The sequence below is a fragment of the Streptomyces sp. NPDC049915 genome (genome assembly GCF_040656475.1).
In the GTDB taxonomy this organism is placed as follows: domain Bacteria; phylum Actinomycetota; class Actinomycetes; order Streptomycetales; family Streptomycetaceae; genus Streptomyces.
In genome coordinates, this window is the sequence record NZ_JBFAMH010000004.1 from 113,981 (window position 1) to 507,384 (window position 393,404).

Sequence of the window (393,404 nt, forward strand, 5' to 3'; positions counted from 1 at the left end):
CGACGGAACCGACGGCGCACCCGCACCGGCACCGGCATGCGGCGGCGTGGCGGGCCCACCCGGACCGGCCGGAGCCCCGGGCCCCGACGGATAGCCGTACGACGGGGCGCCCGGCGGCGGAGGCGGCGTACCGCCCCCCTGCGGGTAGCCGTACGACGGAGCGGCACCCGGCGGGGGCGGAGGCGTGGCCGGTCCGCCCGGGCCCTGCGGGTAGCCGTACGACGACGCACCCGGCGACGGAGGCGGCGTACTGCCGGGCGGCGGCGTACTGCCCGGCGACGAGGCGCCCGGCTCCGTGACCGCCGGGGCCACCCTCGTGCGCGGGAGCCCGCTACCCCTGGACATCAGCGCGGTCTTGGCCTCCGGCAGGGTCACCGGCGGCCGGTCCTCCCCCGCGTCGCTCAGCGGCGGCGCGAACACCGTCTCCGGCAGCGGCACCGAACGATCCTCACCGGCGTCCGCGTTGGTGTCCGTACCGGCCCACGGCGTGGCCCCCGCCGGCACACCCGGCGTCTCGGCCGCACCCGGCGCGTCCGGCGCCCCGGCCTGCGTCTCCGCCAACGCGCCCGCACCACCGGGCGTATCGGACATCTGGGGCACAGCGGACACGCCGGCCCCCTCGGACGGCCTCGAGCCGTCCGAGCCGCCCGCCGCGCCCGAGCCCTCCCTGCGGTGATCCGGAATACCCAGCTTGTCCGCCGCCTCCTGCAACCACTCCGGCGGCGTCAGCAGGAACGACGTCTGGTTCAGGTCCACCCGGGCCGCCGGCGCCGGCGCCGGTTCGGCCGCCGTCCCCGCGCGCCCGTACTCCTCCTCATAACGGCGGATCACCTCGCCCACCGGCAGCGCCGGCCACAGCGTGGCCTCCCCGCTGTCCCGGGCGATCACCAGCCGCTGCCCGCCGCCGTCCGACCGCGGACCGTCCGCCCGGTCCTCACCCCACACCACGAACCCGAGCTCGAACTCCCGCACCCGCACCTCACGATGCTGGTACGCGGGCACCTCCCCGTTGAGCCACTCCTCCGCGCGCTCCTGCGCCTGCGCGAACGTCACCATCGCGAACTCACTCTCCCGCGGAAGAAACCGGAACGGCACGCGCGAACCCGCCGTCCACCATCAGATTCGCCACGGTCTCCAACTCCGGCGGAGACCCCGCGAGTCGCGACAGAAAGGCGTCGAAGTCGTCCCCGCACGGCATCAGCAACCGCTCCACCCGCTCCGCCGGCGGCCACGAAGGATCCACGTCCCGCGCGTCGTCGAACGCACAGAACCACACCGAACCGATCCGCTCGCCCTTCACCTTCACGGCCAGCAGACCGCCCTGGACGAAACCGACGCCCAGATAGTCCTTCGTCAGGTGGTCTCGCAGACACTTGTTCACGTACACCAGGTCGTTGACCGCCGCCTCGTCCCGCACCGTGAAGAACGGCTGGTCCACCAGCAGCCCCAACTCCGCGTCCAGCGCCGTCCCCACCGGCGCGCACCCGCCCGCCGCCTTCAAGAACGAGCGATACGCACCCGGCAGCCGGTACCCCAGGTCCTCCTCGACCCCCTGCACCTGCTGCTCCGTCACCGCCACACCCGACTTCGGCAGCCCGAAGTGCGCCGGCCGGGTCTCCTGCAACGGCCGCGTACCGCGCTTGTCCTGGTCCACCAGCGACGTCGCGATCCCCCCGTGGTGCCGCAGCAGCGCCTTCACCTCGACCGGGATCAGCTCAAGGCGGCGCGAGCCCACCACGTGATGCCACGTCCACCCGTGCGGCGTCGCCACACTCGGCACCGTGTCCCACAGCTCATGCCCGCTCGCCGCCAGCGCCGCGTTCGCCGACACATAGTCCGTCAGCCGCAACTCGTCGACACCGAAACCCTCCGGCGGCTCCGCGATCTCCGCGGCCGCACGGGCGTAAGGCGAAAAGTCGGGATAACCCCGCTCGTCCACCCGCACCCCTCCGGGATGACGAGCGGCCCGAACCGGATCCGGGAAGTGCACGACCTGCCCGGCGTATGCCGCGTTCGGCGGCGCGGCTTGTTGCCCGAGCCGACCTGTCGTCATGGCGGTTGCCCCCTGCGGCACTCTGTACGACCCGTATGGCCACCCTTGGTCCACTACGGCCCGTATCCGACTGTCTCAACGGTCCTGGGCACGCTGACCGCGCCCATCGCGGTGCCGACAGCCTATGCGGTACGACGACCCCGGTCACCGGCACCGACCCCGCACCGGCAGCGCCCCCTCCGCTTCCCGTGACCAGCCGTCACGGCCCTGTCACCGCACCGTCACAGCCACCCCGGCCCTGGCGTGTCATCCCGCCCCAGCTTCCGCACCCACCACACCATTTGGCACTCTGAGTCCTTCGGGGGATGCACGGGAGGCTAAGACGATCATGAATGCCACGCAGACGGGACCGCACACCGGCACCGCCCCCACGGGCGACCCCCGCATCGGCTGGAGCAGCACCGACACCGGCCTGCCGCCCGCCCTCCGCCACCGCCGCGACGGCATACTCCCCACCGTCGCCGCCGCCCTCTCCGTACGCGGCGCCACCCTCACCGGCACCGCCGCCCGCGGCGACCAGCCCCCCGCCCTGCACCCCCTCGTCCAGGACTTCCTCGACGCCCTCACCAGCACGCAACGCGACCGCTTCACCGGACGCTGCGCCGAGACCATCCTCATCTCCCGGCACCTCACCACCGCCGACGCCGCCCGCAGCAAACGCGCCGCCCGCAAACCCATGACCAACGGCGAAGCCCGCAAAGCCCTCAAAAACGCCAAACTCACCGCCCGGCGCATCCGCGAGGACGGCGACCCCCTCCACGGCACCTTCGCCCCGCCCTGCCGCGCGTGCACCGCCCTCAGCGCCCACTTCGGCGTCCGCATCGTCGACCCCACCGCCGACGACTGACCACGCCAGCACACCACCCCACCGACGAACCAGGGCAGATGCACACCGACCGCACCTCGACCACCCGTTTCCCCGTCCCCGTCGACGCCGCCCTGCGCGCCGCAGGCTGGCAACCCGGACGCTGGGACATCAAACAAGCCGAGATCTGGGCCGACACCCTGCGCGAACACACCTCACCCGCCGGCCACCGCCACACCGTCTTCCCCGCGGCCGTCGAAGCCTGGGCGGAATTCGGCGGCCTCACCGTCACCCCCGGCGGCCCCGGCCGCCAGATCACCCCCGCCACCCTCCACCTCGACCCCCTCCACGGCCTCCACCTGGCCCGCACCCTCGGCGACCTCGGCCGCGCCCTCGGCACCGACGTCACCCCCCTCGGCACCGAAACCGACACCCAGGCCCTCATCGCCATCGACACCTCGGGCCGCGTCTACGCCCTCGACCACACCGGCGACTGGTACCTCGGCCCGGACATCGACCACGCCCTCACCGCCCTCGTCACCGGCGCCCAGCCCGTCCGCCTCACCACCGGCTGACCCCTGCCGGCGCTACGGCGCCGGAAGCACCGCCGACACCCGGAAACCCCCCGCGTCCGTCGGCCCCGACACGAACACCCCGCCGAGCGCCACCACCCGCTCCTTCATCCCGACCAGGCCATTGCCTCCCGACGGCAACCGCGCCGACGACGCCGACCCCGCCTCCGGTGGCGGCTCGTTCTCCACCTGCATCGCGATCTCCGCCCCCCGGTACGCCAGCCGTACGTACGTCTTCGCACCCGCCGCATGCTTGTGGACGTTCGTCAGCGCCTCCTGCACCACCCGGTACGCCGTCGCCTCCACCTCCGAGGCACACGAGCGCGCCTCCCCCTCGACCGACAGATCGACCACCATCCCGGCAGCCGCCGACTGCCCGACCAGCTCCTCGATCTCCGCCAGGCACGGCCCGTCGGCCACCACATCGTTGTCAGCGGCCCGGGAGGCCACCGCGGCAGCGGCCACCCCCACAGCCGCGAGCGGCACCGGCACCCGCCTGCTGTCCGCACCGCCGTCCGAACTGCGCAGCACCCCGAGCATCTCCCGCAACTCGGTCAGCGCCTGCCGCCCCATGTCCCCCACCAGCGCGGCGTTCTTCACGGCCTTCTCGGGATCCTTGCGCGCCACGGCCTGCAGGGCAGCCGCGTGCACCACCATCAGACTCACCCGATGCGCGACGACGTCATGCATCTCCCGCGCGATCCGCGTCCGCTCCTCGCCCCGCGCCCACTCCGCGCGCTCCTCCGCACGCTCCGCGAGCAACTGCAGCTCACGCTCCAGGGAATCCGCCCGCTCCCGCAGACTCTCCATCAGCCTGCGCCGCGCCCCCACGTACAGCCCCAGCAGCACCGGCGGAGCCGTCATCCCGAGCGCCATGCAGATGGACGCGAACGGCACGAACCAGGCCCCCACGTCACCGCTGTCCGCGGCCTGCCGCAACCGCACGAACGTCACGATCAGCATCGCCACCAGGGACATCCCGGCCAGCGAGGCGATGATCCGCCGCGGCAGCTCGGAGGCGGCGAGGGTGTAGAGCCCGACCACGCCCATGAGGAAACCCATCTGCGCGGGCGTGACCGCGATGGACACCAGCACGACGGCGATCGGCCAGCGCCGGCGCACGAGCAGCACGGCCCCGGCGAGAAACCCGAACACGACCCCCACGGACACCGGAACCCCGGCGTCCCGCGCGAACGGAATCCCCTCCACCGCACACTCGACGGCGGACACCGCCGCGAGCCCCCAGTCCAGCGCGGCGGAGCGCCACCGCACCCACCACCACGGCCCGGCCCCGGCCGCCGCGTGCTCTTCCCCCGACGTGGTCATGCCTCCAGCCTACGGGCGCCCCCCGGGGCTTTTCCGGCGAGTTTCGACCCCCGACGGAGATCCCTCGAACAGGCGAAGCCGACAGCCCGGAAGCATCGGGCGCATGAACTCGCGATCCGCTCACCGTCCGGCAGAGCGCCGACTTGTACCGTCGCATCGAAGGCGCGTGGTGCGGCATAGTAGGTGCCGCGACCTCAGCGGACTAGCGAAATGTCCGTTTAGCGCCCTATACCCTCCCCTGTGGTGTAATTGGCAACACGGGTCACTTTGGATGATTTGTTCCAGGTTCGAGTCCTGGCAGGGGAGCTGGAGTCACGCGGGTCCTGACAGCACCGTCAGGACCCGCACTCATTTCTCCCGCCAAACGCCCCGGTATCCTGCGGATGTCCACCCCCACCCCACCACCAGCCGAAGGGCACCCCCGTGAGCGTCATCCGCCCGGCCGCCGTCGTCGTACTCGCAGCGGGTGAGGGCACCCGTATGAAGTCGGCCACACCGAAGGTGCTGCACGAGATCTGCGGGCGCAGCCTCGTCGGCCATGTGCTGGCCTCCGCCCGTCAGTTGGACCCCGAGAACCTGGTCGTCGTCGTCGGGCACGCGCGCGAGAAGGTCGCCGCGCACCTCGCCGAGACCGCCCCCGGCGTCCGCACCGCCGTGCAGGAGCAGCAGAACGGCACCGGGCACGCCGTACGGATGGCGTTGCAGGAGCTGGGCGGGGGTGTCGAGGGGACCGTGGTCGTGGTGTGCGGGGACACGCCCCTGCTGACCGGTGACACGCTCGGCCGGCTCGCCGCGACGCATGCCGCCGACGGCAACGCCGTGACCGTGCTGACCGCCGAGATGCCGGACGCGACGGGGTACGGGCGGATCGTGCGGGACGACTCCGGTGCCGTGACGGCGATCGTGGAGCACAAGGACGCCACCGAGACGCAGCGGGAGATCCGGGAGATCAACTCCGGGGTGTTCGCGTTCGACGGGGCGCTGCTCGCGGACGCGCTGAAGCAGGTGCGGACGGACAACAGTCAGGGTGAGGAGTACCTGACCGATGTGCTGGGCATCCTGCGCGAGGCCGGGCATCGGGTCGGCGCCTCTGTCGCCGGGGATCACCGGGAGATCGCCGGGATCAACAACCGGGTGCAGTTGTCGCAGGCCCGCCGGATTCTCAACGAGCGGCTGCTGACCGCCGCCATGCTCGGTGGGGTCACCGTGATCGACCCGGCGAGCACCTGGGTCGACGTGACGGTCACCTTCGAGCAGGACGTCGTCGTGCATCCGGGGACGCAGCTGACCGGTGTCACCCACCTGGCGGAGGGTGCGGAGGTCGGTCCGAACTCCCGGCTGCACGACACGCGGGTCGGCGCGGGGGCGCGGGTGGACAACACCGTGTCGGACGGGGCGGAGGTCGGGCCGGAGGCGTCCGTGGGTCCGTTCGCGTATCTGCGGCCCGGTACGCGTCTGGGCCGCAAGGGCAAGATCGGTACGTACGTGGAGACGAAGAACGCCGAGATCGGTGAGGGGACGAAGGTCCCGCACCTGAGTTACGTCGGTGACGCGACGATCGGTGAGTACACGAACATCGGTGCCGCGAGCGTGTTCGTGAACTACGACGGCGAGAAGAAGCACCACACGACGGTCGGGTCGCACTGCCGTACCGGCTCGGACAACATGTTTGTGGCGCCTGTCACGGTCGGGGACGGTGCCTATACGGCGGCCGGCTCCGTGATCACCAAGGATGTGCCGCCCGGTTCGCTGGCCGTGGCCCGTGGCCAGCAGCGGAATATCGAGGGTTGGGTGGCGCGTAAGCGTCCTGGGAGCGCGGCGGCGAAGGCGGCCGAGGCGGCGTCCCGGGAGCCGGGCAGCGAGGGCTGACCGGGAACAGGTGCGTCGAAGACGGCGTACCGTGATAAGTGCACACACCCGCACCCCCACCAGCTGAGACGGCCTGCCGCCGCGCCCCAGCGGCGAGGTCTCTCTACTTCCAGCTGAGAACACCTCTGAGGAGACAGTGCTGTGACCGGGATCAAGACGACCGGCGAGAAGAAGATGATGTTCTTCTCCGGCCGCGCCCACCCCGAGCTTGCCGAGGAGGTCGCCCAGCAGCTGGGTGTCGGGGTCGTCCCGACGAAGGCCTTCGACTTCGCGAACGGCGAGATCTATGTCCGTTATCAGGAGTCTGCTCGTGGTGCGGACTGCTTCCTGATCCAGAGCCACACGGCTCCGATCAACAAGTGGATCATGGAGCAGCTGATCATGATCGACGCGCTGAAGCGCGCGTCGGCCCGCTCCATCACCGTCATCGTGCCGTTCTACGGTTACGCGCGGCAGGACAAGAAGCACCGCGGTCGTGAACCGATTTCGGCGCGTCTGATCGCGGACCTGATGAAGACGGCGGGTGCGGACCGCCTCCTGACGGTGGATCTGCACACGGACCAGATCCAGGGCTTCTTCGACGGTCCTGTCGACCACCTGTTCGCGCTGCCGCTGCTGGCGGACTACGTGGGCCGCAAGGTGGACCGGGCGAAGCTGACGGTGGTCTCGCCGGACGCGGGCCGGGTGCGGGTGGCGGACCGCTGGTGCGACCGTCTGGGTGCGCCGCTGGCGATCGTGCACAAGCGGCGTGACAAGGACGTGGCGAACCAGGTGACCGTCCACGAGGTCGTGGGTGAGGTCAAGGGCCGCGTCTGTGTGCTGGTGGACGACATGATCGACACCGGTGGCACGATCTGTGCGGCTGCGGACGCGCTGTTCGCGCACGGTGCGGAGGACGTCATCGTGACGGCGACGCACGGTGTGCTGTCGGGTCCGGCGGCGGACCGGCTGAAGAACTCGCGGGTGAGTGAGTTCGTGTTCACGAACACGCTGCCGACGCCGGGTGAGCTGAACCGCGACCTGGACAAGATCACGGTGCTGTCGATCGCGCCGACGATCGCGTCGGCGGTGCGTGAGGTGTTCGAGGACGGTTCGGTGACGAGCCTGTTCGACGAGCAGTAGGCGTGCTCGGGGGCGTCCGGCGGGCGGTGTGCAGGAAGGGTTCTGCACAGGTCGGCCGGGCCCCGATGTGATCCTTTTGGTGGGGCCTCCCGGTCCGAGTAGACTGCTGCAGTTGCTCGGCGAGGGAGGCCGTACTCATTTCCTGTGGGTGCGGCGGTCCGTAATCGACGCGCTCTTCGTAGCAGGCCGTTCGTTGGCCGGGTGACCGCCCCCAAGCTCCAAGGAGCAGGGGGTACCCCCAGTCCGGTTTTCCAGCTTCCTACGAGGAGTGATCAGTATGTCCGAGGTCAAGATCGCCGCCGAGTCGCGCACCGAGTTCGGCAAGGGTGCCGCGCGTCGCATCCGCCGCGACAGCAAGGTTCCCGGTGTTCTGTACGGGCACGGCTCCGACCCGCTGCACCTGACGCTGCCGGGCCACGAGCTGCTGCTGGCGCTGCGTACGCCGAACGTCCTGATCGCGCTGGACATCGACGGTCAGCGCACCGAGCTCGCGATCCCGAAGTCCGTGCAGCGTGACCCGCTGAAGGGCTTCCTGGAGCACGTGGACCTGCAGCTGGTCCAGCGTGGCGAGACGGTCACGGTCGAGATCCCGGTGCAGACCGAGGGCGAGCTGGCCCCCGGCGGCAACCTGCTCGAGCACGTGCTGAACGCCCTGCCGGTCGAGGCCGAGGCCACGCACATCCCCGAGGCCGTGACGGTGTCCGTGGAGGGCCTGGCGGCCGGCGCTTCCATCCTCGCCAAGGACATCACCCTGCCCAAGGGCTCCAAGCTGGCCGTCGAGGACGACACGGTCGTCATCCAGGTCCTGGCCGCCCAGGCCGAGGAGGCCACCGAGGGTGCCGAGGGCGAAGAGGCCGCCGAGGCCTGACCGGCGGTTCAGCCGTAGCGTCCGTGCCGCTGGTTCCCACGCACTCGGCGCTTCGGGCTGTGCCCATCCTCCCCGCTCTCGGCTCCGCTCGAGGGGGGAGGGGCCCCATCGCCCTGCAGAACCACTGCCCACAGCGGTAGCTGTTCCAGCCGCTGCTTCCCTGGCCGGGAAGCAGCGGCTGTCGCACGTGAGGAGACACGGACGTGACCACATCCGCCGACGCCCCCTGGCTGATCGTGGGGCTGGGCAATCCCGGTCCGGAGTATGCGATGAACCGGCACAACGTGGGGTTCATGGTGGCGGATCTGCTGGCCGAGCGGATCGGCGGCCGGTTCAAGCGGGCCGGCAAGGCGCAGGCGCAGGTCGTCGAGGGGCGGATCGGTCCGCCCGGGCCGGCCGGCCGGCGGGTGGTGCTGGCGAAGCCGATGTCGTACATGAACCTGTCGGGCGGTCCGGTGAACGCGCTGCGGGAGTTCTACAAGGTGCCGTTGGCGAACGTGGTCGCGGTGCACGACGAGCTGGACATCGACTACGGGACGCTGCGGGTGAAGCTGGGTGGCGGGGACAACGGCCACAACGGGCTGAAGTCGATCACCAAGGCGATGGGGCGGGAGTACCACCGGGTGCGGTTCGGGATCGGGCGGCCGCCGGGGCGTATGCAGGTGGCGGACTTCGTGCTGAAGGACTTCGCGTCGGCGGAGCGCAAGGAGCTGGACTACTTGGTGGACCGGGCGGCGGACGCGGTCGAGTGTCTGGTGACGGAGGGTCTGGAGCGGGCGCAGAGCGCGTACAACTCCTGACTTGTCCCTTACGTGAGTTGACCGGGTGCACGGGTATGGCCAATGATCCCGGCCATGCCTGCCACCGCCGTCCGCTCCCGCCAGGTCTCGCTCGCCGCGCTGCGGCTCGGGCGGCTCGCCGCGATGAGCACGGTGGCGGCGCTGATCGTGGTCGCGGGGGTGTGGGCGTCCTGGGGGTCGGCGCAGCACGTGATGCTGACCAAGGGGCGTGAGCACGGGACGGTCGTGGTGACGCGGTGCGGTGAGGACACCTGCAGCGGGCCGTACACGCCGGCATCGGCGGGGTCGTCGGCGCGGCGCACCGTGGTGATCGGCGACCCGGTGGCGGTGCGGGAGGGCAGCACCTACACGGTGGTGGTGAAGCCGGGCAGTGACGAGGCCGTGCGCTCGGGGCCGGCCGGGATCCTGTACGCGTGGGTGCCGCTGGGCGGTGCGTTGCTGCTGGCGTCGGTGGTCGTGGCGGGCGGGCTGCGGTGGATGCGGACGGCGTGGGTGCTGGCGGGGTCCGGGATCGCGTTGCTGACGGCGGCGTTCTTGGCCGTATGAGGGCGTCTCCGTGTTCTGGCGGTGGCGTTCGTGGCCGTATGAGCCCTTTTGCCCTTCTCCCTGTCTGTGGAGACCTTGAGTGTTCTCGGTTCGTGATTGACCTGGGATTCCGTCCGCTGGATGCTGAGCCGCGCCACCTCCCACCTTCCCCATCAGCATCATGAAGAGTGGACTCCCCCATGCGTACCCCCACCCGCGTCGGCGCCGTGTGCGCCGTCGCCGCGGCTGCCGTGTTCACGGCGCCGTCCGCGCACGCCGCGTCCGGCGACAACGGCACCGTCAAGATCCACGATGCCTCGACCGGCGAGGAGCTGCGCCGCAACGAGCCGCACGTGTGCACGTTCTACCTGGACGCCTTCGGTTTTGACGGCGGTCAGCAGGTGTCCTGGCACATCGAGTCCTGGGCGCCGACGGCCGGCGTGAAGGGCGAGTCGGTGAAGTCCGGTGCGATCGTCCTGGACGGCGCGGGTCATGGCCGTACGGAGGACCTGTCGCTGCCGGACGGGCACTACAAGCTGTTCTGGAACTTCGCCGGTGAGAAGAGCAAGGCGGCGAAGCACAAGGTGTTCTGGACGGACTGCGAGAAGTCCGAGGGCGGCGCGGCGCCGTCGGCGTCCGCCTCGGCATCGGCGTCGGCCGGGGCGTCCGCGTCGGCCGCTCCGTCGGCTGCCGCGTCGGCGTCGGCCTCCGACTCCGCCGGTGGCGCTGCCCCGTCGGCGTCCTCGTCGCCGTCGGCGCAGGGCGGTGCGGCCGGGGGTGACCTGGCGGAGACCGGGAACAGCGCGCCGGTGGGCGTGCTGTCGGGTGCCGCGGCGGCGCTGGTCGCGGGCGGCGGTTTCCTCGTCCTGCGGCGCCGGAAGGCGGCCCGGGGCTGACCTTGCCGGGGTGAACGGGCGGTGCCCCCGGGCCGGGTGGCTCGGGGGCACCGTCGTCTGCGCGAAGAGGCGGGTCAGCCGGTGTTGCGCAGGCCGGCCGCGACACCGTTGACGGTGAGCAGCAGGGCGCGGGCGAGCAGCGGATCGGGCTGTTCACCGGCCGCGGCGGTGTCGCGCTGCCGCTTGAGCAGGGCGACCTGGAGGTAGCTGATCGGGTCGAGGTAGGCGTCGCGGATGGTGAAGGTCTGCTTCAGGACGGGCTGGGCGTCGAGGAGTTCGCGCTCGCCGGTGACGCGCAGCACCTCCGCCACGGTCAGCTCGTGTTCGGCCTTGATGGTGTCGAAGACGTGCTTGAGCTGGTCGGGGACGAGGGTGTCGACGTAGTGCTGGGCGATGCGCAGGTCGGTCTTGGCGAGGGTCATCTCGACGTTGGAGATGAAGTTGCGGAAGAAGTGCCACTGCTGGTGCATCTCGTCGAGCACGCTGTCGAGCCCTGCCTCGCGCAGTGCCTTGAGACCGGAGCCGACGCCGAACCAGCCGGGGACGATCTGCCGGGACTGGGTCCAGCCGAACACCCACGGGATGGCCCGCAGGCCGTCGAGCGAAACGCCGGAGCCGGGGCGGCGGGAGGGCCGGGAGCCCAGGTGCAGGTCGGCGAGCTGGTCCACCGGCGTCGACGCAAGGAAGTACGTCGGCAGGTCAGGGTCCTCGACGAGGCGCCGGTAGGCGCCGTGGGCGGCGTCGGAGACGACGTCCATGGCGGCGTCCCAGCGGGCGAGGGCCTCGTCGGACTGGCGGGGCGCGGTGTGCAGGGCGGAGGCCTGCAGGGTGGCCGCGACCGTCAGCTCCAGGTTCTCCCGGGCGAGGGAGGGGATGAGGTACTTGTCGGAGATGACCTCGCCCTGCTCGGTGACCTTGATCTCGCCTTCCAGGGTGCCCCAGGGCTGAGCGAGGATCGCGTCGTGGGAGGGGCCGCCGCCGCGGCCGACGGTGCCGCCGCGGCCGTGGAAGAGGCGCAGCCGCACCCCGTAGCGGTGGGCGACGTCGCGCAGGCGGCGCTGGGCGCGGTGGATCTCCCACTGGGAGGTGGTGATGCCGCCGAACTTGGAGGAGTCGGAGTAGCCGAGCATGACTTCCTGCACGTCGCCGCGCAGGGAGACCAGACGCCGGTAGGAGGGGTCGGAGAGCATCTCCTCCAGGATGGTGTCGGCGGCCTTCAGCTCGTCGGTGGTCTCCAGCAGCGGCACGATGCCGATCTTGGCCCAGCCGGCGTGCAGGTCGATCAGTCCGGCTTCGCGGGCGAGGACGGCGGCGGCGAAGACGTCGTCGGCGCCCTGGCACATGGAGATGATGTAGGACTCGATGACCTCGGGTCCGAAGACCTCCAGGGCCTTCTTCACGGTCTGGAAGACGCCGAGGGTCTTCTCGCCGGCCGCGTCGACGGGCGCCGGGCTCGGGGCGAGGGGCCTGCGCGAGCGCAGCTCCTTGGCGAGGAGCCGGGTGCGGTAGTCGCGCGGCATGTCGGCGTAGCGCCAGGACTCCTCGCCGAGGCGGTCGAAGAGCTGGCCGAGGGCGTGGTGGTGGGCGTCGGCGTGTTCGCGGACGTCCATGGTCGCGAGCTGGAGACCGAAGGCCGACAGGGTGCGGATGGTGCGGGCGAGGCGGCCGTCGGCGAACAGGCCGCCGCGGTGGGCGCGCAGGGAGTTCTGGATGATGCGCAGGTCGGCGAGGAGTTCGCTGGTGCCGAGGTAGTCGCGGCCGCTCTCGTGGGGGGTGCCGCCGGCCAGGCGCTGCTTGGTGTTCTCCAGCTTCTGCCGGATGCAGGTGGCCTTGAGCCGGTAGGGCTCCTCGGCGTTGAGGCGCTTGTAGCGCGGGCTGATCTCGGGGAGGTGGTCGAGGTCGGCCTTGAGGGAGTCGAGCAGCTCGTCGGTGGCGCCGGTGTAGCGGATGGAGTTGGACAGCAGGCCGCGCAGCTCGTCGATCGTGTCGAGGGCGTCGTTGATGCCGTGCTCGTGCTGGAGGATGAGCACGTCCCAGGTGACCTGGGGGGTCACGTTGGGGTTGCCGTCGCGGTCGCCGCCGATCCAGGTGCCGAAGGTGACGGGGCGGGTGTCGTCGGGGAGCTTGACGCCGACGCGTTCGAGTTCGGCGGTGAGGTCCTCGAGGACGTCGCCGACGGCGCCGGCGTGCAGTTCGTCGAGGTAGTAGATGGCGTTGCGGGCCTCGTCGGCGGGTTCGGGACGTACGACGCGCAGTTCGTCGGTCTGCCAGACGAGGTCGATGTTCTCGGCCAGGCGTGTGTCGTGGCGGCGCCGGTCGGAGTCGAGGACGGGCTCTTCGAGGAGTGCGGCGATGCGCCGGAGCTTGTTGAGCACGGACCGGCGCGCGGCCTCGGTGGGGTGCGCGGTGAACACGGGGCGGACGTTCAGATGCTGGACGGTCTCGCGCAGGTGCTCGGGGTCGGCGTCCTTGAGCCGGTCGGCCGTGCGGGAGAGCAGGCCGCCCTCGGCGGCGCGCCTGGCGCGCAGTTCTCGGCCGCGGTGGACCTGTTCGGTGACGTTGGCGAGGTGGAAGTAGGTGGAGAAGGCGCGGACCAGCTTGGCCGCGGTCTCCAGTTCGGTGCCACGCAGCAGTTCGGCGGCGGCGTCGCCGTCCTCGCGGGTGAGGCGGCGGACCTTCTCCACCAGGTTCAGGAGCTCGGGGCCTTCCTGGCGGACGAGGGTCTCGCCGAGGAGGTCGCCCAGCCGGCGGATGTCGGCGCGCAGCTCGCTGCTCGTGGTCGTGGTCTGGTCGTCGGCACTGCTCACAGGTGCGGCTCCTTGCAGTGTTGAAGCTCGTCTGGGAGGGGAACCCGGACGAGCGTCTCGAGCGACGGGCACCGATTGCGTGCCGGACGTCCGGGAAAAACTTCAGAGCGGACCGCGCTGTCCGACCGACTCCAGGATAGGTGGCGGTCGGAACGCGCAGGCCCGTGGGCTCTTGCCGCCGGGCAACACGCTGCCATACTTACGATGCCGTAGGTTACGGAACCGTAGGAAAGAGGACGGTTCCCGCAGCTCGGCATCGCCCAGACCCTCGACCCCACAGGGGACGCGTATGACCACTAGCTCCTCCGATGTGATCGCAGACGCTCGTAAGGCGCCGGACGACACGCCCGTACCGCCCGCCACACTCGGCGGCGAGCAGAAGCGTTCGATCGAGCAGATCGCGCTGCTGCTGTTCATCACTGTTCCGTTCCTCGCGCTGGTGGCAGCGGTGCCGCTGGCCTGGGGATGGGGCGTGAGCTGGCTGGATCTCGGCCTGCTGGTCTTCTTCTACTACCTCGGCTGCCACGGCATCACGATCGGCTTCCACCGGCACTTCACGCACGGTTCCTTCAAGGCGAAGCGCCCGCTGAAGATCGCGCTGGCGATCGCCGGGTCGATGGCCGTGGAGGGGCCGCTGGTGCGCTGGGTGGCGGACCACCGCAGGCACCACAAGTTCTCCGACGCCGAGGGTGACCCGCACTCGCCCTGGCGGTACGGCGAGACCGTGCCGGCGCTGATGAAGGGCCTGTGGTGGGCGCACATCGCCTGGATGTTCGACGAGGAGCAGACCCCGCAGGAGAAGTACGCCCCGGACCTGGTCAAGGACCCGACGCTGCGCGCGATCTCCCGGCAGTTCGTGCTGTGGACGGCCCTGTCGCTGGCGCTGCCGGCGGTGATCGGCGGGCTCGTGACGATGTCCTGGTGGGGCGCGTTCACCGCGTTCTTCTGGGGGTCACTCGTCCGGGTGGCGCTACTGCACCACGTCACCTGGTCGATCAACTCGATCTGCCACGCGGTGGGCAAGCGGCCGTTCAAGTCGCGGGACCGTTCGGGCAACGTGTGGTGGCTGGCGATCCTGTCGTGCGGTGAGTCCTGGCACAACCTGCACCACGCCGACCCGACGTCCGCGCGGCACGGTGTGATGCGCGGCCAGATCGACTCCTCGGCGCGGATCATCCGGTGGTTCGAGATGCTGGGCTGGGCGTACGACGTGCGCTGGCCGTCACGCTCGCGTATCGATTCGCGTCGCATCAGCGACGATGACCGCTCCCGGCGGCGGAAGACGAGCGCCGAAGCGGCATGATGGACGCCGTGGCGACCGACTCCAGCACCTCCAGCAATGACAAGCCGCGGCGTGTGCGTCGCACCCGGATGACCGGTGCCGAGCGCCGCCAGCAGCTGCTGGAGATCGGTCGGACCCTGTTTGCCGCAAAGGGCTTCGAGGGCACGTCGGTGGAGGAGATCGCGGCGAAGGCCGGGGTGTCCAAGCCGGTGGTGTACGAGCATTTCGGCGGCAAGGAGGGCTTGTACGCGGTCGTCGTGGACCGTGAGATGCGGCGGCTGCTGGACATGGTGACCAGCTCGCTGACGGCCGGCCATCCGCGTGAGCTGTGCGAGCAGGCGGCGTTCGCGCTGCTGGACTACATCGAGGAGTACACGGACGGGTTCCGCATCCTGGTCCGTGACTCGCCCATCCCCCAGTCGACGGGCTCCTTCGCCTCGCTGATCTCGGACATCGCCACCCAGGTGGAGGACATCCTGGGCCGCGAGTTCAAGTCGCGCGGCTTCGACGCGAAGCTGGCGCCGCTGTACGCGCAGGCGCTGGTCGGCATGGTGGCCCTGACCGGCCAGTGGTGGCTGGACGTGCGCCGCCCGAAGAAGGCGGAGGTCGCCGCGCACCTGGTGAACCTCGCCTGGCACGGGCTGGACGGTCTGGAGCCGAAGCCGCGGCTGATAGGTCACCGCAAGAGCTGAACGACACGCGAGGGCCCCCGGCGGATTCCGCCGGGGGCCCTCCACTCATGTGGGCTGCCTGAAGATGTGGGCTCAGTGCTTGAAGACGTCCTTCGTCTTCTCCTTGGCCTGGCGGGCGTCGCCCTTCATCTGGTCGGCCTCGCCCTCCGCGGTCATGCGCTCGTTGCCGACGGTGCGGCCGACCGCTTCCTTGGCCTTGCCCTTCAGCTGCTCCTTCTTGCCCTTGGCCTTCTGCTCGCCTGCCACGGCTGATCACTCCCAGTCAAGTCTGAGGGGCGTTTCATCGCTACGGGTGACCAGACGGGCGCGGCTCAAACGCGGGGCTCGAGGAACTCCAGTCGGTTGCCGACGGGGTCCTCGGCGTAGAACCGGAGATGACCTGGCAGGTTGCCGTCCCAGGTGACCTCGGTGCCGCACGCGGTGAGGTGGGCGGCGTAGGCCTCGATGCCGGTGACGCGCAGCCCGGGGTGGGCCTTGCGGGCCGGGCGGAAGTCTTCCTCGACGCCCATGTGGAGCTGGACCGCGCCCGCCTGGAACCAGCAGCCGCCGCGGGCCGCGAGCACCGGCGGCTTGGGGATCTCGGTCATGCCGAGGGCGCCGGTGTAGTAGGCGCGCAGGGCGTCCTCGCTGCCGGGCGGGGCGGCGAGCTGGACGTGGTCGATCGCGGTGATCATCCTCAGGTCCCCTTGACGGCCACGGCGAACAGGCGGCGGAAGGGCAGCACGGTGCCGTAGGGCGCGCTCGGGTAGGCCTGGCGCAGCAGGTCGCGGTACTCGGTGAGGAAGGCGTCGCGGGCCTCGGCGTCGTCGGCGAGGGCGGTGAGCGCGGGGCGCAGGCCGGTGCCCTTGACCCAGTCCAGTACCGGGTCGTCGCCCGGCAGGACGTGCAGATACGTCGTCTGCCACACGTCCGTGGCACAGCCGAGGCGGGCGAGGTGGTCGAGGTAGGCGCCGGGGGTGTGGACCGAGTCGGTGCGGCGCAGGACGCCGGCGAGTCGGGAGCGCCAGCGGGGGGTGTCGGCGAGGTCGCGCATCAGGGCGTGCAGCGGGGCGTCGATGTTGTCGGGGACCTGGAAGGCGAAGGTGCCGCCGGGGCGCAGTGCGGCGATCCAGTCGGGGAAGCGGTCGGCATGGTCCGGCACCCACTGGAGGGTGGCGTTGGAGACGATCACGTCGTACGGCTCCGCGGGCATCCAGTGGCGCACGTCGGCGTGGGCGAAGTCGAGGTGGCCTCCGCCGGAGGTCGGGCCCTCGTGGCCGGTGTGGGCGGCGTCCAGCATCTCGGGGGCGTTGTCGTAGCCGGTGATATGGGCGGTGGGCCAGCGCTCGGCGAGCAGGGCGGTGACGTTGCCGGGGCCGCAGCCGAGGTCGGCGATGCGGGGGCGGTCGCCGGGCGGGCCGGGGATGCGGGCCAGCAGGTCGGTGAAGGGGCGGGCGCGGTGCCCGGCGTGGCGCAGGTACTGGGCCGGGTCCCAGGTCGGCTTGGTCATGGACTCACTGTCCCCGGGGATTTATCTTGATGTCAAGAGACACGACATCAAGAGACTTAATGTCGACACAACCACTACACTGATCACCATGGAGGACGAGGTCGATCGGCTGGTCGCAGCGTGGCGCCGGGAGCGTCCGGACCTCGACGTGGAACCGCTCGAGGTGCTCAGCCGGGTGAGCAGGCTGGCCCGGCACCTGGACCGGGCGCGCCGTCTTGCCTTCGCCGAGCACAGCCTGGAGCCGTGGGAGTTCGACGTGCTGACGGCCCTGCGCCGCGCGGGCGCCCCGTATCAGCTCTCCCCCGGGCAGCTGCTGACCCAGACGCTGGTGACATCGGGGACGATGACCAACCGGATCGACCGTCTGGCCAAGAAGGGCCTGGTCGAGCGATTGCCCGACCCGAGCGACCGCCGCGGGGTGCTGGTGCGCCTGACCGACGAGGGCCGCGACCGCGCCGACCAGGCACTGGCCGGGCTGCTGGACCAGGAGCGGGCGATCCTCGCCGAGCTCTCCCGCGCCCAGCGCGGCGAACTGGCCGGGCTGCTACGCCAGTTGACCGCCCCGTTCGACAACATCCCGGGCTGAGGGCCCCACCAGGTCCGCCGGTCCCACGCCGGCCCGCCGGGCCAGCGCCACGGCCGCGAGGGTGGAGTGCACACCGAGCTTGCCCAGCACGTTCTGCATATGGGTGCGCACGGTGTGCGGGGAGAGGAACAGCCGCTCGGCGACCGCCTTGCGGCCGAGCCCGGCGACCATGCAGCGCAGCACCTCCCGCTCACGCGGGGTGAGGGACTCCACCAGCCGCTCGCTCTCGGTGCGGTGCTTGCGCGCGGCCGTCAACTCGCGCAGGACGCCGGTCAGCAGGGCGGGCGGCAGATGCGTCTCGTCGCGCAGCACTCCGCGGATCACGCTCAGCAGCCGGGACAGCGAGCAGTCCTTGGCGACCCAGCCGCAGGCCCCGGCCTGCAGGGCGAGCGCCGCGCGCCGCGGGTCGTCCTTCTCCGCGAGCACCACGATCCGCACCTGCGGCTGCGCCGTGCGCACCCCCACGACCAGGGAGATCCCGTCGACGATGCCCTCGTCACCGCCCTCCGGCAGGTGCGGCGCGGGCCGCACTCCGGGCGGCAGGGCGCCAAGGTCGGCGTCGACGAGAGCCACGTCGAAGCGGCGGCCCTCGGCGGCCGCCCGCTCCAGCGAGCGCAGCGCGGCCGGTCCGCTGCCGGCCGCGGCGACCTCGACGTCCGGCTCGGCGGCCAGCGCCGCGGCGAGCGACTCGGCGAAGATGCGGTGGTCGTCGACGACCAGGACTCGGATGCGCACCACGGATGACCCCCACTGGCCTCGCCACGACGACCGGCACGGATACGGCGCCCGAGGGGCCGGGCGAACCGTACGGCCGCCGCCGCACCGGACCGCTTCCCCCCGCGGAGCGCCGTATCCGACGTCACTCGCCCCCTGAACGGCACCGGCCCCCACCGGTGCTGTTCACAGGGTAGGGCCGCAGCCGGGCAGGGCAAGGAGAATTGCAGAACTGGCGGATCCCGGCGTTTAGGGTGAGCCGCATGTTCCGTATTGAGGCACGAGTGGACAAAGAGCGACGTCATCTGCTGCGCTCGCGCCTCCGTGAGGCGAACACGGCGGCCTCCCCCGTGCTGCGCGCCCTGCGCGGCACCCCCGACGAGCGGGACGCCCCCCTGCATCTGTGGGCACTGGACGGCGCCGGTGATCTCGCGGGCGGCCTGGTCGGGCGCACCTGGGCCGGCTGGCTGCACGTCGACCATCTGTGGGTGGCCGAGCGGCACCGCGGCGCCGGCCTCGGCTCCCGCCTGCTCGCCCGGGCCGAGCGCCTCGCCCGCACCGACCGTGCCTGCACCGCCGTACGCCTGGAGACCTGGGACTTCCAGGCGCCCGGTTTCTACGCCAAGCAGGGTTACGAGGTGGTGTGCGAGATCCCCGACTATCCGCCGGGGATCACGGAGTACACGCTGGTGAAACGGCTCAGGTGAGCCGGCGCGCGCCCGCGGAGGGCACCGCCTCGAACACGCGCGGGGCGGTCAGGCCCGCCGTGGCGAAGGCTTCCTCGACCGCCTTGGTGATCGTCTCCACGGCGGAGATCTCGGCCAGGACGATCGCCGAGCCGCCGAAGCCGCCGCCGGTCATGCGGGCGCCGAGGGCGCCGGAGGCCAGCGCCGTGTCGACGACCAGGTCCAGCTCGCGGCAGGAGATGCGGAAGTCGTCGCGCAGGGAGGCGTGGCCCTCGACGAGGACCGGGCCGATGGCGCGGGTGTCGCCGGACTCCAGCAGCGACACCACCCGCTGAACCCGGTGGTTCTCCGTGACGATGTGCCGGACCAGGCGGCGGACCTCCTCCTCGTCGCCCAGCCGGGCCAGCGCCTCGTCCAGGCCGTCGAACGGCACGTCGCGCAGGGCGTCGACACCGAGCAGCGCGGCGCCCTTCTCGCAGCCGGCGCGGCGCTTGCCGTACTCGCCCTCGCTGTGCGCGTGCTTGACCTGCGTGTCGACGACCAGCAGGCGCATGCCCTCGGCCGCGAGATCGAAGGGGATCTGCCGCTGGGACAGGTCGCGGGTGTCGAGGAACAGGGCGTGGCCGGCCTCGCAGCAGGCCGACGCCGTCTGGTCCATGATGCCGACCGGGGCGCCGACGTAGACGTTCTCGGCGCGCCGGCACAGCCGGGCCAGCTGCCAGCCGCGCAGGCCGAGGCCGAACAGGTCGTTCAGGGCCAGGGCGACGACGACCTCCAGGGCCGCCGAGGAGGACAGGCCCGCGCCCGCCGGGACGGTGGAGGCGAGGTGGATGTCCGCGCCGGTCACCGGGTGCCCGGCCTCGCGCAGCGCCCACACCACGCCCGCCGGGTAGGCCGTCCAGCCCTTGTCCGTTTCGGGGGCGAGGCCGTCGACGCGCAGGTCGGCGACGCCGCCCTCGATGTCCGCCGAGTGCAGCCGCAGCCGGCCGTCCTCGCGCCGGCTCACCGCGGCGACGGCGGTGTGCGGCAGCGCGAACGGCATGACGAAGCCGTCGTTGTAGTCGGTGTGCTCGCCGATGAGGTTGACGCGGCCCGGCGCCGCCCACACCCCTTCGGGCTCGGCTCCGTACAGCTCTTCGAACCGCTCGGCTACAGCGCCGGCGACGGCCTCGCTCATCCCTGACCCTGACCTTTCGTACCTTCTGCTCGAAAGTGCGTTACTTTGCGCGGTTCTGCGCGAACTCCCACGCGTCGGCGACGATGCCGGCGAGGTCCGCGCGGCGGGGCTGCCAGCCCAGGCGCTCGCGGGCGGTGTCCGCGGAGGCGACCAGGACCGCCGGGTCGCCGCCCCGGCGCGGGGCGACCATCTCGGGGATCGGGTGGCCGGTCACCTTGCGGACGGTCTCGATCACCTCGCGGACGGAGAAGCCGTTGCCGTTGCCGAGGTTGCAGATCAGGTGCTCGCCCGGCCGGGCGGCCTTCAGGGCCAGCAGATGGGCGTCGGCCAGGTCCGCGACGTGGATGTAGTCGCGCACACAGGTGCCGTCCGGCGTCGGGTAGTCCTCGCCGTAGACCGAGATCGCGTCGCGGCGGCCCTGGGCGACCTGGAGCACCAGCGGGATGAGGTGCGACTCGGGGTCGTGGCGCTCGCCGTAGGCGCCGTAGGCGCCGGCGACGTTGAAGTAGCGCAGGGAGACCGCGCCCAGGCCGTGCGCGGTCGCCTCGCTGGAGATCATGAAGTCGACGGCCAGCTTGGAGGCGCCGTAGGGGTTGGTGGGCTTCGTCGGGGCGGTCTCGACGATCGGGACCTGCTCCGGCTCGCCGTAGGTGGCGGCCGTGGAGGAGAAGACCAGCTTCTTCACGCCCGCCTCGCGCATGGCGCCGAGCAGGGCCATGGTGCCGCCGACGTTGTTGTCCCAGTACTTCTCCGGCTTCACCACCGACTCGCCGACCTGCGAGAACGCGGCGAAGTGCAGCACGCCGTCGAAGGAGGAGTCCAGCCACTTGGCGGCGTCGCGGATGTCGCCCTCGACGAAGGCGGCGCCCGCCGGGACGCCCTCCCGGAATCCCGTGGAGAGGTTGTCGAGGACGACGACCTCGTGGCCGGCCTCCAGCAGATGCTGGGCCACCACGCTGCCGACGTACCCCGCACCGCCCGTCACCAGGTACTTACCGCTCATGAAATCGCTACCTCTCGCAGTCGCTCGGCCGCGCGCTCCGGAGGCACGTCGTTGATGAACACGCTCATGCCGGATTCGGAGCCCGCGAGGTACTTCAGCTTGCCGGACGTACGGCGAATGGTGAAAAGCTCCAGGTGGAGCGCGTAGTCGTCACGGGTGACGCCGTCGTGCTCCGCCAGCGGGCCGAACGGCGCCTGGTGCCAGGCGGCGATGTACGGCGTGGGCGGTTCACCACTTCCGAAGATCCGGTCGAAGCGCCTCAAGAGTTCCAGATAGAGCTGGGGGAACTCTGTGCGGGCCCCCTCCTCCAGCGCCAGCAGGTCGGGCACCCGCCGCTTCGGATACAGGTGCACCTCGTACGGCCAGTGCGCCGCGTACGGCACGAACGCCACCCAGTGCTCCCCCTCCAGCACGACCCGCTCGCCGGCCAGCTCCCGCTCCACGACCGCGTCGAAGAGGTTCTCGCCACCACTCGCCTCCTTGTACGCCGCCACCTGGCGCAGCATCAGCGCGGTGCGCGGAGTGGTGAACGGGTAGGCGTAGATCTGCCCGTGGGGGTGGCCCAGGGTGACGCCGATCTCGGCACCGCGGTTCTCGAAGCAGAACACCTGCTCGACGGAAGGCAGATGCGACAGCTCCGACGTGCGGTCGGTCCAGGCGTCCAGGACCAGCCGCACCTGTTCCTCGGTCAGATCGGCGAAGGAGGAGTGGTGGTCGGAGGTGAAGCAGACCACCTCGCAGCGACCGGAGTCGCCGGCCAGGGAGGGGAAGCGGTTCTCGAAGACGACAACGTCGTAGGAGGAGTCGGGGATCTCGCTGAGCCGCTCGCCCTCCGACGGGCACAGCGGGCACTCGTCGGCCGGGGGGTGGTAGATGCGGCCCTGGCGGTGCGAGGCGATCGCCACGGCGTCGCCGAGCAGCGCGTCGTGGCGGATCTCGGAGGTCGTCACGGTCCGCTCCAGCGGGCGCCGGTCGACCGCGCCCCGCACCATGTCGTCGCGCAGGTCGTAGTAGATCAGCTCACGACCGTCGGCCAGCCGGGTCGAGGTCTTCTTCACGCCGGACTCCCTCTGTCCGCACCCAAGCGCCTGCTGGGGGACCGAAGCACTGCTCTGACTCAACACAATCAAACATAACACGTCACAACCCACCAGGCCTCTGCACATCACAATCCAACAAAGACCATCACCAGAAGTGTTCATTTTCTAAACGCGGACGCGTAGGTTCCGCTGAGGATCAGTTCGCGCAACGAAGCGAGTGCTTAATGCAGACCCCCACAACCGCCACATACCTGGCCGCCGAGCTACGGCTCCCCACGAACTGGCTCGACTACACGATCCTCGCGATCTACTTCCTGGTCGTGCTGGGCATCGGCTTCGCCGCCCGCCGGTCGGTGAAGACGAGCCTCGACTTCTTCCTGTCCGGGCGCTCACTGCCCGCGTGGGTGACGGGACTGGCGTTCATCGCGGCCAACCTCGGCGCCACCGAGATCCTCGGCATGGCGGCCAACAGCGCGCAGTACGGCGTGTACACCACCCACTGGTACTGGATCGGCGCCATCCCGGCCATGGTCTTCCTCGGCCTGGTGATGATGCCCTTCTACTACGGCAGCAAGGTCCGCTCGGTCCCCGAGTTCCTGCTGCTGCGGTTCGACAAGTGGGCCCATCTGCTGAGTTCGATCCTGTTCGCCCTCGCGGCCATCCTGATCGCCGGCGTCAACCTGTACGCCCTCGCGATCGTCGTCGAGGCCCTGCTCGGCTGGCCGCAGTGGGTGGCGATCGTCGTCGCCGGCTTCTTCGTGCTCGCCTACATCACCCTCGGCGGCCTGTCCTCGGCGATCTACAACGAGGTGCTGCAGTTCTTCGTGATCCTCGCGGCCCTCATCCCGATCACCGTGCTCAGCCTGCGGAAGGTCGGCGGCTGGGACGGCCTGTCCGACTCCCTGACCAAGAGCCACGGCGGTGACTTCCTCACCTCCTGGGGCGGCACCGGCATCGGCCACGCCAACCCGCTGGGCGCCAACTGGCTGACGATCGTGCTCGGCCTCGGCTTCGTGCTCTCCTTCGGCTACTGGACGACGAACTTCGCCGAGGTGCAGCGCGCCCTGTCCGCGAAGAACCTCTCGGCGGCCCAGCGCACGCCGCTGATCGCCGCGTTCCCGAAGATCTTCATCGTCTTCCTGGTGATGATCCCGGGCCTGGTCGCCGCCGTCCTCGTGCCGAAGATCGGCACGTCCGGCTCGGACCTGCAGTACAACGACGCCATCCCGTACCTGATGGAGCAGTTGCTGCCCAACGGTGTCCTCGGCATCGCGGTCACCGGTCTGCTGGCCGCGTTCATGGCCGGCATGGCGGCCAACGTGTCGTCCTTCAACACGGTGTTCACCACCGACATCTGGGCCAAGTACGTGGTGACGGACCGCGAGGACTCCTACTACGTGCGCTTCGGCCGGCTCATCACCGCGATCGGCGTGTTCGCCTCGATCGGTACGGCGTTCCTCGCCTCGTCGTTCTCGAACATCATGGCCTACCTGCAGACGCTGTTCTCCTTCTTCAACGTGCCCATGTTCGTCGTCTTCATCATCGGCATGTTCTGGAAGCGGGCGTCGGTCAAGTCCGGCTTCTGGGGCCTGATCGCGGGCACGACGGTCGCGATGCTGAACTACTTCTGGATCTACAAGCAGGGCGTCATCGACATCCCCTCCGACCAGGGCGCCAACTTCGTCTCCGCGATCGCGGGCTTCGTGGCGGGCGGGGTGGTGATGGTGGCGGTGACCCTGTTCACCAAGCCGAAGCCGGCCGAGGAACTCCAGGGTCTGGTCTACGGCACCCGGTCCCCGGGGATGGCCGAGCCGCCCGCCGCCGGGGACGACGCCTGGTACCGCCGGCCTGCGCTGCTGGGCTGGGGCGCCATCGTACTGGCCGCCGTCTGCTACATCCCGTTCTCGTTCTGAGGGCCTGCTCGTAAGGAGTGTGAGAGACCATGACTGAGAATTCCGGCCACCGCGAGCACCGTGAGTACTCCGAGCGGGACGTCCAGCGTGAAGTCACCGAACTGGAGGGGCAGTCGGCCACGGCGGCACGGCTGTTCGACATCCGGCGGATCATCGGCGGGCTGTTCGTGCTGTACGGCGTCATCGTCACGATCACGGGGCTGACGGACTCCGACGCGGCGATCGACAAGGCGCAGGGGGTGAACATCAACCTCTGGACCGGGCTGGGGATGCTGGTCCTGGGGGTGTTCTTCCTGGTCTGGCTGAAGCTGAGGCCTGTGGCGCCGGTTCCTCCGGAGGAGCGTGCGGAGTAACTCCGTGGGGGCGTGGGTGTGTTGCCGGGTGCCGGTTCGTCGTGGCCGGTCGCGGCCACGCGGCGGAGCCGCATATCAGGCAGAGCCCCGCGCCCCTCGGTGGGCTGCCGTGCCGTCGGCTGTCAGCCCCCGGTCTCGACGGGTGCCGCACGCTCCAGCAGCCCCGTCCGCGCCGCCAGGGCCGCCGCCTCGAGGCGTGAGCCCACCCCCAGCTTCATCAGGACCCGTTGCACATGCGTCCGGGCCGTGGAGGGGGCGATGCCCATGCCCGCCGCGATCACCCTCGTGTCCTCGCCGTCCGCGACCCGGACCAGGACCTCCACCTCGCGCGGCGTGAGGATCGACAGCAGGCGTTGGCCCTCGTCGTCCGGCTGGGCCGCGGGGTTGAGCAGTTCGGCGAACGCCTGCTGCAGCAGGGCCGGTGCCACCGCCGCCTCCCCCGTCCGCGCCTTCGTGATGGCCCGCTCGACGCCCTCGATCCGCTCGTCGTGCCGTACATAGCCGCACGCCCCCGCCGCGAACGCGGCCGCGATGCCGCGCGGGCTCGGCACCGGGCCCAGTACCAGCACGGCCACCTGCGGCCGCTCCCGCCGGATGCGCGCCACGGGGTCGAACACCCCCGGTTGCGCCGGCGCCGCCGTTCCCAGCAGGCACACCTCCGGCGCCCGCGAGATCACCAGTTCCGCCGCTCCCGCGACGGGCGCCGTCGCGGCGAGCACCCGGTGCCCCCGCAGCTTCAGCGCCGAGGCCAGTGCCTCGGCGTGCAGTCGGTGATCGTCGACCACCATCAGCCGCACTGCCAAGAGAACCCCCCAGTCCCCCGGATCCATTGCTCCCGGAAGCTACACGCTTGTACGACGTCGCGCGCCCCCTACGCGACGAAAAGTGGCCCCGCCCCCTGAACAGGGGCGGGGCCACACCGCGCGGATCAGGCGGACGTCACCGCGTGCCGAACCCGATCGCCAGGTACTCCCGCTCACCCGCCATCGGCTTGCGGGCGAAGGTGTCCGCCATGTACAGCCGGCCACCGGCGAAGATGATCTCCGCGTGGTCCGGGAGCATGCTGGTCTCCACGTCCCGCACCGACCGCGTCGCCGGGTTCTCCAGCAGCGTCGTCGCCTTGAAGCTGCCGCCTTCGATGCTGACGATCTGCCCGCCCTTGTCGTACGGCGGCCGCTTGTACGCGATGAGGTTGGAGCCGTCCATGCGCAGCGGGGTGTAGGTGTAGCCGTCGCCGGCGTCGGCGCGCTGGCCGGTCTGCTTGCCGGTGGCCAGGTCGAAGGCGACGATCTCGTTGGTCCGGCCGTGGTCGCCGGTGCCGTCGTGCTCCGCGGTGGAGACGTACAGCTTGCCGTTGCCGGCCACCAGGCCGTGGCAGTTCTCCACCTCGTCGAGGGTGTCGCAGGTCTCCGTGTATCCGTCGCCGGACAGGGAGATGTGCGCCTTCAGCTGCCCGGTGGCGTTGTCGATGGAGAAGATGTCGGACACCCCGCTGCCGTTGCCGGTGTCACCGACGTCGGCGCCGACGACGAGCGGGTTGCTGGAGACGATGGCCGCGTCGTCGATGCCCGTGGACATCTTGTAGTCGGAGAACACCTTCCCGGACTTCGGGTCGATGGTCTGGATGTGCACCACCGGGTTGTCGTACGACCCGCACTTGCGCACCGCGACGAGCTTCTCCCCGCCGCCGTACCCGGCGTCCTCGCAGGTGTCGGCCGCCTTCGGGGCCCACAGGGACTTGCCGGAGGTGGCGTCCCAGGCGGCGCCGCCGTCCAGGCCGCCCGCGGCGACGGTGCCGCCGCTGAGGGTGACGTTGTCGAACGTGGCCAGGTCGTCGCCGTTCTTGGCGGTCTGCGTCCACAGCTTCTTGCCGGTCGTCAGGTCGATCCCGGCGACCTGGCTGCAGCCGTGGGACGGCTTGTCCTTGGTCGGCATCGCGGGCTCGAACACGACGGCCGCCTTGCCGTCGGCGGAGGCGTACTTGCTGGCCGTGCACACCGGGCCGGGCAGCGGGATCGACCACTGCTTGGTGCCCTTGGCCGGGTCGTAGCCGACGATCTCGGCGACGCCGGTCTTGGCGTACACCTTGTCGGTGAGCCAGGAGCCGTTGACGCTGACGCTGCTGTCGTCGGTGACCGGCGGCATGGGCACCTGGAACAGCACCTGGGAGGCGGGGTTGTCCGGCACCTTCTCGCTGCCGCCACCGCCGGCGGGCGAATCGCCGCCCTTGCCGCCGCCGGTGGGACCGGCGGAGCTGGCGGTCTCGTCCTTGCCGCCCTTGGAGTGGGAGTACCAGACACCGCTGCCGATGATCAGCGCGCACGCGACGACGGCGGCGACGATGATCGCCACCTGCGGGTTGACCTTGCGCCCGCCGCCGGACGACGGCGCTGTCTGCGGCTGGGGCGCCGTCTGCGGCGGGTAGGCGTACCCGGGCTGCTGCCCGTACGGCGCCTGCGGCCCGCCCGGGTAGCCGTAGCCGGGCTGCGGCTGGGGCGGCGTCGGGGGCCGGCCGGGCTGCGGGTAGCCGTAACCGGGCGCGGGCTGCTGTCCCGGCATCGGCGGCGGGGGCGTCTGCGGGGCCGGGGGTGTGGGCGCGGCGGCCTGCGGCTGCTGCGGGTAGCCGTAACCGGGGGCCGACTGCGAGGGCTTGTTCAGGCTCGGCGGCGCGGCCGGACCCGGCGGGGTCTGCGGCGCGGCGGGCGGAGTCTGCGGCGGGGTCGGTGGGGCGGCCGGCGGCTGGGCGGGCTGCGGCGTGCCGTAGCCGCCCTGCTGCTGCGGGGGCTGCGCGGGCTGCTGGTCCTGCGGCGGGCCGAAGCCACCCCCCTGCTGCGGGGGCTGGTTCGGGGGCGGGGGCGGCTGGGTCATGACGTGGGTACCTCGGGTCGGACGACCTGGTCGTCGGCTGGGCGGACTGGGAGAGAAGCGCACACGAGAGCGGGGCCCGGCGACGGGCCCCGCTGCGGGCTCACTTGCCGAAGGCGAGCATCAGCTTCTCCTTCGCCTCATCGCCGCCGCCCAGCCGGGTGGTCGCGATGTAGAAGCGTCCGTCGACCCAGTCGTAGGTCTTGGAGAAGAAGCCGTTCTCGATCTCCGCGGTGGACGCGGGCATCTGCAGCAGTTTGGCCGGCTGGTGCGCGGTGCCCGCCGTCGGCACGGACACCACCTGGCCGCCCGCGTCGTACGACGGCTGGACGTAGGCGACGAGCTGGTTGCCGTCGACGCGCATCGGCAGCATCGACTCGTCGGCCGGGGACTTCACGCGCCACTTCTCCTTGCCGTTGGCGAGGCTGATGGCGACGACCTCGTTGGCGCCGGTGGTGGCGTCGGTGGGCAGGTACAGCGTGTCGCCGCCGGCGGCGGTGCCGAGGCAGCCCTGCAGGTTGCGCTGGAAGATGCTCCAGCCGCACTGGAAGTCGAACTTCTCGTTGACGTTGACATGGGTGCGCAGCTTGCCGTCGGCCTGCAGGACCACCATGTCCCAGACCTTCTTGTCCTCATTGGTGAGGTAGACGACCAGCGGGTCCATCGAGAAGACCTTCTTGACCTCCCAGCCCTTCTCCAGCGGCTGGGTCCACAGCACCGCCCCCGTCTTGGGGTTGAGGCCCTGGAGCTCCTCGTGCTCGTTGGACGTCATGGCGCCGCAGCTGGCGACCTGGACCAGCTTGGCCGTGCTGCCGGCGAAGGCGGAGGGGAAGCAGGCGGAGCCGTAGCGCTTCTTGTCGTACAGCTTGTGGCCGCTGTGCACGTCGAGGGCCACGCCGGACTGGGAGCGGCCGATCATCAGCGTGTCACCGGCGATCGTCAGCTCGACGTTGAGGGCGCTGTCGAACAGGGCGCCGTCGTCGACCGAGCCGGTCCAGCCCTTCTGGCCGGTGGCGAGGTCGATCTCCTGGAGCTGGTTGCACTTGGCGCGCTCGCTGGTGCCGTCCATGTACGCGACGACGATCTTGTTGTCGGCCGTCTTCTCACGGGTGGCCGCGCAGATCTTCGACGCGAAGGTGATGGGGGTCCAGGCGGGCTTGCCGTCGCTGATGTTGTAGCCGAAGACCTGCTTGTAGGCGGCCTTGACAGTGACCTTGTCGGTGATCCACAGGCCGGGGGCCTCCGCGCCGCCCTTCGGCGCGTCGGGTGCCGTCTGGTACCACAGCACCTTCGCCTCGCCGGGCTGGCGGCCGGCGTTGAGGTCCTCGGGGTCGTCGCCGCCGCGGTCGCCCGTGGGGCTCTCGGATCCGGTCGGCTTGGGGTCGTCGCTCTGCTGGGCGACCGGCTTCTTCTTCGGCTCGTCGTCGCCGCCGCTGACCGCCCACACCGTGCCGCCGATGACGAGCAGCGCGGCGACGGCGGCGCCGACGACGGCGAGCGGCCTGCCCTTGAACGGGTTCCGGCCACCGGGGGATCCGGGCGGCGGCGGAGTGCCGGGCGCACCGGGGAACTGCGGCTGCTGCGGGTAGCCGTAGCCGGGCTGCGGCTGGCCGTAGGGGCCGGGCTGCTGCGGCGGGCCGTACGGTCCCGGCTGCTGGCCGTAAGGACCGGGCGCCGGCGGCGTGTTGGGAGCCGCGTACGGGCCGCTCGGCTGGCCGTAGGGCCCGGGCTGCTGCGGGTAGCCGTACCCCGGCTGCGGGGCGCCGGCCGGCGGGGTCTGCGGAGGCGGCGGCGTCTGCGGTGCGCCGGGCGGCGGGCCCTGCGGTGGCGGCGGGCTCTGCGGAGCGCCGAACCCGCCACCGGGCTGCGGCGGCTGGTCCTGCGGCGGTCCGAACCCGCCCGGCGGCGGCTGATTGGGCGGCTGAGTCATCAGCGTCTCCCCCTACCTCACTGATTTTCACCCACGCCCTGAGGTACGCGATGGACCCAGAGTCGTTCGACAGACAGTTCTCAGACGGCCCTTTCTATCACCCGCCGCCGACAGTCCACCGGTGTGCGCCCGAGCCTGTACCCAACGGAGGACCGGCCCGTGATGCCCTCGTTACGCGCCTTCACGCCCCCTTCACGTGACGTGCGCGCGGGGCGCATGCGCCCGAACGGTCAGGCGTCCTCGGCCAGTTCCAGCCAGCGCAGCTCCAGCTCCTCGCGCTGGCCGGCCAGCTCCCGCAGTTCGGCGTCGAGTTCCGCCACCTTCGCGAAGTCCGTGGCGTTCTCGGCGATCTTGGCGTGCAGCTTGGTCTCCCGCTCGGAGACCTTGTCCAACTGCCGCTCGATCTTCTGCAGTTCCTTCTTCGCGACGCGCTGGTCGGCGGCGCTCTTCTCCGTCCCCGCCGGCTTGGGCGCCGCCGCGGTGACCTGCGCGGCGACCGCCTCCTCCATACCCCGGCGCCGCTCCAGGTACTCGTCGATGCCGCGCGGCAGCATCCTGAGGGCGCCGTCGCCGAGCAGGGCGAAGACGCGGTCGGTGGTGCGCTCGACGAAGAACCGGTCGTGGGAGATGACGATCATCGAGCCGGGCCAGCCGTCGAGGAGGTCCTCGAGCTGCGTGAGGGTCTCGATGTCGAGGTCGTTGGTGGGCTCGTCGAGGAAGAGGACGTTGGGCTCGTCCATCAGCAGCCGCAGCAGCTGCAGCCGGCGCCGCTCACCACCGGAGAGGTCACCGACGGGCGTCCACTGCTTCTCCTTGCCGAAGCCGAACGTCTCGCACAGCTGACCGGCGGTCATCTCGCGGCCCTTGCCGAGGTCCACGCGCTCGCGGATCTCCTGGACGGCTTCCAGGACCCGCGTGTTCGGGTTCAGCTCGGCGACCTCCTGGGACAGGTAGGCGAGCTTGACGGTCCGGCCGACGGCGACCCGGCCACCGGCCGGCTGCGCCTCGCCGCCGGTGCGGGCGGCGTCGGCCATCGCGCGCAGCAGCGAGGTCTTCCCGGCGCCGTTGACGCCGACCAGGCCGATGCGGTCGCCGGGGCCGAGCTGCCAGGTGACGTGCTTGAGCAGCACCTTGGGACCGGCCTGGACGGTCACGTCCTCCAGGTCGAAGACGGTCTTGCCGAGCCGGGAGGAGGCGAACTTCATCAGTTCGCTGCTGTCGCGGGGCGGCGGCACGTCCTGGATCAGCTCGTTGGCGGCCTCGACGCGGAAGCGCGGCTTGGACGTGCGCGCGGGCGCGCCGCGCCGCAGCCAGGCCAGCTCCTTGCGGACCAGGTTCTGCCGCTTGACCTCCTCGGTCGCGGCGATGCGCTCACGCTCGGCCCGCGCGAAGACGTAGTCGGAGTAGCCGCCCTCGTACTCGTGGACGGCGCCGCGCTGCACGTCCCACATCCGGGTGCAGACCTGGTCCAGGAACCAGCGGTCGTGGGTGACGCACACCAGCGCCGAGCGCCGGTTCTGCAGATGCCGGGCCAGCCAGGCGATGCCCTCGACGTCGAGGTGGTTGGTGGGCTCGTCCAGGACGAGCAGGTCCTGCTCCTCGATGAGCAGCTTGGCCAGCGCGATACGGCGCCGCTCGCCACCGGAGAGCGGTCCGATGACGGTGTCGAGGCCCTTGGGGAAGCCGGGCAGGTCCAGCCCGCCGAACAGTCCGGTCAGCACGTCCCTGACCTTGGCGTTGCCGGCCCACTCGTGGTCGGCCATGTCGCCGATGACCTCGTGCCGGACGGTCGCCTCCGGGTCGAGGGAGTCGTGCTGCGTGAGCACGCCGATGCGCAGGCCGCCGGAGTGGGTGACGCGGCCGGTGTCGGCCTCCTCCAGCCTGGCGAGCATCCGGATCAGGGTGGTCTTCCCGTCGCCGTTGCGGCCGACAACTCCGATCCGGTCCCCCTCGGACACGCCGAGCGACACACCGTCCAGCAGGGCACGGGTGCCGTACACCTTTGTGACGTTCTCGACATTGACCAGGTTGACGGCCATTTCACTCCTGCCCGGGGGATGGATCAGCCTCCCAGCGTAATGCGCGCGGGTCGGTGACCGGAGCGTCGCAGGTCAGGGCCTTGCCGGAGCGCCGGTGGCGATCACTTCCGCTCGTACGCGGCGATGGCCTGGCGGAAGGCGCCGAGAGCGGGCTTCGCGCTGCCGTCGGCCCGGCGCAGTCCGAAGAAGTTCTCCGTCGAGGACGGGTCGGTGCCGAGGTCGCGGTCGGAGTACCAGAACAGTGCCTGCACGCGCGGGGTGGCGGCAGCGGTGCGCACCGCGTCCGCCGCGATCGCGGCCTGCCGCTGCTCGGTCACGTGCGTCGTCGTCGCGTCGATCGTCGCCGCCCGCCCGTCCGACGCGGGGCCGGGACCGTCGGTGGGCGCTCCGTACTCGGTGATCCACACGGGCATGCCGGGCGTTCCGTGCGCGGACAGCACGCTCTCCAGGCCGGAGATGTCCTCCCATGGGGTTCCCCACGGCGGCCTGTCGCTCGCGAGGTAGGGGTAGGTGTACGGGTGGTAGCCGACGGCGTCGACGAGCCGGTTGCCGCCGCGGGCCGACACGGCCGCGAGGAAGTCGGCCGGTGAGAGGCTCCCGCCCTGCGAATGCGCCGCGGCGAGCCCGCCGAGGATCACCTGCGCCGAGGGGTCCTCGTGCCGCAGCGCCCGGCTCGTCGCCCGCAGCAGCATGGTGTAGGCGGCCGGGGCGGGCCGGGGCTTCCAGAAGTCGCCTGTGTTCGGCTCGTTCCAGATCTCCCAGGTGTGGATGCCGGACGGTGCGTAGCGTGCCGCGGCCGCCGCGGCGAAGGCCGCGAACACCGCGGGGTCGGCAGGCCGGCATTTGTCGCTGGTGCACCCCGGCTGCCGTGCCCAGGGCGGTGTGTAGGCGAGGATGGGCAGCAGGGTGAGGTGGCGTTTGCCGGCCGCGGCGACGACACGGTCGAACCGGCTCCATCGGTACTGATCCGGTGAGCTGGGCTGTACGTCCCCCCAGGGCAGGTCGGCCCGGACCCACCGTGCTCCCACGTCGACGGCCTCGTCGAGGGCGGCGCCCAGGTCTTTGTCGGACAGCCCGATGAGGCGGTGACCGTACGCGATGCCGAGCCGCAGGGGCCTCGGGTCGTCTCTTGTACAGGCCGTGGGCAGCAGAGCCGTGACCGCACAGATGATCAGCGCCGTCACGAAGGCCACGAGGCCATGCCGGCAAGCCCGGGCCGTCGGCATTACGGTGCTTTTCCCGGCCCGCGGGGCATGCCCACGCTCCTCAGCAGCCGGTTGGCCCGCCCGAGCACTTCCGCGTGCGAGAAGACGACGTCCGCCAGCGCCCGCACCGGGGCATGGCTCTTCCCGAGGACGAGGGCGACGGGGTGGCGGCGGCTCACCAGTCCTTCCGAAACGCTCAGTTCATCCGTTTTGAAGGAGTCCTTGTACCGGCTGTCGCCCCGTCCCAGATCCAGGTACGCGATTCCGTCCCGCGCCGCGGCCTGCACCATGTGCATGATGTGGATCAGGCCCGGGGAGTACTTCGCGAACGCCGGGTCGTACGCGGGGAACCACACGGCCAGTACCCTTTCGGTGCGCAGCCCGAAGTGCGCGGCGATCGGCCTTCCGTCGGCGTAGAGCACGGACAGGATGCCCGCGAACGGCTCGGAGCGGGTCTGGAACAACTGCTGCACGAGCTGGGTGATCCAGGGACGCGCGAAGCGGTCGGCGAGACCCGTGCGGTGGTACTGCGCCGACTTCCACTCCATCAGCGTACGCAGGACGGCCGGGTCGCGCTCGTCGTGGACATAGCGCACGTCGGTGTGGTGCCGCCCGAGCTTGCGCTCCTTGGCCAGAGTGGTCCCGGTGAACGTCGGTGACTTCGCGCGCAACCGGGCCAGGTAGGCGTCCCAGCCCTCCGCCACGTCGATCACGGGCGAGGCGAAGCTTCCCGTGGCCGACTGCTCGAACGGATGCTGCCCGGCCGTGAGATGGTCGAATTCCCACAGGGTGAGGCCGCAGGCCGCCAGCAGTTCGTCCGCGTCCCACTCGAAACCGGGCCGGTGGACGAGCCCCTGGCAGTCGGACATGCCGAAGGCGACCGCGCGGCCCACCCCGGCGGGATAGCGCTGGTACGGGAAGAACGCCACCGGCTCACCGGACGGGCCCTTCTCCCGGACCACGGCGACACGCACCCCGCGCTTGCAGCGGCCGACCGCCAGGGTGAACTCGGGCGAGAGGAAGGGGTTGGCCATCTGGGGCCGGCCGCCGGGCTGCGCCGCCGACTGCAGCGCCGTCCAGGCCGCGCGGTCCGCGGCGGTCAGTTCGTCGGGGTGGTACACGCTGACGTCCATGACGCACGTCCTTCTCCGTGTCGTTCTCCCTGGCCGGGCGGCCGGCGCTCGGGCCGGTGCCCGCCGGGGCGGCGCTAGTGGTGGGCGGCGAGGGCGTCCTCGGGCAGGTCTGCGAGGGCGTCCTCCGGCAGGACCGGCATCCGCAGAACGCGCCGGTACAGCCGGTCGGTGCGAATGCCGAGGGTGTCCGGCCGTGCCGAGGCGACCCGCGCGCCGCGACCGGTCATCCAGGCGCTCACCTCCTCGACGGTGGTCGAGGCGAGCAGCGGCAGCCGGGCGAAGGCGTAGACGTCGTCCCCGACCCGGCTCAGCCGGCCGCGCACCGCGCAGGCCGAGTCGTATCCGCACGCGGCGACCTCCCGGCGAAGACGCGGGGTGAAGTGACCGTACGGGTAGGCGAAGGAGCGGATCTCATGTCCGAGGGCGTCCTCGAGGAGTTCCTTGCTGTGCACCACCTCGTCCGCCGCGACCCGGGGGTCGGCCAGATCGAGGTCCCGGTGGGTGTGGGAGTGCGACCCGATCTCCACCCCCTGTTCCTCCAGCTCGGGCAGCCTGCTCCAGCTGACCATCGGATGCGGCGGGAAGACGGTCTCGCGTCGGCGCCGGCCCTCCAGGGAGCCGGTGGCCGCGAAGAACGTGCACGGCAGGCCACGCGCGGCCAGGGCGGGGACGGCGACGTCCGCGAAGTCGGCGAAGCCGTCGTCGAAGGTGATGACGACGGGGTTGCGGGGCAGGGCACGGCGGCCGCGGGAGGCGTCGGCGAGGCGTGCGACCGGCACCACGGTCCGGCCGCCGTCGGCGATCGCGTCGAGATGCCTCTCGAAGTCGCCGGGAGTCACCGTGTACTCGGCGATCCAGGGCGCGGGGTAGTCCGCGACGCAGTGGTAGTTGAGGATGGGAATGCGGATCATGGCGGTGCTCCTTCCGGACCTGGCTTCTCGTCAGGTCCTCACCCGGCGAGGGGGCGGCGGCCGCAGCGATCCGCCGGCGGGACGGTGTGCGGGGCCGGCTGCGGCGCCCTCGGCCCGGTGGCGTGCCACGACCTCGTGCAGAACGGCCACTTCCTCGGCCGCCTCCCGGCGGGCGTCGAACTCCTTCAGCAGACGGGCCCGGCCGGCCGCTCCCATGCTCGCGCGCCGGGCCGGGGCATCGAGCAGTGCGCTGAGGGCGCCGAGCAGGCCGCCGTCGTCACCGGGTGCGACCAGCAGGCCGGTCTGGCCGTCCGCCACCAGTTCCGGGACCCCGTTCACCGCGCAGGCGACGACGGGCAGTCCGGCCTCCATGGCCTCCAGGACGGCGATGGAGAACGCGTCGATGCGGCTCGGGAAGGCGAACAGCGCGGACGAGCGCAGGATCCGCCAGAGCCGGGGGTCGCCGGGACGGATGTCGTTGACGACCGTGAGATTGCGGCCTCGCGGAACGTGTTCCCTGGTGATCACGACCAGTTCGCAGCGGTCGGCGAGATGGCGCTGGTGCAGTGCGACGAGTTGGCTGCCGCCCTTGCGTTCCATCTGGGCCCCGACGAAGACGATCCGCGGGAGGTCTCGGCGCAGTGTCCCCGGAGCGGCGGGCGGGTCGGCCGCGTGCGGGATGATGCCGGGCCTGACGACCTGCAGGCGGCTGTCCCTGACGCCGTACTGGTCGCGGACCGACGCCGCGGCCGAGTCGGTCTTCGCGACGATCGCGCCCGCCGACCGGAAGACCGCCGTCTCGAGGTGCAGGGTGGGGCGCAGCATGGGCTCGGTCCACCGGGTGGGCTCCCGGTAGGGCAGCATGTACGCGTTGCGGGCGTTGGTCGTGTCCAGCCCCACCACCGACGGCTTGCGGCGCAGTGTCCCGGTGCTGAGCAGCATGGTGTTCTGCGTGTAGGCGTGGATCACGTCGAACCGCTCCTCCAGCCCCCGCAGTCGGCTGCGGACCCAGGCGCTCGTGGCGAGCTGCAGCCGCAGCGGCTGCAGGTCCAGGTCCCAGCGGCCCAGGAACGGCAGTCGGGAGCCCACCGCCAGCCGGAGCAGTGAGGGCGGCGGCACATCGAGGAACTGCGCCTCGATCTCCGGATGCTCCTCGCGGAGCACCTGCCGCAGATGCAGGTGCATCGTCGCGTGTCCGCCGAGATTCTCGTTGATGAAGAGAACTCTCATCACTTGTCCTCCGTTCCTGATGGGTACGCGGGTGTGCCGCCGGCTTCGCCGGGATCACCGTCCCTGGGCCACAGCGCCCGCAGCGCCCGCAGGACCGCCACGTAGACGACGGCGGTCACGATCGCCGCCAGGGGCCAGAACGTGAAGCGGGCGAGGGCCCAGCCGACGACCGCCCCGCACACGGCGGCGCACAGCACGCGCAGCCACGGCGGCGTCGGCAGCGGACGCATCCCCGGGATCCGGCGCAGCAGCAGCGTCATCAGGACGCAGACCAGGACGTCGGTCACCAGCGTGCTGACCGCCGCACCGAGATACGACCACCGGGGTATGGCCACGAGGTTGAGCGCGACGTTGACGAGCAGACCGAGCAGGGTGACGAGGGGGTAGCGGCGGTTACGTCCGGCCGCCACCAGGCAGTTGAACGCCAGGAAGGTGAAGAAGGCGACGCACTCGGACGCCACGACGAGGCGGGCGGCATCGGCCGCCGGAGCGTACCGGGCGCCGTACAGCGTGCGGATCACCGATTCCGCGAAGACCGTGAACTCGCACACCAGCAGGCCGCCCAGTACCGACAGCAGGAACGCGGCACGCCCGGTGGCCGCCCGGAACGCCGCGGGCTGGTGCGGCCAGGTCCGCGCCAGCAGCGGCAGGACGGCCATGCCGACGTACAGGGACGCGGAATGCGCCAGGTCGACGAACTTGTACGCGACTCCGTAGGCGCCCGCGGCCGTGAAGGAGTCCAGCTTCGTCAGCATCACGGCGTCGATGCGGTAGTAGACCAGCATCAGGCCGGCTCCGACCGACAGCGGCACGGCCTCCCGGATCAGCGACCACCACTCGGGCAGGTCGATCCGGTACCGCAGTGGCATGACGCGGTGTGCGGCGGCCGCCTTCGAGGTGATCTCCAGCAGCTCGCACAGGACGACGGGAATCGCGAAGAGCAGGAAGGTCCCGCCGGCCGCCGCGATCGCCGCGGTCAGCGCGAGCTGGCCGATCGCTCCGAGCGCGGTGGCGAAGGCGATGGGGCGCAGCCGCATCCTGGCCTCGAACACCGCGTTGTAGGCGTTCGCGGGTGTCGCCACCACCACGACGACTCCGGCGACGGCGGTCGCACGGACGACGTCCGCCGGGTATCCGGCGGCGGCGACGAAGCCCACGGCCAGCGCGTAGCCGACGACACCGAGGGCCAGCCGCAGCAGGACGTAGTTGCCGCCGAATCTGCCGGGGTCGTTCAGTCCGCTGGACAGGCGGACCACTGCTATCCGCCCGATCTGCAGGTCCGTGATGATGCTCAGCATCCCCAGGATGCTGAAGATGAAGGTGAATTTGCCGAAGTCGACGGGCGACAGGGAACGGACGATGATCAGTGACGCGATCCAGATGAGCGACGACGCCACCACCCTGCCCGTGGCCATGGTCCCCACGTTGGCGAACATGCCCGACGGCCTCCCCGACGTGCGCGCCGCCGTCCTGCCGCCGGACAGGGCCCGCGTGGTGGGGACCTTGTGGAGCATCGTCGTTACGCCGTTCCGCACAGCGGGAAACGGCTTCTGGTGTGCCATCCTCGTGCGCTCTCCGTCATCAGGGTCACTTCCCTGGCCTGACAGGCGATGGGCAGGAGCGGCCGGAGCCGCTCGGTGTCCTCGTGGACGCTGTCGTCCTCGGCCATCGTCACGTGCGGGACGAACTCGGCGAACCGGCCCTCGTACGGCTCGTAGCCGGGCCACTGCCGCATCACGAGGTCGACGAGGTCCGCGAACGGCTCCCCGGGCACCGGCCGCAGGTACAGCACGCCCGGGAACCGCCCCACCTCGGTGAGCCGGAAATCGAACGGCGGGACCGAGGCGGCGATCCGGGCCAGTTGCGCCTCCGCCCGGTCGTCGATGGCGCGCGCGGGCAGGAAGGGGTACATCACCGTGACGTGGGCCGGTACTCCGCCGGGGAGCATCTTCTCGCCCCGCCACGTGCGCAGCGCGGTCTCCGCCTCGGGGACGGGGACCAGCAGGAGGCTCGAGGGCCGGACGACGCGTATCGCGGCACCCGTCAGGTTCCGGGTCAGTGTGCGGACACCGCGGTTCATCGCGCTTCCCTTCGCTTCATGAGGAGTTCTTCGAGCAGGGCGACGTCGTGCCGGTCCGACGGGCGCACCGGATAGCCCTGGTGGATCGCCAGCTGGAGGCGGAGGGGCAGACACGGCACCGGTTGTCCGGCGATCGTGCCGCGGTCCTCGGACGCGGGATCGGGCGGGGCGGCGGCCGTCGCGGTGGCGGGCCGGCCGTTCACGCGCCCGCGGGGCAGTTCACGGAACGGCCAGCGGGTGATGTCGACCGGCAGCAGGTCGACGACGACCAGCCCGTCGTCCATCACCCAGCGCACCGGCATCGGACGGCCGTCGGGGTGGACCTCGTCGCTCAGCGGCCGGAAACCGATGCCGGCCATGGCGCGCTTGGCCCTCTCCTCGAGGCCGTCGTCCCAGGCGAGCACGACGTCGATGTCGAGGTGGCGCCGGGTCTGCAGGCCCAGCAGGGCGTCCACGCCCCAGCCGCCCGCCAGCCACCCCCGCACGTCGGCTCGGTGCAGCGCGTCGAGCACGGCGAGGACGTCCACCGCCGGTGCCGCGCGCATCACTTCCCGCTGGAGCATCGGGAACGCCACCAGGAACCCGAACCGGGACCGGTCGACGGCCCGCCCGACGGAGCGGGCCGCGCGCAGGGCCCGACGCGTCATGTGGGTCGCTCGGACGGGTTGCGGCGCGGCCGGTCCGGCACTGCGTGACGGTGGCGGGGCCGGGGTGGTGGATTCACCGGGAGTGTCCGGTCGCGGGCCGGGACGTATGCGCATGCTGGGCCCCCAGACCTGGCGAAGAGCGCTGACTATGTATGCTTACACCGTATATGTCCATCTTGGTGATGTTTTGCCGGATGGTCAAGGAGTTGCCTCCGGCTTCGAGCGGCCGATACCCGGCGTCCGCGCCGCGGTGCGTGGGGCCTCAGAGCGACCGGAAGAGTGCGAGATAGCGGTCGGTCAGGGGCGGCCAGGCATAGCGTTCGACGGCGCGCCGCCGGCCCGCCGCGCCCATACGGTCCGCGAGAGCGCCGTCCCGCAGCAGCCGCCTGCAGGCCGCGGCCAACGCCTGCGCGTCCCCCGGCGGAAACAGCAGCCCGGTGACATCCGGGGTGAGGACGTGGGGGATGCCCCCCACGTCGGAGCCGACCACGGGCGTGCCGCACGCCATCGCCTCGATCAGCACCATCGGATGGCACTCCGCCTCCGTCAGCGACGGCAGGACGAGCACGGCAGCGCGCTGCACCGCCGCGACCAGCGCATCCCCGGTGAGCGCGCCGGTGAACTCCACCCGGTCGGCGATGCCGAGCCGCTCGGCCAGCGCCACGTGATCGGACAGGGCGTCCCCGTCGCCGACGAGCCTGAGCCGTACGCCGGGCAGATCGGCCAGCTCCGCGAAACCCCGGAGCAGGACGTCGACGCCCTTCCACGACGACGCGCGGTCCATCCGGCCGACATAGACGAGCGTGCGGGGCCGCGCCGATGCCGGCGGACCCGGCGTGAACCGGTCCACATCGACACCCGGCGTGATCTCGACGGCACCCGCACGGCCGGCGGCCAGCGAGGTGGGCGAGACGGCGACGAGCGCACGGGCCCGCGCGAACACGCGCGGCAGCACCCGCCTCTCGTACAGGCCGAGAAGACGGTCGCGGAACCGGTGCCCCTTGATCATCGATCCGGCGTGGTAGGTCAGGACGGCCGGCCGGCCGGACCACAGGACCGCCAGATCCCCCAGACCGGGCACCGGGGCGTGCGCGTTGACGACGTCGACGCCGAGCCGGCGCAGCCAGCGGCGCAACTGCAGCGGCCACAGCGGACTCACCGGCGCGTTCACCAACCGGCGCGACCACGTCCCCAGCCGGATGACCGGTACGCCGCCGTCGTGTCCGACCGAGGTACGCCACCCGGCCGGGCTCGCGGTGATGACCACGGCTCGCATGCCGGGGTCGGCGGCGACCGCGTGGGCGACGCGACGCGCATAGTTCTCCGCGCCACCGATCTTCGGCCAGTAGTTGGGCGCGACGACGGCGACCGTCCGCACCGCCTCGCGGCGGCCGCCCGGTGCGGCACCGGCCACCCGGGGTGCGCGGTCGGCCTCGGTCTCCCGGGCGGTGCTCATGCTTCGCCGGCCTTTCCGCCACAGGCGGGTGCCTCGGCCAGCAGCGACCGGAAGAGCTGGAGGTAGCGGTCGGTCAGTTTCGCCCAGGCGAAGTGTTCCACCACGCGCCGGCGCCCGGCCGCGCCCATCCGGTCGGCGAGGTCACCGTCCCGCAGCAGCCGCCGGCAGGCCGCGGCCAGCGCCTCGGTGTCCCCCGGCGGAACGAGCAGCCCGGTGACATCCGGATCGATGACATGGGGGATGCCGCCCACGTCGGAGCCCACCACGGGCGTGCCGCAGGCCATCGCCTCGGCCAGCACCATGCCGAAGCCCTCCACCTCCGACCGTGAGGGCAGGACGAGCACGGCAGCGCTCTGCAGCGCCGCGACGAGATCGCCGTCCGGGATCTCGCCGGTGAACTCGACCCGGTCGGCGATGCCGAGCCGCTCGGCCAGGGCGATGTGATCGGGCAGGGCGTTCCCGCCGCCCACCAGCTTGAGCCGGGCGTCGGGCAGGTCGGCCAGGGACACGAACGCCCGGAGCAGGACGTCGATCCCCTTCTCCGAGGAGGCGCGCAGCATCCTGCCCACGTAGACGACGGTGCGCGGCCGCGTCGACGCCGGCGGCCCGGGCGTGAACCGGTCCACATCGACACCCGGCGTGATCTCGACGGCGCCCGGACGGCCGAAGGCCAGCGAGACCGGTGACACGGCGACGAGCGCACGGGCGCGCGCGAACACCCGGGGCAGGATGTGCCGTTCGTACCAGCGGATCACCACGTCGACGTTCTTGCGGCCCTTGCTCATCGATCCGGCGTGGTACGTCAGCACGGACGGGCGTCGCCCGGACACGGCGACCGCCAGATCCGCCAGGCCCGGCACCGGCGCGTGCGCGTGGACGAGGTCGACCTTGAGCAGGCGCAGCCAGTGGCGCAGTTGCAGGGGCCACAGCGGATTCACCGGTGTGTTGGACAGGCGTGCCCACGTTCCCAGCCGGATGACCGGCACCTCACGCTCGTCGACGCCGTATGTCGTGCGCCACCCGGTCGTGTTGGAGGTGATCACGATGGCCCGCATCGACGGGTCGTCGGCGACCGCGCGGGCGACGCGTGCGGCGTAGTTCTCGCAGCCACCGATGTGCGGCGGGTAGTACGGGGCGACGACCGCGACCGTGTGCAGCGGGCCGCGCTTGCCGCCGCGGGTACGGTCGGGCGCCTCGGCAGCCCGATCGGACCGATGCTCCCGGGTGTCGTTCATCGCTGCATCGCCTTTCCCGTCGGGGCCGGTGTCGAGGAGCTCCTCGGTACGACTCCCCGCGCCGGTGCCGGTGCCGTGGGGAGCAGTGATCGAAAGAGCCGGAGGTAGCGTTCGGTGAGCGTGGGCCAGGCATAGCGTTCGACCACGCAGCTGCGGCCGGCGGCGCCCATGCGGTCGGCGAGCCGCCCGTCCCGCAGCAGCCGTCGGCAGGCCGCGGCCAGCGCGTCCGCGTCGGCGTGCGGGAACAGCAGCCCGGTCACGCCCGGCACGATCACATGCCGTGGGCCGCCGGTGTCGGACCCCACGACGGGCGTGCCGCAGGCCATCGCCTCGACCAGCACCATGCCGAAGGACTCGTGCTCGGTCTGCGAGGGCAGCACGAGCACCGCCGCGCTCTGCATCGCGGCGACGAGGGCGTCCGCGACGAGTCCGCCGGTGAACTCGACACGGTCGGCGATCCCGAGCCGCTGCGCGTGCGCGAGGTGGTCGGGGACGGCGTCCCCGCCGCCCACCAGGCGCAGCCGGACGTCGGGCAGATCGGCGAGGGCCGCGAACGCCCGCAGCAGGACATCGACCCCCTTCCACGGCGACGCGCGGTCCAGCCGCCCGACATAGATGACGGTGCGGGGCCGCGTGGAGGCCGGCGGACCCGGCGTGAACCGGTCCACATCGACACCCGGCGTGATCTCGACGGCCCCCGGACGGCCGGCGGCCAGCGAGACGGGTGAACTGGCGACGAGCACGCGGGCCCACGAGAACACCCGGGGCAGCACATGCCGTTCGTAGGCGTTGACCAGCAGATCGACGTCCTTGTGCCCCTGGACCATCGTGCCGGCGTGGTACGTCAGCACGGACGGGCGTCGCCCGGACACGGCGACCGCCAGATCCCCCAGACCGGGGACGGGGGCGTGGGCGTTGACGAGGTCCACGTCGAGACGGCGCAGCCAGCGCGGCACCTGCCACAACCACAGCGGACTGACCGGGGTGTTGAGGTGGCGCGCCCACGTCCCGAGGCGGACGACCGGCACGTCGCGGTCGGCCCCGACCGACGTACGCCACCGGGTCGGGCTCGCGGTGATGACGACGGCCCGCATCGCGGGGTCGTCGGCGACCGCGTGGGCGACGCGCCTGGCGTAGTTCTCGACGCCGCCGATCTTCGGGAGGTAGTTGGGCGCCACGACGGCGACCGTGTGGATCGCGCGGCCGCCGTCCGCGGCTCGGTCGAACACCTCGACGGTGCGGTCCGACTGACACTCCCAGGACGGCTCCGGGACCGCCCGCGGTGACACGGTGCCGCCGAGCGAGGCGGTGACGTCCTGGGGCACGGGCGGCGCGTCCGGCACCGGGCTCGTGGGGAGCCACTCCGGATCGGCGCCGGGGCAGATCGTGGTCGAGCGGCCCAGGAAGAGGTCGGGCAGGTCCAGCGCGGTGAAGGCCGACGAGCACACCACCTCCCGCGCCCGGCGTGCGGTCCGGGCCAGCACGGTGCGTGCGCGCCTCGCGCGCCACCGGCCGGACGGCGCCTGCCCCTCGCGCGTGGTCGCCGGGTGGCACGTCAGCACGAACGGCAGGTCACCCGAGGCGCGCGCGGCGGCGTCGGCGAGGAGGGGGGCCGACGCGTACGTGTGCGCGTTGACCAGATCGACCGCCTCGGCCTCGATGACACGGCGCACACCGCGCCGCCAGAGGTACCCCGGCGACACCGTCCCGGTGGCCGGGAGGCGGTACACCGGGACACCGTCCGGGCCGTCGTACCGCCCGGCCGCGCACCCTTCGGGCGCGGTCGTGGCGATCACCACCCGGCAGCCGTGCCGCGTCCGCAGCAAGCGCGCGAGCTGCCCCACATAGCGCGCCGCGTCGGCGGAGTCCGGCCCGGTGTGCGGCGCCGCGAGCAGGACGGTGCGCGCTGTCATGGGGACCTCCTGGGGTGGCGTGCGCCGGGACTCGCGACGGGTCGCGGGTCAGCGGAAGATGTCCGCCCCGTTGCTGCTGTAGACCCTGTTCTTGGTGGCGTCCAGGAAGCCGATCGGATAGCGGTAGGTGATCGTGTCGCCGCGGTAGAAGAGGGATTCCTCGCCGTTGCGGACCGTCGTGTAGCCGAGGAAGACATAGGCGTCCTTCTGGACGAGTGCCGGGTAGATGCTGTCCCCCGCGTGCTTGCGCAGCCGCAGTTGCAGCTGGGTGTAGGGAGCGTGGTCCGCCTGGATCTTCGACTGGATGTCCACGGGCTGTCCCTGGGCGCGGGGCAGCAGCCATTGGAGCGCGGTGCGCTCTTCGGGATGGGGGTAGTAGCTGTCGTAGTACTGGCCGGCGTTGTCGAGGTTCAGCACCGGCGGATAGCCGCCGACGAGCTTCGGCAGGGCACCGGCGAGGTCGAGGAAGAGCACCAGCGCCACCGCGCACGCCAGCGGCGCGGCCCGCCGCCGCCCGGCCCACCGGCAGATCCACACCAGCCCGGCCGCGAGGAACGGGGCGAAGATGACAAGACCCTGCTGGAAGGCGCGCAGCACGCCGTAGTCGACGGAGACCTGGGGCAGAACGGTGAGCAGGGCGATCACGGCGCCCGCTCCGACGGTCAGGGTGACCTGGTCGCGTGTCGGGCGGAACGCCTTGCGCCGCCCCCACACCGTCGTCACGAACCCGAGGAGCAGCAGCAGTTGCAGAAGCCCCGCGATGAACGCGCGGAAGCCGCTGTTGGCCGCCGCCACGTCGACACCGGTGTCCTTGAGGGCGTGGCCGGCCGGTGTGAGCGGCTGGAGGTGCTGGGGGACGACCGTCACGGGGTAGCTGTCGACCACGCTCAACGGCACCAAGGCACCGCCCCGCCCGGCCTGTTGCCTCAGCTCCATGGCGTAGGTGCGGTACTCGTTCAGTCGCTGGGTGGGACTCACCCGTGCCCCGCCGATCAGGCTGTACGACACGTCCGAGGACCGGTTCCCCAGCTGCCCGCTCTGGAGATCGTGCACGGTCGTGCTGACCGTCGTCTCCAGTTGCCCGCCCGTGTGCGAGACGGGGCCGGCCCAGATGGCCGCGGCGGCCGCTGTCGCGACGACGATCCACCAGGTGACGAAGGCTCGCCGGGCGTCCCGCGGTGTTCGCCTCCGCAGCCGCGAGCCCAGCCGCCACAGCAGGTCGGTGACGAGCGCGATCACCAAGGTCACCACGATGATGTAGGTGGTGGAGTAGTGGGAGAGGACGATGCCGAGGGCCAGCACCGTGAACGCGATCCGCCGGGCGGCCAGCGGGCGGCCGGTGTCGGTCAGCACCACCATGGCGCACCCGAGCAGCAGGAAGGCGATCTCCTGGCGGCCCAGGAACACCATGTCCGTGAAGAACGTCGGGAACATGATGAAGAAGACCGCCGACAGCAGCGCGACGATCTGCGGCGCGACGTTGCGCACCGAACGGTAGACCAGCGCCGGGGTGAAGGCGAACAGCAGGGGCAGTAGGACCTTGAAGACGTAGATGCCGGAGATCCCCGTCAGCCGTGCCAGCGACGTCGGCAGCAGGGTGATGCTCATGCAGGCGTTGTACGGGTCACGGTAGTCGGCGATGTTCCAGTGGTTGCCGGCGGCCGTCAGTTGGAAGATCTCGAACTCGTGCCGGATGTCGTGGCCGGTGATGTACCAGCCGCGCAGCGAGGTGAGGAGGAGGAGTCCCGCCGCCGCGCAGAACAGGCCCAGGACGATGACAGAGGACGAGTAGCGGCGGCGCCGCCACATCAGGAGGGCGAGCAGCAGCGCGACGGCGATCATCGCGGTGAAGCTGACGGCCGAACCCGCCTGGTTGTTCAGCCGGATCGGGCCCGCGACGGACAGGAGGAGGATGACGGCGCCGAGCGCCGACACCGGGAGGAGACCCGGCGGCAGGTTCCGGGTATGCCCCTCGCGCCACCGGGCGAGGCCGTCGGTCAGGCGTTCGGCGGGAGGATCCGCGGCCAGAGCGAGGACGGCGACGGCCAGCATGGAGGCGATCGCGAGGGGAACGCGGGCGAGCGGCTGTCCGATGCCGACGGCCGGCAGGGCGGTGTTCACCAGCAGGGCGACGACCATGGCGGTGAGGACGCTGAGGCCGACGGCGAGGAGCACCCGGCCGTCCCTGGTCGACACGAACCGGGAGGCGATGGCGTACCACAGCACGGTCGGTGCGCCGAGGAGGAGCCAGAGGCCGGCGAACGCCAGCAGCCCGGTGGGAGCCCCGGGCAGCAGCTCGATGAGAGTGGCGAGCGCGGTGGAGCCGAGGAGCGCGCGGCGGGCTGCCACGCGTCCTGCCAAGATGCTGACGGCGGTCATGGTGAGCCCTTGGTGGTCTCGGAGTTGCCGGCTCCCAGGCGGAAGTGCAGCGACTCGGGGTGGCCGAGCAGAGTGACATGGACGACCTGGCCGCCCTGCCGCAGCGGAAGCCGCGTGACGGTCGACATGCGGCCGCCCGGCCGCTCGGTGAGCGTGGCCGTGGCCGACGCCGTCGTACGGCCGGTGGACGACTCCAGCCACACGCGGAGCCGGTCGGTCCCCTTGCTGTCACCGTGGCGGACGACCGAGACGGGGACGACGACCTGGGCGTGGGAGACGGCCGGCGCCGTGGTGAAGTACAGCTCGGTGTAGGAGCTCGGCAGCCGTGTGAACGATTCGCGCAGCTCACGGCGTGCGGCTGGAGTCACCAGGACGCCCACCACCGCGACGATCAGGACGAGCAGCGTCACGAGAGCGAGGCGACGGCGACGCCGGCGTTCCGGGCGCACCTGGCCCGCAGGCGCCGCTTCCTGCTGCGGCGGCTTCTTGAGGCTGTCGAGGAAGCTCATGTCGCTTTCTCCTTCTGAACTCAGCCGGCCGTCGCACCCCGGCGATCAGCGCGGGGACGGTCCACTGACGTCATGCCGGCCGACGGCCCGCCGGCCGTTGAGGTCCTGCTCGGCCTGGAAGTCGGGGAGGCAGGGCGGCAGGGCCCGCGGGCTGCTGGGCCCGACACGCTCCCTGCGCATGCAGCGGACCTTGCCCATGATGCGGAAGCAGTCGACGGCGTCGTGCCAGCTGATCTTCTTGCCCTCGGCGTGCGACCGGCTGTAGTAGCTCACCGGGACCTCGAAGGGGCGGACGCCCATGCGGAGCAGACACGCGGTGATCTCGGTGTCCAGTCCGAAGCCGCGCGCATGCAGGTGCAGCGAGCGGAAGAGCGACAGCGGAATCAGCTTCAGGCAGGTGTGCAGATCGGCCAGGTGCGCGTCGAAGAGGACGTTCGCCGCGAGCGTCATCAGCTCGTTTCCCAGGGCGTAGCGGTAGGACTGGTAGACCGTGTTCTGCCCGAACAGCCGCGCCCCGTAGACGACGTCGCAGCGCCCCTGGATGACGGGTTCCACGAGCCGTGGGATGTCGTCCGGCGAGTACTCCAGGTCGGCGTCGAAGGGAAGGATGTGCGTTCCTGTGGCCAGCTTCCCGGCCGTGAGCAGGGCGGCGCCCTTGCCGAGGTTGCGCGGGTGCCGGTGGGTGATCACCAGGGGATGCGCGTGCTGGGCCAGCAGGAGCGGAGTGCGGTCGCTGCTGCCGTCGTCGACGACGATCAGTTCCATCTCGCACGGATACTCGCGCGAGAGGACCGAATCGACCGCTGCGGCGATCGTTCTTTCCTCGTTGTACGCCGCCATCAGCACGGAGAGCTTCACCGGGCCGTCGCCGGACCACTTCCGGCCGCCGACGAACGGGGGAACAGGGATGTCTGGTGCGCTCATCGCGAGGCCCTCCTCGGTTGAGCTCTCGACGACGCAAGCACGCTGCCCAGCTATGTACGCTTACGTCGTATACGTCCCCACTGTGCCCACCACATCTCTCGACGTCAAGAGCAAAAAATAGCGAAATCAGGCTAAATCGGGACAGGAGGGGCAGCGCCTAGTCGATGACCGTCGCCCCGGCCACCGGCCCCGACGCCATGCGCACGCTCCGGCACGTGCCCGACGCGCGCAGGGCCTCCGCGACCTTCTCGGCAGCCGCACCGTCCCGGACGAGGAACGCCGTCGTCGGGCCGGACCCCGACACCAGCGCCGTCAGCGCGCCCGCCGACCGGCCCGCCTTCAGGGTCTCCACCAGTTCGGGGTAGAGGGACAGCGCGGCCGGCTGGAGGTCGTTGGTGACGGCAGCGGCCAGCGCGTCCGCGTCGCCCTTCGCCAAGGCGTCCAGGACCTGTTGCGAGGCCACCGGCTCGGGAATGTCCCGGCCCTGCGCCAGCCGGTCGAACTCGCGGAAGACCGCCGGTGTGGACAGCCCGCGCCCGGCCATCGCGAACACCCAGTGGAAGGTGCCGCCGACCTCCAGCGGCGCCAGCTTCTCGCCCCGCCCGGTGCCCAGCGCCGCACCGCCGGTCAGGCTGAACGGCACGTCGCTGCCCAGCTCGGCGCAGATGCCCAGCAGCTCCTCACGGGTGGCACCCGTGTTCCACAGCGCCTCACAGGCCAGCAGCGCGCCCGCGCCGTCCGCGCTGCCGCCCGCCATGCCGCCGGCGACGGGGATGTCCTTGGCGATGTGCAGATGGACGGCCGGCTCGATGCCGTACCGCGCCGCGAGCACCTCGGCCGCCCGGGCCGCGAGGTTCGTGCGGTCCAGCGGGACCTGCCCGGCGTCCGGGCCCGCGCAGGTCACCCGCAGCTCGTCGGCCTCGGTGACGGTGACCTCGTCGTACAGGCCGACGGCGAGGAAGACGTTGGCCAGGTCGTGGAAGCCGTCGGGGCGGGCGGCGCCGACGGCGAGCTGGACGTTGACCTTGGCGGGGACGCGGACGGTGACGCTCACTGCTGCACGGACTCCTCGTTCGGGGGCGCGGGGGCCGTTCCCCGCGATGACCCGGCCTCGGCGATGCGCGCGAACTCCTCCACGGTCAGCGCCTCCCCGCGCGCCTGCGGAGAGACGCCCGCGGCCACCAGGGCCGCCTCGGCGGCCGCCGCGGACCCGGCCCAGCCGGCGAGCGCCGCGCGCAGCGTCTTGCGGCGCTGGGCGAAGGCCGCGTCGACCACCGCGAAGACCTCCTGCCGGGAGGCCGTCGTCCTGATCGGCTCGGCGCGCCGGACCAGCGAGACCAGCCCGCTGTCGACGTTCGGCGCGGGCCAGAAGACGTTGCGGCCGATGGCGCCGGCCCGCTTGACCTCGGCGTACCAGTTGGCCTTCACGGACGGCACGCCGTACACCTTGGAGCCGGGGCCCGCGGCGAGCCGGTCGGCGACCTCCGCCTGCACCATGACGAGGGTGCGCTCGATGCCCGGGAAGGTGTCGAGCATGTGCAGCAGGACCGGCACGGCCACGTTGTACGGCAGGTTCGCGACCAGCGCGGTGGGCGGCGGGCCCGGCAGCTCGGTGACGTGCATGGCGTCGGAGTGCACCAGCGCGAACCGCTCGGCGCGCTCCGGCATCCGGGCGGCGATCGTCGCGGGCAGCGCGGCCGCGAGCACGTCGTCGATCTCGACGGCCGTGACCCGGTCGGCGGCCTCCAGCAGCGCCAGGGTGAGGGAGCCGAGCCCCGGGCCGACCTCGACGACCACGTCGTCGGGCCGGACGCCGGCGGTGCGGACGATCCGGCGGACCGTGTTGGCGTCGATGACGAAGTTCTGTCCCCGCTGCTTGGTGGGACGGACGCCGAGGGCGCCCGCGAGTTCACGGATGTCGGCGGGGCCCAGCAGGGCGTCCGGGGTGGGGCTGCTCACGTGACAAGGGTACGGGGGCGCGCGGGGCGCGACGGCCCGGGCCGCTCAGCCGTGCAGCCGCGCCCCGCAGTGCGGCCAGGAGCTCGCCCCGCTGCGGGTGTACAGCTTCTTCGCCCGGTACGTCTGTTCGGCCGCGGGCGCGTCCTGCGGGCGGCCGGTGCCGCCGAGGGCGTGCCAGGTGTGGGTGTCGAACTGGTAGAGCCCGCCGTACGTCCCCGAAGGGTCCACGGCGTCGGGCCGGCCGCCGGACTCGCAGACCGCCAGGGACTGCCAGTTCAGGTGGTCGGCGCCATGGACGGAGGCCGGCAGCGCCCTGGTGCCCACCCGCACGATCTGGGTGCGCGGCCGGCGCACCAGCTCGGTCTGCTCGCGCCGCGGCTTGAGCCGTACGCCGTTGACGGTCCGCACGGTGTACGTCACCCGGCGCAGGCCGGGGTGCCCCTGCTGCTCGACGACCTCCGTCCCCCGGAAGAGGGACGGGTCGTCGGTGCGCCGCTCCCGGAACGGGATCAGTTCCTCCCGCACCTCCTTGCTGCCCCTGATCCGCAGCACGGTGACGGTCTGCCCGTCGCGCGGGAAGCTGCCCGGCGCGACGGAGGTGGTGTCCTGGCCGCGCAGGGTGAAGCCGGCCTGCTCGACGGCCTCGCGCACGGTCGCCGCGTTGGTGCGGATGGTGCGGGTCTGCCCGTCCGCCATGACGGTCACGGCGCGTTCGGTGCGCACGTCGAGGGCGAGCCCGGCGCGTCCGATGCGCTGGGAGCGCGCGATGGACAGGTAGGCGCCCTGCGCGCGCACGCCGAGCTGCTCCAGCGCCTCCTGGACGGTGTGCGCGGTCGTCCACACCTCGCGTGGCTGCCCGTCGATCGTGAGCCGCACGGGGCGGGCGTAGCGGACGGCGATCTCGTCGCCGTTCTCCAGGTGCGCGCCGCGTCCGGGCGCGACCACGTCGTGCGCCCCGACCTCGACGCCCTCCTGGGCCAGCAGGTCGGTCACGTCGTCGGCGAAGGTGTGCAGGGTGCGCGGCCGGCCGCCGTCGACGCTCAGCTCGACGGCCTTGTCCTGGGCGACGAAGGCGGTGGTGCCGCCGGCGAGGAAGGCGACGACGAGGGCCTGCGGCAGCAGCCGGCGCACGGAGCCGTCCGCCCGCTCGGCGTACCGCGTTCCGCGCCGGCGAGCGGCCCGGCGGTGCGCCACCGTTCGGGGGGCGGGGACGGGCTGTGGCGCCGCCGGCGGCTCGTACACCTCGCCGTATCCCAGGGTCTCGGCCGTGTAGGGGTCCTGCGGCGGGTACGGCGGCTGCGGCCCGGCGTAGCGCCACTGCGGCTGTCCCCCGGCGTCCTGCCGGGGCGGCTGGGGGTCCGTGTCCTCCCACCGCGGCTGCGGCTGATACGGCGAGTACTGCGGGTACGCGTACGGGGAGTTGTTCACGCCGCCACTCCTGGGTCCGAAGGGGTCCCGGTCGGGCCCAGAACCTAGCGGAGCCGCGCTCACTCTCCAAAGCGGCACGGCTACGGAGGGTGGCGAACAGATGGTCAGTAACCGAAGGCCCTGGCGGTGTTCGCGCCGAGGGCGCCCGCCAGCTCGTCCTCCGAGATACCGCGTACGGCGGCCATCGCGCGCACGGTGACCGGCACGAGGTAGGGCGCGTTGGGCCGGCCGCGGTAGGGCACCGGCGTCAGGAAGGGCGCGTCGGTCTCCACGAGGACCAGCTCCAGCGGGGCCACGGCGAGGGCGTCGCGCAGGTTCTGGGCGTTCTTGAAGGTCACGTTGCCGGCGAACGACATGAAGTAGCCGGCGCTCGCGCAGACCCGCGCCATCTCGGCGTCGCCGGAGTAACAGTGGAAGACGGTCCGCTCGGGGGCGCCCTCCTCCTTCAGCACGCGCAGCACGTCCGCGTGGGCATCGCGGTCGTGGATGACGAGGGTCTTGCCGTGCCGCTTGGCGATCTCGATGTGGGCGCGGAAGGACCGCTCCTGCGCCGCCTTGCCCTCCGGCCCGGTGCGGAAGTAGTCGAGGCCGGTCTCGCCGACCCCCTTGACCTGCGGCAGTGCGGCCAGCCGGTCAATCTCGGCGAGCGCCTCGTCGAGCGCCGCGTCACCGCCGGCCGCGCGGGCGCCCTGCCTCGACCAGCCGTCGGGGTCGCCGTGGACGATGCGCGGGGCCTCGTTCGGGTGCAGGGCGACGGTGGCGTGGACGGCGTCGTACCGCGCCGCCGTTTCGGCCGCCCAGCGGGAGCCGGCCAGGTCGCAGCCGACCTGGACGACGGTGGTCACGCCCACACGGGCGGCCTTCGCGAGCGCCTCGGCCACGGTGCCGGACTGCATGTCGAGGTGGGTGTGGGAGTCGGCGACGGGGATCCGCAGGGGCTCCGGAAGGGGCGGCGCGGCGTTCTTGTCGCGCGGGTCGGCCGGGTCGGGGGCGTTCGCAGGCATGCCCCGATCCTACGAAAGGGGCATGCCGTCCGGTCCGGCCGCGGCGTCGCGTGCGCTCGGCTCGCCTCGCGGTGGAGGGTGTCGCGTGCGCTCAGCTCGCCTTGCGGTGGAGGTGGAGGGCGTGCAGGAGGTCGGACAGGTGCCAGTGCCGTCGCTCGGCGGTGAGGTCCGGCGCGGCCGGTCCGCGTGCCGCGGGCACCTGCGGGACCTCCACGGGGCCGGCCGGCGGCACCCGGTGCATGTCGTGCGCGCCGCGGACGGAGGCCACGCGTCCGGGCCGCATGATGCGGATCACATGGCTCTCGCAGTTCTGGCACCGGGGCCGCTGCAGCGGCGAGGGCACGACGCGTCCGCCGGTGACGTACAGCACGAACTGGTGGCCGTCCGCGTCGGTGTGGTGCTCTATCTCGTACGCCTGCTCCCAGCCGGTGCCGCAGCGCATGCAGGCGAAGGAGTACGACTCGTGGACGACGGCCGTCGCGCCGTTGCGCAGGCCGGGCTGCCCGGTGATCTCACTCATGCCGGCTCCTGTTGTCGCTGAACAGGGACGGGTGCGTCCCTTCATCCAGTGGACGCTTCCGCGACCGCGAACGCACGGGTGCTGTCGAGTGTTGGACCCGATTTGGAGCTTCCTTGCCGAAAGTGACCCGTTCGGTCCGTTTCGGCTTTGCCATCAGTGACGGCCGTTTACCCGGCCATGGGGCGCACGCTCAGCCGAGATGCGCCCTGCTCAGAGGGGGTATACGCCCCTCGCCACGGGTTCACGCCCCGGCGCCGGCGGCCCCCGCGTTCTTCGCCGCCACCACCGCGTCGAACACCTGCCGCTTGGGCAGCCCGGCCTCGGCCGCGACCGCCGCGATCGCCTCCTTACGGCGCTCCCCGGCCTCCTCGCGCGCGCGCACCCGGCGCACCAGCTCCTCGGCGCTCACCTCCTGCGCGCCCCGCTCGGGCGCCCCCTCCACGACCACGGTGATCTCCCCGCGCACCCCCTCGGCCGCCCACGCCGCCAGTTCGCCGAGCGGGCCACGCTTGACCTCCTCGTAGGTCTTGGTCAGCTCCCGGCACACGGCCGCGCGCCGCTCGGCACCGAACACCTCGGCCATGGCGGCGAGGGTGTCGTCGAGCCGGTGGGGGGCCTCGAAGTACACCAGCGTGCGCCTCTCCTCGGCGACCTCCCGCAACCGGGACAGCCGCTCCCCCGCCTTGCGCGGCAGGAACCCCTCGAAGCAGAACCGGTCCACCGGCAGCCCCGAGAGCGCCAGCGCGGTCAGCACGGCGGACGGCCCGGGCACGGCGGTGACCTTGATGTCCTTCTCGACGGCCGCGGCGACCAGCCGGTAGCCCGGGTCGGACACGGACGGCATGCCCGCGTCGGTGACCAGCAGCACCCGTGCGCCGCCCACCAGTTCCTCGACCAGCTCCGGCGTGCGGGCGGACTCGTTGCCCTCGAAGTACGACACCACGCGCCCCTTGGGCGTCACACCGAGCGCCTGGGTCAGGCGCCTGAGCCGCCGGGTGTCCTCGGCGGCGACGACGTCCGCCCCGGACAGTTCCTCCGCGAGCCGGGGAGGGGCGTCCGCGACGTCGCCGATGGGGGTGCCCGCCAAAACAAGGGTTCCAGTCACGCCCCCATCCTCCCAGGACGCGCCGCGAGGGACCGCATCCCGGCCATGCACGGGACTCACACAGCGCGGTTCCCTACGATGGCGCGGTGACCAGTACCGCGTCCTCCACGGACACCCGGCAGGACCGGGCACCGCACGACCAGCGGCCGTCGTGGCAGCAGCGGCTGCGCCGTTTCGGCCACGCGGAACGGCCCGCCGCCGACGTACCCGACCGGCTGGTGCCGCCTTATGCCGCGCCGAGCCCGCGGCTGTGGCAGGTGCTGGGCGTGCCGCCGGTGATGGCCGACCGGATCCGCCGGTGGTCCGGCTGGGGCGGTCCGCTGCTGGTGACGCTGATGGCGGGCGTGATGCGGTTCTGGAACCTGGGCAGCCCGAAGGCGGTGATATTCGACGAGACGTACTACGCCAAGGACGCCTGGGCGCTCGTCCACCGCGGTTTCGAGGTCAATTGGGACAAGAACGCCAACGACCTGATCCTGTCGGCGAACGGCCACGTCCCGATCCCGACGGACCCCGCCTACGTCGTGCATCCGCCGGTCGGCAAGTACGTCATCGGGCTCGGCGAGCTGATCTTCGGCTTCGACCCGTTCGGCTGGCGGTTCATGACGGCGCTGCTCGGCACGCTCAGCGTGCTGATGCTGTGCCGGATCGGCCGCCGGCTGTTCCGCTCCACGTTCCTCGGCTGCCTGGCGGGCGCGCTGATGGCGGTGGACGGGCTGCACTTCGTGATGAGCCGCACCTCGCTGCTGGACGGGGTGCTGATGTTCTTCGTGCTGGCGGCGTTCGGCTGCCTGGTGGTCGACCGGGACAAGGCGCGGGAGCGGCTGGCCGCGGCGCTGCCCGTGGACGCCGACGGCCGGGTGCGCCCGCACGCGCACACCGCCGACACGACGGGCCTCGGCCTGCGCCCCTGGCGCTGGCTGGCCGGCCTGATGCTGGGTCTGGCGATCGGCACCAAGTGGAACGGCCTGTATGTCCTGGTGGCGTTCTGCGTGCTGACGGTGCTGTGGGACGTCGGCTCCCGCAAGGTGGCGGGCGCCCGCCACCCGTACGCGGCCGTGTTCAAGCACGATCTGGGGCCGGCGTTCGTGGCGACGGTGCCGGTGGCGGTCGTCACCTACCTCGCCTCCTGGCTCGGCTGGATCCTCTCCCCCACCGACGGCACGGGCGGCTACTACCGCAACTGGGCGGCCACCGACGGCAAGCACAGCAGCTGGTCGTGGCTGTTCCCGGACTGGTGGCGCAGCCTGTGGCACTACGAGCACGAGGTGTACGAGTTCCACCTCAACCTGCACTCGCCGCACACGTACCAGTCCAATCCCTGGAGCTGGATCGTCCTGGGCCGCCCGGTGTCGTACTTCTACGAGTCCCCGGCGCCCGGCAAGGACGGCTGCCCGGCGGACGCGGGCGAGAAGTGCGCGCGGGAGGTGTTGGCGATCGGCACGCCGCTGCTGTGGTGGGTGGCCTGCTTCGCGCTCCTGTACGTGCTGTGGCGCTGGTTCTTCCGCCGCGACTGGCGGGCGGGCGCGATCGCCTGCGGCATCGCGGCCGGCTACCTGCCGTGGTTCCTGTACCAGGAGCGCACGATCTTCCTCTTCTACGCCGTCGTCTTCGTGCCGTTCCTGTGCCTGGCGGTGGCGATGCTGCTCGGCGCGATCGTCGGCTCGCCCGGCGCGAGCGACACCCGCCGCGTCGCGGGCGCGACGAGCGCGGGCGTCCTGGTCCTCCTGATCGCGTGGAACTTCATCTATTTCTGGCCCTTGTTCACGGGCACGGCGATCCCCATCGACCAGTGGCGGTCGCGGATGTGGCTGGATACGTGGGTATGACACGGATTGACTGAGCGCTTCCCGTCTCTCTTCGGACAACTTCCGGGAACAGACGCCCCACCGGGCCCGCCCTCCGCATACAGTGCGGGACGACACGGTCTTTGAACACGTTCAATTACGCGTGGGCGAGGGCTCCAAGGGGAGACACGGGGAGGGACGCGGGATGCGTTCGGGGGTGAAGGCCGGCATCGTGACCGCGGTGCTGGTCACCATGGTGGGCGGAGCGGGGTACGGGGCCTACAACGTCGTCTCGGCGCTCAGCGACACCGGCGGGAGCGGGGCGAGCGGCCCGGCGCCGGTGAAGAGCGGGCCGCCGAGCAGCGACGAGGTGCGCGAGACCGCGCGGAACTTCTTCGCGGCCTGGGAGAAGGGGCAGGCGGCCGAGGCGGCGTCGTACACGAACAACACGGGGAAGGCGGAGCCGCTGCTGACCTCCTACGGCGAGGCGGCCCACATCACCGGGGTGCGGATTACGCCGGGTGCGGCGAGCGGCGCGACCGTGCCGTTCACGGTGAAGGCAACGGTGTCGTTCGGCGGCAGGAGCAAGCCGCTGGACTACAGCAGCCGGCTCACCGTCGTGCGCGGGCTGACCACCGGGCGGGCGCTGGTGGACTGGCAGCCGTCCGTGGTGCATCCGCAGCTCACCGGCATGGACGACCTCCTGGTCACCGGCGAGGCGGCCGCACCGCCGGTCGAGGCGGTGGACCGCGACGGCGCTGTCCTGACCAAGGAGAAGTACCCCTCGCTCGGCCCGATCCTGGACGAACTGCGCGCCAAGTACGGCGACAGGACGGGCGGCACCCCCGGCGTCGAGCTCAGCATCCACCACGCCGACGCCGGCACCGCCGACACCACCCTCCTCACGCTGGCCGAGGGCAGGGCGGGCAAGCTGACGACCACGCTGAGCGCCCGTGCGCAGGCCGCCGCCGAGACGGCGGTGCGCAACTACGCCGAGTCCTCGGTGGTCGCGGTCAAGGCGAGCACCGGCGAGGTGCTGGCCGTCGCCAATCACCGCGGCGACGGCTTCAACGCCGCCTTCCTCGGCAAGCTGGCGCCCGGCTCCACGATGAAGATCGTCACGGCGGCCACCCTCATCGACAACGGTCTGACCACCGCGAACGGACCGGCACCCTGCCCGGACGACGTCCTGTGGGAGGGCCAGACCTTCCACAACCTCAAGGGCATGAAGGCGCAGACCGACGCCACGCTCGCGGACAGCTTCGCCCGCTCCTGCAACACCGCCTTCATCAAGTACGTGAAGCAGCTGAAGAACGAGTCGCTGAACCAGGAGGCCACCGAGCGCTTCGGCCTCGGTCGGGACGACTGGCAGACCGGCATCCCCTCCTTCGACGGCTCCGTCCCGGCCGTGGAGGGCCCCGACAAGGCGGCCGGCCTCATCGGCCAGGGCCAGGTGCAGATGAGCCCGCTGAACATGGCCTCCGTCACGGCGACCGCGATGACGGGCTCCTTCCACCAGCCGGTGCTCGTGCCGCAGAGCCTGGACGACCGTGAACTGGCCCACGCCCGTGGCCTGTCGCCGGACACCGTCCGCCAGCTGCGCGCCATGATGAACCGCACCGCGACCAGCGGCACCGCCGCCCGCGCGATGGCCGGGCTGAGCGGCCGGATCGGCGCCAAGACCGGCTCGGCGGAGGTCGACGGGCAGGCGAGGTCCAACAGCTGGTTCACCGGCTACCGGGGCGATGTCGCGGCGGCGGCGATGACCCAGGAGGGCGGACACGGCGGCGACGCGGCCGGGCCGATTGTCGCAAGCGTGCTACGGGTGGGCGGCTGACGTCAGCCGCGCAGGACGGGACTCTAGGCTGGTCGCCGTCGTTGGGATGGGTGAGGGCGACGAGGGCAGGGGGACCAGGGGCCTGGAGGCGTCCTGGGGAACGCGCGGAGGAACAGGGAGCAGTGGGCAAGAGACGACGCGTCGCCGAGCGACGCAGGACCGGGCCCGCCGTGGTCGGCGGGATGATCGCCGTGGTCGTCGGCGGCGCCGGGATCGGCGCGTACGCGCTGTACGGGGGCGGCGCGGCGGCGGAGGACAACACGGCGGCGCAGGCGGCGGCCCACAAGAAGGCCGTGAAGACCGGCCCGCTGTCCGCGGCCGAGGTCACCACCACCGCCCGGACCTTCCTGACGTCCTGGCAGCAGGGCCGTCTGCCCCAGGCGGCGGCCGCCACCTCCGACGCCGCGGCCGCGACCGCCCTGCTGACCGGCTACACCAAGGACGCCCACGTCCAGGGCGTCACCCTGACCGCGGGCGCGCCGCAGGGCGCCAAGGTGCCGTTCACCGTCCAGGGCACGGTGTCCTACCAGGGCGTCAGCAAGCCGCTCGCCTACAGCAGCGCGCTCACCGTGGTGCGCCGCGCCGAGGACGGCAAGCCCTACGTCGACTGGCACGCCTCCGTCGTCCATCCCGGCCTGTCGGACGGCGACACCCTGGTCACCGGCGAGTCGGGCACGCCGCCGGTGAAGGCGCTGGACCGCGCGGGCGGCGAGATCACCGCGGCGAAGTACCCGTCGCTGGGCTCGGTGCTGGACGGGCTGCGCGAGAAGTACGGCAAGAAGGCCGGCGGCAAGGCCGGCATCGAGCTGCGGGTCGTGCGGGGCAAGGCATCGAAGGCGAAGAAGCTCTCCGACAAGACGCTGCTGGAGCTGCGCAAGGGCACGCCCGGCACGGTGAAGACGACACTCAGCCCGCGGCTGCAGGCGGCGGCCGAGCAGCAGGTGGCCAAGCGGGCGCAGGCCTCGGTGGTCGTGCTGCGCCCCTCGACCGGTGAGATCCTCGCCGTCGCGAACAACGGCCACGGCTTCGACACCGCGCTGCAGGGTTCGCTCGCGCCCGGCTCCACGATGAAGATCATCACCTCGTCGCTGCTGCTCGACAAGGGCCTGGCCGCCGTGGACAAGCAGCACCCGTGTCCGAAGTACTTCTCCTACGGCGGCTGGAAGTTCCAGAACGACGACGAGTTCGAGATCAAGAACGGCTCGTTCAAGGCGAGCTTCGCCCGCTCCTGCAACACCGCCTTCATCAGCCAGGCGCCCAAGCTGAGCAACGACGACCTGACGAAGCAGGCGCAGCAGGTGTTCGGTCTGTCGATGAACAACTGGTCGCTCGGTGTGCCGTCCTTCGACGGTGCGGTGCCGGTGCAGTCGGCGGCGCAGAAGGCGGCCTCGCTGATCGGCCAGGGCGGGGTGCGGATGAACCCGCTGAACATGGCCTCGGTCGCGGCGACCGTGCGGTCCGGCTCCTTCCACCAGCCCTATCTGGTCTCCCCGGACGTGGACGGCCGCAGCCTCGCCCACGCCTCGCGCACCCTGTCGCCGTCGACGCTGGCGCAGCTGCGGGAGCTGATGCGGTACACGGCGGCGGCCGGTACGGCGGCCGAGGCGATGTCCGGGCTCGGCCCGGACTACGGCGCCAAGACGGGCTCGGCGGAGGTCGACGGCCAGGACAAGCCGAACGGCTGGTTCACGGCGTACAAGGGCGATCTGGCGGCGGCCGGTGTGGTGCAGGCGGGCGGTCACGGCGGTGACACGGCCGGGCCGATCGTGGCGGCGCTGCTGAAGATGGGCTGAGCGCCCACCGCAGAGCGCCCACCGCACGGGAAGCGGCCCCGAGGGGAATCAGACGGTGGCCAGATAGGTGCGCCGCAGGAAGCGGAGCAGCGTCTTCGTCTCGAACTGGACGACGGAGACGCCCCGCGCGGAGTGGAACTCCACGACGGCTCCGACCCGCCCGCACGGCCACACCCGGACCTCGCCGGTGCCGGCCGGGGCGCGCAGTCCCTGTTCGAGCAGGGTGCGGGAGAAGGTCCATTCGTCGGTGCCGGGCAGGCCGACGCGCACCGAGCGCGGGTCGGTCTCGGGGTCGTAGCGCAGGACCACCGGTATCGCCGTGTCCTCTTCGGCGTCCGTGTCCGTGACGATGTGGGCTCGTGCGTACTGCTCGACTACGGACATCGGACGGCCCCTTACAGTCAGTGACCTATATGAAAGCTGTACATCCGCTTCCCATACCAATGTCCCACATGAGGCGGCTCACGCCCTGTTGAGCGCCATCTCACATCTGACGTAGCCGTTCCGAGATGACCAGTGACTCGCTCTTGCAAGTCGTTCGCATTAAGCCACTATCATCGAACGGTGCACGTACCTGACGGATTCATCAACGCCCCGGTCTCCGCCGCGACCGGCGTCGTCGCCGCCGGCGCGATAGCCGTGAGCCTGCGCGGCGCCCGCCGTGAACTGGACGAACGCACCGCGCCGCTGGCCGGCCTGGTCGCCGCGTTCATCTTCGCGGTGCAGATGCTGAACTTCCCCGTGGCGGCCGGCACCAGCGGCCATCTGCTGGGCGGAGGACTCGCCGCGATCCTCGTCGGCCCCTACACCGGCGTGCTGTGCGTGTCGGTCGTCCTGCTCATGCAGGGCATCCTGTTCGCCGACGGAGGCCTGACCGCGCTCGGCGTGAACATCACCGACATGGCGATCGTCACGACCGTCGTCGCCTACGCCGTCTTCCGCGGCCTGGTGAAGGTACTGCCCCGCAGGCGCCGCTCGGTCACCGTCGCCTCCTTCGTCGCCGCGCTGCTGTCGGTGCCGGCCGCCGCGGTCGCCTTCACCGCGATCTACGCCCTCGGCGGCACGACCGACGTGTCCCTGTCCAAGGTCGCCACCGCGATGATCGGCGTGCACGTCCTCATCGGCATCGGCGAGGCCGCGATCACCGCGCTGACCGTCTCCGCCGTCATCGCCGTACGCCCGGACCTCGTGTACGGGGCGCGTGGGCTCCGGCAGCGGCTGAAGCTCAAGGTGAACGGGGAGCTGGTGGACGCCCCGACGCCGGTCACGGTGCCGGCCGCGGCGCGCACCTCGCGGCGCAAGGTGTGGATCACCGGGCTGGTCACCTCCCTCGTCCTCGCCGGTTTCGTGAGCTTCTACGCCTCCGCCAGCCCCGACGGGCTGGAGAAGGTCGCGCGCGACCAGGGCATCGACCACAAGGCCAAGCCGCACGCCTCCGACGACTCGCCGCTCGCCGGCTACGGCGTGAAGGACATCAGCGACGCCCGGCTGTCCGGCGGTCTCGCCGGCGTGATCGGCGTCGGTGTGACGGTCGTCGCGGGCAGCGCGGTGTTCTGGGCCGTGCGCCGGCGCCGCAGCGACGACGTGTCGCCGGCGTCGACGACCGTGGAGAACGTCTGAGATGGGCGCCGGGCACGCACACCGGCTCTACCGGCACGGGCACACGCCGGTGCACGCGCTGCCGCCGCACACCAAGCTGGCCGCCGCGTTCGCCTTCGTGGTCGTCGTCGTCTCGACACCGCGCGAGGCGATGTGGGCGTTCGCCCTGTACGCCGTCCTGCTCGGCGTGGTCGCGTACCAGGCGCGCGTGGGCGCGGGATTCCTGTTGAAACGGCTGCTGATCGAGGTGCCGTTCGTCGCGTTCGCGGTGCTCATGCCGTTCGTCGCGGAGGGCGAGCGGGTCGACGTCATCGGTCTGTCGCTGAGCGTCAACGGCCTGTGGGGGGCGTGGAACGTGCTCGCCAAGGGCACGCTCGGCGTCGCCGCGTCCGTCCTGCTCGCCGCCACGACCGAGCTGCGCGAGCTGCTGCTCGGCCTGCAGCGCCTGAAGCTGCCGCCGCTGCTGGTGCAGATCGCGTCCTTCATGATCCGCTACGGCGATGTCATCACCGACGAGATGCGGCGCATGCGCATCGCCCGCGAGTCCCGCGGCTTCGAGGCCAGCGGCGTGCGGCACTGGGGGGTGCTGGCGAAGTCGGCGGGCGCGCTGTTCATCCGCTCCTACGAGCGCGGCGAGCGCGTCCACCTGGCGATGGTCAGCCGCGGATACGCCGGTTCCATGCCGGTGATCGACGAGGTGACCGCCTCGCGGGCGCAGTGGCGGCACGCCCTCGCCCTCCCCTGTTCGGCCCTGGTCGTCTGTCTGCTGGGATGGTTCCTGTGACACCTTCACTGGACGTGGCCGGTCTGGCCTTCGCGTACCCCGACGGGCACCAGGCCCTGTTCGGCGTGGACTTCACCCTCGCGCGCGGCGAGCGGGTCGCGCTGCTCGGGCCGAACGGCGCCGGCAAGACGACCCTCGTGCTGCACCTCAACGGCATCCTGTCCGGCGGGGCGGGCACCGTGAAGGTCGCCGGGCTGCCCGTCGGCAAGCGGAACATGGCTCAGATCCGCCGCAAGGTCGGCATCGTCTTCCAGGACCCCGACGACCAGCTGTTCATGCCGACGGTCCGCGAGGACGTCGCCTTCGGGCCGGCCGCCGCCGGGCTGAAGGGCGCCGAGCTGGAGGAGCGGGTGGACCGGGCGCTGGAGCGGGTCGGCATGCTCGCCTTCAAGGACCGCCCGCCGCATCATCTGTCCTTCGGTCAGCGCCGCCGGGTCGCGGTGGCGACCGTGCTCGCCATGGAGCCGGAGATCCTCGTCCTGGACGAGCCGTCCTCCAACCTGGACCCCGCCTCCCGCCGGGAGCTGGCCGACATCCTGCGCTCCCTGGACGTGACGGTGCTGATGGTCACCCACGACCTCCCTTACGCCCTGGAGCTGTGCCCGCGCTCGATGATCCTCAGCGACGGCGTGATCGCGGCGGACGGCAGGACGGCCGAGCTGCTCGCCGACGAGGAGCTGATGCGCGCCCACCGCCTGGAGCTGCCCTTCGGCTTCGACCCGCGCTCGGTGACGACGGGCGCGTGACGCACCACACCGGGGACGTCTGCACGAGGAGGGGCGATGACCGGTCAGGCGGCGCCGCACGCCGGGTGCCTGGCGTGCGACCTGATGACCGGCAGGGCCCACCTGCCGGGCGGCACGCTGCTGCGCAGCGGGTGCTGGGTGGTCGAGCACTGCGTCGGCCCGCTCGGCCTGGGGACCGTCGTGGTCAAACCGGCCCGGCACGTGACCCATGTCGCCGAGCTGACCGCCCGGGAGTCCGGCGAGCTGGGGCCCCTGCTGCAGCGGGTGAGCGCCGCGGTCACCGAGATCGTCGCCCCGGAACAGGTCTATGTGTGCCTCTGGTCGCACGCCGGCGGCGTCCCCGGCCATCTGCACTTCGTCGTGCAGCCCGTGCGCGGGGAGGACGTGAGCCGGTACGACGCCTTCGGGCCGGCGCTGCAGGTGGCCATGGGGCGAGCCGGGCACGTGCCAGGGGCGGCGGAAGTGGAGCGGGTCTGCGAGGAGCTGAGGGCGGCTCTCGGCTGACGCCCCGGCGGGCCGTCACCCGCGCACGCCCTCCCGGCAACATCGGTATAACGATCCTCACCGGGGCGCTGAGCAAAGGAATCGCAGGCGGTCCGCCGGCGTTACCCGCTGCGTCGCAGGCAAGTCGGAGGGAAGTGCGGACGTGGACGTGCACGGAGCGGTGGCCGAGGGCTTCGAGCCGGTCAGGGAGGCGTTCGCCCGTAACTTCACGGCGCTCGGGGAGAAGGGCGCCGCGGTGACCGTCTACCGGGACGGGCACAAGGTCGTCGACCTGTGGGGCGGCACCCGCGACGTCGACGGCTCAGAGCCCTGGGAGCAGGGCACCGCGCAGATCGTGCGCTCGGCCACCAAGGGCGTCGCCGCGGCCGTCCTCCTGCTGCTGCACCAGCGCGGCGAGCTGGACCTGGACGCGCCGGTCGGCGCCCACTGGCCCGAGTACAAGGCGGCCGGCAAGGAGCGCACCCTGGTGCGGCACCTGCTCGCCCACCGGGCCGGCGTCCCCGTGCTGGTCCGGCCGCTGACCCTCGCCGAGGCCGCCGACCCGGACCGCGCCGCGGCGGCGGTCGCGGCACAGGCGCCGGTGTGGGAGCCGGGCACCGAGCACGGCTACCACGCGCACACCTACAGCTGGCTCACGGGCGAAGTGGTGCGGCGTGTCACCGGGCGGCCGATCGGCAAGTGGATCGCCGACGAGATGGCGGCCCCGGTGGGCGCTGACTTCTGGCTCGGGCTGCCGGAGAACGTCCGCCCGCGCCTGGGCCGTGTCGGGCCCGTCACAGCACCCGAGGCGGGCGGGCTGAAGACCCGGCCCAAGCGCGCGGTCGCCGACGCGTATGCGGACCCCGCGTCGTTGACCTTGCGTGCCTTCGGGGCGATCGCCCCCTCTCCCGACGAGAACGACCCCGCCTACCACGCGGCCGCCCTGCCGGGCTCCACCGGCATCGCCACCGCCGACGGACTGGCCCGTATCTACGCCGCACTGATCGGCGAGGTCGACGGCGGAACGCGGCTGTTCACCCCGCAGACCATGGAACTCGCGCGCGGCGAGCAGTCGGCCGGCCCGGACCGGGTGCTGGTCGTGAACACCCGTTTCGGGCTCGGCTACATGCTGCACGGCAGCGCCTCGCCGCTGCTCGCCGACGGCTCCTTCGGCCACCCCGGCCGCGGGGGCGCCCTCGGCTTCGCCGACCCGGCCTCCGGCATCGCCTTCGGCTACGTCACCAACGGGTTCCGGCAGAGCGTGACGGCGGACCCGAGGGCGCAGGCGCTGGTGCGGGCGGTGCGCGGCGCGCTCGCCTGACCGGCCGTTCCCCGGCGCGGGGACTCACACGTGGATCGGATGTGACGTGCGGCCGGACGCGTCGTCGATCTCGTCGTGCGCCTTCGTCAGGAGCCGCATGGCCAACTCGTTCAGCGCCCGCGCACCGGCGATCTCCTCCCCGACGCGCGGCTGATGGGAGTCCGTGCGGTGGCGGGTGGCGCTGCCGTGGGCCCGCACTTCCGAGCCGTCGGGCAGCCGCACCAGCGCCACCGCGCGCGTGTGCTGGTCGTCCTCGAGGAACTCCAGCTCCACGTGCCATCCCACAGTGGTGTGCATGGTCATGGTGATCACCTCCGGGACATCTGCTTCCAGGGTCCTCCTCACGACGCCCGGACGCATCCAGCCGGGCGCGGCCCTACCCGGCGTGCAGCATCAGCCCGATCCCGACCACCAGCAGACCCGCCGCGGCGATCCTGGGCGCACCGAAGCGCTCCTTGAAGAACAGCGCGCCGATCGCCGCGCCCACGATGATCGACGACTCGCGCAAGGCCGCGACCGGCGCGAGATCCGCCTTGGTCTGCGCCCACAGCACCAGGCCGTAGGCGAAGACGGACAGCGCGGCACCGAGCAGGCCGAGCACGGCGTACGGCCGCAGCACGGCCGCCGTCCGCCCGCGCCAGCGCAGCACGGCATACGCCGGGATCACCACGCCCTGGACGGCCATCAGCCAGGCGATGTACCCGAGGGAGGATCCGGAGGCCCGCACCCCGAGCCCGTCGACGACCGTGTATCCGGCGATGGTGAGCCCGGTGGCGAGCGCCGCGCCGATCGCCGCCCAGTTCGGCCGGCGCCCGCGCATCCCCCACAGGGCGACCCCGGACAGTCCCGCGCAGGACACGGCGACCCCGGCGGCGGCCCAGCCGTCCGGCACCTCGTGCGCGAAGACGGCGGCGAGCACGGTCACCACCAGCGGCGCCGACCCGCGGGCGATCGGGTAGGCCAGCCCGAAGTCCCCGAGCCGGAAAGAGCGCATCAGCAGCGCGTAGTACGCGATGTGGATGACCGCGGAGCCCAGCAGACACGGCCAGGCGGCGGCCGCCGGGAACGCCGTGAACGGCATCAGCGCCAGCCCGATCAGCATTCCGCCACCCGCGATGAGCGTGAACCCGACCAGCTTGTCGGTGATCCGGTGCGCGATGGCGTTCCACCCGGCGTGCGTGACGGCGGCGAGCAGCACGGCCGCGGTGACGACCGGGGTCACGGGGTGCGCAGCGCGCGGTCGGTGAGGCCGCGAGTACGGTGCAGGGCCCCTACGCTCCCTTCAACGCGCCCAGGAAGGCAGCCCAGGTGCGGGGAGCGACGGACACCCGCGCCGTTTCCGGCGTCTTGGAGTCGCGGACGTGGACCGAGACGGGCGTACCGGCGACCTCGACGCAGTCGCCGGGTTCGCTGCTGTCGCTATAGCTGCTTTTGAACCATTGGAGCTCAGCAGTGCTCATAGTCTCCCCAGCGCTCGCTCGATGAAGATCTGCGACTCCCTCGGCGTGAGAGCCTGCGCCCGGATCATGCCATAGCGCAGTTCAAGGATTCGGAGATCCCTGGGGCTCGAGACCGGACGGCCGTTGAACGCACCTACGCACCGTCCGATCGACGTGCCGTCAGCGAACTTCAGTACCTGGATCCGACCCGAGGACCCGGCATGCTCTTCTACGTCGGTCGGCATGACCTGAAGCGTGACGTTCCGCAACTGCGCCAATTCCAGCAAGTGTTCAAGCTGCCGACGCAGCACTGCCCGACCGCCGTAGGGCCGTTCGAGCGTCACCTGCTCTTGGACAAAGCTGAGCGTTGGGGCGGGTTCCCGCTCGAAGACCGCCTTTCGAGCCACGCGTGCGGCGGTTTCACGCTCGATGACGTCTTCGCCGAGCACAGGCTGCCTCATCTCGAACAGCGCTCGCGTGTACTCCGGCGTCTGGAGCAGGCCATGAATGTTGTGGCTGCTGTACAGCAGCATCTCCACCGCCCGCGCCTCCATGTCGGCGAGCTCCCGCACCTTCTTCGGATACCGCGCCTTCCTCATGTCCTCCATGAACGCCCGTAGATGCCCCTGCGCCTTCAAGAGCGTGTCCGCACGGTCCAGGAACTCCGGCCGGGGAATCCGCGTCCCCCGTTCGATCTTGCGGATCATGTCCTCGCCGTAGCCCATGGTCTCGGCCAGTTCCGCCGCGCTCATCCCCGCCGATTCCCGGCAGACCTTGAGCAGCCGGCCCACCGCCTGGACGACGGGCTCGATGTCGTCCCCCGGCTCGACGTCCCAACTCGCTTCGTCCTTGCCCTCGTTCATCGCACACCTCCGTCACGCAGCCGTACCCGTACAACGACCGGGACAGCCGGGACAGTGCGGGACAGAACGAAGACAAGCCGGTGAGGGCGCCCCGTCCCCACGGAACCCTCACCGGCGGCTCTGATCAGGCGCGGCGCGTCAGGCGCGCACCAGCTCCTTGTCCCCGTGCCCGGCGTCGCCCGCCGTGCGCAGGCCCTCGCCCTCGACGTCGACGTTGGGCAGGGCGCGGTCCAGCCACTTCGGCAGCCACCAGGCACGCTTGCCCAGCAGCGCCAGGACGGCCGGGACGAGCGCCATGCGGACGATGAAGGCGTCGAAGAAGACGGCGATGGCCAGGCCGAAGCCGATCATCTTGACCATCGCCTCGCTGGAGCCGATGAACCCGGAGAACACGGCGATCATGATGACGGCGGCCGCGGTGACGACCCGCGCGCCGTACTTGAAGCCGGTCACGACGGCCTGGCTCGGCTTCTCCCCGTGGACGTACGCCTCACGCATCCGGGTCACGAGGAACACCTCGTAGTCCATCGCCAGGCCGAAGACCACGCCGACCATGAAGATCGGCATCATCGACATGACCGGGCCGGTCTGCTCGACGCCCATCAGGCCGGACAGCCAGCCCCACTGGAAGACCGCGACGACGGCGCCGAGGGCCGCGAGCACGCTCAGCAGGAAGCCGAGGGCCGCCTTCAGCGGGACCAGGATCGAGCGGAACACCACGATCAGCAGCAGGAACGCCAGGCCCACGACCAGTACGAGATACGGCACGAGGGCGTCGTTCAGCTTCTGCGAGACGTCGATGTTCATGGCCGTGGAGCCGGTGACGAGCACCTTGGCACCGGTGTCGGACGTGATGTCCGCGCCCTTGTCGCGAATGGCGTGGACCAGGTCCTCGGTCTGCGTGGACGAGGGCTTGGACGCCGGGATCACCGTGATCGTGGCCGTGTCGCCGGCCTTGTTCGGCTTGCTCTGGACGACCGCCGCGACGTCCTTCATGCCCTTGATCTCGGCGGCGACCTTGTCGAAGGCCGTGCCCGGCACGCCCGCGTCCTTGCCGTCGACGACGGCCGTCAGCGGCCCGTTGAAGCCGGGGCCGAACCCTTCGGACAGCAGGTCGTACGCCCGCCGCTGGGTCGTGGAGACCGGCTGGGAGCCGTCGTCGGGCAGGCCCAGTTCCAGGGAGGCCGCCGGGACGGCCGCCGCGCCGAGGCCGACGACGCCGAGGAGCAGGACGGCGACCGGGCGGCGTACGACGAAGCTCGCCCAGCGGGTGCCCATGTTCGGCTTGCCGGAGGCGGCCTTGGCGGCGGCCTTGGCGCGGCCCCCGCCGAGCAGCTTGCTCTTCCGACCGGCCGGCTTGATCCTGCGGCCGGCGTAGCCGAGCAGCGCCGGGATCATCGTCAGGGCGATGAGGACGGCGATGGCGACCGTGCCCGCGGCGGCGATGCCCATCTTGGTCAGCATCGGGATGTTGACGACCGACAGGCCGACCAGGGCGATGACGACGGTGAGGCCGGCGAAGACGACCGCGGAGCCCGCGGTGCCGACGGCCCGGCCGGCGGCGTCCTCGCGGGTGCGGCCCTCGGCGAGTTCCGCGCGGTAGCGGGAGACGATGAACAGGGCGTAGTCGATGCCGACCGCGAGGCCGATCATCGACGCGAGCGTGGAGGTGGTGGAGCCGAAGTCGAGGGTACTGGCCAGCGCGCTGATCGAGGAGACGCCGATGCCGACGCCGATCAGCGCGGTGAGCAGCGGCAGCCCGGCCGCGAGCAGCGAGCCGAAGGTGATGACGAGGACGACGGCGGCGATGCCGATGCCGATGACCTCGGTGGCCCCGGTCTCCGGCGCCGCGGACAGCGCGTCACCGCCGATCTCCACGGTCAGCCCGGCGTCCCGCGCGTGCTGCGCGGCGCTCTTCAGGGCGTCCCTGGAGGAGTCCTGGAGCTCCATGCCGGAGACCTTGTACTTCACCGAGGCGTACGCGATCGTGCCGTCCTTGCTGACGGCGTGTCCCTGGTACGGGTCGGCGACGGAGGCGACCTCGGAGCCGGTGGACAGCTCCTGCACGGTCTTCTCGACAGTCGCCTTGGTGGCGGCGTCGGTCATCTTGTGCCCGGCGGGCGCCTTGAAGACGACCCGGGCGGTGGCGCCGTCGGCGCTCATCCCGGGGAAGCGCTGTTCCAGCAGGTCGAAGGCCTTCTGGGCCTCCGTGCCGGGTATCGAGAAGGACGTGCTGCCGGCCGCGGGCGCGGAGGCGGCGCCGACGCCGGCGAGCGTCAGCAGCGCCACCCAGATCAGGGCGACGAAGTGCCGTCGCCTGAAGGCGAGGCGGCCCAGTTTGTAGAGGAACGTGGCCACGAGGGCGTACTCCCGGTCAAGTCGTGGTTTCAGGGCAGGGATGATCAGCCCGACGACGTGAGCGGAGGCGTCAGGAATGGGCTTGCTGGGAGGGGACTGTCAGGGGATGGGGACGCCGAGGGCGGGGAGGACCACGGCGTCGATGTACGAGGTGAGGAAGGCCTGCGTGGGCGGCTGGTCGTCGAGCAGCGCCCGGGTGGCGAAGCCACCGACCATCATGTGCAGCAGGAAGTCGAGCGCGGGACAGTCCGCACGGACCTCGCCGCGGTCGATCGCCCGCTGGATCACCTGGTGGAAGCCGGACATCTCGGGTTCGACGAGCTGGGCCCGGAACGCCTTCCGCAGGTCCGCGTTGTGGTGCATCGCCATGGCGACGCCCCGCATGAGCGCGGAGTTCTGCTGGATGGTGCAGTCGTCCTCGAGCCGCACCAGGGCGTGCAGGTCGCCCCGGAGCGAGCCGGTGTCGATCTCGTCGATCCGGCCGTGCTTGGTGTGCCGGATGGCCTTCACGACCAGTTCGGCCTTCCCGCCCCACTGGCGGTAGAGCGTGGCCTTGCTGGAGCGGGTGCGGGCGGCGACGGCGTCCATGGTGAGGGCGTCGTAGCCGACCTCGCGGAGCAGGTCGAGCACGGCCTCGTACAACTCGGCCTCGCGCTCGGGGGTGATACGGCTGCGACGTGCCGTCGTGGCCTCGGTCATCCCGGTCACCACCCTTCTGCTCCTGCTTGAACGACACGGTTTCGTACACGTCCAACGTACTGCACCGTGCAAGCGAAACGAAACGGTTTCGTTCGTGTTGTGGGTCACGATCGTGAGGACCGAATAAAGGTCCCGAAGAGGGCGGCGTCACAAGTTGCCCGGGCCCCTCCTGCGGAAAAGCATGGGGAGGTGAGCTATCTGCGCATGCCCCACCTCCATGGCGAACTGCTGTGCTTCGTGGCCGAGGACGACCTGTGGCTGGCCCCGCTCGACGGACGGGAGCGCGCCTGGCGGCTGACCGCCGACCGCACCAAGGCCGCCCACCCCCGCTTCTCGCCCGACGGCCGCCTCGTCGCCTACACCAGCTGGCGCACCCTCGACCCGGAGATCCACCTGGAGCCGGTGGACGGCGGCACCAGCCGCCAGCTCACCTACTGGGGCAGCTCCGACACCCGGGTGACCGGCTGGACCCCCGACGGCGACATCCTCGCGGTCGCCTCGCACGGCGAGCCGTTCTCCTACTTCACCTGGGCCTACAAGGTGACGACCGAGGGCGACCCGGGCCGCAAACTGCCCTGGGGCCCGGTCACCGACGTCCAGGTCGCCGACCTGGCCGGGGAGCGCAAGTCGCTGCTGCTGACCGGCACCCCGCCGCACGAACCGGCGTCCTGGAAGCGGTACCGGGGCGGCGCGATGGGCCGGCTGTGGCTGCACGGGCGCCGGCTGCTCGCCGACATCGGCGGCCACCTGGCCTCGCCGATGTTCGTCGGCGACCGGATCGCCTTCCTCTCCGACCACGAAGGCGTCGGCAACCTCTACTCCTGCGCCCAGAACGGCTCCGACCTGCGCCGCCACACCGACCACGACGCCTTCTACGCCCGCCACGCCGCGAGCGACGGCAGCCGGGTCGTCTACCAGTGCGCGGGCGAACTGTGGATCGTCGACGACCTCTCGGCCGACTCCGAGCCGCGCCGCCTCAACGTCCGCCTCGGCGGCCCGCGCACCGGGCGGCGGCCCTACCAGGTGCCGGCCGCACAGCACGTGGACGGGCTGAGCGTGGACGAGACGGGCCGCGCGAGCGCCGTCGTGGTGCGCGGCAGCCTGTACTGGCTCACCCACCGCGACGGCCCCGCCCGCACCATCGCCGACACCCCCGGCGAGCGCATCCGGCTGCCGGAGATGCTCGGCTCCGGCGGACAGGTCGCCTACGTCACCGACGCCGAGGGCGAGGACGCGATCGAGATCGCCTACCTGCCGCGCACGACCGGCGAGCGCGCCCCGCGCCGGCTGGCCTCGGGCGCGCTGGGCCGGGTGCTGGAGATGGTCGCCGACCCCGACGGCGAGCGGCTCGCGATCGCCTCGCACGACGGACGGCTGCTGCTCCTGGACGCGGGCGACGAGGCCGACGGCGAGGTCACCGAGCTGATCCGGTCCGTCAACGGGCCCGTGCGGGACCTGGCGTTCTCCCCGGACGGGGCGTGGCTGACGTGGTCCCATCCGGGAATCGGCCGGTCCTTGCGGCAGATCAAACTCGCCCGCATCAAGGACACCTACATCGTCGACGTCACCAACGGCCGCTTCGAGGACGAGAACCCGGTCTTCACCCGCGACGGCCGCTACCTCGCCTTCCTGTCCTGGCGCGGCTTCGACCCGGTCTACGACGTGCACACCGGCGACCTGTCCTTCCCGCTCGGCTGCCGCCCCTACCTGGTGCCGCTGTCGTCGGCCACCCCCTCCCCCTTCGCGCTGAGCCCCGAGGGCCGGCCGGCCGCCGGGGGCCTGGACCCGGTGGACGACGAGGGCGACGGGCAGGTGACCGTCGAGGTGGAGGGGCTGGCGAACCGGGTCGTGCCCTTCCCGGTGATCGCCTCCAAGTACTCGGCGCTGTACCCGGTCGCCGGCGGCGGTCTGGTGTGGCTGCGCTGGCCGATCTCCGGCGCGCTGGGCGAGACCTTCGTCAACCCCGACGACACCACCGGCCGCCCCACCCTGGAGTACTTCAACCTCGCCAAGGCGAAGAAGACCGAACTCGTCGGCCACCTGGACCACTTCGCGGTCAGCGGTGACGGCACCCGGCTCGTCGTCGTCGACGAGGGCGAGCTGCGCGCGGTGCCCTCCACCGAGCCCGGCGACAGCGATTCGACGGTGTGGATCGACCTGCGGCGCATCCTGCACGAGGTCGACCCGCCCGCCGAGTGGCGCCAGTCCTTCGAGGAGGCCGGCCGGCTCATCCGCGCCTACTTCTGGGACCCCGGAATGAGCGGCATCGACTGGGACGCGGTGCTCGCGCAGTACCGCCCGCTGGTCGAACGGGTCGCCTCCCCCGACGAGTTCGCCGACCTGCTGCGCGAGGTGCTCGGCGAACTCGGCACCTCGCACGCCTACGTCACCGCCGCCCGCCGCAACGAGGGCCCGCCGCACTACCAGCGCTGGCAGGGCCTGCTCGGCGCCAACATCGTGTGCCGCGACGGGACCTGGCGGATCAAGCGCATCCTGCCCGGCGACTCCTCCGACTCCAAGGCCCGCTCCCCGCTCGCCGGCACCGGCATCCGCGAAGGCGCCGCCCTCACCCACGTCGACGGCCGCCCGGTGGACCCGGTGGCGGGGCCGTATCCGCTGCTCGCGGGGGCGGGCGGGACGACCGTGGAGCTGACGTTCAGCGTCGCCGAGGGCGAAGAGGGCGCGGAGGCGCACTCCCGGCGGGTGGCCGTCGTCCCGCTGATCGACGAACGGCCCCTGCGCTACCAGGACTGGGTGGCCAAGCGCCGCGAGGTCGTGCGCGAGCTGAGCGGCGGCCAGTGCGGCTATCTGCACATCCCCGACATGGGCGGCTCCGGCTGGGCCCAGTTCAACCGCGACCTGCGCATGGAGATGTCCCGGCCGGCGCTCATCGTCGACGTGCGCGGCAACGCCGGCGGCCACATCAGCGAACTGGTCGTGGAGAAGCTGACCCGCACGATCCTCGGCTGGGACCTCACCCGCAACGCCCAGCCCGTGTCGTACGCCTCCAACGCCCCGCGCGGGCCCATCGTCGCGCTCGCCGACGAGGCGACCTCCTCGGACGGCGACATGATCACGGCCGCGTTCAAGCTGCTGAAGCTGGGGCCGGTGGTCGGCCAGCGCACCTGGGGCGGCGTGGTCGGCATGACCGGCCGGCACCGCCTGGGCGACGGCTCGGTGATCACCGTACCGATGAACGCGGCCTGGTTCGACGCGTACGGCTGGTCCATCGAGAACCACGGGGTCATCCCCGACGTCGAGGCCCTGCGCACCCCGCTGGACTGGGCCGAGGGCCGCTACGCCCAGCTCGACGACGCCGTCCGGCTGGCGCTCGACCTGCTGCGCACGCACCCGCCGGCGTCCCCGCCGGACTACCGCAACGTCCCCGACCGGTCCCGGCCCAAGCTGCCGCCGCGGCAGTGACCACCGAGCGGGCGGACACGAACGTGGGGTGCCCGAGGAATCCCGGGCACCCCACGCCGTACCGGTCAGGCCGAGGTCAGATCATGTCCTCGTCGCGGTCGAAGCGCTCGTCCAGCTCCTGCTCCGCGTCCTCCATGCCCTGGCGGCCGCGCTCACGCTGCGGCTTGCCGGGCTGCTGCTGCGAACCGCGGTCGCCCATCTTCTCGCGAGCCTGCTCGCCCCGCTGGCGGGCCTGCTCCTGCAGCTTGTCGGCCTGGTCCTGGAACTTGTCCTTCATGCCCATGTGGGTTCACTCCTGTGGTGGGTGATTCAGTCGCCCCCGGAGGGGCCTCGACCAGATTCACACGGGCGGTGACCCTGCGCATGTCGATCAGTCACGGAGCGTGGCGCGCTCCTGTTCATCGGCCGCCCCACCTGCGCCGACGAGGCCGGAACGCATGCCCTGGAGCCGGTCCCCGAAGCGCCGCATCTCCCGCTGCCCCACCGTGCCGATGACAGCCGGCAGATACCCGCGCACGCCCTGCATGCCGCGCAGCCACCACTGCCCGTACACATGGCTCGAGCGGCGCTCGATCCCGGCGACGATCCGGTCCACGGCCGGGCCCAGCGGGTAGGTCTTGTTGGACGGCCACGGCAGCCGTTGCCGCAGCTCGCGCATCACCTCGTCGCTGTCGGCGCCGCGCACCATGTCGGTGTCGGTCCACGACAGGTAGGCCACGCCCACCCGCACACCCCGGTAGCCGACTTCGGCGCGCAGGCTGTGCGCGTACGCCTCCACACCCGACTTGGACGCGCAGTACGCCGTCATCATCGGCGCGGGCGTGATGGCGGCGAGCGAGGCGACCTGGAGCAGATAGCCGCGGCTCTCCATCAGCACCGGCAGGAAGGCGCGGGCGGTGACCGCCGAGCCGATCAGGTTGACCTCGATCACCCGCCGCCAGGCGTCCGGGTCGGAGTCGACGAACGGACCGCCCGTCGCCACACCGGCGTTGGCGACCACGATGTCGACCTTGCCGAACCGCTCCTTGACCTCCTGCGCGACCCGCGCCATCGCCTCGTGGTCGGTGACGTCGGCGTGCCAGTAGGCGCTCTCGCTGTGCAGCCGCTCGGAGACCTCCTTCAGGGCCTGCGGCTCCAGACCGACCAGGGCGACCTTCGCGCCGCGCACGGACAGCTTGCGGGCGAGCAGCTCCCCGACCCCGCGCGCGGCGCCGGTGACGACCGCGACCTGCCCCTCCAGGCTCACCTTGCTCATGCGCTCTCCTCCAGCTTCGCGGGTGCGGTGACGTGGGCGGCGGCCAGTTCCCGGATCCTGGTGGTGACCAGTTCGGGCGCCTCGATCGGGGTCATGTGGCCGATGCCGGGCAGTTCGGTGAGCCCGGCGCAGTCGGGCAGGGCGGCGGCCAGGGCCCGGGCGTGCACCGGCGGGGTGAGCCGGTCGGCGGTGCCCACGACGACCTCGGTGGGCACCGTCAACTCCCCGACGCCGTGGTCGAGGTCGAGCAGGTCCAGCACCCGCGACCAGGCGTGGCGGGCCTTGCGCGGGCAGCCGTGCACGATGTGCGCGCACGCCCGCACCATGTGCGGGGCCGAACCGGGGCCCATCGTCCCGTACTTGAGGATCCGCAGCGCGAGCGGCGTGACCGGGCCGAGCGGGGCCCGGGAGCCGAGGATGTGCCCGGTCAGCCAGGTCCGCAGGCGCCCGGCCCGGATCGGTACGACGGTGGACCGGGCGACCAGCCGGGAGCTGCCGGTGCTGCACAACAGAACGGCCGCCGTGTGCTCACGGAACGTCTTGCGGCCGGCCGCCGCCATCACCGTCATGCCACCCATCGAGTGCCCGGCGATCACCGCCCGTTCGCCGGGCGCGAGGGCCGCTTCGAGTACGGCTTCGAGGTCGTCGGCGAGGGCGTCGGTGCTGCACGCCTCGCTCGCGGGGCTGCGGCCGTGGCCGCGCTGGTCGTAGGCGATGACGCGGTGGTCGGCGGACAGCGCCCGGATCTGCGCCGCCCAGAACGCCGTCGAGCAGGTCCAGCCGTGGGCGAGGACGACGGCGGGGGGACCGTCGGGTCCGTGCACCTCGACGTGGAGGCGGGCGCCGTCGGCGGAGGTGACGGTGAGGGTGCGGGCGGGGTCCGGCGGGGCGTACGGGCCGGAGGTGACGTGGGCGGGGCGGCTCACGCGGTCACCTCCGCGGTGTCGGTCGTCTCAGTGGCCTCGGGGGCCCCGGTCTGCGGGGAAGCCTCGGCGCTCTCGTCCTGCGCGGCCGTTGCCGCCGGTGGCCGCAGGACGGCGTACTCGGCGAGGTCCACCCGTCGCGTCGCCCGCCGGAACTCGCTGGTCGTACCCGGCCAGATGGTCGTGTTGCGGCCGCTCGCGTCCAGGTACCAGCTGGTGCAGCCGCCCGTGTTCCACACCGTGCGCTTCATCCGCTCCTGCACCCGCCGGTTCCAGGTGTGCACGGCGCTCGGGCGGGCGTCGAGGGCGGCGCGGCCCCCGAGGACGGTCAACTGGCGCAGATAGTCCGCCAGGTAGTTCAGCTGGGACTCGATCATGAGGATCATCGAGGAGTTCCCGAGGCCGGTGTTGGGCCCGATGATCGTCATCCAGTTCGGGAACCCGGCGGCCGCGGCGCCGCGCAGGGCCTCCATGCCGCCGCTCCAGTGCTCGGCGAGGGTGCGCCCGTCGGCGCCGACCACCCGCTCGGCGATCGGCATGTCCGTGACGTGGAAGCCGGTGCCGAAGATGATCGCGTCGACCTCGGTCCCGGTGCCGTCCGCGGCGACGACGGTGGACCCGCGGACCTCACTGAGCCCGCTGGCGACGACGTCGACGTTGGGCTGCGCGAGCGCCGGATAGTAGGTGCTGGAGAGCAGGATCCGCTTGCAGCCGATGCGGTAGTCCGGGGTGAGCTTGGCGCGCAGGGCCGGGTCCTTGATGGCGCGGGCCATGTTGCGCTTGGCGAGCTGCTCGACGAAGCCGAGCTCGTCCGGGTGCTTGGTGAACGCCTGCACCTGCAGCTCCCGGATGCCCCACAGCAGCCCGCGGCGGGCCCTGGTGGTGAACGGCAGCTGCTGGTGCAGCCACCGCTCGGCGCCGGTGATGGCCCGGTCGACGCGGGGCATCACCCAGGCCGGGGTGCGCTGGAAGAGGGTGAGCCGGCCGACCTTCGGCTGGATGGACGGCACGATCTGGATGGCGGAGGCGCCGGTGCCGATCATCGCGACGCGCTTGCCGGTGAGGTCGTAGTCGTGGTCCCAGCGGGCGGAGTGGAAGACCTTGCCGGGGAAGGTGTCCAGACCCGGGATGTCCGGGATCTTCGGGTCGGACAGCGGTCCGGTGGCGGAGACGACGACGTCGGCGGTGAGATCCCCGGAGGCGGTCTCGATGTGCCACCGCAACTGCTCGCCGTCCCAGGTCATCCGCTTCACCTCGGAGTCGAAGCGGAGGTGCGGGCGCAGCCGGAAGGTGTCCGTCACGTGCTCCAGGTAGGCGCGGATGTGCTCCTGCCCGGAGAAGGTGCGCGGCCAGTCGGGGTTGGGGGCGAAGGAGAAGGAGTACAGGTGGGAGGGGACGTCGCAGGCGCACCCCGGGTAGCTGTTGTCGCGCCAGGTGCCGCCGACGCTGCTCGCCCGCTCCAGGACGACGAAGTCCGTGATCCCCTCGCGGCGCAGCCGCACGGCCGCGCCGAGCCCGCCGAATCCGGACCCGATCACCGCCACCCGTACATGCTCGTGTTCGTGGGCCATCCCGAAGCCTCCGCGCATCGCTGTTGGACCCTGCCGGTCCCTGCCAGACTCTGCCAGTGAACACTGGCGCAATGGGGAGAGTAGAGGAGCCGCGTACTGATGGGTAGGGGGTGGGCGAGGAAAGTTACCGGCGGTAGACCATAGGCTCCTCCCGTGGCAGAGAAGCGTGAATACCGCATGGAGGAGCTGGCACGGCTGGCCGGCATCACGGTGCGCACCCTGCGCTTCTACCGCGAGCGCAAGCTGCTCCCGCCGCCCCGCCGCGAGGGCCGTATCGCCTGGTACGACGAGCATCACCTGGCCCGCCTGCGCACCATCGCCGCCCTGCTGGAACGCGGCCACACCCTGAACGGCATCGCGGAACTCGCCGAGGCCCTCGACCAGGGCCGCAACGTCGCCGACCTGATCGGCGTCGGCACCCCCACCGAGGAGGAACCGGTCCGCCTCACCCCCGAGGAGCTCGCCGCCCGCTTCGAGGGCGAGGTCACCCCCGAGAACCTGGCCGCCGCCATGGACCTCGGCTACCTCGGCACCGACGGCGACGAGATCGTCCACATCAGCCGGCGCCTGCTGGACGTCTCCTCCGCCCTGGTCCGTGAGGGCATCCCGCTCGCCGAGGTCCTGGCGGCCGGCGCCCGCGTCCGCGACCACGCCGACGCCCTCGCCGAACTCTTCACCGACCTGATCCAGCGCCACACCGGCGAGGCCGGCCTGCACCGCCTGCGCCCCCTGGCCCGCAGCGTGGTGGAGGCGGAACTGTCGTTGGCACTGGACCGGCGGATCAGCAAGCGGGATTAGCCACGGCTCAGCGGTCGTACACGACCGTCACCGGCGCGTGGTCCGACCAGCGCTCGACGTGCGTGGCGGCGCGCTCGACGAACCCCTTGACCGCCCGCTCCGAAAGCCCCGGCGTCGCGACGTGGTAGTCGATGCGCCAGCCGCTGTCGTTGTCGAAGGCCCGCCCCCGGTACGACCACCAGCTGTAAGGGCCCTCCACGTCCGGGTGCAGGGCGCGAACCACGTCCACATAGCCGCCCTCGGCCGGGGTGAGGACGCGACTCAGCCACTCGCGTTCCTCCGGCAGGAAGCCGGAGTTCTTCTGGTTGGCGCGCCAGTTCTTCAGGTCGGCCTGCTGGTGGGCGATGTTCCAGTCGCCGCAGACCAGCACCTCACGGCCGTCGGCGGCGGCCCGCTCGCGCAGCTCCTTGAGATACGCCAGGAACTCGCCCATGAAGCGGGTCTTCTCGTCCTGCCGCTCGGTGCCGACCTCGCCGGAGGGCAGATAGAGAGAGGCGACCGTGACCCCGGGCAGATCGGCCTCGAGGTACCGGCCGCTGCCGTCGAACTCCGACGACCCGAACCCGACGCGGACCCGGTCGGGCTCCCGGCGGGTGTACAGGGAGACGCCGGCCCGGCCCTTGGCGGCGGCCGGCGCGTGCACGACGTGCCAGCCCTCGGGCTCGCGGACCTCCTCGGGCAGCTGATGCGGCTCGGCGCGCACCTCCTGGAGGCACACGACGTCCGCCTCCGTCCGGGCCAGCCACTCGACGAAGCCCTTCTTGGCGGCGGCCCGCAGCCCATTCACGTTCACGGTGGTCACTGTCAGCACCCCGGCACGATACCGGCACACTGGTCGAGGTCCGCAAAACCCGAGGCCCCCCCGACTGCATAGAAGTACGATGACTGGCATGTTTATCCGTAGCGTCCCCTTCGACCACCCCGACGCCGTCAAGCTCAACGACGAGGTCCAGGCCGAGTACCACGAGCGCTACGGCGACGGCGGCGACGCCACCCTGCTGGACCCGGCCGACTTCGAGCCGCCGAACGGCGTGTACTTCATCGTGTACGACGCCGACGAGCGGCCCGTCGCCACCGGCGGCTGGCGTCGGCAGGACGCCAACCACGAGGGCAACCGGGACGGCGACGCGGAGCTGAAGCGGATGTACGTGGTCGCCGACATGCGCGGTCGCGGGCTGGCCCGGCGGATGCTGGCCGCCCTTGAGGAGGACGCCCGGGCGGCGGGCCGCTCCCGCATGGTCCTGGAGACCGGCACCAAGCAGCCCGAGGCCATCGCCCTGTACACCTCCTGCGGCTACGAGCCCTGCGAGAAGTTCGGCTACTACCGCTTCCACGAGGAGAGCCGCTGCTTCGCGAAGGCGCTGTAGCGGCCGGCCGGCCGCGCCGGGGCCCTGTGTTCTCGCTCACTCCCGCAGGAACGCCAACACCGCCAGCACCCGGCGGTGCACGTCCTCGGCGGGCGGCAGGTCCAGCTTGGTGAGGATGGAGCCGATGTGCTTGCCGACCGCCGCCTCGGACACCACCAGCTGCCGGGCTGTCGCGCCGTTGGACCTGCCCTCCGCGACCAGCTCCAGCACCTCCCGCTCGCGCGGGGTGAGCCGCGCGAGGGGATCCCGGTGACGGCGCAGCAGTTGCCGTACGACCTCCGGATCGACCACCGTGCCGCCGGCGGCGACCTCGGCGAGGGCGTTCACGAACTGCTCGACCTGACCCACCCGGTCCTTGAGCAGATAGCCGACCCCGGTGCCGTCGCCCGAGTCGACTCGGCTACGGCACACGCAGGACGCTGCGGATCGCGGCCGTCCTGGCCACCGGCACCGGCACCGGCGACAACGGCGCGTGGCTCACGCCGGCCAACGCCCCCGGCGCGCCGGTGGAACGACTCGACGTGCGCGTGCGCGCAGGCGCCGATGCGGCCGCGGTCGCGACGGCCCTGCGCAGACGGTCCGCCCCGGGAACGGCGTACGGGTCCTCACGCGCGCGCAGTGGCTGCGCGCGTCCCGGCCGGTGGCGACGGGGACGACCCGGCTCGGTCTCTTCCTGGTCCTCGGCATCGCCCTGCTCTACACGGGCCTCTCGCTCGCCAACACCCTGACCATGTCGACGTCCGGCCGGGCCGCTGAGTTCACGGCGCTGCGGCTGGCGGGCGCCATGCGCGGGCAGATACTGCGGCTGACGGCTCTGGAGTCGCTGACGGTGGTGGCGGCGGGCGCCCTGCTCGGGCTGCTGGTGACCTTCGTCACCTGGGCCGGGACGGGTGCCGCCCTGGGGCTGTTGTCGGCGCCGGCGCCGCTCGTGCTGCCCTGGCCGGCCCTGGGCGCGGCGACGGCCGGGTGCGCACTGCTGGCGGTGGTGTCGTCGAGGTCACGACGGCAGCGGCACTGCGCCGCTGAGAACGAGAGCGGGGACCACCGGGCCGGGAGAATGATCGAGGGCCCCGACGATCCGAAGATCATCGGGGCCCTCATTGCGTGGACCTGAGGGGATTTGAACCCCTGGCCCCCTCGATGCGAACGAGGTGCGCTACCGGACTGCGCCACAGGCCCTTGCAACGAGTGAAACTTTAGCATCCCCCGCGGCGTGCTCGGAAATCCGCTCCCTGGCCGGCGGGCGTCGTGGTCACTCGTTGGCCGCGCGCGGCCGCTCCCCGTCCTCGTACTGGTCGAAGAGGGGCGTGCGCCCGCGCTCGCGGGCCCGGCGTGCGGAGGCCGCACGGCGCGCGTCGCTGCGGCCGTCGTCTCCGGGCCGGTCCTCCGCGCCGGTGGGAGCGTCCTGCGCGGCCGGTTGCTCGTCCCGCAGTTCCGGAGCGACCGCGCTGGAGCGGGCCGAGCTCCACGCGTCCGGGGCGCCGAGGTCGACGTCGGCCGTGGCGCGGGGGGCGACCGGCGCGGTGACGTACGTCGGCAGGGGCACCGGCACCGGGTCCCAGCTGTCGCCGTGGCCGGGCCGCCGCTGCCGCTCGCGCTGCTGGTCGACCCACTCGGCATGGTCGGTCTGCTCCACCAGCGCGCGCCGGTCCGCGGCGAGCGCCGACAGTCCGGGGTCGGTGGCGGTGCCGTGGCCTTCGGCGGGCTCCTCGGCGTCGGCGGGCGCGCCGGTGCCGACGTGCGTACGCCGGCGCGGCTGGCGTTCGCGCAGTCGCTGCGCTGCGACCTCGGCCCGGCGGCGGTCCATCTGGTAGGCGAAGCGGCGGCGCTCCTGCCGGCGCAGATAGACGATGTACGCGCTGAGCAGCAGGGCGGGCACGCCGGGCGCCCACAGGAACGCGAGCCCGCCGACCGCGGCGACGATCGCGCCGAGGGTGAAGGCGAGGAAGAGCATCACCGTGGTGCGCCGGCGACGGGCGAGGACCTTCGTGCGCTGGGCGCGTGCGGCGGCCGCCTGAGCGGAGAGCTCGCGCCGGGCTTCCGGCACCCGGCCGTGCGCCGGTGCGAGCGCGGGCTCGTGCGCCGGGTCACTCTCCGACTCGTACTCCGGCTCGTACTCCGGTTCGTCGTACTCGTACGCCTGCGCCTCGTCCGCCGCCCGGCTGTGCCGGCGGGTCGGAGGCACGGCGAAGGCCCGGACGTCCACCGTGTCGGTGACGGCGTCCGGGGCGGCGAGGTCGGGCTCCTCCTCGTCGGCGGAGCGCGCCCGCAGGTCCTTGGCGTATCGGCGCTCCATGCCCGCCCGTCCGGACAGCAACCGGATGGCGGTGCTGAAGCGTTCCGTCGGACGGGCTTCGTTCAGCTCGTCCTGCCTACGGAGCCACATCGGCACCAAGTAGGCGGCCCAGGCCCCGACGATGACTGCGTAGATGAGGCCGCTGCTGCTCACGTCTCACACGGTAGAGGGGTTTGCCTGAGGCCATCCGCCAATTGAGCCGGTGTGTCGCACGATCTGGCTGATATTTCGAACTTTTTTTGTGACCGATGCGATCAGCGGGCCACTTCGACCCGGAATTCCCCGCCCTGAGACGGTCACAGGCCGATCAATTTCGAACACATATTCAATTTCCCAGGTCGCGCGTCGACCGGCCGGGATTTCCCCGGCCCAGCCGTGATTTCGCGGGATGTTCTACGGGCGGTGCGACGAGCCGTTCTGCGTCCGGCTGCGCCGCCAGCGGGCGAGCAGGCCCTCCGGCACTTCCTCGGCCGTCAGCGCGAAGACGAGATGGTCGCGCCAGGCTCCGTCGATGTGCAGATAGCGGGGCCGCAGCCCCTCCTCGCGGAATCCGAGTTTCTCCACCACCCGGCGGCTGGGCACGTTCTCGGGGCGAATGCACACCTCGATGCGGTGCAGGCCCACGTTCCGGAAACAGTGGTCGACCGCGAGCGCCACGGCCGTCGGCATCACGCCACGGCCGGCCACCGCCTCGTCCACCCAGTAGCCGACGTGACCCGAGCACATCGAGCCCCAGGTGATCCCGGCGACCGTCAACTGCCCGACCAGCCTGCCCTGGTACTCGAGGACGAACGGCAGCATCCGGCCGGCGCGTGCCTCGCGGCGCAGGTGCCGCACCATCTGGCGGTAGGTCGGCCGGTGCGCGATCGGCCCGGTCGGCGTGGGCGGCGGGATGGTCGCCTCCCACGGCCGCAGCCAGTCCCGGTTGCGCCGGTTGACCTCGCGCCAGGCGCTCTGATCGCGCATTCTGATGGGCCGCAGGACGACATCGCCCTCGGCCAGCACCACGGGCCAGGATGAGCCGTTCAGCTCGCACCCCCGCTTCCGGCGTCGGGTCTGGGGTGGTCGCCGCCGCGGACCTGGTCGACGGCGTGCACCAGCAGCGGCTGCAGAACGGCGAGACCGTCCCTCACCCCGCCCGTCGACCCCGGCAGGTTGACGATCAGGGTCCGCCCGGCCACGCCGGCCAGTCCGCGCGACAGCGCCGCGGTCGGCACCTTGTCCCGGCCGAACGCGCGGATCGCCTCCGCGATGCCCGGCACCTCGTGGTCGATCACCGCGCGCGTGGCCTCCGGCGTGCGGTCGGTGGGCGAGAGCCCGGTGCCGCCGGTGGTCACGACGACGTCGTAACCGTCCTCGACGGCCGCCCGCAGCGCGTCGCGCACCGGGTCGCCGTCGGGCACCACGCGCGGGCCGTCGACGTCGAAGCCGAAGCGCTTCAGGCCGTCCGCGATCAGCGGCCCGCCCCGGTCCTCGTAGACACCCGCGGCGGCCCGGTTGGAGGCCGTGACGACCAGCGCCCGATAGCTCATGCCCGGCTCCAGTCGCCCGACTTGCCGCCCGTCTTCTGCTCCACCCGCACGTCCGTGATGACCGCTCCCTTGTCGACCGCCTTGACCATGTCGATCACGGTGAGCGCGGCGACGGAGACCGCGGTGAGGGCCTCCATCTCGACGCCCGTACGATCCGTCGTCTTCACCGTGGCCCAGATCTCCACGGCGTCGTCCGCGATCGACAGGTCCAGTTTCACACCGGACACCGCGAGCGGGTGGCACAGCGGGATCAGATCGGGGGTCCGCTTGGCTCCCATGATCCCGGCGATCCGCGCGGTGGCCAGGGCGTCGCCCTTGGGGACGCCCTCGCCGCGCAGCAGCTCGACCACGCGGGGCGAGACGAGGACGCGGCCGCTGGCGCGGGCGGTGCGCGCGGTGACGTCCTTGCCGGACACGTCGACCATGCGGGCGGCACCCGCGTCGTCGATGTGCGTCAGGCGGTCCTGCACGGGCTGTCCGGGGGTCTCCCCCCGGTTGGGCACAGTCATGGTGGTGGCGCTCCCGGTCCGGGCCCGGCGCGGTGCGGCGCGCGGGCCTGTGTTGTGCGCGACACGGTACCTCGGGCCGGGAGCACTCAGCCGAGCAGGACGACCTCGACCTCGCTGCCGGGCGCGACGGACTCCACGTCCTCGGGCACCACGATCAGGGCGTTGGCGTGCGCGAGGGCCGCGATCAGGTGCGAGCCGGCACCGCCCACCGGGGTGACCGTGCCGTCGGTGTGGACGCCCCGCAGGAACTGCCTGCGGCCCTTCGGGGACGTCAGCGGCTTCTGCGCGGACAACGTCGCCGTGGCCTTCGGCCGGTGCACGTCCTGAAGCCCCATCAGGGTGCGGATGGCGGGCCGCACGAACAGCTCGAAGGAGACGTACGACGACACGGGGTTGCCCGGCAGCGCGAGCAGCGGCGTGTGGTCGGGGCCGATGGAGCCGAAGCCCTGCGGCTTGCCGGGCTGCATGGCGAGCGTGCGGAACTCCACGCCGCCGCCCGCCTCGTCCTCGTCCGCGACGTGCGACAGCGCCTCCTTGACGACGTCGTACGCCCCGACGCTCACCCCGCCGGTGGTCACCATGAGGTCGGCGCGCACCAGCTGGTCCTCGATGGTGGAGCGCAGTGTCTCGGCGTCGTCGGCGACGGCGCCCACCCGGTAGGCGATGGCGCCGGCCTCGCGGGCGGCGGCGGTGAGGGCGAAGCTGTTGGAGTCGTAGATCTGACCGGGCGCCAGCTGCTCGCCGGGCTGGATCAGTTCGCTGCCGGTGGACATCACGACCACGCGCGGGCGCGGGCGCACGCGAACCGTGCCGCGGCCGATCGCGGCGAGCAGGGCGATCTGCGGCGGGCCGAGCACAGTGCCCGCCTCGAGGGCCCGGTCGCCGGCCCGGACGTCGCTGCCGGCCGAGCGCACGTGCGCGCGTGCCTCGGCGGGCCGGTACACGCGTACGTGCCCCTCGGCGCCCTCCGGGGCGAGCGCGCGGGCGCGCATGCCGGTCACGGGGCCCTCACCGAGCCCGCCGTCGGTCCACTCCACGGGTACGACGGCCTCGGCGCCGGGCGGCAGCGGGGCACCGGTCATGATGCGGGCGGCCTGGCCCGGACCCACGTGGAGCAGGTCGGCCTGGCCCGCGGCGACGTCCCCGACGACGTCCAGGACCGCCGGGAACTCCTCGTTCGCGCCGGCCACGTCCGCGACCCGCACCGCGTAGCCGTCCATCGAGCTGTTGTCGAACGGCGGCAGGGACACAGGCACCGGGACGTCCTCGACCAGGACGCAGCCCAGGGCGTCGAGCAGCTGCAGCTCGATCGGCTCCAGGGGGCGCACGGTGGTGAGGACGTCCTCCAGGTGCTCGTCCACCGACCACAGGTGGTCGGGGCCCGGGGTGCGGGAGGCGGCGCTGCTCAAGGTGGCTACATCTCCTCAGTGACGTAACGGCGGAGCCAGGCCCTGAAGTCCGGGCCCAGGTCCTCACGTTCGCACGCGAGTCTGACAATGGCCCGCAGGAAGTCGCCGCGGTCGCCGGTGTCGTAGCGACGGCCCTTGAAAACGACGCCGTGCACGGGGCCGGCGGCCTTCTCGTCCTCGGCGAGCTGCTGCAGGGCGTCGGTGAGCTGGATCTCGCCGCCGCGGCCCGGCTCGGTCTTGCGGAGTATGTCGAAGATGCCCGGGTCGAGCACGTAACGGCCGATGATCGCGTAGTTCGACGGGGCGTCGGCCGGGTCGGGCTTCTCGACCAGGCCGGTCACCTTGACGACGTCGCCGTCCTCGGTGGCCTCGACGGCGGCACAGCCGTAGAGGTGGACCTGCTCGGGCTCGACCTCCATGAGGGCGATCACACTGCCGCCGCGCTGCTCCTGGACGTCGATCATCCGCTGCAGCAGCGGGTCGCGCGGGTCGATCAGGTCGTCGCCGAGGAGCACCGCGAACGGCTCCTGGCCGACGTGCGGGGCCGCGCACAGCACGGCGTGACCGAGGCCCTTGGGGTCGCCCTGACGCACGTAGTGCATCGTCGCGAGGTCCTGGGACTCCTGCACCCTCCCGAGCCGCTCCGTGTCGCCCTTCGCCGCGAGGGCGGACTCGAGCTCGTAGTTGCGGTCGAAGTGGTCCTCGAGCGGGCGCTTGTTACGGCCCGTGATCATCAGGACGTCATCGAGGCCCGCGGTGACGGCCTCCTCGACCACATACTGGATCGCCGGCTTGTCGACCACCGGCAGCATCTCCTTGGGCGTGGCCTTGGTGGCCGGCAGAAACCGGGTGCCGAGGCCTGCCGCCGGGATGACAGCCTTGTTGATCCTGGGGTGCGACTGGGTCATGCCCGCCACCTTAACCGGTGTGCGGGGCGCGGCCCGCGACTCCCGGACATGAGCGCTCATATGAGCATAAGAGAACGGTACGGGAGCGACAAGTGGGCGAAAACGGACCGGTCATGGAGCCGGACAAGCGGGTCGTTCGACGGCGTTTCCTGGCGGCACGGAACGCCCTGACCCCGGCCGATGTGACGAATGCCGCGTCCGCCCTGGCCGAACGCGCCCTGCGCCTGCCGGAGCTGGCGCACGCGCGCACGGTCGCGGCGTACGTCTCCGTGGGCACCGAACCCGGCACGCTCGCACTGCTCGACGCGCTGCACGCGCGGGGCGTGCGCGTCCTGCTGCCCGCCCTGCTAGACGACAACGACCTGGACTGGGGCGAGTACACCGGCGAGGACTCCCTCACGCGCGTGCAACACGGCGGAAAGATGACGCTGTTGGAACCCGCCGGCGAGCGGCTCGGCCCGCAGGCCGTGACCGGCGCCGACGTCGTGCTGCTGCCGGGGCTCGCGGTCGACGCGCGCGGGATGCGCCTGGGACGCGGCGGCGGATCCTACGACCGCGTGCTCGCACGCCTGGAGCGCGCGGGCGCGCGGCCGGCGCTGGTGGTGCTGCTGTACGACACGGAGGTCGTCACGCGCGTGCCCGAGGAGCCGCACGACCGGCCGGTGCACGCGGTGGTGACCCCGTCCGGGGTGCGCCGCTTTTCCGCGCCCTGATCCCCGCGGCACGCCGAAGGGCCCTCCACGCGCGCGTGGAGGGCCCTTCGGAGCTGCTCACACCGTCACGGCCGCAGGACGAGCGTGTCGCTGGTGCTCTTGCCGACCGCGTCCGACGAGAACGACCACGGCAGCAGTTCACCCTTGGCCCACTTGTCCGTCTGGTCGGTGTAGTGGGCGCTGTAGGCGTGACCGGAGGCGCCGGAGAGGTTGATCCACTTCGACTTGTCGAGGTTGTCGAGGTTGACCACCATCCGCATCGACGGCACCCAGACGACGCCGTAGCCGCCGGCGGCGTTCCAGCCGGTGGCGTTGACCGCCGCCTCGCCGCCGCTGAGCTTGTACGGGCCGCGGTTGAGGACGTACTTGAGGATGCCGGGGCCCTCGGTGCCGAGCGTCTGGTTCTTCAGGAACAGGCGGTGCAGCCGGCCCCAGCTCCAGGTGTCGATGTCCTTGCCGAGCTTGGCGGTCAGCTCCCAGCGGGCGTCGATCATGGCCCGCTTGAACAGCTCGTCGCGGTTGTGCGCCGCGGGGCGCGTGCCCGACCTCGGCGCCTTCCACCAGTCGCTGTCCGGCTTGTCCATCAGGGTGCGCACGACCTCGAACCAGCGGTCACCGCCGTCGGGCTGCGCCTGGTCGGCGTCGCGCTGACCGCACTCGCGCACCTTGTCGGTCTCGTCGACGGGGCCGGTGGTGCTGACCGGGTCGACCCACAGGCACTGGCCCTCGACCCGCAGCTCCTTGGGCAGCTTGTTGCCGAAGGCCAGCTTCAGGACGTTGCGCCACACGGAGTTGAAGTACGCGGCGGCCGCCGAGTCGGCGTCCTGGGTGTAGTCCCAGCCCTCCAGCAGCTCCTGCGCCTGGCGGACGTCCTTGTCGCCGACGTCGATCTTCAGCAGCGTCGGCACGAGCAGCTTGGCGACCTCGCTGCTGTTGTCCAGCTGCATCTGGCGCATGTCGTCGGTGGAGATCTTGCCGTCGCCCTTGATCTTGGACTCGATCAGATCGGCGATGCGCTGGCTGCGGGTGCCGTAGCCCCAGTCGGTGGTCAGCGTGTAGGGGTACTTGTCCGCGTCGACCACGGCCTGGTTGGCGGTGACGACGTAGCCGCGCTCCGGGTTGTACTCGTAGGGCAGCTTGTCGAAGTCGATGTACCCGGTCCAGCGGTACTTCGGGTCCCAGCCCGGCGCCGGGAGCGAGCCGTCGCCCTTGCCGCGCGTGGGGATCTTGCCCGGGAGCTGGTAGCCGATGTCGCCCTTGGCACCCTTGCTGTCGGCGTAGATCAGGTTCTGCGACGGCACGTCGAACAGCTTCGCCGCGGCGCGGAACTCCTTCCAGCCCGTCGCCCTGTCCATCGCGAACACGGCGTCCATGGAGGTGCCGGGCTGCAGGGCGGTCCAGTTCAGCGCCATGGCGTAACCGTCGCCGCGGTCGGGCGCCGCGGTGTCGACGGTGGCCTTCTTGCCGACCTTGACCAGTTCGGCGTCGCGGTCGGACAGCAGGGGCATGCCGTCCTGCGTCTGCCGCACGACGATCTTCTTGGTCTCGCCGCCGGCGACCTTGATGGTCTCCTCGCGCGTGACGAACGGCCTGACCTTGCCGCCGTACAGGTAGCCGTCGCCGGTGACCTTCTCCAGGTACAGGTCGGTGACGTCGACGCCGGAGTTGGTCATGCCCCAGGCGATGTCCTTGTTGTGGCCGATGACCACGCCCGGCATGCCCGCGAAGGTGTAGCCGGTGACGTCGTACTGGCAGGCGCTGGAGACGCTGCGGCAGTGCAGGCCCATCTGGTACCAGACGGACGGCAGCGAGGCCGACAGGTGCGGGTCGTTGGCGAGCAGCGGCTTGCCGGTGATGGTGTGGTCGCCGCCCACGACCCAGGAGTTGGAGCCGATGCCGTTGCCGTTGACGCCGACGGCCGTGGGGACGTCGTCCAGGACCTTGTACAGACCCGCGAGCTGGCTCTGCAGGCCGGCGCCGGACGAGGTGCCGGTTCCCGTGCCCGTGCCGGTGCCGGTGCCCGTGCCCGTGCCGTTCAGCGAGGTACCGGAGCCGCTCGTGCCGCTGCCGGAGCCGCTGGAGCCGGAGCCGCTCGTGCCGCTGCCGCTGCCCTGCTCGAAGGAGTGGGTCAGCTCGTCGTACCCGCCCTCCTGCACGATCGCCTTGTTGCGGTCGTAGGGGTACTGCGGGTAAAGGTCGGCGATCTGCTGGGGGCCCAGGCGGCTGGTCATCAGGGCGCGGTCGATCTCGTCCTGCATGTTGCCGCGCAGGTCCCAGGCCATCGCCTTCAGCCAGGCGACGGAGTCGACCGGCGTCCACTGCGCGGGCTTGTAGTCGTTGCTGAAGCCCAGCGCCGCGTACTCCAGGGAGATGTCCTCGCCGTCCTTGCCCGCCAGGTAGGCGTTGACGCCCTTGGCGTACGCCTGGAGGTACTTCTTCGTCGAGGCGGACAGCTTGGTGTCGTACTCCTGCTGGGCGACGCGGTCCCAGCCCAGGGTGCGCAGGAACGCGTCGTTGTCGACCTGGGTCTTGCCGAACATCTCCGACAGGCGGCCGGAGGTCATGTGCCGGCGCACGTCCATCTCGTAGAAGCGGTCCTGCGCCTGGACGAAGCCCTGCGCCATGAACAGGTCCGCGTCGGAGGAGGCGTAGATCTGCGGGATGCCGTAGCCGTCGCGCTTGACGTCGACGGGGCCCGACAGGCCCTGCAGGGTGATCGATCCCTTGGTCTGCGGGAACGACGCCCGGACGGTGCTGACGGACCAGTAACCGCCCCAGCCGATGCCGCCGATGACCGCCAGCACCAGAAGGAGGACGATAAGACGGGCTTTGCGCCCCTTCTTCCTGCCGGACTTGCCGGGCTTGTGACCCGTTGTGGCGGTGGTGTTGGGGGGCATCGCTGTCCTTGCTGTCCTAACGCGAGCGGCAGGTTCGGCTGTGCTTTTAACTGAGCGCTGGAGCAACCATAGGCGCAGGGCCCGGTGGCACTTGACGCGGAGCCCGCAACCAGCCGGGGCAGGCGATCGATCTTGCCTCGCCGAGCGTCAAGAAATCGTCAAGAGTTAGGTAAGGTAACGAAGTAATCGGAAGATCGCAGGAAGGAACGGCCACTGACTGTTCACCACCTCAACCAGCTCCTGCTCATCTGCTCGCTCGTCCTGCTCGTCGCCGTGGCAGCAGTCCGGATCTCCTCGCGCAGCGGACTGCCCAGCCTGCTCGTCTACCTGGGCATCGGCATCCTCATGGGCCAGGACGGCGTCGGGCACATCCACTTCAACAGCGCCGCGATGACCCAGGTCATCGGGTACGCCGCCCTGGTCGTGATCCTCGCCGAGGGCGGACTCGGCACGAAGTGGAAGGAGATCAAACCGGTCCTGCCGGCCGCCTCGGTGCTGGCGCTGGCCGGGGTCGCGGTGAGCGTGGGTGTGACGGCCGCGGGCGCGCACTACCTCGTCGGCCTGCAGTGGCGGCAGGCGCTGATCATCGGTGCGGTGGTGTCCTCGACGGACGCGGCGGCGGTCTTCTCCGTGCTGCGCAGGATCCCGCTGCCCGCGCGCGTGGCGGGCATGCTGGAGGCGGAGTCCGGATTCAACGACGCCCCCGTCGTCATCCTGGTCGTCGCCTTCTCCACGGCCGGTCCGGTCGAGCACTGGTACGTCCTGCTGGGCGAGATAGCCCTTGAACTGGCCATCGGCGCGGCCGTCGGGCTGGCGGTCGGCTGGTTCGGCTCCTGGGGCCTGAGGCACGTCGCCCTGCCCGCCTCCGGCCTGTACCCGATCGCCGTGATGGCCATCGCGGTCGCCGCCTACGCGGCCGGCGCCCTGGCCCACGGCAGCGGCTTCCTCGCCGTCTACCTCGCCTCGATGCTGCTGGGCAACGCCAAGCTGCCGCACTGGCCCGCCACCCGCGGCTTCGCCGAAGGGCTCGGCTGGATCGCGCAGATCGGCATGTTCGTCCTGCTCGGCCTGCTGGTCACACCGCACGAGCTGGGCGACGACGTGTGGCCCGCACTCGTCATCGGGCTGGTGCTGACCATGCTGGCGCGCCCCCTGAGCATCGTGCTGTGCCTCACACCCTTCCGGGTGCCCTGGCGGGAGCAGACGCTGATGTCGTGGGCCGGGCTGCGCGGCGCCGTGCCCATCATCCTGGCGACCATCCCGATGGTGAACGGCGTCGTGGGCAGCCGCCGGGTCTTCAACATCGTCTTCGTCCTGGTCGTCGTCTACACCCTCATCCAGGGCCCGACCCTGCCCTGGCTGGCCCGTCTGCTGCGGCTGGGCGACGACACCGAGGCCGCCGACCTCGGCATCGAGTCCGCGCCCCTGGAGCGGCTGCGCGGCCACCTGCTGTCCGTGGACATCCCCGACGGCTCCAGGATGCACGGCGTCGAGGTCAACGAGCTGCGCCTGCCGCCGGGCGCGGCGGTCACCCTGGTGGTGCGCGAGGGCACCTCCTTCGTGCCGCTGCCCACGACCGTGCTGCGGCGCGGCGACGAACTGCTCGTCGTCACCACCGACCCGGTACGCGACGCGGCCGAGCGCCGGCTGCGCGCGGTGGCCCAGGGCGGCAAGCTGGCCGACTGGCTGGGCTCCGGCGGTGAGGAGCGGTGACGGTGACGCGGGCGGTTTCCGCCGCCCCGGCCAAACACAGGTGAACCAGCTGATGGTGCTCGTTTTCACAGGGCCGTCGTGCGGAAGCCCTGTACGATAAAGGCGCACCCCTGATCGAACCAACTCTGCCTGACGCAGAGCTGGCGCGACCGTATGGCGGCCGAGCAGCCCCCCACCGTGGGCCCCGGCATCTACCGCAGTCCGCGCAAGAGGACAGCTCTCGGCGCACGGTGCCCTTACAAGGGCGCCGCGCTACCAGGCGGCAGAAAGGCACGGGCCGTGGCGTCCACGGTCACCTCGGAGAAGAAGAAGGCGGCTACTGCCGCCCGCCCGGGCTACGGGCAGCTGCTGCGCACCCGCGGCGCCTGGACCTTCCTGCTCCCCGGCTTCGCGGCGCGCCAGCCGTTCGCGATGCTGACCCTCTCCATCGTGCTGCTCGTGCAGCACACCACCGGCTCCTACGGTGCGGCCGGCGCCGCGGCGGCCGTCACCGGCGTGTCGATGGCCCTGTTCGCGCCCTACAGCGGCCGCCTCGCCGACCGCCACGGCCAGCGTGCCGTCCTGCTGCCCGGCGTGATCGTGCACACCCTGTCCGGTCTCACCTTCACCGCGCTCGCCCTCGCGCACGCCCCCCTGTGGGCGCTGTTCGTGGCGGCCGTGCCGACCGGTGCCTCGGTGCCGCAGGTCGGGCCCATGGTGCGGGCCCGCTGGGGCGTGAAGCTCAAGGGCTCCCCCCTGATGAGCACCGCCGCCGCCTTCGAGTCCGTCACCGACGAGCTGACCTTCGTGGTCGGCCCGCTGCTGGCGACCGCCCTGTGTACCGCGGTGGCCCCCGCCGCCGGTCTGATGACCGAGGCAGCGCTGACCCTGGTCGGCGGTCTGCTGTTCGCCGCGCAGAAGAGCACCCAGCCCCAGGTCCACACCGGCGGCGAGCACACGCGCGTGCGGCACGCCTCCGCCCTGCGCGTGCCCGGCGTGCGCGTGCTGATCGTGACGTTCCTGGGCATCGGCTCCGTCTTCGGCGGCATGCAGGTGTCGCTGGCCGCGTTCACCGAGTCGATCGGCGAGCCCGGTCTGAACGGCGTGCTCTACGGCGTCTTCGCCGCCGGAAACATGATCTCCGGCGTCGTCTGCGGCGCCATCGCCTGGAAGGTCGCCCCGCATCGGCGCCTGGTCGTCGGCTACGCCGCCCTCGCGCTGACCGCGTCCGCGCTGTGGACCGCCCACTCGGTGCTCCTGCTCGCCGGGCTCGGTCTGCTGGTCGGCATGTGCATCGCGCCCGCCCTGATCACCGGCTACACCCTCGTCGAGGGGCTCGCCCCGGCCGGGGCGCGCACCGAGGCGTTCACCTGGCTGACCGGCGCGGTCGCCCTCGGCCAGGCCGCGGCCGTCACGGTCGCCGGGCAGCTGGAGGACCGCTTCTGGGGCGGCGCCGGGTTCCTGGTACCGATGGGCGGCACGGTGCTGGCCCTGGTGACCCTGCTGGCGCTGCGCTCCCGGCTGGTGGCACACCCCCGGGGCCGTACCGTCGCGCGTGGCGTGGGTCACCGCGTGCCGGTGACAGTGGACTGACGCCAGGGAATACGTCACTATGGTTCGTCGTTAGCACTCATCGAGTGAGAGTGCCAGGAGGAAGACAGTGCCCACCTACCAGTACCAGTGCACCGAGTGCGGCGAGGGCCTCGAGGCGGTGCAGAAGTTCACCGACGACGCCCTGACCGAGTGCCCCAACTGCCAGGGCCGCCTCAAGAAGGTGTTCTCGGCGGTCGGCATCGTCTTCAAGGGCTCCGGCTTCTACCGCAACGACAGCCGCGGCTCCTCGTCGAGCAGCTCGCCGGCGTCGTCGAAGTCGTCGTCCTCGTCTTCCACGACGTCCTCCTCGTCGTCCTCTTCGGACGCGGGTTCCTCGTCGGGCTCCAGCGGCTCTTCGAGCAGCAGCACCACCGCCGCCTGAGGCCCACTTCTCCACGGACTCCTCGCAGGACCCTGCCATCGCCCGACGGCAGGGTCCTCGGCATATGCGCCGCCGGTTAGGGTGCGGGCATGGCGAACAAGGCGAACGCAGAGATCGGCGTGATCGGCGGCTCCGGTTTCTACTCGTTCCTGGACGACGTGACAGAGGTCCAGGTCGACACCCCCTACGGTCCGCCCAGCGACTCCCTCTTCCTCGGTGAGATCGCCGGCCGCCGGGTCGCGTTCCTGCCCCGGCACGGGCGCGGCCACCACCTGCCGCCGCATCGCATCAACTACCGCGCCAACCTGTGGGCGCTGCGCTCGGCCGGTGTGCGCCAGGTCCTCGCACCGTGCGCGGTGGGCGGCCTGCGTCCCGAGTACGGGCCGGGCACGCTGCTGGTGCCGGACCAGCTCGTGGACCGTACGAAGTCCCGGGCGAGCTCCTACTTCGACGGGCTGCCGCTGCCCGACGGCACCGTCCCGAACGTCGTGCACGTGTCCCTGGCCGATCCGTACTGCCCCGTCGGGCGCGCGGTCGCGCTGAAGGCGGCACGGGGGCGCGACTGGGAGCCGGTGGACGGCGGAACGCTCGTCGTCATCGAGGGGCCGCGCTTTTCGACGCGTGCCGAATCGTTGTGGCACCAGGCGCAGGGCTGGTCGGTGGTCGGCATGACCGGTCATCCGGAGGCGGCGCTCGCCCGTGAGCTGGAGCTCTGCTACGCCTCCCTCACCCTGGTCACCGACCTGGACGCCGGCGCCGAGACCGGCGAGGGCGTCTCCCACGACGAGGTGCTGCGGGTGTTCGCGGCGAACGTGGACCGGATGCGGGGAGTGCTCTTCGACGCGGTGGCGGCGCTGCCCGCGAACGAGGAGCGGGACTGCCTGTGCACGTCGGCGCTCGGGGGGATGGATCCGGGGTTCACGCTGCCGTGACGGGGGTTGGCGGGTGCCCGGGGGCGCGCTGCCGTGGCGGGGATTCGCTAACGCCGGGTTCGCGCTGCCGAGGCGAGGGTCGCGGACGCCTGGCTCGTGCTGCCGAGGCGGGGGTCGCGGACGCCGAGTTCGCGCTGCCGTGGCGGGGGTCGCTAAGGCCGGAACGTCCCGTACGGGTGACGGGGTTTTCCACAACGCGTGGGTGGTCCACGGGCGTCTGCGGGCTACGGCGCGAGGGCTCATCGTGGGTGTGCAAGCCGTAGCCCTCGCCGCAGGTGGTGGTCCTGTGTCCATGTCCCTCTCCGTCCCGGTGTCCTTCCCCGCCCCCGTCGCCTCTGCTCCCTCGCCGTCCGGTCCGCGTCCGCCCGGCGACGACGTGCCGCCGACGTGCGAGGTGCCGCACTTCGCACCGGTGCGGGTACGCGGGGTGCGCCACCTGGCGCACCGGCTCGCCCGGCACCGCCGGCGGGCCGTCGCCGCCGGCCTGGCCGTCACCGCGGCCGCGCTGATGGCGGCGGGGCCACGGCAGACCGCCGGGCCCGACCGGGTCCGCGGGCATCCGCCGCATCGCGGGGGCGGGGAGACGGTGGCGGCGCCGGTGCGGATCGCCGACGCCGGCACGGTGCGCCTGCTGCGGCCGGGCGACCGGGTGGACGTCATCGCCGCCGAGGACGGCACGGGCGGCGGGGATGCGCGGGTCGTGGCCCGCGGTGCCCGCGTGGCCCGGCTGCCCGAGGTCACGGACGACGTCACGGGCGGCGGCACCCTCGTCGTGCTGTCGGTGCCGCGGGCCACGGCGGCGCGGCTCGTCGGGGCGAGCGCGACGGCACGGCTCGCGGTGACGGTGGGGTGAGCCGGGTGATGCGGCGGCTGTGCGAACGTTTGTCGAATAGCACGATCGTGTTACCGGATTGGACATGCCTCCCGGGGCCTGCCGTAGGTTGCGGAGCGATTTACTCCACATGCCGTACGGACGAGGAAAGGCCTCGAGGTGAGCGAGAAGAAGGCGCCGAGTGTCTGGGAGGGCTTCAAGGCCTTCCTGATGCGGGGGAATGTCGTCGATCTGGCAGTAGCGGTGGTCATCGGCGCCGCCTTCACCAACATCGTGAACTCGGTGGTGAAGGGCGTGATCAACCCGGTGGTCGGGGCGATCGGCACGCAGAGCCTGGACAACTACAGCTCCTGCCTGACGGCGAGCTGCACGAAGGACGAGGGCATCCGCATCATGTGGGGCTCGGTCCTCGGCGCGACGCTGAACTTCGTGATCACCGCCGGGGTGGTCTACTTCCTGATGGTCCTGCCGATGTCGAAGTACCTGGCCCGCCAGGCGGACCGCAAGGCGGCCCGCGAGGGCACGAAGGAGATCGTCGAGGTCAGCGAGCTGGAGGTGCTGAAGGAGATCCGCGACACGCTGGTCGCCCAGCGGACCGCCGGCCGCGGCGAGTAGGAGCGGCGGGGGCGGCGAGCAGGACCGGCCGAGCCGGTCGCCGGGTCGGCCTTCTGGAGGGCGGGGCTCTCCTGCCGGGCGGGCGCGGACGGCCGGGGCCGCCCGCGCTGCCCCGGGCGTCAGATGTGGTGGGGCGGCTTTTCGTCCAGGAAGCGCTTGAGGTCGGCCGCGCTGTCACCGGTCGTCGCCGGACGCTCGCCCCACCCCCTGTCGGTGTCGTCCGAGGACTGCAGTTCGAGCGGGTCGTCGAAGACCAGCGCGACCTTCGGGTCGCGCGGCTCGGGGGCGGAAGCAGTGCTCATACCTCCAGGTTACGCCGCGGCATCGGCCCGAAGTTTTTCGGCGGGTTATCTGCTGTGCTGGGACACATGACGCCGAGTTCCAGCCAGTCCCCCGCGCCCTCCGACGCGCCCACCCGACACCGGCCCCTGCGCAGGCTCACCGCCCGCGGCCGCGACGAGGCCCATCGCGTCGCCTCGCCGCTGGAGCTGCTCTTCGACCTGTGCTTCGTCGTGGCGATCGCCCAGGCCGGCGTCCAGTTGGTGCACTTCCTCGTCGAGGGACACGCGGGCCAGGGCATCCTCAACTACGCGATGGTCTTCTTCGCCATCTGGTGGGCGTGGATGAACTTCTCCTGGTTCGCCTCCGCCTACGACAACGACGACGTGCTGTACCGGGTCGTCACCCTCGTACAGATCGCCGGTGTCCTGGTGCTCGCGGCGGGGGTGTCGCGGGCCTTCGACGACCACGACTTCGTCGTCGTCTGGCTCGGCTACGTGATCATGCGGCTGGCCCTGGTCGCGCAGTGGCTGCGCGCCGCGAGATCGGCCGAGGGCGAGGAGCGGACCGCGGCGGTGCGGTACGCCTGCGGGGTGCTGCTCTGCCAGGTCGGATGGGTGGGGCTGATCGTGCTGCCGGAGCCCGCGCGGCCCTGGCTGTTCCTGGTGATGGTGCTCGCCGAGCTGTCGGTGCCGTTGATCGCGGAGAGGTCCTTCACCACGGCCTGGCATCCGCACCACATCGCCGAGCGCTACGGCCTGTTCACGATCATCGTGCTCGGCGAGACGATCGCCGCGGCCACGGTCGCGGTCAAGTCAGCCGTGGACGAGCACGACGCCCTCGGCGAGCTGCTGCCGATCGCGGCCGGCGGGCTGCTGATCGTGTTCGCCGCCTGGTGGATCTACTTCGTGGTGCCGATCCACGGACATCTGCGCTCCAGCCGTCAGGCGTTCGTGTGGGGCTACGGGCACTATCTGATCTTCGCCTCCGCGGCGGCGATCGGCGCGGGGCTGGAGGTGGCCGTGGAGCAGGCGGTCGGTTCCGCGCACATCTCCGCGACGGCCGCCTCGGCGGCGGTGACCCTGCCGACGGCGCTGTATCTGCTCACCGTGTGGGCGCTGCACGCCCGCCACTTCAAGGTGGGCATCGCGCAGCAGCTGGTCCTGCCGGTCACCGCGTTGCTCGTGATCAGCTGCACGTTTCTGGGCGAGTGGGCGGTGCTCGTGGCGGGCCTCGTCTTGGGGCTGGCGGTGGCGGTGGGGGTGACGCTGACGGCACGGGCGCGCTCCGCGCACGGGGCCGGGTGACACGGGGCCCGCACACGGGGCCGGCACACGGGGCCGGGTCTCGGGGCCGGGTCACACTGGGGCGTATGACAGTTGACGCTCTGACGGATGTCAGCGGGGTGCGGGTCGGGCACGCCACGCGCCGTGGTGACGGGTGGCTGACCGGGACGACCGTCGTGCTCGCTCCCGAGGGAGGTGCCGTGGCCGCGGTGGACGTGCGCGGCGGCGGGCCGGGGACGAAGGAGACCGACGCGCTCGATCCGCGCAACCTCGTGCAGAAGGTCGAGGCCGTGGTGCTCACCGGGGGCAGCGCGTACGGGCTCGACGCGGCGTCCGGGGTGATGGCGTGGCTGGAGGAGCGGGGCCGGGGGGTTCGGGTGGGGCCGGATCCGACGCATGTCGTGCCCGTGGTGCCGGCGGCGTGCGTCTTCGACCTCGGACGCGGTGGTGACTTCCGGGCACGGCCGGACGCGGCGATGGGCCGGGCCGCGGTCGAGGCCGCGGCAGGCAGTGCGGTCGGGGCGGCTGTCGAGGAAGGGTGCGTGGGGGCCGGGACGGGGGCGGCCGTGGGGTTGCTGAAGGGCGGGGTCGGCACGGCGAGCGTGGTGCTCGACTCCGGGGTGACGGTGGGAGCGTTGGTCGTGGCGAACGCGGCGGGGGCGGTGGTGGATCCGGGGACGGGGGTGCTGTACGGGGAGATGTACGCGGAGTTGTTCGGGGGGCGGCGGGTGGCGTATCCGCCGGCGGGGGTGGTCGAGGCGGCGCGGGCGCGGCTGGGGCAGCTGGCGGCAGCGCGGGTGGCTCCGCCGATGAACACGACGTTGGCCGTGGTCGCCACGGATGCGGAGCTGTCGAAGCCGCAGGCGCAGAAGTTGGCGGGGACGGCGCATGACGGGATCGCGCGGGCTGTGCGGCCGGTGCATCTGCTGAACGACGGGGACAGTGTGTTTGCGTTGGCCACGGGGGTGCGGGAGTTGTCTTCGGGGGGTGGGGATCCGCTCGCGCTGAACGCGCTGCTCGCGGCCGGGGCGGATGTGGTGACGCGGGCGATTGTGCGGGCGGTGCGGGCGGCTGAGTCGGTGGGTGGGTGGCCGTCGTACGGGGAGCTGTTTGGAGAGGCTTGAGTGCCGTCTGCGGGTTGCGTTGTGGCTGGTCGCGCAGTTCCCCGCGCCCCTTATATGCCTGCGGCGGCCCGTTCCCGTCCGGTGGCCGGTTGCGGTAGCGCCTTCGGTTCGTTGTGAGTCGGGGCCGGGGCGGGGGGTGTCCGTCCTCGGTCCGGCCGCCCGTTTCCGACGACGGCGCCCTTGCCCGGTGCCGGCCGCTGCGGGCGGACACCCCCCACCCCGTCCCCTCCCCGCCGTCGGCGACTGCGGCAACGCCGTGGCGCGCGCGGCCACGGGCCGCCGTCCGGCGTAGCTGCGGTCAGCCGCGACGCCGGGCCCTCAGCCCACCCCCGCTCAGCCGCAGCCACGTTCGCCGGAAGCCGCCGGGTGCGGAGCCCAACCCCCCAGCCGCCGGCAGGGAATTGCCGCAGTTCTGTCACGTGGGAACCGGAGCAGTCGTTTGATCGCTCTTTCTTCACGCCTTGGAGTGATCGATGAAAACTGGGAGCAGCCTGTGACAACGCCGGACACAGCAGCGCGGCGCGTACTGGGGGCCTGTGCCGCCCTGATGGTCGGCGCCCTGACCCTCACGGCGTGCGGCGGGAACGCCAGCGCCACCAACGACGACAAGAACGGCGGGGGCGGCGACACCAAGACCTCCGTCGCGAAGATCGCCATCTCGGCCAAGGACGGCTCGACCGGCGCCTCGATCAACAGCACCGGAGTGAAGGTCAGCGACGGCAAGCTGACGGAAGTGAAGATGACGGTGGCCGGCACCGGGCAGGCCGTGGCCGGTGAGATATCCGCCGACGGCAGCACCTGGAAGCCCAAGGAGCAGCTGGAGCGCGGCACGAAGTACCAGATCTCCGCGACGGCGAAGGACTCCGGCGGCCGTACGGCGGCCGCGAACGCCATCTTCACCACCGTCTCGTCGTCGAACAGCTTCATCGGGACGTACACGCCCGACAACGGCACCACCGTCGGTGTCGGGATGCCCGTGTCGTTCACCTTCGACAAGGCGATCAGCGACAAGAAGGCCGTGCAGTCGCACATCACGGTCACGTCCAGCAGCGGCCAGCAGGTGGTCGGGCACTGGTTCGGCGCGCAGCGGCTCGACTTCCGGCCCCAGGACTACTGGAAGGCCGGGTCCAAGGTCACGATGAAGATCGACCTGGACGGCGTGAAGGGCGCCAACGGTGTCTTCGGGGTGCAGAAGAAGGTCGTCACGTTCACCGTGGGGCGGTCGCAGGTCTCCACCGTGGATGTGAACACGCAGACCATGACCGTGGTGCGGGACGGGCAGACCGTGAAGACGATCCCGATCTCGTCGGGCAGCCCCGAGCACACCACGTACAACGGCGCGATGGTGATCTCGGAGAAGTTCACGCAGACCCGTATGAACAGCCAGACGGTCGGGCTGGGCGGCGAGTACGACATCCCGGACGTGCCGCACGCGATGCGGCTGACCCAGTCGGGGACGTTCATCCACGGCAACTACTGGTACAACAAGGGCAATCCGCCCTTCGGCAGCCAGGGAACCAGCCATGGCTGCGTCGGGCTGGCCGATGAGCGGGGCGCGCAGGGGGACACTCCGGCGAAGTGGTTCTACGACAACTCGCTGACCGGTGACGTGGTGGTCGTCAAGAACTCGCCGGACAAGACCGTCTCCCCCGACAACGGGCTCAACGGCTGGAACATGGGCTGGAGCGAGTGGGTCGCCGGGAGTGCCGTCTGACGCGGCAATAGCCCCGTGATGGACGGGCGTTGGCTTCTCGTCGGGCCGTGTGGGAACTCCCCGCACGGCCCGCGCGTTTTCCGGGCATACGTTTTCTCGGTTCCCGGACACGATGTCCGACCGAGGGGCTACGGTATGCACCCACTGGGTGACATGCAGCAAGCGCCGGGAGAAACCTTGAGCGTTCCGTACGAGACCGCAGCGTACGAACCACCCGCGTCGCCGGATGAGCATCTGGCGCGGATTCTCGGCCGCGCCCTGAACTCCTTCGAGCTGCCCGACGACGTGATAGGGCGGCTGGACTGCGCGCTGGCCTACGACGGCTCGCTGCACTCCGCGCACCACAGCGCGGGGCTGCACCGGGAGACGTACCGGCACACCTGGCTCCTCGCGGACGGCCAGGCGCTCACCCTGTGGGAGCTGGTGCACAACACCGCCCCGGGCAGCGACCCGCAGCACGAGGTGTACGTCGACGAGGAGGAACTGCGCGCGGCCACGGCGCTGCTGCCGCTGCCGCCGGAGGGGACGGAGTTCGAGCTGCCCCTGCCGGCTCACCCGGCCCCCGTGCCCCGGCCGCGGCAGGTGTACATCACCGACGACTCGGCCGACCACGCGCGCCGGCTGCTGCGCCGCGCGGAGAACGCCGACCGCCCGGGCGGGGAGACCGCGGCCCTGCTGGCCACGGCGCAGGGGCACCGGATCACGCAGGCGTTCGGCCGTCCGTGCCGGGCGGGCCGTATCGGACTGTCCTTCTCGCTCTACGAGCACGCCTTCCTGCTGCGCGACGGCCGGGAGGTGGCCCTGTGGGAGGTGGAGCACACGGCGACCCCGGACGGGCAGCACATGTGCGAGGTGTACGCGAGCGAGGAGGCGGCCCGGGAGGCGATGGAGCGGCGCGCCGAGCGGGTCTCCCGGTAGGGGGCGCCAGAGCGGCTTCCGGGGCGCTTCGGCGGCTACCGCGGGGATGCCGTCAGTGGCCGTCGCCGAGGCGGCGTACCAGGCTGGCGAAGGCGTCCCGTTCCGCCGGGGTCAGTTCGACGGCCTCCAGGCGGGGGCCCGTCTCGCGCGGGCCCGGGAGGGCGGACAGGGCGGCGTCCGGGCCGAACTGCCGGACGATCGCCTCGTTGCGGAAGCGGCGCAGCATGCGGGTGATGCCGATCAGCCAGGCGATGCCGGCCAGGGCGAGGACGGCCATCCCTGCCGCCTGGAGGATCGAGGAAGGCTCGGGCATGCGTTCCAGTAGACACCACGGTCCGGGACTTTGGCCCCGGACCGTGACGAATCTCGCATGGTACGTCCTATCCTGACAGGCGCCGTGAACAAGTCACAGCGCCTGAAAGGGACATGCGGGCGTTCTGTTCCCTTACGCCGCCACCGGCTGCTTGGCGCCCGGGGCCGCCGTGCTCCCGCTCGTTCCCGGCTCCGAGGTGCCGGGGGCCGCCTTGCGCAGGCCCTTGAGGACGATGACCAGGGCGGTGCTGACGCAGACGCCCGCGCCGATGGCAACCAGGTACAGCAGCGGGTTGCCGATCAGCGGGACGACGAAGATGCCGCCGTGCGGGGCGCGCAGGGTCGCGTCGAACGCCATCGACAGGGAGCCGGTGATCGCGCCGCCGACCATCGCGGAGGGGATGACCCGCAGCGGGTCGGCCGCCGCGAACGGGATGGCGCCCTCGGAGATGAAGGAGATGCCGAGGACCCAGGCGGCCTTGCCGTTCTCCCGCTCGGTGTGCGTGAAGAGCTTGCCGCGCACGGTCGTGGCCAGGGCCATCGCCAGCGGCGGGACCATACCGGCGGCCATCACCGCTGCCATGATCTTCATCGCGGAGTCGCTGGGGCTCGCGACGGCGATACCGGCGGTGGCGAAGGTGTAGGCGACCTTGTTGACCGGACCGCCGAGGTCGAAGCACATCATCAGGCCGAGCAGCGCGCCCAGGAGGACGGCGTTGGTGCCGGTGAGGCCGTTCAGCCAGTCCGTCAGGCCCTTCTGCGCCGAGGCGATGGGTTTGCCGATCACCACGAACATCAGGAACCCGACGATCGCCGAGGAGATCAGCGGGATCACCACCACCGGCATGACGCCGCGCAGGGCCGCCGGGATCTTCACCTTCTGGATGGCTATCACCACGCCACCGGCGATCAGACCAGCGGCCAGACCGCCGAGGAAGCCCGCGTTGATGGTGAGGGAGATCGAGCCGCCGACGAAGCCGGGCACCAGGCCGGGCCGGTCGGCCATGCCGTAGGCGATGTAGCCGGCGAGGACCGGGACGAGGAAGGCGAAGGCCACGCCGCCGATCTGGAACAGCAGGGCGCCCCAGCTGTCGGCCTGGGTCCAGATGAAGTGATCCATCACCGACGGCGCCTTGTTGATCTTGTAGCCGCCGATCGCGAAGCCGAGCGCGATGAGCAGACCGCCCGCGGCGACGAACGGGACCATGTAGCTGACGCCGGACATCAGCCACTTGCGGAGCTTGGTGCCGTAGCCCTCCGTCGAGTCGCCGGTGCGCTCGACCGGAGTGCCGCCGGCCGCGGGGGCGCCGGCGCTCACCTCGCCGCGGGCCGCTTTCTCGCGGACCTCGGTGATCAGTTCGGCCGGGCGGTTGATACCGGCCTTCACGCCGACGTCGACGGTGGGCTTGCCCGCGAAGCGGTCCTTGTCGCGCACCGGCACGTCGTGGGCGAAGATCACACCGTCCGCGTCCGCGATCACCGCCGGGTCGAGCCGGGTGAAGCCGGCCGAGCCCTGGGTCTCGACGGTGAGTTCGACACCTGCCTCCCGGCCCGCGTTCTCCAGCGACTCGGCGGCCATGTAGGTGTGAGCGATACCGGTCGGGCAGGAGGTCACGGCGACGATCCTGAACGGGCGCTCGCCGGCGTCCTGGGCGCTGGTGTCCGTGGCGGCGCCGGCGGAGGCCGCCACCGGCGCCGCCACGGAGTCCTGGGAGGCGTGTTCGGCCTCGACGTCCGCCGGGGTGAGGTCCCCGCGGATCAGCGCCGCCGCCGTGCCCGCACCGCTCACGGAGCGCAGCGCGCCCGTGAACTCGGCGTTCATCAGCTGCCGGGCCAGCGACGACAGGATCGTGAGATGGGCGTCGTCGGCACCGGCCGGCGCGGCGATCAGGAAGATCAGGTCGGCGGGGCCGTCCGCGGCACCGAAGTCGATTCCGGCGGCGCTGCGCCCGAAGGCCAGCGTCGGCTCGGTGACATGGGCGCTGCGGCAGTGCGGGATGCCGATGCCGCCGTCGAGGCCGGTCGGCATCTGCGCCTCGCGCGCGGCCACGTCGGCGAGGAAGCCGTCCAGGTCGGTCACCCGGCCCAGCGCCACCATGCGCTCGGCGAGGGCGCGGGCCGCCGCTTCCTTGGTCGTGACGGACAGGTCGAGGTCGACCAGTTCCGCGGTGATCATGTCGCTCATCGCGGGCTCCTTAGCTCGCGTATCGCCCGGTCGGTGGAGTGGGCGGGAGGGGGACGGGGGTGGGGAGGGAGGAGACGGGGGCGGGGGCGGCCGGTGGCACGGGCAGTAAGCGGGAGCCGCGCCGCGCGGGAGCGGTCACGTGGCGGGTCATGGCACCGGCTCCTTCAGCGGACGGTCCACCGGCACCCGGTCCGTGACCGTCACGGCCGCGGGGTCGAGGTCGGCCGGGGTCGGCATGACACTGCCGGGCAGAGTTACGGCGGCGGCGCCGTGGGCGACGGCGGAGGCGAGGGCGCCGGGGCCGTCGCCGCCGGCGATGAGGAAGCCGGCCAGGGAGGAGTCACCGGCGCCCACATTGCTGCGTACGGCGTCCACGCGGGCGCTGCCGAACCAGGCGCCCGAGCCGTCCACCAGCAGCTGGCCGTCGGCGCCCAGGCTCGCGAGCACCGCGCCCGCGCCCATCTCGCGCAATTCCTCGGCCGCCTTGAGCGCGTCGCCCACCGTGGCGAGGGGGCGTCCGACGGCCTCCGCGAGCTCCTCGGCGTTGGGCTTCACCACGTCGGGCCGGGCCCGCAGCGCCTCCAGCAGGGCGCGCCCCGAGGTGTCCAGCGCGATCCGCGCGCCCCCGGCGTGCGCCCGGGCGACGACATCGGCGTACCAGGAGGGGGCGAGTCCCCGGGGCAGGCTGCCGCAGCAGGCGATCCAGTCGGCGCCGCGGGAGGCCTCGCGCACCGTCTCCAGCAGCAGTTCCTGCTCGGCGGCCGTCAGGTTCGGGCCGGGCGCGTTGATCTTCGTCAGGACGCCGTCCGCCTCGGCGAGCGCGATGTTGGAGCGGGTGGCCCCGGCGACCGGGACCGGCGCGACCTCGATGCCCTGAGCGTCGAGCAGCTCGGCGACGACCGCGCCCGGCGCACCGCCCAGGGGCAGGACGGCGACCGTGCGCTGCCCGGCGGCCGCGATGGCGCGGGAGACGTTCACGCCCTTGCCGCCGGGGTCCGTGCGCTCGGTCTCGGCGCGGATGACATCGCCGCGCCGGAGCGCCTGGACCTCGTAGGTGCGGTCGAGGGACGGGTTGGGGGTGACGGTGAGGATCATGCGCGTACTACTTCCGTGCCGCCGCGCTCGATGCCGGCGGCGTCTTCGGGGCTCAGCCCGCTGTCGGTGATCAGCAGGTCCGCGTCGCTCAGGTCGCCGAAGCGGGCGAAGTGCTCCTGGCCGTGCTTGGAGGAGTCGGCGAGCAGGACCACCCGGCGGGCGGCGGCGACGGCCGCGCGCTTGACGGCCGCCTCGGCGAGGTCCGGGGTGGTCAGGCCGTGCTCGGCGGAGAAGCCGTTGGCGGCCACGAACAGCACGTCCGCGCGGATCTCGCCGTACGCCCGCAGCGCCCAGGCGTCCACGGCGGCACGCGTACGGTGCCGTACCCGCCCTCCGACGAGATGGAGCTGGATGCCCGGGTGGTCGGCGAGGCGGGCCGCGATGGGCAGCGAGTGCGTGACGACGGTGAGCGAGGACTCCAGCGGCAGCGCGGCGGCCAGGCGGGCGACCGTGGTGCCGGCGTCGAGGATCACCGTGCCCTCGGTGGGCAGTTCGGCGAGGGCGGCCTTGGCGACGCGGTCCTTCTCGTCGGCGGCGGTGGTCTCGCGCTCGGTGAGGTCGGGCTCGAAGTCGAGGCGCCCGACGGGGATGGCCCCGCCGTGCACACGGCGCACCAGCCCGGCCCGGTCCAGGGCCTTCAGGTCACGGCGGATGGTCTCCGCCGTCACCTGGAACTCCTCGGCGAGCGACACCACGTCCACCCGGCCGCCGTCCCGGGCGAGCCGGAGGATCTCCTGCTGTCGCTCCGGTGCGTACATGTCCGTTCGCCTCCGCCTCATACCCGAACGTGTGGTTTCACTGGGAGACTACGCCCGGATTTCTGGAAAGTAAACAGGTTCGGGCACAACCAGAAGTAAACGGGCATGACCAGGCATGAGAGAAGGGACCCGGCGCGTCATCAGCGCCGAGCCCCTCGCCCACGACCGGCAGGTGAGCGTCAGGACACCAGCTCCCGCTCCTCCTCCGGCGTCTTGAGCTCCTCCGCCGGAGCGCCCTCCACGTGCTGCGCCGGACGCTTCGGCAGCGCGGACATCAGCAGGAAGATCACGGCCATCACCGCGGCCACCCAGCCCAGCGCGTGCTGGAAGGCGTGCACGAAGGCCGGGCCGGCCTCGGCCGGGGTGAGCCGGTCGCCGATCTCGCCGAAGAAGACCACCGAGACCAGGCCGAGGCCCAGCGCGTTGCCCATCTGCTGCACGGTGTTGATCAGCCCCGACGCCGAACCGGCGTGCTCGCGCGGCACCTCGGACAGCACCGCGTCGGTCAGCGGCGCGACGATCAGGCCCATGCCGAGGCCCATCACCACCAGCGGCAGCGCCATCTGCCAGGGCGCGATGGACAGGCCGTAGTGCCCGGCCTCCGCGAGGTACAGCAGCACGCCCAGGGCCATCACCAGCGCGCCCGCCTGGAGCACCCGGCGCCCGAACCGCGGAACCAGCTTCTGCACGCTCATTCCCGCCGCCAGGGACACGGCGATCGAGAACGGCACACCGGTCAGGCCGGCCTTGAGCGGGCTCCAGCCCAGCCCCATCTGCATGTACAGCGTCCACACCAGGAAGAAGACGCCGAGCGCGATCCCGAACACCGTCTGCACGGCGATGCCGGACGCGAAGCTCTTCACCCGGAACAGCGACAGCTCCACCAGCGGCGAGCCGTCCCGCGCCGCCTTGCGCCGCTCGTAGGCGACCAGCACCCCGAAGACGACGAGCGCGCCGGCCATCGAGCCGTACCCCCACAGCGGCCAGCCCAGCTCACGGCCGCGGGTGAGCGGGTAGAGCAGCATCAGCAGCCCCAGCGTGACCAGGGTGACGCCGACCAGGTCGAGCTTGAGGGCGCGCGGGGCGCGCGACTCGGTGATGAAACGGCGGCCGAGGAACCAGGCGGCGACGCCGACCGGCAGGTTGATCAGGAAGATGGGCCGCCACTCGAGGCCGAAGAGGTTCCACTCCGTCAGCAGCGCGCCCAGCAGCGGGCCGGACACGGCGCCGAGGCCGATGATCGCGCCGAACAGGCCGAAGACCTTGCCGCGTTCGTGCGCCGGGAACGTGGCGTGCACGATCGACAGCACCTGCGGCACCATCAGCGCCGCCATGCCGCCCTGGAGCACACGGGAGGCGACGAGCATCTCCGGGTTCACGGCGAAACCGCACAGGGCGGAGGCCAGCGTGAAGCCGCCGATGCCGATGAGGAAGACCCGCTTGCGGCCGTGGATGTCACCGAGCCGGCCGCCGGTGATCAGCCCGGCGGCGAAGGCGAGCGCGTAGCCGGCGGTGATCCACTGGATCTGGCTGAACGAGGCGCCGGCGTCCCGCTGGATGGACGGGATCGCGATGTTCACGATCGTCACGTCGACGAGGTCCATGAAGGCCGCCGTCATCACGATCGCCAGGGCGAACCAGCGGCGGCGGTCCCCGGCGGCGGGGGGTGCGCTGCGGTGCGTTTCGGTCTCGGTGGAGGTCATGCACCGAAGGTAGGACGGCAGTAGGTCAGATCGTGTCCTACTTCTGCGGCATTCTCGACTGCATGACGACCGATACTCCGGCCCGGCTCCTGCAGCTCCTCTCCCTCCTCCAGACGCCCCGCGAATGGCCCGGCGGGGAGCTCGCCGAGCGGCTCGGCGTCTCCCGCCGCACGGTCCGCCGGGACGTCGACCGGCTGCGCGAACTCGGCTATCCGGTGCAGGCGAGCATGGGCGCCGACGGCGGCTACCGGCTCGTCGCGGGCAAGGCCCTGCCCCCGCTCGTCCTCGACGACGAGGAGGCGGTGGCCATCGCGGTGGGGCTGCGGGCCGGTGCCGGGCACGCGGTCGAGGGTCTGGAGGAGGCGTCCGTGCGGGCGCTGGCCAAGTTGGAGCAGGTGCTGCCGTCGCGGCTGCGCCACCGGGTGACCACACTGCAGGCCGCGACCACACCGCTGACCAGCGGAGACGGGCCGAGCATCGCGCCGGAGACGCTGACTGTGATGGCGTCCACGGTGGCCGGGCGGGAGCGGCTGCGGTTCGCCTACCGGGCCGCCGACGGCACCCGGTCACGGCGCCTGACCGAGCCGTACCGGCTGGTGTCGACGGGACGGCGGTGGTACCTCGTCGCCTACGACCTCGAGCGTGAGGACTGGCGGACCTTCCGCGTGGACCGGGTGAGCGAGCCGTTCGCGACGGGCGCGCGGTTCGTGCCGCGGGAACTGCCGGAGGGCAGTGCGGCGGAGTACCTGCGGCGCTCGATGCAGCGCGGGCAGGAGTCCTACGACTATGTCGTCGCGTTCGCCGAGCCGGTGGACGCGGTCGCGGCGCGGGTGCCGGGGTGGCTCGGGGCGCCGGAACCGGACGAGGGCGGCGGATGCGTGCTGCGCGGGCGGGGCAGCGGCCCGGTGGAGTGGCTGGCGGCCCGCCTGGCGACGCTGGGCTTCGACTTCACGGTGCGGGAGCCGGCGGAACTGGTGGAAGGCGTACGGGAGATGGGCGAACGGCTGAGCCGGGCGGCTCGGGCGCGGTGACTCCCGGGAGGACGTGACGGCCGTGATGACGTGACGGCCGCGAGGACCTGACGAGGGTGAAGATGTGACGGCCCGTGGTCGGACGGTGATCGACCGTATGACAGAATCTCCCGTCCGGGCGGGTCACCCCGTGGTTCAGGTACGGGGTGGCCCGTTCTTTCACGGCTCTCGTCGCGCACCGCGCGGCTGTCCCGGAGCGCAAAAGGAGCCGGACTCCGGCACCCGGGGGGGGGGGAGGGCGCCGAAGCCCGGCTCGGGGGACGTCCCGGCGCCGGGGGGGGGGATTGCGCCGGGACGTGGTTCGGTTGGCTCGTGGCTCGGTTGGCTGGTGGGCCGGCCGCTGAAACGGTTCTCCGGGGCGGGAGTTCCGGGCTCCGCATGCGGACACCTGCGTCCGCTGGATCCGAACTCCCTTGCCCTGAGGGGTTGTTCCCCCGGCCCCGTGGGTTGAAGCGGCGGAACAGCGCCATGTTTGCGCGGTGTTTCGCCACCCGGCGCACGCGCCCGCGCACACCGGCCGACGGAATCACGCCCACGCGGGCACGCCGCATCAGGCCGCCGTGCCGGACGCCGGACGCCTGGACGCCCGCGTCAGGCCGCCGCGTCGAAGCCCGTGTCGCGGGCGAGCTTCTTCAGCTCCAGCAGGGCGTGCTTCTCGATCTGGCGGATGCGCTCGCGCGTCAGGCCGTGCTCCTTGCCGACCTCCGTCAGCGTGCGCTCGCGGCCGTCCTCGATGCCGTACCGCATCTTGATGATGGACGCCGTGCGCTGGTCGAGACGGCCGATCAGGTCGTCCAGCTCCTCGCTGCGCAGCAGCGTCAGCACCGACTGCTCGGGGCTCACCGCGGAGGTGTCCTCCAGCAGGTCGCCGAACTGGGTCTCGCCCTCGTCGTCCACCGCCATGTTCAGCGAGACGGGGTCGCGGGCCCAGTCCAGTACGTCGATGACGCGCTCCGGCGTGGTGGCGAGCTCGGCGGCGATCTCCGTGGGCTCCGGGTCGCGCCCGTGCTCACGGTTGAATTCGCGCTGCACGCGGCGGATGCGGCCCAGCTCCTCCACGAGGTGGACGGGCAGCCGGATCGTGCGCGACTGGTCCGCTATCGAGCGGGTGATCGCCTGGCGGATCCACCACGTGGCGTACGTCGAGAACTTGAAGCCCTTGCGGTAGTCGAACTTCTCGACCGCGCGGACCAGGCCGGCGTTGCCCTCCTGGACCAGGTCAAGCAGGGGCAGACCACTGCGGGGGTAGCGACGGGCCACGGCGACGACCAGCCGGAGGTTGGAGCGGATGAAGACGTCCTTGGCCCGCTCTCCCTGGGCGACCAGGGCCTCCAGTTCCTCACGGCTCGCGTCCAGCGGCGACTCCTCGTACCCGTCGAGGATCTGCCGCGCGAAGACACCCGCCTCGATCTGCTGGGACAGCTCGACCTCCTTGGCGGCGTCGAGCAGCGGTGTCCGCGCGATCTCGTCGAGGTACATGCCGACCAGATCGCGGTCGGCGATGTCGCCGGTGGCGCGAACACTGCTTGCCGCGTCGGCCGTCTCGCCGGTGGCGGACTTACGACGGGCGACGGCACGGGTTGCCATGCGTGCTCCCTTGCGATGGTGGGTCAGCGGGTGGTCCGTCGGACACTCGGCACGGCGGGAGGCGCCGCCGAGGTCTTCCGGACCCTCCTCCGGACTCCTCGGACTCTCCTCGGGTGCCCTGCATCCGATGGAAACAACGACTGGAATCCGGACAGAATTCCCAACCCGACCCCCGATTTTTCTGATCATGCAGTACCCTGTCGGACCGCACGCCGCTGTGCGGTCCGACCGGCGGCGAAGGACGCAGGTCAGCGCGGGCTTGAAGGCCGTCCCGGCGCTCCTCCCCGGCCGCTCCGCTCCCGGCGCGGGTGAGACGCCCATCACACGCGGAGCGATCACCCTCACCTCCCTCGGGGAGCGTCCGCCTCGACCGCTCCCCCACCCCGGAAGACGACCGACACCCGCCGAAGGTTGCCAGGGGCGCTGACTCACAGGGTTTTCAGCGGCGGGCCATATCCGGCCTTTATGTCGGGTCCGAGCCGGCGCGAGCCGGTCAGCGCCGGGTCCAGCCGGGACCGAGCCGGTGCGAGCCGGTCAGCCGAACTGGACCGAGCGCTTGGCCAGGCCGAGCCAGAAGCCGTCGATCACCGACTTCTGGCTGCCGAGTTCACCGGCGGCGTCGGCCGCGCCCATGGTCACGAACAGCGGGGCGAAGTGCTCCGTGCGCGGATGGGCCAGGTGGCCGGCCGGGGAGCGGTGCAGGAAGTCCAGCAGGGCGTCGACGTCGCCGCCCTCCAGGGCCCGCCGTCCCCAGTCGTCGAACTCCGCCGACCAGGCCGGAGTGGAGCCGGCGTGCCGCAGCGCGGCCAGGTTGTGGGTGAAGAACCCGGAGCCGACGATCAGCACGCCCTCGTCGCGCAGCGGCGCGAGCCGGCGGCCGATCTCCATCAGGCGCACCGGGTCCAGGGTCGGCATGGAGACCTGCAGGACGGGGATGTCGGCGCCGGGGTACATCTCGACGAGCGGCACGTACGCGCCGTGGTCCAGACCTCGGTCGGGGATGTCCTGCACCGGCATGCCGGGGGCGCGCAGCAGCTTGCGCACGCTCTCGGCCAGCTCCGGGGCGCCCGGCGCGTCGTAGCGGACGCGGTAGTAGTGCTCGGGGAAGCCCCAGAAGTCGTAGACGAGCGGCACGGTCGTGGTGGCGCCGAGGGCGAGCGGGGCCTCCTCCCAGTGCGCGGAGACCATCAGGATCGCCTTCGGCCGCGGCAGCCCGGCGGACCAGGCGGCCAGTTCGCCGGGCCAGACGGGGTCGTCCGCGAGCGGCGGGGCGCCGTGGCTGAGGTACAGGGCGGGCATGCGCTCCTGGGTGGCGGCGGACATCGGCGGCACTTCCCCTCACTTACGGGATCATTCGCTTTAACTCTCAAGCTTTCCTTTTTCCGAGGGTACGCCCGACTTGTTTAAGATTCAAGAACAAGCGCCGTACAGTGGAGGCATGACCACGGCACCCGCATCCTCCGCCTCCTCCCCCGCCGCGGAACCGCCCCGCTGGCTCACCACGGAGGAACAGCGCGTCTGGCGCGCCTACCTGCACGCCACCACCCTGCTCGAGGACCACCTCGACCGGCAGTTGCAGCGCGACGCGGGCATGCCGCACATCTATTACGGCCTGCTCGTGGGCCTGGCCGAGGCCCCGCGCCGCCGGCTGCGGATGACCGAGCTGGCGATGCAGGCGAAGATCACCCGCTCCCGGCTCTCGCACGCCATCGCACGGCTGGAGAAGAACGGCTGGGTACGCCGCGAGGAGTGCCCCTCCGACAAGCGCGGCCAGTTCGCCGTCCTCACGGACGACGGCCTGAAGGTGCTCGAGCGCACCGCGCCCGGCCATGTCGCCGCCGTACGCCAGGCGCTGTTCGAGCGGCTCAGCCCGGCACAGCAGAGGGCCCTCGGCGAGATCATGGAGATCGTCGCCGAGGGCCTCCAGCCCAACGAAGCGGGTGCGGACCTGCCCTGGCTCCGCTAATACACCGTGCGGCCGGTCAGTGGGCCACCACCGGCACCGGCACCTCGTCCTCGATGCCCGCGCCGTCCCCGGAGGCCACCGTGGTGGAGCCCGGACGGCCGGCGTTGACGAAGGTGAAGGCGATCAGCGCGGCGGCGGCGAGGATGCCGACGGCGCACCAGATCGCGGTGCTGTAGCCGTGCACCATGCCCTGCAGCGCGACCAGCTGCTGCTGCGGCTTGCCGGCGGCGGAGGCGATGTGGTCCTTGACGTAGGACGTGGTCGCGGACGCGGCGATGGTGTTCAGCAGGGCGGTGCCGATCGCGCCGCCCACCTGCTGCGAGGTGTTGACCATCGCGGAGGCGACACCGGCGTCCCGGGGCTGGACACCCTGGGTGGCCAGGGACATCGCCGGCATGAACGCCGTACCCATGCCGAGGCCGAGCAGCACCATCGCGGGCAGCAGCTGCGTGGGGTACGAGGAGTCGATCTTCAGCTGGGTGAGCACCAGCATGCCGAGCGCGGCGACCAGGAACCCGGGGCCCATCAGGAAGCGGGCCGGGATGCGGGTCATCAGCCGGGTGCCGATCTGGGTGGAGCCGGTGATCATGCCGGCCACCATCGGCAGGAACGCGAAGCCGGTCTTGACCGGCGAGTAGCCCTTCACGACCTGGAGGTAGTAGGTCAGGAAGAGGAACAGGCCGAACATGCCGATGATCGCGAGACCGAGGGAGAGGTAGATACCGCCCCGGTTGCGGTCGGTCACCACGCGCAGCGGCAGCAGCGGGGCCTTCACCTTGGACTCGACGAGCACGAAGGCGATCAGCGAGACGGCGGAGATGACGAACATCGCCACGGTCACCGTGTCACTCCAGCCGTCGGACTCGGCGCGGGTGAAGCCGTAGACCAGCGCGACCAGGCCGAGGGTGGACAGCACCACGCCGGGGATGTCGAGCGGAGAGCGGTTGCGGCCGCCCTCCGGCTCACGGATGACGAAGTAGGCGCCGAGCGCGGCGACGATGGCGAAGGGGATGTTCACGAAGAACGTCCAGCGCCAGTCCAGGTACTCGGTGAGGAAGCCGCCGAGGATCAGGCCGACCGCGCCGCCACCGCCGGCGATGGCGCCGTAGATGCCGAACGCCTTGGCGCGCTCCTTGGCGTCGGTGAACATCACCGCGAGCAGGGACAGGGCGGCGGGCGCGAGCAGCGCGCCGAAGGCACCCTGCAGCGCGCGGGCGCCGAACATCATCGCGCCGCTGGTCGCGGCGCCGCCGAGCGCGGACGCCGCGGCGAACCCGCCGAGGCCCAGGACGAAGGCGCGCTTGCGGCCCCACAGGTCGGCTATGCGGCCGCCGAAGAGCAGCAGTCCGCCGAAGGCGAGGGCGTAGGCCGTGACGACCCACTGCCGGTTGCCGTCGGAGATGCCGAGGTCGGTCTGGGCGGAGGGAAGCGCGATGTTCACGATGGTGGCGTCGAGGACGACCATCAGCTGGGCCAGCGCGATGAAGACGAGCGCCTTCCAGCGGTTGGCGTCGCCGCCGCTGCGGACGGTGCCGGGAGCCTTGAGGGCTGTTTCGGACATGGAGGTACCCACTTCGGGACTTCGTGACGGAAAAAGCGTGTGGTGAACGGAAAAATCGGTAAGTGACGGAACGGCTCGCCCTGGGTGGGGGCCGGTGAGACCACCGTCCGTTGTGCAGACGGACGGCGTGTGCGGAACTAATCGCTCAGGCGTTGCGCTCGGGCGTCGGGCTCAGGCGTTGCGCTCGGGCGTCGGGCTCAGGCGTTGCGGAGGTCCTCCACGGTGGCCGCCGTACCGGGCAGGGCGGAGCGGGCCGGGGCCCGCAACCCGTCCAGGAACAGCTGCAGATGGCGGTGGACGAAGCGGTCGAGGCTGCCGCAGCCGGTGCCGGCCGGGGGCCGGCTGAGCTGCGCGACGGCGATCACCAGATCACCGACCTCGACGTCGGTACGGAGCTGACCGGCCGCCTTGGCGCGGTCCATGATCTCCGCGATGAGGTCCTCGGCCCCCTGCCGCGCCGCCTCCAGGTCGGGGTGGTTCTTGTCGAAGGTGGTGGAGACCATCGGGCACAGCGCGCTGATCCGCTCGTCGGCGGCCGTGTGCGCGAAGCGCTCCAACGCCTCGAAGGCGTCCCCGGTCTCGGCCAGCGCCTCCTCGGCCGCCCGCGCCGTACGGTCCATGACGGAGCAGACGACCTCGCGGACGAGGGCGTCCCGGTCGGGGAAGTTGCGGTACACCGTGGCGTTGCCGACGCCGGCCCGGCGGGCGATCTCGTCGAGCGGCACGTCGGGGCCGTGCTCGACGAACATCTCCCGCGCGGCGGTGACGATGCGCTCGCGGTTGCGCAGGGCGTCGGCGCGGGGCCGGGGCACCTTGCGCGGCGCGGTTGCGGTGATCGTCACGGTGTACTCCTCGGGCTGTCTGTCTGGGTGACTCACGATCCGGGGACACGGTCCCCGTTTCGCGCGAACACCTGACTAAACGGGGAGACGGTCCCCGGTTATTTCCCGGCGCCGGGGGGATTTTCCGTGACCTGGGTCACAGGTTGGGTTGGGGGCGCGGGCTGGGGCGCGGCGGGCCTGGGTGGGGACGCCGGCCTCCCTGGATGCACCCGAGGCCGCGGCGGCCGCCCTCCAGGGCGGCGAGGTTCTCCTCACCCACCCCGCGAGGGGTCCCACGGGACCCCCGTCCGCCGCTGCCCACTCGAGCGGGCCGGACCCGCCCAACTCCCCACCACCCCAACCACCTCACCACCCACCACCCCCCGATCGGCCCGCTCCAGCGCGCGAGCGCACCCGGTGCAACGGAGGGTGATCGCATGGGTGCAGCCGGGAGTCGGCGGCTGCCTGGAGCGAAGGGCCCTGCATGCAGCCGCAGCGACCCCGGAGGGGAACGCACCGCCGCCGCCGGATACGCCCGCGCCGCACGGCCGCCCTCGCCTCCGTCGCGCTGCTGACCCTCGCCGTCAGTACCACGGCCGGCACCGGGCACCTGACGCCGGGCGCCTCCCCGGCCGGGGCGGGCCCCGTCGCGGCGCTGTCCCGTTCCACCACGCTGGGCCCCTGCATGATCACCGGTGGCCCGTCCGTCCAGATGTCCGAGGGCGTGCCCACCGCCGGCGGCTACGCGCACTCCACGGGGACCGTGCGCGCGCTGACCCTGATGATCGATTTCCCGGACGCGCGGGGACAGGGCAAGGCGATGGACCGCTTCCACGAGTTCTTCCCGCAGACCCAGCGGTGGTTCCGCACCGGCTCCTACGGCCGCCTGGACTACCGCCCGCTCACCCCGATCCCCCACTGGCTGCACCTGCCGAAGCCGTTCAAGGCGTACGGCATAGAGCGCGGCGCCCCCTTCGACCCGGGCTACCGCGCGCTGGTCCAGGACATCGTGGCCGCCGCGGACGACCAGGTGGACTTCAGCGCCTACGACCTGCTCAACGTGCTGGTCACCCCGAACGCGGGCCCCTCCGCCCTGGACACCGTGCTGTCGGTGACCTTCGCGGGCAACGCGGACGCCCCCGTCGCGGACGGAGTCCCGGTCGCCAACGCCTCGTTCGTCTACTCCCGCCAGGACGACGGCTCCGGCTCCTACACCCGCACCGGTTACCGGGTCCTCCCGCACGAGAACGGCCATGTCTTCGGGCTGCCCGACCTGTACACCGCGGACGGCGGGGGCACGGTCGGGCACTGGGACATCATGAGCGAGGACTGGGGCGCCGACAACGACCTGCTCGGCTGGCACAAGTGGAAGCTGGGCTGGCTCGACGCCAACCAGGTCCGCTGCGCCGCCTCCCCCGGCACGGCCGAGTTCCCGCTCACCCCGCTCGCCCGGTCCGGCGGCCCCAAGCTGGTCTTCGTCCCGCTCGACGCCCGTACCGGATACGCGCTGGAACTGCGCACCCGGGAGGGCAACGACGAGGCGGTGTGCCGGCCGGGCGTCCTGATCTACCGCGTGAGCGCCGACGTCGACACGGGCATGGGCCCGGTGCAGGTGTACGACTCGCGGCGCGACAGCGGCGGTTGCACGCGCAGCCCGAACGTCCACGCCGAGCTCTCCGACGCCACCTTCGTCCCGGGCCAGACCTTCGAGGACCCCCACCACGGCATCCGCATCAAGGTGACGGAACCGGACGGCGAGGCCGAAGAGGAAGGCGAGGTGGTGGTCAGGGTGACGCGGAAGTAGGACACCGGGGCGTGGGCCGACCGGAGCGCGGCCATGGTGGCCGAGCGGACGCGGAGAAGCAGGACGCCAGGGCGTGAGCCGGCCGGAGCGCGGCCGGGGCATCGGGGAACGATCGCTCGGCACCCAGGCACCGCACCCCGCCGACACGGTGTCCGCAAGGCACCTACCCCGCCGGATACGGTGTCCGCACGTCCCCTCCCGCCAGCCCGGAGACCGCACGGCACATGCACCCGCCGCCCGACACCGCCCACCCCACCTCCGGAGCCACCGCGCCCCCGGAGGAGGCCGTCACCCCGCTGATCCGCGGTGTCGCCGTACTGCACCGGCTGACGGAGGCGGGCGGCACCCTCAGCCTGAGCGCGCTGGAGCGGACCACGGATCTGGCCCGCTCCACGGTGGACCGCATCACCTCGACCCTGGCCCGCATGGGATACGTCCGCCTGGACGGCCGCGACGCGATCCTGACCCCCCGCGTAATGGAACTGGGCAACGCCTACCTGGCGGCCCTGCGCCTGCCGACGCTGCTGTCGGCACGGGCGAACGCCCTGGCGGACGAACTGGACGAGTCCGTGTCGCTGGCGGTCGCCGACCGCGACGGCATCCGCTTCATCCACCAGGCGACCCGCCGCCGCGCGATGTCGCTGAGCTTCCGCATCGGCGACCTGCTCCCGGCCGAGCGCACGGCCCCCGGCCCGCTCTTCGCCACCGAGTGGACGGACACCGACTGGCGCCGCTGGCACACCCGCCGGGCAGCGGACCCGCACGACGCCGCCTTCACGGCCGTACCGCCGCGCGAACGCCCGGCCCCCGACGAGGAGTTCGTCCACCGCACCCGGCAGGCGGCGAGGGACGGCTGGTCCCTGGACGACCAGCTGATCGAACCGGGCCTGGTGGCGATCTCGGCGCCGGTGCGGGACCCGGGCAGCGGCAGCATCGCCTGTGTGGCCAGCGTGGTGAGCCACACGAGCCGCCACACGGCGGACGACCTGGCGGCAACGCTGCTCCCGCGCCTGCGGGAGGCGGTGCGGACGATGCGGAAGGACCTGTCCGCGCGGTCCGCCGGGAAACCCGCGCCGCCCCCCGCCGGCCTGGCGACCTGGACGACGGCATCGAAGAACGAACTGGGCCGCACCTTCGTCGAATCCCTGGCCCGCGGCCTCACGGTCCTGACGGCATTCGACGAGGGCAGGGGGGCCCTGTCGCTGACGGAGGTGGCAAAGGCGACGGGCCTGGCGAGAGCGACGGCCCGCAGAGCACTGATCACCTACGAGCACCTGGGCCTGGTGGAGGCGGCGGAGGACCGCACGTTCTCCCTGACTCCCGGGGTGCTGTCGCTGGGCTTCCCGCCCCTCTCCCGCACCACGCTGCCGGACATCGCGGAGCCCCACCTGCGCGACCTGACGACCCGCATCCAGGAATCGACGGCCCTGGCGATCCGCACCCCGTCCCCGGACCAGATCCAGTACGTGGCCCGCGTGACGCACCACAGGGTGATGAGCGCGAACATCCCCCTGAGAACCGGCCTCCCCGCATCCCAGACCTCGGCGGGCCGCATCCTGCACCCGCCCGGGAAGGCCGCCACCCCCTACGTCCTCCTGAACGCGGAACTGGAAGCGGGCCTGCGCACGTTGGCGGTCCCGATCCACGACGCCAGAGGCAAGGTGGTCGCGTCCCTGACGACGGCAACGCACGCGGCCCGCCGCACGCGGGAAGACTGCGTGGAGACCCTCCTCCCCGAACTCCTGACGACGGCATCCCAAATCGAGGAGGACCTCCACACGGCGTCCCGCTTCACGCAAGTCCCGCTTGCGTGAGGGTGGTTCGATCAGGTCACCTCTCCCCGTCCTCCCGCCCGGCGATGATGCCGACGCACTCTTCGAGGGCGGCATACAAGGGGCTCACGAAGGCGGCGAGCTCGGCGTCGCCTGCCGCGCCTTCTTCCAACACCGCCCCGACGACGGCGACGAGCACGGCAGCGGCTTCCAGAGCCTGCCGATCGGCCATGGCCTCGAGAAACCCACCGGGCTCGGCGACGACGAAGCCCTCTTTCCCGGTGAGGGGATCGACGCCGATGCTGCGAGGACGCCACACATTCATACGGCGACCTCCTGGGGAACGTAGTCCTGCCCGAGCGTCGCAAGCACGGCAGCCCGCCGCCGCTCCCGCCGAACCCACCACAGCTCACGCTCTTCCCACTCACGCTCGGCGAGAACGACGTAAGGCCGAACAAGGGGAAGCCCGTCGACGAGGACAACCTCGGCGGGCGGCCGCCCGGGGACCGGAGGTACGGGACGCGGCGACGCTGCGGCACAGGCGCGATGAAGCCCGCAAGCAGGCAGCAATAACTGCAGAACGACGGCCAGTAGGCTGCGCATAGGTCGACTCCTAGTCAGTCGGCTCAGGCCCCGGCATGGAAGCTCTCACCTTCCGGCCGGGGCACTTCTGTGCGGGCATGGTATCGCCTTGTATCGCTACGTAGCGATACGTATCCCAAAGAGCGCGTATCAGTGTGCTTGCCTAGCGTCGACTGCATGAACGCTGACGCTGAGATCGACCACGGCGCACCCCTCACGCCGTACCGGCAACTGGCGGAGATCCTGCGTGCGCAGATCCGGCGCGGCGACTGGCAGCCAGGGCGGATGCTGCCGAGCGAAGCACAGCTGGTGCAGCGGTACGGGATCGCCCGCACGACGGTACGCCGGGGCCTCGGCCTGCTCGCCGACGAAGGCTGGGTGTACGCCGTACCCCAGCGAGGCTGGTTCGTCTCCGACCCACTGCCGGCGGACTGAGGACCGGCCCGTGCGACGGGGCAGGGGGGAGAGCACCGCTCTCCTGCAACCGGGCGCGCACGCGGTACACCCAGGAGCGTGCCTGATCGCGGATAACCAGGTACACACCGCGCTCTGGTCCCCCACGCTGACGTCATGGAACTGGACAGCACCCGCCCCCTCTGGCGCCAGATCGCGACGGAGATCATCCGGCGCATCAAGGACGGCACGTACCCTCCGGGCAGCCGGGTGCCTTCCACGCTGGAGACCGCCCAGGAGTTCGGCGTCGTGAACGCCACGGCGGCGACGGCCATGCGACACGTACGGGAAGCGGGCTGGACGCGCGGCGAGGTCGGCCTCGGCACGTTCGTCTCCGACCCCCTGCCTCCGGAGCCGTCCGCCTAGACGCTCGTGGACCTCGCTCCCTCCCCCCAGCAGAGGCATCCGCTACCCTGTCATCAGCCAGCCGGGCTTCCGGCGGCGCCGCCTTCGTAGCTCAGGGGATAGAGCACCGCTCTCCTAAAGCGGGTGTCGCAGGTTCGAATCCTGCCGGGGGCACCAGCGCAAAGGCCCCGGACCGATCATGGTCCGGGGCCTTTGACATCCAGCTTTGACATCAACGGGGGCGGTCACTGACGACCGGAGCGCCTCCGCGACAGGCCGTCCGTGTGGCTCATGTCCTCGGCTGGGTGCACCGCACGACCAGAGCACGGGGACCGGGACGGAACGGCGGCGACGGCCCTTGGAGTCGTGGACGCAGAGGACTCCGCGGCGACGCTGCTCTGCTGGCGGACGTGCGGAGCGCGGGTGGCCGAGGTGGTGGTCCGTGAAGACGGCTGACGCCTGGCAATCACCGTCAGGAGGGTGGTAGCGGGCTGCTGAGCCGACTCGCCGGACGCCACCGCCCGCACTACGTGGTGATCGTCAACCAGCCGCCTTGGCGATGATGCGTTCCATCTCCTCTCGACCGAAGGCCCGCAGCGTCGTCGAACGGGCGTTGCCCACACCACCGAGCTGCAGCAGTGCTGCGGTGACAGTTTCGTCGTCAGGCGCCTCGACGATGGCCACGAGGTCGTACGGACCGACGGTCCAGTAGATACTCAGGAGCTTCGCCCCGAGCTTCTGTACCGCTGAAGCGAAGCTCTCGGCGCGCTTCGCGGTGTCCTTGTAGTTTCGGATCCCTTGATCGGTCCAGCTCAGCAAGGTGACGTACGTCGGCATGTTCTTTCACCTTCACGAGAAGACTCATCCTGAGGTCAAGCTTGGACACCTGGGCTGGAACGTGCACAAGGTACGCACCCGAACGAGCAATACGAGCAACCGCAGGCATCGAGCGGCAGGCTGACATCCACGTCCGACATCAACGACAGCGGACACCAGCGGATCGCCGCGGTTCTCGGCGGAGTAGGTGCAGTCATACATCCGTAGCGATCCGGAGCCGCTGCTGTCGCGGATCGAACTCCTAAAGCGGTGGTCAGCCCTTGTTCCAGCCGTTGACGGTTGATGTTGCGGCCGGTTGGCCGAGCGTAGGCTGGAATCATGGCCACAGCGGCAGGCGAGTACACGATTGGCAAGCAGGTCGGTCGGTTGCTGGTGCGCACCGCTCGCCAGGGCGTGGCCGCAAGGGTTGGACATGACCTGCTCATCGAGGCCACCGAGTGGGAAGGTCACGTCACGATACCGGCGGACCCCGCAACCCAGCCGACGGCGGTGTCGGTACGCGTGGACCTGGGCGCGCTGAAGGTTCTGGAAGGCACCGGCGGGGTCAAGCAGCTCAGCGACGGCGACAGGCAACAGATCCAGCAGACGATGCACAAGCTGCTGCGTGTCGATCGGCATCGATATGCGACCTTCACTTCCACAGGCGTGGAGATCCACGACGACAGCGCAACCGTGGAGGGAGATCTGACTCTGGTTGGGCAGACCCGTCCGCTCCGCTTGGAGGTGCGACAGCGAGACGACGGCAGCGTCAAGGGTGCCGGTAGCGTGGTGCAGTCCCAATGGGGCATCAAGCCATACTCGGGCTTCTTCGGCGCCCTCAAACTTCGCGACGCCGTCGACATCGAGATCACCACCGGTCTTCAGGGGATCGATGCACCAGGCTGACGGCAACGACGGCGAACCCGTGCGATCGCCAGCGGAGCAGGTCAAGCTGCCCGAGCCCAGTCCGAGGAGTGTGCCCGCATCCTCTGGGATCTCATGTTCGGGCCCGGCCCGCAGCGTAGGCCCGGTGCGATGTCTGGGCCGTCTCTGGGCCGTACGAGGTCACCCGGCGCCGACCGACAACGACACAAGCCCACGGCATCTGACTGGTCAGAGCCGTGGGATTCGTCAGTCCCGCTGGTCAGCGATACCGATGATCAGTAGACCGGCTACTGATCACAGTGGCCCGGCACTTGCCACGCCCGTTGAGAGTCCACCGGTCTTCGGGGCTGTCCCCGCCGACGGTCTGGGGACGGCACGGGCCATCCTTCAGTCGTCGCCGATCTGCGCGGACAGCCTCGTGGGTCATGGCCTTCGTCGAAGATGGGACAGACCAGCATGGGCCCGGTCCGTGGTGGCCGGGCCGAGTTCATCAATGCTGGCGCGCACAAAGGATGGACGGCCACCCGGCTGGTCGCAGGTGCTGCAACGCTGGGGGCGTCGGCCGCGGTGACGGGCCGGAAGAACAAGGGCGCCGCAATGATCAATGTGGTGTTCGGAAACGGCGCCGCGCAGACGTACAAGGTGACGCCCGAGGCGGCGACGCTGCGAGCTGCCAACCAGTACGTGACAGCCTTCAACGCTCTCGCCGAGCAGCTCGACGCGGAGTAGCGCAGACGCGCGCGGCCTCGTTCGGGTGTCCGGGCGGGGCCGTCGTCATGTGGTGGGGCAACACTCCGTGCAGGCCGTCTGCCGCACGCGCTGCGCCTCATCGGCCGTGAGACGCACGATCGGGCACGATTCGATGCCTTGCGGAGCGTTGCCTGCGCGGCCGGCCTGGGCCTGAGGCCGCCTCAGGCCCACGGTCACCCGTAGAGGCAGCACCTACGTCCGTCTGGACAGTCTGTCAGCGTCAATCAGTACCCTGCGACGATCAGCAGTGGCACTTCTGGAGGCCTCGTGGAAGTTACCGCTCTCGCCAGTCCCGATCGGTTGTGGTCGGCGCATGAGGTCTTGGCCCGTCCAAGTCCTGTCCCGGCAGCGGCAGGGGTCTACGGGTGGCACTTCGAGCAGTCGCCTCACCCGGACCTAGACGCCGGGCGCCTGCTCTACGTCGGCATAGCCCCGCGGTACATGGCGAGCCGGCCCAGCACACAGAACCTGCGCAAACGGGTGCGCAACCACTACCGGGGTAACGCGGCGGGCTCGACGCTGCGTTTCACCCTCGGTTGCCTGCTCGGACTTGAGCTGCTTCGCGTGGGCAGCGGCAAGAAGATGAACTTCGGCAAGGCCGGCGAAGCCGCGCTGAGTCAGTGGATGGCGGACAACGCGAGGGTGTGCTGGATCGAGCAGGACGAACCGTGGGTCCTGGAGTCACAGCTCATCTCCCAACTCGACCTCCCGCTGAACCTCGACCAGAACCGACACAACGCGTTCCACAGTCGCCTGAAGGAGCTACGGGCCCAAGCTCGTCAGCGAGCACGGGATTTGCCCATCAGTTCGTAGACCGCCGAACGGGCCGCGGCCTGTGTCTGGGCCGTCTCTGGGCCGTCCGAGGCCGCTCGATGGTGGTAAATGACAACCACTTGGCCGCTCACCAACTGCCCTGATCAGCAAAAACCCAGCTCGCCAAGATCTGCGACCCGGACACTGCGCAGGACGCCAGCGAGCTGCATACCCGGCCCTTGGGCTGCAGGAAGGAACCCCTGCAGCGGGTGTCGCAGGTCCAATCCTGCCGGGGGGACCAGCTCAAAGGCCCCGGACCGATCACGGTCCGGAGCCCTGGACATCCACTCCGACGTCAACGCGGCGCGTCAGCTATCCGGGCCGGGCTGATGGCCTCGCCCGGTCGGCCGGGATCACCGCCGTCCCTCCCGCCTCCCCGGCGCGGCCCGCCCCCCCCCCGTCTCCGCCCCCGTCGGCGCCGCACGTCAGCCCGCCGGGTCCAAGAGGATCTTGCGGACGCCGTCGGCGCGGCCGGCGAACAGGTCGTATGCCTTCGGGCCCTCGGAGAGGGCGAAGCGGTGGGAGACCACGGCTTCCGGCTTGATGCGGCCGGCCTGGGCGAGGGCGATCAGGGGAGGGAGTTCGTAGTGGACCGAGCAGAGGCCGATGGCGAACTCCAGTTCCTTGACCTGGGCCAGTCCCATGTGGAAGGGGAACGCCTTGTTCTGGCTGACCCCGATGACGCTGACCCGGCCGGCCTGGCGGACGGCCTTGAGGGCGAGTTCGATCGTCGCGTCCGAACCCACGGCCTCGACCACGGCGTCCGGTCCGCGGCCGTCCGTCATCTCGCGTACGGCCGTGCGCGCGTCCTCGCCCTCGACCGGCTCGACACCGAAGGTGGCCGCGAAGGCACGGCGTTCCGCGACCAGGTCCGCGCCGAGGACGCGGGCGGCGCCCATGGCGAAGGCGGACTGGGCGGCCATGAGGCCGACCGGGCCGAGGCCCACGACCAGAACGGTCTCGCCGGGCTGGATGCGGGCGCGGCGGCAGCCGTACCAGGCCGTGGGGGCGTTGTCCGTGAGGACGACGGCGGCCTCGTCGGAGATGCCCTCGGGCAGGTGCACCAGGTTGACGTCGGCGTGGGGTACGGCCAGCGCTTCGGCCTGGCTGCCCGGCAGTTGGGGGCTCACCCCGTAGCAGAGTTCGATGCTGGACTTGGCGCGCTCGCAGCGGGCGGTGAACCCGGCCGCGCAGGAGCGGCACTGGGCGCAGCCGACCGAGGCGGGCACCAGGACCCGGTCGCCGGGCTTGAACCGGGTGACCTGGCCGCCGGTCTCGACGACCACACCGACGCATTCGTGCCCGGGTGTGTAGCCCGTTTCCGGGCTGAACGGGTTGCCGTGGTAGATGTGCAGGTCGCTGCCGCAGATACCGGCGGTGGTGACCTTGACGACCGCGTCGGTGGGGCTGGTCACGGCCGGGTCGGGGACATCCTCGTAGCGGATGTCGTGGCGGCCGTGGTAGGTCAGTGCCTTCACTGGTCTTCTCTTCCCCTCTGTCCTACGCGTCCGCGTCCGCGACCTGGAGCACGAGCTTGCCGTTGTTCTCACCGCGGAACAGCCGCATCAGGGTCTCGGGGAACGCCGCCACTCCGCCGGGCACCACGTCCTCCAGCGACTTCAGCCGGCCCTGCGAGCGCCACGCGGCCAGTTGCTCGACCCCCTCGGCGTACCGGTCGGCGTAGTCGAACACCACCATGCCCGTCATGGTGGCGCGGTTGACCAGCAGCGACATGTAGTTGGCGGGGCCTTGTGGCGTGGTGTTGTTGTACTGGGAGACGGCCCCGCAGATGACGACGCGGGCACCGCGCGCCAGGCGCAGCAGCACGGCGTCCAGGACGTCGCCGCCGACGTTGTCGAAGTACACGTCGACGCCGTTCGGGGCGTGCTCGCGCAGCGCCTTGCGGATGTCGTCGGTGCGGTAGTCGATCGCGGCGTCGAATCCGAACTCGTCGACCACGAGCCGGCACTTGCGCTCGCCTCCGGCGATGCCTATGACCCGGCAGCCGAGGATCTTGGCGATCTGGCCGACGACGCTGCCGACGGCCCCCGCCGCTCCGGAGACCACGACGGTCTGGCCGGGCTCGGGGCGCCCGATGTCGATGAGGCCGAAGTAGGCCGTCAGCCCCGACATGCCGAGGGTGCCGAGGTAGGTCGGCAGGGGGGCCGCCGCCGGGTCGACCTTGGTGACGCCGAGGCCGTCCGACAGGCAGTACTCCTGCACGCCGAAGGTGCCCGACACATGGTCTCCGACCGCGAAGCCGGTGTGCCGGGAGGCGATCACCTGGCCGATCGCACCGGCGCGCATCACTTCGCCGATCTCCACCGGGCGGATGTAGGACCTGCCCGCGTTCATCCAGCCGCGCATCGCCGGGTCGATCGACAGATAGAGCACCCGTACCAGGAACTCCCCGTCGCCCGGCTCATCGATCGCCTCGTCGGTGTGCGCCCAGTCGGTGGGCTGCGGCTCCCCCACGGGGCGTGCGGCCAGGCGCACCTGGTGGTTGGCTCTGGGCATCTCGGGCTGCTCCTTCGGTGGATCGGGCCGGCGGCCACGCCGCCCTGGTCGTCGTGGGGCACCCGCGCCCCCACGGGCATACCATCCAGTCGGTACGTCCGTGAGGGTAGGGTGCCGTTCCTCCCAGGGCAAGCAGATCACCGCAAGGGAGGTGAAACGGGCAGGTCAGCCCACCAGCTCCGCGCTGCCGGCCGGCTCGCGCCGGTCCTGTCCGTTGGCGCGGTGCCGTTCGATGGACGAGCGCCGGTACACCTCCTGCCGCACCCGCTGGATCTCACCGAGGGGCCGGTGCTCCTCGCGCGATCGCCAGGGCGTGATCGACGTGGTGTCGGCGGCGGCCAGGTTGTCGTCCCCGCCGATGTCCTGGCGCGGGAGATCCACCCGGGCGACCGTCACCCAGGGAGACAGGTCTTCGGGCCACTTCACGGAGGTGTTGTCCACCGGCATCCGGGCCAGATCGGTGTTGAGCTGCACCTGGAGTTCGAAGGAGTGGTCGCGCTCCGCGGCCTCGGCCACCAGGGTGTGGCGGAACGCCTCGTTGTCCGCGCGCACGTCCACGATCTGGTGGGTGAGGGCGGACAGGGACGCGGCCGTCGGCACCGTACGGATCTTGGCGATGTGGTCGCCGTACCGGAAGGCGCCCATGCTGTTGTAGGTGTACGACAGCAGGTTCCTGCGCGGGACCGTGGTGAACGACAGCATGGCGAGCAGTTCGTCCCACAGCCAGCTGCCGGGATCGGTGAGCGTCCCCCGGCGGGTCAGGAACTCCGCCATCCAGGTCTTGCGGCGGGCGGGGTTCACCAGCGCCTCGGGCAGTTCGGCGAACAGGTCCTCGATGACCATGTAGTCGTAGGCGGTGTTCGCGAAGAAGACCTCGTTGTTGATGAGGTTGAGGTCGAAGGTGCCGCTGTCGCGTTCGTCGTCCAGCAGCGAGGGGCCGGGAACGCCGAACAGCTTGACGCCCATGCCGCACGCCGCGCCCAGTTGGTGGTCGGGGCGGTGATGACCCAGGCCGTTGGAGTAGCGGACGACGGCGTCGTACACGGCCGGGCGGGCGAAGATGCCCTGGCGGTAGAAGCCGGTGTTGTCACCGACGGTGACCGTGGCCTTGAGGAGGCCGTAGGTCTTCCCGTGGGCCGTGCGGACGGCGCGGCCGACGCCCTGGCGCTCCACGGAGGCGTGGGTGCGACGCGCCACCTGCTGCACGACCTCGTCCAACTCCTGCTGATAGGTGGGGCGTTCGATGGGGTGGTAATCCTCGTGGCGTATGGGGTTCACGGTGCCGCCTTCCTGTGTCGTGGCGTCCTGCTCCAGACGTTAGTCAGCAATTTAGTTGCGCACAATCTAACTTGCTGTGATGCGCCACACGTCGGCGGGCAGACCGCGGAACGTCACGGCACTCCCCCGGGGCCATGGCGAACGCTCCTGGCCGTTGGGTCCCGGGCGGGGTGGGTCTATCGTCGGAATCATGGGGGCAGGACGAGGAGGGCGGCCGGTGATGCCACAGGACGAGGCCGTGGTCGGCCGCACAGGGACGGTACTCATCGGAACGCGCGGATCCGCGGGTCCCGGTGAGATCCTGGTGCGGGTCAGAGGCGGCTCCGAGACCTTCCTCGCCTGGTCGGAGAACCCCCTGTCCGCGGGCGCGACGGTGCTCGTGATCGAATCGCGGGGATGCCGTGAGGTCGGCGTCATCGAGTGGGTGGATCCATTGGACGCGCTCGGCGACAACGCCGCCGACGCCGACTGAGGAGTACAGGCATGTTCGGATACCGCGTCCCCGCCCCCGACGAGGCGATGTTGATCTCGGGAGGCAGGCGGGGCCTGGGGGGCGCGCCGTTTCGCGTGGTGACGGGACACGGCAAGTTCGTGCTCCCGGTCTTCCGCAAGGTCCGCTTCCTCACCCTGTCCATGTGCGAGTCCGAGGTCACCGAGACCTGTGTGACCAGGCAGGGCATCGCGTTGCACGTCCGCGCGGTCATCGCCTTCAAGGTCGGCAACGATCACGAGAGCATCATCAACGCGGGTCAGCGGTTTCTCTCCGACCAGGAGCAGATGTCGGTGCTCACCGGGCGGATCTTCGCAGGCCATCTGCGGGCCATCATCGGCTCGATGACGGTCGAGGAGATCGTCACCGAGCGGCAGAAGCTCGCCGCGGAGGTCCTGGACACCTCCAAGACCGAGATGGCGAAGATCGGTCTGACCGTCGACTCCCTTCAGATCCAGTCGATCGACGACGGTGACACCGGCTACATCGACGCGATGTCCGCGCCGCACAAGGCGGCCATCCAGCGGCAGGCCCAGATCGCCCAGGCGCAGGCCACCCAGGCCGCGGCCGAGGCGGAGCAGGCGGCGGCCCGCGCGCAGGCCGAGTACGCCAGGCAGACCGCCATCGTCAAGGCCGAGTACTCGGCGGAGGTGGACCGCGCCCAGGCGAAGGCCGCGCAGGCCGGACCGCTGGCGCAGGCGGACGCCCAGCAGGAGGTGCTCGCCGCGCAGACGGAACTGGCCCAGCGGCAGGCCCAGTTGCGCCAGCAGCAGTTGGTGGCCGAGATCGTGAAGCCCGCCGAGGCCGAGGCCGAGCGGGTCAGGATCCTCGCGGCCGCCGAGGCGCAGCGGATGAAGGTTCAGGCGGAGGCGGCGGCCTCGTACGACCGGGTCGCGCTCGACCGGATGCTGATCGACCAGCTCCCGCAGATCGTCAAGGAGGCGGCGGGCGGCCTCGCGGGCGCCAACGTCAACGTCCTCAACGGGGCGGACGGCCTCGGCGAGATCGCCGCCGGTCTGGTGTCCCAGGGTCTGACGATCCTCGACTCGGTCCGGCAGAACCTGAACGGCCAGGACTCCGACGGCCACCGCCCCGACGGCCGCCGCCCGGAGGAGAGCGAGGACAGCGGCCTGCTGCGACTGGCCGCCGGCAAGGAGCAGAAGCCGAAGGACGGCCGGGTGGACGTCGACTGAGCGCGGCAGCGGGCTTGTTCACCCGCGCGAGGCGTCCGATCGGCAACCGCCGGCCCGGTCACCCCTCACGTTCGGTCAGCAGCCGTGGCCCGGCCAGTGCGGGTCCGTCCAGCGGGCCTCGCCGGTGAGTCCGAGCAGACGTATCCGGTGCCGCAGATCCGCCGGTGCGCCCGACTCGCGCAGCCGCGCCGCGGCGTGGCCGAGGAGCCAGGCGACCAGTTCGGCGCGCGTCTCCTCCTCGTCGTGCTCGTACCAGTGGACGCTCCACGGCAGGCTGTCTCGCAGCAGCTCGGACTCCCACTCCGCGGCCGCCTCGGCGAGACGTCGGTCGCTGAGGTGTCCGGTGTGCTTCTCCCAGTCGGCGAGCCAGGGGGCGAGCGTTCCGGACGCCTCGGCGCACATCGCGAAGACCTGGTGCGCCGGAACTGCGGCGTCCGGATCGGTGAGGCTCTGCGCGCACCAGGCGTGCAGGAACTCCCGTACCGGCCCGGCGTGCTCGCCGGGCCACTGCTGCCAGCGGCCGCGGGCGAAGGAGTAGCCGGCCTCTTCCAGCCCGAACAGGGGCTCCACGCGACCGGCGACCAGGGCCCGGGCGAACTGCGGCAGGATGCGGCGCAGCACGGCCGCGTGATCCATCCAGTCGATGGCCTGCCAGGTCCGGCGCAGGAGGTCCGGCTCCAGTTCCACGTCCGGCGTCTTCAGAAGGGCGAGCTCCTCCGCGCTGCCCCAGTGGCATGTGCAGTTGCGCTCGTCCGGATGCGCGCTCATGCCGCGAAAGGTGACGGAGAGGTTGTCCAGGGCGGCGCTGAGGCGGCGGCGTGCGGGATGGTCGGCGAGCTGCATGATGTTCCCGGCCTTCGAGGACTCCGTACGGCTTCCGCCGGCCGAAGATCGGTACCTTACCCGTGGCGTGGGGTCTTGTACCGGCCGCCCGCTTCAGAGGTGCTGGTCGATCCTCTTCTCCTGCTTCAGCTTCTCCAACTCCGCGTCGGAGAGCGGGTGCAGGGTGTCCAGGAGTCGCCGGAGCCCGGGCTCGGCGACCGTCTGGCTGGTGACCTCGAACTCCGCTCTGCCCTGGCGGCGGGTGAGGCTGATCTCGTGGGTTCCGCCGGCGAAGTCGCGGATCCTGACCATCTCGCCGTGCGCGTCCACCGTGCAGGTCACGTTCTTCTCGGCGGGCTCGGGGCATCGGGGGGCCGCGGTGCCGGTGGGCGTACGACGAGCCCGACGTAGCCCGTCTCGTAGCCCTCACGGATCGGGCGGTAGTCGACGATGAACGTGGCAGGGCCGACCTCGGCGTGGGAGACCTGCAGGCCCGGCGGTGCGTCGCCCAGGAACAGGAGCTCCGGATGCTCCCGGTACCGCGCGGCTTGCGTCTCCTCCTCGCCCTGCCGCGCCAGCGCCGGGCCGACGAAGCACCCGTAGGCCACCGCGCCCGCCAGCGCGGCCAGCGCCCCGAGCCGCACCCACCTGCTCGGCACGAAGAACGCCGCCGCGACGGCGTAGGGCACCCCGGTCAGTGCGATCCGGGTGCCGGCGCTGCCGAGGTCGACGTCCCGGCCGTAGGCGACCAGGCCCGCCACGATGCCCAGCGTGCCGAGGACGAAGACCAGTACGGCCCAGCCCAGCCGCCGCCGCAAGGAGCCGTACAGCGGCAGCACGGTCCTCATCGGCAGGGCCGAGATGGTCAGCAGGCCCACGACCAGCGGCACACCGAGGACGAGGCACAGGACCGCCGCTCCGATGCCGTCGGCCCAGCCCGCCACCAGCAGCCCCACACCGAACACCGGCACCGCGGCCGCCGTCATCGCCCAGACCAGGAAGAGATGCAGCGCCGTCAGCGTCCCTCTGCCGCCCTGCATGTCACGGAGCCTGTCGTTCATGTCACGGAGCCTGTCAGGCGCCGCCGCGGCACCACATGAGTACGTGTACTCAGCTGACCACCTCGCCGCGCACGCTGATCATTTCGCCGCAACGGAACGCAGCCAGTCGGCGAGTGCGGCGAAGTCGGGGTCCTGGAGCCCTCTGCCGGGATCAACGCGATGAAGCAGCCACGGGCCGGGGTGTTGGCCCGCGACCCACAGGCGGTCCACGTCGCTGATCTCGTCGTCGACCCAGATGAACGGCCGCCCGTCGGCCCGGTCGACGAGGTGGCGGGTCTTCCAGTGCAGGCCGCGTGGGCTCGTGTCGGCGCCGGCCTCCGGCCACTGCATCACGGGATCACGGGCAACTTCGGCAGACCGATGCGCGGGGCGACAGCCTCGTTCGCTTCTTCCCCCCAGGTGGAGGCCCACACGAGGTCACACCCCAAGGCGAGGAGGCGCGGCCCGGTCCCGGGGACGAGGCGCGCCAGGAGTGGGTTCCCCTGGTCGGTGGATGCCGCGGCAGGTAGGGGGCCGGCCGACGAGCCGAAGGGGATGAGTGGCCCGTCGATGTCGAGGAAGAGGAGAGGGCGCTCCACTGCGCAGGTCACACGCGCACGATAGTCCCGGCCTCCCGCTCCGGCCGCCCCGTCCGCTCTCCCCCGCGTCGCCGCCCTAGGCTGCTGCTCATGATCCACGATCTGCAGCAAGCCACCGAAGAGGACATGGAGTTGGTCGAGTTCGCTCGGCGCATTGTGGAGGACAACGGGGACGGGGAGGTGCACACCGTCGGTGCCGCCGTGCGGGACGTGAGCGGGCGGGTGTTCGGGGGCATCAACCTCTACCACTTCACCGGTGGGCCCTGCGCGGAGCTCGTCGCCCTGGGGCATGCCCGTGCCGCGGGGGCGCGTGAGCTGGCGGCCATCGTCGCCGTCGGAGACAACGGGCGCGGGGTGCTCGCGCCGTGCGGGCGTGATCGGCAGGTTCTTCTCGACTATCACCCGGGCATCCGCGTCCTCGTGCCCACGGACGAGGGGGTCCGCAGCATCTCCGTCGCCGGTCTGCTGCCGCACAGCTATGTGTGGGCCGATCAGGAGGTCTCCGGCGCGGGGCGCGCCGGGACGGTGACGCAGTCACTGGCCTTCCACCGGGACTATCTCGACGCCGTCCGCGCGGGGCGCAAGACGACCACGGTGCGGCGAAGGACTCCGGTCGCCACGGGGCCGGTCGACCTCGTCTTCGAGCTGGAGGAGGACCTGGTGCTCCCGGGCGTCGTGACGGCGATCCGTCACAAGACGGTCGGTGAGCTGACCGAGCAGGATGCCGTCGCCGACGGGTTCCGCGATCTCGCGACGCTGCACGACCGGCTGCGCTACCACTACCCCGACATCGTTCCCGGTGATGACATCGCCATCGTCCACTTCCGCCTGGCCGACGCCTGAACCCCGCGCGAACGTGCTCCCTCACCCACTTGGCGACCCCCGGGTGCCGCCCGGTGCCGCTCCCGCAAGCATGGGAGCGGCGTCGGGCGCCCGGACGTACGTCCCCCGGCACGGCATCCACAGTCCGGCGACCACACCGAGGATGCCGGCCTCGCGGCGGACGTCCTCGATCGCCTCGTCCAGGCGGGTGGTCACTCGCGGCCGAAGCCGTGCGGTCGGACCTGGTCGTGGTTCTGGTCCTGGTCGTGGGCGGCGCCGCACCCGGTATGGGCGGCCGCGGGAGTCACCGCCGTCGGGGCCAGTGCCGACGCCACGAGCGCGGTGGTGAACAGGCGGCGGGAGGGGATACGTCGCATGTCGGGGCGCCCTGTCGGGGAGGGGGCTGAGAAGGCAACGGCACCATCCGGGAACCGGAAGCAGCGCGTCCTGGTGTGCGCCGTCCTCCCGAGTCCACTCGTTCGGTCCCCCGGGTGTTCCGCGACGGGGTATCGGCGTCACCCTCGATCGCTACGATGCGCGCCGGGGCCGCGCCAGGGGGGCGCGGAAACGTTTCCGGAGGGGGATTTCCTGTGTTTGTGCTGTTCATCCTGCTGCTCATAGGCGCCGTCGTGCTGTTTCTCGTCGGGCGCAGACGTGACGAGACGGGCTGGAGGATCGGGGCCGCGCTCAGTGCCGTGGCCGGACTGCTGGCCGGAGCGTTCGCGTGTGTCCACGTCGTGAGCGCCTACGAGGTCGGCGTCCCGGTGGCCTTCGGGAAGATCGGCGCGCCGCTGACGTCCGGCGTCCACTTCAAGTCGCCGTTCACCGACGTCACGTCCTTCTCCACCCGCCCGGTCGACCTCGACCTCAACGGCAAGGACGTCGTCGAGGTCCGTTCCTCCCAGGGCGGTGTGCTGTACGCCGACGTCACCATCAAGTGGGCCGTGGTGCCGGCGAAGGCGGTCGAGCTGTACCGGCTGGCGGGCAGCGAGGACGCCGTCGAGCAGCGGCTGGTGCTGCCCGACAGCCGCGAGATCATCCGCAACGTCTTCGCGAAGCACACCAGCGAGGAGGGCTACGCCTCCGCCCGCGAGCAGATCGGCGCCGAGATCGCCGACCTCGTCAAGCAGCGGCTGGCACCGCGCGGGATCGACGTCACCACCGTCAACCTGCGCAATGTGCGGCCGTCGGACAAGCTGCAGGACCAGATCGACAAGAAGATCCAGCAGGAGCAGGCCACCGAGCGGGCCACCGAGGCGGCCCGTACGGCGAAGGCGGAGGCGGAGCGCAAGCGGATCGAGGCGGAGGGCATCGCCGCCGCCAACAAGATCATCGAGCGGTCGCTGAGCGACAAGGTGCTGTACAACCAGTGCCTGGAGGCCTACAAGGAAGCCGCGAAGGCCAACCCGGTGTACGCCGTCCCGTGCGGCACCGACGCGAACGGCACGCCGGTCATCGTGGACGGCAGCAAGAAGTGACGCCACGAGTCGTCATGGCGCCTCCGCGCGCTCCTCGTCGAGCAGCACTCCGCCCGGTGCGCCCGCCGTCCCGGCCCGCGCCAGCCACGCCGTCACCGTCAGGGAGGTCAGGGACAGCAGGGCCATCGCCGTTGCCGGGGACGTCAGTTGGGCCAGCGTGCCCGCGAGTGTGGCGCTCGCTCCCTGGAGGGTGAGCATGCCCGCCGAGTGCAGTCCGAGTGCGTGGCCGCTCAGGTCGTCGGGGGTGAGCCGCATGAGGCGTTCCTGCTGCAGCAGGCTCGCGCTGAAGCCTGCCGACGCCGTCGTGACCAGCACGGCCGCAAGCCACAGCGGGGGGTACAGGGCGAACGCGGCGTAGGGGGCCGCCAGCAGGACCAGCAGGGGGGTGATCAGGCGGGGGCGGAGCGTTGGCGGCACGAAACGGCCCGCCGCCAGGTCACCCAGCAGCATTCCCAGCGCCGCGCACGCGAACAGCGTGCCCGCCGACGCGGGGGTGTACGGGACGTACAGGGACTCGCAGCCGACGATCAGGCCGTTCGGGATCCACAGGCCCAGATACGTCAGGCGGCGGGGGCGGGATCGCCACAGCGTGCCGTTCGTCCGCCAGGTGGTGCGGACCGACGGGCGGCCCGTCGCCCGCGGGGGCCGTGCGGTCAGCCCCCAGCGGGTCGCCGCCGCCGACACGACGTACAGCGCCGCCGAGAGCAGCAGGGTCGTGTGCGGGCTCAGGTAGGCCAGCAGGGCCCCGCCCAGGCCGTAGCCCGTGATCTGCATCAGGCCGCTCAGCATGGTGAACACCGAGCGGCCCAGCAGATAGCCGTCCTTGGTGAGGATCTGGTTCAGCAGGCCCCAGCGCACTCCGCCGCCGAGCGACGCCACCAGGCCCTGCGTGAGGATCACCAGGAACACCGACCAGATCGGCAGGGCGGGGATCGCGAGGAGGGCGGTGCCCGCCGCGAACGTCAGGGAGATCGCCGTCAGGGCCCGCCGAGGGGGCAGGCGGTCCGCGCCCGACAGAAGCAGGGTCGCGCCCAGGACCTGGGCGAGGGACGGGCCGAACATGCTCACCGCCGCCAGCAGCGGTGAGCCCGTCGCCCGGTACACCAGCGTCGCCAGTGCCAGGGCGCCGGTCGTCTGGGCCGCGGTCAGGGCCGCGCTGGACAGGAAGAGCGGGGTGAACTCGGGGGTGCGGAACAGGTCGCGGTAGCTGCGCATGCCCCACAGGGTCGAAGCTGCCGGGGGTGCGGCCGTACTCTTTCGCCCACACGCGAAAGGTCGAGTCACACGCGAGAGGCCGGTGGGGCATGGGCTGGTGGCAGGTCAACGCGGACACACTGGCCGGCAGCCGGTTCGTGATCTCGCCGCTCGCGGAGGTCTTCGCCTCCCTGAAGCTGCTGCACTCGGCGAGCGGGTCCCACCCCGGGGAGCAGGAGTGGCTCCGCACCCACCTGCCCGCCTACCGCGCCCTGCTGGCCCGCGACAGCGTGACCGCGTCGCTGGTGCGGGCCGGGCTCGGCCGGGAGTGGATCGCCGACTTCCTCACCCCGACGCCGTACGACGGGGAGGACTTCGGTGACGCCGTCGCGCGGGTACGGCAGGTCGGGGGCGCGCGGGCGCGGGCGCATCTGCGCATGTCCCTCGCCGGGGCGCTGCCCGCCGGGCTGGAGCGTGACGATCTGCCCGAGCGGGCGGCGGCGCTGCTGGAGTGGGTGTGGGAGGAGACCGTCCTGCCGTTCTGGGAGCGGCGCCGACGGGTGCTGGAGGCCGATGTGGTCGCACGGACGGCGCAGGTCAGCCGGGGTGGCTGGGCGGCGGTACTGGACTCGCTCCGGCCGGGGACACGATGGCTGGGCGAGAACCGGTTCCAGGTCAATCCGCACGAGTACCCGCCGCGCGAGATCGCCGGCGCGGAGCTGGTGTTCGTGCCGGTCACCCCGCGCACCGGGTGGGTGAGCTGGGAGGACGGCCGGCGGTACGCGGTGGTCTATCCGTGCGTGGGCGCGCTGGCCGGGGACGGCGGGCCCCGGGTGCCGGCGAGTCTGGGCGGGCTGCTGGGGCCGGGGCGGGCCGCGGTGCTCGTGCTGCTCGCCTCGCCGATGAGCACGACCCAGCTGGTCGCCGTCACCGGGCAGGGGCTCGGGTCGGTCGGGCGGCATCTGCGGGTGCTGCGGGACGCCGGTCTGGTGCTGCGGCGTCGGGCGGGGCGGTCGGTGCTGTACACGCGGACGGTGGCGGGGGACGTGCTCGTCGAGGCGGCGGGCGCCCGCCCCGAGGCCCCCACCGGCAACCTCCCCGAGGGCGCCGCCGTCATGTAACCCCACCCCGCTAGGCTCCGCTCATGACTACTGACGCCTCCTCCCCCCTCGACGTCGAGATCGGCGCCCTCACCGGCGGGCCCGCCGACCTGAAGAGTTACACCGGGCAGGTCGTGCTCGTCGTGAACGTGGCCTCCAAGTGCGGGCTGACCCCGCAGTACAACGGCCTGGAGAAGCTGCACGAGCGGTACGCCGAGCGCGGCTTCACGGTGCTCGGCGTGCCGTGCAACCAGTTCCTCGGGCAGGAGCCGGGCAGCGCCGAGGAGATCGCCGAGTTCTGCTCGGCGACGTACGGCGTGACCTTCCCGATGACCGAGAAGGTCGACGTCAACGGCGAGCACCGGCACCCGCTGTACCAGCGCCTCGTCGGGGCCGCGGACGCCGAGGGGCACAGCGGGGACATCCGCTGGAACTTCGAGAAGTTCCTGATCGGGCGGGACGGCCAGGTCGTCGCCCGCTTCTCGCCGCAGACCGAGCCGGAGGCGGCGGCACTCGTCGCGGCCGTCGAGAAGGCGCTCGGCTAGCCGGACCGGGTTGACCTTGCCCCTGGGGCAAGGACCAGCGTTCCCGTCACCGGGCCAGGTGGGCCCGGTGACGGAGGATGGCGTCGTGGACGACGACCTGCTGACGATCGGCGCGTTCGCCGCGCGGGCCCGGCTCTCGCCGAAGGCCCTGCGGCTGTACGACCGCCTCGGCCTGCTGCGCCCGGCACACGTCGACGGGGTCAGTGGCTACCGCTACTACCGCGCCGGCCAGATCGACCGCGCCCGGACGGTCGCGCTGCTGCGGCAGCTGGACATGCCGCTCACCGTGATCGCCGAGGTGGTCGAGGCCGCCGAGCGGGACGGGAGCGCGGCGGCCGACCGGCTCGGCGCGTACTGGGCCGGCGTCGAGGAGCGGATCGCGCGGCAGCGCACACTCGCCGGGTTCCTCCGTGGACGACTGTCCGGAAGGGGATTCGAGATGTACGACGCGTTCGAGGTGGAGACGGTCGAGGTGCCCGCGCAGGTGGTGCTCGCCGAGAAGCGGCACACGCTGGCGGACGAGCTGCCCGCGTGGATCGGGGCGTCCATGGGGCGGCTGGAGGCAGCGGCCCGGGAGTGCGGTGGGGTCGTGGCGTCGCCGTTCGTCGTCTACCACGCCGAGGTGTCCATGGAGAGCGACGGTCCGGCCGAGTCCTGTGTGCCCGTCGCCGACGAGGAGGCGGCCCGGGCGTGGGCGGCCGCCCGCGGGCGGGCCTGGGAGACGGTGGTACGGGTGGAGCCGGCACGCCGGCTGGCGTACACGCGGATCACGAAGGCGCAGGTCGCGCACCCGCAGATCCTCGCCGCCTTCGAAGCGGTGGAGGCGTGGATGAAGGAGCGGGGGCTGGAGTACGACGGCCCGTGCCGGGAGATCTACTTCGCCGACTGGGACGCTGCCGGCCCCGAGGACCCGGTGTGCGATGTGGCCTTCCCCGTGCGGTGACCGACGGGTGTCACGGCTGAACCGGCTTTCCCCGGACGGACTTCAGGGTCCGGCGGGGAAAGCCGAGCCCTCTCGGCAAGGACGGCGAGCTCGTCGAGAGGGCCCTCTTCGTGGCGCTGTGTCGTGGGGGGTACGCGGGTCTCAGGAAGACCCTCCCCTCAGGACTTGACCGCGGTGACGAAGGCGCTCCACGCCTCGGCCGGGAAGGACAGGATGGGCCCCTCGGGGACCTTGGAGTCCCGTACGGCCATGGCGGCCACGACCGGCGACTTGATCTCGACACACGCGCCATTGCCCGTGGAGTAGGAGGACTTGGTCCACGAGTCCGTGGCGCCCTGACGAATTGCCATGTCTGCTCCGTATTGCCTGAGGAGGGTTGTTCGATTCACGCCAACCTTGTTGCCTGATTGGCGTGATCGACGCTACTCGCCCCCCTGGGGTCACGAAGCGACTATTCACTCGTTGGATGGCATATTCCAGAGGAGACTTCCATCCCGGCCGTTGACTGGTGTACCGTGCGGCACTTTCAACGGCCGGGCCCGCACAAGGCGGTCGTCAGCGGGCGTACTCCTTGGCGATCCGCGAGATGTACTGCAGCGACTGGTCCACGTTCAGCGCCTGCGCCCGCAAGTGCTCGTACATCATGGCGTACTTGTGCACGTCGTTCGGCTTCTCCAGGTAGAGGTCGCTGGTGACGCCCTCGATGTAGACGACGCTGGAGTCCGCGGCGTCCGGGAACTCCAGGATCGCGTACTGGCCGTTGAGGCCGGGATGGGCGCCCATCTCGAACGGGATGACCTGCACGGTGACGTGCGGCAGCTGCGACTGCTCGACCAGGTACTCCAGTTGGTCGCGCATCACGGACTCGTTGCCGACCACTCTGCGCAGCGCCGCCTCGTCCAGCACCGCCCACAGCCGCAGCGGGTTCTCCGGCGCGGTGATGCGTTCCTGCCGGCGCATGCGCACCTGCACACGCTTGTCGATGTCGGCCTGCGCGGTCTCCGGCAGCGCGCCCGCGATGAGCGCCTCCGCGTACTGCCGGGTCTGCAGCAGACCGGGCACCACCTGCGGGTCGTACACCCTCAGGCTCGCCGCGTCCGTCTCCAGTCCGATGTAGACGCTGTAGGGGATGTCGCCGAAGGTGTGCCACCAGCCCTGCTGGCGGGAGTCCTTGGCCATCTGCATCAACGAGTCGACGACCCGCTGGTCCTCGACCTCGTAGACGCTGCACAGGTCGCGGACGTCGCGCTGGCTGATGCTGCGGCGGCCGTTCTCCAGCCGGCTGATCTTCGACTGGGACACGAGGAGCCGCTCGGCGACCTCCTCGGCCGTCATGCCCTTGAGCTCACGGAGCCTGCGCAGCTCCTGGCCCAGCCGGCGCCGCCTGACAGTGGGATTGACATTGGACGCCACGGGACGTGCACCTCCGGCTGCGTGCCTGTTGCTAGCAACTTTGCGTATCTGCTGTTGAGCAGACTGCCACCAAGCGGGTTCCTACCGCTGCCGAACGGTGGATATGCGGCGAAGACGCGTACGGCCCCTCGCACGTGGGTACGGGCCGGCCTCAGCGGTGTGCGTGCGGGCATGCGTTCGCGCGGGGCGGCGCGGCCGGGCCCTTCGAGGGCGTACGGCCGGGCCGCCCCGCGCGGACGCGCGGCTCCCGAACGGGTCCTGGTGGTGGCGCCGGAGGGCGCCGGTGGTGCGGTGCGGTGCCGTGACCGCGGCTCAGTGGGCCACGACGCGCGCCATGCCGGCCCGGTGCGGCTGCACCGGAACCCCGCGAGCGGGTTCCGTCGCCGACCGGGCTCCGCCGGCCTGCCGGCCGGGGGGCGCTCCGCGGCGTGGCTGTGCCGCCGCGCCGTTCTGCACGTCCATGACGGCGTGCGCGACCAGCCCGCCCATGGGGTCGTGCCGGATCAGGTCCCGCAACCGGGAACGGGACGAACGGCCCTCGTTGCCCGGGTACAGGTGCTTGCCGAGACCGACCGCGTGGGCCAGGGCGGCGAGCGCCGCGGTCCGCGGGTCCGGCGGTACGCCGGTGCGGATCGCCGAATCCAGCCGGGCCCTGATCTCCCGGCTGATCTCGTTGTCCGTCGCCTGGTAGCGCGTCGTCGGCAGCACTCCGCACATCTGGCCCTCGACGGCATGCACCATGCCGCACCGCTCCAGATGCGAGAGGTAGGTCTGGCGGAGCCCGAGACGCGGCCCGCCGATCCAGTGGACGGCCCGTACCGGAGCGCCGCGCCTTCGCAGCAACTCCAACGCGCAATCCAGAGTTGGATCTCCTGTCGGCCGTGGTACCACCACGGCGATACGATCCCCGTCTGGGGCTATCCGTCCGGCCAGCGCCAGCTCCACTAGCTGTGCTCCGGCCAGACCCAGGTCGAGCGACTGCGGCTGTGCAGTGGTACCCGTGGTCGGGTCCAGTGCCAGCAGCAGAAGCTCCTCCGGAAGTGTTCTGCGGCTCCTGCCCATCCATGCCTCCCCGCGTGGATGAATGACAGGGTGACCCCTCTCACATTGGTCTGTCGAGGGTGCGTGACCTGTTTGTAAGGGAACCGGCAGGTATGTCGTTCTCGTCCTACGCAGAAGTCGGGGCCGCAGACAGGACACTGGTACATGGTTCGGACAGTGCCGTGGGGCGGTGTTCCGGGCGGCGGTTCACGGTTTCGGCAGACGCACGGAGGGCGTGCGGCGGCGTATGGAGGAGGCATCGGTGGCGGGCGAGTCCCCCGACAGGTCGAAGCAGCGCGAGTCGTCGGCGGAACCGACGCCGGGGAGCGCGACGTCGGTTCCCGAGGCCCGGAACGAACGTTCGGGCGACTCCGCCGCGGGGGGCCCTGACCCTCGGCTGGCGGTGGCCCGCGAGGCCGACCCGCCCCGCGGGGGTGTGGACACGGCCACCCGGGTGCTGTCGGTGCGCGACCTGGCGGAGGACGCCGGGGAGAGCGAGGCCGACGGCGGTTCCGAGGCTGGTTCCGAGGGCGCCTCCGCGGGTGATTCCGAGGGCACCTCCGAGGGTGATTCCGAGGGCACCTCCGAGGGCGGGGCGGACGGCGAGGAGACGGCGGCGGCCCCGGAAGACGACGCCTCCGACGACGCGCCGCGGGGCGAAGCGTCCGAGCGCGAGGCGTCCGACGACGACGCGCCGGAGGACGAAGTTCCGGAAGACAACGCGCCGGAGGACGAGACCCCGGCCGATGACGCGCCGAAGGACGCGGCTCCGAAGGTCGAGGCCCCGGACGGCGACGCCTCCGGTACGGACGGCGACGCGCCGGGTACCGAAGGTGACGCGCGGCTGCGTGAGGCCGTGGCGGCCTGGGTGAGGTCGGCGGACTCCGACGGTGGTCCGGCGCAGGCGAAGGGCTCCGAGGGGCCGGAGAAGGCCGCGAAGGCCCCTGCGGAGGGCGCGGAGGGCGCCTCCGCGGACGCCGGGGCTCCGGAGAAGGACGCCGAGGGCGAGAAGGCCGACTCGCGTACGGCGGACGAGGCCGACGCCTCTGCGGACGCCGAGGACGCCGAGGACGCCCCCGAGGACACTCCCGTCGGCAAGGGCGGCGATCAGCCCACCACCATGCTCAAGATCGGCGACGCCCCCAAGGCGCGCGTCGGCAAGGGCAACATCGACCAGCCGACCACCATGCTGAAGCTCGGCGACGTCAAGCCGAAGCCCGCCGGGCAGCCCAAGGACGCCGAGGACAGCACGTCCGGCAAGGACGCCCAGGCCGGCACGTCCGCCAAGGACGGCAAGTCCAAGGACACTCCGTCCGACAAGGCCCCTGAGGACGCGAAGCCCGCCGAGTCCGAGGCCGAGCGGACCAGCAAGTTCGTCGCGCTCAAGCCCCTCGACGACCCCTCGACCCGTAAGCCCCCGCGCCCCGCGCAGCCGCCCGTGAGCGAGGCCACGACCGCTCTGCGCCGGGTCACCCCGGACGCCAAGCCCGCCGGCGCCAAGCCCACGCCCGCTCCCGCTCCCGCTCCCGCGGAGCCGAAGGCGGCCGCCCCCAAGGCTGCCCCCGCCGAGGCCACCGCGGCCATCCCCCAGGCCGGCCCCGAGCGCACCACGCAGCAGCCGCTGCCGCCGAAGCCGCCGCTGGATCTGCTGGCCGAGCTGACGAACACCCCGCCGCCGCCGCAGACGCCGCTGCGGAGGGTGGTGCGGCGGGTCAAGATCTGGACGCCGCTGGTCCTCCTGCTGGTGATCGTCTTTGCGATCGCGCAGGCCGTGCGCCCGCTGCCGACGCCGGCGCTCGACCTGACCGCCCAGGACAGCTACACCTTCGACGGCGGCAAGGCCACCATCCCGTGGCCGGCCTCCGGGCAGGCCGCCCTCGATGTGCAGGGCATCGGCACGTTCGGCTCGTCGGGCGACCAGAAGCCCGTGCCGATCGCCAGTGTCGCCAAGGTGATGACGGCGTACATCGTCCTGCGCGACCACCCGCTCGAGAGCGGGGCCGACGGGCCGAAGATCGGCATCGACAAGACCGCCGAGGCCCAGTCCGACGCCGGTCAGGAGTCGACCGTGCATGTGACCGCCGGTGACTCGATCACCGAGCGGGAGGCGCTGGAGAGCATCCTCATCGCGTCCGCCAACAACGTGGCCCGTCTGCTGGCCCGCTGGGACTCCGGCTCGGAGCAGGCGTTCGTGGCGAAGATGAACGCCACCGCCAAGAGCCTCGGCATGGCCGACACGACGTACACCGACCCCTCGGGTCTGAACAACACGACGGTCAGCACGGCCGTGGACCAGGTGAAGCTGGCCAAGCAGGCGATGGAGCAGCCCGCGTTCCGCGAGGTCGCGGCGATGATGGAGTACGTCGACTACAAGGGCGTCAAGCACCCCAACTGGAACGGCCTGGTCGGTCACAACCACGTCGTCGGCATCAAGACCGGCACCACCACGTCGGCGCTCGGCAACCTGGTCTTCGCGGCCAAGAAGGACGTGAACGGTGTGTCCCGCCGGATCGTCGGTGCGGTGGTGCGCCAGCCCGCCGGCGGCCCGGAGAACACCATCCTCAGCGCCGCCCTGGACGGCGGTGACAAGCTGATCCGTGGCGCACAGGCGGCGCTGCAGTCGAGGACGATCCTGAAGAAGGGCGACGTCGTCGGCTACGTGGACGACGGTGTGGGCGGCCGTACGCCGGTCGTCGTCACGCAGAACGTCACGGCGGTCGGCTGGGCCGGGCTGAAGGTGAAGCTGTCGTTCGCGGCGGACGCCCTGCCGCACACGGCGAAGGCCGGTACGAAGGTCGGCACGCTCACCGTCGGTGACGGTTCGAGCGAGGCGGTGAAGGTCCCGGTCGCCCTGCAGAAGGACCTGACCGAGCCGGGCTTCGCGGCCAAGCTGACCCGCCTGGGCTGACGCCCCGGCCCGCGCGGGCCCGCTCACCCCGGGCCCGCGCACGCCGTCGGCGGAGCAGCACGGCAGAGCCCCCCGGCCGGGTGCGTGCTAGCGTCCCGAGACGGGACGGGTCGCGGTTGCGGCCGAGAACAGAAGACGGGAACTGGGAGTGCCTTCAGGTGGCCACAGCGGAGCCGACACGCGCCGACGACGCCGGTACGGGATCGAGTACCGGCCCTCGAATAGCGCTGCCTGAAACCGGCCCGTCCGGCGGCGGCGACGACCGCCGCGACCGTTTCCGGTCCGCCTTCCTCGCACTGCGGGAGCGGATGCTGCGCCACCCGGTGCTGTGGGTCACCGCCCTCGCGGGCGTCCTGCACATCGTCTGGTTCTTCACCTTCGCCAACAGCGGCGGCGATCTCGCTGCGCAGGACGCGTGGGCGGAGTTCGTCGGCCGGCACCCGGACTCGGCCTACAACCTGGCCTGGTACGGCGGTATGCACCCGGTGTCGTACAGCGTGGTGTCGCCGTATCTGATGTCGGTGCTCGGCGTCCGTACGACCATGATGATCGCCGGTACGGTCTCGGCGGGGCTGCTGACGCTGATCCTGATCCGCAGCCGCGCGGTGCGCAATCCGCTGTGGGCGACGATGGCCGGGGTGTTCGCCCTGATCTGCAACGCCATCTCGGGGCGGGTCACCTTCGGTCTGGGCATGATGTTCGCGCTCGGCGCGGTCGCGGCGGTCTTCTGCTGGCCGTACCGCTGGCGCCACAAACGCTGGGCGAAGGCGCTGTGCGCGGCGCCGCTCGCCGCGCTCGCGACGATGGCCTCGCCGGTGGCGGGGCTGTTCGTGGGTCTGGTGGCGGTCGCGCTGTTCCTGCAGAAGCGGCGGCCGGGCGCGTGGGCGCTGGGGATCGCGCCGTCGGCGGTGGTGGCGGTCTCGGCGTGGCTGTTCCCGTTCTCCGGTACGCAGCCGATGTCGTTCGGGTCGGCGTCCCTGCCGCTGCTGTTCTCGGCGATCGTCCACTTCGCCGTCCCGCGTACGTGGCGGACGGTCCGGTTCACGGCGGCCGTGTACGGGCTCGCGGTGCTGCTGGTGTGGCTGATCAGCTCGCAGATCGGCTCGAACATCACCCGGCTGGCGATGCTGTTCGCGGGGGTCGCACTGGTGGCGGCGCTGCCGTTCACCGTGCCGAAGTCCCGCAAGTGGTACGCGGTGGTGGTGGCCTTCGTCGGTTTCGTCGGCTGGATCGGCTACAAGACGGTCGACGACATCATCCACACCGCTCCGGCCGCCAACTGGTCGCGTGAGCTGGCCCCGCTGGTGAACCAGCTCCAGCAGGTGGGCGCGGAGAAGGGCCGGGTGGAGGTCGTCCCGGCGCGTTCGCACCGCGAGGCGTCCGCGCTCGCGCCGTACGTGAACCTGGCCCGCGGCTGGAACCGCCAGGCCGACATGGAGCGCAACCCGCTCTTCTACGACGACACCCTCAACTCGGCGAACTACCACGAGTGGCTCCAGCGCTGGGCCGTGCACTACGTGGTCGTGCCGAAGGACGAGCCGGACGGCGACGGCGGGCAGCGCGAGCGGGCGCTGGTGCAGCGCGGGCTGCCGTATCTGCAGCAGATCTGGGGCGACGACCAGTGGCAGCTGTTCCGGGTCACCGACCCGGCGCCGCTGGCCGAGCCGGACGCGGTCGTGGTGCGCGCCGAGCAGGGCGAGATGACGATCCAGGTGAGCAGGCCGGGCCGGATCCTGGTGCGCATCCCGTACTCGCCGTGGCTGAGCATCGTGGACGCCGAGGGCAAGAGCCTGAAGGCGCCGCAGGAGACGGACGCCTCCAGGCACCGCGCCGAGGGCACGCCGAAGTCGTACGACAACGTCAACGGCTGCCTGATGCAGACGGACGAGGACGCCGACGGCGACAGGTGGACCGTGCTGCTGGCGCCGAAGGCGGGCACGTACCGGCTGGCGGCGCCCTACCAGCTGCCGCGCGGCACGCCCTGCCCCGACGAGCTGAAGCAGACCGTGCGGACGCCGTAGGAATCGGGCGGGGATCAGCCGGGAACCAGCGTGGACGGACCCGGGAGCCGGGTATCGGCTCCCGGGTCCGCCCGCTTCCTGGCTGTTCATGTGAGTGAACGACAGACATCAAGTCGAACGTTTTTACCGTGACTTGACCTTACGCTCGCTTGTCGTGTTCATGGGACTGACCCCACGATCGGCCGCATGAACAGTCTCGACTGGGCCGTACTCATCGGCTACTTCGGTGTGATGGTGGCGATCGGCGTCTGGTCGCACAAGCGGGTGGACGACGTCAGCGACTTCTTCACCGCCGGCGGGAAGATGCCCTGGTGGCTGTCCGGCATCTCGCACCACATGTCGGGCTACAGCGCGGTGATGTTCACCGGGTACGCGGGCATCGCCTACACCTACGGCGTCACCTCCTTCATCACCTGGTCCTTCCCGATCGCCCTCGGTATCGCCATAGGCTCGAAGCTGTTCGCGCCGCGCATCAACCGGCTGCGCTCGCGGCTCCACGTGGCCTCCCCGCTGGAGTATCTGAAGAACCGGTACAACCTGCCCACCCAGCAGGCGCTGGCCTGGTCCGGGATGCTGCTGAAGATCGTCGACGTGGGCGCGAAGTGGGCGGCCATCTCGACCCTGCTGTCGGTGTTCACCGGGATCTCGCTCAACCAGGGCATCCTCATCACCGGCGCCATCACGGCCGTGTACTGCACGATCGGCGGGCTGTGGGCGGACGCGCTGACCGAACTCGGGCAGTTCGTCATCCAGTTGCTGGCCGGGGTCGCCATGTTCGTGGCGGTGGTGCTGAAGCTGAACGACAAGGGCATCGGTTTCCTCGGCGCCTGGGACGAACCGGCCCTGCACGGACACGGCAAGCCGCTCGTCGGCCCCTACGGCACGGTGTTCCTGCTCGCGTTCTTGTTCATCAAGCTCTTCGAGTACAACGGCGGCATGCTCAACCAGGCCCAGCGCTACATGGCCACGGGCAGTGCGCACGAGGCCGAGCGCTCGGCGCGGCTGTCCGCGGTGCTGTGGCTCGTCTGGCCGGTGGTCCTGTTCTTCCCGATGTGGATGGCCCCGCTCCTGGTCCACGCGCAGAAGCCGGACGGCTCCGACTCCTACGCCCTGATGACCGAACAGCTCCTGCCGCACGGTGTGCTGGGCCTGGTGATCGTCGGGTTCTTCTCGCACACCATGGCCATGTGCTCCTCCGACGCGAACGCCATCGCCGCGGTGTTCACCCGGGACGTGGCGCCGGTGCTGTCGCGGCGGGCGCGGGAGTGGGGGCAGCGCTCGGGCCTGGTCGCCGCGCGGGTGACGACCGTGGTCTTCCTGGGGCTGTCCATGGCGGTGGCGACGCAGGTCAACTCCCCCGCGTTCAAGGACATCATCACCGTCGTCATCAAGTGGGTGGCGGGTCTGATGGGCCCGATCGCCATCCCGATGATGCTGGGCCTGCTGCGCCCCTTCCGCCGCTCCGGCCCGACGGCGGCCCTGACCAGCTGGGGGCTGGGCCTGCTGGCCTTCTGGCTGGTCAACTACCCGATCAGCTGGCAGATCGAGGGCGGAGTGCCGCTGCAGTACCAGGTGTCGATCCCGCTGGCGGTGTCCCTGGTGCTGTACATCGGGATCGGCTGGGTGAAGCCGGAGGACACCCCGGAACGGCTGGCGATCATCGCACGGGTCAACGGCGACGACGACGCGGCGGCAGCGGTTCGGTCTCCGGCGCAGGGAGTGGTGGGAGCGCCGTAGGGGCACCTCGCCGTCGGCCGGTGCGGGGGCGTCGTGGCTGGTCGCGCAGTTCCCCGCGCCCCCGGGGGAGGTGCAGCCGACGCCGGCTTGAAGCCGCCGCGCCGGCCCACCCGCCCCTTCAGGCGCGCGGATACCTGGCCAGCCAGCCCGGTGACGCTCCCATCGGCCCGTGCAGCGCCGGACCCTGGGTCATTTCCATGGCGAAGTCGTCGGCGAGTTCCAGGAGTGTGGGGCGGCCCTCCAGTTCCGCCAGCCAGGCCGGAGGGAGGGCCGTCTCCCCGTGCAGGGCGCCGAGGAGGCCGCCGGTGAGGGCGCCCGCCGGGCCGGAGGGGCCGTCGTGGTTCACGGCGAGGCGCAGACCGTGGCGGACGTCCTCGCCGACCAGGGCGCAGTAGACGGCGGCGCCGAGCACACCGGCCGCGGTGCCGTCCCCGAGGAGTTCGGTGACGCGGGCCGGGGTGGGCAGGCCCTGCCGCACCGCGCCCAGGGCGTGCTGGAGGGCGTCGGAGACCGGCCGGTGGCCGGGGCGGGCGGCGAGCAGCGCGAGCGCCTGCTGGACCGCGCCGTCCAGACTCTGACTGCGGGCGAGACCGTGCACGATGGCCGCGTACGCCCCCGCCGCGAGGCCGGCGACCGGATGCCCGTGGGTGTGCGCGGCGCACTCCACGGCCAGCTGGACGACCAGCTGCGGCTCCCAGCCGACGAGCAGCCCGAAGGGGGCGGAGCGGGCGGCGGCCTCGGGACCGTCCTCGGCGGGGTTCCTGGGCGCCTGAAGGGTGCCCATCGTCTCGTCGCCGAGCCCGAGCAGCAGTGCGCGGGGCGGCTCGCGGCGGGCGTACAGCCACTCCTCGCGGGCGAGCCAGCCGTCGTCCTTGCGGCGCTCGTCGGGCCCCCAGTCCCGCTGGGTCGCCAGCCAGCGCCGGTACGCCCGGTGCAGATCGGTCGGCGGATGCCAGGCGCCGGTGTCGCGGCGCACCTGGGCGCGGATCAGCCCGTCCACGGTGAACAGGGTGAGCTGCGTGCGATGGCTGACGGCGCCGCGCCGGCCGTGCGCCGGCACCAGGTCGGCGACGCCCTCGGGGCCGTACGCCTCCCGGATCGCGGCCAGGCCCAGCCCGTCCACGGGCGAGCCGAGCGCGTCCCCGACGGCCGCCCCGAGGAGCGTGCCGCGCACCCGGCTGCGGAAGTCCTGCTGCTCGGCTCGTCCCCAGACGGCACCGGACGTCGCGCCCACCCAGACCTCCCGGGACCGTCCATACGTACGACGCGCAGCACTGTAATCGAACGGAGGTGAGGGGTTCAGGGGCGGAAAGGGCGGAAAATGTGCGCGGCGGCGGGCCGGGGCCGGTCAGGGCTCCCGGTCCGCCCCGGCCCCGTGCCGCGCGTGCTGTCGCTGCCCGGCCGTCCCCGGCAGCCAAGGGCGATACCGCGCGGGGAAGTTGAGTACTGCACGGACGGTGTCGGCGGTTGGGCACAATGATCGGCATGACCACCCCCACCTCACGCGCGCTTCCGCTCGCCGCCGGGCTTCTCACCGGTGTGCTCGCGCTCTACATCACACTCGTCGCCTTCGGGAACATCACCGATTTCGGGACGAATCAGGCGTTCGTCCAGCACGTCCTGGCCATGGACACCACGTTCAAGGACGACGACCTGATGTGGCGGGCCATCACCGGCAAGGGCCTGCAGAACGCCGCCTACGTCGCGATCATCGCGTGGGAGACCCTCGCCGCGCTCGTGCTGATAGCCGGGACCGTCTGCTGGGCGCGCCGGGACCACGCCCGCGCCCGGCGGCTGTCCACCTACGGCCTGCTGATGCTGATGCTGCTGTTCGGCGCCGGGTTCATCGCGATCGGCGGCGAGTGGTTCGCCATGTGGCAGTCGAAGAACTGGAACGGTCTCGACGCCGCGACCCGCATCTTCCTGATCAGCGGCGTCGTGCTCATCGTCAACCACCTGGCCGGCCAGGACCCCGTCACCGCCGGGCACCGGGCGCCCGCCGAGGAGCAGCCCGCTAGCTGACGACCGCGACCGTCGTCCCCGGCGTCGCGAACGTCCACAGCGCCGCCCCGTCGGCCGCCCGCATCCGGATGCCGCCCGTGCGGCTCCCCGCGGCGGGCGGCGGCGGGGAGGAGCCGTCGACCGCGTTGGAGAACGCGATCGACACCCCCGATTTCGCCGTGAAGTACACGATGTGCTCGATCCGCACGCCGTCGGAGCCGGTCGTGGTCTCGCGCCGCGTCGACACCTTGTACGTCCCCGGGTCGGGGCTGACCGTGCCCGCCCACACCGCGAACGTGCGGCGCGGGGCGTCGCTCGCGTCCACCAGCCACAGCCGGTGCCGACCGAGCGAGTACACGACCCGCCGCCCGGTGCCCGAGCCGTCCGGGACCGCGGGCGGCACCGCGGGCGCCGGGTGCGGGCGCGCCGACGCGCCCGGCCGGGCCGCCGACGCCGTGGGCTTCGCCCCCTGGTCGGCCTGTACCGTCAGCGCCGCGACCGCGGCGACCGCGCCCACGGTCAGCGCGGTGGTCCAGGCCCACGAGGGCAGCCGTCGGGCAGGCACCGCTACGCATCTCCTCAGTCTCCGGCCCCCGGCATGTCGGGGGCCGGATCATCGTACTGCCCTGGCGTGGGCGCCCCGCCGGTCAGTCCAGCACCGGCAGCAGTTCCGGCAGGTGGCCGTCCGAGGCCTCGGCCGCGCGCCGCCGTTCCTCCGGGACCTCGCCGTACAGCGTCGTGCGGGGCCTGGCCGGGCGGCCCGCCGCCTCAGCCACCGCGATCAGGTCCTTGACCGACTTGTAGGAGCCGTAGGAGGAGCCCGCCATGCGGGAGATCGTCTCCTCCATCAGGGTGCCGCCCAGGTCGTTGGCGCCGGAGCGCAGCATCTCGGCGGCACCCTCCGTGCCGAGCTTGACCCAGCTGGTCTGGATGTTCGGGATGTACGGGTGCAGCAGCAGCCGGGCCATCGCGGTGACCGCGCGGTTGTCCCGCATCGTGGGGCCCGGGCGGGCGATGCCCGCGAGGTAGACGGGCGCGTTGGTGTGCACGAAGGGCAGGGTCACGAACTCCGTGAAGCCGCCTGTGCGCTGCTGGATCCGGGCGAGCGTGCGCAGGTGGCCCAGCCAGTGGCGGGGCTGGTCGACATGGCCGTACATCATCGTCGAGGAGGAGCGGATGCCCAGCTCGTGGGCCGTCTCGATCACCTCGATCCAGGTGGCCGCGGGCAGCTTGCCCTTGGTCAGCACCCAGCGGACCTCGTCGTCCAGGATCTCGGCGGCCGTGCCGGGGATCGTGTCCAGGCCGGCCTCCTTGGCCGCCGTCAGCCACTCGCGGATCGACATGCCGGTGCGGGTCGCGCCGTTGACCACCTCCATCGGCGAGAACGCGTGCACGTGCATGCCGGGGACGCGCGCCTTCACGGCCTTCGCGATGTCGAAGTACGCCGTGCCGGGCAGGTCCGGGTGGATGCCGCCCTGCATGCACACCTCCACCGCGCCGACCTCCCACGCCTGCTGGGCGCGGTCGGCGACCTGGTCGAGGGAGAGCGTGTAGGCGTCGGCGTCCGTGCGGCGCTGGGCGAAGGCGCAGAAGCGGCAGCCGGTGTAGCAGACGTTGGTGAAGTTGATGTTCCGGGTGACGATGTACGTCACGTCGTCACCGACCGCCGACCTGCGCACGTCGTCGGCCACCTGGCACAGGGCGTCCAGCGCCGCCCCGTCCGCGTGCAGCAGCGCCAGCGCCTCGGCGTCCGTGAGCTTGGCCGGATCGTCGGCGGCCGTGCGCAGCGCCTGGCGGACGTCGGTGTCGATGCGCTGCGGCGCCATGCCGGGGGCGGCCGCCTCGCGCAGGGCGGCCCAGTCGCCGTACACCTCGTCGAAGTCGTCGCGGCGGTCGGACGTGCGCCCCTCGGTGTCGATCGAGGTGTGCAGGTCGGTGCGGCCGGTGGCGGTGAAGACCTCCTCCGGTTCCTGCCACGGGTGGCCCTCGACGACGGCGTCCTCGCGGGCCAGGCCGGTGTCCGGGTCGGCCAGGGCGCGCACGTGCGGCAGCAGCCGCGGGTCCAGCCAGGGCTCGCCGCGCCGCACGAACTCCGGGTAGACGCAGAGCCGTTCGCGCAGCTCGAAGCCCGCCGCGCGGGACTTCCCGGCCAGCTCCTCGATCTGCGGCCAGGGGCGTTCGGGGTTGACGTGGTCGATGGTCAGGGGCGACACCCCGCCCCAGTCGTCGATGCCGGCGCCGATGAGCCGCTCGTACTCGGCGTCGACGAGGTTCGGCGGGGCCTGGAGGCAGGCGCTCGGGCCCATGATGAGCCGGGCCACGGCCACCGTGGCGAGAAGGTCGTCCAGTTCGGCGTCCGGCATGCCGCGCATCGCGGTGTCGGGCTTGGCGCGGAAGTTCTGGATGATCAGTTCCTGGATGCCGTGGTAGGCCCTCGACACCTTCCGCAGCGCGAACAGGGACTCCGCGCGCTCCTCGTACGTCTCGCCGATGCCGATCAGCAGGCCGGAGGTGAAGGGGACGGAGGAGCGGCCGGCGTCCTCCAGGACGCGCAGGCGTACGGCCGGTTCCTTGTCCGGGGAGCCGTGGTGCGGGCCGCCCGGCTCCGACCACAGCCGGGTCGCGGTCGTCTCCAGCATCATGCCCATCGACGGGGCGACCGGCTTCAGGCGCTGGAAGTCCGTCCACGTCAGCACACCCGGGTTGAGGTGCGGGAGCAGGCCCGTCTCCTCCAGGATGCGGATGGAGACGGCGCGGACGTAGGCGATGGTGTCGTCGTAGCCGTGCGCGTCGAGCCACTCGCGCGCCTCGGGCCAGCGGTCCTCCGGCTTGTCGCCGAGCGTGATGAGGGCTTCCTTGCAGCCGAGGGCCGCGCCCTTGCGGGCGATGTCGAGGACCTCGTCGGGCGACATGAACATCCCGTGCCCGGCGCGCCGCAGCTTGCCGGGCACGGTGACGAAGGTGCAGTAGTGGCACTTGTCCCGGCACAGCCGGGTGAGCGGGATGAAGACGCTCTTGGAGTACGTGATGACGCCGGGGCGGCCCGCCTGTTCCAGGCCCGCGTCGCGGACCCGGGCGGCACAGGCGGCGAGGCCGGTCAGGTCCTCGCCGCGGGCCTGGAGCAGCACCGCCGCCTCGGCGACGTCGAGGGCGACGCCGTCCCGGGCGCGTTTGAGCGCGCGACGCATGGAGTTCTCGGTGGGGCCGGATCCGGGGGTCGCGGAGGTCGTCATCCTTCGAGGATACGAGCGTGATCGGGAAAGCTTCCGAGGACAGGAGCGCGATCAGGAGAGGTGGGGGGCGTACTCGTCCAGCGTCCGCAGCACTTCCCTCTCCCCGGCCGGGGGCAGTTGCAGCACCACCTCCTCGATGCCGAGGCCGGCGTAGTGGGCGAGCTTGCCCGGGGTCGGGTGGACCGCGTAGGGGACGACCTGGAGGGCGGAGGGGTCCCGGCCCGCGTCGGTCCAGGCCGCGCGCAGCAGGGGCACGGACTCCGTCAGGCCGCGGCCGCCGATCGGGAGCCAGCCGTCGGCGTACGCGCAGATGTCCGCGAACAGCTTGGGGCCGGCCGCCCCGCCGAGGAGGGTGCGCGGGCCGAGGACCGGGCCGCGCGGCGTCCGTACGGGCTTGGGGTGGGCGAGGCTCGGGCGCACGCTGCCGAACTCGCCCTCGTGGCCGGTCGGTTCCGGGGCCCACAGGGCCCGCATCAGCGCCATCCGGTCCCGGACGAGGGCCCGCCGGGTCCGCCACGGCACCCCGTGGTCGTCGGCCTCCTCGACGTTCCAGCCCAGGCCGACGCCCAGCGTGACGCGGCCGCCCGAGAGGTGGTCGAGGGTCGCGATCTGCTTGGCCAGGTCGATCGGGTCGTGCTGGGCGACGAGCGTGATGCCGGTGCCCAGGCCCAGCCGTTCGGTGACGGCGGCGGCCTGCCCGAGGGCCACGAACGGGTCGAGGGTACGGCCGTACTCGCGCGGCAGGTCGCCGCCGGCCGGGTAGGGGGTGGTGCGTTCGACGGGGATGTGGGTGTGCTCGGGCAGGTAGAGCCCGGCGAAGCCGCGCTGCTCCAGCTCGCGGGCGAGGCGGACGGGCGTGATGGTCTCGTCGGTGAGGAAGACCGTGACGGAGATACGCATGGGGGGATCTGTACCGCGCGGGACGGCGGTAGTCGATACCGTCCGGTCGGTCCAGATCCGTACGGCGGACACGCGCCGGGCACGCCGCTCCCCGATTCCCTTGCGGTCTACCGGAGTTCACGCCCGCCCGGCACAGTGGCGGCCATGTGTGACGACAGAGCAGACGGAAACGCCATCGGCAGACGCGCCCTGTTCGTGACGGGAGCCGCCGCCGCGCTTACGTTGGGGAGCGTGACCTTCGCTGCAGCGGCTGACGGGGGCCGGGGCGGCCAGGAGACGCAGACCGTGCGCGGCACGCTGCCCCCCGGCGCCCCCGACTTCGTGTACGTCCCGGTCGAAGTACCGACCGGCGTACGGGAGATCAAGGTCTCCTACACCTACGACAAGCCCTCCGTGCCGGCCGGCACCCCGGGCAACGCGCTCGACATCGGCCTCTTCGACGAGCGCGGCACCGACCTCGGCGGCAAGGGCTTCCGCGGCTGGTCGGGCGGCGCCCGCACGGAGTTCTTCGTACGCGCCGACGACGCCACCCCCGGCTATCTGCCGGGCCCGGTGCGCGCGGGCACCTGGCACGTCGCGCTGGGCCCGTACACCGTGGCCCCGCAGGGTCTGACGTACGAGCTGACCATCACGCTCACCTACGGGGAGCCCGGCGAGACGCCGAGGCCCGCGTACCCCCCGGAGCGCGCCAAGGGGCGGGGCCGGGCCTGGTACCGGGGCGACTGCCACCTGCACTCCTGGCACTCCGACGGCCGCCGCACCCCCGCCGAGATCGCCGCCCTCGCCCGGGCCGCGGGCCTGGACTTCATCAACACCTCCGACCACAACACCAACTCCTCCCACCCGCACTGGGCGGCCGTGGCCGGCGACGACCTGCTGGTGATGCTCGGCGAGGAGGTCACCACCCGCAACGGCCACGTCGTGGCCCTCGGCACCGACCCGGGCACCTTCGTCGACTGGCGCTACCGGGCCCGCGACAACCGGTTCGGGAAGTTCGCCCGCCGCGTCCGCCAGGCCGGCGGTCTGGTCGTGCCCGCGCATCCCCACGCCACCTGCGTCGGCTGCAACTGGAAGTTCGGCTTCGGCGACGCCGACGCGATCGAGGTGTGGAACGGGCCGTACACCCCCGACGACGAGGTGGCGCTCGCCGACTGGGACAGCATGCTGGTCGCCTCCGTGCGCGAGGGACGCGACTGGATCCCGGCGATGGGCAACAGCGACGCCCACCGCGACCCGGACCCCGTGGGCATGCCGCAGACCGTCGTCCTCGCCGACGACCTGACCCGCGAGGCGATCCAGGCGGGCATCCGCGCCGGCCGCTCCTATGTCGCCGAGTCCGCCGAGGTCACGCTGTCCTTCGGGGCGAGCGGCGGGCGGGGCCGGCACGCCGGGATCGGTGAGCGGCTGGAGGTGGACCGGGACACCCCGGTGACCGTGCGCCTGGAGGTCTCGGGCGCCCCGCGCTGCACCGTGCGGTTCGTCACCGACCAGGGCGTGCTGTTCACCGGCGCCCCGCTGCCGGTGTCGGGCGCGGGAACCGTGGAGTGGCGCACCACCGCGTCGTACGCTGCCTACGTCCGCGCCGAGCTGCGGCACGAGGCGGCGGCGGGTCCGCTGCCGGGCGCCCTCGCGGCGTTCACCAACCCGGTCTTCCTCGGCCACCGCTGACCTTCGACTGGAGCGTTCGTGTCCCGCCTCGCCGATCTCCGCCACCGGTACACCACCGCGTTCCAGCGCCGCCTCAACCCGGTGCTGCGCCGGCTGCCCACGCAGACGGTGCTGGAGACGACGGGGCGGGTCTCCGGGCTGCCCCGGCAGACCCCGGTGGGCGGGCGGCGGGTCGGCGGCTCCTTCTGGCTGGTGTCGGAGTTCGGGCTGCGCTCGCAGTACGTGCGCAACATCCAGGCGGATCCGCGGGTGCGGGTGCGCGTGCGTGGCCGCTGGTACACCGGCACCGCCCGCCTCCTGCCCGACGACGACCCGGTCGCCCGGCTGCGCCGCCTGCCGCGCGTCAACAGCGTCGGGGTGCGGGTCCTCGGCACCGATCTGCTCACGGTCCGGGTCGACCTGGACTGACCGCCCGGCCCGGCGGGGGCCGCTTCTCCGGGGGGACCGTTTGTGTGGGTCCTGTGACCGCCCGCCCGGCGCCCTGTGATCGGTGTCGCCCACGGCTGACGCATCCGCCACGAACAAGGCAAACTGACGGGGTTGCTCGGGATCTCCAGGGGGGACGGCGATGGACGGTGTTCCGCGGGTGCCGGAGCAGAGGCGCCCTGACTCCGCGGCGGAGTCGGCGGCCTTGCGCTTCGGTGTGCTCGGCCCGGTGCGGGCCTGGCGCGGCGAGGACCCGCTGGCGACCGGTTCCCCCCAGCAGCGGGCCCTGCTCGCCGCGCTGTTGCTGCGCGAGGGCCGCACGGCCACGGCCGCCGAACTGATCGACGCCCTGTGGGGCGAGGAGCCGCCGTCGCAGGCGCTGGCGGCGCTGCGCACCTACGCCTCCCGGCTGCGCAAGGTGCTGGACGCGGGCGTGCTGGTCAGCGAGTCCGGCGGCTACGCGATCCGCGGCCCGCGCACGCTCGACCTGGCCCTCGCGCAGGACCTGACGGCCGAGGCGGACAAGGCCCGGGCGGCCGGGGACCTGTGCCGGGCCCGCGAGGCACTGCGCCGGGCGCTCGCCCTGTGGGACGGGGAGGCGCTGGCGGGCGTACCGGGCCCGTACGCGGAGGCGCAGCGGGTCCGTCTGGAGGAGTGGCGGCTGCAACTGCTGGAGTCCTGCCTGGACATGGACCTGGAGCAGGGTTGCCACGCCGAGGCGGTCTCCGAACTCACCGCGCTGACCGCCGCCCACCCCCTGCGCGAGCGGCTGCGCGAACTGCTGATGCTGGCCCTGTACCGCAGCGGCCGCCAGGCGGAGGCCCTCGCGGTGTACGCCGACACCCGCCGCCTGCTCGCCGAGGAACTCGGCGTGGATCCGCGCCCGGACCTGCGGGAACTGCAGCAGCGGATCCTGCGCGCCGACCCGGCGCTGGCTCAGCCCTCCTCGGCGCCCACCGAGCCGGTGACGCCGCGGCCGCGCCCCGCGCAACTGCCCGCCACTGTCCCGGACTTCACGGGCCGGTCGGCCTTCGTCCGCGAGCTCGGCGAGATCCTCGCCTCCGCCGAGGGCCGGGTGATGGCCGTGTCGGCGCTGGCCGGCATCGGCGGCGTCGGCAAGACGACGCTGGCGGTGCACGTCGCCCACCAGGCCCGCGCGGCCTTCCCCGACGGGCAGCTCTACGTCGATCTGCAGGGCGCGGGAGCGCGGGCCGCCGAACCCGAGACGGTCCTCGGCTCCTTCCTGCGCGCCCTCGGCACGGCGGACTCCGCGATCCCGGACTCCCTGGAGGAACGGGCGGCGCTGTACCGCTCGGTGCTCGACGGCCGCCGTGTCCTGGTCCTGCTGGACAACGCCCGCGACGCGGCCCAGGTACGGCCTCTGCTGCCGGGCACGGCGGGGTGCGCGGCGCTGGTGACCTCCCGGGTGCGCATGCTGGACCTGGCCGGGGCGCACCTGGTCGACCTGGACGTGATGGCGCCGGACGAGGCGCTGGCCCTGTTCACGAAGATCGTGGGCGAGGAGCGGGTGGGCTCGGAGCGCGAGGCGGCGCTGGACGTGGTCGCGGCGTGCGGCTTCCTCCCGCTGGCGATCCGCATCGCGGCGTCCCGTCTGGCGGCCCGGCGCACGTGGACGGTGTCGGTGCTGGCGGACAAGCTCGCCGACGAACGCCGGCGCCTGGACGAACTCCAGGCCGGGGACCTGGCGGTGAAGGCGACGTTCGAACTGGGCTACGGCCAGCTGGAACCGGCCCAGGCCCGCGCCTTCCGTCTGCTGGGCCTGGCCGACGGCCCGGACATCTCCCTCGCGGCGGCCGCGGCGGTCCTCGATCTGCCGGCCGAGGACACGGAAGACCTCCTGGAGTCCCTGGTCGACACGTCCCTGCTGGAATCGGCGGCGCCCGGCCGCTACCGCTTCCACGACCTGGTGCGCCTCTACGCCCGCGCCTGCGCGGAGCGCGACGAATGGCCGCCGCGGGAACGGGATGCGGCCGTGTCCCGCCTCCTGGACTTCTATCTGTCCACGGCAGCGGGCGTGTACGCGGTCGAACGGCCGGGGGACCGGCTGGTGGACCACCTGGCGGGCACCGAGTATCCGGGGCTGGTCTTCGCGGACCGCCACGCGGCCCAGGACTGGCTGTACGCGGAGGCACACACCGTTCTGGCGCTGGTGCAGCAGTGCGCCCGCAGGCCGATGCTGCGGCGCGCGGTGGATCTGCTGTGGGCGGTGAAGGACCTGGCGGAATCGGGGGCCAACTCCAAGCAGTACGAGGTCGCCGCGCACGCCCTCAGGGAAGCGGCCGACCTCGCGGACGACCCGCGGTCCCAGAGCCGCGCCCTCGTCACCCTCACCAACGTCCACCTCGTGGCCGGCCGCTTCCAGCAAGCGGATGACGCCGCGCACCTGGCGATGGAACTGGCCCACTCCGCGGACGACCGGGCACCCGTCTGCTGGGCCGCCAACGACCGCGGCATCATCGCGCTCTACCAGAACCGTCACGCCGACGGCGAGGCGTATCTGCGGCAGGCCATCGAGAGCTTCCGCCAGGACCGGAACCTCGCCGGCGAGGCCAGCGCCCTGTGCAACCTCTCACGCATCCACCTGGCGATGGGCGAGGTCACCAGCGCGGTGGACCTCGCGCAGCGGGGCATCGTCATCTACGACCGGCTGGGCCACACCCTGCGCGGAGCCAACGGCCGCTACGCACTCGGTCTGGCACTGACCGGACAGGGCGACCTGGACGCTGCCGTGGACCGCCTGACCGAGGCGCTCGAGGTGTTCCGGGACAGCAGGCAGCGCCTGTGGGAGGGAATGACCCTGTTCCGGCTCGCGGAGGCCCGTCTCGCCGGCCGGCAACCGGCCGGCGCGGCCGCCCTCGTCGAGCAGGCGCTCGCCCTGCTGCGCGGCATCGGAGGCGAATGGCGGCGCGGCAACGTCCTGACCGTTCTCGGCCGTGCGCTGCAGGCTCTCGGGCAGAGCGGCCGGGCGCACGCCTGCTGGCAGGAAGCCCTCGGCATCTTCGAACAGCTGGGTTCGCCCGAGGCCGCGGACGTCCGTCTCCTGCTGGCTCCCTCGGCCGTCGCGTAGCGCACGGCGGCACGTTCATCGTTCGTTTATCGCGGGCAGGCAGTCTCGTCCTGTCGATCCGTCGCGTCGGGGGGCAGACGGGTCAGCGGTGATCACCACCGCTAGGGTGAACGACCCTGATATGCCCGCCCGGCGGCCATCGGGGGAGCTGCCGGGCGGGCTTCGCCACCATTCAAGGGAGTTGCAGATCGATGAGCGATGCCAAGAAGGACTCCACGGTCAAGCCGCTCGACAACCACGCCACGGACGTCGACACCGTCACCACGCTCGACAACCACGCGACCGACGAGCAGATCACCACGCTGGACAACCACGCCACCGGCATCCCGATGAAGCCGCTCGACAACCACGCCACGGACGAGACCGCGTGATCTGACCACCTCCGCAGGGGGATCCGGCCGCGGCGGCACGGAGGGGGAGTCGCCGCGGCCGTGGCTTTTCCGCTCGGGGTTCAGGGGGTCGACGTCACCGGGTCCGCCAGTTCGCCGACCTTGCAGCGGCGGACCGTGGCCGCGTTGCCGACGACGTACTCCTTCGTGGCGGTCGTTCCGCCTGCGGGGACCTCGACGTGGTCCACTTCGGAGTCGACCAGCTTGCCCTTGGCGTCCAGGAAGCTGATCCGCACCTCGAAGGTGCCGTCCTGGGCGTTGGGGTTGCGCAACTCCACTGTGGCGTACGGCTGTTTCCTCGTCGCGCAGCTCACCAGCTTGACGATCGCGCCCTGCTGGGGCGTCGCGGTCGCGGCGGCGGCGCTGTCGTCGGCGTAGCTGTCGTCGCCGGCGTAGGTGTCGTCGTCATCGTCGTCGTAGGCGTCGTGGTCCTGATGCGAACTGCTGCAGCCGCCCCCGCTCGAACTGTGCCGGCTGCTGCTCTTGCCGCTCCTGGAGGAGCCGGACTTGGACTTGCTGACCTTGCTGCCGCCGCTGCTGCCGCCACTGCTGCTGTGGCTGCCCGTGGAGAACCCCGTCAGCGACAGGACCACCAGCGCCGACACGGTCAGGAACCTGAACTCGCGACCCCATCTGCTCATGGGGTCACCCTAGGGGCGGCTGGTCACGGACATGTCACCGCGCGGCGACCGTCCCGTACCCCGCGCGGTGTCGGCCGTGGCAGCGGCGCGGCGGCCGCTCCAGGCACCCCGCACATCCGCGTCCGGGGGCCGCCGTCACGCCGTCCGCGCCGTCCCCGTCCCCTTCTCCGCGTCCAGCGCGTACACGCAGCGGTCCTTGCTGCACGCGTACACGACCCCGTCGCGCACCAGGGGCGAGCCGGTGATCTCACCGCCCGTGGCGAGCTTCCAGCGCAGCCGGCCGTCGTCGGCCTTGAGCGTGTAGAGGAGGTGGTCGGTGGAGCCGAAGTGGATGCGGCCCTCGGCCACCGCGGGCGCGCCCACGATGTCGCCGCCCGCCTGGAAGCGCCACTTGGGCGTGCCGGTCACCGCGTCCAGGGTGTACAGGCCCTTGCCGCTGCCGACGTGGACGTGACCGGCGACGACCAGGACCGGTTCGACGGAGGCGCGGGACTCGGTGGCGATGCGCCAGCGGTCGCGGCCGTCGGTGGCGTCGAGGGCGTAGACCGTGCCGAGGTAGTCCGCCAGGTACACCCCGCCGCCGGTCACCGCCGGGCCCGGCACGAAGGCCGGCGGGCAGAGGAACACCGCGGGCGCCTCGAAGTGCCAGCGCACCATGCCGCTCGCCACGTCGAGGGCGAGCACGCGGGTGCCGGCGCTGACGTAGACGTAGCCGTCGGGGGCCTGGGTCAGGCGCAGCGGGACGCCGCCGCAGGAGGCCGCGTCACCGATGGGGTACGACCAGCGCTCGTCGCCGGTGCGGGCGTCGAGGGCGCGCAGCCGGGCCTCCTGCCAGACGTAGACGGTGCCCTCGTGCAGGGCGGGCCCGGCCTCGGGGGACTCGAAGTCGGTCTGGACGCCGGTGATCTCCCACAGCTTCTGCCCGTTCGACGCCTCCCATGCCTGGACGCCGCCGCCTCGGGTGCCGGTGACGACCGTGCCGCGCTCGGCCTTGAGGGAGTACACCCACGCGTCGGTCTGCAGCCGCCACAGGTCGCTGCCCGTGCGGGCGTCGAGGGCGAAGAGGGTGGGGCCGTCGGAGGCGTGGACCCGGCCGTCGGTGACCGCCATCGACCAGGCCACGTCCCGGGTCTTGAAGCGGCGCCGGCCGGTGGCCACGTCGAGCGCGTGCACCTCGAAGGAGGTGACGTAGACCAGGTCGCCGCCGACGGCCGGGGTGCCCCAGACGTCGTTCGACATGCGGAAACGCCACGGCCGCCAGCCGCTCTGCTGCTGCTCGGGCGGCGCCGGCGGCGGATGGGGTACGGCCGGGTCGGCGCCGCCCACGCCGGGGCGCGGCTTGGACCAGGAGGCGGCGAGTGCGGCCTCGGGCGCCGGTGCCTTGACGGCGGCGGCGCGGAGGTCGGCGACACGGGGGCCGGGGCCGATCGGCACGGCGGCGCCGGCCAGGTGGACCGGGCCCGTGCCGGGTGCTCCCGCGGAGACCGGCGCAGCGGGGACGGCGGGGGCGTGCGGGGGCGGCGGCGGGATGGCGGGTCCGGCTCCGCCGCCGGATCCGCCGCGGCCGCCGCTGCGCGGGCCCGCCGGGGCCGACTTGGCGGCGGGGCGGCCGCCGCGGCGGGTCTCGATCATGGCGACGGCCTTCTCCGGCAGCCATGCCGAGGCCGTACCGCTGTCGTCGGAGCCGGAGCCGAACAGGTGCGGGGCGAGCTGGGCCTGGAGGTCGGCCGGGCTGGGGCGGGCGGCGGCCTCCATCTGCATGCAGGACTCGATCAGCGGGCGCAGCTCGTCGGGCAGGCCCTCCAGGTCGGGGCCCTCGCGCAGCAGCATGAACACGGTCTCGACCGGGTTGGCGCCGTGGAAGGGCGGGTGGCCGGTGGCCGCGAAGACCAGGGTGGAGCCGAGGGAGAACACATCGCTGGCGCCGGTGACGCTGCGGGAGTCCTTGGCCTGCTCGGGGGACATGTAGGCGGGGGTGCCGACGGCGACGTTCGTCATCGTCAAACGGGTGTTCGATACGCCGGAGGCGATACCGAAGTCGATCACCCGGGGGCCGTCCTCGACGACGAGGACGTTGGAGGGCTTCAGGTCGCGGTGGACGAGCCCGGCGCCGTGGATGGACTGCAGCGCCTCGGCGACGCCGGCCGCCAGCCAGCGCACCGCCTGGGCCGGCAGCGGCCCGCACTCGTTCACTATCTCCTCGAGGGAGGGCGCGGGCACGTACGCGGTGGCCAGCCACGGGACGGCGGCGCGCGGGTCGGCGTCGACGACGGCCGCCGTGTAGAAGCCGGAGACCGCGCGGGCCGCCTCCACCTCGCGGGTGAAACGGACCCGGAACAGCTGGTCCTCGGCCAGCTCGGTACGCACCGTCTTGATCGCCACGCGCCGGCCGGACGCCGAGCGTGCCAGATAGACCAGCCCCATGCCGCCGGCCCCCAGCCGCCCCAGCACCTCGAACGGCCCGATCCGCCGCGGATCGTGCTGCGTCAGCTGATCCACCACTTGCCTGCCACCTCCCCGTACGAGCCGCGTATCACCTGCTTGTGGACACGGCCGAAGTGCAGCGTCTCACCACCGCACCGCCGTGGCGGCACGCACCCTGATTCTTCCTGTCCCGGGCAGCGGTTGCGAACCCGGTGACGAGAGGGGTGTCTCGCACTATTTCAGGATGAAAGTGACAGTTCAGACGCGGTTACGGCCGCTCCAGCACCGCGAACGACGCCCCCTGGTCGTCCGTGACCACCGCCACCGTGCCGTAGGACGTCGTGAACGGGTCCGCCTGCACCCGCCCGCCGAGCCGCTGCACCCGGCCGAGGGCCTCCGCGCAGTCCCCCACCCGGAAGTGGACCAGGAAGTGCGGTGGCATCTCGGCGGGGAAGACATCGATGACCGGGGCGCGGCCGAAGCGGGGCTCGGCGCCGGACCCGAACAGCGCGTCGTGGAAGAGATCGCCGTAGAAGGTGTTGGCGGCGGCGGTGTCGCGTGCGTACAGCTCCACCCAGGCGAAAGTGCCCTCGTCCCGGCTGCGGCCGAAGCCGGGGTGGCTGCCCGGCTGCCACAGGCCGAAGACGGCACCCTCGGGGTCGGTGGCCAGGGCGGCGACGCCCAGCTCGCCGATCTGCAGCGGGGCGGTGACCACCTGTCCGCCTGCCGCCCGGATACGGCGGGAGAGCGCCTCGGCGTCGGGGGTGGCGAAATGGACGGTCCAGACGGTGGGCAGCCGCCCGTCGGTCTTGCGGGCGAGCGCGGCGACCGGTTCCCCGTCCAGGCGGGCCCACACGGAGTCGCCGTGGGCGGCCTCGAAGGTCCACCCGAAAAGCTCACCGTAGAACCGCTTGCCCGCCTCCACGTCCGGCAGCTGGGCGTCCACCCAGCAGGGGGCGCCCTCGGGGTACGTGGATGAGCTGTTTTCGGCCATGCCGCCAAAGTAACGGGACCGCGCGCACCGCGCAGACCAGGCACACCAGCCTCCGCACCCCCGTGCACCCCATTTGCAGTCGGCCAAATCGCGCTCCGACACCCCCTCGGTAAGCTGACGGCATGACAGGACAAGTGCGTACCGTCGACGGCCGCGTGGCCGGCCGGCGAGGGCAGGCGACCCGCCAGAAGCTGCTCGACTGCCTCAGCGAGATGCTCAGCTCCTCTCCGTACCGGGATGTCAAGGTCATCGACGTGGCCCGGAAGGCGGGCACTTCGCCCGCGACCTTCTACCAGTACTTCCCGGACGTCGAAGGCGCCGTCCTGGAGATCGCCGACCAAATGACCGCCGAGGGCGCCGTCTTGGCCGAGCTGGTGAAGGGCCGGTCGTGGGCCGGCAAGGCCGGCTGGCAGAGCGCGCAGGAACTCGTCGACGGCTTCCTCGAGTTCTGGCGCCAGAACGACGCGATCCTGCGCGTGATCGATCTCGGCGCCGCAGAGGGCGACAAGCGGTTCAACAAGATCCGCATGAAGATCCTCAACGCGGTGAACGGCTCCCTCGCGGAGTCGATCTCCGAGCTGCAGGCCAAGGGCAGGATCGACAAGGACGTGAACCCCGCGGCGATCGCCGGTGCGCTCGTCGCGATGCTCGCGGCGGTCGCCTCCCACCAGAAGGGTTTCACGGCGTGGGGTGTGAAGCAGGCCGAACTGAAGCCGAACCTCGCGCTGTTGGTGCATCTGGGCGTCACCGGCAAGAAGCCGACGCGGTAGGCGCCGGCACTCCGCCCGGCCTGTTGCACCGAGCCCCAAGTCCTGTCTGGCAGGCGGTGGTCCACCCAGGTGGACCACCGCCTGCTGCGTATCCGGCTCCGCCGTGTTACGGAGTACGGCCCCGCAGTTTCCGCCCCGGAGGCCCATCCCGGTACGGACAGCGGAGCGTCACGCCGGCAGCGGGCGGTCCTTGACCACGTGCTTCATCACCAGCGTGGACGTCAGGCGCTGGACGCCCGGCAGGGTGGCCAGGCGGTCGTCGTAGAGGCGCTGGTAGGCGGCGAGGTCCGCGGCGACCACGCGGAGCAGGTAGTCCGGTTCGCCGAACAGCCGCTGCGCCTCCACCACCTCCGGCACCTCCCCGAGGGCCCGCTCGAAGCCGGCGACCGTCTCCCGGTCCTCCTGCCGCATCGAGACGAAGACCAGCGCCTCGAAGGTCAGCCCCACCGCCGCCGGGTCCACCATCGCCCGGTATCCGCTGATCGCGCCCGACCGCTCCAGCTCACGCAGCCTGCGATGGCACGGCGAGACACTCAGGCGCACCCGCGCGGCCAGCTCCGTCACGGTCAGCCGCCCGTCCTGCTGAAGCTCGGCAAGGATTTTCCGGTCCACGTCGTCCATGGGGCAAATCTTCCCCCGACGTGCGAGAGCGAGGGCAAATTTCGGGAACACTTTCGGGCGGATCGCGCCTAATGTCCCCGGTATGGACTCCGCGACCCTCCTCTCCTTCCTCGCCCTGGACTTTCTGCTGGTCTGCGTGCCGGGCGCCGACTGGGCGTACGCGATCGCCGCGGGCCTCGGCGGCCGCAGGGTGACCCTGGCCGTCGCCGGTCTGGTCGCCGGGTACGCGGTGCACACGGCGCTGGCGGCGGCGGGGCTCGCGGTGCTCGTCGCGGGCTCTGCGGCGCTGCTGACCGCGCTGACCGTGGTGGGCGCCGGGTACCTGGTGTGGCTGGGCTGGAACGTGCTGCGTCGGCCCGTGACGCCGGACGCCGGGGAGTCGATGGACGCGCGGGGCGGCCTGCGGGTCTTCGGGCGCGGGGCCGCGATCAGCGGTCTGAACCCCAAGGGGCTGCTGCTCTACCTCTCCGTCCTGCCCCAGTTCCTCACCGTGCGCGGCGACCGTCTGCCGGTGCCGGCGCAGACCGCCGTACTGGGCGTGCTGCACATGGCGTGCTGCGCCGCCGTCTACCTGGCGGTCGGCCTGCTGGCCCGCGCGGTGCTGGGCGCCCGGCCCGCCGCCGCCCGCGCGGTCACCCGGACGTCGGGTGCGGCCATGCTCGGCATCGGCGCGTTCTTGCTGGCGGAGCGCCTGGCCACGCTGTGAGGACGGCCGTGCCGGGGTCAGGGCCGTCCTGGCACCGTCAGCAGCCGCCCCTCCACCGTGCCGATCACCACCCGGCCGTCCTCGGCGGCGGTCAGGCAGGTCGGGGTGTAGGTGTGCCCGCCGAGGGTGAGGGGCGTACGGCGTACGACCGTGCCGTCCGTGGCGTGCAGGGTGAGCAGCTCGCGCCCGCCCGTCACCGCGTGGAGGTGGCCGTCGTGGACGTCGACGTCGGTCACCCGGGAGTCGAAGCGGTGCGCCCAGAGCGGATCGCCGCCCGGGAAGGCGCGGCGCACCAGGTGGTCGTTCCGGCGGACCGTGCAGGCGTGCACGAGTCCCGGGCCGGCCGCGTCGTCGACGTACACGGCGGGCCCCGCGTGCGGGGACGCGCCGGGCGTGCCGTCCCAGGACAGCGGGAAGAGCCGCTCGACACCGGCCGGGGAGAGCCGGACGACCCACTTGTCCAGGTGTTCCGTGCGGGTGCCCTCCTCGCCGTAGCCGCGCAGAACCAGCAGATGCGGCGAGCGGCGCACCCGCAGCCCGAACGAACGGTCGCTCTCCCCCAGCGGCACTTGAGCCAGGCGCCGCCCGCTCGGGGTGTACACGACGCTGTCGTACGGGGGCCGGCACGGGCCGGGGAAGATGTCGCGGGAGTCTCGGGCGACCCAGGCGCCGTCGGCGCGCCAGGCGAGGGCGACGGGGAAGTCGAGCTTGTGCTCGGCCAGTTGGCTGCCGTCGGCGAGCGAGAGGCGGCGCAGGAAGGTCGTCGGGTTGCCGCTGTCGCCGTAGCGGACGGTCACCCAGGCGCTCTCCTCGTCCGGTGAGACGTACAGATGACCGCCGTTGCGGTGGAAGGACTCCTCCGGCTCCGGCACCGACCACAGCAGGGTGCCCTCCGGCGACCAGCACTCCAGCAGGGTCCCGGTCTGCAGGGCGGCGAGCACCCGGCCGTCGCGCAGCGACTCCACGAGGGCCACCCCGGAGCGGCGGTTCCAGGCCCGGCCGTGGTCGGCGGCGAGAGCGGCGAGGTACTGCTGCGGATGCCTGATCTCCGGTCCCTCCGTCCGGCTCCAGTCGACCGCGATCTCCGCGCGCGGCCAGCCGAGCGGCGCCGCGAGGTCCTCGGCACGCACACCGGACCAGTCGTCGCGCACGACGGTGGCGCGGGTGTGGGTGTTGCGGCCCGGGTCCGCGAAGTCGACGACGGGTTCGGCGAAGAGCACCTCCAGCCGCCGGGCGTCCCGCCAGCGCAGATGGACGACCCCGGCACCGGCGACAGTCATGCCGGTCCGGCGGCGCGTCCCGGGCTCGTACAGGTACAGCCCGCCCCGGCGCTCGAACTCGTCCCCGGCCTCGGTGCCGACGGCGAGGACGGGCAGCCGCGGATGGAAGGCCAGCAGCTCGACGCCCTCCTGAAGCCGGAGCTGGTCCCACAGGGCCAGATCGGCCGTCCGGTACACGACGACACGGCCGTGATCGGCGCCGTCGGTCGCGTGGCAGCTGACGGCGAGCCAGCGGCCGTCGGCGCTGACGGCGGTGACGTACGGGTGACCGATCTCGGGGAACGGGTCGTCGGGTATCAGACGCATCCGGCCGAGGCTACCGCCCGGTGATCTTCGCGCCCCGGCCATACTTCCGCTCATGGCAACCCACCTGCACGAGCTGCTGAGGTCACTTCGGGTGTGGGACCCGGAGGTGACCCGGCTGCCGTCCCTCGACCCGGACGCCGCGCCCGCCGATCCGCTCGCCCTCTTCGAGGAGTGGTTCGCGGACGCGGTGGCGGCCGGGCAGCCGGAACCGCACACCATGTCGCTGGCCACCGCGGACGCGGAGGGCCGCCCGGACGTGCGGATCGTCATGCTGCACGGCGCCGACGCCGACGGCTGGGCCTTCGCCTCGCACGCCGTCAGCCACAAGGGCCGCCAGCTCGCCGCACGCCCGTATGCCGCCCTCTGCTTCTACTGGCCGGTGCTGGGACGGCAGGTGAGGGTGCGCGGGCCGGTCACCGTGGCACCGCCCGCCCAGGCCCAGGCGGACCTGCACGCCCGCTCCACGGGAGCGCTGGCGGCCGCGCTCACCGGGCGGCAGAGCGAGCCGCTGGAGTCCGTCGAGGAATTGCGGCGCGCCTCGCAGGCCGCGTGGGACCGGGCTCGGCGGGAGCCGGACGCCCAGGCACCGACATGGACGCTGTACCGGCTGCGGCCCGAGGAGGTGGAGTTCTTCCAGGGGGACGAGGCGCGGCGGCATGTGCGGGTGGTGTACCGGCGGCAGGACGGTGGTGAGTGGGTCAGGGGGTTGCTGTGGCCGTGACTTCGGCGGTCGAGGCGTCTGCGGGCGCGAACTCCCATACCGTGAAGTCGGCCACCGGACGGTAGCCGATCCGCTGGTACAGGGCGTTGCTGGTGGGGTTGGCCAGGTCGGTGAAGAGGAGGACCTCGTCGGCGCCGGTGGCGAGCGCGGCGCGGCTGACCTCGACGGTGGCGGCGCCCGCGTAGCCGCGGCCACGCAGGTCGGCCGGGGTGTAGACGGGGGCCACCCGGACCTGCCCGGCGACCAGACGGGTCACGCCGGCCATGGCGACCGGGATGCCGTCCGGCCTCTCCCAGAGGGTGACGCCGCCGTAGGCGATCCGCGCGTCGGCCCAGGCCCCGGCGTCGGTCGGCGCGGATTCGCCGACCGCCTCCGCGAACTCGGCGAACCAGCGGGCGAGCAGGGCGCGGTCACCGGCGGTGGCGACGCGGGGGCGTCCGGGCGGGGACGGCTGGGGTGCCGTCAATTCGCCGAGGTGGTACAGGCGTTGCCGCTTGTCGGCCTGGCCCGTGGCGCCGGTGCGGCGCTGCCAGGCAGCCGCGAAGGCCGCCGCCGTGTCCTGGTCGGCGGTGACGCCGGACGGGTCGTGGCCCTCGGCGGCCAGATGCGCGGCGAGTGCGTCGGCGTCGGACTGGGACAGGGCGGTGACGTTGAGGGGCCACGGGGGCGTGCGGACGAAGACGGCCTCGACGGTGCCGGCGCGTTCCAGGACGCCGAAGACGGGGTCGCCGTCGCCGAACGCGTGCAGGCCGCGGTGGCGCAGCGCGTCGGTCACGGAGAGGGGGAGGGTGTGGGCGGCCGGACGGGAGTGCAGGAAGGTGCCGGCGCGGGCGAGGAAGGCGTCGAGGTCCGGGGTGCTCCACCAGTCGCTCATGCGGGTGCCTCCTGGGAATCGGGGCCAGCCTTGGCGTTGTCGTGCGGCTCGGGGTCGGTCGCGAGGCGGGCGTGCAGGTGGCAGTCGCGGAAGGCGTCACGGCGGCCCGCCTCCCACATCGCACCGCGCAGGGTGCCCTCGTAACGGAAACCGCAGCGTTCGGCGACCTTGCAGGAGACGTCGTGGCCCACGGCGTGGTCGAGTTCGAGGCGGTGCAGGGCGAGGTCGGTGAACGCCCAGCGGGTGGCGACGGACAGGGCGCGGGTGGCGATGCCCTGGCCGCGGGCCTCGGGGAGGATCCAGTAGCCGACGGTGGCGGAGCGCATGGCGCGGTCGATCCGGCTGACCCCGATGTGGCCGAGCGGGGTGCCACTCTCCACGTCCTCCACGCAGAACGCCACGCCGGTGCCGGCGTCGGCCGCGTCGGCCTTGGCACGGAGGGTGGCGCGGGCGTCGGCGAGGGTGGCGATGGGGCGCAGCGGGGTGTTCCAGCGCTGGAACTCCGGGTCGGAGCAGCCACGGAGGAACGTCTCGGCGTCGGCGTCCGAAGCGGGGTCCCAGCGGCGGAGGCGGAGGTCGTGGGTGCGGAGGGCCGGGGCGGGGGTCATCCGGTCATTGAACATGAGGGGGTGAGGTGGGGGGCGGGGATTTTTCCCTGCGGGTGCCTGCCGGCGGCTTGGGTGGGGTGAGGTTGTCGTTCGAGTGCAGGGTTCATTGTGGCTGGTCGCCGTTGCCTGCGGCGGCCTGTGCGGGTTTCGTTGTGGCTGGTCGCCTTTGCCTGCGGCGGCCTGTGCGGGTTTCGTTGTGGCTGGTCGCCGTTGCCTGCGGCGGCCTGTGCGGGTTTCGTTGTGGCTGGTCGCCGTTGCCTGCGGCGGCCTGTGCGGGTTTCGTTGTGGCTGGTCGCGCAGTTCCCCGCGCCCCTTGTATGCCTGCGGCGGCCCGTTGCTGTCCGGTGGCCGGTTGCGGTAGCGCCTTGCGTTGTCTGTGAGTCGGGGCCGGGGTGGGGGGTGTCCGTCCTCGGTCCGGCCGCCCGCGTCTCAGAAGGGCACCGTTGCCCGGTGCCGGCCGCTGCGGGCGGACACCCCCCACCCCGTCCCCTTCCCGCCGTCGGCGGGTGCGGCCCGTCGTCGGTGCCTGCTCAGTTGGGGGCGGGCAGTCCACTGAGCCCGGCGACTTTCTCGCCCGGATCACCCGTACCACCGGCGGATCTTCACAGCCGTGATCAATCCGCAACCAATTCCCCTCTTGACCGAGACCCATCAAACGCGGGCGTGATTACGCTCGCGCTCATGGTCGACTCCCCCACGTCCCCACGCCCCGCGACCCCGGCGGACCGCCCCGTGTACGTCGTCGGCGGCGGTCCCGGTGGTCTGTCCGTGGCGTACGCGTTGCGGGCCCGGGGTGTGCGGGCCGTCGTACTGGAGAGGGCGGACCGGGTCGGCGCGTCCTGGCGCGGTCACTACGACCGGCTGCACCTGCACACCACCCGCCGTCTGTCCGGCCTGCCGGGGCTGCCGATGCCCCGCCGGTTCGGGCGCTGGGTGGCCCGGGACGACGTGGTGCGGTACCTGGAGAGGTACGCCGAGCACCACGAACTGGAGATCGTCACCGGCGTCGAGGTGACGCGCATCGACCGCACGCCCGACGGCTGGCTGCTGCACGCCACCGGCGGCCGGCAGCTGACCGGCGCCGCGGTGGTCGTCGCCACAGGCTTCAACCACACGCCGTACGTCCCCGACTGGCCCGGACGGGACACCTACACCGGCGAGTTCCTGCACGCCGGCCACTACCGCAACGCCGAACCGTACGCCGGCCGCGACGTCCTGGTCGTCGGCGTCGGCAACACCGGTGCGGAGATCGCCGTCGACCTGGTGGAGGGCGGCGCCGCACGGGTACGGCTCGCGGTGCGCACCGCCCCGCACATCGTGCGCCGCTCGACCGCGGGCTGGGCCGCCCAGTACACCGGTGTCCTGGTACGCCGCCTGCCGGTACCCCTGGTGGACGCGCTCGCCCGGCCCCTGGCCCGGATCAGCGTGCCCGACCTGTCCGCACACGGCCTGCCCCGCCCCGGCACCGGCCTGTACAGCAGGGTCACCGAGGGCGCCATCCCGGTACAGGACGTCGGCCTCATCGACGCCGTACGCACCGAGCGGGTGGAGATCGTCGCGGCCGTGGAGGGCTTCGAGAGCGGCAAGGTGCTGCTCGCCGACGGCACCCGGATCGAGCCGGACACGGTAATCGCCGCCACCGGCTACACCCGCGGACTGGAAAGCCTCGTCGGCCACTTGGCCGTACTGAACGAAGACGGCCGCCCCACAACCCACGGGGCCCGCACCCCCCACAACGCGCCGGGCCTGTACTTCACGGGCTACACCAATCCCATCAGCGGCATGCTCCGCGAACTGGCCCTGGACGCGGAGAAGATAGCCAAGGCTGTCATCCGAGCCCACGGCACCCATATCTCCCGACTGCCCGCCCACAGCTAGACAGGCACCGACGACGGGCCGCAGCCGCCGACGGCGGGAAGGGGACGGGGTGGGGGGTGTCCGCCCGCAGCGGCCGGCACCGGGCAAGGGCGCCGTCGTCGGAAACGGGCGGCCGGACCGAGGACGGACACCCCCCGCCCCGGCCCCGACTCACAACGAACCGAAGGCGCTACCGCAACCGGCCACCGGACAGCAACGGGCCGCCGCAGGCATATAAGGGGCGCGGGGAACTGCGCGACCAGCCCCCACCCAGCCGCAGACGAACGACAACCTCACCCGCCCAAGCTGCCGGCAGGCACCCGCCCTCCACCCCGAATGACCAACGCCATCAACGCGGCCACCGCACACAACGCCCCCGACGCGTACCACACCACGTCATAGCTCCCGAAGACATCCCGAGCCACTCCCCCCAGCCCGGCCACCACCGCCGCCCCCACCTGATGAGAGGCAAGCACCCACCCGAAGACGATCGCGCTGTCCTCCCCGTACCGCTCCCGGCACAGGGCCAGCGTCGGCGGAACGGTGGCCACCCAGTCCAGCCCGTAGAAGACGATGAAGAACAGCATCGGCGGATGCACACTCGGCGCCAGCAGCATCGGCAGAAACAGCAGCGACACCCCCCGCAGCGCGTAGTACACCGCCAGCAGCCGCCGCGGCGAGAACCGATCGGTGAACCAGCCGGAGGCAATCGTGCCGACGACGTCGAACACCCCGATCACCGCCAGCAGCGAAGCCGCAGCCGTCACCGGCATCCCGTGGTCATGCGCCGCAGGCACGAAGTGGGTCTGCACCAGCCCGTTCGTGGAGGCGCCGCAGATCGCGAACGTCCCGGCCAGCAGCCAGAATTGCCCCGTCCGCACCGCGGAGAACAGCACGGTCAGCGCACGCCGCGCCGCACCCGTCACGGGCGCGGGCTTCGGCACGAACGCGGACGCGCCGTACGGCTTGGCGCCCACGTCGGCCGGGTGGTCGCGCAGCAGCAGCCAGACGAACGGCACTACGGCGAGCGCGGCGAGGGAGACCGTGACGGCGGCCGGCCGCCAGTTGTGGTTGCGCTCCAGCATCCAGGACAGCAGCGGCAGGAAGATCAGCTGCCCGGACGCCGAGCCGGCTGTGAGGATGCCGCTGACCAGACCGCGCCGCTCGGTGAACCAGCGGTTGGTGACGGTCGCCGCGAACGCCAGCGCCATCGAGCCGGAGCCGAGCCCGACCAGCAGGCCCCAGCACAGCCACAGTTGCCAGGCCGCCGTCATCCACACGGTCAGGCCGGAGCCGATCGCGATCACAGTCAGCGCGGCGGCGACCACCCGGCGGATGCCGAAACGGTCCATCAGCGCGGCGGCGAAGGGCGCGGTGAGGCCGTACAGGGCGAGGTTGAGGGAGACGGCGGCGCCGATCGTGCCCCGCGACCAGCCGAACTCCGCGTGCAGGGGGTCGATCAGCAGTCCGGGCAGGGAGCGGAACGCGGCCGCTCCGACGATCGTCACGAAGGTGACCGCGGCGACGAACCACGCGCGGTGGATGCGTGGCCGCCGTACGGGCTCCTGCCGGGCGGTGAGTGCTTCGGTCGTCTGCGTCACGTCCTAGAGCTTCCTGGGTGGGCCACCCTCGAACGAGTGGCCCGAAGGACAGCGTTCGCTAGGATCGGGCCATGGATTCAGCCGACCCCGCCGACTCCGCGGACGGCTTCCGTCCGCACCGCATCGTCGTCCTCGCCCTCGATGGGCTGCTCCCCTTCGAACTCGGCATCCCGCACCGCATCTTCGGCCGCCCCAAGGACGCGCTGGGACGGCCCCTGTACGAGGTGGTGACGTGCTCGGTGCGCCCGCCGGGCCCGGTGCAGACGGACGCCGACTTCAGCGTGTACGTCCCCCACGGCCCCGAGGCGCTGGCCCAGGCCGACACGGTGATCGTCCCGGCGTCGTACGAACTGGGCCCGCTGTACGACGAGGGCGTGCTCACCGGCGAGCTGGCCGCCGCGCTCGCGCTGATCCGCCCCGGCACCCGGCTCGCCTCCATCTGCACCGGCGTGTACGTCCTGGCCGCCGCCGGCTATCTGGACGGCCGCCCGGCGACCACGCACTGGGCCGACGCCGAGCGCTTCCAGCGGCTGTTCCCGAAGATCGCGGTCGACGCGGACGTTTTGTTCATCGACGACGGTGACGTGCTCACCTCGGCCGGGGTGGCCGCCGGGATCGATCTGTGCCTGCACATGGTGCGCCGCGACCACGGCACGGCCGTCGCGAACGACGTGGCCCGCCGCACGGTCGTTCCGCCGCACCGCGACGGCGGGCAGGCGCAGTACATCGACCGGCCGGTGCCCGATCCGCAGCAGGCGACCACGACCGCGGCGCGGGCCTGGGCGCTGGGGCGGCTGCACGAGCCGATCCAGCTGCGGGACATGGCCGCGCAGGAGTCGATGTCGGTGCGCACCTTCACCCGCCGCTTCCGCGAGGAGACCGGCGTCAGCCCTGGCCAGTGGCTCACCCAGCAGCGCGTGGAGCGGGTCCGGCACCTGCTGGAGTCCACCGGTCTGTCCGTCGACCAGGTCGCCCGGGACGCCGGCTTCGGCACGGCCCAGTCGATGCGGCAGCACCTACAGGCGGCGCTCGGCGTCACCCCCACCGCTTATCGCCGCACTTTCCGCACCACGGCCGGCCGCGTCGACGGTGGCGAGGTCGGCGCCCTGGGCTGACCGCGCCGCGCAGCGCTCGCCCCACCAGCCGACGGCCGTCAGCAGCAGGGTCAGACCGACCCCGGCGAGGACGGCAGTGGACGGCGTCGTCACCTTCAGCAGGGCCCCGGCCAGGGAGCCGGTCGCCGCGTATCCGGCGCCGGCGGCCGCGTACATCACGGAGTAGCCGGCGGCCAGGGCGCTCGCGGGCAGCGCCTCGCGCAGGGCGAGGTTGCGGGTGAGCATGGCGCAGGACTGCAGCAGGCCGGCCGCGGTGAGCGTCACCGCGATCGCTGCGGTGTGCGGTATCAGCGCGGCCAGGGTCACGCACAGGGCCGTGCCGGTCATCAGCACCAGGCTGCGCGTGGGCAGCCGCCAGGGCCAGTTGCGCAGCCCGTACAGGAAGGCGCCGACTCCCGCGGCCACCGCCATCAAGGTGAGCAGCGGGCCGGACCAGCCGACGCCGACGCCGCGCTGCTCGAGCAGGGCGGGCAGCATGATCTCGGCGAGGCCGAGCGTGGTGAGGCTGGCCGCGCCGGTCACGTAGACGGGCCAGGCCCCGGCGAGGACCCGCGCCCCTGCTCTGCCGCCGCTTGTGCCGTCCCCCGCGCCCGTGGTCCAGCCGGCCGGCAGCAGCCACAGGCCCGCGACGGACGTCGCCATCAGCGCGGCCGCCAGCAGCAGCGGCACCCGTGGGGCGGCGCCGAGGGCGAGACCGGCGACGAGGGCCGGGGAGATCGCCCACACGCCCGACATCAGGATCGACTCGGTGGACATCGCCTGCGGCACGGCCCGTTCGGGAACGAGCGCGGTGAGCAGGCTGCGCAGGCCGCCGGCGGCCCCGGCGGGCGCCGCCCCGGCGAGGAGGGCGAAGGCGGCGAGGACCGTCGCGGGCGCACCCGGCCAGGCGCCGAGCCCGGCGAAACCGGCGGCTCCGGCCAGCAGTCCCGCCGCCAGGTGCGGGCGGGCCCGGTCGGGACGCAGCCGTGTGCCGAGCAGGGGGGCGCCGACGATCTCGCCGATGACGTAGGCCGTGGCGAGGGCCGCGCCCAGGGAGTAGCCGCCGGGCCGCTCGCGGACCAGGAACACCACGGCCAGCGGGGCCATGGCGACCGGCATCCGGGCACCGAGGGCCGTGGCGGCCCAGGCCAGCACCTGTTTCGAGGCAACGTCGCGGTAGGTCATGTCATGACGGTAAGGGGCGGCGCCGACAGCCCGCTCCGCCTGTGGAAAACCTGGTCCGGATCAGCCGCATACCCGTTCAGCCAACGGTGGTTGACGGTGCGTCATGCGCTGGGGAGTGCCACGCGGCCCGGCGCGATGACGGCACGCGTCGCCGCCGCGGGTCGGAGCAGGAAGGGGGGTCCGGGAAAAGGAACGGGAATCCGGAAAAGTTGTCCACAGCCTGTGGACAGAGATCGGCGCTTCCAACGGCCGACGGCGCGCGGCTGCCCGCCCCGAGCACGGCACCGCGCACCGTCGGCCGGCTCCGGCGCACCAGCCCCGGCCCCCTCACCCCTGAGCCCTCGGACAACCGCCGCCGAACCGGACGACCCGCACTCGCCGAGGACGCCCGTCACCGGCACCCTCGCCGTCCCCTCACGGCGGATCGCTGACCACAAGCGTGATCAAACGGACACTCGTCGTCAACACGGCGAAGGAGAAATGTTACTTACACCCCGTTTGTCACGGGCGCGCACGGAAGCACACCCCGGGCGCACGGCAACTCCCCGGGGATCGCACAGCAGGACAGGGCACAGCAGGGTCGCGTCGCGGCGCGCGGCTCACGACACCCGGGCCCGCCGGTCACACCGCCTCGAACGCCAGCCCCTCGTACGGCGCCACCAGGCCTCCGCAGACGCTCGCGGAGTCCCGCGCCGCGCTGCACCGGTCCAGTTCGCACCAGATGCGCTTGCCCGCGCCCTCGCGACTCCAGCCCCACCGGTCGGCGAGTCCGTCGACGAGGGCGAGGCCCCGGCCGCCGGTGGCGTCGCCGTCCACGCAGCGCGGCACGGGCGCGCACTCACTGGAGTCGGCCACCTCCAGCCGCACCGTCGCCGATTCGGCCGCGACGCCCGGCAGGGACAACCGCAGCACGGCCGGATGGCCGGTGTGCACCACGGCGTTGGTGACGAGCTCCGACACGAGCAGGATCAGCGTCTCGGCGAGGGGTTCGTCGGCCGCTATCCCCGAACCGGCGAGCCTCGAGCGGGCCCACCGCCTGGCCCGTCCGACCTCCGCGGGGTCGGGCCGGATCTCCAGCTGCACTTGAAGCACCTGCACCGCTCACACCATCCGAACCGGCGGACACATGGCCGCGCGCCACGCGAGCACCACGACGACGAGAGCCACGATCGTAGCCATTTTCTGCATGGCCAGGACAATGGCCGGAGCCTGGATCACGGAACGTGAAACCCTTGTACGCCAGCTTGGTTGACGTACCGTCACCCCAACAAGCGCTTCGGGCATATTCCAGCGCGAAGGAGTACCCGTGCGGCATACTGTGCGACGCTCGTCAGGGGGAGTCGAACAGCCACCACCGGCATGGCTCGTACCGGGAACCACTCGCATCTCACACAAGGTACCGGAGCCACCCCTCGACTCCGGGCCGTGACGACCCCCTCCGAGGACACAACCCGGTATCGACGCTCCGTGACACCGGATTGCCACGATCCGCGACATCTTTGGCCATGACTCAGCTCCCTCGCCGGTCGCACAACTCCCGCGCTCTGGACGGCCGGTGCTACTGCGGCACCGTGAACCAGCGGGCGAAGGCGGGCACGCTCTCCGCCTCGCCGACCTTGCCGTCGCCGTCCGCGTCCAGCGTGGCGGCCGCAACCTCGGCCCGCTCCCGCGCGACACCCAGGGCGCGCAGCACGCGCGCGGTGTCGGCGACGGTGGCGAAGCCGTCGCCGTCGGTGTCGGCCACCGCGAGGGCCGCGTGCAGGAAGGGGCGGGCGATCTCGGCGAACCGCTCCGGGTTGTCGCGCAGCCGCTTGACCGCGCAGGTGACGAACTCCTCGCGGGTGATGCGCTGATCGCCGTCCCGGTCGGCCATCCCGGCCATGCCCTGCCAGAACGCCTCGGCGCCGGCGTACAGCGTCTGCCCCTTGTCGGAGCGGGCCGCGACGCCGAACTCCGCGAGCAGCGCCTTCGCGGCGACACTGAAGTCCGCGCGGTCGATCCAGCCGTTGCCGTCCTGGTCGAAAGTGGCGAACCGGGCGGCGATCTCACGCTCGTATTCGCTGCTGACCATCTCTTCTTCGGCCGCCTTATGTCGGGGTGGGTGGTGCATCCGGCATGCGAGCGTACGACGCACGAACGGGCGCGGCGGGGAGGCGACGGCGGCTGTACCGAGACCGGCGGAAAACCGGGACAACACTGTGGCAATCGGTGTGAAACGACTCACACCTCAGGCCGACAGCGGCTCCTCACCGACGGCGCCCTCGAGGTCGGCGTGCACATCGAACAGACGGCGCACGCCGAGGGCTCCGAGGACCCGGTTGACGTGAGAACCGTCCACAGCCCCCTGCGCGGGCAGCACCAGGCGCAGCCGACCCCGGCACGAGCGCAGCAGGCGGCGGGCGGCGATGAGGACGCCGACCCCGCTGGAGTCGCAGAACTGCACCTGGGACAGGTCGAGGACGAGGCTGTGCCGGCCTTCGGCGATCACGTCGTGCACCCGTTGCCGCAGCACCGGCGACGTGACCAGGTCCAGCTCGCCCGACACCTGGAGCACGGCCCACGCCCCTTGCTCCGAGTCGGTCACTTTGAACGTCACCACCACGCCCCTTGCTCGCCAAACGGAAGGAATTCTTACGCTTCCTTGCAGCGCGGCTGCCCAGCGGCGTTTCCCTGAAACGCCCCGTCGAAAACGGGTCCCGATCAAAATCGGCTTGTTTCAGTCGGATTCAATCTCATTTCGATACTGTTCGATCGGACGCTGCGGTGTTCCGGGGGCGGCTCCTCCGGGTAAGCGCCCTAGCACGCACGGCCCCGAAGGGGGCGCACATTGGCACAAAGGGGCGTGCGTTGTCAGACGTGCCGACTACATTCGAGGTGTCGATGGGCGCACGCTGAAGACGGGCACGGGCTGGGTGAGGGGGCCGTATGGCGAAGAAGGACGCACCGCCCCGCTGGGACCGCAAGATGCAGCAGCGGCTGGCACGCGGGGAGGCGGCAGCCCTCGGCGAGCTCTACGACCGTTTCGCCTCCCTCGTCCACGGGCTCGCGCACCGCGTGCTCGGCGACGAGAGGGCCGCCGACAGCGTGACCCGCGAGGTCTTCGCCCATGTCTGGGAGCACCCGGACAGCTACGACCCGAAGCGGGGTCCGCTGCGCACCTGGGTGGCCGACCTCACCCGCCGGATGGCCGTGCAGCGGCTGCGGGCCACCGAGACCGCGGCGCTCGCCCAAGGGGCGCCCGGCTCCCCCGACGAGCTGGAGCGCAAGGTGCGGCACGCCTCGGTGGCGGCCCGCGCCGACTACATCGTGCAGGCCATGCCGGCCCCGCTGCGCGCCGCCCTGGAACTGGCCTACTTCCAGCGCCGCGACTACCGCCAGACCGCGGCCGACCTCGGCGTCACCGAGGACGAGGCCCGCCGCCGGCTCCGCCTCGGCCTGCAACTGCTGTCCACGGCCCACGACGCCGGCACGCCCGGCGCACCACCGGAGTACGGGGGTGCCGCGTGAACGACGCGGAGGGCTTCGCGTCCCACGGCGACGACCGGGACCTGCCGGCGGCCGCCGGCGAGAAGGAGGGCCGGGAGACGGCACACGGCACGGGCGCGACGACCGGCGGCCGGGTCGGACCGGAAGTGCGTGGCACGGACGCCTGGGGGGACATTCCGGTGCAGGGGGTGAGCGGTGGGGAATTCATGGAGCCCGGGGCTTCCACACAGCCCGGCGAGTCCGGGGAGCCCAGGGGTCCCGGGGAGCCTCGGCAGGGGGCTTCCGGGGAGGCGTACGAGTCCGGTGACGGTGGTGGCGGCGGTGCCGCCGGAGGCCCCGGCGGCACCGGTGGGCCCGGTCGCCCCGGAGACAGAAACGGGGACGGGGACGGGTCCGGCGGTTCCGGGGTGCCCGATCCCGGCCGGCCGCCGCGGATACCCCTGCCCCGGGCGGCCGTCGAGGACAGCGGACAGCCGCTGCCCGACCCACCACCGGCACCTCAGCCGCCCGCCCTGCCGCACCCGGTGCTGAAGTCGCTGCTCGGGGCGTGGGCGCTGGCCGCCTGCTCCGCGGAGGAGACCGCGGCCGTGGAGGAGCACCTGGGCGGCTGCGGCACCTGCGCCGTCGAGGCGCGGCGGCTGCGCGAGGCCGTCGGCCTGCTCCAGCGTCCCGAGAGCCTCGACCTCGACCCCGGCCTGCGCACCCGGGTGCTCCAGGGCTGCCTCGACCGGCGCCCGCCGCGCATCCCGGTGCCGGAGTGGGCGAGGGCGTACGACGCCGAGACGGCGCGGCTGGACGCGTTGCTGCAGGACTTCGGGGACGCCGAGTGGCACGCGCCCGTGCGGCTGCGCTGGTTCGAGGCCGACGTGACCACCACCCGCCGTACCACCGTCGCCGGGGTGATCGCGCATCTGCTGGCCGTCGACGGACTGGTCGCGGTGGCGCTCGGCCTCGACGACCCGCTCGCGGACGTGTCCCCGCAGGCTCCGACGCCCGCGGGGCGCACGGAGGCGTACTGGCGCGCCTCGCGCTTCCCGCCCACCCACTCGGTGCGCGGGCCCTGGCGGGAGCAGAGCCATGAGCTGGTGCGCACCGTGTCGTTCACCGGCAGCACCGCAGGCCTGCTCCAGGTGCCGTACGGGGAGGGCGAACTGCCGCTGCGGGACGCGATGCTGGACCGCGCCTTCGAGTGCTGGGTGCACGCCGGTGACATCGCCGAAGCGGTGGACTACCCCTACGCCCCGCCCGCGCCGCGGCACTTGAACGGCATGATCGACCTGGCGGCGCGGATGCTGCCGCAGGCGCTGGCGGCGCGCCGGCAGGCCGGGCTGACCGCGCCCGGCGCGACACGCCACCTCGTGCCCGCCGGGCGGCCGGGGCGGAGCCTGCGGCTGGAGATCGAGGGCTCGGGCGGGGGCGAGTGGCTGATCCCGCTGGACTCACCGGCGGCGGTGGCCTCCGCGGAGCACGAGGTGGCCCATGTCGCCCTGGACGACGTGGAGTTCTGCCAGGTGGCGGCCGGCCATGTGTCTCCGGCGGAGGCCGCGGCGGGGCAGGTCGGTGACAAGGAGGCGATCAGGGATGTGCTGTTCGCCGTGGCGGGGTTGAGCAGGATGTAGGGGGCAGCGTGCGGCGGGGGTGACTGCACCCACCCAAGGGGCGCGGGGAACCGCGCGACCAGCCCCGTACGACCCGCAGCCGCGCGACCGCCGAAACCGCCCCGCCCCTCAGGCGAAGACGACCGTCCGGCGGCCGTTCCGCAGAATCCGGCGCTCGGCGTGCCACTTCACGGCCCGCGCCAGCGCCTGGCACTCCACGTCACGGCCGATCGCCACCAGCTGGTCCGGCGTGACGTCGTGGCCGACGCGTTCGACTTCCTGCTCGATGATCGGGCCCTCGTCGAGGTCCGCCGTGACGTAGTGCGCGGTCGCGCCGATGAGCTTCACACCGCGGGCGTGCGCCTGGTGGTACGGCTTGGCGCCCTTGAAGCTCGGCAGGAAGGAGTGGTGGATGTTGATGATCTGCCCGGAGAGCTGCTTGCACAGGTCGTCGGAGAGCACCTGCATGTAGCGGGCGAGGACGACCAGCTCCACCTTCTGCTCGCGGACGAGCTCCAGCAGGCGGGCCTCGGCCTCTGCCTTGGTGTCCTTCGTCACAGGGATGTGGTGGAAGGGAATGTTGTAGGAGCCCACCAGCTCGGCGAACTCGGTGTGGTTGGAGACCACCGCCGCGATCTCCACCGGCAGCGCCCCGATCCGGGCGCGGAAGAGCAGGTCGTTCAGGCAGTGCCCGAACTTGCTGACCATGAGGACGATGCGCATCTTCTCGTCGGCCCGGTTGATCTGCCAGTCCATGTGGAAGGAGTCACCGATCGCCGCGAAGCTGGCGCGCAGCTTGTCCACGGTCACCGGCGCATCCGCCGAGAAGTGGACCCGCATGAAGAACAGACCCGTGTCGTGGTCGCCGAACTGCTGGCTGTCCTCGATGTTGCACCCGGTCATGAACAGGTAGCTGGACACCGCGTGCACGATGCCCTTCTTGTCCGGGCAGGAGAGGGTGAGGACATACTGGTCGGCCGGGGCGGCGGCGGGCACGGGCTGCTCAGTCATGCGTCACAGGATCTCATGCCCCGCCCCGCGCGTGGTGCGGTCGTCCGCTACGCGGACCGCGTCAGGAGGTGCAGCACCTCCAGGGTGCGCGGCGGCGCGTCGGGGTCGTCGCCGTCGCTCGTCGCCATCCGCACATGCGCGTCCCGTGCCGCGCGCACCGCCTCGGGCCACTCCGGGTGCTCCATGTACGTGGCGACCGGGGCGTCCGGTCCGACCTGGTGCATGATCCGCAGCACGCGCAGCACCGCGGTGTCGACGAGCGCCGCCTCCTGCGAGTCGCGGAAGATCGTCCCGACGTACTTCTCGGCGGACCAGTGGTCCAGCCAGGTGTCCTCGACCAGGCGGTACACGGCGTCCGTGACGTCGCCGTAGCCCTCCTCTCCGGCCAGCCAGACGTCGCGCTGGAATCCCGGGTCGGAGAGCATGTGCAGCGCGGAGCGCACGTTGCTGCGCCAGCGCCACCACGGCATGTCGTTGTGTGGCATGCCGCCCATGGTGCTGGAGCGACGGCCGCGACGGGAAGACTTCTCCGAACCTTGCACGGTCATCGATCGTACGTTCCCTTTTCGGGCCGCCCTTCCGGCCCCCCGTAATTCACCTTCACGTCACCGTCCGTTGACCATGGGTCACTCCCCGGTTGGTGATGTGGGGGAATCGTGCGTGTGCATGACCGGCAGGCGACGCACGCGCAGCACCGTCCCCCCCTTCACCACCCGGCCTCTGACCAGAGCCGCCACAGCGGCGGCGGCCACGGTGGCGTGCGTGTCGCTGGCCGCCGGTTGCGGGATCATCCCCGGTGCCACGGGGGGCTCCGGGGACGATCCCGTCACCGTCATGACCTGGGCACCGATGGAGACCACGGCGACCAACAAGCCCGGTATGCCCGCCTTCGCCGAGGCCTACGCCCGGTGGGTCAACGCCCACGGCGGCATCAACGGCCGCACGCTGAAGGTGCTGACCTGCAACGAGCACAACGACACCGTGGCCGCCGCCAAGTGCGCCCGGCGCGCGGTCAACGAGCACGCCGTCGCGGTCGTCGGCTCCTACAGCCAGTACTCCGACTCCTACTTCCCGCCGCTGGAGAGCGCCGGCATCCCCTACATCGGCGGCTACGGCGTCACCACCGCCGAGTTCACCAGCCCCCTGTCGTACCCGGTCAACGGGGGCCAGCCGGTGCTGCTCGCCGGTCTCGGCCGGGAACTCGCCGCCCGCTGCGGCCACGTGGCGCTGGTGCGCCCCGACACCATCGCGGGTGACGAACTGCCCTCGCTGCTCGGCGCCGGGCTGAAGGCGGGCGGCCACGCGGACGCCGGGGACCTGGTGGCCGACGAGGACGCCACCGAGTACGAGGCGCAGTCCGAGCAGGCGCTGAAGCAGGCCGCCCGGGGCTCCGGGAAGAACGGGTGCGTGGTGCCCGCGCTCGGTGAGCGCACCGGCACCTTCATGGACTCCTTCCGCCGGACCCGGGCGCAGTACCCCGGGGTGGGGGCGGCCACGGTGATGGGCAGCGTCGACCAGACCGCCGTCGACGCCTCGGGCGGGAGCGCGGGGCCGTACGAGGGGTCGTACATCACCGGCTGGTACCCGGTGTCGACCGATCCCCGCTGGGACGGGATGAAGCAGGTGATCAGCGAGCAGGCGTTCACCGACAACCGCATCGATCCGGCCGACGCCGGGGTGCAGACGACCTACATCGCCTACACCGCGTTCCGCAAGGTCGTGGAGTCCCTGCGCGGCGGCGAGGTGACCGCCGACACCGTCCGGCACGCCCTGGACGACGGCGTGCCGGTCACCACGGGCGGGCTGACGCCGACGCTGAGCTGGCCCTTCGCGGGCAAGCTCGCCCCCATCGGCTTCCCGCGCCTGGTCAACACCGACGTCACCCTGCAGGTCGTCCGGGACGGCCGGCTGGTCGCGGCCCGCAAGGGCTTCGTCGACGTGACGGACACTCTGAAGAACGCGCACCTGAACTGAGAGCGCCCCGGGGCGGCACGGCCCCGGGGCGGTTCACCACCGGCGGCTCACAGCTGGCCGGCCTGCCGCTGGGTCAGCCCGTACTGCTGCGCGATCGCGTTCCACATCTGGGCGGCCTTCTGCTTCTGCACGCTGGCGGTGCCGCTCGCCCGGTTGCCGGCCTGCGTCTGCGGGGTGCCGGCGGCCTTGCCCTTGCGGCACAGCTTCTTGTTGCCGGCGACCTGGTCGGCCCACGCCGCGTAGTGGGTGTCGGCCGACGCCGAGGCCTGCCAGGCGCTCTTGAGGGCGCCGGTCAGCGCGGCATTGTTCGGCAGCTTGTCCACCGGCACCGACGCCAGCCGGGTCACCAGACCGGTGCGCTGCTGGGCGGCGTCGCGCAGGTTCTTCGCGGCCGGGCCCAGGTTGCGGCAGCTCTTGACGTCGGCGACCGCCGCGATCACCGCGGCGCGGCTGCTGCCGCTGTCGGCGAGCAGCTTGTCCAGGGCCACCGCCTGCTCCTTCGCCGGGTCGGCGGCCGGGGCGGCAGAGGAGGCGGTGGTGCTGGGGGCCGTCGCGGAGACGTTCGCCGGGGCGTCGTCCTTGGCGTCGTCGGAGCCACCGCCGGCGCCGAGCAGCGCGCCCGCGCCGATACCGACGACCGCGATGCCGACGCCGATCGCGGCGAACAGCGGCACCCGCGAGCCGGTACGGCCCCCGCCGCTCCGGCCCGATCCGCCGTCGTCGTCCCGCGCGCCGCGCCGGCCGCGGGCCGGTGGCACGTACCCGGGCCGGGGCGCGCCGGGCCGGCCGTTGCCGATCTGGGGCAGCTGCTGGGTGGCCGCCGCGGGGGCGCCGGCCGGCTCGTCGCGGAACAGCCCCGCGAACTCGGCCGGCGGCTGCCGCTCGCCGTATCCCGGCTGCGCGCCGGGCTGTGCCGCGACCGGCGGGATGTACTGGGTGGCCTGCGCGTCGGGGTCGGCGGCCGGCGGCAGCGGACCGGAGCCGGGCTGCGTGCCCGGGTGCTGCGGGGCACGGCCGAGGAACTGGGTGGCCTCCGCCGGCGCCTCGGGCGGCAGCGCGCCGGGGCCGACAGGGGGTATGTAGCGGGTCGCCGCGTCGTCACCGGGCTGGGCGGGGACGGGCGGGATGTACTGCGTCGCCGCGTCGCCGCCACCCGCGGCCACCGGCGGCAGGTACTGGGTCGCGCTGTCGTCGGCGGGCGGGAGGGGGCCGCCGTAGCCCGGAGCGGGAGCCCCGGCGGGAGGCAGCGGTGCGCCCTGACCGGAAGCGGAGACCGCCCCGCCGGCCGAGGGCGGCTGCCCGGGGGCCGTCTGCTGCCCGGCGGGCATCACGGCGCCGTAGCCGCCGGAGTGCGGCTGCGGGGTGCCGTAGGCGTCGTGCGCGGCGGTTGCCGGGGTGTACGGCGGTGGGGTGCCCTCGGCGGGCAGCGGGCCCGCGCCGCTCTGGCCGGCCGGGGGCCACTGCTGAGCGCCGGACCACCCCTGGTCCGGCGCCGGGGCGGGACCGGACTGCTGCTCGGGACCCCACGGGCCGCCCCAGGCCTGCCCGCCCGCCGGCGCCGCTCCCTGGCCGCCGTACTGCGCGCCGGGGGCGGCACCGGGCTGCGGGGCACCCTGATACGGCCCCGGCTGCTGACCCGCGCCCTGCGGCCCACCGGCGTACGGACCGCCGCCGTAAGGGTTTCCGGCGTGCGGTCCCCCGGCGGGATTCCCGGCGTAAGGGCCCTGTGCGGAGCCGCTCATGCCCGGCAGCACGGGCTCGCCGCCGTCCGAGGGCAGCACGATGCCTTCGCGCGCGGGCTGCGCCGAGGGCTCCTCGCCCTGTCCACTCTGCGTCACCGGGACTCCTACGAATGGGGGACCTTGGTCAATCGTCGGCTCACGCTACCGGGTCCCCGGATGCCCATGCCACGCAGCTGAGGGAGGCACCTCCTTCCCTGTGATTCCTGTAACAAACCCGCGCTCCCGCACGCTGTACAAGGTCCCCACGCGCGTGCGCGCCCCGTTCACGCCGCCGTCTGCAGCTCCAGCCGGGCGCCGAACTCCCGCACCACCGACTCCTCCCGGTACGGCTCCAGCCGTTGCTGGAAGTCCTCCAGATACTCCGCGCCCCGGTTGGACCGCAGCGACTCCAGCAGCTCGACGGCCTTCAGCCCGGTCGCACAGGCCTGTTCGATCTCCCGCTGCTGCACCTGTGCCGTGGCCAGCAGGACGTATCCGATGGCCCTGCGCCGCGCTCTGCCGGCGGGGTGCCCGGCCAGCGACTGCTCCGCGTAGCGCGCGGCCGCCTCCGGCTGGCCCAGATCGCGGTGGCAGTGCGCCAACTCGTCGGCGAGATAGGCCTCGTCGAAGTGCGCGATCCACGCGGGATCGTCGCCGGAGGCCGGGTCGGCGGACTCCATGGCGCTCACCGCGCGACCGCTCGCCGCGTGCGCGGCGCGCACATCGCCCAGCAGGGCGTGCCCGCGCGCCTCCGCCGCGAAGAACATCGCCTCCGCGCGCGGGGTGACGCGACCGCGCGCCCCCTCCTGCGCCGCCCGCGCCAACTGCGCGATCTCCCGCGGGTTTCCGAGCTGCGCGGCGAGGTGACTCATGGACGCGGCCAGCACGTATCCGCCGTACCCGCGATCGCCCGCCGCCTGCGTGAGGCGCAGCGCCTGGATGTAGTACCGCTGAGCGAGCCCGGGCTGGCCGGTGTCGACGGCCATGTACCCGGCGAGTTCCGTCAAGCGGGCCACGGCCGCGAAGAGTTCACGGCCGACCGCCTCCCGGTACGACCCCGCCAGCAGCCCGGAGACGACGCTGTTGAGGTAGTGCACGACCACCGGCCGCACATGCCCGCTGCCGTACTGGTGGTCCAGCTCCACCAGCGCCTGCGTCATCGCGCGCACCGCGTCCACGTCGGACAGGCCCACGCGCGGGCCCGCCTGCCGTGCCACCTGTGCGTCGGGCGCCGAGATCAGCCAGTCGCGGCTCGGCTCGACCAGCGCCGAAGCGGCGACGGACGATCCCGACAGGAAGTCGCGCCGCCCCACGTCGCTGCGCCACAGCTCACAGACCTGCTCGATGGCTCCCAGTACCGTCGGCGAGAACTGGAGGCCGACCCCCGACGCGAGGTTCTTGCCGTTGGCCATGCCGATCTCGTCGATCGTGACCGTACGGCCCAGTTTGCGGCCCAGCGCCTCCGCGATGATCGCCGGCGCCCGTCCCCGCGGCTGCTGCCCGCGCAGCCAGCGCGCCACCGACGTCTTGTCGTACCGCAGATCGAGTCCGTGCTCGGCGCCGCACATGTTGACCCGGCGGGCGAGCCCGGCGTTCGAGCAACCCGCTTCCTGGATGAGCGCCTGCAGCCGTTCGTTCGGCTGCCGCGCGACGAGAGGCCTTGCGGCCATTGGCACTACCCCCTGTGGCTGCGGTGCCTGCCCGTGCACCGAGTTGTCGTGTCTTCCAAGGCCTTCTCCACTCGTCGAGCGAGCCGCCGGGCGGCGTGAAGATCGGGCCGTGAAGATCAATGCCCAGCGGACATACCGAAAATGCGAGGCATGGGCGGATTGCCGGGGTAACGGCGGATGCCGCCCCCCACGTGGTTACCCGCTCACCACCTCGAACCTTCCGCGCGCCCCCGCCTGTGCATCCGTGCGCCCCGGACGCCGAATCGATGCTCCTCCCCCGCGCGCGACGCATCCCGTAACCGGAGGTGGGTGCGGGAGTTGAGTTCCACGTGGAAGAGACGATCCTGGGCACCGAAACCGCGCAGATCCCGAAGCAGCGCGGGGAATCCCTGCTGGAAGCCGCAGTTCGCTATGCCGAGGAGCGCCACTGGGACGTGTTCCCCGGCACCTGGCTGGAGGCCGCCGACGGGGTACAGGTCTGCTCCTGCGGCGACCCGGCGTGCACCGTACCCGGCGCGCACCCGGCGCGCGAGGACTGGCCGACGCAGGCGACGGGCAGCGCGACCGTCGCGCGCCGGATGTGGCAGAAGCAGCCGACGGCGTCCATTCTGCTGCCGACGGGACGGACGTTCGACGCGCTGTCCGTGCCGGAGACAGCCGGGTTCCTGGCGCTGGCCCGGATGGAGCGGATGGAGCTGACGCTCGGGCCGGTGACGCTGGCCCCGGACCGGCGGATGCACTTCTTCGTGCTGCCGGGCGCGGTGGCGAAGCTGCCGGAGCTGGTGCGCAAGCTGGGCTGGTCGGTGTCTTCGCTGGACCTGGTCGCGCTCGGCGAGGGGACGTATGTGGCCGCGCCCCCGACCCGGTTCGGGTCGCGGGGGGCCGTGCAGTGGGCTCGCCGCCCGACTCCGGCGAATCGGTGGTTGCCGGATGTGGAGGAGCTGGTGTCGCCGCTGGCGTACGCCTGCGGGCGGGATCGGTAGGTGTGCGCCCACTGAGCTGCCGGGTCCCGCTGTCTGGCGGGTGCGGGTTCGTGGAGGCCTGTCGCGCGCACGCGGCGTAGCCGTATATCAGGCACAGTCCCGCACCGCTTGTCGGCGTTCCTCCGCCGTAGGCTTCCCTGCGACGGAGGGAGACGCGGTGGGTGCTAGTGCCGTACGGGTGCATGGGCTGTGGAAACGGTTCGGTCAGCAGATCGCTGTGAGTGGGATCGATCTGGAGCTGCCCGCGGGGCGGTTCATCGGGCTCGTCGGGCCGAACGGGGCGGGGAAGACCACCACGCTGTCCATGGTCACCGGGCTGCTGCGGCCGGACCAGGGCACCGTCGAGGTCGTCGGGCACGACGTGTGGCGCGACCCCGTGCAGGTGAAGGCGCGGATCGGGGTGCTGCCGGAGGGGCTCAGGCTCTTCGAGCGCCTGTCGGGGCAGGAGTTGCTGGCGTACACGGGCAGGCTGCGCGGGCTGCCCGGCGCCGAGGTCGACAAGCGGGCCGGTCAGCTGCTCGACGTACTGGACCTGGCGGGCAGCCGGCACAAACTGGTCGTCGACTACTCGACCGGCATGCGCAAGAAGATCGGGCTCGCCGCGGCGCTGCTGCACAACCCCGAAGTGCTGTTCCTGGACGAGCCGTTCGAGGGTGTCGACCCGGTGTCCGCGCAGACCATCCGGGGCGTCCTGGAGCGCTACACCGCCTCCGGTGCGACCGTCGTCTTCTCCTCCCACGTCATGGAACTGGTGGAGTCGCTGTGCGACTGGGTGGCCGTGATGGCGGCCGGCCGGATCCGGGCGCAGGGCCCGCTCGCCGAGGTGCGCGGCGCGGCGCCCACCCTGCAGAAGGCGTTCCTCGAGCTGGTCGGCGCGAGCGGCCGGCACACCGGGATGGACCTCGACTGGCTGGGCGGCGGCGGACGATGACGAACGTGACCGCCACCGTCGTACGGCTGAAGCTGTCGCTGCTGCGCAACGGGCTGCGCCAGTCCGGGGGGCGGCGGGCCGCGTACATCGCCTCCGCCGTCGTCACCCTGCTGTTCGCCGCGCTGCAACTGCTCGGGCTGATCATGTTGCGCGGGCACGCGCACGCCGTCTCCCTGGTGGTGCTGCTGGTCGCGGTGCTGGCGCTGGGCTGGGCGGTGATGCCGCTGTTCTTTCCCAGCGGGGACGAGACGCTGGACCCGACCCGGCTGGTGATGCTGCCACTGCGGCCGCAGCCGCTGGTGCGGGCGCTGCTCGCGGCCTCGCTGGTGGGCATCGGGCCGCTGTTCACGTTGCTGCTGCTCGTCGGGTCGGTGATCGCGGTGGCGCACGGGGCTGCCGCGTACGCCGTCGCCGTCGCCGTCGTCGCCGTACCGCTCGCGCTGCTGGTGTGCGTGGCGCTGGCGCGGGCGGTCGCGGCCGCCAATGTCCGGTTGCTGAGCAGCCGCAAGGGCCGCGATCTGGCGGTGCTGAGCGGTCTGGTGATCGCCGTCGGCGCGCAGGTGGTCAACTTCGGCGCGCAGCGGCTGGGCGCGGCCGGGCTGGGGCAGCTGGACCCGGTGGCGGCCGTGGTGCGCTGGCTGCCGGGGGCGTCGGCGCTCGGCGCGGTGGACTCCGTCAGCAGGGGCGCGTACGGCGTCGCGGCCGGGCAGCTGCTGGTGAGCCTGGGTGCGCTGGCGGGGCTGATCGCCGTCTGGGCGCGCACCCTGACCAAGGTGATGACCGCGCCCGACGCGTCCACCCTGCAGGCCGCCGAGCCCGCCGGGCGGGAGCGGGGCGCGTCGCGCGGGCTTGCGCGGCTGCTGCCCGCCGGGCGCACCGGGACGGTCATGGAGCGCAGCCTGCGCTACATCTGGCGCGACCCCAAGACCAAGGCGGCCTGGGTGACCTCGCTGGCGATCGGGCTGATCGTGCCGGTGTTCAACGCGCTGCAGGGCACCGGCTCGATCTACTTCGCGTGTTTCGCGGCGGGCATGCTCGGCATCCAGATGTACAACCAGTTCGGGCAGGACACCTCCGCCTTCTGGATGGTCGCCATGGCCATCTCCTCCCCGCGCGACGCCTACGTCGAGCTGCGCGGGCGGGCCCTGGGGCTGCTGGTGGTGACCCTGCCGTACGCGACGCTGGTGACCGTCGTGACGACGGCGCTGCTCGGCGACTGGGGCCGGCTGCCCGAGGTGCTGGGTCTGTCGCTGGCGCTGCTCGGCGCGATGCTGGCCACGGGCGCGTGGACGTCGGCCCGTTTCCCCTACTCCATCCCGCAGGAGGGCCACAAGAACGTGGTCGCGGGGCAGGCCGGCCTGGCCTGGATCGCGATCTTCGGCGGCATGGTCGCGGCGGCCCTGCTGTGCGCGCCCGTCATCGCGGTGACGATCTGGCTGAACGTCACCGGTGAGACCGGCGACCACGGCTGGCTGCTGCTGCCGGTCGGCGCGGTGTACGGCACGCTCATCACCTGGCTGGGACTGCGGCTGGCGGCCCCGCGGACGGCGGCGCGACTGCCGGAGATCCTGTGGGCGGTGAGCAAGGGGTGAGTCAGGGGCCGGGGTGAAGTGCTGCGAACCGAAGGGTGCTTCGCGATCGCCGGCCGTGCGCCTGGCCTTTCCCGGCAGGCGCTGACGGGCGCATACCGACACGCGCCGAGGTGAGGTCAGGCGGGCTGTGGGGCGGGCGCTGCCGAAGCGGCCGCGGCCTTGCGGGTCTCGCGCATCATCAGCAGGCCGTTGACCACCATCAGTGTCGCGGTCAGGGCGTGGACGCCGAGCGCGGTGGCCACGGAGCCGTGGTGGGCCAGCACGTTGGTCATGTCGCCGTACGCGGCGAGGGCCTCCACCAGCAGCACCCAGCCCAGCGCCCGGCGGTGTCCCGTCACCAGCAGGATGCCCAGGACCAGGGCCAGGACGACATCGCGGATTCCCTTGATGATCAGGAAACCGTCGCCGTCGCCGGACGGCCGGCTCGGCAGGCCGTAGCCCGGCGCCGTCGTCTCCGGGCTCAGGATGTACTCCGTCCCGAACCAGAGGATGAAGAGGACGAAGGCAGCGGCCAGGACGGTGTTGATCTTCTTCAGCGCCATTGTTCTTCTCCTTGCGAGTCTTCGCCGGCTGGGTGAGCTTCGTGGAGTCTCTGCGTGCGGGCTCAGACGAGGGCGGCGACGAGCAGGGTGAAGGCGGCGATGATGACGGCGACGCGGACGTAGTGGTAGCGGACCCAGCGGTTCACCTGCTCTTTCCAGTCGGCGGGCCGGTTGTGGGGGGTCCACGTCTTGTTCCGGTTGTTGATCGGGACGAGCAGCAGGAGCGACATGATCACGCTGAGGATCAGCAGCGCGCCGGCGGTGACGACGAGGCCGGTGCCGTGATGGTGCCGTCCCGCGACGGCCCAGACCGCGACGAGGACGAGCGAGCCGATGTACCAGAACGGCATCACGGCGCCGAGCATCCGGCCCCCGTGGGCGTGGCCGAGTTGGCCACTGTCCTCGGGGAGTGCGTTGAGGATCGGGTTCATGACGAAGGCGACGGAGAACTCCACCCCCACCATCACGCCGACGACCACGGTGGTGATGACTTCGAGTGCGCTGAGCATGGTGCCCCTCCCGGAATCTAGCGTTGCTAGCTGATGTGAGCAACGCTAGTACTGCTGCCGCTTGATTGTCTAGCGATGCTAGGATTCGAGTCATGTCGGTACAGGAACGCAAGCAGCGCGAACGGGCGGAGCGCGAGCGCCTCATCGTGGCGACAGCCCGCGAACTCGCCGAGCAGCAGGGCTGGGACGCGGTCACCACCCGCCAGCTCGCCGAGCGCATCGAGTACAGCCAGCCCGTCCTCTACAGCCACTTCCGCGGCAAGCGGGAGATCATCGGCGCCGTCGCCCTGGAGGGCGCTGCCGAGCTGGCCGCGGCGGTGCGTGCCGCGACCGCCGCCGCGGACGGCCCGCGCGCACGGGTCACCGCGCTCGCCCGCGCCTACCTCGACTTCGCCGCGCACAACCCGGCGGTCTACGACGCCCTGTTCCAGCTCGACGGCGGCCTGGCGTACGCGCAGGAGGACACCCCGGAGCCGCTGAAGGACGCCTTCGCCGCGCTGCTGGAGAGCCTGGACGAGGTCGCCGGGGACGGCGTCCACCCGGGGCTGTTCACCGAGGTGTTCTGGGCGGCCCTGCACGGCCTTGCGACCCTGACCCGGGCGAGACGGCTGCTACCGGAGGACGCCGCGCAGAGGGTGGAGCTGCTGGTGGACCGGCTCGCCGTGATCTGACACACCGTCCCGGCGGCACGCGGCCGGGGTCCCTCGCCGGGACGGCCGAGCCGTTCCACAACGCGGTCGCCCCTGCGATGTCCCGCAGGGCTGACGTTCACCCGGTCAGGACGGCGTCGAGGAACGGCTCGATGGCCGACCGCCAGGCCTCCGGCTGGTCGTAATGGACGAGGTGGCCGGCGTCGGCCACCTCGGCGTACTCGCCGCGCGGCAGGACCCGCACCATCTCCTGCGCCTCGGCCCGCCCCAGCTCGCCGTCCAGCCCCCGTACGACGAGCGTGGGGCAGCGCACCTGCGTGAGCTCCTCCCAGTGCGCGTCGTACACCCAGGTCTCGCGGGACTTGAGCATCTGCTCCGGATCGAAGACGGGACGCCAGCCGTCGGGGGTCTCCTGCATGACCTCGGCGTAGAAGGCGCCGCGCGCCGGATTGGGGCGCTCGACCCAGGGGTCGTCCTCGCCGAACCACTTGCGGACGTCGGCGAGCGTGGCGAAGGGGAGCGGCCAGGCGCGGAACCAGTCGGCCCACTCGCGCTGCGAGGCCGCACCCAGCGCGGAGGCCCGCATGTCGCAGATGACGAGGCCGCTCACCAGGTCGGGGCGCTTGGCGGCGAGCTGCCAGCCGGTCAGCGCGCCCATGGCGTGGCCGATGACGACGGCGGGACCGAGGCCCAGCTGCTCCAGGGCCGCCTCGGCGTCCTCGACGTAGGCCTCGCGGGTGAAGGCGGCCCGCGGCGGCTTCTCGCTCCGGCCGTGGCCGCGCTGGTCGAGGGCGACGGCGCGGTGCCGGCCGGAGAGCCAGCGGGCGGTGGACGCCCAGTGCGCCGCGCGGCCCATCAGGCCGTGCAGTAACAGCACGCCGGGTCCGGCCTCCGGCCCGCTCGGCTCCTCCCTGGGCGGGTCGCCCTTGGGAGGATCGCCGAACTCCCAGGCCGCGAGGCGTACGCCGCCCGCGCCGGTCACGTCGATACGCCGCACCATTGGATCTGGCACCCCCCACGCTCCGCGCTGTCGCTGCCACTGTCGCCGTGCCGTGTCGCTGAGCCCCCGTCAGCCCCGGCCGGCCCCCTTCATCCGCAGACTATCGAATGGGTATTCGAAAATAGCCTTCTCCGCGGGCAACACCCCTCCTTCGAGTGACCCCCCTCAAGGAATGATCGGCGCCGCCGAGGGGAGATCTTCAACGGGAGGCGGACCGCTCGGGGAAAACGGTCCGAGGGGAATGACCCTGGGAGCTCGGGGCTCCGGGTCGGAACAGGGGAGGACAGGCCCCGGCGCCTTAGGGCGCCGGGGCCCTCCACATGTCTGCGGCGCATCTTCCCGCCCCCTCGGCTGCGGACCTCCCCGCGACAGCCTCGCACGCGACGGCGGCGCCGCGCTGCGATTGGCGAATCTCAGCACAGCGCTCCGCGTTCGGTGCGCTGCACTCGGTGCTCGCTGCCCGGTGCTCGACGCCCGGCACTCGTGCTCAGCGCCGGCACCCGTGCTCAGCCGCCCGGCGCTCCGCACTCGTGCTCAGCGACGCGGGGAGCCGTGAAACTCAGCGCTTGGCGACGAAGACGTGCGAGGCCACGTCGGCAGCCAGCTCGGCCGCCTCGCCGCCGCTGCCCACCAGCACCCCGCCCGCCGACTCCGTCACGCTCACCACCGAACCGGGCTGCACACCCGCCCGGCGCAGGGTGTACATCAGCTGCGCGTCCGTCTGGATCGGCTCGCCGATACGGCGCACGACGACCGTCTTGCCCTCCGTCCCCGGATCCAGGTCGGCCAGCGACACCATGCCCTCGTCCAGGAACGGGAGGGCGCCGTCCTTCTCGCCCAGCTCCTCGAGGCCCGGGATCGGGTTGCCGTACGGCGACTCGGTCGGGTGCCGCAGCAGCTCCAGCACCCGGCGCTCCACGGCCTCGCTCATCACGTGTTCCCAGCGGCACGCCTCGGCGTGGACCTGCTCCCACTCCAGGCCGATCACGTCGACGAGCAGACACTCGGCGAGGCGGTGCTTGCGCATCACGCGCGTGGCCAGCCGGCGGCCCTCGTCGGTGAGCTCAAGATGCCGGTCACTGGCCACGGACACCAGGCCGTCCCGCTCCATCCGGGCCACCGTCTGGCTGACCGTCGGCCCGCTCTGGTCGAGCCGCTCGGCGATCCGGGCGCGCATGGGGACCACACCTTCCTCCTCCAGCTCGAGGATGGTGCGGAGATACATCTCCGTGGTGTCGATCAGTCCGGACATACGTGCCCCTCGATGAGATCTGCCGAAGGCTCGACGGCACTTTCGGCGCGTGCGCTGGCCCTGGTGTCAATTCTGCCGGATCCCACTGACAACCGTGCCGCGCCGCATGGAGAGCCGGTATCCGATGGACGTGTCCATGCCCGTCCTCTAGCGTGCCGCCATGACCAGCGGCACAGGGCGCACAGCACCGGGGATCGAATCGGCACCGCGGATCGAGCCGGTGACCGGTGAGGACATGCTGGCGGAGTGGCGCCACGTGCACAACGTGATCGTGCCGCCCGCCGCCATGACCCCCGACGAGGCCCGCGACCGGCTGGAACGCTACCGCCTCATGAACGCCTACCTCGGCGACGTGCTCGTCGGCTGCTCGACCGTACGGCCGCCGCGGGACGGCGTGGCGACCGTCATCGCGCGCGTCCTGCCCCCCTACCGCGGGCAGGGCATCGGCAGCGCACTGTACGAGGACGGGCTCACCCACGCGCGCGTACACGGCGCCCGGATCGTGGAGACGTGCGTGCTCGCCGCCAACGCCGAAGGCCTGCGGTTCGCCGAGGCCCGTGGCTTCGTCGAGACCGACCGTTACGTCCTCGACGGCGAGAGCGACCAGTGGATCGACCTGCGGCTCACCACGCGCGCGTAGGCTCCGGCCGACGGCCGCGGGGCCCCGCTCCACAGCCGTTCGCCATCGGTTTTCCGCCGTACAACGATTCCTTCAATCTTGTGGGAACCCGGTGTGTGCTGCGTCACGTTCAAGTTGAATGATTGCACGTGAGCGAACCGTCGCTCAGTACGTGCGGACGCAGCCTGCAGCAGGGGGTCCAGGTGAGTGCTTCCCGGCGTAGTGGGGCCACCGACGAGCTGGGGCCCGACGAGCCCGAGCCGCCCGAGCGTGACGGCGCGGATCTGCTCGCCGCGCTGCTCGACGGCATGGACGCCGCCCTGTGCGCCTTCGACGCGCACGGCGTCGTCACACACTGGAACCGCGAGGCCGAGCGCATCCTCGGCTGGAGCGCGGCCGAGGCCGTCGGCCGGCAGGGATTCGCCGGCTGGGCGGTGCGCAGCGCCGACGCGGAAGAGGTCGAGACGCGCCTGCTGTCGGCGATGCACGCGCCGGGACGGCAGGTGCACGAGTTCGCCCTGCTCACCAAGGACGGCGGGCGCGTCCTCGTCCGCACCCAGTCCGCGGCCGTACGCGGCCCCGACGGCAAACCCGCCGGCGTGTACTGCGCCTTCAGCGAGGTGCACGCGCAGATCGACCTGGAGCGGTCCATCGCCCTCAGCGAGGCCCTCTTCGAGGACGCCTCCTGGGGCGTCGTCCTCGTCGACGCCGATCTACGGCCCGCCGTCGTCAACGCGCACGCCGCGCGGGCCCTCGGCACCGGCCGCACCTCCGTGCTCGGCCGGCCCCTCGGCGACCTGCTCTCCCAGGGCGTGGAAGAACTGGAGAGCGCGCTGACACACGTCCTGGCCGAGGGCGCCCCACCCGCCCCCGCCGAGATCTGGGTCAGCGTGCGCACCCCCGACGGCGCCCGGCGGCGCTGCTGGCGCAGCGGCTTCGTCCGGCTCGCCAGCCCACTGGCGGAAGAACCGGTACCGCTCGGCGTCGGCTGGCTCTTCCAGGACGTCACCGAGGCCAAACAGACCGAACAGGAGGCGTCACTGCTGCGCTTCCGCACCAACCAGCTGCACCGCGCCGCCCGCGCCGCCGCCGAGTGCGAGGACCCCGCCGAGGCCGCCACCGTCCACCTCGACTTCGCCCTCGCCGGGTTCGCCGACCACGCCCTCATCGACCGCCTCGCCCCCGGCACCGTCGCCGACGCCGTCGCCGAGGCCGCACCGGTCCGGCTCATCCGCTTCGCCGCCACCCCCTCCGGCGCGCCCGGTCCCAGCCGGCTCGACACACCGGCCGGCCTGCCCGTGCGCTACGGCGAGGGCCACCCGGCCCTGCAGAGCGTGGAGCGCGCCGGCTCCGTCCGGGTCGCCGCCGGGGCCGCGGCAGCCGAGAAGGCGGCCGCATGGGCGCAGGAACGGCAGTGGCCGGCGGACACCGTGCACGCCCTGTGCACGGTCCTGCGCAGCCGGAGCCGCACGCTCGGTGTGGTGACCTTCCTGCGCGGCGGCGGCCGCAGCGCCTTCGAACGCTTCGACATCGCCTACGCCGAAGACGTGGCCGCGCACATCGCGATGGCCCTGGACCTCGCGGAGGTCACGAAGGAGAGCTGAGGGCAGGGGTCAGTGCCGGTAGAAAATACGGTCCCGGTACTCGGTCAGGATCCGCCCGTTCCACTCGTGCCCACCGTCGACGTTGCCCGAGCGCAGCAGCGGCGGCTCGATACCGCGGTCGGCGAGCGCACCGGCCGCCGTCGCCATCACGGCCTGCAGCAGCGCCGACGTCACGACCGTTGAGGCCGGCGCGAACGGCGCCGGGATCGTCTCCACGGACAACTCCGCGTCCCCGACCGCGATCTTCGAATCCAGCACGATGTCGCAGTGGTCCTTCAGATACGTCCCCGACACGTGCCGCGACCTGGTCTGCGTCGCATACGCCACCGACGTGACGCCGATGACCTTCACGCCGAGCGCGCGGGCGTTCATCGCCATCTCCACGGGCAGCGCGTTGCGCCCGGACAGCGAGATGATCACCAGCGCGTCGCCCGCCCGGACCGGCGAGCTGTCCAGCACCGCGCTCGCCAGACCGTCCACCCGCTCCAGCGCCGACCCCAGCGTCGCCGGCATCACGTCGACACCGACCACCCCGGGCACCGCCAGCAGATTCATCAGCGCCAGCCCACCGGCCCGGTAGACGACGTCCTGCGCGGCCAGCGAGGAGTGCCCCGCACCGAACGCGAAGAGATTCCCCCCGGCGGCCACCGTGTCCGCCAGCAGCCCGCCGGCCGCCCGGATCCCCTCCGCCTCCTCGTCACGGACGCGCTGCAACAGCCCGATCGCGGCATCGAAGAACTGACCGGCCAGTTTGTCGCTCATCCGCGGGGCCCCTTCGCAGTCGCGGTCCGTATCGCGGATCACGGTGCGGTCTGGACCAGTGCGGTGTCAATACGGCAACCGTGGCGCGCTGCCTGAGGAAGGCAGGCCGGAAAGAGCACTCGAAAAAAGCGGTTGATCCGGGCGGAGACGGTTCTTAGGGTGGCGGATACACGAGAAGGGAGGTGGTTCGGCAGATGTATGAGAACCGGACGCGTGAGGTGGCTGCGGGCTAGCGGCCCGTCACCACATCCAGTGCGGTGCCGGACCAGTGCGTGAGTGATGCGTGCAGCCGGCCCAATCCCGAGCAGTCACCCGACCCGCGAGTCGCCGGTACGTCCGGCCGGCTCCTCCTTCGGAGGAACCAGACTCGCGGGTCGTCTGCGTTTTGCGGCCGCTTTGCCGTGGGTTTTTTCGTGGCGCAGTAGTCTGGGCGCATGCTTTCGCTCGTCCGGCGCCGCCACGTGGACTATGTCCGCGTCACGAGCATGGGCTGTCGACGCTCCGTCTGAGTCGTCCAGCCGCGCTTCTCTCGCTTTCTGAGTCTTCCTCTTCGCCCAGGCACCCGTGCGTCTTCGCCCACCCTCAGCGGTCGCGCGGGCTCCGTACACCCACGGACGTGTCCCATGACGTATCAGCAACTGCCGATCATCGATCTCTCCGCCGCCGATCGCGGGCCCCAGGCGCGGGCGCTGCTGCACGCGCAGCTGCACAGTGCCGCCCATGATGTGGGGTTCTTCCAGCTGGTGGGGCACGAGGTGACGGAGGCGGAGACTGATCGGCTGGTCGGTGCCATGCGGCGGTTCTTCGCGCTGCCGAAGGCCGAGCGGCTGGCGCTCGACAACGTCGACTCGCCGCACTTCCGCGGCTATACGCGCACCGGTGACGAGCTGACCGGTGGGCGGCAGGACTGGCGGGATCAGCTGGACATCGGGGCGGAGCGGCCGGCGCGGGTGCCGGGGCCGGGCGAGCCGCCGTACTGGTGGCTGCAGGGGCCCAATCAGTGGCCGGCGGGGCTGCCGGAGCTGCGCGAGGCGGCGCTGGCCTGGATCGAGCGGCTGAGTGGGGTGGCGGAGCGGCTGTTGCGTGAGCTGCTCCTGGCGATCGGGGCTCCGGGCGGGTTCTACGACCCGATCTTCGGGGAGAGCGCGCATCCGCATCTGAAGCTGGTGCGGTATCCGGGCAGTGCCGGGGACGGCGCCGGTCAGGGGGTGGGCGCGCACAAGGACTACGGCTTTTTGACGCTGTTGCTGCAGGACCAGGTGGGCGGGTTGCAGGTGCAGCGGGAGGACGGGTTCTTCCATGACGTGCCGCCGGTCGAGGGGGCGTTCGTGGTGAACCTGGGTGAGCTGCTGGAGGTGGCGACGAACGGGTATCTGCTCGCCACCCGTCACCGGGTGGTGTCCCCGCCGGGGGCGACCGAGCGGTTCTCGGTGCCGTTCTTCTACAACCCGCGGCTGGACGCGCGGGTGGAGCCGCTGCCGTTCCCGCATGCCGCTGTGGCGCCGGGGGTGTCGGACGATCCGGGCAATCCGCTGTTCGCGGAGTACGGCTTCAACGAGCTGAAGGGCAAGCTGCGGGCGCATCCGCTGGTGGCCGAGCGGCATCACGCGGGGTTGCTGAGCCCCGCGTGATGCCGGCCGGCCCCGTGGAACGGGTCAGTGCGTGACGCCGGCGATGTCCTCGTAGCCCTCGATCTGCTGGGGGCCGCGCGGGCCGGGGCCGACGTAGCGGGCGGAGGGGCGCACCAGGCGGCCGGTGCGCTTCTGTTCGAGGATGTGCGCGGACCAGCCGGCGGTGCGGGCGCAGGTGAACATGGAGGTGAACATGTGCGCCGGGACTTCGGCGAAGTCCAGCATGATGGCGGCCCAGAACTCGACGTTGGTCGCCAGGACGCGGTCCGGGCGGCGGTTGTGGAGCTCTTCCAGGGCGGCCTTCTCCAGCGCTTCGGCGATCTCGAAGCGGGGTGCGCCCAGTTCGCGGGCGGTGCGGCGCAGGACGCGGGCGCGGGGGTCCTCGGCGCGGTAGACGCGGTGGCCGAAGCCCATGAGGCGTTCGCCGCGGTCGAGGGCGCGCTTGACGTAGCCGACGGCGTCGCCGGTGCGTTCGATCTCCTCGATCATGCCGAGCACGCGGGAGGGGGCGCCGCCGTGCAGGGGGCCGGACATGGCTCCGACGGCTCCGGAGAGGGCGGCGGCCACGTCGGCGCCGGTGGAGGCGATGACGCGGGCGGTGAAGGTGGAGGCGTTCATGCCGTGCTCGGCGGCGGAGGTCCAGTAGGCGTCGACGGCCTTGACGTGCTTGGGGTCGGGCTCGCCGCGCCAGCGGATCATGAAGCGTTCGACGACGGACTGGGCCTTGTCGATCTCGCGCTGGGGGACCATGGGCAGGCCCTGGCCGCGGGCGGACTGGGCGACGTAGGACAGGGCCATGACGGCGGCGCGGGCGAGGTCGTCGCGGGCCTGGCCGGCGTCGATGTCGAGGAGGGGTTTGAGGCCCCAGACGGGGGCGAGCATGGCGAGGGCGGACTGGACGTCCACGCGGATGTCGCCGGAGTGGACGGGGATGGGGAACGGTTCGGCGGGCGGCAGGCCGGGGTTGAAGGCGCCGTCGACCAGCAGTCCCCAGACGTTGCCGAAGGAGACGTGGCCGACGAGTTCCTCGATGTCGACGCCGCGGTAGCGGAGTGCGCCGCCTTCCTTGTCCGGTTCGGCGATCTCCGTCTCGAATGCGACGACTCCTTCGAGACCGGGTACGAAGTCGGACATCAGGCGGCTCCTCGTGGTGGTGTTCGATGGTCACCCTGGTGATGCCCCGTGGGGTCGACGGTCACCCAACCGGGTTGCCGCCACCATATCTCCGAGTGCCACCTTTGGGGAGGTCTCGCGGCACTGAGTGCCATCGGCTGGTTTTTTCGCCGCACGGCCGGGCGGTCGATACGGCAAGATGCTCGCGTGAACGACCACGACGCCGCCTTCCTCGGTCCCTCCCCCGATCCCTCCGCCATGCGCAAGCAGTACCGCGCGGAGGGCCTGGCCGAGTGCGATCTGGCCGCCACGCCGGTGGAGCAGTTCGCGCGCTGGTTCCGGCAGGCCGCGGAGGTGGCGCACCTCTTCGAGCCGAACGCGATGGTCGTGTCCACGGCGGACGCCGAGGGGCGGCCCAGCTCCCGCACGGTGCTGCTGAAGGGGTTCGACGAGGAGGGGTTCGTCTTCTACACGAACTACGACTCGCGCAAGGCCCGTGAGCTGGCCGAGAACCCGTACGTCTCGTTGCTCTTCCCGTGGCATCCGATGGCCCGGCAGGTGATCGTGCAGGGTGTGGCGCGGCGCACCGGGCGGGAGGAGACGGCCGCGTACTTCCGCAGCCGGCCGCACGGCTCGCAGCTCGGGGCGTGGGCGAGTGCGCAGTCCACGGTGATCGTCTCGCGGGCGGAGCTGGACGCGTCGTACGCGGAGCTTCAGGCACGCTATCCGGAGGGCGAGCAGGTGCCGGTGCCGCCGCACTGGGGTGGTTTCCGGGTGGCGCCGCAGAGCGTGGAGTTCTGGCAGGGGCGGGAGAACCGCCTGCACGACCGCCTGCGGTACGTCGCGGAGGCGGACGGGAGCTGGCGGGTGGAGCGGCTCAGTCCGTGACCTCAGCTCCCCAGCGCCGCGTCCAGCAGGGCCGCCCATTGGCCGACCACGCGTTCCCGGCGGGGTGTGTCGTCGGTGAGGAGGTTGGCGAGGCCGAGGCCGCGGGCCATGTCGAGGAGGCCCTGGACGGTTTCTCGGACGCCGGGGCGGGATTCGTCGGCGCCGAGCAGTTCCACCGCTATGCGGTGGGTCTCGCGGCCGACGCGGGCCTCGAGTTCGGTGACGCGGGCGCGCAGCTGGTCCTCGTTGGAGGCGGCCACCCACAGCTGGAGGGCGGCGCGGAAGAGGGGGCCGGTGTAGAGGTCGACGAGGGCTTGGACCACGGCCCGGCGGTCGTCCGCCGCGGCGCCCTGCGGGAACAGGGCGCGCAGCGCGAGGGAGCGTTCCTCGGCGACATATTCGACGGCGGCGGTGAACAGGTCCTCGCGGGTGGGGAAGTGGTGCTGGGCGGCGCCGCGGGAGACTCCGGCGCGTTCGGCGACGACGGAGACCGTGGAGCCCGCCCAGCCGTGTGCGGCGAGGCAGGCCACGGCGGCTTCGAGGAGACGCTGCCGGGTGGCCCGGCTGCGGTCCTGTTTGGGCGCGCGGTCGCGGTCCTTGGGCACACGGTCGTTCTCCGCCGTCGTGCTCATGTGGTCACACCACCCATGCTGCGTCCCGTCTCTGGAGGAAGGCTGTCATCCCCTCCTGGGCCTGGGCGGAGGAGAACAGCCGGGCCGAGAGTGCGGTCAGGTCGGCCGCGTCCCGGTCGAATGTTTCCAGCACCCTAGTGGTGAGCAGCTGTTTCGTCTCGGCCAGGCCCTGGGGTGAGGAGCGGCGCAGGCCGTCGAGGATGGGGGCGAGGGCGTCGTCGACGTCGTCGGCGGCGGTGGTGAGCAGGCCGACGCGTACGGCTTCGGGGGCGTCGAAGCGTTCGCCGGTGAGGTAGTAGCGGGCGAGGGTGCGCGGGTCGGTGCGGGGGATCACGCACAGGGAGATCACCGCGGGGGCGACGCCGATGCGGACCTCGGTGAAGGCGAACGTGGCGGTGGTGGTGGCAGCGGCGATGTCGCAGGCGGCGAGGAGTCCGAGACCGCCGGCGCGGACGTGGCCGGTGACGCGGGCGATGACGGGTTTGCGTAGTTCGAGGATCTGCCGCAGCAGACCGACGAGGGCGTCGGGGTGGGGCGGGTCGCGCAGGTCGGCGCCGGCGCAGAAGGTGGTGCCGGTGTGGGTGAGGACGACCGCGCGGACGTCGGGGTCCTTGGCGCAGTCGGTGAGGGCGCCGACGAGGGCGGAGACGAGGGTCGCGGACAGGGCGTTGCGGGTGTCCGGGGAGTCGAGGCTGAGGATCTCGACGCCCCGGGTTCGGGTGCGGCCTACGGTGGCGGTCATGGGCGCTCCCTGAGCCGGCGCCGCAGGATCTTGCCGGAGGCGGCGCGGGGCACGGTGTCGATGAAGGTGACCTTGCGGATGCGTTTGTAGGGGGCGACGCGTTCGGCGACGTACATCATGATGTCGCCGTCGGTCAGGTCCGGCGCGGTGGGCCGGCGGACCACGTGCGCGTGCGGGATCTCGTTGCCGTCGGCGTCGTGGTCGCCGGTGACGGCGGCGTCGGCGATGCCGGGGTGGGTGAGCAGCAGTGCTTCGAGTTCGGCGGGGGCGACCTGGAAGCCTTTGTACTTGATGAGTTCCTTGACCCGGTCGACGACGAACAGCCAGCCGTCCTCGTCGACGTGGCCGACGTCGCCGGTGTGCAGCCAGCCGTCGGTGTCGATCATGGCGGCTGTGGCGTCGGGGCGGCCGAGGTAGCCCTTCATGACCTGGGGGCCGCGGATGAGGATCTCACCGGACTGGCCGGTGGAGAGGTCCTTGCCGGGGTCGTCGAGGGAGACGATCCGCATTTCGGTGCCGGCGATGAGCTTGCCGACGGTGCCGGCGGGGGCGTCGCCCATGGCGTCGAGGGGGACGACGTGGGTGCCGGGGGACAGTTCGGTCATGCCGTAGGCCTGGCCGACGGGTGGCAGTCCGAGGCGCTGGGAGCAGGCGGCGGCGAGGGCCGCGTCGAGGGGGGCTGCGGCGCTGACGAGGTACTTCAGCGACGACAGGTCGTAGTGGGCGACCAGGGGGTGCTTGGCGAGGGCGAGCACGATCGGCGGGGCCACGTACAGGCCGGTGATGCGGTGGTTCTGGAGGGCGGCGAGGAACGTCTCCAGTTCGAAGCGGGGCAGGACGACGACGGTGGCGCCCTTGCGCAGGGGCGCGTTCATCAGCGCGGTGAGCCCGTAGATGTGGAAGAACGGCAATACCGCGAGGATGCGTTCGCCGGGGCCCGTGGTGATCGCGGGCTCCAGCTGGGCGAGGTTGGTGGCGATCTGCCGGTGGGTGAGCATCACGCCCTTGGGGATGCCCGTGGTGCCCGAGGAGTACGGCAGCGCGGCCACGTCCGCCGCCGGGTCGATCGCGACGGACGGCTCGGGTGCGGCACAGGCCAGCATGTCGATCAGGGAGCGGTGGCCGGACACCTGGTCGCACACGAAGATCTCCGCGATTCCGCCGGCGAGTTCGGCGGCCCGTTGGGCGATGCCGAGCAGGGGGGAGACGGTGATGATCCAGCGGGCGGCGCAGTCGGCGAGCTGTTTGGCGAACTCCTCCGCCGTGGCGAGCGGGTGCGCCGTGGTGACGGAGGCACCGGCGCGGGTGGCGGCGTAGAAGGCGATGGGGAAGAACACCGTGTTGGGGCTGTGCAGGGCGAGTACGTCGCCCTTGCGCACCCCGGCCTCGGCGAGCGCGGCGGCGATGCGCCGGTGGAAGCGGTCCACCTGCTCGTAGGTGAGGGTGGTGCCGTCGGTGCCGTCGACGAGTGCGGGGGTGTCCGCGAACTCGGCGGCCCGGCCGAGCACGGCCTCGTGGATGGGAAGGTCTACGGGCTGGACGTCTGCGTACTCGCTGCGGAACACGGTTCCTCCAGTGCGGTCGCCTAGTACGACTTGGGCAGGCCCAGGGTCTGGTGGGAGACGTAGTTCAGAATCATCTCCCGGCTCACCGGGGCAATACGAGCCACTCGCGCCGCCGTTATCAACCTCGCGAGGCCGAACTCCCGGGTGAGGCCGTTGCCGCCGAGGGTGTGCACGGCCTGGTCGACGGCCTTCACGCAGGCCTCCCCGGCCGCGTACTTCGCCATGTTGGCGGCCTCACCGGCCCCGACGTCGTCCCCCGCGTCGTACAGATGGGCGGCCTTCTGCATCATCAGCCGGGCCAGTTCGAGGTCGATGTGGGCCTGGGCCAGGGGGTGGGCGATGGCCTGGTGGGCGCCGATGGGGGTGTTCCACACCGTGCGCTCGCGGGCGTACTCGATCGCCTTGGTGAGCGCGTGGCGGCCCATGCCGATCGCGAACGCGGCCGTCATGATCCGCTCCGGGTTCAGTCCGGCGAACAGGTGCAGCAGTCCGGCGTCCTCGTCGCCGACGAGCGCGTCGGCGGGCAGCCGCACGTCGTCCAGGATCAGCTCGAACTGCTTCTCCGCGGCGTTCAGTTCCATGTCGATCTGACGTCGGGTGAAGCCGGGGGTGTCGCGCGGGACGATGAACAGGCAGGGCTTGAGGCGTCCGGTGCGGGCGTCCTCGGTGCGGCCGACGATGAGGGTCGCGTCCGCTATGTCCACGCCGGAGACGAACACCTTGCGGCCGGTGAGCAGCCAGTCCCCGCTGTCGCCGTCGCGGCGGGCGGTGGTGGTGATGCGGTGGCTGTTGGAGCCGGCGTCGGGCTCGGTGATGCCGAAGGCCATGAGGCGGGTGCCGTCGGCGAGGGCGGGCAGCCACTCCTGCTTTTGGGCGTCGGTGCCGAAGCGGGCGATCACGGTGCCGCAGATCGCCGGGGAGACGATCATCATCAGCAGGGGGTTGCCGGCGGCGCCGAGCTCTTCCAGGACGAGGGAGAGTTCGGTGATGCCGCCGCCGCCTCCTCCGTAGGTCTCGGGGAGGTTGACGCCGATGTAGCCGAGTTTGGCCGCGTCTTGCCATACCGTCGCGGCGTCTCGGTGCGATGCGGCGAAGGCTGCGACTGCCTCGCGGAGGGCCGTGTGCTCCGCCGGTTCGATGAGGGTGGTCATTGTCGTCCTCCGGGTGCGGGTGGTGGGTGGTCGCTCGCGCAGTTCCGCGCGCCCCTTACGGGGCGCTTCCCTCGACGACGGCCAGGAGCGTGCCGACCTCCACTTGCTGTCCCTCGGTCACCGGGAGGGCCGTCAGGACTCCCGGGACCGGTGCGGAAATGCGGTGTTGCATCTTCATCGCTTCGAGCCAGACGATCGGTTCGCCCGCCTGGACACTCGATCCGGTGACGAGACCGTCGGCGATCTTGACGACCGTGCCCGGCATCGGTGCGAGCAGGGAGCCGGGGGCGTGCTGGGCGGCCGGGTCGGGGAAGCGGGGCAGGGCGCTGAGGGCGGTGCCGTTCACCCACACCCGGTCGCCGTGGCGGGCGATGTCGAATCCGCGCCGCACACCGTCCTTCTCGAGCACGACCCGGTTCGGCTGCGCACGCACCACCCGCACCCCGTCCGCCTCGGCGGCCAGCCCGTCGCGGGTGTGCCGGTAGCGGACCTCGTGCTCCTCCCCCGCCACGGCGTACCGCTTGACCTGCGGCTGGGAGGGCACGTTGCGCCAGCCGCCGAAGCGGGAGCGGCCGCAGGCGTCGGCGAGAGCGGCGGCCAGCGGGGCGAGCGGGTCGTGGGCCGGTGCGGTGAGCGCGGGGAGGTGGCGGTCGTAGAAGCCGGTGTCCATGCGGGCGGAAGTGAACTCCTCGTGGCGCAGGGAGCGTACGAGCAGGTCGCGGTTGGTGACCGGGCCGTGCAGCACCGTCCGTTCCAGGGCGCCGGCCAGGGCGCGGACCGCCTCCGCGCGCGTGGGGGCGTGCGCGACGACCTTGGCGATCATCGGGTCGTAGTGGACGCCGATGTCGTCGCCGCCGGTGAAGCCGGTGTCCAGGCGGACGCCGTCCGGGACGGCGAGGCGGTGCAGGGTGCCGGTCTGCGGGGCCCAGTCGCGCGCGGGGTCCTCGGCGTAGAGGCGGGCCTCGATCGCGTGGCCACGCGCGCGTGGCGGCTCCACGGCGAGGGCGTGACCCTCCGCCACGCGGATCTGCTCGGCGACCAGATCGAGTCCGAAGACCTCCTCGGTGACGGGGTGTTCGACCTGGAGGCGGGTGTTCATCTCCAGAAAGTGCGCTCGCCCGTCGGCGACCAGGAACTCGACGGTGCCGGCGCCGACGTAGGAGACGGCGCGCGCGGCGCGTACGGCCAGCGCGTGCAGTTCCTCGGTGAGCGCGGCCGGGAGCCCCGGCGCGGGCGCCTCCTCGATCACCTTCTGGTGGCGGCGCTGGAGGGAGCAGTCGCGGGTCCCGAGCGGCCACACCGTGCCGTGGGTGTCGGCGAGGATCTGCACCTCGACGTGGCGGCCGTTCTCCAGGTAGAGCTCGACGAAGACCTCGCCGTCCCCGAACGCGCTCGCCGCCTCGGCGCGCGCCCCCTCGAGCGCGCCCTGGAGCTCCTCCAGGCGGCGCACGATCCGCATCCCGCGCCCGCCGCCGCCCGCGGCGGCCTTCACCAGCACCGGCAGGTCGCTCTCGGTGACCTCCCGCAGCGGCTCGAGCCCCATCAGCTGCTTGGCGCGCGTCTTGGACGCCATCGCCTCGATCGCCTCGGGCGGCGGCCCGATCCAGGTCAGGCCGGCGTCGAGGACGGCACGCGCGAAGTCGGCGTTCTCCGACAGGAAGCCGTAGCCGGGGTGCACGGCGTCCGCGCCGGCCGCGAGCGCGGCCTTCACGATCAGGTCGCCGCGCAGATACGTCTCGGCGGGCGCCGCTCCCGGCAGCCGTACCGTCGAGTCCGCCACGCGCGCGTGGAGGGCGTTCTCGTCGGCGTCGGAGTGGACGGCGACGGTCCGGATGCCGAGCCCGCGGCAGGTGCGGACGATCCGGCAGGCGATCTCGCCCCGGTTGGCGACGAGCAGGGTCTGGATCATGTTCCTCACATCCGGAAGACGCCGAAGCCGCCGCGCGCGCCCTCGAAGGGCGCGGTGTGCAGGGCGGACAGGCACAGGCCGAGGACGGTGCGGGTGTCGCGCGGGTCGATGACGCCGTCGTCGTAGAGCCGCCCGGACAGGAACATCGGCAGCGACTCGGACTCGATCTGCTGTTCCACCAGCGCGCGCAGGCCCGCGTCCGCCTCCTCGTCGTACGGCTGTCCCTTGGCGGCCGCGGACTGGCGGGCGACGATCGACAGCACGCCCGCGAGCTGCTGCGGGCCCATGACGGCGGACTTGGCGCTGGGCCAGGCGAACAGGAAGCGCGGGTCGTAGGCTCGCCCGCACATGCCGTAGTGCCCGGCGCCGTAGGAGGCGCCCATCAGGACCGACAGGTGCGGCACCTTGGAGTTGGACACCGCGTTGATCATCATCGCGCCGTGTTTGATGATCCCGCCCTGCTCGTACTCCTTGCCGACCATGTAGCCGGTGGTGTTGTGCAGGAACAGCAGCGGGATGTCGCGCTGGTTGGCGAGCTGGATGAACTGGGCGGCCTTCTGCGACTCGGCGCTGAACAGCACGCCTTGGGCGTTGGCCAGGATGCCGACGGGATAGCCGTGCAGGGCCGCCCAGCCGGTGACCAGGCTGGTGCCGTACAGCGGCTTGAACTCGTCGAAGTCGGAGCCGTCCACGATCCGGGCGATGACCTCGCGCGGGTCGAACGGGGTCTTCAGGTCGCCGGGGACGATGCCGAGCAGCTCCTCGGCGTCGTACTTGGGCGGCTCGGCCGGGCCCGGGTCCGGGTACGCCTTGCGGTGGTTGAGGCGGGCGACCACGCGCCGGGCCTGCCGCAGGGCGTCGGGTTCGTCGACGGCGAAGTAGTCGGCGAGGCCCGACACGCGCGCGTGCATCTCCGCGCCGCCGAGCGACTCGTCGTCGCTCTCCTCGCCGGTCGCCATCTTCACCAGCGGCGGCCCGCCGAGGAACACCTTCGCCCGCTCCTTGACCATGATCACGTGGTCGGACATGCCGGGGATGTAGGCGCCTCCGGCCGTGGAGTTGCCGAAGACGACGGCGATCGTCGGGATGCCGGCCGCCGACAGCCGGGTCAGGTCGCGGAAGATCGCGCCGCCCGGGATGAAGATCTCCTTCTGCGAGGGCAGATCGGCGCCGCCGGACTCCACCAGGCTGATGCAGGGCAGCCGGTTGGCGAGGGCGACGTCGTTGGCGCGCAGGGCCTTCTTCAGCGACCAGGGGTTGGAGGCGCCACCGCGCACGGTCGGGTCGTTTGCGGTGATCAGGCACTCCACACCCTCGACCACGCCGATCCCGGTGACCAGGGACGCGCCGACGGTGTAGTCGCTGCCCCAGGCTGCCAGCGGGGACAGCTCCAGGAAGGGTGTGTCGGGGTCGAGCAGCAGCTCGATGCGCTCTCGGGCGAGCAGCTTGCCGCGCCCGCGGTGCCGTGCGACGTACTTCTCGCCGCCGCCCGCGAGCGCCTTGGCGTGCTCGGCGTCGAGTGCGGCGAGCTTGGCGAGCATGGCCTCGCGGTTGGCCCGGTGGTCGGGGCTCTTCACGTCCAGCGCGGAGGGCAGAACCGTCACAGCGCAGCCTCCGGGAGGTCGGCGGACAGGGCGGAAACGGGGAGGGCGGAAACGGGCGGGGCGGATACGGGCAGCGGGGATACAGACGGGCCGGCGAGCAGACCGGCGGACAGACCGGCGGACAGGTCGGTGGGAAAGTCGCTGGCCAGACCGGCGGACAGATCGGCGGTCACAGCAGGGCCTCCGGGATGTCGAGGTGGCGGGAGCGCAGCCATTCGCCGAGGGCCTTGGCCTGCGGGTCGAAGCGGTGCTGGGCGGCGACGCCGGCGCCGAGGAGACCCTCGACGACGAAGTTCAGGGCCCGCAGGTTCGGCAGCACGTGCCGGGTGACGGGCAGGTCCGCGCTCTCGGGGATCAGCTGCCGGAACCGTTCGGCCGTCAGCTCGTGCACCAGCCACCGCCAGGCCTCCTCCGACCGCGCCCACACCCCCACGTTCGCGTCCCCGCCCTTGTCCCCGCTGCGCGCCCCGGCGACCAGTCCCAGCGGGGCCCGCCGCACCGGTCCCGAGGGCAGCGGATCAGGAAGGTCCGGTTCCGCGACCGGCGACAACGCGGCCGTCTCCCCCGGCACCGGCACGGGCACGCGCCGCCCGTCGTGCAGCACCGCCTCGTGCTCGACGGCCTCCTGCGGGACGTACGCGGCCTCGAAGACCCCATAGGGAGAGCCCTTTCCCGGTGGCGCGAGCACATGGAAGCCGGGGTAACTGGCCAGCGCCAGCTCCACCGCCGCCCCGCTCAGCGCCCGTCCCACGACCCGCTGATCCGCATCCCGCACCACGAGCCGCAGCAGGGCGCTGGCCGTCTCCTCGGTGTCCGCGTCGGCCCGGTCGGTGCGGACCAGGTCCCAACGGTGGTCGCGCGGTGGCGACTTGGCCAGCACCTCGGAGAGCTGTTCGCGCACGAGTGCCGCCTTCGCCTCGATGTCCAGACCGGTCAGCACGAAGACGACCTCGTTGCGGAAGCCGCCGAGCCGGTTGACGCCGACCTTGAGCGTGGGCGGCGGCGCCTCACCGCTGACCCCCTCGATCCGCACCCGGTCGGGTCCGTCCTGGCTCAGTCGTACGGTGTCCAGCCGGGCGGTGACGTCGGGTCCCGCGTACCGGGCGCCCGCCGTCTCGTACAGCAGTTGCGCGGTGACCGTGCCCACGTCGACGAAGCCACCGGTGCCGGGGTGCTTGGTGATCACGCTGCTGCCGTCGGCGTGGATCTCGGCCAGCGGGAAGCCGGGGCGGCGCAGGTCCCGGCCGCCGTCGCGGAAGAAGGCGTAGTTGCCGCCGGTGGCCTGCGCCCCGCACTCGAGGACGTGTCCGGCGACGACCGCGCCCGCGAGGCGGTCGTAGTCCCGCGGCTGCCATCCGAAGTGGGCCGCGGCCGGACCGGTGACCAGTGCCGCGTCCGTCACCCGCCCGGTGACCACGATGTCGGCGCCCGCGCGCAGGCAGGCGGCGATGCCGTGGCCGCCGAGGTAGGCGTGCGCGGCGAGGCTGCCGGGGTGGTGCGCGGTGCGGTCGTCGCCCTCGACGTGCGCCACGCGCACCGGGACTCCGAGCCGGCCGGCGAGCGCGCGGACGGCGTCGGCGAGTCCGGCCGGGTTCAGGCCGCCGGCGTTGGCCACCAGGCGGACGCCGCGTTCGTGGGCGAGGCGCAGGCACTCCTCCAGCTGGCGCAGGAAGGTGCGGGCGTATCCGGCGGCGGGGTCCTTCAGCCGGTCGCGGCCGAGGATCAGCATGGTCAGTTCGGCGAGGTAGTCGCCGGTGAGGACGTCGAGGTCGCCGCCGGTGAGCATCTCGCGCATCGCGTCGAAGCGGTCGCCGTAGAAGCCGGAGGCGTTGCCGATGCGCAGCACGCTCATCGGGGTCCTTCCCGCGGCGGGCGGCCGGGGCCGGGCGGTCCGGCGAAGGCCTGGGCGATGCCGAGCCAGGCGTCGGCGTCGGGGCCTTCGGCGCGCAGGGCGAGGTCGGCGCGGTGGGCGCGCTGGGTGACCAGCAGGCAGAAGTCGAGGGCGGGGCCGGTGACGCGCTGCTGCGCGTCCTCGGGGCCGTAGGTCCACAGGTCGCCGGAGGGGGCACGCAGTTCGACGCGGAACTCTTCGGCGGGTACGGGCAGCCCGCGCACGCCGAAGGCGAAGTCCCGGGTGCGCACGCCGAGCCGGACCACATGCCGGAGCCGGTCGGTGGGCTGCCGCCGCACTCCGAGCGCGTCAGCCACGTCCTGTCCGTGCGCCCAGGTCTCCATCAGGCGCGCGGAGGCCATCGAGGCGCCGGCCATGGGCGGGCCGTACCAGGGGAACCGTGCGCCGGGCGGGGCCGCGCGCAGCGCCTTGTCGAGCGCGGTACGGCCTTCCCGCCAGCGCTGCAGGAGAGTGGCCGGTGGGAGGGCGGCGCCCTCGGCGGCACCCTCGTCGACGAAGGTGTCCGGCGCGGCCAGGGCCTGCTCGACCAGGGCGCGGAAGCCGTCCTCGTCGGTGACGGCGCACAGGGCCGAGCGGTCGGTCCAGGCGAGGTGGGCGATCTGGTGGGCGACGGTCCAGCCGGGCGCCGGGGTGCGGAGGGCCCACTGCCCGGTGCTCAACTGCGCCACCAGGCGGTCGAGTTCGTCGCTCTCGTCGCGCAGGTCGTCGATCACGGGCGTCGGATCTGACATGGGGGGAGCATGGCAGCGGGCATGGAAACAATCAAGCATGCTTGCATGATTTTTTCCTCCATGGCCTCACCTCGATGCTGGGAAAGGTTTCCCCTGAGAGCCGTACGTGCGGCCCGCGGAACTGGACCTGCCGGCCCGGCTCGCGGGGCTGCGGCTGCGCGCCCGCTGGGACGGCTGGGACCCCTTCATCGGCGAGAGCCGGCAGCACGTGTCGGTGCGGGAAAAGCAGGCCGACCGACCGGCCCCCACGGACGGCGCCTACGCGTGTCTACGCGTTGTGCGCGGCCTTCCCCCGCCCCACCTGAGTCCGCACCGCCCCCATGCTCGCCGCGATGACGAGGGCGATGGCGACCGCCTCGATCGGGGAGAGGGCCTGGCCGAGGATCAGGAAGCCCGCTGTGGCGGCTATGGCGGGCTCCAGGCTCATCATGATGGCGAAGGTGGGGGCGGGCAGGCGGCGCAGCGCGAGCAGTTCGAGGGTGTAGGGCAGGACGGAGGACAGCAGCGCGACCGCCGCGCCGAGCCCGAGGGTCACCGGGTCGAGGAGTCGCGTGCCGGCCTCGGCGATGCCCAGCGGCAGGAACAGCACCGCGCCGACGGCCATCGCCAGCGCCAGCCCGTCGGCCTGCGGGAAGCGGCGCCCGGTGCGCGCGCTGAAGGTGATGTAGGTCGCCCACATCGCGCCGGCCCCGAGCGCGAACGCGACGCCCACCGGGTCGAGGTCACCGAACCCGCCGCCGCTGAGCAGGAAGACGCCGCCGAGCGCCAGCCCGGCCCAGACGAGGTTGAGGGCGCGCCGGGAGGTCAGCACCGACAGGGCGAGCGGGCCGAGCACCTCCAAGGTGACCGCGGGGCCCAGCGGGATGCGGGCGACGGCCTCGTAGAACAGGCCGTTCATGCCGGCCATCGCGATCCCGAAGGCGACCACCGTGACCCAGTCGGCGCGGGAGTGGCCGCGCAGCCGGGGCCGGCAGACCAGCAGCAGCACCACGGCCGCGACCAGCAGCCGCAGCGACACCACGCCGAGGGCGCCCGCCCGCGGCATCAGCGTCACCGCGAGGGCGCCGCCGAACTGCACCGAGATGCCGCCGGCCAGCACCAGAGCAACGGGGCCGAGCGAGTCGATACGGCGGGGTTGCGGGGCGGCTGCCGCCGTCGCGAGGGCGGCTTCGGGGGTCGTCGCGGTGGCGGCGGACGTCACCGACGCGGAGGGTGCGGTGTCGGGGCGGGTCACGGGCGGTCCAGGTGCTTGTGCGGCGGGAGGGCTCGATCAATGTTCACTGTGATGGACTATCGAGTCCAGTCTAATAGACTCCGTCAGGGGCGTGAAGCCCTCTTGCCACTGTCCCGGAGGGAAGGATTCCTGTCCAGCGCTGCCGCCAGCACCTCCGCCAGGTGTCGTCCCCGCACCCCGCCGAGCTGCTCCAGCTGCGTCCGGCAGGAGAACCCGTCGGCCAGGACCACCGCGTCCTGCGGCGCCTGCCGTACCGACGGCAGCAGCTGTTCCTCCGCGCACGCCGCCGACACCTCGTAGTGGCCGCGCTCGAATCCGAAGTTCCCGGCGAGCCCGCAGCAGCCGCCGCTCAGCTCCCCAGTGAGCCCGGCCGCCTCGCGCAGCCGGCGGTCCGCCGTGTCGCCCAGTACCGCGTGCTGGTGGCAGTGGGTCTGGCCGGTCACCGGGCGGTCCAGGACCGGCGGTGTCCAGTCGGGGGCGTACCGCTCCAGGGCCTCCGCGAAGGTCACCACCCGCTTCGCCAGCCGGGCGGCCCGCGGATCGTCGTGCAGCAGCTCGGGCAGGTCGCCGCGCAGGGCGGCGGCGCAGCTCGGCTCCAGCACCACGACCGGCGCGTCCGTCTCCAGCACCGGCGCCATCAGCTCCAGCGTGCGCCGCAGCACCGCGCGCGCCTCGTCCAGCTGGCCGGTGGAGACATAGGTCAGCCCGCAGCACACCCGGCCCCGGCGGGCCGTCAGCAGCGCTGCCGCCGAGCGCGACCGCCCGTCCCCCACGGGCCGCCCGCGCATCCGCAGGGTCGGCGGCAGCACCACCCGCAGCCCGGCCGCCTCGAGCACCCGCACCGCCGCCCGGCCGACGGAGGGCGCCAGATGCTCGGTGAAGGTGTCCGGCCACAGCACGACGAGGTCGCCGTCCCCGGTGGTGCGCTGCGGCCGCCCCCGCCACCACCGGCTGAACGTCTGCCGGGCCACCCGCGGTATCTCCCGCTCGTCCGCGATGCCGCCCAGCCGTTTGCCGAACCGGGCCAGCGGCCGCACCGACGCCAGCGCGTTCACCGCACCCGCCGCGCGCAGTGACGCCACCCAGCTCAGCCACCGAGGCAGCCGCCCCATCGCGTAGTGCGCCGCCGGCCGGCGCCGGCCGGCGTAGTGGTGGTGCAGGAACTCCGCCTTGTACGTGGCCATGTCGACGCCCACCGGGCAGTCGGAGCGGCAGCCCTTGCAGGACAGGCACAGGTCGAGCGCCTCGCGCACCTCCGTCGACCGCCAGCCGTCGGTGACCACCTCCCCGGCGAGCATCTCGTGCAGCAGCCGGGCCCGTCCGCGCGTGGAGTGCTCCTCCTCCCCCGTCGCCCGGAACGACGGGCACATCACGGCCGGCCCGGCGACCGTCGTCGTACGGCATTTGGCGACCCCGACGCAGCGGCGGATCGCCGCGGAGAAGTCGCCGCCGTCGGCCGGGTAGCCGAAGGCGACGTCCACGGGCTTGCGGGGGAGGACCGAGAAACGCAGGTTGGTGTCCAGGGGGGCGGGGCGGACCAGCATGCCGGGGTTGAGCAGGTCGTCGGGGTCCCACACCGCCTTCGCCCGCTCGAACACCGACACCATCTCCGCGCCGTACATCACCGGCAGCAGCTCCGCGCGGGCCTGCCCGTCGCCGTGCTCCCCGGACAGCGAGCCGCCGTGCGCGACCACCAGGTGGGCCAGTTCCTCGGAGAAGCGGCGGAAGCGGCCGATGCCCGCCTCGGTGAGCAGGTCGAAGTCGATGCGGACATGGATGCAGCCGTCCCCGAAGTGCCCGTACGGCGTGCCGCGCAATCCGTGGGCGGTCAGCAGCGCGCGGAAGTCCCGCAGGTAGGGGCCCAGCCGGGCCGGCGGGACCGCGCAGTCCTCCCAGCCGGGCCACGCCTCCGAGCCGTCCGGCATCCTCGTCGCCGTACCGCTCGCGTCCTCCCGGATGCGCCACAGCGCCCGCTGCCCGGCCGGTTCGGTCACCACCAGGGAGTCGAGCACGTCCGCCGCGCGCAGAATCGCCTCCGCACGCGCGCGTGCCTCGTCCGGCGACCCGCCGCCCGTCTCCACGAACAGCCACGCCCCGCCCCGCGGCAGCCCCGCCGCCGTGGGCACCAGGTCGGCGGCCATGCCCTCCACAGTCAGCGGCCCGTACGGGAGCAGCCCGGCGGCGGCCTCGGCGGCGGCGCCCTCGTCGGCGTACCCCAGCACGGCCAGCGCGCGGGCGGGCGGCGCCTGGACCAGCCGTACGACCGCCTCGGTGAGCACGCCCCAGGTGCCCTCGCTGCCGCAGAAGGCGCGTGCCACGTCCGCGCCCTTCTCCGGCAGCAGCGCGTCCAGCGCGTACCCGGAGATACGCCGGGGGAGCTCCGGGAAGCCGGTCCGCAGCCGCGCCAGCTCCCCGTCCACCAGCTCCCGCAGGCCCTCGGGGGCGCCCGCCCAGCCCTGCCCGAGCCGCAGCCGCTGCCCACGCGCCGTGATCACGTCCAGTTCGCGCACGCTGTCCGCGGTGGTGCCCCAGGCCACCGAGTGGGAGCCGCAGGAGTTGTTGCCGATCATCCCGCCGAGCGTGCAGCGGCTGTGGGTGGAGGGGTCAGGGCCGAAGCGCAGTCCGTGCGGCGCGGCGGCCTCCTGGAGCCGGTCCAGCACGAGCCCCGGCTGCACCACCGCCGTCCCCGTGCCCGCGTCGAGGTCGAGCAGCCGGTTCATGTGGCGCGTGAAGTCCAGGACCACGCCCGTGCCCGTCGCCTGCCCCGCGATCGACGTGCCCCCGCCTCTGGCGACGACCGGCACGCCGCGCCGCCGGCAGATCTCCAGCGCGGCGGCCACGTCGTCGGCGTCCCGGGGCGCGACCACGCCGAGCGGGACGCGCCGGTAGTTGGACGCGTCCATGGTCACGAGCGCCCGGGCGGTCGTATCGAAACCGACCTCGCCCCGGACGGCCCGTCGCAGCTCGGCCCGCAGCATCTGAAGCCCTGCCAGATCCGTCATGCGTCCAGGATGCATCCGATCACCGACAGTCACCGAAAGGTGTCCACAGCGGCACCCCTTCAGTCGTACAACCCCACAAGTCCACCGCTTGGCGATCTCGTCTCATCGGACGGACACGTTTCCGTCCGGTTTCGCCCACCCGATACCCTCCGACTCGTGGCCGACATCCAGATTCCCGCTGACATCAAGCCCGCCGACGGACGTTTCGGCGCGGGTCCCTCCAAGGTGCGGACCGAGGCGCTGGACGCCCTCGCCGCCACCGGTGCTTCCCTCCTGGGCACCTCCCACCGCCAGGCGCCCGTGAAGAACCTGGTCGGCAAGGTGCGCGAGGGCATCTCCGAGCTGTTCCAGCTGCCCGACGGCTATGAGGTCATCCTGGGCAACGGCGGCTCCACCGCGTTCTGGGACATCGCGACCCACGGTCTGATCGAGAACAAGTCGCAGCACCTCAGCTTCGGCGAGTTCAGCTCCAAGTTCGCCAAGGCGGCCAAGCTGGCCCCGTGGCTGGAGGAGCCGACCGTCATCTCCGCCGACCCGGGCACCCACCCGCAGGCGCGGGCCGAGGCGGGCGTGGACGTGTACGCGTTCACCCACAACGAGACCTCGACCGGTGTCGCCATGCCGATCCAGCGCGTCGCCGGCGCCGACGAGGGCTCCCTCGTCCTGGTCGACGCCACCTCCGGCGCGGGCGGCCTGCCCGTCGACATCGCCGAGACCGACGTCTACTACTTCGCCCCGCAGAAGTCCTTCGCCTCCGACGGCGGCCTGTGGATCGGCGTCTTCTCCCCCGCCGCGATCGAGCGCGCCGAGCGCGTCCACGCCTCCGGCCGCCACGTCCCGGAGTTCTTCTCCCTGCCGACGGCGATCGACAACTCCCGCAAGAACCAGACGTACAACACCCCGGCCCTCGCCACGCTCTTCCTGCTGAACCAGCAGCTGGAGTGGTTCAACGGCCAGGGCGGCCTGGACTGGGCGGTGCGCCGCACGGCCACCTCCGCGCGCACCCTGTACGGCTGGGCCGAGGACGTGAAGTTCGCGACCCCGTTCGTCACCGACCCGGCCAAGCGCTCGCAGGTCATCGGCACGATCGACTTCACCGACGAGGTCGACGCTGCGGCCGTCGCCAAGGTGCTGCGCGCCAACGGCATCGTCGACACCGAGCCCTACCGCAAGCTGGGCCGCAACCAGCTGCGCGTCGCGATGTTCCCGGCGATCGACCCCGCGGACGTCGAGGCGCTGACGAAGTGCATCGACTACGTGATCGAGAAGCTCTGATCACTCCCGTACGACGGTGAGGGGCGCCCGGCACCGGCCGGGCGCCCCTCGCGCGTCTCACGCCGCCGTGCAGCTCACGCTGGGCACGCCGGCGCCCCCGGGTGCGCCGCCGAAGCCGAAGCCGGCCGAACCGCCCGCCGGTACCGATCCGTCGTGAGCGGCGTCGACGGCGGTCACGCTCTGTCCGCTCTGGGCGGCGGTGGCGTTCCAGATGTTCGTGATCTTCTGGGACCCGGAGAAGGTCCACGTCACCTTCCAGGAGGACAGCGCGGTGGTTCCCGTGTTGCTGACCTTCACCTCGGCGTTGAAGCCGCTGCCCCAGTCGTCGGTGACGGTGTAGGTGGCACTGCACGCGCGCGTGCCGCCGCCTCCGTCACCGCCCCCGCCGCCCCCACCGCCGCCGCCCGTGCCCGTGCCCGTGCCCGGGAAGAGCGGCGCCTTGATGCCCGCGAGGTAGCCGTCCTTGACGGTGTCGACGGTGGTCCAGTCGCTGTTGAGGATGCCGCCGGTGTCACCGGAGTTGGGGTTCAGGGACCAGAAGGTCCAGTGGAAGGAGTCGCCGCCGTACGTCGACGTGGGCCTCAGGTAGTCGGCGAGGGCGGCCAGCCACTTCTGGTCGACCGGCGACTGGAGGGTGGTGCCGAACTCCCCGACCCACACGGGAGCGATGTTCTGCTTGAAGACGTAACCCCAGTACTTGTCCCAGACACCGGGCATGTTGGCGGGGAACGAAGCCTCCTGGTCAGCCGCGCCGGAACAGCCGTCGCACCCCGAACAGGGCGAGGCAGGCGGCGCCCACGGCCAGGGCACCGGTCGACAGACTGATGCCCGGTCCGTCCCCACCGCCCTTGCCCGCAGCCGACGCCCCGTCCCCCGCACCGGAGTCGGCGGAACCGCCGGGCGCGTCCTGGGCGACGACCTCGCTCCCGGCGCCCTCACTGCTGAAGAGCAGCTTCTTGGCGTCGGCGGAGTAGGTGACGCCCTCGCCCTGCCGTTGCAGGGGCACGTCCAGCCGGCCGGTCTTCTTGATCTTCCCGCCGTCGAAGTCGTAGGCGATGCCGCCGAAGTAGCCGCGTACGACGAGGTGTTCGCCGTCCGGGGAGAAGGCGGCGTCGGTCGCCCACAGGTCGACGGGGGCGACGGGCCGGAAGAGATTGCTCCCGGAGGTGGACAGCTTGGCCGGGCCCTCGAAGAGATGGCCGCCGTCCTCGTGCTTGTCGATGATGTAGACGCGCCCGGTCCTGGGGTGGACGACCAGCGACTCGGCGTCGCGCGGCCCGCCCTCGTACTTCACCACGTACTGCGTCGCCTTGACGGTCTGGTCCTTCAACTCCTTCGGCTCGGGCAGCCGGTAGATCCACACGTACGGCCACCGGCCGCCGAAGTTGTCGCCGATGTCGCCGACGTAGATCTCGTTGCCGGGCCCGATGGAAATGGCCTCGACATCCCGGGGCGAGCCGATGCCCTTGAGGGTGAGCCGGGCGACGGTACGGCCCGTGGAGCCGTCCACCGCGTACAGGTACGGCCCGTCGTCGCTGTCGTTGTGCGTCCAGTAGATCCCGGGGTGCAGCCGGGAGGCGGCGAGGCCGCTGGACTCCGTGATGCGCGGGTCCTGAAGGGTGAACCCCTGGTCGCCGTCGGCGGCGGAGGCGGGCACGGCGAGCGCACCCACGAGCAGGAACCCGGCGAGCAGGGCGAACGGTCGGCGCATGCCCTCCAGCCTGCCATCCCGCTGCGCGGAGCGTGATCCGTGGCCGGTCCGGGGCTGGTCCGTGGCCGGTTTCACACCGCACCCCGGGGGTCGGCCGGGTGCGGATCGTCCATGATGAGCGGATGCTCAGGTTCATGCCCGTCGGTGACTCCCAGACGATCGGCAGCGCCGGTGAACACACCTGGCGTTACCGCATGTGGCAGCACCTGTGCACCACATACGGCGGCCCCTTCGAGATCGTCGGCCCGCGCGAGACGCTGTACGACCAGCACGCCGGCGCGCCCGCCTCCTACGCCTACGCCGACCCGGAGTTCCCCCGCGCCCACCTGGCCGGCTGGGGCGAGGGCTGGCTGCACATGGCGCCGCTGATCGAGGACGCGGTACGCGAGCACCGGGCCGACGTCCTGCTGATCTCCCTGGGCCTGATCGACCTCGGCTTCTACACCAACGCCGAGCAGACGGCCGACAACGTGCGGGCGTTCGTCGAGGGGGCGCGGGCCGCCAACCGGCAGGTGCGGATGGTGGTGCTGCCGGTGATCCCCAATGTGCGGGCCACGGCGGACGAGCCCTTCGCGGCGGAGGTCGCCCGCTTCAACGAGCTGCTGGGCAAGGCCATCGCCGACCTGGACACCCCCGGCTCGCCCCTCCTGCTCGCCTCACCCCCGGCGGACTACGACCTCCACACCGACACCTACGACGGGACGCACCCGAGCGCGAGCGGGGAACGGAAGATCGCCGGCGCGTTCGCGGAGGCCCTGTGGCAGGCGTGGGGGGTCGGCGGGCCGTACTGCCCGTGACACGGTCACCGTGCGTATCGTTGTTATGCGCGGCTGTGTCCGTTCGTGGGGCAGCCGGGGAGGAGCGCCACGATGACCGTCGTCGAAGACAGGATCGAGATGGCCAATAGCGGCAGCGCGTTCACGCTCGACGAGTTGTTTGACCGGCTCGAGAACATGCCCGTCCCCGAGGGATACAAGGTCGAAATCGTCGAGGGGACCATCTCCATGGTGCCGCGGCGGGACGTGCACTGGCAGACCATCCGCCGGATCGTCCGGGCTCTTGAGGACACCTTCGGGATGGACGTGAACGTCCTGTCGGACGTCCGCATCGATTTCCCGGGCCTTCTGAACGGCTACGCCCCGGACGTGGCAAAGATGCGCGAGGGCGCCGAGAAGAGCGCCAAGGGCGCGTGGCGTCATCAGGACGTCGAGTTCGTCGCCGAAGTCATCTCCCAAGGCACCGCGGCCAATGACTACGGACCCAAGAAGGCTGCCTACGCCAAGGCTCACGTCCCCGTCTATTTGGTCGCCGACCCCTACCAGCGGCGCTGCCACGTCTACACGAAGCCGGACGGCGACGACTACGCGATGGAGACGACGGTCGATTTCGGGTACGACGTCGATCTCGTCGACTTCACTCTGAGCACCGCCGACTTCCCCCACGACTGACGACACCCTCCACCACCTCCCGCAGCAGCTCCCCCGCCACGAACGGCGCCTTCTGCGAGGGTGCCGAGCGCCATGACAACGGCCACGTCATGCCGGTCAGCGCCGGTACACCCACGTAGGCCAGCGTTCCGTGACGGCGGGTCAACGCCCTTACGCCGGGCGGCCAGCGGAACTCCGACGCGGTGTGCGGGGGCAACAGGAAGTACAGGTTCCGGTCGCCGGAGACCTCGCGGATGACCGGGCCCGCGTCGAACTCCGCGCACACCATCAACTCCGTTGCGACACGCTCGCCCTGGTCACCTCGGATCCGTACGGCGTCGAAGTGCACGCCCGCGTGGCGGAGGGCGTGACCGGAGGCGGGGATCCAGGCCGGGATCCAGGGGGCGTCGATTCTCTCGTTCATGCAGCACAGGGTTGCGGGTCGTCACATACTGTGACCAGAGGTTCGTAACGCCCGTGCGGGGCTGTGTACTTGGGGAGGCGGTTGTGTACCCCGGTGAACGGGGGTCGGCTACGTTCGGCGCGCTGCTGCGGTTCTATCGAGAGCGGGCCGGGCTGACGCAGGAGGGCCTGGGCAAGCACGTCGGCTATTCCAAGTCCCAGGTGGCCATGGTGGAGCGGGGCGAGCGCTACCCGAGGGGCAGCTTCGTCGAGATCGCGGACGGGGTGGTGGGTGCACAGGGTGCACTGCTGGTCCTGGCCGAGAAGGAGTTCAGCAGGCTGCCTCCTTGGACCGAGGACTACCTCGCGGAGGAGAGGAAGGCCGCCGCGCTGCACGTGTACCAGACCCATCTGGTGCCGGGCTCACTCCAGACCGAGGCCTACTCGCGGGCGGTCTTCCGCGCCAATCGGTGTCCCATCCTGGACGACGAGGAGATCGAGAAGCGCGTCACGTCCCGACAGGAACGCCGGCAGCTCTTCACACGGAAGCCCGCGCCGCAGATCAGCTACATCGTCGAAGAGAGCGTTCTGACGCGCCCGTTGGGCGGCGCGAAGACGCTCAAGGAGCAGTTGCACCACATCCTCGAGATCGGCGGGCTTCGGCACGTCGAGATCCAGGTGATGCCGCACGACCGGGAAGATCACGCGGGGCTCGCCGGACGCATGAGCCTGCTGGAGACCGCCGACCGGCACCGGCTCGCCTACGTCGAAGGCCATCGCGGCGGCTACTTCGTACGCGAACAGCCCGACGTCGCTGACCTGTTCGGCAAATATGGCATTCTGCGAGCGCAGGCTCTCACCCCCGAGGAGTCCGCGAAGCTGATCGAAGAGGTGGCACGGGAGCTATGAGCACGGACCTCCACTGGCGCAAGAGCAGCTACAGCGACGGCGAGGGAGAGTGCGTAGAGGTCGCCATCGCCCCCACCACCATCCACCTCCGCGACTCCAAGACCCCCGCCACCCCCCACCTCGCCCTCTCCCCCGCCACCTGGACGACCTTCCTCGGCAGCCCCTTGCTTCGAGCGCACTTCAAGCCGTTGGCTGAGTAGTCATGAAGTACACGCAGCTCGGACGCACCGGACTCAAGGTCAGCCGACTCGTTCTCGGCACGATGAACTTCGGCCCCCAGACCGACGAACCCGACAGCCACGCCATCATGGACGCGGCGCTCGACGCGGGGATCAACTTCTTCGACACCGCCAACGTCTACGGCTGGGGCGAGAACAAGGGCCGGACCGAAAGCATCATCGGCAACTGGTTCGCCAAGGGTGAGGGGCGGCGCGACAAGGTCGTCCTCGCCACCAAGGTGTACGGCAACATGGCCGCCGACGGCGCCGCGCCCTGGCCGAACCACGACAAGCTCTCCGCGGTGAACATCCGGCGGGCCGTCGACGCGAGCCTGAAGCGGCTGCAGACGGACCACATCGACGTCTACCAGTTCCACCACATCGACCGGGCCACCCCGTTCGAGGAGGTCTGGCAGGCGATCGACGTCCTGATCCAGCAGGGCAAGATCCTCTACGTCGGCTCCTCCAACTTCCCCGGGTACAAGATCGCCCAGGCCAACGAGATCGCCGCCCGGCGTGGCGGGACGATCGGCCTGGTCAGCGAGCAGTGCCTGTACAACCTCGCCGAGCGCCGCGCCGAGATGGAGGTCATCCCGGCCGCGCAGGACTACGGTCTCGGCGTCATCCCGTGGTCGCCGCTGCACGGCGGGCTGCTGGGCGGTGTGATCAAGAAGGAGGTCGAGGGCGGACGCCGGGCCTCCGGGCGCGCGGCGGACACCCTCAAGGACCCGTCCTCCCGGGCGCAGATCCAGGCGTACGAGGACCTGGTCGACAAGCACGGCCTGGAGCCGGGCGAGGTCGCGCTGGCCTGGCTGCTGACCCGGCCGGGCGTCACCGGCCCGATCGTCGGTCCGCGCACCGCGCAGCAGCTCGAGTCGGCGATCAGGGCGACCGGGCTGGAGCCGAGCGAGGAGCTGCTGACCGGGCTGGACGAGATCTTCCCGGGTCCGGGTCCGTCGCCGGAGGCGTTCGCCTGGTAGCAGGCCCGAGCGGACCTACGGCAGGCGTGCGGGGCGGTGGTCGGCTACTTCCCGGCCACCGCCGCCACGATCACCACCACGAACATCAGCACGAGCACACCGGCCATGATCCGGTTTCGGGTCTTCGGGTCCACGGCGTCGAGCCTAGCCGGACACGCCGAGTGACCATCGTTCGACCGCCTCGTAGCGGGGCTGCTCGCCCGGGACGCCCGAGCGCGGCAGGTTGCTCCGCATGAGCACCAGCTCGCCGACCGTCCAGCGCGGGGAGGCGAAGGAGTCCAGGGCCGCCAGACACGGCCGTACGTCCGCGCCCGCCCTGCTCCTGGCCACGGTCAGGTGCGCTTTGTACCGACGGTGCTCGCCCATCGCCACGCCCGCCTTGCGGCCGGCCGCCTCGGCGCGCTCGGCCAGCAGCCGCAGGGTGTCCACGTCGCCGTCCGCGCCGGTCCACAGGGCGCGGCCGTGCCCGAACTGCCCGCCGCCGCGCAGGGCGATCTCGAAGGGGGCGGTGCGGTGGGCCGCGCGCGCCAGCCGCTCCGACAGCTCCGGTACGACGTCGTCGCCGACCTCGCCGTAGAAGGCGAGCGTGAAGTGCCAGCCGGGGCGGCCGGTCCAGCGCAGCCCGTCCGCGCCGGGCAGCCGCTTCAACGCGTCGACTTCGGCGGCGAGTTCGCGGGTGACGTCGTCGGGCGGCAGGACGGCGGCGAAGAGTCTCATGGCACCGATTTTCCCGGCGGCGGGCGTCCCTCGCCCGGCATCATGGCCGGATGGAGATCACCGTCCGAGAAGGCACCCCCCGCGACCTGCCCGTGATACTCGGCATGCTCGACAGCAGTGTGGAGTGGCTGGCCTCCCAGGGACGCACCGGCCAGTGGGGGACCAAGCCCCTTTCGCAGAATCCCGGGACGGTGGAGTCGGTCGCCCGGTACATGGCCGGGGGCAGCACCTTCATCGCCGAGGCCGACGGTGTGCCGGCCGCCACCCTCATCCTCACCGACGCGCCCGGCGCGTACCTGTCCCACCTGCCGCCGCCCGGTGAGCCGGAGCGGTACATCCACTGGCTCGCCTCCGACCGCCGCTTCAAGGGGCACGGCGTGGGCAGCGTCCTGCTCGCGCACGCCGCCGAGGTGACCCGGCAGGCGGGCGTCGGGCTGCTCCGGGTGGACTGCTACGCGGGCGGCGACCGCAGGCTCGTGGCCTACTACGAGGCCAACGGATTCACCCCGGCCGAGGCGTACACCGTGGGCGAGAACGACTGGCCGGGGCTGGTGCTGGCCCGCCGGGTCTAGGCCCGGTCACCGGCGTCGGCCGCTCCCGGCCCGGGCCCGTGGCATCACGGGCCGGGGCGGCGTGGCATCACGCTGCCGGCGCCAGGTCCTCCCTGCGCTCGCGCGGCACGAAGCGGACCTCGGGGTGGCCGCTCTTCCAGCCGACCGACAGGCGCAGCCCGCCCGCCCGGGCCAGGGCGAGGGCGATGCCGGCGGCCGCGACCGCGGAGATCGCGCCGCCGGCCGCGAGGCCGGCCCGGACGCCGTAGGTGTCGGTGATCCAGCCGGCGATGGGCGCGCCGATGGGCGTGCCGCCCATGAACACCATCATGTACAGGGCCATGACGCGGCCTCGCATGGCCGGGTCGGTGGTCATCTGGACGCTGGTGTTGGCGGTGACGTTGACCGTCATGCCGAACATGCCGATGGGGGCCATCAGCAGCGCGAACAGCCACAGCGACGGCGCCGCCGCGGCCACCATCTCCAGCACGCCGAACATCAGCGCCGCCCCGATGAGCACCCGCATCCGGGACGTGCCGCGGCGGGCCGCGAGCAGGGCGCCGGCGAGGGAGCCGACCGCCATGACGGTGTTGAACAGGCTGTAGGAGCCGGCACCGGCATGGAAGACGTCGTCGGCGAAGGCCGACAGGTACACCGGGAAGTTGAAGCCGAAGGTGCCGATGAAGCCGACCAGCGCGATCGTCCAGATCAGCTCGGGTCGCCCGGCCACATAGCGCAGGCCCTCCCGCAGCTGGCCCTTGCCGCGCGGCGCGCGCTCGACGACGTGCAGTTCACGGGCGCGCATCAGCAGCAGTGAGCCGATGGTGAAGGCGAAGGACAGGCCGTTGAAGAGGAAGGCGTAGCCGGTGCCCACGCCGGTGATCATCAGGCCGGCGACGGCGGGGCCGACCAGACGGGCGGACTGGAAGTTCGCCGAGTTCAGGCTGACCGCGTTCTGCAGCTGGGCGGGGCCGACCATCTCGGAGACGAAGGACTGGCGGGCCGGGTTGTCGACGACCGTGGCGAGGCCGACCAGGAACGCGGCGACGTAGACGTGCCAGACCTGGACCTGCCCGGTGAGTGTGAGGGCGGCCAGCACGAGGCCGGTGACGCCCATCGCGGCCTGCGTGAACAGCAGCGTGCGGCGCTTGGGCAGCCGGTCGACGAGGACACCGCCGTAGAGGCCGAAGAGCAGCATCGGCAGGAACTGCAGCGCGGTGGTCACGCCGACGGCGGTGGCGGAGCCGGTGAGGCTGAGCACCAGCCAGTCCTGCGCGATGCGCTGCATCCAGGTGCCGGTGTTGGAGACGACCTGGCCCAGGAAGAAGAGGCGGTAGTTCCTGATCTTCAGCGAACTGAACATCGAGGAGGAGCGGCGGGGGTTGTGGGTGGTCTTTGGTCCGGGGGCGGAAGGTGTTCCGGGTCCCGTACTCAAAAGCGTTCGCCTCCTTGTTCCGACTGCTTACAGATGCGCGAGCTTCTCCAGCACGGGGGCGGCCGCGCGCAGCGTGGCCCACTCGTCCTCGTCGAGGTTGTCGACCAGGGCGGCCAGGAAGGCGTTGCGCTTGGCGCGGCTCTCGGCGAGCATCACCTCGGCCTGCTCGGTCTTGGTGACGACCTTCTGGCGCCGGTCCTCGGGGTGCGGCTCCAGCCGGACCAGGCCCTTGGCCTCCAGCAGCGCGACGATGCGGGTCATCGACGGCGGCTGGACGTGCTCCTTGCGGGCCAGCTCGCCGGGTGTGGCGCTCCCGCACAGGGAGAGGGTGCCCAGCACCGACATCTCGGTGGGGCTCAGTGACTCGTCGACCCGCTGGTGCTTGAGGCGACGGGACAACCGCATCACGGCGGAACGGAGGGAGTTCACGGCGGCCGCGTTGTCGCCATGGGTGAGGTCCGGCATGTCCTTAGCGTAACTCATTACTCTGGCTAACAACTGCCGGACGCGCCGAGGTATGCCCGTGACTCCGGTCACTGATGCGCGGGGATCACTCATATGGGTGATCCGGGAGCGGAACGAGACGCACCGGCCGGAATGCTGAGGCAACCCTCGTGTGCATGGGGACCAGCGTGCTCAGCCTGCGGATAGACGGGGAGCTGCTCGAAAGGCTCCGGCACCATGCGGCGAAAAGAGGAATGAGCGTCCAGGACTATGTCGTCCGGACGCTCATTCGCGATGACTTCGACGAGCGGTTCCAGGCCGCCGTCGAGGAGACGGAGAAGTTCTACGGGCTCACGTGAGGGCCATCGAGACGGCTCACGTCAGACCCAGGGCCGGCATCAGGTAGTAGAAGGCGAAGACCGCCGAGACGACGTACATCGCCACCGGCACATCCTTGGCGCGGCCGGCCGCCAGCCGCAGGGCCGTGAAGGTGATGAAGCCCATGCCGATGCCGTTGGTGATCGAGTACGTGAACGGCATGATCAGCATCGTCACGAAGGCCGGGATCGCGATCGTGTAGTCGGCCCAGTCGATCTCCTTGATCGAGCCGGCCAGGATCAGGAAGCCGACGGCGACCAGCGCCGGGGTGGCCGCCTGGGACGGCACCATCGTGGCGATCGGCGTCAGGAACAGGGCGATGGCGAACAGACCGCCGGTGACGACGTTCGCGAGGCCGGTGCGCGCGCCCTCGCCGACACCGGCCGTGGACTCCACGAAGCAGGTGGTGGCCGACGACGAGCTGGCGCCGCCCGCGGCGACGGCGATGCCGTCGACGAAGAGGACCTTGTTGATGCCGGGCATCTGGCCCTTGGCGTCGGTCAGCTTGGCCTCGTCGGAGACGCCCATGATCGTGCCCATCGCGTCGAAGAAGCACGACAGCAGGACCGTGAAGACGAACAGCACGCCGGTCAGCACGCCGACCTTGTCGAACCCGCCGAACAGGCTGACCTTGCCGACCAGCCCGAAGTCGGGCATCTCGACCGGATTGCCGGGCCACTTCGGGGTGGTCAGACCCCAGCTCGGCACCTTGGCGACGGCCTCGATGATCATCGCGATGATCGTCATGACGACGATCGAGACCAGGATCGCGCCGGGCGTCTTGCGCACGATCAGCGCCAGCGTGAGCAGCACGCCGAGGATGAAGACGAGGACCGGCCAGCCGTTGAGGTGACCGGTGGCGCCCAGCTGGAGCGGGACGGTGGTGTGGGCGACGTCCGGGATGCGGGAGACGAAACCGGAGTCGACCAGGCCGATCAGCATGATGAACAGGCCGATACCGATCGAGATCGCCTTGCGCAGGCCGTACGGGACGGCCGTCATCACGCGTTCGCGCAGCCCGGTGGCGACCAGCAGCATCACCACGAAGCCGGCGAGGACGACCATGCCCATCGCGTCCGGCCAGGACATGCGCGGGGCGAGCTGGAGGGCGACGACGGAGTTCACCCCGAGACCGGCGGCGAGCGCGATCGGCACGTTGCCGATGACACCCATCAGCAGCGTGGTGAAGGCGGCGGTGAGCGCGGTGGCGGTGACCAGCTGGCCGTTGTCCAGCTGGTGGCCGTACATGTCCTTCGCGCTGCCCAGAATGATGGGGTTCAGCACGATGATGTAGGCCATCGCGAAGAAGGTGGCCAGACCACCACGGACCTCGCGCGCCAGGGTGCTGCCACGCTCCGAGATCTTGAAGTAGCGGTCGAGGGCGCCGTAGGCGGGCGCCTTGCCCGGCTGCTCGGGCGCGGGGACCTTGGCAGGTGCCGAGGTGGACATTTGTGGGTTCCTACGACTAGAAAGGGACACAGACAAACGGTTTCAGTATGAACATATGAGTTCCATGATTGCCATCTCCGCGCGTAGAACGGTGGAACTCGTAAGCTGTGCGTCATGGCGAAGTGGACCCCGCAGCACGAGGCGCCGGAACCCCTCGAGGGCCCGGTCGTGGCAACCATCACCGGCGGCACGATCCTGTGGTTCGTCCTCTTCCTGGCCCAGCTGCCCTTCTACGGCTGGTTCGACGACCACGGGCACACGTGGTGGGTGTGGACCTGCCTGGCCGGCGGCGGCCTCGGCCTGATCGGCATCTGGTACGTCCGCAAGCGCGACGCGGCGCTCAAGCGGGCGGCCGCAGCGGCCGAGGAGGGCACGCTCCAGGAGTGAGCTCGCCGGGGGCACCCGAGGGGTGAACGCCCGCGTCCCCACGTACCGTCGAATGCATGACGCACATCGACGCGGGCGCCGGACTCGACCCTGCGCACCCCGTGCCGGTGCCGTCCGTCCCGCCGACCGGGCTGACCGGCGCCCAGGTCGCCGAGCGGACGGCGCGCGGTCAGGTCAACGACGTGCCGGTGCGCTCCAGCCGCTCGCTCGCCGAGATCGTCCGCGCGAACGTCTTCACCCGGTTCAACGCGATCATCGGCGTGCTGTGGCTGATCATGCTGGCCGTCGCGCCCATCCAGGACAGCCTGTTCGGCTTCGTGATCCTCGCCAACACCGGCATCGGCATCGTCCAGGAGTGGCGGGCGAAGAAGACCCTCGACTCGCTCGCCGTGATCGGCGAGGTGAGGCCCACCGTGCGGCGCGACGGCACGGCCGTCGCGATCAGCACCTCCGAGATCGTGCTCGACGACCTGCTGGAGATCGGCCCCGGCGACAAGGTCGTGGTCGACGGGGTGTGCGTGGAGGCCGACGGCCTGGAGATCGACGAGTCCCTGCTCACCGGCGAGGCCGACCCGGTGGTCAAACACCCCGGCGACGCGGTGATGTCCGGCAGCTTCGTCGTCGCGGGCGGCGGCGCCTTCCAGGCCGCCCGCGTCGGCCGTGAGGCCTACGCCGCGCAGCTCGCCGAGGAGGCGTCCCGGTTCACGCTCGTCCACTCCGAGCTGCGCACCGGCATCTCCACGATCCTCAAGTACGTCACCTGGATGATGGTGCCGACCGCGATCGGCCTGGTGATCAGCCAGCTCGTGGTCAAACAGCACGGCATCAAGGACTCCGTCGCGCGCACGGTCGGCGGGATCATCCCCATGGTCCCCGAGGGCCTAGTGCTGCTGACCTCCGTCGCCTTCGCGATCGGGGTGATCCGGCTCGGCCGCAAGCAGTGCCTGGTGCAGGAGCTGCCCGCGATCGAGGGCCTCGCCCGCGTCGACACCGTCTGCCTGGACAAGACCGGCACCCTCACCGAGGGCGGCATGGACGTCACCGGCCTGCGCCTGCTGAACGGCTACGACGAGGCCTACGTCCGCCAGGTGCTCGGCGCGCTCGGCGAGTCCGACCCGCGGCCCAACGACAGCCTGAAGGCGATCATCGACGCCTACCCGGACACCGAGGAGTGGCGCTGCACCGAGTCGCTGCCCTTCTCCTCCGCCCGCAAGTACAGCGGCGCCACCTTCAGCGAGGACGGCGGCGAGACCAGCACCTGGCTGCTGGGCGCGCCGGACGTACTGCTCGCCGACGACGACCCGGCGCTCGCCGAGACCGGGCGGCTCAACGAGGACGGGCTGCGCGTGCTGCTGCTCGCCCGCGCCGCGCGCGACCTCGACGACGCCCGCGTGGGGCGGGGCGCCCACCCCGCCGCGCTGGTCGTCCTGGAACAGCGGCTGCGGCCCGATGCCGCCGACACCCTGCACTACTTCACCGAGCAGGACGTGCGCGCCAAGGTGATCTCCGGCGACAACGCGGTCTCCGTCGGCGCCGTCGCCGCCAAGCTGGGGCTGAAGGGCAGCGCGGTGGACGCGCGGCGGCTGCCCGCCGGGCGGGAGGAGATGGCCAGGGAGCTGGACGAGGGCACGGTGTTCGGCCGGGTCACCCCGCAGCAGAAGCGGGACATGGTCGGGGCCCTGCAGTCCCGCGGGCACACCGTCGCGATGACCGGCGACGGCGTGAACGACGTCCTCGCGCTCAAGGACGCCGACATCGGGGTCTCCATGGGTTCCGGCTCGGAGGCCACCCGCGCGGTCGCGCAGATCGTGCTGCTGAACAACAGCTTCGCCACGCTGCCGTCGGTGGTCGCGGAGGGCCGGCGGGTCATCGGCAACATCACCCGGGTGGCGACGCTGTTCCTGGTGAAGACGGTGTACTCGGTGCTGCTGGCGGTCCTCGTGGTGTGCTGGCAGGTGGAGTACCCGTTCCTGCCGCGCCACCTGACCCTGCTGTCCACGCTCACCATCGGCGTGCCCGCCTTCTTCCTCGCGCTCGCGCCCAACAAGGAGCGGGCCCGCCCGCACTTCGTGCGCCGCGTGATGCGGTACGCGGTCCCCGGCGGGGTGGTGGCGGGGGCGGCGACCTTCGTGACGTATCTGCTGGCCCGGCACCACTACACGGGCCCCGGCTCACTGAACGCCGAGACCAGCGCGGCGACGCTGACGCTGTTCCTGATCTCGATGTGGGTGCTCGCGATCATCGCCCGCCCGTACACCTGGTGGCGGGTGGCGCTGGTCGCCGCGATGGGCGCGGCGTTCATGGTGGTGCTCGTCGTGCCGTCGCTCCAGCGCTTCTTCGCGCTGAAGCTGGTGGGCATGCAGATGCCGTGGACGGCGGTCGGCATCGCGGTGGTGGGGTCGGCGGTGCTGGAACTGGCCTGGCGGTGGGTGGGACGGCGCTTCCCCACCTAGGGAGCCGTCCCGTCCCCCGCGTCAGTCGAACCAGCGGTCCCTTGCCAGTTCCGCCGTCCTGGACGGGTCCTCCAGCAGGGCCGCCACCTCGAAGCGGCGGGGCCACTGGCCCGCGGCCCAGGCCAGGCCCGCGGCCACGCCCTCCAGGGTGGCCGCGTGCAGGACGCGGTCGTCGGTCAGACGCCAGTCGATCTCCACCCCGTCGACGACGAGTTCGTCGTGCTCGACGTACGCCTCGGGGGTGCGCGGACCGAGCAGCACCCGCACGGGCTCCGGTACGTCGTGCTCGGTGCCCTCGGACGTGACCTCGCCGGTGACGGACTCGCTCAGCCGCCGCACCTGGAACAGCTCCGCCAGATCCGCCGCCCGGGTGGGCCGCACCGGCAGCAGCGGCACACCCTCGGTGAACGGCAGCAGGTCGGGCGAGTCGACGACCACCGCGTCGGCGGCGTCCACGACCCGCACCTCGCCGTCGACCACCGCGCGCAGCTCGTCCGGCAGCGTGACCCGGTCGGGGTCCAGCTCGGCCAACGCCCCGTACAGGCCGTGCAGTTGGGCCGCGGTGACCTGGCGGTCGGGGTCGGCGAGGCGGTCGAGGAGTTCCGCGGCGCCGCCCGGCTCGTCCAGCAGGGCCGCCACCGAGGTGCGCACGCCCAGCGCGCGCAGCACCTGCTCGTCGTCGAAGCCGGTCGCGTCGGCCTCGTCGTACAGGCCGCGCAGCAGCGGGTCGCCGCCCGCAGCGAGCAGACCGGCGGGGCGGCGGCCGTCGAGCACGGGGTGCCCGCGCAGCCACCACGCGGTGTACGGCCGTACGACCTCGTGGGTGCCGTCGGGCAGCAGGATCCGCACCGGCTGCACGAGGGCGTCCCGCAGCGGCGGCCGGGCCAGCATCGCGAGCGCCTGCGGCCAGGCGTCGTCGTCGACCAGGTCCAGGTCGCGCACGGCGACGATCTCGGTGGCGACCGGCGGGACGGGCGTGTCGGGGAAGCGGTCGAGGGCGTCCTCGCACCACACGTCGACGGCGTCCAGCAGGCCCGGGTCGTCGGGTTCGGCGTACTCGCCCTCGCGGGGCTCGAGTTCGTCGGGGTCGAGGACCACGTCGGTGGCGCGGACCAGGGCGAACGCGGCCAGCACCCCGCAGGCGGCGAGGGGCTGCTCGCCCCACCTGGCGGCCAGGTCGGCGTCCACGGTCGCCAGTTCACCCTCCCGCATGACCTGGTGGAAGGCGCTGCCGGGGAAGACCAGTTCACCGGCGGGGGCGAGTTCGCCGTCCTCGTCGGGCAGGGCGAGCGCACCCAGCCACGGCTCCTCACCGGGCTCCAGACCGGCGTCCCGCACCAGGGCGAGGACGGTGTCGGCCAGCTCCTCGGCGTCCAGGCCGTCCTCGTCCCAGGACCCGCCGTCGTCGTCGAGGGAGGCGGCGACCGCGGCCCGCACCTGCGGGGTCCTCAGCACGGCCCGCGGGCCGGCGGGCAGCGCGCCGAGCTTCTCCAGCAGCGGGTGCGCGGCGTCCTCGTGGGCGACCTTCAGCCCGAGCCGGGCCAGGACCTCCGGGTCGATGCGGGGGGCGTCGGGGGTGGGCAGCAGCACCTGCCGGGGGCCGATCGTGGTACGGCCTTCGGCAAGCGGCACCGGCAGGCCGGTGAGCCGGTCGGGGTCCACGCCCGCCAGCGACTCGTACAGCTCGTGCCACCAGCCGGGGTCCTTCTCCAGCCCGGCCAGCCGGTCGATCGCGTCGGTCAGCGGCAGCCGCGCGACTCCCAGGGTGCGCAGCTCGACGCGGCGCTCCAGGCCGGCGGGCAGCAGGGTCGGCAGCACCTCGGCGAGCACACGGACGGTGTCGGCGCCCGCGCCCTCGACCACCTCGGCGTCACGCGGGCGCAGCGCCTCGGGCAGGTCGTCGCCGTCCTCCTCGCCCCTCGGACGGGCGGCGGGCGGCAGGAACGCGGTGCGCGGCAGCCGGTCCAGGATCGCCTGGCGCAGCGCGCCGTCCAGCTCGCCCTTGCCGAGCGGCCCGGGCACGAGGTCGATGATCCCGTCCGTCACCGGCCGCCAGTCGGCGAGCAGTGCGGCGTAGGCGTCGGCGGCCTGCTGGATCAGGAAGTCGGTGAGCGCGCCGGGCGCGGCATGCCGGCGGGTGGTGTCCAGCGGGAAGGACGCGATGAGCAGCGCGGGCACGCCGAGCGCCTCGTCGCTGGGGGTGGGCGCGTGCACGACGGGGCTGGTGCGGGGGCGCACGGGTCGCCCGTCGCCGTCCACGGGTACGGCCCAGGTGAGCGACCAGTGCGGCCGCAGCCGTTCCTCCACGGGCCGGTCGCCGAGCAGTTCCGGCGCGGTCGCCCCGTGCGCGGAGGCGGTGCGCCAGCGGGTGGTGCCCTCGCGCGAGTCGTCGACGACGGTGAGGGCGCCCTCGGTGCTGCGGCGCAGGGTGCGGGTGGTGTCGCCGGTCTCGACGACGACCTCCTCCAGGCCGGGCAGGGCGAGCAGCAGGGCGTCGTCGACGGCGTTCAGGAGCCGTTCGGCGAGGTCGGCGGCGGCCGTGTCGCGCAGCGGGAGGATGACGACCGTGTCGTAGCCGCCCGGGGCGGTGCCCTCTGCGGCGAACGGCAGGCGCAGCAGCGGCACGTGGCCGTCGCGGCGGCGGATCTCGTCGCCCAGGCCGGGGCTGTGCCGGGCGGTCTCCTCGGCGAGGTGCCGGGCCTCGGCGAGGGACCAGCGCACACCGCCGTGCCGGCCGACGACAGCGGGCTCGTCGGTGACAGACAGGACGGAGGCGAACCCGACACCGAAGCGGCCGACGGACGGCGTGTCGCGTTTGGCGGAGGCGCGCAGGGTGGCCAGCGACTCCACGCCCGCGGCGTCCAGCGGGGCGCCGGTGTTGGCGGCGGCGAGGACGCCGTCGCGCAGCGTGAGCCGCAGCCGGCCGGGCACGCCGGCGCGGGCCGCGGCGTCGGCGGCGTTCTGGGCGAGCTCGACGACGAGCCGGTCCCGGTAGCCGCCGAGAACCAGGTCCTCCTCGGCGTTGGCGTCCTCCCGGAACCGGGCGGGGCTGGTGACCCAGGCGTCGAGCACGCCCCGCCGGAGCCTCGCCGTACCGAAGGGGTCAGCGCCTTCGGCAGCCGGCCGCACGAACTTGCTCACGTTCACTCTCCTCATCGGCGACGACTGAAAGTACCGCGAGTTGCCTGCGGCGGCTTGTGGTTCTTGTGCGGGTGCCTGCGGCGCCTGTGCGGGTTTCGTTGTGGCTGGTCGCGCAGTTCCCCGCGCCCCTTTTTGTGCCTGCGGCGGCCCGTTGCTGTCCGGTGGTCGGTTGCTGTCGCGCCTGCGGTGCGTTGTGGGTCGGGGCCGGGGTGGGGGGTGTCCGTCCTCGGTCCGGCCAGCCGTTTCCGACGCCGGTGCCGTGTCTCGGTGCCGGCCGCTGCGGGCGGGCACCCCCCACCCCGTCCCCTTCCCGCCGTACGCGGGTGCCAGCCGTCGTCGGTGAGGCGTTCAGGGGCGGGGCTAGGAGTGGCCCAGTTCCGCCGCTTCCTCGTCCGTCACCGGGGGCACCGAGCCCGAGTCGGGGGCGGGGCGCAGGGGGAACGGGTCGACCCGCGTCTCGTCGATCACCGGCGGAGCCGGGCGTGGGGTCTTCGGCATGACCGCGGCCTCGGAGTGGCCGCCGCAGCCGTACGCCAGGGAGACCACGCGGCCGTCGGCCGGGGCGAACTCGTTGGCGCACACGCCGAACGCCTGGCCCAGCGAGCCGCCGAGCGGCATCAGGAAACCGCAGCTCACGCAGGCGGCGGGGGCGGCCTGCGCCATCGGGGTCTTCGCGCCGTACGCCTCCTCCCAGCGGTCGGCGGCGGTGTGCAGGCCGTACCGGGACAGCACCCGGGCGCGGCGCATGCCCAGTTCCTCGGCGACCGCGGCGACCGAACCGCGCGAGGGCGCGGCGGGCAGGTTGCGCGACGGTCCCTCGGTGACCTCGGCGTCCTCGGCCTCGACCAGGTCGGCCATCTCCTCGGAGACGGCGGAGTTCGGCGGCGGCGTGTCCTCGCCGGAGTAGCCGGGCTCCAGGCGCAGATCCTCGGCGTCCGTGGGCAGCAGGTCGCCCGGGCCCATGTCCCCCGGGCGCAGCCGCTCGCTCCACGGCACCCACTCCGGGGCCAGCACGGCGTCCGGGCCGGGCAGCAGCACGACCTCGTCGAGCGTGACGATCTTGGCGCGCGAGGCGCGGGCCACCGTCACGGCCCACCGCCAGCCGCGGTAGCCCAGCTCCCGGCATTCGAAGAAGTGCGTGACAACGCGGTCGCCCTCGGAGACGACCCCCGCGTGTTCCCCGACGACGCCGGGTGCGGCGGCCTCCTCGGCGGCACCACGGGCGAGGTCGACGGCCTCGGCGCACAGGCGGTCAGGGGTGCGGCTTCGCGTTGTCGCTGCGCTCACAGGTATCGCTTCTCTCCAGTACGCCGTGTCCGGGTGCGGGCGCCTTGAGGCGACGGCGCGGACGGAGCGGACAACCGGACCGCTTCGACGTCTGCGCGCGCTCACGCTCGGGCGCACCTCCTCCGGACCATTCTGCCTGTTCGTCGGCGCTCGGCCTACACCGGTCGTTTTCTTTCCCCGCTTCGCGGCGATTTGTTTCCGCGCGGCCCGCCCCGCTGCCCGGCCGGAAACTTAAGGCCCATACGTGCGGTAACGGCACTATCCACCCCGTACTCGGGGCACTATGACGACGTGGCAGCCGCGAGGACGTCCCAAGTGAGCGGTTCGGGCCGGTTCGGAGGGTCCGTCCGCGCGGTCGGGCGTGCCCTGCACTTCCCGGTGACCGGAGCCGCCCGCGGCATCCGCAAGGCCACACACGCGCAGGGCGCCGGCGAGTCGGGCCTCGGCAAACTGATCGAGCTGCACGCCGTGAACGGCGCCGGGGACGTGATGATCACCGTGGCGCTGGCCTCCACGGTGTTCTTCTCGGTGCCGACCGACGAGGCGCGCGGCCGGGTCGCGCTGTACCTGGCGATCACCATGGCGCCGTTCACGGTGCTGGCCCCCGTGATCGGCCCGCTGCTGGACAAGCTGCCGCACGGCCGGCGGGCCGCGATGGCGGGGGCGATGCTGGCGCGGGCGATGCTGGCGCTGGTGCTGAGCGGGGCGGTGGTCACCGGGAGCCTGGAGCTGTATCCGGCGGCGCTCGGCGTGCTGGTCGCGTCGAAGGCGTACGGCGTGGTCAGAAGCGCGGTGGTGCCACGGCTGCTGCCGCCGAAGCTGTCGCTGGTCAAGGCGAACTCACGGGTCACGCTCGGCGGTCTGCTCGCCACGGGCGTCGCCGCGCCCATCGGGGGTGCGCTGCACGCCCTCGGTGCCCGCTGGCCGCTGTTCGGCGCGTTCGTGATCTTCATCGCGGGGACGTTCCTGTCGTTCTCCCTGCCGCCGAAAGTGGACTCCGCCAAGGGCGAGGACACGGCGCTGCTGGCGGCGGACGAACAGCATCTGCACGGCCCGCACCGCAAGGCCGCGAAACGCCCGGGGCTGCGCACCGTGGGCCCGGCCGTCACCCACGCGCTCGGCGCGAACGCCGCCGTGCGCTGCCTGACCGGCTTCCTGATCTTCTTCCTGGCGTTTCTGCTGCGCGAGCACCCGATGACCGGGCAGAGCGCGGCGGCCTCACTGGGCCTGGTGGCCGTCGCGGCGGGCGTCGGCAACGCGCTCGGGACGGCCGTGGGCGCCTGGCTCAGGGCCAAGCCGCCGGAGATCATCATCGTCAGCGTGCTGGCGGTGGTGCTCGCCGCGGCGGTCACGGCGGCGATCTTCTTCGGCGCGGTCCTCGTGGCGTGCCTGGCCGCCGTCGCCGGGTTCGCGCAGGCGCTGGCGAAACTGGCGCTGGACGCGCTGATCCAGCGGGACGTGCCGGAACTGGTCCGCACCTCGGCCTTCGCCCGCTCCGAGACACTGCTGCAGATGGCGTGGGTCTTCGGTGGCGCGATCGGCATCGTGATGCCGCTGAACGGCACGGCGGGCCTGTGCGTGGCCGCGGCGATCGTGGCGGCGGGCTGGCTGGCCACGCTGCGCGGGCTGCTGCGGTCGGCACGCCAAGGGAGCGCGACACGGACGCGGGTGGCGTGAGCCGACGTGAGTGGCCTGAGCCGACGCGGGCGATGTGACGCGGACGCGGACATACCGCCCGGCGCACCCGCCCCGGACAGCCTGCTTCAGGCACCGCCTGGCGTAACGAAGCGGCCACGCCGCCCCCCGCATGGTCGGGGCACCCCACCCTCCGGATAGCCTTCGGCCATGACCATCCTGCAATCCGTCGTGCGACGCCGCCGCGCCGTCGCCGCCGCCGGCGCCGTTTCCGCCGGACTGCTCGTCCTGTCGGCCTGCGACAAGCCGACGCCGATGTCGACGATCACCGTCGGCAGCAGCTCGGTCAACTCCGAGGCGACCTGCTACAACGACGGCGAGGCGATCAAGACCTCCGAGCTCGCCAAGTGCCTGAAGGCGGACAAGTCGATCACCGTCGACCCGGACGAGACCGTGCGCTTCGGCGTCGATCCGGAGATCGCGGACAAGAGCTGGACGATCCTCCTGAACGGTCAGCCGCTGACCGACGCCAGCAAGAAGACCTACCGCACCATCCCGGGCAGCGTCTTCTTCAACGCCCAGTACGGCGCCAGCGGCGACACCACGTTCGTCTCCATCAAGGCGGGCGAGAAGGACGTCGAGGGCATCTGGTCCTTCAAGCTCAAGAAGGGCGCCTGATCACGTCCTCGCCCACCCCGGCACGACTGCTCGTGGCCACCGCCGTCCCCGTGGAGCGGGACGCGGTGGCACGGGCGTTTCCCGGCCCCAGCGAGGAGCTGCGCCTGCCCGGCGTGACGCTGCACCGGGCCGTCTCCCCCGAGCTGGAACTCGACCTCGTCGCCGCCGGCGTCGGCCCCGCGCTCGCCGCCGCGTCCACGGCCGCCGCGCTGACCGCCGCCGCCCTCGCGGGCACCCCGTACGACCTGGTCGTCTCCGCCGGCATCGGCGGCGGTTTCCCGCCGCTCGCCCCCGTCGGCTCCCTCGTCGTCGCCGACGAGATCACCGCCGCCGACCTGGGCGCCGACACGCCCGACGGCTTCCTGGCCGTCACCGACCTCGGCTTCGGCACCGTCACCCACCGCCCGCCCGCCGGACTGGTCCGGCAGGCCGCGGACGCCCTCGGCGCCGCCGCGGGGCCCGTGCTGACCGTGTCCACGGTCACCGGCACCGCCGCCCGCGCCGCCGCGCTGCGCGAGCGGCACCCCCGCGCCCTGGCCGAGGCGATGGAGGGCTTCGGCGTCGCCGAGGCCGCCGCCGCGCACGGCGTGCCCGTCCTGGAGATCCGCGCCGTCTCCAACCCCGTCGGCCCGCGCGACCGCGCCGCGTGGCGCATCGGCGACGCGCTCACCGCGCTGACCGAGGGGTTCGGGAAGCTGGCGCCCGTCCTGGAGAGTTGGAACCCACATGACCGGTGAGCCCCTGCCCACGGCTTGGCAGATCGCCTACTCGCCCTGCCCGAACGACACCTTCGTCTTCGACGCCCTCGCCCACGGCCGCGTCCCCGGCGCCCCCGCCCCGGACGTGACCTTCGCGGACATCGACGTCACCAACGGCATGGCCGAGCGCGGTGAACTGGACGTACTGAAGGTGTCGTACGCCGTCCTGCCGTATGTGCTCGGCGACTACGCGCTGCTGCCGTGCGGGGGTGCGCTGGGCCGGGGCTGCGGACCGCTGGTGCTCAGCCGGGAGGCCGGCCTGGACCTCGCCGGCCGTACCGTCGCCGTGCCCAGCGAGAAGTCGACGGCGTATCTGCTGTTCCGGCTGTGGGCCGCGGATGTGGTGCCGGGCGGGGTGGGCGAGATCGTCGTCATGCCGTTCCACGAGATCATGCCGGCCGTGCGGGACGGCAAGGTGGACGCGGGGCTCGTCATCCACGAGGCGCGGTTCACGTACCAGACCTACGGGCTGCACAAGCTCGCCGACATGGGCGAGCACTGGGAGAACACCACGGGGCTGCCCATCCCGCTGGGCGCGATCATCGCCAAACGCTCGCTCGGCGCGGACGCGCTGAAGCTGATCGCCGAGTCGATTCGCACATCCGTCCACATGGCGTGGGACGACCCGAAGGCGTCGCGGCCCTACGTCATGGAGCACGCCCAGGAGATGGACCCGGCCGTCGCCGACCAGCACATCGGGCTGTACGTCAACGAGTTCACCGCCGACCTCGGCGAGGACGGCTACGCGGCCGTGCGCGGGCTGCTCACACGTGCGGCGGCCGAGGGGCTGGTGCCGCCCCTCGGCCCGGATGCGCTGGCTTTTCCCTGACCGCTGCCAGGGGTTCAGACGTCGAGCTGGTCGGCCACGGCGCGCAGCAGACCGGCGACCTTCTTTCCGGCGGTCTTCTCGGGGTAGCGGCCGCGCTCCAGGGTCTGGGTGACGTTCTCCAGCAGGGTCGTCAGGTCCTGGACGATGGAGGCCAGTTCGTCCGGCTTCTTGCGGGTCGCGGCCGCGACCGAGGGGGTCGGGTCCAGCACGGTCAGGGAGAGCGCCTGGTCGCCGCGCTGCCCGGCGACCACGCCGAACTCCACGCGCTGGCCGGGCTTGAGGGTCTCGACTCCGGCGGGGAGGACCGAGGAATGAACGAAGACGTCACCGCCGTCGTCGCGGGAGAGAAAGCCGAAGCCCTTCTCGCTGTTGAACCACTTGACCTTGCCGGTAGGCACGTCTGTCCTCGTCCTCGTACTCGTCGGAAAGCTGCTCAATAACAACCCAGGCGGGTCGACCTTGACCCGCCGGTTCCAAGGCTAATGGTCTTCAGGCGGGTGACAAGACGTCGCCCGGCTGTTCCTTCGCGCTGGGAACTACCCTGGTCCGGTGCGTGACAAAACCCAACCGAATTCCGCCGCGCCGGGTGATCGGCTGATCCGTGCCGGTGCGATCGTCTTCTTCATCGGCGCTGTGGCCACACTGGTCACGGTCGCCCCGTTGTTCTTCGGAACGTCGCCTTTTCCGACGTACATGTTCGGATTGAGCATGCTCATGGCCGTCGGGTTCCTTCTCGCGGGGGCCGGCGTGCTGCGCTCGGTCGCGGCGGGACGGCGTCAGGCGCGGGCCGCCTCCGGCGCGTCGTCGAGGTAGGCCGAAAGCCACCGCGGGAATTCCGTGAGATCGGCGAGGACCACGTCCGCGCCGGCCGCGCGGAGTTCCTCCGGGGCGCACGGGCCCGTCGCCACCGCCACCGACAGCGCCCCGGCCGTGCGGGCACCGCGCACGTCGCCGAGGTGGTCGCCGACGTACACGCTCGCGCCGTGCGCGCGCAGCGCCTCGGCCTTGCGCTCCGCCCACAGGTCGCCGATCACCGCGTCGGGGTCCAGGCCGAGATGACCGACGTGCAGTTTCGCGTTCGCCTCGTACTTCGCCGTGACGACGATCGCGCGTCCGCCGGCCTCCCGCACCGCGGCTATCGCCTCGCGGGCGCCGGGCAGGGCGGTGGTGGCGGCCACGGCGTACGTCGGATACATCGCGCGGTACAGGTCGGCGACCTCGGCCACCTCGTCCGCCGGGAACCAGTTCGCCAGTTCCTCCACGAGCGGCGGGCCCAGGCGGGTCACCGCGAGATCGGCGTCCACATAGGTGCCGGTCCGCTCCGACAGCGCCTGATAGCAGGCGCGGATGCCGGGACGTGAGTCGATCAGCGTCATGTCGAGATCGAAACCGACGGTGGGCGCGGCGGGAGCCTGGGCAGTCATGGGCGACATTGTGCCGGGTGGGTGCCGCGGCCCCGGATCACCGTTCTTTCTGTGAGCGCCACAGCAGGAACAGGGCCGACGCCACCGCCGCGCCGCGGACGACCCACGGCCAGGTCCCGGCGATCGCCTCGCTCATGTGGCCGTCGGCGACGGGGGTGCCCCAGCGGCCCTCGGTGCGGCCCCACAGCCACACCAGGCCCGCGGCCACGGCCGCGCCGGGCAGGCCCATCACCGCCCACTTCGCCTCCGCCCGGGTCAGACGGCGGGAGGCGTAGGCGATCAGCCAGCCGAGCAGCAGCGCGAACCAGTTGCCGAGCACGGCGCCGGTGAGCAGGCCGGCCGCGGCGAGGAGAAGCAGGGGGTTCCTCCACCGGCGGGAGGGCAGCGCGAGGAGGCGGCGGCGCGGGGGCGCGTCCGGATCGTCCTCCGCTTCCGTCTCCGGCGCCGGCACGGCCGGCTCCTGCTGGGCGTCCTTCTTCTCCTGCTTCGGCCGTGGGGGCGGCTTGAGCAGGTCGGGGATCTCCACACCGCCGGTGAAGCCGGGGACTTCGTCGCGGAAATCCGTGCGCCACCAGTCCAGGGGCACGGCCGGACCGCCCAGCTCGGCGGCGCTCGCCAGGTGGGGCGGGGAGGCGGCGGAGGCGGAGGCCGCCGGCGGGGTGACGGGGCGCGGGCGGGGGACGAGACGGCTGCGGAGCGTGGACGGCTTGGCCTCGGCGGCGCCCAGGTCGCCTTCGCGCTGCTCCGGTACGGCCGTGGGTGGCGGGGTGGGGCCGGCGGTGCCGCCGGCGGCCGTGACGATCTCGTCCGGGTCCCCGAGGCGCTCGATGATGCGGCGTACGGCGGCCGGGCTGTCGACCACGGCCTTGGCGCGGCGCTTGTCGATCTCGTCGCGCAGGGTGGCGACGAGGCGCATGCGGGTGGTGGACGGCAGCTGACGCTGCTGCGCCACGTCGCCGACGCGGCTCAAGTACTCGTAGACGACCTTGTCGCTCTCGATCCCCACGAAGCCCCTCCGGGGGGTGCGCGTGATTCTGATACCCCGTTGGATGACGGTATCGCGTCCCGCGGGGGTGGTCGTTCGTCCGCGGGTGGTGGGTGGTTGCTCGCGCAGTTCCCCGCGCCCCTATGGGTGGGTGCCCGCACCCGGGGTCTCAAGTTGCCGACTGCCCGTGCGGTAGCAACAGGGGAAGCGCTGGGGGGACCCGCTAACGTGGTTCGGATGAGCATCGAGGACACTCCGGCCCCCCGCTCCCTCGCGGAAGCGCTCCGTGGGCGTGAGGACGCCTCCCTGGCCGCCCTCCTGCGCAGCCGTCCCGATCTGATCACCCCCGTCCCGACGGACCTCACGCAGCTCGCGGCCCGCGCCGGTACGCGGGCGAGCGTGGTGCGGGCGCTGGAGCGGCTGGACCGGTTCGCGCTGCAGAGCACGCAGGCGCTGGCCGTCGCGGGTGACCCGGCGACGTACGAGGAGCTGCTGGGGCTGATGGCCGGTGACGCGCGGGACGCGGCCGTCGTCGCCGCGCTGCCGCACGCCCTCGGTGTGCTGCGCGAGCAGGCGCTGGTGTGGGGCGGTGACGACCGGCTGCGGCTGGTGCGCACCGCCCGTGAGCTGCTCTCCCCCTCGCCGCAGCATCCGTCCCCGACCGGTCTGGGGCCGACCGTGCAGGAGGCGACGGCCGGGATGTCGCCCGGGCGGATCCAGGAGATCGTCGCCACCGCCGGGTTGCCGTCCACGCACGATTCGGTGTCCGCCGTGGCCGCGCTGACCGGATTGTTCACGGACCGCAAGCGGATGACCCGCCTGCTGTCGCAGGCCCCCGTTCAGGCGCGCGAGGTGCTGGAGCGGCTGGTGTGGGGGCCGCCGTACGGGCAGGTCACGGCCGAGCCCGCGGCGCATCTGCGATGGCTGCTGGACCGGGGACTGCTGCTGCCGACGGCGCCGGGGACCGTCGTGCTGCCCCGGGAAGTGGCGCTGCACCTGCGCGGCGGGCGGGCGCACCGGGAGCCGGAGCCGGTGCCGCCGGTGGTGGCCGCCGACGCGGTCCACCGTCCACAGGTTGTGGACAGTACGGCCGCGGGGCAGGCGCTGAGCGCCCTGGCGACCGTCGAGGAGCTGCTGAAGGAGTGGGACGAGGGCGGCCCCGCCGTACTGCGGGCCGGTGGGCTCAGTGTGCGCGATCTCAAGCGGACCGCCGTGGCCCTGGACGTCGCGGAGCCCGTGGCCGCGTTCTGGGTGGAGCTGGCGTACGCCGCCGGCCTGATCGCCTCCGACGGGGAGGCCGACGAGCGGTACGCGGTCACACCGGCGTACGACGAGTGGCGGGAGCTGCCGCCCGCCGAGCGGTGGGGGCGGCTCGCCGAGGCGTGGCTGGCGGCCACACGGACGGCTGGGCTGGTCGGCGGCCGTGATGCCAAGGAACGGACCCTCGCCGCGCTCGGGCCGGGGCTCGACCGGTCCGCGGCCCCCGAGGTACGGCACCGGGTGCTGACGCTGCTCGCCGCCCTGCCGGAGGGCGCGGCTCCGGTCGCCGGGTCGGTGCTGGAGCGGCTGCGCTGGGAGCGCCCGCAGCGGCGGGAGGAGGATCTGCGGGCACGGCTCGCCCAGTGGACGCTGAACGAGGCCGAGCTGATCGGAGTGACCGGGCGCGGGGCGCTGTCGGCTCACGGGCGGGCCTTGCTGGGGATGCCCGCGGCGGAGGGGGCACGGGAGGAGCCCGAGGGGCCGGGGGACAAGCTGCCCGTCCACCATCACCGTCCGCGGTTCGTCGCTCCCCTCACGCCGGGTGAGCAGGCCGCCGCCACCGCCGCGGCCGCGCGCGTCCTCGCGCCGCTGCTGCCCGAGCCGCTGGATCACGTGCTGCTGCAGGCCGATCTGACGGCCGTGGCGCCCGGGCCGTTGCAGCGGCCGCTCGCGGACATGCTGGGTGTGCTCGCGGACGTGGAATCGAAGGGTGGTGCGACCGTGTACCGGTTCACGCCCGCCTCCGTGCGGCGGGCGCTGGACGCCGGGCAGACCGCGGCCGACCTGCACGCCTTCCTCACCGCGCACTCGCGTACGCCGGTGCCGCAGCCGCTGGCGTATCTGATCGACGACGTGGCCCGCAAGCACGGGCATCTGCGGGTGGGAGCCGCCTCGGCGTATGTGCGCTGCGACGACGACGCGCTGCTGAACGAGATCCTCGCCGACCGGCGGGCCGCCGCGCTGCGGCTGCGCCGCCTCGCGCCGACCGTGCTGGCCACGCAGGCCGATCCCGCGGCGCTGCTGGAGGGGCTGCGCGCGATGGGGTTCGCGCCGGCCGCCGAGTCCGCGGAGGGGGATGTGCTGATCGCGCGGGCCGACGTCCACCGCACCCCGCCGCGCACCGCTCCGGAGCCGGTGCCGGACGGGCCACCCGTGCCGGACGCCACGCTGCTGGCGGCGGCGATCCGCGCCATCCGGGCCGGTGACCTCGCCTCCACGGCACCCCGCAAGCCGAGCGAGGGCACGGTGGCGCCGGGTGAGCTGCCGCGCACCTCTTCCGCCGAGACCCTCGCCACCATGCAGGCCGCGTGCCTGACCGGCGAGTCCGTGTGGATCGGCTTCGTCAACGCCGAGGGCGCCGCCAGCCAGCGGGTCATCGCCCCGGTCAGGGTCGAGGGCGGCTTCGTGACGGCGTACGACCACACCGCGGACGAAGTACGCACGTTCCCGCTGCACCGGATCACGGGCGTGGCGGAGCTCGCGGACGACTGACACGCCGGTGGGGCACACTGGACGTTTGGGCCGTTGCTTTCGGCCGTTGTGGAAAGGGTGTGTGCCGCGCGTGAACGGACCGCTGATCGTCCAGTCCGACAAGACGCTGCTCCTGGAGGTCGACCATGAGCAGGCCGACGCGTGCCGTCGGGCCATCGCGCCGTTCGCCGAGCTGGAGCGGGCGCCGGAGCACATCCACACCTACCGGCTGACGCCGCTGGGCCTGTGGAACGCGCGCGCCGCCGGGCACGACGCCGAGCAGGTCGTGGACGCGCTCGTGCAGTACAGCCGGTATCCGGTGCCGCACGCGCTGCTCGTCGACATCGCCGAGACCATGGACCGCTACGGGCGGCTGACCCTGCACAAGCACCCGGCGCACGGCCTGGTGCTCACCAGCACCGACCGGCCGGTGCTGGAGGAGGTGCTGCGCTCCAAGCGGATCGCTCCGCTGGTGGGGGACCGGATCGATCCGGACACCGTCATCGTGCATCCCTCCGAGCGCGGGCAGATCAAGCAGACGCTGCTGAAACTGGGCTGGCCGGCCGAGGACCTCGCCGGGTACGTCGACGGTGAGGCGCACCCGATCGAGCTGCACGAGGACGGGTGGGCGCTGCGGCCCTACCAGAAGCAGGCCGTGGAGAACTTCTGGCACGGCGGCAGCGGGGTCGTGGTGCTGCCGTGCGGCGCCGGGAAGACGCTGGTGGGGGCCGGGGCGATGTCCCAGGCCAAGTCGACGACGCTGATCCTGGTGACCAACACCGTCTCGGCCCGGCAGTGGAAGCACGAGCTGGTGAAGCGCACCTCGCTGACCGAGGACGAGGTCGGCGAGTACAGCGGGACGAGGAAGGAGATCCGGCCCGTCACCATCGCCACCTACCAGGTGCTGACGACCAAGCGGAAGGGCGTCTACCCGCATCTGGAGCTGTTCGACTCCCGGGACTGGGGTCTGATCGTCTACGACGAGGTGCACCTGCTGCCCGCGCCGGTGTTCAAGTTCACCGCCGATCTGCAGGCGCGGCGCCGGCTCGGGCTGACGGCGACGCTGGTCCGCGAGGACGGCCGGGAGTCGGACGTGTTCTCCCTCATCGGGCCCAAGCGGTTCGACGCGCCGTGGAAGGAGATCGAGGCGCAGGGCTACATCGCGCCCGCCGACTGCGTCGAGGTCCGGGTGAACCTGACCGACTCCGAGCGCCTGGCGTACGCGACCGCGGAGGCGGAGGAGAAGTACCGGTTCTGCGCGACGACGGACACCAAGCGGAAGGTGACCGAGGCGATCGTGCGGCGCTTCGCCGGGCAGCAGATCCTCGTCATCGGGCAGTACATCGACCAGCTGGACGAGCTGGGCGAGCACCTGGATGCGCCGGTCATCAAGGGTGAGACGTCCAACGCGCAGCGCGAGAAGCTCTTCGACGCCTTCCGGGCCGGGGAGATCAACGTGCTGGTGGTCTCCAAGGTCGCGAACTTCTCCATCGACCTGCCGGAGGCGACGGTCGCCGTCCAGGTGTCCGGCACGTTCGGGTCGCGGCAGGAGGAGGCACAGCGGCTGGGACGCGTACTGCGGCCGAAGGCGGACGGCCACCAGGCCCACTTCTACTCGGTCGTCGCCCGCGACACCCTCGACCAGGACTTCGCCGCCCACCGCCAGCGCTTCCTGGCGGAACAGGGCTACGCGTACCGGATCATGGACGCGGACGAACTGCTGGCGGAGGACTGAGCGGACGGCTGGTCAGCCGCGCAGCGGACACCGGCCCGGGTACTCAGCCCGGCGGCGGTGTCCGCACACTCACTCGTGGCCCGTACCGGCGGCGTACGCCCGCCTCCTCTCCGTACTCGCCGAGGATGACTACGTCGAAGGCGGCGCGGGCGTAGACCCGTACCGCGCGCAGGGCGTCGCCGAGAGGGTGGCGGTGGCCGGTGGCTATCGGGGTGGCGCCCGGGGGGCGTCCGGGGGCTGGGCGGAACGTCGCAGTGGTCATGTCTCCATGGTGCGATTACGGACATAAAGGTGTCATCGGTCTCCGGGCTGCCGTTTCCCCTAGGCCGGGCGGGTCGCGGCCCCTAGGGGATCGGGCGCAGCGGAAATCCGTTGGCCCGGCCCACGCCCCGTCGCCTAGAATCTCCGCTCTTGCCCGCCTCCCCTCATCCGGGAGTGCCGCCGGCCGGTCGGCAACCGGCCGGAGAAGTCCAGGAGTCACCCCCGCGCAGGTCCTTCCGGAGGCACCCCCTTGTCCACGCCCGTGTCCCTGCCCGCCGACGACGACCCCCTGGCCCGGGAGCGTGCCCATCTCGCCTCCTCCCGTGCCGCGCTGCGCGCGATGCGTGAGGACGTCGAGGCCCTCGACATCACCGACGTCGCCGCGAACTGGGTCAACGCCCAGGTCCTCGCCCGCCAGATCGACGACCGCGTCAAGGCGCTCGCCGACCTCAGCGACACCCCGCTGTTCTTCGGCCGCCTCGACTACCAGCACGCGCCGGGCGCCGAGCGGGCCGAAGGAGCCGGCGGGGAACGCTTCTACATCGGGCGGCGGCATGTGCACGACGCGGCCGGCGACCCCATGGTCATCGACTGGCGCGCACCCGTCTCGCAGCCGTTCTACCGGGCCTCCAAGAAGGACCCGATGGACATCGCGCTGCGCCGCCGCTTCGGCTACACCGGCGGCGAGCTGACCGCGTACGAGGACGAGCACCTGTCGGACCCGGCGGAGGCGGCGCAGACCAGCCGGCTGCTCCAGCAGGAGATCGAGCGGCCGCGTGTCGGCCCGATGCGGGACATCGTCGCCACCATCCAGCCCGAACAGGACGAGATCGTCCGCAGCGGGCTGAGCGGCACGGTGTGCGTGCAGGGCGGCCCCGGCACCGGGAAGACCGCCGTCGGCCTGCACCGCGTCGCCTATCTGCTGTACGCCCACCGGGAACGCCTCGCCCGCACCGGCACCCTCGTCATCGGGCCGAACAAGAGCTTCCTGCACTACATCGAGCAGGTGCTGCCCGCGCTGGGCGAGCTGACCGTGCAGCAGGCCACGGTCGACGACCTGGTCGCCGTCGTGGACGTCCGGGGTGTGGACGACGCGGACGCCGCGGTGGTCAAGGGCGACGCCCTGATGGCCGAGGTGCTGCGGCGCGCCCTGTACTCCCACGTCACCATGCCCACCGAACCGGTCGTCGTGGTGCGCGGATCGCGCCGCTGGCGCGTGGCGGCGTACGAGATCGAGGAACTGGTACGGCAGTTGCTGGAGCGCGGCATCCGTTACGGCGCCGCCCGCGAGGCGCTGCCGCAGCGGATCGCGCACGCGGTGCTGGTGCAGATGGAACGCGCCGGGGAGGCCCCCGACGACCGGGTGCAGGACGCCGTGGCCCGCAACACGGCGGTGAAGGCGGCCGTGAAGGCGATCTGGCCTGCCGTCGACCCGGCGAAGCTGGTGCTGCGGCTGCTGTCCGACGCGGAGTTCCTCGCCGAGCACGCGGCCGGCGTCCTCTCCGACGAGGAGCAGAAGACGATCCTGTGGGCGAAGCCGGCCCGCGGCGTGAAGTCGGCCAAGTGGTCGGCCGCCGACGCCGTACTGATCGACGAGGCGTCCGATCTGATCCTGCGCACGCACTCCCTCGGGCACGTGGTCCTGGACGAGGCGCAGGATCTGTCCCCCATGCAGTACCGGGCGGTGGGCCGGCGCTGCACCACCGGCTCGGCGACCGTCCTCGGCGACCTGGCCCAGGGCACCACGCCGTGGGCGACCCGGAGTTGGGCCGAGGCCCTGGCGCACCTGGGCAAGTCCGACGCCGTCGTGGAGGAGCTGACCGCCGGTTTCCGCGTGCCGACTGACGTCATCGCCTACGCCTCCCGGCTGCTGCCGCACATCGCGCCGGGCCTGACCCCGGTGGCGTCGGTCCGCGAGAACCCGGGCTTCTTCGAGGTCCGGGGGATCGACGGTGCCGACGGGGACACCGGCGTCGTCGCCGCCTGCGGGGAGCTGCTGCGCCACGAGGGCTCCATCGGCCTCATCGCCGCCGACGCGCGCGTCCCCGCGCTGGCCGAGGCACTGACGGCGGCGGGCCTGACGTATCTCGCCCCGGGCGAGGAGACCACCTCCGACACCCGCCTGACCCTGGTCCCGGCCTCCCTGGCCAAGGGCCTCGAATACGACTACGTGGTCCTGGACGAGCCCCAGGCGGTGGTCGACGGCGAACCGGACGAACGCACGGGCCTGCGCCGCCTGTACGTGGCCCTGACGAGGGCGGTCTCAGGCCTGATCGTCACGCACGCGGCACCGCTGCCCGATCAGTTGGGGTGAGTGCGGCCGGCCTCCAGAGACACAGGGCCGGCGCCAGGCCAACGGCTGTGCAGCCAACCCGGGGACGCGGGGCCGGCGCCGAGGCCAACGGCTCTGCAGCCGACCCAGGGGCGCGGGGCCCGCGTCGCGGCCAACGGCTCTGCAGCCAACCCAGGGGCGCGGGGCCCGCGTCGCAGCCAACGGCTCTGCAGCCGACCCAGGGGCGCGGGGAACTGCGCGACCGGCCACGACGGGCCCGCACCCGGCGATGAGCCAGGACCCCCGCGGCGCTACCCCGCGTCCAGCACCCTTCGCCACTCACGAACGGCCCCCTCGGACACCGGCCCCGCCCACCCCGCGGAGCGAGCCGCGCCGCCGATGTGAAACGCGTCGATCCCCGCGGCGCGCAACGCCGGGACGTGGTCGAGCCGCAGCCCCCCGCCCACCAGGATCTGCTGCTCGTACCGCCCCGCCTCCGCGAGCAGCGTCGGCAGACCCGCGTCGACGCCGGAGGCGGACCCGGCCGTGAGAAACGCGTCCAGCCCCGGCAACCCGTCGAGCGCCTTGCGCAGAGCGTCCCGGTCGGCGCAGTGATCAATGGCCCGGTGGAAGGTCCAGGGACAGCCGTCGAGCACGGCAACCACCCGCTCGACGGCCGCCAGGTCCACCCCGCCGTGCGCGTCGAGGAACCCGAGCACGAACTGGTCGGCGCCGGCCGCGCGCAGCTCCCCCGCCGTGTCCACCAGCCGCCGCAGGTCCCCCGCCGCGAAGCCGTCCGCGAGCCGCAGCATGACCCGCAGGTCGATGTCGACGGCGGCGCGGATCGCGGTGAAGGTGTCCACGGGCGGGGTGAGCCCGTCGGCGGCCATGTCGGTGACCAGCTCGAGGCGGTCCGCGCCTCCGGCCTGGGCGGCGACGGCGTCCGCGGTGTCGAGGGCGATCACCTCCAGGACTGCGCGCTTGCTCATGGGACCCCATTCGTCGGCTCGGACGGGCTGCTACAGGTCTAGTCCAATTTTAGGATACGCCCCGCAGCTCCCGCGCAGCCCGTCGCACCCGCCGCCCGCCCGGCCGAACAATTTCGCCGGGCGGCGCGTCAGCCGAAGACGTTCAGCTCCTCCTCGCGCGCCCCCGCCAGCTCGTATCCGCCCGCCTTCACCGGCCGGCCCGCGTACAGCCGGACCAGGGTCGCGGAGTCACCGATGTAGCGGGCCGGCGGCCGCTGCGGCACGATCGCGCCCAGCCGCAGCGGCTCGTCGACGTCGTCCAGGTCCGCGTGCAGCGGCAGATGCTCCCGCTCCTGCGTCCGCCGCACCAGCAGCGCGAGGGCGTACGGCAGCCCGGGCCCGCCGTACGCGCCGGGCTCCCCGAAGGCGTCCCGCACGTCGCCGGCGTGCACCCACTCCCCCAGCGCGAGCGCGTCCAGCTTCCCGCCGGCCTCGGCGATCAGCGGCCCCGCCTCGGTCATGCCGCGCTCCAGCTCGTCCACCACCTGGGCGTTCGTCCACTCGGCCCGCTCGGCGATGTCGCGGTCGTTGGACTCCGGCGAGAACACGCCCTCTTCCAAGCGGCCCTCCACCACCCGCGTCAGGGCGGCCGAACAGTGCGCCAGCACATCCCGCACCGACCAGCCGGGACAGGCCGCCGCCGGCAGCGCGAAGTCGGCGTCGGGGCGGGAACGCAGCAGGGGGATCAGCACATCGCGCTCGGCGGTCAGCAGCCGTCCGGGCAGTTCCGGGTCATGTACGTCAGTCGTCATGTCGTCCACGCTAGGGGGCGGGCGGCGCGTGGCGGGAGAATGAACGCATGGCCGATCTCGATGATCTGCGTTCCCGCTGGTTGCGCGCCTTCCTCGCGGCACGCGACGACGACTCCTGCGTCATCGCTCCGTACCGTTACGCCGACGCCCTGCTGAGCTGCTGGCAGGAGCCCCAGCGGCGCTACCACACGCTCACCCACCTCACCGCGGTCCTCGACCACGTCGACGTGCTGGAGAAGTACGCCGACGACCCCGACCTGGTCCGCCTCGCCGCCTGGTTCCACGACGCCGTCTATCTGCCCGAGCGGTCGACGAACGAGGAACGCTCCGCCCGGCTCGCCGAGCGCGCGCTGTCCGAGGCCGGTCTCACCGCGGAGAAGACCGCCGAGGTGGCCCGGCTGGTGCGGCTCACCGCCGGGCACGACCCGGCCGACGGCGACCGCAACGGGCAGGTGCTGTGCGACGCCGACCTGGCGATCCTGGCCGCGCCGCCGTCGGCGTACGCCGCCTACACCGCGGCCGTCCGCGAGGAGTACCACTTCGTGCCGAACGACGCCTTCCGCGCCGGGCGTTCGGACGTCCTGCGGCACCTTCTGGCGCTGCCGCGGCTCTTCAGCACGCCGTACGGCCGGGAGCACTGGGAGGCGACCGCCCGGTACAACCTCCGCTCCGAGCTGGAAATGCTGTCGCCCTCCACGCGGCCGGATGCCTAGGGTGCCGTTCATGGAGACATGGGGCGGGGATCAGGTGGACGCGGCCGTGGCGAGCTGTCTCGCGGCGCTGCGGCCGGTGGCGGACCAGGACTGGGCGGCGGTGAAGGCGGGCCGGCTGGAGTGGAGCTGTCACACCACGGCGTTCCACATCGCCGAGGATCTCTTCTCCTACGCCGGGCAGTTGGCGGGCCGCGCCCAGGAGGACTACGTACCCGTCGAGCTGGTCCTCGAGGGCGACCCGGGCAGCTTCGGGCTGCTCCAGGTCATCGAGACGATGGGCGTGCTGCTGGCCACCACCGTGCGCGCGACGCCGCCCGGGGTGCGCGCCTTCCACCCGTACCCGTTCCGCAGCGCCGACCGGGAGGGGTTCGCCGCGATGGGCGTGGCCGAGGTGCTGCTGCACACCCATGACATCGCCGAGGGCCTGGGTTTCGCCTACGAGCCGCCCGCCGAGCTGTGCGAGGACCTGCTCACACGCCTGTTCCCGCACGTCAAGCCGGGCCCGGCACCCTGGCCGACCCTGCTGTGGGCCACCGGCCGCGGTGAGCTGCCGGACCGCGCGCCGGTCACCGAGTGGCGCTGGCGCAACAACCTGGTCATCGAGACCGAGCGCCTGACGCTGACCGGCGTCCGCCCCGCCGCCGCGCGGGATCTGAACCTCGGCGGCGACGGCGGCTTCACCTGGAGCGAGGACGGGCCGTACGAGGGCACCCGCCGGGCGGCCGGGATGCTGACGCAGGCGTACGAGGCGGGTGTGCACCGGCCGGAGTTCGGGATGTTCGCCCTCGTACGGCGTCAGGACGGCCGGGCGATCGGCGGCATGGGTTTCCACGGCGCGCCGGACGAGGAGGGCCGGGTGGAGGTCGGTTACGACCTCGTCCCCTCCGCCCGCGGCCAGGGCTATGCCACGGAGGCGCTGCGGACGCTGGCCCACTGGGCGCTGGAACGGGACGACGTACGGGTGGTCTTCGCCACCGTCGACCGGGGCAACGAGCCGTCCCGTGCTGTGGTCACCCGGGCCGGCTTCACCCAGGTCGGCGACGACGGCACGCACGTCGCCTACGTGCTGCGCCGCTAGGCCGCCCCACCGCTATGCCCGCGCCCGCCCCTTGCGCCGGCGCAGGCCGGAGGCGATCAGCAGCCGTACCACCTCGCGGCTGCCGACCTCGACCGCCCCCGCGGCGACCGCGTCCGCATACCGGTGGGCCGGGACGTCGTAGTGGTCGCGTTCGAACGCCCGCCGCGGTACACCCAACGCGTAGGCGAACGCGTGCAGTTCGTCGTACGACACATCGCTCACGAGGTGCGACCACAGGCGCCCGTGGCCGGGCCAGGTCGGCGGGTCGATGTACACGGTCACGAGGAGTGCGCTCCGCCCATGGCCCCGAGGCGGCCCACCGCGGCGACCTTCACGCCCGCCTTGTGGCACACCCAGTGCGGATCGGGCCCCAGTTCGGGCTCGACGTCCAGGGCGTGCGGGTCACCTGAGCCGCACACCGGGCACAGCGGCCACCGGCCGTACCGCTCCAGCAGCGCGTCCTGCACGTCCTGCGCGACCAGCCCGGCGATGTAGGCCACTCCGTCCGGCCACTGCTCCACCCACCAGCGCCGCTGGGCGATCGAGTCCTCGACCAGCGACACCACGTCCGCTTCGGCGACCTCACGCGCGATGAGGTCGGCCATCACACGCGCACGGGCCGCGTGCAGGGCCTGCTCCAGGGGGCTGACGGGATTCATGTCCCCATTGTGCGCACTCTTGCCCCGAGCACCGAGCCGGAAATATCTTTCAGGGGTGAGCCAGGATGTGAAGGAAATTTTCGGTGGCGCGCTGGCCGCCAAGGTGCGCACGCTCGCCCCGTCGATGACCCGTTCCATGCAGCGCGTCGCCGAGGCCGTCGCGAGCGACCCGGCCGGCTGCGCCGCCCTGACGGTCACCGGCCTCGCCGAGCGCACCGGCACCAGCGAGGCCACGGTCGTGCGCACCGCCCGCCTGCTCGGCTACCCCGGCTACCGCGACCTGCGCCTGGCCCTCGCCGGCCTCGCCGCACACCAGCAGTCCGGCCGCGCACCCGCCATCACCACCGACATCGCGGTCGACGACCCGATCGCCGACGTCGTGACGAAACTGGCCTACGACGAGCAGCAGACCCTCGCCGACACCGCCGCCGGCCTCGACACCGGGCAGCTCGGCGCGGCGGTCACCGCACTCGCCGCCGCCCGCCGCACGGACGTGTACGGCATCGGCGCCTCCGGCCTGGTCGCCCAGGACCTCACCCAGAAACTCCTGCGGATAGGCCTGATCGCGCACGCCCACAGCGACCCGCACCTCGCCGTCACCAACGCGGTGCAGCTGCGCGCCGGGGACGTGGCGATCGCCATCACCCACTCCGGTTCCACCGGCGACGTCATAGAACCGCTGCGCGTCGCCTTCGAGCACGGCGCCACCACCGTGGCGATCACCGGGCGCCCGGACAGCGCGGTCACGCAGTACGCCGACCATGTGCTGACCACCTCCACCTCCCGGGAGAGCGAGCTGCGGCCGGCGGCGATGTCGTCCCGGACCAGTCAACTGCTGGTGGTGGACTGCCTGTTCGTGGGTGTGGCGCAGCGGACGTACGACACGGCGGGGCCGGCCCTGGCGGCGTCTTACGAGGCGCTGGCGCACCGGCACCGGCGGTAGCTCGGCCGCTCGAGACCGTAGGACTGATCGTCCTGAGTGACTGCGGGTCCGTTGTGGCCGATGGCGCCCACGCGGCGGAGCCGCATATCGACAACGCCCCGCGCCCCTTTGGGTCAGACATCCGCACCCCGATCGGAAAGAGCCGTTTCGCCATGGCCTCCAACCCCCACGCCCCCGACCTGCGCGCCGAACTCGATTCCCTGACCACCGAGGCGTTCCGGCCCGAGCTTGCCGGGATCGATCAGTTGGCCACCCTGGAGATCGCCCGGCTGATGAACGACGAGGACGCCCGGGTACCCGGTGCGGTCGCCGAGCGTCTGCCGCAGATCGCCGCCGCCATCGACGCCGTCGCCGAGCGGATGTCCCGCGGCGGCCGCCTCGTCTACGCCGGGGCCGGCACCGCCGGACGGCTCGGTGTGCTCGACGCCTCCGAGTGCCCGCCCACCTTCAACACCGAGCCCGGCCAGGTCGTCGGCCTCATCGCCGGTGGCGCCGAGGCCATGGTCACCTCCGTCGAGGGGGCCGAGGACTCCAAGGAGCTGGCCCGGGACGACCTGGACGCGCTGGCGCTGACGCCGGACGACAGCGTGGTCGGCGTCTCCGCCTCCGGCCGTACCCCGTACGCGGTCGGCGCGGTCGAGTACGCCCGCTCGCTGGGGGCGCTGACCATCGGGCTGGCCTGCAACGCGGGCAGCGCGCTCGCGGCGGCGGCCGACCACGGGATCGAGATCGTCGCGGGTCCGGAACTGATCACCGGCTCGACCCGGCTGAAGGCCGGCACGGCCCAGAAGCTCGTGCTGAACATGCTCTCGACGATCACGATGATCCGTCTCGGCAAGACCTACGGGAATCTGATGGTCGACGTGCGCGCCTCCAACGCGAAGCTGCGCGCCCGCTCCCGCCGGATCGTCGCGCTCGCCACCGGGGCGGGCGAGGAGGAGATCGAGGCGGCGCTCACGGCCACCGACGGCGAGGTGAAGAACGCGATCCTGGCCCTGCTCACCGGGGTGGACGGCCCGACGGCGGCCCGCCTGCTGACCGAGTCCGGCGGCCATCTGCGCGCGGCCCTGGCGGCGGCCCACGCGTCATGAACGGGGGGCGGACTCCGACGGCTCCCCGCCGTGCATCCCGGGGTGCTCGGCATACGTCCGCTCCCCGTGCGCCCGCTGCCAGGCGCCCCTCTCGCGCACGCGAAGCGGCTGTCGCGGCCTACCCTCGAGTACATGAACCACGCGCAGCTCACCGCCCTCGGGCGCGCCCTCCGGCTCCTCGGCGAGCACGGTGAGGCGCTCACCGCCGACTCCCCGGACACCAAGCTGCACGAGGTGAAGACGGATCTGCGGCGGGCGCTGGACCTGCTGGAGGAGAGCGTGTCCTCGGCGCCGCCGACGACGCGCTGCGCCGAGCACCCGCAGGGCCCCGTGGACGAGAGCGCGCCGGACCTGTGCCTGCTGTGCGAGACGCGGCGGCGGGCGGCCCGGCGGGCCGAGGTCGGCGGCGGGTACGGCCGGCCGCGACCCCAGGACACCGCGGAGCGGATGCCGTCCCGCTACGGCGTGCGCGAGGACCGGCCGCAGCCGCAGCAGCGGTGGCTGCCGGAGGCGTGGAACGGGCGGGAGTGGCAGCTGTGCGGCACGCCGCGCCACGACCGCCGGGAGGCCGAGCTGTATCTGGCCGCCCAGCGGCGCGGGCCCCGGCCGGCGATGGCGTACCGGCTGGTGCACGAGTTCACCGACTACGAGGTGCTGCGGGTGTGGGGCACGCCGGTGAAGGTGGACATCGAGCCCATGGGCAACCTGTAGCCGCGTCCCGAGGCGAGGGCAGCGTCGCGGTGCCCGGGGTGGTGGTCATCTGTGCGCGGCGGCCGTCTCGGACGGCTCGACCGCGCCCCTTGCTCAAGAAAGTCCCTGGAGCGGTCCTGAGCGGCCCCCAGACACACGTCGGCCGGGGTGCCGCCGGATACCCGGGCACCCCGGCCGTCGCTCGGCGCGCGTCTCTCGCTCAGCCGGCGCGAGCGCGTCGCCGGGTCAGCTCAGCGTCTTCAGGGCCGCCGCGTCGTACGGCTTCAGCTCGTCGAAGCGGCCGGCCAGGACCTTCGCCGCCCACTCGGGGTCCTGGAGCAGGGCACGGCCGATGGCGACCAGGTCGAACTCGTCGGCCTCCAGGCGGTCCAGCAGGTTGTCGATGTTCTTGACCGGCGAGCCCTCGCCCTGGAAGGCGTGGATGAAGTCGCCGTCGAGGCCCACCGAGCCGACGGTGATGACGCTCTTGCCGGTCAGCTTCTTGGTCCAGCCGGCCAGGTTGAGGTCGGAGCCGTCGAACTCCGGCAGCCAGTAGCGGCGGGTGGACGCGTGGAAGGCGTCGACACCGGCGGCCGCCAGCGGGGTGAGGATGGCCTCCAGCTCCTCGGGGGTCTCGGCGAGGCGCGCGGCGTAGTCCTGCTGCTTCCACTGCGAGTAGCGGAAGATCACCGGGAACTCGGGCGACACCTTCTCGCGGACGGCCGCGACGATCTCCGCCGCGAACTTCGCCCGGGCCACCGGGTCACCGCCGTAGGCGTCGGTACGGCGGTTGGTGCCCTCCCACAGGAACTGGTCGACGAGGTAGCCGTGGGCGCCGTGGATCTCGACGCCGTCGAAGCCGATGCGCTCGGCGTCGGCGGCGGCCTGGGCGAACGCGGCGACCACGTCGTCGAGGTCCTGCTGCGTCATGGCCTTGCCGGTGGGCTCGGCGCCGGCCGTGACGAGGCCGGAGGGGCCCATGGCCGGGGCGTCCGGGAAGGGCGGCTCGCCCTGCTTGCGGACCATGCCGATGTGCCACAGCTGCGGCACGATCGTGCCACCGCCCGCGTGCACGGCCTCGGCGACCTTCGCCCAGCCGGCCAGCTGCTCCTCGCCGTGGAACCGCGGCACCCGGTCGCTCTGCCCCGCCGACTCGTGCCCGACGTAGGTGCCCTCGGTGACGATCAGGCCGACCCCGGCGGCGGCACGGCGGGCGTAGTACGACACCACGTCCTCGCCGGGGACGCCGCCCGGCGAGAACATCCGGGTCATCGGCGCCATCGCGATGCGGTTCGGGACGGTCAGACCGTTGATCGTCGTCGGGCGGGACAGCAGGGCGGCCGCGCGGGCGGCGGCGGGCTCGGCGAGGGTCATGCGAGGCTCCTCAGGTGACCGGTGGGTATGTGCGCGCGCATTGTTGCACTCACTGAAGCAACCGATCACGCCCCGCCCCTCATTCCGGCCACGGGGCCCGGCGGATGTGACCCCGGACACGCCCGAGGGCGGCACCTCCAGCCGGAAGCTGGACGTACCGCCCTCGGAAAGGCCTTCGCGAAGACCTGTGAAGGACAGGTGATCCCGGAAGGATCAGAAGTCCATGTCACCGCCCGGCATGCCGCCGCCGGCCGGGGCCGCCGCCTTCTCCGGCTTGTCGGCGATGACGGCCTCGGTGGTGAGGAACAGCGCGGCGATCGACGCGGCGTTCTGCAGCGCGGAGCGCGTCACCTTGGCCGGGTCGATGATGCCCTCGGCGACCAGGTCGACGTACTCGCCGGTCGCGGCGTTCAGGCCGTGGCCCGGGGTCAGGTTGCGCACCTTCTCCACCACGACGCCGCCCTCGAGGCCGGCGTTGACCGCGATCTGCTTCAGCGGGGCCTCGAGCGCGAGCTTCACGGCCTGGGCGCCGGTCGCCTCGTCACCCTCGAGCTCCAGCTTGTCGAAGACGTGGGTGGTCTGCAGCAGGGCCACGCCACCACCGGCGACGATGCCCTCCTCGACGGCCGCCTTGGCGTTGCGGACGGCGTCCTCGATGCGGTGCTTGCGCTCCTTGAGCTCCACCTCGGTGGCGGCACCGGCCTTGATGACCGCGACACCGCCGGCGAGCTTCGCCAGGCGCTCCTGCAGCTTCTCGCGGTCGTAGTCGGAGTCGCTGTTCTCGATCTCGGCGCGGATCTGGTTCACGCGGCCCGCGACCTGGTCCGAGGAGCCGGCACCGTCGACGATGGTGGTCTCGTCCTTGGTGATGACGACCTTGCGGGCGCGGCCCAGGAGGTCCAGGGTCGCGTTCTCCAGCTTGAGGCCGACCTCCTCGGAGATGACCTCGCCGCCCGTGAGGATGGCGATGTCGCCGAGCATGGCCTTGCGGCGGTCGCCGAAGCCCGGGGCCTTGACGGCGACGGACTTGAAGGTGCCGCGGATCTTGTTGACGACCAGGGTCGACAGGGCCTCGCCCTCGACGTCCTCGGCGATGATCAGCAGCGGCTTGCCCGACTGCATGACCTTCTCCAGCAGCGGGAGCAGGTCCTTGACCGAGGAGATCTTGGAGTTGGCGATGAGGATGTACGGGTCCTCGAGCACCGCCTCCATGCGCTCCATGTCGGTGGCGAAGTAGGCGGAGATGTAGCCCTTGTCGAAGCGCATGCCCTCGGTGAGCTCGAGCTCGAGGCCGAAGGTGTTGCTCTCCTCGACGGTGATGACGCCTTCCTTGCCGACCTTGTCCATGGCCTCGGCGATGAGCTCGCCGATCTGGGTGTCGGCGGCGGAGATGGAGGCCGTGGAGGCGATCTGCTCCTTGGTCTCGACGTCCTTCGCCTGCTCCAGCAGGGCGGCGGAGACGGCCTCGACGGCCTTCTCGATACCGCGCTTCAGAGCCATCGGGTTGGCACCGGCGGCGACGTTGCGCAGGCCTTCCTTGACCAGGGCCTGGGCGAGCACGGTCGCGGTGGTCGTACCGTCACCGGCGACGTCGTCCGTCTTCTTGGCGACTTCCTTGACCAGCTCGGCGCCGATCTTCTCGTACGGGTCCTCGAGCTCGATCTCCTTGGCGATGGACACGCCATCGTTGGTGATCGTGGGCGCGCCCCACTTCTTCTCGAGGACGACGTTGCGGCCCTTGGGGCCGAGCGTCACCTTCACGGCGTCCGCGAGCTGGTTCATGCCGCGCTCGAGGCCGCGCCGCGCCTCCTCGTCGAACGCGATGATCTTGGCCATGTGAAGTGGTCCCTCCAGGACTGGGGGTGATTACTTCGGACCGCGCCCGCGCCCGCGACGGACGGCCCCGACCGGAGGAAGCTCCTTGCCCCGCCCGGCCCTGGCCTCACCGACCCGGTCCTTACGTTGTCACTCTCACCTTCAGAGTGCTAACGCAATGATTAGCACTCGGGCATGGCGAGTGCAAGCGCCTCCCCCGCATCGGGCCCCTTCGTCAGCCGCCCGCGAACACCGCCGCACGGCGCCCTGGACACGCCGAAGGGCCCGCACCCTGTGCGAGGTGCGGGCCCTTCGTGCGTGAAAGAACGTTCAGGCGGTGACGCGAACCATGTCGGCCTGCGGACCCTTCTGGCCCTGCGAGATCTCGAACTCGACCCGCTGGCCCTCCTCCAGGGTGCGGTAGCCGTCCATCTGGATGGCGCTGTAGTGGACGAAGACGTCCGCACCACCGTCGACCGCGATGAAGCCGTAGCCCTTCTCCGCGTTGAACCACTTGACGGTGCCCTGAGCCATGCCTAACTCCCCTATTACTGGCCCTTGCACAGACCCGCACTTCGCGGATCCGGGTCAGACCTCACCCCCCGATGGGTGGGGGCGTGCGCCGGAACGCGTCGACCGCGGCTGAATGTATCTGTCCAACTGCCGTCTGCAACAGGTCAATCGGACGAGAAATCTGGACGACCCGGGCCCGAAATCTCGCGAGAATTCACCTGAATTCCGAGTAAGTCGGGCCATTCAAAGGGGGCAAAAAAGACAAAAGACCCGCATACTTTGGCTACTTCTTGTCGCCCGTGCAGCAGGTTCCAGAGATCACGCCTCGTCGATTCCGGGGCGCGTTCCCCAACTCTACCGCGTCTAATCACATGGAATTGCCCCCTCCGTTTCTCTCACGGAAGGGGCAGCCCGAGGAACTCTGTGTGTCAGCAGCCGCCGGCGACCGCCGGAATGATCGACACACCCGCGCCGTCCGGGGTGGCCGTCTCCAGACCCTGCTCGAAGCGCACGTCGTCGTCATTGACGTACACGTTGACGAACCGGCGCAGCTTGCCCTGGTCGTCCAGCACCCGCGCGGCGATGCCGGTGTGGTTCTTCTCCAGGTCCGCGATGACCTCGGCGAGGGTCGCCCCGTCGGCGGGAACCTCGGCCTGGCCACCGGTGTAGGTGCGCAGGATGGTGGGGATGCGGACAGTGACGCTCACGTGGAAACCTCCGGTGGGATCGGCGCCCTGAAGGGGCGCGGGGAACTGCGCGACCAGCCCCCCGCGGTCCGCAGACAGACGATGGTCTCTTAGACGAGACCCGCGTCGCGGAACGAGTCGAGGGTGGGTCGGATCGTCGCGGTCAGTCCCGTACCGGCGACCGCGTCGAGGGTCTTCAGCCCATCACCCGTGTTCAGCACCACCGTGGTCTTCGCCGGGTCCAGCAAACCGTTCTCGATCAGCTTGCGGGTCACACCCACCGTCACCCCACCGGCGGTCTCCGCGAAGATCCCCTCCGTGCGGGCCAGCAGCTTGATCGCGTCGACGACCTGCTCGTCGGTGACGTCCTCCACCGCGCCGCCCGTGCGGCGCGCGATGTCCAGGACGTACGGCCCGTCGGCCGGGTTGCCGATCGCCAGCGACTTGGCGATGGTGTTCGGCTTCTGGGGGCGCACCACGTCGTGCCCGGCCTTGAAGGCCGTGGACACCGGCGAGCAGCCCTCGGCCTGCGCACCGAAGATCTTGTACGGCTTGTCCTCGACCAGGCCCAGCTTGATCAGCTCCTGCAGGCCCTTGTCGACCTTGGTGAGCTGCGAGCCGGAGGCGATCGGGACGACGAGCTGGTCGGGCAGCTGCCAGCCGAGCTGCTCGCAGATCTCGTACGCCAGCGTCTTGGAGCCCTCGGCGTAGTACGGACGCAGGTTGACGTTGACGAAGCCCCAGCCCTCGCCGGCCGGGTCGCCGATCAGCTCGGAGCAGAAGCGGTTCACGTCGTCGTAGTTGCCCTCGATGCCGACGAGCTCGCCGCCGTAGATCGCGGCCATGACGACCTTGCCCTGCTCCAGGTCGTGCGGGATGAACACGCAGGAGCGCAGGCCGGCCCGCGCGGCGGCGGCCCCGACGGCGCCGGCCAGGTTGCCGGTGGAGGAGCAGGACAGGGTGGTGAAGCCGAAGGCGCGCGCCGCCTCCAGGGCCTGCGCGACCACGCGGTCCTTGAAGGAGTGGGTCGGGTTGCCCGAGTCGTCCTTGACGTACAGGCCACCGGTCACGCCGAGCTCGGCGGCGAGGTGGTCGGCCTTGACGAGCTTGGTCCAGCCCGGGTTGATGTTCGGCTTGTCGGCCACGTCCGCGGGGACGGGCAGCAGCGGGGCGTAACGCCAGATGTTCGCCGGACCCGCCTCGATACGCTTGCGGAGTTCCTCGGTGTCGTAGGCCGAGAAGTCATAGGCGATCTCGAGCGGGCCGAAACACTCCTCGCACGCGAAAACCGGGCCCAGCGGGACCCGGTGACCGCACTCGCGGCAGCTCAGGGCCGCGGCGGGACCGAGGTCGACGGTGGAGGTGCTGGTAACTGTCTGCGCAGCCATGTGAGGCGAGGCCCTTTCTCCTCATCTTCCTCACGACGCATCTCGCCGTGAGACGGAATTGGCACCTTCCCCGGCCGGGAGCCTCGCGTGAACGAGTCCGGAATCAGGGTGGTTGCCGGGGCTTCACCGGGCCGTGTCCCTCTGCCCCTCTGGATGAGCGGTATTCGGTTGTGAACGCGGGCGACCCCCGACATGCGATGGTCATCAGCGTTGTCCAAGACTGTAACCGAAGGCCAGGACAGTTGAGATAGTCGTCCGAACCGCGAGATGGATCACACGATCACCCGGTGTGATCACGACAGTGAGGAGCCGCAGACCGTGCTTGAAGAAGTTGAGCGCTGGCTGAGCAGTCGCTCCTGGTCGGTGACCGATCGACCCCTGCACCAGATCCTGGCCGCCAAGCGCGCCACGGGGCAGACGGTCTCCGTCGTGCTGCCGGCGCTGAACGAGGAGGAGACGGTCGGCGACATCGTCGCGATCGTCCGGCACGACCTCATGCAGCAGGTTCCGCTGGTCGACGAGGTGGTCGTGGTCGACTCGGGCTCCACCGACCGTACCGCCGAGGTGGCCGCCGCCGCGGGCGCCCGGGTCGTCCACCGCGACGAGATACTGCCGCGCGTCCCCGCCGTCCCCGGCAAGGGCGAGGTGCTGTGGCGCTCCCTGCTGGTCACCGACGGCGACATCGTCTGTTTCGTCGACGCGGACCTGAAGGAGTTCTCCTCCGACTTCGTGACGGGCATCGTCGGCCCGCTCCTCACCGACCCCGAGGTCCAGCTGGTCAAGGCGATGTACGACCGCCCGCTGGCCGGCGCGGCGGGCCAGGGCGGCCGGGTCACCGAGCTGATGGCCCGCCCGCTGCTGAACATGCACTGGCCGCAGCTGGCGGGCTTCGTGCAGCCGCTCGGCGGCGAGTACGCGGCCCGCCGCAGCCTGCTGGAACAGCTGCCCTTCCCCGTCGGCTACGGCGTGGAGCTGGGCATGCTGGTCGACGCCCTGCACCTGGTCGGCCTCGACGGCCTCGCCCAGGTCGATGTCGGCGTGCGCATCCACCGCCACCAGGACGGTCAAGCCCTTGGCCGGATGGCCGCGGCGATCTACCGCACCGCCCAGCTCCGGCTGGCCCGCGGCCATCTGATCCGGCCGTCGCTGACCCAGTTCGAGCGGAGCGAGGACGGCTTCGAGCCGCGCACGTACTCCGTGGACACGGAGGAGCGCCCCCCGATGACGGAGATCGCGGAGTACGCGGCGCGGAAGGTGGCGTGACGCGGGTCGCCCCCGGAAGGCGGCGTGCGATGGATGTCCGTCAGCCGGCGTGACCGTCGGACCAGCGCCAGCGGCCCGCCGAGTCCTGCTCACAGGTCAGGTACTCGCCGCCCTTGCCGTAGGTGCTCAGACCGTGGTGGCGGTTGGCGCAGAACTGGCCGTCGGCGTAGCAGTTGCCCGCGGGGCTGGTGATCGCACAGGCCTTGCTGCCGCCACTGGTCCCGCCGCCGGTCCCGCCGCTCGATCCCCCGCTCGTCCCGCCACCCGCGGCGGTCCTCGTCGGCTCCGGGGTGTGCAGCAGACCCCCGTCGCAGTCCCGCCCGTCCCGGGCGATGACGAAGGCGACGTCGAAGGAGGGGGTGCGGTCGGCGGGGTCGTCGATCTGCTCGCAGACCTTCTCGCCCGCGCCCCAGGAGGAGGCCGTCCGGCCGCCGCCGTCGAGGGAGGCCCCGGTGCCCTGGAGGTAGACGGCGTAGCGCAGGCCGCTCGCGCGGGCGGCGGCGACGGCCCGGCCGACAGCCGTTCCGGTGTGGTCGCTGATCGTGACGACGGTGGGCTCGGCCACCGGGCTCGGGCTGCTGCTCGTCGGGGACGGCTCCGGCTGAGGAGCCGACGTGCTCGGTGCGGCTTTGGTCACCGGTGCGGTCTGCTGGACGGCCTTGCCGTCGCCGCCGCCGTCGCCCTGGCAGCCGGCGAGGGCCAGCGCGGCTGCCGCCACCAGCGCCGCGAGACCGGATACTCCACGGCCCCCCACCCCACGTCTGCGGCCACGTATCCCCATCATGATCAACCCGCCCCCCTGGCGTACCGGTCGTTCCGTGTAGAGCGCATCTTGTCCTGTTCACGGGATCTCCACAAGCGGTCGGCCGCATACGACCGGACACCGAATCCGGCCATACGTTTGAGTTTTTCCGGTGCGGGCTAGGTTGAGGCGTATGGCTTCCACGCACGCTGCTGATCAGAGGGCTCGGGTGCTGGTCGCGTCCAACCGCGGCCCGGTGTCGTACTCGGTGGGCGACGACGGCTCACTCACCGCCAAACGCGGCGGCGGCGGACTGGTGTCCGGACTGTCGGCCATCGGACCGGAGGCAGGGGCGCTGTGGGTGTGCTCCGCGCTGTCCGACGGCGACCGCGAGGCGGTGCGGCGCGGGGTCGGCGAGCAGGGCGTGCGGATGCTGGACGTCCCGGCCGACGTACATGCCGACGCCTACAACGGCATCGCCAACTCCGTGCTCTGGTTCGTGCACCACATGCTGTACCAGACGCCGCTGGAGCCGGTCTTCGACGCCGAGTTCCGCAGGCAGTGGGCGTCGTACGAGACGTACAATCGGGCGTTCGCCGAGGCGCTGGCCGAGGAGGCCGCCGACGGCGCGGTGGTGATCGTGCAGGACTATCACCTGACGCTGGTGCCGGGGATGCTCCGCGAGCTGCGGCCCGATCTGCGCATCGGGCACTTCTCGCACACGCCGTGGGCGCCGCCGGAGTACTTCCGGATGCTGCCGGACGACATCGCGCGGCAGGTCCTCGACGGGATGCTGGGCGCGGACCGGCTCGGCTTCCTCACCCGGCGCTGGGCGGACGCCTTCACGGCCTGCTGCGAGCAGTTCGCGGACGGGCTCGGCCGCACCCGCATCGGGGTGCACGGACTCGGCGCGGACGCCGACTTCCTGCGCGAGCGGGCCCACCGGGCCGACGTCGGTGAGCGGATGGCGGCGCTGCGGGAGCAGATCGGTGCGGGCCGCAGGACGATCGTGCGGGTGGACCGCACCGAGCTGTCCAAGAACATCGTGCGCGGGATGCTGGCGTACCGGCAGCTGCTCGAGGACCACCCCGAGTGGCGCGAGCGGGTCGTGCACGTGGCGTTCGCCTACCCGTCCCGGCAGGACCTCGCCGTCTACCGGGACTACACGGCCGAGGTGCAGCGGGTCGCGCAGGAGATCAACGCCGACTACGGCACGGACGGCTGGACGCCGGTCGTGCTGCACGTCGAGGACGACTTCGCGCGCTCGCTGGCGGCGTACCGGCTCGCGGACGTGGCGCTGGTCAACCCGATCCGGGACGGGATGAACCTGGTCGCCAAGGAGGTGCCGCTCGTCTCCGACGAGGGCTGCGCGCTGGTGCTGTCGCGGGAGGCCGGGGCGTTCGAGGAGCTGGGCGAGGACGCGATCGCGGTCAACCCCTACGACGTGACCGGTACGGCGGCCGCACTGCACGAAGCGTTGAGCATGCCGGTGAGCGAGCGCAACGACCGCGCCAAGCGGCTGGCGGCAGCGGCGACCGCGCTGCCGCCCGCGAAGTGGTTCCTGGAACAGCTTCAGGCGTTGCAGGGATGACCCGCGCGGCTAGGCCCTGTCGTTTGGATCACCCCGGCGTCGCGGGGCCTGGCACGCCCATCTGCGGCGTTGTCGTCGGTCCCCGACGCTCCGCGTCGACTCCCTCCTCCGCCTTGCAGCCGCACGCACCAGGCCCCGCTCGGGTCGATCCAGAGGTACCGCACCTCATAGCCGGCCTGATCCGAACGACAGGGCCTAGGCGGACCGGGCCACCCGGTCCGCCAGTGCCGCCAGCAGTCGTACGACTCCCTCCGGGCCGTCGACCACCACGTCCGCCCGCTTCGACAGCTCGGTGACCTCCGAGCTGCCGCTGCACACCAGCAGACCCGGGACGCCCTCGGAGCGCAGTGCCTCGACGGCGGCGAAGGCGGGCAGGTCGCCCAGGTCGTCGCCGGCGTAGACGACGGACTCGGCGCCCACCGCGCGGACGTACTCCGTCAGCGCCACCCCCTTGTCGACGCCGGGCGGGCGCAGCTCCAGGACCAGGCGTCCGGGCTCGACGATCAGCCCGTGCCGCGCCGCCAGGTCCGCCAGCGGCTCGCGCAGCGCCTCGAACGCGGCCTGCGGATCCTCGGCGCGGCGGGTGTGCACGGCGACCGCGCGGCCCTTCTCCTCGATCCATGTGCCGCGCCATGCGCCGACCGAGTCCAACAGCCCGGGCAGCTCGGCGCGCACCCCCGCCACGCCGGGGTGGGGCGGCGGGGCGGTCAGCTCACCGGTGGCGGCCTCCCAGCGTTCGGCGCCGTAGTGGCCGAGGACGACGAGGCGCTCCAGACCGGGCACGCCCGCGAAGCCGCCGTTGCGCACGGCGACCCCCGCGGGGCGGCCGGTGACCACCGCGATCGAGGCGACCTCGGGGGCGAGGCGGGCGAGGGCCGGTACCGCGTCCGGGTGGGCGCGGGCCTGATCGGGGTCGGCGACGATGGGGGCGAGCGTGCCGTCGAAGTCGAGGCCGATCACCGCCTTGCCGGGGCGGGCGAGGACGGCGTCGAGGCCCTCGCGGCCCTGCGCGGTCACCGGTTCGGGAAGGTCCGTGGCGTATGTGTCATGGCTGCCCATACCGCGAACCTATCCCCGGACGAGCCCCGCCGAACCTGGGGAGACGGTGTCGTCACCGCTCGGCGCGGCGGGCTTCGCGTATCCGTCTGAGCCTGTTCACCGTCACCGGGTCGTGGGCGAGGGCGCGGGTGTCGTCCAGCAGGGCGTTGAGCAGCTGGTAGTAGCGGACCGGGGCGAGGCCCAGCTCCTCGCGGATGGCGCGCTCCTTCGCGCCGGGGCCGGAAAAGCCGCGGCGCTCCAGCGCGAGGACGGCCCGCTCACGCTCGCCCAGCGGCGGCCGGCCCCCATCGGATGCGTCCATGCCCGAAACCGTACCGCCGCCCACTGACAGTCCCGCTAGGGCTGCGCGCTGTCCGCCGCGACCGCCGCCGACTGGATCTGCCCGAGGACGGACACGGCGCTGCCCGTGGGATCGACGGCCTGCCCGATCTGCTTCTTGATGTCGGCGCTGACCGACGCCCAGGACGTCTTGCCGACCGGGTACAGCTCGCTGAGCGGCAGCTGCTGCAGGAACGGGCGGATGTCCTTGTCCTGGCCGGAGCCGCTCATCGCCGCGGAGGCCGTGGTGGTGACCGGTAGCAGGTCGTAGGTGCGGGAGAAGTCGAGGACGTTCTTCTCGCTGTAGACGAAGTCCAGGAAGTCGCGGATCTGCTCGCGGTGGCCGTTCTTCTTGAAGGCCATCATCCAGTCGGCCACGCCCATCACGGACCGGCTGGGCCCGGTCACGCCCGGCATGGTGACCATGCCGAACTTCACGCCCTTCCTGGCGGCCATCTGCATCAGCGACGGATGTCCGTTGAGCATGCCGACCTCGCCGTCGGCGAAGGCGGTGAAGGCGTCGGCACGGTTCAGCTTGCCCGGCGCGACGGGACCGGTGAGACCCTTGCCGACCAGCTTGTTCTTCAGCCAGGTGAACGTCTGGACGTTCTGCGAGGCGTCGATGCCGTAGGTGCCGACGGTGTCGACGTAGCCGCCCCCGCCGCTGAGCAGCCACTGCATCGTCTCCGCCTGCGCCTCCTCCGGCCCGAGGGGCAGCGCGTAGGGGTACTTCACGCCCTTGTCCTTGAGCGCCCGGGCGTCGGCGGCCAGCTCGTCCCAGGTCTTGGGCGGGTCGATGTGCGCCTGGTCGAACAGGGTCTTGTTGTAAAAGAGCAGCCGGGTGGAGGCCGCGAACGGCATGCCGTACTGCACCCCGTGCACCTGCCCGGCCGACACCAGCTGGGAGACGAAGTCGGCCTGGGTGGAGATGGAGAGCACGTCGTCGGCCCGGTACAGCTCGTCCTTGGCGGCGTAGTCGGCGTAGGCGCCGATCTGGGCCATGTCGGGCGCCTGGCCGGCGTCGGTCATCTCCTTGACCTTGCGGTCGACGTCGGTCCACGAGTAGACGCTGACGTCGACCTTCACGCCGGGGTGCTGGGCCTCGTAGTCCTTGACGAGGTCGTCCCAGTAGTGCCGGGAGCTGTTTGCGTCGTTGTCGCCGTAGTCGGCGGCGACCAGCTTGAGGGTCACGTCACCGGAGCCTCCGGTGACGCCGCAGCCGGTGAGTACCGCCGTCAGGCCCAGCGCGGAGATCACCGCGATCGTCGTCGTCCTTAGCCGCTGCACCGCTCCGGCTCCCCACCCTCGTAGACGTCCGCCGACCTCTGGCACGTCGGACACGTCTGAACCAACTTTCCGATTAACGGATTAAGGTCTACACCATGCAAGTGGACTAGACCTCTCATGGGTGGTGGGGCCACACTGTTCCCCGTGAGACATGTCATCGCCCTCGACGTGGGCGGCACCGCGATGAAGGCCGCCCTGGTCGGGGCGGACGGCGCACTGCTCCACCAGGCACGCCGGCCCACCGGCCGCGAGCGCGGGCCGGACGCGGTCGTCGAGCACATCCTCGGCTTCGCCGCGGACCTGCGCGCCCACGGTGAGGCGCACCTCGGCGAGCCCGCCGCCGCGGCCGGCGTCGTCGTCCCCGGCATCGTCGACGAACAACGCGGCCTCGCCGCCTACGCCGCCAACCTCGGCTGGCGCGACCTCCCCCTGCGCGACCTGCTCGCCAAGCGGCTCGGCGCACCCGTCGCCCTGGGCCACGACGTGCGGGCCGGCGGGCTCGCCGAGGGCCGCCTGGGCGCGGGCCGGGGCGCCGACCGCTATCTGTTCGTGCCGCTGGGCACCGGGATCGCCGGCGCCATCGGCATCGGCGGCCGGGTCGAGGCGGGCGCGCACGGCTTCGCGGGCGAGATCGGCCACATCGTCGTACGGCCCGGGGGTACCCCCTGTCCGTGCGGGCAGCGCGGCTGCCTGGAACGGTTCGCGTCCGCGTCGGCCGTCAGCCAGGCGTGGGCCGAGGCCTGCGGCGACCCGGACGCCGACGCCGCGGACTGCGCCAAGGCCGTCGCGTCCGGCGACCCGAACGCCGTCCGCGTCTGGCAGGAGGCGGTGGACGCCCTCGCCGACGGCCTGGTCACCGCGCTCACCCTGCTGGACCCGCGCACCCTGATCATCGGTGGCGGCCTGGCCGAGGCGGGGGAAACCTTGTTCACACCGCTGCGCGACGCGGTCGCGCAACGGGTCACCTTCCAGAAACTGCCGGAGATCGTCCCGGCTGCCCTGGGCGACACGGCGGGATGCCTGGGCGCAGGCCTCCTGGCCTGGGATCTCCTGGACACCACGACCGGCAAGGAGGAAACGCCCTGATGGCAACCCCCTCAGGGGCGCGGGACAGCGCCCATATGCGGCTCCGCCACGGGGCGCGACCCGCCACGACGAACCCGCACCCCGCGCCGGACCGAACCCCCCTGGTGCTGTCCGGCGCAACGGTCGTCCTCCCCACGGGAGCCGTCCCGGACGGCCGAGTGGTGGTCGACGGCACCCGCATCGCCGGTACGGCACCGGCGAACGCCCAGGTCATCGACGTACGGAACCACTGGCTGATCCCCGGCTTCGTCGACCTGCACAACCACGGCGGCGGCGGAGCCTCCTTCACCTCCGGCACCGTCGAGGACGTCCTCACGGGCATCCACACCCACCGCCTGCACGGCACCACCACCCTCGTCGCCTCCACCGTCACCGACGACATGGACTCCCTGACGCAGCGCGCCGGGCTGCTGAGCGAGCTGGCCGAACAGGGCGACATCGCCGGGATCCACTTCGAGGGGCCGTTCATCTCGCCGTGCCGCAAGGGCGCGCACTCCGAGGAACTGCTGCGCGACCCCGAGCCGGCCGAGGTGCGCAAGCTGATCGACGCGGCGCGCGGCCACGCGAAGATGGTCACGCTCGCCACCGAGCTGCCGGGCGGCATCGACTCCGTACGGCTGCTCGCCGAGCACGGCGTGATCGCGGCGATCGGGCACACGGACGCCACGTACGAGCAGACCCTGGAGGCGATCGACGCGGGGGCGACGGTCGCCACGCACTTGTTCAACGCGATGCCGCCGATCGGTCACCGCGCGCCGGGGCCGATCACGGCACTGCTGGAGGACGAGCGGATCACGGTCGAGCTGATCGACGACGGGGTCCATCTGCACCCGGCGGCCCTGCAGCTGGCGTTCCATCACGCGGGTGCGGAGCGGGTCGCGTTCATCACGGACGCGATGGACGCGGCCGGCTTCGGCGACGGCCGCTACATGCTCGGCCCGCTGGAGGTGGAGGTCGCGGACGGGGTGGCACGGCTGGTGGAGGGCGGTTCGATCGCGGGCTCCACGCTCACCCTGGACCGGGCGTTCAAGCGGGCGGTGACGGTGGACCGGCTGCCGGTGGAGGACGCGGTGCGGGCGCTGTCGGCCAACCCGGCGCGGCTGCTCGGGCTGGACGACCGCGTCGGCTCGCTGGAGCCGGGCAAGGACGCCGACCTGGTCCTGCTGGACGAGCACTTCGACCTGAAGGGCGTCATGCGCCGCGGCGCCTGGGTGGTTGGCCCCCAACTGGCCTGATCCGTCCGCTCGTACGGAGGCGGTGGCCGGTCCCGGGGCTGGGCCGACCGCCGTCTCTTTGGCATGATCGACCCTCCGGAAGTCCACGTCAGCACACGTATGCGGGGGGAGGTCGGCCCAGGTGATCCTCACGGTCACGCTGAACACCGCTCTCGACATCACCTACCGCGTCCGCTCCCTGCGGCCGCACACCTCCCACCGCGTCACGGACGTCATCGAACGGCCGGGCGGCAAGGGGGTCAACGTGGCGCGGGTCCTCGCCGCCCTCGGTCACGAGGTGACGGTCACCGGTTTCGCGGGCGGGGCCACCGGGCGCGTCGTCCGTGACCTGCTGACGGACACGTCCGGGGTCCGCGACGCGCTGGTGCCCGTCGCGGGCGCGACGCGCCGCACGATCGCCGTGGTGGACGGGCACAGCGGCGACACCACCCAGCTGAACGAGCCGGGCCCCCTCGTCGCGCCCACCGAGTGGGGCGCCTTGCAGGACCGGTACGAGGAGCTGATCGCCGGTGCGTCCGCGGTGGCCCTGTGCGGCAGCCTGCCGCCCGGCGTGCCGGTGGGCGCGTACGCGGGCCTGATCCGTACGGCGCGTGCGGCGGGCGTTCCCGTCCTGCTGGACACCAGCGGCGAGCCGCTGCGCCGCGGGGTCGCGGCCCGGCCGGACATCGTCAAACCCAACGCCGACGAGCTGGCGGAACTGACGGGCTCCCACGAGCCGGTGCGCGCGACGCAGGACACCCGCCGGCGCGGGGCGCGCGCGGTGGTGGCCTCCCTGGGCCCCGACGGCCTCCTGGCCGCCACCCCGGAGGGCCGCTGGCGCGCCGCCCCACCGGCCCACGTCCACGGCAACCCGACGGGCGCCGGCGACTCGGCGGTCGCGGGCCTGCTCTCGGCCCTGGTGGAAAACCTCCCCTGGCCGGACCGCCTCACCCGAGCGGTAGCCCTCTCCACCGCCACGGTCCTGTCCCCGGCGGCGGGCGAATACGACGCGCGTGCTTATGAGGAGCTGCTGGGGAAGGTGGCGGTGACGGCGGAGGTCAGCGCGGCCTGACTCGGGGTCGACCTCGGTACGACCTCCTCGGCCTCGGCCGATGTCCGCCGACGTCCACGCCCTCACCGACCCGAAGGTCCACGTTCCGTGCAACACGACTCCGTGCACACGCAACAACAGCGGCGGGCCCTACAGGTGCTGGTCCGGCGGCCCTGCCGACAATGACTGGCTCAAAGTCATGCGGGCGACAACACAGGCTGGATAGCCGCCGCATGCGTCGAAGTGGGACTTCTCTGTGCACCTGGCCCATCACAGGGCCTTCCGGCCCGACCGTGGCTGTCCGAGGAGGCAGTGCCTCGGCAGCCACGGAACGTCAGGCGGGTCAGTTCTGGACCTGACCCTTCTTCAGCCAGAACTGGTCCAGGAGGACGTTGCACTTGTCGCCGGCCTCGCAGGACAGGGTGATGGTGTTGGTGCCCTTGGTCAGGGTCGGCCAGGCGAAAGTCTTCGTCCAGCCCTTGGCGAAGTCACCGTCGGCGGCGTGGGCGAAGTTGTCCATGTTCAGCTTGTTGCCGAACGGCTTGCCGTTGACCGTCAGGGTCATCGACTGGGCCTCACCGGCCGTGCTGTACCGGGCGAACAGCGTGTACGCCCCGTCCTCCGGAATGCCGTTGACCGTCCAGGTCACCGCGGAGCCCGGCTGGTTCAGGTTGGCGACGTAGATGCCGCCGTCGGACTGGGCGCCCTGCACGTCCGAGGCGAGGGTCGCAGTGCCGCCCAAGCGGAGCGCCTTCGCGTCGATCGTGGGCAGTTTCACCTCCGCGTCGCCGCTCGCGTTCGACGACGGGCTCGGCGTGGTGTTCTGCTGGGACTGGGTGGGGGTGGTGCCGGCCTGGTCGTTCTTCTTCTCGTCCGAGTCGCCGTTCATCATCACCACGCCGATGCCGACCACCACCGCCGCGACCACGGCGATCGCGCCGATCAGCAGGCCCTTGGTGTTGGGGCCCCGGCCCCGCCCGCCGGAACCGGACCCGCCGGCCTGGTGCTGCGGGGCGGTGGGCGCGCCGCCGGGGAACGTCTCGGGGGCCGCGTAGTGCGCGTTGGTCCTGCCGTAGGCACCCTGGGCACTCTGCTGCTGCGGGACCTGGCCGTACGGCGCGGCGGCCGGCGCCTGCTGCCCGTACTGCCGTTCCCCGACGGTGCGCACCCGGCTGACGGAGTTCGGGTAGCCGTAGCCTCCCGAGGGCGGCTGCGCACCCCGGGCCTGTCCGTCGGCGTAGAGGTAGCCGAACGGGTCGTCGTCCTCGGGGGTGCTCGGGCCGTTGTTGCCGGGCGTCATCCCTTCGTTCTCCTCAACAGGTGGGGGGCGGATGGGGTCCTTGGTGTGGGGTGTGGCAGAGGGCGAGCCTACCCGCTCTGCAAGACCCAAACAGGTGATGCGAACCGCACCGTTTCCCCCGCGACCGGGCTGACCTGCGGATTACCCGGCGCGCCTGTGCTGTTTGGGACGAGATCGTTTCTCGACGTACATCCGTTCGTCCGCCGACTTGAGGACCTCGTCGGCCGTCATGCCGCAGTGCGCCCACCCGATGCCGAAGCTGGCGCCCACCCGCACGGCCCGGCCCTCGGCCCGGATCGGCTGGATGATCTCGTTGCGCAGGCGTACGGCGAGGTCCTGCGCGTCGGCGCGGCCGAGGCCGTCGGCGAGGATCACGAACTCGTCGCCGCCGAGCCGGGCGACGGTGTCGCCGTCGCGCACACCGTTGCTGAGCCGTCGGGCCACCTCGATGAGGACCGCGTCGCCCGCGTTGTGCCCGAACCGGTCGTTGATCGACTTGAAGCCGTCGAGGTCGCAGAAGAGCACCGCGAGCCCCTTGGCGCCGTCGTCCCGCTCCTCCTCGGGGGCGACGGTGTGCACATGGTGGTCGTAGGCGTCGTAGCCGTCGGGGGCGGGCCGGAAGTCGAAGCCGTGGCCGTTCGCGTCGAAGGCGGCGGGGTGACCGTGGGCGGCCTCGGCGGTGTCGTGGGAGTCGTACGCGTCGAGCGCGGGGTGGGCGGTCTGCGGCCGCCGGCAGAGGCGGGAGGCGAGACGGGAGCGCAGCTCGGCGGAGTTGGGCAGTCCGGTGAGGGAGTCGTGGGAGGCGCGGTGGGCGAGCTGGAGCTCGCGGCGCTTGCGCTCCTCTATGTCCTCGACGTGGGTGAGCAGGAAACGGGGGCCGTCGGCGGTGTCCGCGACGACGGAGTTGCGCAGGGACACCCAGACGTAGGTACCGTCACGGCGGCCCAGGCGCAGCTCGGCGCGGCCGCCCTCGGCGGAGGTGCGCAGCAGTGTGCCGATGTCCTCGGGGTGGACCAGGTCGGAGAAGGAGTAGCGGCGCATCGCGGAGGCGGGCCGGCCGAGCAGCCGGCACAGGGCGTCGTTGGTCCGCAGGATGCGGCCGTGCTGGTCGCCGCCCATCTCCGCGATGGCCATGCCGGAGGGGGCGTACTCGAAGGCCTGGCGGAAGGATTCCTCGCTGGCGCGCAGGGCCTGCTGCTCGCGCTCCAGGCGGACCAGGGCGCGCTGCATGTTGGCGCGCAGCCGGGCGTTGGATATCGCGATCGCGGCCTGGAAGGCGTACATCTGCAGCGCCTCGCGGCCCCAGGCGCCGGGCCGACGGCCGTTGCGCGGCCGGTCCACGGACAGCACGCCGAGCAGCTCGCCGCGCGGGCCGCCCTGCGCGCCGGGCGCGTACATGGGGGCGAAGAGCCGGTCGGAGGGGTGCCACTCGTCCTCGAAGCGCGGCGCGGGCCCGTCGGTGTACCACTGCGGGACGTCGTCGTCGTCGAGGACCCAGCCCTCGGTGTGCGGGATGAAGACCAGGTCGCCCCACTGCTCGCCCATGGACAGGCGACGGTCCCAGGACGGGCGGGAGCCGACGCGGCCGGTGATCAGGGCCTCGGCGGCGGGGTTGCCGGCGAAGGCGGCGACGACGAGATCGCCGTCGGCGCGGACGAGGTTGACGCAGGCCAGCTCGTAGCCGAGGGCGGTGACCACGCCGTCGGCGACGGTCTGCAGGGTGTCCGCCAGGCTGCGGGCGGTGTTCATGTCCGCCATGACCTGGTGCAACTGCCGCAGGGACGCAAGACGGACATAGGGTTCCGACTCGGTCTCCATGCTCGCCCTCCCCCCGAGACTTCGCAGCGAATCAAGGGTTGTCGTCGGCGTATCGTCGTCTGAGCCTGGTGGCGTGTCTTTCTGCGTCTTTCGCCACTGAATCACAGCGCGCTGCTCACTCGGTACACAGGGTCAACATTTCCTTGCCCTTGTGACTCAAGTCACAGCAAAACGTGAACAATAAAGTGGAGTTTCTGCATTTTTCCTGTGCGTTAACCGAATGGACATTTTGCGAGTATGCGGCATCGGAGGCCGTTCGGGGCCGGAAGTCAGGCGGAAGACCTAGGTCCGCACCCGGTCCGAGGTCCGATGCGCGGTCTTGCGAGCGGAGACTAGCGTTTCCGGCGTGCTGAAGACTTCCCCTGCCGTGCCCTCACCCTTCACACCCGCCCCAGCCGGGCATGCTGAGGGGGTGACCCACGACGAGTTCCGCGCCGCCATGTCCCGGCTCGCCGCGGGCGTGGTCCTGGTGACCGCGCTGGAGCCGCCGCTCGACCCGGACGACCCGGACGCGCCCACCGGCGAGGACGTCGGCATGACCGCCACCGCGTTCATGTCGGTCTCCCTGGACCCGCCGCTGGTCCTCGTCAGTCTGCGGGAGGGCTCGCGGATGGACGACCTGCTGGCCGAGCAGCCGCTGTGGGCCGTCTCGGTCCTCGCCGAGAGCCAGCGCCACATCGCCGGCCGCTTCGCGATGAAGGGCCGCATCAGCGACCGCCTGCTCTTCGAGGACATCCCCTACGTCCGCGGCGAGGTCACCGACGCGCCCCTGGTGGGCGGCGCGCTGGCCACCCTGGAGTGCCGCACCGAGCAGCGGGTGAGCGCCGGCGACCACACGCTGGTGATCGGCCGCGTCCTGACGGCCCGCGTCCCGAGCGCGGAAGGCGGCCCGCTGACGTACTTCAAGGGGCGGTACCGGCAGCTGGGGTGACGCCCGAAAACCCCTCGCCGGGGGCCGTGCGGCGTCCTTGGGGTGCAGCGATGACCCACCTCGAAGAGATCACGCCGCACACCTTCGACGCCGCCGTGGGCATCCGGGTCCGCCCCGACCAGGAGCACGCGGTCTCGCCGGTGATGCAGTCCCTCGCCGAGGCCTACGTCCACCCCGAAGGCGTGGCGTGGCCCCGCCTGATCGTCGACGGCCAGCGGCCGGTCGGCTTCCTGATGGCCTTCCTCGGCATCGACTGGCACGGCGACGGCACCGTGCACCGCTCGGGCCTGTGGCGCCTCAACATCGCGGCCGACGCCCAGGGCCGCGGCTACGGCCGCTTCGCGGTCCGGGCGGTGGCGGAGGAACTGCGCCGGCGGGGCACCAAGGAGATGTACGTCAGCTGGCACCCCGGCCCCGACGGCCCGGAGGCCTTCTACCTGGGCCTGGGCTTCCGAGAGAAAGGCGAGGTGAGCGGGGGTCAGACGGTGGGGGTACTGGAGCTCGGCTGACGCGGTGGCGTCCCGACGTCCCGGATCAGGGGAGGCCCGGGGAGACCCGGGCGCCTGGGACGGGGAGGCCTCTACCGAGTCCAGTCCCGCCCGGTACGGCCCCGCTTGGTCTCCGCGCGCTGTTTCTTCTCGCGGAGCCGGCGTTCGTTGATGCCCCGCGGCACGCGCGTGGGCTTGCGCGGCTTCGGCGGCGGAGCCGTCGCCTGAGCGAGCAGCGCCGCCAGGCGCACCGCGGCGGCCTCCCGGTTGCGCCACTGCGAGCGGTGCTCGGTGGCGCGCACGCTGAGCACCCCGTCCACCAGCCGTGGACCGAGCCGCTCCAGCGCACGCCGCTTCCACACCTCGGGCAGCGCCTCGGTGCCGGCGAGGTCGAAGCGGACCTCGGCTGCGGAGTCGGACGTGTTGACGTGCTGTCCGCCGGGCCCCGACGACCGCGAGAAGCGCCACATCAGCTCGGCCTCGGGGAGCGCGACGGAACCGCGGATGAGATGGGGACCGGACATGCCGTCCATGTTCCCGTCCCGGCCCGGTCCACGTCATCCCATTTCCCGCGGGACGACTGCCGAGGCCCGGGTGCAAGGCGCCCTCGCGGCCCGGTCGGAAGGTGCGGGTAAAAAAGGTAAAGCGAGCTGGAACCATCCGCCGGGCCGCGACGTTCGTAGGGATGACGGTAGCTTCGTCCCCAGTGCGAAGCCTCGTACACACAGCGCATCGAGGAAGGACTCCCGACCATGGCAGTAAGCCTGTCCAAGGGTGGCAACGTCTCGCTCACCAAGGAGGCTCCGGGCCTGACCGCCGTCACCGTGGGCCTGGGCTGGGACGTCCGCACCACCACCGGCACGGACTTCGACCTCGACGCGTCCGCGATCGCGGTCAACGGCCAGGGCAAGGTCTACTCCGACGCCCACTTCGTCTTCTTCAACAACAAGCAGACGCCGGACAACTCCATCGTCCACACCGGTGACAACCGCACCGGCGAGGGCGCCGGCGACGACGAGGCCATCAACGTCAACCTCGCCGCCCTCCCGGCGGACATCGACAAGATCGTCTTCCCGGTCTCCATCTACGACGCCGAGAACCGCGGCCAGAACTTCGGCCAGGTCCGCAACGCGTACATCCGCATCGTCAACCAGGCCGGTGGCGCCGAGATCGCGCGCTACGACCTGTCGGAGGACGCGGCCACCGAGACGGCCATGGTCTTCGGCGAGCTGTACCGCAACGGCGCGGAGTGGAAGTTCCGTGCCGTCGGCCAGGGCTACGCCTCGGGCCTGGTCGGCATCGCCCAGGACTTCGGCGTCAACGTCTGATCCGACGCCCCGCGTGCAGGAGCCCCCGGCCGAGCGCCGGGGGCTTTCGCCGCACTACGGTCCCGCCATGATCCTCGACCCGCTCCCCCGCACCCCCGACCACGACATCCCCGCCCCGCTGCTCACCGAACTCACCGCCCTGTACGCCTCCAACCGCGAGTTCCAGGCCCTCAGCGGTGACTTCCCGGACCCGGACGACATCCGGCCGGAGCAGGTGGCGGCCGCGCTGGCCGACGAGTTGGCGCATCCGGACACGGAGGTGCTGATGGCCCGCGACCAGGGGCGGCTCGTCGGCGTGGCCATCACGCTCGCACACCACCCCGACCCGGCCGACCCCGACCCGTGGATCGGGCTGCTGATGGTCGACGCGGGCGTGCACCGGCAGGGCCACGGCCGCCGGATCGCCGCGGCCGTGGAGGCCCGTTTCCGCGAGGCCGGCCGCATCGCCGTCCGGCTGGCCGTCCTCGCCGACAACCCCAGGGCGCTGGCCTTCTGGACCTCCCTCGGCTACCAGGTGATCGACCACCGCCCCGACCGCCGGCAGGGCCGCGCCTGCGCGGTGCTGCGCAAGCACCTGGCGGTGTGACACCCCCGGCGGCAATTCCGCTGTATCAACGAGACCCTGACTGCACCTCAGCTGTCCGCATAACGGATACGGGACAACGGAATTCGGATACGAACACGTAAAGTCCTGACGGACCTCTGTCAAACAGCAGGTTCTCGATGTCACTCTCTCCTCGCCGCCGCAACCTGTGTCCCACCTGTGCCTCAACCCCACGAGGCCAGCGACGAAGGAGACCGAGTGAGACACCCCGACCGTCCCACCTCTCGCTCCACCCGGCTGCGCGCCGCCGCCCTGATCGGCTCGGCGGCGATGGTCGTCCTCGCCGTACAGAACGGCGCCGCCACCGCGGCCCCCGCGCACACCGACGGCGCCACCGCACTCCCCCTCACTGCCGCCGCCCGCGCCCAGGCGATCAGGTCGGCGCAGGACGCCGCCCCCGCCACCGCCCGTGAACTCGGGCTCGGCGCCCAGGAGAAGCTCGTCGTCCGCGACGTGATCAAGGACGCCGACGGCACCGTCCACACCCGCTACGAGCGCACCTACGCCGGACTGCCCGTCCTCGGCGGCGACCTGGTCACCCATGTGGCCAAGTCCGGCGCGCTCAAGGGAGTCACCAAGGCGGCGAAGGCCCGCATAGCCGTGGCCTCCACCGACCCGGCCGTCTCCGCGACCACCGCCAAGGCGAACGCGCTGAAGGCCGCCGCCTCCGCGAAGACCACCGCGACCAGTGCCCGCAAGGTGATCTGGGCGGCCGGCTCCAAGCCCGTCCTCGCCTACGAGTCCGTCGTCACGGGCCTGCAGCACGACGGCACCCCGAGCGAGCTGCACGTCATCACCGACGCCACCACCGGCAAGGAGATCTACTCCTACCAGGCGATCGACACCGGCACGGGCACCAGCCAGTACAGCGGCACCGTCCCGGTCAACTCCACGGCCTCCGCCTCAGGGGGCTACGACCTGATCGACGGCGCCCGCGGCGGCCACAAGACGTACGACCTGAACGGCGGTACGTCCGGCACCGGCGCCCTCTTCCACGACGCCGACGACACCTGGGGCGACGGGACGGTGGCCAACCGGCAGACCGCCGCCGTGGACGCCGCCTACGGCGCCGCCGTCACCTGGGACTTCTACAAGTCCGCGTTCAACCGCAACGGCATCGCCGGTGACGGCAAGGCCGCCTACTCCCGGGTCCACTACGGCAACGCCTACGTCAACGCGTTCTGGTCCGACAGCTGCTTCTGCATGACGTACGGCGACGGCCAGGGCAACGTGAGGCCGCTGACCTCGCTCGACGTCGCCGGCCACGAGATGAGCCACGGTCTGACCGCGGCCACCGCCGGCCTCAACTACCGCCGTGAGTCGGGCGGTCTGAACGAGGCCACGTCCGACATCCTCGGCACGTCGGTGGAATTCTTCGCGAACAACAGCGCCGACCCCGGTGACTACCTCATCGGCGAGAAGATCGACATCAACGGCAACGGCACCCCGCTGCGCTACATGGACAAGCCCAGCAAGGACGGCAGCTCCGCCGACTACTGGTCCTCGGGCGTCGGCCGCCTCGACGTGCACAACTCCTCCGGCGTGGCGAACCACTTCTTCTACCTGCTGAGCGAGGGCAGCGGCGCCAAGACCGTCAACGGCGTCTCCTACAACTCGCCCACGTACAACGGCTCCGCGGTCACCGGCATCGGCCGGGACAAGGCCGTCCAGATCTGGTACAGGGCCCTGACCACGTACTTCACCTCCTCCACCGACTACGCGGCCGCCCGCACCGGCACCCTGCAGGCGGCGGCCGACCTCTACGGCTCCGGCAGCGCCGAGTACAACGCGGTGGCGGCCGCCTGGAAGGCGGTGAACGTCAACTAGCCACAGGGCGGGGCGCGGTCGGGCTCGTCAGCGTCGACCAGCCGCACGTGGCGGGGCGGCCGGGCTCGTGAGGAGCGTCTCTCACGGGTGGTCCGGCCGCCCCTCGCCGTACAGCCAGTCCCGCCAGATGCCGGAGAAGTCCTCGTCCGGCGCCTGCTGCTCCACGTACGCGGTGAAGTCGGCGGTGGAGGCGTTGCCGTGGCGGTGGGCCGCCGCCCAGCCCTGCACGAGGTCGTAGAAGGCTTCGTCACCGACGGTCTGGCGGATCTTGTGCAGGACCATCGCCCCGCGCTGGTAGACCGGGTTCGCCGAGATCACCGCCGCGCTGCCGGGCCTGCCCGGCGGGAAGTCCCACAGGTCCTCGAACTCCTCCTCCTCGCCGTGCTCGTACACCTCCTGGAACCGCTGCTGGGCGCTCGGGCCGCCGTGGTCCTCCGCGTACAGCCACTCCGCGTACGTCGCGAAGCCCTCGTTCAGCCACATGTCCCGCCAGGTCTTCGGCGTGACCGAGTCGCCGTACCACTGGTGGGCCAGCTCGTGCACGAAGGTCGTGGTGTCCGGGGCGCCGGGGAAGACGGGGCGGTTCTGGGTCTCCAGGGCGTACGTCGCGTCCCGCTTCTGTTCGACGATCACGCCGGTGGAGGAGAACGGGTACGGGCCGAAGTTGAGCTCCAGCCAGTCCATCACCTCCGGCAGCTTCGACAGCACGGCGCCGCTGTCCTCGGCGCTCACCGGGTCGACGGCGGTGTAGAACGGCAACCGGTGCTTGCCGACGTGGCCTCGGTGGACCTCGTACCGGCCGATGCCGAGGGTGGCGAGGTAGCTCGCCATGGGTTCGGCGGTCCGCCAGTGGAAGGCGGTACGGCCTTGCCGGGTGCTCTCTGCCACCAACTCCCCGTTGGACACGGCCGTCAGGCCCTGCGGCACGGTGACGGTGATGTCGTAGGTCGCCTTGTCGGAGGGGTGGTGGTTGCCGGGGAACCAGGCCATCGAGCCGACCGGCTCGCCCAGGGCCAGCGCGCCGTCCTTCGTGTACAGCCAGCCTTCCTTCGACCCGTCCGCGTCGGTGATCGTCTCGGGGGTGCCGGAGTAGCGGACCCGGATGTGGAAGGTCTTGCCCTGCTGGATCTCGTCGTGCGGGCGGACGGTCAGCTCCTGGCCGGCCCGGCCGAAGCGGGCGCCGGCGCCCTGGACGGTGACACCCTGGACGCCGAGGCCCTTGAGGTCCAGGTCGAAGGCGGACAGGTCCTGGGCGGCCCGGGCGGTGATGTCCGCGGTGCCGGTGAGCGTGCGCACGGCGGGGTCGTAGGCGAGGGTCAGGGCGTAGTGGGTGACGTCGTAGCCGCCGTTGCCGGCCTTAGGGAAGTACGGGTCGCGCAGGCCGGCGCCGCCCGGGGTGCCGTCGACGCCGCCACCGCCCGTGCAGGCGGACAGGGCGAGCGTCAGCAGGAGCGCGGGGACGGCGGGCGCTTTTCGGGACACGTCGGGAATCCTATGGTCGTCGGGGTGTCTCCCTGACAGACCGATGCGGCGGCAGGCGGGTTCGGATCGGGCGCGGTCGGATGGGGCGCGGTCGAAATCGGGCGGCGTCGGACGGGGCGGGGTCGGGTCGGGCGGGGGGTCCGGTTTCCGTGGGCGGGCGTGACACCATCGCCTAGTGCTCGACATCGGCTACGCCCTCTCCACCCGTTTCCCGGACCCGCCGCAGACGGACTACCGGCGCGCGGACGTCCGCGCCCTGCGCCACGACCTGTTCTGCGGGGATGTGTACCTCGCCGACACCAAGTCCGACCGGGAGTTGTCCACAGCCTGGGGATGGGTGCCGGTGCTGGACTTCGCGTGGGCGCTGTGCGACATCGTCGAGCGCATCGACCGCGACCCGGCCGGCTCCCGCGCCGCCCGGCCGCAGCGCGCGGAACTGGACTTCACCGAGTCCACCGACCGGATGCTCTTCGAGCGCCGCTTCGGCTGGGTGGACATCACCGCGGACTGGGTGCCGGCCGAGGAGGCTCCGCTGTCCTTCTCGCACACCGAACTGCGCCGGGAAGCACGGGACTTCCTGCACGACCTGGTCGCCGATCTGTGCGATCTGCACGACGACCTCGCGGACAACCCGGCGATCTGGACCCTCCAGGCGCGGTTTCCCCGGGTGTCATGAACCGCCCTTGACCTTTCGCGGAGGGCCGCCCGGCGTTCCTCCTTTATGGTCATGCTCATGTCCTTCCACGAACGCTCCGCACTCACCGGGCTGGCTCCCGGCGAGCGACTTCTGGCTCATCACGTCGTCGTGCCGGTGAAGAGCGCCAAGGGCGTCAAGCTGAACGTCCATGGCCACGGCAGGCTGGGCGGACAGCTCGGCGACCATCTGATGCAGAACATCGGCGCAGCGAGCGGCGGCGCCGGCAGTGTCGCCGGCCAGCTGCCGCCGACGTCCGGTGCACTGCTGATGCGGGTCACGGATCAGCGGGTCGGGCTGGTCCGCACCACCGACGGCGCGCCGGTGTGGGAGGTGCCGCGGGCGTGGGTGGTCCGTGTCGAGCGACGGCCCCGGCTGCAGCTGATGGCTCGGTTTCGGGTGCACTACAGCGATGGGTCCTGGCTGGCGTTCCTGACGATGCGGCGACGGTGGATCGAGTCGCTGCGGGGCGTACTGGGCGGGTGACCGTGCCTGCCGGCGGCTCGGGCGGGGTTGTCGTTCGGGTGCGGGGTGCGTTGTGGCTGGTCGCGTTCGCCCGCGGCGGCCTGTGCGGCATTCGTTGTGGCTGGTCGCGCAGCTCCCCGCGCCCCTTTGTGCCTGCGGCGACCCGCTGCGGTGCGTCGTGGCGTGCCTGGCGCCTGCGGTTCGTCGTGCTCAGCCCTCCACTCTGAGGCCCAGGCCTGCTGCCAGGAGGGGGGCCAGGTCCAGGAGTTGGGCCGTGCTGATCACCGCGCCTGCCATGCCCTCCAGGCCGTGGGTGATGTCCAGGGGGGTCGCGCCGCGCAGGTCCACGTCCGTCAGGGTGGCGCCGGTGAAGTCCGCGCCCTTGACCGCGCAGTCGGTGAACTCCACTCGCTCGAGCCGGGCGCCCGCGAAGTCCGGTTCCACCAGTACGCAGCCGGTGAAGACGACGTCCCGCAGGCGGGCGCCGCGCAGGTTCAGGTAGTCGATCTTGCCGCCGCGGATCAGGACCCGCTCCAGCACCGCACCGTGCAGCTGTACGCCGCCGAGGCGCGGGTCGGTCAGTTCGACGTCCCGGAGCGTCGACTCCGCCAGGTCCGTGCCCACGCCCCGCACGTCCGACAGCACCGAGTCCAGTAGGCGCGCGTGGTGCAGCCGCGTCCCGTCCAGGGCGCAGCCTCTCAGGGCGCAGTCCATGAAGCGGCCGCCCGCGCCGTCCTGACCGCTCAGGTCGGCGGCATCGAACTCCAGGCCGTCGTAGTCCCCGTCGGGCTCCAGCCCCTCTTCGTCGTACCGCTCCAGGTGCGGCAGGCGCACCTCCGGCCGCCGTGCAGCCTTCACACCCGTTCCCCTTGCCATGCCCCCATGCTGCACCCCGCCACTGACAATCGCTCTGACCTGCGCGAACGCGGGTGATGTCACAATCGGGCGTCTTCGGCGGTCATAGAGGTGCAAGCGGCGACCCGAGCAGAGGGAGAGACCCGACATGCACCGCATCACCGTCGTCGGCGGCGGATTCGCCGGCCTGACCGCCGCCATCACCGCCGCCGAGGCCGGTACCAAGGTCACCGTGTACGAGGCGCACCACACCCTCGGCGGCCGGGCGCGCACGGCCGAGGGGCCGTACCGGACCAACGAGGGACCGCACGCCCTCTACAACGGCGGCCCCCACTGGACCTGGCTGAAGCAGCGCGACCTGATCGGACCGCTGGCCCCGTTGCCGGCTCTGGAGGCGGCCCGGCTGCGGCTGCGCCACCAGGGCGTTGTGCGTCGCACCCCGCCGTTCGCGATGCTCAACCTGCTGCGCCGCCGGCTGCCGCAGGCGCCCGTCGACACCGACTTCCTCAGCTGGGCGACCGGCATCGCCGGCGAGGAGGGCGCCCGGGCCGCCGCGAACTATGCCGCCGTCGCCCTCTTCCACCACGACCCGGGCTCGCTGTCCGCCGCCTTCGTGCAGGAGCGGCTGCGCCGGGCCACCAAGCTGCCGCCGGAGGCCCACTACCCGCGCGGCGGCTTTGCGAGCGTGATCGACCGGATGGCCGGCCGCGCCTGGAACCTGGGGGTGCGGATCGAGACGCTCTCCCGTGTCGACACGCTGCCCACCGACACTCCGGTCATCGTCGCCACCTCCCTGGCCGCCGCCCGCCGGCTGCTGGGCGACGACTCCCTGACCTGGCCCAGCGGCCGCACCGCGCTGATCGACCTGGCGGTGCGCACCCGGCGCGGCGACGCGTTCGCCGTGTCCGACCTGGACGCGCCCGGGTGGATCGAGCGGTTCACCGCCCAGGACCGCACCCTCGCCCCGGCCGGCGAGCAGCTGATCCAGGGGCAGATTCCGCTCGCCCCGCACGAGACCCGCGCCGACGGCGTCGCCCGCGCCGAGGAACTGCTCGACCTGGGCTTCCCCGGCTGGCGCGACCGGGTCACCTGGCGCGGCGAAGCCACCGCCGACGGCCGGACCGGAGCCGTGGACCTGCCCGGCACCAGCTGGCGGGACCGCCCGGCCATCGACCGCGGCGACGGCGTCTGTCTCGCCGGTGACCAGGTCGCCGCGCCCGGCGTGCTGTCGGAGGTCTCCTTCACCAGCGCGCTGACGGCCGTATCGCTGGCGCTGGGACATCAGCGCTCGCTTGACCTCAAGCGCGCTTGAGGTTCAAGAGTGGGCCTCGCACGGACACGTCGTCGAACGGGGAGCCCCATGCACGCGATCCGCCTCCACGCCTTCGGACCCGCCGAGAACCTGACCCACGAGGAGGTCGAGGACCCGGTCCCCGCCCCCGGCCAGGTCCGTATCACCGTGGCCGCCGCGGGGGTGCACCTCCTCGACACGGCTCTGCGCGAGGGCGTGCGCGGCCCCCTGCCCGAGCTGCCCGCCCTGCCGACCGTCCCCGGCCGCGAGGTCGCCGGCACCGTCGACGCCCTCGGCGACGGCGTGGACCCGTCCTGGCTGGGCAAGCGCGTGGTCGCCCACCTCGGCTTCGCGCCCGGCGGCTATGCGGAGCTGGCCGTCACCGACGCGGCCCGGCTGCACGAGATCCCGGAGAACCTGGACCCGGCGCAGGCGGTCGCCATGATCGGCACGGGCCGTACGGCGATGGGGATCGTGCAGTTCGCGGACGACCTGGGCCCCGGCTCCGTGGCCGTGGTCCTGGCGGCCGCCGGCGGCATCGGCACCCTCCTGGTGCAGTACGCCAGGAACGCCGGCGCCGGCGTCGTGGGGCTCGCGGGCGGCCCGCGCAAGACCGCCCGGGTCCAGGCGAACGGCGTCGACCTCGCCGTCGACTACACCGAGCCCGGCTGGCCTGACAAGGTCCGCGCCTTCCTCGGCGGCCGGCCCGCCACCCTCGTCTTCGACGGCGTCGGCGGTGACACTGCCCGCGAGGCGGTCGCCCTGCTCGGCCCGGGCGGCCGGCACCTGGTCTTCGGCTGGTCCGCCGAGGGCATCCGCGACGGCGGGCCGTACCTCGTCGACGGCGTCTCCGAGCAGGTGCTCGGCCCGGCGATGTTCGCCAGGGCGGGCGGTCCCGACCCCTTGCGCACCCTCGAACTGCGCGCGCTCACCGAGGCCGCCGCAGGCCGGCTCGTCCCGGCCGTCGAACGCTTCCCGCTCGCCGAGGCGGCCGCCGCGCACCGCGCCCTCGAGAGCCGACGCACGACCGGAAAGGTGGTCCTGGAGCCATGAAAAGGCACCACACAGCCCGGGATGCAATACGTCCTGATTCGTGGTCTTCTGACCGAGTGACTGTCACCCGAACAGACCAACCCGCGCCGGGAGCGGACCGGCACCGCTGGTGGGGTCTGGTGATCATCGCGCTCGCCCAGCTGATGGTGGTCCTGGACGCCACCATCGTGAACATCGCGCTGCCCTCCGCCCAGCGCGACCTGGGCATGTCCGACGCCAACCGGCAGTGGGTGATCACCGCCTACACCCTCGCCTTCGGCGGGCTGCTCCTGCTCGGCGGCCGGATCGCCGACCTCGTCGGCCGCAAACGGACCTTCGTCTTCGGTCTGGTCGGCTTCGCCGCAGCCTCCGCGCTCGGCGGCGCCGCCACCGGCGCCGGCATGCTCTTCGGGGCCCGCGCCCTGCAGGGCGCCTTCGCGGCCGTCCTCGCCCCGTCCGCGCTCTCCCTGCTGACCACGACGTTCACCGATCCCAAGGAGCGCGGCAAGGCGTTCGGCATCTACGGCGCCCTCGCCGGCAGTGGCTCGGCGATCGGCTTCATCGTCGGCGGACTGCTCACCGAGTACCTGAACTGGCGCTGGTGCCTGTACGTCAACGTGCCCATCGCCGTCGTCGCCGTCGTCGGCGCGCTCACCCTGCTGCACGACCGCCCCGGCCACGCGGGCGTCCGGCTCGACGTGCCCGGCGTCGTCCTCGGCTGCGGCGGCCTGGTCGCGATCGTCTACGGCTTCAGCGAGGCCCAGCCGCGCGGCTGGACCGACCCGCTGGTCCTCGCCCTCTTCGCGGCCGGTGTCGTCCTGCTCGCCACCTTCGTCTGGTGGCAGACACGGGCGCCGAGCCCGCTGCTCCCGCTGCACATCATCAAGGAACGCAACCGCGCGGGCTGCTTCCTGACCATGATGCTCGCGGTGATCGGCATGTTCGGGCTGTTCCTGTTCATGACCTACTACCTGCAGGTCATCCTCGGCTACTCGCCCGTCCGCACGGGCCTGGCCTTCCTCCCGCTGACCGCGGCCATCATCGTCGGCTCCACCCAGATCTCCGCCCGCCTGCTGCCCCACGTGGCACCGCGCACGCTGATGGTCCCCGGCATGGTGCTCGCCGCCGGCGGCATGGTGATCCTCACGCAGATGACGGTGGACTCCTCCTACACCACGGAGATCCTCCCCGCGCTGCTGCTGATGGGCCTCGGCATGGGCCTGACCTTCATGCCGGTGTTCTCCACGGCCACCGCGGGCGTCGCGCCGCAGGACGCCGGCGTCACCTCGGCGACCGTCAACACCTCCCAGCAGGTCGGCGGCTCCATCGGCACGGCGCTGCTGAACACCATCGCCACCACCACGAGCGCCACGTACATCACCGCCCACCTGGCGAACCCCGGCGGGCGGGCGCAGATCGTCCGCGCGGGCGTGGTGCACGGCTACACAGTCGCCATCTGGTGGGCGGCCGCGGTCATGCTGCTGGCCGGCCTGGTGGCGGGCCTGATGGTCACGGTCCGTCCGCCGTCGCACGGAGCACCCGCGCAGGAACCGGTACCGGAGTCGGTGGCCTGACCGCACCGGTACCGCCGCGCCTGCGCGCCCGCACACGGCCGACGACCCGAGCCGCCGTAGACGTCAGCTGCGCCCCGCCACCCGGTCCGCCAGCCGTGCCAGACGGGAGGACTCGGCGCTGTGCGTCGTCCGCTCCCGCCGGTCGGCCGCCCGGTACACGGCGTACATCCCCTGCACGCCCACCCACCGCAGCGGCTCCGGCTCCCACTTCCGCACCCGGTGCCCCACCCACGGCAGCTCGGTCAGCTCGGTGCGCCCGGACTGCCCGGAGTCCAGCTGCACCAGATCCCGCAACGTCCGCGCGGCCAGATTCGTGGTGGCGACGCCCGAGCCGACGTAACCCCCCGCCCAGCCCAGCCCCGTCGACCGGTCCAGCGTCACCGTCGCGCACCAGTCCCGCGGCACGCCCAGCACACCCGACCAGGCGTGCGCGATGCCGACCCCCGCCAGCGACGGGAAGAACCGCACCAGGATCTCCCGCAGCGCCGAGATCGTCGCGTCCTGGGTGCGCCCGTCGTTGTCGGTCTGCGAGCCGAAGCGGTACGGCGCCCCGCGCCCGCCCAGCGCGATCCGCCCGTCGGCGGTCCGCTGGGCGTACATGTAGGCGTGCGCCATGTCCCCCAGCGTCTCCCGGCCCTCCCACCCGATCTCCGCCCAGCTCTCCTCGCTCAGCGGCTCGGTGGCGATCATCGAGGAGTTCATGGGCAGCCAGGTACGCCGCTGCCCCTTCAACGAGGCCGTGAACCCCTCCGTGCAGCGCAGCACATAGGGCGCCCGCACGGTCCCGTACGGCGTCACCGCGTGCTGGGGCCGGATCTCGGTCACCGGCGTCGACTCGTGAAGGGTCACCCCGAGCTCCTCGACGGCCGCCGCGAGCCCCTTCAGCAGCTTCACCGGGTGCAGCCGGGCCCCGTGCGGTGTCCACGTCGAGCCCACCGCGTCCGCCACGCGGATCCGCTCGGCGGTCTCCTGCGCGCCGTACAGCTCACGGTCCTTCTCCCCGAAGGCCACCTCGGCGGCGTGGAAGGACTTCAGCCGGGCCAGCTGAGCCGGGGTGGTGGCCACCTCCAGCACACCGCCCTTGTGCAGGTCGGCGTCGATGCCCTCCGCCTCGGCGACCGCGATCACCTCGTCGACGGTGTCGTTCATCGCCTGCTGCAACCGCACCGCCGCTTCCCGGCCGTGCAGCTTCGCGTACCGGTCCCGGCCGGCGATGCCGTTGTACAGCCAGCCCCCGTTGCGCCCGGAGGCGCCGTATCCGCAGAACTTCTGCTCGAGGACGACGACCCGCAGAAAAGGAGCGGCCTTCTTCAGGTAGTACGCCGTCCACAGACCCGTGTATCCGCCGCCGACGATCACCACGTCGGCGGACGTGTCACCGGGCAGCGGCTCCCGCACCGGGGGAAGACCGTCGTCCGCGTACCAGAAGGAGATGCCGCCGTTCACGACACTGCTGCTCATGAGAGCGGACGTTAACCCGTCGGCGTGACGCCTGTCTCCTTCGGATTCCGTGGAATTTCCCGCCCCCGCACCAGCGGATGACACGCCAGCCCGATCAGCACGGACGCGAAGTGCCCGAGGTCGGTGAAGGTCGGCCCGGCCGCCAGTGGAAGGCCGTAGAAGACCAGCACCACGAACAGGTACACGTACCGCCACGGCCCCGGGATCCGGTACGTCAGCACCCCCACCACGCCCGCCAGCGCGTAACTCACCCCGATGTCCAGCGCGTCGGCCTCCGAGTGCGGTGCGAGCCCGCGCCGGATCGCCACGAGCAGCACCCCCTGGCTGAGGAGCGTGGCCAGCACATGCGCCGCCACGCACACCACCAGCCACCGCACCGTCCCCAGCCACCGCTCGGCCGGGGCGTGGAAGACGCTGTACAGCACGGCGTACGGCAGCCAGTGGCCGCCGTCGATCCACATCGCGCTGGCGATGAGCACACGCACCGGGTTCTGCGACAGCTCCTCCAGATTCGTCGAGCGCTGGCGCAGGAACTCGCGCTCGAAGTCCGGCGACATGTGGTGCAGGGCGACCGTCGTGACGAACAGAATCCCCAGCCAGACGTACGTCCCCGGGGCGCTGCGCACGTAGGCCCCGACCCGGCGCAGACCCCGCGTAATTCGCATGAGCCGATTCACGCACAGCAGTATCGTCCGATCGGTGATCGACATTCCGGACGAGCTGGCGGCGTCACAGGCGGAGTACAACGGCGAGGCGGGCCGTGCCTTCATCGCGGCCCTGCCGGACCTCGCGGCGGACTTCCTGCACCGCTGGCGGCTGCGGCTGGACGGCCCGTCGATGTACGGCGTGTGCGCGCTGGTCCTGCCCGTCGTCCGCGCCGACGGGCTGCGTGCCGTCCTCAAGCTCCAGCTCCTGGACGAGGAGAGCGCGGGCGAAGCGGTCGCCCTGCGCCTGTGGGACGGCGACGGCGCGGTGCGCCTGATCGACCACGACGAGCCCACCGGCACGGTGCTGCTGGAACGCCTCGACCCCTCGCGCATGCTGGCCCACCACCCGGACGTCCACGAGGCGGTCGAGGTGATCGCCTCCCTGCTGGCCCACCTCAACGCCACCCCCGCCCCACCCGGCCTGCGCCGCCTCGGCGACATCGCCTGGAACATGCTCGGCCGCACCCCCCGTGCGCTGCCCCGCATTCCCGACCCCGAGGCCCGCCGGATCATCGCCGACTGCGCCGCGGCCGTACGCGAGGTCGTCGCCGAACCCGGCGACCGTCTGCTGCACTGGGACCTGCATGACGAGAACGTCCTGGCCGCCGATCGCGCCGACTGGCTCGCCATCGATCCCAAACCCCTCGCCGGCGACCCCGGCTTCGAACTCTGGCCGGCCCTCGCCAACCGCTACGACCCCGACGACATCCGATGGCGCTTCGACGCGATGACCGCCGTCATGGACCTGGACCGGGGCCGCGCCCGCGCCTGGACCCTGGGCCGTCTCCTCCAGAACGCCCTGTGGGACATCGAGGACGGCCGCCCCCTGGACCCGGATCAGCTCGAGATGGTCCACCGCCTGCGCCCACCCGCCCACCCCTGACGAGAAGAGCCCCGATGATCCGCCCCGCCACACCCGCCGACGTCCCTGTCATCCACACCCTGATCCAGGAACTCGCGACCTACGAGAAAGCACCACAGGAAGCGAAGGCGACCCCCGCCCAGCTCCACGACGCGCTCTTCTCCGACCACCCGGCCGCCTTCGCGCACATCGCCGAGGACGACGACACCGGAGAGCCGGTCGGCTTCGCGCTGTGGTTCCTGTCCTTCTCCACCTGGCGCGGAACGCACGGCATCTACCTGGAGGACCTCTTCGTCCGCCCACAGGCCCGCGGCGCCGGCCACGGCAAGGCCCTGCTCACCGAACTCGCCCGCATCTGCACCCGCCGCGGCTACCAGCGCCTGGAGTGGTCGGTCCTCAACTGGAACGAACCCGCAATCGGTTTCTACGACGCCCTCGGCGCCCGCCCACAGAACGGGTGGACGGTCTACCGCCTGACGGACGAGGCCCTGACCAAGCTGGGCACGGAATGATGAAATCCCAGGTCACAGCACCTGACCTGGGCTTCCCGGGAACCCCCGTCGGATCCGGACCGACGCGTGACGCGGCGATCAAGTAGCCGGCTCCCGGCCAGGATCACTCGGGTCGGTCTTCCTCCGGCGGAATTCGTCCGTGCACCCCCCGGAAGTCACGTCCCGAGTGAAGCAGGCGACGAAGGAGCTCGGGGAGCCGTAGAAGGCGAATTTCATGCCCTCGCAGTCCACTCCGTCGAAGGTGACCTCGCCATAGGTTCCGAAGAGGGACAAGGTTCCATGTTGCCGGTCGGCGATCCCGGAGCACTCGGCGCCGACGTACGCCTTGTCCAAGCCCTTGGCCGTGAACGTGCCGTCGTCCGTGAACTCGACCGTCCTGCCGGCGAAGTCCGACCACACACCCGCCAGCTGATCAGCGCTGTCGATCTCGACCGGGTAGACGGAGCAGGAGGCCGACAGGAATGTCACCGCACATCCCACCGCAGCGCCCCTGCATGCACGTCGTATCCGCTGATGCCGGTCGGCAGCCATCCGCCCCTGCCTCTCCTGGGTGCCGTGCACGGCACCGGCACACAGCGGGAAGGCCATCAGCCCGTGGATGTCGAACGCCCCGCACCGATCACCGGCCGGGGCGTTCGCGCTGTTCAGCGAAAGAGCCCCCTGTCGGATTCGAACCGACGACCTTCGCTTTACAAGAGCGGCGCTCTAACCAGCTGAGCTAAGGAGGCCCGGGTCCGCGCTGGACGGACACGCCCGTGCAGTGTACCTACCTCCCGCGGCGGCCCGATCGAAAATTTCCGCGAAGTTCACAGGGGCTCGCCTACTGACAGACCAGGTGAACGCCAGGTACCGTCCTGTGCCAGTTCACCTGCGTGGACTACACCAACCACCTTCCTACAACGGATCGTCCGGCACGTTCCTGCCGGTAGAAGGGGGCCCATTCACCATGGCCACTGTCACGTTCGACAAGGCGACCCGGATCTACCCGGGTTCCACCAAGCCCGCCGTCGACGCCCTGGACATCGAGATCGCCGACGGGGAGTTCCTCGTCCTGGTCGGTCCGTCCGGCTGCGGCAAGTCCACCTCCCTGCGGATGCTCGCGGGCCTGGAGGACGTCAACGGCGGCGCGATCCGCATCGGCGACCGCGACGTCACGCACCTGCCGCCGAAGGACCGGGACATCGCCATGGTGTTCCAGAACTACGCGCTCTACCCGCACATGACGGTCGCCGACAACATGGGCTTCGCGCTCAAGATCGCCGGCGTCAACAAGGCGGAGATCCGGCAGAAGGTCGAAGAGGCCGCGAAGATCCTCGACCTCAGCGAGTACCTGGACCGCAAGCCGAAGGCGCTCTCCGGCGGTCAGCGCCAGCGTGTGGCGATGGGCCGCGCGATCGTCCGTGAGCCGCAGGTCTTCCTCATGGACGAGCCGCTGTCCAACCTGGACGCCAAGCTCCGCGTCTCCACCCGCACCCAGATCGCCTCCCTCCAGCGCCGCCTGGGCATCACCACGGTCTACGTCACCCACGACCAGGTCGAGGCCCTCACCATGGGCGACCGCGTCGCGGTCCTCAAGGACGGTCTGCTCCAGCAGGTCGACACCCCGCGCAACATGTACGACAGGCCCGCCAACCTCTTCGTGGCCGGCTTCATCGGCTCCCCGGCGATGAACCTCGTCGAGGTACCGATCACCGACGGCGGCGTGAAGTTCGGCAACAGCGTCGTTCCGGTCGACCGGGAGGCGCTGGCCGCCGCCACCGACAAGACGGTCACCGTCGGCGTCCGCCCCGAGCACTTCGACGTGGCCGGCCCCGACTCCGACCTCGGTGTCCCGGTCACCGTCAACGTCGTCGAGGAGCTGGGCTCCGACGCGTTCGTCTACGGCACCGCCAAGATCGGCGCCGAGACCAAGGACCTCGTGGTCCGCGTGGGCGGCCGCGAGGTGCCGGAGAAGGGCAGCACGCTGCACGTCGTGCCGCGCTCGGGCGAGACCCACGTGTTCTCCACCTCGACGGGCGCGCGCCTGTCGGACTGACCTCCCGGCGCATGATTCACCCAGGTTGACGAAGAGGGGCCCCGCGAACTGCCGCGGGGCCCCTCTCGTTGTCGACAAATACCCCGGCAAACCCCCCGTTTCGACCAGCGTGCGTCAACCCACTACCCAGAAGTCCCCCCTCCCCCATCCCCCGAACAGGTGACTAAATGTCGCCAAATCATTACCGGGCGCTACCCTCACACGCGTGAAGCACTCCACCACCCAACAGACGCCACGCGGTCACCGGGGCCCCGCCCGCCGCATCGGCCGCTCCCTCGCCCTCGTCCTGCCCGTCGTCCTGGTGCTCTCCGGGACCCTCGCCGTCACCCGGGTCAACTGGTCCGGGAACCGCTCGGACTCGGTGCTCGCCGCCACCGACGTGACGAGTGCGACGGACGCCAAGAACACCGCCCGCCGCGCCCCCCAGGACGTCCTGCGCGACCAGCTCCTCACCGAGCTCCAGCAGAAGGACCCCGGCGTCGCCCTCACCCACCTCCAGCAGGTCGTCAACGACAAGCCGTCGCTGGCCGAGCACTGCACCTCCATCGCCCGGGCCCTGGGCCGCGCGGCGGTCCGCATCTACGGCCCCTCCCGCGCCCAGTCCTTCGCCCGCCCGGTCTGCGACACGTCGTACGCCTCAGGCATCCTGGCGGCCCACAGCTGACGCCCGCCGAGGGACCCATGCCACGGCGTCGCCGCACCCGCGCACGGCGGGAAGGGGACGTGGTGGGGGGTGTCCGCCCGCAGCGGCCGGCACCGAGACCCGGCAGGTCCGTCGGAAACGGCCGGCCGGACCGAGGACGGACACCCCCCACCGCGGCCCCGACCCACGGACAACCGCAGGCGCGACACCAAGCCACCCACCGGAGGGCAACGGGCCGCCGCAGGCACACAAGGGGCGCGGGGAACGGCGCGAGCAACCACGACGCAACCCGCACCCGAACCACCACCGAAAGCACCGCAGGCACCCGCACAAGCCCCCGCAGGCACTCCGCAGCCACCCCGCCGTAGTCTTCCGGCATGACCCATCCGCACGCCCTGACCCGCCCCACCCAAGCCGTCATCCTGGCCGGCGGCCAAGGTTCCCGGCTGCGCCCCTACACCGACGACCGGCCCAAGCCGATGGTCGAGATCCCCGGGACGGGCACGCCCATCATCGGCCACCAGCTCACCTGGCTCGCCGAAGAGGGCGTCACCGACGTGGTCGTCTCCTGCGGCCACCTCGCCGACGTGCTCGAGCAGTGGCTCCGGTCGGCCGACCTCCCCGTGCGCGTGACCACCGTCGTCGAGGCGGAGCCCCTCGGCCGCGGTGGCGGCCTGAAGTTCGCCGCCGCGCACCTGCCGCACCCGGACCGGCCCTGGTACGCCACCAACGGCGACATCTGGACCCGCTTCTCGCTGCGCGACATGGCCGACTTCCACACCGAGCGCGACGCCATAGCGACGCTCGCCCTCGCCCGCCCCCGCATCCCCTGGGGCGCCGTGCAGACCGACGGGTTCGGCCACATCACCGACTTCATCGAGGCCCCGCCGTCCACCTTCGAGATCAACGCGGGCGTCTACGTCTTCTCCCCGGCCTTCGCGGGCCTCCTCCCCGAGCGCGGCGACCACGAGCGCACCACGTTCCCGCGCCTGGCCCGGGAACACCGCCTGGCCGGCTTCCCGCTCCCCCAGGGCGCCTACTGGCGGGCGATCGACACGGCGAAGGACCTGACCGAGGCGGCCAAGGAGCTGGCGGCCCTGAGCCGCTGACGCCACGGCAGCACAGCACACGCACCGCCCAGCACACCGCAGCGGCACCAGAACACCGCACCACACACCGATGGGGCCCCGCGCACCACACGCGGAGCCCCATCGCCGTACCGGCCGCCGGGTCGGCCAAGGGATCGTCGGAGGATTCGGCCGGTGGGCTACCCGAGCACGCCGCCCACCGGCCGCGTTACCCCAACAGGCCGCCCACGAGGCCGGACTGGCCGGAGGAGGAGCCGGAGCCACCGGAAGAGGACGATCCGGAGCCGCCGCTGCTGCCGCCCGACGACCCGGAGCCGCCCGACGTGCCGCCCCCGGAGGTCGGCCCGGAGCTGGTGCTCGGCCCCTGACCGGTCGGCGACGAGTGCCGCGACGGCGCCTGTCCACCGGTGCCCTGCGTCTGGCTGGGCGCCCCGGTGGTCGCCGTATCCGAGGAACGCGTCGCCCCCGGCGTGTGCGCCCCGTGCGCGGGACCGGAGGTGGCCCCGCCCCGCGTCGGCGTTGCGGACGCGGACGGCGTGTGCCGCCAGGTGTGCTCGCCGGACCGCTGCGGCAGCGGCGAGCCGGGCAGCTCGTTGCGCGGGGCCTCGCCGGGCCCGGGCGCGACGACCCGGTCGGCGTCGCGCACCGCGCCGCCGAGCAGCGACCCGACGAGCAGGGTCAGCCCGGTGGCGACGGCGGTGATCAGCGCGCCGCGGCGCAGCACGTAGCTGCGCAGCTCCCAGATGTCGGAGCGCGGTCCGAGCCGCCGCCAGGCGCCGGCGGCGAGGCGGCCGTCGACGGAGTAGACGGGGGCGCCGGCGATGATCAGCGGCGACCAGGCGGCGAGGTAGATGATGTCGGGGGCGTCGTAGACGGGAACCGTCTTCCAGCTGACGGTGACGATGAGCGCGGCCGACAGCAGCGCTCCGACCACGGCCGCGACCCGCTGCCAGCAGCCCAGGACGGTCAGCACGCCGACCACCACCTGGAGGAAGGCGATGACCAGGCCGGAGCCGACGGGGTGATGGAGGGCGAACTGGCGCAGCGGCTCGGCGACCTCCCAGGGGTGCAGGGTGTTGAGCCACTTGACCATGGAGCCGCGCTTGCCGCCGTCGAAGTAGACGGGGTCGCACAGCTTGCCCATGCCGGCGTAGATGGAGATGAAGCCGAGGAAGATGCGCAGCGGGAGCAGGACGACGCCGAGGTTCATCCGGCGGTGCGGGTAGTACGCGTGCCGCGCGGGATCGTCGCCGTGGCGCCGGCCGGGGGCGTCCGCCTCGCCGCTGTCCTCGCCGGTCTCGTCCACGTCGCCGAAGCCGTCGTATCCGGACCGGTCGTATGCGGGCCCGCCGTACCCGGACCCGTCGTATCCGGACCCGTATCCGGGGTCGCCGGGCTCGTCGTAGACGCTGCCGACGCTGCGCATCGCGGGCAGCAGACGGGTGCCCGCGCCGTCCTCGGAGGTGCGCTGAGCGCCGACGACGGGCGGCTCGACGGTCTGCTCCAGGTCGTCGTGATCGACGTAGCCCTCGTGGGCCGGCGCGACGCGTGGCAGCACCTGAGTGGCTCCGGCGTCGGCTGCGGAGGGCTCGGCGTGACCGACGCTGCCGGCCCGCACGGCCTGGAGCAGGCGGTGGGCGCCGGTGTCGTCGGGGTCGGATCTGCCGCTCCAGACGACGGGCCGGCGCCGGGCCGCCGCGGCCGCGGCGGCGGCGCCTGCGGCAGGCACGCGGGCGGTGTCCGGGGTGGCGCTCAAGTGCCGCGCGATCCGCGGAGACCGGGTGCGCACGGACGACGCACCCAACTGCACGCGGAAGCTCGCGTGGCTCACGATGATCTGCGCCGGATCGCTCGGCACCTTCACCATGCTCAGCGCGGGAGCGTCGTCGAAACCCGACGAGCGGTCCCCCGTGGGTGTGCGGGGTGTTCTGGTGTCCACACTCATCTAACCGAGTGATGTGTGCTTAGGACACTGCCTTGCCCGCGCGGATCTGTCCGGACCCCGTCAAGCTTGTCCGGACAGCCCGCAATCCCCCCGTGTGGGCGATATCAGCGAACAGACATTCAGCCCCGGCGGCGGGACGCGGCCTCGTAGAGCACGATGCCCGCGGCGACACCGGCGTTGAGCGACTCGGCCCCACCCGGCATCGGGATGCGCACCCGGTAGTCACAGGTCTCGCCGACCAGCCGGGACAGCCCCTTGCCCTCGCTGCCCACGACGATGCACACCGGCCCCGAGAGGGCCTCCAGCTCACCGAGCTCGACCTCCCCGTCCGCGGCCAGGCCGACGACGACGATGCCGGCCTTCTGGTACGCCTCCAGCGCCCGCGTCAGGTTCGTCGCACGGGCGACCGGCGTACGGGCGGCCGTACCGGCGGACGTCTTCCAGGCACCGGCGGTCATGCCGGCCGCACGCCGCTCGGGTACGACGACGCCGTGCCCGCCGAAGGCGGAGACGGACCGCACGACGGCACCGAGGTTGCGCGGGTCGGTCACCCCGTCGAGGGCGACGATCAGCGGGTCCGCGCCCTCGTCGGCGGCGGCGTCGGCGAGGTCCTCGGGGTGGGCGTACTCGTACGGCGGGATCTGCAGGACGAGGCCCTGGTGGTTGAGCCCGTTGGTCATCCGGTCCAGCTCGGGACGCGGGGCCTCCATGAGGTTGATGCCGCCGCGCTCGGCGGCGAGCTGCAGCGCCTCGCGCACGCGCTCGTCGTTGTCGATGAACTGCTGCACGTACAGCGTGGTGGCGGGCACCCCCTCACGCAGCGCCTCGTAGACCGGGTTACGGCCGACGACCAGCTCGGAGGCGGACTTGCCGCCGCCCCGGCGCTGCGGAGCGCGTCCCTGCGCGCGCCGGGACTTCGCCTGCGCCGCACGCTGTTTGGCGTGCCCCTTGCGCATCTCGGCGGGCGGAGTCGGGCCCTTGCCCTCCAGGCCCCGGCGTCGCTTGCCGCCACTGCCGACCTGCGCGCCCTTCTTGCCGGACATGCGACGGTTGTTCGCGGCCATGACCTACCTGTCTCCGTGATGCGTTGGGTGTACGTACGTCAGTGCAAGTGTGCCGCCCGTAGCCCCGGGCGGCACATTCGCGGTGTTCTAACGGGCCCCGAGGCTCCATCGCGGCCCCTGCGGGCTGTCCTCGATGACCAGCCCGGACTGGCCGAGCTGGTCGCGGATGGCGTCCGCGGTGGCCCAGTCCTTGCGCGCCCGAGCGGACTCGCGCTGCTCCAGGACCAGGCGTACGAGGCTGTCGACGACCCCGTGGAGATCGTCACCCCGGTCGTTCTCGCCGGCCCACTGTTCGTCGAGCGGGTCGAGCCCGAGGACGCCCAGCATGGCCCGCACCTCGGCGAGCCGTGCGACGGCGGCGTCCTTGTCGTCGGCGGCCAGAGCACTGTTGCCCTGGCGCACCGTCGTATGAATCACCGCCAGGGCCTGCGGCACGCCGAGGTCATCGTCCATGGCCTCGGCGAAGGCGGGCGGCACCTCGGCGGCGGGCTCGACGTCGCCGGCCTTCTCCACCACCCGCTGCACGAAGCCCTCGATCCGGGCGAACGCGGACTCGGCCTCGCGCAGCGACTCCTCGCTGTACTCGATGGTCGAGCGGTAGTGCGGGGTCCCCAGGTAGTACCGCAGGACGATGGGCCGCCACTGCTTGACCATCTCGGAGACCAGGACGCTGTTGCCCAGCGACTTGGACATCTTCTCGCCGCTCATGGTGACCCAGGCGTTGTGCAGCCAGTACTGGGCGAAGTCGTCGCCGAACGCCTTGGCCTGGGCGATCTCGTTCTCGTGGTGCGGGAAGATCAGGTCCAGGCCGCCGCCGTGGATGTCGAAGGCGGATCCCAGGTACTTGTGCGCCATGGCGGAGCACTCCAGGTGCCACCCGGGACGGCCCCGCCCCCACGGCGTCTCCCAGCTCGGCTCGCCCGGCTTGGCGGCCTTCCACATGGCGAAGTCACGCGGGTCCCGCTTGCCGGTGATGCCCTCCTCGGAGGGCTGGCGCATCTCGTCCAGATCCTGCCGGGACAGCTCCAGGTACGAGGGCCACGACCTGACGTCGAAGTAGACGCTGCCGTCGGCCTCGTAGGCGTGCCCGCGCTCGATGAGCGTGCGCATCATCTCGACCATCTCGGTGACATGGCCGGTGGCACGCGGCTCGTACGTCGGCGGAAGGCAGCCGAGGGCGGTGTAGCCGTCGTTGAAGGCGCGCTCGTTCTCGTAGCCGATGGACCACCAGGGGCGGTTCTGCTGGTCCGCCTTCCCGATGATCTTGTCGTCGATGTCCGTGACGTTGCGGATGAAGGTGACGTCGTAGCCGCGGTAGGTGAACCAGCGGCGCAGGATGTCGAAGTTCAGCCCGGAACGGATGTGCCCGATGTGCGGGGCCGCCTGCACGGTGGCGCCACACAGGTAGATCGAGACGCAACCCGGCGTGAGCGGGATGAAGTCACGGATCTGCCGGGCGCTGGTGTCGTACAGGCGAATAGTCACGCATCCAGGGTAGTGGCCCCACACCAGTGCCAGGCGCCGCCGCGGGCTTACGGGGACGGTTTCGTGACCTCGGCGTCCGGCACGACGGGGTCCCTCCCCCAAGCCCTGCCGGATGCCGACCGGCACCCGCCCACCCCGGCCCCGACCCACGACGAACCGCAGGCGCTGGGCACGCCACGACGCACCGCACGGGCCGCCGCAGGCCCACAAGAGGCGCGGGGAACTGCGCGACCAGCCACAACGCACCCGCAGACGCCCCGCTCCCGCCGGACGGCAACCTCACCCAGCCCGAACCACCAACGCCGTGGCCACAGCCATCAGCCCTTCCCCCCGCCCCGGAAACCCGAGCCCGTCCGTCGTCGCGCCGGAAACCGACACCGCCGCCCCCACCACCGACGACAGCAACTCCTCCGCCTCACCCCGGCGCTTACCGATCTTCGGCCGCGCCCCGATCACCTGCACCGCGACGTTCCCGATGACGAACCCCGCCTCGCGCACGATCCGCGCGGCCTCCGCCAGCAGCGTCACGCCCGACGCCCCCGCCCACTCGGGCCGCCCGGTCCCGAAGTGCTGACCGAGGTCCCCCAGCCCCGCCGCGGAGAACAACGCGTTGCACGCCGCATGCGCGACGACGTCCGCGTCGGAGTGCCCGGCCAGCCCGGGCCCCTCCCCTTCCCACTTGAGCCCCGCGCACCACAACTCACGCCCTTCCTCGAAGGCGTGGATGTCGGTACCGATCCCGACCCGAGGCAGCGGGGGCACGGTCTCAGAACCCATCGTTCAGCCTCCGCCGCGCGAGAACCGCCTCCGCCAGCACCAGATCCAGCGGCCGCGTCACCTTGAACGCCTCCTCGTGCCCCGGCACGACCACCACCCGCTCCCCGAGCTGCTCGACCATGCTCGCGTCGTCGGTCACCTCTCCGGTCACGCTCTCGTGCGCCCGCACCAGCGTCCGCCGGTCGAATCCCTGCGGCGTCTGCACGGCCCGCAGCCGCGCCCGCGACGGCGTGGCCAGAACCGGCTCGGGCTCCCCCTCCACCGCCGCCGGCTCCACCTCCTTCACGGTGTCCGCGAGCGGCACCGCCGGAACCACGGCCACCGCACCCGCGCGCACCGCCTCGACCACCGCGTCCACCGTGTCGACGGGCACCAGCGGCCGCGCGGCGTCGTGCACCAGCACGATGTCGTAGTCGCCCGGCAGCGCGTCCAGCCCGAGCTTCACGGACTCCTGCCGCGACTGGCCGCCCGGCACCACCAGGAAGTCCGTCCGCTCGGGCAGCGCGTGCGCGTCGAGCAGGCTCCTGACCTCCCCGGCACCGTCCGGCGGAGCCACGACGACGACGAGGGAGACGAACCGCGACGCGGCCATGGCGCGCACCGCGTGCACCAGCATCGGCGTGCCGCTCAGCGCGCGGAGCGCTTTGGGGGCGCCCGGCCCCAGGCGTACGCCGCGGCCGGCGGCCGGAATCACCACGGCCGTACGCGGCTCGGTGGCTGAAGGACGCGTAACGTCAGACATCGGTTCCTGTCAGGTTTGTGTGCTCGGCCCCGGTGGGTATGGCCTCACCGTGCCGGGCGCGCGACGCTCTGACCGGACCCTTCCGTGACCCTGGTCGAGCCGGCGGCCCGACCCCGGCGCATCGGTGTCGGGGGCTTGCCCCCGACAGGACGACAGTTCGACAGGACGACAGCAGGACCGCAGCGACGTCACGTGCGCGGATAGGGAAACGTACGAGACGTAGCGTACGCACGACACGCACGGCAGCCGTACGCGGCGACGGAAACGGACATGCCGCAGCGCCCGGCGACACAGTCAGGTCATCGGGCACCGCGGCATTTCACACCGTGCTGAACTGAGGCGGACGGGGCCGCGTCAGGACGCGAGAACCTCGTCGAGGAGGGCCTCGGCCTTGTCCTCGTTCGTGTTCTCCGCGAGGGCGAGCTCGCTCACCAGGATCTGCCGCGCCTTGGCGAGCATGCGCTTCTCACCTGCGGAGAGTCCACGCTCGCGCTCACGACGCCACAGGTCACGCACGACTTCCGCGACCTTGATGACATCGCCGGAGGCGAGCTTCTCCAGATTTGCCTTGTAACGACGGGACCAGTTCGTGGGCTCCTCGGCGTACGGAGCGCGCAGCACCTCGAAGACTCGGTCCAGCCCGTCCTGACCGACCACATCACGCACGCCGACGAACTCCGCATTGTCCGCTGGCACACGTACCGTCAGGTCACCCTGGGCGACCTTCAGCACCAAGTAGGTCTTGTCCACGCCTTTGATCTGGCGAGTTTCGATAGCCTCGATCAGCGCGGCCCCGTGATGGGGATAGACCACGGTGTCGCCAACCTTGAACGTCATGTGACAGGTACCCCTTCCGTGGCTATCCAGAGTAACACGGATACGGCGTCTTCTGAATGGCGTTTTCGCAGGTCAGGGCATATCTCGGGGCTTGACAACAGCGATGCGAACGTGCTGCGGCGGGCGGGCGGAGGCAGGTATTCGCAGGTCGGAGCCGCTTCCCGAGGCCCATGAAACGCGCCCGTCACAACCTCCGGGAGCCCTCCTGAGCGGGTTTAACATCCCCAAATGTCCGGTTCCATGCGTGCGACTTACGCTACTCCGTTCGGCCCACCGGAGGCGCTTACGCATCGAATCAGGAATTGATCACGGCCCGCACGGAAGGCTCCCGGAAGCGATCCGGAAGGAAGCGGGAAGGGGGCAGGAAGGAAGCAGGAAGGGGGGCCGCCTCATCCGGCGTGATCAATTTCTGCGGGCGCCGTGCATTCTTCACGGAATATTCGCCTACCGCACCGCGGAGACCTGCGGCGACTTATGTGAATGGCGTACGAAGGCAGTGGTCAAAGTGACTGGTGAGTCAGTTGTGACTCCAGAACCCTTCTGATGCCACCGTGACTCCTACTCGGAGCTCCGACGTGACCCAGCGTGATGCCCCACGCCATGCGCCTGCCCTTGCCCCACTACTTGCCCCTCCCCATGCCCTCCCCGGTACCGCCTGCCGAGCGATCCGGGAGCTCCGGGGAGGGTCGGGTGCGGCGGCGCGGGAACGGCTCGATAACCTAAGCCCGCTGACTGACCCTTAGGGCGGCTTTACAAGGAAAGCTGCCCCTGCGTTCAAGGAGTTGCCGCCGCCGTGAGCAGCAGCCTTCGACGCGGCGCCCTCGCCGCCTCCGTCACCGCCCTCTCGATCGCCTCGCTGGCCGCCTGCGGCTCCGGGAACAACGCCCAGACTCTGCAGGTCAAGCCGGACAACGCCGCCACCAGCGTCGGGGACATCAAGGTCCAGAACGCGCTCGTCATCACCCAGCCCGACCGCGAGTCCACCGGCCCGGCCGCGATCTCCGCCACCCTGTTCAACACCGGCGGCACCGCCCAGACGCTGGACGCCGTCAAGGTGGAGGGCAGCGGCAAGACCGCCGAGATCAAGCCCGCGAACGGCAAGGGCAAGCTGACCATCCCGGCCCACAGCTCCGTCGTCCTCGGCGGCAAGGGCAACGCCACGGCCATGCTGACCTCGGGCCGGGAGGCCGTCCAGGACGGCAACGCCCAGAAGGTCGTCTTCACCTTCAGTCAGACCGGCGACGTGACGCTCACCGCGTTCGTCGTCCCGGCCACCAGCTACTTCAGCAACTGGGGCCCGGCCGGCATCCCGAGCGCTCCGGCGCAGAGCCCGTCCCAGAAGCCGTCCGGCTCCCCGTCGGGCTCCGCCTCGCCCAGCCCGTCCCAGAAGCCGTCCGGCACCCCGACCGACCAGGCCTCCGCGAGCACCTCGCCGTCGGCCGGCCACTGAGCCGTCGCACCACCGCCGTACCGCGCCGAAGGGCGGCACCCCTGCACGGGGTGCCGCCCTTCGGCGTGGACAGAGAGCCGGGACCGCGGTTTACGGCTCGAACTTGTAGCCGAGGCCCCGCACCGTCACCAGGTAGCGCGGCGCGCCCGGGTCCGGCTCGATCTTGGCGCGCAGCCGCTTGACGTGCACGTCGAGGGTCTTGGTGTCACCCACGTAGTCCGCACCCCAGACCCGGTCGATGAGCTGCATACGGGTCAGGACGCGGCCCGCGTTGCGCAGCAGCATCTCCAGCAGGTCGAACTCCTTCAGCGGCAGGTCGACCTTGGACCCGCTGACGGTGACCACGTGCCGGTCGACGTCCATGCGGACCGGGCCGGCCTCCAGCGCGGCCGGGGCGACCTCCTCCGGCTCGCCGCGGCGGCGCAGCACCGCGCGGATACGGGCGACCAGCTCGCGGGAGGAGAAGGGCTTGGTGACGTAGTCGTCGGCCCCTATCTCCAGGCCGACGACCTTGTCGATCTCGCTGTCCTTGGCGGTCACCATGATCACCGGGACGTTGGAGCGGCCGCGCAGCTGACGGCACACCTCCGTGCCGGGCAGACCCGGCAGCATCAGGTCGAGGAGGACGAGGTCGGCGCCGTTGCGCTCGAACTCGTCGAGTCCGTCGGGGCCGGTGGCTGCCACGGCCACCTCGAAGCCCTCCTTGCGGAGCATGTACGACAGGGCGTCGGAGAAGGACTCCTCGTCCTCGACGACGAGCACACGGGTCACGGAAGGACCTCCGGGGCGGAAAGCGTTTCGTACGCGGATGAGTCGGGGGTGTGGGACGAGCCGCGCGACGGCTCGGCGGACCGGCCGGCCCCGTCGGGGCCGTCCTCGCCTTCGAGGTCGGGGTGCTGGTGGGCGCGGTCCCGGCCCGCACCCGCCTCCGGCAGTCGCAGGGTGAAGGTGGAGCCCTGTCCCTCGGCACTCCACACCGTGACCTCCCCGCCGTGCGAGGCGGCCACGTGTTTGACGATGGCCAGGCCCAGGCCGGTGCCTCCGGTGGCACGGGAGCGGGCCGGGTCGACGCGGTAGAAGCGCTCGAAGATACGCTCCTTGTCCTTGTCGGAGATGCCGATGCCCTGGTCGGTCACGGCGATCTCGATCATGTCACCGCCGGGTGCGGTGAGGGGCCGGGCGGCGATGCCGACACGGGTGCGGGCTGGGGAGTAGTTGACGGCGTTCTCGACGAGGTTGCCGAGGGCGGCGGCGAGCTGCCCGCGGTTGCCCCACACGGCGAGGTCCGCCGTGCCGCCCGCCGCCATGGTGATCTGCTTGGTGCCCGCCTGGTGGCGGCAGCGGTCGATGGCCTCGGCGACCAGTTCGTCTACCCGGACCGGCTCGGCGTCCTCCAGGGGGTCGTCGTTCTGCACCCGGGACAGGTCGATGAGCTCCTGGACCAGGTTGGTCAGCCGGGTCGCCTCGATCTGCATGCGCCCGGCGAACCGCTGCACGGCCTCCGGGTCGTCTGAGGCGTCCATGACGGCCTCGGACAGCAGGGAGAGCGCGCCCACCGGCGTCTTCAGTTCATGGCTCACATTCGCCACGAAGTCCCGCCGGACCGCCTCGATGCGCCGGGCCTCGGTGAGGTCCTCGACGAGCAGCAGCACCAGCCGCGACCCGAGCGGCGCGACCCGAGCGGAGACGGCGAGCGCCTCACCGCGTCCGGTGCCCCTTCTCGGCAGATCGAGCTCGACCTGTCGTATCTCCCCGTCCCTGCGGGTGTCGCGGGCCATCTGGAGCATCGGCTCCACGGAGAGCCGGCCGCCGCGCACCAGCCCGAGGGCGTACGCGGCGGAGCTGGCCTTGACCACGGCGTCCGCCTCGTCGAGGACGACGGCGGAGGAGCGGAGTACGGACAGGACGGTGTCGACGCCGGGCGGGAGCACGGCTTCGGTGTGCAGAGAAGTACGAGTGGGGCGCTTCTGCTCCCGCTCGCTCCAGCGGAACGCCAGCATGGCAATCACACCGGTGAGCACCCCGGCGATCGCTGCCGCTGCGGCGACCGCCGCGTTCACGTCCATGGCACCAGGTTAGGCATGGCAGCCGACATGCCCACAGCCGTCCGGGTGTCAGCTCGAACACTCGTCGCCCAGAGTTCACCTTGGGGCCAGGATTGATTCATTTGAGGTCGCGGAACCGGACGCGTAAGGGACGGAACGTGGGAGCGTGGGGTCGGGAGCCCTGCCCGGAACCCCGGACGACACGCACGAGAGGGAACCTGATGCGGGACGCGTACCACGAGGAACTGGACTCGATCGGCGACGGTCTGGTGGAGATGACCCGGCTGGTCGGGTCGGCGATCGGGCGCGCCACGACCGCCATCCTGGACGCCGATCTGAAGCTGGCCGAGAGCGTCATCGAGGCCGACCAGAAGGTCGACGAGCTGCAGCACGACCTGGAGGCGCGGGCCATCGCGCTGCTGGCGCGGCAGCAGCCGGTGGCCACGGATCTGCGGATCGTGGTCACCTCACTGCGCATGAGCGCCGACCTGGAGCGCTCCGGCGACCTGGCCCAGCACGTGGCCAAGCTCGCCCGGCTGCGTTTCCCGGCGCGGGCGGTGCCGCAGGACATCCACGCCACCATCCTGGAGATGGGCCAGCTCGCGCAGCGCCTGATGGCGAAGGCGGCGGAGGTGATCATCACCAAGGACGTCGACCTGGCGCTCCAGCTGGAGCAGGACGACGACGCGATGGACCTGCTGCACCGCACGCTCTTCCAGCACCTGATCGACGACCGCTGGAAGCACGGCATCGAGACGGCCGTCGACGTCACCCTGCTGGGCCGCTACTACGAGCGCTACGCCGACCACGCGGTCGCGGTCGCCAAGCGGGTGGTGTACCTGGTCACGGGCGAGCACGCGGACGAGCTCCAGGCGGACATCCAGTCGGTGCCGGGGGCGGAGAGCGCCTGACGCCGAGGCGTCGGGGGGCGCGGTGCCAACCCGCGCGCGCCCGAGGCCGTCGGGGGCGCGCGCTGCAGCCCGCGCGCTCGTATGCGCCGTTGATGCGCCCGACGGTCCGGGCATGCAATGGGGACAGGCACGAGCCTCGTCGAGGAGGAACCATGGCCGATTCCCCCAGCACGCCCGGTACGACGTCCGAGCCCACGCAGGAGCGCCCGACCGAGCAGCCCGCGGAGATCAGGAACCTCACCCTGATGGGCGCCTGCGGCTGCGGCTCGGGCTGCGGGTGCGGCTGCCAGTCCGGCAACCCGTGCCAGTGCGGCTGACCCGCTGACGCGCCACCGAGGACCCCGGCCGCCGCTTCGGCGCCGCCGGGGCCTTCGGCCTGCACCGCCGCTCCCGTGACCGCCGGGGCCTTCCGCGTGCGCGGTCGTGGGGACGGGCGGAGCATGAGGAGGAGGAAACGCACCCACGGCAGAAGGAGGTGCGGACCATGCCCGAGTTCATGGACGTCCACCACGGCATGAAGGGCATCACGGCGGACCAGCTGACGGAGGCGCACAACGCCGACCTCGCCCTCGAGGGGACCGAGAACGTCCACTTCAAGAAGGCCTGGGCGGACCCGGAGTCCGGCGAGGTCTACTGCCTCTCGGAGGCCCCGTCGGCCGAAGCGGTCCAGCGGGTCCACGAACGCGCGGGCCACAAGGCGGACGAGGTCCACGCGGTGACGCTGTCGGCCTGAGGTTCTCCGGTCCTACGCCCCGGGGGCGCGGAAGGCGACCTGCCGACGGGTCGCCTGGTCGACCTCCTCGACGGTCAGGAGCGGAGTGGCACGGGTCGTCAGCGCCCCGCTGGCCTTGACGGTAAGGCTGATCGCGGCCATCGACACCGGGTCGGGAAGGTCGATGACGCACACGAAGTCGTCTTCCCCGAAGGCGAAGTACAGGGCCTCGACCGTCCCGCCGAGTTCCGTCACGATCCGGTCGACGGCGGCGCGGCGGCCGCTCCCCCCTTCCTTGAGGAGCCCCTTCGTACCCTCGGGCGTGTAACTGGCCTGAATGAGGAACTTCGGCATGGGGACGCTCCCGGCCCGTCGCTGATCCGAATCCGATACGACCAAGGCCTTCCCGTCCCCGCCCCCGCTCCCACACCCGACGCGAGGGGATTCACTCGTTGGCGCCGCGTGTGGCGCCGGCCGACGCGGCGACCACGCACAGCACGGCGATCCACTGCGACCAGTGCAGCGGCTCCTGGAGGACGAGGAGCCCGACGAGGGCCGCCATAGCGGGCTCGAGACTCATCAGGATGCCGAACACCCGCGGCGGCATCCGGCGCAGCGCTTCCAGATCCAGCGAGTACGGGATCACCGACGACAGCAGCGCCACAGCGAGCCCCGCGACCAGCACCCACGGCTGAAGCAGCGCCGTACCGCTGTCGGCGGCCCCGAACGGAACGGCGACCAGCGCCGCGACGGCCATGCCCAGGGCCAGCCCGTTGCCTTCGGAGGTGCGCCGTCCCAGCGCCGCGCCGACGAGGATGTACAGCCCCCAGCACGCTCCCGCTGCGAGGGCGAACACGAACCCGACCAGGTCGAGGTCGCCACGCCCCTCCATCAACAGCACGACGCCGCCGGCCGCGAGCAGGGCGTAGAACGCGTCCAGCCGGCGCCGCGCCCCGGCCAGGGCGACGGCCAGCGGCCCGAGAAACTCGGTGGTCACCGCGATGCCGAGCGGGATGCGGTCGAGGGCGAGGTAGAAGCACAGGTTCATGAGGCCGAGCGTCACGCCGTAGCCGACGACGACCACCCATGTGCGGCGTTCCCTGCGCGGCGAGGGCCGCCAGAGCATCAGCAGCAGCACCGCGGCGAAGGACAGCCGCAGGGCGACGGTCCCGAGACTCCCCACGGCGCCGAACAGGTGCTTGGCGACGGCCGAGCCCAGCTGAACGCTGACGATGCCGAGCAGGACCAGTGCCGTGGGCGGGACGGCGCCGAAGCCCCGCCCGACCACCGCCCTCAGTGAGCCCCCGCCCACCGGCTCAAGTCCGGCCGTACCGTCGTCAGTTGTGGACACCCGTGGATTGTGGACGACCCAGCGCCACACCTCACACGGATTTACGCCCGTGCAGCATCCAGTCGCGCGGCGGGCTCTTGTGCGTCCTCGAACGGGAAGTCGTCTTCCCCGAAGTCGGGGGCTTGGAAGGGGTTGGTCACCGGAGGCGGTGAGGCAGCACCGGAGGAGCGGGTCTGCGCCTCCGGGGCGGAGAACATCGCGTTCAGTTCGATGAGAGGACTCTCTTTCGTCACAGGCCCCTGGCGGGGCCTGGTGTGCCGTGACCGGGCACAGCGGTCCTACAGCTTGGTCATCTTGGCGTACGGGCTCAAGATCCGCATCTGCGCCGTACCGAAATCCACGAGCGCGGCGATCCCGTCCTCGACCCCGACCACCCGGCCGAGACCGTACATGTCATGGGTGACCTGGTCGCCCAGGGCGAAGTGCTTGGGCGCCGGCGCGACCGGCGCCTTGAAGGGGCTGGTCGGCAGATGACGCTTCTGTGCAAGGGGCTTCGTCATGGTTCAGTATGAACCCACGCACTCGCGATTCGCTGTGGCCACGGGCACAATCCGAACCGGGCACACCCACCGCACGCCGTTGACCTGGTCTTTCACGGCCGACCGAGCCAGAAACTCGTACGGCGACCGATCGGGGCGGGCCGCCGGCGTTGTACGGACCCGGTCAAAACGTCGGGCAGTTCAGCCGACGGCGACAGATCGCTGCCGGTCATGCCACGCGCCACAGGGGCGCGTCGTACTGCTCCGGTCGGCTGTCGGTGAGCAGGCGGCGCAGGGTTTCGTGCTGGGAGCTGTGGAGGTTCAGGGCCTCGGTGAGATGGCGGAACGTCGTGTGGGTGGCTCCGCGGTCGCGGGCCTGCGCCTCGAACCGGTCGAGCTGCCGCCATACGGCTTCGGCGTCCGGCTTCGCCGGAAGCTGGTCCCCCACCTGGGCGGCCGTGTCACGCTCGTGGTCGATCTCGGAGAAGCCGCAGATCTCGCGGCTGTACGCCTCGGCCTCGTCCAGAGCGGCGGTGGTCATGATGGCGCGGGCCAGGCGGTTGCGGTTCAGCGCTTCGTCCAGGTCCACTTCATGCACCCGCGGGCCTTCGTCGGTGAGAGCTACGGCAGGCCCGGCATCGCGCACCTCGCAGGCGCCCCGTACCCCTCGGGCCGTGGCGGCGAGCATCGCGGCTGCCTCGGAGGGGTGCCACGCGAGGACCGCGCCCATCCGTTCCACGTCGTCCGCGGTGAGGGTGTGGACGACGGGGCCGAGGACCGGGCGCAGGTCGTCCGGGGAGACTTCGCCGTCCAGCCCGGGGCCGGCGACCAGCAGGCGGATCGGCGCGTTCACCTGACAGGCGGCGGCCAGGGTGAGGGCATCGGCGAGAGGGCTCTTCAGCGTCGGCTCGTCACCCCGCGCGAGGATGTCGCCGCCCACGTCCAGGAGGTCGATCGACTCCGGCTCGAAGTGGCCGACCAGCTCCTCCAGTTGGCGCGTGACGCCTTCGGCGCCGTGATGCGGGTCGAGCAGCGCGACGGTGTGCGGGACCTCCGCGGCGAGCCTGGGGAGTGTGGAGTCCGCCGGGGCGACCGCCCGTGCCTCGGCCGGCACCGCCGACACGGCCGGGGTGATCTGCTCGAGGCCGATGAAGTCACGAACCTTTCGCGGGCCCGGCACCAGGCCGAGGAGCGGACGATCCCACGCGTACGTGAGGATCACCGCCGGGTCCGCGCCGCCGTACAGCCCCGAGCTGAGCATGGCGGCGGCGACCGCGTCGCCCCCACCTCCTGCTGCGACGATCAACCGCGTCATGTTTTCAGCGTACGGCGCTCCGCGAGACGGGACCCGGTCCGGCGTTCGGAAACGAAGGCAGCCCCGAGCGCGAGGGCCCGCCCCCGCCCGTGACGGGAATGCGGCGGCGGCCCGTGCCTCGGGGACATGAATCCGGACGGCCGTCCGTAGAGTCTGCGGCTGATCAAGGTCGGCTTGAGAAGACTCACGTGCACCCCATGGCAGTCGAACAACGCTTCCGGATGCGGGCGGACCGGCTCCAGGGCTGGGGCATCGGGCTCGTGGTCTGCGCGGTGCAATGCGCCGCCACCCGGGACTGGCCCAGGCCCTTGGCCGCCCTGGTGATCTCGGTCCCGCTCTCGGCCACAGGCGCCGCCCTGTTGACCGCCGGCACGGTCATCACCCGTCTCCGCCACCACGACGACGAACTGCAGCGGGCGAAGAAGTGAGACTGCCGAGGCCCACGAAAAACGCCCCCGATCCGCGCCGTGAGCGCAGGCCGGGGGCGTGATCGGTAACGCTTACTTCTTCTTGCCCTGGGTTTCGACCGCCCGGTTTTTGGGGCTGGTCAGGGGGGTGCTCACCTCAACTGACCTGCGCTCGAACGGTCGTTGGTGGTCGTTGTCTGTCGTTGCTGGTTGACCTCGGAGGTTCCAGACAGGTTCCGACTCGGGGGCCTCATGGCCTCTAGTACCTCGCGCCCGAAGTTCGTCGTCAGATCTGAGATCCCTCGATCGGCCGCTATGTTCTGCAGACCGCTGAAGTATGGCATTTCATGGGCTCATGACCCAACCGCAAGCCCAGCAGCGTAGAGGAGCATGGTGGTACGTCCTTACTGTCCTTGCTGGGGTAGCTTTATTCGCAGGTCTTCTGTTCTTACTCTGGCAGGCGCCATGGTATCTCGATCGGGTGCAGCTTGGTCGATTGGACGAAGCACCTAAGGCAACCGTTGTCTCTGGATTCCGAACCGCAATCGCTGCGCTCATGGTCGCATCCGCTGGAGCCGTCGGCCTTGTCTTCACCGCCCGATCGCTCCACTACACCCGGCAGGCTCTGGCGCACACCCGCGAACAAGATCAGGAACAGTTGCGCCTTACCCAGCAGTCACTCGCACTCACCCGCGAACAACATCAAGATCAAGCGAATCTCACTCGCGACGGACAGCTCAACGACCGTTTCGGAAAGGCGATCGAGTTGTTGGCTTCCAGCCGGCTCCCTGAGCAGTTGGGTGGCATTTACACGCTGGAAGCGATCATGAAGGATTCTCCAGATACCCAGCCCACGGTCGTGGAGGTATTGGCGGCATTCGTACGGCACCATGCTCCCGCCCCAGACGCAGTTTACTCCGAACACAGAGAAGCCAGGATCCGACCGCCAGAACACGTAAAGGCAGCCCTGATCGTCCTTGGTCGACGCCCTCGGCGCGACGAACCCTTCAGGGTGGATCTGCGCCGTACAGACCTACGCGGCGCCTATCTGGAGTTCGCTCATCTGGAGGGCGCGAACCTAGGTTCAGCGCGACTGGAGGGTGCATTTCTTAAGCAGTGCCAACTGCAAGGAGCCTGGCTTGGTGATACAAAGATGGACGATGCAGACCTGGAAGGCGCAAACCTGAAGGGCGCAGACCTCAAGGGCGCAGAAATGCACAATGCGCGAAACTTGGCAATCGATCAAGTGCTCGCCGCTCGCCCAACTGGGACCACGAGCCTTCCGCAGAGTTTCTCACGCGACAAAGCGTGGCCGAAGATGAAAGAACTCATGCTTCAGGTGGACAAAGACCAAGTCCCTCTTCACCCTCTGCGCGCGAGTGCAGATACAAGACAGATGCTGCGGTTCGACACCATGGACGATGCCGCGCAGGCAGGCCCCGAGGTCTCCGGCGGGGCGTCCGAGCCTCCGTGAGTCGTTAGGCCCGCTAACGATAGCGGCTCTGCTAGCGGGCACCCCTTACATTTGTGCCGCTATCGATAGCGGCAGGGGTTGCTAACGATGGCGACCCTGATAGCGACCAAAACCGCAGGTGACCAGGGCGTTAGCAGATAGCGGCCGATCGTCGCAGACCCCAGGAACGGCCCGATGCGGGCTCCCGAGAGGGTGGCCCGCGCTGCTATCGCCCGAGGCTCCCTCCGACCGGACGTGGCCGGAGAGCTGGCGGGGTACGCCGACGACCTGGACGCCGATCCGCTGCGGCTGGCGGCGGTGGAGGAGCGCCGGGCGGCGCTCACGGCTCAGGCATCGCTCTGGGCCGCCCGGTACGCCTCGTACTGAGTCCAGGCACGTTCGAGCGTCTCGATAGCCGCGTCGATGGCGCCGCGCTCTTCGAGGTAGTCAAGCTGGCCCTGCCTTCCCTTGCGTGAGGGCCAGTCGGGGTCAGTGGAGACGTCCCGCGCGAGATCCCCAATGGCATTGCGCTGATCGGTGTGGGTCTTCAACCATGCGGTGAAGCTCTTCGGCTTGGGCATATCAGCATCCTTCCGTCGTCGTGTCTGGGCTAACCCACGGGCCTGATCCGCTTGTCGCTTGTCTTGTCGCTTGTCGGCTCGCAGGTCAAAGCCTGTTCCGGGCTACCCCGCAGTGCGGTCCTGTCTCGTCACGACAAGACAAGCGACAAGCGACAAGGGCATCAGCGGCGCCGGCGTGCCCCGCAGAGGAAGGGCAAGAACGAACGGCCTACGGCCGCGCGCCCCTTGGCAGCTCGCTGCGCTCGCGCGACGACCACCGTCTGGGCGAAGGCCGTGGCGCCCCTCAGGACGTCTGACCCCCCTTGTGTGGGGCTTGGAGACCCTCGGGGGACTGAACGGCCGTCCATGGCCCCACCAAGTCGCTACGCGACGGCAGTTTCCACCCCCTTACGCGCGCGTGCGCGTAAGGCCCCCTCCCCGGAAACCGCAGCAACTTGGAAACCCGCAGGTCATGGGGCGGTTACGGGGGCCAACCGGTTGTCCGCCGCAACCGGCGCCTTCAACCGCTGCAATTCGGGCGGGATGGCCACCCGGCGTAACGACCGCGCCCACAAGCAAGAGGAGCACCACCGGGCGAGCCGTGCTCCTCTTGCTTGTGGGCGCGAGGGCGGCAATCCAGGGGGCGGCGGGCTCTCCCCCCACCTGGATTGCCGTCCTGTGGCCCTCCAGGGTGCGGACGGCAGGCTTGGGTGAGCGCCGTCGGGCCCGTTACGTTCTGCGCGGCTCACCACGGCTCCTCAGTAGCGGACGGTCGTTCATCCGCCCTCCTGAAGAGCCGTCCTTCACTCTCTTACTAGAGAGGGAAGGGAGATAGCGTCCGCAGCGTCCGCCGGGGCATCGCTCGCCCCGTCTGACCTGCACCGTTCCCTCGGACGCTAAACAAAATGTTTAGCGTCCGCCAGTGTCCGCAGCGTCCGGTCACCCTAAGCTACTAAGAGCGTGATTCGGCAGGTCAGGGCGGCTCTTAGAGGGGGCCGGGTGTGGACGCTGCGGACACTGGCCCCTCTGAAATGCCGAAGAGACCACTCCCGGCGGGCGGAAGTGGTCTCTTCGTCGGTCGCAATGAACTCGCCGGGAGCCGCGACGATGCTCGGGAGGCTCCGACAGCCGTCGCGCGCGAGCGCAGCGAGCTGCCAAGGATCGTGCCGGCCGTAGGCCGTTCCTTCTATTGCTGGGGCAGAAAGCCGGGCGCCATCTGTCCCAGCTCGTGCAGGTGAGCGAGGTAGCCCTGAGCGGCGGGCTCGGATGCGTACCGGCGCCGCACCTCTGCCGCCAATTCACGACTGGTCATGATCAGTGAAGGGACCGACCGGCGATCACCTTCAAGGGCGCGCTCCCCCATGATCAGTGCCTGCTCAAGGTCGCCTTCCCGCGCGGCCGTCACACCGAGCGTGACGCGTGCTTCCGCATTGCGCATGGGTGAGCGCTCCATGCCGTCGAAGTCCGTCCCCGCCCGCAGGACCTCCTCGGCCAGCGTCCGGGCCAGCTTGTCCTCTCCGACCAGGCGGTAGCAGTCCATCGAGTAGAAGTCGAACTTCGCCGGGTCCACTACGAAGTGGTTGTCCAAGTTCTCCGGGTGCGGCATGCCTTCAAGTAGGTTGCGCCCCCTGTCGAGCGCGACCTCAACTCGCCGCCTATCCCCGAGTCGGGCCCACGCCTTGGCCTCCTGCGCGGCAAGCTGCACGGCCACACCCTGATGCGCAGCCAACTCGGTTCCAGCCTGTGCCGCAGCGATGACCCCGCGATAGTCCCCCGTGGTGAGCGCGAACCAGGCTCGCATCTCGTGTGCCCATCCGGCGATTTCCGCATGGTCCGCCTCAGTTGCCAGCGACAGCGCGGCCTGCCGCGTCGACTCGGCAGCGTGCCGAGCGCCCGTGTCGTACTCCACGCATCCGACGAGAAGCGCGAGCCAGCCGGACAGGGCAAGCACCTCCCGGTGCTGCGAAAGCGTGAGGCTCTTCGAGTGCAGCTCTACAACGCGACGCAACCACTGTCGCCCCTCGATGAGGAGTTGTTCGCTCGGCATGAACGGGTACTCCGAGCAGAGCCGGTCCGTGGTGATCCGCAGCGCATCGAGCGTGGCCGCGTCAACGTCGGACCGGTTGAGGCGGCTCACGATCTCCAGCGTCTCCATACCGCTCGCGGCCAGGATCTCCCTGTCCCCATCCCGACGCGCCGGCGCGGGAAAGAGCGCGTGCGTCACGGTGCCGAACACAGCCGCGATGAGCGGTCGATAGAACTCGTTGGGGATCTGTCCAGACTCCCACCGCTTCCACTGCCGGATCAGGCTGTCATCTGCGGGAAGCTCTTCCTTCGCGTGGGCCCGGAGAGCCTTCACCGCGTCTCGCTGGGACCAGTCGCGAGCCGCCCGCTCGGCCGCGATGCGTCGCGCCCACGCGGGCCTGTCGTCGCTCATACGTCCTCCTCCGAGTGCCTACACGCTGAGTCTTGCGCCTCGCCCCCGGGGACAGGGAAGGGGACACCGCGGTGACACCGGACATGTCCCCAGCTCATGCATCCGCCCCCTCAATGTCACTTACGCCACACGCTCCGTTCCTCGCATGCTGGTGGCAGATCACGCACCACTCACGGTGGAGCGCTCTTCGAGTGCTTCCACCCGTTCAGCCAACGCCTGAATCAGGGAGCGGATTTCATTGATCTCGTCGCGCACGTCGTTTTGCGGAGCGGTCCCGTCGCCGACGAAGTTACCGAGGTTCCCGGCCGACACGACCAGCCCCTCGGACCGGAGCATGGCCAGCCCGTTTTGGATGGTCTGGCTCGCGTACCCGAAGCGGTCGATCAGCTCTCGCTGTGACGGGAGCCTGTCACCGGGCTTCATCCGCTTGATGTCTTCGCGAAGCGCGTCCGCGACCTGCACCGCTTTGGGCTTGGGCCCTCCTGTGACAGTCATGCTCTGAGCGTACCCACCACAGCGAACTAGTGCACACCACCTCACGAGGGTTGTGCACCACAGCAGACTAGTGCAAGCTAGTCATCAAGCGGGATGCTCCGAACAGGGAGTTACTTCCGCGAAAAGTCCTGGTCACGCCAGGAAAAGCAAGGAGCGGCCTCCACCGCCAAGCAGATAGCCGCTCCCTGACCCTCTAGGGGTAAATCCATCATGCCTGGAACCAAGTCGGAACGTCGGGCCAAGGGAACCACGTCTCGGGGCAACGGCCCTGGTGGGCGGAAGCTGGAACGGGGCGAGATCATCCCGCTCATGCCCAAGCAGACGGAGCGCCTGGCCGACCTGTACGAGGAGTTCGGCGGGGGCCGTCTGGAGCGCTACGCGGCCCGCAAGCTCATGAACTACGGCATGGACCGGGTCCAGGCCGTTGCGCTGGCCGACGACATCGCCCAGGACGTCTGGGTGGCCGTGGCCAGGGAGACGACCAAGCCGCTCATGGCGGCCGATGAGCTGAGCGCGGATGAGCGTCGGATCTTCCTCTTCGGCCGCGTCAAGACGGAGGTTCACCAGTACTTCCGCCGTGGGTCCACCTCTGAGTACCCCGTGGACTGGACGGACCCGGTGACCTGCAACAACCTGTGCCCGGTGCTGCCCGGCGGCTGCGCCCGCACGGTGCTGCCCGCCTACCTCGACGCGATGGTGTCCGCGCTCCCGGAGCGCGAGCGGGAGGCCCTGCTGCTGCGGGTGGAGGGCATGCCCATGCGGCGGCTGGCCGAACACCTCGGGGTTAGCTACCCGACCGCGAACCGGCTCGTGGAAACCGCCCTGCTGCTGATCCAGATCGACAACCCGGAGCTGTCGGCCGACCCGGTGCCGGTGGAGTCGCTGCCCGAGTGGGAGCGCACGGAGCTGGCTCACATGAGCGCGGCTCAGCGCGCGGCCCTGCTGCGCATGGACGAGACCTCCCGCCGGGCCCTGCTGCTGCACGTGGGGCAGGGGCTGAACATCACGGAGGTGGCCCGGCGGCTGGACGTTCCGCGCTACCAGGTACTTCCGGTGCTGGGTGCCTGCGCCACGGCGCTGCGCTCCCTCACGACCGACGACATGGAGCAGGCGGCATGAAGCACCACCTGAACTCCACGAAGCGCCGCCTGCGCAAGGAACAGCTCACGCGCCGCCACGGGCAGCGCTGCGCTTACTGCCGTCGGCCGTTCGCCAGCCTGAGTGAGGCCACCCTCGACCACGTCGCGCCGCTCTCGCTGTGGCGTACATGGTCGGTCACCTCGCTGGTGCTGGCGTGCCTCGACTGCAACCACCGCAAGGCCGACCGCTTCCCGCTCTCGCTCGCCCTGGTCCTGCTGGCGTGGGTCGAACCGACCCGGCCAGTCGTCCGCCCGGTCGACCTGCCGCTGTTGGCCCGACTCGCACACGCGCAGGAGACGGCGTTCACCAGCGTGACGACCCGCGTCACGCCCGGCGTCACACCCCGACTGACGGCCGTCGGACCGGCCGATTCGACCGGTGCACGGTCGACCCCCCACCTGAACGGATCGACCCCGCACCGCCCCGTCCAGAGGGCCGGACGGCCCGACTGCCTGCACGCGCCCCGCCCGGTGCGGGCGTGCGCAGGCCCGACCGGAGAGGCGGTTCCCACGTGAACGAGGTGAACACTCGGATGAACGGATCGACCCGACCTGTGAACGGCCGGGCGAGGCCCTTGAACGAATCGACCCGGCCCGTGAACACGACCACCGACGGGGTGAACGCTGGCGGCGGGACCGTGAACACCCGTCGGCCGGTCGTCCCGAGCGGGGGCGGGGAGGGCGGCAAGCAGCCGCCGGCCGCCGCGCGGATCGTGGCCATGGCGCGCGAGGAGTACCGGTTCGTGATGTCCACCGACGGCCGCCCGTACGCGGTCGCCCTGGGCGGGGCGAACGTCGCCGTGCCGCTGCGGGGCAAGGCAGGGCTCAGGCAGCGCCTCGCGCGCCGGTTCGCGGACGCTTACCCGGGCGAGGTGGCCGCACAGTCCGCGCTCGCGGACGCCATGACCGTGCTGGAAGGCATCGCTGAGGACCACGACCCGGTGCCGGTGAACTTGCGCGTAGGGCGGGCACCGGACGGCGCAATCGTGGTCGACCTCGGCAGCGCCGACGGCCGCGCGGTGGTGGTCTCCGGTCTCGGCTGGCAGGTCGTAGACCGCTCGCCGGTGCTCTTCCGCCGCTCCGGCGCCATGGCCCCGATGCCCGTGCCAGTGCTGGACGGGGACGGCCTCGCCAAGCTGCACGCGCTGCTGAACATGGACGAATCCGCGTTCCATCAGCTTGTGGCGTGGCTGGTTGCCGCGTGGATTCCCGACATCCCGCACCCGGCCATCGTGTGCAAGGGCGAGCAGGGCACGGGCAAGTCCAAGGCCGCGCAGATGTTCATCAACCTGGTCGACCCGTCCCCGGCCGCCAAGCGCAGCCAGCCGCGGGACGAGAAGGCGTGGTCCCGGCAGGCGTTCAGCTCATGGGCCCTGTGCCTGGACAACGTGAGCACGATCCCGCCGTGGCTGTCGGACACCCTGTGCAAGGCGGTGACCGGTGACGGCGTGGTAGACCGCGCCTTGTACACCGACGATGACGTGGTGGTCCTCACCTTTAAGCGGGTGCTGGCCATGACCACGATCGACGCGGGAGCTCTCGCCGGGGACCTGGCCGAGCGCGTGCTGCTGCTGGACTTGCAGCTCATCGACTCCCACCACCGCCGTTCCGAGGAAGAGTTGGACGCCACCTTCGAGGCGGTCCGTCCGGCCGTGCTCGGGGCCCTGTTCGATGTGCTGGCCTGCGTGCTCGCCGTGCTCCCGTCGGTGCGGCTGGAGTCCATGCCGCGCATGGCCGACTTCGCCCGCGTCCTCGCGGCCGTCGACCAGACGCAGGGCTGGCGCACGCTGGACGACTACCTCGCCACGTCGGCGAATGTCGCCACGGACGCGCTGGAAGGCGACCCGTTCGCGATGGCCATCGCCGCCCTGGTCGACCAAGCGGGCACCTGGCAGGGCACAGCCGCGCAATTGCTCGAAGCGCTGCCCGTGCCGGGCCCGGTCCGGCCGCCGACCTGGCCCAAGGATGCTACCCGCGCCGGCGGACGCGTGAAGCGGCTCGCTCCGCTACTGCGGTCCATCGGCATCACGGTGGACGACACGCAACGTAGCCGCGACCGGCACCGGCACAAGCTGCTGATCCTCTCCCGCGGCCCCGGCGACGGCCCGTCAGCGTCCGCACCCGACCAAGGCTCTCTGTGGCCGGAGGTGGCCCCCACGGGGCAGGGCAGAACCCTGCCTGACCAGTCCTGACGTAGCCGGAATACCGCCGGGCCGGGCCGCGCATCAGCGGCCGGACACGTCCAACACTGCGGACGCTACCGTCCAGCGTCCGCACTAGCGTCCAAGTCCTGCACCCGCTCTGAACTGCCGTAATACGGCCGTGCGGACGCTAGGACGCTGCGGACGCTGAAATACAGCAACTCTCTAGGACGGCAACCGGCACCACTCCCACGCACCGCCCGACAGACACGAGGAGTCACCAGCGCCATGGCCACCACTGAGCCGACCGACCCCCGCGCCACCCTGCGCGGCGGCCTCCCGGACCGCTACCTCACCCCCGAAGACCTGGTCACCATGTTCAGCCTCCCGAGCGTCGAAACCGTCTACCAGTGGCGCCGCAAGCGCATCGGACCGGCAGGCTTCCGAGTCGGCAAGCACCTGCGGTACGACCCGGCCGCCGTCCGCGCCTGGGTGACCGAACAGACCGTCCTCGAAGACGCCGCCTGACCCCTCCTCCCGACGGGGAGGCACCGCTCACCCGACTGGGGAGGCGGGGAGAACTCCCCAACCGCCTCCCCGGCCTGCACTCCCCGCACTGACCAGTGCAAACAGCGCTTCGGGGAGGCGGGGAGGCATCGCCGGAACACCCCGGAAACCGGCCCCTGGAGGCCACCCGGAGTCCCTGTATCCGGCTCCCCGCCGGGCCCCTGCGACCGCCGCGCGGGGCAGGGAGGCACCGCCCGCCGGCCAAGGGAGGCAGGGAGAACTCCCTCACCGCCTCCCTGCCCCGCCTCCCTCTACCTGACCAGCACAGACACCCTTTCAGGGAGGCAGGGAGGCATGGTCCCGGCACCCCCGAAAACCCACTCAGGAACCGCCCCAGCACCCCCTGTCTCCGCCTCCCTGAAACCTCGCCAGAGCGCTGCTACCGGTAGCAGCCACACCCGCTACCGGTAGCAACCCCGCTAGCACCTCAAACCCCCAGTGATCAGGCCTCTAGCAAGTAGCGGGCCTGGCTCACCACACCCCAAAACCGACCGAAGAGCCACCCTTCGGCCCTCCCGCTCCCTGCTACGCCGAGAAGGAGACAGCCCTCATGGCTGGCCACATCTTCGACCGCTGGATCAAGACCACTACCGACGCCGACGGCAAGACCGTCCGCGTAAAAACCGACCGTTACGGCACGGGGATGCGCTACCAAGCCCGGTACCTCACGCCCGACGGCAAGCGAAAGAACAAGTCCTTCCCCGACGGACAGAAGCGCCTCGCCGAGCAGTGGCTGAGCACCATGCAAGCGGACGTAGCCCGCGGTGACTTCATCGACCCGAACGCGTCCCGTACGACGTTCCAGGAGTTCGCGGAGAAGTGGCTCGCGAGCCAGAGCGGCGACCCCAACACGCGTGCGTCGATGGAGTCTCAGCTCAAGCTGCACGCCTTCCCGCGCATCGGGGCGCGCCAGCTCGGGTCGTTCCAGCCGAGCCACATCCGCGAGTTCGTGACACAGCTCGAAGAGACCGGCATGTCCGGCTCGTACGCCCGCGTCATCTTCTCCAACGTTCGCGCCGTGCTCTCCGCCGCTGTAGAGGACGGATGCCTACGCCGGAACCCCTGCCACTCCCGCACGGTGACCCCGCCGGCCATGGGCACGCGCCGCGTCGTCCCCTGGGAGCCTGAGCGCGTCTTCGCCGTACGCGCCGCCATGGTCGAGCGCTTCCGGCCCATGGTCGACGTGGGGGCAGGATGTGGCCTGCGTCAAGGGGAAATCCTCGGCCTGTGCGTCGAAGACATCGACTTCGACAGCGGCACCCTGCACGTGGTGCAGCAACTCAAGCTGAGCTTGAGCAAGCCTGTGTTCGCACCCCCGAAAGGCGGCAAGCTCCGTGACGTCCCTCTGCCCGATCCCGTCGCGGAGGCACTACAGGAGCACATCAAGCGGTTCCCGCCTGTGGAGATCAAGCTCCCGTGGATGCGGGCGAACGGCCAGCCGGTGACCCGGCGGCTCATCTTCACGGGCCCCAACGGTGGGCATGTCTGGCGAACGTCCCTGAATGAAGACCACTGGAAGCCCGCGCTCGCGAAGGCGGGCGTCATCCCCAAGGCCAAGAGCCGCGAGCACGCCGCCGCCCGCGAGCACGGCATGCATGCCCTGCGGCACTTCTACGCGTCCGTTCTCCTCGATGCGGGAGAGAGCATCAAGGCACTCGCTGAGTACCTCGGGCACTCCGACCCGGGGCTGACGCTCAAGGTGTACGCGCACCTCATGCCGAGCAGTCGGGACCGGGCCCGGAAGGCTCTCGGCAGGGCACTCCGGCCTGAAGATCACTCGGGCTGAGGTTCCAGGGAGGTTCCAGGGCGTGAAAATGCCTCCCGCCCGCGCCGAACGCGCAGGTGGGAGGCATGATCACCAACCCTACTTCTTCTTGCCCTGGTTCTTCACGGCCTCGATCGCCGCCGCGGCCGCGTCCGGGTCGAGGTACTTGCCGCCCGGGGTGACCGGGTTGAAGTCGGCGTCCAGCTCGTAGTAGAGGGGGATGCCGGTCGGGATGTTCAGGCCCGCGATGTCGGCGTCCGAGATGCCGTCCAGGTGCTTGACCAGGGCGCGCAGGGAGTTGCCGTGGGCCGCGACCAGGACCGTGCGGCCGGTCAGGAGGTCGGGGACGATCGCGTCGTACCAGTACGGGAGCATCCGGATGACGACGTCCTTGAGGCACTCCGTGTCCGGGCGCAGCTCCGGCGGGATCGTCGCGTAGCGGGCGTCGTGCGCCTGCGAGAACTCCGAGTCCTCCGACAGCGGCGGCGGCGGGGTGTCGTAGGAGCGGCGCCACAGCATGAACTGCTCCTCGCCGAACTCGGCGAGGGTCTGCGCCTTGTCCTTGCCCTGCAGGGCGCCGTAGTGGCGCTCGTTCAGGCGCCACGAGCGGTGGACCGGGATCCAGTGGCGGTCCGCCGACTCCAGGGCGAGCTGGGCGGTGCGGATCGCGCGCTTCTGGAGGGAGGTGTGGACGACGTCGGGGAGCAGACCGGCGTCCTTGAGCAGCTCACCGCCGCGCGTCGCCTCCTTCTCGCCCTTCGCGGTCAGGTTGACGTCCACCCAGCCGGTGAACAGGTTCTTCTCGTTCCACTCGCTCTCGCCGTGGCGGAGGAGGATCAGCTTGTACGGTGCGTCGGCCATGAGGACGAGCGTAATCGAAGGCCCCTGGGCGGCGGCGTGGCCTCTCGCACCGCGGACAGTTGACGGGGTTTGTTAATCGAGTGGTTTCCCCGGCATCGGCTTTGTAAGTTGCGATTACCTGTTGCGCCGCTTACATCCCACGGGGGGATCTCCGCCATGCCGTCTGCCGCACTGTCCGACCTCAGACGTGCCGCCCGGGAGTCCGTCGCGGGACTGCCCCGCGCCTTCTGGTGGCTGTGGACCAGCACCCTGGTCAACCGGCTCGGCGCCTTCGTGGCCACCTTCATGGCCCTGTACCTCACCCTCGACCGCGGCTACTCCGCCTCCTACGCCGGCCTCGTCGCCTCCCTGCACGGACTGGGCGGCGTCGTCTCCTCGCTCGCCGGCGGGGTCATGGCCGACCGGCTCGGGCGGCGGCCCACCCTGCTCATCGCGCAGACCGCCACCGCCGCCTCCGTCGCCCTGCTCGGCTTCATGAGCGATCCCGTCGCCATCGCCGCTGTCGCCTTCCTCGTCGGGATGGCCTCCAACGCCTCCCGGCCCGCGGTGCAGGCGATGATGGCCGACATCGTGCGGCCCGAGGACCGGGTGCGGGCGTTCTCGCTGAACTACTGGGCGATCAACCTCGGCTTCGCCGTCTCGTCCATGGCCGCCGGTTTCATCGCCGAGGTCAGCTATCGGGCCGGCTTCCTCATCGAGGCGGGGATGACGCTGGTGTGCGCGATCGTCGTCTTCCTCAAGCTGCCCGAGTCGCGGCCCGTGCAGAGCGCCGACGGACCGAAGGCGCCCGACGTCGGCCTCGGGACCGTACTGCGTGACGGGCGGTTCATGGGTGTCGTCGGGCTGTCCTTCCTCGTCGCGCTGATCTTCCAGCAGGGCTCGGTCGGCCTGCCCGTCGCCATGGGCACGGCCGGCTTCACGCCCGCCGACTACGGGCTCGCCATCGCGGTCAACGGCGTCCTCATCGTCGTACTCCAGATCCCGGTCACCCGCTTCATCGAGCACCGCGACCCGCGGCGACTGCTCGTCGCCTCCTCGCTGCTCGCCGGGTACGGCTTCGGGCTCACCGCCTTCGCCGGGTCGGTCGGCGTCTTCGCGCTCACGGTCTGCGTGTGGACCCTCGCCGAGATCGTCAACGCGCCGACGCAGACCGGTCTCGTCGTACGGCTGTCGCCGATGCACGGGCGGGGGCGCTACCAGGGCATGTACACGCTGTCGTGGTCCGTGGCCGCGCTGGTCGCGCCGCTGATGTCCGGTGCGGTCATCGACCGGTTCGGGGCTGTGTGGCTGTGGGCGATCACCGCGGTCGTCGGGACGGTGGCGGGCGCGGGGTACGCCGTCCTCATGCGGCGCCTGCCGCGCGAGGAACCGGCGCCGGCGCCCGCCGTCCAGGTCAGGGATGCATCCGCGACCCCTTGAGCACCTTGTCCACCGCGTTGCGCGGCCCGTAGACCGCCAGCCCCACCAGGTCCAGCTCAGCTGTCGGCACCACGCGGACGGCCGCCCGGTTGTCGCGGTCGTTGCCCGTCGTGAACAGGTCGCTCGTGAAGACCGCCCTCGGCAGCGCGCGGGAGAGCACGCGCGCGTGGGCCGCCGTCAGCGTCTCCTTCGTGCCCTCGAAGACCAGCACCGGCTGGCGGAACATCGGCAGGTAGTCCACCCCGTCGGCGTCCTCGTACGGCTCCCCGATCACCTCGGGGAGCCGCGTGCCGAGGCCGCTGACCAGGAAGGCGGTGACGTTCAGGCGCTGCCAGGACTCCAGGTCCTCACGGAGCAGGACGGCGATCTTGGTGTCGAAGCGGATGTCGGAGCCGGAGTCGGTGCCGGTGTCGGAGTGGCTGTCGGAGCGGGTCGGTTCGGCGTCGTTCATGGGCATGGGCATGAGACTCGCCGACGTCGTACGGGCCCGTCTTGTACGTTCTTTGCATGGCCGCGCAGCGTGAGGTGTCCGCGTGGCGGCCCCGCGTCCCCGGGGTCGTCGAGGTCTTCCACGCGCACTTCACCGAGTACGCCTACCCGATGCACGTGCACGCCGCGTGGACGCTGCTGATCGTCGACGACGGCGCGGTGCGCTACGACATCGAGCGGCACGAGCACGGCACGCTGCGCGACACGGTGTCCCTGCTGCCGCCGCACGTCGCGCACAACGGCGCCCCCGCCACCGCGGACGGCTTTCGCAAGCGGGTCCTCTACCTCGACTCCTCCCGGCTCGGCGAGGACCTGATCGGGGCGGCCGCGGACTCCCCCGACCTGCGCGATCCGGTGCTGCGGCGGCGGGTGGGGCAGGTGCACGCAGCGCTCGCCCGGCCCGGCGAGGAACTGGAGGCGGAGAGCCGGCTGACCCTCGTCGCCGAGCGGCTGCGCGCCCATCTGCGACCCCGGCTGGAGACCGAGGCGCGTCGCCCCGACCCGGTGCTCGCCCGCCGGCTGCGCGAACTGCTCGACGCGCGCGTGCCCGAGGGCATCACCCTGGAGGAGGCGTCGCGGGTGGTGCAGGCCCATCCCGCCCACCTCGTGCGCGCGTTCAGCGGCGCCTACGGCATCGCGCCGCACCAGTACCTGACGTCCCGGCGGGTGGAGCGGGCGCGGCGGCTGCTGCTGGAGGGGCAGCCGGCGAGCGCGGTCGCGGCCACCGCCGGGTTCTACGACCAGGCCCATCTGACGCGCCAGTTCCGGAAGTTGGTGGGAGTGACGCCGGGTAAATACGCTATTTTGCGCCATGGTTGAACGCCGTACCCTTCCGTAGTCTGCGCTCATGGACTGGCATGCGTGGCACGACGCGTACGACGTACCCGACTCCTATCTCGGCCGCCGTCTCGCCCTCGTCCAGGAGCGGGTCCGGCACGCACTCGACGAAGCGCCGCCGGGTCCGCTCACGGCCGTCAGCCTCTGTGCCGGGCAGGGGCGGGACCTCATCGGCGTACTGGCCCGGCACCCCCGGCGGGCCGACATACGGGCGCGCCTGGTCGAACTGGACGAGCGCAACGTGCTGTTCGCGCGCGCGGCGGCCGCGGCCGCCGGTCTGGACGGGGTCGACGTGGTGTGCGGGGACGCGGCGCTGACCGACCACTACACGGCCTACGCACCGGCCGATCTGGTGCTGCTGTGCGGGGTGCTCGGCAACCTCACCGACACCGACATCGAGCGCACCCTCGACCACTGCACGCAACTGTGCCGCAAGGGCGGCACGGTGGTGTGGACGCGGACGCGGCACCACGAGACGAACGTGTGCGCATGGCTGGAAAAGCGTGGCTTCGATCCCGTGTGGGTCTCCAGCGCGGACATTCCCTACGGCGTCGGCGAGCACCGGTTCACCGGGGAGCCGGGGGTGTTACCGCCCGGGCGGCGCATGTTCACCTTCGTCGGCTACCACGTACTGCACGGCAACCTCTTCCCGGACGCGGGGAGTTGAGGGCTCGGCGAGATCGACGGAAGCACTCCTTCCGGACGTGTGTTCGGATAACGTTCCGGCCATGGATGACACACAGGACACCCGCACGTCCTCCACGGCCACCTCCCGGCGCGCCCGTCGGGTCACGACCGCCGTCGCCGGGGCGGCGGCCCTGGTCACGCTCGCCGTCGGCGCAGCCCTCGCCGCCGACGGCGACGGCGGCTCGACCCCGCCCACCGCGTCGTACAGCACTCCTGCGGACACCTCCGGGGGTGACAGCGCGGGTACGGGCGGAGGGACCGGCGGGGGCGACAGCGTCGGCGTCGACTCCGGGGGGACCGGCTCGGGTGGGGTCGACTCCGGTGGCGTGGACGGCGGTTCCGTCAGCGGGTCCGGTGGCGTGGACGGCGGCAGCGTGGGCGGGGGTGGCGACGGCGGTACCGGCGGGTTGAGCGTCGGCGGTGGAGACGGCGGCCCGAGCCCGACGTCCTCGCCCGACCCGACGACGCCGCCGGACACCAACCCGCCGAGTCCCACGCCGTCGGCCCCGGTCGACCTGGACGAGCTGAACCGCAAGATCGACGAACTGAACCGCAAGGTCGATCAGTTGCCGACGAAGAAGGACCTGGCGGACGCGCTGCGCGCGCTCGCCGACGAGCTGGACAAGCCCAAGCCCGAGAAGACCAAGTAGGTCACTCCGGTCGCTGCGAGGTCACTCCGGTCGCTGCGTGAGGTGGGCGAACGCCTCCAGGTTGCGCGTGGACTCGCCGCGGGACACCCGCCAGGCGTACTCCTTGCGGATCGCGGAGGCGAAACCCAGCTCCAGCAGCGTGTTGAACGCCCCGTCGGCCGCCTCCAGGACCTGGCCCAGGAGGCGGTCGATCTCGTCGGGGGTCACGCAGGCCAGCGGCAGCCGTCCGGTGACGTACACGTCGCCGTGGCCGTCGACGGCGTAACAGACGCCGTACAGCTTGAGGTTGCGCTCCAGCAGCCAGCGGTGGACGCCGGCCTCGTTCTCGTCCGGGTGGCGGACGACGAAGGCGTTCAGGGACAGGGAGTGGCGGCCGACGATCAGCGAGACCGTCGTGGACAGCTTGCGGGTGCCGGGGAGCTTGACGACGAAGTGGCCGGGCTCGGGGCTCTCCCACTCCAGCTCGGCGTCCTTCAGGGCGTCCTCGACGACCTGCGCCGCCGCCTTGTGTGCCTCGGCCGCATTGCGTGCACCAGCTGCCTTGTCTGCATCTGTCGCCTCGTGTGCGTCACCCATGGTGCGAGCGTACGCGACGGCGGTGCGCCTGCAGCGCTGCCGTGTACACGTCGGCGGTGGCGGCGGCCGCGGTGTCCCAGCCGAAGGACTGGGCGTGCCGGGCGGCGGCCCCGCCGAGGCGCGGGGTGAGCTGCGGGTCGTCGGCGAAGCGCTCCAGTACGCGCGCGTACGCCGCCGGGTCGTGCCCCTGCACCAGGAAACCGGTCTCGCCGTCCCGCACCGCGACCGGCAGGCCGCCGACGGACGCGGCGAGCACCGGCGTGCCGGTGGCCTGCGCCTCTATGGCGACCAGGCCGAAGGACTCGCTGTAGGACGGCACCACCAGCACGGACGCGGCCCGGAACCAGTCGGCGAGCTGCTCCTGGCCGACGGGCGGGCGGAACCGTACGACGTCGGCGACGCCGAGGCGCGCGGCGAGCTTCTGCAGCCCCTCCGGCTTGGCGAGGCCGCTGCCGCTGGGGCCGCCGACGACGGGCACGAGGATGCGGGAGCGCAGGTCGGGGCGCTCGTCGAGGAGGGCCGCGACCGCGCGCAGCAGGATGTCGGGGGCCTTCAGGGGCTGGATGCGGCCGGCGAAGAGCGGGATCAGCGCGTCCTGGGGCAGGCCGAGGCGGGCGCGGGCGGCGGCGCGGCCGTCGGCGGGGCGGAAGCGGCCGAGGTTGACGCCGGGGTGGACTACGGCGACCTTGCCGGGGTCGGCGGCGTAGTGGTGGACCAGCTCGTCGGCCTCCTCGGCCGTGTTCGCGATGAGCCGGTCGGCGGCGGAGACGATCTGGGTCTCGCCGATCACCCGGGCGGCGGGCTCGGGGGTGTCGCCGTCGGCGAGGTTGGCGTTCTTCACCTTGGCCATGGTGTGCATGGCGTGGACCAGGGGGACGCCCCAGCGCTGGGCGGCGAGCCAGCCGACGTGGCCGGAGAGCCAGTAGTGGGAGTGGACGAGGTCGTAGTAGCCGGGGCGGTGGCCGGCCCAGGCCTGCATGACGCCGTGCGTGAAGGCGCAGAGCTGGGCGGGCAGGTCCTCCTTGGCGAGGCCCTCGTAGGGGCCGGCGTCGATGTGCCGCACGAGAACGCCGGGGGCGAGCTGCACGGTGGGTTCGAGGCCGCCGGTGGTGGCGCGCGTGAAGATCTCGACCTCGATGTTGATCGCGGCGAGGCGCTGCGCTAGCTCGACGATGTAGACGTTCATGCCGCCGGCGTCGCCGGTGCCGGGCTGGTGGAGCGGGGAGGTGTGCACGGAGAGCATGGCCACGCGGCGGGGCCTGCGGTGCAGTCTGAGCCGTGCGGCGGCGGACGGGGAGCGACGCCCGAGCCTGCTGACGTAGTGGCTCACGTGGCGATCCTCCTTGCGGGCGGGCATGGTCCTCCGAGGGGGGAACATCGGGGGGCGGGTTCCCATTCCTGCGGGATGGATTTTGCCTGGGCGTTACCGGGTTCGGGTGAACCGGGTGGGGGGTGGGGGCGTCGGGGGGTCGGGGGGCGTCTTTCGGGTGGGGCGTTCGTTGTGGCTGGTCGCGGGTGCCTGTGCGGGTTTCGTTGTGGCTGGTCGCGCAGTTCCCCGCGCCCCTTTTTGTGCCTGCGGCGGCCCGTTGCTGTCCGGTGGCCGGTTGCTGTCGCGCCTGCGGTGCGTTGTGGGTCGGGGCCGGGGTGGGGGGTGTCCGTCCTCGGTCCGGCCAGCCGTTTCCGACGCCGGTGCCGTGTCTCGGTGCCGGCCGCTGCGGGCGGACACCCTCCACCCCGTCCCCTCCCCGCCGTACGCGGGTGCAGCAACGCCGTGGCGCGCGCCTTGACCCGCTCAGCGCGGGCGGGCAGTCCGGTCCTGCCAAGCCGTGGGCATGCGTGCCTCCCCCAAGCCGCACCGGCGCCACGCAACGTTGGGCGTGCAGGCCGAGCGCATACCCTCGTACGTATGAGTTCCCGTGCGTCGACCCGTCCTGTGGGCACCGTCACGCGGGGGACTACCAATCCGAATCGGTTGCGGCGGATGGACCGGTGGATCGCGGCCGTGCACGGGGCCGAGCTGCGGCGGGGCGTGGATCCCGTCGCTGTCGACCTGGGGTACGGCGCCGCGCCGTGGACCGCGGTGGAGTTGCTGACGCGGCTGCGGACGGTCGCGCCACGCGTGCGTGTCGTCGGGGTGGAGATCGAGCCGGCCCGGGTCGCGGCCGCGCTGCCGTACGAGCAGGACGGGCTGGTCTTCCGGCACGGCGGGTTCGAGGTGCCGGTGCCCGGGCGGCCCGCGCTGATCCGTGCCGCCAATGTGCTGCGGCAGTACGACGAGGGCGAGGTCGCCGACGTGTGGCGGCGGCTGTGCGCGCGGCTCGCCCCGGCCGACGGTGGTTTCGGTGGCGGGCTGCTGGTGGAGGGGACCTGCGACGAGATCGGGCGCCGGCACGTGTGGGTCGCGCTCGGGCCGGAGGGGCCGCGCACGGTCACCTTCGCGACCCGGCTGGGCTCGCTGGAGCGTCCTTCGGATCTCGCGGAGCGGCTGCCGAAGGCGCTCATCCACCGCAACGTTCCCGGTGAGCCCGTGCACGCCTTCCTGCGGGACTTCGACCGCGCCTGGGCGGCCGCCGCTCCCTACGCCTCCTACGGCGCCCGGCAGCGCTGGATCCGCACGGTGCGCGCCCTCACGGCCGACTGGCCGGTCGTGGACGGGCCGGTGCGGTGGCGGCAGGGTGAAGTGACGCTGGCGTGGGCGGCCTTGGCCCCCCGTCACTGATTCCGGGCCTGTGACCTGCGTTCCCTTGGGGCGCGTCACTTGATCGGGTGAGTCTCGCCGCGGGTGGAACGATCTCCGGGGGCCGTACGTCGAACGGGCAGGGAGATCGTCTCGGCCGGCTGGGGGGCCGGACCATGCGGGGCTCGGGGGCCAGGAAGCACTGCCTCTGTCGCTTTTCGCACGGGCATGGCACGATCCCTGCGGCACCGATAAGTTACTGACGGTAAATCAGATTTGGGGGGATGGAGTATGGCAGCGGGCAAGCGCAGTCTGATCGCGGCGGCAGTGACCGTGGTCTGCGCCGTCATCGTGCTGGCGGCACCGGGCACGGCCTTCGCGGCCCCCTCCCCCACCCCGACGCCCTCCGCCTCGCCGGCCGTACCCGCGAGCAAGGACCTGGAGGCCGTCCGTCAGCGGCTCGAGAAGCTCTACCACGACGCGGCCGTCGCCACCGACGCCTACAACGCCGCCGAGGAGAAGTCGCAGCAGCAGTCCGCGCAGATCGTCGAGCTCACCAAGAAGATCGCCCAAGGACAGCAGCGCCTCGACCAGTTGAAGGACCGGGCCGGCGCCGCGGCCCGCGCCCAGTACCGCACGGGCGGACTGCCGCCCGAGGCGCAGCTGGTGCTCAGCGACGACCCGCAGCAGTTCCTCGACGGCACCCGGCGGCTGATGCAGGGCCAGCGCGCCACCAAGGGCATGCTCGCGGAAATGGCGCGCACGCAGGAGGACTTGAAGCAGTACGCCGCGGACGCCGCCGAACGCTGGCGGCAGCTGGAGGCGAACCGCAAGGCCAAGGAGGCGGCCAAGCAGAGGATCACGCAGCAGGTCTCGCAGGCCGAGAAGCTCGAGTCCCAGCTGGAGGCGAAGGAGAAGGCGCGTCTGGCCGAGCTGGAGCGGCAGGCCGCGGCCAAGGCGCAGACGGCCTGGCTTGACACCGGGATACTCAAGGACGTCAAGACCGGCGCGAGTGAGCGGGGCCGGCAGGCCGTGGCCTTCGCGACGGCACAGATCGGCAAGCCGTACGAATGGGGCGCCGAGGGCCCGCGGACCTTCGACTGCTCCGGCCTGACGTCTCAGGCCTGGGCGCACGCCGGGCAGCCCATCCCCCGCACCTCGCAGGAGCAGTGGGCACAGCTCAAGCACGTCGACATCAAGGACATGCGGCCCGGCGACCTGATCATCTACTTCGGCGACGCCAGCCATGTCGGGATGTACGTCGGCGACGGCACGGTCGTGCACGCCCCGCGCCCGGGGCGCACGGTGACCCTCACCGGGGCGGGCACGATGCCCATCCTGGGCGTCGTGCGACCGGACATGTAGCCGACACGTCGGAGTGGGCACGGGGGGGCGCATGGAGTGGGCACGGGGAGTGGGCTCATCCAGTCGACCGGGTGCCGCACGGGCTCACCTGGCGTCCGCCGCGGGGTACTCGGAGCGCCCTCCGGGTGGCTGCGTGACCTGCGGCACGGGCGCCCAACGCCCCTGTAAGGCCCGTCACGTGACCCACCGCACGTCGATCAAGGGGCCAACCCCCTGCCGACGTGACGTTCGTCATCCCCTTTCCGCGTCCCGCCTGTCCAACTGCGGTACGGATCGCGGCATATGACGGCGGCCTCCTGCCGAGCGACGTGCCTCACACCATTCCTTTACCGCGCTCCCACCCGCTATGGTCCCGGTCGGTGGATCGAGGACCCTCGCCCACCATGCCCTCGGGGGGAGGGAAGGAACCCAAGACAATGCCCGTACCCGTACCGCGGCCCAGGGCGATCCCGGCCGTGGAGAGTGGTCAGGCGCCGGCCGCCCGTGGAGGCGGCCCCTCCAAGGAAGAGACCCCGCGCAAGGAAGCCACGGTCGACAACGCCGCCACCACCCACCACAACCTCACACTGCTGCTGATCGAGGACGACCCCGGCGGTTCGCCGATCGTGCCCGATCTGCTCGACTCGGCCGGCAAGCCGATCCGCGTGCGCACCGCCCGCAACCTCACCGAGGCCGAGCGGCTGCTCACTGACGACGTCCACTGCATCCTGCTGGACCTCGCCCTCCCGGCGCCCGGCCGGTCCGCCGACGCCGACGGAGACCACGACGAGCTGGCCGTGCTCAAGCACGTGCTGCAGCTCGCGCCCCGGCACGCCGTGCTCGCGCTGACCGCGTCCAACGACGCCGAGCGCGGCGCGGAGGCCGTGCGCGTCGGCGCGCAGGACTACCTGTTCCGCGACGAGCTGGACGGGCGGCTGCTGAGCCGCGCGATCCGCTACGCCGTCGAGCGCAAGCGGTCCGACACGGCCGAGCGCAAGCTCGCCGAGGGCCGGATGCGCGCCCAGGAGAACCGCCGGCTCGAGCGGGGCCTGCTGCCCACGCCGCTGCTGGACGGCTCCTCGCTGCGATTCGCCGCCCGCTACCGCCCCGGCCGCTCGCGCGCGCTGCTCGGCGGGGACTTCTACGACACCGTCCGCACCCCGGACGGCACCGTGCACGCCATGATCGGCGACGTCTGCGGGCACGGCCCGGACGAGGCGGCGCTCGGCGTGGAGCTGCGTATCGCCTGGCGGGCGCTGACCCTGGCCGGGCTGTGCGGCGACGAGCTGCTGGGCACGCTGCAGGAGGTGCTGGAGCACGAGCGCGGCGACGACGAGATCTTCGCCACGCTGTGCACGGTGGACATCGCGCCGGACGGCCGCCGCGCCGGCCTGTGCCTGGCGGGCCACCCGTCCCCGCTGCTGCTGCGCCCCGGCGCCCGGCCGCGGCTGCTGCCGTACGACAACAACGGCCCCGCGCTCGGTCTGCTGCCGGGTGCGCGCTGGCCGCGGATGCATGTGGACCTGGGCGCCGAGTGGAGCCTGATGCTCTACACCGACGGCCTGATCGAGGGCCGGATCGGCGAGGGCCGCGAGCGGCTCGGTCAGGACGGCATGGTCGACATGGTCGCCCGCCGCTACGCCGAGGGCCTGCGCGGTGAGGATCTGATCCAGCGGGCGGTCACGGAGGCCCGGGAACTGAACGGCGGCGAGCTGACCGACGACGTGGCGGTGGTCCTGCTGGACCGCCTCACCTGAGTCCGACTCGTCCGGAGTCCGACTCGTCCGGGTTCCCGGGGCCCCGGGGAGTGGGGGCTACCGCCCCCCGTTCCACGGGCCGTAGGGGCCGTCGCTGCTGGAGCCGCGGCCTCGGCGGCGGGGGCTGACCTGCTGGAGGGCCGGGCGCGCGTCGACGAAGAAGACGATGGAGGCGACGAGGCCGGCGAGCTGGAGGAAGAGGATCGGCACCAGCAGGTTCACCGCGACCGCGATGCCGAGGATGATCAGCCAGAAGCCCTTGTTCTGCTTGTCGGCGGCGCGGTAGGCGTCCTCCCGGAACAGCGCGGCCATCACGAAGGCCACGACTGCCATCGCCAGCATCGCGAGGTACAGCAGCCACATGAACCCCGCGAAACCCTGCATCAGCACAACGTCCACCACCTGAGTCGGCTCGTCGATACGCGGTCACCGTACCCGTAGAACGGGCCGGACACCCCCAGGGTGCCCGGCCCGCGGAACTGCCGCCCGTGACTCCGCCTACTCGGCGGAGGGGGTCGTCTTCTTCGCGGTGGTCGTCTTCTTGGCCGGGGCCTTGCGGGCCGCCGCCTTCTTGGCGGCCAACTCCTCGGCCGACGGCTGCGCCGTCGTACCGGCCGGCTTGACCTCGACCGGCGCGGCCTTCGGCTCGGGGTCGGGCTCGACGGCCACCGCGAGGTCCACGACCTCGTCGGCGGCCTGACCGCGCCAGGTCTTCACGGCCTGCTCGCCGTGCTCGGCGACCTTCTCGTAGGCCTCACGGGCCTTCACGGCGTACTCGGCGGCCACGCCGACGCCGCGCAGGGCGAAGTCCTGGGCGCTCTCGCCGATCTTCTTCAGGTCGCCGTCGAGGGAACCGATGAACTCGGTGACCTTGGTCTGGAGGGTCTCCTGCGTCTCCTTGACCCGGGCGGTGGCCCGCTCCTGGACGACCTTGGGGTCGGTGTTGCGTACGGCCTCGAAGCGGGCCGGCGCCTGCTCGCGCAGCTGCTCGACCAGGGCCGGCACCTTCTTGGCCTGCTGCAGCGCCAGATCGGCGGTACCGGCGGCGAAGTAGAGCGGGGTCGGGTCGCTGAGGGTCTTGCGCAGGTCGTCGGTGATGGCCATGGTGAGGGTCCTCCCGGAATTCTTTTCGGATGAGGGTCTGTGTGGTCCGCAGCCGGCGGCCGGGTCTCCCTGGTCCGGTCAACCGGCCGTCTGCTGCGGTCCCGCGTCGTGTCCGCCGACCGTGCGGGGGTCGTGTACGTCGGCGTCGCCCTGGCCGGCCGGCTCGGCTCCGTCGGCGCCGCCGAACCCGTTCTCCTTGCGGAACGACTCGTAGATCTGCAGCAGCACCTGCTTCTGCTTCACGTTGAGCGAGGGGTCGGCGAGAAGGGCCGCGCGGGTCGCGCCTTCCCGGAAGCGCTCCTCCCCGTCCCGTTCCGCGTCGAGGATGCCGGCGCGCACGTACAGCGTCTCGGCGGAGATCCGCAGCGCCTTGGCGACCTGCTGGAGCACCTCCGCGCTGGGCTTGCGCAGCCCGCGCTCGATCTGGCTCAGGTACGGATTGGACACCCCGGCTGCCTCCGCGAGCTGCCTGAGCGACAGCTGCGCGTTGCGCCGCTGCTCGCGCAGGTACTCACCGAGATTGCCGACGTTGAGCGATGCCATGCCTCCACCTTGCCGCACCGCGCTAACTATTGCAAGCAACCTGCTTGCAAGCGTGCAACGGCGTGTCGGAGCGGCGCCACCGCCGCACCACAGGGGCGCGCACCCGGGGCGCGTACCCACTTTTTTGTGGGTACTTGGCAGCGCCGCCCGCTCCCCCGAGGCTGGACGACGTGATCAGCGGGCCTGAGCGAGCCGGTCCAGACGGCGGTGGCCCCAGTTCGAGAGGGGGGTCAGCGCCTCGGCGAGTTCGCGGCCGACGGCGGTCAGGGAGTACTCGGTCTTCGGCGGCAGGACGTCGTAGACCTCGCGGCGGACGAGGCCGTCCTCCGCCATCTCGCGCAGCGCCTGGGTCAGCACCTTCTCGGTCAGGCCGGGCAGCCGGCGCCGCAGCTCTCCGGGGCGCTGCGGGCCGGCCTCCAGCAACCACAACAGCGTCGACTTCCACTTGCCGTCGATCACGGCGAGCGCGGCGTTCACTCCGCAGGACTGCTGGTCCGGCGTGGTCCGTTTGCTGGTCACCCTTCCCACTTTGTCATGAACTGCCATTCTTCATCAGGGAGTTGAGCCATGTCCACGCACGCCCAGCACCACCCACCGGTCACCGTCACCGTCCTCGGCCTCGGGCCGATGGGGCGGGCGCTCGCCGGTGCCTTCCTCGACGCGGGGTTCACCACCACGGTCTGGAACCGCGCCCCCGGCCGCGGCGCCGAGCTGGCGGCCCGGGGGGCGCACGCCGCCGGCAGCGCACGCGACGCGGTCGCCGCGAGCACGCTGACCGTCGTCTGCGTGGTGAACTACGACGCCTCCGACGCCATCCTGCGCGATGAGAAGGTCACCGCCGCGCTCAAGGGCCGTATCGTCGTGAACCTCTCCGCCGACACCCCGGCGCGGGCCCGCGACACCGCCGTCTGGGCCGAGCGGCACGGCATCCGCTACCTGGACGGCGCGATCATGACACCGGCGCCGAGCATCGGCACCAAGGACGCGGTGTTCCTGCACAGCGGGCCGCGCGAGGTGTACGACGAGTACCGGCCGGTGCTGGCGGCCCTCGGCGGCACGCACACCCATCTCGGGGAGGAGGCGGGCCGGGCCGCCGCCTACGACATCGCGTTGCTGGACATCTTCTGGACGGCCATGGGCGGTTACGCGCACGCCCTCGCCGTGGCCCGGGCGGAGGGCATCAGCGGGCGGGAGCTGGCGCCCTTCGCCCAGGGGATCGCGGCGATCTTTCCGCCGCTGTTCGAGACGTTCGCCGGTGACGCGGACGACGGCACCTACTCGGGTGAGATCAACCCGATCACCTCGGCCGCCTCCACGATGACCCACGTCGTGCACGCCTCCGAGGAGCACGGCGTCGACGCGAGCCTGATGCGCGTGATCGAGGGCCAGGCCCGACGCGTCATCGGCCTGGGCCACGGCGGCGACGGCTTCATCCGCGTGACGGATCTGCTCGCGCGCCGCTAGGCCCTGTCGCAGGACGTCCGGGCAGACCGACTGGGCGTATGCGAGGCCAGGTAGGTGCCGAGGTCGTCGTGGAGCGCGGTGATCAGTTCCGTGCGGCCCGCCGCGGTCGTCGCCTCGGCCCGCAGCGCCGTCATCCGGGCCTGCTCGTCCTTGTCGTAGCCATGCGGACGAGGTGGGTCGCCAGGTCGTGCAAGGGGTCGTCGTGGAGGGCGAGTTCCCAGTCGGTCACGGTGATCCGGTTGCGGCGGCGTGCGCCCGGACCGCGGTCAGCAGCGGCTGCAGCGAGTCGATCACCCGGGTGACGCCGGCCTCGGTCAGCAGTGCCGCCTTGTGGGCGTTGCGGGCGTATCCGAGGAAGGGCACGCCGGCGGCGGTGGCGGCGTGGTGGTCGGAGGGGGAGTCGCCGATCATCAGGGCGTTGCCGGGGGCGGCACCCAGGTCGCTCAGGGCCCGCTCGAGGCTGTGCGGGTCCGGCTTGAGCAGGTGCAGGTCCCGGGTGCGGCCGTAGACGTGGGGGGCGAAGCAGGGCAGCAGGCCGCGGCCGGCGAGGTAGGAGGTGATCACCTGGGGTGAGTTGTTGCTGGTGACGGCCATGCGGGGGCCCACGGCCGTCCAGGTGCGGATGAGGGGGTCGGCCCACGGTGTCGGCATCGCCGACGCGGCGGCCTTCAGCTCCTGCCGGGTGAGCCGCTCCTCGAGGTCGGCGACCAGGTCGTTGCGAGGGTGACGGCGGGCCACCGCGCGGAGCACCCCGTGCGGGTCGGGCGATTCGCGCTCGGCGTCGTCGAGCAGGCCGGTGAGGCCCTGCCGCGCCAGCCAGTCGACCAGTTCGTCCGCCACCTGCCGGGCGGGACGGGAGGCGAAGAGCCGGCAGAGCGGCCCGTCGAAGTCCCACAGCACCACCTGCGCCCGGGCGACCGTGTCACGCAGCCATCCGGTCTCTTCCGGTACCGCTTCCGTCTGCGTCGTATCAGAAGTCACGAGGAGAGTGTCAGGTCCCTGGTGATGGTTTCCCAGAGGGCGTCGAACCACTTCTGGGATTCCTCCACGAACGCCGCGTCGCGCCGGCCGCTGGAGCGGTGGAAGGAGAAGAGCAGGGACTTGGAGCCCAGCGCGTCGTACATGTCGAGCATCTGGCCCGCGTACTCCTCCTCGCGCCGGGTCAGGACGTAGTGGCCCATCAGCGCTTCCTCCCCGTTGAGGAGGTACAGCTTCACGGGCGGGGTGAAGGTCAGGGCGCGGAAGGCGACGTGGACGTCGATGCCGTGGGTGGCGCGCAGGGCGTGCAGGTTGTGCCGGAGCACCTGGCCCTGGGCGTTGCGCATGGCCAGCCAGCGTTCGTGCACCGAGGCGTCGTCGCCGTCGACGGCGACGGGGAAGGCGAGGGTGATGTCCCGGGAGGGCAGCAGGACGCGGACGTCGATCGACTGGGGCTGGATGCGGCCCTCGTGGATCAGGCGCAGCGGTTCGGCGAGGGCGAGCATGAACGTCTCGGCGGTGTGGGAGAGCACGTCGATCCGGACCCGGGGCGCGGCGAACGCGTCCACCAGGCGGGGGGCCAGGCCCACCATGGCCGGCTGGGGCTCCTCCGAGGCCACGGGGGGTTCGGCGATCCGCGGGGGGCTGCCCTTGCTGACGTTGGTCAGCAGGCCGTCCTCCTGCAGCGCGCGCAGGGCCTGGCGCACTGCGCCGCGCTCCACGCCGAACTCCTCCGCCAGCTCGGCCTGGGTGGGCAGGCGGTCGCCCGCCTTGAGGTCGCCGGTGCGGATGCGTTCGCGCAGGGTGTCGGCGATCTCCTGGGGCGTGAACCGTCGGCTGCCGTTCACTGCCGCGTTCTCCTGGGTCACGACCAAACGCTACAACTCCAATCCATCTGACGGGAGTTGTTTGATACCCGTTTATGAGTGGCGGCCAAGTGGGGACAACTCAATCAAAGTTGGTTGCCAACTTCCCCGAGTTGGCGGAGGGTTTGCCTCCGCCGACCGGCCACCCGAAGGGGGAACCACCGTGCCCGTCCTCACCCTCCTGTGCGCCGTCTTCGCCGTCGGCGTCGAACAAACCATCCAGTGGCGCTACGGCACCGCCGGAGCCGTCGGCCTGGCTCTGCTCAGCGTCGGCATCAAGGCCCGCAGGCCGGCCCTCAGCTCGGCCGGCGCCGTGGTGCTCGCGCTGCTGGTCGTCGGCCCCGCGCTCAGCTCGTGAGCACCGGTTCGGATCTCAGAACACGTCCGGGCACCACGGCCGCCGGGACGTACGCAGCAGGCCGTCGGCCACACGGGCCGCGCCCGCTCGTTCTTCCCGCACCCGGCCCAGCGCCGCCAGCCGCACCGCCGAAGCGTCCCCCAGCCACAGCGAGGCCAACTCGCCCATGTCCAGCGTGAGATCGGCCGCCCGCGAGGTCGGCTCCACCGACGCGCCCTGCGGGGAGGCGTCCAGCAGGTACCGCCCGCCGGCCAGACCCTGCCGGTCGACGACGTCGAGCACCAGCGCACCGGTCCCCTCGTACGTGCGCGCCCGAAACGCTTCCACGACGTCCAGCAGCCGCACCCACAGCCAGTCCGCCAGCGTGGTGATCGCGGCCGACCTCGGGTCCGGCAACAGATGCGGGAGCAGGTCGTCGGGGGCCCGCCTGCCACTCTTGACCTTCACGATCCAGTCGATGGAGCACAGATAGCGCCACAGCGCGCGCTCGGCGGCCGGGGTCGTCGCGATCAGCCGCCGCACCGTCGCCGTGTTCAGCGGCTGCTTGGCGTCTCCCCAGGTGTCGTCGCACTCGTACGTCACGAGCCCCTCGGCCTCGCCGGCCGCCGAGCGGTAGACGGCGTAGAAGGGCTCCTTCCACGTGGCGTGGAAGCGCACCGCGCCCGTGTGCAGCTGCCACCACAGCTCGTCCCGGCTGACGACGCCCGGCTGGGTGCGGCGCAGCCGCTCGTGCAGCTCGGGGCCGAGCTTGCGGACGTCCTCGCCGTCCACGAGGTCGACACGGCCGCCGTCCTCCGGGCCCGCCCAGCGCGGGTCGAGCCCGGTGCGCGGCACGTCGATCGTCCACTCGGCGACCGTGGTGGCCGCACCGAAGCCGTAGCGGCCGTAGATCGGGTACTCGGCGGCGATCAGCGTCGCCACGACGTCACCGCGTTCCTTCGCCGCCGCCAGGTCCCGGGTCATCATCCGGGTGAGCAGGCCGCGCCGGCGGTGCGTGGCGCTGACGGTGACGCTGGTGATCGCGTCGGCCCGCACCGGCGTACCGCCGACGGCCGTGACCTCCTGCTCGAACGACCGGAACGTGGCCACACAGCGGCCCGCGTCGAACGCCCCCAGCAGCCGCCCCGGCACGAACTGCCGCCGCCGTGCCTCGAGGATCTCCGGGGTGATGTCCGGCGGCGTCAAGAAGCCGGTGTCCAGGGCTCGTTGCCAGTCGGCGAACTCGTCGTCGGTGATCGCCCGTACGTCGATGTCGGAGCTGCGGTCGGTCATGGGCCCACGGTAGGTGTACGGCGGTGAGGTGTCGCGCGGTTTTCCACGCGCCCCGGAACACCACGGCGCACGTCAGCCGACCTGGATCCAGGACCCGAGCGCGAGCCCGGTGGTGACCGGGCAGGCCGGCGCGCCGATGAGGACGCCGTCACCGCCCCGGCGTCGCTCCGGATCCTCATCCCCGCCCAGCCTCGCACTCGGGTGTCCCCCGCGCCGCGGCCGCGGCCGGACCGTCACCGTTCACGTTGTGGGCCCCACCTCGGCGGAATGTCACATCAGAAGATCGTCGACCTGCGCTTCCCCGTCACGGTAGCGCCGGGCGATCTCCGCGCTGCAGTCGTCCGCCGTGCGCTGCAGCCGGTGGCGGCGGCGCGAGACCTGCTGCTCGTAGCGCACCAGGCGGGCCATGGCCTCGTTCAGCTCCTCGTCGGTGCGGGCCCCCAGGTCCGACAGTTCGACCTCCGCGAGCATCTCGGCGGCCAGCAGCCCGTACTCCTCGTTGTGCGGGGTACCCACCGTGACGTGGCGGGCGGAGGAGCGGTGCCGGGCCGGGGCGTCGGTGAGGATCTCCGGGAGCCGCTCGACGACGGACGGCTCGCCGACGGCCACCACCCTCGCCGGGGCGCGCCGCAGCAGCTCCGCGCGCAGGATGTCGATCCGCCCCTGCAACAGCCGCCGTACATAGCTGAGGTCCGCCTCGTCGCGCTGGGCGTCACGGCGCAGGGTCCGCAGCTCCGGCAGGCTCAGCAGGGTCAGGTCCCGCTCGCCGTCGGCGCGCTGCGCGTCCGGGTCGCCGGTGCGTTGTGCGGGCGGACGCGGGGCCGTGGTCCTCGCCCCGCGCGCGGGCGCGACAGCCCCGGGCTCGGATGCGACAGCCCCGGGCTGCTGCCCGATACTCGGTGTGCTCATGTGCCTCAACCGTCCCCTCGACCGGCGTGTGCCTGCATCGTGCCACCCCGCGTGGCCGCTATGTGACCGAGTGCCCCCGAACGGCCCCACATGACGGGATTGGGGCCAAAAACAGGCCCCCGAAAGGCCCCAGGGCCGCCACTGGGCCCGTCCCGCGGCCCGGCATGATGGTCGTATGCGTGCAGTGGTACAGAGGGTGGACGGCGCGAGCGTCGTCGTGGACGGCGAGACGGTGGGCGAGATCAAGGGCGAGGGGCTGTGCGTCCTCGTCGGCGTCACCCACGAGGACACCAAGGAGAAGGCGGCCCAGCTGGCCCGCAAGCTGTGGAGCGTGCGGATGCTGCACGACGAGAAGTCGTGCAGCGACATCGACGCCCCGCTGCTCGTCATCAGCCAGTTCACGCTGTACGGCGACGCCCGCAAGGGCCGCCGCCCCACCTGGAACGCGGCCGCCCCCGGCGACGTCGCCGAGCCGCTGGTGGACGAGGTGGTCGCCCGGCTGCGCGAGCTCGGCGCGACGGTGGCGACGGGCCGCTTCGGCGCGCACATGCGGGTCGCGCTGACGAACGACGGCCCGTTCACCGTGCTGATCGAGGTCTGAGTCCCGGCCGGCCGGCAACCCACGGACCGGCAACCGCCGGCCGGCAACGCCCGGCCGACTACGGCTCGACGACGGCCTCCTGGGCGGCGGCGGTCGTGCCGGCGAGCAGCGGGGCGTCCACCGGGACGTTCCGCTTGACCAGGGCCAGCGCGATGGGGCCCAGCTCGTGGTGGCGCACCGACGTCGTCACGAAGCCGATCTTGCGGCCGTCCGGGCCATCCGTGGCGAGCCGGATCTCCGTGCCCGGAGTCGGCAGATGGACCTCGCTGCCGTCCAGGTGCAGGAAGACCAGCCGGCGCGGCGGCTTGCCCAGGTTGTGCACCCGGGCGACGGTCTCCTGACCGCGGTAGCAGCCCTTCTGCAGGTGCACGGCGCTGCCGATCCAGCCCAGCTCGTGCGGGATCGTGCGGTGGTCGGTCTCGAAGCCCAGGCGGGGCCGGTGGTGCTCGACGCGCAGCGCCTCGTACGCCAGGATCCCGGCCGGCGGTCCGGCCTGCTCGGCGAAGGACTCCAGCCGCTCCCGGGGCAGGAACAGGTCACGGCCGTACGCCGTCTCGCGCACGACGACGTCCTCGGGGACCTCGGCGATGGACCCGGCGGGCAGGTGGACGACGGCGAAGTCCTCGGTGCGGTCGGCGACCTCCACCTTGTAGAAGAACTTCATCGACTCCAGGTATGCGATGAGCGCGCCCTCGGTGCCGGGCTCGACATGCGCCCAGGCGGTGGTGCCGTCGTCCACCAGGTACAGGGCGTGCTCGATGTGGCCGTGCGCGGACAGGATCAGCGCCTCGGTGGCCTCGCCCACGGGCAGCTCGCTGACGTGCTGGGTGAGCAGCAGGTGCAGCCAGGCGAGCCGGTCCTCACCGGAGACGGTGACGACACCGCGGTGCGAGAGGTCGACGAAACCGGTGCCGTCGGCGAGGGCACGCTGCTCGCGGAACAGGTCGCCGTAGTGGGCGGCGACGCCTTCGTCCAGTCCCTCGGCGGGGACGGCGCCGGGCAGGGACAGCAGGGGGCTCTTCATGGCGTCAAGCCTACGACTAGGTACTTGAATCCTTGAGCTGCTGGTCCGCGGAGCAGTCCTTGCACCGGCCGAAGATCGCGAAGTGCTTCATGTCGGTGTCGAAACCGAACTGCTCGCGCAGCTTGGCGGTGAACTCGGCGGCCACCGACAGATCGGCCTCGATGACGTTGGTGCAGTCCCGGCAGACCAGGTGGATGTGGTGGTGCCGGTCGGCCAGGTGGTACGTCGGCGCCCCGTGCCCCAGGTGCGCGTGGCTGACCAGGCCCAGCTCCTCCAGCAGCTCCAGCGTGCGGTAGACGGTGGAAATGTTGACCCCCGACGCCGTCTTCCGCACTTCGGCGAGGATGTCGTCGGGGGTCGCGTGCTCGAGGGTGTCCACGGCTTCGAGGACAAGCTGGCGCTGCGGCGTCAGCCGGTAGCCGCGCTGCCGCAGGTCCGTCTTCCAGTCGGTGCTCACCACACCCACGAGTCTAGAACCACGCGCGCGGGGCCACGTGGGGCATGACTACTTGAAGAAGGCGATCCCGTCGTCCGGGAGGTCCTGCGGCAGGGCCTTCGCCCAGCGCTCGACCTCCTCGGGGGTGACGACCTTCTTCAGCTGCGCCGACATGTAGGGGCGCAGCTCGACCTCGGGGGTCTGCTTCTCGCCGACCCACATCAGGTCGCTCTTGACGTAGCCGTACAGGCGCTTGCCGCCGGTGTAGGGGCGGGAGGCGGCCGTACGTGCGACGGCGTCCGTGACCAGGTCGATCTGCGGCTTCTTGTCGGCCATCTCGCCGTACCAGACCTCGATGACACCGTCGTCGCGGGTCATCGTGACCTCGACCTTGCGCTCGGCGTCGATCCGCCAGAAGCCGGACTCGGTCTCCAGCGGCCGGACCTTGTTGCCCTCGTTGTCCAGGACCCAGGTGCGGGAGTGGTACTCGAGGAAGTCCCGGCCGTCGTGGGTGAAGCTGACCTCCTGGCCGAAGTTGCACTTTTCGGAGCCGGGGAAGTCGTGCACGCCGGCACCCGCCCAGTTGCCGAGCAGGAAGGCGAGCGGGACAAGGTCCTTGTGCAGGTCGGACGGGATCTCGATCATGAGCGACGGCTTTCCTGGTTCAGAGGGTCAGCGCTGGCCCTGGTACAGCTTCTTCACGGTCAGGTAGGCGAAGGCGAGGACGCCGACGCAGACCAGGACCAGCAGGGTTTCGAAGAAGATCTCCACGGGGTGCTCCTTGTGAGCGCAAGTGGGCGGTACGGGGCCGGGCCCCAGCTTACGCGGCCGGAGCCGGCCCCTCTTTGTGAGGTACCTCCTGACGGGGTCCCCCGCGGGATTCAGGTCAGCAGCTGGCTCTGCAGGACGACCGTCTGCTGGAACGGCACGGCCGCCGCGCCGCCCTTGCGGGACTGGATCACGACGGCGAGGACGTCACCGGCGGACACATAGGCCTGGCGGACCTGCTCGGCGCCGTACGGCTGGATCTCGGTGTACGACGTGCGCTCGACCTCGTCCAGCCCGGCCTCCACCGGGAAGTCGTCGTCGAAGACGGAGGCTGCGGCGCCGCGCAGCTGGTGCACCGGGCTGCTGGAGCTGACGAAGCCCGCGAAGACCTGTCCGACCACCAGTTCCGCGGTGTTGAACTGCAGCAGGTAGACGCGGGTGCGGGTGCCGTCCGGGGTGGTCCAACCGCGCGCCGCGATGTGCCGCAGACCGGCGTCGTTGAGCTTGCCGCCGATCTCGGTGCGGCTCCTGGCCTCCTCGAACTCTGCGAGAAACGCCGACGTCGGCAGCCAGCCACCCGTACCGCGCAGTGTCTTGTCCTCGGTGGCACCGGGGGGCGCGGGCAGCAGCAGGGCGCGCAGGTCGGCGTAGTGGGCGCCGGCCTTGTTCTCCTCGGCGAAGGGCCCGGGACGGCCGGCGGGCAGCGGCGGCCGGGTCAGCTCGGGGTAGTCCCAGCGCCCGTCGGACGCGGTCGCGAGCCCCGGCACGTCCGTCCGCTCCACCCGGCTGATGCCGTACGCGGTCCCCGCACCGACGACCGCGAACACGACGACGGCAGCGGTCCACCGCGCGACGGCCCGCAGCACGCGCCGGTCACGGGGAGCGGTCGTCTGCGAGGCCGCGGGCGGCGTGCCGTCCGGCTCCGCCAGCGAGGTGCCGTCCGGTGCCGCGGGCACGGCGGCCTCCGGATCCGGCGTCTGTGGCTGCCGCTCCCCGGCGGTCTCCGTGCCCCCGGTGAGCTGCGACTGCTCGGTCATACGGCCTCCCCCTGCCCTGCGATGCGGTCGAGCTGTTCGGTCAGCAGGGCCGCGACTGCCTTGGTGTCCAGCGGTTTCGCGCCCTCGGCGGTGACGGTGACCAGCACGTCGCCCGCGTAGGCGGAGCAGAACAGGTAGTCGATCTCCTCGTCGGCGTCCTCGGGCGACAGGAAGCACTTGGCGTTCTTGTGCCCCTTGACGGCAGGGCCGTCGCGCAAGACGTCCAGGGCGTCGAAGAACGCCCCCTGGAACTTCGCCATGTCGCGGACCGCCGCCTGGCTGCCCATCTGAGCGAGCTGGACGCGCACCGTGTAGATGGTCTCGTCGCCGTCACCGCCGGGGGCCGCGCTGAAGTAGCTGCGCATCGCCATGCCCTTGATGCGCTGCCGGTCGATCTGCTGCTCCAGCCGCTGCCGCTGGGACCGGGGCAGCGCCCTCAGCGACTCCTTGCGCAGCGCCGTCGCCTGGGCGCCGCTGAGCTGCACGTCGGCGCCGTACTCGGCCATGTCGGGGCCGGGCGTCCAGCTCTCGGTCCCGTACGGCACCAGCATGCCCGCCAGACCCTTCGGTGCCGCCGCCGTCTTCTTCCGGGCCTCCTTCTGCGGGAACCGCCACTCCGGGGCGCCCGCGTGCCGGTCTGCGTCCCGCACGGTCACGACGGTGTATCCGACGCCGGCGATCAGCGCGGCGGCCAGCGCCACGGACCCCATCACGGCCGCGAGGCGCCCCCGACGCTTCTTCGCCACGGGCGAGGCCGCGCTCTGCGTCGTCCCGACGGACGAGTCCGCATCCACGGTCGTGCCCACAGGCGACGTCTCCGCGGGCGAGGCCGCGTTCTCGGTCGTCGTCACAGCCGCTCCAACTGCCGCTCGGCCAGCTGCATGATCTTCGACTTCGTGACCGGTTTCGCGTCGTACACCCAGATCTCCATGCTGATGTCGCCGCGCCAGGCGTGCGCCTCCGCGCTGTACACGCCGTTGTCGGCGCGGTGATGGACGTACGCCTTGCCCCACCCGGTGCCGGGCAGCGGCCAGCTGTCCGTGCCCTCCTCCTTGGCGGCCCAGTACTGGTTGTTGTCCGTGTTCTGCACGGCGCCGACCGTCTCCTCCTGGCGGAACTGCACCAGCCGGATGTCCACGAAGTACGTGGAACCGACCCGCCAGTGGGCGGCGGCCGCCCGCCGGTACTCCTCGCCGGCGAGGTTGTCGAAGGCCACGCCGGGCTTCCCGAACCCTTCGGCGTAGCCGGCAAGGTCGTCCCAGCCGTCCCCGGTGCCGGGGTCCTTGGCGCCGCTCGGCTTGGTCAGCAACAGCTTGCGCAGGTCGCCGTCGGTCTTGACCTTGCGGTCCTGTGCGGCGGACAGCGGCGTGGGCGCCGGGCCTGCCGCCTGGCGCAGCACCGGCTGGGACAGCGACGGCAGCGCCGTGGGCTCGCGGTCGGCCTGGATCAGGTATCCGACGCAGGTGCCGGCGATCAGGCCGAGGGCTACGGCACCGGTGATCAGCAGCGCGGTACGGCCGCGTCGGCGCCGCGGAGCCGGTCTTTCCGGTGGAGCTTCCGTTTCTTCCACTACGTCCCCCCAAAGAACGTGAAGCGCGGCTTCCGTATCCGCGCCCCACAGGAGACTCATGGTCATGCCAAGCAGTTGTAGGAACGTTGATTACGATTCCGTCATGGCGAAGAAGCTCGTGATCAAGGTGACGGCGGGGGCCGACGCCCCGGAGCGCTGCTCACAGGCGTTCACCGTCGCGGCGGTGGCCGTGGCCAGCGGGGTGGAGGTGTCGGTGTGGCTGACCGGTGAGTCCGCCTGGTTCGCCCTGCCGGGGCGGGCCGCCGACTTCGAGCTGCCGCACGCGGCTCCGCTGCCGGACCTCATCGACTCGATCCTGGCGGCCGGCCGGCTGACCCTGTGCACCCAGTGCGCGGCCCGGCGGGACATCACCGAGAAGGACGTCATCGAGGGCGTACGGATCGCCGGCGCGCAGGTGTTCGTGCAGGAGGCGCTGGGCGAGGAGACGCAGGCGCTCGTCTACTGACCGCACGGCTGACGCGCGGTCTACTGACCGCACGGCTGACGCGCGGTCTACTGACCGCACGGCTGACGCGCCCGGCTAGCGCGGGCGTTTCCTGCCGTCCAGCTCGTCCCACCACTCGTCGGACTTCGGGTCGCCGGAGGGGTCGTCCCACCAGCGGTCCTCGGGGCCGCGCCGGTTGGCGACCATCGCGGCGACCGGCGGGATGACCATGGCGAACACGCACATGCCCACGGCGGCGGGCACCGACCACAGGCGCACGAACCCCCACGCCATGATGAAGAGGAACAGGCACGTCCCCATCATGGCGAAGTACACGTGACGTCGCCGTGCGTACATGCCTCCAGCGTAGATCGGGGCACGCCGAAGGGCCGCACCCCAGGCGTCCAACCCGGGGGGTGCGGCCCTTCGGTCATTCACGGCGCGGTGGTGCCGCCCATGCCGCCTCAGACGGCGATGGCGACCTCGGCCAGCCCGCCCTGCTGGGCGACGACCGTGCGGTCGGCGCTGCCACCGGGCACGAGAGCGCGGACGGTCCACGTGCCTTCGGCCGCGTAGAAGCGGAACTGCCCCGTGGCGGAGGTCGGGACCTCCGCGGTGAACTCGCCGGTCGAGTCGAGCAGGCGCACGTAGCCCACCACCGGCTCACCGTCGCGGGTCACCTGGCCCTGGATGGTGGTCTCACCGGGCTTGATCGTCGAGGCGTCCGGGCCGCCGGCCTTCGCTCCACACATGTCTTTCTCCTACGAGGGGGGGTCTGACCAGAAGGTCGGTCGGATGAGGGGTTACTTGCCGCTGCCGAGCTCGATCGGCACGCCGACGAGGGAGCCGTACTCGGTCCACGAACCGTCGTAGTTCTTGACGTTCTCCTGGCCCAGCAGCTCGTGCAGGACGAACCAGGTGTGCGCGGAGCGCTCACCGATGCGGCAGTAGGCGATGGTGTCCTTCGCCAGGTCCACGCCCTCGGCCTCGTACAGCTCCTTCAGCTCCTCGTCGGACTTGAAGGTGCCGTCGTCGTTCGCCGACTTCGACCACGGGATGTTCCTGGCCGACGGGACGTGGCCCGGACGCTGCGACTGCTCCTGCGGCAGGTGCGCGGGGGCGAGCAGCTTGCCGGAGAACTCGTCGGGCGAGCGGACGTCGACCAGGTTCTGGCTGCCGATGGCGGCGACGACCTCGTCACGGAAGGCGCGGATCGAGGCGTCCTGGGCCTTGGCCTTGTACTCGGTCTTGGCGCGCTCGGGGACGTCCTCGCCGGCGACCAGCTCGCGGGCGTCCAGCTCCCACTTCTTGCGGCCGCCGTCCAGGAGCTTGACGTCCTGGTGGCCGTAGAGCTTGAAGTACCAGTAGGCGTAGGACGCGAACCAGTTGTTGTTGCCGCCGTAGAGGACGACGGTGTCGTCGTTGGCGATACCGCGCTCGGACAGCAGCTGCTCGAACTGCTCCTGGTTGACGAAGTCGCGGCGGACCGGGTCCTGCAGGTCCTGCTTCCAGTCGATGCGGATGGCGTTCTTGATGTGGTTCTTCTCGTACGCCGTGGTGTCCTCGTCGACCTCGACGATGGCGACCTTGGGGTCGTCCAGGTGCTGCTCGACCCAGTCGGCGTCTACCAGGACGTCGCTGCGGCTCATGCTTTTCTCCTCCGGGGCAGGTGCGGCGGGGCGTGCGACAGATCAGGGCGTGCGCAGGCCGAGGCGGCGGCGCACGGATGCCCAGGGGCTGGGCGGTGAGGGATGCGGAGGCCGGGCGGGCCGTCCGCTCAGAAGGTGCGACAGAGCATGGCGGCAACGCGGCACAGGTCCACTGCCCGCCGCTTCGTGAGATCCGCCTGTCGCTTCATGCTCCCGATCGTAGGGACGGACAGGCGGGCGTGTCACCGGCGTGTCGCATGATGAGACGCGATCGTCCGCATCGCGGGACGAGGGAGGGGTCCAGGCGGTCGTCGCAAGGCTTCCGACGGGGTGCGCGGCGCGCGAGCCCTGCCGGATGGACAGGCATGTCTCACGCTTCGGACGGAGCATGCCGGGTCGGGACTCTCCTACCCGGCCAGCTTGACGTGGGAACCCTTCACGTTGATCTCCACCCCGTTCGGCGCCGCACGCACCGAGTCGAGGGCGATGTCGCCCGGCAACTGGTCGATGACCTGCTGGAAGTCGACGATCGCCCGCAGGCGGTCGTCGGCGATCGCGGCGGCGGCCAGCTTGGGCAGGGAGTCCGCGCGGACCTCGATCCGGCCCTTCACCACGGCCACGGAGCTGAGCACGGACACGGTCCGCTCGATCCCGAAGGCGGGGATACGGCCCTCCACGGCGACCTTGATCTTCCCGTTGCCTCCGTCGGAGAGGCCGACGACCCGGGCGGTGACACCGGGGGCCACCTCGGTCGGCTCGGACTTGGCGGTCTTCATCAGCTCGGCGTAGGGGATCGTGGCGGTGCCGGTCGCCCGGGCGGCGGTGGCGGAGCTGAAGTCGCCGGAGAAGGAGACGCCCTTCATGTGGGCCTTCAGATCCTCGATCCGGATGGTCTGACCGGCCTTGCCGGTGGCCGCCTGGTAGCTGTCGATGCCGACCTCGACGTCGTCCAGCTCACCACCGGCGACCTGGGTGAGGAACGGAAAGCCGTTGATGGACACGTCGGGCGTCTTCGCGAGCCCCTCGGCGCTGCGCACCCGGTCCGCGGCCTCGCTCTCCGCGAAGCGCACGGCGACCCGGTCCACGATCACGAACAGCACGCCGAGCACCACGACGACGATCAGCAGTATGCGCACCCCGCGCGACATCCGACGACTCCCCCACCTCGACAACCGGCCGAACCCCACGGTAACTCCGGGCAGCCGAGGGGCCGGAGGATTGTCGACCAGCTGTGACAGGGGGGTGGCCGGGGGGCGTTTGCGAGATCTGCCCGGTACCGCCGGGGGTCCCGGCAACGCGAAGGGGCTGATGCCCGTCGCGCACCAGCCCCTCGTGTTGCCGGGGCTCAGCCCAGGGCCCGGCCCAGGACGTACACCGCCGGGGCCGCCGCGGTCAGGGGGAGGGCCACGCCGGCCGTGAAGTGGACGAAGCGGGACGGGTAGTCGTAGGCGGCGACGCGGTGGCCGATCAGCGCGCAGACCGCCGCGGACGCGCCGAGCAGGGCGCCGCTAGCGCCGATGCCGGTCATCCCGCCCACCGCGATGCCCGCACCGGCCGCGCCCAGCAGCGCGACGCCCACCGACACCGGCGTGGGCAGCGGCAGCGCACGGGCCAGGACGGCCACCGCGACGGACGCGGCGCCCACCGACACCGCGTCGGCATCGGCCGCCAGGTACCCGCCGGCCATGATCGCGAGCGCGGCCGAGGCAACGGTCGCCATCAGGCCGTACATCCGCTCGTCCGGGTCCGCGTGCGAACGCAGTTGCAGGACCAGGGAGAGCAGGACCCACACGCCGAGCGTGCCCAGGATCGCCGCGGGCGCGTGCTCGCGGCCGGCCCCGAGGACGGCGGCGTCGGCGGCGAGCGCGCCCAGGAAGGCGAGCGCGATGCCCTGCCGGGCGGGCCACATGCCGTTCAGCCGGAACCAGCCCGCCGCGGTGACGGCCTGCAGCGCCACCAGCGGTACGAGCAGGGCGTACGACCCGATCGGCGCCGCGACCGCGAGCAGCAGCCCGAGCAGCGCGGTGAGCGCCGCCGGCTGCATGCCGGGGTCGATGATCGGCGACCGGCCCTCGAGGCGGGCCCGCTGGGCGTCGGTGATGCGCGCGTTGCCGGCGAGGGTGGCCGGCCCGTAGGCCGGTCCACCGGGAGCGGACGCCGGCTCGTCGTGGACGGCGGCGACCGGCTGCGGCTGCGGCTGCGGCTGAGCGGAGGGCTGGGCCTGCGGCTGCGGCTGAACGGACGCCTGGGGATGGGCCTGCGGCTGCGGGCTCCCGTACGGCTCGGCCACCGGCTGCGCGTAGCCGCCGTACCCCTGCCCGGCGCCGTACCCCTGCCCCGTGGTGCCGTACCCCTGCCCGGCGTCGTACCCCTGCTGCGGGCCGTACCCCTGTCCCGCGCCGTGCCCCTGCCCCGCGCCGCCGGTGCCGTACGTCCCGCCGTACTGCTGCTGCTGGTCCTGCTGCGGCAGGTACGCCGTCTGCTCCGGCGCCGGGGCGACCGGTGACTGGAGCTGGGTCTCCCAGGTCTGGCCCTGCCACTGCTGGGTGTACTGCTGGGGGTCGTCGTAGGGCTGCTGGTACTGGTCCGGCCCCGGCCACCCCTGCTGCGGCTGCGGTGCCTGCGGGTACCGGTCGTCGTATCCCTCGTACGGCTGGTTGCTCATCGGCGTGCTCATCCTCCTGCGAACGGCGGGAGCACCTCGACCGTGCCGCCCTCGGTCAGCCGTACCGTCTCGTGCGTGCGCGTGCCGACGGGGTCGCCGTCGAGAAGGAACGAACAGCGCCGGAGCACGCGCGTGAGTTCGCCCGGGTGCCGCTCGCGCACCGCGTCGAGCGCCTCGGCCAGCGTGGTCGCGTCGTACGGCTCCTCGGCGACCCCGGCCGCGGCCTTGGCGGCGGCCCAGTAGCGCACCGTGACCTTTGCCATCTCGTCCCTCAAGTCCTCTTCGGCGGTGAACACCGCCAGGCTAGCCCGACCGCGACAGCGCCCAGCGCGCGATGCGCGCCAGCAGCTCGTCGGCGGCCGCGTTCTCGGCGTGGCCCATGCCGGGCTCCAGCCAGAGTTCGCCGTGCTCCCCGGCGGCGTCCGCGAGCATCCGGGGGTGATCGAGCGGGAAGTAGCCGTCCCGGTCGCCGTGCACGATCAGCAGCGGCGTGGGCGCGATCTCCGGCACCGCCTCCACCGGGGACAGCGGCACCGGGTCCCACTCCCGGTGGTGGATGCGGGTGCGCAGTCCGTAGCGGCCCACCAGCCGCCCCGCCGGCCGCGTGACCAGCCAGTGCAGCCGCCGCATGGGCGCCGTGCCCCGGTAGTACCAGCGGGCGGGCGCGCTGACGGAGACGACGGCGTCCGTGCCGCCGTGCAGTGCCGCGTGCCGCAGCACCACCGAGCCGCCCATGGAGAAGCCGACGGTGACCACGCGCGTGTGCCCGAGCTCGCGCGCCCAGCGGACCGCGGCCTCCAGGTCCAGCACCTCCCGGTCGCCGACGGTCGAACGGCCGCCCGAGCGCCCGTGCCCCCGGAAGGAGAAGGTGACGACAGCCCCGCAGTGCGCGAGGGCGCGCGCCACCCGGCGCACGTGCGGCCGGTCCACCTCCCCGGTGAAACCGTGCGCCACGACGAACACCGGGCGCCCCTGAGGCGGCGCCGAGGTGTCGGAGGCGCCGGTCCCGGGCTCGTACAGCGCGTCGATCGCCACCCCGTCGGACGTGCGCAGCAGCGCGCGCTGGGGCGCCCGCAGGCCTGTCTCACATTCCGGACGTACGGTGGAACGCGCCACATCACCTGCCGGACCGATGCTCATGTGGGCTATTCTGCTGGCAGAGGATCCGGGCAGCGTAGCCCCCGGGTCCTTTTGTGCTTTCGGAAGCGTTGTATACGAAGCGGCAAACCGCAGGTGAACGCGGGTAGCCGCAGTTATACGGGCCGTCGATCGCATGGGCGGTCCCCCGGGGCCGCCGGCGGTTCCCGAGGGGCGCGGGGAGCCGCACCGTACGAGCAGTGCCGTAAACGTCCTCGCAGGGACCGAGGAGGAACCAGACGTTATGGGCGAGCGAACCGTGCACGACGAGACGACGACCCGGGCAGGTGAGGCATGAGCGCTCTGCTGCTGCTGACCAACGCCCTCCAGCCGTCGACGGAGGTGCTGCCCGCGCTCGGCCTGCTGCTGCACAACGTGCGGGTGGCTCCGGCGGAGGGACCGGCCCTGGTGGACACCCCGGGCGCCGACGTGATCCTGGTCGACGGGCGGCGCGATCTGCCGCAGGTGCGCAGCCTGTGCCAGCTGCTGCGCTCCACCGGCCCCGGCTGTCCGCTGATCCTGGTGGTGACCGAGGGCGGCCTCGCGGCCGTGACCGCGGACTGGGGCATCGACGATGTCCTGCTCGACACCGCCGGCCCGGCCGAGGTCGAGGCGCGACTGCGTCTGGCCATGGGCCGGCAGCAGATCGCGGGCGACGACTCCCCGATGGAGATCCGCAACGGTGATCTCTCGGTGGACGAGGCGACGTACAGCGCCAAGCTCAAGGGCCGGGTCCTGGATCTGACCTTCAAGGAGTTCGAGCTGCTGAAGTACCTCGCGCAGCACCCGGGCCGGGTCTTCACCCGGGCCCAGCTGCTGCAGGAGGTCTGGGGTTACGACTACTTCGGCGGCACCCGCACGGTCGACGTGCATGTACGACGGCTGCGCGCCAAGCTCGGCCCCGAGCACGAGTCGCTGATCGGCACCGTCCGGAACGTGGGTTATCGATTCGTTACGCCCGAGAAGGCCGAGCGCACGACCGAGGAGGTCAAGGCGAAAGCCGAGCAGGCAAAGCCGGGCAAGACGGACGACGAGGCCCCCGCACGCGCCGCAGAGGTCGCCGCGGACGCCTGACGGACCTCACCGGGGCGGCACGGCCCCGGCCGGCAGGGCGTTGCGGTCGCACATCCACGCTTCGATACGCCCTGCCCACAGCGGGTCTCTCCGCGTAGACTCCGCGCGTGGCCAAGGTGACTCGGGATGACGTGGCACGACTGGCAGGCACATCCACTGCCGTCGTCAGCTACGTCATCAACAACGGACCCCGGCCGGTCGCCCCGGCCACGCGCGAGCGTGTCCTCGCCGCGATCAAGGAACTGGGGTACCGGCCCGACCGGGTGGCCCAGGCGATGGCGTCCCGCCGTACGGACCTCATAGGCCTGATCATCCCCGACGCCCGCCAGCCCTTCTTCGGCGAGATGGCGCACGCGGTCGAGTGGGCCGCCGCCGAGCGCGGAAAGATGGTCCTCGTCGGCAACACCGACTACGTCGGCGAGCGCGAGGTCCACTATCTGCGCGCGTTCCTCGGCATGCGGGTCTCCGGCCTGATCCTCGTCTCCCACGCGCTGAACGACCTGGCCGCCGCGGAGATCGAGGCCTGGGACGCACGCGTGGTGCTGATGCACGAGCGCCCGGAGGCCATCGACGACGTCGCCGTCACCACCGACGACCTCGGCGGCGCCCAGCTCGCCGTCCGCCACCTGCTGGAGCACGGCTACGAGTACGTCGCCTGCATGGGCGGCACCGCCGACACCCCCGCCGTCGGCGACCCGGTCTCCGACCACGTCGAGGGCTGGCGCCGGGCCATGGCCGACGCGGGCATCCCGACCGAGGGGCGCCTGTTCGAGGCGCCGTACAACCGCTACGACGCCTACCGTGTCGCGCTGGACGTCCTCTCCGGCCCGAACCGCCCGCCCGCCATCTTCTGCTCCACCGACGACCAGGCGATCGGCCTGCTGCGCGCGGCGCGCGAGCTGCGCATCGACGTGCCCGGCGAGCTGGCCGTGGCCGGCTTCGACGACATCAAGGAGGCGGCGCTCGCGGACCCGCCGCTGACCACGATCGCCTCGGACCGCTCGGCGATGGCCCGAGCGGCCGTCGACCTGGTCCTGGACGACGGGCTGCGGGTGGCCGGCTCGCGCCGGGAGCGGCTGAAGGTGTTCCCGTCACGGCTGGTGGTGCGCACGTCGTGCGGCTGCGCATGAGACGCGGATGAGAGGCCCCGGGCCGCGGATGAGGCGCGGCTGAGGACGCCTCGCGAAGGGCGTGGAGCGGCTTTATATCGGGCATACGAGGTTCTGCCGGGCTTCTCAGACAGCCCTCAGACAGCTCTCATGATCCCGCGGAACTCTGTATGACATGACCGAGAGCATCCGCCGCGACGGCGAGTACGAGAACCCCTACGGGGGCGCTCACCCGGGCGCCCCCGAGGACGCTCACCGCCCCTTCGAGGGCGCTCACCAGCAGGCTCAGCCGCATGCTCCCTCCGCCGTGAACCCTCAGTGGCCGCCCCCGCCGCCGCATCGGCCGACGGTGACGCCTGGCGCCACGGGCACCCAGGTCCCGCCGCCGGTGCCTCCGGTCCCGCCGGTCGCATCCGTCGCGGCCGGGCCCGCGCCGGACCCGAAGCGGCGGCGGCGCGGCCCGGTCGCGCTCCTCGCCGCCGTCGCGATCGTCGCCGCGGCCGTCGGCGGCGCCACGGCGTACGGCGTCCAGGAGCTCACCGGCAAGGACACCACCGCGAGCTCCACCGCCACGAACGTCGTGCCGTCGAGCAAGCGGGGCGACATCGCGGCCATCGCCTCGGCCGTCAGCCCGAGCATCGTCGAGATCAACGCGACCTCGAACGCGGGGCGGTCCACCGGCTCCGGTGTGATCATCACGTCCAACGGTGAGATCGTCACCAACAACCACGTCGTCTCCGGCGCCTCCTCGATCACGGTGCGCACCAGCGACGGCAAGCAGTACACCGCGCAGGTCGTCGGCACCGACAGCAAGAAGGACCTCGCGCTGATCAAGCTGCAGGGCGCGGCCGGGCTGAAGGCCGCCGCCCTCGGCGACTCCTCCCGCCTCCAGGTCGGTGACACGGTCGTGGCGATCGGCTCGCCCGAGGGCCTGACCGGCACGGTGACCAGCGGGATCGTCTCCGCCCTCAACCGGGATGTGACGGTGCCCACCGAGGAGGGGCAGCAGCAGCCCGACGGCGGCTGGCCGTTCGAGTTCGGCGGCCGGCAGTTCAACGGCGACACCGGCTCCTCCACGACGACGTACAAGGCGATCCAGACGGACGCCTCCCTCAACCCCGGCAACTCCGGGGGCGCCCTGATCGACATGAACGGGAACATCGTGGGAATCAACTCCGCGATGTACTCGGCCGCCGGCTCGTCCTCCTCGTCCTCGGACGCCGGCAGCGTCGGCCTGGGGTTCGCCATCCCGGTCGACACCGTCAAGGCCGACCTGGCCAAGCTGCGGGCGGGCGCGCACGACTGAACGAACGCGCCCGGCCCCTGAGAGCAGGGAGTACGACATGATCCAGCACGCCTCCCCCACGGTCCGCCCCACCGTTACCGCCCCGGCGCAGCGCCAGGCACCCGCCCTCACCCTCGCCGCCGCCCCGCCGGCCCCGCTGCCCGAGATCGCCGTCCCCCACCTGATGGGCCTGCGCACGGGCGCGAACCGGCCCCACCGCCACAAGGTGCCGCTGCGCCGGCTGACGGCGGTGACCTGCTGAGCGGTGTCCTGCCCCGGCACGCCGTCGGCATGCGAGGCTGATACCGCCGGGAAACCCGACCCACCGCATCCGAGGACACCGCGACCGATGAGCCCCGCCGACGGCGACCGTGACCCCCAGCGCATCCTGATCGTCGACGACGAGCCGGCGGTGCGCGAAGCACTCCAGCGCAGCCTCGCCTTCGAGGGATACGGCACCGAGGTCGCCGTCGACGGCGCGGACGCCCTGCAGAAGGCCACCGCCTACCGGCCCGACCTGATCGTCCTGGACATCCAGATGCCCCGCATGGACGGCCTGACCGCCGCCCGCCGTATCCGCGGCGCCGGCGACACGACACCCATCCTGATGCTCACGGCCCGCGACACGGTCGGCGACCGGGTCACCGGCCTCGACGCCGGCGCCGACGACTACCTGGTCAAGCCCTTCGAGCTGGACGAGCTGTTCGCCCGCATCCGCGCCCTGCTGCGCCGCAGCTCCTACGCGGCCGCCGTGGGCGCGGGCGACCCGGCCGACGAGGACGTGCTCACCTTCGCCGACCTGCGCATGGACCTCGCCACCCGCGAGGTCACGCGGGGCGGGCGGACCATGGAGCTGACCCGCACGGAGTTCACCCTGCTGGAGATGTTCATGGCGCACCCGCGCCAGGTGCTCACCCGCGAGCAGATCCTGAAGGCGGTGTGGGGCTTCGACTTCGAGCCGTCGTCGAACTCCCTCGACGTGTACGTGATGTACCTGCGCCGCAAGACGGAGGCGGCCGGCGAGCCCCGGCTCGTCCACACCGTGCGCGGCGTCGGCTACGTCCTGCGACAGGGCGGCGCGGAGTGAGCGGCCCACTGCGCCGCTTCCGCACGCTGCCGATCCGGACGCGGCTGTCCCTGCTGGTGGCGGCGGCGGTGGCGTTCGCGGTGGCGGCGGTGTCGTTGTCGTGCTGGTTTCTGGTGCGGGACCAGCTGTACAACCAGCTCGACGAAGAGCTGCACGGCGAACAGGTCTCGTCGGGGCTGCTGCAGGGCATGCTGCGCAACTGCCAGCTGTCCGACCCGCAGAAGATCCCGCAGCCCCCCAACTCCCCCATCGTCACGATTCTGTACTCGGACGGCTCGACCTGCCTCAACCCCGCCAACGACACCGTCCGTATCGAATCCTCCGACGTGGCCGTGGCGGACGGCCTCCGGCGCAACTCGCTGCACACCTCCGCCACCACCGACGGCACCCCCGTACGCGTCTACACGCTGCCCGTCGTCGACCGCGCCACCGGCCAAGTGCAGACCGGCATCGCCGTGTCCATCGCCAAGCCACTGGAGGAGGTCACCAAGCCGCTGTCCTCGCTGGCCTGGATTCTGCTCCTGGTGTCCGGCGTCGGAGTCCTCGGCGCGGGCGCCGCAGGCCTCGCCGTCGCCCGGACCGGTCTGCGCCCCGTGGACAAGCTCACCGCGGCCGTCGAGCACGTCGCCCGCACCGAGGACCTCACCGTCCGCATCCCCGTGGAGGACGACAGCGACGACGAGATCGCCCGCCTGTCCCGCTCCTTCAACTCCATGACCTCCGCGCTGGCCAGCTCCCACGACCTGCAGCAGCAGCTGATCGCCGACGCGGGCCACGAACTGCGCACCCCGCTGACGTCGTTGCGCACCAACATCGAGCTGCTCTCCCGCAGCGAGGAGACCGGCCGCCCGCTGCCCGAGGCGGACCGCAAGGCGCTCCTCGCGTCGGTGAAGGCGCAGATGACGGAGCTGGCCTCGCTCATCGGCGACCTCCAGGAACTCTCCCGCGCCGACGACCCGCGCGGTGAACGCGTCCAGGTCGTCTCCCTGGAGGACACCGTCGAGTCGGCGCTGCGCCGCGCCCGCCTGCGCGGCCCCGAACTGACCATCACTGCGGACCTCCAGCCCTGGTACGTCCGCGCCGAGCCGGCCGCGCTGGAGCGCGCGGTGGTCAACGTCCTGGACAACGCGGTCAAGTTCAGCCCCGGGTCCGGCACGGTCGAGGTCCGCCTGACCGGCGGCGTGCTGACCGTGCGCGACCACGGCCCGGGCATCGCGGAGCATGAACTCCCGCACGTCTTCGACCGCTTCTGGCGCTCCCCGTCGGCCCGCGCACTGCCGGGGTCGGGCCTGGGCCTGTCCATCGTGGCGCGCACGGTGCAGCAGGCGGGCGGCCAAGTGTCGCTGGCGCGCGCGGAGGGCGGCGGCACGGTGGCGACGGTACGGCTGCCGGGGGCTCCGACACCGCCTCCGGGCACGCCGGTGCCGTAAGACCGCCTTCTCGCGGCAACTTTTCTGCTCTGTGCGGCAACCCATGGACGCCTCAGTCCCCGCACGGAAACGGAAGGGCGGTCGTATGAGCGCGCACCGCAACGCATCCCCCCCGCAGGTCACGCCACCGCAGGCGCCGCACGGCGCTCACCGTCGGCGTCCCGCTGGCTCTGACGCTGGCCGCGGCGCTGACGTACGCGACGGTGTCCGGCGCCGGCGCCCAGCAACGGACGCCGGCGGCCGCCCCCGCCTGGGCCACCGCGACGGCCGACGGCTTCGCCTCCGTCCACGCCCTCGGCCAGAACGGCACCTTCGGCGGCCGTGACGGGCAGACCGTCACCGTGAGGACGCAGGCCGACCTGGAGAAGTACGCGACGGCGAGCGAGCCGTACGTCATCGTCGTGGCCGGGCCGATCACGATGAGCCCCGTCGGCACGGAGATCAAGGTTCAGTCGGACAAGACGATCGTCGGCGCGGGAACCTCCGGCCACCTCGTCGGCGGCGGCTTCTTCCTCGGTCAGGGCGTCCACAACGTGATCATCCGGAACCTGACGATCCGGGACGCGTACCAGGGTGTGTGGAACGACAAGGAGCACGACTACGACGGCATCCAGATGGACGGCGCCCACCACGTCTGGATCGACCACAACGACATCCGTCACATGGCCGACGGCCTGATCGACAGCCGCAAGGACACGACGTACCTGACGGTGTCCTGGAACAGGCTCAGCCAGGAGAACAAGGCGTTCGGCATCGGCTGGACCGACAACACCACCGCGGACATCACGATCCACCACAACTGGATCCGCGAGACCGAACAGCGCAACCCGTCCACGGACAACGTGGCCCACGCCCACCTGTACAACAACTACCTGCAGGACGAGCCGGGCACCACGATCACGTCCTCCTACGGCAACTACGCGCGCGGGAAGACGAACATGCTGCTGGAGAACAGCTACTTCCAGGGCATGAACAACCCGGTGATCCGCGACAGCACGGCAACGCTGGTCCAGCGCGGCAACGTCTTCTCCGGCACGACGGGCCGCAACGAGAGCGGCGGCACGGGCGCGGCCTGGGACCCGAGGACGTACTACCCGTACACGCTCGACAAGGCGGCCGACGTCCCGGCGCTGCTGAAGGCGGGCACGGGCCCGCGCACCTCATGGGGCACGCTGCTGACCGCGTCGAAGACCCTCACCGTCGCCAAGGACGGCACCGGCCAGTACACCTCCGTCCAGGCGGCCGTGAACGCCATCCCCGCGAACAACACCTCCCGTGTGGTGATCGCGGTGGCGCCGGGCACGTACCGCGAGACGGTGAAGGTCCCCTCCACCAAACCGCACGTGACGATCCAGGGCACGGGCGGCAGCCGCAAGGACACGGTGATCGTCTACAACAACGCGTCCGGCACGCCGAAGCCCGACGGCTCCGGCACCTACGGCACGGCCGGCAGCGCCACGGTCGCCGTCGAGGCCGATGACTTCCAGGCCCGCAATCTCACCCTCCGCAACGACTTCGACGAGGCCGCCCACCAGGACATCGCCCAGCAGGCGGTGGCGCTGCGCACGGCGTCCGACAGGGTGCTGCTGGACTCGGTGATCGTGGAGGGCGACCAGGACACGCTGCTCCTGGACACGGCGTCGAAGGACGAACCGGGCCGCGTCTACATGACGAACTCCTACGTCGTCGGCAACGTCGACTTCGTCTTCGGCCGCGCGACCGCGGTGATCGACCACTCGGTCCTCACCCTGAAGAAGCGCTGGAACGGCACGTCGGCGGGCTACGTCACGGCCCCGTCGACGGCGACGGACCGCAAGGGCATCCTGATCGCCAACTCGACGGTGACCGGCGACGTCTCCCCCGGCTCCTTCTACCTGGGCCGCCCCTGGCACGCGGGCGGCGACGCCACGCTCGACCCGCAGACGACGGTCCGCAACACCTCGCTGAGCGCGGCGATCAAGCCCACCCCCTGGACCGACATGAGCGGCTTCTCCTGGAAGAACGACCGCTTCGCGGAGTACCGCAACTCCGGCCCGGGAGCGAGCGGCGCAAGCACCGACCGCCCTCAGCTGACGGACGCCCAGGCGGCACAGCAGGAGGTCGCGGACTGGCTGGGGGACTGGTCACCCACGGCGCCCCAGGTGCTCGCGTCGGACCGGACGACGCGGTGACTCACGCGTCGAGCAGCGTGCCCGGCAGGTCGATCGCCGTCGTGCGTCCCGTGCCGAGATCGACTCGGATCACCCTCTTCTCGTCGTAGAGCAGCCGGCCGGCCGGAGTGCGGGTGAGGGCGAACGAGGCCGGATGGTGCATGACGCGGACCCGGTGCACCTCCTTGCCGGTTCTGGCGGCGACTTCCACGCGCGTTCGCGCTGACGGCAGGCCGTTCGGGCCCTGGTGCCGGAGAGCGCGAGGCCCGGCCGCTGCGTACCGTGTGCGGGTACGGAGCGGCCGGGCCCCGGGGCCTCGTGAAGAGGTGTTACTGCGTGATCGTGATCCGGTTCGCCGCCGGAGGCGCGAGCGGGGTCGTCGCCGAGGAGTTGGCCGTCAGGTACTGCACCAGGGCCGCCAGGTCGTCCGTGCCGACCACGTCGTTCGTGCCCTGGCCCAGCGTCGGGAAGCCGTCGCCGCCGCCCGCGAGGAAGCTGTTCGTCGCGACGCGGTAGGTGGCCGACGGGTCGATGGGCTTGCCGTTCAGCCGGATGGAGTCCGTGACCACGCGGTCCGCGCCGCTCTTCGTGAGGTCAAGCGTGTACGTCAGACCCGCCGACGGCTGGAGGATCTTCGGCGCGGCCTGGTTCGGGCCGGACACCTGCTCCTTCAGCACCTGGACCAGTTGCGCGCCGGTGAAGTCCTGCAGGTTGACGGTGTTGGCGAACGGCTGGACCGTGAAGCCCTCCGCGTACGTCACCACGCCGTCGCCCTCGGCCGCCTTCGCCGCGTACGTCAGGCCCGCCCGCACGCCGCCGGGGTTCATCAGCGCCAGGGAGGTGTTCGCGTCCAGCTGCTTGCCGTAGGCCAGTTGGGCGTCGGCGATCAGGTCGCCCATCGGGGACTCGGTGCCGGTGTTCGGCACGTCGGCGGAGATGTAGCCGATGGGGCGGTTGCCGATGGGTGCGGCCAGGGCGTTCCACTTGCCGATCAGCTCGGTCATGTCCGCGGCCTTGGGCACGTCCCGGGTGACCACGCGGTTCGCCGACTTCACCGCCGTACGCGCGATGTCGCCCGTCCCCCGGTCGTACGTCAGCGTCGTGTCCGTGTAGAGGCGGCCGAAGGAGGACGCCGAGGTCACCATGCGCGGCTTGCCGGCCGGGTCGGGGATGGTGCACACGTACGCGTTGTGGGTGTGACCGGTGACGAGGGCGTCGACGGCCGGGGTGACGTTCTTGGCGATGTCGACGATCGGGCCGGAGATGCCGCCACCGGCGCCCGGGGAGTCGCAGTCGTAGTTGTACGAACCCGACGCCGGGTAGCCGCCCTCGTGGATCAGCGCGACGATCGACTGCACACCCTGGCGCTGGAGCACCTTCGCGTACTTGTTGATCGTCTCGACCTCGTCCTTGAAGGTCAGCCCCTTGACGCCGTCGGCGGAGACGATGCCCGGGGTGCCCTCCAGGGTGACGCCGATGAAACCGATCTTCACGCCCTTCTTCTGCCACACCCAGTACGGCTTCAGGATCGGCTTGCCGGTCTTGTCGTCGAGGACGTTCGCGGCCAGGTACGGGAAGTCCGCGCCCTCGAAGCCCTCGTCGCTGTAGCAGCCGTCCTTGGGGTGGCAGCCGCCGTTCTGCAGACGGGCCAGTTCCTGCGCGCCCTCGTCGAACTCGTGGTTGCCGACGCTGGTCACGTCCAGCTTCAGCTTGTTCAGCGCCTCGATGGTCGGCTCGTCGTGGAACAGGCCGGAGATGAGCGGCGAGGCGCCCACCATGTCGCCGCCCGCCGCGGTGATGGAGTACGGGTGGCCCTTGCGCGCGTCGCGCAGATGCGTGGCCAGGTACTCCACGCCGCCCGCGTCGATCGTCTTCGTCGTGCCGTCGGGCTGCAGCTCGGTGACCCGGCCCGAGGAACCGGACGGCGGTTCCAGGTTGCCGTGCAGGTCGTTGAAGGACAGCAGCTGCACGTCCTGGTAGCGGCCCGGGGCCGGCTCGTGGTGGCCGCCCGGCTTGCGGGGGCCGTCCGTGCTCGCGGACGCGGGCAGCGCGGCGGCCAGCGCGCCGGCCGTGGCGAGCGCGGCGGCGGCCGCCAGCAGCCGGCGGGTGCGGCGTCTTGCGGGACGGTTCGGCTGGTCGGTGGTTGGCATACGCCCCCCTGGTGGTGTGCGGTGACGACGTGACCTGGCGGGTCCGGTACGGCGGTGGCCACGCCCGGGCGCAGCCTAGAGTCAACGCGCGTAGCGCGACAGGGGGTTCGGGGTTACATCCTGGTTTCCCTTTGCCCTCCGCTTTGTCCCCACTTTGCGGGTCGCTCCCCTTACCCTCGTACGCATGACCAGCGACGACATCGCACGGCTTCCCGGCGCCCGATCCATCGAGACCTACGCCGCGCTCTCCGAGGAGCGGACCGAGACGGTCCTCGACCTGCTCGCGGAGGCCGCCCGCTCGGACGGCCAGCAGGCGGTGTCCGAGCAGGGCCGGCTCCAGCTGCGCGACGGCGAACGCGAGGGCGTCTCCCATCTGCTGCTGACCGTGGGCGGCGAACTCGTCGGCTACGCCCAGCTGGAGGACACCGACCCCGTCGAGGCACCGGCGGCCGAACTGGTCGTCCACCCCGCCCACCGCGGCCACGGTCATGGGCGGGCGCTCGGCGCCGCGCTGCTCGCCGCGTCCGGCAAGCGACTGCGCGTGTGGGCGCACGGCGGTCACCCCGCCGCCCGGCACCTCGCACAGGTCCTCGGGCTGACCCTGTTCCGCGAGCTGCGCCAGATGCGGCGAGCGCTGACCGACCTGGATCTGCCCGATCCGGCGCTGTCCGAGGGCGTCACCGTGCGCACCTTCGTGCCCGGCCAGGACGACGCCGCCTGGCTCGCCGTCAACGCCGCCGCCTTCGCCCACCATCCGGAGCAGGGCTCCCTCACCCAGCGGGACCTCGACGCCCGCAAGGCCGAACCCTGGTTCGATCCGGCCGGCTTCTTCCTCGCCGAGCGCGAGACGGCGGGCGCCCGGGCCGCGGCGGGCCCGGCCGGGTCCGCGGCGGGCGCCGGGGAGCGTGAACTCATCGGCTTCCACTGGACGAAGGTCCACGCCGAGGAACAGCTCGGCGAGATCTACGTCCTCGGCGTCGCCCCCGGCAACCAGGGCGGCGGCCTCGGCAAGGCGCTCACGGTCATCGGCCTGCGGCACCTGGCGGCGCAGGGTCTGCCGACGGCCATGTTGTACGTCGACGCCGACAACAAGGCGGCCGTGTCCGTCTACGAGCGGATGGGCTTCACCGCGTACGAGACGGACCTGATGTACCGGACGGAGACCTGACGGCGGCTCCCCCGCAGGGTCGTTCTGCCGCCGGCCCGGGCGTTTCAGGCTCGGGCGGGGCGTTTCAGGCGCCCGACGGGCGGGGTCGCAGCCGTCCTCGGTGCAAGGGCTCCGGTATGGACAGTGTCCAGACCGCCACCGTCACCGCGAGCAGCACCGCCCAGCGGTCGTGAGCGCCGGCCCACTGCGGGCTGCCCTGCGCGACGAAGAGTCCCCACCGGTCCGGCAGCAGCGCGGCGAGCACGGTCAGCGAGAGCACTCCCACCGCCGCCGCCCGCCCGGGCTCCGGCTCGGCGCTGCGGCGTACGGCGACCGCCGCCAGGGCGAGGGCGAGCGTGGCCAGGGTGACGGCTTCCAGAGTGGTCTCCGCCAGCGGGGGCCGCGCGTCGGCCGGTGTGAGCAGCAGGGCCGCCGCCCACCACAGCGCCGTGAGCGGGGCGATCAGCGCCGCCCGCAGGCAGGCCCGCAGTGCCCGTCCCGTCGGCACGGTCTCCGTCGTACGGCGGGCCGGGTCGTCCAGGAGGAACGCCAGACCGAGTCCCAGGCATACGGCGGCCACGCGCAGCAGCACCAGACTCAGCCAGGGGTCGGCGGGGCCACCGGACAGCAGGCGTGAGCAGGCGGCCGTGAGCAGCCCAAGCGCGGCGCCCGCGGCCAGCGGGGCCCGGGGCAGGGTCCTGGCGGTGGCCGCCAGCAGGGGGCCGAGGGCGGCACGGGCACGCCGACCGGTCGGGGCGGCAGCGGTTTCGGGTGCCGCAGTCACAGGTGCGGGGGTCTCAGACGCACCGGTCTCATGAGTCACAGGAGTCACCGGCCTCCCCCTTTTCCTGAGCCGGAGCCGGTACGCCCAGGAGCTGGGCGACCCGCGTCAGCGGCGTCTTCGGTGAGGTCAGCTCCGGCCAGTGGGCCTTCACCGAGGCGGTGACCTGGGCGCGCGGCTTCTCCAGCAGTGCCCGGACGACGTCGGTCTGCGGGGCGCTCATCGACACCGGGTCGGTGGTGCTGAGGGCGACGGCGGGACCGGTCACGGAGTCGTCGAGCCGGACGTCGCGCAGCGCGGTCATCGGGTCCGGCTGGGCGGCCAGCGCCAGCCACATCACGGTCACCGTCCGGGCGTCGCACATCCCGCTCGCGGTCTTCTCGTCCCCGGCCACCAGCACCGAGGCGACAGCCACGGCGAACTCGGGGACGCGGTTGCCGCCCCAGCGCGTACCGACGGTCACCTGGCCGGGACCGGACAGCGGGGCGAGCGCGGAGTCCGACGTCAGCCCGTAGCGCGCCTCGAGCCGCTGGCGGACCGTCAGTCTGCTGTGCTGCGCGGCGCCGCCGGCGAGCTGCTGGACCCGGTCGGCCTCCTTGGCCCAGTCGGCGGTGCGGCCGGTCCACTCCGGGAAGGCGCAGTACACGTTCGTGCCGTGCGGGACGCACTGCTGCACCCGCTCCGGGTGGACCGACGCCGTCGTACGGGCCGCGAGCACCTCGTGCCCGTCGCCGGTGGACTGGCCCGCGACGCCCGCGCCCGTGGCGGCGACGGCCACGGCGGTGAGCGCGCCGAGCGAACGGCTGCGCAGCCCGCTGCGCAGCAGCGCGGCGCACAGCAGCAGCACCGTCAGCCCGAGCAGATACAGCGCGTGCCAGTAGGCCGGGCGGCCCAGCAGGTCGGAGGGGACCGGCTTGCCGCCGGTCTCGTCGACGACCGGGGACAGCCAGTTGACCCAGTCGGCGTCCGAGCCGTCCGCCGCGACGGCGACGAGGGTCACGAGAACGTACAGGCCGATGACGAACAGCGGGGCGGGGAAGGAGGAGCGCACCAGCCGGGCGAGCAACACGCCGAGCGCCCCGGCCAGCAGCACCGACAGCGGGCCGACCACCAGCTCGGCGGCCGAGCCGTGCCCGACCGCGCCCGGGCGCAGCACCGCCACCGTGAACTCGGCGGTGACGACGAGGGCGACGACGGCCGCGACCGGTACGACGGACAGGACGTGGGCGAGGGTGCGCTGCCAGGGCGGGACGGGCAGCACGGCGAAGTGCCGGTCGGTGCCCTGCCGGTGGGAGCGCAGCGCGGCGCGGTTGACGCACAGGAACACGGCGACGGCGACCAGCAGCGGGCCGGTCTGGGTGGCGCGGTCGACGTCCTGCAGCACCGGGTAGTCGTCCATGCCGTCGCCGCGCATGAGCAACTGCCAGAGCGAGTAACCGGTGTACAGCAGCAGGAAGACGAACACCGGGATGTACAGCAGCAGTTCGCGTGCCTCGAAGCGGGCCAGGGCGAGGATGGCCCTCCAGGGGTGGGCGGTGCGCTCGGGTCCGGTGACCGCGGGCGCCGGGGTGGTGATCGTCGCGCTCATGCCGCCACCTCCGTGGCCATGTCGTCGAGGGCCAGCAGGTAGCCGTCCTCCAGGGTGGGTTCGAGCAGGTCGGCACCCTCGGGCGGGTCGCCGATGTTGCGGTAGGTGCCGGTGCCGGTGCGCCAGCCGGCGCGGGCGCCGGGGTCTCGGTCGGCGCTGCTCCACACCCGGCCGGCCGCCCGTGCGCTCAGCTCGGCGGGGCTGCCCTCGAAGCGGACGCGCCCGCCGGCCAGGACGATCACCCGATGGCACAGCATCGCCACGTCCTCGGTCTGGTGGGTGGACAGCAGCACCGTCCGCCCCTCTCCGGCCTGCGCGATCAGCTCACGGAACCGCATGCGCTGCTCCGGGTCGAGGCCGACGGTCGGCTCGTCCAGCACCAGGAAGCCCGGGTCACCGACGAGAGCGGCGGCCAGGGCGACCCGCTGCCGCATCCCTCCGGACAGCCGCTTCATGCGCCGGCCGCGTACATCGGACAGGTCGACGGCGTCGAGGACCCGGCGCACCTCGCGGTGGCGGGCGGCGCGATCGGTGAGCTCCTTGAGGATCGCCACGTAGTCGACGAACTCGAAGGCCGTGAAGTCCGGGTGGAAGCCGGGGTTCTGCGGGAGGTAACCGAGCTCGCGGCGCAGTCTCTGCCGGCCGGCGGCCGTGGCCGGGTCGTGGCCCAGGGCGGTGAAGGAGCCCCGGTCGGCGGGGACCGCGGTGGCCAGGACCCGCAACAGGGTGGTCTTCCCGGCTCCGTTGGGCCCGAGCAGCCCGGTGACGCCGGGGGCGAGCCTGAGCGAGACGTCGTCCAGGGCGCGCGTGCCGCCGTAGCGGAGGGTCAGCCCCGAGGCGGAGACGGTGGTGGTCATGCGGCACTCCCGTAGGTGGTGAACGGCGCGTGCGCCGAGGTGGTGTCGAAGCGGTCGCGCAGCCGCACCAGCAGCCAGCCGGCTCCGGCGGCGACCACGGCGGCCGCGAGCTGCCCGAAGAGGGTGAAGGGGGCGAGCGTCCCGTGGTTCAGCGCTCTGGCCACGGCGAGCACCGCGACCCAGGCGCCGCCGACCAGCGCGGGTGCGAGCACCGGCCCGAGCCGCGGGGTCAGAGCGAGTCCGGTGGTGGTCAGGGCGAGCGCGGGCAGCAGCCAGGTCAGCGCGCGCAGTCCGTATTCCGGCAGGGCGAGCGTGGCCACGCCGTTGAGCACGAGACTGCCGGACAGCACCGCGACCGTGCGGAGCATCAGCAGCCGGAAGCCGTGCATCGGGGCGACGACGGCCATCTCGTACGTCGGGTCCAGGACGGGGCCGTAGGACAGCGCGACCGCGGCCAGCGGCAGCAGCGGTGCCAGGGCGAGGAACAGGGCGAGCGACCCGGCGGCGTGCACCATCAGCACGGTCGCCGCCAGCACGAACACCAGCGCCAGCAGCCAGGAGCGGCGCAGCACCGGGGTGGCGGCGAGCAGCCGTGCGGTGTGGTCGGCCACCCCGCACCGCACGAGCAGCCGCTCGCTCAGCCCGGGCCGCGGCGCGTCCAGCTCGGCGTCCAGCCGTGCCCAGCCCTGGTCAAGGGCGACGGGCTCGGTGACGTCCGCGAGCCGGGCGCGGCACTCGGAACACGCCGTGAGGTGCGTGTCCGCCGACCACAGCAGCGGCGGGTCCAGCTCGCCGCGCCCGTAGGCGCGCAGATCGTCCTCGGCCACATGCCACGTCATGCCAGCGCCTCCCGCAGTTGCTTGCGGGCGCGCATCGCCCGCGTCTTGACCGTGCCGGGCGGAATGCCGAGCACGACGGCCGCCTCCCGGGTGCTGAGCCCGTCGATGACCGTGGCCTGCAGCACGGCGCGCAACTCGGGCGACAGCCTTGTGAGCGCGCCGGCGAGATCCCCGTGCTCCACCCCCGCGAGCACGCGCTCCTCGGCGGACACCTCGTCCCGGTGCCGCAGCCGCGCGAGCGCCTGCCGCAGCCGGCCGCGCGCGCCGTCCCCGCGCAGCGCGTCCACCAGGCGCCGCGCGCCGATGCGCCACAGCCACCCGGCGACGTCGCCCTCCTGGCGATAGCGGGCGCTGCCCCGCCACACCGCGAGGAACGTCTCCTGTACGACGTCGTCGACTATCCCGGCGTCGGCGCAGCGGCTGCGCATACGCGCGGTCAGCCACGGCGCGTACCGCCGGTACAGCTCCTCGAAGGCGTGACGGTCCCCGTCTGCCGCGATGGCCCGCAGCAGCTCCCCGTCGCTTTTCGTTTCGCTCACATCTCCTCATCGGACGACCCCCGCCGATCGGTTCACGCAACCGGCGACGACTTTGCAGCCGCTCGGACCGGCCGCTGGGGCCAGCCGCTCGGACCGGCCGCTGGACCGGCCGCTCGGGCCACCCGAGAGCCGGTTCCCCGCCCCCTCGGTGACGAGCGCGCTCCCCTCCCCCCTCCCCCCGCTCGGTGACGGCCGCCGGAGTTGACTTTGCCCCACCCCTTGCACCACCCTTTCACTACTCAATTAGTGAAAGGGTGGTTGGCGGAGTGGTCGAGTACCGCATCGACCGGCACAGCGGCGTGGCCACCTACGTCCAGATCGTGCAGCAGACGAAACAGGCCCTGCGCCTCGGGCTGCTGCGCCCCGGCGACAAGCTGCCCACGGCCCGCGAGGTCGTGGAGGCCACGGCGATCAATCCCAACACCGTCCTGAAGGCCTACCGCGAGCTGGAACGCGAGGGCCTGGTCGAGGCACGCCGCGGCCTCGGCACCTTCGTACGGCGCTCGCTGGGCACGACCCCGGCCGACTCCCCGCTGCGCGCGGAACTGGAGGAGTGGGCCCAGCGGGCCCGCAGGGCCGGACTGGAGCGGGACGACGTGGCCGCGCTCCTCACCGCCGTCCTCGACCAGCACTTCCCCGGAGAACAGGGAGAACGTCCATGACCGACCCGGCCATCGAGGCCACCGGCCTCGGCAAGCGCTTCGGCCGGCGTCCGGGCCGCGCCCGCTGGGCGCTGCGCGACTGCGCGCTGCGCCTGCCCGCCGGACGCGTCTGCGCCGTCGTCGGCCCCAACGGCGCCGGCAAGTCCACGCTCCTCGCCCTGGCCGCCGGGCTCACCACCCCGGCCGAGGGCCGGATCACCGTCCTCGGCACCGACCCCGCATCGGCACGCGCGCGTGTGGGCTACGTCGCCCAGGACAAGCCGCTGTACCCGCAGCTCACCGTCGCGGAGACGCTGCGCATGGGCGCCGACCTGAATCCGGCCCGCTGGGACGCGGCCACCGCCGAACGCGTCATAGCGACGGGCGACCTCGACCCCCGGTCGAAAGTCCGTTCGCTCTCCGGTGGCCAGCGCACCCGCGTGGCCCTCGCCCTGGCCCTGGGCAAGCGCCCCGAACTGCTCCTGCTGGACGAGCCGATGGCCGACCTCGACCCGCTCGCCCGGCACGAACTGATGGGCACGCTCATGGCGCAGGCCGCGCAGTACGGCACGACGATCGCGATGTCCTCGCACGTCGTCGCCGAACTGGAGGACTCCTGCGACCACCTCCTCCTGCTCGGCGGCGGCACGGTCCGCCTGTCCGGCGAGATCGACGCCCTGCTGGAGGCGCACGCGCGCGTGAGCGCCCCCGCCGACACCGCCGACCTGACCCCGCACACCGTCGTGGAGTCCCGCACCACCGGCCGCCAGCTCACCGCCCTCCTGCGCCCGGGCGCCCCGCTTCCCACCCACTGGCGCACCTCGGTGCCGACCCTGGAGGAACTGGTGCTGGCGCACCTGCGCAACCCCGAAGCACCGGCGCTCCCCCAGGAGGCCGCCGCATGAGCGCCGTACCCCTGCCCGCCCCGACGCACAAGACGCACGCGCCCCGCCACCTGCACTGGCTCCTGCGCCTGCACCGCCCGGCCCTGCTCACCTGGGCGGCCCTGGTGCTGGCGACGGCCGCCGCCCTGCTGTGGCTGTACGGTCCGGCGACCGACGCGGCAGCGGCCGCCTGGCGCCAGTGGAACGCGTGCGACACCGAGTCGTGTGCGTACGACCAGCCGGCGATCCTGCGCTACAAGACGCTGTACACGTACACGACCATCGCGGTGACCGCGGTCCCCTTCGTGGTGGCCGCCTGGTCAGGCGCCGCCCTCGTCGGCCGCGAGCTGGAGTCCGGCACGGCCCGCCTGACCTGGACGCAGGGCCTCACCCCGACCCGCTGGCTGACGGGCCGCCTGGCCCTGCCGGCCGCCCTGATCACCGCCGGCACCACCCTCCTGGTCATCCTGCACCGCCTGGCCTGGACGGCGGCCGAGGGCCGTATCGACACCGCCGAGGCCTGGTACGACAACACCACACTGCACGCCAACGGCCCCACGACGATCGCCTTCGCGCTGGCCGGTCTGGCCGCCGGCGCCCTCGCGGGCCTCCTGTGGCAACGCACCCTGCCGGCCCTGATGCTCGGTATGGCCCTCACCCTCGTCGTCCGGACGATCGCCGACCAGGCCATGCCCCACCTGTGGCCCACGGCCACCCGCACCACAGACCTGCGCAACGCCGACCTCCTCGGAGACGTCCTGTACGTCGACGAGGGCCTGGTCACCTCCACCGGCAGGCACATGGCCGACCCCACCTGCGGCAGCACCGCCTACCCCGACTGCCGGGCCCTGTACGAAAAACTCGACGCGGTCGGCCACTTCCACATCTACCACCCGGCCTCCCACTACTGGCCGCTGCAGCTGACCACGACGGCCCTGGCCCTCGCCCTGACCGCCCTGCTCACGGCAGGCGCGTACATGACGCTGCGCCGCATCACGGGCGGCAGGGCAGCCGCCGTATGACCACCACGCTCCTGCGCGTGCACCGCGCGGCGACGGCCGTGTGGATCGCCCTGATCCTCGTCCTGACCGTCTGGACCCTCTGGCTGAACCAGGTCACCGCGCACCACACCCGCGCCGCGCAGACCCACTGCGCACAGGACTACTGCGACGCCGTCGCCTCCCCCTACGGCGGAGAGGCGGGCATGGTGGCCCTCCTGATCGGCTACGCCTTCCTCCTCGTGGCCGGCTACGCGGGCGGCGCGCTCATCGGCCGCGAGCTGGAGTCCGGCACCGCGCACCTCGCCTGGACCCAGGGCGTCACCCCGACCCGCTGGCTGACGGCCAAGCTGGCCCTGCCCGCGCTCACGCTCACCGCCGGGCTCACCCTGCTCGTCACGGTGTTCCACTGGACCTGGGCGGCCAACCGGGACCTGACCTTCGACGACTGGTACACCCCGGCCCTCTTCCTGGCCCGCGGCCCGGCGGCGGTCGCGTACGCCCTGTGCGCCCTGGCCGTGGGCACCCTCACCGCGCTCCTCCTGCGGCGCGCGCTGCCGGCCCTCGGCGTCTCGGTCGCCGTGATGTGGCTGCTCGCGATCACCATGGAGACGTACCGGGCCGACCTGTGGCCCACGCGGACCCGCACCGCCACGCACCCCGTCGACCTCCCCGAGCACGCATGGGAACTGGCCGGCGGACGGAACGCGGACGTCTACTACGTCGTCTTCCACCCCGAGTCTCACTACTGGCCGCTTCAGCTCGTGGAGTGCGGCATCGTCCTGGCCCTGGCCGCGACGGCGACCGCGACATCCTTCACACTGCTGCGCCGCCGAACGGCCTGAGCCTCCACGTGTACGTCCCTTCTTTCGGGGGGAGGGACGTGCACGTTTCCTTTTTTGATACGGGACTTTCGCGTACGGCGTTTTCCAGGTGTCCGGGGCTGTGGCCGGCCGGGGGTGGGTGTGCTCACCGGCGCTGGCGGGGTGCCGCTGCGCCCGCCCGTGCCGCCCTGGGGGTCCCCCCTGCCCGAAGAGCTTGGGAAAAGCACGACTGCCCGCAGCTACGACCGGAGGCAGTCGCCGACGGCGGGAAGGGGACGGGGTGGGGGGTGTCCGCCCGCAGCGGCCGGCGCCGGGACACAGTGAGGCCGTCGGAAACGGGCGGCCGGACCGAGGACGGACACCCCCCACCCCGGCCCCGACCCACAGACGACCGCAGGCGCGACACCAGCCACCCACCCACCGCAACGGGCCGCCGCAGGCACAAAAGGGGCGCGGGGAACGGCGCGACCAGCCGCCGCGCACCCGCAGACGAACAACCACCAAAAGCGCCGCAGGCACCGGCACCCTCACGTCATATCCCCGTAACCATCGATTCAGACGAGCTTGCGACGCTCGCGCAATGAAGCCCGCCGTGCCCGAGCCCCAGCACCCCCCGGAGGGCCCCGCACTTTCCGACGCGCCCGTCACCCTCCTGGCGCGGAAGAATGGGTCCATGAGCCAGTCAGAGACGCAGGACAAGGTCCAGCAAGCGCAGCCTTCCGTGGGCTCCATCGCCGCGCACCGCCCCCACACGGTGTCCGCCCCTGTCTCCGACCTCGACCCCGACCTCGACGCGGATCTCGACGCGTACGACGAGTCCCAGGACGGCCAGGCCGGCAGCACACTCCCGCAAGGCCGCTTCCTGGACCGAGAACGCAGCTGGCTGGCCTTCAACGAACGGGTCCTGGAGCTCGCCGAGGACCCGAACACCCCCCTCCTCGAGCGCGCCAACTTCCTGGCGATCTTCGCGAGCAACCTCGACGAGTTCTTCATGGTCCGCGTCGCGGGCCTCAAGCGCCGTATCGCCACGGGCGTCGCCACCCGCTCCGCCTCGGGCCTGCAGCCCCGCGAGGTGCTGGAGATGATCTGGGCCCGCTCCCGTGAGCTGATGGCGCGGCACGCCGCCTGCTTCCACGAGGACGTGGCCCCGGCGCTCGCCGACGAGGGCATCCACCTGGTCCGCTGGAGGGAACTGGCGGAGAAGGAGCAGGCCCGCCTGTTCACCCTCTTCCGGCACCAGATCTTCCCGGTCCTCACCCCGCTCGCGGTCGACCCGGCGCACCCGTTCCCCTACATCTCGGGCCTGAGCCTCAACCTCGCGGTGGTCGTCCGCAACCCGGTCAGCGGCCACCGCCACTTCGCCCGCGTCAAGGTCCCGCCGCTGCTCTCCCGCTTCCTGGAGGCCTCCCCGGGCCGGTACGTCCCCCTCGAGGACGTCATCGCCGCCCACCTGGAGGAGCTGTTCCCGGGCATGGAGGTGCTGGAGCACCACGCCTTCCGCCTCACCCGCAACGAGGACCTGGAGGTGGAGGAGGACGACACCGAGAACCTCCTCCAGGCCCTCGAGAAGGAACTCATGCGGCGCCGCTTCGGCCCGCCCGTCCGCCTGGAGGTGGAGGAGTCCATCGACCGCGAGGTCCTCGACCTGCTGGTCCGCGAGCTGAAGGTCTCCGAGGCGGAGGTCTACCCGCTCCCCGGCCCCCTGGACCTCACCGGCCTCTTCCGCATCCACAGCCTGGACCGCCCGGAGCTGAAGTACCCGAAGTTCATCGCGGGCACCCACCGCGACCTGGCCGAGGTGGAATCGGCGTCGGCCCCCGACATCTTCGCGGCGCTGCGCCAGCGCGACGTGCTGCTGCACCACCCCTACGACAGCTTCTCCACCTCCGTGCAGGCGTTCCTGGAGCAGGCGGCGCTGGACCCGGACGTGCTGGCGATCAAGCAGACGCTGTACCGCACCTCGGGCGACTCCCCGATAGTGGACGCGCTGATCGACGCCGCCGAGTCCGGCAAGCAGGTCCTCGTCCTGGTCGAGATCAAGGCCCGCTTCGACGAGCACGCCAACATCAAGTGGGCGCGCAAGCTGGAGGAGGCCGGCTGCCACGTCGTCTACGGCCTGGTCGGCCTGAAGACGCACTGCAAGCTGTCCCTCGTCGTCCGCCAGGAAGGCGAGACGCTGCGCCGCTACAGCCACGTCGGCACGGGCAACTACCACCCCAAGACCGCCCGCCTGTACGAGGACCTGGGCCTGCTCACCGCGGACCCGCAGGTCGGCGCAGACCTGTCGGACCTGTTCAACCGCCTCTCCGGCTACTCCCGCCGGGAGACCTACCGTCGCCTGCTGGTCGCCCCGAAGTCCCTGCGCGACGGCCTGATCTCCCGCATCGACAAGGAGATCCAGCACCACCGCGCCGGCCGCCCCGCCTTCGTGCGCATCAAGGTCAACTCGATGGTCGACGAGGCGATCATCGACGCGCTGTACCGCGCCTCGCAGGCCGGCGTCCCGGTCGACATCTGGGTGCGCGGGATCTGCGCGATCCGCCCCGGCGTCACCGGCCTGTCGGAGAACGTCCGGGTCCGTTCCATACTCGGCCGCTTCCTGGAGCACTCCCGGATCTTCGCCTTCGGCAACGGCGGCGAGCCGGAAGTGTGGATCGGCAGCGCCGACATGATGCACCGCAACCTCGACCGCCGTATCGAGGCCCTCGTACGGGTCGTCGACCCCGGTCACCGGGCCGCGCTGAACCGCCTGCTGGAGACCGGCATGGCCGCCACCACCGCGTCCTGGCACCTGGGCGCGGACGGCGTGTGGACCCGGCACGCGACCGACGCGGACGGTCAACCCCTGCGCAACGTCCAGGAGACGCTCATAGACGCCCGGAGGCGCCGGCGTGGCACAGCAACACCATGACCTGACGGATCCCACCGCCGGGCCGTCCCCCGAGCTCTCGGCTGCGCTCGAGCAGGGAGGTGCCCCCACGGGGGACGCGCTCGCAGACTATCTCCGTGCCCAGGCGACGGAGTTCCTGAGGGCGCTGCGCCTGCACCGGGAAGCGGGCGGCACGACCAACGCAGGAAGGACGAACGGCACGCCCAACGCGGCAAGGACGAACGGGACGCCCAGCGGAGGAAGGGCGAACGGGGCACGGGCGGCCGAGACACCGCACGCGTCCGTCGACGCCGCCCGGGCCCTGCGGCGCGCGGCCCGCCGTATCAGTGGCAGCCTGCACACCTTCCGCCCGGTCCTGGATGCCGACTGGTCGGAGGAGATGCGCCCCGAACTGGCCTGGGTCTCCGGCACCCTGGCCCTGGAGCACGCCTACGAGGCCCGCCTCGAGCGGCTGTTGACGGCGCTGCACCGGCTGTCGGGCGCGACGGCACTCCCCGCGCAGTCCGTCGGCACCCACCACTCGACGGCGACCGAACGCGGTCAGCTCACCGTCGGCGCGGCCAAGGCGGGCGCGCTGCTGGACCGGCAGCTGACACTGGCCCGGACCCGGGCGCACTCCACCGCGCTGCAGGCCCTCGGCTCGGCCCGGTTCCACGCGGTCGCCGACAAGGTCGCCTTACTCGCCAGCGAGGTCCCCCTCGTCTCCCCGGCGGCCGATCTGCGCCCGCTGGCCGGGGCGGCCCGGGAGCGGCTGACCGACGCGGTGGCCGCGCTGCCGCTGGTCACCGCGGGCAGCCCGTACAACGCCGAGGCACTGGTGCACGGCCTGTCGCCCGACCCGCCCGCCCCGCATCCGCAGGACGCGCCCTGGCACCAGGTCCGCCTGCTGCTGCGCCTGCACCGCTACGCCCAGGAGGCCCTGCTCGGCGGCGAACCCGTGCCGAACGTACGGCTGCTGCAGGCCGGGCAGGCCCTGGACCGGCACCGGGACGCCTCGGAGGCGGCGGCCGCGGCGGCCCAAGCGGCCCGCACCCCGCGGATCGCCCCGGCGACGGCGTACGCCCTCGGTGTGCTGCACGCCGACCAGCGCCACGAGGTGGAAGCGGCCCGGTACGCGTTCCAGCGGACCTGGGCGAAGGAAGCCGTAGGACTCCCCTGAGGACGCAGGACTCCCTTTAAGGAGCACCAGGCCATGCACCCGACACCCCCCACACCCCCTACACCCCCCGCGAACGCCCCCGTCGTCCGGGCCGCGGGCTGTGTCCTGTGGCGCCGCTCCCCGCTCGACGGGACACTGGAGCTGTGCCTCGTGCACCGGCCGAAGTACGACGACTGGTCCTTCCCGAAGGGCAAGCTCAAGCACGCCGAGACCGACCTGGCCGGAGCGCTGCGCGAAACCCTCGAGGAGACCGGCCACACGGCCGCGCCCGGCGCCGAGCTGCCCACCCAGCACTACCTGGCGAACGGCCGCCCCAAGCGGGTCCGCTACTGGGCGGCCGAGGTCACCGGGGGCACCTTCACCCCGACCGACGAGGTCGACCGGATCCTGTGGCTGCCCCCGGCGGCGGCCCGCGCCCGCCTCACCCAGCCGAGGGACCGCACGCTCGTCGACGCGCTGCTCCAGGCCCTGCGCCTGACATAGTCGGGCCCGGCGGACCGATCCCGGCCGGGGACGGTAAGCGGCGCGAAGCCGAGCCCACCCACCCGGCCCACCGCAGCGCGAAGCCCGACCACCCGCCGGGCCCACCACCCGGCACCCCACCCCCGCACCCCATCCCCGCACTCCAGCCCCGCACTCCAGCCCGGCACCCGCCGGAACCCCCTGGCCTCCCCCCTCACAGCCACCCCACCGCCACCTTCCGTACCACTTGCTCCGGAATCCGGCCGTGTCCTCGACGTGAGCGTTCCGTGACCTAACCACACCGTCCCTAGGGGTTCACCTCTCGTTCATTTATGCCCTTCGGCGGCTTCACCTCTTCTGCCTAATTTCGGCCTTACCCGGTGCGGACGCGATCTGGGGGGACGCGTCCGCTCGACCCCGGCTTCGCAGCAACCACGCACGCCGCCGAATTCAGGACGGCGGCTCCTGGAAGGAATTCCTCAGTGAAGCTTCAGCGCATGAACCGGCGGGCCCTCGCCCTCGGCGCACTCGCCGTCTCCGGCGCCCTGGCCCTCACGGCGTGCGGCTCCGACGACACGGGCAGCAAGTCGAGCGGGGGTGGCTCCTCGACGTCCGCGGCCGCGGGCAACATCAAGTGCGACGACGCCAAGGGCCAGCTGCAGGCATCGGGCTCGACGGCGCAGAAGAACGCGATCGACGCCTGGGTGAAGCAGTTCACGCAGGCCTGCAACAGCGTGCAGGTCAACTACAACCCGACCGGTTCGGGCGCCGGTATCACCGCCTTCCTGCAGGGCCAGACCGCGTTCGCCGGTTCGGACTCCGCACTGAAGCCCGAGCAGGTCGCCCAGTCCAAGAAGGTCTGCTCCGGCGGCCAGGCCATCGACCTGCCCATGGTCGGCGGCCCGATCGCCCTCGGCTACAACGTGCCGGGCGTGGACAGCCTGGTCCTGGACGCCTCGACGATCGCGAAGATCTTCGACGGCAAGATCACCAACTGGAACGACAAGGCGATCGCGGCGCTCAACCCGAACGCCAAGCTGCCCGACCTCAAGATCCAGGCGTTCCACCGCTCGGACGAGTCCGGCACCACCGACAACTTCACCAAGTACCTGATCAGCCAGGCCAAGACCGACTGGCCGTACTCGGGCGGCAAGGCGTGGCAGGCCAAGGGCGGCCAGGCCGCGCAGGGCTCCTCCGGCCTCGCCGCGCAGGTCAAGCAGACCGCCGGTGCGATCTCGTACTTCGAGCTGTCCTACGCCTCCGACGGCCTCAAGACCGTCGACCTGAAGACCGCCGCCGCCGAGCCGGCCAAGGCCACCGCGGAGAACGCCTCCAAGGCGATCGCCTCCGCCAAGATCGCCGGCACCGGCCAGGACCTGGCGCTGAAGCTGAACTACAACCCGAGCGAGGCCGGCGCCTACCCGCTGACCCTGGTCACCTACGAGATCGTCTGCGACAAGGGCAACAAGTCCGACACCCTCGCCGGCACCAAGGCGTTCCTGCGCTACGTCGCCTCCGAGGACGGCCAGAAGGTCCTGTCCCAGAACTCCTACGCCCCCATCCCCGCCGAGATCATCTCCAAGGTCCGCACCACCGTCGAGGGCCTGAGCTAAACGAGCGTGCGGCCCGGTTCCCACCGGAACCGGGCCGCACCGTCCGGTGCACCGCCGCCCGGGGCCGTCCCACTCAGTACGACCCCACCGAGCCGCCCGTCCCGCGTGTGGCTCCGCAGACCGGAGAACCCGATGAACATATCGACGCAGACCACAGACGCACCTCCCCCCGCACCCGAGCGCCCCGCCGCCGAGACCAAGCGCGCGGGCCGCGGCGCCACCCGCCCCGGTGACCGGATCTTCCTCGGCCTCTCCCGCGGATCCGGCATCTTCCTGCTGGTGGTCATGGCCGCGATCGCGGTCTTCCTCACCTACCGAGCGTCCATCGCCATCAGCAAGGACGACGGGAACTTCCTCACCACGTTCGACTGGAACACCAACGTCGACCCGCCGGTCTTCGGCATCGCGGTGCTGGCCTTCGGCACGGTGGTCTCCTCGATCATCGCCATGGCCCTCGCGGTCCCGGTCGCGGTGGGCATCGCGCTGTTCCTCACCCACTACGCGCCGCGCCGCCTGAGCGGCGTCATCGCGTACGTCGTCGACCTGCTCGCCGCGGTGCCGTCCATCGTGTACGGCCTGTGGGGCGCCCTGATCCTGGTCCCGCACCTCGGCGGCCTGTACAGCTGGCTGGACGACTACCTGGGCTGGACCGGCATCTTCTCCTGGCAGGGCGGCGCCGCGCGCTCGCTGCTCACCGTGGGCATCCTGCTCGCGATCATGATCCTGCCGATCATCACCAACGTCAGCCGTGAGGTATTCCGGCAGACCCCGCTGATGCACCAGGAGGCGGCGCTCGCCCTCGGCGCCACGCGCTGGGAGGTCATCCGGATGTCGGTGCTGCCCTTCGGCCGCTCCGGCGTGATCTCCGCCTCGATGCTCGGCCTCGGCCGCGCCCTCGGCGAGACGATGGCCGTGGCCACGGTCCTCTCCCCGACCTTCGAGATCAAGGCCAGCCTGCTCGACCCGGGCGGCGGCACGTTCGCCCAGAACATCGCCAGCAAGTTCAGCGAGGCCACCGAGCTGGGCCAGGATGCGCTGATCGCCTCCGGTCTGGTCCTGTTCGTCATCACCCTGCTGGTCAACGGCGCGGCGCGCATGATCATCAATCGCCGCAAGGAGTACTCGGGGGCCAACGCATGAGCACCGCAGCCGTCGTCACCGACAAGCGCAGCAGCTCGCTGCAGGGCGCCCGTCTGCCGAAGTGGTCCCCGTGGGGGTTCGCCGCCGGCTCGCTGGCCGTCGCCGTGGGTATCGGCCTGGCCGCCGGCCTGGACAGCAGGGTCCAGTGGGGCGTGATCGCCGCGATCCTGTTCGTGCTGAGCACCTTCACCGTTTCCGCCCGCGTCGAGGGCCGCCGCCAGGCCAAGGACCGCATCGCGACCGCCCTGGTCTGGGTCTGCTTCCTGCTCGCCGTGATCCCGCTGGCGTCGCTGATCTGGGCGACCGTGAAGCGCGGTGTGAAGGTCCTCGACGTCTACTTCCTGACCCACTCGATGGGCGTGGTCGGCGACTCCGAGCCCGGCGGCGGCATCTACCACGCCATCCTCGGCACCCTGGAGCAGGTGGGCATCGCCTCCCTGATCTCCGTGCCGGTCGGTGTCCTCACCGCGATCTACCTGGTCGAGTACGGCCGCGGCAAGCTCGCCACGGCCGTCACCTTCTTCGTCGACGTCATGACGGGCATCCCGTCCATCGTCGCCGGCCTGTTCGTCCTCAGCTTCTGGATCCTCATCCTGAACATGGGCTACTCCGGCTTCGCCGGGGCGCTCGCGCTGTCGATCCTGATGATGCCCGTGGTCGTGCGCTCCACCGAGGAGATGCTCAAGCTCGTCCCGAACGAGCTGCGCGAGGCGTCCCTCGCCCTGGGCGTGCCCAAGTGGCGCACCATCCTGAAGGTGGTCCTGCCGACGTCGATCGGCGGCATCACCACCGGTGTGATGCTCGCGGTCGCGCGCATCACCGGTGAGACCGCCCCGGTGCTGCTGCTGGTGTGGAAGACCAGCTTCATCAACAGCAACCCGTTCCAGGACCCGCAGGCCTCGCTGCCGCTGTACATCTACCAGCAGTACGCGAACAGCTCCGGTGCCAACGCGGCCTACGACCGCGCCTGGGCGGCGGCGCTGACCCTGATCGCCTTCGTGATGATCCTCAACCTGGTGGCCCGCGGCATCGCCCGCTGGAAGGCCCCGAAGACCGGTCGCTGACGCGGCCATACAGCGACCGACGAACTCTGGAAGTGACGTAATCATGGCCAAGCGAATCGACGTCAGCGGACTGTCCGCCTACTACAGCTCACACCGCGCGATCGAGGACATCTCGATGACCATCGAGCCCCGCTCGGTGACCGCGTTCATCGGCCCCTCGGGCTGCGGCAAGTCGACGTTCCTGCGCACCCTGAACCGCATGCACGAGGTCACCCCCGGCGGCCGCGTCGAGGGCAAGGTGATGCTGGACGACGAGGACCTGTACGGCACCGGGGTCGACCCGGTCGCCGTGCGCCGCGAGGTCGGCATGGTCTTCCAGCGCCCGAACCCCTTCCCCACCATGTCGATCTTCGACAACGTGGCGGCGGGCCTGCGTCTGAACGGCAACTACAAGAAGAGCGAGCTGAACGACGTCGTCGAGAAGTCGCTCAGGGGCGCCAACCTCTGGAACGAGGTCAAGGACCGCCTGAACAAGCCCGGCTCCGGTCTGTCCGGCGGTCAGCAGCAGCGTCTGTGCATCGCCCGCGCGATCGCGGTCGAGCCGAAGGTGCTGCTGATGGACGAGCCCTGCTCGGCCCTGGACCCGATCTCCACCCTCGCCATCGAGGACCTGATCGGCGAGCTGAAGGAGCGCTTCACGATCGTCATCGTGACGCACAACATGCAGCAGGCCGCGCGCGTCTCGGACCGCACCGCGTTCTTCAACCTGGCGGCCGTCGGCCAGCCCGGCCGACTGGTCGAGATCGACGACACGGAGCGGATCTTCTCCAACCCGTCGGTGCAGGCGACGGAGGACTACATCTCCGGCCGCTTCGGCTGAGCCCCGCCCGCGGCTGATCTGCGGCTTCGGCCGGGCAGCCGCCCAAGCCCCTCGCGGTGCTGCATGGCGGTGCCACCGCGAGGCACCAAAAGGGCCCGCCCCCTGGCTCCCGGGGGGCGGGCCCGTTGGTCTGTGCGCGCAGCCGTCAGCGGCCGAGCCGCCTGCTCGGCTGAGCGGCACCCCTGGCCGCGCCGCCCGCCTCGACCGCACCCGTCGGCCGGCCCACACCCCTCGGCCGACCCGCCCCGCCCAGCAACCCCGGCCGACCGACCGCCCAAACCCCCCGCCGTGCTGCATGGCGGTGCCACCGCGAGGCACCAAAAGGGCCCGCCCCCTGGCTCCCGGGGGGCGGGCCCGTTGGTCTGTCAACCGTGTCGGATCAGAGGAACGCCAGCTTCTCGACCCCGAACACCGCGGCCGCGACGAGCCCGGCGGCCGGCATGGTGATGAACCAGCCGAGCACGATGTTCTTGGCGACGCCCCAGCGCACGGCGTTGACCCGCTTCGTCGCGCCGACGCCCATGATCGCGGAGGTGATGACATGGGTCGTGGAGATCGGCGCCTTGAAGATGAACGCGGTGGTGAACATGATCGACGCGCCCGTCGCCTCCGCCGCGAACCCCTGCGGCGGGTCCAGTTCGATGATCTTGCGGCCCAGGGTGCGCATGATCCGCCAGCCACCGGCGTACGTGCCCAGGGACAGCATCACCGCGCAGACGAGCTTCACCCAGACCGGGATCGGGTCACTGAACGTCTCGTGGCCGGAAATGACCAGTGCCAGCACCACGACGCCCATCGTCTTCTGGGCGTCCTGCAGACCGTGGCCGAGGGCCATGCCGGCGGCCGAGACGGTCTGGGCGATACGGAAGCCCCGCTTGGCCTTGTGCGGGTTGGACCGGCGGAACAGCCACATGATCGCCGTCATGACCAGGTAACCGACCACCAGGCCGACGACCGGGGACAGGAACATCGGGATGACGATCTTGTCGAGGACGCCGTTCCACAGCACCTCCGTGCCGCCCGCCAGGGCCGCGCCCACCATGCCGCCGAACAGCGCGTGGGACGAGGAGGAGGGCAGACCGTAGTACCAGGTGGCCAGGTTCCACACGATCGCGCCGACCAGGGCCGCGAAGAGGATGGCCATCCCCGTGGAACCCTGCGGCGTCTCGATCAGGCCCTCACTGACGGTCTTGGCGACGCCCGACCCCAGGAAGGCGCCGGCGAGGTTCATCACCGCGGCCATCGCCAGCGCCGCCCGCGGGGTGAGCGCGCGGGTGGAGACCGAGGTGGCGATCGCGTTCGCGGAGTCGTGGAAGCCGTTGGTGTACGTGAAGAAGAGCGCGACCGCGACGGTCACGACCAGAGCGAAGGTGTCCATGGAGGGGTCAGGACTCCTTGACGGCGATGGTCTCCACCGTGTTCGCCACGTGCTCGAAGGCGTCCGCCGCCTCCTCCAGCACATCCACGATCTGCTTGAGCTTGAGCACCTCGATGGCGTCGTACTTGCCGTTGAAGAGGTGGGCGAGCAGCTTGCGGTGGATCTGGTCGGCCTGGTTCTCGAGGCGGTTGACCTCGATCCAGTACTCGGTCAGGTTCTGCATCGTCCGCAGGTTCGGCATGGCCTCGGCGGTGAGCTCGGCGGCCCGCGCCAGGACCTCGATCTGCTGCTCGACGCCCTTGGGGAGATCCTCGACGTTGTAGAGGACGACCAGGTCGACGGCCTCCTCCATGAAGTCCATGATGTCGTCGAGGGACGAGGCGAGGGTGTAGATGTCCTCGCGGTCGAACGGCGTGATGAAAGAGGAGTTCAGCTGGTGGAAGATCGCGTGCGTGGCGTCGTCACCCGCGTGTTCCGCGGCCCGCATACGCTCTGCGATCTCGGCCCGGGCGGAGGTGTCCGCCCCGAGCAGTTCCATCAGGAGTTTCGAGCCGGTGACGATGTTGTCCGCGGACGCGGCGAACATGTCGTAGAAGCTCGTCTCCCTGGGGGTCAGACGAAAGCGCACGTGGGGTCCTCGGGATGCATCGGTTTCGGTCAGGCTGATGCTAGGCGCATCATCCGGCCACGGCTAACGGGCCGCCCCCCAGTGTCGCCCATCGACGAGACTGGTCGGCACGGGGGCTTCCGCGGCCGCATCCCCTTCTACCCGGCAAACTTCGGTACCATATACCCACCAGGGGTATATAGCCGTAATCTGGACACGGGTCGGCACACATGGCAGCACACTGGGAGGACGCGATGACGACCACCGAGGCCGGCGCGGGTGCGCCCTCCGCGACCGAGGCGGACCAGGCGACCGCGACGCCGGACGTGGTGACCGACCACGACCGCGGCGTGCACGGGTACCACCACCAGAAAGCCGAGCACCTCAAGCGCCTGCGCCGCATCGAGGGCCAGATCCGCGGCCTGCAGCGCCTGGTCGACGAGGACGTTTACTGCATCGACATACTCACCCAGGTGTCGGCCTCCACCAAGGCGCTGCAGTCCTTCGCGCTGCAACTGCTGGAGGAGCACCTGCGGCACTGCGTCGCCGACGCGGCCGTCAAGGGCGGCGACGAGATCGAGGCGAAGGTGAAGGAGGCCACGCAGGCCATCGCCCGCATGCTGCGCACCTGAGGCGGCGCCGGCGCGGGACCGGCCCGCTCACCCCTCGCGGGCGTCCCGCTCCTCGGCCACGCGCAGCACCTCGTCGATGCTCTCCATGCTGAGCCGCTCCCGGGCGGCCGAGGCGGCGATGATCAGCTCACAGCACAGCTCTATCTCGGCGAGGGCCACATGGTCCTGAACCGCCGTACCGCCGAGCGGAGCCACGAGCCTCACCTCATCTCTGCCGTCACCGGCTTCCTAGAGTAGGGAGCGGCCCGCAGCCCGCGCATGGCACGGAAGGGCTAGTCCTCGGCTACTCGGCGATCCGCCCGTCGTAGATGTCCGCACTCCTCGGCAGTCGTACGGCGACGGGGACACCGAAGTCGTACAGCAGCGTCGTCGAGGCGACCGCCACGGCGTCCTTCTTCTGCCCGTTGACGAAACTGAACCGGTGCCGGATCTTGCGGATGCGGCCGGCGTCGTCGAGATAGACGTCGAACGGCACCAGCGCGGTGGCGAACCCTTTCGCCGCGGCGCGCAGCGCGTCCCGGTCGGCGGGGACCACGGCGCTGCGCGCGGCCGCGGCCAGGTCGGCGGTGCCGCGGTAGTGCCGCACCGGCGTCCCCGCGACCTCGGTACGCCCCACATAGGTCGCGGTGCGCGTGCCGCGCAGCACCTCGGCGGCGGCGAACGGGTCGGTCGCGCCACCGGTGACGAGGTTGCCGTCGGAGACCTGGGCGGTCTCCACCCGCACCCATTTGTCGGCGGGCACCCCGGCGCCCCGGTTCTTCATGAACAGCGCGCCCGGAGCGAGCAGTTCCGTGATCGGCCGGTGCTCACCTCGCCCCGCCGGGTCCTGCGGCAGGATCACCCGCAACTGCCCCAGCCGGCGCCGGAAGTCGTAGACGCCCTCGCCGCGGATCGTCACGCGGGTGCCGCCGGTCGCCATCTCCATCGCCGTGCGCGCCTTCGAACTCCCGCCGGCCTCCAGCCGGTCCGGCGCCTGCCGGAGCAGCCCGACGGCCTCGTCGGCGCCCCGGGCGTCCTCCGCGGCGGCCCCGCTGCCGGAGCACCCCGCGGCACCGGCGCACACGCACACCATGACCCCGGCCGTGGCGAGTGCCCCGCCTGTATGCCGCCAGCGCTGCCGCCGCTGTGCCATCGCCTGCCTACCCCCAGCCGGTACGTCCGTCGTGGGCCGCCTGTCGTTCCGGTTAACGACGGGTAGGTGGAGCCGTCACGGCCCGGGAGCGGGGGCCGTCACCGTCCGACGGGCCGTTAACCATCCCCCGCTACGGTGGAGACGTGACCCAGCAGGACGGTCCTTCGTCGACCCGCCAGGAACACCACACGACCACCGTCGAACAAGGCCGCTTCTGCCTGGCCCGCTGCACATGCGGCTGGCGCGGCCCGGCGCGCCGGGCCCGAAGCCAGGCCAGAACCGACGCGGAGACCCACGCGAACGCGCCGTGACCGCACGGCCACGAGGGAACCCCGCGCGCCTCCACCCCGTCCCCACCCACAGAAAGCCCCACGGGACGGAGACCCACACATGGACCGGCGCACCTTCCTCGGCGGGACCGCGGCCGCGGTCACCACGGCGACCACGGCCGCCTGCACGGGCGGCACCGAAGCGGACGGCACCAAAGCGCAAGCGGCGGCCCGCTCCTCCAGCCTCCCGCTGAAAACCACCGCCGCCGCCCCCGCCGGCCTCACCGCCCTCGCCCGGGACCTCGACGGCACCCTCGTGCGCCCCGGCGAGGCCGCCTGGGCGGCCGCCCGCCAGCTCTACAACACCCGCTTCGACAGCCTGAAGCCCACCGCCGTCGCCTATGTCGCGCACGCCGACGACATCCGCACCACCCTCGCCTACGCCCGCGCCCACCACCTCACCGTCGCGATCCGCAACGGCGGCCACTCCTACGCCGGCTGGTCCTCCGGCGACGACCGCCTGATCCTCGACGTCTCCAAGCTCAACCGGGTCCGCGCCTCGGGCACCACGGCGGTGGTCGGCGCCGGCGCCAAACTGATCGACGTCTACCGCGGCCTGGCCGCGAAGGGCGCGACGATACCCGCCGGTTCCTGCCCCACCGTCGGCGTCTCCGGTCTCACCCTCGGCGGCGGCCACGGCGTGGTCTCCCGCGCCTACGGCCTGACCTGCGACAGCCTCACCGCCGCCACCCTCGTCACCGCGGACGGCCGCCAGCTCACCGCCGACGCCAAGAACCACCCCGAGCTGTTCTGGGCCCTGCGCGGCGCGGGCAACGGCAACTTCGGTGTCGTCACCGAACTGCACTTCCGCACCCACCCCGCCCCGCAGGCCGTGACCGCGTACCTGAGCTGGCCGTGGTCGAAGGCGGCCGCGGTGGTGAGGGCATGGCAGGAGTGGGGCCCCGCACAGCCCGACGAGATCTGGTCGTCGCTGCACCTGGCCAACACCTCCGGCGGCACCCCGACCGTCACCGTCTCCGCCTTCTCCCTCGGCACCTACGGCGAGTTGAAGAACGCCGTCGACCGCCTCGCGCACAGCGCCGGCGCGAACGCCCTCAGCGTCTCCCTGCGCCGCCGCTCCTACGCGGAGGCGATGGAGATCTACGCCGGCTGCTCGGCCTTCTCCGCCGACGCGCAGTGCCACCTGCCGGGCGCGACGCCGGGCCGCTCGCCGCAGGGCCTGCTGCACCGCGAGACGTACGCGGCCCGCTCGGACTTCTTCGACCATTCCCTGTCACCGGCGGGCATCCAGGCCCTGCTCGCGCAGATCAAGTCGGTCCGCGGCGGCACCGGCAGCTTCGCGCTGACCGCGCTCGGCGGCGCCGTGAACCGCGTCGCCCCGACCGCGACGGCCTTCGTGCACCGCCGCTCCCGCATGCTGGCCCAGTACATCGCCGCCTGGCGCGCGGGCACGCCCGGTACGACGTCCCAGTCCTGGCTGGCGAGCGCGCACGGCGCGATGCGGCCGTACGCCTCGGGGGCGGCGTACCAGAACTACACCGACGCGACGCTGCGGAACTGGCGCACCGCCTACTACGGCGACGCCGCGGCCCGCCTGGCGCAGGTGAAGAAGACCTACGACCCGAACCGCTTCTTCACCTTCCCGCAGGCCCTGTAGGGGCCCGGCGACCGCTCAGGCGGCCAGGTCCCGTTCCTCGCTGCCGGCCTGCTGCCCGGAGCGCGCGTTCGGGATCAGCGCCTCCTGCCCGCCGGCCGGCCGCCGCCGGGAGCGGATCAGCCATCCGGCCCTCGACCGCTCCACGGCCTTGGCGAGCGGCGTCAGCAGCGCCGTGGCGAGCGGCGACAGCAGCAGCGCCACGGCCGTACCGAGGGCGAAGCCGCCGATGACGTCGGTCGGGTAGTGCACCCCCATGAAGACACGGCAGAAACCTTCGAGGAGGGCGAGTGCGATGCCGGCGAGCCCGAAGCGGCGGTTGGTGACGAACAGGGCGACGCCCATGGCCATGGTGAGGGTGGCGTGGTCGCTGACGAAGGAGAAGTCGTTCTTGCCGGAGACGAGGACGTCCAGGCCCTGGTGGTCGGTGAAGGGCCGCGGCCGCTGCACGAAGCCGCGGATCGGGACATTGACGAGGACGGCGATACCGGCCGCGAGCGGCGCCCACACCAGCCCGGCCACCGAGGAGGCGGCCTCCTCACCGCCCCGGCGCCGCACGGTCCACCAGCACCACAGGACCAGCAGGACCATGGCGAGCAGCAGCCCGTACTCGCCGACGAACTCCATGACCCGGTCGAACCAGTGCGGAGCGTCCTTGGCCAGGCCGTTGATGTCGTAGAGCAGGTCGACGTCGGGGTTCGACCCGGATTCGGCGAGTCCAGCCATCGTGCTGCGGCCCCTTCGTCGTTGTCCCGGACGCACCTCGCGTGCGCCGCTGCTGCCCACCCCCGTGGTGTGTAGACCCGCTTACGTCAGACGCGCGCTCGACTACGTCAACAGGAACGCACGGCCCCTGTTGATACGTTCCACCCTCCACCGAATGATCACGCAGACGTTATCGAAGAGAGACTCATCACCGCAGCTCAGGGGATGGCTTCACAGACGGTTCACACCGAGGTGGGGAGCGCTTTCGCGCCATCTTCGGTGACCCGGGTGGCCCCGAAGTAGTCGCCCGTGTCGATCGGGTCGAACCGGATGACGGCCCCGGTGCGCGGTGCGTCGATCATGTACCCGCCGCCGACGTAGATGCCGACATGGTGGATCTGCCGCGAGTCGGCCGGATCGTGGGAGAAGAACACCAGGTCCCCCGGCAGCAGTTCGTCCCGCTTGGGGTGCGGCCCCGCGTTGTACTGGTCGTTGGCGACCCGCGGCAGGGTGATGCCCACGGTCTGGTAGGCGGCCTGCGTCAGCCCCGAGCAGTCGAACCGTCCGCCCTGCTCAGGCGTACCCTCACCACCCCACAGATAGGGCGTGCCTAGCTTCTTCTGAGCGAAGTAGATCGCGCCGGCGGCCTGTTTGGAGGGGTCGATGCGGCTGACGGGCGCGGCAAAGCTGTCCTCCAGCGTGGTGATCGTCCTCACGTAGTTCTGGGTCTCCTTGTACGGCGGCACACCCCCGTACTTGATGACCGCGTACGCGCCCGCGTTGTAGGCGGCGAGCATGTTGTGCGTGGCGTTGCCGGGGACATCCTTGACGTACGTGGAGAGTTCGCAGTCGTACGACGCGGCCGATGGAATCGCGTCATTCGGGTCCCAGATGTCACGGTCGCCGTCGCCGTCGCCGTCGATGCCGTGCGTCGCCCAGGTGCCGGGGATGAACTGCGCTATCCCCAGTGCCTTCGCCGGGCTCCTGGCGGACGGATTGAACCCGCTCTCCTGGTAGAGCTGGGCGGCGAGCAGCGCGGGGTTGAGCGCGGGGCACAGATTGCCCCACTTCTGCACGAGGGTCTGGTAGGCGGCGGGCACCGCACCCTTGGCCAGCGCCCGGCCGGCTCCGCCGACGCCGTTCATGAGGTTCCCGGCGACGACGTACACCCCGACGACGAGCAGCAGCACGAAGCTCACTCCTGCCGCGGCGGCGCCACCCGCCCAGAGCCACGCCTTACGCACCGTCAACCGCCCCTCACCGACCGGGAGTCCGCCCGCGCCAGTTTAGGAGCTTCCCACCCGGAATCCGCCGCAACCGGAGCTCTCGTGGGTGGGGCCGCTTACATTGGCCGAGACAGCGCCGCCACTGTGACCCCGACCTGACGACTCAGGGCAGGCCCACCGCGTCCCGGTACGCCTCCGCCGCCTCCCTGCCGAGGACCACGCTGTAGGACACGTCGTCCGTGTCGCCGCCGTCCTCGTGGCCGCCTAGGACGCCCACGACCTGTCCGTCCCCATTGACCCAGGGGCTGCCGCTCGTGCCGGTGCTGAAGCCGGGGCAGACGATCCGCTGCTGCGTACGGCTGTGCGCCGCCGGCTTGTTGGTGCACACCACCGGCGCCTCCTCCTCGTCGGGGTACCCGGTGACGGTGACCGCGGTGGCCCCCGTCGTCGTACCGGTGACGAACCGGTTGGCGCCGACGACGTCCTCCACGTGCTTGCCGCCCCGCGGCGCGAGCACGGCGAAGGCCACGTCGCTGTCCTCGCTGCGGCCCGCCTCCCACCCGTCCGGCAGCAGCATCCGCTGCACCGGCCACACGCCGTAGGGCGCCTTGCCGTACCGGTAGCCCGGCACGAACACCAGGTCGGTGTCGCCGTCACCGCCCAGGCAGTGCGCGGCCGTGACGATGAGGTCGCGGTGCGCACTGTGCACGACGGAGGCGGTGCAGAAGTGACCGCCCGTCCAGTCGGCGCGGTCGGCGTGGAAGAGCGCCCCGATCCGGGCGCTCGGCGGAGTGGGTGCGGCCCGCACGGTCACACCGAGGGGGCCGGGCCCGGCGTCCGCGGCGGCGACGGAGGAGGAAACACCGGCCAGCAGCACGAGCACGCCGAAAAAGGCGCGTCTGCGAGGGCCCACGGAGCGTGAGGAGCGCTTCATCGGCGACCACTGTGGCGGACGAAGGTGAGAAAATCGTCAGACGCGCGGCAGCGGCGGCTGCACGCATCGCGGAAACCGCGGAGCTCCGGCCGGACCGACCGGGACACCGATGACGACGCCGACCACGACAACGGCCATGACAGGGCTGCCTCCGTCCTTCATCGCACCGACACCGCACCGCTTGCCCCCGGGCGGCCCCGTCAACCTCCGGCGTCCGCCCGGCGCGGCAGCCCCACGCTACGACGCCGGGCCGCACCGCGACACCCGAACGGCGCCACCCCGGTGAAAGGCGGCTCAGGCGTTTTGGGCGGCCGCCGCCGGGAACGCCGCCGGTCAGCCCCGCCGCACCGCCGCTGGGAACGCCACCCCCGTCAGCTCCTCCGACGCCGTCCACAGCCGCCGTGCCGCCGCCGGGTCGCTCGCCGCCGCCGAGCGGCCCACCAGGGCCGGGGCGCCGCGCAGCTCGCCGAGCCCGTCGGGGCCGACGTAGCTCGCGCCGGGCAGGTCGGCCACCGCCGCGTACAGGGTCGGCAGGGCGCCGGCCCGGTCGTCCTGCGCCAGGAGGCGGTTGCCGGCCTGCATGAGAACCCGTGTCACCGGGTTCGCGGCGTGGCTCTGCAGATTGGTCGCCGCCCAGCCGGGATGGGCCGCGAGCGCGCGCACGGGGGACCCGGCCTCGGTCAGGCGGCGCTGGAGCTCCAGCGTGAAGAGCAGGTTGGCGAGCTTGGACTGGGCGTAGGCGCGCTGCGGGTTGTAGCGCCGGTCCAGGTTCAGGTCGTCGAAGTGGATCGCCGCCCCTGGCCAGCGGTGCGCGCCGGATGCCACCGTCACCACACGGTCCGTGACGTGCGGCAGCAGCAGATTGGTCAGCGCGAAGTGGCCCAGGTGGTTGGTGCCGAACTGGGTCTCGAAGCCGTCCTTCGTCCGGCCCTGCGGCACCATCATCACGCCCGCGTTGTTGACCAGCAGGTCCAGCGGACCCTCCCAGCCGGCCGCGAACTCCTTCACCGAGGCCAGATCCGCCAGGTCCAGCCGGCGCACCTCGGTACTGCCGCGCACGGTCGCCGCCGCGGCCCCGCCCCGCTCCTCGTCCCGCACCGCGAAGACGACGTGCGCCCCGGCCCCGGCGAGCGCGCCGGCGGCCACGAGGCCGATGCCGCTGTTGGCGCCGGTCACCACGGCCGTACGCCCGGTCAGATCCGGCACTGCGGACACGTTCCACTTGCTCTGCCTGTCAGCCATGCCCCCAATGTAGGCATCGCCAACAATGCTGTCAATGACAACAAGGCTGACGGCGCCAACAATGCTGCTCCTGACAACACCGGGATACGATGACCCACATGCCCGCAAGCCGCCCCTACCACCACGGAGACCTGCGCGCCGCCCTCCTCACGAGCGCCGAACGCACCCTCCGCGACAAGGGCGCCGGCGCACTCTCGCTGCGGGAACTCGCCCGCGACATCGGCGTCAGCCACGCCGCCCCGGGCCGGCACTTCAAGGACAAGCAGGCCCTGCTCGACGCCCTCGCCCTCACCGGCTACGAACGGCTCATCCGGGCCCTGCACAGCGCCGACACCCCAGGACTCCCCCTGCCGCAGCGTCTGGCGTCACTCGCCCACGCCTACCTCGGGTTCGCCATCGACAACCCCGCGCTGCTCGAGCTGATGTTCGCCCGCAAACACGAGCCGGACGCCCAGCTAGCCGACGCCGTCGAACGCTCCATCGGCTCCCTCACCCACCTGGTCGCCGATGCCCAGCAGCGCGGCGAACTCGTCGCGGGCGACCCCGAGCGCATCACCATGGTCATGGCCGCGAGCCTGCACGGCCTCGCCGCCCTCGTCGCCAGCTGCGCGCTCCCCGCCCAGGAGGCCCTCGACGGCCTGGACGACCACGTCCACCACCTGCTGCACGGCCTCACCCCGCGCCGGCCCTGACCCTGCGTCACCACGCCCGCCGCACACGGGCCCACCGCGCCCCCTTCCCCCGGCCGGAGATAGCCTTCACCCTCGGAACAGTGACACGACCGCTCACCCGATCAACCGTCAGAAACGGCCCAGGTCACAAGAGGGCACAACGACGGAACCACACCACTGGTTCCGCACCGGCCTCATTGCCCGGCGTGACCCGTCGTGATACACAGAGTGACCATACGACTCTTCGCAAGCTGTTCGTACGAAACCCGCCAGCGAATGACGCCAAGTCGACATACGACAGCGGCATCGTCGGCGAGAATGAGGCCTGACCTCTGCACACCGCAGGGGACTGCGGAACTACCCAACAGGGGCGGTGACTTACATGCTCTTTGCGGCCGACAAGGGAGACATCAACACCATCATCGGCGGGATCGCTCCGGACTGGGGCCCGTTCGGCAGCCTGGGCAACGAAGCCAAGGTGATGATCGAGGTGGTGATGGCCGTCGCCATCCTGCTCTGCCTCGGCATCGCCGTATGGGGGGCCGCCAAGCAGCGTATCGGCGCCACCGCCCTGCGGGACACCTTCAGCGCCGAACAGGGCAAGGGGCTCATCATCGCCGGGCTCACGGGGGTGTTCATCATCGGCTCGCTCGGCACGCTGTTCACGATCGTGTACGGCATGGCCGTGTAGCAGGCGCGCCGCCCGTACCCCCCTCCCGTCCCACTCACCTGTCGTGCCCACCGGCTGAGGTTGCGTCTCCCTGATGTCGAGTCACCACACCGCGCCCGCGCGGGAACCAGCACGGCTACCGTCGTACTCCTACGCGTTCCGGTACGAGGTGTTCTTGAACGACGTCGAGGGGGCGTACGCGGCATGAGTCTCGGGGACGAGCACGACGCGGCCGGTGGCTACGGCGGCAGCGGCCAGACGCGGACACGGCTGCCGGACCGCTCCGGCGACCCCTACGGCGGGGCGCGCCGCCCCGGCCGCCGCTCCTCCTCACGGAGCATGGTCACGGTGGTCGCGGTGGTGGTCCTCCTCATCGCCGCCATCGCCTTCGCCAACCGCGGCGGTGACGACACGTCACCCGACCGCGCAGCGGGCAACAAACCCAAGTCGGCCCCGACGTCCGCGACGGGCACGAAACCGGTCCGGACGAACACCTCCGGCATCCCCACGGGCTTCGCCCACGACCAGCAGGGGGCGCAGTCCGCTGCCGCGAACTATGCGGTCGTGCTGGTTTCAGCCGACATCCTCATGCCCACCCGGCGTGCGGAGATCGTCCAGCGGGTCTTCACCGCCGACAAGCAGCAAGGCCTCGAGGCCAAGTTCGACCAGGCCTACTCCAAGGACTTCCTGAACAGCATCGGCCTCGATGAGGACGGCAACCCGGCCGCCGGACACACGTACGTGTCCCGCACGGTGCCGATCGGCACCAAGGTCACGAGCTACACAGGCGCGGCCGCCACGGCCGACGTGTGGTGCACCGGGCTCTACGGTCTGGCAGGTGAGAACTCGACCAACCCCGTCACCAGCGACTGGTTCACCATGACGCTGCAGCTGCGCTGGGCCGACGGCGGGTGGAAGGTCGACAGCTTCTCTCAGAAGAAGGGTCCCGCGCCCGTCCCCGGCGACGACAAGGCGTCCAGCGCCGACGAGATGGCCAAGGCGGTCCAGGAGTTCGGAGGGTTCACTTATGCCCGGTAGCCCACGCCGCGTCCTCAAGGTCGCCGCCGCGCTCACGGCCGTACAGACGACGGTCGTGCTGCTGGCCACGCGCGCCCTGGCGGCCCCCTCCCCTACGCCCTCGCCGTCCGCCACCAGCAGCAACTGCGACCTCATCGTCGGCCCCGCCAAGGACTACTGCGAAAAAGGCAACGGCGCAGCCCGCGGCGGCCGCTCCGTAACCCCCGACCCCACCTCCGCCCTCGACCCCCTCTCCTCCCTCGCCAAGGGCTGTGCCGAGGCCGCGTCCTGGACCGTCGACAAGCTCAGCGCGGCCGTGAAGGAGACGGCCACCGTCGACTTCACGAACCAGAAGTTCCTCCAGCAGTACGCCGTCGTCTTCGCCGCGTCGACGATCCTCACGCTGCTCCTGTGGCTGCTGGCCGTGGCCAAGCGAGCCGTCCGCGGCGTGCCCCTGAGCACCGCGATCTCCGAAGCCGTCGGCTTCCTCTGGCTCACCGTGCTCGCCTCCGCCTTCACGCCGCTGATCCTCTACACCGTCGTCTCCGCGGCCGACGGCGTCAGCGACGTGCTCGCGAGGACCACCGGCGACCAGGCCGACACCTTCTTCGGCACCTTCTCCGCCGCCCTGAAGAAGGGCGACAACATCGGCGGCGGCCCGATCATGCTGATCGTCGTCTCCCTGGTCAGCATCCTCGCCGCCGGCGTCCTGTGGCTGGAGCTCGTCATCCGCGCCGCCCTGCTCTACGTCGGCGCCCTGCTCGGCACCGTCGTCTACTCCGGCCTGGTCGACAAGAACATGTGGGGCCACGTCCGCCGCTGGGCCGGCATCATGATCGCCGTCATCCTGATCAAGCCGGTCATCGTCATCGTGCTCGGCCTGGCCGGGGCTCTGTCCTCCGGCAACGGCCCCGACGCGTTCTCCGCCGTCGTCTCCGGCCTCGCGATCATCCTGCTCGCCATCTTCGCCTCGGCGATGATCTACCGCTTCGTCCCCGGCTTCGGCGACGAGATCGCCAACTCCCGCAACAACCGCATCATGCAGGGCGCCGAAGGCAAGGCCGCCGCCGTCATCAGCTCCCCGGCGAGCCTCGTCGCCCAGGGCATCAAGACGCACAGCACCCGCGCCGACAGCAACGGCGGCCAGTCCGCGTCCAGCACTCCCCGCCAGGCCAACCCCGCCTCCGGCGGCGTCGCCGCGCACAGCGCGCGCACCTCGACCGGAGGTGGCGGCGGAACTGTCCCCTCCGCCGCTCCCCCGCCCCGCGCGAGCAGCCCGGTCAACACACCGCACGCCAGCAACACCCGCAACAGCAGTACCAACCGCACGGGAGGTGAAGGGCGTTGACGACCGAGTCCCACGTGTCCCATCCGGTCACGCCCCGCCGTACATATCTGATCGGCCGCGCCCGGCCGAACGCCATCGTCGGCCGCAACCGCGAACCCGGCGAGCTCGCGCTGATCATCATCGGCGCGTTCCTCGGCATGATGTGCGGGCTCCTCGTCCCCGTCCTGTCCCTGCGCATCCTGCTGCTGATGGGCTTCCCGCTGCTCGCGCTGGCCGCGGTGTACGTGCCGTACAAGCGACGCACGTTCTACAAGTGGTTCGAGATCAACCGCAGCTACAAGCGCACCCTCAAGCAGAGCGCCACCTACCGCTCCGGCGTCGTCGAGGCCGGCACCCGGCTCGACGGCAAGGAGATCGAGGTCGGCCCGCCACCCGGCATCGGCCGGATCAACTGGCTCGCCGCCCCCTTCGGCCCCGACGAGATCGCCGTACTCCTGCACGCCGACCGCAGAACCGTCACCGCCGCCATCGAGATCGAGGGCCCCGGCGTCGGCCTGCGCGACAGCGAGGACCAGGAAGCCCTCGTCGACCGTTTCGGCACGCTGCTCAAGCACGTCGCCAACGGCGACGGCTTCGTCACCCGCCTGCAGATGCTCGCCCGCACCCTGCCCGCCGACCCCGACGCCCACGCCAAGGACGTCGCCGTCCGCGGCGACGACAAGGCCCCGCGGTGGCTGCAGCAGTCGTACGACCAACTGCAGTCGATGGTGTCCACCAGCAGCGAGCAGCACCGCGCCTACCTGGTCGCCTGCATGCACTACACCCGCGAGCTGGCCGCCGAGGCCAACGCCATGGCCCGCGCCGCCCGTGCCCACGGCAGCAAGGTCGACCGCGACGCCGGCCTCGCCGTCGTGATGGCCCGCGAGCTGACCGACATCTGCTCGCGCCTGCAGGAGGCCGACATCCGGGTCCGCCAGCCCCTCGGCCAGGGCCGGCTCGCCTCCCTCATCCACTCCATGTACGACCCGGACCACCCGATCGACCACATCCAGGCGATGACCAAGCGCAACGCCTGGCCGGCCGAGCTGGACGCCCGCGAGCCCACCTTCCTTCAGGCCAAGACGCGCGAGTCCTCCACCCGCGCCCCCTGGTGCCACGCCACCGCCTGGGTCAAGGAGTGGCCGATGACCCCGGTCGGCGTGAACTTCCTCGCGCCCCTGCTCGTCCACACCCCCGACGTCATCCGGACCGTCGCCGTCACGATGGACCTCGAACCCACCGAGGTCGCCATCGAGCGCATGCTGACCGAGAAGACCAACGACGTCGCCGAGGCCTCCCGCGCGGCCAAGATGAACCGCACCGTCGACCCGCGGGACATCGCCGCCCACAACCGCCTCGACCAGCGCGGCGAGGACCTCGCCAGCGGCGCCGCCGGAGTGAACCTGGTCGGCTACATCACCGTGTCGTCCCGCTCCCCGGAGGCACTCGCCCGCGACAAGCGCACCATAAGGGCCTCGGCAGGAAAGTCGTATCTGAAGCTGGAGTGGTGCGACCGCGAGCACCACCGCGCCTTCGTGAACACACTTCCGTTCGCCACCGGCATCCGAAGGTAGGGGCTGATTCGCCGATGCGGGATCCGCTGTCCGTCCTCACCGACGCCTTCACGTCCTTCCTCTTCGGGAAGGTCGAGACGACCCGGCTGCCCGTGCGCACCTCCACGGGCCAGGCCCAGGCGGTCTACCTGCCGACCGCCGCCCCCGGCCTCGGCGACTCGGGCGTGATCATCGGCCGCGAGGTCTACTCCGGGAAGGGCTACATCTACGACCCGTTCCAGCTCTACGGCCAGCAGCTCCCGGCGCCGCACTGGCTCGTCCTCGGCGAGTCCGGCAACGGCAAGTCGGCCCTGGAGAAGACATACGTCCTGCGCCAGCTGCGCTTCCGCGACCGCCAGGTCGTCGTCCTGGACGCCCAAGGCGAGGACGGCGTCGGCGAGTGGAACCTGATCGCGCAGCAGCTGGGGATAACGCCCATCCGGCTCGACCCGATGGCCGCCCTGGACCACGGCATCCGCCTCAACCCGCTGGACCCGGCGATCACCACCACCGGCCAGCTGGCTCTGCTGCGCACGATCGTCGAGGTGGCGATGGGCCACGGCCTGGACGAACGCTCCGGCTTCGCCCTCAAGGTCGCGCACTCCTACGTCAACGAGACGGTCGTCGACCGCCAGCCGGTCCTGTACGACATCGTCGAGCAGCTGCGGCACCCCGAGCCGGAGTCCGCCGAGGCGATGAACGTCGCCATAGACGACGTACGGGCGTGGGGCCTGGACGTCGCCCTGGTGCTGGACCGCCTGGTCGACGGTGACCTGCGGGGCATGTTCGACGGCCCGACCACGGTCGGCATCGACCTCGACGCCCCGCTGATCGTCTTCGACCTCTCCCACATCGACCGCAACTCCATCGCCATGCCCATCCTCATGGCGATCGTCGGCGTGTGGCTGGAACACACCTGGATCCGCCCCGACCGCAAGAAGCGCATCTTCCTCGTCGAAGAGGCCTGGCACATCATCAACAGCCCCTTCGTGGCCCAGCTGTTCCAGCGCCTGCTGAAGTTCGGCCGCCGTCTCGGGCTGTCCTTCGTCGCGGTCGTCCACCATCTGTCCGACGTCGTCGACGGCGCGGCCGCGAAGGAAGCGGCGGCGATCCTGAAGATGGCCTCGACACGCACGATCTACGCCCAGAAAGCCGACGAGGCACGGGCCACGGGCCGCGTCCTGGGCCTGCCCCGCTGGGCGGTGGAGATCATCCCCACGCTCACCCCCGGCATCGCGGTCTGGGACGTCAACGGCAATGTCCAGGTGGTCAAACACCTGATCACCGAGGCGGAACGCCCCCTGGTCTTCACCGACCGCGCGATGACCGAGTCCTCCCTCGACCACGACGCCCTGCGCGCCGCCGAGCTGGAGGCCGAGGAACGGGCGGCGGCGTTCATGGAGGAGCACCTGGCCGACGTGGACGGCTCGTCCGAGTCGACGGTGGCCTAGGCACGGAAGGACGGCGCAGCCATGAGACCGGGTGACGAGCGCGACGGCCGCCGGGACAACCAGGGCGGCATCCCCGACGGCCTCCTCGTCGGCATACTCGCGTTCCTGCTCGGCATGACCCTGCTGGTGTGGACGGCGACGGGCCTGGCCGGCCTCTTCTCCCACGGCGCATGGCCGACGGCGGTCACCTTCACCCGTACGCCGTCGGCCATGCGCCACCTGATCGGGCAGCCCCATGACGTCCCCGGCGCCTGGCCTAACACTCCGGCCGGCGAACTCTCCGGCTACGGCCTGTTCTGGGGCCTGTTCATCGGCCAGCTGATGGTGCTGTTCGTCCTGACGATCTTCGTCATGGGCACGGTGGCCCGCTGGCGTGCGGGGCGGGCCAGGCGCCGGACGCAGCTGGTGGCGGTGCCGACGACGCCGACGCAGCCGGACGCACACGAGGTTCCCGCCCCCAGGACGGAACCGGAACAGCCGCAACCACTGCCCCCCGTGGAAGCGCGGCCCGAACCCGGCGGCTCGCTGCCCCACGGCACACCGGTGACCGGCTGGGAGGCCCCCGAAGGCCCGGTCCACTACGCCCCCCGGGAAAACCGCCTGATCACAGCCGTCCAAGCGGTGCGCGACGCCGAGGGCCCCCTCCTGGTCGTCACCTCGAACCCGGCCGTCTGGCAGGACACCAAGGACGCCCGGGCCAAGCTGGGCCCCACCCACCTCTACGACCCGGCCCACCTGTGCGACACGCCGTCCCGCCTGCACTGGTCCCCCACCACCGGCTGCGAGGACAAACAAACGGCGAAGGACAGGGCCACCGCTCTTCTCGCCCCGGTCCGCCCCACCTCCCGCCTGGACCAGGCGGTCAGCGACACCGCGGAAACCCTGCTGCGCAGCTACCTGCACGCCGCCGCCGTCGACGGCCGCACCCTCCGCCACGTCCACCGCTGGTCGCAGGGCACCCAGATCCAGGACGCCGTCCGCGTTCTGCGGACGAGCCCGAAGGCCGCCGCCGGGTCCGCGGGCGAGCTGGAGGCCGCGCTCACCGCCCACCCCGACCGCCGCGACATGGCCCAGGAACTGCTGACGCGGGCCCTGTCCGCCCTGTCCACGGTGAACATCCGGGAAGCGTGCACTCCCAACCGAACTGATGCGCTCGCCTTGGATTCCTTCGTACACGAAGGGGGCAGTCTCTATGTGGTGGGCGAATCCCTCGAGGATCCCAGGACAGACCCGGGCGCGATGCCCTTCCTGACGGCCCTCGTCTCGAGCGTGGTCGAGCGCGGCCGGCGCATGGCCGAACGGTCATCCTCCGGTCGGCTCGACCCACCATTCACGCTCGTCCTGGACGACATCGCCGCCGTGGCCCCCCTCCCTCAGCTCCCCGAGCTGCTGGCCCGCGGCACCGATCAGGGTCTGCCGACCCTGGCCCTGCTCCGCTCCCGCGAACAGGCCCGCTCCCGCTGGCCGCACGACGAACTGCCGGTGTGATGACCGGGCGGGCCGGGCCGACCGAGCGTCAGCCCCGCTCCAGCACGAACTCCAGCTCCGTCTGCTCAGGCGCCCCCGGCAACGGCACGGTCAGTCCGCTCGGCACGAACCCGGCCTTGCGGTAGAAGCCCTGCGCCCGTTTGTTGTCCTCGTGCACGATCAGCCGCAGCCGCTCCAGACCGATTCCCCACGCCCACTCCAGAGCCGCGTCGAACAGCGCCTTCGTCAGCCCGGACCCACGGTGTTCGGGCCGCACATAGACACCGACGACATGCCCCTGCCGCCGTTCCACGGGAAACCCGGCCCAGTCCGTCGTCCCGGCCTCCTCGACGAGTACGGTCACCGAGCCGGCCCACTGCCCGTCAGCGCCCTCGGCGACGAACTGCCGGGCCCCGGTGCCTCCCTCGCCGGAGCCGGCCGCCCGCTCCTGCCAGAACGCGTCGGACCGCTCCGCGGCCTGCTCATAGGTCTCGAGAAACGCGAGGTGCGCGAGCGGGTCCCGCAGGGCGGCCAGCCGGAGCTCCTTCACGGCGGGCCAGTCCTCGGCACGTATCGGGCGGATGGCGAGATCATCGCTGGTCAGGGAATCCATGCGGTCACGGTAGCCAGCGACGGGTGGTCCCACACCTCATATTCGACCGCGGTTGTCAGTGGGGGCACCTACTGTGATGCCCATGACGACTCTGCGCGACAGACCGAACACCGCACTGCTCATCATCGACGTCCAGAACGGCGTGGTGGACCAGGCCCCCCACCGGGACGCCGTGGTCGCGAACATCCGCACCCTCACGGAGCGGGCCCGCACGGCCGCCGTCCCGGTGATCTGGGTGCAGCATTCCGACGAAGAGCTGGAGTACGGCAGCAAGAGCTGGGAGTACGTCCCGGAGCTGGTCCGCCGCGACGACGAACCGCTCGTCCACAAGAAGTACGGCGACTCCTTCGAGGACACGGACCTGGAAGCCGTGCTGGCGGAGTACAAGGTGGGCCGGCTGGTGGTCGCGGGCGCCCAGACGGACGTCTGCATCCGCTCCACCCTGCACGGCGCGATCGTCCGCGGTTACGACGCGACCCTGGTCGCCGACGCCCACACCACGGAGGACCTGACCAAGTACGGGGCGCCGGCCCCGGAACAGGTGATCGCGCACACCAACCTGTACTGGCAGTGGCACACGGCCCCCGGTCGCAAGGGTGGGACGACGACTACGGAGGAACTCACCTTCTGAGGGTGCCGGAAACGCAGAAAACCCCGCACCGTAAGGTGCGGGGTTTTCCCAATGATTGTTCGGCGGCGTCCTACTCTCCCACAGGGTCCCCCCTGCAGTACCATCGGCGCTGTAAGGCTTAGCTTCCGGGTTCGAAATGTAACCGGGCGTTT

At 71.8% G+C, this 393,404-nt stretch carries 377 protein-coding genes, 4 tRNA genes, 1 rRNA gene, 4 pseudogenes and 1 riboswitch (1 of these 387 cut by a window edge); of the genes and pseudogenes, 176 read left to right on the top strand and 210 right to left on the bottom strand.

All coding sequences use genetic code 11. The features are described 5' to 3' along the window. Together AB0J12_RS07820 and AB0J12_RS07825 are read right to left on the bottom strand one after the other, a co-directional pair. Positions 1-1,056 carry the 5' portion of an SUKH-4 family immunity protein gene (locus tag AB0J12_RS07820; RefSeq protein WP_363263329.1) on the bottom strand. The gene continues 1,722 nt to the left of window position 1, outside the view, so only the first 1,056 of its 2,778 coding nucleotides appear in the window; the start codon lies at positions 1,054-1,056; its stop codon lies beyond the left edge, outside the window. Positions 1,057-1,063: 7 nt separating this feature from the next. Beyond that, entirely contained in the window at positions 1,064-2,053 is a 990-nt protein-coding gene (locus AB0J12_RS07825; protein ID WP_363263330.1) for an SMI1/KNR4 family protein, read from the bottom strand. A 328-nt stretch (positions 2,054-2,381) separates the two neighbouring features. On the opposite strand from AB0J12_RS07825, the gene AB0J12_RS07830 reads away from it, so the two are divergent. Both AB0J12_RS07830 and AB0J12_RS07835 read left to right on the top strand, forming a co-directional pair. Beyond that, the gene (locus tag AB0J12_RS07830; protein WP_363263331.1) at positions 2,382-2,900 is read left to right on the top strand and encodes a YwqJ-related putative deaminase; all 519 of its coding nucleotides are present in this window, start codon (positions 2,382-2,384) and stop codon (positions 2,898-2,900) included. Positions 2,901-2,938: 38 nt separating this feature from the next. Then, positions 2,939-3,433, top strand: a complete 495-nt coding sequence (locus AB0J12_RS07835; RefSeq protein WP_363263332.1) for an SUKH-3 domain-containing protein — start codon at positions 2,939-2,941, stop codon at positions 3,431-3,433. Positions 3,434-3,445: 12 nt separating this feature from the next. On the opposite strand, the gene AB0J12_RS07840 is transcribed toward AB0J12_RS07835, so the two are convergent. Next, positions 3,446-4,756 carry a histidine kinase gene (locus AB0J12_RS07840; RefSeq protein ID WP_363263333.1) on the bottom strand — a complete coding sequence of 437 codons (1,311 nt, stop codon included), beginning with the start codon at positions 4,754-4,756 and terminating at the stop codon, positions 3,446-3,448. A 234-nt stretch (positions 4,757-4,990) separates the two neighbouring features. Here AB0J12_RS07840 and AB0J12_RS07845 point away from each other — a divergent pair. The 7 genes from AB0J12_RS07845 (at position 4,991) to AB0J12_RS07875 (ending at position 10,836) form a co-directional block, all read left to right on the top strand. Next, positions 4,991-5,062 (top strand) — tRNA-Gln (locus AB0J12_RS07845). A 117-nt stretch (positions 5,063-5,179) separates the two neighbouring features. Next, positions 5,180-6,625, top strand: a complete 1,446-nt coding sequence (glmU, locus tag AB0J12_RS07850; protein ID WP_363263334.1) for a bifunctional UDP-N-acetylglucosamine diphosphorylase/glucosamine-1-phosphate N-acetyltransferase GlmU — start codon at positions 5,180-5,182, stop codon at positions 6,623-6,625. Positions 6,626-6,766: 141 nt separating this feature from the next. Then, a complete protein-coding gene (locus AB0J12_RS07855; protein ID WP_363263335.1) occupies positions 6,767-7,747 on the top strand; it encodes a ribose-phosphate diphosphokinase in 981 nt (326 codons plus the stop codon). Positions 7,748-8,024: 277 nt separating this feature from the next. Next, entirely contained in the window at positions 8,025-8,615 is a 591-nt protein-coding gene (locus AB0J12_RS07860) for a 50S ribosomal protein L25/general stress protein Ctc (protein ID WP_363263336.1), read from the top strand. A 203-nt stretch (positions 8,616-8,818) separates the two neighbouring features. Continuing rightward, a complete protein-coding gene (gene pth, locus AB0J12_RS07865) occupies positions 8,819-9,415 on the top strand; it encodes an aminoacyl-tRNA hydrolase (protein WP_363263337.1) in 597 nt (198 codons plus the stop codon). A gap of 42 nt (positions 9,416-9,457) precedes the next feature. After that, a complete protein-coding gene (locus tag AB0J12_RS07870) occupies positions 9,458-9,961 on the top strand; it encodes a hypothetical protein (protein WP_363263338.1) in 504 nt (167 codons plus the stop codon). Between the two features lie 179 nt (positions 9,962-10,140). Then, the gene (locus tag AB0J12_RS07875; protein ID WP_363263339.1) at positions 10,141-10,836 is read left to right on the top strand and encodes an LPXTG cell wall anchor domain-containing protein; all 696 of its coding nucleotides are present in this window, start codon (positions 10,141-10,143) and stop codon (positions 10,834-10,836) included. Positions 10,837-10,910: 74 nt separating this feature from the next. On the opposite strand, the gene ppc is transcribed toward AB0J12_RS07875, so the two are convergent. Beyond that, on the bottom strand, positions 10,911-13,643 hold the full coding sequence (gene ppc, locus AB0J12_RS07880) for a phosphoenolpyruvate carboxylase (protein ID WP_363263340.1): 2,733 nt from the start codon (positions 13,641-13,643) through the stop codon (positions 10,911-10,913). 289 nt (positions 13,644-13,932) lie between these two features. On the opposite strand from ppc, the gene AB0J12_RS07885 reads away from it, so the two are divergent. After that, positions 13,933-14,946, top strand: coding sequence for a fatty acid desaturase (locus AB0J12_RS07885; protein WP_363263341.1), 1,014 nt, complete (start codon positions 13,933-13,935; stop codon positions 14,944-14,946). Beyond that, entirely contained in the window at positions 14,943-15,617 is a 675-nt protein-coding gene (locus AB0J12_RS07890; RefSeq protein ID WP_361628412.1) for a TetR/AcrR family transcriptional regulator, read from the top strand. Before AB0J12_RS07885 ends, AB0J12_RS07890 begins: the two co-directional genes overlap by 4 nt. A 72-nt stretch (positions 15,618-15,689) precedes the next feature. Here the strand turns inward: AB0J12_RS07890 and AB0J12_RS07895 are convergent, their stop codons facing one another. From AB0J12_RS07895 to AB0J12_RS07905, 3 genes are all read right to left on the bottom strand, one after another. Beyond that, the gene (locus tag AB0J12_RS07895) at positions 15,690-15,863 is read right to left on the bottom strand and encodes a CsbD family protein (RefSeq protein WP_361628410.1); all 174 of its coding nucleotides are present in this window, start codon (positions 15,861-15,863) and stop codon (positions 15,690-15,692) included. 65 nt (positions 15,864-15,928) lie between these two features. Next, positions 15,929-16,291: a glyoxalase gene (locus AB0J12_RS07900; RefSeq protein WP_363263342.1), complete on the bottom strand. Its 363-nt coding sequence runs from the start codon at positions 16,289-16,291 to the stop codon at positions 15,929-15,931. Between the two features lie 2 nt (positions 16,292-16,293). Further along, complete coding sequence (locus AB0J12_RS07905) at positions 16,294-17,106, bottom strand: trans-aconitate 2-methyltransferase (RefSeq protein ID WP_363263343.1); 813 nt, start codon at positions 17,104-17,106, stop codon at positions 16,294-16,296. Positions 17,107-17,194: 88 nt separating this feature from the next. Here AB0J12_RS07905 and tamR point away from each other — a divergent pair, with 88 nt between their 5' ends. Continuing rightward, the gene (gene tamR / locus AB0J12_RS07910) at positions 17,195-17,692 is read left to right on the top strand and encodes a MarR family transcriptional regulator TamR (RefSeq protein WP_363263345.1); all 498 of its coding nucleotides are present in this window, start codon (positions 17,195-17,197) and stop codon (positions 17,690-17,692) included. Here tamR and AB0J12_RS07915 read toward each other — a convergent pair. Continuing rightward, positions 17,651-18,430, bottom strand: a complete 780-nt coding sequence (locus tag AB0J12_RS07915) for a response regulator transcription factor (RefSeq protein ID WP_363263346.1) — start codon at positions 18,428-18,430, stop codon at positions 17,651-17,653. The two genes, tamR and AB0J12_RS07915, sit on opposite strands and share 42 nt — an antisense overlap. Before the next feature lie 239 nt (positions 18,431-18,669). On the opposite strand from AB0J12_RS07915, the gene AB0J12_RS07920 reads away from it, so the two are divergent. Then, positions 18,670-19,113, top strand: a complete 444-nt coding sequence (locus AB0J12_RS07920) for a GNAT family N-acetyltransferase (protein WP_363263347.1) — start codon at positions 18,670-18,672, stop codon at positions 19,111-19,113. Here the strand turns inward: AB0J12_RS07920 and galK are convergent. From galK to galT, 3 genes are read right to left on the bottom strand one after another with little or no spacing between them, the layout of a single operon-like run. Then, positions 19,106-20,269: a galactokinase gene (gene galK, locus AB0J12_RS07925; protein ID WP_363263348.1), complete on the bottom strand. Its 1,164-nt coding sequence runs from the start codon at positions 20,267-20,269 to the stop codon at positions 19,106-19,108. The two genes, AB0J12_RS07920 and galK, sit on opposite strands and share 8 nt — an antisense overlap. A 40-nt stretch (positions 20,270-20,309) precedes the next feature. Beyond that, entirely contained in the window at positions 20,310-21,272 is a 963-nt protein-coding gene (galE, locus tag AB0J12_RS07930) for a UDP-glucose 4-epimerase GalE (RefSeq protein ID WP_363263349.1), read from the bottom strand. Further along, positions 21,269-22,330, bottom strand: a complete 1,062-nt coding sequence (gene galT / locus AB0J12_RS07935) for a galactose-1-phosphate uridylyltransferase (protein ID WP_363263350.1) — start codon at positions 22,328-22,330, stop codon at positions 21,269-21,271. Before galT ends, galE begins: the two co-directional genes overlap by 4 nt. Before the next feature lie 206 nt (positions 22,331-22,536). On the opposite strand from galT, the gene AB0J12_RS07940 reads away from it, so the two are divergent. Both AB0J12_RS07940 and AB0J12_RS07945 read left to right on the top strand, forming a co-directional pair. After that, positions 22,537-24,225, top strand: coding sequence for a sodium:solute symporter family protein (locus tag AB0J12_RS07940; protein WP_363263351.1), 1,689 nt, complete (start codon positions 22,537-22,539; stop codon positions 24,223-24,225). Between the two features lie 29 nt (positions 24,226-24,254). Then, positions 24,255-24,578 carry a hypothetical protein gene (locus AB0J12_RS07945; protein ID WP_363263352.1) on the top strand — a complete coding sequence of 108 codons (324 nt, stop codon included), beginning with the start codon at positions 24,255-24,257 and terminating at the stop codon, positions 24,576-24,578. A 122-nt stretch (positions 24,579-24,700) separates the two neighbouring features. Here AB0J12_RS07945 and AB0J12_RS07950 read toward each other — a convergent pair whose 3' ends face one another. From AB0J12_RS07950 to rsmI, 23 genes are all read right to left on the bottom strand, one after another. Then, positions 24,701-25,381 carry a response regulator transcription factor gene (locus tag AB0J12_RS07950; RefSeq protein WP_363263353.1) on the bottom strand — a complete coding sequence of 227 codons (681 nt, stop codon included), beginning with the start codon at positions 25,379-25,381 and terminating at the stop codon, positions 24,701-24,703. Between the two features lie 136 nt (positions 25,382-25,517). Beyond that, positions 25,518-27,446, bottom strand: a complete 1,929-nt coding sequence (locus AB0J12_RS07955) for a PQQ-binding-like beta-propeller repeat protein (RefSeq protein ID WP_363263354.1) — start codon at positions 27,444-27,446, stop codon at positions 25,518-25,520. Between the two features lie 100 nt (positions 27,447-27,546). Continuing rightward, positions 27,547-29,373 (bottom strand): PQQ-binding-like beta-propeller repeat protein, encoded by a 1,827-nt coding sequence (locus AB0J12_RS07960; RefSeq protein ID WP_363263355.1) that lies wholly within the window; start codon positions 29,371-29,373, stop codon positions 27,547-27,549. A gap of 230 nt (positions 29,374-29,603) precedes the next feature. Beyond that, the gene (locus AB0J12_RS07965; protein ID WP_363263356.1) at positions 29,604-31,412 is read right to left on the bottom strand and encodes an ABC-F family ATP-binding cassette domain-containing protein; all 1,809 of its coding nucleotides are present in this window, start codon (positions 31,410-31,412) and stop codon (positions 29,604-29,606) included. 101 nt (positions 31,413-31,513) lie between these two features. Then, on the bottom strand, positions 31,514-32,605 hold the full coding sequence (locus AB0J12_RS07970; RefSeq protein WP_363263357.1) for a cellulase family glycosylhydrolase: 1,092 nt from the start codon (positions 32,603-32,605) through the stop codon (positions 31,514-31,516). Between the two features lie 32 nt (positions 32,606-32,637). Then, entirely contained in the window at positions 32,638-33,750 is a 1,113-nt protein-coding gene (locus tag AB0J12_RS07975) for a GNAT family N-acetyltransferase (RefSeq protein ID WP_363263359.1), read from the bottom strand. Between the two features lie 74 nt (positions 33,751-33,824). Beyond that, on the bottom strand, positions 33,825-34,661 hold the full coding sequence (locus tag AB0J12_RS07980) for a polysaccharide deacetylase family protein (protein WP_363263360.1): 837 nt from the start codon (positions 34,659-34,661) through the stop codon (positions 33,825-33,827). Between the two features lie 30 nt (positions 34,662-34,691). Beyond that, positions 34,692-35,891: a glycosyltransferase family 4 protein gene (locus tag AB0J12_RS07985; protein WP_363263361.1), complete on the bottom strand. Its 1,200-nt coding sequence runs from the start codon at positions 35,889-35,891 to the stop codon at positions 34,692-34,694. Continuing rightward, positions 35,891-37,327: a polysaccharide biosynthesis C-terminal domain-containing protein gene (locus tag AB0J12_RS07990; protein WP_363263362.1), complete on the bottom strand. Its 1,437-nt coding sequence runs from the start codon at positions 37,325-37,327 to the stop codon at positions 35,891-35,893. Before AB0J12_RS07990 ends, AB0J12_RS07985 begins: the two co-directional genes overlap by 1 nt. 83 nt (positions 37,328-37,410) lie before the next feature. Continuing rightward, positions 37,411-37,971 (bottom strand): 2'-5' RNA ligase family protein, encoded by a 561-nt coding sequence (locus tag AB0J12_RS07995; protein ID WP_363263363.1) that lies wholly within the window; start codon positions 37,969-37,971, stop codon positions 37,411-37,413. Next, positions 37,968-38,618: a hypothetical protein gene (locus tag AB0J12_RS08000; protein WP_363263364.1), complete on the bottom strand. Its 651-nt coding sequence runs from the start codon at positions 38,616-38,618 to the stop codon at positions 37,968-37,970. The genes AB0J12_RS07995 and AB0J12_RS08000 overlap by 4 nt, the downstream gene beginning before the upstream one ends. 262 nt (positions 38,619-38,880) lie before the next feature. Further along, the gene (locus AB0J12_RS08005) at positions 38,881-40,074 is read right to left on the bottom strand and encodes a glycosyltransferase family 4 protein (RefSeq protein WP_363263365.1); all 1,194 of its coding nucleotides are present in this window, start codon (positions 40,072-40,074) and stop codon (positions 38,881-38,883) included. Continuing rightward, positions 40,071-41,309 carry a glycosyltransferase gene (locus AB0J12_RS08010; protein ID WP_363263366.1) on the bottom strand — a complete coding sequence of 413 codons (1,239 nt, stop codon included), beginning with the start codon at positions 41,307-41,309 and terminating at the stop codon, positions 40,071-40,073. The genes AB0J12_RS08005 and AB0J12_RS08010 overlap by 4 nt, the downstream gene beginning before the upstream one ends. Continuing rightward, positions 41,306-43,222: a glycosyltransferase gene (locus AB0J12_RS08015; protein ID WP_363263367.1), complete on the bottom strand. Its 1,917-nt coding sequence runs from the start codon at positions 43,220-43,222 to the stop codon at positions 41,306-41,308. Before AB0J12_RS08015 ends, AB0J12_RS08010 begins: the two co-directional genes overlap by 4 nt. A 48-nt stretch (positions 43,223-43,270) precedes the next feature. Continuing rightward, the gene (locus tag AB0J12_RS08020) at positions 43,271-45,601 is read right to left on the bottom strand and encodes a hypothetical protein (RefSeq protein ID WP_363263368.1); all 2,331 of its coding nucleotides are present in this window, start codon (positions 45,599-45,601) and stop codon (positions 43,271-43,273) included. Continuing rightward, positions 45,598-46,110 (bottom strand): hypothetical protein, encoded by a 513-nt coding sequence (locus AB0J12_RS08025; protein ID WP_363263369.1) that lies wholly within the window; start codon positions 46,108-46,110, stop codon positions 45,598-45,600. The genes AB0J12_RS08020 and AB0J12_RS08025 overlap by 4 nt, the downstream gene beginning before the upstream one ends. A gap of 45 nt (positions 46,111-46,155) precedes the next feature. Further along, on the bottom strand, positions 46,156-47,034 hold the full coding sequence (locus AB0J12_RS08030; RefSeq protein ID WP_363263370.1) for a glycosyltransferase family 2 protein: 879 nt from the start codon (positions 47,032-47,034) through the stop codon (positions 46,156-46,158). A 157-nt stretch (positions 47,035-47,191) separates the two neighbouring features. Next, positions 47,192-48,088: a 4-(cytidine 5'-diphospho)-2-C-methyl-D-erythritol kinase gene (locus AB0J12_RS08035; protein ID WP_363263371.1), complete on the bottom strand. Its 897-nt coding sequence runs from the start codon at positions 48,086-48,088 to the stop codon at positions 47,192-47,194. Next, on the bottom strand, positions 48,085-48,993 hold the full coding sequence (gene rsmA, locus AB0J12_RS08040; RefSeq protein ID WP_363263372.1) for a 16S rRNA (adenine(1518)-N(6)/adenine(1519)-N(6))-dimethyltransferase RsmA: 909 nt from the start codon (positions 48,991-48,993) through the stop codon (positions 48,085-48,087). The genes AB0J12_RS08035 and rsmA overlap by 4 nt, the downstream gene beginning before the upstream one ends. Positions 48,994-49,038: 45 nt before the next feature. Continuing rightward, positions 49,039-50,421 (bottom strand): ubiquitin-like domain-containing protein, encoded by a 1,383-nt coding sequence (locus AB0J12_RS08045; protein WP_363263373.1) that lies wholly within the window; start codon positions 50,419-50,421, stop codon positions 49,039-49,041. Positions 50,422-50,525: 104 nt separating this feature from the next. Next, positions 50,526-51,425 (bottom strand): TatD family hydrolase, encoded by a 900-nt coding sequence (locus tag AB0J12_RS08050; RefSeq protein WP_363263375.1) that lies wholly within the window; start codon positions 51,423-51,425, stop codon positions 50,526-50,528. Between the two features lie 91 nt (positions 51,426-51,516). Continuing rightward, positions 51,517-51,945 carry a hypothetical protein gene (locus AB0J12_RS08055; RefSeq protein ID WP_363263376.1) on the bottom strand — a complete coding sequence of 143 codons (429 nt, stop codon included), beginning with the start codon at positions 51,943-51,945 and terminating at the stop codon, positions 51,517-51,519. A gap of 241 nt (positions 51,946-52,186) precedes the next feature. Then, complete coding sequence (rsmI, locus tag AB0J12_RS08060; protein WP_363263377.1) at positions 52,187-53,050, bottom strand: 16S rRNA (cytidine(1402)-2'-O)-methyltransferase; 864 nt, start codon at positions 53,048-53,050, stop codon at positions 52,187-52,189. A gap of 86 nt (positions 53,051-53,136) precedes the next feature. On the opposite strand from rsmI, the gene AB0J12_RS08065 reads away from it, so the two are divergent. The 3 genes from AB0J12_RS08065 to AB0J12_RS08075 all read left to right on the top strand — a co-directional run bounded on the left by AB0J12_RS08065 (position 53,137) and on the right by AB0J12_RS08075 (position 58,467). Then, complete coding sequence (locus tag AB0J12_RS08065) at positions 53,137-54,879, top strand: phospholipid carrier-dependent glycosyltransferase (protein ID WP_363263378.1); 1,743 nt, start codon at positions 53,137-53,139, stop codon at positions 54,877-54,879. A 163-nt stretch (positions 54,880-55,042) separates the two neighbouring features. Continuing rightward, entirely contained in the window at positions 55,043-56,674 is a 1,632-nt protein-coding gene (locus AB0J12_RS08070) for a penicillin-binding transpeptidase domain-containing protein (RefSeq protein ID WP_363263379.1), read from the top strand. 122 nt (positions 56,675-56,796) lie between these two features. Beyond that, a complete protein-coding gene (locus AB0J12_RS08075) occupies positions 56,797-58,467 on the top strand; it encodes a penicillin-binding transpeptidase domain-containing protein (protein ID WP_363263380.1) in 1,671 nt (556 codons plus the stop codon). Positions 58,468-58,515: 48 nt separating this feature from the next. Here AB0J12_RS08075 and AB0J12_RS08080 read toward each other — a convergent pair whose 3' ends face one another. After that, positions 58,516-58,851 carry an SsgA family sporulation/cell division regulator gene (locus tag AB0J12_RS08080; protein WP_363263381.1) on the bottom strand — a complete coding sequence of 112 codons (336 nt, stop codon included), beginning with the start codon at positions 58,849-58,851 and terminating at the stop codon, positions 58,516-58,518. A gap of 180 nt (positions 58,852-59,031) precedes the next feature. Between AB0J12_RS08080 and AB0J12_RS08085 the strand changes: the two genes are divergently transcribed. From AB0J12_RS08085 to AB0J12_RS08105, 5 genes are all read left to right on the top strand, one after another. Next, entirely contained in the window at positions 59,032-60,087 is a 1,056-nt protein-coding gene (locus tag AB0J12_RS08085; protein WP_363263382.1) for an energy-coupling factor ABC transporter permease, read from the top strand. Between the two features lies 1 nt (position 60,088). Next, positions 60,089-60,850, top strand: a complete 762-nt coding sequence (gene cbiQ / locus AB0J12_RS08090; protein WP_363263383.1) for a cobalt ECF transporter T component CbiQ — start codon at positions 60,089-60,091, stop codon at positions 60,848-60,850. Beyond that, positions 60,838-61,596, top strand: coding sequence for an ABC transporter ATP-binding protein (locus AB0J12_RS08095; protein WP_363263384.1), 759 nt, complete (start codon positions 60,838-60,840; stop codon positions 61,594-61,596). The genes cbiQ and AB0J12_RS08095 overlap by 13 nt, the downstream gene beginning before the upstream one ends. A 36-nt stretch (positions 61,597-61,632) precedes the next feature. Further along, on the top strand, positions 61,633-62,100 hold the full coding sequence (locus tag AB0J12_RS08100) for a hypothetical protein (RefSeq protein ID WP_363263385.1): 468 nt from the start codon (positions 61,633-61,635) through the stop codon (positions 62,098-62,100). 142 nt (positions 62,101-62,242) lie between these two features. Then, positions 62,243-63,400 carry a serine hydrolase domain-containing protein gene (locus AB0J12_RS08105; protein WP_363263386.1) on the top strand — a complete coding sequence of 386 codons (1,158 nt, stop codon included), beginning with the start codon at positions 62,243-62,245 and terminating at the stop codon, positions 63,398-63,400. A 24-nt stretch (positions 63,401-63,424) separates the two neighbouring features. On the opposite strand, the gene AB0J12_RS08110 is transcribed toward AB0J12_RS08105, so the two are convergent. The 6 genes from AB0J12_RS08110 to AB0J12_RS08135 all read right to left on the bottom strand — a co-directional run bounded on the left by AB0J12_RS08110 (position 63,425) and on the right by AB0J12_RS08135 (position 68,759). Continuing rightward, positions 63,425-63,703, bottom strand: coding sequence for a DUF1876 domain-containing protein (locus AB0J12_RS08110; protein WP_363263387.1), 279 nt, complete (start codon positions 63,701-63,703; stop codon positions 63,425-63,427). Positions 63,704-63,776: 73 nt separating this feature from the next. Beyond that, positions 63,777-64,622 carry an EamA family transporter gene (locus tag AB0J12_RS08115; RefSeq protein WP_363263388.1) on the bottom strand — a complete coding sequence of 282 codons (846 nt, stop codon included), beginning with the start codon at positions 64,620-64,622 and terminating at the stop codon, positions 63,777-63,779. Positions 64,623-64,671: 49 nt separating this feature from the next. Continuing rightward, positions 64,672-64,860 carry a DUF397 domain-containing protein gene (locus AB0J12_RS08120; RefSeq protein ID WP_363263389.1) on the bottom strand — a complete coding sequence of 63 codons (189 nt, stop codon included), beginning with the start codon at positions 64,858-64,860 and terminating at the stop codon, positions 64,672-64,674. Next, positions 64,857-65,702, bottom strand: a complete 846-nt coding sequence (locus tag AB0J12_RS08125) for a helix-turn-helix transcriptional regulator (RefSeq protein WP_363263390.1) — start codon at positions 65,700-65,702, stop codon at positions 64,857-64,859. The genes AB0J12_RS08120 and AB0J12_RS08125 overlap by 4 nt, the downstream gene beginning before the upstream one ends. Positions 65,703-65,840: 138 nt before the next feature. After that, positions 65,841-68,060 carry an MMPL family transporter gene (locus AB0J12_RS08130; RefSeq protein ID WP_363263391.1) on the bottom strand — a complete coding sequence of 740 codons (2,220 nt, stop codon included), beginning with the start codon at positions 68,058-68,060 and terminating at the stop codon, positions 65,841-65,843. A 99-nt stretch (positions 68,061-68,159) separates the two neighbouring features. Beyond that, a complete protein-coding gene (locus tag AB0J12_RS08135; RefSeq protein ID WP_363263392.1) occupies positions 68,160-68,759 on the bottom strand; it encodes a TetR/AcrR family transcriptional regulator in 600 nt (199 codons plus the stop codon). A gap of 189 nt (positions 68,760-68,948) precedes the next feature. Between AB0J12_RS08135 and AB0J12_RS08140 the strand changes: the two genes are divergently transcribed. Continuing rightward, entirely contained in the window at positions 68,949-72,182 is a 3,234-nt protein-coding gene (locus AB0J12_RS08140; protein ID WP_363263393.1) for a S41 family peptidase, read from the top strand. A gap of 76 nt (positions 72,183-72,258) precedes the next feature. Here the strand turns inward: AB0J12_RS08140 and AB0J12_RS08145 are convergent, their stop codons facing one another. From AB0J12_RS08145 to AB0J12_RS08160, 4 genes are all read right to left on the bottom strand, one after another. Continuing rightward, positions 72,259-72,465 (bottom strand): hypothetical protein, encoded by a 207-nt coding sequence (locus AB0J12_RS08145; RefSeq protein ID WP_363263394.1) that lies wholly within the window; start codon positions 72,463-72,465, stop codon positions 72,259-72,261. Positions 72,466-72,552: 87 nt separating this feature from the next. Beyond that, on the bottom strand, positions 72,553-73,437 hold the full coding sequence (locus AB0J12_RS08150; RefSeq protein ID WP_363263395.1) for an SDR family oxidoreductase: 885 nt from the start codon (positions 73,435-73,437) through the stop codon (positions 72,553-72,555). Then, entirely contained in the window at positions 73,434-74,363 is a 930-nt protein-coding gene (locus AB0J12_RS08155) for an alpha/beta hydrolase (protein WP_363263396.1), read from the bottom strand. Before AB0J12_RS08155 ends, AB0J12_RS08150 begins: the two co-directional genes overlap by 4 nt. After that, positions 74,360-75,931, bottom strand: a complete 1,572-nt coding sequence (locus tag AB0J12_RS08160) for an NAD(P)/FAD-dependent oxidoreductase (protein WP_363263397.1) — start codon at positions 75,929-75,931, stop codon at positions 74,360-74,362. The genes AB0J12_RS08155 and AB0J12_RS08160 overlap by 4 nt, the downstream gene beginning before the upstream one ends. A 153-nt stretch (positions 75,932-76,084) precedes the next feature. Here AB0J12_RS08160 and AB0J12_RS08165 point away from each other — a divergent pair, with 153 nt between their 5' ends. After that, on the top strand, positions 76,085-76,729 hold the full coding sequence (locus AB0J12_RS08165; protein WP_363263398.1) for a MerR family transcriptional regulator: 645 nt from the start codon (positions 76,085-76,087) through the stop codon (positions 76,727-76,729). Between the two features lie 7 nt (positions 76,730-76,736). Here AB0J12_RS08165 and xth read toward each other — a convergent pair whose 3' ends face one another. After that, entirely contained in the window at positions 76,737-77,540 is an 804-nt protein-coding gene (gene xth, locus AB0J12_RS08170) for an exodeoxyribonuclease III (protein WP_363263399.1), read from the bottom strand. Positions 77,541-77,619: 79 nt separating this feature from the next. On the opposite strand from xth, the gene AB0J12_RS08175 reads away from it, so the two are divergent. Further along, the gene (locus AB0J12_RS08175) at positions 77,620-78,096 is read left to right on the top strand and encodes a GNAT family N-acetyltransferase (RefSeq protein WP_363263400.1); all 477 of its coding nucleotides are present in this window, start codon (positions 77,620-77,622) and stop codon (positions 78,094-78,096) included. 36 nt (positions 78,097-78,132) lie between these two features. Here AB0J12_RS08175 and AB0J12_RS08180 read toward each other — a convergent pair. Continuing rightward, a pseudogene (locus AB0J12_RS08180) lies at positions 78,133-78,492 on the bottom strand (LuxR C-terminal-related transcriptional regulator); the annotation flags it as partial. Positions 78,493-78,736: 244 nt separating this feature from the next. Here AB0J12_RS08180 and AB0J12_RS08185 point away from each other — a divergent pair. Then, entirely contained in the window at positions 78,737-79,210 is a 474-nt protein-coding gene (locus AB0J12_RS08185) for an FtsX-like permease family protein (protein ID WP_363263401.1), read from the top strand. Here AB0J12_RS08185 and AB0J12_RS08190 read toward each other — a convergent pair. The 7 genes from AB0J12_RS08190 to galU form a co-directional block, all read right to left on the bottom strand. After that, positions 79,202-79,275: transfer RNA gene (locus tag AB0J12_RS08190), tRNA-Ala, on the bottom strand. The two genes, AB0J12_RS08185 and AB0J12_RS08190, sit on opposite strands and share 9 nt — an antisense overlap. A gap of 73 nt (positions 79,276-79,348) precedes the next feature. Beyond that, a complete protein-coding gene (gene glpR / locus AB0J12_RS08195) occupies positions 79,349-80,545 on the bottom strand; it encodes a gephyrin-like molybdotransferase receptor GlpR (RefSeq protein ID WP_363263402.1) in 1,197 nt (398 codons plus the stop codon). A 240-nt stretch (positions 80,546-80,785) separates the two neighbouring features. After that, the gene (locus tag AB0J12_RS08200) at positions 80,786-81,400 is read right to left on the bottom strand and encodes a GNAT family protein (RefSeq protein WP_363263403.1); all 615 of its coding nucleotides are present in this window, start codon (positions 81,398-81,400) and stop codon (positions 80,786-80,788) included. A 17-nt stretch (positions 81,401-81,417) separates the two neighbouring features. Then, entirely contained in the window at positions 81,418-81,924 is a 507-nt protein-coding gene (locus tag AB0J12_RS08205; protein ID WP_363263404.1) for a MogA/MoaB family molybdenum cofactor biosynthesis protein, read from the bottom strand. Continuing rightward, positions 81,921-82,433, bottom strand: a complete 513-nt coding sequence (gene moaC, locus AB0J12_RS08210) for a cyclic pyranopterin monophosphate synthase MoaC (protein WP_363263405.1) — start codon at positions 82,431-82,433, stop codon at positions 81,921-81,923. Before moaC ends, AB0J12_RS08205 begins: the two co-directional genes overlap by 4 nt. A gap of 86 nt (positions 82,434-82,519) precedes the next feature. After that, positions 82,520-83,842, bottom strand: coding sequence for a gephyrin-like molybdotransferase Glp (gene glp, locus AB0J12_RS08215; protein WP_363263406.1), 1,323 nt, complete (start codon positions 83,840-83,842; stop codon positions 82,520-82,522). A 5-nt stretch (positions 83,843-83,847) separates the two neighbouring features. Next, complete coding sequence (gene galU / locus AB0J12_RS08220; protein ID WP_363263407.1) at positions 83,848-84,750, bottom strand: UTP--glucose-1-phosphate uridylyltransferase GalU; 903 nt, start codon at positions 84,748-84,750, stop codon at positions 83,848-83,850. 113 nt (positions 84,751-84,863) lie between these two features. Here galU and AB0J12_RS08225 point away from each other — a divergent pair, with 113 nt between their 5' ends. Further along, entirely contained in the window at positions 84,864-85,463 is a 600-nt protein-coding gene (locus tag AB0J12_RS08225; protein ID WP_363263718.1) for a 5-formyltetrahydrofolate cyclo-ligase, read from the top strand. A 65-nt stretch (positions 85,464-85,528) separates the two neighbouring features. On the opposite strand, the gene AB0J12_RS08230 is transcribed toward AB0J12_RS08225, so the two are convergent. Then, on the bottom strand, positions 85,529-88,360 hold the full coding sequence (locus AB0J12_RS08230) for a penicillin acylase family protein (protein WP_363263408.1): 2,832 nt from the start codon (positions 88,358-88,360) through the stop codon (positions 85,529-85,531). A 213-nt stretch (positions 88,361-88,573) separates the two neighbouring features. On the opposite strand from AB0J12_RS08230, the gene AB0J12_RS08235 reads away from it, so the two are divergent. The 6 genes from AB0J12_RS08235 to mscL all read left to right on the top strand — a co-directional run bounded on the left by AB0J12_RS08235 (position 88,574) and on the right by mscL (position 94,406). Beyond that, complete coding sequence (locus AB0J12_RS08235) at positions 88,574-90,073, top strand: potassium/proton antiporter (RefSeq protein ID WP_363263719.1); 1,500 nt, start codon at positions 88,574-88,576, stop codon at positions 90,071-90,073. Positions 90,074-90,352: 279 nt separating this feature from the next. After that, complete coding sequence (locus AB0J12_RS08240) at positions 90,353-91,645, top strand: MFS transporter (RefSeq protein ID WP_363263409.1); 1,293 nt, start codon at positions 90,353-90,355, stop codon at positions 91,643-91,645. A 67-nt stretch (positions 91,646-91,712) separates the two neighbouring features. Continuing rightward, positions 91,713-92,027, top strand: coding sequence for an FmdB family zinc ribbon protein (locus AB0J12_RS08245; protein ID WP_363263411.1), 315 nt, complete (start codon positions 91,713-91,715; stop codon positions 92,025-92,027). Between the two features lie 89 nt (positions 92,028-92,116). Then, the gene (locus AB0J12_RS08250) at positions 92,117-92,959 is read left to right on the top strand and encodes an S-methyl-5'-thioadenosine phosphorylase (RefSeq protein WP_363263412.1); all 843 of its coding nucleotides are present in this window, start codon (positions 92,117-92,119) and stop codon (positions 92,957-92,959) included. Between the two features lie 292 nt (positions 92,960-93,251). Further along, a complete protein-coding gene (locus AB0J12_RS08255) occupies positions 93,252-93,812 on the top strand; it encodes a hypothetical protein (RefSeq protein WP_363263413.1) in 561 nt (186 codons plus the stop codon). 138 nt (positions 93,813-93,950) lie between these two features. Then, complete coding sequence (gene mscL / locus AB0J12_RS08260) at positions 93,951-94,406, top strand: large conductance mechanosensitive channel protein MscL (protein ID WP_363263414.1); 456 nt, start codon at positions 93,951-93,953, stop codon at positions 94,404-94,406. Positions 94,407-94,525: 119 nt separating this feature from the next. On the opposite strand, the gene AB0J12_RS08265 is transcribed toward mscL, so the two are convergent. Continuing rightward, on the bottom strand, positions 94,526-94,708 hold the full coding sequence (locus AB0J12_RS08265) for a hypothetical protein (protein WP_363263415.1): 183 nt from the start codon (positions 94,706-94,708) through the stop codon (positions 94,526-94,528). A gap of 66 nt (positions 94,709-94,774) precedes the next feature. Here AB0J12_RS08265 and AB0J12_RS08270 point away from each other — a divergent pair, with 66 nt between their 5' ends. The 4 genes from AB0J12_RS08270 to AB0J12_RS08285 all read left to right on the top strand — a co-directional run bounded on the left by AB0J12_RS08270 (position 94,775) and on the right by AB0J12_RS08285 (position 99,727). Beyond that, positions 94,775-95,992, top strand: a complete 1,218-nt coding sequence (locus tag AB0J12_RS08270; RefSeq protein ID WP_363263417.1) for a low temperature requirement protein A — start codon at positions 94,775-94,777, stop codon at positions 95,990-95,992. Positions 95,993-96,057: 65 nt separating this feature from the next. Continuing rightward, positions 96,058-97,095, top strand: a complete 1,038-nt coding sequence (locus AB0J12_RS08275; RefSeq protein WP_363263418.1) for a P1 family peptidase — start codon at positions 96,058-96,060, stop codon at positions 97,093-97,095. 493 nt (positions 97,096-97,588) lie between these two features. Continuing rightward, complete coding sequence (locus AB0J12_RS08280) at positions 97,589-98,809, top strand: Ig-like domain-containing protein (RefSeq protein WP_363263419.1); 1,221 nt, start codon at positions 97,589-97,591, stop codon at positions 98,807-98,809. 177 nt (positions 98,810-98,986) lie between these two features. After that, the gene (locus AB0J12_RS08285; RefSeq protein WP_363263420.1) at positions 98,987-99,727 is read left to right on the top strand and encodes a DUF6227 family protein; all 741 of its coding nucleotides are present in this window, start codon (positions 98,987-98,989) and stop codon (positions 99,725-99,727) included. 52 nt (positions 99,728-99,779) lie between these two features. On the opposite strand, the gene AB0J12_RS08290 is transcribed toward AB0J12_RS08285, so the two are convergent. From AB0J12_RS08290 to AB0J12_RS08310, 5 genes are all read right to left on the bottom strand, one after another. Continuing rightward, complete coding sequence (locus AB0J12_RS08290; RefSeq protein WP_363263421.1) at positions 99,780-100,040, bottom strand: hypothetical protein; 261 nt, start codon at positions 100,038-100,040, stop codon at positions 99,780-99,782. A gap of 132 nt (positions 100,041-100,172) precedes the next feature. Beyond that, positions 100,173-102,224, bottom strand: coding sequence for a fructose-specific PTS transporter subunit EIIC (locus AB0J12_RS08295; RefSeq protein ID WP_363263422.1), 2,052 nt, complete (start codon positions 102,222-102,224; stop codon positions 100,173-100,175). Between the two features lie 147 nt (positions 102,225-102,371). Next, complete coding sequence (pfkB, locus tag AB0J12_RS08300; RefSeq protein ID WP_363263423.1) at positions 102,372-103,319, bottom strand: 1-phosphofructokinase; 948 nt, start codon at positions 103,317-103,319, stop codon at positions 102,372-102,374. Further along, entirely contained in the window at positions 103,316-104,077 is a 762-nt protein-coding gene (locus AB0J12_RS08305) for a DeoR/GlpR family DNA-binding transcription regulator (protein ID WP_363263424.1), read from the bottom strand. The genes pfkB and AB0J12_RS08305 overlap by 4 nt, the downstream gene beginning before the upstream one ends. Before the next feature lie 179 nt (positions 104,078-104,256). Then, positions 104,257-105,780, bottom strand: a complete 1,524-nt coding sequence (locus AB0J12_RS08310) for an MFS transporter (RefSeq protein WP_363263425.1) — start codon at positions 105,778-105,780, stop codon at positions 104,257-104,259. A 62-nt stretch (positions 105,781-105,842) separates the two neighbouring features. Here AB0J12_RS08310 and AB0J12_RS08315 point away from each other — a divergent pair, with 62 nt between their 5' ends. Then, complete coding sequence (locus tag AB0J12_RS08315) at positions 105,843-106,811, top strand: WYL domain-containing protein (protein ID WP_363263426.1); 969 nt, start codon at positions 105,843-105,845, stop codon at positions 106,809-106,811. A gap of 591 nt (positions 106,812-107,402) precedes the next feature. Here the strand turns inward: AB0J12_RS08315 and AB0J12_RS08320 are convergent. Beyond that, positions 107,403-108,398 (bottom strand): sigma-70 family RNA polymerase sigma factor, encoded by a 996-nt coding sequence (locus AB0J12_RS08320; protein WP_363263427.1) that lies wholly within the window; start codon positions 108,396-108,398, stop codon positions 107,403-107,405. 534 nt (positions 108,399-108,932) lie between these two features. Further along, on the bottom strand, positions 108,933-109,721 hold the full coding sequence (locus AB0J12_RS08325) for a class III extradiol ring-cleavage dioxygenase (RefSeq protein ID WP_363263428.1): 789 nt from the start codon (positions 109,719-109,721) through the stop codon (positions 108,933-108,935). 115 nt (positions 109,722-109,836) lie between these two features. Here AB0J12_RS08325 and AB0J12_RS08330 point away from each other — a divergent pair, with 115 nt between their 5' ends. After that, positions 109,837-110,364, top strand: a complete 528-nt coding sequence (locus AB0J12_RS08330) for a MarR family transcriptional regulator (RefSeq protein ID WP_363263429.1) — start codon at positions 109,837-109,839, stop codon at positions 110,362-110,364. Positions 110,365-110,380: 16 nt separating this feature from the next. Here AB0J12_RS08330 and AB0J12_RS08335 read toward each other — a convergent pair whose 3' ends face one another. Both AB0J12_RS08335 and AB0J12_RS08340 read right to left on the bottom strand, forming a co-directional pair. Beyond that, on the bottom strand, positions 110,381-111,925 hold the full coding sequence (locus tag AB0J12_RS08335) for an MFS transporter (protein WP_363263430.1): 1,545 nt from the start codon (positions 111,923-111,925) through the stop codon (positions 110,381-110,383). 197 nt (positions 111,926-112,122) lie between these two features. Then, positions 112,123-112,767, bottom strand: a complete 645-nt coding sequence (locus tag AB0J12_RS08340) for a helix-turn-helix domain-containing protein (RefSeq protein WP_363263431.1) — start codon at positions 112,765-112,767, stop codon at positions 112,123-112,125. Between the two features lie 463 nt (positions 112,768-113,230). Between AB0J12_RS08340 and AB0J12_RS08345 the strand changes: the two genes are divergently transcribed. Both AB0J12_RS08345 and AB0J12_RS08350 read left to right on the top strand, forming a co-directional pair. Beyond that, entirely contained in the window at positions 113,231-114,550 is a 1,320-nt protein-coding gene (locus tag AB0J12_RS08345; protein ID WP_363263432.1) for a M6 family metalloprotease domain-containing protein, read from the top strand. Between the two features lie 224 nt (positions 114,551-114,774). After that, the gene (locus AB0J12_RS08350) at positions 114,775-116,364 is read left to right on the top strand and encodes a helix-turn-helix domain-containing protein (protein WP_363263433.1); all 1,590 of its coding nucleotides are present in this window, start codon (positions 114,775-114,777) and stop codon (positions 116,362-116,364) included. Positions 116,365-116,380: 16 nt separating this feature from the next. Here the strand turns inward: AB0J12_RS08350 and AB0J12_RS08355 are convergent, their stop codons facing one another. Next, on the bottom strand, positions 116,381-116,647 hold the full coding sequence (locus tag AB0J12_RS08355; RefSeq protein ID WP_363263434.1) for a hypothetical protein: 267 nt from the start codon (positions 116,645-116,647) through the stop codon (positions 116,381-116,383). Positions 116,648-117,081: 434 nt separating this feature from the next. On the opposite strand from AB0J12_RS08355, the gene AB0J12_RS08360 reads away from it, so the two are divergent. The 3 genes from AB0J12_RS08360 to AB0J12_RS08370 all read left to right on the top strand — a co-directional run bounded on the left by AB0J12_RS08360 (position 117,082) and on the right by AB0J12_RS08370 (position 117,879). Continuing rightward, entirely contained in the window at positions 117,082-117,339 is a 258-nt protein-coding gene (locus AB0J12_RS08360; RefSeq protein ID WP_363263435.1) for a GntR family transcriptional regulator, read from the top strand. Positions 117,340-117,474: 135 nt separating this feature from the next. Beyond that, on the top strand, positions 117,475-117,723 hold the full coding sequence (locus tag AB0J12_RS08365; protein ID WP_363263436.1) for a winged helix-turn-helix domain-containing protein: 249 nt from the start codon (positions 117,475-117,477) through the stop codon (positions 117,721-117,723). 80 nt (positions 117,724-117,803) lie between these two features. After that, positions 117,804-117,879: transfer RNA gene (locus tag AB0J12_RS08370), tRNA-Arg, on the top strand. A gap of 363 nt (positions 117,880-118,242) precedes the next feature. Here the strand turns inward: AB0J12_RS08370 and AB0J12_RS08375 are convergent. Further along, positions 118,243-118,539 (bottom strand): GYD domain-containing protein, encoded by a 297-nt coding sequence (locus AB0J12_RS08375; protein WP_363263437.1) that lies wholly within the window; start codon positions 118,537-118,539, stop codon positions 118,243-118,245. Between the two features lie 318 nt (positions 118,540-118,857). On the opposite strand from AB0J12_RS08375, the gene AB0J12_RS08380 reads away from it, so the two are divergent. From AB0J12_RS08380 to AB0J12_RS08390, 3 genes are all read left to right on the top strand, one after another. Beyond that, the gene (locus AB0J12_RS08380) at positions 118,858-119,424 is read left to right on the top strand and encodes a YceI family protein (RefSeq protein ID WP_363263438.1); all 567 of its coding nucleotides are present in this window, start codon (positions 118,858-118,860) and stop codon (positions 119,422-119,424) included. Positions 119,425-119,844: 420 nt separating this feature from the next. Beyond that, positions 119,845-120,132 carry a hypothetical protein gene (locus AB0J12_RS08385; protein WP_363263439.1) on the top strand — a complete coding sequence of 96 codons (288 nt, stop codon included), beginning with the start codon at positions 119,845-119,847 and terminating at the stop codon, positions 120,130-120,132. Between the two features lie 462 nt (positions 120,133-120,594). Beyond that, positions 120,595-120,966, top strand: a complete 372-nt coding sequence (locus AB0J12_RS08390; RefSeq protein WP_363263441.1) for a GIY-YIG nuclease family protein — start codon at positions 120,595-120,597, stop codon at positions 120,964-120,966. A gap of 425 nt (positions 120,967-121,391) precedes the next feature. Here AB0J12_RS08390 and AB0J12_RS08395 read toward each other — a convergent pair whose 3' ends face one another. The 3 genes from AB0J12_RS08395 to AB0J12_RS08405 form a co-directional block, all read right to left on the bottom strand. Then, on the bottom strand, positions 121,392-122,444 hold the full coding sequence (locus tag AB0J12_RS08395) for an alcohol dehydrogenase catalytic domain-containing protein (protein ID WP_363263442.1): 1,053 nt from the start codon (positions 122,442-122,444) through the stop codon (positions 121,392-121,394). Positions 122,445-122,466: 22 nt separating this feature from the next. Then, complete coding sequence (locus tag AB0J12_RS08400) at positions 122,467-123,483, bottom strand: NADP-dependent oxidoreductase (RefSeq protein ID WP_363263443.1); 1,017 nt, start codon at positions 123,481-123,483, stop codon at positions 122,467-122,469. 165 nt (positions 123,484-123,648) lie between these two features. After that, the gene (locus AB0J12_RS08405; RefSeq protein ID WP_363263446.1) at positions 123,649-124,761 is read right to left on the bottom strand and encodes a catalase family protein; all 1,113 of its coding nucleotides are present in this window, start codon (positions 124,759-124,761) and stop codon (positions 123,649-123,651) included. Positions 124,762-124,981: 220 nt separating this feature from the next. On the opposite strand from AB0J12_RS08405, the gene AB0J12_RS08410 reads away from it, so the two are divergent. Then, positions 124,982-125,233, top strand: a complete 252-nt coding sequence (locus tag AB0J12_RS08410; protein WP_363263447.1) for a hypothetical protein — start codon at positions 124,982-124,984, stop codon at positions 125,231-125,233. 11 nt (positions 125,234-125,244) lie between these two features. Then, positions 125,245-126,444 (top strand): SPFH domain-containing protein, encoded by a 1,200-nt coding sequence (locus AB0J12_RS08415; RefSeq protein WP_363263448.1) that lies wholly within the window; start codon positions 125,245-125,247, stop codon positions 126,442-126,444. Positions 126,445-126,519: 75 nt separating this feature from the next. Here AB0J12_RS08415 and AB0J12_RS08420 read toward each other — a convergent pair whose 3' ends face one another. The 4 genes and pseudogenes from AB0J12_RS08420 to AB0J12_RS08435 form a co-directional block, all read right to left on the bottom strand. Further along, the gene (locus AB0J12_RS08420) at positions 126,520-127,287 is read right to left on the bottom strand and encodes a hypothetical protein (protein WP_363263449.1); all 768 of its coding nucleotides are present in this window, start codon (positions 127,285-127,287) and stop codon (positions 126,520-126,522) included. Between the two features lie 93 nt (positions 127,288-127,380). Next, positions 127,381-127,608: a hypothetical protein gene (locus AB0J12_RS08425; RefSeq protein ID WP_363263451.1), complete on the bottom strand. Its 228-nt coding sequence runs from the start codon at positions 127,606-127,608 to the stop codon at positions 127,381-127,383. Beyond that, positions 127,605-128,327: a hypothetical protein gene (locus AB0J12_RS08430; protein ID WP_363263453.1), complete on the bottom strand. Its 723-nt coding sequence runs from the start codon at positions 128,325-128,327 to the stop codon at positions 127,605-127,607. The genes AB0J12_RS08425 and AB0J12_RS08430 overlap by 4 nt, the downstream gene beginning before the upstream one ends. 78 nt (positions 128,328-128,405) lie before the next feature. Beyond that, a pseudogene (locus AB0J12_RS08435) lies at positions 128,406-128,917 on the bottom strand (HAD domain-containing protein). Between the two features lie 78 nt (positions 128,918-128,995). Here AB0J12_RS08435 and AB0J12_RS08440 point away from each other — a divergent pair. After that, a complete protein-coding gene (locus tag AB0J12_RS08440) occupies positions 128,996-129,748 on the top strand; it encodes an ASCH domain-containing protein (protein WP_363263454.1) in 753 nt (250 codons plus the stop codon). Positions 129,749-129,939: 191 nt separating this feature from the next. Here AB0J12_RS08440 and AB0J12_RS08445 read toward each other — a convergent pair whose 3' ends face one another. Beyond that, positions 129,940-130,104, bottom strand: coding sequence for a hypothetical protein (locus AB0J12_RS08445; protein WP_363263455.1), 165 nt, complete (start codon positions 130,102-130,104; stop codon positions 129,940-129,942). A gap of 219 nt (positions 130,105-130,323) precedes the next feature. On the opposite strand from AB0J12_RS08445, the gene AB0J12_RS08450 reads away from it, so the two are divergent. Next, positions 130,324-131,205, top strand: coding sequence for a prohibitin family protein (locus tag AB0J12_RS08450; RefSeq protein WP_363263456.1), 882 nt, complete (start codon positions 130,324-130,326; stop codon positions 131,203-131,205). 12 nt (positions 131,206-131,217) lie between these two features. Here the strand turns inward: AB0J12_RS08450 and AB0J12_RS08455 are convergent, their stop codons facing one another. Then, entirely contained in the window at positions 131,218-132,420 is a 1,203-nt protein-coding gene (locus AB0J12_RS08455) for an MFS transporter (protein ID WP_363263457.1), read from the bottom strand. Between the two features lie 89 nt (positions 132,421-132,509). On the opposite strand from AB0J12_RS08455, the gene AB0J12_RS08460 reads away from it, so the two are divergent. From AB0J12_RS08460 to AB0J12_RS08470, 3 genes are all read left to right on the top strand, one after another. Beyond that, positions 132,510-133,520, top strand: coding sequence for a winged helix-turn-helix domain-containing protein (locus tag AB0J12_RS08460; RefSeq protein WP_363263458.1), 1,011 nt, complete (start codon positions 132,510-132,512; stop codon positions 133,518-133,520). Between the two features lie 23 nt (positions 133,521-133,543). Further along, positions 133,544-134,044: a glutathione peroxidase gene (locus AB0J12_RS08465; protein WP_363263459.1), complete on the top strand. Its 501-nt coding sequence runs from the start codon at positions 133,544-133,546 to the stop codon at positions 134,042-134,044. Positions 134,045-134,111: 67 nt separating this feature from the next. Then, the gene (locus AB0J12_RS08470; RefSeq protein ID WP_363263460.1) at positions 134,112-134,987 is read left to right on the top strand and encodes a MerR family transcriptional regulator; all 876 of its coding nucleotides are present in this window, start codon (positions 134,112-134,114) and stop codon (positions 134,985-134,987) included. A gap of 158 nt (positions 134,988-135,145) precedes the next feature. Here AB0J12_RS08470 and AB0J12_RS08475 read toward each other — a convergent pair whose 3' ends face one another. From AB0J12_RS08475 to AB0J12_RS08485, 3 genes are all read right to left on the bottom strand, one after another. Then, positions 135,146-135,337 carry a DUF397 domain-containing protein gene (locus AB0J12_RS08475; protein WP_363263461.1) on the bottom strand — a complete coding sequence of 64 codons (192 nt, stop codon included), beginning with the start codon at positions 135,335-135,337 and terminating at the stop codon, positions 135,146-135,148. A gap of 205 nt (positions 135,338-135,542) precedes the next feature. Then, the gene (locus tag AB0J12_RS08480; RefSeq protein WP_363263462.1) at positions 135,543-136,400 is read right to left on the bottom strand and encodes a helix-turn-helix transcriptional regulator; all 858 of its coding nucleotides are present in this window, start codon (positions 136,398-136,400) and stop codon (positions 135,543-135,545) included. A 312-nt stretch (positions 136,401-136,712) separates the two neighbouring features. Beyond that, positions 136,713-137,462, bottom strand: coding sequence for a GPP34 family phosphoprotein (locus tag AB0J12_RS08485; protein ID WP_363263463.1), 750 nt, complete (start codon positions 137,460-137,462; stop codon positions 136,713-136,715). 241 nt (positions 137,463-137,703) lie between these two features. On the opposite strand from AB0J12_RS08485, the gene AB0J12_RS08490 reads away from it, so the two are divergent. The 3 genes from AB0J12_RS08490 to AB0J12_RS08500 all read left to right on the top strand — a co-directional run bounded on the left by AB0J12_RS08490 (position 137,704) and on the right by AB0J12_RS08500 (position 144,107). After that, positions 137,704-140,349 carry a D-alanyl-D-alanine carboxypeptidase gene (locus AB0J12_RS08490; RefSeq protein ID WP_363263464.1) on the top strand — a complete coding sequence of 882 codons (2,646 nt, stop codon included), beginning with the start codon at positions 137,704-137,706 and terminating at the stop codon, positions 140,347-140,349. Between the two features lie 158 nt (positions 140,350-140,507). Further along, entirely contained in the window at positions 140,508-142,370 is a 1,863-nt protein-coding gene (locus tag AB0J12_RS08495) for an MFS transporter (protein ID WP_363263465.1), read from the top strand. A gap of 186 nt (positions 142,371-142,556) precedes the next feature. After that, positions 142,557-144,107: a sodium:solute symporter family protein gene (locus AB0J12_RS08500; protein WP_363263466.1), complete on the top strand. Its 1,551-nt coding sequence runs from the start codon at positions 142,557-142,559 to the stop codon at positions 144,105-144,107. Between the two features lie 118 nt (positions 144,108-144,225). Here the strand turns inward: AB0J12_RS08500 and AB0J12_RS08505 are convergent, their stop codons facing one another. Further along, positions 144,226-145,341, bottom strand: coding sequence for an ADP-ribosylglycohydrolase family protein (locus AB0J12_RS08505; RefSeq protein WP_363263468.1), 1,116 nt, complete (start codon positions 145,339-145,341; stop codon positions 144,226-144,228). 251 nt (positions 145,342-145,592) lie between these two features. Between AB0J12_RS08505 and AB0J12_RS08510 the strand changes: the two genes are divergently transcribed. Continuing rightward, the gene (locus AB0J12_RS08510) at positions 145,593-146,129 is read left to right on the top strand and encodes a DUF2165 domain-containing protein (protein ID WP_363263469.1); all 537 of its coding nucleotides are present in this window, start codon (positions 145,593-145,595) and stop codon (positions 146,127-146,129) included. Here AB0J12_RS08510 and AB0J12_RS08515 read toward each other — a convergent pair. The 3 genes from AB0J12_RS08515 to AB0J12_RS08525 form a co-directional block, all read right to left on the bottom strand. Beyond that, positions 146,122-146,673, bottom strand: coding sequence for a L,D-transpeptidase (locus AB0J12_RS08515; RefSeq protein ID WP_363263470.1), 552 nt, complete (start codon positions 146,671-146,673; stop codon positions 146,122-146,124). The genes AB0J12_RS08510 and AB0J12_RS08515 overlap by 8 nt on opposite strands. A gap of 82 nt (positions 146,674-146,755) precedes the next feature. After that, entirely contained in the window at positions 146,756-149,341 is a 2,586-nt protein-coding gene (locus AB0J12_RS08520) for a bifunctional FO biosynthesis protein CofGH (protein WP_363263472.1), read from the bottom strand. A gap of 51 nt (positions 149,342-149,392) precedes the next feature. Continuing rightward, positions 149,393-150,241, bottom strand: coding sequence for an LLM class F420-dependent oxidoreductase (locus AB0J12_RS08525; protein ID WP_363263473.1), 849 nt, complete (start codon positions 150,239-150,241; stop codon positions 149,393-149,395). A 144-nt stretch (positions 150,242-150,385) separates the two neighbouring features. On the opposite strand from AB0J12_RS08525, the gene AB0J12_RS08530 reads away from it, so the two are divergent. From AB0J12_RS08530 to AB0J12_RS08545, 4 genes are all read left to right on the top strand, one after another. After that, entirely contained in the window at positions 150,386-151,909 is a 1,524-nt protein-coding gene (locus AB0J12_RS08530; protein WP_363263474.1) for a CehA/McbA family metallohydrolase, read from the top strand. Positions 151,910-151,927: 18 nt separating this feature from the next. Continuing rightward, on the top strand, positions 151,928-152,317 hold the full coding sequence (locus AB0J12_RS08535) for a nitroreductase/quinone reductase family protein (protein ID WP_363263475.1): 390 nt from the start codon (positions 151,928-151,930) through the stop codon (positions 152,315-152,317). Positions 152,318-152,477: 160 nt separating this feature from the next. Further along, positions 152,478-155,423, top strand: coding sequence for a BTAD domain-containing putative transcriptional regulator (locus AB0J12_RS08540; RefSeq protein WP_363263476.1), 2,946 nt, complete (start codon positions 152,478-152,480; stop codon positions 155,421-155,423). A gap of 191 nt (positions 155,424-155,614) precedes the next feature. Further along, positions 155,615-155,794, top strand: a complete 180-nt coding sequence (locus AB0J12_RS08545) for a hypothetical protein (protein ID WP_363263477.1) — start codon at positions 155,615-155,617, stop codon at positions 155,792-155,794. Between the two features lie 80 nt (positions 155,795-155,874). Here AB0J12_RS08545 and AB0J12_RS08550 read toward each other — a convergent pair whose 3' ends face one another. From AB0J12_RS08550 to AB0J12_RS08560, 3 genes are all read right to left on the bottom strand, one after another. Continuing rightward, positions 155,875-156,453: a hypothetical protein gene (locus AB0J12_RS08550; RefSeq protein WP_363263478.1), complete on the bottom strand. Its 579-nt coding sequence runs from the start codon at positions 156,451-156,453 to the stop codon at positions 155,875-155,877. A gap of 135 nt (positions 156,454-156,588) precedes the next feature. Beyond that, the gene (locus AB0J12_RS08555; protein ID WP_363263480.1) at positions 156,589-158,955 is read right to left on the bottom strand and encodes a serine/threonine-protein kinase; all 2,367 of its coding nucleotides are present in this window, start codon (positions 158,953-158,955) and stop codon (positions 156,589-156,591) included. A 190-nt stretch (positions 158,956-159,145) separates the two neighbouring features. Further along, complete coding sequence (locus AB0J12_RS08560; RefSeq protein ID WP_363263481.1) at positions 159,146-159,871, bottom strand: VOC family protein; 726 nt, start codon at positions 159,869-159,871, stop codon at positions 159,146-159,148. Between the two features lie 134 nt (positions 159,872-160,005). Between AB0J12_RS08560 and AB0J12_RS08565 the strand changes: the two genes are divergently transcribed. Continuing rightward, a complete protein-coding gene (locus AB0J12_RS08565) occupies positions 160,006-160,641 on the top strand; it encodes a TetR family transcriptional regulator (RefSeq protein WP_363263720.1) in 636 nt (211 codons plus the stop codon). 168 nt (positions 160,642-160,809) lie between these two features. Here AB0J12_RS08565 and AB0J12_RS08570 read toward each other — a convergent pair whose 3' ends face one another. Then, positions 160,810-161,262, bottom strand: a complete 453-nt coding sequence (locus AB0J12_RS08570) for an Lrp/AsnC family transcriptional regulator (protein ID WP_363263482.1) — start codon at positions 161,260-161,262, stop codon at positions 160,810-160,812. An 82-nt stretch (positions 161,263-161,344) separates the two neighbouring features. Between AB0J12_RS08570 and AB0J12_RS08575 the strand changes: the two genes are divergently transcribed. Beyond that, positions 161,345-161,968 carry a LysE family translocator gene (locus AB0J12_RS08575; RefSeq protein WP_363263484.1) on the top strand — a complete coding sequence of 208 codons (624 nt, stop codon included), beginning with the start codon at positions 161,345-161,347 and terminating at the stop codon, positions 161,966-161,968. Between the two features lie 17 nt (positions 161,969-161,985). On the opposite strand, the gene AB0J12_RS08580 is transcribed toward AB0J12_RS08575, so the two are convergent. Beyond that, the gene (locus tag AB0J12_RS08580) at positions 161,986-163,554 is read right to left on the bottom strand and encodes a hypothetical protein (RefSeq protein ID WP_363263485.1); all 1,569 of its coding nucleotides are present in this window, start codon (positions 163,552-163,554) and stop codon (positions 161,986-161,988) included. Between the two features lie 52 nt (positions 163,555-163,606). Between AB0J12_RS08580 and AB0J12_RS08585 the strand changes: the two genes are divergently transcribed. After that, the gene (locus tag AB0J12_RS08585) at positions 163,607-164,275 is read left to right on the top strand and encodes a pyridoxal 5'-phosphate synthase (protein WP_363263486.1); all 669 of its coding nucleotides are present in this window, start codon (positions 163,607-163,609) and stop codon (positions 164,273-164,275) included. Here the strand turns inward: AB0J12_RS08585 and AB0J12_RS08590 are convergent. Then, positions 164,253-165,149 carry a GNAT family N-acetyltransferase gene (locus AB0J12_RS08590; protein WP_363263487.1) on the bottom strand — a complete coding sequence of 299 codons (897 nt, stop codon included), beginning with the start codon at positions 165,147-165,149 and terminating at the stop codon, positions 164,253-164,255. The genes AB0J12_RS08585 and AB0J12_RS08590 overlap by 23 nt on opposite strands. Next, positions 165,146-165,757: a GNAT family N-acetyltransferase gene (locus AB0J12_RS08595; RefSeq protein ID WP_363263488.1), complete on the bottom strand. Its 612-nt coding sequence runs from the start codon at positions 165,755-165,757 to the stop codon at positions 165,146-165,148. The genes AB0J12_RS08590 and AB0J12_RS08595 overlap by 4 nt, the downstream gene beginning before the upstream one ends. A 681-nt stretch (positions 165,758-166,438) precedes the next feature. On the opposite strand from AB0J12_RS08595, the gene AB0J12_RS08600 reads away from it, so the two are divergent. After that, positions 166,439-167,635 carry an NAD(P)/FAD-dependent oxidoreductase gene (locus AB0J12_RS08600; protein ID WP_363263489.1) on the top strand — a complete coding sequence of 399 codons (1,197 nt, stop codon included), beginning with the start codon at positions 166,439-166,441 and terminating at the stop codon, positions 167,633-167,635. A 272-nt stretch (positions 167,636-167,907) separates the two neighbouring features. On the opposite strand, the gene AB0J12_RS08605 is transcribed toward AB0J12_RS08600, so the two are convergent. Continuing rightward, on the bottom strand, positions 167,908-169,215 hold the full coding sequence (locus AB0J12_RS08605; RefSeq protein ID WP_363263490.1) for an MFS transporter: 1,308 nt from the start codon (positions 169,213-169,215) through the stop codon (positions 167,908-167,910). Positions 169,216-169,286: 71 nt separating this feature from the next. Between AB0J12_RS08605 and AB0J12_RS08610 the strand changes: the two genes are divergently transcribed. Then, the gene (locus tag AB0J12_RS08610) at positions 169,287-170,330 is read left to right on the top strand and encodes a helix-turn-helix domain-containing protein (RefSeq protein WP_363263491.1); all 1,044 of its coding nucleotides are present in this window, start codon (positions 169,287-169,289) and stop codon (positions 170,328-170,330) included. On the opposite strand, the gene AB0J12_RS08615 is transcribed toward AB0J12_RS08610, so the two are convergent. From AB0J12_RS08615 to AB0J12_RS08630, 4 genes are all read right to left on the bottom strand, one after another. After that, positions 170,232-171,494 (bottom strand): MFS transporter, encoded by a 1,263-nt coding sequence (locus tag AB0J12_RS08615; RefSeq protein ID WP_363263492.1) that lies wholly within the window; start codon positions 171,492-171,494, stop codon positions 170,232-170,234. The genes AB0J12_RS08610 and AB0J12_RS08615 overlap by 99 nt on opposite strands. 621 nt (positions 171,495-172,115) lie before the next feature. Further along, entirely contained in the window at positions 172,116-172,577 is a 462-nt protein-coding gene (locus AB0J12_RS08620; protein ID WP_363263721.1) for an ATP-binding protein, read from the bottom strand. 475 nt (positions 172,578-173,052) lie between these two features. After that, positions 173,053-173,565 (bottom strand): EF-hand domain-containing protein, encoded by a 513-nt coding sequence (locus tag AB0J12_RS08625; RefSeq protein WP_363263493.1) that lies wholly within the window; start codon positions 173,563-173,565, stop codon positions 173,053-173,055. Positions 173,566-173,721: 156 nt separating this feature from the next. Next, a complete protein-coding gene (locus tag AB0J12_RS08630; protein ID WP_363263495.1) occupies positions 173,722-174,096 on the bottom strand; it encodes an STAS domain-containing protein in 375 nt (124 codons plus the stop codon). Positions 174,097-174,419: 323 nt separating this feature from the next. On the opposite strand from AB0J12_RS08630, the gene AB0J12_RS08635 reads away from it, so the two are divergent. After that, positions 174,420-175,001: a sigma-70 family RNA polymerase sigma factor gene (locus tag AB0J12_RS08635; RefSeq protein ID WP_363263496.1), complete on the top strand. Its 582-nt coding sequence runs from the start codon at positions 174,420-174,422 to the stop codon at positions 174,999-175,001. Beyond that, positions 174,998-176,599 carry a maleylpyruvate isomerase N-terminal domain-containing protein gene (locus tag AB0J12_RS08640; RefSeq protein WP_363263497.1) on the top strand — a complete coding sequence of 534 codons (1,602 nt, stop codon included), beginning with the start codon at positions 174,998-175,000 and terminating at the stop codon, positions 176,597-176,599. The genes AB0J12_RS08635 and AB0J12_RS08640 overlap by 4 nt, the downstream gene beginning before the upstream one ends. Before the next feature lie 108 nt (positions 176,600-176,707). Here AB0J12_RS08640 and purU read toward each other — a convergent pair whose 3' ends face one another. After that, positions 176,708-177,589, bottom strand: a complete 882-nt coding sequence (purU, locus tag AB0J12_RS08645; protein ID WP_363263498.1) for a formyltetrahydrofolate deformylase — start codon at positions 177,587-177,589, stop codon at positions 176,708-176,710. A 47-nt stretch (positions 177,590-177,636) separates the two neighbouring features. Beyond that, a complete protein-coding gene (locus AB0J12_RS08650; RefSeq protein ID WP_363263499.1) occupies positions 177,637-178,137 on the bottom strand; it encodes a hypothetical protein in 501 nt (166 codons plus the stop codon). Positions 178,138-178,255: 118 nt separating this feature from the next. Between AB0J12_RS08650 and AB0J12_RS08655 the strand changes: the two genes are divergently transcribed. Next, entirely contained in the window at positions 178,256-179,563 is a 1,308-nt protein-coding gene (locus AB0J12_RS08655; RefSeq protein ID WP_363263500.1) for an ABC transporter substrate-binding protein, read from the top strand. Between the two features lie 47 nt (positions 179,564-179,610). Here AB0J12_RS08655 and AB0J12_RS08660 read toward each other — a convergent pair whose 3' ends face one another. Then, positions 179,611-181,401, bottom strand: a complete 1,791-nt coding sequence (locus AB0J12_RS08660) for a hypothetical protein (RefSeq protein ID WP_363263501.1) — start codon at positions 181,399-181,401, stop codon at positions 179,611-179,613. A 167-nt stretch (positions 181,402-181,568) separates the two neighbouring features. Next, the gene (locus AB0J12_RS08665) at positions 181,569-182,954 is read right to left on the bottom strand and encodes a transcriptional regulator (RefSeq protein ID WP_363263502.1); all 1,386 of its coding nucleotides are present in this window, start codon (positions 182,952-182,954) and stop codon (positions 181,569-181,571) included. A gap of 329 nt (positions 182,955-183,283) precedes the next feature. On the opposite strand from AB0J12_RS08665, the gene AB0J12_RS08670 reads away from it, so the two are divergent. The 3 genes from AB0J12_RS08670 to AB0J12_RS08680 all read left to right on the top strand — a co-directional run bounded on the left by AB0J12_RS08670 (position 183,284) and on the right by AB0J12_RS08680 (position 186,460). After that, positions 183,284-183,937 (top strand): bifunctional DNA primase/polymerase, encoded by a 654-nt coding sequence (locus tag AB0J12_RS08670; RefSeq protein ID WP_363263503.1) that lies wholly within the window; start codon positions 183,284-183,286, stop codon positions 183,935-183,937. A gap of 157 nt (positions 183,938-184,094) precedes the next feature. Continuing rightward, complete coding sequence (locus AB0J12_RS08675; protein WP_363263504.1) at positions 184,095-184,868, top strand: ABC transporter ATP-binding protein; 774 nt, start codon at positions 184,095-184,097, stop codon at positions 184,866-184,868. Beyond that, the gene (locus AB0J12_RS08680) at positions 184,865-186,460 is read left to right on the top strand and encodes a transporter (RefSeq protein ID WP_363263505.1); all 1,596 of its coding nucleotides are present in this window, start codon (positions 184,865-184,867) and stop codon (positions 186,458-186,460) included. The genes AB0J12_RS08675 and AB0J12_RS08680 overlap by 4 nt, the downstream gene beginning before the upstream one ends. A 116-nt stretch (positions 186,461-186,576) precedes the next feature. Here AB0J12_RS08680 and AB0J12_RS08685 read toward each other — a convergent pair whose 3' ends face one another. Together AB0J12_RS08685 and AB0J12_RS08690 are read right to left on the bottom strand one after the other, a co-directional pair. Beyond that, positions 186,577-187,002 carry a DUF4267 domain-containing protein gene (locus AB0J12_RS08685; RefSeq protein WP_363263506.1) on the bottom strand — a complete coding sequence of 142 codons (426 nt, stop codon included), beginning with the start codon at positions 187,000-187,002 and terminating at the stop codon, positions 186,577-186,579. 62 nt (positions 187,003-187,064) lie between these two features. Next, positions 187,065-187,511, bottom strand: coding sequence for a DUF1772 domain-containing protein (locus AB0J12_RS08690; protein WP_363263507.1), 447 nt, complete (start codon positions 187,509-187,511; stop codon positions 187,065-187,067). 92 nt (positions 187,512-187,603) lie between these two features. Here AB0J12_RS08690 and AB0J12_RS08695 point away from each other — a divergent pair, with 92 nt between their 5' ends. Continuing rightward, entirely contained in the window at positions 187,604-188,182 is a 579-nt protein-coding gene (locus AB0J12_RS08695) for a TetR/AcrR family transcriptional regulator (RefSeq protein ID WP_363263508.1), read from the top strand. A 97-nt stretch (positions 188,183-188,279) separates the two neighbouring features. Here the strand turns inward: AB0J12_RS08695 and AB0J12_RS08700 are convergent, their stop codons facing one another. Together AB0J12_RS08700 and AB0J12_RS08705 are read right to left on the bottom strand one after the other, a co-directional pair. Further along, positions 188,280-189,161, bottom strand: coding sequence for an alpha/beta hydrolase (locus AB0J12_RS08700; protein WP_363263722.1), 882 nt, complete (start codon positions 189,159-189,161; stop codon positions 188,280-188,282). A 559-nt stretch (positions 189,162-189,720) separates the two neighbouring features. Then, positions 189,721-190,413: a metal-dependent transcriptional regulator gene (locus AB0J12_RS08705; RefSeq protein WP_363263509.1), complete on the bottom strand. Its 693-nt coding sequence runs from the start codon at positions 190,411-190,413 to the stop codon at positions 189,721-189,723. A gap of 160 nt (positions 190,414-190,573) precedes the next feature. On the opposite strand from AB0J12_RS08705, the gene AB0J12_RS08710 reads away from it, so the two are divergent. Beyond that, on the top strand, positions 190,574-191,053 hold the full coding sequence (locus AB0J12_RS08710; protein ID WP_363263510.1) for a GNAT family N-acetyltransferase: 480 nt from the start codon (positions 190,574-190,576) through the stop codon (positions 191,051-191,053). Between the two features lie 182 nt (positions 191,054-191,235). Further along, positions 191,236-192,636: a PAS domain-containing protein gene (locus AB0J12_RS08715; RefSeq protein WP_363263511.1), complete on the top strand. Its 1,401-nt coding sequence runs from the start codon at positions 191,236-191,238 to the stop codon at positions 192,634-192,636. Between the two features lie 9 nt (positions 192,637-192,645). On the opposite strand, the gene AB0J12_RS08720 is transcribed toward AB0J12_RS08715, so the two are convergent. Next, positions 192,646-193,398: an SIS domain-containing protein gene (locus AB0J12_RS08720; protein ID WP_363263512.1), complete on the bottom strand. Its 753-nt coding sequence runs from the start codon at positions 193,396-193,398 to the stop codon at positions 192,646-192,648. A gap of 623 nt (positions 193,399-194,021) precedes the next feature. Here AB0J12_RS08720 and AB0J12_RS08725 point away from each other — a divergent pair. After that, the gene (locus AB0J12_RS08725; RefSeq protein WP_363263513.1) at positions 194,022-195,029 is read left to right on the top strand and encodes a 2-oxoglutarate and iron-dependent oxygenase domain-containing protein; all 1,008 of its coding nucleotides are present in this window, start codon (positions 194,022-194,024) and stop codon (positions 195,027-195,029) included. A gap of 24 nt (positions 195,030-195,053) precedes the next feature. Here the strand turns inward: AB0J12_RS08725 and AB0J12_RS08730 are convergent, their stop codons facing one another. Then, positions 195,054-196,163 carry a citrate synthase 2 gene (locus tag AB0J12_RS08730; protein ID WP_363263514.1) on the bottom strand — a complete coding sequence of 370 codons (1,110 nt, stop codon included), beginning with the start codon at positions 196,161-196,163 and terminating at the stop codon, positions 195,054-195,056. Positions 196,164-196,400: 237 nt separating this feature from the next. Here AB0J12_RS08730 and pdxH point away from each other — a divergent pair, with 237 nt between their 5' ends. Next, positions 196,401-197,030, top strand: coding sequence for a pyridoxamine 5'-phosphate oxidase (gene pdxH / locus AB0J12_RS08735; protein WP_363263723.1), 630 nt, complete (start codon positions 196,401-196,403; stop codon positions 197,028-197,030). Between the two features lie 2 nt (positions 197,031-197,032). Here pdxH and AB0J12_RS08740 read toward each other — a convergent pair whose 3' ends face one another. The 9 genes from AB0J12_RS08740 to AB0J12_RS08780 are packed head-to-tail and all read right to left on the bottom strand — an operon-like array spanning position 197,033 to position 207,276. Further along, entirely contained in the window at positions 197,033-197,662 is a 630-nt protein-coding gene (locus tag AB0J12_RS08740; protein WP_363263515.1) for a TetR/AcrR family transcriptional regulator, read from the bottom strand. Positions 197,663-197,666: 4 nt separating this feature from the next. After that, positions 197,667-198,404: an enoyl-CoA hydratase family protein gene (locus tag AB0J12_RS08745; protein WP_363263516.1), complete on the bottom strand. Its 738-nt coding sequence runs from the start codon at positions 198,402-198,404 to the stop codon at positions 197,667-197,669. Beyond that, a complete protein-coding gene (locus AB0J12_RS08750; RefSeq protein ID WP_363263517.1) occupies positions 198,401-199,969 on the bottom strand; it encodes a 4-coumarate--CoA ligase family protein in 1,569 nt (522 codons plus the stop codon). The genes AB0J12_RS08745 and AB0J12_RS08750 overlap by 4 nt, the downstream gene beginning before the upstream one ends. Before the next feature lie 20 nt (positions 199,970-199,989). Then, complete coding sequence (locus AB0J12_RS08755) at positions 199,990-201,120, bottom strand: acyl-CoA dehydrogenase family protein (RefSeq protein WP_363263518.1); 1,131 nt, start codon at positions 201,118-201,120, stop codon at positions 199,990-199,992. A gap of 55 nt (positions 201,121-201,175) precedes the next feature. After that, positions 201,176-203,029 carry a biotin carboxylase N-terminal domain-containing protein gene (locus AB0J12_RS08760; protein WP_363263519.1) on the bottom strand — a complete coding sequence of 618 codons (1,854 nt, stop codon included), beginning with the start codon at positions 203,027-203,029 and terminating at the stop codon, positions 201,176-201,178. A gap of 5 nt (positions 203,030-203,034) precedes the next feature. Beyond that, complete coding sequence (locus AB0J12_RS08765) at positions 203,035-204,633, bottom strand: carboxyl transferase domain-containing protein (RefSeq protein WP_363263520.1); 1,599 nt, start codon at positions 204,631-204,633, stop codon at positions 203,035-203,037. Next, entirely contained in the window at positions 204,630-204,806 is a 177-nt protein-coding gene (locus tag AB0J12_RS08770) for a hypothetical protein (RefSeq protein WP_363263521.1), read from the bottom strand. The genes AB0J12_RS08765 and AB0J12_RS08770 overlap by 4 nt, the downstream gene beginning before the upstream one ends. After that, positions 204,803-206,485, bottom strand: coding sequence for an acyclic terpene utilization AtuA family protein (locus AB0J12_RS08775; protein WP_363263522.1), 1,683 nt, complete (start codon positions 206,483-206,485; stop codon positions 204,803-204,805). Before AB0J12_RS08775 ends, AB0J12_RS08770 begins: the two co-directional genes overlap by 4 nt. Next, positions 206,482-207,276, bottom strand: coding sequence for a TIGR03084 family metal-binding protein (locus AB0J12_RS08780; protein ID WP_363263523.1), 795 nt, complete (start codon positions 207,274-207,276; stop codon positions 206,482-206,484). Before AB0J12_RS08780 ends, AB0J12_RS08775 begins: the two co-directional genes overlap by 4 nt. A gap of 103 nt (positions 207,277-207,379) precedes the next feature. Between AB0J12_RS08780 and AB0J12_RS08785 the strand changes: the two are divergent. Further along, positions 207,380-207,508 (top strand): annotated as a pseudogene (locus AB0J12_RS08785) (SAM-dependent methyltransferase); the annotation flags it as partial. A 36-nt stretch (positions 207,509-207,544) separates the two neighbouring features. On the opposite strand, the gene AB0J12_RS08790 reads toward AB0J12_RS08785, so the two are convergent. Next, complete coding sequence (locus AB0J12_RS08790) at positions 207,545-208,510, bottom strand: EamA family transporter (RefSeq protein ID WP_363263524.1); 966 nt, start codon at positions 208,508-208,510, stop codon at positions 207,545-207,547. Positions 208,511-208,593: 83 nt separating this feature from the next. Beyond that, positions 208,594-211,512 carry an FAD-binding and (Fe-S)-binding domain-containing protein gene (locus AB0J12_RS08795; protein ID WP_363263525.1) on the bottom strand — a complete coding sequence of 973 codons (2,919 nt, stop codon included), beginning with the start codon at positions 211,510-211,512 and terminating at the stop codon, positions 208,594-208,596. A 156-nt stretch (positions 211,513-211,668) separates the two neighbouring features. Here AB0J12_RS08795 and serC point away from each other — a divergent pair, with 156 nt between their 5' ends. Next, on the top strand, positions 211,669-212,787 hold the full coding sequence (gene serC, locus AB0J12_RS08800; protein ID WP_363263526.1) for a phosphoserine transaminase: 1,119 nt from the start codon (positions 211,669-211,671) through the stop codon (positions 212,785-212,787). 57 nt (positions 212,788-212,844) lie between these two features. On the opposite strand, the pseudogene AB0J12_RS08805 reads toward serC, so the two are convergent. Beyond that, positions 212,845-213,519: pseudogene (locus AB0J12_RS08805) on the bottom strand (cellulose binding domain-containing protein); the annotation flags it as partial. Between the two features lie 10 nt (positions 213,520-213,529). Further along, on the bottom strand, positions 213,530-214,498 hold the full coding sequence (locus AB0J12_RS08810; RefSeq protein ID WP_363263527.1) for a WD40 repeat domain-containing protein: 969 nt from the start codon (positions 214,496-214,498) through the stop codon (positions 213,530-213,532). 122 nt (positions 214,499-214,620) lie between these two features. On the opposite strand from AB0J12_RS08810, the gene AB0J12_RS08815 reads away from it, so the two are divergent. Together AB0J12_RS08815 and AB0J12_RS08820 are read left to right on the top strand one after the other, a co-directional pair. Continuing rightward, on the top strand, positions 214,621-215,295 hold the full coding sequence (locus AB0J12_RS08815; protein WP_363263528.1) for an SGNH/GDSL hydrolase family protein: 675 nt from the start codon (positions 214,621-214,623) through the stop codon (positions 215,293-215,295). Between the two features lie 72 nt (positions 215,296-215,367). Continuing rightward, positions 215,368-215,946: a Uma2 family endonuclease gene (locus AB0J12_RS08820; RefSeq protein ID WP_363263529.1), complete on the top strand. Its 579-nt coding sequence runs from the start codon at positions 215,368-215,370 to the stop codon at positions 215,944-215,946. Here the strand turns inward: AB0J12_RS08820 and AB0J12_RS08825 are convergent. Then, positions 215,912-216,349, bottom strand: a complete 438-nt coding sequence (locus AB0J12_RS08825; RefSeq protein WP_363263530.1) for a hypothetical protein — start codon at positions 216,347-216,349, stop codon at positions 215,912-215,914. The two genes, AB0J12_RS08820 and AB0J12_RS08825, sit on opposite strands and share 35 nt — an antisense overlap. A gap of 83 nt (positions 216,350-216,432) precedes the next feature. Here AB0J12_RS08825 and AB0J12_RS08830 point away from each other — a divergent pair, with 83 nt between their 5' ends. From AB0J12_RS08830 to AB0J12_RS08840, 3 genes are read left to right on the top strand one after another with little or no spacing between them, the layout of a single operon-like run. Beyond that, entirely contained in the window at positions 216,433-217,236 is an 804-nt protein-coding gene (locus AB0J12_RS08830) for a helix-turn-helix transcriptional regulator (RefSeq protein WP_363263531.1), read from the top strand. Then, a complete protein-coding gene (locus AB0J12_RS08835) occupies positions 217,233-217,436 on the top strand; it encodes a DUF397 domain-containing protein (protein WP_363263532.1) in 204 nt (67 codons plus the stop codon). Before AB0J12_RS08830 ends, AB0J12_RS08835 begins: the two co-directional genes overlap by 4 nt. Before the next feature lie 2 nt (positions 217,437-217,438). After that, positions 217,439-218,434, top strand: coding sequence for an aldo/keto reductase (locus AB0J12_RS08840; RefSeq protein ID WP_363263533.1), 996 nt, complete (start codon positions 217,439-217,441; stop codon positions 218,432-218,434). A 144-nt stretch (positions 218,435-218,578) separates the two neighbouring features. On the opposite strand, the gene thpR is transcribed toward AB0J12_RS08840, so the two are convergent. Further along, positions 218,579-219,151 carry an RNA 2',3'-cyclic phosphodiesterase gene (thpR, locus tag AB0J12_RS08845; protein ID WP_363263534.1) on the bottom strand — a complete coding sequence of 191 codons (573 nt, stop codon included), beginning with the start codon at positions 219,149-219,151 and terminating at the stop codon, positions 218,579-218,581. Between the two features lie 50 nt (positions 219,152-219,201). On the opposite strand from thpR, the gene AB0J12_RS08850 reads away from it, so the two are divergent. After that, entirely contained in the window at positions 219,202-219,723 is a 522-nt protein-coding gene (locus tag AB0J12_RS08850) for a GNAT family N-acetyltransferase (protein WP_363263535.1), read from the top strand. 67 nt (positions 219,724-219,790) lie between these two features. Here AB0J12_RS08850 and AB0J12_RS08855 read toward each other — a convergent pair whose 3' ends face one another. Together AB0J12_RS08855 and AB0J12_RS08860 are read right to left on the bottom strand one after the other, a co-directional pair. Then, positions 219,791-221,065 carry an MFS transporter gene (locus AB0J12_RS08855; protein WP_363263724.1) on the bottom strand — a complete coding sequence of 425 codons (1,275 nt, stop codon included), beginning with the start codon at positions 221,063-221,065 and terminating at the stop codon, positions 219,791-219,793. A gap of 99 nt (positions 221,066-221,164) precedes the next feature. Beyond that, positions 221,165-221,602, bottom strand: coding sequence for a MarR family transcriptional regulator (locus AB0J12_RS08860; protein WP_363263536.1), 438 nt, complete (start codon positions 221,600-221,602; stop codon positions 221,165-221,167). A gap of 155 nt (positions 221,603-221,757) precedes the next feature. Between AB0J12_RS08860 and AB0J12_RS08865 the strand changes: the two genes are divergently transcribed. After that, a complete protein-coding gene (locus AB0J12_RS08865) occupies positions 221,758-221,940 on the top strand; it encodes a ribbon-helix-helix protein, CopG family (RefSeq protein WP_110636649.1) in 183 nt (60 codons plus the stop codon). 16 nt (positions 221,941-221,956) lie between these two features. Here the strand turns inward: AB0J12_RS08865 and AB0J12_RS08870 are convergent, their stop codons facing one another. Then, complete coding sequence (locus AB0J12_RS08870) at positions 221,957-223,408, bottom strand: NCS2 family permease (protein WP_363263537.1); 1,452 nt, start codon at positions 223,406-223,408, stop codon at positions 221,957-221,959. 114 nt (positions 223,409-223,522) lie between these two features. Here AB0J12_RS08870 and AB0J12_RS08875 point away from each other — a divergent pair, with 114 nt between their 5' ends. Then, positions 223,523-223,795: a DUF2530 domain-containing protein gene (locus AB0J12_RS08875; protein ID WP_363263538.1), complete on the top strand. Its 273-nt coding sequence runs from the start codon at positions 223,523-223,525 to the stop codon at positions 223,793-223,795. A 56-nt stretch (positions 223,796-223,851) separates the two neighbouring features. Next, positions 223,852-226,248: an HAD-IC family P-type ATPase gene (locus tag AB0J12_RS08880; protein WP_363263539.1), complete on the top strand. Its 2,397-nt coding sequence runs from the start codon at positions 223,852-223,854 to the stop codon at positions 226,246-226,248. A gap of 21 nt (positions 226,249-226,269) precedes the next feature. Here AB0J12_RS08880 and AB0J12_RS08885 read toward each other — a convergent pair whose 3' ends face one another. Next, complete coding sequence (locus tag AB0J12_RS08885) at positions 226,270-229,389, bottom strand: molecular chaperone Hsp90 (protein WP_363263540.1); 3,120 nt, start codon at positions 229,387-229,389, stop codon at positions 226,270-226,272. 360 nt (positions 229,390-229,749) lie between these two features. Further along, positions 229,750-230,676, bottom strand: a complete 927-nt coding sequence (locus AB0J12_RS08890) for a DUF3027 domain-containing protein (protein WP_363263541.1) — start codon at positions 230,674-230,676, stop codon at positions 229,750-229,752. 315 nt (positions 230,677-230,991) lie between these two features. Here AB0J12_RS08890 and AB0J12_RS08895 point away from each other — a divergent pair, with 315 nt between their 5' ends. The 4 genes from AB0J12_RS08895 to AB0J12_RS08910 all read left to right on the top strand — a co-directional run bounded on the left by AB0J12_RS08895 (position 230,992) and on the right by AB0J12_RS08910 (position 234,576). Continuing rightward, positions 230,992-232,353: an MFS transporter gene (locus tag AB0J12_RS08895; protein WP_363263542.1), complete on the top strand. Its 1,362-nt coding sequence runs from the start codon at positions 230,992-230,994 to the stop codon at positions 232,351-232,353. A gap of 168 nt (positions 232,354-232,521) precedes the next feature. Continuing rightward, positions 232,522-232,989: a DUF2771 domain-containing protein gene (locus tag AB0J12_RS08900; protein ID WP_363263543.1), complete on the top strand. Its 468-nt coding sequence runs from the start codon at positions 232,522-232,524 to the stop codon at positions 232,987-232,989. 26 nt (positions 232,990-233,015) lie between these two features. Next, positions 233,016-233,726 (top strand): futalosine hydrolase, encoded by a 711-nt coding sequence (locus AB0J12_RS08905; RefSeq protein WP_363263725.1) that lies wholly within the window; start codon positions 233,016-233,018, stop codon positions 233,724-233,726. After that, entirely contained in the window at positions 233,716-234,576 is an 861-nt protein-coding gene (locus tag AB0J12_RS08910) for a 1,4-dihydroxy-6-naphthoate synthase (protein ID WP_363263544.1), read from the top strand. The genes AB0J12_RS08905 and AB0J12_RS08910 overlap by 11 nt, the downstream gene beginning before the upstream one ends. A 14-nt stretch (positions 234,577-234,590) precedes the next feature. On the opposite strand, the gene AB0J12_RS08915 is transcribed toward AB0J12_RS08910, so the two are convergent. Further along, complete coding sequence (locus AB0J12_RS08915) at positions 234,591-234,974, bottom strand: cold-shock protein (protein WP_361631474.1); 384 nt, start codon at positions 234,972-234,974, stop codon at positions 234,591-234,593. A gap of 151 nt (positions 234,975-235,125) precedes the next feature. Here AB0J12_RS08915 and AB0J12_RS08920 point away from each other — a divergent pair, with 151 nt between their 5' ends. Next, on the top strand, positions 235,126-235,389 hold the full coding sequence (locus AB0J12_RS08920; RefSeq protein WP_363263545.1) for a hypothetical protein: 264 nt from the start codon (positions 235,126-235,128) through the stop codon (positions 235,387-235,389). On the opposite strand, the gene AB0J12_RS08925 is transcribed toward AB0J12_RS08920, so the two are convergent. Together AB0J12_RS08925 and AB0J12_RS08930 are read right to left on the bottom strand one after the other, a co-directional pair. Next, positions 235,353-236,000 carry a haloacid dehalogenase-like hydrolase gene (locus AB0J12_RS08925; protein ID WP_363263546.1) on the bottom strand — a complete coding sequence of 216 codons (648 nt, stop codon included), beginning with the start codon at positions 235,998-236,000 and terminating at the stop codon, positions 235,353-235,355. The genes AB0J12_RS08920 and AB0J12_RS08925 overlap by 37 nt on opposite strands. A 37-nt stretch (positions 236,001-236,037) precedes the next feature. After that, positions 236,038-237,006 carry a hypothetical protein gene (locus tag AB0J12_RS08930; protein ID WP_363263547.1) on the bottom strand — a complete coding sequence of 323 codons (969 nt, stop codon included), beginning with the start codon at positions 237,004-237,006 and terminating at the stop codon, positions 236,038-236,040. A gap of 216 nt (positions 237,007-237,222) precedes the next feature. On the opposite strand from AB0J12_RS08930, the gene AB0J12_RS08935 reads away from it, so the two are divergent. Next, on the top strand, positions 237,223-239,736 hold the full coding sequence (locus AB0J12_RS08935) for a helicase-associated domain-containing protein (protein ID WP_363263548.1): 2,514 nt from the start codon (positions 237,223-237,225) through the stop codon (positions 239,734-239,736). Between the two features lie 70 nt (positions 239,737-239,806). Next, complete coding sequence (locus tag AB0J12_RS08940) at positions 239,807-241,450, top strand: DNA repair helicase XPB (RefSeq protein WP_363263549.1); 1,644 nt, start codon at positions 239,807-239,809, stop codon at positions 241,448-241,450. 43 nt (positions 241,451-241,493) lie between these two features. Here AB0J12_RS08940 and AB0J12_RS08945 read toward each other — a convergent pair whose 3' ends face one another. Beyond that, the gene (locus AB0J12_RS08945) at positions 241,494-241,712 is read right to left on the bottom strand and encodes a hypothetical protein (RefSeq protein WP_363263550.1); all 219 of its coding nucleotides are present in this window, start codon (positions 241,710-241,712) and stop codon (positions 241,494-241,496) included. 249 nt (positions 241,713-241,961) lie between these two features. Between AB0J12_RS08945 and AB0J12_RS08950 the strand changes: the two genes are divergently transcribed. Then, the gene (locus AB0J12_RS08950) at positions 241,962-244,025 is read left to right on the top strand and encodes a UvrD-helicase domain-containing protein (RefSeq protein WP_363263551.1); all 2,064 of its coding nucleotides are present in this window, start codon (positions 241,962-241,964) and stop codon (positions 244,023-244,025) included. A gap of 269 nt (positions 244,026-244,294) precedes the next feature. Here the strand turns inward: AB0J12_RS08950 and AB0J12_RS08955 are convergent, their stop codons facing one another. Continuing rightward, the gene (locus tag AB0J12_RS08955) at positions 244,295-244,972 is read right to left on the bottom strand and encodes a copper homeostasis protein CutC (RefSeq protein WP_363263552.1); all 678 of its coding nucleotides are present in this window, start codon (positions 244,970-244,972) and stop codon (positions 244,295-244,297) included. Positions 244,973-245,100: 128 nt separating this feature from the next. Beyond that, a complete protein-coding gene (locus tag AB0J12_RS08960) occupies positions 245,101-245,763 on the bottom strand; it encodes a maleylpyruvate isomerase family mycothiol-dependent enzyme (protein WP_363263553.1) in 663 nt (220 codons plus the stop codon). A gap of 47 nt (positions 245,764-245,810) precedes the next feature. Between AB0J12_RS08960 and AB0J12_RS08965 the strand changes: the two genes are divergently transcribed. Next, complete coding sequence (locus tag AB0J12_RS08965) at positions 245,811-246,476, top strand: hypothetical protein (RefSeq protein WP_363263554.1); 666 nt, start codon at positions 245,811-245,813, stop codon at positions 246,474-246,476. Positions 246,477-246,486: 10 nt separating this feature from the next. Beyond that, positions 246,487-247,554, top strand: a complete 1,068-nt coding sequence (locus AB0J12_RS08970; RefSeq protein ID WP_363263555.1) for a GNAT family N-acetyltransferase — start codon at positions 246,487-246,489, stop codon at positions 247,552-247,554. A 12-nt stretch (positions 247,555-247,566) separates the two neighbouring features. Here the strand turns inward: AB0J12_RS08970 and AB0J12_RS08975 are convergent, their stop codons facing one another. Both AB0J12_RS08975 and AB0J12_RS08980 read right to left on the bottom strand, forming a co-directional pair. Continuing rightward, positions 247,567-247,836 (bottom strand): DUF4031 domain-containing protein, encoded by a 270-nt coding sequence (locus tag AB0J12_RS08975; RefSeq protein WP_363263556.1) that lies wholly within the window; start codon positions 247,834-247,836, stop codon positions 247,567-247,569. Continuing rightward, complete coding sequence (locus tag AB0J12_RS08980; RefSeq protein ID WP_363263557.1) at positions 247,833-248,213, bottom strand: hypothetical protein; 381 nt, start codon at positions 248,211-248,213, stop codon at positions 247,833-247,835. Before AB0J12_RS08980 ends, AB0J12_RS08975 begins: the two co-directional genes overlap by 4 nt. Before the next feature lie 55 nt (positions 248,214-248,268). Here AB0J12_RS08980 and AB0J12_RS08985 point away from each other — a divergent pair, with 55 nt between their 5' ends. The 3 genes from AB0J12_RS08985 (at position 248,269) to AB0J12_RS08995 (ending at position 250,958) form a co-directional block, all read left to right on the top strand. Continuing rightward, a complete protein-coding gene (locus tag AB0J12_RS08985) occupies positions 248,269-249,156 on the top strand; it encodes a MurR/RpiR family transcriptional regulator (protein WP_363263558.1) in 888 nt (295 codons plus the stop codon). Between the two features lie 152 nt (positions 249,157-249,308). Beyond that, on the top strand, positions 249,309-250,247 hold the full coding sequence (murQ, locus tag AB0J12_RS08990) for an N-acetylmuramic acid 6-phosphate etherase (protein ID WP_363263559.1): 939 nt from the start codon (positions 249,309-249,311) through the stop codon (positions 250,245-250,247). Between the two features lie 132 nt (positions 250,248-250,379). After that, on the top strand, positions 250,380-250,958 hold the full coding sequence (locus AB0J12_RS08995) for a hypothetical protein (RefSeq protein ID WP_363263560.1): 579 nt from the start codon (positions 250,380-250,382) through the stop codon (positions 250,956-250,958). 225 nt (positions 250,959-251,183) lie between these two features. Here AB0J12_RS08995 and AB0J12_RS09000 read toward each other — a convergent pair whose 3' ends face one another. The 5 genes from AB0J12_RS09000 to thrC all read right to left on the bottom strand — a co-directional run bounded on the left by AB0J12_RS09000 (position 251,184) and on the right by thrC (position 256,713). Next, on the bottom strand, positions 251,184-252,311 hold the full coding sequence (locus AB0J12_RS09000) for an NADH:flavin oxidoreductase (RefSeq protein ID WP_363263561.1): 1,128 nt from the start codon (positions 252,309-252,311) through the stop codon (positions 251,184-251,186). A 213-nt stretch (positions 252,312-252,524) separates the two neighbouring features. Then, entirely contained in the window at positions 252,525-254,147 is a 1,623-nt protein-coding gene (groL, locus tag AB0J12_RS09005) for a chaperonin GroEL (protein ID WP_363263562.1), read from the bottom strand. Between the two features lie 309 nt (positions 254,148-254,456). Further along, on the bottom strand, positions 254,457-254,660 hold the full coding sequence (locus AB0J12_RS09010; RefSeq protein ID WP_004986573.1) for a cold-shock protein: 204 nt from the start codon (positions 254,658-254,660) through the stop codon (positions 254,457-254,459). A gap of 407 nt (positions 254,661-255,067) precedes the next feature. Beyond that, positions 255,068-255,346, bottom strand: coding sequence for a MoaD/ThiS family protein (locus AB0J12_RS09015; RefSeq protein WP_363263563.1), 279 nt, complete (start codon positions 255,344-255,346; stop codon positions 255,068-255,070). Between the two features lie 89 nt (positions 255,347-255,435). Next, complete coding sequence (gene thrC, locus AB0J12_RS09020; protein WP_363263564.1) at positions 255,436-256,713, bottom strand: threonine synthase; 1,278 nt, start codon at positions 256,711-256,713, stop codon at positions 255,436-255,438. An 18-nt stretch (positions 256,714-256,731) separates the two neighbouring features. Beyond that, positions 256,732-256,873, bottom strand: a riboswitch (SAM riboswitch). A 158-nt stretch (positions 256,874-257,031) separates the two neighbouring features. Here thrC and AB0J12_RS09025 point away from each other — a divergent pair. After that, positions 257,032-257,976 carry a glucosyl-3-phosphoglycerate synthase gene (locus AB0J12_RS09025; RefSeq protein WP_363263565.1) on the top strand — a complete coding sequence of 315 codons (945 nt, stop codon included), beginning with the start codon at positions 257,032-257,034 and terminating at the stop codon, positions 257,974-257,976. 40 nt (positions 257,977-258,016) lie between these two features. On the opposite strand, the gene AB0J12_RS09030 is transcribed toward AB0J12_RS09025, so the two are convergent. Further along, positions 258,017-258,694, bottom strand: a complete 678-nt coding sequence (locus AB0J12_RS09030) for a hypothetical protein (RefSeq protein WP_363263566.1) — start codon at positions 258,692-258,694, stop codon at positions 258,017-258,019. 217 nt (positions 258,695-258,911) lie between these two features. Here AB0J12_RS09030 and AB0J12_RS09035 point away from each other — a divergent pair, with 217 nt between their 5' ends. Next, positions 258,912-260,309, top strand: a complete 1,398-nt coding sequence (locus AB0J12_RS09035; protein WP_363263567.1) for a trehalose-6-phosphate synthase — start codon at positions 258,912-258,914, stop codon at positions 260,307-260,309. Between the two features lie 195 nt (positions 260,310-260,504). On the opposite strand, the gene otsB is transcribed toward AB0J12_RS09035, so the two are convergent. The 3 genes from otsB to AB0J12_RS09050 are packed head-to-tail and all read right to left on the bottom strand — an operon-like array spanning position 260,505 to position 262,973. Further along, positions 260,505-261,368, bottom strand: coding sequence for a trehalose-phosphatase (gene otsB / locus AB0J12_RS09040; RefSeq protein WP_363263568.1), 864 nt, complete (start codon positions 261,366-261,368; stop codon positions 260,505-260,507). A gap of 52 nt (positions 261,369-261,420) precedes the next feature. Then, the gene (locus AB0J12_RS09045) at positions 261,421-261,669 is read right to left on the bottom strand and encodes a DUF3263 domain-containing protein (protein ID WP_363263569.1); all 249 of its coding nucleotides are present in this window, start codon (positions 261,667-261,669) and stop codon (positions 261,421-261,423) included. Between the two features lie 35 nt (positions 261,670-261,704). After that, positions 261,705-262,973 carry an extracellular solute-binding protein gene (locus AB0J12_RS09050; protein ID WP_363263570.1) on the bottom strand — a complete coding sequence of 423 codons (1,269 nt, stop codon included), beginning with the start codon at positions 262,971-262,973 and terminating at the stop codon, positions 261,705-261,707. A 117-nt stretch (positions 262,974-263,090) separates the two neighbouring features. Here AB0J12_RS09050 and AB0J12_RS09055 point away from each other — a divergent pair, with 117 nt between their 5' ends. The 3 genes from AB0J12_RS09055 to AB0J12_RS09065 all read left to right on the top strand — a co-directional run bounded on the left by AB0J12_RS09055 (position 263,091) and on the right by AB0J12_RS09065 (position 266,345). Next, positions 263,091-264,059, top strand: coding sequence for an ROK family protein (locus tag AB0J12_RS09055; RefSeq protein WP_363263571.1), 969 nt, complete (start codon positions 263,091-263,093; stop codon positions 264,057-264,059). Between the two features lie 104 nt (positions 264,060-264,163). Continuing rightward, positions 264,164-265,294 carry an N-acetylglucosamine-6-phosphate deacetylase gene (gene nagA, locus AB0J12_RS09060; protein WP_363263726.1) on the top strand — a complete coding sequence of 377 codons (1,131 nt, stop codon included), beginning with the start codon at positions 264,164-264,166 and terminating at the stop codon, positions 265,292-265,294. Between the two features lie 121 nt (positions 265,295-265,415). Then, on the top strand, positions 265,416-266,345 hold the full coding sequence (locus AB0J12_RS09065; RefSeq protein WP_363263572.1) for a 1-phosphofructokinase family hexose kinase: 930 nt from the start codon (positions 265,416-265,418) through the stop codon (positions 266,343-266,345). Between the two features lie 322 nt (positions 266,346-266,667). Here the strand turns inward: AB0J12_RS09065 and AB0J12_RS09070 are convergent, their stop codons facing one another. Next, positions 266,668-267,624: a carbohydrate-binding protein gene (locus AB0J12_RS09070; RefSeq protein WP_363263573.1), complete on the bottom strand. Its 957-nt coding sequence runs from the start codon at positions 267,622-267,624 to the stop codon at positions 266,668-266,670. Between the two features lie 141 nt (positions 267,625-267,765). Continuing rightward, complete coding sequence (gene cdgB, locus AB0J12_RS09075; protein WP_363263574.1) at positions 267,766-269,442, bottom strand: diguanylate cyclase CdgB; 1,677 nt, start codon at positions 269,440-269,442, stop codon at positions 267,766-267,768. 439 nt (positions 269,443-269,881) lie between these two features. Between cdgB and AB0J12_RS09080 the strand changes: the two genes are divergently transcribed. Both AB0J12_RS09080 and AB0J12_RS09085 read left to right on the top strand, forming a co-directional pair. Beyond that, a complete protein-coding gene (locus AB0J12_RS09080; protein ID WP_363263727.1) occupies positions 269,882-270,373 on the top strand; it encodes a flavin reductase family protein in 492 nt (163 codons plus the stop codon). A 50-nt stretch (positions 270,374-270,423) separates the two neighbouring features. Continuing rightward, on the top strand, positions 270,424-270,882 hold the full coding sequence (locus tag AB0J12_RS09085) for a GNAT family N-acetyltransferase (RefSeq protein ID WP_363263575.1): 459 nt from the start codon (positions 270,424-270,426) through the stop codon (positions 270,880-270,882). A 71-nt stretch (positions 270,883-270,953) separates the two neighbouring features. Here AB0J12_RS09085 and arfB read toward each other — a convergent pair whose 3' ends face one another. Then, a complete protein-coding gene (gene arfB / locus AB0J12_RS09090) occupies positions 270,954-271,394 on the bottom strand; it encodes an alternative ribosome rescue aminoacyl-tRNA hydrolase ArfB (RefSeq protein ID WP_363263576.1) in 441 nt (146 codons plus the stop codon). A 219-nt stretch (positions 271,395-271,613) separates the two neighbouring features. Between arfB and AB0J12_RS09095 the strand changes: the two genes are divergently transcribed. From AB0J12_RS09095 to AB0J12_RS09105, 3 genes are all read left to right on the top strand, one after another. Next, the gene (locus AB0J12_RS09095; protein WP_031170907.1) at positions 271,614-272,189 is read left to right on the top strand and encodes a TerD family protein; all 576 of its coding nucleotides are present in this window, start codon (positions 271,614-271,616) and stop codon (positions 272,187-272,189) included. Between the two features lie 67 nt (positions 272,190-272,256). Beyond that, positions 272,257-272,775: a GNAT family N-acetyltransferase gene (locus tag AB0J12_RS09100; protein WP_363263577.1), complete on the top strand. Its 519-nt coding sequence runs from the start codon at positions 272,257-272,259 to the stop codon at positions 272,773-272,775. A 288-nt stretch (positions 272,776-273,063) separates the two neighbouring features. Beyond that, positions 273,064-274,620 (top strand): M4 family metallopeptidase, encoded by a 1,557-nt coding sequence (locus tag AB0J12_RS09105; protein ID WP_363263728.1) that lies wholly within the window; start codon positions 273,064-273,066, stop codon positions 274,618-274,620. Positions 274,621-274,701: 81 nt separating this feature from the next. On the opposite strand, the gene AB0J12_RS09110 is transcribed toward AB0J12_RS09105, so the two are convergent. Then, complete coding sequence (locus AB0J12_RS09110) at positions 274,702-276,102, bottom strand: M1 family metallopeptidase (RefSeq protein WP_363263578.1); 1,401 nt, start codon at positions 276,100-276,102, stop codon at positions 274,702-274,704. Between the two features lie 175 nt (positions 276,103-276,277). Between AB0J12_RS09110 and AB0J12_RS09115 the strand changes: the two genes are divergently transcribed. Together AB0J12_RS09115 and AB0J12_RS09120 are read left to right on the top strand one after the other, a co-directional pair. Further along, entirely contained in the window at positions 276,278-276,778 is a 501-nt protein-coding gene (locus tag AB0J12_RS09115) for a hypothetical protein (protein WP_363263579.1), read from the top strand. Between the two features lie 57 nt (positions 276,779-276,835). After that, complete coding sequence (locus AB0J12_RS09120) at positions 276,836-277,282, top strand: hypothetical protein (protein ID WP_363263580.1); 447 nt, start codon at positions 276,836-276,838, stop codon at positions 277,280-277,282. Between the two features lie 189 nt (positions 277,283-277,471). Here the strand turns inward: AB0J12_RS09120 and AB0J12_RS09125 are convergent, their stop codons facing one another. Continuing rightward, positions 277,472-278,137 carry a pentapeptide repeat-containing protein gene (locus AB0J12_RS09125; protein WP_363263581.1) on the bottom strand — a complete coding sequence of 222 codons (666 nt, stop codon included), beginning with the start codon at positions 278,135-278,137 and terminating at the stop codon, positions 277,472-277,474. A gap of 127 nt (positions 278,138-278,264) precedes the next feature. Here AB0J12_RS09125 and AB0J12_RS09130 point away from each other — a divergent pair, with 127 nt between their 5' ends. Genes AB0J12_RS09130 through AB0J12_RS09140 form a run of 3 tightly spaced genes read left to right on the top strand, consistent with a single transcriptional unit; the run spans position 278,265 to position 282,013 of the window. Continuing rightward, complete coding sequence (locus tag AB0J12_RS09130) at positions 278,265-279,428, top strand: FAD-dependent oxidoreductase (RefSeq protein ID WP_363263582.1); 1,164 nt, start codon at positions 278,265-278,267, stop codon at positions 279,426-279,428. A gap of 48 nt (positions 279,429-279,476) precedes the next feature. Beyond that, a complete protein-coding gene (locus tag AB0J12_RS09135; protein WP_363263583.1) occupies positions 279,477-280,460 on the top strand; it encodes a zinc-binding dehydrogenase in 984 nt (327 codons plus the stop codon). A gap of 56 nt (positions 280,461-280,516) precedes the next feature. Next, positions 280,517-282,013: an MFS transporter gene (locus tag AB0J12_RS09140; protein WP_363263585.1), complete on the top strand. Its 1,497-nt coding sequence runs from the start codon at positions 280,517-280,519 to the stop codon at positions 282,011-282,013. Between the two features lie 63 nt (positions 282,014-282,076). On the opposite strand, the gene AB0J12_RS09145 is transcribed toward AB0J12_RS09140, so the two are convergent. Together AB0J12_RS09145 and AB0J12_RS09150 are read right to left on the bottom strand one after the other, a co-directional pair. After that, a complete protein-coding gene (locus AB0J12_RS09145; RefSeq protein WP_363263586.1) occupies positions 282,077-283,474 on the bottom strand; it encodes an FAD-dependent oxidoreductase in 1,398 nt (465 codons plus the stop codon). An 11-nt stretch (positions 283,475-283,485) separates the two neighbouring features. Then, entirely contained in the window at positions 283,486-284,139 is a 654-nt protein-coding gene (locus AB0J12_RS09150; RefSeq protein WP_363263587.1) for a rhomboid-like protein, read from the bottom strand. Between AB0J12_RS09150 and AB0J12_RS09155 the strand changes: the two genes are divergently transcribed. Beyond that, complete coding sequence (locus tag AB0J12_RS09155; protein WP_363263588.1) at positions 284,138-285,064, top strand: aminoglycoside phosphotransferase family protein; 927 nt, start codon at positions 284,138-284,140, stop codon at positions 285,062-285,064. The two genes, AB0J12_RS09150 and AB0J12_RS09155, sit on opposite strands and share 2 nt — an antisense overlap. A gap of 14 nt (positions 285,065-285,078) precedes the next feature. Then, the gene (locus AB0J12_RS09160) at positions 285,079-285,555 is read left to right on the top strand and encodes a GNAT family N-acetyltransferase (protein WP_363263589.1); all 477 of its coding nucleotides are present in this window, start codon (positions 285,079-285,081) and stop codon (positions 285,553-285,555) included. A gap of 78 nt (positions 285,556-285,633) precedes the next feature. Here AB0J12_RS09160 and AB0J12_RS09165 read toward each other — a convergent pair whose 3' ends face one another. Both AB0J12_RS09165 and AB0J12_RS09170 read right to left on the bottom strand, forming a co-directional pair. Next, on the bottom strand, positions 285,634-286,023 hold the full coding sequence (locus AB0J12_RS09165; RefSeq protein WP_363263590.1) for a hypothetical protein: 390 nt from the start codon (positions 286,021-286,023) through the stop codon (positions 285,634-285,636). A 186-nt stretch (positions 286,024-286,209) separates the two neighbouring features. After that, positions 286,210-286,283: transfer RNA gene (locus AB0J12_RS09170), tRNA-Thr, on the bottom strand. Positions 286,284-286,501: 218 nt separating this feature from the next. On the opposite strand from AB0J12_RS09170, the gene ugpC reads away from it, so the two are divergent. The 3 genes from ugpC to AB0J12_RS09185 all read left to right on the top strand — a co-directional run bounded on the left by ugpC (position 286,502) and on the right by AB0J12_RS09185 (position 289,342). Continuing rightward, on the top strand, positions 286,502-287,590 hold the full coding sequence (gene ugpC, locus AB0J12_RS09175) for a sn-glycerol-3-phosphate ABC transporter ATP-binding protein UgpC (protein WP_363263591.1): 1,089 nt from the start codon (positions 286,502-286,504) through the stop codon (positions 287,588-287,590). A gap of 205 nt (positions 287,591-287,795) precedes the next feature. Continuing rightward, positions 287,796-288,254 (top strand): hypothetical protein, encoded by a 459-nt coding sequence (locus AB0J12_RS09180; RefSeq protein WP_363263592.1) that lies wholly within the window; start codon positions 287,796-287,798, stop codon positions 288,252-288,254. Positions 288,255-288,610: 356 nt separating this feature from the next. Next, positions 288,611-289,342 (top strand): nucleotidyltransferase family protein, encoded by a 732-nt coding sequence (locus AB0J12_RS09185; RefSeq protein ID WP_363263593.1) that lies wholly within the window; start codon positions 288,611-288,613, stop codon positions 289,340-289,342. 187 nt (positions 289,343-289,529) lie between these two features. Here AB0J12_RS09185 and AB0J12_RS09190 read toward each other — a convergent pair whose 3' ends face one another. From AB0J12_RS09190 to AB0J12_RS09215, 6 genes are all read right to left on the bottom strand, one after another. Continuing rightward, positions 289,530-291,266 (bottom strand): DoxX family membrane protein, encoded by a 1,737-nt coding sequence (locus AB0J12_RS09190; RefSeq protein WP_363263594.1) that lies wholly within the window; start codon positions 291,264-291,266, stop codon positions 289,530-289,532. A gap of 119 nt (positions 291,267-291,385) precedes the next feature. Next, the gene (gene rlmB, locus AB0J12_RS09195; protein ID WP_363263595.1) at positions 291,386-292,330 is read right to left on the bottom strand and encodes a 23S rRNA (guanosine(2251)-2'-O)-methyltransferase RlmB; all 945 of its coding nucleotides are present in this window, start codon (positions 292,328-292,330) and stop codon (positions 291,386-291,388) included. A gap of 87 nt (positions 292,331-292,417) precedes the next feature. After that, positions 292,418-293,815, bottom strand: coding sequence for a cysteine--tRNA ligase (gene cysS / locus AB0J12_RS09200; RefSeq protein ID WP_363263596.1), 1,398 nt, complete (start codon positions 293,813-293,815; stop codon positions 292,418-292,420). Positions 293,816-294,094: 279 nt separating this feature from the next. Beyond that, positions 294,095-294,592 carry a 2-C-methyl-D-erythritol 2,4-cyclodiphosphate synthase gene (gene ispF / locus AB0J12_RS09205; protein WP_363263598.1) on the bottom strand — a complete coding sequence of 166 codons (498 nt, stop codon included), beginning with the start codon at positions 294,590-294,592 and terminating at the stop codon, positions 294,095-294,097. Next, positions 294,582-295,334, bottom strand: a complete 753-nt coding sequence (gene ispD / locus AB0J12_RS09210; RefSeq protein ID WP_363263599.1) for a 2-C-methyl-D-erythritol 4-phosphate cytidylyltransferase — start codon at positions 295,332-295,334, stop codon at positions 294,582-294,584. The genes ispF and ispD overlap by 11 nt, the downstream gene beginning before the upstream one ends. A gap of 354 nt (positions 295,335-295,688) precedes the next feature. Further along, positions 295,689-296,171, bottom strand: coding sequence for a CarD family transcriptional regulator (locus tag AB0J12_RS09215; protein ID WP_003953493.1), 483 nt, complete (start codon positions 296,169-296,171; stop codon positions 295,689-295,691). A 793-nt stretch (positions 296,172-296,964) separates the two neighbouring features. On the opposite strand from AB0J12_RS09215, the gene AB0J12_RS09220 reads away from it, so the two are divergent. Then, positions 296,965-297,621, top strand: coding sequence for a copper chaperone PCu(A)C (locus tag AB0J12_RS09220; RefSeq protein ID WP_363263600.1), 657 nt, complete (start codon positions 296,965-296,967; stop codon positions 297,619-297,621). A 90-nt stretch (positions 297,622-297,711) separates the two neighbouring features. Here the strand turns inward: AB0J12_RS09220 and AB0J12_RS09225 are convergent, their stop codons facing one another. Together AB0J12_RS09225 and AB0J12_RS09230 are read right to left on the bottom strand one after the other, a co-directional pair. Beyond that, a complete protein-coding gene (locus AB0J12_RS09225) occupies positions 297,712-298,392 on the bottom strand; it encodes a response regulator transcription factor (RefSeq protein WP_076087010.1) in 681 nt (226 codons plus the stop codon). Further along, entirely contained in the window at positions 298,389-299,687 is a 1,299-nt protein-coding gene (locus AB0J12_RS09230) for an ATP-binding protein (protein ID WP_363263601.1), read from the bottom strand. Before AB0J12_RS09230 ends, AB0J12_RS09225 begins: the two co-directional genes overlap by 4 nt. Before the next feature lie 200 nt (positions 299,688-299,887). On the opposite strand from AB0J12_RS09230, the gene phoU reads away from it, so the two are divergent. The 3 genes from phoU (at position 299,888) to AB0J12_RS09245 (ending at position 301,310) form a co-directional block, all read left to right on the top strand. Further along, a complete protein-coding gene (gene phoU / locus AB0J12_RS09235) occupies positions 299,888-300,577 on the top strand; it encodes a phosphate signaling complex protein PhoU (RefSeq protein ID WP_363263602.1) in 690 nt (229 codons plus the stop codon). 152 nt (positions 300,578-300,729) lie between these two features. Next, positions 300,730-300,894: a hypothetical protein gene (locus AB0J12_RS09240; RefSeq protein ID WP_363263604.1), complete on the top strand. Its 165-nt coding sequence runs from the start codon at positions 300,730-300,732 to the stop codon at positions 300,892-300,894. A gap of 167 nt (positions 300,895-301,061) precedes the next feature. Beyond that, positions 301,062-301,310, top strand: coding sequence for an SCO4226 family nickel-binding protein (locus AB0J12_RS09245; protein ID WP_363263605.1), 249 nt, complete (start codon positions 301,062-301,064; stop codon positions 301,308-301,310). Positions 301,311-301,322: 12 nt separating this feature from the next. Here the strand turns inward: AB0J12_RS09245 and AB0J12_RS09250 are convergent, their stop codons facing one another. The 4 genes from AB0J12_RS09250 to AB0J12_RS09265 form a co-directional block, all read right to left on the bottom strand. Then, positions 301,323-301,643, bottom strand: coding sequence for a GYD domain-containing protein (locus AB0J12_RS09250; protein WP_363263606.1), 321 nt, complete (start codon positions 301,641-301,643; stop codon positions 301,323-301,325). Between the two features lie 91 nt (positions 301,644-301,734). Next, on the bottom strand, positions 301,735-302,640 hold the full coding sequence (locus AB0J12_RS09255) for a DMT family transporter (protein WP_363263607.1): 906 nt from the start codon (positions 302,638-302,640) through the stop codon (positions 301,735-301,737). A 278-nt stretch (positions 302,641-302,918) separates the two neighbouring features. Next, positions 302,919-303,140, bottom strand: a complete 222-nt coding sequence (locus AB0J12_RS09260) for a hypothetical protein (RefSeq protein WP_363263608.1) — start codon at positions 303,138-303,140, stop codon at positions 302,919-302,921. A gap of 208 nt (positions 303,141-303,348) precedes the next feature. Further along, positions 303,349-304,434, bottom strand: coding sequence for a DUF1152 domain-containing protein (locus AB0J12_RS09265; RefSeq protein ID WP_363263609.1), 1,086 nt, complete (start codon positions 304,432-304,434; stop codon positions 303,349-303,351). A gap of 197 nt (positions 304,435-304,631) precedes the next feature. Here AB0J12_RS09265 and AB0J12_RS09270 point away from each other — a divergent pair, with 197 nt between their 5' ends. The 3 genes from AB0J12_RS09270 (at position 304,632) to AB0J12_RS09280 (ending at position 306,681) form a co-directional block, all read left to right on the top strand. Beyond that, positions 304,632-304,862: a hypothetical protein gene (locus tag AB0J12_RS09270; RefSeq protein WP_363263610.1), complete on the top strand. Its 231-nt coding sequence runs from the start codon at positions 304,632-304,634 to the stop codon at positions 304,860-304,862. A 334-nt stretch (positions 304,863-305,196) separates the two neighbouring features. Continuing rightward, entirely contained in the window at positions 305,197-306,315 is a 1,119-nt protein-coding gene (locus AB0J12_RS09275; RefSeq protein ID WP_363263611.1) for a pentapeptide repeat-containing protein, read from the top strand. A gap of 174 nt (positions 306,316-306,489) precedes the next feature. Then, a complete protein-coding gene (locus AB0J12_RS09280) occupies positions 306,490-306,681 on the top strand; it encodes a hypothetical protein (RefSeq protein WP_363263613.1) in 192 nt (63 codons plus the stop codon). Here AB0J12_RS09280 and AB0J12_RS09285 read toward each other — a convergent pair. The 3 genes from AB0J12_RS09285 to AB0J12_RS09295 form a co-directional block, all read right to left on the bottom strand. Further along, complete coding sequence (locus AB0J12_RS09285) at positions 306,642-306,875, bottom strand: YozE family protein (protein WP_363263614.1); 234 nt, start codon at positions 306,873-306,875, stop codon at positions 306,642-306,644. The genes AB0J12_RS09280 and AB0J12_RS09285 overlap by 40 nt on opposite strands. Before the next feature lie 1,165 nt (positions 306,876-308,040). Then, a complete protein-coding gene (locus tag AB0J12_RS09290; RefSeq protein WP_363263615.1) occupies positions 308,041-309,291 on the bottom strand; it encodes an XRE family transcriptional regulator in 1,251 nt (416 codons plus the stop codon). Between the two features lie 159 nt (positions 309,292-309,450). Continuing rightward, positions 309,451-309,786, bottom strand: a complete 336-nt coding sequence (locus AB0J12_RS09295) for a winged helix-turn-helix domain-containing protein (RefSeq protein WP_363263616.1) — start codon at positions 309,784-309,786, stop codon at positions 309,451-309,453. Positions 309,787-310,095: 309 nt separating this feature from the next. Here AB0J12_RS09295 and AB0J12_RS09300 point away from each other — a divergent pair, with 309 nt between their 5' ends. The 5 genes from AB0J12_RS09300 to AB0J12_RS09320 all read left to right on the top strand — a co-directional run bounded on the left by AB0J12_RS09300 (position 310,096) and on the right by AB0J12_RS09320 (position 315,419). Beyond that, positions 310,096-310,905 carry a sigma factor-like helix-turn-helix DNA-binding protein gene (locus AB0J12_RS09300; protein WP_363263617.1) on the top strand — a complete coding sequence of 270 codons (810 nt, stop codon included), beginning with the start codon at positions 310,096-310,098 and terminating at the stop codon, positions 310,903-310,905. Beyond that, positions 310,902-311,441 (top strand): HNH endonuclease, encoded by a 540-nt coding sequence (locus AB0J12_RS09305; RefSeq protein WP_363263618.1) that lies wholly within the window; start codon positions 310,902-310,904, stop codon positions 311,439-311,441. The genes AB0J12_RS09300 and AB0J12_RS09305 overlap by 4 nt, the downstream gene beginning before the upstream one ends. A gap of 80 nt (positions 311,442-311,521) precedes the next feature. After that, positions 311,522-313,117, top strand: a complete 1,596-nt coding sequence (locus AB0J12_RS09310) for an ATP-binding protein (protein WP_363263619.1) — start codon at positions 311,522-311,524, stop codon at positions 313,115-313,117. Positions 313,118-313,354: 237 nt separating this feature from the next. After that, positions 313,355-313,594, top strand: coding sequence for a helix-turn-helix domain-containing protein (locus AB0J12_RS09315; protein WP_363263621.1), 240 nt, complete (start codon positions 313,355-313,357; stop codon positions 313,592-313,594). A gap of 589 nt (positions 313,595-314,183) precedes the next feature. Next, positions 314,184-315,419, top strand: a complete 1,236-nt coding sequence (locus AB0J12_RS09320) for a tyrosine-type recombinase/integrase (RefSeq protein WP_363263622.1) — start codon at positions 314,184-314,186, stop codon at positions 315,417-315,419. A 78-nt stretch (positions 315,420-315,497) separates the two neighbouring features. Here AB0J12_RS09320 and AB0J12_RS09325 read toward each other — a convergent pair whose 3' ends face one another. Continuing rightward, complete coding sequence (locus AB0J12_RS09325; protein WP_363263623.1) at positions 315,498-316,259, bottom strand: phosphoglyceromutase; 762 nt, start codon at positions 316,257-316,259, stop codon at positions 315,498-315,500. A gap of 156 nt (positions 316,260-316,415) precedes the next feature. Here AB0J12_RS09325 and AB0J12_RS09330 point away from each other — a divergent pair, with 156 nt between their 5' ends. Then, a complete protein-coding gene (locus tag AB0J12_RS09330; protein WP_363263624.1) occupies positions 316,416-317,678 on the top strand; it encodes an MFS transporter in 1,263 nt (420 codons plus the stop codon). Here AB0J12_RS09330 and AB0J12_RS09335 read toward each other — a convergent pair. Beyond that, entirely contained in the window at positions 317,653-318,135 is a 483-nt protein-coding gene (locus tag AB0J12_RS09335; RefSeq protein ID WP_363263625.1) for a DUF2000 domain-containing protein, read from the bottom strand. The two genes, AB0J12_RS09330 and AB0J12_RS09335, sit on opposite strands and share 26 nt — an antisense overlap. Positions 318,136-318,185: 50 nt before the next feature. Here AB0J12_RS09335 and AB0J12_RS09340 point away from each other — a divergent pair, with 50 nt between their 5' ends. From AB0J12_RS09340 to AB0J12_RS09350, 3 genes are all read left to right on the top strand, one after another. Continuing rightward, positions 318,186-318,986 (top strand): AraC family transcriptional regulator, encoded by an 801-nt coding sequence (locus AB0J12_RS09340; RefSeq protein ID WP_363263626.1) that lies wholly within the window; start codon positions 318,186-318,188, stop codon positions 318,984-318,986. A 28-nt stretch (positions 318,987-319,014) separates the two neighbouring features. Continuing rightward, the gene (locus tag AB0J12_RS09345; protein WP_363263627.1) at positions 319,015-319,671 is read left to right on the top strand and encodes a class I SAM-dependent methyltransferase; all 657 of its coding nucleotides are present in this window, start codon (positions 319,015-319,017) and stop codon (positions 319,669-319,671) included. Between the two features lie 61 nt (positions 319,672-319,732). Further along, positions 319,733-320,341: a hypothetical protein gene (locus tag AB0J12_RS09350; RefSeq protein ID WP_363263628.1), complete on the top strand. Its 609-nt coding sequence runs from the start codon at positions 319,733-319,735 to the stop codon at positions 320,339-320,341. A 21-nt stretch (positions 320,342-320,362) separates the two neighbouring features. On the opposite strand, the gene AB0J12_RS09355 is transcribed toward AB0J12_RS09350, so the two are convergent. Continuing rightward, positions 320,363-320,917 (bottom strand): YbjN domain-containing protein, encoded by a 555-nt coding sequence (locus AB0J12_RS09355; RefSeq protein ID WP_363263629.1) that lies wholly within the window; start codon positions 320,915-320,917, stop codon positions 320,363-320,365. After that, the gene (mshA, locus tag AB0J12_RS09360) at positions 320,910-322,247 is read right to left on the bottom strand and encodes a D-inositol-3-phosphate glycosyltransferase (protein WP_363263630.1); all 1,338 of its coding nucleotides are present in this window, start codon (positions 322,245-322,247) and stop codon (positions 320,910-320,912) included. Before mshA ends, AB0J12_RS09355 begins: the two co-directional genes overlap by 8 nt. 576 nt (positions 322,248-322,823) lie before the next feature. On the opposite strand from mshA, the gene AB0J12_RS09365 reads away from it, so the two are divergent. The 3 genes from AB0J12_RS09365 to AB0J12_RS09375 all read left to right on the top strand — a co-directional run bounded on the left by AB0J12_RS09365 (position 322,824) and on the right by AB0J12_RS09375 (position 326,695). Further along, positions 322,824-323,636 carry a class I SAM-dependent methyltransferase gene (locus tag AB0J12_RS09365; protein WP_363263631.1) on the top strand — a complete coding sequence of 271 codons (813 nt, stop codon included), beginning with the start codon at positions 322,824-322,826 and terminating at the stop codon, positions 323,634-323,636. Positions 323,637-323,885: 249 nt separating this feature from the next. Further along, positions 323,886-324,959, top strand: a complete 1,074-nt coding sequence (locus AB0J12_RS09370; protein WP_363263633.1) for an NlpC/P60 family protein — start codon at positions 323,886-323,888, stop codon at positions 324,957-324,959. Between the two features lie 416 nt (positions 324,960-325,375). Beyond that, entirely contained in the window at positions 325,376-326,695 is a 1,320-nt protein-coding gene (locus AB0J12_RS09375; protein WP_363263634.1) for a fused response regulator/phosphatase, read from the top strand. 57 nt (positions 326,696-326,752) lie between these two features. Here the strand turns inward: AB0J12_RS09375 and AB0J12_RS09380 are convergent, their stop codons facing one another. The 4 genes from AB0J12_RS09380 to AB0J12_RS09395 form a co-directional block, all read right to left on the bottom strand. Next, positions 326,753-327,085 (bottom strand): DUF2516 family protein, encoded by a 333-nt coding sequence (locus tag AB0J12_RS09380; protein ID WP_363263729.1) that lies wholly within the window; start codon positions 327,083-327,085, stop codon positions 326,753-326,755. 108 nt (positions 327,086-327,193) lie between these two features. Continuing rightward, entirely contained in the window at positions 327,194-327,799 is a 606-nt protein-coding gene (locus tag AB0J12_RS09385; protein WP_363263636.1) for a hypothetical protein, read from the bottom strand. Positions 327,800-327,877: 78 nt separating this feature from the next. Next, positions 327,878-328,342 carry a helix-turn-helix transcriptional regulator gene (locus AB0J12_RS09390; RefSeq protein WP_363263637.1) on the bottom strand — a complete coding sequence of 155 codons (465 nt, stop codon included), beginning with the start codon at positions 328,340-328,342 and terminating at the stop codon, positions 327,878-327,880. 174 nt (positions 328,343-328,516) lie between these two features. Continuing rightward, positions 328,517-328,861 (bottom strand): helix-turn-helix domain-containing protein, encoded by a 345-nt coding sequence (locus AB0J12_RS09395; RefSeq protein WP_363263638.1) that lies wholly within the window; start codon positions 328,859-328,861, stop codon positions 328,517-328,519. Positions 328,862-328,909: 48 nt separating this feature from the next. On the opposite strand from AB0J12_RS09395, the gene AB0J12_RS09400 reads away from it, so the two are divergent. Next, the gene (locus AB0J12_RS09400; protein WP_363263639.1) at positions 328,910-329,806 is read left to right on the top strand and encodes an NAD(P)-binding domain-containing protein; all 897 of its coding nucleotides are present in this window, start codon (positions 328,910-328,912) and stop codon (positions 329,804-329,806) included. Here AB0J12_RS09400 and AB0J12_RS09405 read toward each other — a convergent pair. The 3 genes from AB0J12_RS09405 to AB0J12_RS09415 all read right to left on the bottom strand — a co-directional run bounded on the left by AB0J12_RS09405 (position 329,803) and on the right by AB0J12_RS09415 (position 331,659). Then, positions 329,803-329,940 carry a hypothetical protein gene (locus AB0J12_RS09405; protein WP_363263640.1) on the bottom strand — a complete coding sequence of 46 codons (138 nt, stop codon included), beginning with the start codon at positions 329,938-329,940 and terminating at the stop codon, positions 329,803-329,805. The two genes, AB0J12_RS09400 and AB0J12_RS09405, sit on opposite strands and share 4 nt — an antisense overlap. Positions 329,941-330,031: 91 nt before the next feature. Further along, on the bottom strand, positions 330,032-330,787 hold the full coding sequence (locus tag AB0J12_RS09410; RefSeq protein ID WP_363263641.1) for an HAD family hydrolase: 756 nt from the start codon (positions 330,785-330,787) through the stop codon (positions 330,032-330,034). After that, positions 330,784-331,659: a winged helix-turn-helix domain-containing protein gene (locus tag AB0J12_RS09415; RefSeq protein ID WP_363263643.1), complete on the bottom strand. Its 876-nt coding sequence runs from the start codon at positions 331,657-331,659 to the stop codon at positions 330,784-330,786. The genes AB0J12_RS09410 and AB0J12_RS09415 overlap by 4 nt, the downstream gene beginning before the upstream one ends. A 154-nt stretch (positions 331,660-331,813) precedes the next feature. Between AB0J12_RS09415 and AB0J12_RS09420 the strand changes: the two genes are divergently transcribed. After that, complete coding sequence (locus AB0J12_RS09420; protein ID WP_363263644.1) at positions 331,814-332,008, top strand: hypothetical protein; 195 nt, start codon at positions 331,814-331,816, stop codon at positions 332,006-332,008. Between the two features lie 15 nt (positions 332,009-332,023). Here the strand turns inward: AB0J12_RS09420 and AB0J12_RS09425 are convergent, their stop codons facing one another. Then, entirely contained in the window at positions 332,024-333,280 is a 1,257-nt protein-coding gene (locus AB0J12_RS09425; protein WP_363263645.1) for a GNAT family N-acetyltransferase, read from the bottom strand. 270 nt (positions 333,281-333,550) lie between these two features. Beyond that, the gene (locus AB0J12_RS09430; RefSeq protein ID WP_363263646.1) at positions 333,551-334,189 is read right to left on the bottom strand and encodes an aerial mycelium formation protein; all 639 of its coding nucleotides are present in this window, start codon (positions 334,187-334,189) and stop codon (positions 333,551-333,553) included. Positions 334,190-334,364: 175 nt separating this feature from the next. On the opposite strand from AB0J12_RS09430, the gene dtd reads away from it, so the two are divergent. Beyond that, complete coding sequence (dtd, locus tag AB0J12_RS09435; protein ID WP_363263647.1) at positions 334,365-334,790, top strand: D-aminoacyl-tRNA deacylase; 426 nt, start codon at positions 334,365-334,367, stop codon at positions 334,788-334,790. A 58-nt stretch (positions 334,791-334,848) separates the two neighbouring features. Here dtd and AB0J12_RS09440 read toward each other — a convergent pair whose 3' ends face one another. From AB0J12_RS09440 to AB0J12_RS09465, 6 genes are all read right to left on the bottom strand, one after another. Next, on the bottom strand, positions 334,849-335,814 hold the full coding sequence (locus tag AB0J12_RS09440) for a folate-binding protein (protein WP_363263649.1): 966 nt from the start codon (positions 335,812-335,814) through the stop codon (positions 334,849-334,851). A 16-nt stretch (positions 335,815-335,830) separates the two neighbouring features. Further along, positions 335,831-336,274, bottom strand: coding sequence for a Fur family transcriptional regulator (locus tag AB0J12_RS09445; protein WP_363263650.1), 444 nt, complete (start codon positions 336,272-336,274; stop codon positions 335,831-335,833). A gap of 45 nt (positions 336,275-336,319) precedes the next feature. Beyond that, complete coding sequence (locus tag AB0J12_RS09450; protein ID WP_363263651.1) at positions 336,320-336,895, bottom strand: FABP family protein; 576 nt, start codon at positions 336,893-336,895, stop codon at positions 336,320-336,322. A 236-nt stretch (positions 336,896-337,131) separates the two neighbouring features. After that, on the bottom strand, positions 337,132-338,055 hold the full coding sequence (locus tag AB0J12_RS09455; RefSeq protein ID WP_363263652.1) for a hypothetical protein: 924 nt from the start codon (positions 338,053-338,055) through the stop codon (positions 337,132-337,134). Then, the gene (locus AB0J12_RS09460; RefSeq protein ID WP_363263653.1) at positions 338,052-338,906 is read right to left on the bottom strand and encodes a hypothetical protein; all 855 of its coding nucleotides are present in this window, start codon (positions 338,904-338,906) and stop codon (positions 338,052-338,054) included. Before AB0J12_RS09460 ends, AB0J12_RS09455 begins: the two co-directional genes overlap by 4 nt. Then, positions 338,903-339,625, bottom strand: a complete 723-nt coding sequence (locus tag AB0J12_RS09465) for a hypothetical protein (protein WP_363263654.1) — start codon at positions 339,623-339,625, stop codon at positions 338,903-338,905. Before AB0J12_RS09465 ends, AB0J12_RS09460 begins: the two co-directional genes overlap by 4 nt. A gap of 103 nt (positions 339,626-339,728) precedes the next feature. On the opposite strand from AB0J12_RS09465, the gene AB0J12_RS09470 reads away from it, so the two are divergent. After that, complete coding sequence (locus AB0J12_RS09470) at positions 339,729-340,091, top strand: DsrE family protein (protein WP_363263656.1); 363 nt, start codon at positions 339,729-339,731, stop codon at positions 340,089-340,091. A gap of 75 nt (positions 340,092-340,166) precedes the next feature. Here AB0J12_RS09470 and AB0J12_RS09475 read toward each other — a convergent pair whose 3' ends face one another. The 8 genes from AB0J12_RS09475 to AB0J12_RS09510 form a co-directional block, all read right to left on the bottom strand. Further along, complete coding sequence (locus tag AB0J12_RS09475) at positions 340,167-340,427, bottom strand: DUF3099 domain-containing protein (protein ID WP_363263657.1); 261 nt, start codon at positions 340,425-340,427, stop codon at positions 340,167-340,169. 107 nt (positions 340,428-340,534) lie between these two features. Further along, on the bottom strand, positions 340,535-340,822 hold the full coding sequence (locus AB0J12_RS09480; protein ID WP_362447809.1) for a DUF1416 domain-containing protein: 288 nt from the start codon (positions 340,820-340,822) through the stop codon (positions 340,535-340,537). 51 nt (positions 340,823-340,873) lie between these two features. Further along, on the bottom strand, positions 340,874-341,719 hold the full coding sequence (locus AB0J12_RS09485) for a sulfurtransferase (protein ID WP_363263659.1): 846 nt from the start codon (positions 341,717-341,719) through the stop codon (positions 340,874-340,876). Positions 341,720-341,847: 128 nt separating this feature from the next. Then, the gene (locus AB0J12_RS09490) at positions 341,848-341,928 is read right to left on the bottom strand and encodes a putative leader peptide (RefSeq protein WP_350310325.1); all 81 of its coding nucleotides are present in this window, start codon (positions 341,926-341,928) and stop codon (positions 341,848-341,850) included. A 198-nt stretch (positions 341,929-342,126) separates the two neighbouring features. Next, positions 342,127-342,867 carry a DUF2993 domain-containing protein gene (locus tag AB0J12_RS09495; protein WP_363263660.1) on the bottom strand — a complete coding sequence of 247 codons (741 nt, stop codon included), beginning with the start codon at positions 342,865-342,867 and terminating at the stop codon, positions 342,127-342,129. A 197-nt stretch (positions 342,868-343,064) separates the two neighbouring features. Continuing rightward, on the bottom strand, positions 343,065-344,384 hold the full coding sequence (locus AB0J12_RS09500) for a hypothetical protein (RefSeq protein WP_363263661.1): 1,320 nt from the start codon (positions 344,382-344,384) through the stop codon (positions 343,065-343,067). A gap of 8 nt (positions 344,385-344,392) precedes the next feature. Next, positions 344,393-344,647 (bottom strand): MoaD/ThiS family protein, encoded by a 255-nt coding sequence (locus AB0J12_RS09505; RefSeq protein ID WP_363263663.1) that lies wholly within the window; start codon positions 344,645-344,647, stop codon positions 344,393-344,395. Between the two features lie 40 nt (positions 344,648-344,687). Further along, complete coding sequence (locus AB0J12_RS09510; RefSeq protein ID WP_363263664.1) at positions 344,688-345,524, bottom strand: alpha/beta fold hydrolase; 837 nt, start codon at positions 345,522-345,524, stop codon at positions 344,688-344,690. Between the two features lie 291 nt (positions 345,525-345,815). On the opposite strand from AB0J12_RS09510, the gene AB0J12_RS09515 reads away from it, so the two are divergent. From AB0J12_RS09515 to AB0J12_RS09545, 7 genes are all read left to right on the top strand, one after another. Then, positions 345,816-346,595 (top strand): response regulator transcription factor, encoded by a 780-nt coding sequence (locus AB0J12_RS09515; protein ID WP_363263665.1) that lies wholly within the window; start codon positions 345,816-345,818, stop codon positions 346,593-346,595. A gap of 107 nt (positions 346,596-346,702) precedes the next feature. Beyond that, positions 346,703-347,725 carry a LacI family DNA-binding transcriptional regulator gene (locus AB0J12_RS09520; protein ID WP_363263666.1) on the top strand — a complete coding sequence of 341 codons (1,023 nt, stop codon included), beginning with the start codon at positions 346,703-346,705 and terminating at the stop codon, positions 347,723-347,725. Between the two features lie 154 nt (positions 347,726-347,879). Further along, positions 347,880-349,010, top strand: a complete 1,131-nt coding sequence (locus AB0J12_RS09525; RefSeq protein WP_363263667.1) for a trypsin-like peptidase domain-containing protein — start codon at positions 347,880-347,882, stop codon at positions 349,008-349,010. Positions 349,011-349,047: 37 nt separating this feature from the next. Further along, positions 349,048-349,251 (top strand): hypothetical protein, encoded by a 204-nt coding sequence (locus AB0J12_RS09530; protein ID WP_363263668.1) that lies wholly within the window; start codon positions 349,048-349,050, stop codon positions 349,249-349,251. Positions 349,252-349,338: 87 nt separating this feature from the next. Then, complete coding sequence (locus AB0J12_RS09535) at positions 349,339-350,076, top strand: response regulator transcription factor (RefSeq protein ID WP_363263669.1); 738 nt, start codon at positions 349,339-349,341, stop codon at positions 350,074-350,076. Further along, positions 350,073-351,506 (top strand): HAMP domain-containing sensor histidine kinase, encoded by a 1,434-nt coding sequence (locus AB0J12_RS09540; RefSeq protein WP_363263670.1) that lies wholly within the window; start codon positions 350,073-350,075, stop codon positions 351,504-351,506. The genes AB0J12_RS09535 and AB0J12_RS09540 overlap by 4 nt, the downstream gene beginning before the upstream one ends. A gap of 164 nt (positions 351,507-351,670) precedes the next feature. Continuing rightward, a complete protein-coding gene (locus AB0J12_RS09545; protein WP_363263730.1) occupies positions 351,671-353,677 on the top strand; it encodes a pectinesterase family protein in 2,007 nt (668 codons plus the stop codon). Position 353,678: 1 nt separating this feature from the next. On the opposite strand, the gene AB0J12_RS09550 is transcribed toward AB0J12_RS09545, so the two are convergent. Both AB0J12_RS09550 and AB0J12_RS09555 read right to left on the bottom strand, forming a co-directional pair. Next, positions 353,679-353,867 carry a hypothetical protein gene (locus AB0J12_RS09550; RefSeq protein ID WP_363263671.1) on the bottom strand — a complete coding sequence of 63 codons (189 nt, stop codon included), beginning with the start codon at positions 353,865-353,867 and terminating at the stop codon, positions 353,679-353,681. 118 nt (positions 353,868-353,985) lie between these two features. Further along, a complete protein-coding gene (locus AB0J12_RS09555) occupies positions 353,986-355,806 on the bottom strand; it encodes a bifunctional metallophosphatase/5'-nucleotidase (protein ID WP_363263672.1) in 1,821 nt (606 codons plus the stop codon). Positions 355,807-355,990: 184 nt separating this feature from the next. Here AB0J12_RS09555 and mshD point away from each other — a divergent pair, with 184 nt between their 5' ends. Continuing rightward, complete coding sequence (gene mshD / locus AB0J12_RS09560) at positions 355,991-356,974, top strand: mycothiol synthase (RefSeq protein WP_363263673.1); 984 nt, start codon at positions 355,991-355,993, stop codon at positions 356,972-356,974. Between the two features lie 64 nt (positions 356,975-357,038). On the opposite strand, the gene AB0J12_RS09565 is transcribed toward mshD, so the two are convergent. Genes AB0J12_RS09565 through AB0J12_RS09585 form a run of 5 tightly spaced genes read right to left on the bottom strand, consistent with a single transcriptional unit; the run spans position 357,039 to position 361,557 of the window. Next, on the bottom strand, positions 357,039-357,737 hold the full coding sequence (locus AB0J12_RS09565; RefSeq protein WP_363263674.1) for an ABC transporter: 699 nt from the start codon (positions 357,735-357,737) through the stop codon (positions 357,039-357,041). Positions 357,738-357,765: 28 nt separating this feature from the next. Continuing rightward, positions 357,766-359,322, bottom strand: coding sequence for an ABC transporter permease (locus AB0J12_RS09570; protein WP_363263675.1), 1,557 nt, complete (start codon positions 359,320-359,322; stop codon positions 357,766-357,768). Next, a complete protein-coding gene (locus tag AB0J12_RS09575) occupies positions 359,319-360,179 on the bottom strand; it encodes an ABC transporter ATP-binding protein (RefSeq protein WP_363263676.1) in 861 nt (286 codons plus the stop codon). Before AB0J12_RS09575 ends, AB0J12_RS09570 begins: the two co-directional genes overlap by 4 nt. Next, the gene (locus AB0J12_RS09580) at positions 360,176-361,018 is read right to left on the bottom strand and encodes a zf-HC2 domain-containing protein (protein ID WP_363263677.1); all 843 of its coding nucleotides are present in this window, start codon (positions 361,016-361,018) and stop codon (positions 360,176-360,178) included. Before AB0J12_RS09580 ends, AB0J12_RS09575 begins: the two co-directional genes overlap by 4 nt. Further along, a complete protein-coding gene (locus tag AB0J12_RS09585) occupies positions 361,015-361,557 on the bottom strand; it encodes an RNA polymerase sigma factor (RefSeq protein WP_363263678.1) in 543 nt (180 codons plus the stop codon). Before AB0J12_RS09585 ends, AB0J12_RS09580 begins: the two co-directional genes overlap by 4 nt. Before the next feature lie 266 nt (positions 361,558-361,823). Between AB0J12_RS09585 and AB0J12_RS09590 the strand changes: the two genes are divergently transcribed. The 11 genes from AB0J12_RS09590 (at position 361,824) to pstB (ending at position 374,052) form a co-directional block, all read left to right on the top strand. Further along, positions 361,824-362,219, top strand: a complete 396-nt coding sequence (locus AB0J12_RS09590; RefSeq protein ID WP_363263680.1) for a GntR family transcriptional regulator — start codon at positions 361,824-361,826, stop codon at positions 362,217-362,219. Continuing rightward, positions 362,216-363,103 carry an ABC transporter ATP-binding protein gene (locus AB0J12_RS09595; RefSeq protein WP_363263681.1) on the top strand — a complete coding sequence of 296 codons (888 nt, stop codon included), beginning with the start codon at positions 362,216-362,218 and terminating at the stop codon, positions 363,101-363,103. Before AB0J12_RS09590 ends, AB0J12_RS09595 begins: the two co-directional genes overlap by 4 nt. Continuing rightward, positions 363,100-364,104, top strand: a complete 1,005-nt coding sequence (locus tag AB0J12_RS09600) for an ABC transporter permease (protein ID WP_363263682.1) — start codon at positions 363,100-363,102, stop codon at positions 364,102-364,104. Before AB0J12_RS09595 ends, AB0J12_RS09600 begins: the two co-directional genes overlap by 4 nt. Beyond that, positions 364,101-364,925, top strand: a complete 825-nt coding sequence (locus AB0J12_RS09605; protein ID WP_363263683.1) for a hypothetical protein — start codon at positions 364,101-364,103, stop codon at positions 364,923-364,925. The genes AB0J12_RS09600 and AB0J12_RS09605 overlap by 4 nt, the downstream gene beginning before the upstream one ends. A 652-nt stretch (positions 364,926-365,577) precedes the next feature. Further along, the gene (locus AB0J12_RS09610) at positions 365,578-367,815 is read left to right on the top strand and encodes an RNA degradosome polyphosphate kinase (protein ID WP_363263684.1); all 2,238 of its coding nucleotides are present in this window, start codon (positions 365,578-365,580) and stop codon (positions 367,813-367,815) included. Beyond that, positions 367,796-368,953, top strand: a complete 1,158-nt coding sequence (locus AB0J12_RS09615) for a CHAD domain-containing protein (RefSeq protein ID WP_363263685.1) — start codon at positions 367,796-367,798, stop codon at positions 368,951-368,953. Before AB0J12_RS09610 ends, AB0J12_RS09615 begins: the two co-directional genes overlap by 20 nt. A 33-nt stretch (positions 368,954-368,986) precedes the next feature. Further along, positions 368,987-369,436: an NUDIX hydrolase gene (locus AB0J12_RS09620; RefSeq protein ID WP_363263686.1), complete on the top strand. Its 450-nt coding sequence runs from the start codon at positions 368,987-368,989 to the stop codon at positions 369,434-369,436. A gap of 461 nt (positions 369,437-369,897) precedes the next feature. Continuing rightward, entirely contained in the window at positions 369,898-371,028 is a 1,131-nt protein-coding gene (pstS, locus tag AB0J12_RS09625) for a phosphate ABC transporter substrate-binding protein PstS (protein WP_363263687.1), read from the top strand. A gap of 132 nt (positions 371,029-371,160) precedes the next feature. After that, complete coding sequence (pstC, locus tag AB0J12_RS09630; protein WP_363263688.1) at positions 371,161-372,168, top strand: phosphate ABC transporter permease subunit PstC; 1,008 nt, start codon at positions 371,161-371,163, stop codon at positions 372,166-372,168. Continuing rightward, complete coding sequence (pstA, locus tag AB0J12_RS09635; protein ID WP_363263689.1) at positions 372,165-373,232, top strand: phosphate ABC transporter permease PstA; 1,068 nt, start codon at positions 372,165-372,167, stop codon at positions 373,230-373,232. Before pstC ends, pstA begins: the two co-directional genes overlap by 4 nt. Before the next feature lie 43 nt (positions 373,233-373,275). Continuing rightward, positions 373,276-374,052: a phosphate ABC transporter ATP-binding protein PstB gene (gene pstB / locus AB0J12_RS09640; protein ID WP_363263690.1), complete on the top strand. Its 777-nt coding sequence runs from the start codon at positions 373,276-373,278 to the stop codon at positions 374,050-374,052. A gap of 379 nt (positions 374,053-374,431) precedes the next feature. On the opposite strand, the gene AB0J12_RS09645 is transcribed toward pstB, so the two are convergent. After that, positions 374,432-375,430: an inorganic phosphate transporter gene (locus AB0J12_RS09645; protein WP_363263691.1), complete on the bottom strand. Its 999-nt coding sequence runs from the start codon at positions 375,428-375,430 to the stop codon at positions 374,432-374,434. A 7-nt stretch (positions 375,431-375,437) separates the two neighbouring features. After that, positions 375,438-376,058: a DUF47 family protein gene (locus tag AB0J12_RS09650; protein WP_363263692.1), complete on the bottom strand. Its 621-nt coding sequence runs from the start codon at positions 376,056-376,058 to the stop codon at positions 375,438-375,440. Positions 376,059-376,291: 233 nt separating this feature from the next. On the opposite strand from AB0J12_RS09650, the gene AB0J12_RS09655 reads away from it, so the two are divergent. After that, on the top strand, positions 376,292-376,669 hold the full coding sequence (locus AB0J12_RS09655) for a metal-sensitive transcriptional regulator (protein ID WP_363263731.1): 378 nt from the start codon (positions 376,292-376,294) through the stop codon (positions 376,667-376,669). A gap of 27 nt (positions 376,670-376,696) precedes the next feature. On the opposite strand, the gene AB0J12_RS09660 is transcribed toward AB0J12_RS09655, so the two are convergent. Continuing rightward, positions 376,697-376,864: a hypothetical protein gene (locus AB0J12_RS09660; RefSeq protein WP_361636124.1), complete on the bottom strand. Its 168-nt coding sequence runs from the start codon at positions 376,862-376,864 to the stop codon at positions 376,697-376,699. Positions 376,865-376,952: 88 nt separating this feature from the next. Then, positions 376,953-377,801 carry a hypothetical protein gene (locus AB0J12_RS09665; RefSeq protein ID WP_363263693.1) on the bottom strand — a complete coding sequence of 283 codons (849 nt, stop codon included), beginning with the start codon at positions 377,799-377,801 and terminating at the stop codon, positions 376,953-376,955. Between the two features lie 143 nt (positions 377,802-377,944). Here AB0J12_RS09665 and AB0J12_RS09670 point away from each other — a divergent pair, with 143 nt between their 5' ends. Together AB0J12_RS09670 and AB0J12_RS09675 are read left to right on the top strand one after the other, a co-directional pair. After that, positions 377,945-378,112, top strand: a complete 168-nt coding sequence (locus AB0J12_RS09670) for a hypothetical protein (protein WP_363263694.1) — start codon at positions 377,945-377,947, stop codon at positions 378,110-378,112. A gap of 79 nt (positions 378,113-378,191) precedes the next feature. Next, positions 378,192-379,748: an FAD-binding oxidoreductase gene (locus AB0J12_RS09675; protein ID WP_363263695.1), complete on the top strand. Its 1,557-nt coding sequence runs from the start codon at positions 378,192-378,194 to the stop codon at positions 379,746-379,748. Between the two features lie 15 nt (positions 379,749-379,763). On the opposite strand, the gene AB0J12_RS09680 is transcribed toward AB0J12_RS09675, so the two are convergent. The 4 genes from AB0J12_RS09680 to AB0J12_RS09695 all read right to left on the bottom strand — a co-directional run bounded on the left by AB0J12_RS09680 (position 379,764) and on the right by AB0J12_RS09695 (position 383,852). Beyond that, a complete protein-coding gene (locus AB0J12_RS09680) occupies positions 379,764-380,471 on the bottom strand; it encodes a phosphatase PAP2 family protein (protein ID WP_363263696.1) in 708 nt (235 codons plus the stop codon). A 221-nt stretch (positions 380,472-380,692) separates the two neighbouring features. After that, complete coding sequence (locus tag AB0J12_RS09685) at positions 380,693-381,700, bottom strand: NlpC/P60 family protein (RefSeq protein WP_363263697.1); 1,008 nt, start codon at positions 381,698-381,700, stop codon at positions 380,693-380,695. A 139-nt stretch (positions 381,701-381,839) separates the two neighbouring features. Continuing rightward, positions 381,840-382,610, bottom strand: coding sequence for a trypsin-like peptidase domain-containing protein (locus tag AB0J12_RS09690; RefSeq protein WP_363263698.1), 771 nt, complete (start codon positions 382,608-382,610; stop codon positions 381,840-381,842). 333 nt (positions 382,611-382,943) lie between these two features. Beyond that, positions 382,944-383,852 carry an oxidoreductase gene (locus AB0J12_RS09695; protein ID WP_363263699.1) on the bottom strand — a complete coding sequence of 303 codons (909 nt, stop codon included), beginning with the start codon at positions 383,850-383,852 and terminating at the stop codon, positions 382,944-382,946. A gap of 89 nt (positions 383,853-383,941) precedes the next feature. On the opposite strand from AB0J12_RS09695, the gene AB0J12_RS09700 reads away from it, so the two are divergent. The 7 genes from AB0J12_RS09700 (at position 383,942) to AB0J12_RS09730 (ending at position 392,029) form a co-directional block, all read left to right on the top strand. Then, positions 383,942-384,544, top strand: a complete 603-nt coding sequence (locus AB0J12_RS09700; protein WP_363263700.1) for a TetR/AcrR family transcriptional regulator — start codon at positions 383,942-383,944, stop codon at positions 384,542-384,544. Positions 384,545-384,905: 361 nt separating this feature from the next. Then, positions 384,906-385,214 (top strand): hypothetical protein, encoded by a 309-nt coding sequence (locus AB0J12_RS09705; RefSeq protein ID WP_014673544.1) that lies wholly within the window; start codon positions 384,906-384,908, stop codon positions 385,212-385,214. A 183-nt stretch (positions 385,215-385,397) separates the two neighbouring features. Further along, complete coding sequence (locus AB0J12_RS09710) at positions 385,398-386,231, top strand: hypothetical protein (protein ID WP_363263701.1); 834 nt, start codon at positions 385,398-385,400, stop codon at positions 386,229-386,231. Beyond that, on the top strand, positions 386,221-387,558 hold the full coding sequence (locus AB0J12_RS09715; RefSeq protein ID WP_363263702.1) for a hypothetical protein: 1,338 nt from the start codon (positions 386,221-386,223) through the stop codon (positions 387,556-387,558). The genes AB0J12_RS09710 and AB0J12_RS09715 overlap by 11 nt, the downstream gene beginning before the upstream one ends. Next, positions 387,555-389,111 (top strand): SCO6880 family protein, encoded by a 1,557-nt coding sequence (locus tag AB0J12_RS09720; RefSeq protein WP_363263703.1) that lies wholly within the window; start codon positions 387,555-387,557, stop codon positions 389,109-389,111. The genes AB0J12_RS09715 and AB0J12_RS09720 overlap by 4 nt, the downstream gene beginning before the upstream one ends. Before the next feature lie 14 nt (positions 389,112-389,125). After that, positions 389,126-390,541: an ATP-binding protein gene (locus AB0J12_RS09725; RefSeq protein ID WP_363263704.1), complete on the top strand. Its 1,416-nt coding sequence runs from the start codon at positions 389,126-389,128 to the stop codon at positions 390,539-390,541. 21 nt (positions 390,542-390,562) lie between these two features. Beyond that, complete coding sequence (locus AB0J12_RS09730) at positions 390,563-392,029, top strand: type VI secretion protein (protein ID WP_363263705.1); 1,467 nt, start codon at positions 390,563-390,565, stop codon at positions 392,027-392,029. 28 nt (positions 392,030-392,057) lie between these two features. Here AB0J12_RS09730 and AB0J12_RS09735 read toward each other — a convergent pair whose 3' ends face one another. After that, on the bottom strand, positions 392,058-392,621 hold the full coding sequence (locus AB0J12_RS09735; protein ID WP_363263706.1) for a GNAT family N-acetyltransferase: 564 nt from the start codon (positions 392,619-392,621) through the stop codon (positions 392,058-392,060). Between the two features lie 82 nt (positions 392,622-392,703). Here AB0J12_RS09735 and AB0J12_RS09740 point away from each other — a divergent pair, with 82 nt between their 5' ends. Next, positions 392,704-393,252, top strand: a complete 549-nt coding sequence (locus AB0J12_RS09740) for an isochorismatase family protein (RefSeq protein WP_363263707.1) — start codon at positions 392,704-392,706, stop codon at positions 393,250-393,252. 57 nt (positions 393,253-393,309) lie between these two features. Here AB0J12_RS09740 and rrf read toward each other — a convergent pair. Next, positions 393,310-393,404, bottom strand: a 5S ribosomal RNA gene (gene rrf, locus AB0J12_RS09745); the annotation flags it as partial.

What these genes read in the sequence shown, in the direction of transcription:
- AB0J12_RS09405 (WP_363263640.1), bottom strand. Translation starts at nt 329,940, where the DNA reads ATGACGGCGCTGCGGGCCGAGGCGACGACCGCGGCGGGCCGCACGGAA.
- AB0J12_RS09010 (WP_004986573.1), bottom strand. Translation starts at nt 254,660, where the DNA reads ATGGCTCAGGGCACCGTCAAGTGGTTCAACGCGGAGAAGGGCTACGGC.
- AB0J12_RS07960 (WP_363263355.1), bottom strand. Translation starts at nt 29,373, where the DNA reads ATGACTCAGCCGCCCAATCAGCCGCCGCCGGGCGGGTTCGGACCGCCG.
- AB0J12_RS07945 (WP_363263352.1), top strand. Translation starts at nt 24,255, where the DNA reads ATGACTGAGAATTCCGGCCACCGCGAGCACCGTGAGTACTCCGAGCGG.
- AB0J12_RS08585 (WP_363263486.1), top strand. Translation starts at nt 163,607, where the DNA reads ATGGCAACCCACCTGCACGAGCTGCTGAGGTCACTTCGGGTGTGGGAC.
- AB0J12_RS09250 (WP_363263606.1), bottom strand. Translation starts at nt 301,643, where the DNA reads ATGCCGAAGTTCCTCATTCAGGCCAGTTACACGCCCGAGGGTACGAAG.
- AB0J12_RS09285 (WP_363263614.1), bottom strand. Translation starts at nt 306,875, where the DNA reads ATGCCCAAGCCGAAGAGCTTCACCGCATGGTTGAAGACCCACACCGAT.
- AB0J12_RS09675 (WP_363263695.1), top strand. Translation starts at nt 378,192, where the DNA reads ATGGACCGGCGCACCTTCCTCGGCGGGACCGCGGCCGCGGTCACCACG.
- AB0J12_RS07835 (WP_363263332.1), top strand. Translation starts at nt 2,939, where the DNA reads ATGCACACCGACCGCACCTCGACCACCCGTTTCCCCGTCCCCGTCGAC.
- AB0J12_RS09215 (WP_003953493.1), bottom strand. Translation starts at nt 296,171, where the DNA reads ATGACGTTCAAGGTTGGCGACACCGTGGTCTATCCCCATCACGGGGCC.
- AB0J12_RS09150 (WP_363263587.1), bottom strand. Translation starts at nt 284,139, where the DNA reads ATGCGAATTACGCGGGGTCTGCGCCGGGTCGGGGCCTACGTGCGCAGC.
- AB0J12_RS08020 (WP_363263368.1), bottom strand. Translation starts at nt 45,601, where the DNA reads ATGACCGCCGTCAGCATCTTGGCAGGACGCGTGGCAGCCCGCCGCGCG.
- otsB (WP_363263568.1), bottom strand. Translation starts at nt 261,368, where the DNA reads ATGGGCAGCCATGACACATACGCCACGGACCTTCCCGAACCGGTGACC.
- AB0J12_RS08365 (WP_363263436.1), top strand. Translation starts at nt 117,475, where the DNA reads ATGGAACTGGACAGCACCCGCCCCCTCTGGCGCCAGATCGCGACGGAG.
- AB0J12_RS08935 (WP_363263548.1), top strand. Translation starts at nt 237,223, where the DNA reads ATGAGCATCGAGGACACTCCGGCCCCCCGCTCCCTCGCGGAAGCGCTC.
- AB0J12_RS08870 (WP_363263537.1), bottom strand. Translation starts at nt 223,408, where the DNA reads ATGTCCACCTCGGCACCTGCCAAGGTCCCCGCGCCCGAGCAGCCGGGC.
- AB0J12_RS08275 (WP_363263418.1), top strand. Translation starts at nt 96,058, where the DNA reads ATGACAGTTGACGCTCTGACGGATGTCAGCGGGGTGCGGGTCGGGCAC.
- AB0J12_RS07885 (WP_363263341.1), top strand. Translation starts at nt 13,933, where the DNA reads ATGACCACTAGCTCCTCCGATGTGATCGCAGACGCTCGTAAGGCGCCG.
- AB0J12_RS08330 (WP_363263429.1), top strand. Translation starts at nt 109,837, where the DNA reads ATGACCACGGCACCCGCATCCTCCGCCTCCTCCCCCGCCGCGGAACCG.
- AB0J12_RS08175 (WP_363263400.1), top strand. Translation starts at nt 77,620, where the DNA reads ATGTTTATCCGTAGCGTCCCCTTCGACCACCCCGACGCCGTCAAGCTC.
- AB0J12_RS09740 (WP_363263707.1), top strand. Translation starts at nt 392,704, where the DNA reads ATGACGACTCTGCGCGACAGACCGAACACCGCACTGCTCATCATCGAC.
- AB0J12_RS09260 (WP_363263608.1), bottom strand. Translation starts at nt 303,140, where the DNA reads ATGACGAAGCCCCTTGCACAGAAGCGTCATCTGCCGACCAGCCCCTTC.
- AB0J12_RS08540 (WP_363263476.1), top strand. Translation starts at nt 152,478, where the DNA reads ATGGACGGTGTTCCGCGGGTGCCGGAGCAGAGGCGCCCTGACTCCGCG.
- AB0J12_RS09280 (WP_363263613.1), top strand. Translation starts at nt 306,490, where the DNA reads ATGCGGGCTCCCGAGAGGGTGGCCCGCGCTGCTATCGCCCGAGGCTCC.
- AB0J12_RS09300 (WP_363263617.1), top strand. Translation starts at nt 310,096, where the DNA reads ATGCCCAAGCAGACGGAGCGCCTGGCCGACCTGTACGAGGAGTTCGGC.
- AB0J12_RS08225 (WP_363263718.1), top strand. Translation starts at nt 84,864, where the DNA reads ATGGAGCCGGACAAGCGGGTCGTTCGACGGCGTTTCCTGGCGGCACGG.
- AB0J12_RS09605 (WP_363263683.1), top strand. Translation starts at nt 364,101, where the DNA reads ATGACCACCACGCTCCTGCGCGTGCACCGCGCGGCGACGGCCGTGTGG.
- AB0J12_RS09575 (WP_363263676.1), bottom strand. Translation starts at nt 360,179, where the DNA reads ATGACCACCACCGTCTCCGCCTCGGGGCTGACCCTCCGCTACGGCGGC.
- pstC (WP_363263688.1), top strand. Translation starts at nt 371,161, where the DNA reads ATGAACATATCGACGCAGACCACAGACGCACCTCCCCCCGCACCCGAG.
- AB0J12_RS09485 (WP_363263659.1), bottom strand. Translation starts at nt 341,719, where the DNA reads ATGAGCCGCAGCGACGTCCTGGTAGACGCCGACTGGGTCGAGCAGCAC.
- AB0J12_RS09105 (WP_363263728.1), top strand. Translation starts at nt 273,064, where the DNA reads ATGGTCGTCCTCGCCGTACAGAACGGCGCCGCCACCGCGGCCCCCGCG.
- AB0J12_RS08690 (WP_363263507.1), bottom strand. Translation starts at nt 187,511, where the DNA reads ATGCTCAGCGCACTCGAAGTCATCACCACCGTGGTCGTCGGCGTGATG.
- AB0J12_RS08335 (WP_363263430.1), bottom strand. Translation starts at nt 111,925, where the DNA reads ATGTCCGAAACAGCCCTCAAGGCTCCCGGCACCGTCCGCAGCGGCGGC.
- AB0J12_RS08270 (WP_363263417.1), top strand. Translation starts at nt 94,775, where the DNA reads ATGACGCCGAGTTCCAGCCAGTCCCCCGCGCCCTCCGACGCGCCCACC.
- AB0J12_RS09345 (WP_363263627.1), top strand. Translation starts at nt 319,015, where the DNA reads ATGGACTGGCATGCGTGGCACGACGCGTACGACGTACCCGACTCCTAT.
- AB0J12_RS08795 (WP_363263525.1), bottom strand. Translation starts at nt 211,512, where the DNA reads ATGACGGATCTGGCAGGGCTTCAGATGCTGCGGGCCGAGCTGCGACGG.
- groL (WP_363263562.1), bottom strand. Translation starts at nt 254,147, where the DNA reads ATGGCCAAGATCATCGCGTTCGACGAGGAGGCGCGGCGCGGCCTCGAG.
- AB0J12_RS09130 (WP_363263582.1), top strand. Translation starts at nt 278,265, where the DNA reads ATGCACCGCATCACCGTCGTCGGCGGCGGATTCGCCGGCCTGACCGCC.
- AB0J12_RS08345 (WP_363263432.1), top strand. Translation starts at nt 113,231, where the DNA reads ATGCAGCCGCAGCGACCCCGGAGGGGAACGCACCGCCGCCGCCGGATA.
- AB0J12_RS08880 (WP_363263539.1), top strand. Translation starts at nt 223,852, where the DNA reads ATGACGCACATCGACGCGGGCGCCGGACTCGACCCTGCGCACCCCGTG.
- AB0J12_RS08575 (WP_363263484.1), top strand. Translation starts at nt 161,345, where the DNA reads ATGGACTCCGCGACCCTCCTCTCCTTCCTCGCCCTGGACTTTCTGCTG.
- AB0J12_RS08080 (WP_363263381.1), bottom strand. Translation starts at nt 58,851, where the DNA reads ATGTCCGTAGTCGAGCAGTACGCACGAGCCCACATCGTCACGGACACG.
- AB0J12_RS09340 (WP_363263626.1), top strand. Translation starts at nt 318,186, where the DNA reads ATGGCCGCGCAGCGTGAGGTGTCCGCGTGGCGGCCCCGCGTCCCCGGG.
- AB0J12_RS08560 (WP_363263481.1), bottom strand. Translation starts at nt 159,871, where the DNA reads ATGGCCGAAAACAGCTCATCCACGTACCCCGAGGGCGCCCCCTGCTGG.
- AB0J12_RS08055 (WP_363263376.1), bottom strand. Translation starts at nt 51,945, where the DNA reads ATGAGTGAGATCACCGGGCAGCCCGGCCTGCGCAACGGCGCGACGGCC.
- AB0J12_RS09355 (WP_363263629.1), bottom strand. Translation starts at nt 320,917, where the DNA reads ATGGGTGACGCACACGAGGCGACAGATGCAGACAAGGCAGCTGGTGCA.
- AB0J12_RS08150 (WP_363263395.1), bottom strand. Translation starts at nt 73,437, where the DNA reads ATGAGCAAGGTGAGCCTGGAGGGGCAGGTCGCGGTCGTCACCGGCGCC.
- AB0J12_RS07900 (WP_363263342.1), bottom strand. Translation starts at nt 16,291, where the DNA reads ATGATCACCGCGATCGACCACGTCCAGCTCGCCGCCCCGCCCGGCAGC.
- AB0J12_RS08125 (WP_363263390.1), bottom strand. Translation starts at nt 65,702, where the DNA reads ATGAACGAGGGCAAGGACGAAGCGAGTTGGGACGTCGAGCCGGGGGAC.
- AB0J12_RS08970 (WP_363263555.1), top strand. Translation starts at nt 246,487, where the DNA reads ATGGAGACATGGGGCGGGGATCAGGTGGACGCGGCCGTGGCGAGCTGT.
- AB0J12_RS08445 (WP_363263455.1), bottom strand. Translation starts at nt 130,104, where the DNA reads ATGCGACGTATCCCCTCCCGCCGCCTGTTCACCACCGCGCTCGTGGCG.
- AB0J12_RS08095 (WP_363263384.1), top strand. Translation starts at nt 60,838, where the DNA reads ATGGTTCCTGTGACACCTTCACTGGACGTGGCCGGTCTGGCCTTCGCG.
- AB0J12_RS08460 (WP_363263458.1), top strand. Translation starts at nt 132,510, where the DNA reads ATGGGCTGGTGGCAGGTCAACGCGGACACACTGGCCGGCAGCCGGTTC.
- AB0J12_RS09430 (WP_363263646.1), bottom strand. Translation starts at nt 334,189, where the DNA reads ATGAGCACACCGAGTATCGGGCAGCAGCCCGGGGCTGTCGCATCCGAG.
- AB0J12_RS09290 (WP_363263615.1), bottom strand. Translation starts at nt 309,291, where the DNA reads ATGAGCGACGACAGGCCCGCGTGGGCGCGACGCATCGCGGCCGAGCGG.
- AB0J12_RS09245 (WP_363263605.1), top strand. Translation starts at nt 301,062, where the DNA reads ATGCCCGAGTTCATGGACGTCCACCACGGCATGAAGGGCATCACGGCG.
- AB0J12_RS08135 (WP_363263392.1), bottom strand. Translation starts at nt 68,759, where the DNA reads ATGACCGAGGCCACGACGGCACGTCGCAGCCGTATCACCCCCGAGCGC.
- AB0J12_RS08265 (WP_363263415.1), bottom strand. Translation starts at nt 94,708, where the DNA reads ATGAGCACTGCTTCCGCCCCCGAGCCGCGCGACCCGAAGGTCGCGCTG.
- AB0J12_RS08865 (WP_110636649.1), top strand. Translation starts at nt 221,758, where the DNA reads ATGGGGACCAGCGTGCTCAGCCTGCGGATAGACGGGGAGCTGCTCGAA.
- AB0J12_RS07995 (WP_363263363.1), bottom strand. Translation starts at nt 37,971, where the DNA reads ATGAACCGCGGTGTCCGCACACTGACCCGGAACCTGACGGGTGCCGCG.
- AB0J12_RS08015 (WP_363263367.1), bottom strand. Translation starts at nt 43,222, where the DNA reads ATGACAGCGCGCACCGTCCTGCTCGCGGCGCCGCACACCGGGCCGGAC.
- AB0J12_RS08755 (WP_363263518.1), bottom strand. Translation starts at nt 201,120, where the DNA reads ATGACCACCCTCATCGAACCGGCGGAGCACACGGCCCTCCGCGAGGCA.
- AB0J12_RS08290 (WP_363263421.1), bottom strand. Translation starts at nt 100,040, where the DNA reads ATGCCCGAGCCTTCCTCGATCCTCCAGGCGGCAGGGATGGCCGTCCTC.
- AB0J12_RS09365 (WP_363263631.1), top strand. Translation starts at nt 322,824, where the DNA reads ATGAGTTCCCGTGCGTCGACCCGTCCTGTGGGCACCGTCACGCGGGGG.
- AB0J12_RS09265 (WP_363263609.1), bottom strand. Translation starts at nt 304,434, where the DNA reads ATGACGCGGTTGATCGTCGCAGCAGGAGGTGGGGGCGACGCGGTCGCC.
- AB0J12_RS08530 (WP_363263474.1), top strand. Translation starts at nt 150,386, where the DNA reads ATGTGTGACGACAGAGCAGACGGAAACGCCATCGGCAGACGCGCCCTG.
- AB0J12_RS08440 (WP_363263454.1), top strand. Translation starts at nt 128,996, where the DNA reads ATGATCCACGATCTGCAGCAAGCCACCGAAGAGGACATGGAGTTGGTC.
- AB0J12_RS08900 (WP_363263543.1), top strand. Translation starts at nt 232,522, where the DNA reads ATGACCATCCTGCAATCCGTCGTGCGACGCCGCCGCGCCGTCGCCGCC.
- AB0J12_RS09350 (WP_363263628.1), top strand. Translation starts at nt 319,733, where the DNA reads ATGGATGACACACAGGACACCCGCACGTCCTCCACGGCCACCTCCCGG.
- AB0J12_RS09190 (WP_363263594.1), bottom strand. Translation starts at nt 291,266, where the DNA reads ATGAGTGTGGACACCAGAACACCCCGCACACCCACGGGGGACCGCTCG.
- AB0J12_RS09490 (WP_350310325.1), bottom strand. Translation starts at nt 341,928, where the DNA reads ATGAAGCGACAGGCGGATCTCACGAAGCGGCGGGCAGTGGACCTGTGC.
- AB0J12_RS08110 (WP_363263387.1), bottom strand. Translation starts at nt 63,703, where the DNA reads ATGACCATGCACACCACTGTGGGATGGCACGTGGAGCTGGAGTTCCTC.
- AB0J12_RS08650 (WP_363263499.1), bottom strand. Translation starts at nt 178,137, where the DNA reads ATGACCGTGCAAGGTTCGGAGAAGTCTTCCCGTCGCGGCCGTCGCTCC.
- AB0J12_RS08725 (WP_363263513.1), top strand. Translation starts at nt 194,022, where the DNA reads ATGACGTATCAGCAACTGCCGATCATCGATCTCTCCGCCGCCGATCGC.
- AB0J12_RS08325 (WP_363263428.1), bottom strand. Translation starts at nt 109,721, where the DNA reads ATGTCCGCCGCCACCCAGGAGCGCATGCCCGCCCTGTACCTCAGCCAC.
- AB0J12_RS08840 (WP_363263533.1), top strand. Translation starts at nt 217,439, where the DNA reads ATGAAGTACACGCAGCTCGGACGCACCGGACTCAAGGTCAGCCGACTC.
- AB0J12_RS08205 (WP_363263404.1), bottom strand. Translation starts at nt 81,924, where the DNA reads ATGAGCTATCGGGCGCTGGTCGTCACGGCCTCCAACCGGGCCGCCGCG.
- AB0J12_RS08100 (WP_363263385.1), top strand. Translation starts at nt 61,633, where the DNA reads ATGACCGGTCAGGCGGCGCCGCACGCCGGGTGCCTGGCGTGCGACCTG.
- AB0J12_RS09510 (WP_363263664.1), bottom strand. Translation starts at nt 345,524, where the DNA reads ATGAGCATCGGTCCGGCAGGTGATGTGGCGCGTTCCACCGTACGTCCG.
- AB0J12_RS08255 (WP_363263413.1), top strand. Translation starts at nt 93,252, where the DNA reads ATGTCCCTCTCCGTCCCGGTGTCCTTCCCCGCCCCCGTCGCCTCTGCT.
- AB0J12_RS09645 (WP_363263691.1), bottom strand. Translation starts at nt 375,430, where the DNA reads ATGGACACCTTCGCTCTGGTCGTGACCGTCGCGGTCGCGCTCTTCTTC.
- AB0J12_RS08655 (WP_363263500.1), top strand. Translation starts at nt 178,256, where the DNA reads ATGACCGGCAGGCGACGCACGCGCAGCACCGTCCCCCCCTTCACCACC.
- pstA (WP_363263689.1), top strand. Translation starts at nt 372,165, where the DNA reads ATGAGCACCGCAGCCGTCGTCACCGACAAGCGCAGCAGCTCGCTGCAG.
- AB0J12_RS09570 (WP_363263675.1), bottom strand. Translation starts at nt 359,322, where the DNA reads ATGAGCGCGACGATCACCACCCCGGCGCCCGCGGTCACCGGACCCGAG.
- AB0J12_RS09230 (WP_363263601.1), bottom strand. Translation starts at nt 299,687, where the DNA reads ATGGACGTGAACGCGGCGGTCGCCGCAGCGGCAGCGATCGCCGGGGTG.
- AB0J12_RS09595 (WP_363263681.1), top strand. Translation starts at nt 362,216, where the DNA reads ATGACCGACCCGGCCATCGAGGCCACCGGCCTCGGCAAGCGCTTCGGC.
- AB0J12_RS08410 (WP_363263447.1), top strand. Translation starts at nt 124,982, where the DNA reads ATGCCACAGGACGAGGCCGTGGTCGGCCGCACAGGGACGGTACTCATC.
- AB0J12_RS09400 (WP_363263639.1), top strand. Translation starts at nt 328,910, where the DNA reads ATGTCCACGCACGCCCAGCACCACCCACCGGTCACCGTCACCGTCCTC.
- AB0J12_RS08430 (WP_363263453.1), bottom strand. Translation starts at nt 128,327, where the DNA reads ATGAACGACAGGCTCCGTGACATGCAGGGCGGCAGAGGGACGCTGACG.
- AB0J12_RS08685 (WP_363263506.1), bottom strand. Translation starts at nt 187,002, where the DNA reads ATGGCGCTGAAGAAGATCAACACCGTCCTGGCCGCTGCCTTCGTCCTC.
- AB0J12_RS09450 (WP_363263651.1), bottom strand. Translation starts at nt 336,895, where the DNA reads ATGATCGAGATCCCGTCCGACCTGCACAAGGACCTTGTCCCGCTCGCC.
- AB0J12_RS08295 (WP_363263422.1), bottom strand. Translation starts at nt 102,224, where the DNA reads ATGAGCGACATGATCACCGCGGAACTGGTCGACCTCGACCTGTCCGTC.
- AB0J12_RS08485 (WP_363263463.1), bottom strand. Translation starts at nt 137,462, where the DNA reads ATGGGCAGGAGCCGCAGAACACTTCCGGAGGAGCTTCTGCTGCTGGCA.
- AB0J12_RS09455 (WP_363263652.1), bottom strand. Translation starts at nt 338,055, where the DNA reads ATGACCGAGCAGTCGCAGCTCACCGGGGGCACGGAGACCGCCGGGGAG.
- AB0J12_RS09515 (WP_363263665.1), top strand. Translation starts at nt 345,816, where the DNA reads ATGAGCGCTCTGCTGCTGCTGACCAACGCCCTCCAGCCGTCGACGGAG.
- AB0J12_RS09440 (WP_363263649.1), bottom strand. Translation starts at nt 335,814, where the DNA reads ATGAAGAGCCCCCTGCTGTCCCTGCCCGGCGCCGTCCCCGCCGAGGGA.
- AB0J12_RS09735 (WP_363263706.1), bottom strand. Translation starts at nt 392,621, where the DNA reads ATGGATTCCCTGACCAGCGATGATCTCGCCATCCGCCCGATACGTGCC.
- AB0J12_RS08390 (WP_363263441.1), top strand. Translation starts at nt 120,595, where the DNA reads ATGGCGAGCCGGCCCAGCACACAGAACCTGCGCAAACGGGTGCGCAAC.
- AB0J12_RS09425 (WP_363263645.1), bottom strand. Translation starts at nt 333,280, where the DNA reads ATGACCGACCGCAGCTCCGACATCGACGTACGGGCGATCACCGACGAC.
- AB0J12_RS08860 (WP_363263536.1), bottom strand. Translation starts at nt 221,602, where the DNA reads ATGCCGGACCTCACCCATGGCGACAACGCGGCCGCCGTGAACTCCCTC.
- AB0J12_RS08600 (WP_363263489.1), top strand. Translation starts at nt 166,439, where the DNA reads ATGGTCGACTCCCCCACGTCCCCACGCCCCGCGACCCCGGCGGACCGC.
- AB0J12_RS08000 (WP_363263364.1), bottom strand. Translation starts at nt 38,618, where the DNA reads ATGACGCGTCGGGCCCTGCGCGCGGCCCGCTCCGTCGGGCGGGCCGTC.
- AB0J12_RS09185 (WP_363263593.1), top strand. Translation starts at nt 288,611, where the DNA reads ATGACCCATCCGCACGCCCTGACCCGCCCCACCCAAGCCGTCATCCTG.
- mshD (WP_363263673.1), top strand. Translation starts at nt 355,991, where the DNA reads ATGACCAGCGACGACATCGCACGGCTTCCCGGCGCCCGATCCATCGAG.
- AB0J12_RS08780 (WP_363263523.1), bottom strand. Translation starts at nt 207,276, where the DNA reads ATGTCAGATCCGACGCCCGTGATCGACGACCTGCGCGACGAGAGCGAC.
- AB0J12_RS08455 (WP_363263457.1), bottom strand. Translation starts at nt 132,420, where the DNA reads ATGCGCAGCTACCGCGACCTGTTCCGCACCCCCGAGTTCACCCCGCTC.
- AB0J12_RS08360 (WP_363263435.1), top strand. Translation starts at nt 117,082, where the DNA reads ATGAACGCTGACGCTGAGATCGACCACGGCGCACCCCTCACGCCGTAC.
- purU (WP_363263498.1), bottom strand. Translation starts at nt 177,589, where the DNA reads ATGACTGAGCAGCCCGTGCCCGCCGCCGCCCCGGCCGACCAGTATGTC.
- AB0J12_RS08775 (WP_363263522.1), bottom strand. Translation starts at nt 206,485, where the DNA reads ATGAGCGTGCTGCGCATCGGCAACGCCTCCGGCTTCTACGGCGACCGC.
- AB0J12_RS08625 (WP_363263493.1), bottom strand. Translation starts at nt 173,565, where the DNA reads ATGGTCAGCAGCGAATACGAGCGTGAGATCGCCGCCCGGTTCGCCACT.
- AB0J12_RS09085 (WP_363263575.1), top strand. Translation starts at nt 270,424, where the DNA reads ATGACCCACCTCGAAGAGATCACGCCGCACACCTTCGACGCCGCCGTG.
- tamR (WP_363263345.1), top strand. Translation starts at nt 17,195, where the DNA reads ATGGAGGACGAGGTCGATCGGCTGGTCGCAGCGTGGCGCCGGGAGCGT.
- AB0J12_RS08030 (WP_363263370.1), bottom strand. Translation starts at nt 47,034, where the DNA reads ATGAGCGCACCAGACATCCCTGTTCCCCCGTTCGTCGGCGGCCGGAAG.
- AB0J12_RS07840 (WP_363263333.1), bottom strand. Translation starts at nt 4,756, where the DNA reads ATGACCACGTCGGGGGAAGAGCACGCGGCGGCCGGGGCCGGGCCGTGG.
- pfkB (WP_363263423.1), bottom strand. Translation starts at nt 103,319, where the DNA reads ATGATCCTCACCGTCACCCCCAACCCGTCCCTCGACCGCACCTACGAG.
- AB0J12_RS08305 (WP_363263424.1), bottom strand. Translation starts at nt 104,077, where the DNA reads ATGTACGCACCGGAGCGACAGCAGGAGATCCTCCGGCTCGCCCGGGAC.
- AB0J12_RS07825 (WP_363263330.1), bottom strand. Translation starts at nt 2,053, where the DNA reads ATGACGACAGGTCGGCTCGGGCAACAAGCCGCGCCGCCGAACGCGGCA.
- moaC (WP_363263405.1), bottom strand. Translation starts at nt 82,433, where the DNA reads ATGACTGTGCCCAACCGGGGGGAGACCCCCGGACAGCCCGTGCAGGAC.
- ispF (WP_363263598.1), bottom strand. Translation starts at nt 294,592, where the DNA reads ATGGGTTCTGAGACCGTGCCCCCGCTGCCTCGGGTCGGGATCGGTACC.
- AB0J12_RS08730 (WP_363263514.1), bottom strand. Translation starts at nt 196,163, where the DNA reads ATGTCCGACTTCGTACCCGGTCTCGAAGGAGTCGTCGCATTCGAGACG.
- AB0J12_RS08705 (WP_363263509.1), bottom strand. Translation starts at nt 190,413, where the DNA reads ATGTCCGGACTGATCGACACCACGGAGATGTATCTCCGCACCATCCTC.
- AB0J12_RS08760 (WP_363263519.1), bottom strand. Translation starts at nt 203,029, where the DNA reads ATGATCCAGACCCTGCTCGTCGCCAACCGGGGCGAGATCGCCTGCCGG.
- AB0J12_RS09725 (WP_363263704.1), top strand. Translation starts at nt 389,126, where the DNA reads ATGCGGGATCCGCTGTCCGTCCTCACCGACGCCTTCACGTCCTTCCTC.
- AB0J12_RS08400 (WP_363263443.1), bottom strand. Translation starts at nt 123,483, where the DNA reads ATGCCCAGAGCCAACCACCAGGTGCGCCTGGCCGCACGCCCCGTGGGG.
- phoU (WP_363263602.1), top strand. Translation starts at nt 299,888, where the DNA reads ATGCGGGACGCGTACCACGAGGAACTGGACTCGATCGGCGACGGTCTG.
- AB0J12_RS09315 (WP_363263621.1), top strand. Translation starts at nt 313,355, where the DNA reads ATGGCCACCACTGAGCCGACCGACCCCCGCGCCACCCTGCGCGGCGGC.
- AB0J12_RS09325 (WP_363263623.1), bottom strand. Translation starts at nt 316,259, where the DNA reads ATGGCCGACGCACCGTACAAGCTGATCCTCCTCCGCCACGGCGAGAGC.
- AB0J12_RS09385 (WP_363263636.1), bottom strand. Translation starts at nt 327,799, where the DNA reads ATGGCCATCACCGACGACCTGCGCAAGACCCTCAGCGACCCGACCCCG.
- AB0J12_RS08510 (WP_363263469.1), top strand. Translation starts at nt 145,593, where the DNA reads ATGACCACCCCCACCTCACGCGCGCTTCCGCTCGCCGCCGGGCTTCTC.
- AB0J12_RS09145 (WP_363263586.1), bottom strand. Translation starts at nt 283,474, where the DNA reads ATGAGCAGCAGTGTCGTGAACGGCGGCATCTCCTTCTGGTACGCGGAC.
- AB0J12_RS08815 (WP_363263528.1), top strand. Translation starts at nt 214,621, where the DNA reads ATGCTCAGGTTCATGCCCGTCGGTGACTCCCAGACGATCGGCAGCGCC.
- AB0J12_RS08520 (WP_363263472.1), bottom strand. Translation starts at nt 149,341, where the DNA reads ATGACGACCTCCGCGACCCCCGGATCCGGCCCCACCGAGAACTCCATG.
- AB0J12_RS07955 (WP_363263354.1), bottom strand. Translation starts at nt 27,446, where the DNA reads ATGACCCAGCCGCCCCCGCCCCCGAACCAGCCCCCGCAGCAGGGGGGT.
- AB0J12_RS08250 (WP_363263412.1), top strand. Translation starts at nt 92,117, where the DNA reads ATGGCGAACAAGGCGAACGCAGAGATCGGCGTGATCGGCGGCTCCGGT.
- AB0J12_RS09135 (WP_363263583.1), top strand. Translation starts at nt 279,477, where the DNA reads ATGCACGCGATCCGCCTCCACGCCTTCGGACCCGCCGAGAACCTGACC.
- AB0J12_RS08500 (WP_363263466.1), top strand. Translation starts at nt 142,557, where the DNA reads ATGAACAGTCTCGACTGGGCCGTACTCATCGGCTACTTCGGTGTGATG.
- AB0J12_RS08385 (WP_363263439.1), top strand. Translation starts at nt 119,845, where the DNA reads ATGGGACAGACCAGCATGGGCCCGGTCCGTGGTGGCCGGGCCGAGTTC.
- AB0J12_RS08825 (WP_363263530.1), bottom strand. Translation starts at nt 216,349, where the DNA reads ATGAACGAGAGAATCGACGCCCCCTGGATCCCGGCCTGGATCCCCGCC.
- AB0J12_RS09730 (WP_363263705.1), top strand. Translation starts at nt 390,563, where the DNA reads ATGAGACCGGGTGACGAGCGCGACGGCCGCCGGGACAACCAGGGCGGC.
- AB0J12_RS08070 (WP_363263379.1), top strand. Translation starts at nt 55,043, where the DNA reads ATGCGTTCGGGGGTGAAGGCCGGCATCGTGACCGCGGTGCTGGTCACC.
- AB0J12_RS09700 (WP_363263700.1), top strand. Translation starts at nt 383,942, where the DNA reads ATGACCCACATGCCCGCAAGCCGCCCCTACCACCACGGAGACCTGCGC.
- AB0J12_RS08615 (WP_363263492.1), bottom strand. Translation starts at nt 171,494, where the DNA reads ATGACCTACCGCGACGTTGCCTCGAAACAGGTGCTGGCCTGGGCCGCC.
- AB0J12_RS08910 (WP_363263544.1), top strand. Translation starts at nt 233,716, where the DNA reads ATGACCGGTGAGCCCCTGCCCACGGCTTGGCAGATCGCCTACTCGCCC.
- AB0J12_RS07830 (WP_363263331.1), top strand. Translation starts at nt 2,382, where the DNA reads ATGAATGCCACGCAGACGGGACCGCACACCGGCACCGCCCCCACGGGC.
- AB0J12_RS09500 (WP_363263661.1), bottom strand. Translation starts at nt 344,384, where the DNA reads ATGAGCAACCAGCCGTACGAGGGATACGACGACCGGTACCCGCAGGCA.
- AB0J12_RS09275 (WP_363263611.1), top strand. Translation starts at nt 305,197, where the DNA reads ATGACCCAACCGCAAGCCCAGCAGCGTAGAGGAGCATGGTGGTACGTC.
- AB0J12_RS08665 (WP_363263502.1), bottom strand. Translation starts at nt 182,954, where the DNA reads ATGGCCGCAAGGCCTCTCGTCGCGCGGCAGCCGAACGAACGGCTGCAG.
- AB0J12_RS08355 (WP_363263434.1), bottom strand. Translation starts at nt 116,647, where the DNA reads ATGAATGTGTGGCGTCCTCGCAGCATCGGCGTCGATCCCCTCACCGGG.
- AB0J12_RS09035 (WP_363263567.1), top strand. Translation starts at nt 258,912, where the DNA reads ATGGCTTCCACGCACGCTGCTGATCAGAGGGCTCGGGTGCTGGTCGCG.
- AB0J12_RS08695 (WP_363263508.1), top strand. Translation starts at nt 187,604, where the DNA reads ATGTCGGTACAGGAACGCAAGCAGCGCGAACGGGCGGAGCGCGAGCGC.
- ispD (WP_363263599.1), bottom strand. Translation starts at nt 295,334, where the DNA reads ATGTCTGACGTTACGCGTCCTTCAGCCACCGAGCCGCGTACGGCCGTG.
- AB0J12_RS08230 (WP_363263408.1), bottom strand. Translation starts at nt 88,360, where the DNA reads ATGCCCCCCAACACCACCGCCACAACGGGTCACAAGCCCGGCAAGTCC.
- AB0J12_RS09000 (WP_363263561.1), bottom strand. Translation starts at nt 252,311, where the DNA reads ATGACCCTCGCCGAGCCCGCCGCCGCCCGCGCGGCCGCCCTGCTGTCC.
- AB0J12_RS09480 (WP_362447809.1), bottom strand. Translation starts at nt 340,822, where the DNA reads ATGTGTGGAGCGAAGGCCGGCGGCCCGGACGCCTCGACGATCAAGCCC.
- AB0J12_RS07965 (WP_363263356.1), bottom strand. Translation starts at nt 31,412, where the DNA reads ATGGCCGTCAACCTGGTCAATGTCGAGAACGTCACAAAGGTGTACGGC.
- AB0J12_RS08380 (WP_363263438.1), top strand. Translation starts at nt 118,858, where the DNA reads ATGGCCACAGCGGCAGGCGAGTACACGATTGGCAAGCAGGTCGGTCGG.
- AB0J12_RS08005 (WP_363263365.1), bottom strand. Translation starts at nt 40,074, where the DNA reads ATGAGCACCGCCCGGGAGACCGAGGCCGACCGCGCACCCCGGGTGGCC.
- AB0J12_RS09320 (WP_363263622.1), top strand. Translation starts at nt 314,184, where the DNA reads ATGGCTGGCCACATCTTCGACCGCTGGATCAAGACCACTACCGACGCC.
- AB0J12_RS08835 (WP_363263532.1), top strand. Translation starts at nt 217,233, where the DNA reads ATGAGCACGGACCTCCACTGGCGCAAGAGCAGCTACAGCGACGGCGAG.
- AB0J12_RS09045 (WP_363263569.1), bottom strand. Translation starts at nt 261,669, where the DNA reads ATGGACGCATCCGATGGGGGCCGGCCGCCGCTGGGCGAGCGTGAGCGG.
- AB0J12_RS09655 (WP_363263731.1), top strand. Translation starts at nt 376,292, where the DNA reads ATGACGACCACCGAGGCCGGCGCGGGTGCGCCCTCCGCGACCGAGGCG.
- galK (WP_363263348.1), bottom strand. Translation starts at nt 20,269, where the DNA reads ATGAGCGAGGCCGTCGCCGGCGCTGTAGCCGAGCGGTTCGAAGAGCTG.
- AB0J12_RS08995 (WP_363263560.1), top strand. Translation starts at nt 250,380, where the DNA reads ATGAACCACGCGCAGCTCACCGCCCTCGGGCGCGCCCTCCGGCTCCTC.
- AB0J12_RS09100 (WP_363263577.1), top strand. Translation starts at nt 272,257, where the DNA reads ATGATCCTCGACCCGCTCCCCCGCACCCCCGACCACGACATCCCCGCC.
- AB0J12_RS09390 (WP_363263637.1), bottom strand. Translation starts at nt 328,342, where the DNA reads ATGGCATCGCTCAACGTCGGCAATCTCGGTGAGTACCTGCGCGAGCAG.
- AB0J12_RS08955 (WP_363263552.1), bottom strand. Translation starts at nt 244,972, where the DNA reads ATGAGCAAGCGCGCAGTCCTGGAGGTGATCGCCCTCGACACCGCGGAC.
- pstB (WP_363263690.1), top strand. Translation starts at nt 373,276, where the DNA reads ATGGCCAAGCGAATCGACGTCAGCGGACTGTCCGCCTACTACAGCTCA.
- AB0J12_RS08465 (WP_363263459.1), top strand. Translation starts at nt 133,544, where the DNA reads ATGACTACTGACGCCTCCTCCCCCCTCGACGTCGAGATCGGCGCCCTC.
- AB0J12_RS09495 (WP_363263660.1), bottom strand. Translation starts at nt 342,867, where the DNA reads ATGTCGCGCGGGGTGCGCATACTGCTGATCGTCGTCGTGGTGCTCGGC.
- AB0J12_RS08545 (WP_363263477.1), top strand. Translation starts at nt 155,615, where the DNA reads ATGAGCGATGCCAAGAAGGACTCCACGGTCAAGCCGCTCGACAACCAC.
- AB0J12_RS07890 (WP_361628412.1), top strand. Translation starts at nt 14,943, where the DNA reads ATGATGGACGCCGTGGCGACCGACTCCAGCACCTCCAGCAATGACAAG.
- AB0J12_RS08965 (WP_363263554.1), top strand. Translation starts at nt 245,811, where the DNA reads ATGGCCGATCTCGATGATCTGCGTTCCCGCTGGTTGCGCGCCTTCCTC.
- AB0J12_RS07875 (WP_363263339.1), top strand. Translation starts at nt 10,141, where the DNA reads ATGCGTACCCCCACCCGCGTCGGCGCCGTGTGCGCCGTCGCCGCGGCT.
- AB0J12_RS08980 (WP_363263557.1), bottom strand. Translation starts at nt 248,213, where the DNA reads ATGAATCCCGTCAGCCCCCTGGAGCAGGCCCTGCACGCGGCCCGTGCG.
- AB0J12_RS08875 (WP_363263538.1), top strand. Translation starts at nt 223,523, where the DNA reads ATGGCGAAGTGGACCCCGCAGCACGAGGCGCCGGAACCCCTCGAGGGC.
- AB0J12_RS08375 (WP_363263437.1), bottom strand. Translation starts at nt 118,539, where the DNA reads ATGCCGACGTACGTCACCTTGCTGAGCTGGACCGATCAAGGGATCCGA.
- AB0J12_RS09155 (WP_363263588.1), top strand. Translation starts at nt 284,138, where the DNA reads ATGAGCCGATTCACGCACAGCAGTATCGTCCGATCGGTGATCGACATT.
- AB0J12_RS09680 (WP_363263696.1), bottom strand. Translation starts at nt 380,471, where the DNA reads ATGGCTGGACTCGCCGAATCCGGGTCGAACCCCGACGTCGACCTGCTC.
- dtd (WP_363263647.1), top strand. Translation starts at nt 334,365, where the DNA reads ATGCGTGCAGTGGTACAGAGGGTGGACGGCGCGAGCGTCGTCGTGGAC.
- galE (WP_363263349.1), bottom strand. Translation starts at nt 21,272, where the DNA reads ATGAGCGGTAAGTACCTGGTGACGGGCGGTGCGGGGTACGTCGGCAGC.
- AB0J12_RS09270 (WP_363263610.1), top strand. Translation starts at nt 304,632, where the DNA reads ATGGCAGTCGAACAACGCTTCCGGATGCGGGCGGACCGGCTCCAGGGC.
- AB0J12_RS08945 (WP_363263550.1), bottom strand. Translation starts at nt 241,712, where the DNA reads ATGACCACTGCGACGTTCCGCCCAGCCCCCGGACGCCCCCCGGGCGCC.
- AB0J12_RS08720 (WP_363263512.1), bottom strand. Translation starts at nt 193,398, where the DNA reads ATGAGCGACAAACTGGCCGGTCAGTTCTTCGATGCCGCGATCGGGCTG.
- AB0J12_RS08710 (WP_363263510.1), top strand. Translation starts at nt 190,574, where the DNA reads ATGACCAGCGGCACAGGGCGCACAGCACCGGGGATCGAATCGGCACCG.
- AB0J12_RS07975 (WP_363263359.1), bottom strand. Translation starts at nt 33,750, where the DNA reads ATGGACGTCAGCGTGTACCACCCCGACGAACTGACCGCCGCGGACCGC.
- AB0J12_RS08570 (WP_363263482.1), bottom strand. Translation starts at nt 161,262, where the DNA reads ATGGACGACGTGGACCGGAAAATCCTTGCCGAGCTTCAGCAGGACGGG.
- AB0J12_RS08025 (WP_363263369.1), bottom strand. Translation starts at nt 46,110, where the DNA reads ATGAGCTTCCTCGACAGCCTCAAGAAGCCGCCGCAGCAGGAAGCGGCG.
- AB0J12_RS09240 (WP_363263604.1), top strand. Translation starts at nt 300,730, where the DNA reads ATGGCCGATTCCCCCAGCACGCCCGGTACGACGTCCGAGCCCACGCAG.
- AB0J12_RS08120 (WP_363263389.1), bottom strand. Translation starts at nt 64,860, where the DNA reads ATGAGCACTGCTGAGCTCCAATGGTTCAAAAGCAGCTATAGCGACAGC.
- rlmB (WP_363263595.1), bottom strand. Translation starts at nt 292,330, where the DNA reads ATGGCCGCGAACAACCGTCGCATGTCCGGCAAGAAGGGCGCGCAGGTC.
- pdxH (WP_363263723.1), top strand. Translation starts at nt 196,401, where the DNA reads ATGCGCAAGCAGTACCGCGCGGAGGGCCTGGCCGAGTGCGATCTGGCC.
- AB0J12_RS07870 (WP_363263338.1), top strand. Translation starts at nt 9,458, where the DNA reads ATGATCCCGGCCATGCCTGCCACCGCCGTCCGCTCCCGCCAGGTCTCG.
- AB0J12_RS09070 (WP_363263573.1), bottom strand. Translation starts at nt 267,624, where the DNA reads ATGACGCCCGGCAACAACGGCCCGAGCACCCCCGAGGACGACGACCCG.
- thpR (WP_363263534.1), bottom strand. Translation starts at nt 219,151, where the DNA reads ATGAGACTCTTCGCCGCCGTCCTGCCGCCCGACGACGTCACCCGCGAA.
- AB0J12_RS09475 (WP_363263657.1), bottom strand. Translation starts at nt 340,427, where the DNA reads ATGTACGCACGGCGACGTCACGTGTACTTCGCCATGATGGGGACGTGC.
- AB0J12_RS08635 (WP_363263496.1), top strand. Translation starts at nt 174,420, where the DNA reads ATGGCGAAGAAGGACGCACCGCCCCGCTGGGACCGCAAGATGCAGCAG.
- AB0J12_RS08700 (WP_363263722.1), bottom strand. Translation starts at nt 189,161, where the DNA reads ATGGTGCGGCGTATCGACGTGACCGGCGCGGGCGGCGTACGCCTCGCG.
- AB0J12_RS09370 (WP_363263633.1), top strand. Translation starts at nt 323,886, where the DNA reads ATGGCAGCGGGCAAGCGCAGTCTGATCGCGGCGGCAGTGACCGTGGTC.
- AB0J12_RS07985 (WP_363263361.1), bottom strand. Translation starts at nt 35,891, where the DNA reads ATGAGAGTTCTCTTCATCAACGAGAATCTCGGCGGACACGCGACGATG.
- AB0J12_RS07980 (WP_363263360.1), bottom strand. Translation starts at nt 34,661, where the DNA reads ATGATCCGCATTCCCATCCTCAACTACCACTGCGTCGCGGACTACCCC.
- AB0J12_RS07860 (WP_363263336.1), top strand. Translation starts at nt 8,025, where the DNA reads ATGTCCGAGGTCAAGATCGCCGCCGAGTCGCGCACCGAGTTCGGCAAG.
- AB0J12_RS07940 (WP_363263351.1), top strand. Translation starts at nt 22,537, where the DNA reads ATGCAGACCCCCACAACCGCCACATACCTGGCCGCCGAGCTACGGCTC.
- AB0J12_RS08820 (WP_363263529.1), top strand. Translation starts at nt 215,368, where the DNA reads ATGACCGTCGTCGAAGACAGGATCGAGATGGCCAATAGCGGCAGCGCG.
- AB0J12_RS09610 (WP_363263684.1), top strand. Translation starts at nt 365,578, where the DNA reads ATGAGCCAGTCAGAGACGCAGGACAAGGTCCAGCAAGCGCAGCCTTCC.
- AB0J12_RS08855 (WP_363263724.1), bottom strand. Translation starts at nt 221,065, where the DNA reads ATGTTCAGTTCGCTGAAGATCAGGAACTACCGCCTCTTCTTCCTGGGC.
- AB0J12_RS08590 (WP_363263487.1), bottom strand. Translation starts at nt 165,149, where the DNA reads ATGAGCGACTGGTGGAGCACCCCGGACCTCGACGCCTTCCTCGCCCGC.
- AB0J12_RS07905 (WP_363263343.1), bottom strand. Translation starts at nt 17,106, where the DNA reads ATGACCAAGCCGACCTGGGACCCGGCCCAGTACCTGCGCCACGCCGGG.
- AB0J12_RS09120 (WP_363263580.1), top strand. Translation starts at nt 276,836, where the DNA reads ATGTCCTTCCACGAACGCTCCGCACTCACCGGGCTGGCTCCCGGCGAG.
- murQ (WP_363263559.1), top strand. Translation starts at nt 249,309, where the DNA reads ATGGCCTCCAACCCCCACGCCCCCGACCTGCGCGCCGAACTCGATTCC.
- AB0J12_RS09305 (WP_363263618.1), top strand. Translation starts at nt 310,902, where the DNA reads ATGAAGCACCACCTGAACTCCACGAAGCGCCGCCTGCGCAAGGAACAG.
- cbiQ (WP_363263383.1), top strand. Translation starts at nt 60,089, where the DNA reads ATGGGCGCCGGGCACGCACACCGGCTCTACCGGCACGGGCACACGCCG.
- AB0J12_RS08550 (WP_363263478.1), bottom strand. Translation starts at nt 156,453, where the DNA reads ATGAGCAGATGGGGTCGCGAGTTCAGGTTCCTGACCGTGTCGGCGCTG.
- AB0J12_RS09620 (WP_363263686.1), top strand. Translation starts at nt 368,987, where the DNA reads ATGCACCCGACACCCCCCACACCCCCTACACCCCCCGCGAACGCCCCC.
- AB0J12_RS08320 (WP_363263427.1), bottom strand. Translation starts at nt 108,398, where the DNA reads ATGGCAACCCGTGCCGTCGCCCGTCGTAAGTCCGCCACCGGCGAGACG.
- AB0J12_RS09335 (WP_363263625.1), bottom strand. Translation starts at nt 318,135, where the DNA reads ATGCCCATGAACGACGCCGAACCGACCCGCTCCGACAGCCACTCCGAC.
- AB0J12_RS08145 (WP_363263394.1), bottom strand. Translation starts at nt 72,465, where the DNA reads ATGGGCATGAAGGACAAGTTCCAGGACCAGGCCGACAAGCTGCAGGAG.
- AB0J12_RS08415 (WP_363263448.1), top strand. Translation starts at nt 125,245, where the DNA reads ATGTTCGGATACCGCGTCCCCGCCCCCGACGAGGCGATGTTGATCTCG.
- AB0J12_RS09505 (WP_363263663.1), bottom strand. Translation starts at nt 344,647, where the DNA reads ATGGCAAAGGTCACGGTGCGCTACTGGGCCGCCGCCAAGGCCGCGGCC.
- AB0J12_RS09710 (WP_363263701.1), top strand. Translation starts at nt 385,398, where the DNA reads ATGAGTCTCGGGGACGAGCACGACGCGGCCGGTGGCTACGGCGGCAGC.
- AB0J12_RS08745 (WP_363263516.1), bottom strand. Translation starts at nt 198,404, where the DNA reads ATGACCGCCACCGTAGGCCGCACCCGAACCCGGGGCGTCGAGATCCTC.
- AB0J12_RS08680 (WP_363263505.1), top strand. Translation starts at nt 184,865, where the DNA reads ATGACGAACGTGACCGCCACCGTCGTACGGCTGAAGCTGTCGCTGCTG.
- AB0J12_RS09695 (WP_363263699.1), bottom strand. Translation starts at nt 383,852, where the DNA reads ATGGCTGACAGGCAGAGCAAGTGGAACGTGTCCGCAGTGCCGGATCTG.
- AB0J12_RS08850 (WP_363263535.1), top strand. Translation starts at nt 219,202, where the DNA reads ATGGAGATCACCGTCCGAGAAGGCACCCCCCGCGACCTGCCCGTGATA.
- AB0J12_RS09600 (WP_363263682.1), top strand. Translation starts at nt 363,100, where the DNA reads ATGAGCGCCGTACCCCTGCCCGCCCCGACGCACAAGACGCACGCGCCC.
- AB0J12_RS09535 (WP_363263669.1), top strand. Translation starts at nt 349,339, where the DNA reads ATGAGCCCCGCCGACGGCGACCGTGACCCCCAGCGCATCCTGATCGTC.
- arfB (WP_363263576.1), bottom strand. Translation starts at nt 271,394, where the DNA reads ATGGACGGCATGTCCGGTCCCCATCTCATCCGCGGTTCCGTCGCGCTC.
- AB0J12_RS09125 (WP_363263581.1), bottom strand. Translation starts at nt 278,137, where the DNA reads ATGGCAAGGGGAACGGGTGTGAAGGCTGCACGGCGGCCGGAGGTGCGC.
- AB0J12_RS08925 (WP_363263546.1), bottom strand. Translation starts at nt 236,000, where the DNA reads ATGACTGCCCAGGCTCCCGCCGCGCCCACCGTCGGTTTCGATCTCGAC.
- AB0J12_RS08475 (WP_363263461.1), bottom strand. Translation starts at nt 135,337, where the DNA reads ATGGCAATTCGTCAGGGCGCCACGGACTCGTGGACCAAGTCCTCCTAC.
- AB0J12_RS09160 (WP_363263589.1), top strand. Translation starts at nt 285,079, where the DNA reads ATGATCCGCCCCGCCACACCCGCCGACGTCCCTGTCATCCACACCCTG.
- AB0J12_RS09705 (WP_014673544.1), top strand. Translation starts at nt 384,906, where the DNA reads ATGCTCTTTGCGGCCGACAAGGGAGACATCAACACCATCATCGGCGGG.
- ugpC (WP_363263591.1), top strand. Translation starts at nt 286,502, where the DNA reads ATGGCCACTGTCACGTTCGACAAGGCGACCCGGATCTACCCGGGTTCC.
- AB0J12_RS08610 (WP_363263491.1), top strand. Translation starts at nt 169,287, where the DNA reads ATGGATTCAGCCGACCCCGCCGACTCCGCGGACGGCTTCCGTCCGCAC.
- AB0J12_RS08310 (WP_363263425.1), bottom strand. Translation starts at nt 105,780, where the DNA reads ATGACCTCCACCGAGACCGAAACGCACCGCAGCGCACCCCCCGCCGCC.
- AB0J12_RS09470 (WP_363263656.1), top strand. Translation starts at nt 339,729, where the DNA reads ATGGCGAAGAAGCTCGTGATCAAGGTGACGGCGGGGGCCGACGCCCCG.
- AB0J12_RS08580 (WP_363263485.1), bottom strand. Translation starts at nt 163,554, where the DNA reads ATGCGTCTGATACCCGACGACCCGTTCCCCGAGATCGGTCACCCGTAC.
- AB0J12_RS08350 (WP_363263433.1), top strand. Translation starts at nt 114,775, where the DNA reads ATGCACCCGCCGCCCGACACCGCCCACCCCACCTCCGGAGCCACCGCG.
- galU (WP_363263407.1), bottom strand. Translation starts at nt 84,750, where the DNA reads ATGACCCAGTCGCACCCCAGGATCAACAAGGCTGTCATCCCGGCGGCA.
- AB0J12_RS09530 (WP_363263668.1), top strand. Translation starts at nt 349,048, where the DNA reads ATGATCCAGCACGCCTCCCCCACGGTCCGCCCCACCGTTACCGCCCCG.
- AB0J12_RS08315 (WP_363263426.1), top strand. Translation starts at nt 105,843, where the DNA reads ATGACGACCGATACTCCGGCCCGGCTCCTGCAGCTCCTCTCCCTCCTC.
- AB0J12_RS09525 (WP_363263667.1), top strand. Translation starts at nt 347,880, where the DNA reads ATGACCGAGAGCATCCGCCGCGACGGCGAGTACGAGAACCCCTACGGG.
- AB0J12_RS08010 (WP_363263366.1), bottom strand. Translation starts at nt 41,309, where the DNA reads ATGAACGACACCCGGGAGCATCGGTCCGATCGGGCTGCCGAGGCGCCC.
- AB0J12_RS08810 (WP_363263527.1), bottom strand. Translation starts at nt 214,498, where the DNA reads ATGCGCCGACCGTTCGCCCTGCTCGCCGGGTTCCTGCTCGTGGGTGCG.
- cdgB (WP_363263574.1), bottom strand. Translation starts at nt 269,442, where the DNA reads ATGGAGACCGAGTCGGAACCCTATGTCCGTCTTGCGTCCCTGCGGCAG.
- AB0J12_RS08160 (WP_363263397.1), bottom strand. Translation starts at nt 75,931, where the DNA reads ATGGCCCACGAACACGAGCATGTACGGGTGGCGGTGATCGGGTCCGGA.
- AB0J12_RS09375 (WP_363263634.1), top strand. Translation starts at nt 325,376, where the DNA reads ATGCCCGTACCCGTACCGCGGCCCAGGGCGATCCCGGCCGTGGAGAGT.
- AB0J12_RS09690 (WP_363263698.1), bottom strand. Translation starts at nt 382,610, where the DNA reads ATGAAGCGCTCCTCACGCTCCGTGGGCCCTCGCAGACGCGCCTTTTTC.
- AB0J12_RS09330 (WP_363263624.1), top strand. Translation starts at nt 316,416, where the DNA reads ATGCCGTCTGCCGCACTGTCCGACCTCAGACGTGCCGCCCGGGAGTCC.
- AB0J12_RS09715 (WP_363263702.1), top strand. Translation starts at nt 386,221, where the DNA reads ATGCCCGGTAGCCCACGCCGCGTCCTCAAGGTCGCCGCCGCGCTCACG.
- AB0J12_RS09295 (WP_363263616.1), bottom strand. Translation starts at nt 309,786, where the DNA reads ATGACTGTCACAGGAGGGCCCAAGCCCAAAGCGGTGCAGGTCGCGGAC.
- AB0J12_RS08420 (WP_363263449.1), bottom strand. Translation starts at nt 127,287, where the DNA reads ATGCAGCTCGCCGACCATCCCGCACGCCGCCGCCTCAGCGCCGCCCTG.
- AB0J12_RS08525 (WP_363263473.1), bottom strand. Translation starts at nt 150,241, where the DNA reads ATGCGTATCTCCGTCACGGTCTTCCTCACCGACGAGACCATCACGCCC.
- AB0J12_RS07920 (WP_363263347.1), top strand. Translation starts at nt 18,670, where the DNA reads ATGTTCCGTATTGAGGCACGAGTGGACAAAGAGCGACGTCATCTGCTG.
- AB0J12_RS08595 (WP_363263488.1), bottom strand. Translation starts at nt 165,757, where the DNA reads ATGACCCCCGCCCCGGCCCTCCGCACCCACGACCTCCGCCTCCGCCGC.
- AB0J12_RS09095 (WP_031170907.1), top strand. Translation starts at nt 271,614, where the DNA reads ATGGCAGTAAGCCTGTCCAAGGGTGGCAACGTCTCGCTCACCAAGGAG.
- AB0J12_RS08960 (WP_363263553.1), bottom strand. Translation starts at nt 245,763, where the DNA reads ATGACGACTGACGTACATGACCCGGAACTGCCCGGACGGCTGCTGACC.
- AB0J12_RS09055 (WP_363263571.1), top strand. Translation starts at nt 263,091, where the DNA reads ATGGGTGGTGGGGCCACACTGTTCCCCGTGAGACATGTCATCGCCCTC.
- thrC (WP_363263564.1), bottom strand. Translation starts at nt 256,713, where the DNA reads ATGGCTGCGCAGACAGTTACCAGCACCTCCACCGTCGACCTCGGTCCC.
- AB0J12_RS09665 (WP_363263693.1), bottom strand. Translation starts at nt 377,801, where the DNA reads ATGGCACAGCGGCGGCAGCGCTGGCGGCATACAGGCGGGGCACTCGCC.
- AB0J12_RS08050 (WP_363263375.1), bottom strand. Translation starts at nt 51,425, where the DNA reads ATGCCTGCGAACGCCCCCGACCCGGCCGACCCGCGCGACAAGAACGCC.
- AB0J12_RS09555 (WP_363263672.1), bottom strand. Translation starts at nt 355,806, where the DNA reads ATGCCAACCACCGACCAGCCGAACCGTCCCGCAAGACGCCGCACCCGC.
- AB0J12_RS09080 (WP_363263727.1), top strand. Translation starts at nt 269,882, where the DNA reads ATGTCCCGGCTCGCCGCGGGCGTGGTCCTGGTGACCGCGCTGGAGCCG.
- AB0J12_RS08740 (WP_363263515.1), bottom strand. Translation starts at nt 197,662, where the DNA reads ATGAGCACGACGGCGGAGAACGACCGTGTGCCCAAGGACCGCGACCGC.
- AB0J12_RS09580 (WP_363263677.1), bottom strand. Translation starts at nt 361,018, where the DNA reads ATGACGTGGCATGTGGCCGAGGACGATCTGCGCGCCTACGGGCGCGGC.
- AB0J12_RS07990 (WP_363263362.1), bottom strand. Translation starts at nt 37,327, where the DNA reads ATGTTCGCCAACGTGGGGACCATGGCCACGGGCAGGGTGGTGGCGTCG.